Genomic DNA, 349063 nt, shown 5'->3' with positions numbered 1-349063 from the left:
TTCATTGTTTTATATATATTTTATATTTCTTATAGATTAAATTTATCCTAAAAAAGTATCGCTATAATATTTAGCTATTACGATAAACTAATAACATTTATGACTGAAAATGTTATTAATATGTGGATAGATTTAGATCGAGAGGATCTTCGTACGATCTTTATGCATTTAATTGTATCTAAGCATTGACATTAGACTATTCTCTATATAAAATTCGCCCTCTTTTTTTAGACCAGTGTGCTCATTACGGCTGTTTGCCAGGGCAACAATAACCGACGGATTAGCGTAATGAAAAGAACATTTCAACCTAGTGTATTAAAGCGTAAACGCAACCACGGATTCCGTGCACGTATGGCGACTAAGAACGGTCGTGCAGTAATTGCACGTCGCCGTGCTAAAGGTCGTGCTAAGCTAAGCGCATAATCTCTTTCATTAGAGATAAGTAGCCCAGTTTCCTTATGACTAAGGTTACTTACGAATTTAACCGGGAATCACGTTTGTTGACTCCCGGTCACTTTCAATCTGTATTTAAAAATCCTATTAGATTTGGTTCTAGCCATTTCACCATTCTTGTTACTCCCAATTTAAATAATCAAAACCGTCTCGGATTAGCTATTGCTAAGAAACGAGTAAAACTTGCTGTGCAACGAAATCGTGTAAAACGTTTGGTTCGCGAAAGTTTTCGATTAAATCAACATGCCCTGCCAAATATTGATATGGTAATTATGGTTAAATCAGGCATTGATAATTTAGATAATGCCACCATTAATAAACAGTTAGAAAAGATATGGCGAAAAATAAATCAACGCCACAAAAAATAGCCTTACTGATTATTAAAGGTTATCAAAAGTGGATCAGTCCGCTATTAGGAAACAATTGTCGCTTTCAACCCACCTGCTCTCAATATGCAATTGAAGCAATTAATTACTACGGAGTAGTAAAAGGTAGTTGGTTAGCTGCAAAACGTATATTAAAATGCCATCCACTTAATGCGGGTGGAGAAGATCCCGTACCGTTACCGAAAAAAGAGAAATAACATATTATGGAATCCATACGCAGTATGCTTTTTTTTGCTCTTTTGGCCGTATCATTTTTGCTATACCAACAATGGCAACTTGATAACGCACCAATTGTAGAGCAACAACCAAGTAGTGATGTACCTGTTGCTACCCAAACATCAAATGACGACTTTGTTCCAGCACCTTCTGCTTCAAGCAGTACAGCTGACATAACCGTAGCTAAAGTAAACAATCAGCAACTAATTTCGGTAACGACTGATGTTCTAGCTGTAAAAATTGATACTCGCGGTGGCGACATCGTTGAAGTTAAATTATTAGCTTACGATACAGAGCAAGGTAGCAACGTACCATTTACCATTTTACAGAATGGCCAGATGAAATATGTTGCCCAAAGTGGCCTTACAGGCGCCAATGGTATTGATCGTGTGGTAAAAGGCCGCCCTATTTACCAAGTTCAAGCTAAAGAATATGCTACTCAAAACAATGAGCCATTAACTATCCCACTCGTATACGTAATGGAAAATGGTATTAAAGTAACGAAATCTTTTACCTTTAACCCTGCAACTTACGATATAGCCGTCAATTACGAAGTTAATAACCAAACAAATAATGCCGCAAGTGTTCAAATGTATGGTCAATTAAAACAATCGAGCCTAGTTGAGCAGTCATCAGGATTGATTCCTACCTATCGCGGCGCAGCATTTTCTACTACAGAAGAACGCTACGAGAAATACGACTTTGAAGACATTGCCGACGCAAACCTAAATAAACTCACACAGGGTGGTTGGGTAGCAATGCTACAACACTACTTTGTTTCAGCTTGGGTTCCAGATGCCAATGCAAACAATCAACTTTATACGAGTTATACAAATTCTGGTGATGCCGTTATCGGTTTTAAAGCACCTGTAATTAATATTGATCCAAACACCGCAGCAAATACATCCGCCGTATTTTATGTTGGCCCGAAAGATCAAGATGCATTAGCAAGTATTGCTGATGGTTTAGATCTAACAGTAGATTTTGGCTTCTTATTTATGATCAGCCAACCATTACATTGGTTATTAATGCAGATTCAAAGCATTGTAGGTAACTGGGGTATTGCTATTATCATCATTACTTTGATTGTAAAAGGTGCTATGTACCCGTTGACCAAAGCGCAATATACGTCAATGGCTAAAATGCGTGAGTTACAACCTAAAGTAACCTCATTAAAAGAACGTTTCGGTGACGACAGACAAAAAATGTCTCAAGCTATGATGGAACTGTACAGAAAAGAAAAAGTGAATCCCGCTGGTGGTTGTTTACCTATCTTACTGCAGATGCCAATATTCCTAGCGTTATATTGGGTATTCCTTGAAAGTGTCGAATTACGTCACGCCGAGTTTGGCCTTTGGTTAACGGATTTATCTTCTAAAGACCCATACTACATTTTACCGTTATTAATGGGTGTAAGTATGTTTATCATGCAAAAGATGCAACCAGTAACGATTCAAGACCCTATGCAACAAAAAATGATGCAATACATGCCAGTCATTTTTACCGTCTTTTTCTTATGGTTCCCATCAGGGTTAGTCCTTTACTGGTTCATCAGTAACGTGATTTCTATTGTACAGATGAAAATAATATTTAATGGGATAGAAAAGGCTAAAGCGAAAGCCGCTTAAACCAGTAAATGAATTAAAGAAGGCGGCTATTTAGTCGCCTTTTTCTATATATACCATCAATGAAATTAACGGTTTATAATAAAGCCATCATTATCCCGTCAGTAACTGAGATACGCTAAATGCAAGAATACACGCTAAACGCAGAGCAACATGACACTATCGCAGCACAAGCCACAGCGCCTGGGCGAGGCGGAGTGGGAATAATAAGGATCTCCGGTCCCAAAGCCAGTGACGTCGCAAAAGTTCTTTTAGGCGTGATACCAGAAACCAGAAAAGCCGAATACCTTTCGTTCAAATCAGTTGATGGTGAAACACTCGATCAAGGTATTGCTCTCTTTTTCAAAGGACCTAACTCTTTTACAGGCGAAGATGTACTCGAACTGCAAGGACACGGTGGGCCAATCATATTGGACATGCTGCTAAAAGAAATTCTAAGCCTCGAGAAAATACGAATGGCAAATCCTGGCGAATTTAGTGAACAGGCCTTTCTAAATGATAAGTTAGACTTAACCCAAGCCGAAGCCATCGCTGATTTAATTAATTCAAGCTCAGAGCAAGCAGCACGATGTGCCCTTCATTCACTGCAAGGTGATTTTTCAACGCTTGTCCATCAAATGGTTGAAAACATCATTCATTTGAGAATGTACGTTGAAGCTGCAATAGATTTTCCTGAAGAAGAAATCAATTTTCTTGAAGATGAAAAAATAGTTAATGATCTAAAAGGCATCATCACAGAAGTAGAAAAAGTCAAAAAACAGGCTCAGCAAGGGAGCATTATACGCGAAGGTATGCGAGTCGTTATCGCAGGTCGCCCCAATGCCGGGAAATCAAGCTTACTTAACGCGTTAAGTGGCAAGGAAACAGCTATTGTTACTGACATTGAAGGAACAACGAGAGACGTACTTACTGAGCAAATTCACATCGACGGCATGCCACTTCATATCATTGATACAGCGGGGCTTCGCGAAAGCCCAGATAAAGTCGAACAAATTGGCATTGAGCGCGCTTGGAAAGAAATAGAACAAGCGGATCGTGTCCTGCTGATGGTAGACTCTAGCACGGATCCTATTTCCGATATCAAAACCTATTGGCCTGAATTTTTTGAAAAACTTCCAAAAAACATCGGCTTAACCATTGTTAGAAACAAAGCCGATCTACATCAAGCAACAACAGGTCTATCAGAAGAGAATGAGCGACAAACTATAACCCTTTCAGCTAAAACAGGATCTGGCGTTGAAGTATTGAAAGAACACCTTAAAGCGATTATGGGCTTTCAAGGCAGCACTGAAGGGGGCTTTATGGCAAGACGTAGGCACTTGGTCGCATTAGACAACGCACATAAGCATCTCATTACAGGACTTGATCAACTAGAATCGTACGTCGCAGGCGAAATCCTTGCAGAAGAATTACGAATTTGTCAGCAAGAACTAGATCAAATCACCGGCGAGTTTTCAAGTGATGATCTCTTAGGGAAAATATTCTCTTCATTTTGTATTGGTAAATAATGCGTGCATAGTATTATTACCCCTAGGCGAATTATCGGCAGAGCTGTTTAGACTGCCGATATTAAAGCCACGATATATTCATCAACAACTTTTTCTGGTCTAAATAACTCTTCCAATCACCAATTATCGGTTTCTATCTGTCTATAAATAGCCTACGAAAATGGAAACCATTTAGATCGTTTTGTTCCTAAATGATCGATATTGCCCCTTCTTTAATCATCATTATTGATAGACATAACATCCTAGAAAGGATGTTTTCATCGACATAAAAAATAGATATTGCATGATAGAATAGCTATTATTTTCTTATTAAATAGGTCAAATCATGCGCTCTTTTCAAATTATTGTTGGCAGTATGTTAGGGGGAACGGAGTATGTTGCTGAAGCATGCCAAGAGGCATTAGAAGCAAAAAACCATCAAACGATGATACATTTAACACCCAAATATTCAGAAGTTTCGCTCGAAAATCAAATTTTATTGGTCATTACATCAACACATGGTGCCGGTGACTACCCTGACAATATTAAGTCATATGTTGAAGATCTAGAAAAAGACGATCGCGATCTATCAACAGTTGAATTTATAGTGATCGGGATCGGAGACTCAAGTTACGATCAATATTGTCAAGCAGCAAAAAATATAGAAAACCTATTAATTTCAAAGGGTTGCAAAATGATAACTGAAAGTAAATTGTTCGATATGCAAGACGACATCGATCCAGAGGAACTATCTGCACAGTGGATATCCGCGCAAATAGATCAACTTATATGATCTTATCAAAATGTTATCCACAAAATAACCCGTAAAACATACCCAATGTTAATAACTTTGGGTAAAACCCGTTATTTTCTTATTATTATTCAGTGCATTAATATCAAACTAAAATCAGCTGTGGATAAATAGGTCTTTTGATCAAAGCTTTTACAGCAGATGATCAAAGTTTGATCACAGGGTTTATATCAAACTAACTGTATGTAATATCTAATAAAAAATGAGTTATCAACAGAAAATGCGTTTACTAATAAGTAATAATAATAAGATCTTTATATAGATCTTTATATTTAATTAAGGATCACACTCAGATCTTTTTTACTCATTTGATCATTCCCCTTAGGTACAAAAAAATGTAAAATATGTGTCCTTTAATTTTCAGGCTCAGGTAAAAAATATGTGGTATCAAGAATCATTCGATGTGATTGTTGTTGGTGGTGGACATGCAGGAACAGAAGCATGTTTAGCAGCAGCACGCATGGGGTGTAAGACACTTTTATTGACTCACAACATTGATACCTTAGGCCAGATGTCTTGTAATCCTGCGATCGGTGGGATTGGCAAAGGACATTTAGTCAAAGAAATTGACGCGCTTGGCGGATTAATGGCAACAGCAATTGATCATTCAGCCATTCAATTTAGAACGCTGAACGCAAGCAAAGGCCCAGCAGTGCGTGCAACCAGAGCCCAAGCAGATAGAGTTCTATACAGAAATTTTGTTCGTTCAACGTTAGAGAATCAAGAAAATTTAACTATTTTTCAACAACCTTGCGACGATCTGATCTTAGAGAACGATCAAGTTATTGGTGTTTCAACTCAAATGGGATTGAAGTTTAGAGGAAAAACGGTTGTTTTAACTGTAGGTACCTTCTTGGCTGGGCAGATCCATATTGGCTTAAATAATTATGAAGGTGGCCGTGCTGGTGATCCTGCAAGTGTAAATTTATCCAATAAACTTCGTGATCTGCCGTTTAGAATGGATCGTTTAAAAACAGGTACACCACCTCGTTTAGATGCAAGAACATTGGATTATTCAGTGATGCAAGAACAGCCAGGTGACACGCCTCGCCCAGTATTCTCATTTATGGGATCGCAAGATGATCATCCTGAACAAGTTTCATGTTATATCACGCACACCAATGAAAAAACGCACGATATAATTCGTAATGGCTTAGATCGGTCGCCAATGTACACAGGTGTTATAGAAGGAATAGGCCCTAGGTATTGTCCTTCGATAGAAGATAAAATCACACGTTTTTCAGATAAAGATTCCCATCAAATATTCGTTGAGCCAGAAGGGCTAACAACGAATGAAGTCTATCCTAATGGTATATCAACTAGTTTACCTTTTGATGTTCAAATGGATCTTGTTCGTTCGATTAAAGGATTTGAAAATGCGCATATCATGCGTCCTGGCTATGCTATTGAATATGATTACTTCGATCCTCGAGATCTAAAACAAACTTTAGAAAGTAAATTAGTAAACAACTTATTTTTTGCGGGACAGATTAACGGCACAACAGGCTATGAAGAAGCCGGTGCGCAAGGGTTATTGGCCGCAGCCAATGCAGCTAACCGCGTTCTAGAGCGTGAAAATTGGATTATTGGTCGCGATCAAGCTTACATGGGTGTTTTAGTAGATGACTTGGCAACCCTAGGTACCAAAGAACCTTACCGCATGTTTACCTCTCGTGCCGAATACCGTTTATTGCTTCGAGAAGACAATGCCGATATTCGTCTTACTGAAAAAGGACGTGAGCTAGGTTTAGTTTGCGATAAACGTTGGGCAAGGTTTAATGAAAAAATGGAAACGATTGAACTTGAGCGTCAACGCTTAAGATCGACTTGGGTACAGAAAGATCATTCTGCAACAGAATTATTAAATCCTTTGTTGAAGAATCCAATATCGCGTGACAACTCATTAGAAGATATTTTACGTCGACCAGAAACTCGTTATGAGGATATAATGGCTATTGATGCCTTTGGCCCTGCAGTTTCAGATAGACAAGCGGCAGAACAAATTGAAATTCAAATCAAATATGCCGGTTATATTGAGCGCCAACTAGATGAAATATCGAAAAAGAAACGTCACGAAGAAACCTTAATCCCGTTTGACTTTAACTATGATCAAATTTCTGGTTTATCAAATGAAGTGGTGGCTAAGTTGACTGATGCGAAACCAGAAACTATTGGTAAAGCGTCACGAATTTCTGGCATTACTCCCGCAGCAATATCGTTATTGTTAGTTTATCTTAAGAAACATGGCCTACTGAGAAAGACGGCTTAAGAGTTCATGAATGTTACAAAGTAAATTATTAAAGCTTATATCGCAGACTGATATTGAGCTGTTACCGTTGCAAATAGAGCAGTTGATACTATACGTTGAGCTTCTAAATAAATGGAATAAAACGTATAACCTCACTTCAGTAAGAGACCCACAAGATATGCTTGTTAAGCATATAATGGACAGTTTAGTTGTAGGTAATTATTTGAAAGGTAATAATTTTATTGACGTTGGTACGGGTCCTGGTTTACCGGGAATTCCATTATCTATATTGTATCCTGAGCGAAATTTTGTATTATTAGATAGCTTAGGTAAGCGGATCACATTTTTACGTGAAGTGATTTACCAGCTAAAACTTAAAAATGTAACGCCTGTGCAATCGCGTGTAGAGCAATATATCCCTGAGCAGCCATTTGATGGTGTTCTCAGCCGAGCTTTTTCTTCTTTAGAAGACATGGTCAATTGGTGTAAGCATTTAGTAGAAGTAGAAAACGGGCGTTTTTTCGCGTTAAAAGGACAATTCCCTAAAGACGAAATAGCTGCTATGCCAAGTGATATAGTAGTCGTAGACAGTGTGAGTCTTAAGGTGCCAGAATTAGACGGCGATAGACATTTAATAGAACTAAAAAAAATTAACTAAGTGTTTGGGGATCTTGTGGGACGAATTATTGCTGTTGCCAATCAAAAAGGCGGCGTAGGTAAAACAACAACATCAGTCAATTTGGCTGCGTCATTAGCGGCAACAAAACGCAAAGTATTGTTGATAGATTTAGATCCTCAAGGTAATGCAACCATGGGCAGTGGTGTCGATAAATATGACGTGCATGCTTCCTGTTATGAATTACTCGTTGAAGAACTACCCTTTAATGATGTTGTTGTTAAAAACACTAATGGTGTTTATGATTTAATCGCTGCCAATGCAGATGTTACTGCCGCAGAAATCAAACTAATGGAAGTGTATGCCCGTGAAATGAGGCTTAAAAATGCACTTGCCCCGATTAGAAATGACTATGAATTTATCATAATAGATTGCCCTCCTTCATTGAACATGTTGACCGTTAACGCAATGACTGCTGCAGACTCAGTGTTAGTGCCAATGCAATGTGAATATTATGCTTTAGAAGGATTAACGGCGTTAATGGACACCATATCTAAGCTAACATCGGTGGTAAATGACAATTTAAAAATTGAAGGTATCTTACGTACCATGTACGATCCACGTAATCGCTTGGCCAATGATGTATCCGAACAATTAAAACGTCATTTTGGCGACAAAGTTTATCGCACAGTCATTCCACGCAATGTACGTTTAGCTGAAGCACCAAGTTTTGGTGCACCTGTGATGTATTATGATAAGTCATCTACGGGCGCTAAAGCATACTTGGCGTTAGCCGGTGAGATACTTCGCCGTGATGAACAGATAAGAAAAGCAAAGAAAAAACAACCTGTTACTTAGTATTATTCAAGGAAATTTATGAGCCCTTCAAAGCGCAGAGGTTTAGGCCGCGGTTTAGACGCCCTTTTAACTACAGCCCCAAAACCAGAGTCAACTAATGTTGATGAAAACCCTGCTCAGAAAGGTGAATTGCAGCAACTTCCTATTGAACAGTTACAACCTGGTAAATATCAACCACGAAAGGATATGTCGGCAGATGCATTAGAAGAATTGTCTAATTCCATTCGTTCTCAAGGTATCATACAGCCAATTGTAGTACGCACACTTGCTGAAGATAGCTTTGAGATTATTGCAGGAGAACGCCGTTGGAGAGCAGCACAACTTGCTGAAATCGCAATTGTCCCTTGTTTAATTAAAGATGTACCGGATGAAGCTGCCGTTGCCATTGCACTGATTGAGAATATTCAGCGTGAAGACTTAAACGCTATGGAAGAAGCGATTGCTCTAGAGCGTTTGTTAACTGAATTTGAATTAACGCATCAAGAGGTGGCGGAAGCTGTTGGTAAATCACGTACTACCGTCACTAATTTACTTCGCCTCAATAATTTAAACGATGATGTTAAAACCTTATTGGAGCATGGCGATATTGAAATGGGTCACGCCCGGGCACTACTCGCATTAGAAAACGACTTACAAACAACAACTGCAAGAACTGTCGTTGCTAAAGAGTTAACAGTCAGAGAAACAGAAGTACTGGTTAAAAAAGTACAAGAACCAGAAAGAGAAAAAGTTGAAAAAACTAAAGATACTAATACGATATCTTTAGAACAAAACCTCTCAGAACGTATCGGTTCACAAGTGAATATTAGCCATAATAAAAAAGGCAAAGGTAAGCTTGTAATCTCGTACGCAAACCTTGAAGAATTAGACGGTATTATTTCAAAAATTAACTAAATTGCTATATTTGTAACCAGCGTTTAAAACTTTCATCTGTACAAAAGACATTTCGTTCAATAACAGGGCATTTGACTCCCTATTTTGTTGCAAATTAACAGCAATTAAGTATACTTGCGGAGATTTTTTAAGATGACAATTTTTCTTAGAAAGAATGCAGAAGATACGAAGTTTTTCGTTTGAGGTTATAAAAGTTGAATCGACTCGCACAGCCCGGTAGAAAATTAACAAGGCAGCAGTTGGTTTTATCAGTTTTCCTTACTTTAGTATCCGCTGTATTAACATATTTTATTTGGGGGTTAGGTCATGCGTACTCTGCCTTGGCAGGTGGCAGCATCGGCATAATCCCTAATTTTGTGTTTGCGCTGTATGCTTTTAGACATGCAGGAGCTCGCGCTTCTGAACTAGTGATGAACTCTTTCTTTAAAGGCGTGAAAATAAAAATGGTATTGACAGCGATTCTTTTCGCATTGTGTTTTAAATTTATCACGCTGTCTTTATTACCATTTTTTATGACATATATTTTAGCGGTAGCGTCACCCATTGTGTTCGCTGCGGCAACCAAGTTTACTTTTAATCAACAATAATTGGGATACAAGATGGCAGCAGATACTGGCTCTTATATCAAGCATCACTTAACTAACTGGTCAGTTAGCGTCGGTGAAGGAAGCTTTTGGACACTCCACGTGGATACGTTGGGTTGGTCAATCTTCTTGGGCTTGATTTTTCTACTCACTTTCCGTTCAGTGGCGAAAAAAGCAACAACAGGCGTTCCAGGTAAACTGCAATGTGCAGTTGAAATGATCGTTGAATTTGTCGACAAGAGTGTTAAAGAAACATTTCACGGCAAAAACTCGTTAATTGCTCCGCTTTCATTAACCATCTTTGTGTGGATCTTGCTAATGAACGCAATGGATTGGGTTCCTGTTGATTTAATCCCTACGATTGCACAAGCAATTGGTGGTGCAATGGGGGTTGATCCTGAACATGTATACATTAAGTCTGTACCAACGACAGACATGAATATGACGTTCGCACTCTCTCTCGGTGTGTTTTTCTTAATCATATTCTATTCAATCAAAATAAAGGGTTTAGGTGGTTTTGTAAAAGAACTAACATTACAACCGTTTAACCACCCTGCGTTCATTCCAGTTAACTTTATCTTGGAGTCAGTAACGTTATTAGCTCGCCCTGTTTCTTTGGCATTACGTTTATTCGGTAACCTATATGCAGGTGAGTTAATATTTATTTTGATAGCAACAATTGGTTTATTCCAATTACCAGTTCACTTTTTGTGGGCCGCGTTCCACTTGCTAGTAATCCCGCTTCAAGCTTTCATTTTCATGATGTTAACCATCGTGTACTTGAGCTTGGCGCATGAAGATCACTAACTTTTCGGGAAAAAGTTAGAACGGCATTAGCCGGCCCGAAGGGTTAAGGGCAGGACGCCCGCAAAACGAATTACTTTTTTAACTTTATAACTTACTTTTAAATAATCGGAGATTAATATGTTATATATCGCTGTTGCTCTACTAATCGGTTTAGGTGCTTTAGGTACTGCGATTGGTTTCGGTCTACTAGGTGGTAAATTCTTGGAATCAGCTGCTCGTCAACCTGAGCTTGCTCCTCAACTTCAAGTGAAAATGTTCATCGTAGCAGGTCTTATCGATGCGATCGCTATGATCGGTGTTGGTATCGGCTTATACCTATTATTCGCTGTTGGTGCATAAGAGTCTCAACATAACCCGCGAATTTAATAGATATTAGGAGGTACACAAATGAACATTAACGTAACCTTAATCGGTGAATTAATCGCATTTGTCGTATTTGTAATTTTCTGTATGAAATACGTATGGCCGCCACTTATGGCTGCTATCGAAGATCGTCAGAAAACTATTGCTGATGGCCTTGCTGCTTCAGACCGTGCAGAGAAAGAACTTGAGCTTGCTCAAGGGAAAGCAACTGCGCAGTTAAAAGAAGCAAAATCACAAGCTGCGGAAATCATTGAAGCTGCGAAAAAACGCGAAGCTCAAATGATTGAAGAAGCTGCTGATAAAGCAAATGCTGAGAAAGATAAAATCTTAGCTGCTGGTCACGCAGAAATTGAGTCTGAACGCAATCGCGCTAAAGAAGAGCTTCGTGCACAAGTTGCCGCTCTTGCTGTAGTCGGTGCCGAGAAAATTCTTGAGCGTTCAATTGATGTCGCTGCACACAGCGACATCTTAGATAAACTAGTCGCTGAGCTTTAAGAGGAACTGAGCTATGTCTGAATTGACAACCGTTGCTCGTCCTTATGCTAAAGCAGCGTTCGATTATGCTGTTGAAGCTAATGCCGTAGATAACTGGTATGAAATGCTAGTGTTTGCTGCTGAAGTTTCGAATAACGAGACGATGACAAGCTACCTTTCAGGTGGTGCGTCGGTTGAACAAGCACGAGATTTATTCTTGAATGTTTGTGATAGCCAGCTAGACAGCAATGGCCAAAACTTAATTAAAGTTATGGCTGAAAATGAACGCTTGTTGGTGCTGCCGCAAGTTGCTTCTTTATTTAGTGAATTAAAAGCTGAATACGAAAAAGAAGTCACTGTGGATGTAACGTCTGCCGTTGAATTAACAGCAGAACAACAAACTACATTAAGCGCCGCGCTTGAAAAGCGCTTGGCACGTAAAGTAAAGCTCAATTGTATTGTAGATGTAAATGTCGTATCAGGCTTAATTATTAGAGCTGGTGATATGGTTATTGATGGTTCAATCAGAGGTAAATTGAACCGTTTAGCTACAACAATGCAATCTTAACTGGGGAACAGAGCATGCAACTGAATTCCACTGAAATCGCTGAACTGATCAAAAAACGTATTGAACAGTTCGACGTAGTTAGTGAAGCTCGTAACGAAGGTACTATCGTTTCTGTAACAGACGGTATTATTCGCATCCACGGTCTTGCTGATGTAATGCAAGGTGAGATGATCGAACTTCCTGGCAACCGCTACGCTATCGCGTTAAACCTTGACCGTGACTCGGTCGGTGCGGTTGTAATGGGTCCTTATGCGGATCTAGCTGAAGGCGTAAAAGTAAAAGGTACTGGTCGTATTTTAGAAGTACCAGTAGGACGCGGCTTATTGGGCCGTGTTGTTAACACTCTAGGTGAACCAATTGATGGCAAAGGCCCAATTGAAAATGACGGCTTCGCTCCTGTTGAAGTTGTAGCACCAGGTGTTATCGATCGTAAATCTGTTGATGAGCCAGTTCAAACTGGTATCAAATCAATCGATTCAATGATTCCAATCGGTCGTGGTCAGCGTGAGCTTATCATCGGTGACCGCCAAATTGGTAAATCAGCGATCGCACTCGACGCAATTATTAACCAGAAAAACACAGGTATTAAGTGTGTATACGTAGCTATCGGTCAGAAAGCGTCTACCGTTGCTAACTTAGTACGTTCTTTAGAAGAGCACGGCGCGTTAGATAATACTATCGTTGTAGTTGCATCAGCTTCTGAAGCAGCGGCACTACAATACTTATCTGCGTACTCTGGTTGTACAATGGGTGAATACTTCCGTGACCGCGGTGAAGATGCACTAATCGTATATGATGATTTGTCTAAGCAAGCTGTTGCTTACCGTCAAATTTCATTGCTTTTACGTCGTCCGCCAGGCCGTGAAGCATACCCAGGTGACGTTTTCTATCTTCATAGTCGTCTACTAGAGCGTGCTGCTCGTGTAAACGAAGACTATGTTGAGCGTTTCACTAACGGTGAAGTAAAAGGTAAAACAGGTTCATTAACTGCATTACCTATCATCGAAACGCAAGCCGGTGATGTATCAGCATTCGTACCAACTAACGTAATCTCAATTACCGATGGTCAGATTTTCTTAGAATCTAACCTATTTAACTCAGGTATTCGTCCTGCAGTTAACGCTGGTATTTCAGTATCTCGTGTTGGTGGTGCAGCGCAAACGAAAATCATCAAGAAACTTGGTGGTGGTATCCGTTTAGCACTTGCACAATACGCTGAATTAGCGGCATTTGCTCAATTCGCTTCTGACTTAGATGACGCAACACGTGCACAATTAGAGCACGGTGAGCGCGTAACTGAGCTTATGAAGCAAAAGCAATACAGCCCATTGTCTATCGCTGAAACAGCGGTATCGTTATTTGCAGCTGAAAAAGGCTACTTAAACGATGTTGCAATCAACAAAGTTGTTGATTTTGAAGAAGCGTTACATTCTTATGTTAGCAATGAGCACGCTGAGTTGATGGCTACTATCAACGAGAAAGGCGACTATAACAAAGACATCGAAGCAGGTTTGGTTAAAGCACTTGACGCGTTCAAGTCTACTCAAACTTGGTAATAGTTAACTTTTTCGGAGAGAAATAGTCATGTCCGGCGCTAAAGAGATAAAATCGAAGATTGGAAGTGTACAAAATACACAGAAGATCACCAGCGCGATGGAAATGGTTGCAGCCAGTAAAATGCGTAAAGCGCAAGATGCTATGGCTGCCTCTCGTCCATACGCTGAAAATATGCGAAATGTGATCGGTCACATCGCGCTAGGTAATTTAGAATATCGCCATCCTTATTTGGAAGAGCGTGACGCTAAGCGCGTAGGCTATATCGTTGTTTCTACAGACCGTGGTATGTGTGGTGGTTTAAATATTAATTTATTTAAACAAGTACTTGCTGATGCTGGTAAATGGCAATCGCAAGGCGCTGAAGTTGAATTTGGCATAGTAGGCTCAAAAGCCACTAGCTTTTTTAACAACTTAGGCTCAAACGTAACATCACAAATCTCAGGTTTGGGTGATAGCCCTTCAGTTACTGACCTTATCGGTAGTGTTAAGGTGATGCTGAATGCTTATGACAACGGTGAAATAGACAGATTGTTCGTCGTTTACAACAAGTTTGTAAACACCATGACGCAACAACCAACTATTGATCAACTTTTACCTTTGCCTAAGTCAGACGATGACGAAATTAAGCATCGATGGGATTACATGTACGAACCAGACGCTCAAGTATTACTTGATCAGTTATTAGTTCGTTACACTGAATCTCAAGTGTTCCAAGGTGTGGTTGAAAACCTCGCTTGTGAACAAGCTGCTCGTATGGTTGCGATGAAAGCCGCAACAGATAACGCGGGTGACTTAATCGATGAGTTACAACTGGTATATAACAAAGCGCGTCAAGCAAGTATTACTCAAGAGTTGAGTGAGATTTGTGCTGGTGCAGCTGCGGTATAGGCAAGGTTTAATTTTTAAGAGGAATAAACATGAGTACAGGTAAAGTCGTCCAAATCATTGGCGCAGTTGTGGATGTTGAATTTCCACAAGATGCTGTACCTCAGGTATATGACGCATTAAATGTAACTGAAGGTGACCTTTCAGGCTTAGTACTAGAAGTACAACAGCAATTAGGTGGTGGTGTAGTACGTACTATCGCTATGGGTTCATCTGACGGTTTGCGTCGTGGTCTGAACGTAGAAAACACAGGCAATAACATCCAAGTTCCAGTAGGTACTGCAACTTTGGGTCGTATTATGAACGTATTGGGTGAGCCGATTGATGAAGCTGGCCCAATTGGTGAAGAAGAAAGATGGTCTATTCACCGTGAAGCTCCAGCATATGCTGAGCAAGCAACGTCAAATGAATTGCTAGAAACTGGTATCAAAGTAATCGACTTAGTATGTCCATTCGCTAAGGGTGGTAAAGTTGGTTTATTCGGTGGTGCTGGTGTTGGTAAAACCGTTAACATGATGGAACTTATCCGTAACATCGCAATCGAGCACAGTGGTTACTCAGTATTCGCTGGTGTTGGTGAGCGTACACGTGAAGGTAATGATTTCTACCATGAAATGAACGATTCAAACGTACTTGATAAAGTATCGCTTGTTTACGGTCAAATGAACGAGCCTCCTGGAAACCGTCTTCGTGTAGCGATGACTGGTTTGACAATGGCTGAGAAGTTCCGTGACGAAGGTCGTGACGTTCTTTTCTTCGTTGATAACATTTACCGTTACACACTTGCGGGTACTGAAGTATCAGCACTTCTAGGTCGTATGCCGTCAGCGGTAGGTTACCAACCTACACTAGCTGAGGAAATGGGTGTTCTTCAAGAGCGTATTACGTCAACGAAGAAAGGTTCAATCACTTCAATCCAAGCGGTATACGTACCTGCGGATGACTTGACCGATCCATCTCCAGCAACAACCTTTGCTCACTTAGATGCAACAGTTGTACTTTCTCGTGATATCGCTTCGCAAGGTATTTACCCTGCAATTGACCCACTTGATTCAACTTCACGTCAGCTTGATCCATTAGTGGTTGGTACTGAGCATTATGAAGTGGCTCGTGGTGTTCAATCGACATTACAACGCTACAAAGAACTTAAAGATATCATCGCCATTCTAGGTATGGATGAGTTATCTGAAGAAGATAAGCAAACCGTTGATCGCGCACGTAAGATCCAACGCTACTTATCTCAACCTTTCTTTGTTGCTGAAGTATTCACTGGTTCTCCAGGTAAGTACGTATCTCTTAAAGACACTATTAGTGGCTTTAAAGGTATCCTTGCTGGCGAATACGATGAATTACCAGAGCAAGCATTCTATATGGTTGGCTCAATTGAAGAAGCACTAGAAAAAGCTAAATCAATGTAATAGCCTGATAGCTGTTTAGCTTAGCTTTGCTGAGCTAACAGTTGTCTATTAGGAGGTCAAACTATGGCAGCAATGACTGTACAATTAAATGTAGTAAGTGCGGAAGAAGAATTATTTTCTGGTCGTATTGAATCATTACAGATCACTGGTAGTGAAGGTGAGCTAGGTGTTATGCCTGGTCACGCGCCTTTGCTGACCTCACTAAAACCGGGTATGGCACGTATCGTTAAGCAACACGGTGAAGAAGAAATTATTTATCTTTCTGGCGGTATGTTAGAGGTTCAACCTAATAACGTTACTGTGTTAGCTGATGTAGCAACACGTGTAGCTGATTTAGATGAACAAGCAGCTGAAGAAGCTAAAACTCGCGCAGAAGAGCACTTAAATGCTCACGGTGGCGATGTGAATTACGCTGAAGCAGCAGCTGAGCTTGCTCGTGCTGTAGCTCAACTACGTGTTATTCAGGCTTCTAAAAAGAAGTAAGTTAACGCTTAGTTTTAGTGATTGAAAAACGACTGATTACTTAGGTAACGGTCGTTTTTTTATGTCAAAATTTTATTAACCATTATTTAGCGTAGAAAAAATGTGCTAAAGAAAGTTACAATATCAACATCATAGTAAATCGGAATTATTCATGTCATTGTCAGTTGTCGTTCTTGCCGCGGGTAAAGGTACTCGCATGCGTTCATCTTTGCCTAAAGTGCTTCATCCTGTTGCCCATAAACCTATGGTTACGCACGTCGTTGATAGTGCCCGCCAAGTAAGCGCGGAAAACATCTACTTAGTTTATGGGTTTGGCGGCGATACATTAAAAGCAAAAGTAACAGGTGATGATCTAACCTTTGTTGAACAAAAAGAACAACTTGGTACAGGACATGCCGTTGATATAGCTTCACCATTCTTAAAAGATAATGAAGATGTTTTAGTACTTTACGGTGATGTGCCTCTAACTAAAGTATCAACATTACAGAGCCTTATCGCTGCAAAACCAGTGGAAGGAATGGCTTTGTTGACGGTTTACTTGCAAGACCCAACCGGTTATGGCCGTATTATTCGTGAAAATGAAGAGGTTGTTGGCATTGTCGAACAAAAAGATGCATCAGCAGAGCAGCTAGAAATAAATGAATGTAACACAGGTATTTTATTAGCTAATGGTGGAGATCTAAAACGTTGGTTGTCGAATCTATCAAATGATAATGCCCAAGGTGAATATTACCTTACTGACATTATTGCGATGGCGCATCAAGAAGGGATGGCTATCACTACAGCGCACCCTGAAACAGAAATTGAAGTTGAAGGAGCTAATAACCGCGTGCAACTCGCGGCTCTAGAGCGCGCCTATCAATTGCGTCAAGCGGAAGAGTTGATGATAGCTGGTGCTAGTTTGCGAGATCCAGCACGCATTGATATTCGCGGTGTCGTTCACGTTGGTCAGGAAGTTAAAATTGACATCAATTGTATTTTCGAAGGGGATGTTGAGCTTTCTGATGACGTCACTATTGGCGCTAATTGCATCCTTAAAAACTGTAAAATTGGCAAAGGTGCAGAAATAAAACCCAACAGCATTATTGAAGATGCCATTATTGGTGAAATTGCTTCTGTAGGTCCGTTTGCCCGTATCCGCCCAGGCTCTGAATTAAAACGAGATGCCCACGTCGGTAACTTTGTTGAAATGAAAAAATCAACATTGGGTGAAGGGGCTAAAGCAGGCCATTTGACTTATCTTGGTGATGCAGAGGTTGGCAGTAAAGCCAATATTGGCGCAGGTACAATTACTTGCAACTATGATGGCGTGAATAAGTCGAAAACCGTTATTGGCGAAGGTGCCTTTATAGGCTCCAACGCGTCACTTGTTGCCCCTATTAATATTGGTAAAAAGGCCACTACTGCGGCAGGCTCTGTTATTGTCAAAGACGTTGCAGATGAAGAGCTTGGCGTAGCTCGCGGTAAACAACGCAACATTGGTGGCTGGAAGCGCCCAACCAAGAATAGCTGAGTCATTGTTTTGTAAATTTATTGAAAGGCGACTTATTCTGTCGCCATTTTTAACTCTTTATTGGTAGCGTTTTTCCGCTTTGGTTACTTTTTCTAAATAACGGCGAGATTCAAGTTTCGGATGCTCCTTGGTTAGTTTGCGGTAAACTTCTTGCGCATTCAATTGATTAATACGTGAAAACGCCAGCTCTCTATTCGTACCGAATGTGCGCAACACATTTCCTGCGCCGCCATTGTACGCAGAAATCGTTGCAAAATGTTTGCTTTGCTGTTGATTCACTTTGGCCAAGTAATTCGTTTTTAATATGTTTAAATATGCACTACCAATATCAATATTTTGCTTAGGATCGAACAAAACCTGCTTACTTGGCTGCCCCGCTTTTTTCTTTATTTTTTGATACACATCCTTACCTGCAGTAGATGGCACAACTTGCATTAACCCGTAGGCGTTTGCGGCACTAACTGCGTATGGGTTAAAGCTACTCTCTGTTTCAATCACACCGTAAATCAGCGAAGCTGGAACTTGATATTTTCTAGCTGACGCAAGGACGAACTCACTGTATTTTTGTTTTCTTAAGTGCAGATTGTTATCCACTAATGGAAACTTTACCGAATGAATAAGCCTATTATTTAATTTTGACTTTTCTAGCTGATTGGCTATTAAATATTTGGCGTAGCGTTCTGCTCTCCATTGATATCTAATCGCGTTTTTGTCTTGATCCAACACTTGTTGGTAGAGAAAAGGTTCGTCACCCAGTATCGGCGCTTTACTGGAGAATATATCGGTTTTTCTCGGGTCACTTGAGGTTAGTAGTGTGGTGGATATTGCTTTAGCAAGTAAGCCTTTGGGATTTTTTTTGGCAATAGTCTCTACGGTAACCCAATTACGAGTAAAGTCGACAATAGCCCTTGCCTGATAATCATTACTATATTTTACGTATTTCTTTCTCTCAGGCGTTTGACGATTATCCTTGCCCCATTTTTGATTGATTATCTGAATCAATGTAGTCATTAGGTGATCAACAGACGCCAACTCTTGATTAATGGTTTTTTCGGTTTTGTGCACTTGTTTGTTAATGCCAACAATATCGTGCGGTGCGTCCTTGACCTGTTTAACGAGCTTTTCCACTTCGTTAATTGAGTCCAGTTTAGGAATGCTTTTACAACTTGAAAGACAAATCAAAGCAATTAATATAAAAAAGGGTTTCATAGCGGGCAGCTCTCATACTACTTTGGTTATATGTACCTTGGCATGAGTAAAAAAGCCAGCTTGATGTTCATAATAAAATCAAGCCAATAAAAAAGGGCTTGATAAATTTCATTTGAAACTATAATATCTTTCGAATCGAAACTTAAAGCAAGCAATATGTCAAAACGAAACACTCAACAACGCCGTCATACCATTATCACTGAGCTAAATATTGCCGGTGAAGTCAGTGTTGATCAATTAGCAAAGCGTTTTGAAACATCCGAAGTTACCATTAGAAAAGACCTAGCGGCATTAGAAAAAAGTGGCCTACTACTTCGTAAATATGGTGGTGCAATTCCCCTACCGAAAGAAATTATCGAACCTAAAAGCAAAGACGTTTCAAAACGAAAGCAAGCAATCGCCAATAAAGCAGCGTCTCTTATTAAAGATCACAACAGAATTATTATCGATAGCGGTAGAACTACCTCTGCGATTGTAGAGCTATTAACGGATAAGAAAGGGTTAGTCGTAATGACCAATGCACTTTCAGTCGCAAACCGTTTGAATGAACTAGAAAATGAACCAACGATATTGATGACTGGTGGCACATGGGATCCAACTTCGGAGTCATTTCAAGGACAAGTTGCCGAGCAAGTGATCAAGTCATATGACTTTGACCAGCTTTTTATTGGTGCTGATGGCATTGATATCAATCGGGGTACAACTACGTTTAATGAGCTCATTGGTTTAAGCCAAGTGATGGCGGAAGTGGCCAGAGAAGTGGTTGTGTTAGTTGAGTCAGAAAAGATAGGAAGAAAAATTCCGAACTTGGAGCTAGCGTGGCAACAAGTTCATACCTTGATAACCGATGACGGTTTATCAGATCAAGTAAAACAAGAATTAACATTACAAGGCGTAAATGTCATTTGCGCATCAATTAAATAGGAAGACATTATGTGTGGCATAGTAGGTGCGGTAGCACAGCGCGACGTAGCAGATATTTTAGTAGAAGGATTGAAAAGGCTTGAATATAGAGGTTACGACTCTGCTGGCGTAGCAATTATTGGTAATGATAATCAATTGCAACGTGTTAGACGTTTAGGAAAAGTACAAGAGTTGTCAACAGCGTTAAGCTCTACACCATTAAGTGGTGGTACTGGCATCGCACATACACGTTGGGCCACTCATGGTGTACCCAGTGAAAATAATGCACATCCGCATATTTCATCTGACTCAATTGCTGTAGTTCACAATGGAATAATTGAGAATCATGAAGAACTTCGCGCCAAATTAAAAGCACTTGGCTATAGTTTTGTGTCGGAAACCGATACTGAAGTCATCGCTCATTTAGTACATCACGAACTTAAATCTCACGATAGCCTGATTGCTGCTGTGCAAACCTCTGTAAAGCAACTGGATGGGGCCTACGGCACGGTGATTGTAGACCGACAAGACCCAGAGCGAATGGTGGTGGCACGTTCAGGAAGTCCATTAGTGGTTGGCTATGGCTTAGGCGAGAACTTTATCGCTTCAGACATGATGGCGTTGTTGCCCGTTACACGTAAATTTTCATTCTTAGAAGAAGGTGACGTTGCTGAGGTCACGCGTTTTGATGTTTCTATCTTTGACCTTGATGGCAATCCTGTCGTGCGTGAAGCGAAAGAGTCAGACGTTAGCCATGAAGCAGGTGATAAAGGTGAATATCGTCATTACATGCTCAAAGAAATTTACGAACAACCGACGGCGATCAGAAACAGTTTAGAAGGACGATTAGTTGCCGGACAGCTTGAAACTTCAACGTTTGGCGCTGGTGCTGATGACATATTTAAAGACATTGAGCATGTTCAGATCATTGCCTGTGGTACTAGCTATCATTCTGGCATGGTAGCCCGTTACTGGATAGAAGCACATGCTGGGGTTTCCTGTAATGTCGAAATTGCTAGTGAGTTTAGGTATCGAAAATCTCATGTCCCTAAAAATGCGATGATCGTGACTATTTCTCAATCAGGAGAAACTGCTGATACGCTAGCGGCTTTACGATTGGCAAAAGAGTCGGGTTATCGCGCCAGTTTAACGATATGTAATGTGCCCGGCTCTTCCTTAGTTCGTGAATCAGATTTAGCCTTTATGACCAAAGCGGGCGCGGAAATAGGCGTGGCTTCTACCAAAGCGTTTACCACTCAATTAGTCGGTTTAATGATGATGACGTTGGCCTTAGGTAAGCATCACGGTATGTCTAGCGAAGCCCAATCTGCGATGGCACATGCGCTAGCAACACTGCCGAACAAAGTAGAAGAAACGTTTGCGCTCGCTGGTGAAATTGAAGCATTGGCTGAAGATTTTGCGGATAAAAATCACTCGTTGTTTTTAGGGCGTGGTGATCAATACCCGATCGCAATGGAAGGTGCATTAAAGTTAAAAGAAATTTCTTACATTCATGCAGAGGCTTATGCCGCGGGTGAGCTTAAACATGGCCCGCTTGCGTTAATTGATGCTGAGATGCCTGTTATTGTCGTCGCGCCGAAAAACGACTTAATTGAGAAATTAAAATCGAATGTCGAGGAAGTGCGCGCACGTGGTGGCTTGATGTATGTGTTTGCAGAAGAAGGTGCAAGCTTTGACAGTGATGACACTATGAAAGTTATCAACGTACCACATTGTGATGATATCATTGCACCAATCGTATACACCCTGCCATTGCAGTTACTTTCTTACTATGTCGCCATCATTAAAGGCACCGATGTAGACCAGCCTAGAAATTTGGCGAAATCAGTCACTGTTGAGTAGTATAGTGTTTGTATCGTTAAGGTGCTTACATAAAGATTAAAAGTCAATCAAAATAGAAAAGCCCTTGCGTAAGAAAGCAGGGGCTTTTTTTTGAACTTTGTAATATACAACCCTGTTAAATCCTGATTGTATATAATGTTATCCTTAAATTAGATAACGAATAACAGTGCCGTGTTAATCTTATTCATCGGCATATTGCTGAGCAATGTGATTGAATTTATCGGCAATGTTTTCTAAGCAGTCGATCATCTCTGGATCAAAATGACTACCCTTGCCAGCAATAATTATATCCATCGCTTTTTCATGAGAGAAAGCAGGTTTATATACGCGTTTGGAAATAAGAGCATCATAAACATCAGCTATGGCCATTAATCGGGCAGATAATGGAATATCGTCGCCACTAAGTTTTTGTGGATACCCCGTACCGTCCCATTTTTCGTGATGAGAATAAGCTATCTCTTTAGCAAAAATGAGGAAGTTGTCAGCACTGTCTATTGATGTTTCAGCAGCGGAAATTGCATCTCGACCATATGCTGGGTGATTTCTCATTTCGGCAAATTCATCATCGGTTAACTTACCTGGTTTTAATAAAATACTGTCTTCAATACCGACTTTGCCTATGTCGTGTAACGGTGCTGATTTAAATAACGAAGTAATAACCTCTGGCGTAAGAAGCTCAACATACTTGTCTTTTTGGGCTAACTCTATTGCTAGTGCTTTAACATAATGCTGTGTGCGTCTTATGTGATTACCTGTTTCAGGGTCACGTGATTCTGCCAACGCGCCCATAGCCACCATCGCAACATCTTGAAGTTCAGCTAATTGAGCCGTACGCTCTATAACACGTTCTTCTAACACTTCATTTTGTCTAGCTAATAATTCACGAGAAGCTTTTAAAATCAGATGATTCTTTACACGCTCTTTTAAAATCGCTGGGCTGATCGGTTTTGTTATATAATCAACGGCACCTAATGATAGTCCTTTTGTTTCATCTTCTTCTTGCACTTTTGCGGTTAAAAATATTATAGGAATATCTTTAGTCGCCTCATTGGCTTTTAATTTTTTGCAAACTTCGTAGCCATCCATTTCTGGCATCATAATATCTAGTAAAACTAAATCAGGCTTACGCTTTTCTACTATCTTTAGCGCTATTTCTCCGTTTAATGCTGCTTGTACTAAATACTCTTGAGACAATACTCCTTTAGCAACCTCAATATTTTCTAAAGTATCGTCGACCACTAATATTGTAGCTTTTTGACTGACAGCCATTTATTTCTCCTTAATATATATTTATTAGCGCTACTTATTTTCCAGTGTTAAAAGTAGCGCTTTTACTTGTTCCTCTCCAGCAGAAAAATCATACAGACTTAAGCTGCTATGTATGGCTGATAGGGTGTTGTGCACGGCTGAGTCGAAATTCATCTCCAACAGTTCATCAATTGTGTCAACAGCTGTAGCGTCAAACATATCAATCTGAGTCAATAATATTGTTAGTTTTTCAATTAATGTTGGGTCGTCAATTGAAGGCGTACTTGCAGACTGACAATATAATTCTACTTCTTTGACGAAATCAGTGAGCAATAGTTCAGCTTCACTAAAATCAAAGCCAGCCAATTTTTGTGTCAAAGCTGAAGCAGTAATTATCTTGTTATCTCCCAATATTGCGAGTAATTCATCCATGGTATCAATCGCAGAACTGTCAAAAAAGTCAATTTGCTGGGCCAACTTATCCATTAGTTTTTTTACTTTTTGCGCATCGAAGACGAGAGTTGTTTTTTCATCATGCATTGCTGCTAACCCTGTTTCGATTGTACCAATCATTTGCTGTAATAATGGCTCACACTTATTTATAAGTAGCGTAATTTCTTCATTCTGCGTTATTGTTCCAGATTCTTGCTCTGCCTGTAACAGTTGCTCTAGTTGCTCAGCAGGCGCCAAAATAAAGTTTGCACCTATATTCCCTGCAATCCCCTTTAAGGAATGTATTGCAATAATAGCTGTTTGAATATCGTTGTGTTTTATTGCTGTTTCTACTCGGATTAATGTATCTCGCTGCGATATGACAATTTTTTTAAGTGTGCTGACCAATGCTTTCATATTGCCGCCCATACGCGTTAGTGCCATATCTACATCAAAACCGGGTAAAGATATTTCAGCCATAGTTTGTTGATCCACTGGTGTCTGATATATTTCTATGCTGGTAGGCTTTATATATTGCGCTAGGGTAGCAAATACTAACTGTGGATCTATCGGCTTAGGTAAGTGGTCGTTCATTCCTGCTTCAAGGCACTTTTCTTTGTCGCCAGCCATGGCATTAGCGGTCATCGCAATAATAGGCAAGGTATCAAAATTTGGGTTTTTCCTAATTTCTTGTGTTGCCGTATATCCATCCATAACTGGCATTTGAATATCCATTAGCACGGCATCAAAATTATCGTTGTTAATTTTTTCTATGGCTTCTTGACCATTCCAAGCTGTCGTTACTTCTAGCCCAGCCATAGTTAATAATTCTTGTGCAATTTGTTGGTTTATTTCATTGTCTTCTACCAATAATATTTTAGCGCTAGCAATGCTTGCTGTTGTCGATACATCTAATTTACTCTGCATATTTGGCTTTATATTATGAACACCCTCGCCCATGACTTGCATTACCGTATCGAGTAACGTCGAGGCGCTTACAGGCTTGGTTATTGAGGCGGATAAGTTAATATCATGTGCTTTTTTCAGCATGTCATCACGATCGTAAGCGGTTACCATCACATACACTGGTTTATGGACAATTTCAGCATGGCTGGTCATTTGCTTACATAACTCTATGCCATCCATGCCGGGCATTTTCCAATCAGCTAACACTAGTTTAAAAGGATGCCCTTTCTGTTCAGCCACCTTCATTTTTTCCAATGCTTCTACACCTGATATAACAACTTCAGGAATAAAGCCTTGGCTTTCACATAAATTAAATAAAATTTCGCCTGCTGCTAAGCTGTCATCAACGATAAGTACAGGTAAATTGATTAAGCTACTAGCAGATGCATTGTTATTAGATTCCATACCGTCAGACAGGCCAAATTCAGCAGTAAAGTGAAATTGGCTACCCTTGCCTTCTTCACTCTCAACCCAAATATCACCATTCATCATTTGCGTGAGAGTTTTACTGATCGTTAAACCTAACCCTGTGCCACCATACTTACGAGTTGTTGACGCATCGGCTTGACTAAATGATTGAAACAGTCGATTTTGCTGTTCTTGGTTCATGCCAATCCCTGTGTCAAAAACCGAGAACTGAATAACAACTCGATCAGCATTTTGTTCAAGTAGCGCGGCCTTGACGATGATTTCGCCTTCTTCGGTAAACTTGATTGAATTATTTGTCAGGTTAATTAATATTTGTCCTAACCTTAGGGGATCTCCGAGCAAGTGAGTCGGTAATTCGGGGTCTAAATCGATGAGCAATTCAAGCTCTTTTTGCTGGCTTTTATGTGAAATGATTTGGACTAAATGATCGATACAGTCGTTCAAGTTAAACGGAATTTCTTCTAATGCTAACTTGCCTGCTTCAATTTTAGAAAAATCAAGAATGTCATTGATAATGCCTAATAAAGAATTCGCTGACATATGTATTTTGTTTACATAGTCAAGTTGTTTTCTGTTGAGGTCAGTTTGCAATGCAAGGTAGCTCATGCCAATGATTGCATTCATTGGAGTACGTATTTCATGGCTCATATTGGCCAGAAAGTCAGCTTTAGCTTGGTTTGCTTCATCTGCAGATTTAACAGCAATTTCAAGCTCTCTGGCATTTTCTTTTTCATTGCTGATATCAATAAAATTGCCCACTAAACCTGCTGGGTTACCTTTGTTATCTTTAAACCCGCTGACCCAATATAAGGTGTCGTGAATTTTGCCATCGGCGAAAGGGATTTTCATTTCTTTCTTTATAGTTGTCTGTTCGGCGATTACCCTTTCATCTTCTGCTTGATAGTTAACGCGATCTTCTTCTGGTAAATAAGTTAAATCAGTAACTCTTAAGTTAATTAAGTCTTCTGAATTAACACCAAATGTTTCTTCATATGCTTTATTGAAGCCTTGGAATTTTGCTTGTGCATCCTTGTAAAATAGTGGAATTGGTACACTATCCATTAAAATTTGCTGAAATTGTATTTGTCTCGCTAAAGATTGTGCAGCTTTATCCGTTTTGAGCTTTTCTTTTTGTAGCGCTCGTTCTGCCTGCTTGCGCAACGAGGAATCACGAACAATGCCAGTATATATTCTTTCATTGTCAATAATGGCATCACTAACCGCGACTTCTATTTCAACAAGTTCTTTATCACTTTTAAAGCCAATGAGATCATCAAATGTATGTTTGTTCGCTCCACTATTTTGACTTTCAATGTAGGCTTGATGAAAGCTGAAATTCATTAACATTTTTATGTTTTTATTAACAATGTCACTGATGGAATATCCAAAAATAGTTTCAGCTGAAGGGCTAAACTCTAAAATTCTCCCCTCTCTGTTAACCACTATGATGCCGTCGGAAGCGTTATCAATAATTGACCGTGTACGCTTCATGTTAGCTTCTAAAGCTTGAGTTCGTTCATTCACCAAACTTTCTAATTCAGTTCTAGATCTAGTCAATGCTTGTGTCGCTCTAGTGCCTATTTTTAGGGTGAATAAGGTGCCGCCAAAAACAAGCATCAATGAGACTAATAGCACAGACGCTATGGTGTATCTAAATATGGTCAGTACTTCTAATGACTCCTCTACATCAAGCTCTGCTGCTAAGCCTAATCCTAGATCTTCATCCCATAGCCAGTGACCAATGACGTCAACGCCTCGATAGTCACGATAACCTTCAATATTTTTTCCTGACTTGCCTTGACTAATGCTGCTAGCCATTAAAGTTAACGGCCAATCATTGTTTTGTACTGTCTTACCGGGCACATTAAGTAAGTTTTTACCGGGATCTGAAATGCTAATGTTTAGTGAAGAGTTTGTACTTTCAGGCAAATAACCTATTTTTCTTAAATCGTCTTCAAAACGAATATTCGATAACAAGAGTCCATTCCTATCGATGGCATAAGTTTCTCCACTTCTGCCAATAAAGCCAGCAGATAAAATGGAGGAAAACACACCGTCAAAATTAATGCGTTTAGTGATTACGGCAATAACCTCGCCTTTAGCATCAATTACGGGGGCAGCAAAGAACATTGTTGGTGGTTTAAGTGATTCGTAGCCCGTATTGCTGTCCTCTAAGTAAACATCTGAACGTATTGGCGGTATAAATATACTCTTGCCTTCAAAGACTTGTTTAAGCCGTTCAGGTTGAGCTTGATATATAATATTCTCCGTACCTATATTGTTGTCACGCATTGACGACAAGCTAACTTTATTTGGGGAAATAACAAAAAAACCTACATCTTCTTGGGTGCCTTTTTGTTCTTGGAAAAACTTACGAATTTGCGATTGAATAGGGGCTTGTTGCAGCGCTTGTTGGTTTTCAGGAATAACTAGTAGTCTTTTGACTAAATCAACTAATTCTTTATTTTTACCGACTTGCTCAAGACCTTGAAGTTCATATCTTTTCCATGTTTGTAGTCGTTGATGAGTTGTTGTCAGCAATGTTTCTAAACTGTAATCAATTGATTCAAATTGACGTTTCTCTGCATAGTTTTCTACCAAATATGTGATAACAACAAGCAGAATAGACAACACAATCAACCCAGAAACAACCTTCATTTTGAAACTGGTTGAGCTGAATCTCGCGACAAGCTCTTCTTCATTGGTTTTTAATACCAAAGAACTGATCAAAAAGCCCAGCATCACTAATCCACCAACAACGCCAAGAACAAGCCAGATAAGATCCGATAATTCATAGCCTGTCCTAATGCTATTGTCCAATGCTTGGTTGCGTGAGGATAACCAATCATTGTTTGAGTTCATCAAATCACTGGCTTTGATCGAGTCTAAACCTTTGATCAAAATACTGTGGAGAACCTGTTTGTGCTTACTGGTGTATAAGTGCAGTGAAGATGGAAAAACAGCATCTTCATCAATAGCACGAAGCTCTTCTATATTCTTTTGCCTTATCAAATCTTCAACAACAATTTGAGCATCTAACAGCGCATCAACCTTGCTACTAAGTAATAACTTTATTGAGTGCTCGATACCTGTTGTTTCGACTATATTGATATCAGGATAAAGTGCTTTGACTTTATCAATTGTTGTGTAACCAGATGAAATGGCGACAGTGGCATTAGTTAAATCTGTGTTCGATTGAAATTGAGTGTTCCGAGTTTTTACATAAAATAGTTCTCTCACCATAAAATAAGGTGAAGAAAAATAGCCATATTCTTCGCGATCTTCTTTATAGTAGGCGTCTGGCAGTAGGTCAATTTCACCTGCATTAAATTGCTCGAGTAAATATTCCCAGCTGCCTGTTACAAATTCTACTTGTAGGCCAGATTTGGCTACGATCTGACTAAGAATTTCACCACTTAAACCACCGGGCATATTATTGTCTTGCATAAATAATATAGGTGGCCAATGTTCTATACCGATCACAACTTTATTATTTGCTATCCAATTTAGTTCCTCAGTAGTAAAAGCAAGGGGGTTATTTTCAACAGGCTCCGTTCTATTATACTGCCCAAGCTTTTCTACCTGCCGGATATATTCCATTAGTAATGACATATATGCCGTTTTATTCTGTCGATATTCATTACTATTAATAATGTTCATCGCAGTTTCTTTATGATTCCGCTTAACAGCTAGTATTGCCTCAACCTCAAGAGATACAAGAGTGTTATTGACCTCATTAAGCTGTGAAAGTAGCTCAGTATCTACCCCTTGTTTTTTTTCCAATAAGGCATCGATTAATTGAGTAATCTTTGGCTCATATTCGTTATACCTATCAAGCCATTTTTGATCACCTGAAAAGGCGTAACTTAAAACCGAAGAGGTTAATATTTCGTCGTAATATCTCAGCTCAATGGCCAATTCTTGTAGCTGTTTTAAAGATAGCTTGCTGACCTGTTCGCTTTGATCATTTGTTGACGAGTGTTGAGCCAAGCTCTGCGTTGAAAGCGAAGCAAAAAGAAACAGAGTAGTCAGTAAAATTATGTTGAAATAAACTTTAATTTTTGAGGTCATAATAGCTCTTATAGAGGGATTCTATAAATTCAATTCATATAAATTAGCATAAGTAACACATGCGTAATTTTTGTAATTTTTTTGTTAAATAAGATATTAATACAATAAGCTTCATTTGTCTGGTCAATTCAGAGAGCAATCATATCGTTGGCGAAATAGAGTTAGTGTGATTTGTGTAGAATACAGCCGCTTTACGACTGCTTTTTCATTCAGTAATAATTAACCGAGCAGTGCCAAGTTATCATTTTGGTACACTAATTACCGCCAGCTAAATCGATAAAAGATCCTGTTACATAAGACGCTTCGTCTGACAGTAACCATACAATTGCATGGGCTACTTCTTCAGGTGTTCCGCCGCGTTGCAATGGAATGTTAGGTGACAATCGGTCAACTCTGCCAGGTTCACCACCATCGGCATGAATATCAGTATAAATACAGCCAGGTCTAACCCCATTCACGCGAATACCTTGTGCCGCTACTTCTTTTGATAAGCCAATGGTCAAGGTATCCATTGCCCCTTTTGACGTGGCATAGTCGATGTATTCAAATGGGCTTCCTGTTTTTGAGGCTGCGGAAGAGACATTAACAATGGCGCACCCTTTGCCCATTGACCTTATCGCTGCCTTACAACAGATAAAGCAGCTTGTTGTGTTTGTAATCAACACATCATTAAATCGTTCAGTGTCTATTTCTAATAATGAAGCTTGCTGGCGTAGTATGCCGGCGTTGTTCACTAAATGTGTCACTGGTCCTAATGTAGTTTGAACGGCTTCAAACAGCGCGGTTACATCTGCTTCGTTTGATACATCTGCTTGGTACGAAAACGCTTGCCCACCAAGTTCTCTAATCTCTTGTACCACAAGATCTGCTTGGACTTTATTTGATTTGTAATTGACACAAACTGCATACCCATTTTTTGCGAGTAGTTTACAGGTGGCAGCGCCTATACCTCTACTACCGCCAGTGACGATTACGACTTTATTCATGTTATTCCCTTTGTGGCCATTGGATTTGGCATGAGATCATACGTTAATAATTATCTGTGGAGAGGTTAGGACGTTATACGAAATTTTATGTTTCTTAAATACCTTATTTGACTTTATAGCATCTAATTATCAATCAGCCCGTTAAAAAACGGGCTGAACTGTGTTCGGATTTTTACTAGTTATAGCCCAACACAAAGCAATCCTCATCTAACTCTGATGGTAACTTCTTGAATGTTAATGACTCTGCTTTTTCATTATTTTTATCATAAAGAAACGTAATATCTTCATGTTCAGTGTTCTCTACATATTCGTTTAGATTGATGGACATGTCTTTCATAAAACGTTCCTATGGATAAAATAATAAGTTTGGAATAGAGCTATTGAGCTAAACGCTTAAATAACGCTTCAAATTTATCGAGTGCCTCGTTTAATACTTCATTTTCAATAGTCAAAGCGGGTAAGAAACGAATGACGTTTCCATAAAAACCACAGGCAAGTAAAATGAGCCCAGCATCTTTTGCGTTGGCAATAATCTCTTGAGTTAATGTGGTGTTCGGTTGCTCGGCATCGCCATTTTCAACGAGCTCCAATGCGATCATTGAGCCTTGATTTCTAACGTCAAGGACTAGCTCAGGGTAGTCTTGTTTAAGCGCCATTAATCGTTGATTGAACTTTTCACCAATATCATTCGAACGTGTTACTAGATTCTCTTCTTCAATTACCTCAAGCACTGCTAATGCTGCCGCGCAAGCAACAGGAGAGCCGCCATAAGTGCCTCCTAGACCACCTGGATTAGGCGCGTCCATTACATCAGCTTTACCCACTACTGCTGCAATGGGAAAACCGCCAGCAATACCTTTTGCCATGGTAATTAAATCGGGTTCTACACCTGAATATTCAAAACTAAACATCTTACCGGTACGTGCAAAGCCTGTTTGAATTTCATCAGCAATCAAAATGATGCCGTGTTGATCACATAAGGCTCGCAATGCTTGTAAGAATTCAGCTGGCGCTTGATAAAAACCACCCTCACCTTGCACTGGCTCTACGATAATGGCTGCAGTATCTTCAGGGGCAATATCAACCTTAAATAGATTTTCTAATGCTCTAAGAGATTGTTTAACCGTGATGCCGTGAGCTGCAATAGGGAACGGGGCATGGAAAATATCTCCTGCAAATGGGCCGAACAAATTTTTGTACGGTGTAATTTTCCCGGTTAATGCCATGGTTAAGTTAGTGCGGCCATGAAAGCCACCATTAAACGCAACAACACCGCGTCGTCCGGTTTTCGCTCTTGCTATTTTTACGCAATTCTCGACCGCTTCCGCGCCAGTAGACACAAAAATGGCCTTTTTCTCTGAATCCCCGGGGGCAATGGCTGTTAACTTTTCAGCGAGCTCAACGCCAACTTCATATGGGTTGACCATAATGCAAGTATGACTAAATTTTTCAATTTGCGCTTTTACCGCAGCAACAACTTTTGGGTGGCTATGACCGGTATTACACACCGCAATACCTGTACCTAAATCGATGTAGCGGTTGCCTTCAACGTCCCATACTTCTGAATTTATCGCCTTCTCAACATAAACGGGATATACGTTGCCTTGGCCACGTGCAATCACGTTATTTTTTCTATTTTGTAAGTCTTGATTTGTTGTCATGTGCTAATTCTCTTTATAACAGCAGTATTTCCTGCCGATGTTTAACTGTTTTACTGGCAAGTAACTTAGATGCCACCCATACAGAGATATTTGATTTCCATGTAGTCATCTAAGCCGTATTTAGAGCCTTCTCGGCCATTACCTGATTGCTTAACACCGCCAAAAGGGGCCGCGGCATTAGAAATAATGCCCTCATTTACACCAACCATGCCGAAGTCTAGTGCTTCAGAAACACGCCAAACTCGGCCAATATCTCTTGAATAGAAGTAAGCAGCTAAGCCATATTCTGTGTCGTTAGCCATTGAGATAACGTCTTCTTCGTTTTCAAAGGCAATAATGGGAGAAACTGGGCCAAATATTTCGTTTTTAGCAATTGGCATCTCATTTGATACATTGGTCAAAATGGTTGGCTGATAAAAATGACTACCGTTATTATCGACTTGACCACCTACGGCAATTTTCGCGCCTTGTGCTACAGAGTCTTTAACTAGCTGTTCCACATCGGCTACCGCTTTTTCTGATATCATTGGGCCAATGGCAACACCATCGGATAAACCGTTGCCTATTTGAAGTTGCTGCACTGCTTGGCTGAATTTTTCGGTAAATTCATCAAGAACGCCTGATTGAACAAAAATGCGGTTAGTACAAACACATGTTTGACCGGCGTTACGGTATTTTGATACCAGAGCCCCTTGAATGGCAGCATCAACATCTGCATCATCAAAGACAATGAACGGTGCATTTCCACCTAATTCCATTGACACTTTTTTAACGGTGGTTGCACATTGCGCAATCAACTTTTTACCAATGCCAGTCGATCCGGTGAAGGTAAATTTGGCAATATCAGGGTGTTGGGTTAATACTTTACCGATCCCTTGAGCATCGTTTCCAACTACAATATTAAAGACCCCAGCAGGTATGCCTGCGCGTTCAGCTAATTCAGCCATAGCAAGGGCTGACAATGGTGTTTGTGATGCGGGGCGGCCAATAAAGGTACAACCTGCAGCTAATGCCGCTGCGGCTTTTCGAGCGATCATGGCATTAGGAAAATTCCAAGGTGTGATCGATGCAACCACGCCAACGGGTTGCTTGATCACAACAATGCGTTTATCGCTTGTTAGCGCCGGAATGGTATCACCATAAGCTCGTTTCCCTTCTTCTGCAAACCACTCAATATATGCCGCACCATAGGCAATCTCACCTTTGGCTTCGGCTAAAGGTTTACCTTGCTCTAGCGTCAACAGCGTGGCTAAATCATCTTGATGTGCCATCATTAAATCAAACCATTTACGCATAAGCCCTGCGCGTTGTCCTGCCGGCGTGGCAGCCCACATTTTAAGCGCACTTTTAGCTGCTTTAACGGCTAAGTTGGTTTCTTGAATTGAAGCATCTGATACTTCTGCAACAACTTCTCCGGTGGCGGGATTTGTTACTTTTAATAATTTCTCACTCGCATGCCAGCTACCATTAATGTATGAATGGCAACGCAATAACGTAGGATCATTTAGCTTGTACATGTTGACTCTCGAATTCATAAAGATGTACTTATTGAAACTCATTTAAAAGTTTAGTTAAATACAAAACTATCAACCATTAGTTTGAGAACAATCAAACCAAATGAATTTTAAGAATATTGCTCAAAAACAAATTACTGAGTACGAACTGAAATTACTTAGAGTATTTATGGCTGTTGTTGAGCATGGCGGCTTTTCTAGTGCTGCTACAATATTGGGAATCACGCGATCAACCATTAGTATTCATATGGCTAATCTTGAAACTCGACTGGGTTACCGATTATGTAATCGCGGACGTTCTGGTTTTTCTTTAACCGAGCAAGGCCGAGAGGTATATGGCGCAACGCAAAAATTGTTAGACTCTTTCGATGATTTTTCTAAATTCATTAATACACTAGGTCATGAGTTAAATGGAGAGCTTGTTCTTCTATGTGCTGATCAATTAGACAGTGCAAAGCAAAAGCGACTAGGTCAAGTGATTCAAAAAATTCATGACCAATGCCCCAATTTAAACCTTGTGCTCGATGGTGGTTCGATAGAGTACATTGAGAAGCAATTGCTCAATGAAAAAGCACATGCTGGTTTGTATCCCTGCTACCACAGCTTAGATGGCTTGGAATATAGCTCGGTCTTTTCAGAAGCGATTTATTTATGTTGCAGTGAAGAGCATGAGTTTTTTAAACTCACAGACACGCAGTTAACGGATGAAATGTTAGCCAAAGCATACGCTGTTCACCCAGGTATAGAAATTGACAGTAAAGGCAAAGAGCAATTGAATAGGCTGAATCTATCGGCTAAATCTTATCAATTTGACACCCGTAAAGCGATGGTGCTCTCAGGGCGCTATATTGGTTATCTGCCACAAAGCTATATTCAGCAAGAGTTAAATCAGGGCAGTATTAGAATTATCAAACCCAGCGAATGCAGTTACAACTTTGAACTGTCATTAGTGAACAAAAAAGTGTCAAGAGAGCCCCAAAAATTGGCCGTAATTAAACAAGCCTTTGAAGCTGTGTTTGTTTCATACTAGAAAAAGCACCTACCCTACAGCAAGTGCTTTTGAGAGACTTTTAGAGAAGAGTTTTATCGACGCACACAGCCCGGAAAGCTACATAGCATTTCAAAGATCAAGTTTGCCGCTAAGAGTGAGGTGTTGCCGCTGGTATCATATGGTGGGGAAACTTCAACTAAATCAGCACCAATTAGGTTGGTGCCATACATTCCTCTTATGATTTCTAGTGCTTGCGGTGTTGTTAAACCGGCAGGTTCGGGTGTACCTGTTCCTGGCGCATACGCGGGATCAATACCGTCAATATCAAACGTTAAATAAGTCGGCAATTCTTCGCCGATAATTTCTCGAACCACTGTCATAAGTGGTGCCAATGACTTTAACCAACACTCTTCCGCTTGAACGACTCTTACGCCTCTATCGATTGCCCATTGGAAATCGTCTGAGCTATATCCGGTCGCACGTTGGCCAATTTGAATCATTCTAGCTGGATCAACTAAACCTTCTTCTATGGCGCGTCTGAAAATAGTGCCATGACATTCTTTTTCACCGAACATAGCATCATTAATGTCTGCATGAGCATCGACATGCACCAAAGCCATTTTTCCGTGTTTCTTATGCAGAGCGCGTAAGATTGGTAGACTGATGGTGTGATCGCCACCAACCGTGACTGGTTTGATATTACAAGCCATAACCCTATCGTAATGCGCTTCAATGATGCGAATAGACTCCGCTAAATTAAAGGTATTGATTGCCACATCACCAATATCAGCTACTTGAAAGCTATCAAAAGGTGCTGCCTTGGTGTACATGCCATATGGGCGAACCAGCACTGATTCTGAGCGTACTGCGCGAGGGCCAAAACGTGTACCACTGCGATTACTCGCTCCAATATCTAAAGGTACACCAATGATACCAATATCTATATCATTGCTAATGTCACTGTCAGGTAATCGAAACATGGTACCAGGGCCACCAAAACGGGGCATTTCATTACCGCCCAGTTGTTGGTTAAATTGATTATCTTTCATCACGTAAATCCTTAAAATTATTCAATCAATCGACTTAACTTATTTAGAATAAAAAGGTCTTACCGCTAAGTTATGGGTTTTGAGATGGATGTACATTGGCTTCCAACGGATGAATTGACACTTCAAGTAGGTGTTGCTTATCTAGATTCTGAAGTGACCAAAGCGCCAAATACAGCTGATTTAAGAGATATAAGTGCAGATCCAAGCGTTAATGATGCTGCCAATGATAATGGTTTTGGCTTTGTTGATGCTTTAGCTGCTCCACTTGAGAGTGGTGCCTTGTTGTCACAAGCACCAGAGTGGAGTTATAACGCATTAATTGCATACGATATGCCACTTGGAAATGACTTATATTTGAAGTTCCAAACGAGCTATAGTTGGGCAGATATACAGTTCGCACAGCTTGCTGATGATAATGCAAAATATGGTTCAGTGAGTTCGTTAGATGGAGTGATTTCATTGTCATCTGATGAAGACAATTGGAAGGTGTCTTTATGGGCTAGAAACCTACAAGATAAAGACGCAGAAACCTATTCATTTACCGGATTTGCAGGCCGAACGGTATATCACCAAAAGCCAATGACCGTTGGTGTTAGCTTTAGATATGATTACTTTTAATTAATACTCCCGCAAAGCGGTCGTGTCACAAGTATGAGATGCGACCGCTTTATTCTTTCTTACTCATATCACGCTTTCCAATTTAACATTTCTCTCCTTGGTTTAACCTGTTCTTCCTACCCAGTCACCTAATGAATAACCGTGCATTGGTATAATTTCGACTAAGAATTTTCTAGTTCGTTGTCTTAATATGTTACGTTAGTCACCTAGTAGTCATTACCTTTAGTCGGACATTCATAGACAACCACAATATGGACGTTAAATTTTCAGATTATCGCTTTTCACGCGATCAGCTTATCTTATATAAACAAGAACAAATTATTCCGCTTAAGCATACCCAAGCTTTACTGCTGGATTTCTTCTTAGCGGCGCCTGAACAAGTGCACAGTAAAGAAGCGATCATGGATGTTGTTTGGCAAGACAAAGTCGTGTCTGAGCAAGTGGTATTTCAAACCATTAGTCAGCTTCGCGCTATTTTTGGCTCAAGTTCGATTAAAACGTTTTCTAAAAAGGGCTATCAATGGCAATTGGCATTATCTGTTGAACCTGCACCCAAAAGTGAAGTACAAAACAAAGAACTACAAAAAAGTGACGTGCCAACGGCTGAACTATCGAATGTTATTGCTGAACGTCCCACTTTGTTCAATAGCACAACATTCAAAGTGACCATTGTTATTGGCGTTATGTTGGTCATGGTGTTTTATTTAAGACAAGCGTTTACAGCAAAGGATTTGGTTAGCATACATCTCGTACAAAGTGCTGAGGCTTTAAGTAGTCAGCATCAAGCGATAGCAAATTTGGCAAAACAACAGGTGCTAGAAGAAAAATTTAGTATCGAGAAAATAACGGGAGAGAATTCATCTAGGCAATACTTTGCTGCTCCTCTTCTTGCTTGGCAGCAATCAAAAATTCCTGATAAAAACTGGCTGTTGTGGACAGATATTTTTAGACCTGCTGAAGGTGCGTTCTTAAATTACGGCATATCAAACGGTAGTATTTATTGGCAAGGCTACGTCTATGCTGAAACAGAGCAGCAACTGACAGAGAAACTATCAACACGACTAATTCAGTTAGAGCAGCTAGGTCTGTTCTCTCCGACAAGTTCTACGCTAGACATCAATACACTGAATGCCATGATCAAAATGGCCCCTGATGATGCGGATTTATTAATTTTGTTAGCAAAATACTACCTAGACCTTAAGCAGTATGATGTTGCGATCACCTATGCACAAAAGCTCGCCAACTTATCAACTTCATTTGAACATAGCCCTTATCGGGCGCAAGCGCAGTGGTTAATGGCGGAGGTTTACAACAAACGTCATAAATATTTGATGGCGAATAATGCGTTGAAAAACATGGCGGTAACATTAGAAAATACGTCGCTATGGTCATTACATTTTGAATATATAAAGGCCAGTGCATGGCTGGCGTATCGTCAGCACAACATTGACACCATGTTTGATGTATTGAACCAAGGTATGGAATTTGGTCAAAACCAAGCAGATGTATTGACCCAGTTTGAATTACATATTTTGTACTCTATTTTGGCCAAAAAAGGCGGTGATGATCATCAAAAATATGCTCACCTTAATGAAGCGCAAGCCTTATTGCTTGAGCACAATCTCGATCAGTCAAATTTTGCCGTCGTTTATTATCATTTCGCTATTTTTAATCAAGACCTCAGCAATGCCGTGCCTTATTTTGAGAAGATCGTAAAGCTACCTAGAACCATTAACAATGGGTGGATAATTGATCATGCGACCGAGTTGTTAATTGATCAGTACATAGCGCGACAAGATTTTGAGCTTGCCTTGTCACTATTGAGTGAACAAATCGGTTCGGCCAAATACATGTTATCGATGGCTAGGATTTATGAAGCGCAGCAGGAACCTCATAGAGCCCGCGCGCATTTTGAAAAAGCGTTTGAGTTGGCGCGCCTACAATATGAAGTCCATATTGGTATCGACTCAGCCTTGATGTTGTATCAACTCAGCGCTACGCAGCCAGAAAAACAAGCTGAATATTTAGATTACTTAAAGCGTAACGCTAATGAAACTTGGCTAAGTGAACAAATGGATAAACTAGCGCTTAAGTAGTTTTGTATTGAGTGAGCGTTAGGTTCATTACTGTTTTCCAACGCTCTATTGTCAACAAAAAACGGCTATTCCTTACAAGTCATCATTAGAAGTATTGCAACTCAAACCAATCCAACATCACGTAATTGTGATCTGCGCCTCGAATTTGAATCGGTTCATTTCCTGCTTTAAGTTGAGCGGCGACAGTAACTTCTGAAAACTCTCTAGCGCCCGACAGCGTCACTGTTGCGATCAAGCTTTTTCCTTGCCAAAACTCAATGACAGCGCCTTGGTGTCCACGAACATTCATTTTTAGCTGGGCAGTACCTGAACGTTCACTGTTCAATTCATAAGATAACCATGCTGGGCTATAAGGAAACATCCCCGGCGGATAATGACCATCATTTGAAGACAAGAACACGCTTTGTTGCTCTTCCTTACTGATCACTTCAGCTTTGTGATGTTGATGATAAAACTCCGCCTGAATGCGCTCGCCCACGTTAAACACAGCCTGTTGCCCAACATACACTTCGCTACTTGGTTGGCTTTCACCAATGGCGTTGTTGGCAAACACTTGATAACTCGCAAGCCCTTTACTAGGTAGCGTGTCTAGGTATTCACTTTTCTTAATATTGTCTGCGAGTTTGGTCATTTCTCGACTTAGCGTTCCGTTCACATCAAGGTAGCTACGATAGACGGTATAAGTCACATCTTCATTTTTCGATGGTGACCACGATACTTTCACTTGCTTATCACTGATTAAATCGGCTCTAAGACTTCGTACTCTTAACGGCAGCTTTTTCAGTTGTAGATGCGATGCTTCTGTTTGCTGTTGTGCTTTCGCCAAGTCGCTCATAAAATGCTGTGTTTGCTTGGTGACCGCAGGTGTTTCATTTGAGTCAAGCACTAAGCGAAAACCCTCAATACTGCCAACAAAAACCATGTCATTCTTCATATGTTGAGGGTGAGGCAACCAATGCCAAGCGCCACCCGCAACGACATAGGTTGAACATTGTGAAGATTGGCTTTTACTGGTTTCACTGCAAGTTTGTGTTATTTCACGCACATTGCCCATCATGTCGTATAGCCCCAAGCTGTTTGGTCGATACATGCCTACCACCGTGTGATAGGTAGCGCCGTCATTACAATTAGCGCCAAAGCGATGGCGATAACCATGATGCTGTTTCAATCCTGCGTTGTGGGCAAAGTCGTCGGTGTTTTCATAGTCACAAATATCACTGTGGTTTAAATCATCACCAAAAGCGAAACGGCTGGTTTGGCCTGCCGATGCCGCCAGTTTCCACTCATTGAATTTAGCCAAACGGTAAGGTTTTTGGGTTATTTTAGCCAGCCAGTCAGCGTAAGCCATGGCATCGGTTGCGCCGAGGCAAACCACCGGACGAAAAGGCTCATTGGTTAAGTCTGGGTTATTCCATGTCCCGTGTTTTTTATTGGGCGTATGTTTCTCGTTATAAAGGTGACACTCGCCCTTTACCTGGTAGCCTGTTGCATTGGCAAAGCGCGTAAATTCGGCCACAGTAACTTCATACTTACTCATGTGAATATCAATGCTTTGTGTTTGATCAACTAGAGGGACTAATACCGGCTCTATCGGCTTGGTACTCGCATAAGCATGACTCGCACTGACTAGCGCTGCCAATAAAGCGAATGACTTCTTCATAATATGTCCTTATTAAATTTATTATTAAAGTAATGGGCAAATACTATGAAAGAGGCCGAAATGAAGTCTTAATTAAATTCTATTTGGCCGTGATATAGAAAAAAAATAGAAAATTGAGTGATGATAAGCACTCCTGTTGTATCAGCTTATCGTTAGAGTTACGTTGGTTAGTGATAGAGTTGTTTTTGCTTAACAGGTGGTTAAGAGCGACCTACGAACATTCATGCAGCCTCAACTTCCCTCATTTGTTACTACTAATTGGGCTTAACGCTACAGATAAGTTTCGTCCCCATACATAGTCATAACTTTGCGTATTTTTAACTAAATTCATTTTTATGAAATATTATGAGTTTTTGGTAGTTTAATGGGAAGTCAGTAGACGGAAATTAATGAAATGTCTACATAATATACTGTTATGTTTAAAGGGATTTACATCATGTTATGGCACGTATCTTTCTGGCTATTAGTTGCAATAATAGTTCTACCATTACCGTTTAAGATTTATGAATATGCTACAGGTAAGGACAAAAGCCTATTGGCGTAAAAATAGAAGAAATGTCTAATGCACTTTTTACGGCTGTTGGATTAATTGCTTTCCATGGTTACCTATATGATCAGGTTTATCTTTTTCCACGCTTTTGGATTACTTGGTTAGTAATCTCCGTGGTATGGTCTGTCAGTGCAATTTTTTGGTCACCTAAACTAGCATACGCAACTGAAGTAATGAGTAAGACTAAAATGCGTATATTTGCGGGTATTGGTTTGGTTTTATATTCACCATTATTTTTGGCAGTCTACTTTTACGCAATTTAAACATAACAAGAAAATAAACAAGGACACGGAACAGTTGGCTACGTTTCGCTTTGAACTTGCACCACTTTGGTAGACAATATTAGCCAACCATTACTTAGCCCCTTATTTGGGCGTTAACTTCAAAGTGATCACCTTTCAGTGATCGCCAAAGTTATCTCTAGTTCATTGTCTTATTTTTCAATTTTAACTGTGCAATTAATGCGTGTGTCATTGGTATTGCCGAAATAGGATTTTGTCCTGTGATCAGTTGACCATCTACCACTACATGTTCTTCGCCTTTTGCCGCTGATGAATAAATACCGCCCAGCGCATCGATTTTATCCTCTAACAAAAACGGGTAGTTATTTCGTGCCCAGCGCCCTTCTTCGCTGTTCGCTTTGGCTGTTAATTTACGGCCTGTGATTAGTCGTTTTCCATTAGACAATTTCACGTTAATTAATGCGACGGGGCCGTGACAGTCGGCGGAAATTAAACCGCCGTTCTCATATATTTCACGGGTAATGCGTTGGGCTTGTGTATTGTCAGCAAGATCAAACATTGGGCCCGCACCGCCAGTAAAATAAATGGCTAGCTATTCCCAGCCAACTGCATGAAAGCTAACGAGCTCTTAAATGTGAAAAACAGGGCTATTGCACCAAGTAACATTGAATGGGGCCAATCTTACTCAGTGCAATAACTCTGGGGAGCTGTTATCTCGCTTGGTTGTTTTTTCCTATACCTAGTATCCATGCAATAGCTGGGATCAAAATCAAGGCGCCTAGCATGTTAAAAATAAACATAAACGTCAGCAGTAATCCCATATCCGCTTGGAATTTGATTGGAGAGAACACCCAAGTTGCGACACTGATGGCTAACGTCATTCCGGTGAAAGCTACCGCTTTACCTGTTTGGTTCAATGCGTAAAGGTAAGTTAGGTACAGTGATTTACCCATGCCCAATGCTTCTTTCACTTTCGAGAAAATGTAAATACCGTAATCGACACCAATACCAACGCCTAATGCGATTACGGGTAAAGTGGCTACCTTCACGCCTATGCCCAATAACGCCATTAAGCCTTGACTCAAAAAAGAGGTCAGCAGTAGTGGAATGATGATACTGATCACTGTTCTAATCGATCTAAAGGTCAACAAACATAAGGCGACAACAACGGAATACACCCAAATCAACATTTCTGTTTGAGCTTCTTCTATCACCATGTTGGTGGCTGCTTCAATTCCGGCATTGCCTGCGGCCATTAAAAATTCGACACCATCAGGTTGAAATTGTGATTTAAAAGCATCTACACCTGCGACGACACGTTGCAGGGTTTCTGCTTTGTGATCGTTAAGAAAAACCAGTACTGGCGCCATAGAGCAATCTTGATTGATCAAGCCCGGTGGTGTTTTTGCTAATGAAGCATTGGTGATGAACTGATTTCGGCTTAGGCCATACCATTTCAGGGCACCTTCATTCATACCAAAAACGCCAAACTTGGAGATATCTGTAATCGATCTTACGTCTTGCACGCCATCAATGTTCTTTAAGTGCCACTGCAGTTGATCAAGCCACACTAAGTTTTGGTATTGAATACACTGCTCCGGTGCTGTTTTTGCCATCACCACAAATACATCCGTACTGGTGCTGTAGTTGTCAACAATATAGGCATTATCGAGGTTATAACGAGAGTCAGGGCGAAGCTCGGGCGCACCAGCATCCAAATCCCCTATTTTCATAAACTGTGAAAAATAAATACCTATAGCAAATAAAACGGCGCCTGCAATCAAAGCAATTTTTGCTTGTGGCGGTTTGGCGAAATTAGCAAATAAGCGTTCGACGATGCTGATACTTTGCAATGAATTACGGGCATAGCAGACACTTTTTTCAGAAACGCCGATGTATGACATCACGATAGGCAGCGCAACTAAATTGGTAATAATAATGACCGCGACGCCGATACTGGCAGCAATGGCAAGCTCTTGTATTACGCCGATATCAATCACCATTAAGGTGGTAAACCCAATCGCATCACTGATCAGTGCGGTAATTCCGGCAAGGTATAATGAACGAAATGCTAACTTCGCCGCGTTTAGCTTATCGGCCCCCGTGACCACATGATTGATAACGGAGTTAATGATTTGCACGCCGTGACTCACCCCTATAGCGAACACTAAAAAGGGCACCAGCATTGAATACGGATTGACACCATAACCCAGTAAATTCAAGATGCCGAGCTGACAAAAGACCGCTAAAATTGAAAAGGTCAACACCGCAAAGGTGCTTCGGATACAGCGAGAGTATAAGTACAGCAAGGCAAATGTGATGAGTACGGCTAACCCAAAGAAGGCAACCACTTTCATCGCGCCATCAATTAAGTCGCCGATCACCTTGGCAAAACCAACAATTTTCACGTCAATGTCATCACTAACAAATTGATCGCGAATACGCTGTTCTAACTGCGTCGATAGTTCACGGTAATCAAGGGGTAATCCAGTTTCAGGGTTAATGTCTTGCAATGGCGCAAGGATTATGGCGGATTTCAAGTTGTTGCCAACCAAAATGCCAATTTGCCCCGACTTAAAAATATTGGTTTTAACCTGCTCTATCATTTCACTGGAGCCGTCGTAACCATCAGGGATCACCGCGCCCCCGACAAAGCCTTCTTCGGTTACCTCTGCCCATCGAACATTTGGTGTCCAAATTGATTTGAGCGCGTCTCGGTTGATGCCGGGGATAAAAAAGGTTTCATCGGTTGCTTTTTTAAGGACCTCCTGAAACTCTGCATTAAATATATCGTCATGCTTACTTTCAATGACAATACGCACGACATTACCTAGATCTGCCAGTTCCTTTTGGTATTCCAAAAAGTTACTGACGTATTCATGCTGACCAGGGATCATTTTAGTAAAACTGGCTTCTGGCTTGATTAATGTCGCTTGGTAAGTCAGAAAAATCATTAAAGCAGAAATAACTGCCATCAATAATGCGCGGTGATTAAAAACAAAGCGTTCAATATATTGTTCTAGTTTTGATGGTGTATTTGACATGCGTGTACCTTAGGGAAATTGCCATGCGACTAGCCCGAATTGGCCCGCCAAAATAAGTGATTGTGTATGCTTGTTTTCTGTGTCTTCTTGAACAGATTGCGGTGCGATCAGCACTGAAGAAAAAGCGGCACCAGAAGGGTGTTTTTGAATACTAAATGGCTTTGTCTGTGCTAAAGGTAATTTCACCACAATACCGCCATGTCCTACTAAGTATGCATCACCTTGATCGGATACTACGCCGCCGAGTATGCTGGCGCTGATGTTTAAGTCGACTAAAGACCATGTATTGCCGCCATTGTTGGAGGTCATGACATTTCCTTGCAAGCCATAGGCGACCAAATTATTTGAATTTTCTTGTCCGGTAATACCAAAAATACTGCCGCTGTATGGCAATTCCATGAGCTGCCAAGACTTGCCATTGTTGGTTGATATGAAACCTAAGCCGCTTTCACCGACAATATAGAGGGTACCGTTGTGATAGTGGATCGCATTCAAATGCAACTTATCTGGATTATCGAGTAAATCGTCTTGCAGTACCCAACTAACACCTAAGTCATCACTGCGCAATAAGGTGCCGTATGCGCCCACCGCAAATAAGGTATTGTTATCAGTATGAGTCACACTCAATAACGGCTTGTTGGGGCCTGAAATTTGCTCTGCCTGAGCGTCTTCTAATGAGAAAATAACTTCATCTAATTGGTACTCTAGCTCTTCAAGTTCATCTTCGTCTGCTGTTGCTTCCATTTGGCCTTGCAAGGCAAGTTGCTGTTTTTCGAGTAAGGCAATTTTAAGTCGCGTTAGCTCATACCCATCGAAAGTTTTGCGCCACGTACGCTGTGTATTTGAAGCGGTTTCTCCCTTGGTCACAACAATGGCAGCGTCTTGGCCGACAGCAACAGAGGTACCATCAGCCAACGACGTGACTGAGCTCAACATAATACTGAGCGGTACCAAGTCTTGCTGCCAGTTGTCTTTATCTTGCCAGTGAATTATATGGCCTCTTTCGCCCACAGCGAGCACAGCATTGCGATCGGGAATAATGGCTGTTGTCACACTTTTAGGTGCCAGCTTGCTTTGTATTGCTGGGTGTGACAGTAAGTCAATGTTTGCATATGCAAGACCGTTAAAGCACAAAATGACGGCGAGCAAAAGTCGGTGTTGAAGTTTATTAAAAAACATATAACTGCATTTGTTTAAAAAACGTAGCAATCATTATTAAGCAGAAATTTAGGAATTAAAGGTACTGTATGCGCCAAATAATTATCTTTACTGACGCTACATACTTTCGTTGAAATGTCATTTAACTCAGGGGCAATTTTAATAATTACGCCAACTTTTCATCATAACGTGCCAAAAGATTTTTCATGGCTACCTTCACAGCATAAATATTGTATAAATGAGAGATAAAAATACTGCTTAGTGTGCCGACTTCATCATAATAATTCCGTCGAGCAGGTTAGCGATATCGTTACAATAAGTGTGAGGGGAAGTGAATAATGCCAAATAAATATGATTTTATTATTATTGGTGGTGGCTCTGCTGGTTGCGTTTTAGCAGGACGTTTAAGTGAAGACCCTAGCGTCAGTGTTTGTCTCTTAGAGGCAGGAGGCCCTGATAAAAGTGTCTTTATTCATGCCCCATTAGGGGTTGCTGCGATGTTACCGACGAAGCACAATAATTGGGCATTTGAAACCATTCCTCAAAAAGGCCTCAATGGCCGCAAAGGGTACCAACCGCGTGGTAAAACATTAGGCGGGAGTTCCTCTACCAATGCCATGCTTTATGTGCGCGGCTCTCATTATGACTATGATCAGTGGGCAGCATTAGGAAACGATGGGTGGAGTGCAGATGAAGTGCTACCTTACTTTAAAAAAGCTGAACACAATGAGCGGATCAAGAATGAATACCATGGTCAATCTGGGCCACTTAATGTCTCAGACCCCTCAGATGCCAGCACCTTAAACGAAATGTTTTTGCAGTCTTGTGAGCAACAAGGCATTCAACGCAATGATGATTATAACGGGGAGACTCAAGATGGCTGCTTTATCTATCAACGTACCATTAAAAACGGTGAACGTTTTAGCGCAGCAAAAGCGTACTTAACGCCAAACTTGTCACGTCCTAACTTGACGGTGATTACCCATGCTCTGACCGAGAAAGTGCTTATTGAGAACAAAAAAGCGGTTGGTGTTCGTTTTAGCGTTAAAGGTAATGTGCAAGAAGTTTATGCGAATAAAGAAGTGCTATTAAGTGCAGGCGCATTTGGCTCTCCGCAAATACTTATGCTTTCAGGTATCGGTGCTAAGCAACACCTACATGAGCATAATATTGACGTGAAGCTTGACCTACCTGGCGTCGGTCAAAACCTACAAGATCACATAGATTATGTGCAAACTTTTAAAGTGAAAGCACAGGAAGACACTTTTGGTATCAGCCTTCAAGGCAGTACTAAAATGCTCAAAGAAATTTGGTCATGGAAAAACAGTCGTACAGGGAAAGTCACGAGTTCAATTGCTGAGTCAGGCGCTTTTTACAAAACCCATGAACACGCGCCATCTGCGGACGTTCAATTAGTGTGGGTCGCCGGTATAGTTGATAACCACGCTAGAACTTTTAATATGGGCCACGGTTACAGCTGTCACATCACCTTGCTGCGACCGGAAAGCCGCGGCGAAGTGAAATTACGCAGCAGCAATCCACAAGATTCTCTGGACATTGATCCGGCCTTTTTTGAAGACGAACGTGATATGGCGGTGATGATAGCGGGCGCAAAACGTATGCAGCGAGTATTGGAAGGTAAGCCGTTCGATGGTGTTCGCGGCAAAATGCTTTATCCAGTAAATCCAAAAAATAAAAGCGAGTTTGAGCAAGACATTCGTAATCGCGCAGACACTCAATATCATCCCGTAGGAACCTGCAAAATGGGTACAAAAGAAGATGAGATGGCGGTTGTCGATGCGCAACTCAAAGTCTATGGCATCGAAGGGTTGCGTGTTGTAGATGCCTCTATAATGCCTAACTTAGTCAGTGGCAATACCAATGCACCAACGATTATGATCGGCGAAAAAGCGGCAGATATGGTCAAACAAACCCATAACTTAACCTGTTAGTCTTGGTCTTTAAGCTTGGTTGGTAAGCTTCGAGGTCGTTTCTTAACTAGCAGCTTATTCGTTGAAGCGGTATGCATGTTTAAGTTGCTCGCAAGTTAAGTGTATTGCTTTAAAATCATGTCTACCGCTGCATCAGTAACCCTTTGTACTTCTTTATCATCTGGAAATGCAACGTTTTGAGTTACCTGCGGCCAAAAACAAAATGCTTTAATTACCGCCATAAACTGGGTTGCAATAAAATCAACGTGCTCCGTTTTAAATACGCCAGCGGTTGCTGCTGCCTTAAACCAACTGGTTAATGGCGATTCCTTTTTACTGAATCGGATCATCGCGTCATTAAGTAAATCTGGTGAATGTATCCCTTCTGCGATAAGTACTTTAGCGGTGGTAATAAAACCGTCAGTTTTTAGTAGTGTTATCTCATGATTTGCTAACAATGTTAATTGCTCTGCCAATGGGGTTTCACTTGAATACGGCACAGGCTCGAACGTATCTAGCAAAATGAACATTTGAGTTAAAATGGCATTAAAGAGCTGCTCTTTGCTCGAAAAATGATTATAAACCGTACGTTTAGAAACCTGTGCGCGCTTAGCAATATCGTCCATACTCGCGATTTTAAAACCCTTCAACTGAAACTCGAGAGTTGCTGCATCAACAATAGCGATACGTTTCATATCGGAACGCGTTAATTTTTTTTCATTCATTATCAAGTTCTTAGCCATGAGCTCACCATTAATACGACTTATTTTACACTAATGAGTTTACTTTTCAAAACAATACAAATAAACTACACCGTATAGTTTACTTTGTGGTTTTGTTATGAAAATACCCTTAATTGTTGTTTTTATTTTACTTATTGGAGGCAGCTTGCTAACCGTTACTTCTACAAACTCCAGCGTACTCGCTCAAGAAAAAGATAGCTCGGCATTGCATCACGGAGATGATGGAACATTTATTAATAGTGCACCTGACTTTAAAAACGACGTGAGCATTCTACCGCTATTGAAACGTTATATAACAGAAAAACGTGTTGATACCATGCCCGTCAGTGAAATCCCGTTAGCACCACTTACCGCGGAGCAGTTGCAGCAACTTCCTGAGGAGCAAGACTTCGTTATTAGGCTAGGTCATTCCAGTATGTTAATGAAACTTGCAGGGAAATTTTGGCTTATTGATCCCGTTTTTAGTGATCGCGCCTCCCCTTTTAGTTTTGCGGGGCCAAAGCGATTCCATCAGTCGCCTATTGCACTTGACTCACTGCCTGAAATTGAAGGTGTCATCATTTCCCATGATCATTATGACCATTTAGATGAAGCTTCAATCAAGTACTTATCAGACAAGGCTAAGCATTTTGTCGTACCGTTAGCCGTCGATAAGTACCTGAAAAAGTGGCAGGTAAACAAAAACCATATCCATGCATTGGACTGGTGGCAATCGATTGATATTGCTGGGGTGAGAATAACGGCAACGCCGACTCAACATTTCTCAGGCCGTGGATTGTTTGATAAAAATGAAACGTTATGGGCGTCGTATGTGATTGAGTCTGCTCGGAGTAAAATATATTTTAGTGGCGACTCAGGTTACTTCGATGGTTTTAAAGAAATTGGTGAGCGATTAGGTCCTTTTGACCTGACGATGATTGAAACAGGTGCCTATGATAAGGACTGGTCGACGATACATATGACGCCGGAAGAAAGCTTGCAAGCGCACATTGATTTAAAAGGTCGCCAGATGATGCCGGTGCACAATGGTACTTTCGATTTGGCATTTCACAGTTGGTATGAACCGTTAGAGCGTATTCACAAGTTAGCACAAGCGTCTGAGATAAGCTTATTGACACCCATCATGGGGCAGGCGATATCGGCGCGAAGTGAAAAGAATGAGACAACAACTTGGTGGCGCCAGGTTAAGTCGTAGCAGAAAAGAAAAAGCGGCGAGATGAGTGATCATCACACCGCTTTTTATCGTGACTTAATTAGTTTATTTACCAATACGACGCAGAGCAGAAGTTGAAAACGCTTTACGTTTGTTTTTCTCACCCCAAACCATAAATTTAGGCTCTTCATTACTTAACCCCGTTGTTAAGTAACGGCCAGAGTTTAAATCATGCAGTGTTTCTGCCACCATCCACGGTGTATCAACATCGTAAAACTGAACATTGTGTGCTTCAGCCATGCGCCATAATTTGCCACGACCGTCGTAATGATCAATGACAGACGCGCCCCATGTGTCTTCATCAATGTAGAAACTACGTTTTGCATAGATGTGACGAGCCCCTTCTTTTAATGTTGCTTCAACATGCCATACACGGTGCAATTCATAACGTAAGTATTCAGGGTTTAAGTGGCCCGCTTTAGCAATGTCTTCATAACTGGCTGAAGTATCCATTAACTTGTATGAGTTATAAGGAATATAAAGCTCTTTCTTGCCGATAATTTTCCAGTCGTAACGATCCGGTGCACCATTGTACATATCATAGTTATCAGAAGTTCTTAAGCCGTCAGTACCTGCTGAAGGACCGTCATACGAGACATTAGGTGCACGACGAACACGGCGTTGGCCAGAGTTATACACCCATGCTTTACGTGCCTCTGCTACCTGATCAATGGTCTCGTGTACCATCAATGCAGTACCCGTTAAACGTGAAGGAGCGGTGATCACTTGTAAGTAGTAGAATAAGATGTTGTCATCTTTTTTGGCATCACGCCCACCCACTAAAAACTCAGGCCACACCAACTGGTCATTGAGTTTCACAGGTACAAAAGAACCATCTGCTTGTGCAGGAATAGTGGTTAAAAATCGACGGGCAGAGCCGCCACGATAGCGGGTAATGTGATTCCAAATCACTTCGTTAGCGTTTGAAGGAATCGGAAACGGAATGGCGGTGTCAAAATTGGCAATACCATTGCCGCCCTGTACAAGTTCTGCGGTCGTTGCATTCTTTTTAACTTTGGCATTTATCTCATCAGCATACGTTGCAGTACGACGAGTTTGATAAATTGGCATTTGATAGTCAGGATATTTGCCGAACATCGCCAATTGGCCAGGACTTAAATTATTTCTATATTGGTCTAGGTTGGCATTGGTAATGGTAAACAAAGGCTTATCGTCGCCAAATGGGTTGTCAGGTCGGCCATCGTCAGCACTTTTTGTGGTGTTACCACTGTGCAAACCCCCTTCAAATTTTGGGATAGTCCCCGCGGCATTGCCTGCCACTTCAGCACCGATTGGTGTTAGCGTTGTGCCTAATTTAGCTGCTTCTTCTGGGCTAACTTTCGCTAATACAGTGCTGCTAAGTAGGGTCAGAGAAAGTAATCCTGTTGCTGTGATCATATTTTTCATGGTAATTCCTCTTAGTAAGACACAGACATGCTGAACGAAATAAAGTCTTTGTCTGTCATGACGTTGTGACTACCACCGGTAAACTGTGAATAGCTGATGGTGGCGCTATAATTCTGTTGATACGAAGCTTCCAAAGAAAGTCCTAAGCCTTTTTTTCCTTCGTGAAATTGTTGTCCTGGCTCAGGAGAGTAGCCGCTGACATCATGTGACCAAGCCAGCGTTGGCTTTAGTGAGATGCCAGCGAATAAATCTGAGTAATCCCACACGGCTCGCATGCGATAGCCCCATGCTGAGTCTGTAGTGAATCCATCGTCTCGACAGTCGCCAGCGATTGCACCCGCAGCGACTAAGTTGTCACAATTCACCGGGAAGCCAGCTTCCGGGTGATTAAAACCAGCGTCGAAGTCACCTAAACCAAATACAGCATTTCGACCGTAACGCTGGTCAGAATCTTCAATGCCATCGGTTAACACAACCCCTGCTTCACCTATCAAGGTCAAACGAGAGGCGCCCATCACTCGCTCAAAGAAATGTAGTGCTGTGACTTGAATTTGAGTGACGTCATACTCGTCCCAGCCGCGGGCTACTTCACCAAAACCAACAGATTTCACTCTCTCGGTAAAACGAAAAGCTGGGTTTTCAGATAAAACTGCGTTTAATATCTCAGGGCCATTGATTTGAATTGGTGTGTCAGGTTTATATGAAATTTCACCAGACAGGGCTAAACCGCCAACGTTAGTCGCAAAGCTGGCGCCGTAATATTTTAAATCTTCTGGAAATTCAATTAAGTACGCAGGGTTTAGGTCTGCAAGAGCGCCACCTGTTGGGTCTAGTGCTCGTGGTACAAATACCGTTGAAGGATCACCCGTTGCGGCTGGTACAGAAGTTCGAACCGCATTGATCATCGGAACACGAGAGTGAATGTTCATGTAATACAGGCCAAACTCTGTATCGTTTAATTCAGGTGCGAAATAACGCATTGCTAAACCATATTGCCCGCCATCATCTGGCTCAATATCTTTTTGGCGTTGAGCATAGAAACCGCCCGCCAAAGCTTGCTGATCTGGCACCGCAATAGTAATCGCAAAACAACCGTCAGCGGCAAAGTCAGCCCCTTGGAAAATAGTACCGCAGCCATCGATTTCCGTTTTTTCCCACTCATACTGGTAGAAAGCTTCAATTGAGAGATTTTCGGTGACACCAGCGTTCATGTACAACATGCCAACCGGTAGGATACCTTCTTTTAATTCCGCTCCTGGACGTCTTAGCGCATTGACGTCAAATGGGTTGGTGGCATTCATGCCGCCTTGGATAAAGGTGCTTTCCCCCCAGCTAATAACTTGCCGACCTAAGCGCAGATCGACAACAGACTCACCTAGCTCAAATGAACCGTAAACGTAGGCATCAAGCAGCTCAAGACCAGAAAATTTTGAAAAATCTGAAAAGTCATCGTCATTAAGTGGTGCGCCCGGTGTGTAGCCATTAGGCGAATGACCATGAGGACGAGATTCGTCTTTTAACTCTTTATCGTACCAATATTTAAAGCGAACAAAGGCACCAAAGTCATCTTTAGATAATTGTAGCTCGTGGGTACCTTTTATGATTTTTGAAAACGTTTCACCGTCTTCAAAATTTAGCGTGCCGTCGTCAGTGGTGGACGTGGCGCCGGTACCGCCATTTACGGTTGAAATATAACGTGGATCTTGTTCGTCTAAACGCCAGCTGGCACCAACAGACAATTGTGAGTTGATCGTCAATGAGATATCGTCATTTTCACCGAAATAAAACTCGGCAGCATTGCTGTTTGCACTGAGCAAAGCAACACCTATTGCCACTGAAAGCAATTTCTTGTTGTTAAGCTTTGTTGTCATTTTTCCCCCCAAAGAGATGAATGTCATTGTTTTTGTTTTTATTTTGGAAATGTTACATAGCCCAATACGAGCTATAGCTAATAACATACAGACAAATACTTTGATGAATGGTAGCTATACGTGCCAAATGATTGTCATTTCATACACAGCGAGTAGAATGAAGTTGAATCACAAGAGACGATGAAGTTATGAGTAATTATTTTTCGGTACTTAGTGGCTGGATGATCCCCATTAGCAGAGCGCTAGAAGCGTGGAATATCGACATACAAGAAGTCATAGAACAATGCGACCTAAAACCAGAAGAGTTTAAAGATCCAGAATCTCGCCTAGCGGCCGAAAAAATGTCTCAAGTGATCGAATACTGCGATAAAGTTAAAGGGCGAAAAGACTTTGCTATCGCTGTTGCCGAGCAGTTTCACCCCGGTATGTTTCATGCGCTGGGATACGCCATGATGTCGTCAGATACCTTGAAAGATGCCTATATTCGCATAGCACGATATAAACGCGTTGTGTCAAACACCTGCACCTTGTCGGTGGATACGCGTGGCAACCACGTGCACTTCATTATGGACATAGCCTATTACGAAGATTCTCAACGTCCGGTGTTAACTCAAGGCTGTATTCTGTGTTTCTTAGCAACCATGTTGCAATTTACCCGCGAAACGTTGAAAAGCGATTATAGTCCGCTTGAAATACATTTAAACTGGCCCGAACCTTCTTATGACATTAATGCCTTAAAAGAGTTTTTTAATTGTGAATTCGTTTTTGATTGTGATGAAATTAGCTTAGTGTTTGATGATGAAAGTTTGTCTAAACAATTGCCAGGCGGTAATCCGCTGATCATGCAGACCCACGAAAAAATACTCAATGACTACTTATCACGTATTGATAAAAACGACGTTGAACAGCTCGTTAAAAACCGTATTTATGAAATGCTGCCTTTAGGGACGCCTTCACAAACGGAAATTGCTTCTCAATTGGCGATGAGTCTGCGCAATTTACAACGAAAGCTAAATGAGAAAAATACCAGCTTCAGAGACATATTAGAAAATACCCGCAAGAGTTTGGCACTAGAATATATACAGCAACATCATCTAACGTTCAGCGAAATCGGCTACTTAGTCGGCTTTTCCAATATTGGTAATTTTAATCGTGCTTTCAAGCGCTGGACGGGGTGCACGCCCGGTGCTTACAGAAAAGAAAACTCAGGATTTGTTATTCCAACCTCAGACCACGAAACTAATACATTACCGAGTTAAAGACTATCAATTGGCGCAGATAAACATATTTTTTTTGGCTCGTTCACTTAATAATCCAGCAACTGACTTATCAACTCTGATATATGCTCAATCATTTCGGGGTTGAAAGTAACGATAATCTGATTGCCTGAGGTTTATTAATGGAACATTCGAAAAACGTATCTGATTTGGAAAAGCTACTGCAACAGCAAAAGTTGGCTTTTATTGAAGAACCTGCACAGAGCTACCAATCCCGTATTGATGATTTAAATACCTTATTGAGGTTGGTACTTGATAACCAAGATCGCTTAGTTGAGGCAATGAACCAAGATTTTGGCAATCGTGCCACAGACGACTCTAAAATCGGCGATATTCTTACCTGTGTCTCTGGTATTCATTACACGAAGCGACAACTGAAAAAGTGGATGAAGCCACAAAAACGCCATGTTGGGCTTTTATTTCAACCCGCAAAAGCGAGAGTTCAATACCAACCTGTAGGTGTTGTCGGTATTGTTGCTCCGTGGAACTACCCCGTATATCTAGCTATTGGCCCATTGACGGCTGCCCTTGCGGCGGGTAATCGTGCCATGATTAAAATGTCAGAATTTACCCCGAAGACAACTCAAGTATTGGCTGATCTTGTCAGTCAATATTTTGATAAAAGTAAAGTGGCCATCATCGGCGGTGATGCCCAAGTGGCAGCAACCTTTACTTCTTTGCCCTTTGATCATCTGTTTTTCACTGGCTCGACCCATGTGGGGAAATTGGTGATGAAAGCGGCAGCAGAAAACCTGGTGCCTGTAACGTTGGAGCTTGGTGGAAAATCGCCGGCGATTATTGCACCAGATATGGACATTAAAACGGCAGTCGAGCGACTTATGCTTGGTAAAACGTTAAATTCGGGGCAAACTTGTGTCGCTCCCGATTACATTTTTGTTCCCCGCGGTAAAAGCCAAGCACTAGTGATGGCATTGCAGCAATTATTCCAGCAAATGTTTCCTACGGTTGATGGTAACCGAGACTACACCAGTGTGGTTACCGATCATCAATATCAACGGTTAGTTGGTTTACTTGAGGATGCGCGAATGAAAGGGGCGCGTATAACTGAACTGTCTGCGAATCCCAATTGTCAAAAAACACGCCAATTACCTTTGACGGTTGTAGAACAGGTTAACGATGATATGACCTTGATGCAGCAGGAAATTTTTGGTCCTTTGTTGCCAATTATCGAATATGATGAGCTAGATGACGCGATTGGTTATATTCAAAAAAATGAGCGTCCGTTAGCCTTATACATTTTTAGTTTTGACAAAAAAACACAACGTCATATTCTAAATCAGACTCATTCAGGCGGTGTTTGTGTCAATGAAGCGGCTTTCCATGTCGCTGTGGAAGATTTACCGTTTGGTGGTATTGGCGCGTCTGGTATGGGTAACTATCATGGCATAGAAGGATTTAAAACGTTTTCACATGCGAAGGCGATTTTATCGCGGGGACGGATCAGCTTAACCAGCTTGTTATTCCCTCCATATGGTAAGTCACTACATAAGTTAGTGTATAAACTTTTTATAAGATAAATTTTAGGCAGGAAAAATAATGACAAATACCTCTGCACCATCATACCTAAATATTGCGGACTTTATTGAAGCGACTCTTAACAAGTTTGGTTCCAATCCCGCCTATTCTTGTTTAGGGCAAACGTTAAGTTTTAGCGAGATAGAAGAGAAATCGAGAGCGTTAGCCTGCTTTCTACAGCAACACCCTGCTTTAAGTGCTGGCGATCGTATTGCAATACAGTTACCTAATGTGACCCAATACCCAATTGCTACCTATGCCGCCTTAAGAGCTGGCTTAGTCGTGGTAAACACAAACCCACTATACACGCCGCGCGAAATGCAGCATCAGTTTAAAGACTCTGGTGCTAAGGCGTTAATGATACTGCAAGATTTACTGCCTAAATTTGATGAAATTAAAGCGGATACTAACATCGAGCTAGTTATTACAACGGCAGCGACTGACTTGCTAACTCAAGATGTATCGGCAGCGCCACAAGGATGCCAAAGTTTCAATCAAATATTGAACGATTTTGATGGTCAAAGATTAGCTGCACGTCCCGCAGTGCTAGGTAGCGAGAATTGTGCATTGCAATATACTGGCGGTACGACGGGCGTTTCAAAAGGCGCCTGCTTAAGTCATCACAATATTATCAGTAATGCTGATCAAGTCTTTGAACGCCTTGATCAAAAGTGTAGTGAAGGCCAAGAGATTTTTGTTTGTCCGTTACCGCTTTATCACATTTATGCATTTACCGTAAATATGATCATGTTTTTCTCGCGTGGTAATCTCAACGTGTTGATTCCTAATCCTCGTGATTTAGATGCTTTTGTCGGTGCAATCAAACCCTTTAAGTTCACAGGTTTTGCTGGCATAAACACCTTGTTTGTTGGACTAAGTCATCACGAGGGCTTTAAAGCACTAGATTTTTCAGCGTTAAAGTTAACTATTTCAGGTGGTACGGCGTTAACGTCGTCGGCGGTTAACATTTGGAAAGCGGTGACTGGCTGCTCAATTACTGAAGGTTATGGCTTGTCAGAAACATCGCCAGTACTTTGTTTTAATACACCGGATAAAGAAGTACTGGGTACTGTAGGTACGCCACTTGAAGGCACAGAAATAGAGCTTTGGGACGAGCAAGACAATATCGCTGAAGAAGGCCAGATTGTTGCACGTGGTCCGCAAGTAATGAGTGGTTATTGGAATATGCCAGATGAAACCAGCAAAGTGATGAAAGACGGCTTTTTCAAAACAGGTGATGTTGGTATTCGTCTTGAAACAGGTGAAATCAAAATCGTTGATCGCTTAAAAGACATGATTATTGTCTCGGGTTTTAACGTTTACCCTAATGAAGTTGAAGACGTCTTGACCCAACATGACAATATCTTAGAAGCGGCCGTCATTGGCGAGTCTGATGATAAAACCGGTGAGAAAGTATGTGCCTATATTACCGTGGAAAGTGATGTCGATGCAGAGCAAGTGATTGAACATTGCCGCACAAGCTTAACGGGCTATAAAGTGCCGAAAAAAGTGGTGATCTTAGATGAGCTACCTAAATCAACCGTGGGTAAAATTCTAAGACGTGAACTTCGTCAATAATGCTTGGATCAAGTTCGGTCGATTAGAAGCTGTAATGCATCTGGGTATTTGACCCATTTCTAATTTAAAAAGGTGATCGGTTATTCTAGAACAGGATAGCCGTTCGCGCACTTTCCTTTGAATAAAACATGATTCACTTTACTCATATTAAATGAGTGCTTTAATTTTTATTTGTTCGGCTAATTCAAGGTCTCTGGCCTAAAAAAAGGTCAAAGATTGAGGGTCCAATAAGTAAATAATGGACAGTAGTAATGAGATTAAAGCTAGTTCTCGGCTAGACAAGGGTTTAAAAAAGGTCATTGCATTCGTAATATAAGTGATAGGAACGGTGTAATTATAATCAGTAACACTGTTATTTCAATATTAAAAACTGTTTCTTTATGTTAATTTCGTAAATAAAGGTATAAACATTGATGTGCATCATGTGCCTGATATTGTTTTCAAGATTGTGACTGAGTATATGAAATTAAATTTAACGTGCAAATAAATGAATTATCAGTAATACTTATAAAGTGGTTGCAGTTTACTTCGATGAAGATTGGTCAATGGAATATAGCCAGAAAACACTAGAAAAAATTAATACAATCTGGGCAAGTTATAAAGGTACGGTTAAAACGAGTCAGACCAAAGCTGCGCAAGCGATGGAGATGAATCAATCGGCGTTTAGTCAGTACTTGCGCGGTGAAATACCGCTAAATACAGACTTCATTGCTAAGTTTTCTACGTTAACACAAACTAATATAACTGAATTAATACCGCACAGTGATTTGCATAAAATCTCTTTGCAGTCTATCTGTGTTAAATACACGTTGTCAGGGCGTGAACTTGCTGATACATACGAGCAAATACCCTCTCCGGTGAATTTGGATCATGCCTACGCAATAGTGGTAGATTATTCAGACTTCATTTTCCCCAGAGGTACCTTATTACTAGTTGATACAATTTCGAAGATAAGAGAAAGTGATACCGTTATTTTGCAATATGACGATAAGCGACTAATTTACGGTGTAATTTCGTACCAAGAGCAAGAGTGGGAAGTCTTGGAACCCCTTTGTTTGGGAGGAAAAAGGAATGCCATTAAACAGTGTTCTATAGTGCACCGTGTTGGTGGTACTTATTACCCGCATAGCCAAGAGCGATTATTCAACCCTCAGTAATACGGCTGTTGCCGATTTAGCCATAAGACTACTTTTAAATACCTGCTAAATATCGTAGCCTAACGACTATGAAAACTGTTTAGTTGCCGAGTTTTGTCATGTTGCTGGTAAAGCTCGTAGAAGAAAGCATGGTGCAGTCGGCGAGGAGGATTTTTGTTTAAAGAAAACGCTGAACATTTTATTGAAAATTCATCGATTGGTATCCATGCGGTATCACCCGAAGGTATTGTGGTTTATGCCAACGAGTGGGAACTTGAAGTACTGGGGTATGACAAAGAAGAATACGTAGGCCATCATGTATCTGAATTTCAACTAGATCAAGACAGTTTAGCCGATATGATGCGGCGCTTAGGGCGTTTTGAAACTTTGAATAATTATCCTGCAAGAGTCAAAGGTAAGGATGGCACTAAGTATATTATATACAATTCAAGTGTCTACGTTGAGCATGGTGAATTTAGACATACTCGTTGCTACGGTACAGAAGTGACTGAGGTCATTTATGAAGTATTTCTGAAGCACTTTCAGACTTTGAGAATTTAACTTAATATGGCTGGCATATTAACGGTTTTCAATAGAGCCGTCATCGACTCAACTAGCATTTAGCTTAATTGCTATTTATAGCCAGTCATTTCCAGAAACCCTTGGCCTTGATGAGAGCCAGAAAAAGTGACTTTACCCTCGAAGTATTCAATACCAAAACGCATGATTTGTTTGTCATTGACCACGTCCACCTGGAGATCAATATTCGACTGTGGAATTTTCAGTGAAAACGATTGTGGATATGTTCCGTTTTTATCGAATAAACCTTTGTTGGCTTGAACACTGATCTCATCTGGAGCCAATGTTTTAATCTCGCCGCTGCGGGTCATGATACTAGCGTAAACATAGTCTTTATCGGTAGAGCGAATACGATAGACCATCAAAGCATTATGCTTATCCAGTCGTAATGAGAACCAGTCCCAACCTTGTTGGTCATCGGCCAACATTTGTGAACCCCATTCACGATCAAACCAAGCATCGCCGGTAACTTTTTGCCATTTTCCTTGCCAATAAACGTTGCCGGTTACTTTGATAAAAGGTTGTGAATAGTAGTGGCTGGCTGTATCCAATGTCTGATGTTTTCTGCTAAAACCTTTTTGTCCTTGCAAATAAAACGGTTGGGCATCGCTTAGCTCAAGAGCTACTTTCCATTCATTTACTTGCGGGTCTAATGACTCTATTTGGCCAGCTGAGCCATAAGTTAGCGTTGCTGGTAATAGCTCCTTCGAAGACGACCATTGCCAATCATCTATCCGAGTCAAAAAAGGCGAACTACTTATAATAACGTTGCCAAAATCCTCACGCCCGTTGCGATATGAAGACATATGCTGATGATTATCTGCCAACGCAGCATGAGCAAAATACCAATGTTTATCCTGTACTGCTCGTCGAAAAAGTGTCCATTGGCTCGCAAAAGATTTACCGGATTCTGTGGTTAAGTTCGCCGTCAAATACCACCACTCTTGGCGATAGTCTTTCTGCGGGGCATGTGCCGCCGGAAAACGTATGACATGGTTAGGTGAAGGTTGCTTAAAGTCGCCATGAGTGTCTGATAAGTTTTTTAGTGGACTATCCTTTAACGGTTGATCTGTGGTGCTAAACGACAAATACCATAACGAGGCGCCTATAAGTACCAAGAAAACTATGACCACTCTACTCATGATAGGTTGTTCCGTGATTTTATTTTATACAGAGGAAGCGCTAACGCCGGTATTAATATCAGTAAACCTAATGCACTACTGTGAATAAAGGGGGCTATGTTTAGCGACAAAGGCATCGACCAACCAAAAGACGCTGGCAGCACTTTGGTCACCAACGCCTCAGCAAGTAAATAGGCGATTGGCCAACTCAATAATGTCGTGAGTAATGCCAAAATCCCCCACTGTAATAGCATATGAACAAACAATGACTGTGAGCTTAAGCCTAAACTGCTTAGCAAGTGCAACTCCCCTTTCCTAGCGAGCTCAAGACTATGTGCCGAAAGAAACAAACCAAAGCAGGCAATGCTGAGCAATACAAATGCGATTGCTTGGGTGAGTACAAATGTTTGCTCAAAGACTTTTAGTGCCAATTCTTTTATTTGTGCAGGTTCATAGACTTGATCTGCAGATAAAGAGAGCTCAGAGATGATTGTTGCTTTATCGAGGTGAGCTTCAGGAATTAACACCACGCCAAAGCCAGAGTCTTGCCAACCTGACAACTGTTGCTGCCCCTGTTGGATAATTTTTGCCGCGATGCGCTGGTTGCCATAGTCGTAATAAATCGCAATGACCTGACATGATAAAGAGTTTACTCCCTGAGTAATGTTGATGGTTTTCCCGGGGGCGATGTTGTATTTCAAGGCGAGTTGTTCATTGATATAACAAAGGGGGATTGAAGTACTCTCTGCCTCAACCTTTGCTGATTTTAATAACAGCCCTTGTTGCTGATGTATAGAATTCACAGCGTAGACATCAAGAGTGGCGTTTTTATACTTTGCGATGGTTTTCTTAAATGACACTACTTCTTTGACATTTGCATGATCATCCAACCATGTTTTAACGTGAGACTTCTGTTCAATTTGATATCGAACAAAAAAATCAGAGTTAAGCAACTGGTTCAAATAGGCTACAAAAGATGTTTCGAAACTATTCACCATAAGTGCGGCTGAAATACTGGAAGTTAGCGCTAAATAAAAAGCAGCCAACGGCAAAAAGCGTCGCCCTGTTTGTTGTTTTGCATCTTTGAAGATAAAGCGAACGCGAAAAGATCGAACCATGCGTGAAAGACCATTCAATAACAAGGCAAGAAAATTAGGCAGCATCGCAACACTTGCGAGAAGCAGCAAACCGTACTTCAACATAATGTGAGACCAGTTATGCTGTGGCCAGAGCGCGAACAAGATCAACAGCGCTACACCTGATAAGAAGGATTTTTTATAGCTGAAACTCGTGCTTACCATGCGACTATTTAAGGCGATATGTGCTGATGATACGGCACGAAATTGCTGCGTCAGCGCTAATAACGTTGCAAGTACAGATAACGCTAATGCCCAGAGCGTGTAATACCAATGCCACTGAAACTGTTCGGTGACTTTCAGTTGATAAAGTTGTTCTAAGGTTAGACCTAAGACAGGCAATAAAATTGATACGAGTGCTGAAGCAATCACGCTACCCAAAAAACAAGCTATTAGGGATATCAGCAGTGCTTCAAAATACATGACGTGCCTAATGGTAGTTATTGATACACCAAGCAAGCGCAGTGTTACCGCAAGTTTGGCACGTGTTTGCCATGCTTGATTTGCCGCCTGATAAGCTATAAATAGGCTAACAATAAACCCCAAAACTGCTAGTGCTGATAAATTCAAATGCAAGGCGTTAGCAAAGCCTTGGTTTTCTTCAACAGACCAAACGTTTCGTATCGACAAATAAGACGGTAAATGTTGTGCTAGTCTTTTTTTTTCACTCGGTGTGATACTAGTCACGCCAATATGGCTTAACCCTTTAATCTCGGGAAACCATTGCCAAGCCATACTTAAATCTATCAGAGCGACACGGTCCATATTGTGATGTTCAAACCAATGAACGGGCAGCGAACCTTGTTGTTCAAAACTGATAAACGTTTCCATGTTTAGCTTTAATGACGCGCCATAGGCATGATTGATATTAATCATTGAACTGTTGATTTTATCAGGCATTGTGATCGCCAATGCTAAGGTGTCGATCGCTCTAAAACGCAGAATATGGCCATCACTCATACGTTGGCTAAACAAATGTATCGGCATTAATTGGGGAAAGCCTAGTTGCCTTAAATGCACAAAATCTTCCATCGCAATGGTGCTACCTTGCTCGGCCACAATATGAAAAGCAATCGGCGGTTTAAGCTGCGTATGCGCTTGTTGATATTGTTTTTTACTGGTGTCATTAAGCACTAAAATACACAGTAACGTGCTAGTCGCCAAAGCAAGGCTGGTGATAAAACCTAAATTCAATAAGGGCTTGGCTAGGTACTCTGCAAAACATGTTTTAAGAACTAAGATAAATTCACTTATCTGCGATTGGCTTCGGTTCATCACAAAGTGCCAGTTAATCTTGGTATAAGGAGAGTCTGGCATCGCGCAAATGGTAAATTTTATCCATATGACGCGCAATGTCAGCACTGTGAGTGACCATAAGAAGTGCCGTGTTTTGTGATTTCACCAAAGCGATCAAGTGTTTGACCACTAATGTGCTATTACAGTCGTCCAAGTTACCCGTGGGTTCGTCAGCTAACAAAAGCTTTGGTTTGGCATTTAATGCTCTGGCAATAGCTACTCGTTGCATTTCTCCACCCGATAATACCGCTGGCACTTTATCCAATAAATGTGCAATACCCAACTGCTGGGCTAATGTGACACCAAGATCGCTATCGTAACGTTCTGCTAGTTTAGCGCTAAATTCAATGTTCTCCTTTACAGTTAAACTGGTGAGTAAATTATATTGTTGAAAAATAATACCAATATGCTTTTTTCGTAATTCACTGAGCTGTTTGTCGTTAGCTGCAGACAGGCAGTGTCCTGCAATATATATATCGCCTTGTTGTATAGGCTCTAAGCCAGCGATGATATTTAATAACGTGGTTTTGCCACAGCCGCTATTACCCATTAAGGCGACGCATTCGCCTTGATTGACGGACAGGGAAAGGTTGGACAATATTTGTCGCTGGTTAGCGCCATCGGCTATTTGATGACTGAGCTGTTGAATATGTAAAGACAACCAAACTTCCTTTTAGTGAATGTGCTATATAAATCAATTTAGCATATTCACATCACAAAAAAGGTGAAAACTTTTCTAGGATAAGGCGTTTTTGGTAAAGGAATTTCAGCGGGCGTTTGAGGAAAACATATTGGCTATCACAACATGATCGTATGATAGCCAATAGTTAAGCTTAAACTAGAGTTTCTAGTTTCGGTGCACCATAAAAAATATGGATGACTAACGAGTCATCTGATGGTGTTAGCGCAGTGTTGATTAAAAATTAAAAATAAGTCCAATTATAGGGCCATGAGTCACAGTGTCATACTGGAAGTAGCCTGGTTGGCCTGTTGTGCCTTCTTCAAAGTCTACCCAAGTGGCCTTATATTTAACATCTAAGGTCATCAAGTCACTAATTTTGTAATTAATACCCGTTTGAACAGATGATGTGAAGTCTGATTCAATACCAAAACCACCAGCATCAATTTGTGCCAAAAATGTCCAATCTTCGTCAATTTTTCTTAACCATCTAACACCTACGACAGGGTCAAACCAATCAGCTTTAACTTCTTTAGAAATACCATCTCCTGGTAAAGCAGCAACAGTTAGATCAACTTCTACATCGTTATCCCACCAACGAACACCACCAAAATAATCAAGGTAACCATTTGCTAGGGTATTTCGATAAACGGCATGAAGTTCAAGTACACCTTGGCGTACTTCTGCATTTATTGAGCTTCCGTCAGCGTTTCTTTTCTTGCCGCCTAGATCCATGTAGCCATAGTCAAAAATCACACCCCAGCCTGACGAGTGATGACCTTCGTAATGAACCATCGCAGCACTTTCTAAGTTATCTAGAATAGTGTCAAAATTTACGTCTACATCGACACCAGTCACACGACCAACACTAGCATCTCCCTCAATTGAAGTGATCATAGCGTATGGTTCAATTTGATGTGTCCAATCTTCGGCTAGCACATTCGATGAATATACATTTGCAGCAATAGCACCTACCATGACTAATGACGAAAATACCTTATTTACCTTATATGTTGGCATGAGTTTTCCCTATTAAAATATCGTATGACTACATCGTAAAAAAAATTGAAGTCTACTATGTTGATTCTGTTAAATATTATGTGTACTTTAAATCTATATACTATGATCAATCCAGTAACGTTATGTTACCCACTTTGCTTCAAATATATAATATATTTATCAATTAGATAAGTAACAAATTTTGTTCAAATAGCTGAATAAGAGAAGTCAATTTACCAAAATAAGTGATACTATCGATATTTCACATTACAAAATGATATATTTGCCGACCTTTTAAACAGATTGTTTCTTTGTAAGTATTATTTAGACCTACGCTCATTTCACTTTATATTAATTCAATACCATAAAATATGCATCAATCACGCTATCAACCGTCAACTCTAGTGGATACTAAACTTTTTACGCAGGAGTGATTATCTTCTTAGTATAAAAATATTAAGCACTATAAATACGTGATTTAACTTGCATAACTACCCTACATCGCAAATGATTATAAAAAAACAAAAAGAGATCTCCATGGCTAAAATTAACCAAGATTTATCTAACAAACAAATAGCTAGCGTGCTGACAGACGTATTAATACGTTTTGGTATTATTGCTGCAGTCGTCGTGCTGTGCATCGAGGTATTTGCTCCGTTTATGGGCATAATGCTATGGGCGCTTATTCTTGCTGTGGCCTTATATCCTTTGCACCTAAAATTAGCCAAAAAGTTAAAAGGCAAGCATGGACGAGCGGCGACAGTGATTGTTGTTGTCGGCTTATTGATCATTGGCGGTCCAACTATACTGTTAGGCAAGTCTTTTTCTGAGCATATCCACCAAGTCTATAGCCAATTTGAGCAAGGCACATTGACCATTCCTGCGCCCAAGGAAAGTGTTGCTGACATTCCCGTGATTGGCGAAAAAGCGTATTCGATTTGGTCAGCGGCCTCGGAAGACTTGCCAGAGCTAGTCAAAAGTGTTCAGCCACAATTAAGAGATTTTTCGAAAAAGCTCTTCGCAATTACGGCCAGTACTGCTGGTGCTATCTTTAGCTTTCTGGGATCGCTCATTGTTGCTGGAATCATGATGGCCTATGGGGTTTCAGGCAGTCAGGCGATGTTAGAGATATTTCAACGAATATCAAACCCTCAACAAGGAAAAAGGCTTCATTCATTATCTGTTGGAACAGTGAGATCGGTCGCTACGGGTGTTATCGGCGTTGCTTTTATTCAAGCACTTTTACTAGGTATTGGCTTCGTATTTGCGGGTATCCCAGGCGCGGGTGTTCTAGCAGCAGTTGTCATGGTGTTTGGTATTTTACAGCTACCGGCTGCGATAATCACAATCCCAGCAATTGCCTACCTATGGATGGGCGGAGATGGCTCTACAACCAGCAATATCGTTTATTCTATTTACCTCGTAATTGCAGGGCTTGCCGATAATGTGTTGAAACCAATATTGCTTGGTCGAGGTGTTGACGCGCCGATGCCTGTCGTGTTGTTAGGCGCTCTTGGTGGCATGGTGGTCGCAGGGATTATTGGTTTATTCGTTGGCTCAGTATTACTTGCCGTCGGTTATCAAATATTCATGGACTGGGTCAAAAATGCTGATCAATACAGTCAAGTGGATCAAAGCACTGAAGAGGTTTAATGACCTTGTTAAAAGGAAGAATAGGAAGTTCATTGAGACGTAGCTCAGTGTTTGCATTGGGCTGGGTTTTAAGTGCATGTACAACTTTAGGGCCTAACTACCAAGAGCCAGAAGTTCAATGGCTAGCACAATGGCAGCCTGACTTATACGGTCAGCTTTCAAGTGAAAATTCACAAGAGGCAATAGATTTAGCATTTTGGTGGCAGTTATTTGATGATCCCGTACTAAATCAACTCATTCATATCAGCAAGCAAGAAAATATTGATTTGCGCTTGGCTGGTTTACGCATTCTTGAAAGTCGAGCTCAATTGGGCATCGTAGGCAGTACTCTATATCCGCAACTTCAGCAATTGAGTGGTTCAGTTATTGCCGCAGAATCTCGCCGTCGAGGAGGTTTGTTACCAGACAAAGATCAAGGATTGATTAACTACCAAGCCGGATTTGGTTTAGGATGGGAGCTCGATTTTTGGGGCAAATACCAGCGAAGTATTGAAGCAGCAGATGCTGCCTTTTTTTCCTCGGTTGCTAATCAACAGAACATGCAAGTATTGCTCAGTGCACAAGTGACGGACTTATATTTCGTTTATCGCACGATTGAACACCGTATAGCTATCGCGAAAAGCAATGCAGATATTCAACAACGTAGTTTTGAAATTACTGAAAAAATCTATCAAGAAGGGCAAGAATCCGAGCTCGACCTACAACAAGCTAAAGCGCAATACTTAGCAACACTATCAACTATTCCCAAGCTTGAAATGTCATTAACGACCACGCGTAATGCTTTGGCGTTAATATTAGCAAGGCCGCCAGGAGAAATAGCCGAATTAACGGTTAGCAGCGTAAAGAGTTTACCTAAAGTTGATATGGTGAATTTGCAACATATCCCTGCGCACCTATTGATACGCCGACCTGATATTCGATCGTCAGCTTGGCAAGTGGCGATTCAGTCAGCGCAGATAGGTATTGCAGAAAGTGATTATTATCCGTCTATTTCGTTAAGCGGCACGATTAGTTGGTCGGGCAGTACTGCAGATGCTGCTTCAGACAATGGTTTGATTGGCGTAGGTCCAGGATTTACTTGGAATATTTTTGATCATGGCCGCATTGAAAATAATATACGAGTACAGGATGCACGCTTTCAACAAACCTTAGAACGCTATCAACAAACAGTACTTTCAGCAGCGAGAGAAATAGATGATGCTGCAATAGCTATTGTTAAAACATCAGAGCAATTCGTCATACTGGAGCAAGCAGTTCAGGCCTCTGAGCGAGCGCTATCGCTCGCTAATACACGCTATCGAGAAGGTTATTCGAGTTTTCAGCGGGTGTTAGACGCACAGCGTGCCGTATTTTCTCGAACAGAGCAGCTAGTGTTAAATAGAGGTGAACATGTACGTTCAGTTGTGAGTTTGTATAAAGCGTTAGGAGGAGGCTGGACTGAGCATTCGATAGACGAACTGATGCCGCCGCCATTAAAAGAGATCATGGAAAAACGTACAGACTGGGGCGAACTACTCACTACTCCTAACATAGAATCAACGGAAAATACTGCTGCTGAGCTTGAGCCAGAATATGGAGCATCACAATATGACCAATAAGAAAGAAGAAACGCCTGAAAATCAGCAGGAACTTGAATCATCAGCAAAAACGGTTAAAAAAGGCGGCTTAGTTTTATTTGGGTTAATTATTGCTACCCTTATTTGGTATCTCATGTCAGACAGGTACGCACCTTATACGACACAGGCTCGTGTTCAAGGCTATGTCGTCGGTGTGTCACCTAAAGTGGGTGGCCTGATTACTAATGTGCTCGTTAAAAATAACCAAGAAGTTGAAGCAGAACAATTACTGTTTGAAATTGATTCCTCTCAATTTCAAATTGCGTTGGATAAAGCGCTTTCTGATCTGGAAAATGCAAAAAGCCAAGTGAGCGCAGGTGATGCTGGTGTGTCGAGTGCTAAAGCGAATCTCTTGGCTGCAAAAGCAAGCCAAGTCAAAGCCCAACAAGATTTAGATAGACTATCGCGCTTACATCAAGAAGATCCTGGTACCATTTCGGTTAGACGTATTGAAATATCGCAAGCGTCGCTAGAACAAGCCAAAGCAAGCGTTATTGCTGCTACATCAGAAATTAATCGTGCGATAGAGCAAAAAGGCGGTAATGATCAAGACAATAATGCCATCATTAAATCGGCACAAAGTGCCGTTGCCAAGGCTCAGTTAGATTTAAACAATACCCAAGTCAAAGCGTCAACGCGCGGTGTGATCACTGATTTGCGTGCTGATATTGGGCAATATGCTAATCCAGGTAATCCAGTAATGACACTGGTAGCTATGCACGACGTTTGGATTAACGCTGAGTTCACTGAGAATAACTTAGGGCACCTTAAAGTTGGTAGTGCTGTCGACATCTTATTTGATGCGGTACCTGGTGAAGTTTTTAGCGGGAAAATTCGCAGCATAGGTATTGGTGTTAGTACGGGTAGAACACAACCTGCTGGGACCTTACCGAGTATCGATAATAATAGGGATTGGTTGCGTCAATCTCAGCGTTTTCCAGTGATTATCAGCTTCAACCCAAAACAAGAAGACATTTTAAGAAAACAATTGAGGATCGGTGCTCAAGCTTCAGTCGTCGCTTATGCACAGCAAGAAGGCATTATTAGTACATTGGGGCGATGGTATATTCGCTTAATGAGCTACCTAAGCTATGCCTATTAACCGTGTAGTTACGATGTTCAACATGCCAGTTCCCGCTTTACGCGCGTTTAGGTTAAGCGCTGTGGTGACGTTGGCATTGGCAATTGCATATGCCAGTGCAATGCCATTACCTTTCTTGGCGCCAATTATGGGATTGTTGCTGGCGGTTAAACCTGCACCAGCGATAACATTTAAAGCGCTGATTGCATTAGTGATAGTGGTTTGCATCTCTCTTGGTATTGGGGTGTTATTGGTGCCGTTATTACTGCAATACCCATTATCGGCTATCATGATGGTCGCTTTTGGGTTGTACTTTAGTACTTATATCACGGTAATTTTGGGAAAAGCGCTATTAGGAATACTTTTGACGATTGGCTTTACCATGATCTCTGCAGCTGGTCTGGTAAACCATGTATTGGCCATCACCGTCATACAGGGTTTTTGCTCGGCAATTGCTATCGCTGTGTTGTGTCAGTGGTTAGTTTATCCTTTATTTCCTAATGTATTAACAAAAGCAGATGTGATAGCGGCCAAAACAAAGCCTGAGCTACCTGAAAATAGTCAAACCTCTAACTGGATTGCATTACGTAGCACATTGATCGTGTTACCCACTTACTTGTTGACGCTAACCAACCCGTTGATGTACATGGCCATAATCATGAAGGCGGTAACGCTTGGTCAGCAAGGCTCTACCATGTCAGCAAAAGATGCAGGTAAAGAGTTACTGGGCTCAACGTTTTTGGCGGGATGTTTTGCGATTCTATTTTGGTTTTTACTCGATTTGTCGACTAACTTGTTTATGTTTAGTGCTTGGCTATTGTTGTTTTCGCTTTACTTTGTCAGCAAAATTTATCGCATTTTACCGTCTCGATTTTCTGCATCGTTTTGGCAAAATACTTTTGTAACCATGCTCATCGTACTCGGTCCTGCTGTTGAAGATAGTGCTAATGGTAAAGATGTTTATGCCGCTTTTGCTGTGCGTATGGGACTGTTTATTATGGTGACATTATATGCCTGTCTTGCAATCTATGGTTTAGAACATTTGAAAAACAAATTCGTCAAAGCACCGCATTTGTCTTAATCAAATACTAGCAGCTCAAAAAAAGGACTTCGTAATGAATGTACTTGCATCGTTTCCTCGTGTTGACATATCACATACGCCGACACCATTAGAATATGCGCCCCGACTATCAACAGCATTAGGTTGTCAGGTACATATCAAGCGCGATGATTGCACTGGGCTTGCCAGTGGCGGCAATAAAGTACGCAAGCTTGAATATTTGCTTGCTGACGCTCAGCAGCAACGCGCAGACATACTGGTCACTATTGGTGGACTGCAATCTAATCATGCCAGACAAACAGCAGCAGCAGCGGCTAAGTTCGGTATGCAGTGTGAGCTTGTATTGCAAGAGGTTGAAGGTACCCCAAAACAAGACTACGACCGCAGTGGCAATGTGCTACTTGATGGTCTTTTTGGCGCGAATATTCATTGGCTTACCACACAGCAAGATTGCGATACATATGCGGAGCAACTTATCTCAACATTGACTCAGCAAGGCAAAAAACCTTATTTGATTCCCCTAGGTGGCTCAAATGTAGTTGGCGGATTAGGGTACGTGCGCTGCGCATTGGAGTTGCTAGAACAAATCGATGAGCAAAACCTAGTTATTGATCAAATTGTGTTAGCGACAGGCAGTGCTGGCACGCAAGCGGGATTGTTGGCCGGCTTAATTGCAGCCAATAGTGATATTAAGGTGCTAGGCATCAATGTCAGCCGACCTGGCAAAGCGCAAACTGCACTGGTAGAGGCGTTACTTGAACAACTACTGATTTACTTAGGGCTTGATCCTGCGTTGTCTAATGGACGAGTTTTTACAAACGGCGATTATTACGGCAAAAGTTATGGTGCGCCAACGGATGAAATGATTATGGCCATCAGGCAATGTGCATCTTTAGAAGGTGTATTACTGGACCCTGTTTACAGTGGAAAAGCAATGGCGGGACTTATCGATTTATGCCAAAAAAAAGTGATTGCACCAAACAGTCATCAGCTCTTTTTACACACAGGTGGCAGCGCAGGATTGTTTGCTTATCGCGAAATATTTTAGCGATCACTGAACTAAGCTGATAGTATCGCGCCCATATTACACAGCCTATTAGGTTTTAGGATCATTCAATGTCAAAATTTTTCTTTAAGGGCAGACCCGACGTCATGGGTAACTATGGTAAAAGTGGCTACGCACCCAAGCCCAATGTAAAGCTAGGCACTGCGGCTAATCCTTTGTCACTGTTGGTAAATAGTGAACAAAGACAGATTGAAATTGAGGCTATTGTGACTGAAAACGCACTCGTAGCCAACATAACCTTTGATGCAGACTGCGAAGAAAACATCACGGAATTAGATGCGGTACTGAATAAGCCAGCAACACAACGATTTGAAAAAACACCTGAGCGCAATGATCCTTGTTCATGTGGCAGCGGTAAAAAATACAAGAAATGTTGTGGTTAAGCTGATCTTTAGATTCGCTTATTAATTACTTCCATTGTTGATTGGCACTAAAGTAGCATTCACCTAACTTTGATTGTGCGTCATGCTGTTGACGTATGTACTATTTTAGGTGAACCGAATGCTCTTATCCCCAGCCAAGCTTCTACAAACTGTCACTGTTGTCCTTTGTTTTTACCATCAAATAATCTTTGCCAGTTTCTCACCTTTGGTAGATTTTGGTGATAATCCCGGTGAGATATCCGCAAGTTTATATGCAACACAACCCTCTTCCGATGGGCTGGTGGTATTGCTCCATGGCTGTGTTCAACAAGGGGAGCAATTGGCTAAGCAAAGTGGTTTTGTCGATTTAGCACACGCCCATAAATTTGCCTTGCTGGTGCCACAGCAAAGCGAAAGAAACAACATTAAAGGTTGTTTCAACTGGTTTTCTGAGCAAGATATTTTATCAAACAGCGGTGAGAGCCTTTCACTCAAAAATATGATTTTGCACGCCAAAAACAAACTCAATGCGTCACAAGTGTATATTACTGGTTTGTCGGCCGGTGGGGCGATGGCGAGCGTGATGCTGGTTAACTATCCTGAGCTTTTTGATGCCGGCGCTGTGATTTCTGGCGTGCCATACCCTTGCGCGAATAATCTAACGAAAGCGATTTCATGCATGCGCATTGGACCTACACAATTATCTAATGAGTTAACTGAACAAGTACGTGCTCTTAATAATTATCAGGGCCCGTGGCCAAGCATGTCGGTATGGACAGGCTCACAAGACAAGGTGGTTAATCCCAAAAACTCACAATCACTGGCCGAGCATTGGGCACAACTGATTGGTCTGCCCGCGAACAAAAAGATGGAGTTAAATCAGGGTTATCGTGTTACTCGCTGGGGGAGCACAGATGACAGTAAAGTCGAGCTGCTAGAAATTGACAACATGACTCACGGCATGGCCGTAAATCCGGCAATTGAACATGGCGGCAGCGTGGCCCCTTTTCTTTTGAAATCACCGTTAAGCACTGCGAAAAGCCTGATAAATTTTTGGGGATTAGACAAATATTAAAAATAATAATTGATAAATATCAAGTGGTTATAAACTATTTTGTCCGTATACTACTATAGTACAAATTATGTTTTCGCCATTTTACTATAGAGTTTCTTACAGTCCAAAAAGCTTAAAAATATAAGTGAAAGAAACTCTAAAATAATTAATGAACATGGGGAAGATTATGAAGTCACGGATCAGTAATTTAAGCAGTGTTGCCGTTGCTATTTCTACCGCGCTAATAAGCCAAATAGCAATAGCCACTGAAGAAGATTCCGGTTTAGAGCGAATTGAGGTCACTGCGCGTAAATCAGTTGAAAGTTTACAAGAAGTACCTGTTGCCGTTACCTCAATTAGCGCTGATGAATTGGCAGAAAAAGGCATTGAAGTGCTAACCGAGGTGCAGCAATTTTCCCCTAATACTACGTTGCAACGTAGCCGAGGCACGAATTCAACCATTACTGCGTTTATTCGTGGCGTAGGTCAACAAGATCCGCTGTGGGGCTATGAAGCTGGTGTCGGTATTTATATTGATGATGTCTACATTGCTCGTCCACAAGGTGCGGTCCTTGATTTACTGGATATTGAACGGGTCGAAGTGTTACGTGGTCCGCAAGGTACGCTGTACGGTAAAAACACCGTTGGTGGCGCAATAAAATACGTGACTAAGGAAATGTCCGGCGATGCCGAGCTCAACGTGCAAGGTACGATGGGCTTGTATAATCAACGCGATATCAAGGTCACAGGTCAATATCCAATTATTGAAGACAAGCTTTATGTTGGTTTTGGTTTAGCCAGTTTACAACGGGACGGTTACGGCGAGTTTCTAGAGTCGGATTTAGATCATCAAGACGAAGAAAACTACAATAAAGACGTAGTAGCAGGTCGGTTAACGCTGGAATACCGCGCGACAGATGATTTATTTTTCAGCCTAAATTGGGATAAAACTCAAGATGATTCTAATTCAAAAGGCGGCTATCGTTTATTGCCTAGCGTATTAACTGAAGCTCCAGTACCTGACAGTGTTTATGATTCATACACCAGTTTGCCGACTTGGAATGAAGTAGAACTTGAAGGTATCAGCTTTAAAGCAAATTGGGACGTTGCTGATAACACCAGCTTGAAATACGTTTTTTCTTCACGTGATAGTTACTCGCCCACCAATATTGATTTTGACAATACTGCTCTGCGCATTTTTGATGTTCCAGCCATTTATGATGATGAGCAAAAAACACATGAGTTGCAGCTAAATCATTACGGCGATAACTATAAATTTGTTTCTGGTCTTTATTATTATGACGGTGAGTCGTGTGGTCAGTTTGAAGCGATTCTTGAAGTACTCGGCCAAGCCATTGGTGTGCCAGGATTAACTCGTGAAGTCAGTGGTTGCAGTAATTCAACCAGTAAAGCGGTGTATGCTCAATTAAGTTATGACTTGTCAGAAAAATGGTCAGTAACAGCTGGCGCACGCTACACCAAAGATGAGAAAGAAGCGAAAGTTAATAACGGATTGATATTTGCCACGGTTTATCCTGAATCTGGTTGGGTTGACGGTTATGTACGCCCTGAAGGTGACTTAGTGCCAACGGTATTAGACGATGAAGACGATTGGTCTAAATTTACCCCGCGTATCGGCGTTGAATATCAGGCCAATGATGATTTAATGTTTTTCACCAGTTTTGCACAAGGGTTTAAATCAGGTACCTTTAACCCAAGAGCAACAACGGCAGAGCCAGCAGCAGATCCGGAAGAAGTAGATTCGTTCGAAATTGGCATGAAGAGTGAGTGGTTAGACAATCGTTTACGCGCCAATATCACGTTATTTTCACTCGACCATGACGATCGCCAATACATTTCGGTATTGCCAAGTGAAGATGCCACAGAGCTGAATCAACGTTTAGGCAACATCGGTAGCTCAGAAGCGACAGGTATTGAGGCAGAATTTACTTATTTAGCCACAGACAATTTATTGCTAACGGCTAGTTTTGGCTATATTGATTCAGACTTTAAGGAAGTAATTGATACCGATCCTGAAACTGGGCAAGAGTTTGATAAATCAGATAGTTTCTCCATTTCTAATACGCCAGATTACACCTACAACTTAGGGGCAAATTACACCATAGAGTCTGATGTTGGTGACTTCATTATTAATGCCAGTTATTACTACCGTGATGACTATGTGTTATTTGAGGAGAACAGCTTATTAACGCAAGACGGCTATGGTATCGCCAATGTCAGTGTTAATTGGTACAGCACAGATGCTGATTGGTACGCGGGGCTACACGTGAAAAACCTTGCGGATCAAGAATATATGATTGGCGGCTATCAGTTTGTTGCACCACAACCTGATGGTAGTTATTTACCAGGGTTAGGTGGCGATAATACGCTCATTGGCTATTATGGTGACCCGCGCACTATTTCATTTACACTTGGCTATCAATTCTAAGCTAGGTGTGAGTTAGCAAATAAAAAGAGCTGGCATAGGCCGGCTCTTTTTTTCATACTGTCAGTTGATATGAGCATGGAGTCGTTATGTCAGAATCAAAAGTTATTATTGCCGATGATCACCCGCTGTTTCGCACTGCGCTGAAACAAGCGATTATCGAATGCATAGATGATGCGCAAACATTGGAAGCCGAGTGCTTTAGTGATTTATTAACGGCGATAGAGCGTAACCCCAGTTTGGAGATTGTTTTTCTCGACCTACATATGCCGGGTAATAATGGTTTTACTGGCTTAACGCAATTGCAAAACCACTACCCTGATCTGGTCGTGATCATGGTCTCTTCTGACGACAACAATGACACCATGCAAAAAGCGATTAACTTCGGCGCCGCTGCGTTTATTCCGAAATCAGCTGATCTACAAATGATTTCAACAGCAATAGATTGTGTACTTGAAGGTGATATTTGGTTACCTGAGTGCGTTGAAAACAATGTTGATCAACAAACCTTGATTGCTCATCGTCGGCTAGCGAAACAATTAGCCCAGCTCACTCCACAGCAATATATTGTCTTGACTCAAATCGCCGATGGCCAGTTAAACAAACAAATTGCGTACGACTTGGACATTAAAGAAACGACAGTGAAAAAACATGTTTCGGCAATTTTATCGAAGCTAGAAGTGAATAATAGAACATTAGCAGGGCTTGCTTATCAAGAGTTAATGCTAACCCTACCTGAAAATGATGGTGATCTACAAAGCGCTTAGTAGCGCCATTCAATTCTTTTTATATTAACAAATGAATGTAGCCGCTTAGTTAAATCACCGATGAAAAATAGCTATTTTATTACCATCTAGGTCTCTAAAATACGCGCCGTAATAAGCGCCGCCATTTCTTTCTCCAGGCTCACCTTCGCTACTCGCCCCTAACTTTAAGGCCATTGAATAGATCTCGTTGACTTTATCTATATTAGGTAGGGTAAAAGCAACCATTGTTCCATTACCATGAGTTGCTGGCTGACCATCAAACGGAACAGTAAGAGCTAATTTTGAACTACCCCCTTCAAATTCCCAAAAAATGACGCTATCTGATTTATATATCTGAGTACCACCCATTGCAGCTATTATGTCGACATAAAATAGCGCTGCTTTTTCAAGGTTGTTGGTACCTAAAGTTGTATGAGAAATCATTGATTAACTCCATTTGATGTATAACATTTGCATAAAGGGCAGATAAATACTTGGCTAAATTGATCTCCAAGCTAACTGTTAAGTATTCCGTTACTTAATGCGCTTTTTAGACAGTGTTGAACACCTGATCTATTTTAAACCAATCGAATTCATTACAATTTCAGCAGATTCACTATCCATAGGAAGAGCAATTTTATGCTGACCGTTTATAACTATTTCGTAAATGTTTTTGTCATCTTGAAACTTTAAGTCCTTAATAAACTCAGAGTCTTTCTGGATACTATAAATTGACGATAAAGGCAGGAAATATAGAGGTAAATATGGCATACCTCTATTAAAGAAGAAAAGATTTTCTTGATGTAGTTGAGTGCTATAACTATCTTTAAATTGATCAAGTACTCCCTCACCATGCTCCCACTTATTTTTTAAGTTTAAGGTTTTTAAAGCTTTAGTGAACGGGTTAATAGGTGTGGCTACAATTAATTCCTTTTCCACAAGTAACTGTAGCTTTTCTTTAGTCACGAAATGAACTGGACCAAGTATATAAAAGTACAAACCACCTATAATTAATAGGGCAACTATCACACCTAGTAACGTTGAGTTAGTAAAGTAGCCAACTACTCCACCAGTAATTAATCCAATAACTAACAGGAGTAGCTTATTAAGAATAATCAGTAATCCTATCTTGATGAAATCCATTTGCGCCTGCCCTTATTCAGTTACCTTACATTTTATCATGTAAAGGGCTCAGTAATGTCCATTGACTGATGTTCTAATAAGTTAGCAGAAAATATAAAAAGTTCAATCGGTTAAGTAACTTGCTTAATAAAGCGTTTTAATGCTAACGGTTTGACCGGTTTTCTCAAGAAGACATAATTTTCATTGCTGGTATGCTGCCTGACTTGTTCAGACGGGTCGGCAGAGCAAATCATACAAGGAATATCCCATTGTCTTGATTTTAACAATTCGGCGACTAAATCAACGCCGTTGGCATTGTTATCGAGATGATAATCAGCAATGATAAAATGAGGTGGTTTTGCCATTTCACCTAGTGCGGCGTTCGCAGAGTTAACATCTGTTGCGCTATAAACATCACAGCCCCAATCTTTTAATTGCGAAGTCATTGCTTTGAGCATTAATACATCGTTATCAACCAGTAGTACTGACAAGTTGGCAAAATCATCCACTGATTTATCCGTGCTTGGTTCAAGTGCCGGTGTAGAGGCTGCTTGAAGGTGTTGTACGCGAGGCACATCAATCATGAACACTGTGCCTTTACCTAACTCAGATTTAACTGAAATATTTAGCCCTAATAAGGATGCCATCCGCTCTGCAATCGCTAATCCTAGCCCTAGGCCGGGCACTTCTCTGGTTTGCTCTAAACGTTCAAACTCTTCAAATATTTTTATTTGTTGCTCAGTGGCTATGCCGGGTCCGTTGTCCCAGACTTCAATACGAACATTATCTTTGTTGTGACGAACACCGAGTAAAATCTTACTGGTTAATCCCGATTTATCACCGTGTTTGTCCTGACAATAATGCACCGCATTGGATAAGAAATTTTGGACAATGCGGCGTAACATGCGCTTGTCAGAATGGACAACACAACTACTGTGTTGATAGCGAAATTCAATACCGTCTTGCTCTGCTAACACGGTGAACTCATTTTTAAGGGGCAGTAATAGCTCGTCTAAGGCGAAGTCTCTTTGCTCTTTTGATTCTGAGTTGTTATCAAGCCGCGAAATTTCCACCAAATCTGACAATAAGGCTTCGACAACATTTAATGAGTCGTCAATGTTAGTGGCGAGCAATGATAATTCTTCACCTTGTACTTTCCGTTTTAACATTGAGGTAAATAAGGTCAATGCATTGAAAGGTTGCATCAAATCATGGCTGGCTGCCGCTAAAAATCGGGTTTTACTGCTGTTTGCGGCTTCTGCCTCGGCTTTGGCTTGTTTTAACGCTAGCGTTCGTTGTTCGACTCTCTTTTCCAGTGTCTCATTGGCTTGTTGCAGGGCTTTTTCAGCTTCAATATGCGCGGTAATGTCAGAAAAGGTACTGACAAAGCCGCCACCGGGCATCGGTTGCCCTTTTATTTCAAGCACTAAGCCATTAGGCATTGTCCGCTGAAATGAGTGACTATTGCCTTTTCTCATATGATCAATTCGGCGAGCAATCAGCTCCTCTTGTTCTGCGCCGGTGATCACCCCTTGGGCAATATTAAATGCAATAAGATCTTTAATCGGTTTACCTGCCGAAACGAACCCTTCAGGATAATTAAGTAACTCGATATAGCGTTGATTCCATGCGACCAAGCGCATATCGGCATCCACCACACTGATCCCTTGCTCGATATTCTCCACCCCCGATTGCAGTAATTCTCGATTAAAGCGAAATATTTCATTGGCTTCATCCACAATACTAACGACATCTTCGAGCGGCATTTCCTGCGAGGTTGAAGCAGCCTTCATTACCATGCGTGTTGATGCTGAGCCGAGTACACTCGACAATTGTAGGCGGGTGTAGTCGACTAATTTTCGTTTTGAAGATTCACTGTGCTTATCTAATGTATTGGCATAAGCAGTGAGCTTGTCGGCGCTGTCTTTATCAATGAAGCGCAGTAGTAAACTGTACAAATCGTTCAGGGATAAGTCGCGCTCTACTTGGCCCTGGGTTTTATTAACAAAATATTCCGCTTGCAGTTGCTCACCAACGCTGCGATGACTTGCTAGCGAAACAAACACATAACAAAGCAGGTTGGCCAATAAACTATAAAAAACGCCGTGGCTGGTGCTATCAAGGAAATTGATACCAAATAATGCGGTTGGTTTTAACCAAGTCAGTCCTAATAGCCCTTGTTGTACCCAAGTACTATCGGGCATCAATGACGGCAATAACAAGGTATATAACCATAGCAAGCTACCAACAATTAACCCACTGAATGCGCCTTTTGTGTTTGCTTTGCGCCAGTACAGCGCGCCAATAGCTGCAGGGGCAAATTGTGATAGCAAAACGAATGACAGTAAGCCGATGGTAGCCAAATGATTGTGCTGATCAACAAAACGCTCAAAAATAAAAGCCAGTAATAAAATGAGCGCTATCGAGCTGCGTCTTAGGTTCAATAAAGCGCCTGAAAACTTAGGTGCTTGTGGCGAGCTAAACAATTTAAATTTGAGGATTAATGGCGTTAATACCTCAGCGACAAATATCGTACTGAGCACTATCGCCGAGACAATCACCATACTGGTTGCGGCCGCTAAGCCGCCGATATAAACAACAATACCCAACCAAGCTTGTTGGTAAAATAATGGTATGGTTAATACATAAGTATCGGGGTCGACACTGCCACCTGGAAAGGTTAATTGCCCAGCAATGGCGATGGGTAATATAAAAATATTAATCAGGATCAGATAAACAGGATAAAGCCAACGTGCGGTTCTTAGCTCTTGCTCATCATGGTTTTCAATCATCATCATGTGGAATTGTTGAGGCAAGATGAAAATCGTAATCGCACCTAGTATTACCTGGGCTACCGTTAAGTATACGGTGTTGCTTTGTGTTGCGGGTTTGATGTTTTCCCGTTGAGCGAGTAAATCATTAAAGCCATCAAAGACAAAAAATGTTGCGAAAATGCCGATAGCCGTTAATGCCAATAACTTCACTATTGAACTAAAAGCAATGGCGAGTACTAAGCCTTGGTTTTGTTTATTGGCTGCTATTTGGCGGGTGCCAAATAAAATGCTGAAAATGATCAGTACTAATGTCACGACAAACGCGGTGCTGATGCCCGATTGATAGGTGCCGGTCAGTAAATCAAAGCTGGTGCTGATCGCCCGTAATTGCAAGGCAATATAAGGAATAATGCCAACCAGTGCGATTAAGGAAACCGTTGCCGCTATTTTTGGTGAACGGTCATATCGAAAGGCGATAAAATCAGCAAGTGAGGTGAGGTTTTGCTGTTTAATTATCAGCAGCATTTTGTGCAACATTGGCCATGCTAGCACCAAGCACAATATCGAACCAATATATATTGGAGCGATCCAAGCACCCGTGGTGGCGGCTTGGCCTACCGTACCGTAAAACGCCCAGGTGCTGCAGCTTACGCCCAGTGACAGACTATAAACCCAAGGCTTGCATGTCCAATTTTCAGTTGACTGATTTTGCCCCCAGTGAGCGACAATAAACAGCAACACGAGGTAAGCAATAGAAAGGAAGGTGATAAACCAAGTATCTAGAGAAAGCCAAACTAACAATGAAGTACCTTTTGTTTATTTTACTATTGCGTTCATCAACATCACAACACTGGGCTGTGCCAGTGTGGAGCTACCGTACAAGCATAACATGCGTTGTCTTATTGGGTAGTGAACTAAGGTAGTAGTTATTTGTCGCCACGCGTGCGGTAACCTACTGCTAGATTATTGTCCAAGTTAGAAATTACCATATATGAAAATAGGTAACAAATACCTCGTTGAAGCTATTGTTTTTGTTAGTTATGTCTTGTTTGCAATGGCGTGGGTAGGCGGTACAGCGAGCATGCCTCAAATCATGTCTTCGATGCAGATTGACAGTTTAGCGTCAGCCAGTTTTATCAGTGGTGCAGTCACCCTAGCTAAAATCGTTGGCACTTTTGGCGCAGCGTGGATTGCCGTCAAGTTAGGTATCAAATACGCGTTCTTCTTTTCGAGTGTTTTGATCACCATTGGCGTGCTAACACCATTTGTGCCGAATTATGAATTGTTGTTATTAAGTCGATTTTTAATGGGCTTAGGTGGCGCCTTTATGATTGTGTATTTCAATCCCATTGTGCTGCATTGGTTTTCTGCTAAAGAACGGCCGATGATCAATGGCCTTAATGCCGTTGCCTTTAACGTGGGGACTGCCATAATTTTGTGGCAGATGCCGGCAATTAACCAAATGACAGGTGATTGGAAAGCGAGTTTAGTGAGCTTTTCCATTGCCAGTTTATTGCTTAGCCTAGCCTGGCTACTCGTGCGCTTTGATTCTAATGCAAAATGTGAATCTGCCAGCGACGAAAAGATAGTTTCATACGGCTACTTGCAAGGATTAAAAGACAGATTCAATTGGGCCTATGCCCTGACCTATTCTGGTTTGCTGACCTTCTATATTTGTTTATTTACCTTTTACCCGAAAGCGGGTATTAGCCAAAGTAAGTGGGTGATTGGCTTTGGTATCGTTGGTACGCTGGCGGGCATTATCTACAGCAAGAAAGTGTCGTTGCGTATTCCGGTCATTCGCATATCAGGAGTGATCATGACAATTACCATAATTGGTTTATCTTTTAGCCCAGTCGAGTGGCTACAAACATTATCGGCTATTGTGCTTGGCTTCTTCATTTTCTTTCCTATCACAGCACTGGTGTCAATTCCGCATGAAATGAAAAACATGACCAGCGAACGTATTACCGTGATATTTAGTTTGTTTTACTCTATCAGCTACCTTGTTTCTACCGCGGTGTTATGGATTTTTGGCAAGTTAGTCGACCTTAATCAGGGCGACTATCACACGTCTTTTATACTGATTTCGTTACTAAGTTTGACGTTTTTTATTGGCAGTTTCTTCCTACCAGAAACGGGTCGTAGACAGGAGGACATATTATGCGCGGAGTAATTTCACCTAAATTAACGGCGTTTCTAGACCAGGCAAATCAAGCATTGGCTGAGGCGAAAGAGTCAGGTATTTCGTTCAGCGCAGAGCGCGTCAGGGGGAGTTTAAAAAATCTTACAACCTTTTTAGATGAAGGCCCTGAGATTGCCCATATTGAAGATAAATACCTTGGCGATCAACGAATTCCCGTTCGTATTTATAATCCTTCGCCAAATGAAACATTGCCTGTATTGTTGCATTTTCATGGCGGCGGTCATATGTGTGGTGATGTAGAGGTGTACGATCCTATTAGTCGAAAACTAGCGATTGCTGCCCGTGCCATCGTTATTTGTGTGGACTATCGGTTAGCGCCAGAGCACCCATTTCCGGCCGGCATTGATGATTGCCAATATGCACTTGAACATTATAAAAAGTTACTTAGCGGACAAAAAATTAACGAACAGTTATTTATCGCAGGTGACAGTGCTGGCGGGGCAATTTGTACCAGCTTAGTGATGAATAATATCGATAATGATGCAGTCAAAATAGATAAGCAAGTTTTGATCTATCCCAGTGTTGACTACACCATGTCTCTGCCTTCAGTGGAAGAAAATGGCCATGGTTATTTATTAGAGCGGGACAAAGTTGTGTGGTATTTCCAGCAATACTTTCAGGTGTCCGATTTAAACGATGACATCGTTAAAAAGGCCTCCCCGTTATTAGGATATTTTAGTTCGAATATGCCAGAATCATTGGTTATTGTTGGTGGTTGCGATCCACTCAAGGATGAAGGTATTGCATATGCTAAAGCATTAGAAAGCGCCGGTGTCAGAGTTAAGTGCCATCAGTTTCCGGGAATGGTGCATGCGTTTATGCTGATCGAAAACTTAGTCAAAGAAGAGTGTGAAAAAACCTATCAACTGATCTCTGAGTTTACGCAAGGTTAGCTATTGCAAAGTAGCAAGAAGTATCGAAAAAGAAAGCCAAGCGGAAGGATAAACTTGGCTTTATAAACTTAAGCTATTGCGCCGTCCAAGCCCCATCCATTGGTAATGAAGCCCCTGTGATACTACGAGCGCTATCACTGCACAAAAATAAAATAAATTCGCCAATCTGTTTAGGTTCCATCATTTCAGGTTGCGGCTGTTTTGCGGTCACTAAGTTGTATTTGGCCTGTGCTAGTTCGACATTATCGCGGGCGGCGATATCAGAAATTTGCTTATTAATTAATGGCGTATCCACCCAACCCGGACAAATGGCATTAACCGTTATGCCTTGTTCAGCACACTCTAGAGCCACTACCTTGGTTAACCCCACAATGCCGTGTTTTGCAGCGCAATAAGCGGATTTATTTTTTGAGCCGACCAAGCCATGTACTGACGCGATATTGATGATTCGCCCCCATTGATTGACTTGCATGCCGGGCAAAGATTTTTGAATGGTGTGAAACGCGGCGGATAAGTTGATCGCGATAATGTCATTCCACTTGTTTAATGGAAAGCTTGCCGTTTGCTCCGTATGTTGGATGCCAGCATTATTAATTAAAATATCAATTGTGCCTAATTCGAATTGTGCTCTGTCGATAAATTGCTGTATTGCCAATGGATTACGTAAATCGGCATCGTCGAAAATGGCGTTAATTTTATATTGCACGCTAAAGTGTTGCGCTAATTTGTCTCCTTCTTCAGGATCTAATAAGCCATGAAGAATTAAATTCACACCTTCACCTGCCAGTACATGCGCGGTTGCCAAACCGATACCACTGGTTGAACCGGTGATCAGTGCGACTTTACCTTTAAGCATCACAAATTCCTTAATTTATCTGGTAAATATGGCTCTGATGGTACTGTAAAATAAGGATTAGTGATTTAGCACCTTAGTACCATATCGGGTTCATTGGTGTGCTATTATGGGCCGATAAACTAAAAATAATATTTGGATATTTCTATGAATCGTCTGTTCAGTGCCATCGCCACAATTGGCCTTGCACTTTTTAGTACTGTCACCCTCGCACACAAGAGCGATTTCAACGAACAAATGCATACGTTATCGCAAAAATACTTTGAACTCCGCCCTATTATTGCCAGCTATTACGGCCTTGATGATAAAGATGCGGGCCAAGGTATTATGGAGAAATCGAGCTATTTTGATCAAACCACAGAGCAAGCGCGACGTGAATCAGTAAAAGCATTGATTGCTGAGCTGAGACAAATTGACCAAAGCAAGCTGACCGATAAAGAACGTATTAGTTTAAGGTTAATCGAAACGGAAATTTCTTCGGCCTACAAACCGGCAACCATAGTCGAGTATGGCTCTATTTTAGGTGAATATGGCGCTTGGTTCTTACCTTACCCTATAAGCCATTTATCGGGTGTTCATGTTGAATTTCCTGCCTACATGGTGGATAAGTTTGCGGTCAGTAATGACGAGCAAGCGAAAGCTTATCTGACCCGTCTGAACGATTATGATGATGTGATTGATAGTGTCATATCAAAAATTGAACATGATAGAAAACTAGGTGTTGTTCCGCCTGATTTTGTCATTAACAAAACCATCAATAACTTGAGACTTCAGAACGAGTTTTCTCCTGAAGATCATGCCCTAGTGACGAGCATGGTTGAAAAACTAGAGAAGGCAACATCGACTAACAAAGCAGACTATATCGCAGCTACGATTAAAGCAGTTAAAACCAGTTTTTATCCTGCCAACGAAAAGCTTATTGCGAGCTTAGAAGCCCTTAAACCTTACGCGTCTCATAAAGCAGGTATTGGTCATTTACCCAACGGTAAAGCACTATATGCAGCGATGATCACGCACCTAAGTGATACAACATTAACAGCTGAACAGGTGCATCAACTTGGGCTAGATGAAGTGGCGCGCATCACCGCAGAAATGGATGTGTTATTAAAAAATGTTGGCTACGATAAAGGCACTGTCGGTGAGCGTATGACGGTATTGTTAAATGATCCTAAATATCTCTACCCAAACACCCCAGAAGGTAAAGCCAAACTGATCGCTGATATCAAAAAAGATTTGGCGCTTGCTAATGAAAAATTGCCGCAATGGTTTGGTTTATTACCGGATCAAGACGTGGCAGTAAAAGCTGTACCGGCTCATTTAGCGGCATCTACCAGTGGTGCTTTTTATGACGCACCATCGCAAGATGGCTCACGCTTGGGCACCTATTGGATATCATTAAATGACACCTCTGCTTTGCCCTCTTATTCATTGCAAACGCTGACCTATCATGAAGCAAACCCTGGACATCATTTACAAACCATTGTTGGTTTATCGGATGATCTACCTATTCTAAACACCATATTTTATTCAAATGCCGCGGGAGAAGGCTGGGCACTTTATGCTGAGCGTTTAGCTGCAGAAATGGGCATTTATGAAAATGACCCCATTGATGATATTGGTCGACTGCAGTCTGAAATGCATCGAGCGGTACGATTAGTGGTGGATAGCGGTATGCATGGATTAGGTTGGAGTCGAGAAAAAGCGATAGATTACTCCATCAAAACGGAAGGTATTCATATTTCTGAAGCGACCAGTGAAGTTGAACGCTATACCGTATGGCCAGGTCAAGCCTTAGGTTACAAGCTGGGCGAGCTCAAAATTGTTGAGTTAAGAGCCAAAGCAAAAGCTGCATTGGGCGATAAATTTGATATTAAAGCATTCCATGATCAAATTATTGAAGATGGTGCCTTGCCGCTTAATTTGATGGAAGAAAAAATCAATCAATGGTTATTAAAGCAGTCCGATGAATAGTACGAAAGCCGCACTGTTACTATACTTTGAGTTGAGTACAATTTATTTTTAACGATAGGCCGTTATGGATCCATTTATAAAATTAACCGCTAAATTGACTAATCCTGCAATACAGGTTGAAGATAAATTAAAAGAGATTTGTATAGTTACCTCTCAGCTAATACAAGGAGCGGACAGAGTTAGCTTATGGGTGTTTTCAGGAGAATTTGACCGCATTGAGTCATTGATTTGTTTTGACAGAGTCAATGGCTCATTTGAATCTGGGGCAATATTAAGCAAATCAGATTTCAATGACTACTTTAATGGTATTTTGAATCAAAAGGTGATTAATGCGCCTGATGCTAGAGCGCATGAGCTAACAAAGTGCTTTAATGAAGCCTATTTTGAACCGTTAGATATACAGTCGTTACTCGATTTTGTTTTGCATCAGGATTTTATTGCATCGGGTGTAATTTGCTGTGAAAGTGTTGGTAAAATCACGTATTGGTCAGATGAAAATATTGAATCACTCAAGCGCATTGCTAGAGTGAGCTCAATGTATTTCAAAATAGGGTCTGAGCCATAGTGGTTTGGACCTGAACTAAGAGTTGCCTGATCATATTTTCTATATCTGCTTCGTTTATATTTTTGATGAGGAAAAGGCTTTTTTCAAGCGACAGCTTACTTTTTAGAAAGAAAACTATTAATGCATTCTATTTCTTTTTTGTTCGAACATAGTAATAAAGTATCCTTAGAAACGTCATTTATATCAATGGCTTTAGTCTCATTTGGTATAAAGAAAAGTACGGCAAAAAATGAAAAGACCATAGAGAAAGGAATGTGGATCAATGCGTAGCCTAAGTGTTCACTTTTAGTCATTGAATTGTCTGTAATAGCAATATAGATATGAATAAAAAATACCAATGTGACAGGTACGGAAAACAATAAGAGCATATTCCCGGAATAAGTTATGTTGATTGAAAATAGCGTCAACGCAACGAATACATGAACTATTGAAATAATGGGCGGAATTGCCAATAACAGCTTTAACATTTATTGAACCGTGCTTGATTTTTGTTGCTTTAAGCGTTCATCCAATTGGATTACTCCGTTGATTTGGACGCGCCATAAAGACCATGATCACCAATATATTTTGCGAAATGATGCTCCATTTCAATAATAATTGGTTTTGCTTTCATGATTAACGCTCTAACCTCTGAATTTTTCAATGAGGCGGCATGAGAGGCTTGGTTTATCCACACTTCGGTGATCAAGATTTTTGATGGATCAGTAAGTGACTGCTGTACAAGGTACAAAATACACCCGTCTATCTCCGCTATCGCTTTGGATGCTTGGTGCATAATGTCAGCTAACTCATCACCCTTTCCTTCTGTTGCCGTGATCACCGCTTGCATGCCAAATTTCACCGTAGTGTCGTTTTGTATTTTCGCTTCCTCTGCAGTAGCGCATAAGATAACAAAGAGTAAGGCAATTGCAGATAATATCGATTTCATCGGTTAACCTATTTATATTTAGTATGGCGATACAATAATGCTTAGTTCATGAAAGAAGCGAACGAGAATACTCTCGAGCTTTTGCCACAGATTGCAACACAATATTAGCTGACTTTTATAACTCTAGAGTGTTTATCTGAAGGAATTACCACGCCATAGACACGTATGAGTGAATCCCAGTGTCAGGCTCATTAAATAGCTGCTATTTGTGCTCTTTCTTACGTACAGATATCGATTTGCCAAAAACATTGACCCCTCATAAATAATTATCACATCCACTTTATTGTATTTCTTTACGTTAACTCGTGTAGGTAATCAAACCAATATGATGATTATCTAAGTCATATCAAGAACGTTTTGTAGCCTCTTTTTATTTATTCCTAGCATCGAGCAAGTTTTAAGGCTTGTGTTAAGTTTGGTTAATTTAGAGAGACTCTTTTGGTATGTCGCATTTGGTACTTAAAGCGGACACTTGAACCGCTGAGAGTGACTCATTACTCTACATTCGCTAAGTGGTTGATTACAATATCATCAGTTCCAGCCTTTTTAGTCACCCCAACGGTGCAACCGCGTTGTGCTAAATCTTTTGTTTTGGCAACCGGTTGACCTGCACCATTATTACCGTCAATTTTATCCCATTGTGTCGTCGTGATATTGCCTACTATCGTCTTATAGCCCAGATCTGCGGTTTCCTGTTCAAAGTTATGAGTGTCGTCGTCAACTAAAGGTTTAATTTCCGAGTCGTCAGCGATAAACGTTGTCTTAGGTTTTTCCTTTGTTGTTGCCCAGGCTTCTTGCTCATCGAGTGGCTTGATGTGTTTATCAAGTTCAACACCAACGACTTTTTTTTCTGTTCTCACTGACATTAATTGCGCAGTAGAAGGATTATTATTACTCAAATATTCTCGATTACTAAATACATCCGCCGATGCTTGGAGTTTTCTTTGGGTTAATGTTTCACGCCGATGATCTTTAAGAGCTATATTTGAATGAGGCTTTTGTTGTGAGGCTAAATTCGCCTGTGTATGACTTTTGTTTTTTCCTACTTTATCTGAATAAGTATTCATTTAATAATCCTTTATTCGTAGAGAAACTCTAATACATGATTAATCTGGCATACTCTGCACTAGGCATATTTTTCTGGCTGCGGCGCAGTGATGGTGTCATGTGCTTCAAATATGACATGGTCATATGCACTAATTAAAGCCACTTTTATCGATTTAGCCAATAATAGGCTTCAGCTTTTATGAAGTAGTTGAAGAGGCTCGGTCTAAACAGCTTAAAAAGTGAAGTAAAGGTAAACCGTGTCAATTGTATTCGATTAAGTGTGTTGAAAGTTTGGGCGTACAATTTTAACTACTAGAGGTAAATCTTACCTTTTAAATACAACACTGCATTACCAGAAACCAATACGCGATCACCTGACATGACACAGCGCAATGCCCCGCCTCGTTTTGATGCTTGATATGCAATGACTTCTTGTTTGTTTAGCGCCGCAGCCCAATACGGGGCGAGCCCCGCATGAATTGAACCCGTTACTGGGTCTTCATCACCACCGTTTGCAGGCCAAAAATATCGAGAAACAAAGTCGTATTCATTAGATCTAGCTGTTACTACGATATCGTATGGCGCAAGTTTCTTAAGTTGTTCCGAGTCATATGTGATGTCGTACACCTCTTGCTCATTACTTAGGACGGCAAAGTATGCTTGTCTGTTCTTAAGTACCTTTTTCGGCGTGATAGAAAGTCCTGAATAAACGGCATCAGGTATAGTTGAAACCGGCGTCGGCATTTGACTAGGAAAACTCATTTCAATTTTATTATTCGCGTTCATCGTAACCACTAATGTGCCAACTTTGGCGGTAACAAACTCAATCTTATGCCTAATGCCCAGTTCTTGAAATAGTACGTGTGCTGACGCCAACGTTGCATGGCCGCAAAAATCAATTTCTGTTATTGGCGAAAACCATCGTATCTGATACTTATTTTGACTGACGGGTTTAATAAATGCGGTTTCAGATAAATTATTTTCGATAGCTATATTTTGCATGACATTGGCATCTGGCCATTGTTGCAAAGGGATTACTGCTGCTGAGTTTCCTTTAAACTGTTGCTCGGTAAACGCATCAACGACAAATATATCCATTTCCAAAACTTATTCTCCAGTTACTTTGTTCGTTGCAAGCCTCGATTTTTTAAGATCAACTACCATGGACTTACCACCAAAACCGTGCTTATTACATTTGGCTCTTACGATGACTTTAGACATTTCCGTTGGAATTTTTATGCTGCACTGACTGCGAGTAAAGGGTTGCTCATTAACATGAGGGTGATGGAGCTTTCGGTACCCCAGAAGATTACCTTGAAAATCTATAACTTCCCAGCCATCAGCATAATGCTCCCATCCTTGATCGTTATGCAGAACAGAAGTTCCGAAACACCAAGCGCCGCTGGATTCCTGAGTCGCCAAAACGTTGGTAACTTGAGCAAAGTCTAGGGTGGAGGCGTAATTTTCTAGGTCAAAATTGTCCGCGTAAACTGCTGATGTAAGCAGTGTTAATATTAATAACTTCTTCATGTAAACTCCATTTCACTTAATACCACGGCTATGAGAAATCAATACGTGATTAAAATAAGCACATTGTTAGGTAACTTTTCTCGCTTTAATTGAATAAAGCAAAGGCACTTGTTGCCCTTTGTGCAACAATTGGTAGCCCTGATCAGGTACATACTCAAGACCTTCAAAGCAATCATACGGGCTGTATGGATACTCTTCAAAATGTTCGATACTCAAGCCTGCCACAATTAAAGCGTTAATTACTTCACTTAAAGAATGTGCCCAGGTTAGTACTTTTGATTTTGTGCCATCGCAGTTTTCTGTATATGTACCTTCAACTTCAGCATCTGGCTCTCCTTGAGGAAAATAGGAGTAACCACACAGTAAATCGTTAAAAGTATGGAACTCGACAAGATGAAACTCACCGCCAATTGTCAACGAATCCGCCACTACTTGTGCCCAACGGCTCAGATCCGGTAGCCAACAAAGCACGCCGTATGAGGTAAAAACAAGGTCGAATTTTTCTGTGTTCTCATGACCAAATTGGTAAATATCACGCGCAATGAAGGTAGCATCTAACCCTAGAGCTGAGTTGAGTTTGTTGGCTTGTTCAATTGCCTCCGTAGATAAGTCGACACCGGTCGTTATTGCACCTTTTCTAGCCCATGACAAAGTATCTTGTCCAAAATGGCACTGAAGGTGTAAGAGCTTTCTCCCTTCAACATTGCCCATTTGCTCAAGCTCAACCTTGTTGAGTGATGACTTGCCATCCTTGAAGACTTTTACATCATAAAATTTTGAGTCAACATGAAGCTTGGTTCGTTTATCCCAAGCTTCTTTATTGATGTTTAGATAATCCATACTTTAGTCCAAAACCAAGTTCCATCGTCGACGTAACATCCGTTGATAGGATGGATATACGTTTGTCAAAATGTGCCGAACTAATGTTTCTCAGCGTAGTCTTCTACTTGTTGCCACACACGTAACACGTTAGCGCCCATCAACTTTTCAATGTCCGCTTCACTGTATTTTCTATCCAGTAATTCTTGAATCAAATTCGGAAAGGTTGATACGTCTTTTAGGCCTGTTGGTAATGAATCACCTACACCGTCGTAATCAGAACCTATACCGACATGATCAATGCCTGTAATTTTTACCGCGCGGTCAATGTGGTCCACTACATCAGCGGTACTAGCAAACGGGAACGGGTCTTTTTCTTTATAGGCTTTTTCAAATGCAATGGCAGCGGCATCTTTTTTATCGGCTATCCCCTTATCCGTCATAAACTGTGTAACATGGCTTTTGACTTTATCTCGGTATTTGTTTGCTTCCTCAGTGACAAAAGAAGAGCCGAAGTTGATTTGCACAACACCACCATTTTTCTTTAACGCTAATAGCATATCGTCAGACATATTGCGCTCAAATCCCGGGGTGAAATAGCGTAATGAAGAATGTGACGCAATCACGGGTACTTTTGAAAGTTCTACCGCTTGATAAAATGCTTGATCGCTAACATGCGATATATCAATCATAATGCCGATATTATTCATTTCTGTGATCAGTTTTTTGCCAAATGGGCTTAAGCCCTGCCAAGGCCGATCTTCTGAATAAGACGAGTCACTGATATGGTTACTCAGCGAATGCGCCAAGGTGATATAACGAATACCGCGTTGATAAAAATGCGCTAGGTTGTCGAGGCTGCCTTCAATAGCGGTACCATTTTCCATACCCATGGGTAGCGATATTTTGTTCAGCTTAAAATTATTCTTAATGTCGGCTACAGAATAGGCTAGTGCAAATTTATCAGGTGCTCTGCCGACCATGGCTTCAACACGATCAATCAAGCGATCTGCCAGTGCTTTACCTCCACCTTCTTTTTCCAGGGTGGCGGGAATGTAAATTGACATAAACGGGGCGTCTAAGCCACCTGCCACAGCCCGCGGGTGATCAAAATCTCCTTTTTCTGTTGCTTGAGTGACGTCGTCGTACGCTTCTTCTAATCGATAAGGCACATCAATATGGGTATCAACCAGAATGTATTTCTGGGCAATTTCTTTTGCATATGATGAGGTTGCTGCATTGGCGGTAAATGGTGATGTCGCCAAACCGGCCATGATTAATGTTGAAGCGATTGTTGTTATTTTCACATTAAGTCCTGTTAATTCTTCTAAGAAAACGTCAAGCAACTAAACTATCACGTTTTTTGGTGAAATTAGTATTCAACGGAATTTTTTGTTTCAATGTTATTAACAAGCGGACTACACAATTAATGCTAAAAGGGAAAAGTTAGCCATGAATTATGATGTTCAACACAGTGCGTACCAGACGTATGGTTACCAAGTCATTCGGCAGTATTTTACGAAGGATGAGCTTGATGCACTTCGCACCGTGATTTTGAATTTTCATCAGCGATGGATTGAAGAGAATAAAGATTTTTATCACACGAGAGCGGTCAATTCTGCATACTTAACCGATACTTTATACCTTGAAGATAAGCAACGTATGCAACTGTTTGAATTTATAAGTTCAAGCAAAGTGATATCAGCAGCGCAGCATGTATTTGAGCGTCCATTTGCCTTCATGGGCACCCAACTTTTTTTTAATCCGCACAACAATCAACAGCAAAATTACTGGCACAGAGATCCGCAGTATCATTTAAACGAAGCTGAGCAAAAAGCAGCGCTATCAGGCCCTGAGGTTGTTCATATTCGAATTCCATTATTTGACGAACCGGGTATAGAATTAGTTCCTAAAAGTCATAAAAATTGGGATACAGAGGAAGAGCTTAATGTACGTTTTGAGCGAAATGGGCACAAAAACAGTGAGCAATTGTCCTCTGGTAAAGCAATTTCATTAGGTGCCGGAGATGCTTTATTATTCTCGGCTAATATGATCCACCGTGGTCTGTATGGCGGGCAACGCTTGGCGTTTGATATCCTTTTTTGTGATGTTGAGCCACATTTACTTGAATTTGCGAAGCGCAGTATTTTACCGAGCCCAGCAATGTTAGATATACTTGCCGATCCTGCGGTATTTAAAAACACACTAGCCTACATAAAGTAACCTAGTCTTGGCATGAACTTTCATCAAACTTACCCTCTTTACAATTTAACTGTTTATTTGTACAGTTGACTGGGTTGCTAAATGAGGAGATATGAACATGAGGTATAAAGGATATTGCCATTGCCGTGCAATACAATTTGAATTTAGAAGCGACGAAATTACAGAAGGGTTGCAATGCAATTGTTCAATTTGTATTAGAAAAAACATCATTATGTCAAAAGACTATATTTTACCCAGCCAGTTCGAGTTGATCAGTGGCCGTGAAAATTTATCGATATATCATTGGGGCGATAAGGACGTAAACCATTACTTTTGCAAAACCTGTGGTATTGCGCCATTTCACGATGCGACTTATGAGCCTGGTAAATACCGCATCAATTTAGGATGTGTTGAACATATTGAACCGCGTAAGCTTGATATTATGGAGTTTGATGGCAAAAATGCACTTTAAGCTTGTAGTGCATTATTTCGTGAGCCAAAAAAGGGTTAATTAAGTTGTTAACCCTTTATCTTATTTGGTTTGATGAACTGCCAAAAACGCCATTGGCTTTCATTTTTTGGTAGTGCTCGTCGTCAATGCCTAATGCCTTGATGATGTCGTCATTATGATGACCGACTTCACATCCTGTAAAGCTATATTTAGTTGTATGCTTAGAGAACTTAATGGGTGACGCTATTTGTTTAACTGACGCTGAGCCTAAAGTAGGCACTTCTACTACCATCTTTCTTTCTACTAATTGAGGATGTTGACTTGCTTCAATGACATTTAAAGTGGGCTCAACACAAGCATCTAGATTTTCAAATACTTCACACCAATGTTGATAATCCTGTAATTTAAATGCTTCAGTCAATGCCTCAATCAACGGTGCTTGCGACTCAGGTGTATATTTTAAGCCATTTTTAACTAAGTCCGGTCTACCGATAGCTTCGCAGAGTTGGGTCATAAATTGCGGTTCAATACTGCCGACAGAAAAATACCGGCCATCTCGGGTTTCATAATGATTATAAAATGCACCGCCATTTAGCACCCCGTTGGCTAATTGTGGCACTTCTCCCGAGCCCAATGCTGAAGCGCCGGTCATGGCATTCAATGCAAATGCGGCATCGGTCATACTAATGTCAATATATTGCCCTTCTCCATTGTGTGAGCGTTCAATAACGGCGGCCAAAATAGCGGTCACGGAATGCATTGAACCACCTGCAATATCGGCAATTTGAAAGCCAATAGGCATGGGGCCTGTGTCAGGCGTGCCGGTGTAACTGGCAAGTCCTGCAATGGCTAAGTAGTTAATGTCGTGACCGCCTTTGTCCTTTTTAGGTCCCGTTTGGCCATAACCTGTGATCGAGCAGTAAATCAGCTTCGGGTTGATCTCTTTCAATGTATTGTAATCAAGTCCTAATCGCTGCATAACGCCTGGTCGGAACTGCTCAACAATGATGTCATAGTCAGCAATTAGGCGATGAATTAACTCAATTGCTTCAGGGTTTTTAAGATCAAGCCCTAGTGACTTCTTAGAACGATTGAGCGTTTGGTGAATATAAGATGTGCCACGCTCATCAACAGGTGGTAAATGACGACAAAGATCAGGGCGAGAAGGCGATTCTATGCGTAACACATCTGCGCCCATGTCAGACAACATCATGGTGGCGTAAGGGCCAGGAAGCAAGGTGGAAAAATCAAGGATCTTAAGTGATGTTAAAGGCATTACTGTTCCAGTTGGTAGTTTTCTTCAACATAGAACTATCTACCGCCAATAACAATGACCAAAACTTACCAAAAAGTGATCAGATTAGGAAAAACACTGCCCCTACACCATTCTAAATGTGCTGCGTCCTCTTATAAGCCGAATAAAAAATGTAAATTACGGAATATGCGATGTCGTCTCATGACTAGTATGTTGTCGTATTATGAGTAGTTGCTAAACCTATTCTTGGCTAGTATCAAAAAAAATCACTGCATGGTTATTAACCAATAAACAGTGAACAAGATGCTCCACATCATTGATAAATAAATATAAAAAGATTGTAAAAAACAATCAGTTCTCAAATATGAGGGAAGAAGATGTACGACTATATCATCATAGGCGCGGGCTCTGCCGGCGGCGTGTTAGCCAATAGGTTATCTGAACAGCCAAACGTTAAAGTATGTTTACTTGAAGCAGGTCCATCAGGGAACAGCAGCGTCATTTCTACACCAGGTGCCTTTGCTGGCGCAATACAAGATTTTAGCTTTAATCCGTTTAATTGGCGCTTCAACACCGAGCCTGAAGCGTCGACAAATAACCGCTCTCACTATCAGCCGCGTGGCAAAGCACTGGGTGGTTCAAGCAGCATTAATGGTATGGTCTATATTCGTGGCGATCAATCTGACTTTGACCATTGGTCTTCCCTTGGCAATAAAGATTGGGGTTACCACGATGTGCTGCCCTATTTCAAAAAAGCTGAAAATAATGAACGTGGTGCGAGTACTTACCATGGTAATGAAGGACCATTGAGCGTCTCAAATTGTGACCCTGAATTCGGTATTTACCATAGTTTTATACGCAGTGCGTTAGACCTTGAATATCGCTTTTGCAAAGACTTTAATGGTGAAAGCCAAGAAGGAGTTGGCTTTTATCAATTCACTACTAAAAATGGTAAACGTGCTGGCGTGCGAGCATCTTACATCATGCCTGCGATGCAGCGAGACAATTTAACTGTAATTACTGAAGCTCAAGTTCAAAGAATTGTTTTTGAGGGTAAAACCGCGGTAGCCGTTGAATACATCAAAAACGGAAAAACAGTGACAGTACCATGCCAACAAGAAGTTCTAGTGTGCGGTGGCTCGTTCAATTCTCCTCAGTTATTAATACTTTCTGGTGTAGGTCCAGCTAAAGAATTGAAGGCTCATAAAATAAAACTTGTTCACGAGTTACCTGGTGTTGGACAAAATCTGCAAGAACACCCTGATGTGATATTGGTCTACAAAAGCAAGAAGCGATCGGGCCTTGCCTTAAACCTATTAGGCACAATCAAAACAACAGGCTCAATTTTAAGCTATATCTTTAAAAAATCGGGTTGGCTGGCAAATCCACCAACGGCCGCAGGCGCATTTTTAAAATCAGACCCAGCATTTGATAGACCTAACTTTCAGTTGCACACCGTGCCAATGGCCTATCGAGATCACGCAAGAGACTACAAAATCATGACCCATTGGGGCTTTAGCGTCGTTTGCAATCTATCGCGCCCTAAGAGTCGTGGTGAAGTGAAGCTTAAAGACAGCAATCCAATGTCACCCCCAAAAATAAAACTAAATTTATTGGAACATCCGGACGATTTAAGGGATTTACGGGAAGCCTATAAAAAGACCAGAGAAATCGCTGAGCATGATTACATGAACGATCAAAGATTAGAAAGTTTGCATCCTAAAAAGCGTTTAGAAACTGATCAAGAAATTGAAGCCTATTTAAAACAAGAAGTAGCGCATGCTTATCACCCTGTTGGTACGTGCAAAATGGGCAATGACGATATGGCTGTTGTAGATGACAGGCTGAAAGTACATGGTTTGAATAATGTACGAGTGGTTGATGCGTCGATCATGCCTACGTTAATCAGTGGTAACACCAACGCGGCCACGATAATGATCGCAGAAAAAGCGGCAGATATGATCAAAGCCGATTGTGCCAATGTTTAAACTAGCAGAGCGGCCTAAGTGTTTATGATTGCTGAAAGAATTTTCTTCACATATCAAATGAAATCCATGTGTGCTCGACAAAGGGAAATTTTAGCCAATTATTGGGTTCTATTTGGTTATTGATAAACCAAGTGAACTCCATAGACTCTTTTAACAAGAGAGATTGTTCATTGTAAAACCATGCTTTAGAACAAGACACAGCACAAGCTAAGACAAGTCTAGCAATAACTATATAAGTGACTTAAAAAATGATATTTACACAAGCAATAGAACGAAACGCACAAGTAAATGGTAAGAGAACAGCGACAATTTTTGGTGACCGAAGAAGAACTTGGTCAGACGTGGCTGAGCGCATTGCTCGATTAGCAAACGCCTTACAACAAAAAGGCATTAATCCTGGAGATCGGGTAGCTATATTGGCGTTAAATTCTGATCGCTACTTAGAGTATTACTACGCCGTCGTATGGGCAGGCGCGGTCATGGTGCCCCTGAATGTTCGTTGGTCAATCAAAGAAAATCAATATGCATTGGAAGATTCTGGCGCGGTAGCCTTGTTTGTCGACGACACCTTTCTTGAAATGGGCGTTGAATTAACAGCTCTCTCAAATAAAATTTCGTACAGTATTTATATGGGGGAGCAACAAACACCAGAAGGGATGCTGAGCTATGAAGCGCTAGTGAATGAATACCATGCCATTGAACCTTATTTGCGTAGTGATGATGAAATGATTGGTATTTTCTATACCGGTGGCACGACAGGTTTTCCAAAAGGCGTGATGCTATCGGGTAATAATGTTTGGTCAAGTGCGATGGGTGTGATGGCGGACTTTGGCATTTACTCTCGTCAGTCACCCAATGTCTTGGTTGCTGCTCCTATGTTTCATGGTGCTGCTGGAGCTTTATGTTGGAGCAGTGTCATCGGAAGCGTTACGCTTGATATCGTCCCTGCATTCGATGTGAAAAAAGTAATTGAGACCATTGAGAAAGACAAGGTAACTGATACCTTGCTGGTTCCCACTATGATCTCGATGTTAATGACTGACCCAGCGTTTGATACGTCGAAACTTAGCTCATTAAAGCAAATTATCTACGGCGCATCGCCCATGCCGGAAGGGACTTTGTTAGAAGCAATGGAGAAAATGCCAAACGTAGAATTTATGCAAGCCTATGGACAAACAGAATTGTCGCCTGTGTGTTCTATTTTAAGTCCAAAACATCATGTGCTTGAAGGAGAAAACGCGGGGAAAATTAGATCAGCCGGCCGAGCTAATTTTACCGTCACGGTTGCAATTAAAGATGCAAACGGCAAAACGCTTGCTGCCAATGAAATCGGCGAGATTTGTGCGAAAGGTCCAAATGTCATGATGGGGTATTGGAATAATCCTGAGCAAACAGCATCAGCGATAAAAGATGGTTGGCTATATACAGGTGATGCTGGCTATATCGACGAAGATGGCTTCATATTCTTGGTTGATCGCGTAAAAGACATGATCATATCTGGTGGTGAAAATATATTCTCTGCAGAAGTGGAAAGTGCAGTATCTTTGCACCCTGCTGTTCAGGAAGTTGCTGTAGTTGGAATTCCGAGTGCTGAATGGGGTGAATCAGTACACGCTATTATTCGGCTTAAAGAGGGGCAAAGTTGCGACGATAGCAAAGTGATTGAGTTTTGCCGAGAACATATCGCGGGCTATAAGTTACCTCGTTCTATTGAGTTTAGAGAACAGCCATTTCCGATGACCGGCGCGAATAAAATCCAAAAAAATGCCTTGCGTGAACCCTATTGGGAAAATGCTGATCGCAAGATTAATTAAGATGACTACCTTGTTAATTTTGCTCCTTTGGCAACGATTGTTTAATAAAAACCGCTATCAGGAACAGGTGAATTATGACAATCAGTTCTAATGTGGTGAGTAAACAATATTGGGAAGACATCAATGAAGGTACGAGCTTTAGCTACGGTGACTATTTAGTAACTGAAAAAGAAATCATCGAGTTTGCAAGCCAGTATGACCCGTTTGATTTTCATGTTGATCCGGTAAAAGCAAACGAGAGCCCACTTGGCTCATTGATCGCCAGTGGCATTCATACGCTGGCAATAAAACAGCGATTAACGGTTAAACATGTTTATTCAACTTGGCATGTTTTTGCTGGTAAACAGATCGCTAATTGTCGCTTTGTTCGTCCTGTATACCCCAATGATACCTTAAGTGTGGAATTGGTAGTGCTTGAAACGACGGAAGCGTCACAGCCTGATCGAGGCTATGTGAAAATAAACTTTTTTGTTAAAAACCAAGAAAATAAAGTTGTTCTAAATGCGATAGGTGAAATTGTTATCGCGCGTATCCCTACTAAAATTAACGCGACAAGCTGTTAACTCATCCTCAAGAAGTATTACCGTTATGAGCCAAGAAATAGATAAATTAGTACTGCAACAAAAAGCGTATTTTAATACCGATGCGACCTATCCCTATGATTTTAGGTTAGCGCAACTCTATCAATTAAAAGATGCCATGCTTAAATACACACCGTCACTTGTTGAAGCGCTAAATAAAGATCTAGGGCGTCCAGAATTTGAAGCTTACTTTGAATTGGCGATGTGTTTTCATGAGGTCAATGGCGCCATCAAAAACTTGAAAAAGTGGATGAAGCCTAAAAAAATCAAAACGGACGTTTTAGCGCAGCCCGGCAAAAGTCGTATTGAGTATTGCCCAGTCGGCCAAGTGTTAATTATGGTGCCTTATAATTACCCCGCGGCTTTGACTATTCAGCCGCTAGTGGGAGCGATTGCCGCCGGTAATACCGCGATCATTAAAGCCTCTTCGGTGACCCCTGCGACGTCTTCATTGCTGGACAAAATGTTAAATGACGCCTTTGATGCACAATACATTTGCAGTTTACAGGGCAGTACCGAAGTCACCAACGTTTTGCTCGAGCAAAAATTTGATCACATATTCTTTACTGGCAGCCCAAACGTTGGTCGTATTGTCATGGCGGCTGCAGCGAAACATTTAACGCCTGTAACGCTCGAATTAGGGGGTAAATCGCCGACGATCGTCAATAGAGACTGCAATTTAGAGCAAGCGGTTAAACGTATTGTTTCAGGTCGATTCCTAAATGCCGGTCAAACATGTATTGCACCTGATCATGTCTATGTTCATCAAGACATCAAAGAGCAGTTCTTAGCGAAAATAAAGGCGGTTGTGACGGAGTTTTACAGTGAAAATCCGATTCAGAGCAAAGACTTTGGCCGAATAATTAACGACCGACACTTTAATCGGGTCAGCGCTCTTATTCCACAAGACAGAGTGGTTGTCGGTGGTCAAATCGATGCTTCGCAAAAATTTATCGCACCTACAGTAGTTAAAGATGTCACTTTTGACGACGATATTATGCAAGAAGAGATTTTTGGTCCGGTACTGCCGGTGATGACCTTTACTGATATTGATGATGTCCGCCAGCAAATCGCAAAGCTGCCAGAGCATCCGTTAGCCATGTATATTTTCACTAAAGATAAAGCGTTTGAGCAAGAACTTGTCCGTAAAGTGCGCTGTGGCGGAGTTAACGTTAATAGTACATTGATGCATGTTGCCAATAGTCATATGGCGTTTGGCGGTTTTGGTGAAAGTGGAATGGGTGCATATCATGGTCAGCATTCATTCGAGCTGTTCAGCCATGCTAAAGGTGTTGTTAAGAGTGCCACTTGGCTTGATATACCACTTAGGTATGCGCCGTACACGGGGAAAGTAAAGTGGTTGAAAAAATTAATTAAATAACCCTTTCTGCCAGTAAATTTACAGCCCTATAATGATGAAAAAAGCCACATTTAATGTGGCTTTTTTAATGGTGAATGTTGAGTCGTTGGCTAGTTGTTTATTGCTACTGTAGGCGTCGAAAACGCCCTAGTGCCCCACAGTGGTACGGTTGATAAGCTGTGCTTGAAGCTGCCTTCGGTTTCTTTTGTGGTGTAAGACAAGTAGAGCAAAGTTTGGTTTTCAGCATCATAAATTCTTCTGACCTTCATGGTTTTAAAGAAGATACTTTTGGATTGTTTAAAGACGATTTCACCAGATTTACTTTTATCAATAGTAGCGATCATTTCAGGGGTAATTTCACCGGTTTGTCGACAGGAAATAGAGCTGTCACTTGGATCAGAAAGGCTCAAGTTGGCTTCAATTGACGCGATATGACAAGTGACACCCGCGATTTTATCGTCTTTTAATGATGTTATTTTAATGTCTTTTGAGGTGAAAACGCCTAACGATATATCACCTACTTCATTGTCTGAGCAGCTTGAAACTGTCATTAACATGCATAAGCATATGAGGATTTTTTTCATTTTTAAGTACCATTGTTTTATGTGAAAAAGAGTTTATCACATGAGATTGGTAATGATAGTTAGGGGCAGTGTGACAGTACTCTGTGAAAATAGCAGCAAATCAAAAGCCGGCAATCAATGCCGGCTTAGGTTTATCACACGAGTGTGCTTACTTATTTTAAGCTCGTTGTTTAGTCTTGGAAATGGTAGCTAAACTGAACCGTATAAGTGGTTGGTGCTTGTGTTCCTGCTTGATGAGAGCCACCTAAAAGAGGTGTATCATTTGAGTATAAATAAAACTCTTCATCAGTTAAGTTACGACCAACAAATGCAACATCCCAATCGCCATCTGGCGAAATCAACTTCACTGACAAGTCGACTAAGGTGTAGCCGTCAATTTTTGATTCTTCATCAAGATCTGGTGCTGCATAGTAGTCATCAATATAGTTAACGTTTAAGCGACTGATGAATTCATATTCGCCAAACATGGTGCCATATTCAAGACCTAGTGACGTAGTATATTCAGGTACGTCTTGGTTGGTTTTACCACTTAAGTCATTGACGCCGGCAGCCGCACATTGTGCGCCATTTAAACCGTTGGCAAACATTTGATTGGCAGTACAACCCGCATTAACGTATGAGTCGAACTCAAAATCAATATAACCAAGCGTTGAATACAAGGTCCATTCGTCAGACAATGTCCAAGTAAGGTCTACTTCTAGACCCTGAGTCGTTGCTTCAGCAGCATTTCTTACCACAAAAGTCGTACCGCCTGTAAATACGGTAGTTTGTAGGTTTTTGAAGTCAGTGCTAAAGACAGCAACATTTAATTTTGCATTGCCATCAAGCAAAGTGAATTTACCACCAATTTCAAATGAATCAGCTTCTTCTTCGTCATATTCTGCTTCTGCTGGGTCTGCTGACATGGCTAAAGCATTAAAACCACCGGCTTTAAAACCTTTGCTATATGCTGCATATAAGTTGGTATCATCATCTACTGACCAAGCTAAGTTGGCTGCTGGGCTGAAATTAGATTCACTACGAGATAAATCATTTACATGGCTTGTTGCTTCAAATAAAGCGACTTGCCAAAACGCGTGTTCAATTGGGTTTAATAATGCATTACCTGAAGTGGCTCCATAACCGCTACCACCATAAATTTCGACTTCTTGGCTTGCTGTTTTTTCTTCGTCAGAATAACGGCCAGAAAGTTCAAGTTTTAAGTTATCGCTTAAACCAATACCTACTTGACCGAAAATAGCATATGTTTCAGTGTTTTGCGTTAAACCATGTAAACGTGTGGTAATGGTTTCTTGAGGGTAAACATTCGCTAGCGCACCGGTAGGTAAACTAAGCATTTGTTCAAATAACGGCATGGTTTGGTTAAATAAACCACCAGCAATACTCGTCGGGCTGGTCGCTGTATCTAACACACCAACAACGTCTAAGTCGGAATCTTGATAGTAAGCACCAACAAGGTATTCAAACGAGTCACTGTCTTTTGATACAAAACGCAATTCTACTGACGTTTGCTCATAATCTTCATAATCAGTAAATTGCAGAATAGGTAAAGGACCATAATCTGCATCAACAGAGCGGACATAATCGTAATCAGATTGAGCGGCAATCAAGGTAACGTTACCAGCATCAAGCGCATAATTCGCTTTAAAGGCATATTCTGAAAAATTGGTGTCCATAAAATATGGTGTATCTTTGCCATTTAACCCTAAACCAGGATAATTTTGCTGAGAAGCTGAACCTTTATGATCAATGTTGTCTTCTGCGCCAAATGCTTGATAAGCACCTAATATAGGCGCTAATGAAGGATCATTAACGGCTAATTTAGTCATCTCCCAATAAATGTGATTTACTTCTTGGTTGCCGTCTTCTGCTCTAATATTGAGTGTTAATTGTTCGTTAACCTCCCAATCTAAAATTCCCCTAAAAGCGGTATTTTTATTAGGATCTTCGTCACCTTCTTGGTTTACATTTTCAATATAAGCTTTGTCGGTATTGTAATGTTTAAATGCTAAACGACCTTTTACCGAGCCACTGTCGTTTAATGCTCCGGTAACAAAGCCGGACGTTTCTATTTGCTCCGATTCTGATTCATAACCCAAAGTGATTTTGGCTTCCAAATCTTCACGTGGCTGTGCAGGATTAATGGCAATAACACCTGCGATTGTATTCTTCCCGAACAAGGCACCCTGAGGGCCACGCAATACTTCAACTGTATCAACGTCTAAAAATGAAAAGCGAGATTGAACACCGCGACCATGAAAAATACCATCGACAAAGATACCAACTGATTGTTCCCCACCGGCTTGTAAATCTGAGTTGATACCTCGAATTGAAATAGTATCTTGAATGGCATTAGCTGAAATCTTAACGTTAGGTAGGTTAGTTGATAGATCTTCTAAATCTTCGATCTTCATCTGTTTCATTTCTTCACCGCCGATAACGGCGACAGAAGCTGCAACTTCTTGTAGAGTTTTAGGGCGCTTTCCCCCTTTAACTAAGATAACTTCATAGTCTTGTTCTGCTCCCGGAGCGTCATTGGCTACCGCCATTTGAAACGGTGATGCACAGTATAGTGCGGTTGTAATGGCTAAACTTAGTTGACAGCGCTTGCGAGCGATTGGCTGGTTGTACATTTATAATTCCCCTCTTAAATAAAATAAACCACAGCGACGATTTTTGCTTTTATTTGTTTTTGATCGCTTGTGTACTGCGGTATTTATGTGCTTTCCGTAAAGCTTTTTTAGAGTCGGTTATCAGCAATTTGAGTTCAATAACGAAAAAGTACCTTTTAATGAACAAATGGTTGAATGAGAGGAATATCACTTGACCTCTTCATCAATTTGATTGAGTTTCGCCCAGTTGAGGACGCATGATTATGTCGATGAAACTTGCACTGTGTTTATTTTACGGTGCTGCTCTAGCCAATAGCCCAGTACAAAAACGATCATGAGTGAGTCTGCCAAAGCGAACAGTCCAAATTCGCCAACTAGTGGGTTACTTTGATGAAACAAAAACAAGAATACAAGGTAAGCTTTCTCAGCAGTACAAAGCAGTAACGTGCTTTCGCGCCACTGTGGTTTATAGGCTGCCACAATCATCATTACGCCCACTAGGCCAACGATTGCGCCCCAATGCTGGATCAGTAATTGATGGCTGCCATCTAACGTCACGCCATTTAAGTTAGTCAGTGCCCAAGCTGGCGCAATAGCATAAATGAATGCCGCAGCGGTGCCTGCACCAGTAAGACATAAAAAGCTCTTTAGGTGTTTGGTAAATATCATTTTTATTCCTCTATGATTCTTGTTCTTGGTTGTCTTCGATAAATGTTTTTCGATAAAGCCCTGGAGTCATGTTAGTCCAACTTTTAAAGGCGCGAATAAACGCTGCGGTTTCAGTGAAGCCAATTTTTTCTGCAACATCAGTAATGCTGTAGTTACCGTGATATAAGTAGTATATGGCCAGATCTCGGCGCATTACGTCTTTGAGCTTTTGATAGTTGATGCCTTCTTTTTTCAAACGCTGTCTTAACGTTTTTGGCACCATATGCATTTGGGCAGCGATTTGCTCAAAAGTGGGTAAATTTGACCAACTTTCTTGCTCGATCAGTCGTTTAACTTTGGTAGTGTAACTATCATCGTCAACTGGGTTGACTAATATGCTCATCGGCGTGACCGCAACATAACTATCAAAATCGGTTCTATTTTTGACAATAGGTAACTCAAGGTAATCTGCACTAAAGGTGACTGATAGCTTCTTAGAGTTAAATCTTTTTGGACAATTAAAGATTATGGAGTAGTCAGCTTGATGTGCTGGGGGCGCATAATCAAAGGTTGCTTGTTTTAGGATGATCTGTTTGCCGATTAACCAACAGCAAAATCGATAAAGACCACCCAGAATAAAATCTGCCAGTAAGTGATATTCATCCAATGTTGGATCATCCAGTTTCAATTCTATGCTGATTTCATTCTTGTTTCGGACCAAAGCAAAAGAGTAACCAGGATCAAGATAGTTGTAATAGCCAACGAGCAAAGAAAGGCTTTTTCCTAAACTGCTTACCCCTATCGCAAGTTGACCAGCATAAAAAAACCCCCCATTGGGTACCTTATTTTTACTGACCCCCATATTTTCATCACCTAAAACTCGCCATGAACGACGGACCAAGGCAACTATAAGATCAAAGGGGACGCGGCTCTTATTGTTCGCGATAAATTCACTGGATAGACCAAATTGACTTAACATCTCGTCGGTTTTTTTTCCATGACGTTTTAACCCACCTACAATCGCTCTAACATATTGGATGGAAACTGTGTTCTCATTCATAACCGCAATTTACCTAAAAACAATGTTAACAATATAGTACCTTAATGATAAATCACTCTATCAAAGCAAACTCCAGTTAACAACTGATATAAAAGGGCTTGATGCTATTTCTGTATTCTTTGTTAATTACTGCTTTTAAAAAAATGATTAACAAAAAAGAACTCTAAGACCTGTTTTTTCGTGCTTTTCGGTCATTGGGTTTGCTTTCGATATCGTCAACACTAACCGTATCTAAAAATAACTTATCGGTAGTCATTTGATTACCTAAATAATTCAATAGAGGAAAAGTTGATGAGCGAAATTAGCTACAAAAATAAAGTCGTTATCGTTACAGGTGCTGGCGGCGGTTTAGGTAAGGCATACGCCATCGAGTTTGCTAAACGCGGTGCTAAAGTTGTTGTCAATGACTTAGGTGGTTCAGGCCATGGCGAAGGCGCGAGTAGTTCAGCGGCCGACCTAGTCGTTGAAGAGATTACAACCGCAGGCGGTGAAGCCGTGGCAAATTATGATTCTGTTGAGTTTGGTGCGCGCATTGTTAAGACAGCTGTAGATGCCTACGGTCGCGTCGATGTTGTTATTAACAACGCTGGTATTTTACGTGACTCAAGTTTCGCCAAAATGTCCGATCAAGATTGGGAACTCATCCAAAAAGTACATGTTGATGGTGCATACTCGGTGACTAAAGCCGCATGGCCATTTATGGTTGAACAAGGCTACGGTCGTGTTATTTTCACTACTTCTGCTGCAGGTATCTACGGTAACTTCGGTCAAGCTAACTACAGCACAGCTAAATCAGGCCTTCTGGGTTTAGGGAAAACATTAGCACTTGAAGGGGCTCGCAAAAATATTCAAGTAAACGTGATTGCGCCAATCGCGGGTTCACGTTTAACTGAAACAATTTGGCCAGAAGACGTGCTAAAAGCAACCTCGCCAGAATACGTTGTTCCACTGGTCGTTAAACTATGTAGTGAAGACAACAAAGAGTCTGGCAGTGTATTTGAAGTAGGTGCCAGCTGGTTTGCTAAAGTACGTATTGAACGTACTGAAGGTTATGCTTTTGGTATTGATAAACCTATTACTGCTGAAGATGTTGCCGAGAAGTGGGACAAAATTTGTGATTTCACTGATGCTAAACCGGCAGAAAACATTATCAGCACATTCAACGCCGTAAGCAAAATGGTAGGCATTGACCTACTTAATGCGAAGAAATAAGTAATATTAAGTGGGGAAATAAAAATGATTAATGCAAGAGTCGCCGGCGTCGGTATGACAAAGTTTTGTAAGCCAGGCCAGCAGCAACCTTACCGAGTAATGGCAAGTGCCGCTATTAAAGAAGCACTTGAAGATTCGGGTGTTGAGTACAAGTACATTCAACAAGCATATGCGAGTTATATTTATGGTGACAGCACTTGTGGTCAGCATGCACTTTATGACGTTGGCATGACAGGTATCCCTGTCATTAATGTCAATAACAACTGCTCTTCTGGATCTACGGCTTTATTCCTTGCTCGACAAGCGGTTGAGTCGGGTGCTGTTGAATGCGCCTTGGCGTTTGGTTTTGAAGAAATGCAGCCAGGTGCTCTAGGTTCACACTGGGATGACCGCGAGTCACCTTTTTCCAATATGCTAGATGCCTTAGACAAAGTGTCAGACGCACCAGCGGGCCCGCTTGCATTGCGCATGTTTGGTCAAGCAGGTACGGCATATATTGACAAGTACGGCGCAAATCCAGATATTTTTGCAAAAGTCTCTGAAAAATCAAGAAGCCATGCAATCTTGAATCCATACTCATTGTTTTCTAAGCCGTTGACTGTGAAAGAGGTGATGGAAGCGCCAACAATTTTCCCTCCATATTTGACACGCTTTATGGCTTGTCCTCCTACGTGTGGCGCTGCTGCGGTAGTGGTTTGTTCAGAAGCTTTCGCTAAAAAACATGGTATTACAGCTAATGTTGAAATTGTTGCACAAGCGATGGCGACAGATTTTCAAGACACGTGGACAGATCCAATGAAACTTGTTGGTACTGAAATGACGGCAGCCGCGGCTCGCCAAGTGTATGAACAAGCTGGTATTGGCGCAGATGATGTTGATCTTGTTGAACTTCATGACTGTTTTACACCAAACGAAGTATTGACTTATGAAGGCTTGGGCCTTTGTGAAGAAGGTGGCGCTGAAAAATTTATTAATGACGGCAACAACACGTTTGGCGGCAAATATGTTGTTAATCCATCAGGAGGATTGATGTCAAAAGGTCATCCAATCGGTGCAACAGGTTTAGCCCAATGTACTGAGCTCGTGTGGCACCTTCGTGGTACTGCTGGTGATCGTCAAGTACCCAATGCAAATATCGCACTGCAACACAACGTAGGACTTGGTGGCGCAGTTGTTGTGACCATGTACAAGAAAATCTCATAAGTAATTGTTTGATTTGAGCGTGGCGGTTGCTGCGCTCTGCTAAGGAATAATCATGTTAGATAAATCTAAAGTCGGCCATAAATTTATGCCGTTTGATGTCGATGTTGAAAAAGGTCGTTTAAAATTTTTCGCCCAATCAATAGGTGAAACAAATCCTATTTATACGGATGAAGCGGCAGCAAGAGACGCAGGTTATGAAGGCATTCCAGCATTACCAACTTTCCCGTTCTCTTTAGACATGGAAGGCCCAGAATTCTTACCGGTTATCGGTTTACTAAAGCTAGATATTGCGAAAGTTTTGCACGGCTCTCAATCATTTAACTACAAAGGTCAAATTTATGCGGGCGATACCATCTCGGTAAGCTCTTCACTGAAAGATATTTTTGACAAGAAAGGTGGTGCGCTGGAGTTCGTAGTGCTTGAAACTAGCTACACCAATCAGCACGGAAACATAGTTGCCACTGCTGAACAAACCCTTGTTTACCGCAACGCATAATTAGGAGCATTCTCATGACTGATATAAGTAAAGGTACACAGTTACCAGCACTCGAGCTTCCCCCTATTTCACGTTTCACGCTAGCTTTATATGCGGGTGCCTCGGGCGATCATAACCCAATCCACATTGACAGTGATTTTGCTAAAAAAGCGGGCATGCCTGACGTGTTTGCACACGGTATGTTGTCAATGGCCTATTTAGGTCGTTTGTTGACAAACTGGCAGCCACAATCACAACTTCGCTCATTCAGTAATAAATTTTCTGCTATTACGCAATTACAAGACGTGATCACCTGTTCAGGCGAAGTGACTGAATTATTTGATAATGAAGGTGAGCTATGTGCTCGCGTAGCTATTCAAGCAGCAAAAGCTGATGGCACGTTAACCTTAGTCGGTGAAGCAGTCGTTGCTATTGGCTAATTGATAAGTGGCCCGATTAACCTCGAGCCATTCTTATAAAACTAAGATTAGGAAATTATGATGAAACGTTATTGTTTTGATGAAGATCATAATATGTTTAGAGAGTCATTTCGTGCCTTTCTAGAGCAAGAAGTTGCTCCTCATAGAGCAGAGTGGCGAGAAGCGGGTATTGTTCCGCGTGAAGTATATTTAAAAGCCGGTGAAATGGGGTTCTTGATCCCACAAGCACCAGAGTCTCTTGGTGGTTTAGGCATTGACGACTTTCGCTTTCAGCAAATTATCTCAGAAGAAATCGGTGTATCTGGCGAAACGGGTTTTATGCCACAACTGCACAGTACTATTATTGCGCCATATTTTTTAAAGTACGCGAGTGAAGAACTCAAGCAAAAATATATTCCCAAAGCAATTACTGGTGAATACATTTTGGGTGTGGCAATGACCGAACCTGACGCCGGTAGTGACTTAGCAGGAATGCGCGCAACTGCTGTGGACCAAGGTGATCACTACCTACTTAATGGTGCTAAAACCTATATTTCAAACGGAATTTGCGGTGACGTGTTTGTTGTTGCAGCGCGTACTAACCCAAATATTCCTCATGCGATCAGCTTATTTGCCGTTGAATCGAACTTTGAAGGGTTTAAACGTGGCGCGCATTTGAAAAAAATGGGCATGAAGTCGCAAGATACGGCCGAGTTATTTTTTGATAACGTTAAAGTGCCGAAAGAAAACTTGATTGGGGCTGAAGGCCAAGGCTTTAAATACTTAATGTCAGGTTTAGCGGAAGAACGCCTAATTTGTGCGATCTGGAACGTGGGCACGGCTGAATACGCGTTTGAATTAACCAAAGAATTTGTGCTTGATCGAAAAGTGTTTGGTAAGCCGTTGGCTGCAATGCAAAACACTCAGTTCAAGATGGCGGAATTACGTGCCCGTATGGACATGGCGATGGCTTTTACCGATACCTTAGTTGCCAATATAAACCGCGGTGATCATGACAGTGTGGCTGCTTCATCGGCTAAATTATTGACCAGCGAATTGCTTTGCGATGTTGCTGATGAAGGTGTGCAATTACACGGTGGTGCTGGGTATATGGATGAATACCCTATTTCTCAAGTCTATGCAGATGCTCGTATTACTCGTATCTTTGCGGGTACGTCTGAAATCATGAAGTTGATCATATCGCGCGATATTTTTAGCGATTAAACATCAAGTTTATTAATTTAAACAGTACAAAGCCCTCAACTTGAGGGCTTTTTAGTGCGCGGGTTTTGCTGTTTATAACCTAGGTATTTCAGTAAAACGATTATTGTTAACTTAAAATGGCGAATGGCGTGCTTAATTCGTCCGGTTAACACAGGAAATAAACCTTTGCTGCCATATAGCGAGATTATTGTGTCTGCCTGATAACCCAGAAAAATATGTTTGCTTAGATCCAATCTTGAATCATTACCTTGATGCTTAATAAACCTGTCGAGACAGGCGTTGAAATTCAATTCAAGATTGTTGTTTGTTATGGTGATCGGGGTACTAAAATTAAATAAACGATAGGCGTTATAAAGGGTTGCGTGGAGCACTGTTACTTGGTTTTTTTGTTCAAAATGTTTTTCTATTTCCAGCCAACATATTTGTTCGTTGAAGTGTTTTGCGATCATAACAAGGTTCAACAATTGTCGTATCTCAATATGTTTTTCAGCAAAACCTCGATCAGATATTTCACTGTGCACAATAGAGTGGATTATTTGGTGGGTTGGGTGTAATTGTTTCACCGTCAGCCCTTGGGTTAATACGAGTAGTTGGGCTTTGTTCCAAATCGCTGATGTTGACAATATTGTGGTAGCGGCTTTTTTCAGTGCACTACGATGCAACTCTACATAGCAGATACCATTCTCTCGAATCAGTGCAGGTGCATGGTGATGATCCTGTCTGTGTAAATCAAACGTGCCAAAATTATGTTCAAACCCTGCTTGGTTAAGTACTCCTTGCGCTCTATCTATCGCTAGCTTCGGTACGAGTACATCAATATCACTCATGAAGCGGGTACTGATGGGCTGATAGCTGCCATTAAATAAACAAGCACTGCCTTTCATTAACACAAGATCTACATTTGCTTTGGTTAATAGTGTTGCTACGTGAATCACTTCTTGCTGAATATCTAAAGAGCGTTGTAAATAAATTTGTTCAAGAGTTTGCAGATAACTAGAGAGTTGTTCTGGTAATGTCGGCCAAATTTGGTGTTGTTGTAGTTGATGAGCCAGCGGTCCTATCAGCCAGTATTGATTAGCCAGCGCTATAAGATCTAAATAGTATGCCTCGTCTAAGAGACGAGCTTCTTGTGCCGATGATATTTCTTTATAAGGTGACAACCATGCACCCAAATCTAGAAAAGTTTGCGCATTTATCGATGAGGTGACCGTCGCAGTATCCATCACCACAGTACATCCAATTTTGACATTGCTTCGGCACTGGTGTGATAACGTAAGTGAAAACGCTTCACTGACGTCAAAAACTGAATTAACATTTCCAGCTTTTCTTCATTTAACTCAAAACCTAATTGATAGCCGCTTTGAGTTAATACCGTTAAAGTTTGTATGACGGTAAGAGGGTTAACGTTCTCTGTTCGCTGTGCTTCATCCTGATGGCCAAGATTGTTGTCTTGCCACTGTGGATTGACAAGCAAAAAAAGTGGATTGGCTTTAGGTCCATTATTTTGAGGTGCAAATTTATTCGGCCAAACGTATTTTAAATATCGCCCGTCTACGCGTTGCCATTGCGTGGCCATTTCAAGCTCTGGATAAGATGAGCTCAGTGTTTGCCAACTTCCCTGTTTTACAGCGATAGGTAAATTCAAAACGGTCAGGTTGAACTTTTCATCAAAAACTATCATTTCATCGGAAAACAACGCGTTGTTTTCATACGTTAATGCAGCGGTTAATGTCGATTTACCAGCCCCAGATGTACCGGGTAGTAACAGGCATCCTTTATTTGTGTGTATGGCAGCACCGTGAAAACAGTACTGATAATTCGAATGCTGAAAAGCTAAAATCTGAAGGCAATCAATAAGCTCTGGCATGACTTGTTTATAACTGAGAAGGTATTGTCCATCTATTCCATTAGCAACTATTGTAAAGTTTGAGTCTGTTTGCTCTATCGTAATGCATACATCCACATTTTCGGACGCGACTTCACATGGCATAAGAAGTTCAGTAATTTCGGCCATTAAACGAGGTGATTTGGCCTCAATTGCAAAAAACGTATTGGCAATAAGGTAAGTGTTATGATTAGACGTCAAATGGTAAGTTTTACTTAGTCTATCTTTGCTTAATTCAGGATATCTACCATCGATATAGCGCCGCTTTGTCGATTGCTGTGACAAGAGTACTTCAAGTTGATCGACGTATTGAACAAGGTTTGTTTTAGGGACATCCGTAGATTGAGATAATTCGTGAACAATATCTTCGCGGCTACTACCTTGTTCGAGCGCTAATAACAGGGCAATTGAAACCGCAGGAATTTGATATAGGCATTGTTGAATATGATTGAAAACAAGCCCTTCACTACCTTCAACATATAGAGAGAGATAATTAGAACGTAAAGGGACTTTTTCTATCATCGTTGACTTACAGCATAATGAATAGAAGAAAAAAGTACTTTAATAGCTTTTTTTGCCTAGGTACACTTTTTAGTGCCGTTACCACGACAAGACCTAGGAGCAGCAGATGTTGCTGGGCTCATTAAGGCGCTCACTGCAACAGGGGTGACAGCTGCAAGTTTGCCAAATTTAGCGATAAAGCTTCTGCGTGTTTGATCAGCACTAAGCTGTTCTAGGTTTTTATTAGTATCGGGTTTTGACATATCACTTTACCTCTTAGTGGGCTTGATTACTGACAGCAATATAATGCACTGCATGACATTTCTTACCTATTACTTGATGTTAACATGTTTTTTTCATGAAACGAAAGTGACGTACAAAAAGTTAATCAATATATAAAATGGTCCTTTAGCCAGCGTGCTAAGGTTAACAAATAAGCTAAACTGGTCTACCAGGTTTATTTTCTTCTCCGATGGAAAAATGCAACATGATGGTTTTTTAATCTTCATCAAAAAGTAGCTGCGTAAACTCATCTATAATTCAAGCTTAATAATGAGATTCGTTTGCTTTTTAAACGAAAGCTAAACTGAAATAATTGAGGGTTTCCATGCCAAGTATTCAACAACAAATGACCAAACATCACCGTGAATGTGATGAGATCTTAGCTGATGCGGAGGCACCTCTTGCTGCTAAAGATTGGCCGCGATATTCGACAAAATGGCAGGCATTCGTCGATGAGCTTTTTCAACATTTGGCCATGGAAGAAGAAGTATTATTTCCTGCTTTTGAACAAGCTACGGGGATTACACAAGGCCCAACAATGGTAATGCGTAGCGAGCATGAACAAATGCGTGCCTATGTTGGCCAAATGAACCAAGCCATTGAAGTAGAAGACCAAGAGCGCGCCATGGGGCTGGTAGAAAGCCTAATGTTATTGATCCAGCAACATAATATGAAAGAAGAACAAATGTTGTACCCTATGTGCGATATGCGCATTGATGACAGCGAAGATGTCTTAATAAAGATGAATGCACAGGGTAAATAATGAAAAATTTTGCGGTCAACCTTGATGTCAGCCTGCTGCCAGCACCAGAGCCGATGCAAAGGATAATTCGCATGTTGTCTCTGTTGCCCAAGGGATACTATTTATCAGTATTTCACCGCAAGAAACCCAAGCCATTGTTTGCAATACTCGAACAGCAAAATTATGATTTTCATCATGAATCGAATGGTGAAGAACAACACTTTATTTTTATTTGGCCGTCATTAGACACACAAGCTAAAAGTCACTTTTTAGCCGAGCATCAATCTCTCTAGATGAACTTAGTTGGACTGAATTTTAGCCAAATCCCACGTATAGATGTGCCATTTAGGTTCTATATCATGGCGGCTCTATTTGCGGTGTTCTCTGGTTTGTATATCGCAATCAATGCGCCACAAATATGGTTATCTCGTTGGTCACCAGCAACACTGTCAATTACCCATTCATTAGCGCTAGGTGTGATGGCGATGGTGATGTTTGGTTCGTTGTTTCAACTACTGCCGGTACTTTGTGGTGCCCCAATTGCACTTGGATGTCGTGGATTGGTCATTTTCCAAAGCCTGTTTGTTGCTGGGATTTGTGCGCTACTAGGTAGTTTTAATGGCATGATGAGTCCACTAATAGCACTTAACTTGCTTGGCGCAAGCTTATGTTTGTTTATTTTCATTCTGCTTAAAACACTGGTGTTTAACGCGGGTGGCGTGCAGACCAAGAGGCCAATGATGCTTGCTGTTATATGCCTAGTGATCACAATTATTTTGGGCTTGGTCATGTTGGCTAACTTCAGTTGGGCATTTGCTTCGTTAAGCAAAGCATGGACTAATCTACATGCTGCCTTCGGTTTCTATGGCTGGATTTTACTGCTTGTAATGACGGTGAGTTTTCAAGTTATCCCTATGTTTCACGTCACACCGGAATTCTCAAAACCCTCACGGCTTATTCCATGGCTGGTGACTTTACAACTGTTCGCATTATTATTTAGTGTTAATGAAATGGCGATAACTCGTCCGCTTTTGGCGATATTAAATTGCATTGTGATTGGCTATGCTCTTGTTGCCTTAAAGCAATTGCGCCAGCGCAAAAGAAAACTGCCCGATAACACGATATATTTTTGGCAGTTTGCATTAGGCAGTTTGATTTTGGGGTGTTTGTTGGTGCTGATGTTACCGTGGATACCCAACACCCTAGTGATGATATGGCCAATGTTGATAGGGGTTGTCTTCGGGTTTGGTTTTGTACTTAGCGTCATCCAGGGGTTGTTACTGAAAATCATTCCATTTTTGATCACCTTGCATCTTCAACAACATGCCATGAATCATCCAATGGGTATGGGGTTAATGCCTGATCATTACAGCTTGATCCCACGAGCTTTTGGGACACGTTTGTTTAAACTACATGTGGTAACAGTGATTTTCATGGTGCTTGGTTTTTGGCTAGTTCAGTTCAGTCAATTGGCGGGAGCACTGATGGCGTCAGGTTGGACGTATCTATTAGTCCACATTGTGCTCGCCAGCAAAAAATATCGGCAAATTCATCAAGCGATCGCTCGTACGTAAATGCTGTGACAATCGCCTACTACTTTTAATGGCTATTGAGTGTTTTTGTTTTCAACTATTTTATTAAGATACAGGTCAATTTTATCTTTGGCAGAGGCGGTTAAACCGCCTTTATCATGTTGATCTTTGAGTAGTGATTCTACTTGTGAAAATAATTGATCAACATTGATATCGTTTTTGTTGTTTTCAGAAGTACTGTTTTTAAGGCTTTCATCATCTGCTTGGTGATCACCAAACAAATTCAGCCAAGTATCACTTCGGTGACCTAAATCCATTAATCGATAAAAGTAACTTTTGGACTGAGAATGACCTTTGAAAAGGTCAATTAAAGCGCAGATTATTGAAACTGGACTTAAAAATAAGTCACGCATAGCATCCATCGCAAGTTTAATCTGAAAAATAAAGGTGTCTCGGATCAAGGGCCAACGCGCTAATTCAGGTTCTTCCATATACTCACTCCTTTTCACATCGATAAACTTTGTCATTAAAACATTTTTCAATGGCTTACGTATGCTTAAATTTTAGCTGAGCTATATTTACCTATGAACTCTGTGACTTTGTTTTTTGGGGTTTTTGCAATTTTCTGCATCAGCGTAAATGGTGTTTGCGTGTGCCCTGTTTGATGCTGGATATCATCGATGATGGCTAACCAAAGCTGGGCGGTCATTTGTGAATCATATAACGCCCGGTGAAAACTACCGCTCGATTGAATTCCTTTATATTTAACTAAAGTGCCCAATTTATGGTTTGGAGCGGTTTGATAAATTCTACGTGACACAAGTAAAGAACAGGCAAACTGACCGCTATAATCTAATGATATGCGCTGCAATTCGGCATCTAGAAATCGCTTATCAAACGAGGCATTATGAGCCACTAAATTCTCTCCTCGAATAAATTCAGCGAACCGTGCCATTACATCTTTGCAGGGCGCGGCATCTCTCAGCATGGCATTGGTGATGCCAGTATAGTCTTCGATAAAGCCACTGACAGGTCGACCAGGATTCATCAGTTCTTGGAACTGATCGACGACTTCACCGTTTTCTAATTTTACGGCCCCAATTTCAATGGCGCGATCACCTTGGTCAGGAGATAGTCCTGTGGTTTCAAAATCGAGAATAATAAGTGAGTTGGCGTTGGACATGATCAAGGGCGGTATCTAAAAATTTGCTTATTGTGACCTTAACTGAATTAAAGGCAATCAATTTATGCCCTATCAATTAAAAAGCCAGCAAGGGGCGCTGGCTTTCATATTACGATAAATATTTTCGAGCGTGGAAATTACGCAATTCTTAAATAGTCTGAGATAATTTCTGCACCGCTATCTGCTTGAATAGGTTTAAAAATAAATCCTGAAACGCCTTGTGCTTCACATTGATCAACCAGTGTTTTATCGGTTACAGAAGACAGCATCACCACAGGGATTTCAGAGCCCATTTCACGAATAGCAGTTAGCGCTTGATCGCCATTCATCTCACCCATGACCACATCCATAAACATAAAATCAGGCGCTTCATTTTTTACTATTTCAACGGCTGATAAACCGTCATCGGCTTCAATAACATTGTTATAACCTAGCTCAGCTAAATAACGTTTAATGGCTTTGCGGATCATTGAGCTGTCATCAACAAGCAATACTTTGCTGTCTTTTGGTAAGGCTTTGGTATGTGCATTTACGATGCCTTGGCTTTGCTCACGCTTTATGCCGACGTTTTGGCTATTAACATTGCGGATCAGCAAGTTAAAGTAATAGCGTCCTACTCCTTCAACCGCGATGGGCACTGTGATGATTTCTTTAACGTCTTCTAAATATTTTTCCATATCGTCCATATCTTGGACAAAATATGGCGCCGAAAAATCGTAATCTAGACTGTATCTACTGTGTAAATCGGTTGAGCGACCGACAATGGTATTGCCCCACTCAGCTAACGCATGACTGAGCTCCTCGTTAATTTCGTCGTAGGCATAATTTTCACCAAACAAATTTTCACACACAGAGTTACCAATGGCGATGGCAGTTTCAGGATAATGATGCATCATTATCACGCCGTCTAAGCTGCCGGTTACATCAGAGCACACGGCATATCCTTTAAACCGGAAATCACCGACCTGATCAACAAAAGCCTCTCCTGCGGTACCTGAGAGGTTTGTCATAGCTTTTAAACTGGCGATTGATTCAGTTATGAAAGGGTATAAAACGACTTTATGAAGGGCTTCTACAGACATAGTGATTCCATTTATTATTGTTATTATTAATGAATAAGCTACTAAACCATTGTCTAGATTACAAGTCAGGCAATATTTAAGCGTTCGGAAAAATGAGTTTGCTGAATTTGAATGGCTTTGTTTGTGCCAGATCAAAGGTCAATTTAAAGAGGTGCGACATATTGTCGCACCTTGTTCATTTTGTATTGCTAACCTACCCTAAAGCCCTAAATTACTCGTCATGATAATTTCTCAATGACCCGAGTAACCATTTAATGACTAAGTTCAAACCCAATAAAATTATCCGCTTAATCGCTCTTTTCGTCTGCCCTGTTATGTTTAATTCATACTCTGTTTATGCAGATGAAATTGCAGATGAGAATATTGACGATGCGATGGAAATTATCACGGTGACTAATCGTGGTTTTGAAAAGCCAACGGTGGATGAGAGTTATGCGCAAGGAAAAACGACAACGCCTGATCTCGCAGGTTGGTTGAACTCTATTCCAGGTGCCAATGTCAATCGCAACGGCCCAGTTACAGGTATTGCACAATTTAGAGGACTTTATGGTGACCGAGTAGCAACAACTCTAGACGGTCATGTGTTGATTGGCGCAGGTCCGAATGCGATGGACACACCGTTGAGCTACTCAACACCATTGATGGTAGAATCGATGTCTGCCTTTCGCGGTATTGCGCCTGTATCAGCGGCAATGAATACTTTAGGTGGCGCTATTGATGTAAAAATGCGCAAAGCTGAAATTGATCACCAAGATCACATTCAAGCCACGGGGGATTTACAAACAGGATATCGTTCAGGTACTGACGCCAGCACATTTGCTGCTGTGACTAATTTCTCAAAAGGAGATTTTGGTGTGATGTTTTATGGCAATATACAAGAAGGTGAAAATTTTGAGGACGGGGATGATCGAGAAGTTTCTCCAACAGAATTTTCCAAAGGTCAATATGGCGCTGACATTCGATATAACAGCGGTCAATTTGAATCAGGGTTGGGCTACCACTATACCGACACCACAGACTCTGGAACGCCTGCATTGCCAATGGACATTGAATTTATTTACTCGAACCGCGTCAGCTATGACGGCAGTTTTCAAGGCAAAACTTGGCAATATAACTGGCAAATTGGCTATTTAGACGCCGAGCATGGCATGACCAATTTCCATATGCGCGAAAATACAAACATGGAAAAGCATCGCCGTAATAATGCAACATCAGATACCCTTGATTTTAAATTGGTCATGGCGCGTGAGGTGGGTGAAGGTGAACTGACGCTCGGAGTTGATGGTTATCAGGCTGATCATGACTCGGTGATCACAAACCCGAACAACATGATGTTTAAAGTCGTTAATTTTAATGAGGTACAAGATGATCGTTATGGATTATTCGCTGAATGGCAGCAGCAAATCAGTGATGTGCATATACACGTAGGGGCACGCTTAAAGCAGTCGCAAAGTAATGCAGGTGAAGTGAGCACATCAATGGCCATGATGATGGGTAATATGGGTATGATGGCATCTGCGCTTCAGGATGATTTTAACAACGCCAACCGTAGCGTTGATGAAACCAATGTTGATATCGCATTAAGCCTACAAAAACAAATTAATGACACGCTTAGCGTGTATGTTGGTTTTGGCGTGAAAAACCGTGCACCTTCTTATCAAGAGCGCTACTTATGGACGCCGATGGAGTCTACTGGAGGTTTAGCTGATGGCAATACCTATATTGGCGATATTAACCTTGATAGTGAAACGGCCTATCAAACGGACTTAGGGTTGACCTCAAAAACCCAAAACAGCCTTGTTTCTACCCATGTTTATTTCCAAAACATCAATAATTATATTCAAGGTACGACCCTTGGCATGGAAGACATGACGGCGAGTATGATGGCACAAATGATGTCAGGCGATGACAATCCACTTAAGTTCACCAATGTTGATGGAAAACTGTATGGCGCTGATGTTAACTGGAGCTATCAGTTATCTAGTCAATTCAGTGTCAATGGCATAGTTAGTTATGTTCGTGGTGAGCGACGTGATATCAACGATTATTTGTACCGCATTGCGCCCTTAAATGCGCAGGTAGATATTATTTTCAATAATGATAATTACATCGCCAAACTCAATATTACAGCAGTTGATGCGCAAAGTGATGTTTCTCAAGAAAACGATGAAATGGAAACCGCAGGTTATGCATTGATCAACTTGGAAGGGCAATACTTCTTTAGCTCAGATTTAAGTGTACGAGCAGGCATAGATAACCTTCTTGATAAGAATTATCGAAACCATCTATCTGGTTATAATCGAGTTAAAGGAAATGAAATACCTGTGATGGATCGCCTACCAGGTGAAGGTATTAGCGGCTGGGTTGAATTAGGGTACAGTTTTTAAGCTAAACTTCTGACGGGTTAACCAATGATAAATAAGCGCCTTTCAGGCGCTTTCTTGTTTTTCATATTCAGAAACCTGCATGCCTGACATAACATCTTGACCGTTTAGTCAATTTTTATCGGAGTACATTGATAACTGAGTTGAACATAGGTATCTTTAGTGCTCAGTTTTTCTCGTATAACGTAACCGTTTAATGTTTTCATTGCGGTGTCATTTAGTTGTTATATGATGCGCAATTTTATTATCAGCAAAGGATGTTTTAATGATAACCCGTTCTGCTCAATGGCAAGCCCTTTCTCAACATTATGAACGTATAAAAAGTACACATATGCGAGATATGTTCAAAGTGGATCCCAATCGTTTCGAGCACTTTTCTTTAACGGCGTCAGGTTTAACATTAGACTATTCTAAAAATCATATCACATCAGAAACTATGGATGCGCTGATTGCCTTAGCACAAGCGACTAATGTCTGTGCTCAACGAGACAAAATGTTTTCCGGTGAGCCAATCAATATTACGGAACATCGAGCAGTATTACACACTGCTTTGCGCAATTTATCAGACAAACCAATTGAGGTAGATGGCGAAGATATTATGCCGCTAATCAAATCAACGTTGGCAAAACTCAAGGTCTTTGTTGACGCGGTATCCACGGGTGAAAAATGTGGCTTCACCGGCAAAGCCTTTACCGATGTGGTCAGTATTGGTATTGGTGGCTCATTTTTGGGGCCAAAAATAATGTCGGAGGCATTAAAGCCGTATCGACAAAAGCATTTGAAAGTGCACTTTGTTGCTAATGTTGATGGCTGCCATTTAGCTGATGTATTAGAGAACTTAAACCCAGAAACCACCTTATTTATCACGTCTTCGAAAACCTTATCGACGCAAGAAACGCTGCGCAATGCAGACTCAGCTCGTGAGTGGTTCCTTAAATCCGCACAACCTAACGATATAAAACACAATTTTGCCTGTGTCTCGACCAATATTGAAGCGGCCAAAACTTTTGGCATTGATGAAGAGAATATCTTTCCGATGTGGGATTGGGTCGGTGGTCGCTATTCCGTATGGTCGGCGATAGGTTTGCCACTCGCATTAGCCATTGGTTTTGATCATTATCAAGCCTTTCTTGAAGGCGCGTTTGATATGGACGAGCACTTTCAGAAGGCGCCGCTCAATGAAAATATGCCCGTAATTATGGCGTTGTTAGGTATTTGGTACCGAAATTTTCATCGCGCACAATCTCAGGTGTTACTACCTTATTATCATTATTTGCGCGGTTTACCTGCTTATATACAACAATTAGACATGGAAAGTAACGGTAAATCGGTGTCAATTCTAAATGAAGAGTTAAGCTATGCTACGGGCCCCATAATCTGGGGAAGCGAAGGTACTAACGGCCAACACTCCTTTCATCAATTAATCCATCAAAGTAAAACCACCATTCCAGTAGACTTTATGCTGCCCATGCACCCACATCATGATGTGGCTAATCACCACGATATGCTTGCATCTAATTGTTTTGGTCAAAGTCAGGCGTTAATGGAAGGTCAAAGTGAAGCTCAAGTGCGCGCGGCGATGAAAAAAGCGAATTGTAGCTCAGAAGAGATTAATAACCTGGCAAGCCATAAGGTCATGAAAGGCAACAAGCCGAGTAACACCTTGTTGTTTAATACGCTCGATCCGAAAACTCTGGGCAGTTTAATTGCCCTTTATGAGCATAAAGTGTTTGTTCAAGGGGTGATTTGGCAGGTGAACTCTTTTGATCAATGGGGTGTAGAGTTAGGTAAGGCACTGGGCAACCAAGTCTTGAGTAAATTATCTGATAAAACTGAACCGTTAACTATGGACGGATCGACCAATGCGCTGATCAGCCTTTATCGAAGCCGCTAACGCTATGCTGTATTTTCTATCGAAATGCCCGATTGATTCGGGCATTTGATTTGCTCGGCAAACAGGTATTCCAAATTGCATACATTTGCGTGTATGATGAATTGCACTTCAAATAACCCTGTATTTGAAAACAAAAATAATAACTTAAGACAGTGTACGTAGTTTTGAATGGAGCTCATGAATATATTCGGCAAATTGATATTGCCAAAGCTGTCTGAGTTTAATAAAAACTCGGAGCTAAAAGTTGAAGAGCGCGCGAGCGCCACAGCTTTATGGTTTTATAAAATTTGGGATATGGATTCATGAAAAAAAGGCAATCAGTTGTACGCAAAGTACTTCTATCTATTTCAAGTATTTTTGCGGTTATTGCAATTATTGTTGCAACAACGGTTACTTCAAATCGAGCCGATTCAGTTGAGCAGTCGGTACTTCAGGAAATTAGAATAGCAACACAACAAGCGTCAAATGGTATCCATGAGTTTTTCCGCGAACGTTCGCGCGTAGTTACGTCATTAAAAGGCAACCCTTTTGTAAACGATTGGTTCAGTCAATATCAAGATCGTGGTGCTGAGATAGATAACGACGAGCAATATCAAAAAATTGTGAAGCTGTTTAAAAATGAATCCGCACAAGACCCTATGATTAAGTCTGTGTTTTATGCTCCGGCAGCGACTCACGAATACTTCGATATTAACGGTCGTTATAATGATGATGCCTATTTCACCAGCAAACGACCTTGGTGGGGTGAGGCGCTTAAAAAAGATCGCCTGTTTATTACCAATCCTGAAATAGATGCCAACGATGGATCTATTGTTACGTCAATTAAAACCACAGTTTATGATCCAGTTGGAAAACTGCTTGGCGTCATGGGGATAGATATACTAGCGTCAGAAATCAAAAGTGGCCTTATTGATACCATGACCTATCAAAATGAAGGCTTTGGTTTCTTATACACTAGCCAAGGTCAGATCATTTCCTTTCCGGATGAAGATAATCGCATCGATATGAGCAAATTACCGACGTTAGATACGGTAGATAATTTATTTACCGATGCGGATGGTTTTGGAAAGCTGTTAAGTGATAGTAGATCTCAAGAGGAATTGATTTCAACGGTTACCTTCAAAGGTGAAGAATATTTAGCGGTCGTTACATCGATAGCAGACGACACTCAAGCTCTAGATTGGCGTGTTGCTTTTATGGTGCCAATGCACGTAATAACTAATCCGGTGTATGAGACAACGGTATCATCAATCATGATGGTTATTTTAGTGATGTTGATTACCTCTGCGGTTATCTTTTTTACCATACAAAAACTGCTGACCAAACCTTTGAAACGTGTTGTCGATGCGATGGATGATATCGCCTCAGGTGAAGGGGACTTGACCAAACGAATCGATATTAACAGCAATGATGAATTGGGGCATTTAAGTGAATCGTTTAATGGTTTTGTGGAAAATATTCAATCCATTATTGGTCAATGTAATAATACCACTGAACAAGTATTGAATGAGTCAGACAATGTAAGCGCATTAGTAAACGATTTCACCACCACAGTTAATACACAGAAAGGTTATATTGAACAGATCGCCACGGCAGCGACTCAAATGACCCAAACGATTCATGGCATTTCTGACAATGCTCAAACATCACTAGATTATGCAACACGTGCGACAGAAGAATCCTCAGAGGGACGTTCATTGGCTGACAATGCCAATATCTTGATGGGTGATTTATCACAAGAAGTCGGTAACGCTACCGATGTTGTCAATGACCTGCACAAGAATTCCGAATCAATTTCGGCGGTACTTGAAGTGATTAAAAATATCGCCGAGCAGACTAATTTATTGGCATTGAATGCAGCAATTGAAGCAGCACGAGCAGGCGAACAAGGGCGAGGTTTTGCAGTCGTTGCTGATGAAGTGAGAACATTGGCAAGCCGCACGCAAGACTCAACCGGCGATATTGAAAAGATCATTGTTAAATTGCAAGATTCTGCAGCCAGCGCAGTGGCAGTGATGAATGCAGGTAAACAAAAAACTAATCAAGGTGTAGAGTTGATTAATAAAGTGAGTGAAAAGTTATCACAAATTAATGAAGCTATCTCGTTGATTGAAGAACAGTCGAATGAAGCAGCGATGACCATTCGTGAACAAGCGTCTGCATCGGATGAGATCAGTCAGCAAACGGTATCAGTAAACGAGCTTGCTGATACTGCCGTGTCTCAAACCATTGAAATGGCAACGAAGAGTCAGGCGCAAAAAGAAATTACACAAGAGCTTACCGCGACGATTTCACAGTTTAAAGTGGCGTAACTACAAAAACTAAGCCGTTTATGTGATGTTGGCGAATGCTATACCAAACAAAAAAGCTACTCATGACAATGAGTAGCTTTTTTATTTTCTCATTAATACTGGTTAATTGACTTACAGCGCTCTTAAATCATTGCAATGCCAGCAAGTATATATGCTACTAATGTTAAACCACCTCCTACAAGGGCATATGGCAACTGTGTTCTTACGTGTTCTAATAAATCACATCCCGAAGCTACAGCAGAAACCGCTGTGGTGTCAGATATAGGTGAACAATGGTCACCAAAAACACCGCCGCCAAGTATCGCAGCCAATACTAAAGGTGCAGGCAAGCCAAGATTGATGACCAATGGCATACCAATAGGGATAAGTAACGCGAATGTACCCCATGATGTTCCTGTGGTAAAGGACATTAAACCACCAGCAATAAACAATACAGCCGGCACAAGAAACAGCGGTAAATTATCGGCTACTAGCCCTGAGATGAATACCCCTGTACCTAATAGCTTTAAACTACTGCCCAGTGCGAGTGATAACAATACAATTGTCACTAATGGCAGTAGCTCTGACATACCCTTAAAGCCAATTTCAGTCATTTGCTTATGACTAAACCTTTTTGAGCCAACCATCATCGCATAGGCAACTAAACAGGCTAAACTGGTTGAATACAAAACTGATTTCGAGCCTGAGCCTTGAACAAAATCACCACCACCGGTTAAAAACATGAATCCGATCATCGAAAAGCACATAGTGACCATAGGTAAAATCATAAACATCGGTTTGCTTGGCTCGATGTCTATATCAGCGTGAGATGTAACTTTCTTCTGCGCTTGCTCTGAGGCTTTTAATGGACCATGGGTTTTATCCGCCAAAATGGTATAGAGCACAATTGCTAAGGTGATCAGGGCGTAAAAGTTTAAAGGAATCGTTTGTATTAGAATGGATACATAAGATTCTTCTAATTCGTAGGCACCCATTAAGCCAAGCACATACGCGCCCCAACCGTTTACAAGCAAAAGAATACAAATGGGGGCGCTGGTACTGTCTATGATATAAGCCAGTCGTGCACGACTCATGTTGAATTTATCGAATAGGCCACGTGAGATAATACCGGCCATTAACACACTCAGGTTTGATTCAATAAAAATGGCTATGCCGGTAAAAAAGGGTAACAATCTGGCTCTTCTTGCACTGCCACTCACGCCTTTTTTGATAAGGTAATTAACCGTTGCTGTTACTCCTCCTGAATAGCGCATAAACGCAAGCAATGCGCCAACCATCAAACTAAAAATAAGAATGCGGGTATTACCGCCATCATGAAAAACACTGACAATACGCTCCAGCCCTGCTAAGGCGAAGGCGCCAACAACACTACTTTGCTCAGTCGATTGCAAGATTAATAACTCAGAGCTAAAGATTGCCACTAACAAGGCGAGGATTACTTCTTTCTTCCATAGAACAATGATGATAGCTAACACTGGAGGAATAATACTGAGCCATTCAGACATAAAACACCGGAAACTTTATTATATTTTTATTGGCCACCATCATAGCGAATCTATGCGCAATGAAAAAGTGAGATAGCAGACTAATTAACTTTGACGCTTATATAAGATCTTAAGAAACGCTCTTGTACCATTACAAATTACAACAAAACTCAACAATTTCGTCGTAACTAAGCTGTTACATTTGGGCTATGATTATTCCAATCGACGTTACGTATTAGTAATTTGAATGAGGGATATCATGAAAAAATTAGTTATTGGTCTGTTCGCTTTTATGTTTGTAAGTACGGCAATGGCACAGTCAACAGTAGTTGAAGGTGTTATCGAAAAAGCAGAAGTTATTACAGGCACAGTTGGAAAAGATGGTAAGCCCTTATTAGGTGCTGCTGTAGGTGTTGGTGTCGGCTCGGCATTTGGCTCTGGTAGCGGTAAAGATGCAGCAAAAATTGTTGGTGGCTTAATCGGCGCAGGGCGACAAGCGAGTAAGCAAAAACAAACCATGTATGGCTGGCGCTATATTGTAAGAACAGAGAGTGATCTCCAAGTTGTTGATACTTGGTGTCCAGCGCCCAATCAACAATGTTCTGGCGTATTAAAAGGCAAAGAAGTTTACGTAATTAATGGCAAAGAAGTCGCAGTAAAATAGCCTAATAACGTTTAAGAGAAACAATATGCACTTGCGCGCTGGCCAAGTGCTTTTTTGTTGAACCTTTATAGAATATATTGCCGATATGCTGGATGACGCTCAATATAATCACACCAAGTCGTAAAGCTATTGTAGGTATATCGCGGATCAGTCGCTTTGTACCATTTCGAATGTTTATGCGGCGGCAAACGAAACTTGATTTTCCAGCCGTCAATCCCGACATAGCAAGCCAAGTCACGATTTGTTTCATTGATGACCTTAATTCGCATCATTCCCTCAAGCGTCTTGCCAAATTCAGTTCTTATTTTTGGCATCGACAGTGCCGTTGTCGATACGAATATCGCCACAAGAAACAAAACGACTTTTGAAAGTGGATTCATGTTTTATCTGCCAACCTTTGCGCCCACCATAAACTGAATCCTATGATACTACCGCCGATAGCGAGTTTGACAATATCCCCCTGTTCGCCAAACAGTGTTAACGAAAATATTACTGCTAATGGTACGTAGCCATTATTCATTATAGCAAGTTCAGTAGCCTTGACTTGTTTGGCGCCAAAATTCCACAAACTAAACCCAAGGCCTGAAGCGATGATGCCCAAGTAAATGAGTACTTGCCATTGTTCTATAGTTATCGAGCCAATGGTACTGAAACTTCCCTTAATCAAGACTACGATGGTACTGAATAAAGCACCGCCGCCATACATCAGTGTCATTTGTGTCACATGAGATGCTGGCTGGTTTACTGATTCGATTTTTCTATTGAGGTGTTTGTATGCCACCTGCCCAAATGCGAAAGCGATGTTGGCACTTTGTAATACGATGAATCCCAAGAAATAATCACTGGTTTGAGGCGCTTTAGCGACAATAATCGCGGCGCCAATAATAGAAAAAATCACAGGAAATAGCTGTTTGACGCTGAAGTTTTGATTAACCCAGCCACTAAATAATATTACATACAGCGGTGTGAAAATGGTGAATACAGCAACTAAATAGCCGGGTAAGTACTGGTATGACTGAATATAAGCCCAATACATTACGCCAAATTGAATTGCGCCAAGAGCCACTAATTTTAATGTGTTCCGAGGTAATGCTTTCCAGCGGCAAAAAATCGCAAAGGTGGTAAAACAAAGTACTAATCGAAGTGCCGCAACTAAAGATGGCTCAATGCCGGCAAGCTGGCCTTTAATTAAACCAAAAGAAAAGGCCCATAAAACAGAAACAAAAAGTAGCGCGTACATGATATGAACAAACAATAAAATACAGTGACCGTATTTTAACAAATAAATACACTAGAGTTACTAGCTTGTTTTACTTTATTTTTCTTTATTGAAATTAAAATAATTAGAATAAATTTGCCTGATGGTGTTGAAAGCCGATTTGGTTGTCTCCATGTCTAGCCTAACATTATAATAAAATAAGATACCTTCTGGTATTTAAGCATTCAGAAAGAGAATTATTCATGGCTAAGTTAGAACCCGTTACTAAAGAACAACATCAAAATTTAAAAATTGCCGCTCAACGCAGTTTAAAGCACATTGCTGGTCAGCACATTGTTCCGATTACAGCACCAGAATTTGCACAAGGGGCGACTAGCTACCCTATTTTTATTGTTAAAGATCCTGAGTCAAACCGTTTTCGTAGCGTGGCGATGTTAGGGTTAGAAACAGGCGAAAACTTGTTTTTAAAAGATGACACTTGGTCAGCAATTTACGCGCCGCAAAGTGTTGGCATGGTGCCGTTTGCTTTAGGGTTAGACCCGGAAAAAGACAAAACATTAACGGCATGCGTTGACGTTGAAAGTGAATATGTTGGCGAAGATAAAGATTTACCATTATTTGATGAAAAAGGTGAAGCAACTGACTTATTCAAAAACGTTGAAGAATCGTTAGGTCGCTTATACAACAATGAAGTGATGACTGAAAAATTCATCAAAGAGTTATCAGATAACGAGCTATTAGAGGAGATAGAGCTGGTTGTTACTCTTCATTCAGGCGAGAAAAAGAAAATTGTTGGTATCTATACCATTAATGAAAATAAGCTTCAGTCATTAACTGATGAGCAAGTAATCAGCTATCACAAGCGTGGATTATTTATCCCTATGCACTCAATGCTTGGCTCTGTTGGACAAATTCATCGTTTAGCACAGCTACGCAATGCTACTGAAGCTGCAAAAGTAGCAGGTATTCAAGTGGTACCAGTAGAGAAAAAGTAGTCTTTTAAGACACGTAATAAAGAGGCCGCGTGCCTCTTTTTTTATGCGCAGAAATCAGCGGATAGCCAATAAAACAGTAGCAGTTGTTTTTTATTTAGACAATATCAAAGACAAAATGTTAACAAGTGTGACTAGTCTGTGTTAGTTTAACAATCAAACAAGTTATGGGTAGTTGATAACGAGGAAAACATGGCTGATAAAAACAAGCTTTCCAAGGATATGGAAGAACAAATTCAAAGCCTAGCTGGCGATATTTATATTCAGATAGAAGATAAAATTGCGGGCCTGCTCTCGTCGGTTGAGCAATCACACCAAGTGACAGACGAGGATGTGATTCAACATCCATTATTCTCTGAGCTTCAACAAAAAGCAGAACAACTTTCCCAAGCCGCAGCAGAGACTGAATCAAAAGCGCAAAAAGAGCTGACTGATGCCAATATTAAAATACAAGCGCTAAATAAAGCTGTTGATGAGCGTGATACTGAACTTAAAAATCACGGTGAACTAAGTTCTACTAAGCTCACTGACACTGAGCAGGTGTTAAAAGAGAAGTTGGCAACAATTTCGTCGTTAGAAGAACAACTAAAAACAGCTCAAGCGCGTGAAACGGAAACCAGCTCTTCATTAACTACTACTGAGCAAACACTTGCCAAAGTGCAAGAAGAGCTCACCAAATTGGCTGAAAGCGAACAAAACCTCACTAAGACTAATAAAGCGAAGACTGCCACGTTAGAAGTTCAAAACCAGCAAATTTCCGATCTTAATAGCCAACTTAATACCGTCAGCAGTCAACTTGAACATCTTCAATCACAACAAAGCCAGAGCAATAATCAACAGCAGCAACAGTTGGTTGAAGCATCGGAGAAAGCGGCTAGTTTAGAAAAACAAGTCGCTGAATTGAATAGTCAACTAAGCCAAGCGGAATCACGTCATGCTCAAAGTACTGAGCAAGACAGAGCAAGCCAAGTGTTGATTGCTGAACTCGATTACAAAATCAACGAATTAAACACACAGTTAGAAGCCGCCGAACAACAAGGTGGGGGATTAAAACAAGCGTTAGCAAAAATTGAGGAATTGAAGCAACAATTATCGGAAGCACAAACTGGCACCGAGCAGCAAGCTGAGATCGCTAAAGCACTGGAACAAAAGCTTAAACAGACCGAAACACAAGAACAACAGCTAGCTCAAAAGGTGACGGAACAAGCAGCCAGCATCACCTCACTGAATGCGCAAATCGAAAGTACCAAAGCCAGCGTAAATAAAAGCCAAACTGAACAAGAGAAGCTATTGGCTGAAGCAAACGCGAAAAATGAACAACTCAAAGCAGAGCTAGAAGCTGCGTACGCTAATGCAGAACAGCAAGAAAGTCAGGCTGATGTCTTGGGGCAACAATTGGCGCAGGCCAGCGAGCATGAACAGTCGGTTAAGGTAACGTTGGAGCAACAAGCTCAAAGTATTGCTACGCTAACAGAAGATTTAGCACAACGTCAAAAGGCATTTGAAGAATCACAAGCAGCATCAACAGAAAATGCGGAAAAAGTTAAAGTGTTAACTCAAGAGTTAAGCGGTGCCAATACCAATTCATCTGAGCAAGCGATGCAGGTCACAAAGCTCACAGCACAGTTAACTCAGGCACAGCAACAAGCAAGATTTTTAACTGAAGAGTTAGAACAACACAAAGGACAGTTGGTTGAGAAATCGAAAGAAGTTGAAGCATATAAAGTAACGAGTGCAGAAGCTACTACTACCCATGAACAAGAGCTTGCAAAACAAGTGACCGAAAGCACAGCCTTGCAGCAACAAATTGAACAACTTCAACAAGTGAAAAAAGAGCAGCAACACAATTTAGAAACATTGCAGCAGCACGTGAAAGATTACAAAGAAAAAACTGATGCTCAAGATAAAAAATTCACTGAATTAGAAGCCGTCTTTATGCAGCATCAACAGACTGCGTCTGAAGCAGAACAAAAATCCAGAGATGAAGTTAAAGTGGCTAATCAGCAATTGCAGGAGTCGAAGACGCAACTTAAACAGTTAACAGAAGATGTGAATACGGCAAACACCAACGCAGAAAATTACCAACAACAAAGCACTGACGCACAAGAGAAACTGGCACGCGCGCTAGAAGCGGAAACGTCAGCCATTAATCGCTTGACCAGTTTTAAAGAAAAACATCAAGGTGATCACGATAAGGCGCGTGACACGATTAAGTATCTACGAGATGAAAACCATGAACTTAGCGCTAAACACGCCCATGATGTCAGTGAATTGGAAGATAAAATCAGAGAATATCGATTACGCTTTGAATACGCGCAGAAGCAGTTGGCGAGCCAAAGTTAACTTAAATTAAGCATCATAATAAAACCGTTGTGATTGCGTGTAGTGATCACCACGGTTTTTTATTGTCTGAATTTTCCATGTTGACGTTTCGCAGTTGTCTTTTTGAATGACTTTAGTGACTGTTCGTCAATACTGGAGTTGTTGACTATTGCTGGCATTACCTGCATTTTCTTTAAGGAATGAAAACCAATACAGTAATAGGATTTATAACCATGGCGATCGCTCTAGAGACGACATCCTTTTCAATTAGAGCTTTTGAATTCTCTGATCTACCTGCTTTTTCTCACTACCGTAATTGTCCCGAAGTCGCTCGATATCAAAGTTGGGTCGATTACAGCCTAGATGATGCGATTAAGATGTTTGAACAGACGAATTATAAGCTATTTTCAACGGACGAACGCATTGGTCATTGGTTTCAGTTAGCGATAGTCGAACATAGCTCCGGACAACTGTTGGGAGATTTAGCAGTTCATTTTATCGACAATCAGCAAGTGGAAATCGGTTTTACTATTGCCCCTGAGCATCAAAATAAAGGGGTAGCAACACGAGCGATAAAACGGTTGTTGTCTTACTTTTTTGTTGAGCAGGATGTGCACCGTATTACGGCAATAACCGACAGTAAAAATTTAGCAAGTGTGAGATTATTAGAAAAAACTGGGTTTAGGCGAGAAGCACATTTTGTTAAAAATATCTTTTTCAAAGGGGCGTGGGGCGATGAATATGTGTTTGCTATGCTTCAAGAAGACTATCAACAGCGACATGGTTAATAAGATGACTAAGTCGATGGTTGTTAAAAACTAACACAGACTTTGATCAGTAAAGTGCTATCATAAGGAGACTTATACAAGGCTGACTTTTTATGACGATTAGATTACCACTGGCTAAATTATCTCAATGGCAACAAGTAACGTATTGCTGTGCACTCCTTGAGCGCATGCTACCTAACTACCAAATGTTTTCTCAAGCAATGGGCTTTGGTGAGACCAAGGTACTGCGTAATCAACTAGATTTACTGTGGCAATGGTTAGATAAATCACAAAAAGTTAAAATTAATTATGATGCCCAGTTGGTCAAGCTAGAAGAGCAAACTCCAGATCCTGAAGCATTCGATTCGTTTGGTGTTTTCCCTGCTGTCGATGTATGCATGGCGTTAATGTCGCTAATGCAAGGCATTCAATCCAAAGAATCAGACGGCTTACTTGATGTTGGTAAATTGTCGGAAAATAGCGTCCGCTATTTTGTTGAGCTGACTTTAGTGCAAGATGCTGATGGGCAAGAGGATGTTGTGATTGATGAACAAGACATACTCGAACATCCGCTTATGGAATGGGAAATCGCAACGCAAAATGAGCTATTTTATTTCCTGAAACACGCGCCTGAATCTAAAGCTACATGTCAGGAAGCCAAGCAAATGGCGCTTGAGGAAAGGCTTTCAAACCTAGGTATCGAAATAGAATAAACCAGCATTAATTTATGTTGTTATCGGTCTACTAATCAGCACACAAAAAGCAAAAAATATTACAGAGCATATTTTGTCATCACCAACACTATTAAAAACTGATCCATCACCGCCACTGATATGGACAACCTTATTGATGGCGGCTTTTTTGCTACTTGTCCCGCAAGTATTACTCACCTCTGTTTTTGGTTTTTATGCGCATCTGATAGATATGCCTAATGTGGGTCAGTGGTTAGTTAGTATTGAAGTGCAAATGAAGTTAATGCTAATTGCCTCACCATTAACAGCCGCTTTAGTTATTTTGTTCACCCGAACGTTTGGAACGAGCTCAGATAATTGGCAAAGTATTCTCTTGTATCTTAGCATTAAATCGTGCTCAAAAAGAGACATTATTACTTGGGTGTTGGCTTCTATTGCGCTTTGGGTTTTGATGGCGTTACTCGGTGTTGTGGCTGATCTTCCGGAAGAAGAATTTATGCTAATGGTTCGAGATTCTAATACGTCGCCGTTGTTAATTTTTATCGTAATTTGTGTATTTGCGCCAGTGGTTGAGGAATTAGTCTTTAGGGGGTTTTTGTTTCGACGCTTTCAACAAACTTGGTTAGCGTCAACTGGCTCCCTTATTGTGACTTGCGCGTTGTTTACGTTAGTACACGGAGCACAATACACATTAGTTGGACTGGTGTTTATTTTGATCATCGCTGTTTATTTAGCCCTGATTCGATGGAAAACACGCAATACCAGTTTGTGTATTATCGCTCATGCGACGAATAATGCTTTGTCCATGGTGGCGTTATACTATTTTTACTAACTTAGCGGCCTTCGTTCAATCAGTAAGGCATTGCTACTTTACTTGATAAAGTCTGTACGCAACCTGACCTGCGACTTTTTCTTTATGTAAGTGCCAATTTTCAGGTAAATATTTTAGTTGGTGTTCAGCTTCCGTTTCAACGTAAACAAGGGCGTTATTAGCTAGCCACTCTTGACCCATCAGTGCAATCACCTTTTCTACTAATCCTTGTCGAAAGGGAGGGTCGATAAAAACCAGATCGAATTTTTGTGTATTCCCCGCTAAAAATTTTATTGTGTCGGTGTTATGAACAATAACATTTTCAGTCGCTAGAGTTTTGCTGTTCAGTTTTAGTTGGTTAGCGGCGTCCTTATTTAGCTCGATCATCGTAACCTGCTGAGCACCCCGAGAATATGCTTCAAAACCTAAACTTCCTGCTCCAGCGAAACAATCGAGGCAGTGACTGTCCTGTATATAAGGCATCAACCAGTTAAATACGGTTTCTTTGACTCGGTCAGTAGTCGGCCTTAATCCTTCCGCCATCAGCACCGGTAATTTTCTTCCGCGATGCATGCCGGCAATAAGTCGGATACTGCCCATTGCTGAGTTATTCTTTGAAGATTTGCGTCGATTGTTCATTTACTGATCTACTTTGGTTTTTCAACACATCATTAGGTGTTAATATAGCGCACAATTTTATCCTTAAAGTGCGCGTTTGTACTAATAGTATTAACTATTATCTGATGCCAATTAGTTGAATTTACTACTATGTCAAAGAAAAAAGGCTTGTTTTCCTGGTTAGGTCTAGGTGGCGATAAAGAAACGACCGACGCTGAAATATCGGAAGCAGTTGATGAATCTACATCACAAGCAATAGAACAAATTGAATCAGAAGTTATTGCATCGGCTGATAGCGCTGAAAATAATGACTTGCCAGAGCCAGAGCCAGAGCCAGAGCCAGAGCCAGAGCCAGAGCCAGAGCCAGAGCCAGAGCCAGAGCCAGAGCCAGAGCCAGAGCCAGAGCCAGAGCCACAAAAAGTAGGCTTTTTTGCTCGATTAAAAAATAGCTTATCAAAAACCCGCCAAAATTTAGGTGGTGGCATCTTTGATTTGTTCCGTGGCAAAAAAATTGACGATGAACTCTTTGAAGAACTTGAAACACACCTATTATTAGCGGATGTTGGTATTGAAACCACAATGAGGATTATTGATTCACTAACGGAATCAGCCAACCGAAGCCAACTTAAAGACGCAGAAGCCTTGTATGACTTGCTGAAGAAAGAGTTAAAACAAATTATTGAACCGGTGAGTAAGCCTCTAGAAATTCACAATGGTGAAGGTCCTCACGTCATTTTGATGGTCGGCGTAAATGGTGTAGGTAAAACCACCACGATTGGTAAAATGGCCAAGCAATTTCAAGCACAAGGCAAATCGGTAATGTTAGCTGCCGGAGATACGTTCAGAGCCGCAGCGGTCGAGCAATTACAAGTTTGGGGTGAACGCAATGACATTCCTGTAGTTGCTCAACATACAGGAGCAGACAGCGCCTCAGTAATCTTTGATGCAATCAGCGCTGCGAAAGCGCGAGGTGTGGACGTACTTATTGCCGATACGGCCGGGCGTTTGCAAAACAAAGGGCACTTAATGGAAGAGCTAAAAAAAGTGGTTCGTGTCATGAAAAAGCTGGATGTAGATGCGCCTCATGAAGTGATGTTAACCATTGATGCCGGCACAGGGCAAAATGCCTTGAGCCAAACACAGCTGTTCAATGACGCGGTGAAACTGACCGGATTGACGGTCACCAAATTAGACGGCACTGCCAAAGGTGGCGTTGTGTTTGCTATTGCTGATAAACATAATGTGCCTATTCGTTATATTGGTGTAGGTGAAGGTATTGATGACTTAAGAACCTTTGACAGTGAAGAGTTTATTGACGCCCTGTTTACGCAAGAATAACTCAGTATTGTTAAGAATTTGCATCACAACCATTGCAATTCATGTCGATGCCGATAAAAATAAAGCTGAACCAATACAACAATAAGAAATTTAATGATCCGCTTTAGAAAGGTCAATAAAACGTATCCAGGTGGCTTTGCTGCTTTAAAAGATGTCTCCTTTGAGATTGAATCAGGGGAAATGGCATTCTTAACAGGTCATTCAGGTGCCGGTAAATCGACATTGCTTAAGCTGATCTCACTAATAGAGAAACCAACAGCAGGTACCATCAAAATCGATGGTACCGAACTTTCCACTATTCCTTACCGAAAAATTCCTTTTGTGCGTCGAAATATAGGGATGATTTTTCAAAACCACCACTTGCTGATGGACCGCACAGTATTTGATAACGTTGCATTACCATTGATCATTGAAGGTTATAGCCAAAAAGAAGTGGTAAAAAGGGTTGATGGGGCATTAGAGAAAGTGCAATTAGGCGATCGAGCCAGATGTTATCCTTACATGCTCTCTGGTGGTGAACAACAACGTGTTGGTATTGCTCGCGCTATCGTTAATAAGCCTTCGATTATTTTAGCGGATGAACCAACTGGTAACTTAGACCCCGAGTTATCTCTTGGCATTGTCCGCCTATTTGAAGAATTAAATGCTGTTGGTGTTTCGGTGATCATCGCAACCCATGATTTAGGCTTGATTGCTCGAATGCGTTATCGGACATTGACGCTTAAAAATGGTGCCATGATCACCGATGGTGTATTTCAAGGGTTAAATACAACGCGAGATCTTAGCCAATGATTTTTAAATTCAATCAAGATGGCAATAGCCAAAGCAAAGTCAGCCTCTCGCAAAAAGCCGTTTCATGGCCCATCCGTCATTTACAGCAAGCGATTGGCAGTTTAGGTGACATGTGGCGAACGCCGTTTACTTCCATGATGACAATATTAGTGCTGGGGATCAGTTTAACTTTGCCGGCCACATTGCATTTATTCGTGAAAAATGCCGACAACATCGTCTCTCGTTGGGACAGTTCGTCAGAAATCAGTTTGTACTTGAAGTTGTCAGTGACTGAACAGCAAGCTCAAAAATTGGTCAGGAAAATCAATCTGTTTCCGGAAGTGGAAAAGGTTGATTATATTTCCTCTGAACAAGCGCTTGAAAATTTTAAAGAGTCGTCAGGGCTTGGTAAAGCACTTGAGTATCTTAAAGACAATCCGCTACCTGCTACACTTATGGTCACGCCTACACAGCGTGCTAGCCAAGCAAGTGCAGCAAAAGAGCTTCTGGCTAAGCTAGAACAAGAGCGTGAAGTGGACCAAGGAAAATTAGACTTGGAATGGCTGAATCGATTACAAGCCATGGCAGTGCTAATAGAAGATATCGTGATTGCAGTGGCATTAATGCTTTGTAGTTCAGTGGTGCTTATTGTTGGTAACACCATTAGGCTAGCTATTTTGCATCAAAAAGAAGCCATTGCCGTGATGAAAATGGTTGGCGCAACGGATGCGTTTATTCAACGCCCTTTTATGTACACCGGTGCATGGTATGGCATTGCAGGCGGATTTTTCGCCAGTATATTAATTGCTGTGTTGGCGAGTTATTTGTCCGGTGCGCTGGTGGAACTGACTGACTTGTATCACAGCAGTTATCAGCTTGAACGTTTGTCATTCTCAGAAAATATGATGCTGATCGGTTTAGCTATCGCACTAGGGTTGATAGGCAGTTATGTTTCCGTGCGTCAACACATTCGAGCTATAGAGCCTTCTTCAGACTGACTTAAAGCTAGCGTTATGAAGCACTTAACATTTCATCTGCCCACGCCAAAGCATTTATTTGTACTTTGGCGTAAGTGTCTTTCGAAATTTTAAACTGTCTGGCAATATTGTCGCAATGGAGCCAACGCCCTTGCTCTATATGCCTTGCCATATCTAAGTAGCTAGTTAAGTAAATATTTTCACTGAGTAACGCGGATTTAATCTCTACGTCAATAGGTAAAATATCGACCACTTGCGCAATTTCGTAATCCAAAATACCGTCAATCATCGACAGCATTCCAGTTAAAAATGCTTTTGGCGGGTTTTCAACATCTCCCACTTCTTTAGATATTTGCTCACAAAATTTTGCCCTAAACAGCGATATGCGCATTATTTCACTGGGTTTACCTTGGCTTAAATCTGACAACGCCAGTAAGGCAATGAATTTTTTCAACTCAAGTTCGCCGATGTACACCAACGCATGTTTTAACGAGGTTATTTTTTGAGTTCTGCCAAATATGGGGCTGTTAATAAAGCGAAGCAATTTATAAGTTAAGCCAGGGTCACTGCTAAAAATATGGCTCATCACGTCAAAATCTAGTTTCTCCATTGATGACTGGTTAATGAGTGATAAAATATTGTTTTTGGCAGTGGTGATTTTTTTTTGTTTTAGCATTTCCGGCCGAGCAAAAAAGTAACCTTGGAATAAAGTAAACCCTAACAATTTTAACTGCTCAAACTGACGTAGTGTCTCAACTTTTTCAGCAAGTAAAATCTTACCGTGACAGCTGATCCTATTAACGTAACGACTGACGTCTAAAATTGACAGAGCAAGCACATCAACCTTGATAATATCCACATAAGGTAAAATGGCGTCCCATTTAGGATCAAAGTCATGGTCATCTAGCGCTAGCGTGTACCCTTTTGCTTTTAACTCGCTACAGGCGTTAAGTAGAGCGTCACTTAAGGGAACGTCTTCCAATATTTCAATAACAATTTTTGACGGATCCAAAAAGCTGGGAAAGTGTTTAATTAAGGTGTCGGCATGAAAGTTAATGTAAGCTATTTTATCGCCTGTGATTTCTTCTACACCCATGGTTAAATGGTTATTTGTTAAAATATTAGAGGTGGCTTGGTCTGGATTGATGTTTGGAAAGCTGTTGGTTTCGCCATCACGAAACAAAAGCTCATAAGCCTCAAGCTCTTGATCAATATTTAAAATAGGCTGTCGTGCTACATAGGAATACACAAATTATTACCTTTTCGTTACTTCAGACCTCTGGTCTAACACCAAGTTAATGGTATATTCGAAAAACTATTATTAAACCGTTATTAATATCTGTGCTGCTAATAATACTAGCGAGTAATAGCGTATTAGTGAAATAAAATTTCAATTTGATCTGTCTAATGTCTAGGAAATGATATTTTAACTATCGCAACAGCAACCAAAGCATGGTAATATCGCGAGCCATCCTATTTTTAATAGGGATGTATACGAGGTCTTAATTTATGAGTGAAACATTGCAAACGACAGCTCTTACGCTACCTAAAAGCGGTAGTATTGAATCCTATATGCAGTCAGCATATAGCATCCCTGTACTGAGCGCAGATCGTGAGCGTGAGTTAGCAACTCGCTTATTTGAGCAGAATGATTTACAAGCGGCGCAAGAATTAATCATGTCGCATCTTCGATTTGTAATTCATATCGCCAAAGGATATTCAGGTTACGGTTTACCTCAAGCAGATTTAGTGCAAGAAGGTAACGTCGGATTGATGAAGGCAGTAAAACGATTCGACCCTGCCGTCGGTGTTCGGCTGGTTTCTTTTGCAGTTCATTGGATTAAAGCTGAAATCCATGAATACGTACTACGTAACTGGCGCATCGTAAAAGTTGCTACAACAAAAGCGCAACGCAAATTATTTTTCAATTTAAGAAAGAATAAAAAGCGCTTAGGTTGGTTTAACAATGACGAAGTGAATAGTGTGGCGGAAACGTTAGGCGTAAGTGCTAAAGATGTCATGGAAATGGAGTCACGTCTAAGTAATCAAGATCAAGCGTTTGAACTCAATAACGATGATGACGACTCAGGTGCCACCAGTAATTTTGCTCCAGCGCAATATTTGGAAGACAACCAATCAGACTTAGCTACTATTGTTGAAGATGCTAACTGGGAAGCTCATGCGAATAAGCGTTTGTCGACCGCATTAGTAAGCTTGGATGAACGCAGCCAAGACATCGTCAAAACACGTTGGTTGACAGATGACAAATCGACCTTGCAAGAGTTGGCGGATAAATATGAAATTTCTGCTGAACGTGTTCGTCAGTTAGAGAAAAATGCTTTATCCAAACTTAAAAATGCAATGACCCTTTAAAACGGTCTTCTACGTTGCAATAGAAAGTCGGCTCTTGTCGGCTTTTTTTATGCCCAGCTTTCCTCATTGTGTAACACCCTGTCGTAAATTGACTACTCTTTATCCTTTTGTAGGCCACTCGTTAGCGTCAATTCCTATATCAACACACGATATAGTTCAAAATAGCTGATTTAACAATCAAATGTTTTGTTTGTGCATTAAGAATCCTTCTATTTTTTGTAACACTGCTGTGTCAAAGCAGTGTCAATTGAATAGATGCAACTACGATCCTTTGTTATGGAATAAAATTAATTAGCGCCTTATTGAGCCCTTGTTTTAAGGCTGGACTAGCTTTAACTAGAGCAACCTGTCGACAAAAAGCAATTGTTTTAAATTTATACAGGCCACATGATGCATGCCTCACACCTGTAACAGTGATAACACTAGAGATACATTTTTTCACGAACTCTCGACGCTAATGTACCGTACTATTAATGGATGCAATGGATTGCTATTACAACAAAATAGTATTCAGAAACATTAGATTAGAGAGATTCTTCATGAACACATTTTCTCAAGTGACTAAAGCGGTTAAACACGCTTTATTATTCGGGGCAGCCAGCAGTGCCCTATTTGCTACATCATCAATCGCAAATGAATCTGGCGCAGAGCAAGTAGAACGAATCCAAGTAACTGGCTCTCGTATTAAACGAGCAGACATGGAAACAGCAAGCCCAGTAACTGTGATTGATTCGTCAGCTATTTTAGCTACGGGCGCTACGTCCATTGATGGCGTATTGCAAAGCATGACCTCAGCTGGTGGGGCAATGACTAACCCAGGTATCAACAATGGCTCGGGTGGTAATGCTCGAGTTAACTTGCGTGGCTTAGGCTCAAGTCGTACGCTTGTTCTTGTTAACGGTCGCCGTATGATCGCTTCAGGTACGGGCGCCGCGTCTTCTGTAGACCTGAACACAATTCCTGTATCAATGATCCAACGTATTGAAGTCCTGAAAGATGGTGCATCAGCTGTCTACGGTACTGATGCGGTAGCTGGTGTCGTTAACGTTATCTTAAAGCGTGACTTTGAAGGTCTAGAAATGAACGTGCAAACGGGTATTTCCAGTGAAGGCGATGCGAGTGAGTCATCAATTGACTTTACTGTCGGCGCATCAAACGATAAAGGTAATATTGTACTAGGCGTTCAATACACAGATCGTGGTGATGCAAGCCAAGCAGATCGCGACTTTTCAAACTGCCCAATCACTGAAACAGCTGACGGTAGCGAGTTATATTGTGCAGGTAGTTCGTATGCGGAAGGCGGCCATATTTGGGGCGATACAGCTGATCTAAGTGGTCGCGGTGGCCAATACCATGATTTCGTTTATTCGGGTGACAATAACGATCGTTATAATTACTCAAAAGACAGTTACTTATCAACGCCAATGCAACGCCTTAACTTAACTGCTGCGGGTACCTATGAACTTTCTGATACGATCACATTTTTCTCAGAAGCAATGTACACCAAGCGTTGGTCAGATCAACAAATGGCGCCACAGCCAATTTGGAATTCAGAGTCTTGGGAATACGATTCATCCTGGATGAACCCTGAGCTATTGAACCACGGTATCGTTGACGGAGAACTACTTGATTACGGTCGTCGTATGACTGACTCAGGTACACGAGATTTCTCTCAAGTTGTTGATACAGTTCGTATTGTTGTAGGTCTCGAAGGTGAGTTCGACAACGGCTACATGTGGGATGTTTCATACAATAAAGGCCGTAATGACTCAGTTGATACACTAGCAAATTTGCATAACATTGGTTCAATCAATGATGCGGTACAAAACAAAACATTTGACCCGTTCACGCAAGCGTCTTGGACAGGTGATTCAATTAAGCCATTTATTTACACTGAGCTAAATGCTGGTGGTAGTGAAATGGACATTTTAGCAGCGTCTTTATCTGGTGAATTATTTGAGCTACCAGCAGGTACGGTAGGTTTTGCTGCGGGTATTGAGCATCGTTTAGAATCTGCGTATTACACGCCAGACTCGTTAACAGCACAAGGATTGGCAAACGATCCACGTGTTGAGCCAACGTCAGGCTCTTTCAATGTTAATGAAGCATACCTTGAATTGGCCGTACCACTAGTTGACGGCGCATCATTTGCTGAGCATATCGAGTTAAGCGCGGCAATGCGTTACTTCGATTACAGCACTTTTGGTGACGACAATACGTGGAAACTTGGCTTAACGTGGAAAATGAATGACCAAGTGATGCTTCGTTCAGTTGCATCAACTGCTTTCCGAGCGCCTACTGTTGATGAATTATTTGGTGGTGCTTCTCCATCATTTGAACAAGTTAAGCACCCTGCTACAACGCAAACACAAGCTGAAGTAACCGTTGGTGGTAACCCATTATTAACACCAGAAGAAGCTGATATTTTCACCTTAGGTGCGGTTATTGAGCCAGAGATTATTGATGGCTTATCTTTAACCGTTGATTATTACGACATCGAAATTACTAATGCAATTGGTTCAGTTGATAATAACTATATTGCTAATTTATGTTTAGGTGCAGACGGCAATGCTATTAATGCTGGCTCTGCTGTATGTCAATCAGCTGACATCGCAATGGACGGTACAGGTCGCATTACTTTCAATAATGGACTTCAAAATATTGGTGGTCAATCAACGGCTGGCTTCGATATTAATGCTACATATACTTTTGTTGCTGCGGGCTTAGATTGGAGAGTGAGCTTAGATACTTCAATCCTAGACCATTATGAAGAGTCAGACCAAGACGGTAACGTGATTGAATACACTGGTTTTGTTACATCAGGAAGCGGTGCATATGCAGACATCAAGTCTAACTTAAACGTTAATGTGAAATCGGATAGCTGGGAAGCAACATACGAAGCACGTTACATTGATGGTATGGACTCCTTGTCATGTAGTGATGAGCCATCATCATGTTATGCGCCAACGGTTGATTCAGTTATTTACCATGACGTTTCTGCGGTTTATTTCTTAACGGATAGCATCACGTTATCAGGCGGTATTAATAACCTTCTTGATGAAGAGCCGCCTTACTATTCAGGTAACAATGATTCAAACACTGACCCATATACTTATGATGTGTTAGGTCGTTACTTCTTCGCTCGTGTTGGTGTTAAATTTTAATTAAGTCAGTTTAATCTCTTAAACACTTAGCGTAGTTTTTAAACCAGCAAGTTCTATTTAGTAGATAGTTCTTGCTGGTTTTTTGTTTTCTGCCGCGTAACAACTTTCACTTTTTAAGCTATTCAAGCTTCCGTGATCAATTCAGGAATAACCTTTTTTAAATAACATTGTTGCTTTTATAATCACTACGATTATTTCTCAGCGCATGTGTGGTGGTTAATTAAACGGATTTTACGTGTCTTTACTTCTAGGTCACAAAGATAACAATTCTCCGACAATTCATAACAATCATTTCTGAACTTCTACAGCATATTAACTGCGGGCTATAGACCCAGTTTAAGAATATAGAAAAGAATTTGTCTCAGAGGAGTTATTTGTGAATCCAACAACCAAAGTAAATAAAGCAATAAAGCGTGCTTTATTTTTAGGGGCGACTAGTACTGCCCTTCTAGCAATGCCAACAATGGCGAATGTAATTGAAGAACAAGAAGTTGAAATCGAACGTATTCAAGTGACGGGCTCTCGAATCTCTCGTACTGATATGGAGACAGCATCTCCTGTTACCGTTATTTCTTCAGAAAGCATTGCCAAGGGCGGTTTTACGTCAATTGATGAAGTGCTTGCTTCTCAACCAAGTGCAGCAGGTGTTAGCCTTGGTGCTTCTTCAAACAATGGATCGGGTGGTTCAGCGACAGTTAACCTTCGTGGAATGGGCTCTCAACGTACTTTAGTCCTATTAAATGGTCGACGTATGGTGTCTTCAGGTACGGGTGCTGATTCATCTGTTGACTTGAACACAATCCCTGTTGCGATGATCAAATCAATTGAAATATTAAAGGACGGCGCTTCTGCAGTATACGGCTCTGACGCTATTGCAGGCGTAGTAAACATCATCACTAAAAAAGATTACGAAGGTACTGAAATTTCAGCTGATTTAAGCGGTACTGATAAAGGTGACGGCAACTCAGGTGGTTTTAGTATTTTACACGGCACTGAAGTCGCCGACGGTAACTTAGTGCTTGGTTTCTCATATACTAACCGTGGTGATGTGATCCAATCGGATCGTGACTTTACGCCTCCTGGTCAATCTTCATTTGTTCCTGGCGGTAGCTTAGGCGGTATGGTACCTGACGGTAACGGCGGTTTTGAAGAGCGCACTGAAGGTTATGACTACACTACAAGTAGCTATGCCCAAACACCTAGCGAGCTTTACAGCTTATTTTCTTCATTCAATAAAGAAATCGCTTCAGATACTGAGCTGTCAGTCGACGCTATGTATACATACCGAGACTCAGAGCAACAAATGGCACCACAACCTGCCAATATTGATTTGGATACAGCTCAATTAGATTCAAAATATACCGATCAATTCCTTGATGATAACGGTGATACACCAGAGTTTTTAAACTATCGTCGTCGCATGACTGATGCTGGTCCACGTATATTTCAGCAAGAGACACACACTTATCGAATTTCTGCTGGTCTAAAAAGCTACTTAGACAATGATGATATGTGGGAAATGTCTGCTACTTATGGTCGTAACGAGTCTAAAGATAAAGTACAAAACTCTATTCACGCTGGTAACATGGAGCAAAGTATCTATGAAAACCAAGACCTATGGTTTAGTGGTGAAGATTTAGACCGTGATTTCTTAATGGAAGAAGGGGTAATTTACACTGAAGGTAACGAAGGTGGTAACGAGCAATTTACAATCGCCATGGGCTACTCAGGCTTATCAGAAAATGATATTGGTTACGCATTTGGTATTGAAAACCGCTATGAGTCTGGCTACTACACTCCAGATGAAGTAACGCAAGCTGGTGAAAGTACAGCTGCACAACAAGACCCTACGGATGGTAACTACAACGTATTCTCTGGTTATGCGGAGTTTTCAGTGCCAGTAACAGATAGCTTGGCTATGGAGGCGGCTGTTCGTTATGACAACTACTCAACATTTGGTAATGCAACAACGTGGAAATTAGGCGCTACATACACGGTAAGTGAAAGCTTAATGATTCGCTCTGTTGCAGCTACAGGTTTCCGTGCACCAAGTGTTGCCGAATTGTACTCAGGTAACTCGGGCTCGTTCGACTATTTAACTGACCCGTGGGGTAATGCACCTGACAAACAAATTTTGGTAAATTACACGGGCTCTGATGACCTTCAACCGGAAGAAAGTGAATCATTCACCTTTGGTGTGGTTTGGGACGTAAATGATTCTATTTCAACGACGGTTGATTACTGGAAGTTCGACATCACAGATGCAATCACGCGTTTGAATGTTCAATCTGAGATGAATGCTTGTTTCGAAGGCAATATGCAGTCTTGTGAAAATGTTAATATCGGACCAAACGGTGAAGGTGTTAATAGTGATGATGGTGAATACTCGCTAACTTCTGAGCTTACAAACGTTGGTACTCAAGAAACATCTGGTATTGACTGGAACGTTACATATTCAGGCGATATCTTCCGTGTCGTTGTTGATACTACTTACTTAATTGACTTCACTGAAGATGATGTTGATTACACAGGTACTATTGATGGCATTTATGGTGCCTATGCTGAGCTGAAATCAACCGTTACGATTAATGCTGATATTACTGACGACTTAAGTGTTCAGTACATTGGCCAATATCTTGATGGCATGGATGGTGATTACTACGGTGAGTCATATTCAACAGATGCTGTGATGTACCACAATGTTTCTGCTAACTATCATTTCAATGATGATTGGTCAGTCAATGCTGGTGTACAAAACTTGTTTGATACCGAGCCTGAAACAGTCTTAAATGGTAGTGACATGAACACTGTACCTGAAGTTTATGACACAGTGGGTCGTAACTTCTACGTCAGCACAGTTTATAAACTTTAAACAATAACGTGCTCAAGACCTAGCAAGCTATCAATTTATTGGCAGTTTGTTAAATCAATTGAACAGCAGGTTTAGTGATCTTTTCACTGGCTTGCTGTTTTTTTATGCAATTTAATTGCTTTTTACTAGCCAAGGAGGATATTTTTGATAGACTAACCGCTCAATAAGAATACTAATAAAATAGTAGATGGATTTTTCCCGATGTCGGCTTCTGAAAAGGAAGACTTAAACGCGCTTCGACAATTGCCTAAATTAAAGTCATTGTTGAAAAAGTACCGTCAGGTCAAGACGAAACAAAAAAGTTTGTTGCAGCTCTCTGAGCTGGCAAGTACTGTGACTGAGTTAGATACTTTTTACAAATCGCTTGTCGATATCATTAGCGCTCTACTTACCACTGATAGCCTCCACATTTCACTTGTCGATGATAACCGTGATTTACAAATGGTCTTTTGTCATAACAATATCGAAACTCGTTTAATCGAGCGGGTGGAATTTAGTCAATGGCAAAAAAGTTTAACTGGCTTGGTGTTTTTAGAACAACAACCCTTGCATTGTTCTGCGGCTGAGCGCATGGCGTTAGCTAAACAAGAAAAAATTGTTTTGTACGGATCTTCATGTGTAGACTGGCTCGGAATACCGTTGCACCGAGGACATCAAATCATTGGTGTAATCGCTCTTCAAAGCTACGACGAGAAACATTACTTTAATGATCGTGATTATGAATTATTAGAGTTTATTGCTGATCATTTAGTGACCGCAATCGATCGGGTTCGCTCTCGTGAACTTATGGAGCAATGTATCAGTCAACGTACCCGCAAGTTGACTGATACCAATCGCCGACTACAAGAAGAAATTGCCGAACGACAAAAAGCAGAAAACATCCATAAAGCACTACTGGCAATGTCAGAAATTGCCGCTACAGCTAAGTCTAACCAAGAACTTTATCGTTCAATTCATCACGAAGTCAAAAACCTCATTGTTGCGGATAATTTCTACATCGCACTGAAAGCGGAACACAGTTCTGATTTTGAGTTCCCCTATTACGTGGACGAAGGCATCAGTCATATTGATTCCAAAAAACGTGCTGAAATCTTAACAGACCTCGCCATAAAAACAGCTAAGCCGTTATTAATAGCTAATGAGCAACTAATAACGTTATCGGAAGACGGCACTATCAGCCGAATGAAGTATGTGCTTAATTATGATAGAAAAAATGAACCACAAACTTGGCTATCAGCGCCTCTATTTGACCAAGATAAGGTCATTGGCGTTATCGCAATACAAGATTATTTTCATGCAGATGCCTACAAAGAATCCGATCTCGGCTTAATTCGTTTTATTGCACAACACATAGGCACGGCAATCGTTCGTAAACGCGCTCAATCACTTATTGAACAAAGTAACGAAGAGCTAGAGCGATTAGTCACAGAGCGCACACAAGAGTTGCAAGCAAGTAATTTAAATCTACGTATGCAAATTGAAGAGCGGCGTAAAGCAGAATCTCAACTATATTACGAAGCACATCATGATGCCTTAACTAAATTACCTAACCGTGCCATGTTTACTGACAGGTTGACTCATGCATTACGTCACATCAAACGCCATTCGCAGCATAGCTTTGCGGTATTATTTATCGATTTGGATCGCTTTAAAGTCATTAACGACACGTTAGGTCATCAAGCGGGTGATAAATTTCTCATTGAAATAGCCTCTAGGTTGACAGATTGTGTGCGTGAAAATGATGTATTAGCCCGTTTAGGTGGTGATGAGTTTGTGATCTTACTTGACTCACTCGCCTCTCAAGATGATGTTGAAGATGTTGCCACACGCATTATTGAATCGATTGAACAACCTTTCGAAGTTGATGGAAATTGCCTATATTCCAATGCCAGTATAGGTATCGCGTTATGTAATGCGCATTATCGTGATGCTAGCGAAATACTGCGCGATGCAGATGCCGCGATGTATCAAGCGAAAAGTTTAGGTCGTGGCCGTTATGTCTATTTTGATGACAGTATGCGCGAACAACTTCTAGCTAGTTTAACGTTAGAGCAGGAATTGCGCATTGCCGTCAAGCAGCAACAGTTTGAACTGCATTACCAGCAAATATCTGATTTAGGGTTAACAAATACTATTGGCTTTGAAGCCTTATTGCGTTGGCAACACCCGACCAAAGGTTTATTAACGCCGAGCGAATTTCTATTTATGGCAGAAGAAACCGGCCTGATTCTAGATATTGAACGCTGGATCATGGAAGAAGTTGCCTATCAGCTGAGACAATGGTCAACACATCCTCAATATAACAATGCCTATATCGGCGTTAATCTATGTGGCTACTACCTGTCTCAACCTAAGCAACTTAATGATTTGATCGACTTAATTGTTCAAAATAAAATTGAACCTCAACGGTTGATTTTGGAGTTTAATGAATCTGCTTTTATGCAACAACCTGAGTTGGCATTAAGAAGTCTGCGTAGATTGAAAGAGTTCGGGGTAAAATTAGCTCTTGATGATTATGGTGCGGGTATGTCATCTTTTAACTTCCTTCACAGCTACCCTTTCGAGTTTATTAAACTTGATCGCAGCTTTATTAAAGGTTTATCGAGTAGTGAAAAACAAGTTTCACTGGTAAAAGCACTACATGATTTAGGCAATAATTTTGGCTACCGTTTGGTGGCAGAAGGCATTGAAACTCAGGAAATGCTTGATTTATTGCAATTGGCGGGATGTGAATTTGGCCAAGGATACTTTATTAGTCGCCCATGTAAAATGTCTTCTCAAGAAGATGATAGCAAAAACTACGCCTGAGCCAGCATAAAAAATCCTTAAACTATTGGCTAAGATTTACTAAAATACCCTTCCACACGTAATGCTATACCTGGAACGGTATTATAATCTTCACTATCGGACCATTCCATGAAAGGTTCAACATCAAAAAATAGCCATTCTTTATAAGCATTAAAACGATATCGGTAGCTCAAGGTATATTTATCAATAATAAATCCTCTATCGCCATTACGTTCACCTTCTACCACTAAGCCCAATGCGCCTGCATCTGACAGGGAAAACTGTTTTAAGTGAAACAAACCATGCTTCCAACGAATGCCACTAAAAGATTCAGAGCCCCTGATTGAATAGTTGACCCGTAATTGCTCTTGTAAATTTATTTGGTATTCATACTCGGTTAGTAGCTTCGCACCAACGCCATCATTAAGGTAGTAATAAACGGATGGCTCAACTTTAATCCCCATATCATTGGTAAATACGAGATGGCGTCGGTGGCGTGCCCGAAAGAATACGTCACCAGATGAAAGGCCGAGTCGCGTGTCTGTTAATGTATTACCCGTACGCTTATGAACAAAACGTACAGCAGCAGCAAAGCTGTCATCATCTATGTTCTGGCTCGAGTTTACGGTCTCTAAAGGGAGTTGATTGATGTTGTCTTGTTCGTCATCGGAAAGGATGAGGTCTAATTTGTCTTTGAAATGAGGTAGCTTCACTCGTAATCTAAATTTTCCTTTGAATTCGGAAAAATCCCCTGCTTTTGGCTCCCATCCTAGCCTAATTCGTGCACTTGCTTTAGGTGAAACTTGCTCTTCTTCGTCATCGGCAAAGAAACTGTCAAACCAAATGGCCGATAAAAATACTGTATCGCTGACATTTAGGTGCAGTTTTTCGACCCAATCAACTTCTGCCTGCTTTTTACTGCCAATAATGGTTATTTTTTCATCTTGCTCAGCAAAACATGAATTTTGTATTAAAAAAGTCAGGTTTAATATCATAAAAACGCTAGTTTTACGTATTACATCAAACAATGTGCAGGTCGCCTCAATTAATGTTGATTGAAAAGGTGCTTTTTAACTATAAGACCTTATAATATTCCTAATTTGATTATAGGAGTAATTTATGGGTGGTATTAGCATTTGGCAATTAGTGATTATTGCTGTCATTGTTATTTTATTATTCGGTACGAAAAAATTAAGAACATTAGGCTCTGATTTAGGCTCAGCAGTTAAAGGTTTTAAAAATGCTGTAAGCGATGAAGATAAATCTAAAGAAAAAAGCGAAGATACTCAAGCTTCACTAGCTAATAATTCAGTTGATCAAAAAACTGAGTCAGAAGCAGTGAAAGAGAAAGATCAGGCATAATCGATGTTTGATATTGGGTTTTGGGAGCTAATGATCATTGCGGTGATCAGTTTAATCGTATTAGGTCCTGAAAGGTTACCTGTGGCGCTTCGTACCTTGCGCGGTTGGGTCAGTTCGGTTCGAGATTTTAGTAACTCTGTTAAAACAGAGTTGAAAGAAGAATTACGTATTCATGAACTTCATGAAGACTTGAAAAAAGCCGAACAGTCAGGCATGAAAAACCTGTCTCCTGAAATCGAAGAATCGGTAAAGTCATTACAAGATGCGGCCAATATGGTTAATCGCCCTTATGATATCCCGACTAAAAATCAAGATAACAGTAAAGATAAGCAGGAATAGCAGTGTCTGAAAATCAAGCCAACTATACCTTGTTCGATCACTTATTAGAGTTACGGACAAGATTACTAAAGGCTGTCGTCAGTGTGCTGGTGGTCTTTTGTTGTTTAGCCTATTTTGCGCAAGACATATATCAATACTTAGCTCAGCCACTATTGGAAACGATGCCAGTCGGTGCGCAAATGATTGCAACCGATGTTGCGTCTCCTTTTTTTGCGCCATTTAAATTGACCATCGTACTGTCGATATTTATCGCCATCCCATTTATTCTTTATCAAGTGTGGGCTTTTGTCGCCCCTGGCTTATATAAGAATGAAAAACGACTGATTGCGCCATTGATGTTAGGCAGCACATTGCTGTTTTATGCTGGCGTGTCGTTTGCGTACTTTGTCGTGTTCCCGCTAGCTTTTGCATTTTTTAATTCGGTTGCACCTGAAGGGGTAACCATTGCTACTGATATTAGTAGTTATCTCGACTTCGTGTTAAAACTGTTTTTTGCTTTTGGTGCAGCTTTTGAAATTCCAATCGCTATCATACTGATGTGTTGGACGGGGATGACAACCACGCAAAGTCTACGGAGTAAACGTCCTTATGTTGTAGTTGGCGCGTTTGTGATCGGTATGCTCCTTACGCCTCCTGATATTATTTCCCAGACGCTATTAGCACTACCCATGTTGTTGTTATTTGAGGTAGGATTGATCATCGCTTCGTTTTATCAGAACAAAGAGCAAGAAGAAGTTGCTCCAGAGGATACATAATAGTGAACAAAACAACATATTGCTTAGTGGGAATTATTTGTGCATGGTCAAGTCAGGTCATCGCAACAAATATTCAAGCTGAGTTACTTAACTGTGCAAAAACATCAGATAGTCTGCAACGTTTAGTTTGTTATGACAATGTTGTGCACACGATGACTGAGAAAGTTGATGTCATCGAATCAGCTACGCTTCAAGAATCGAAAGAGCTGCCTAAAGTTGCCGCCCTTCCAGCGACGCCTGCACCGTCATCAGAAATTTTGGCTGAACGTAAGCCAATGGACCCTGAAGAAAGTTTTGGTGCTGAGCGACAATACATCAAAAAAGAACAGGTTGATGAGGTCAGGTTTACAGTCAAATCCGTCACTAAAACTACACGTGGCAAATTGAAAGTTAGCTTTGAGAACGGTCAAATATGGCAGCAAAAAGACACAGATAATTTTGCAAAATATGTCGCTGGTGATATAGCCATTATTAAACGTGGTGTTTTTGATTCGTTTTACATGAAGAAGCCAGATGCCAACCGAACGATTAGAGTTAAACGTATTAAATAGAGTGTGGTAAGTGATTGATATAGGTGTCAACCTAACCAACAGTCGTTTTGAACACGATTACCCTGAGGTCATTGCAAGAGCTCAACTAGCAGGTTTAGAGCAACTCATAGTGACTGGTACTAATGTTGAAGAGAGCATTGCTGCGCTTGAGCTCTGTGCGCTGTCACCGAAGTTTCTTTCATGTACTGCTGGTGTGCATCCTCACGATGCTGATGGTGTTAGTGAGGATTATTTATTCACCCTTGCCGAATTGGCAAAAAATGAATCTGTGAAGGCTATTGGTGAGTGTGGACTAGATTTCAATCGAAACTTTTCAACACCCAAGCAACAAATTAAGGTCTTTAGAGAACAAGTCGCTCTGGCGGAAAGACTCAATATGCCGCTATTTCTACATCAACGTGACGCGTTCGAGCCCTGGCAAGAAATATTGTCGTCTGTGGTCGGTAAAGTGCCAGCTCTGATCTCCCATTGTTTTACTGGTGATGTAAAACAAATGCACGCTTGTCTAGAGATGGGTATGTACCTTGGCATTACGGGCTGGGTATGTGATGAACGACGCGGTGCTGAATTGCAAACCGCCGTCAAAGAGTTACCATTAGAGAGATTGCTGGTGGAAACTGATGCCCCCTACCTCACGCCAAGAAACATAAGACCCAAACCTAAAAGCAGTCGCAATGAACCAAGCTATTTACCGTTTGTTGTTCAAAAAATTGCTGCACTAAAAAATGTGTCAGATACCGTGATTATTGAGCATAGCCGCGAAAACGCGAAAAAGGTCTTTAGTTTATGAGAGAAGTATTACTGCTCGTGTTACTGACGATACTTCTTGTTTGTTTACCTCGTGCTGGAATAGCGATGAGCTATGATTCAAAACAGCTTAGTTCAATTAATAGCGCGCAACCCATAATGCTGTTATCAGAGCAAGTCGCAGGTATTCATTCAGCAGATGATATTGGGCATGCCCCCAAAGCACGTTGGAATATGCTCCCAGTCGACAATGGAAAGTTTACTATGCCGGAGGGTGTTTCTTGGCTGAAAGTTAAACTAGCTAACGACAGTAATCACACAAAAAATTTCTATCTCACCTTAAAAAATCACTTTCAAATGGAAAGTGTTGATTTTTACAATCAGCTCAATAATTTTGAATTAAATTCAACTAATGAAGTGTTGTCTCAAGCTAACTTTTACTATGGTAATATTCAAGTTGTACCGCACGGTAAATATACGCTTTACATGAGGGTAAAAACCGATTCGGCGATAACCAACAGTATCAAGATTATGGAGCGCCCCGGATTTGAGCAATTTCTTGCTGAGCAGGAATTTTATAACGGCGTTGCCATCGGTGGTATATTATTTCTATCCATTGTCTTTTGGGTTTTATTTGTTGCGACAGGTGAGAAATTACTTGGTATTTTGGCCAGTTATTTTACGCTAAGAACTATATTTCTGACCGTTTTCTTGGGTGCAAATTTATTCTACCTCTATGATCAAAATACTGACGTTAGGGGGTTTGAATTACCAATACTGTCTGCGTTAAGCTCTTATTGTTTCTTGTGGTTTGTATCGACCCTTTTCCATTTAAGAGTGAGTTTTCCACGACTTCATCGATTGACCCTCATCGTTCGATGGATCACTCTTGCTTATATTCCTATTGGTTTATTATTAACCGTTGATGCTAACTTGATGTTGACAGCAGGGCTAATGGCAGCGGTTATGCTTTATTTATTGGGCGTCGGTGTTTACTTAGCTCGACAAAAGAAAATCTTGGCTAACGTATTTTCAGCCGTGATGTTATTGCAATTGATGTTTACAGTTGCCTTAGCATTGGGGGGATTTTTTCAAGTGGAAATATTTAGCGAACGTGAGCCATTGCAAATCGCCTCATTTTGGCTCAACGCGCTTTTGGTTGTCTATGTGATTAGTCGGCTATATTTTTATCAAATGAAAGATAAACAGCGCGTTCAACTTGAAGCCTTAGAACATGCGGTAGCATCTCAACAAGCTCAACAAGATTTGATTAAGCTACAAAAAGAAAGCCAAGAAGAACTTGAACATCGCGTGCAAGAGCGCACCTTAGAGCTTAATATTGCCTTGAATGAGCTTGAAGAAGTGAATCAAGAACTAGAGCAAAAAAATACCATTGATGTTTTAACGGATTTATATAATCGACGATTTTATGACCAAAAAATTACTGCGGAATATCGACGAAGTAAGCGTAACCTAACTAAACTCAGTATCATTCTCATAGATGTTGATTACTTCAAAAAAGTAAATGATCAATATGGACATTTAGCGGGTGATCAATGCTTACACTGGGTAGCGCAAATCATTAAGCAGAGTATTAAGCGCAGCACGGACATGGCATTTCGATATGGCGGAGAAGAGTTTATCCTTATCCTTCCAGATACTGAAATGACAGGAGCATTAGCTCTTGCTGAAAGTATCAGAAACGCCATTGACACAGATCAATTTAGTTATCAACAACAGCACATACCATTAACCATCAGTTGTGGGGTAAGTACTTATACCCAACAGAAAAACGCCCTCGTTGAAGATTTATTTTTAGCTGCAGACGGTGCACTATATCAAGCTAAAAATGGGGGAAGGAACCAAGTGAAGTATCAAGATATATGTGCTGAACCATCTACTCAGGAGTTAAAATGACCAACGCTTTTGGACAATATCCCGCTCGTCGTATGCGTCGTATGCGTAAAGATGACTTTTCGCGTCGATTAATGTCAGAAAACCAGTTAACCGTAAATGATTTGATTTATCCGGTGTTTGTTCTTGACGGTGAAAATCAACGAGAATCAATCGCTTCGATGCCCGGTGTTGAACGTAAAAGTATTGATTTACTGCTTGAAGAAGTAGCAGAGCTGGTTGACTTAGGTGTACCTGCCATCGCACTTTTTCCGGTAACCCCAGATTCGCAAAAATCACTTATGGCGGAAGAAGCATTTAACCCTGACGGTCTAGCACAACGCACGGTTAGAGCGATTAAAAAGAGTTTCCCTGAGATGGGTGTGATCACTGATGTGGCGCTAGATCCGTTTACTACTCACGGCCAAGATGGGATTATTGATGATGACGGTTACGTGCTAAATGAAGTGACTAAAGAGATCTTGGTTAAACAAGCATTGTCGCATGCCCAAGCAGGTGCGGACATAGTCGCACCTTCAGACATGATGGATGGCCGTGTTGGTGCGATTCGTGAACAACTGGAGAACTCTGGTTTTATTAATACCCGCATCTTGGCGTACTCTGCTAAATACGCGTCTAATTACTATGGGCCATTTAGAGATGCAGTGGGCTCGGCAGGGAATTTGAAAGGTGGTAACAAATACACCTATCAAATGGATCCGGCTAATAGCAATGAAGCACTACACGAAATTGCTCAAGATATTGCTGAAGGTGCTGACATGGTCATGGTCAAACCAGGGATGCCTTATTTAGACATCGTACGCCGTGTTAAAGATAATTTTCAAGTACCAACCTATGCCTATCAAGTCAGTGGTGAGTATGCAATGCACATGGCAGCTATTCAGAATGGTTGGTTGGCGGAAAAGCCCTGTGTCATGGAAGGCTTATTGGCCTTTAAACGCGCGGGCGCGGATGGCATCCTGACTTACTTTGCTAAGCAAGTTGCGCAATGGCTAAAAGATGATGCCAAATAACGGCTGATTTTAACGAAATGAGTGCTCAGCAACCACGTCATGCTTTTTTCGCTATCCATAGCGCCGTTTTGCTGTTTGCATTGTCGGGGTTGTTTGCTAAATGGTTAACAGTACCGGCACTTGTCATTGTGCTAGGCCGAACATTTTTCGCGGGTACTTTTTTACTGGTATTATTATTTGGTATCAACCGTGCTGCATTGAAGCTAAAGAAAGTCCATTTGAGGGCTTTTTTTGTTTCTGGCTTATTACTCGCACTGCATTGGTTTAGTTTTTTTAACGCCATTCAACTTTCTACTGTGGGGTTTGGCTTGTTAGCTTTCGCCACCTTTCCTGTTTTTACAAGCTTCATTGAGCCGTTAGTCAATAAAGCTGGATTTCAACCTTCGAGCGTGATCCAAGGGGTTATTATCTTCGTTGGCATCGGTTTGATATTCCCTACCGATGTAGCCATAAATACATCGCTTCAGGCTTTAGTTTATGGTCTGCTCTCCGCCTTTAGTTTTGCAATACTTGTAGTTTGGAATCGACAACTGACAAGACAATACAAACCCTACACGCTTGCCTGTTATCAAAATCTTTTTGCGTTTGTCGTGTTATTACCTTTCGCGCTAAGCCAACCAATTTCACTTCAAACATCTGAGCTGTCAATGCTGATAATATTGGGGATCGTCTTTACCGCGTTTTCTCACTCATTATTGAATTATTCATTGCGATCAATAACGGCTTTTTATGCCAGTGTCGCGATAAGCCTAGAACCCATTTATGGGATCTTAGCAGCGTGGTTTTTACTAAATGAAACCTTGAGTGTTCAAGGCATTATTGGCGCTATGTTGGTTTTAATCGTCAGCATTTATGCGTCGGTTACTCGAGAAAAGACGATCTAACTAGCACTCAATTGTTAAGCTGTATCCGAGCTTTGATAATTGCTGATTTTCACTGATCAACTCGTCAGCAATCAATGGGTGTAATTTAAGCCATCGTCGATCTAAACACAAAGCTATTGATTTCTTCGTTATTTTAGTTTGGTAAGTAGCCAATACGTCATCACGGCGACGGCGGCATAAAATAACGGCCAATCGTATGATCAGTAATAACTGAGTGGCTTGACGATAACTCACTAATGACAAATGCTCTAAAGCATCAATTTCAACGTCCCCTTTGTAGAAATTGATGAGCGTTACGATCAACTGTCGCTCTGCCTGATCAAATCCGGGCATATCAGCATGTTTGAGTATATATGCGCCGTGATGTGCATGATTCTTAAAAGAAAGCAGTAAGCCAATTTCATGTAAAGCGCAAGTTGCGGTAATAATCTTCTCAAACTTTCTAGGCTCGAAAGACCATTGCTCTGCATGTTGCTGGAACAAGTAAAGCGCTTGTTTCTTGACGCGATTGGCGTGTTCAATATCAATATGAAACCGTTGACTTAAGGATACGATAGTGCGCTGTCGGATGTTAACTTTACGCATATCAGGCAACATTTCGTAGAGTAATCCTTCGCGTAATGCACCGCTGGAAAGTTGTAACTGACCGATGTCAAAAGATTCAAACAAAGCGATCAAAATGGCCAAACCACTTGCAATAACAGGTGTTCGCTCACTAGAAAGACCGTCAATGTCAATTGACTCAATGGTTAAGCAGGCAATAAGGTCTTCTTTCAACTGTTCTAGAAAAGCTAAGGTGAGAATTGCTGGTTGATTTCGATACATAAGCACTTCTGACAGTGCTTGCATCGTGCCAGAGCCTCCAACTGTGTCGACCCAGCCTAGTGTTAAGAATTCGGCCGTGATTGGTTGAAGTTGTGATTTTGCTTGGGCGATGGCGTTATCAAAGTTTTCTTCAGTCAGTTTATGATCAGAAAAAAATTGCTGGTTAAAGGTAACACAACCCATGTTCAAGCTGATGGCTCGATCAAGCTCGAATTCACCGCCAACTGCTACTTCTGTGCTGGCACCACCAATATCTAATACAAGTCGGCGTGCAGCGCTTTCACTGGTGTGTGCAACACCTAAATAAATACGTTGGGCTTCTTGTTCCCCAGATAGCAGAGTCACCTTATGGCCGAGGATTTGTTGTGCACGTCTAAGGAACTCGTCGCCATTTGCTGCAATACGAATGGTGGCTGTGGCGACAACACGAATATTAGTTGGAGATATGTCTTGTAGTCGCTCGGCGAAAAAACTCAAACACTCTAGGCCACGCTGCATCGCTTGTTCAGATAAAACATTATTTTCATCTAAACCTGATGCAATGCGGACTTTGCGTTTTACTTTGTCGACAGTTTGCACGCCATCAGCAATTAAGCGTGTGATCAACATGTGAAAGCTGTTTGAGCCTAAATCAATTACGGCATATAACGGACTTGCTGAATATTGATTATCAACCGACATTTATTACTTATTTCCGTGGGCGATTGTGGTTACGTGAACGATTTTGGCCGCCATTGTGTGGTCGGTGGCGTCGTTGACGAGGCTTCGGCTTAGGCAAATCTTGCAATAGTGCGTCGTGATCGTATTTGCTTACCGGCAACGTGTGATCAATATAGGTTTCGATTGCAGGTAAATTAAAGACATACTCTTCACAAGCGAAACTGATCGCATGACCCGTTGCGCCGGCGCGACCAGTACGTCCAATGCGGTGTACGTAATCTTCAAAATCGTCTGGTAAGTCGTAGTTAAATACGTGAGTAACCGCTGGAATGTGAAGGCCACGGGCAGCTACATCAGTAGCAACTAATATATCAAGCTGCCCTTTAGTGAATTGCTCTAGAATTTTTAGACGCTTCTTTTGCATAACGTCGCCAGTTAGCAGTCCAACTCGGATTTTGTCAGCAGCTAAATGCGCATGAATGTTTTCACAACTGTGCTTAGTGTTAGCAAAAATAATGGCTTTGTCTGGCCATTCTTCCTCAATCAAGGTTTGAAGTAGTTTCATTTTATCTTCATTTGAAGGATAAAATAGTTCTTCAGAGATTCGTATATTGGTTTTTTGATCTGGTTCAACTTCGACACTTTCTGGTTCATTCATATGCTCGAATGCCAGCTCTTTTACCCTAAAGGACAAAGTGGCTGAAAACAGCATATTTAATCGAGCGGTTGGCGCTGGCATCTTGCGGAACATATAACGGATATCTTTGATAAAGCCTAAATCGAACATACGATCTGCTTCATCTAATACCACAACTTCAATATTGTCGAGGCGATAAATCCCTTGTTTTAGATAATCGATTAGCCTGCCACAGGTGCCAATAAGTATATCTACGCCTTGTTCAAGCTCTTGGCGTTGACTTTCATAACCTTCGCCCCCATATACGATTCCAAGACGCAATCCAGTGCTTTTCGCCATTTCAATGGCGTCTCGATGTATTTGAATAGCAAGCTCTCGAGTCGGTGCCATGATCAAGGCACGCGGTTGATTATGCTCAGGTTTGGGTGATTTTTGTAAAAGTTGGTGAAAAGTAGCTGCAAGAAATGCGATAGTTTTACCTTCACCTGTTTGTGCTTGGCCGGCAATATCTTTGCCTTTAAGTAAAACAGGTAATGATTTAGCTTGTATCGTAGTGCAATGTTGAAAGCCCATAGCTTCCAGTCCGGTCACTACTTGCGGAGCAAGATCGAGATCGGCGAATTTTGTGTCAGATAAATGTGTTTTTTTCATGTGACAAGCTTAACAGGTTATCCCCTGTTTAAAAACTGAATTGCATAACATGGAACAAAAAACTAATTAGCAAACTTTAGTGTTATAGGTATAATCCTAAAATATTGATAGGCGAACAGCCTTTTTTAACGGAGAAAACAATGAGCGATAAAATTATTCAGCTTACTGATGATGGTTTTGAAGCAGATGTATTAAATGCATCAGGATTGGTATTAGTTGATTTTTGGGCTGAATGGTGTGGCCCTTGCAAAATGATTGCGCCACTTCTAGATGATATTGCTAGTGAATACGATGGTCAATTAACTATTGGTAAACTAAACATTGACCAAAATGCCGGCACACCACCGAAGTACGGTATCCGCGGTATTCCAACGTTACTACTTTTCAAAGATGGCGCTGTTGCTGATACAAAAGTTGGTGCATTATCGAAAACTCAACTGAAAGAGTTTATCGACGCTAATTTATAATTGATAAGGCCTGAGCTAAGCTCAGGCTTTTCTACTATTAGCACACTGAAAAATTGATTTGTCGCATTAATTTCTATCAGTTCTGTGAATCCTTTCGGTGATTACTTTACCTATTCTAAAATTAATGCTAACTTTAGCCTTGTAGTCCAAACAACTCCAGATCCTATTCTATCTTTCACATAATGCCGTCAGGGCACTTACAACAATATTTATAAACTAAGAAATCCACTATGAATCTTACCGAACTTAAACAAAAATCTATTAGCGAACTCGTTAAACTTGCTGAATCGATGAAGCTTGATAATTTAGCACGTAATCGTAAGCAAGATATTATCTTCGCGATATTGAAAGCACATGCCAAAAGTGGCGAAGACATTTTTGGTAGCGGTGTTTTAGAAATTTTACAAGATGGTTTTGGGTTCTTAAGATCAGGGGATTCCTCTTATCTCGCTGGTCCTGATGATATTTATGTATCACCAAGTCAAATTAGACGTTTCAGTATGCGTACAGGTGATACGATTCAAGGTAAAATTAGACCACCTAAAGACGGTGAACGTTATTTCGCTTTATTGAAAGTTAATGAAGTTAACTTTGATCGACCTGAAAATTCCCGCAATAAGATTCTTTTTGAAAACTTAACGCCTATCCATCCGAACAATCGATTAACCATGGAGCGTGGTAATGGTTCAACGGAAGACATTACGGCGCGAGTGTTAGATTTAGCATCACCAATTGGTATGGGGCAGCGTGGCTTGATTGTTGCGCCGCCAAAGGCAGGTAAAACGTTATTACTTCAAAATATTGCGCAAAGTATTGCTCATAACCATCCTGATGCAGAATTGATGGTTTTGTTGATTGATGAGCGTCCAGAAGAAGTTACCGAAATGCAACGTCTTGTTAAAGGTGAGGTTATTGCATCGACGTTCGATGAACCAGCAAGCCGACATGTACAAGTAGCGGAAATGGTGATTGAGAAGGCAAAACGTTTAACTGAACATAAAAAAGACGTAGTAATCTTACTTGATTCAATCACACGATTAGCACGTGCATACAACACAGTAATTCCTTCTTCAGGTAAGATCTTAACAGGTGGTGTTGATGCTAATGCATTACATCGTCCTAAGCGTTTCTTTGGAGCCGCTCGTAAAATCGAAGAAGGCGGTAGTTTAACTATTATTGCTACGGCATTAGTAGATACTGGCTCTAAGATGGATGAAGTCATCTATGAAGAGTTTAAAGGAACAGGTAATATGGAATTACACCTGTCACGTAAAATTGCCGAAAAACGTGTATTTCCTGCTATTCACTTTAACCGCAGTGGTACGCGTCGTGAAGAGTTATTAACGAAAGCGGATGAGCTGCAAAAAATGTGGATTTTACGCAAAATCGTTCATGAAATGGGCGAAATTGATGCGATGGAATTCTTGATTGATAAGTTAGCGATGAGTAAAACTAACAATGAATTTTTCGACTCAATGAAACGAAAATAAATAGAAGTAGATTCAAGAAAACCAGCAGTACTGCTGGTTTTTTTATGTCTGATGATACGGCTTAGTTGTTACACTTTATGATATAAGCCATCGAAGATAACTTGCCAATTTTTTCCCTTGTCTTCACTAATTTCCCAAAGCTGTCTGACCGTACCATCTTGATTGGGTGTCCATGTGATGCGGTTTAAATTTGTTTTTCCTGTTTTGTCTATAGTGTTACCCGTAAGCACCATCGATGTTCCATCAAATTGGCCATCAAGTCGTAGCAAGCTACCTGTATTGTCAGTCCATGTTTGATGCCATTGGTCGCTGGTTACATCGTATATGTTTAAGCTTTTACCTATAAAACCTGTCGGTGTGGCGTATTCTTCAAGTATGGTACAGCCACCGTTTATGGTTGAAATCTTACTGGTACTTTTGTTGGTGTTTTGAGTATTACTCACTTGCCAATTGCCCACCCAAAAATCAAATTGTCTATAAGGTGGGGCTTCACATGGGCCTGCTAGAGCCGCGGAAACATAAAAAAACGAACAAAGAATTATGTATCTTAAAAGCATATTAACTCACTCTTATTATTAAACTTTATCAGTCAATATAGTCAATATACGAGATTTATGTAGATGTTTTTTGATCGTTTTATCTAACTTTGAGCGACTTAACTGGATGATTGGTGTACAATTGGTGGCTCATATTTGTACTCGAAGGTCATCATAGTAGTATGTGGTTTCAAGGCATGTTGTTTGTGGTTGCGATAGGATTTTCGCAATTCATAAATGCCAAGGACGTCAATATTGAAGCAGTCACCGAAGAAGCTTTTCCGTTGCAGTATTCTGTTGACGCCAATATCAAAGGGCCAGCAGCTGAATTGGTTAAGCGTGTTTTAGAGGAAGCTGACTTATCCTATCGTATGACAGCGATGCCATGGGCACGCGCCTACGAAGTGGCAAAATTTAAGCCTAACACCTTAATTTTTTCAATGGCACGTACGCAAGAGCGTGAGCATAGCTTTCACTGGGTTGGTGAAGTGATTCGCCTTGAGTATTACTTTTTTACGACCAGAGAATTCGCGGCCAGTAATGCGATAAATCTTGATACGATCAAGAGCTTTCGTCTCGGTGCTATAAGGAATACCGCTTCACTTGAACATCTTTATCAGCAGGGGTTTAAGTATGTTTCGCCGGTGTCAAATCCTGATCAAAATTATGAAAAGTTACTCACTAATAGAATCGATTTATTCCCGGCGAGTCGATCTATTTTCAAGGCCTCTTGCGAAAATGTGCGTTTAGACTGTGATCGGTTTATTCCTGTGATGCCTTTGGATATGCCGCCTTTAAGTCTATATTTTGCGTTGAGCAAAAATACACCCCAAGCGATGGTCGACAGAATTACTAAAGCATATCAACGCGTGAAGGCTAGAGGACATACTCGATTGGCGGTGAACACTTCACATTAAAACCATATCTGATATTTAGGTAGGTGATTTTTCTTTGATCACGCTATAATAGCGCGCAAATAACTAGCAAGTGTGTCTATGAAATACAGTGATTTAAGAGACTTTATTTCGCAATTAGAGAAATTGGGTCAATTAAAAAGAATAAAACAACCTATCTCTACTAATTTAGCGATGACCGAAATAAGTGATCGTACGTTACGTGCAGGTGGCCCTGCATTACTATTTGAAAATCCCGTGGGCCATGATATTCCCGTATTAACCAATCTTTTTGGTACGCCTGAGCGCGTAGCGTTGGCAATGGGCCAAGAAGATGTCAATGCATTGCGAGACGTAGGTAAACTACTTGCCACACTCAAGGAGCCTGAACCTCCTAAAGGCTTTAGAGATGCGTTAGATAAATTGCCTGTCTATAAAAATGTATTGAACATGCCGACTAAAGTGCTTAAAAAGGCAAAGTGTCAGCAGGTGGTTATTTCTGGAGATGATGTTGATTTAACCAAATTGCCAATTCAAACTTGTTGGCCAGGTGATGTTGCGCCACTAATTACTTGGGGCTTAACCATTACCCGTGGTCCGCATAAAGAACGACAGAATTTAGGCATCTATCGCCAACAACTGCTGAGCAAGAATAAACTCATTATGCGCTGGCTTTCACATCGAGGCGGTGCCATAGATTTTCAAGAATTCAAGAAAGCAAATCCAGGTGAACGCTACCCTGTTTCTGTTGCTTTAGGCGCTGATCCTGCGACTATCTTAGGTGCGGTGACTCCCGTACCTGATACTTTGTCAGAGTATGCCTTTGCAGGCTTATTGAGGGGCAGCAAAACGGAAGTTGTAAGAAGTATCAGCAATGACCTAGAAGTCCCAGCATCAGCGGAAATTGTTCTTGAAGGGTATATTGAACCTGATGAAATCGCGCCAGAAGGTCCTTATGGCGATCATACGGGTTATTATAACGAAGTTGATAGCTTTCCTGTCTTTACTGTAACCCATGTCACCATGCGTGAAAGGCCAATTTATCACAGCACCTATACTGGCAGACCGCCTGATGAACCAGCAATACTTGGTGTTGCACTTAATGAAGTGTTTGTCCCTATTTTACAGAAGCAATTTCCCGAAATTGTAGACTTTTACTTGCCACCTGAGGGCTGCTCATATCGCCTGGCTGTAGTGACCATGAAAAAACAATATCCTGGTCATGCGAAACGCGTAATGATGGGCGTATGGTCGTTTTTACGCCAGTTTATGTATACTAAATTTGTGATCGTATGTGATGATGATATCAATGCAAGAGACTGGCAAGATGTTATTTGGGCAATGACCACACGAATGGATCCTGCTCGAGATACACTTTTGGTGGAAAATACACCAATCGACTATTTAGACTTTGCTTCACCTGTATCAGGTTTAGGCTCGAAGATGGGCATGGACGCAACCAATAAGTGGCAAGGTGAGACTGACCGTGAATGGGGAGAGCCTATTGAAATGGACGAAGCAGTCAAACAAGAAATCGATCAGCTCTGGGACGAATTAGCTATCTTTGAGTAATGTCTTTTAAAGGCGAATATCGCAGTAAATTTAAGTGAAGAAGAGACAATTTCTTCACTAAAGCAAGGTATAGAAATTAATGAACACTATTGAATGTCAAATTCATCAAATAACATCGCTAACAAAATACGTATATAAGGTGTTGCTAAAACCCAGCCAAGAATTCGATTTTATTCCTGGCCAATATTTAAATTTTGTTATGAGTAATGAAGATAAACGTCCATTTTCGATCGCCAGTTCACCTAATGCTGAGTTCATCGAGTTACAAATCGGTGCCTTTGGTGAAGACAGCTGGGCGATGCAAGTGATTGATCGTATTAAATCGTCAACTACTGTAACGGTTGAATTGCCTTTAGGAAATGCATATTTGCGCAAAGACAGTGTCCGTCCGATTTTATTGTTAGCTGGAGGAACCGGCTTTTCGTACATCAAATCAATGTTTGAGTACTTGTCTGAACAAAAAACAAGTCGTCCTGTAATGGTTTATTGGGGGCTTCGTGATACAAGCGCATGCTATGAGTTAGAAAAAACTCAAACCATCATTGATCAAATACCTCACGCGAGTTTTATTCCTGTGGTTGAAACGCCAGATGAAAACTGGACGGGTAAAGTTGGTATGGTGCATCAGGTGGCAATGAAAGATATCGTCAGTTTTGAACCTTATGATATCTACCTCGCGGGTCGCTTTGATATGGTCGGTGCCGTCCGTGGTGATTTTGTCAATAAAGGTGGCGATGCTGCGCACATGTATGCTGATGCATTCGCGTTTATTTAAACAATTGTTGCACTAGGGCACTTTAATTTGCCCTAGATATTTTGTCTTCAATTACGATCGTGTTTCTTCCGTTATCTTTTGCTTGGTAGAGGCATCGATCGGCAATTTTCACCCATTTAATAACATCGGTACTAAAATCAGCATCCGCAATGAGCGCTCCGAAACTCGCCGTAACAGAGAATGATTGCCCTTCTGAATCTGTGAACTGCTGATGTTCTATGTGTTGCCTTAATGCGTCAAGCTTTTGCTTTATTGCAGCGACAGTGACATAAGGGACAACAATAAGAAACTCTTCGCCACCAAACCTAACTACGCAATCGGTTTCCCGTGAAAATTCATCTCTGAGCAATCCTGCAATTTTTATTAAGCACTCATCACCTGCCAAATGGCCGTAAGTATCATTTAGGACTTTAAAATGATCTAAGTCCAACATTACTACAGCCATAAGCGCGGTATTGCGCTGTGCCGATTTTTGGATATAAGTGAAGTTAGTATCTAAGAAGCGACGATTATTCACTTGTGTGAGGCTATCGACCAAAGCCAAACTTTTCAATTTTTCATTGGCGCTGTTGAGCTCACCGGTTCTAATTTTGACTTGCTCTTCTAAGTGCAATTGGTACTTCGCCATTTCTGCCTTGTTGGCTTTAAACTCGTTATATAGTTCTTTCACCTCAATTGAAGCGTCCAAATATAGAGGTTGAAACTGTTCAATCTGATCATCATCGTATTTTCTAATTTGCTTGATGATAAAGTTCAATGAACGAGTCAATCTCCGACCAAATAAGTTAGCGATAATCGAGGCAAAAATCAGTGTAATCATCAAACTGACGAAGATGACCATATACTCTCGTTCAATCTCAGCTATGGTCACGTCATAATTAATTAGGCTATAAACATGCCAGCCGGTATCTAATTGTTTTACTATGAAGGCGTATTCTTCTCCAGTGCTATTGTTTATACGCAGGCGTGGATGAGTAGAGGCATCGTCAACTTTCTCAAAGGTAAATGGTTCCAATGGCACTAATGATAGCCCTTCGGAGGAAAAAATCACCTTATCTTTGTGATCGGTCACCACCAAATTTACATGCTTATTTTCAAAAATAAGTGTAGTTAACTCATTGATTTGCCCTAAATCAATAGACCCTTCTATGATGCCAGAGATATTACCATCTTGATAAATAGGTGCGCTTATGGCGACGATGATGTCGTCGCCAAATCCTCTCCCTTGAAAAACGTCTGACATATATAGTGCTTGGCTTTTCATTGCTTCGATAAAGTAAGGGCGATCGGTAACCCAAGTATCCGTTGTCTGGATAAGTGTTTGTAATTTATCTGGACTTGCAGCTGTTACTTTGCCTGAGCTGTCAGCCACTAACATAGTGATAAAGCCCGAGAACTCTTGTTGGACATTGTTTAGCACGTGCTGTTGCTGCGCCAATGGTTGGTCACTTAATATTCGACTTGTGTTTTGAATAACTTTAATTTGGTTGTCGATGTACAAATTGGCTACATTGGCGTATCTAACAGCGCTATTTTCTAATATTGACACCATGTTGCGTTGTGAGTATTGAATAACGCCTTGGCTGATAAATAAAGTCGAAGCCACCACGGCAAATGTGGTAATCAAAACAATGGAGTGAATGAGTTGTTTACGTAAACTTCTAACAATATTAGGTTGCTGCTCCCAACCAAACTTTGTGTACCGATCTATAAAGAAAGCGAGTAAGGTCGCAATAGTGGTATAAAGGATGGCATTAAATCCTTGTTTTAAGGTGATAAACACCCAGTACACATCACCTTGTGGATTGTTCAGCCATATAAACAATGCTGAAAGTGGCATACCAATGATGAGCCAATAGAAAATATCGGCAAAAAATATATATACACCTTTACTGCGTGCGTAGGAAATAACCAATGCTTCGAGGCCAAAGGTGATAAAACCGAAAGGGTGTCCCCAAATAAAGTATAACGGTGTAGCTGCTATAAGCGCAGAAATTAATGCATAAGAGGGTTTTAAGCGCATGGCAACAATGACGAAAGCAGCATTGCCAAAAATAAGCTGAACTTGTGGCAGGAACGGAAATGACAGTGTATTGAGTAATGCGCCGATAATGCCAAGTGTTACAGCAAAAAGAAGTGGATATAAAACTCTTTCTTGCACCGCGGACATGCCAATGTGTTTTTCCATAGAACCTTTATTTTATTATTTTGGGTTTAATAGTAACTTCGCTGCTTGTTCATGCTTTTCTAATGAAAGCAATGTTTTAGCATATACCTTAATGTCTTGTTCGCATAGCTTAGTTGTTGATTTTTGGTATAAAGTATTAAAAGCTTTCTCTGCCAATGTCAGTTTTTGGCCTGCGTAAGCAAAATGTCCAAGGCAGCTTAACCAATGCTGTTCCTCAGGATTTTTGTGTAGGTGCTTTTCTACTGCAATAATTAAATCATCACAAGAGCTTAACGGCAGAGCTTTGATGCCATTGATCAAACTCGTATCTGCGCCTTTTTTCACTACAGGCAGTATTAATTTTTCTAATGGTTCAATAATCTTGTGTTCAGCGAGTACTTGGCAGTAGGCCAGCAGCACAGTGTGGTTTTGCTTAAGTTTACGGGGCAATTTTTGCCAATAGCTGAATAGAGCATCACGATCTGTTGCCGTTATTAACAGATTAAGGTGGCCAGTAAATGCTGCTTTTTCCCATTGAATCACTTTGTCATTATCAATGGATTTTTCTTTCCGCGCCTTATTAAGCCACTCAATCGCTTTTTCAAAACGCTTTTCGATTAGGCATAGGTCAATCTCCAGAGCCAATAAGCGGGCATCATGTCCAATATGCCGATGGTGTTCGTCAATTAATTCACGCGCTTTATTGAATTCCTCACGGCTTAACAATATTTTAATTTGCACTAAAATGTTTTCAAGACCAACATCTTTTAATTCTTGTTCTTGATGTGCAACCAGTTGTAAATAATGATCGGTATTAGTACCTAAATCTTGTTTTTGTGCAGCACTGGCTGCCATTAAATAGGCGATTTTTTGTTGTTGTGAAGGCTCGGCACTTTTCGCGAGTAAGTGCTCTGCTTGTTGATAGTCGCCAAGCAAAAATGCAGCAATGCCTTTATTCAGATCGCGCTGCCCTCGTCTTCTACTAGCGAATACAATTTTATTCCAAGCCCCTAGGCTTAACTTAAAACCGCCACGCATTATCTTTATGACTATCATTAAACCAATAAACACTAATGTCAGCATAATAATGGCGGTAACCACAGAAGACTCAATGGTGATGTCGCCCATGGCAATTAAGATATAACCTTTTTCACCAATTAAAAATGGCACTGAGGCAACGGCAGCAAAAAACAGGAGTACGAATACAATTAGCTTGATCATAGCATTGCTCCGTTATTGTCTTGTTTCTCAGGTTCTTCTTGTTGCTCTTGAGCATTGACTGCGGCTTCGGCCATATTGGGCTTGCCATCTTGCTTATCTTTATTTGCGTTAGAAGTAATTGGCTTGGCCGAGTCTATTACCGCTTCTTTTACGTTTTCCGCTATGTTCGGGACAGTGTTTTGTTGATTGATTTGACGGCGAATTGCTTGCAATGATTGCAATTTTGCAGGCAACGCTAAATTGATGACAGCGCTTTGTAATCGACTAAGCTGCTGAGTAAATTGCATTGTTGCGTTGTGATCCGTATCAAAATATTCACTAATCCAATGTTGCGCATCTTGTAGTGCTTTTTGATATATCTGTGCTTTTTGCTGACTGGCTGCCCACTGCGCTAGTTGCAATTTCAGGTAGAGGTTATCAGTTAAGCTCTGTTGCTGTTGTGGTGTTAACAATGCTTCAACATTGGCTGTTCGGCGTTTCACGGTAATGAAACTGTCAAGAAATCGTTGCCAAGATTTAGTGATATTTTCTCGCCAATCATCGGTGTTTTCCGAGAGCGTAAAAGGTTGCTCAGGTTCAGTGGTGCCTGGCAGGTGTGCCATTGCGATGGGAAGTTGTTTAATCTGCTCTGCCATTGCCATCAAGGTCAAAATGGTTTCTTCTGTGGCCAGCTTTGGTTGCAGTTTCAATTGTTCAATGTCTTGATTAATAACCTGACGAACCGGAAGCAAGCTCGGATCGTTCAGCTCGCTAAGTCGAGCATCTGCATCTTGTAATAAACTGATTGCTGCAACCGTGTCTTTCTCAAGCCATAAACTACGTGAGGCGATCCGAATCAGATATTCAGCTTCGTGCATCAACCAGTCGCTGGGTTGGTTTTGGCTCAAACCCTCAACTCGTTGTGCGAGTGATTGCAGTTTTGTATCACTGTCGTTAAGCAATTGAGTGATGTTTGTGGTTAGCTCGCCCGCCAGTTGACTTTGTCTAGCACTTACTTGATCGAGTACTTGTCGCTCACTGGATTGTTGCTGTGATTCGTTTTGCGCCAATAGCTGTTCAATTAGAATCTGATGTTGCTGAGTTTGCCAATAATAGTGACCACCAATGCCAGCAATGGCAATAATAGAGAGTATAAGTGCGAGAATGCCAGATTTAGAAGTAGATGATGTCACGGTTGTCACAGGTTGTTGAGTTGCTTTACGATGAGCCACTTTAGCTGAGGTTGGCTTCTTAGCTAAAGGTTTTTGTTCTTCACGTTCAGGTGAAACATTTTTATTATTGCTTTTGGCAGCTAGGTTTTCTGCTGAATCTTCATTTTTTTTTTCACTGACCGTTGATGTTTTTTTCTCTGTCATGAGCTTGTTCCATGTTGTGCAAGGCACCTAGAATTGCCTCATCAGATGCACCATAAGCGCAAAATACGTTTTGTAGTCCTAACGCCGAGGCGTTCTTTGCGATACGTTCACTGGCAACGATCCATAAACAACTGTGTTGCCAAAAATATTCTTTATTCTTTGTTAATTGTACAACGCTTTGCAGAATTTCGTTACTGGTAATAACAATACAATTAACATTAAGTTGTTGCCATTGATGACAAATATCTTCCGGTTGTTCAATCCAACGTCGTTGATAACTTTCAATATAATGGACTTGTGCACCTCGCCCTCGCAAACTTTCAGCGATCAGTTCGCGGCCGCCGTTACCTCTGACAATAATGATATTGCGATTGTGGGGATGAGATAATTCGCTTAATTCAAGTAAGCCTTCACTCGTTTGAATTTCAGGGCTAATGACGGTGCTAATACCCAAGGATATCAATTTGTTCTTTGTTGCTTGGCCAACAGCTAATACGGTGCAACTAGGCCAATGTGATAAAGGTACAGTTTGATGTGCGTATTCAACTGCTGCCACACTGACAAAGATAATAATATCTGGATTTGTTTCCAAAACATTGTAATAACTTTGTTTAGACGTTAACGGTTGGTAATTAAATAGTGGCGCGCAAACAGCGTCAAAGCCTTCTTGGCTTAATGTTTTAGCTAAGGCGCGACCCTGTGATTCGGGTCGCGTGATCAGTACCTTGTAGTGTTTATTGCTCATAAACCTGTTTTAAGATTTCATCGGCACCTTGCTCTAATAGTTTTTTCGCTAGGTCTAAGCCTAGTTTTTCACCGTCAGTACATGGACCCGTCACTTCATCATGAAGAATTGTACTACCATCAGTTGCACCAACTAAACCGCGCAGGTAAATCTCATCACCATTAACAGTGGCGTAGCTGCCAATAGGAACCTGGCAGCCACCTTCTAAAGCGCGATTCATAGCGCGCTCAGCCAATACTCTTACCCGTGTTTCTTTACATTCTAGTGGAGCAATTAAGGCTTTTATTGTGTCGTCATCGGTACGACACTCTATCCCTACCGCACCTTGGCCATTGGCTGGCAACATAGTTTCAGGTTCGATATAGCTTTTAATGCGCTCAGGCATTTCAAGACGAATTAACCCAGCAGCAGCTAAGATAATGGCATCGTATTGTCCTTCGTCTAGCTTTTTAAGTCGGGTATTGACGTTGCCGCGAAGATCTCGAATATCTAGGTCTGGACGCATTGCTTTTAATTGGCACATGCGGCGTAAACTCGAGGTGCCAACAATTGCACCTTGTGGCAAATCATCAAAATTTTCAAACGTGTTTGACACAAATGCATCACGTGGGTCTTCACGTGGGCAAATCACTTCCAAGCCCAATCCTTCAGGAAATTCAACCGGTACATCTTTCATCGAATGTACGGCAATATCAGCGCGGTTTTCCAACATGGCTACTTCGAGTTCTTTAACAAATAAGCCTTTTCCGCCGACCTTTGCTAAAGGGGTATCCAAAATTATGTCACCTTTGGTGGTCATAGGCACAAGTTCGACATTAATGCCGGGATGAAAATGCTCTAATTGTGCTTTTACATATTCAGCTTGCCATAACGCTAAAGCGCTTTTTCTGGTTGCAATGCGCACAGTTGCGGTTGTCATGTTGTGTCCTACTCTTATTCTGCTGATAGTGAAACTGAAGCGTCAGCTTGTTTGCTAACTGCATCAGATAAAAATTGCCAAAACTCATCGCCACCACGCTTATCAATCCATTGTTCATTATCAAAATGGAAGTGATGACCATTGAACTTGGTGGCAACCCAAATTTCGTGCAACGGTGCTTGCTTATTAATAATAATCTTTGTGCCGTTTTTAAAGGTTAACGTTAATAGTCCGCTAACACCTTCATAATCAATATCTTCGCCGCAATCTTCAATTGCTTCTTCTACAGCTAAAATTAACTCGTCTGCGGTAAAATTGTACTGGCTGTCATTCATTTATTCGTTCCGTGGATGATAAGACTTGTAATAGTTGATATGCATATGCGTATAATACCAGTCCAAATAACTAATACCAGTTGATTTACCTCAAGATCCCATTGTTTAATGAGCAAAATTGACGTCAATATGAATCTATAGGCAATGAAACGTAAAATTATTTTATTACTGTTAGTTGGGTTACCATTTGGTTTAAACGGTTGTGGTATGCCAGGGCCGTTGTACGAAACACCTGAATCAGCGCCAACTACTGATGAACAAGACTCGAGTGTAAAGGACGATTAGTTGTGGACTATTTCAATCGAAAAGAAGATAGCCTTTACGCCGAAAGCTGTTCAGTGAGTGAGCTCGTCAAACAGCACCAAACGCCACTTTATGTATATTCACGCGCCACTATTGAGCGCCATTGGCATGCATTTGATAGGGCCGCAGGTAGTATGCCCCACCTTGTTTGTTATGCGGTGAAAGCAAACAGTAATATTGCGATACTGAATGTATTAGCGCGCTTAGGTTCTGGGTTTGATATTGTTTCGCAAGGTGAGCTTGCTCGTGTTATTGCTGCCGGGGGCGATCCGAAAAAGGTCGTTTTCTCAGGTGTTGCGAAAAAATCGAGCGAAATTGCGTTTGCACTAAAGCATCAAATTTATTGTTTTAATATTGAATCGGAGGCAGAGCTCTATCGTATCAATGAGGTTGCTCAATCTCTTAACGTAATTGCACCCATTTCTTTTCGTGTAAATCCCGATGTCGATGCGGGTACTCATCCTTATATTTCAACAGGGTTAAAAGAAAACAAGTTTGGCATTGCGATTGATGAAGCGCCAACCCTATACCAACAAGCTAAAGCGTTATCGCATATTGCTATTAAAGGTGTTGATTGTCATATTGGCTCGCAATTGACCGAAGTAAAACCTTTTTTAGATGCACTAGATCGTGTTTTAGTCTTAATTGATACCTTAAAAGACAATGATATAGCGCTCAGTCATATTGACGTTGGTGGTGGTTTGGGGGTCAATTACGATCAAGAGCAGCCGCCACACCCTCAAGAATATGCCGAAGCCATTGCCAAAAAACTTCAAGGCTATCCTCATACACTGATTTTTGAGCCGGGTCGTGCGATCATGGCAAACGCAGGTATTCTAGTGACTGAAGTAGAATTTCTAAAAACAAACCAAGATAAACATTTTGCCATTGTCGATGCCGCCATGAATGACCTAATTAGGCCGTCCTTATACCAAGCTTGGCAAAATATTATCCCGGTTGAGGTCAATCACGAGGCAGAGTCAAAAAGTTATGATGTTGTAGGCCCAGTCTGCGAAACCGGTGATTTTTTAGGTAAAGAAAGGACATTGGCCATTGCGACTGGCGATTTACTAGCGGTTCGATCCGCAGGGGCCTATGGATTTACCATGAGTTCAAATTATAATAGCAGACCTCGAGCTGCTGAAGTGCTAGTTGATGGCGAGCAAAGCCACTTAATTAGACAAAGAGAGAGCGTTGAGCAATTATGGCTTGGTGAACAGCTACTTCCTTAAATAATGTGACAGTAACAATAAAAAGATAATTAGATGCTTGTAAACTTCTCAAAAATGCACGGCTTAGGTAACGACTTTATGGTCCTTGATAACGTTACCCAGAATGTTTATTTGCCCAACGATCAAATTAAACTGTTAGCCCACCGTAATTTTGGTATTGGCTTTGACCAATTGCTTGTGGTTGAGCCGCCATACGACCCCGATTTAGATTTTCACTATCGGATATTCAATGCCGACGGTAGCGAAGTTGGGCAATGTGGTAACGGTGCTCGTTGTTTTGCGCGTTTTGTACGTAGCAAAGGGTTGACTAACAGAAACAAAATTAAGGTTTCAACGCAAGCAGGGAAAATGACCTTGTTTGTGGAACGAGATGGCAATATTTCCGTTAATATGCCAACACCACAGCTCGAGCCAAGCCACATCCCCTTTATAGCAAAAAAAGCCGAAGGTACCTACATTTTAAGGTGTGAAGAGCAAACAGTGCTTTGTGGAGCTGTTTCAATGGGAAATCCTCATTGTGTGGTCACTGTTGACAACATCAAAGATGCACCGATCGACACATTGGGTAAAGAATTATCAACGCATGAGCGCTTTCCAAATGACGTTAATGTTGGCTTTATGGAAGTGGTTTCACCAGATTTTATTAAATTACGTGTCTACGAGCGCGGTGTCGGTGAAACATTGGCTTGTGGTAGTGGTGCTTGTGCGGCGGTTGTTATCGGACAAATACAGAAAAAATTGGCGAAACAAGTCACGGTCGAGTTACCCGGTGGCAGATTAAGAATATTCTGGAAGGGACAGGGGCATCCAGTTAAGATGTCAGGCCCTGCCGTTCAAGTTTTTGATGGACAAATACATATATGAGCGAACAAAACACAATCCATTCGGATGACAGCCCGTTGACAGACGAATTGGTGGTCAGCTTTTTACAAGATAACCCCGATTTCTTTAATCGAAACCCTGCGTTAGTCACGCAATTACGTATCGCTGATAGCCATCGTGGCACCGTCTCATTAGTAGAGCGTCAACAGCAGCAGTTGCGACAAAAAGTGCATGGTTTAGAAGAAGAAATTACGCATTTAATGTCGATGGCTAATCAAAACGAGAAACTTTTTCATGTTTACTCTAATGTTTATATAGAACTTTTGGATTGTAAAACAACGAAAGCGTTATTGGATAAATTGCAAGGCGCAACCGTTGATTTATTAGCATTAGCTGAATTTAAATTATGGCTCAGCGAGGATGTTGATGAAACACATGAAAGTATCATCAACACAGATTGCCGTAGCTTGATGCAAACACGTTTAGAAAAAGACGAGTATTATTTTGGCCGATTACAACAAGCTGAGTACGACCAGTTATTTTCAAATTCAGGCAATGGCTCAGTTGTTTTAATTAAATTAATTCATGACACTCGAACTCTAGGCTTTATCGCCTTTAGGAGTGAAGATGCCGAACATTTTGATCCACGCATGGATACGTTATTGCTGAGTCAATTTAAACGTTTAGTCTCAAAGTTACTTGCACAGAAATTATTGGACAACTAAATAAACGTGAGATTTTATCGCCGACTTACGTCATTTCAGGCAATCAGTTTTGACTTGGATGATACTTTATATGCTAACCGCGATGTGATGGTCGCGACCGAAAAAAGTATGGTAGCTTATTTTGAGCGAGTATTGGCCTCTTATAATCATGAACAACAAGTATTCGATCGTTGTTTTTGGTGGGCATTTCGCGCTCAAGCTATAAAAACTGAACCGTCGTTGGCCCATGAAATCACAGACGTAAGGCGACAAACCTATCGCTTAGGCATATTGTCTTTAACTGGCGACCAAGAATTATCAGTATCACTTGCGGAACAAGCGCTTGCCCACTTTATAGAAAAGCGAAGTGACTTCAAGGTGCCAGATTCTGTGCATGCATTATTAGCCCGATTGGCAATGCGTTATCCATTGATCGCAATATCTAATGGTAATGTTGATGCAAAGGCGATAGGCATAGAAAAATACTTCTGTCATATGCTACATGCCGGTAATGGAAAATTAACTAAGCCCAACGTAGATATGTTCACAAGGGCAGCGAATCAGTTGGGCTTACCTTTATCACAAATTCTTCACGTGGGGGATTGTGGTCATGCTGATGTTTTTGGCGCGTTACGCTCTGGTATGCAGAGTGTCTGGTTATCTTGCTACGATGTAGGAAAACCCTTACGCGTTGTACCCCACGTTGAAATTACCGATATTGCTCAATTAGAGCGATTGGTTTAATTAACCTCTTAACTAAATAGCCGATTTTTCAGGCATAAAAAGCTTATGGACGTATCAGATTTAATAGACTCGCTAAATGATCATCAGCGAGAAGTAGTTGCAGCCCCTTTACAAAACATGTTGGTGCTCGCTGGCGCCGGTAGTGGTAAAACACGGGTATTGGTGCAGCGTATTGCATGGCTAATGCGTGTTGAAAATACCTCTCCCCATAGTGTGCTCGCGGTAACGTTTACCAATAAAGCTGCAGCGGAGATGAAAGCGCGGGTTGAGCAAACTGTCGGTGGCATTATTCATGGGATGTGGATAGGCACTTTCCATGGCTTAGCGCACAGGTTATTGCGTATGCACTTTCAGGAAGCTAACTTGCCGCAGAGCTTTCAGGTACTCGACTCTGATGACCAATTGCGTTTAGTTAAGCGTACGATACGAGCGCTAAATTTAGATGAGAAAAAATGGCCTGCAAAACAAGCGTGCTGGTATATAAACGGAAAGAAAGATGAAGGATTAAGGCCGAAGCATATTGAAACTCATTACGATCCAACAGAGCAGACTTTTGTTGATATTTACAAATCCTATCAAGATGCGTGTGATCGTGCAGGATTAGTCGACTTTGCTGAACTGTTGTTACGGGCTCATGAGTTATGGCTGAATCATCCGCTATTGTTAAAGCACTACCAACAGCGGTTTGGTCATATTCTAGTGGACGAATTTCAAGACACTAATGCTATTCAATATGCTTGGCTAACCATGCTTGGGAAAGAACAAAGTCATGTGATGATTGTCGGCGATGATGATCAATCCATTTATGGCTGGCGCGGCGCCAAAATAGAAAATATTCAACGCTTTCTAAAAGACTATGAGCAAGCGAAAACAATTCGCCTAGAGCAAAATTATCGTTCGACCGCCAATATCTTAAATGCGGCAAATCACCTTATTGCTAATAATAATAATCGATTGGGTAAAGACTTATGGACAGAAGATAAAGACGGTGAAAAGATTTCTGTCTATACCGCGTTCAATGAAATTGATGAAGCACGCTTTATCGCAGGCCGAATAACGCAATGGCGTATTGATGATGGCACACTTGATGACGTCGCCATTTTGTATCGTAGCAATGCGCAATCACGATTGCTGGAAGAAGCATTATTACAAGCGCAGTTACCTTATCGCATTTATGGTGGTTTACGATTTTTTGAACGCCAAGAAATTAAAGATGCGTTGGCGTATATGCGCCTAATTAACAACCGAGATGATGATGCGGCTTTTGAAAGGATCATCAACACCCCAACGCGAGGCATTGGTAATCAAACTGTGGCCATAGTGCGCGATGCGGCGCGAAGCCTTGAAATGACCTTATGGCAAGCGTGTAAGAAAATGATTGCCGATAATGAGCTGAAAGGGCGTGCTGCTAAAACGATAGGGCTTTTTATAGACTTAATTGATCAACTAGAAGATGACTCGACCAATCTAGACTTGGACCAACAAGTAAATTTCGTTATTAGTCACAGTGGCTTAAAGGCTATGTACCAAGCAGAAAAAGGTGAACGTGCACAGGCAAGAATTGAAAACTTGAATGAATTGGTTACGGCTTGCCAAACTTATGAAGTCGATCCTGAACTAGAAGATGAACAAACCCCGTTAACATCATTTCTTACCCATGCAGCACTGGAAGCCGGAGAGTCACAAGCCGATGAATATGAGCCTGCGGTGCAGTTGATGACTATGCACTCGGCAAAAGGATTAGAGTTTCCATTGGTGTTTATCGCCGGTTTGGAAGAGGGCATGTTTCCATCTCAACAATCACAAGAAGACATTTCTCGCTTGGAAGAAGAGCGACGGTTATGTTACGTTGGCATGACGCGGGCAATGCGAAAATTGTATTTATGTCATGCAGAAAGCCGCCGGCTTTATGGCCAAGAGAAATACCATAAACCGAGTCGTTTCTTACGCGAATTGCCTCCAGCATGTGTCGAAGACATTCGATTACAAAGTCAGGTCTCAAGACCCGCGACAACAGGACGTTTTTCGTCTACCTTTACTACAGAGACATTCGAAAATACCGGATTCACGTTAGGGCAACGAGTGCTTCATCAAAAGTTCGGCGAAGGTGTCGTACTCAATTATGAAGGCGCAGGTGCACAAAGTCGTATCCAGGTGAATTTTGAAGATGTTGGTATAAAATGGTTAGTGGTCGCGTATGCGAATTTATCACCATTAGAATAAACATGAAGTGTGAATAGGAAAAAATAATGCCAGAACGCCTATTGGTCGTTGAAGACAGTAAAGCTATAGCTAAAGTTATAGAGCAGTTAGGGAAAGCGTTGGGGTTTGAAGTTACTGTGGCATATACGCTTGCCGATGTTGAAGCCATATTGCAAGGTAACAAGAAATTTTTTGCAGCTACCATCGATTATAATTTACCGGATGCTCCTGATGGTGAAGCGATCAGTTGTGTTTTGTCACATGGCATTCAAAGCGTGGTGATGACGGGACGGATGGATGAAGAGACCCGTCAGAAAATACTCGCTCAGCCTGTCATCGACTATATTCCAAAAGAAAATAGTCAGGCATTTATGTACTTAAAACGTATTTTGCACGGCCAATTATTAAACCGAGGTAGTGGCATCTTAGTTGTCGATGACAGTGTTTCAGCTCGGAATCATGTGGTTGAACTGTTAAAGCGTCGAAACTATTCGGTTTTTGTCGCAAGCGACGGTCAAAAAGCACTGGAAGTCATCGCGAATCACCCGGAAATTAAAATGGTGATCACGGATTTGGAAATGCCCGTTATGGATGGGATAACATTAACTAATGAAATTCGTAAAAAACACAGTCGAGATAGAATAGCTATCATAGGCATTTCTGGCGCGAATAATGGAGTGCATTCTGCACGTTTTATAAAAAATGGAGCAGATGATTTTTTACGTAAACCATTTTGTCCGGAAGAGTTTTATTGCCGAGTAACCCAAAATATCGAGAATTTGCATAATATCGAGCAAATTCAGCGAGCTGCAAATACCGATTACTTGACAGATTTACCTAACCGTCGGGCATTTATTCAATCTGCACAGCGCAAGTTGCCTGAAATGATTGAAAAGAATATCCCCTATTGTATGGCGATGATAGATATTGATTTCTTCAAGAAAATTAATGACACCTACGGACATGAAGCGGGTGATAATGTACTTAAAGTCGTTGCCTTATACATGCGCAAACACTTATCAGGGGCGCTATTAGCAAGATTAGGCGGCGAAGAATTTTCGATATTAATGCCAGGGTTAGATGAAGACCAACTTTATGGTCGATTAGATGACTTACGTCGTGAATTGTCAGTCTCGCAGATCCCTTACGAAGGTCAGCAAATAACCATGTCGGTTTCTATAGGTGTTGTGTTTAATTCCAATGCTTCATTAGCTGCACAAATGAATGAAGCAGATCAGGCGCTTTATTATGCAAAAGAGAACGGTCGCAACCAAGTCTCAATTGCAGGGCAAAATCATGACTAACGCTAAGTAACACTAGCTTAGTGATTGCAAGGGCCGCTTATGAAGTGGCCTTTTTTATTTTCTGTCGGGCCCTAATAGAGTCGACGCTGAAAATCACTAAGGCAGTCCAAATAAGTCCAAATGTAGCTAGTTTTGCTGGAATCAACGGCTCGTCATAAAGTGCTATTGCCAAGATAAACATAATGCTTGGACCAATATATTGGAAAAATCCCAAAGCCGCCAATGTCAGCCTCTTAGCTGCTGCCGTAAAGCAAAGCAGCGGCGCAGTGGTGACAATGCCTGCCATGATCAGGGTAATATTTAGATTGGTGCTATTTTCAAACATATTTGCCGTTGGGCTGGATAAGAAAACGGACCAAAAAATTAACGCAATGGGTAACATCAATAGCGATTCAACCAATAAACCGACAAAAGAGTCGACATGCAGTTTTTTACGTAATAACCCATAAATGGCGAAAGTGCCGGCAAGAGCAAGGGAAATGATCGGTAATGTGCCTAACAATACTACTTGGATCATCACGCCAGCGATAGCTAAACCTACTGCGATACCTTGCCATCGACGTAGCCGTTCACTCAAAAATATCATACCAAGCGCAACATTGAGCAGGGGGTTTATATAATAGCCTAAACTCGCATCGAGCAGATGGTCATTGTTCACGGCCCAGATAAACATAAACCAATTGGTTGCTAATATTGAGGCAGTTATGGTGAGCTTAAGTAACAATGCCTTATTGGTTAATATGGCGATCAGAGCAGGCGTTTTTTTCATCGCAATGACAATTACTAATAAAAACGCACTTGACCATACAACCCGATGAACCAATATCTCGCTGGCAACAACATCACTAAGTAATTTAAAATAAAGCGGCGCGACTCCCCACATTACGTAGGCAGCTATGGCGTTAGCTATTCCTGAACGAGATGAATGGTTATCTATTTGATTTGTCATTATTAATATGAATTTGGACGCATAATGGAAGCGAAGTCTAGCACAATGTGCCTGCTAAGCCATGACATTGCAGTGTTTTATTGATTGTGATTCGTAAGCGCTTAGGTACAATGCCGTCATATCATATAACCGGTGAAATTTTTTTGACCAACGAACTCGCTTCTCCTTCTGCAATTGACCTGCAAGACTCCTTAAAGCACTTATTTGGCTATCAGACTTTCCGAGCTGGCCAAGCTGAGATCATTCAGCAGGTTATGTCAGGACGTGATGGTCTTGTATTAATGCCTACGGGCGGTGGCAAATCGTTATGTTATCAATTACCTGCGGCAATTATGCCGGGTGTTACAATAGTGGTTTCACCGTTAATATCGTTAATGAAAGATCAAGTCGATGGCCTTAACCGTCAAGGGATCAGTGCTGAATTTGTAAATTCTAGTCTAACATCAGAGCAAATTACGCGCATTTTTCAACGATTGTCAGTGGGTGAAATAAAACTATTGTATGTGTCACCTGAACGCCTAACCCAGCATTATTTTTTGCAAGGGTTACAGGATTTACCGATCAGTCTTTTTGCTATCGATGAAGCCCATTGTATATCACAATGGGGACATGACTTTAGACGCGCTTATACACAGTTATCTTGTGTAAAGAGCTATTTTCAGCATGTTCCTGTGATGGCGTTAACTGCTACCGCCGATGTCGCAACTCGTCGTGATATACTGAATCAGCTGCAGTTACATGATCCTTATGTGCATTTAGATAGTTTTGATCGACCTAATATTCGATTGACTCTTGCGGAAAAGTATAACGGTCAACAACAAATTCTGGGGTATGTACGTAAGCGAATATCTGATTGCGGCATTATCTATTGCAGTAGCCGATGGCAAGTTGAAAAGCTCTCTAAGTACTTAGCCAGTGCGGGAATAAATTGTGCGGCCTATCACGCAGGACTAGAGCCAGAAATCAGAGCATTCGTTCAAGATGGTTTTACCAAGGATAATATTCAAATTGTGGTGGCTACCGTCGCTTTCGGCTTAGGTATCAACAAGCTTAATGTACGCTATGTGGTGCATTTTGAACCCCCAAGAACGATTGAAGGTTACTATCAGGAAATTGGCCGTGCAGGCCGTGATGGTTTACCCGCAGAAGCTTTATTCTTGTACGATCAGCAAGACATTGATCGTATTAAAAAACGTATTGGCGACGGAGAAAATGAGCAGCGTAATCAAGTCGAGTTACAACGCTTTAATGCAATGACCGGGTTTGTTGATGCGCAGAATTGTCGTCGTCAGGTGATATTGAATTATTTTGCTGAATTCACCAAAACACGCTGTGGTAACTGTGATATTTGCTTGGATCCCCCGAGCGAGTTTGATGCAACAGAAGTTGCGCAAAAAGTATTGTCTTGCGTATTTCGTATTAAACAACAAGGCGACATTCAGTATGTTATAGACGTACTACGTGGAGAAAAAAGCGATAAATTAACGGCTTTGGGTCATGACAGTGTTTCTACTTTTGGTATCGGAAAAGAGAAAACGCCGGGCTATTGGTTTACGATCGTTCGACAACTCATTCACTTAGGCTACTTGCAACAAGACATCGCTAACCATTCGGCACTGTGTTTAACAGAAGCCTCTAGGGCCGTATTGAAGGCTCAAGAGCCGTTGATGTTAGTCAAGCCAAGATTACAAAAAGCCAGTTATTGGCGTCAAGATTCGCCTGCCAGCAGCTATGATAAATCGTTATTTATAAAAATGCGTACGCTGCGTAAAGAAATTGCCGACGCGGAGGATGTGGCACCATTTATCGTCTTTAATGACGCTACATTATCCGAGCTGGCTAAGATAAAACCGCAATCTTCTTCAGAGATGTTAGAAGTCAGTGGAGTTGGCGACACGAAGCTAGCTCGATACGGGCAAGCCTTTATTTCATTGATTAAAGAGCATGTTAGCGCATAACTGTGTACACCATTGCACATAGGAGAACACAGCTTATCATCTTGCAGTTACCGAGCCGTCTTCATCATCGAAGCCGTTTTAGGGTTGGCAAGTAAGTCTGCAAAAACTTGCCAACGTCTATCATGATCCCCGTTACCTGTCATTTTATCGACATACTCACGTACCAGATCTTGCCCTAAATTGTAGTTAATGACATAGGCTCTGTTTGCTTCAATAAAACCGATGCGTTGCATTGATTTTTCTTTGGTTGACAGTGCGTATTTCATCAGCAATTCAATTGCTTGTTCTCTATTGATTTCACCATCTAAGTAGCGCTTTGCTACCATATTATCGGCATAAGAGAGCAACGATAATTTGTCTTGAATTTGGTAGTATCGTTCTACCTGAGTCGGATCCATTCCAGCCAGTGGAAAAAGTACTTCCGTTTCAAACGCCAAACGTTCAGCTTTTGGAAAAGCTACCTCTATTCCGTAATTTGCACTTCCTTCTGCCAGTAGGGACTGTGGTGAGAACAGCGGGTAAACACTAAATTCTACCCATTTAAGGTTGTTGACTAAGTGTTGCTCCATTTGAGAATTAAATACGTGATGTCCAGGGTAACCTTCATGGCTGGCTAAATCGATCGCTCGGTCAATATAAATAGGAAAATCTGTATTTAACTGAATGACACTGTAATTGCCGCCTTTGTACCAGTTATAACCGCTCCAAACTTTGTCCGTCACATATTCAATTTTAAAGTTTTCTTGTGCCGGTAACTGGATATGCTGTTTAGTGCGTTTTCGTGCCTCATCAATGGCAGCAACAAAAACGGCATCGAGTTTATCCAAGGGAATAACAAACTGTTTCTTGTAGTGATTGAGTCGATTATTGAGCTCACCTTCGCCAGGAACAAGCTTATCCAACTCAATTAACGCACTATCAAGCTGTGTCTCTGAAATTGTTGGGGAGATGGCGTCATATAAGCCTTTTGATTCATCATCGAAACTGACGTGTTCGCCTAACTGTAATCGAATAAACATCTCCATTGATCGAACTTGAATGATTAACAGCTCCTGCCGTTGATAAAGTGCGGGTTTAATCACTACTTTTTCAATACCAATACGTAATTCTTGCGCACTTACTAATAATGTTTCAAGCGATGTTTTTTCTTGTATAGGTTTAAACGATGCAGGGCCATAATAAGCATCAATGTATGATGGGTGGTGTTGACCAATTTTTAGAGCAAGCTTGACATATTGTTCAGCCAATTGGTCAAGATTAAGTTGCACATTCATGGTAGTAGTCTCAGGGGTGGGTGAGCATGCTGTTAAAAGCATTACCCACATGGCAGTATAAAATCGTATAAGCATCATAATCATTTAGCTGATAAACAGTCTAAGCAATATAACAGCCATTAAAAGATATACAATATCCAAAGCGTCTTTTAGGCACAAAAAAAGCGCCCAAAAGACGCTTTTTGGTTGTCACTTATCTTTACTTCATGCTTGCATAGAATGCAGCTAAGTTAGCCATATCAGCGTCAGATAAGCCCATTGCCATAGGAGCCATGACTGGATCTTTACGCGTTCCATCTTTAAAGGCTTTTAATTGCTTAGCAAGGTATACTTCTTTTTGACCCGCTAAATTAGGGTACATTGGAATCGCAGAAATACCTTCAACACCGTGACATGCCGCACACATCCCTGATTTTGCTTTACCAGCTGCTGCGTCACCTGCATATGCTGGTGAAGCTAATACTGCTGCTGTAGCAAGAGCAAGAGTAATTTTCTTCATAATTGCCATCTCTCTTTGATGATTAGAATTTTAATAAAGTCTTAACCGATTATAGGGAAAAAGACCTCAATTGTCCTTGATTATTTTAGTACTATACTATGACTGAATTTGATCCAACGCAACATAATGATGATACCTACATTGTTTAAGCTTACCAGCTCTATATCTGAGCAACTGCCTTTTGCAGTTACCCCAGTAAAACCTACGCCTTTACGCGATTCGTTTCTTTTAACCTATAGCCGATCTTGTGGCGATTTACTCGGTTTACCAGCCAATTTTTGGCAATCTCCAGAGTTTAAAACGGTCTTGGCAGGTGAAAAATTACCTAAAGGTGGCGTGTATACTGCACAAGTATACGCTGGACACCAGTTCGGTCAGTTTGTTCCTCAATTAGGTGATGGGCGCGCCATATCTATAGGTGAGATTAGCAATCATGTAGGTGAATCTTATGAGATTCAGCTTAAAGGCTCCGGCTTAACACCATATTCTAGAATGGGTGATGGTAGAGCTGTTTTACGTTCCTGTATTCGAGAGTTTCTAGCAAGTGAAGCAATGGCTGCTTTAAATATACCGACTACGCGCGCGTTGAGTATTGTTGGAAGTAATGAAGAGGTTTATCGTGAGCGAGTCGAACAAGGTGCAATGATGGCACGCGTGGCGCAAAGTCACATTCGATTTGGTCATTTTGAATATTGGTTTCATCGCAATAAAATCCCTGAGCTTACCCATTTAGCAAACTATTGTATTGAACAGTTTTATCCCGAAGCAAATACTCAAGAGCTTCCTTATTTATACTTGTTTGAACAAATAGTACAGCGCACAGCAACGCTGATTGCACAATGGCAAGCTCATGGCTTTGCTCATGGGGTGATGAATACCGACAATATGTCAATTTTGGGTCTTACTATTGACTATGGCCCCTTTGGCTTTTTAGATGATTATAACCCAGGGTTTATTTGTAATCATTCGGATAGTTCGGGACGATATGCATTTGAAGAGCAACCAAGCATTGGTTTGTGGAACTTAAATGCATTGGGGTTAACGTTTTCGACATGGTTGTCGGTACAGCAAATCACAACGGCGTTAAAGGCGTATGAACCCGCTTTAGTTAAACGCTACCTAAGCATTATGCGACAGAAGTTAGGACTTGCTAACTGGCAGGCTTCAGATCAACAATTGTTAGGGCAATTGTTGGCTATTATGGCGGAGCAAAAAGCTGACTACACATTGACATTCAGATTGTTGAATTCGGTTGATGTTGATGACGTTAATAATGCCAATTGTGATGCGCTGCTACAGCTATTTAGGTGTCAAAAGGACATAAAGAAATGGTTAGTAACTTACAGGGCGCGACTGCAAGAAGATGCTTTGCGTAAAGACGAAAGGGTGAAAGAGCAAAACAAAGTCAATGCGCTTTATGTTCTTCGAAACTATCTAGCTGAACTTGCGATCAAAGAGGCTGAAAGCGGTTGTTACCATACGTTAGAAAAGTTGCACTCAGTACTGTCGACGCCCTTTACTTGGCAAAGAGACAGCGAGCTTTTTGCCGAAAAAGCACCTAATTGGGGAAAGAAATTGGAAGTATCATGCAGCAGTTAGCATTTAATTATCAACTACTAGTTAAGCCAGACATTATTGAGTTAAGGGCAGATGTTGATTTTGAACAAGAAGATATCAAACCGATGGCTCACTATTTACTCTCTAAAATTGCTGATAGTCGCTTGATAGAGATAGTCGAAGGTGTTGATCGAGCTTATTTTAGAGCCGACATACAAAATCAGTCCTTCACAATTAACTTTGAAGTATACAGTCAATCATGTTGGTTGGAACCTGAGAGTCCAAAAGAGCAAGCGGTATTGCACCATATAACCTCATTTTTATAACCGTTAAAACAGCACGATTCATATTGTTGACTATACTTACATGGGGCGTTGCGAGTTTTATCGCAATGCCCATGAGTGTTTAAATAATATAATTAATTACGGGCTGTATAAGTTAATGAAGATCCAACAAAAAGTCATTTTTTATCCATTACTGATTATGGTAGTGACTTTTATGATCGGTTTAGTTGGTGTTGAATACCAGGTCAAACAAACATGGGTAAAGCAAGTAGACAAAGAACTTAAAGTGTTAAGCCTAAGTACGTTAACGTCTATTGGTTATATAAAAGAGCAAGTTACTGCTGAAAATGAACGTTCGGCACTCGGGCACTTGAGTCAAAAGCAAACTCAACAATCAGATATTCGCCTCAGCATTATCAATGATAAGGGCAAACTTGTTGCTGACTCGATGCTCAGCGAAGAAGAAATTATAAGCGCAGGTAATTACTTAGCTCTTGAAGAAATTAATAAGGCTCAGGTGACAGGAAATTCACGGGTCGTACGTTTTAGTGATTTTTTTGCTAAATCAACCGTTTTTATTACTCACTTTGACGGACATAGTGGCTACTATGTCCGTGCTTCAACCCCAATAGATACCTATCAAGTTGCTATACATCAAATTCGAAAGGGTTTTATCGCGGTAGTTGTTATTGCCGTGGTGACAATCTTGAGCTTTGGATACTTTCTTCGTCGCACAATACAAGAAGCAGTAGATAAGGAAAGGAGCATACAAGATATTAGAGTAGCCGATAAAACACGTGAAATTACCTTGTTACAAACGATGATGACCATGCTCAATGCGGCAGAAAATTTTGATGAGACAGGGCAAGTCATTTTAAGCATTATGCCAAGGTTACTGCCTGACTTAAGCGGTAAGTTATACCTACTCAATGATAATGATGAACTTAAAGACTTAATTAGTTGGGGGCCAGAGCTTAGCGAAAACGTTTCAATTTTACCTGTCAATCCTAATGACAATAAGACCGAGTTTATTACAGAGCAAAAAGAGCTACCTGAGCACCTAGCGAATTATCAAACATCGAGGCATTTAATCTGTGTAGATTTAATTGATCAAAATAAATTATTTGGTGTAATCCACTTCCTTGGCAGCAGGGACAAAGTGCATGATAAAAATATTCGAAATATTGTTATGCAGCTTTCTGAACAAATTAGCCTTGGGTTAACAAATTTACGTGTTAAAAAACAACTTCACTATCAGGCAATAAGAGATCCTCTCACAAACTTATATAACCGACGATTTATGTTAGAGGGATTTGAACAAGCAATAAATAGAGCTGAAAGGCATGACTTAAGCTTAGCCGTATTGATGATTGATATTGATCACTTTAAGGCTGTAAATGATAAATTTGGCCATAAAATGGGGGATGCTGTATTAGTTGCCATTGCCGAACTATTTAAAACCAATTTGCGTTTAGAGGATATTGCCTGTCGTTTTGGCGGTGAAGAGTTTTGTATAATTTGCCCTGACACTAAACTAAAGGACGCATTTACGCTCGCTGAAAAGCTCAGATTGAGTACAAGTGAGTTAAATATTGTAGAACAAGACTTGCGAATAAATAAAATCACTATATCTACGGGAATAGCTGTTTTTCCTAATCATGGGCAAGGCACACAACAACTAATTAATGAAGCCGATAAGGCACTATATATTGCAAAAAATAGAGGGAGAAATAATACGGTTGTCGCGGCAAATAGTCAGGTAGAACATAATCAATAATGTTAATTCAGGTCGTCAATGTTAATATTTCACCAATTTATTTCACCTTTCGTTAATACAATTTTATGAAAAAAATTCTTGTAAGCGCTTGTTTTCTTGGCGCTAATGTTAGATATGATGGTGTTGTTAAAGCACTTGACCATCAACGGCTGCTGAAGTGGAGGAAAGAGGGAAGACTTATTTCTGTGTGTCCCGAGGTGGCGGGCGGTCTACCTACGCCCAGAGCTCCTGCTGAATTGCAACCTAAATCATCTCTTATTGTTGACAACTTGGGCGTTGATGTCACAAATGCATTTTTACATGGTGCTAAACATGCGTTGCAACTTTGTCGAATGCATGGAATAAAGTATGCGCTACTCAAAGAATATAGCCCGTCATGTGGTAGTGAACAGATTTATGATGGCAGTTTTAATCAGCAAAAAATCAACGGGATGGGGGTTACTGCCCGATTATTAAAAGAAAATGATATAACGGTTTACTCAGAGCTTACTTTAGGAGAGCTGATAAAAATAGTAGATTAACACTAAGCTACGGCAACGGTATTTCTGCCAGTTAGCTGAGCTTGCTTCAAAGCCGTTTTACTGCGTGTAATTAACGATTCAAGAGATTCATTGAGTTTATATTCCGTTACACCCAATGATATGGTCATTTGCGGTAATCGCATGCCTGATTTACTACTGATAAATCTTATTTTTTCAACTCCTTGTCGAATTTTCTCTGCAATCTCGCTTGTAATGGATTGCTCTACATCAGGCAATAGAATAAAAAATTCATGATTTCCAGTTCTTACAGGTAAACCACTGTCATCTACGTAACGGTTAATTTTACCCGCGATCTTGGACAGGATGACATCACCAATTAATGAACCAAATTTCTCACTGAATTGACTAAAATGATCAATATCTATAACTAAAGCGCCAATTTTCTGATTTGGGTTGTCTACAATCCAGGCATCAAAATGCTTGCTCAGCGCTTTCTTATTATATAGGCCGGTAATTGCGTCAAAATACAGCTCTTTTTTTGCTTCATCTAATTCTTTTTTCAAAGAGCTCGTTTTTTGTTGAGACGAAATTATTTGCTCTGCAAATTTATGCTGCTGTTGGCGCAGGGTCTTAGAGGCCTTTCTTAAGCGCAATGCTGCCATCTTCATTTCATCAGGAGTACCTGATTCGATACACGCTATATCTTCATCCATTGAATCGACCACATTTTGTGTGGCCATGGAAGTTTGCATGCAGTCTTTTTGAATCTCGGATAAGAGCTCATCCACATCTTCTACAATATCTACGCGAAAATTGTTTTGTCCAACAACGTGATCGATATAGAGCTGTTCAATAATAAAATTATCTGGCTTACCATTGGCTTTGATGTGATGATCTATGGCTTTATTCAAGGCAGCGTTTTTGCCGACAATGTACTCATACGCCACGGCATAATTAATCGGTGTAGCAGGCAGTCGCCAATCACTCAACGTTTCAAGTGATAACGCTAATTTATTACTCGCTTGCTGAACAGAATCATGATGTTTCAATGATTCAACCCTATTTAATTATAATGATATCTACTAGCTATTCTCTAGTAAAAATAAGCATTTTGCTAGAGCCAAGCGGCGAAAATATTGATTAACCGGTTTTAAAGTAATCAAATATGGTATTTTGTTCATAGAAAACAACGCTATCGTTACTTTGTATATTGCATATTAAGTACTTAGAGATAAAATGGAAAAGCTCTATTTTGAAACTAAATACAACAAACTAATTATCAGCCTATATGTTTTGATGTAATAGATAGGTATTTCAGTAGCACGGAAAAGTAGTAGAAAAGCGATGATAGCAATATTTTCTTTCCTGTAACTCAGGTGTTGTAATAACAAGATAGGCTTTGCCAATATTAATGTTGAATGTGCTTGGATGGTATAACTAATTTCCCATAATGTGGCGAATAATAAAGGAATGGAAAAATTATAAATTTGAGGTAATTTGTTTGACCTCAGCTATTACACTTCGACTAGCAAATACGAGCTAATAAACGTGCCCATACAAGGGTAGATATTAAATTCAGGATTAAAAATGAGAAAAATCTGTATAGCGTTATTGTTATTTCTTTGTTCTTGTAGCCATGTACCACAAAATCCACCAAATAGCACCAAAACGCAGTTAGATGAGATAGTTGAAAACTACCATCAATTTGAGGACTTAGCGAGCCCATTTAATCTGCCAGAACCTGGTGGTAACAATGCGAAATTACCAGATTTAAGTCCAGAGAAGTTGGCAGATGATCACCAAAAATTAACTGCTATCTATCAGCAATTATTGACGGTTAATACGACATCATTGCCTCAGTCAAAACTAATCGACCTATCCATCTTAAAATACAGAATCAAAAATCAACTCGACAGTTACATCAACAAAGAACATTACATGCCACTGACGGCAGAATCAGGCTTTCATGCCTACGTCAGTTTTATTAATGGCATGGTAAACATGAAAACGGAGCAAGACTTTATTGATTACATTGCTCGACTAAATCAGATTCCACGATATTTTGCTCAACAGCAAACATGGATGGAAAAAGGAATACAAGAAGGTCGCACACAACCGCAGGTTGTACTGGAAGGGTTTGAAGATTCTATTGCAGCATTTATTAAAGAAGATATTACACAAAGCGTTTATTTTACTCCCTTTAAGTCAATGCCCAGCTATATTCCACAAAGGAAGCAAGAGGCTCTAATACAAGAAGCAAAGTTAGCAATTGCGGACAAAGTGATACCGAGCTACAAGCGCTATTATGAGTTTTTTATTAAACGCTATAAACCCAATGCTAGACAGAATATAGCGGCAACGTCCTTACCTAATGGTAATTCATATTATGAAAATCGAGTCGCACATTATTCAACACTAAACTTAACTTCAGATGAAATCCATCGAATTGGGCTCGCTGAAGTCAAACGTATTCGGGCAGAGATGGAGGCGATTATTGATAAACTGGAGTTTGAAGGCACATTTGCTGATTTTGTTGAATTTCTACGAACAGATCCTCAGTTTTATGCGACAACGCCAGAAAATTTACTAAAAGAAGCCTCATTTATCGCTAAAAAGATGGATGCAAAACTGCCATCTTTATTTAAGACCTTACCACGCACCCCTTATGGCGTTATTGAAGTGCCTGCAAATATAGCCCCTAAGTACACAACAGGTCGTTATTCAGGTCCATCACGAGATGATCAGCCAGGCAATTATTGGGTTAATACATATCGATTAGACCGTCGTCCTTTATATGTTTTGGAAGCTTTAACTTTACATGAAGCAGTACCTGGGCATCATTTACAAGGTTCAATCGCTCGTGAGATGAAGGATGTTCCAAAATTTAGAAACAGAACATATATTTCCGCGTTTGGTGAAGGATGGGGATTATATTCAGAGTACTTAGGCGTTGAAGCCGGGTTTTATCAAGACCCATATAGTGACTTTGGTCGTTTGACCTATGAAATGTGGCGAGCTTGTCGACTAGTGGTTGATACGGGCATGCACGCTAAGGGTTGGTCTCGTGAGAGAGCGATGAATTATTTAGCAAGTAATACAGCTTTATCTCTTCATAATGTTAAAACGGAGATAGACCGATATATTTCATGGCCTGCCCAAGCGCTATCTTACAAATTGGGAGAATTGGCAATCAAGCGATTACGTCAAGAAGCGGAAAGTGCGTTAGCTGAGAAATTTGACATTAGAGAGTTTCACGATCGTATTTTAGAGAATGGTTCAATGCCACTGTCAATGTTGGAACAAGTCATTCGTGACTATATCAAGGCTAAACAAAAAGAGCTGAATGTATAGTTGTTATCAAAGACGCAAAGATGACGATAATTTCGTCATCTTATACACTTTATATCTATTGAAAAAATTAAAGGAGACACGCAAAGAATACCGTGGGAAATGGCGTTAGGAAGTCGCTGAATATAGACAAGCCCCCACTATATCTAAATTTGGCAGTTCCGCCGCCTTAGGTTTCCCCTTAGACCGGTAACTTTGCGTCTCTAGCTTTCACTAGATTTGCCTTTAACGAGCTTTAGTAGCTCACCTGCAGTATAACTTATCGCAAAAAAAAGTAAAATTTATTTTATCTTTGAGCAGTAATCGTTAAGCTACTCTACTAAGTGGCAGCAATTTGCCAGTCAAATGATATAGGAAGTCTTGGTTGATGAATACAATGGCGGACAGGCTAAAATCACTAATATTAGTGTCCTTGCTATTTATTGGCCTATCCCATGCACAGTTACAACCATCAATCGTAGAGTCAAATAGTGGTAAAATTGCTCAATTTTACCAAATGGAAAAACTCGCGCTACCTTTTGATGCTGTGATAAAACTTGCTACACAAGTTGTGCGCAATCGATTGGATTATGATCCCAACACGCTCGCAAAAACCTATGCATTACTTGCTGATATTGCATCAATCAAGGGGGAATCATCACGGGCGTTTCAACTTGCCAGTTTTGGCCTTACTTATAAGCCCATCGCTTCTGAGGTGAAATTGGATTTAAAACTCAACCTTGCTTCTGGGTATTTCTACAATAGTGAATACGAAGCTTTGGTTGAGTACATAGAAGAAGTTGTTACGCTCGCAGAGCGAGAAAATAATCAAGAATACACTGTCATTGCCTTAGCTTATCGCGCCATGGCAAATGCATTTCTAGGCGCTCATGACAAATCTTTAGAGGACTTATTGGCGGTAGAAAAGGTCATTGAATCAAATGAAGCCCTATTTAATTACATTGAACTCTATGAAATATTGGCAAGATCTCAATGTTATTTAGGTAACAGCGAAGTAGCGTTGAGCTTATACGATAAAATTTTAGATAAACGATTTGAAGCCAATAAGTTGGTGGGCATAGAAAGCACCTACGCACAGCTTGCACAAGTTTATTTGAAGGACGCTCAACTTGATGATGCCTATAATGCCTTCTGGGAATCTAAAAACTACGCTATTCAGTTTCAATTGCCGATCAGAGTAGCGTATGCAGAATTAGGCTTAGGAAAAGTGATGATCAAGCAGCAACGTTATGAGAAAGCGTTCAAGTCATTAGTTGAAGCTGAGAGTCTATTTAAGGCACAAAATTTAAATACTCCCTACTTGGATACTTTGATTAATCTAGTTGTTGCAAGCCAAGCAACAGGCAGAGAGCAATTTTCATCGTCATTGCTACTGCAAGCTGAACAAATTGCACAAGTAACACCTGCTGCGCCAGGGCTTGCGCTTCTATATCAGTTACTCGCTAATTACTATGAACAAAACAATCAACCCCAAAAAGCAATAGGGTTTTTAAAGCAGCATATCGTTACTGAAAAACTGGCAATGAGTAAAAAAGCTGTAATTGGCAAACAAACAGCGCATCCTCAACGGGAGCAACAAAGTAAATTTCAGGCTCTTAAAGTGGTAGAAATTAATGAAAATAAGAATAAATTCTCTGGTGAAATATACAGACAGCGTCAACATGTGCTTATGCTAACGGGTCTGTGCTTGCTGTTGATGTTAATTTCAGTGTTTCAATGGTTAAGGTTTCGCTCGCAAAAACTGAATTTTGCTTATGACCAAAATGAACGACCCGAACATGTATTGATGAAGCCAGTTGAAACCAAGCAGCTTTATCATCGGGTTTATAAAAAAGCACGAAAATATGAGTTTCCGCTAAGTGTTGGTTATATCGAAATCAAAAATTGGTCAGATATCGTTTTTAAATACAATAATAAAATAGTTAACGAAGTTGCCAAAACGTTCGCGACTCTAATCAATGAATATGTTGGTGAATTTGATTATGCAGGGCAAATAAATGAAGGTGAATATTTATTGATGTTTCCACACCAATCTTGTGATGAATCAAAAGAAAAAATGGAAAAGCTGGTTGAGGCATTAAAAGTTAGATTTTTTGCCAACTTAGGTGAATTTTCAGTTAATATAGGTTATTCATTAGATGCACCGAGTGTGCAGGATATAGACCCTTATATTTTTCTGTCTAGGTTAAGTGAAACCTAGTAACTATTTTCAATATTAATGAGTATTTATGATTTTTGTATTAATTCTTGTTGTCATTTTCATTTTAGTTAGTATTTATTTCTATTTTCGTGCTGAAAAATTACAACAAGAACTCCGCGTTATTCGTCGTGAATTTACCCAATCTAAGAAAGACAGTAAAGCGATTGCCGACAAAATGGCCTTAGTAGCAAGTCGTCATGAAGAGTTTGCAAAATTTCGTTTGAAATTAATTCAAGAATGCAAATTGGCGAATAAGGTTGAATTAGAAAAACAAATTCAGTTTATTGCTCCGCTAATTAATAATTATGGCGCTATTTTTAGAGCATGCTCATCGTCAAAAGATCAACTCAAACCAATGAGTGAAAAATGTTTTGAAGGGTTAAATCCTGGCTCTTATAATGGTTTTGTTACCTACATTAATGGTAAAGAAGCACACATAAGAAAAATGTGGTCGAGCAATAATTTAATTGGTTTTATTTCTCTAGTAGAAGCTTTATTAATTGATTTAAATAAAACAGTTGAGTCAATCGAAAAAAAGCAAAATAATACAATGGCGTAATATTTCAATTTACACCATTGATAAATAAAAAAGCACCTTTAAGGTGCTTTTTTATGTTCGAATCTTAACGTTAGGTGCTGTATCTATTTCACCATCCCCGGTGATTGTCGCCGCATTTCCATCACATAATAGAATAGCCACACTGCCACTATTGCTGTTTCTTAAGTAAGCCAAGTCATAACCGAATTGAGTTAAGCTACTTGCAGCAAATTTTTGAGCTAGCGTCAGTTTGTCCCAAAGCAAAGAATAGTCTTGAGCGTTGTGCCGTCTCTCTAAAAGGCTTTCACGTTCTGATAATGCTTGCATTGATGCCTCAGTTTCCCAACTAAAATTATAATGACCCTAATGTCATTATAGCCAACATAGCTAAACTTGGTTATAAATTCAACAAGAATTTAACGCAACTTGATAAAAAATGACAATAATTGAAGTAAAACTGTTTTGAAATTATTACGGAGTTGTTTCGTGGCGTGTGTCAGCATTTATTTGATTTTTATTGTTAAATTTAGTTTGTGATTTCGTATAATTAACTTACGACAAAGTATGGTGACAAATTATGAGTAAAGTATTAGATGACTTATCGTCATTACTAAAACTAGAAACTATTGAAAAAGGAATTTATCGAGGACAAAGTCAAGATTTAGGCTTTAAGGCATTATTTGGTGGTCAAGTACTTGGTCAGGCATTGTCAGCCGCACAAGAAACAGTTGAACCAGACCGACAAGTGCATTCGCTACATTCTTATTTTCTTCGTCCAGGTGATGCATCAAAGCCTGTAGTGTACGAGGTTGAAGAGTTGCGTAATGGGAAAAGTTTTAGTGCTCGACGTGTTCAGGCTATTCAAAATGGCAAAACAATATTTTTTATGAGTGCTTCCTTTCAGGGCGTAGAATCTGGATTTGATCATCAAGATCAAATGCCAAAAGTGAAAGGACCTGACGGCGTGTCATCGTATCAGGATTTTATTGTTGAACACCAAGATGCTATTCCTTTGCATACCCGAGAAAAATTTCTTGCTGAGAAGCCTATCTTGATAAAGCCAATTGAACAGTACAATTGGCTAAAACCACAAGCAACAGATGACAAATTGCATATGTGGATAAAAACTAATGGCGAGTTACCAGATGATCAGCGTATTCATACCTATATGCTTGCTTACACATCAGATTTCCACTTTCTGCCAACCGCGCTGTTTAAACACGGGCAAACTCACTGGCAACCTAATATGCAAATCGCAACCATAGATCATTCAATGTGGTTTCATCGCCCGTTTAGATTTGATGACTGGTTGCTATATGCTATTGATAGCCCGTCTGCTACCAACGGTCGCGGGCTAGTTAAAGGGCAAATATTTAATCGACAGGGTGAACTAGTTGCTTCAACCATGCAAGAAGGTGTGATCAGGTTGCGCTAAATCAGGATAAAATCGAAATAGGCTGGGCAGCTGAAACTCAGCCTTATTTAACTCAATCGTTATTAACTACGATTCCAATCAAAACCTGTTGGATGCTGGAAAATGCGTACACCGAAGTTTGGTGCCATTGCATAAAGGTGATCAAAAATATCTGCTTGTATTCCCTCGTAATTAACCCAGTTCTGATCATTACTGAAAAAATATAATTCTAATGGTATGCCTGTACTTGTGGCTGATAATTGTCTGACCATGCAAGTCATCTGATGTTGTACTTTAGCGTGGCTTTTTAAATATGCTTCGATATATGCCCTAAATGTTCCAATATTTGTTAACTGGCGATGGTTTAATTTGTCGTCAGTAGCGAGTTGATTTTGCACTGCGTATTCATTTAACTCTTGTTGTTTTTGTTCAAGATAAGGCTTAAGTAACCTAATTTCTTTCAACGGCTCAATATCTTCAGCTCGGTAAAAGCAAACACTGCCTATATCAATGATAATTGAGCGTTTTATGCGACGGCCGTTTGATTTAAACATATCGCGCCAGTTTTTGAATGAGCCACTGATCAATGCATAAGTTGGTACAGTGGTTACCGTTCTATCGAAGTTTTGAATTTTAACCGTATTGAGGCCTATTTCTATCACATCACCATCGGCACCGTATTGTGGTAATTCAACCCAGTCGCCAGGTGCTAGCATTTTATTCGCAGAAATTTGAATACTCGCGACTAGCCCTTTGATGGTGTCTTGAAAAACCAATAGCAACACTGCGGTCAGTGCGCCTAAACCACTTAACAAATAAATAGGTGAGCGATCCAAAATAAATGAAATCGCTAAAATAGTCGCAATTAAGTAAATAATCAGTTTAATCACTTGTATGCTGGCGTTTAATGGCAAGTACTTCGCAGTCTCTTTTTGTTGATAGATACTCTGAATTACATTGAGCAGTGCGCTAAGGCAATGTGCAACCTGAAATACCATAACAACTTTCACGGCGGTGGTTAAAAAGATACTGATTGATACTGCGTCTTCAAGTAAATGGGGCACCAAAAATAAAATAACAATACTGGGTGTTAAGCCGGCAATACGGGTGAATATTTGGTGGCTGATCAGCAGATCATCCCACGTATTTTTAGAACGCGTTACAATGCTATTTAGTAGCGCGACAATACGATGCTTAACTAAGTAATAGCTGATGCTGGACGCCAATAAAATTAATACAATGCCCGAAAGTGTTTTGCTTAACGAAAGGTATTGTAGCGGTACGCCCAATTGATTCAGCAATTGTATTAATAAATCATTCACGAAAATTGTTGTCCGTATCTATTTTTGATTATCAACCATATTATCAAGGGTTTCGTCTTTGTCTAACCATAATTGATTTACCCAACGTTGAAAATTCTGCTTAAACGCTTTGTCATTAAAGTAATCACCAATGACGGCTCTATCGATATCTTGCGTTTCAACTCGTACTTCAATGGTTTTGACTTTACCGCTAATAAAGTCAAAAAAGTCAGGAATGCCATCAGGATAGTGAATGGTCACATTGACTATTTTAGTTAAGTGTTCTCCCATGGCGTCCAATACAAAAGCAATGCCACCGGCTTTAGGACGCAGTAGGTGTTTAAAGGGGGATTTTTGTTTAGAGTGTTTTTGTGGCGTGTAACGAGTCCCTTCGATAAAATTCATTACGCTAACCGGCTTGTGTTTAAATTTTTCACATGCTTTGCGCGTGGTTTCAATGTCTGAACCAATCAAGTGTGGATTTTTCTTCAAAAAGCTTTGGCTATATCTTTTCATAAAAGGAAAATCCAAGGCCCACCACGCGATGCCGAGAAAAGGTACATAAATAAGTTCCTTTTTTAAAAAAAATTTTAAAAATGGGATTTTTCCGTGCAATAAACGTTGAAGAACAAGTATATCTACCCAGCTTTGATGATTACTCAAGACTAAGTACCATTGATCTTTGGTTAAGTTTTCGAGCCCCGTTACTTGAAAGTCAACGCGAGTAAAGCCATTTTGAATGCATGTGTTTACCGCAACCCAGTTGCTAGCCATTAGATCCAGCCAATAACTAAAAAATTTCTGCCAGCCTTTAAGAGGTACGATGGCTTTAAGGAATGAACCAATAATAATGGGGGCAAGCCAAAATAATGTATTGACTACGTATAATAAGAAGGAAATTGAGGCCACAATTGGTGCGGGTAACATGCTAAACATAGATTGAAGTCATTCTTTTAATTAAATTTTAATCTGTAACTATTTTATCGAGTTATAACTAGGGATTCATCAGTATTATTTCTATGTCGTCAAATATTATCTATTTCAAGAGTCAATTCAATGGCAAGTAGTCTAATTTTACCAACTCTTCTTGGTTCCTTATACTATCCATATTGCTCAAAAGGGTCTACTAAATGGTACTTTACTTAAGTGTCATCAATAGTCAGTTTTAATCCTTTGACATCAATTATCATTGAAGGACGCATAAAAGAAACTTACCCAGTTATTAATTAAATGAAATCAATGAGAAAACTAGCTAATGCAACGTATGTAGTAGCCTGCTAGTATCATTTATGGATGAACAAATTTGAAACAATTAATTTTTTACTTGTCTATTTTCGTACACTTAATCTGTTTTTTGTTGCCTATTCGTTAACTTGATAGCAAATCTTATCTGAACCAACAGTGAACTTATCTATCAAGGGAAATTTTGTTAGATTTTTCGCACCTAGGTAGTGTCGGAATTGATTTTAATTCGAAAAAACATCTGTTAATCGATTCAATAAGGTTTGTATTGTTTCGCCGGAAATCGTAATAAAACGCCCAAATCTCATTGTTAGGATAAGAAAATTAGTCAGCATATCGAGTTACAATCATAGTTTTACCTGAGTCAACGCAATATCTCGCTCTCTTGTGTAAGTACAAAAATACGACTAATGGACTTCTACCATGATTTTCGTAATAGGAATATTGTATGCAAAAGTTATAAAAACAGACATTTATGCCTAATTATTACCTAAAGTGATTATAAATTTCATTTTAGTTTAAATAAAGTGCCAAAGAGCATTGTACATGGGCGCTTTTTTAGGTCATTCTGACAGGGTCTAATGTTAGGGGGAGACATGAATTTTCAACGGGTTGTCATCAAAGTAGGTAGTGCACTAATTTCACCAACGACACAAGGGTGCAGCGGTAAGTACCTTTTGGCCATTGCGCGCTTTATCACTCAGTGTCATAACGCAGGAAAAGAAGTTATTCTTGTGTCCTCTGGCAGCGTTGCTGCGGGGCGCTCCTTAATACAACACGGCTCACCCAACCCCTCTATCCCCACGAAACAAGCAATGGCTTCTGTCGGCCAAATGAAAATGATGGCAAACTGGCAGCGTTTTTTTGATGAGCCTTGCTCTCAATTATTGATTACACATGGCGATTTAAAAGACCGTCAACGATATATTAATATTAAAAATACACTTCGGATTCTGCTAGCGAATAAGATCATCCCCATCGTCAATGAAAACGATACGGTGGCAACAGATGAGCTTAAAGTTGGGGATAATGATAATTTGGCGGCATTGGTTGCGCTGGTCAGTGAAGCAGATTGTTTACTTATTTTAAGTGATATTGATGGTGTATTTGAACAAGATCCTAGGGTAAATCCTGATGCTAAAATGCTCAAAGAAATAGGTAAAATTGATAACAGCATATATGCGATGGCAGGTACAACACGCAATCATGTGGCAACAGGAGGCATGAAGACGAAAATTCAAGCCGCTGAAAAGGCCACTGAAAACGGCATAGAAACTTACATTATCAATGGCACACGTAGCGACGTATTTGATCGCTTATTAAATGGTAGCAACCCAGGAACGCATTTTGTCGCACAACAAAATGCAATTCGGGCTAAAAAACATTGGTTAAAACACACACTCAAAAGCTGTGGCCAAGTGAAGATAGATCAAGGTGCAGTTGCTGCTTTATTACAAAAAGGTGCGTCGTTATTACCGTCAGGGATCAGCAGAATCTCAGGGGCATTCGCTGCCGGAGAACTGATAGAAATTGTCGATAGTGAGTCTGATCAGATTATCGCACAAGGCATCAGCCAATACAGCTCTCAAAATCTTGGGCAAATCATAGGTTTTCAAAGTGAAGCCATCGACGGCATTTTAGGATATTGCCCTAGCAAAGTGATCATACATCGCGATGATATGGTACTCGTCAATGAAGGAAGTAAATAATGTCCGTACAAACATTTGATATGACAGACATGGCAAAGCAGGCAAAAATTGCCAGTCGTGAAGTGGCGCAGTTAAATACCACACAAAAAAATAGCTTGTTGTTGGCAATGGCCACAGCCATTGAAACGAACAAAGAGCATATCATTGAACAAAACGCTTTGGATCTAACCGCTGGTGAGCAAAAAGGTTTATCCATTGCGATGCTTGATCGTCTAAAGCTTGATGATGATGGAATATCTGGCATCGCTAATGCAATTCGAGAGATAGTGGCTTTAACGGATCCTGTTGGCCATATGGCAGAACTTTCACTACGTCCTAATGGCATTCAAGTGGGGAAAATGCGTATCCCTCTTGGCGTTGTTTCTATGATTTATGAAGCGCGTCCGAATGTAACGGCTGAGTCGGCAGCGCTCTGTATTAAATCAGGTAATGCGGTAGTATTACGTGGGGGCTCAGAAGCAATTAATTCAAACCTTGCTATCGCAAATTGTTTGCATTCAGTGCTATCTGAGTTCGATCTAAACCTTAACATGGTGTCTGTAATTCCAGATACTAGTCGCAGTGTTATTGAACAACTATTAAAGCAGCGTGACTATATTGATTTAGTGATCCCACGTGGCGGTGAAGGGCTTATTCGTTATGTGACGGAACACAGTCAAATACCAGTGATCCAGCACTTTAAAGGTGTTTGTCATTTATTCATTGATAAATTTGCGGATTTAGAAAAAGCTGTATCAATTTTAGTTAATGGTAAAACACAACGCCCTAGTGCCTGTAATGCCATTGAAACGTTATTGGTTCATCAAGATATCGCTGATAGGTTCTTGCCAATGGCAGAAAAAGCGTTAGCTAATAATGCAGTCATTGTTCACGCCTGTGAGCACAGTCAGGGGTATTTTTCAGGGGCAACATTAGCTACGCATGACGATTTTCACGCGGAATATTTAGCGCAAGAGATTGCCATTCGCGTGGTTGATAGTTTTGAACAAGCTATTGAGCATATCAACGAATACACGTCTGATCATACGGAAGTGATTGTTAGCCAAGACACCTCGAGAAGTCAGCAATTTGTTCGTCAAATTAACTCTTCTGTGGTGATGGTTAACGCATCATCGCGATTTTCAGATGGTGGCCAACTTGGGTTAGGTTCAGAAATTGGGATTTCCACCAGTAAATTGCATGCTTATGGTCCAATGGGATTAAGTTCATTGACCACTGAAAAATTCGTTGTTTTTGGTGATGGGCAAGTAAGAGATTAATTGCTTAGCATTCAAAAAGAACCTTCACTTATAAGTCATTTGAGCAAACGAGTTTTATGATTTGCTCTCATAGGTGAACATAAACATACGAGTTTACAAAGCATAGTGTCGACTGCAAGTTGTGGTGCAGGGACATTTCTTACATCAGATCAAATCAAAGCAAGTTTTCTAGTTGAACTACAATGGTGGTTACAGCGTAATTTGTTCTAGGGTGATATCATCCATGAGCATATAAACTGTACCGGCTGTTTTGCGTTCGATCGGTACAGTCCTCATAGTTTGAAAATTGATGAATAGGAATGAGAACGAATGAACCAGTTTAATTTCAAGACGCCATTGCTGGGTTTACAAATGCTCTTTGTTGCTTTTGGTGCCTTGGTTCTTGTGCCATTACTGACCGGATTGGATACCAACGTTGCACTATTTACTGCCGGTGTGGGAACCCTTGTTTTTCAATTGGTAACTAAACGACAAGTGCCAATTTTCTTAGCTTCTTCCTTTGCCTTTATTGCGCCGATTAGCTTTGGTGTCGCCAATTGGGGTATTGCCGCGACAATGTCTGGGCTAATTGCTGCCGGTTTATTGTATGTGCTGTTGAGTTTTGTTGTCGCTTGGCGTGGTAATCAAGCGATCAGTAGAATACTTCCTCCTGTAGTAGTTGCACCGGTCATTATGGTGATTGGGTTAAATCTAGCGCCTGTTGGCGTTAACATGGCGTTAGGAAAAACAGGTGATGGGGCGATGCAGTTGGTCGATATAACCCATGCACTGATCATTTCATTGTCTGCATTATGTACAACTATCGCGATTTCACTTTTAGCCAAAGGCATGTTAAAGCTCGTGCCTATTTTAGGGGGATTGTTGGTTGGTTATATGGTGGCCTTAACACTGGGATATGTGGATTTTGCACCTGTGATTGCAGCTTCTTGGTTCGCCATACCTCACTTTGTCGCACCGCAATTTCATTGGGAAGCCATTTTGTTTATCTTGCCCGTAGCTATTGCCCCGGCTGTGGAACATGTTGGTGATATTATGGCGATATCGAATGTTACCGGGAAAGATTTTCTTAATAAGCCAGGTTTGAAGCGCACATTATTAGGGGATGGATTAGCGACAACTTCTGCGGCTTTATTTGGTGGCCCACCGAATACAACCTATTCAGAAGTAACGGGGGCAGTAGCATTAACGAAGGCGTTTAATCCTGTGATCATGACATGGACTGCGGTGTTTGCGATCGCGTTATCTTTTGTTGGTAAAAGTGGCGCTATTCTTAGCACGGTGCCGGTACCTGTCATGGGCGGCATTATGGTGTTGTTGTTCGGCACTATTGCGGTTATTGGTATGAAAACGCTGGTTAATGCGCAAGTTGATCTAGGCAATAGCAAAAATATGACCATTGTTGCCGTTACTTTAGTCTTTGGCTTGGGTGGAATGCATTTTGATTTTGGCGTGTTTCAACTAAAAGGTATTGCACTAGCTGCTATATCTGCTATTGCTTTAAATCTATTACTACCGAGCCCTAAACACTCTGTCGAAGAATCAGCTCAGTAAAAAGAGGAATAGTCATATATAAAAAAAGCCGCTTTAGCGGCTTTTTTTGGGTTCAACCAATGAGCATTTAGCGCATTATGCGACGTTGCTTTTGTGGTAATGCCTTAAGCCATGTTCTTTTTGTCGATCTGAACTAAACGAAGAGACTCGCTTTAAGTAACCAATAACGCGTGTACCGTGGTCTACGTCTTCACTTCCGCACTTGTTACAGCTTGAGAGAGTACGTTTATCAATAGCTTCACATGCATTACAAATGGTGATTTTTACATTAATACAGAAGTAGTTACAGCCTGTCGTTGCTGCGACATTGAATAACTTTAAATATGCTTCTGCGCTCAGTGGCTCATCCAAGTTTAAGTGTAATGCAGAGCCGCCGTCTAAATATTGCGTGATTTCTTGTCCATGCAAAATGAACTTATCCATTGAGTTGATGTTGTCATCTTCTACGACATAAAAGTAAGAATTGTAGCAGTCGCGTTTTACTTCATAACCGTCTTTTCTGTCCCATTTAGCGTTTTTTACCCCTAAGTTTTCTGCGGGAACAAACTCGGTATTGAACATGTAACCATACTCTGCTTTTGCAACCTTGTTGGCGTCGTAAATCACTTTCAAATTTTCGCTGACAAAAGCTTTGTATGCATCGTTATTCCCAACCGTTAAGCCTTTATATTCAGCCGCTTCGGCCATACCGTTAATGCCAATAGTTAAAAACTGCTTATCAAGAGAAATAAAACCGGCGTCATAAACACTTAATGCGCCATTGGCCAAGTATTCTTCCATTAACTTGCGATAGGCGACTTGGTATTTTTGAATTTTTTCGATTTCAGCTTGTAAGTCACGACCGTCCTGAATCAATCGATTCATGTTGATGGTGATAACATTGATTGATCCAGTGGCTACACCACCAGCACCTAATGTGTATGAGAACGTATTATCTGATATTTCATTACGCAATCGACAACACGAAGCAAGTGAATCAGCACTTTCTGACATATAAATGAAGAATGAGCTACCTTCTGCTTTTTCTTGTGCGAGGTTTTTAGCAAACGCTAGATCTTTACATTGGCCATTTTCCGTCAGCATTGCTGCGGTAACTACGGGGAATGTCAGCACCGCTTTTTCTCGTTCTTGATTGAACCAAGTTAAGAAAAAGCTTTGCAGTGAAGAAACCGTCGACCAATTTGCTTTAGAAAAATCAGGGAAGACAAAGTTTTCGAACATGGAATCAAAATAGAACTGATCAAATAATGAGATGTTCCAAAATACACTTTGATAGCCTCTTGCGGCCGCTGGCTGATTGATCGCGTAAACTACATGCTGCAGGTGGTTTTCGATCAATTTAGTATGCGTAATTAAGTAATCATCACCATAATCTTTACGAGCAAAATAATCAAAGTAAGTTAGAAATTCTACCGATGCGACCGCTCCTGCAAATTGTGCAGAAATAGCAAAAATCAAGTTCACAAATGAACCACAAAATGACTCTATATGTTTAGGCGCTTTTGACTCTCCACCAAGCTTAGTTAAACCGTCCAATAGGAATGGATACATGCTGATAGAAGTGCAATAAGGCTTAATGCTGGTTTCGTCATGAACATAAATTTCGTGATCTTGAATTTGACGTTCATATTCTTGTGCCAACTCTTCAGAAAATACTTCACTGATTTTATTTTTGACTAAGCCACGGTTTACTTGAATGAAACAGTCCTTAAGCAACTCAGCTTCTAACGTTGCAATGTTTTTTTGGGTAACATTGGCATTGGCGTCCATCTTTGAGCCATCGGCGGCATTACTGGCTGAAAAGTATTGTTCTATGAACTGAAGTTTATTATTGATTTGTTGTTCACTAAGCTGCAGCATGTTGTACTCCCTGAGAGTTAAATAAATGATTGAGCGTCTCGCCCGTTTTTACATTCATAAAAACCTGATTTGTTGTGTCGCTGTCTAAACCACCTAATGCAGCATCCCACTTTCCGGTTTTAAGAAAATCTAAATGGTGGCTAATGGATAAGTCTATATACTTTCTGCCAGTATAAAGGCAAGTTTTAAGACCTCTAGATTGAGCTATGCAGAGTAAACTAATGAGTTGACTCGGCTGCCATTCGCCACCAAAAAAAACAACACAAGAGATCAAGTTTTGATATTTGTTTAACCAGTATTCGAAAGTCTCTTCATTTAAGAAAGTGCCGTTTTCTTTTTTCCACAGCTCTGTGCTATGGCAGCCATTACAGCCAATGTCACAGCCAGTAATGCTAAAGCACAAGCTGATTTCACCGGGCACTTCTTGAAATACGATTGAGGGCAATAGTGTGTTGAAAATCATATATGGCACTATATGTTGTGTTTGTTTTAATTTTTAACACAATATATAGATCAAGCAGGCGTGTTGAATTGATTTAGATCAAGCTAGGTTTTTGTTGGTGGGGATTTGCACAGGTCGATAATTAAGCTAGTTTTATTAGATGTAGAGCTGGCGCAGTGATCCTCTAAATCCCTGCGCCAAAATTATTTTTTACTATCTACATCTTAGTGAAGCTAATTGCTGCGTGAGTGAATAAGATGGTCGTTGGACCTTCAAAGCCGGAATCTGTCATGATGCTGAAGTATGCAATACCACGTTCATCAGTTTCAATATTTAATTGACGTTCAAGATCTACCGTATTAAATGGCTTTATCGCATAAACATTTGAATCTGGATTGCAGTCTAACAGTGACTCTTCACCAATATCCCCTAACACAAGACCTTGATTTCCTTCGCTAAAATTATTACCGATATCAAGGTTGATACGATAATGATCATCGCCTTCGATTAACATTTGTGCGGGCTTTTCAAGAGATAAGGCTGTTTTTACTGCAACTGAATGTGGTGCACCGCCAATACCAAAACATTGATTGTTAACATTAGTGGCGATTGAAAGTACAACGTCAGCAACATAAGACGCATTGGCTGCTAAACCTTTAATCGGCTTATTTAACAGCATACCCGTGTCGTCACTGCGGTTGTATGAATGAAGCAAATAACCAGCAATTGTATTTCCACTTGCATCTGCTACTTCAGTTAATGGCGCAGCAGTTAACTCCCATTCAAATTCGCGGCCAATCGGATAATCAAAAAATACCGCTTCTACTGCAGGTTGCGCTACGGAAAAGTCGACGACTTCTTCAAACTGTAACGCGTCCTTTTCTGACTCGACGAAATCAGCATTGAACTCAGTCACATAAATGCTTGTCGGTCCTTCAAAGCCAGAATCTGTTGCGAAGGTGAGCCACAACTTACCTTGTTCGTCTGAAGTGACTTCAAATGTACGATCGGCATTTGAAAATTGTTTAAGGGCATAATCAGGGCTATCAGGAGAGCAATCAACAAGTGTGCTTTCGCCAATATGGCCTAAGGACTGCCCATCTAAACCTTCTTGTACCTGATTGCCAATATCAATATTCATGCGGTAGTGATCAATCTCGTCTACATATAAATCAGGTTGTTGTTTTGATAAGCCGGTTTTTACTGTAACTGCGTGAGGAGCACCACCAATACCAAAGCATTGATCATTAACGTTCGTCGCGATTTCAAGAGAGAAACTAACATCATAGTGAGTATTAGGTTTTAGGTTGTCAATTTGTCGCGTGAGATACATTTTAGTGTCGTCACTACGGTTGTACGAATGTAAGTAATAACCTGTTTTTGCTTCGCCAGATACTAAAGTAAATGACTGATTTTCTAATGCGGTGAGCTCCCACTCGACTTCACCACCTACAGGATAATCAGCAAAACCTGATTGCCATTCTCCGTTTGTGTTTCCTAAATCGTAAGAAACTGAATTTGTATAGTCCTTATCGCTGTCATTACAAGCGGACAACGTGACAGCAATCATTATAGCTGAAACACTTTTTAACCATCTAGTTTTCATGTATTAAACCAAAATAAACTCATTTACAGGAGCTTGCATTATGCATTAAAAAAACAAGTGATCTTGTAACAGTAATGTAAGTCTTAGTCTGGTTTTAAAGGATATAAGGCGGAGTGCAGACTACTTGATTGCAATATGAACTTCTATTTGATCGCCGCTAGGGTAATATTCAAAATCGACCGTATGTAATCGTTGATGATCCGCATTTTCGTTGCTGAAGTAATGCCATACATCTGTCCAAGCATTAATCGCAATATCAGGCATTTTTCCTTGAGCGCAAAACACTAAATATTTCCCTGCTGGAATTATCTGCTTTTCCAAGTTCAGCTTAGGCGGCACTGTTTTTCCATCAAAGCCGGCTAACACTGTAAATTGGCCTAAGTGATTTGACTCATAATCAAAATAAGCGCCATAGACACGCTCACCGCCAACATAGTCAACGGGTACTTCTTGATCAAAATGTTGCCACAATCCCGGAATTCTTCCAGTGCTAGCATTCATTTCAGTAGCATTATCTGTTCTGGTAGAAAAACCATGGATGATGGTTTTGCTGACGATTCTGACTTCCATTGTTGTCCTTTTCTATTTTGACTCATTGCTTAGTGATTTTGGTTTCTTGATCGCTTTGAGTATATCTCGCCAGCTGATAATACCGATGGGGATGTTGTCGTTATCGACAACAGGAATACACGAGATTTTATTGTTCATGAACAAGGTTATTGCGTCATACACATCTTGGCTTTGCTCAATGCTGATTGGCTTTCGGCTCATCACTTGATGCACTTTTCTATTTAACGTTGCTACATCTCGATGTCTTTCTGCTGCTGTGCCAATATGAGGGCTTATCGCTTTTAAAAGATCCCGATCAGAAACCACACCGTAAAGTTTGCTATTTTCCACCACAACTAAGTGATGAAAACTCTTATTGGAAAATATTTCATTTACCAGTGCTAACTTGTCATCTAACTGAACAGTCATTATTGGTGAAGACATGATTGTCGTAACATTCATCAGAATACTCTCTCCATTTAATATTATCTAATGAGTACAACTTAAGAGTCTATCGCGGTGGCATCAAAATTAACATATAAAATCGTTCGTTTTAAATTATCCAATTATTTCGATAGAAAAGATTTCATTCAATGGGTTTAGCATGTAATGAAATTACTGTTATCGCGAAGCGAAGGAGGATGGCGTAGCACTGTTTGTGATATAGATTGGCTTGTTATCGATTGTTAACGAGTAGATAGCAAAAATCCAATAATCACGACAATTATTGGATTTCTCAAACTGAGTATTACTGACTAAAAAGAAACTATTCTTCAGACGTTGTTTCTTTTTGCTCTGCTTGTTCAGTTTGCTCAGTTTTTTTCTCTTCGTGGTTTTGGCCACCACATCCGCCACAACAGCTCATAATAATTCCTCTTATAAATTAATTAGGCCAATCTTATTAAAGATGTATTTCATATGCAACTTCAAACGTGTGCTAAAACGCCTATCTTTTGGCTAAGTCGTGCGTCGTTGATCTAGATTAAGTTTTAATCGGATGATGTTCTCAAACATTACACTCGCGGTTTAGTTAAAATAGGCAAGTAAAGGACGAAAAAGCTCCCGTAGCCAACGACCCAAAAGAACACAGCAGTATTAATCACTTCCATGTAGTCTTCTAACCAGTAACCACCGAAGACTCGAACGACGAACGAAAATATGATCGCGACCAATGCAAAAGTCATCGCTTTGCCAACGATTATTTGTCGGCCAGTATGCCCTAAAGAAACACGAGAGATCATCGATAAAATCATGCTACCCATTGCGCCAACGGTTAGTGTATGAATGGCTTGAGAATGGGTAAACATTGGAGAAATTTCTGATAAGCCGAAAATAATCAGGCCGATAGGAATACACCAATAACTAAAGTGTAGTGACCAAACTAAAGGTGTTCTCAATGTTACCCAAACCTTCCAACGAGCAACACGAATAATATGAAAGAACGCACAACTGAACAGTAATATGGCTTTGATAGCACCACTGATATCTATTACTCCTAAGGTGATGAAAATGACAAAAACGGTGCTGGTAATGGTTGTTGTATCTAACCATTCGATTGTCGCAACACGTGAGGTCTGCGTACCGTTTGCCGTGAACATAGGAAAAACACGCCCGCCCATAATGGTCATAACAAGTGTCACCATCAAAACCATGGCAGTGCTGGCATTAGACATTAGCATTGGATCATTGTTGATAGCCGCAACGTGCATTGCAATATTAGTCGAGGCCATAGCCAATAAAATAGGGATAAACATCAAGTTGCGCCATAGTTTCACTTTAACAATTGGATAGCCCAATGCGATAGCCACAGCAGGTAGAAAAGACACATCTATCACTGCAATAAACCATTGAGGAACTAATGCTGGCATAAAAAATAGCACACGGGCACTGAGCCAAAGCAAAACTAGCCACATCAACTTTTTGCCACTAATACTTGGCACACCAGTCCAATTTTGTACAGCGGTTAAAAGAAATCCTGTAATAATCGCGGTGGCAAAACTAAACAACATTTCATGTATATGCCACCAAAGTGAGCCTCCATATATTGCTGTGCTGATACTGCCATTTAACAGCAGACTCCACATGATTAAGGCGATGACACTAAATAATGCGCCCAATAGAAAGAAGGGCCTAAAGGCTAATTCCAATATGGCGGGTGGGACTGGGGTCGTTGAGCGAGGGTTAATGTTCATGTTGATAATCTCGAAAATTCCAAAGTGGGTATGTAAATGAAGTTGTGGTGCTGGGCTATAACACTTTTACAGCAAGCAACTCATTTAAGGCAGGCGCGTGTTTGTGCCCAATTAAATCGTCCAAATGATACTCATCTAACGTTTCATAAAAACTTTCTAACGCTTTGGCAAAAATACCTTTAAGTTGGCAACTTGGTGTTATTACACATTGATTTGTTGTACCGAAACATTCGACTAATTTGGTTTCATCTTCAAACGCACGAACAAGCTCACCAATGTTGATATCATTGGGCGGTCTATTAAGCTTAATACCGCCATTTTTTCCACGGATCGCGAGCACATAGCCTTTAAGGTTCAGTTGCTGAACTATCTTCATTAAGTGATTTTTTGAAATGTCATAGCTGGTAGCAATGTCATTAATCGTTGCAAGTTTCTCATTATTAACTGCAAGATAAATTAAGACGCGTAACGAATAGTCGGTGTACCTGGTAATATGCATACGATGTTTTGTCATGAACGCTCTAAAGATGTATTTATTTTACATCTTTGTTGTGGCAAAGGGAATGATTTAGTTTGATACTGGTTTCATGTCGGCCGGGTCTAAACTTCAATGCCTTTTATTGGCATTGAAGTTTAGAGGTTATATTGTTACCACCAAGTGACGTATAGCGCTGCAATAATAATCGTCAAGGCAATTGCTGCGGTGTTGAATGTAGTTGATGTAGTGAACTCAATCTCTGCTAAGTTTACGCTTTGTTCTGGGTGTTTTTGAGCAGTGGGAATGAATAATGAAACCGCAACCGCAACAACTAAGCATATTAAAAACACTAGCCCAACACGATCAATAAATGGCAAGCTCGGCCATAATACTTTTAATAACAAAGAAAATACCGCTGAGCCTAACGCGGCCCCTAAAGCGCCATTGGCGTTCATTCTAGGCCAAAATAAACCCAGTAAAAACAGAACAACTATACCCGGTGTAAAGAAGCCGGTGAATTCTTGAATGTATTGAAATGCTTGTTCAAACTGACCCAGCAGCGGTTTAGCTATCAATAATGCCAAGCACAAAGCCAATAAACTCGCCATACGACCAATGTTAACGTAATGGGTTTGCGATTTATTAGGTTTGATACGTTGGTAAATATCTAAGGTAAATATGGTTGATATACTATTCGACATCGATGAAACGGACGAAATGATAGCAGCGACTAGTGCTGCAAAAATGAGTCCTTTTAAACCGACTGGCATCAGTGCCATCATCTGAGGATAGGCTTGATCGGGTGCTGTTAAGTTCGGAATCAGAACCACAGCAGCGATACCGGGTAAGACGACTATAATAGGCATAAGTAATTTCAAGAATGCAGCGAAAACAATACCTTTATGCGCCTCATTGATGTTTTTCGCGGCCAATGCCCGCTGAATAATGTATTGGTTAAAGCCCCAATACGACAAGTTCATCACCCACATACCACCGACTAATACAGAAATTCCCGGTAGGCTCATGTAGTGAGGATTATCTTTAGATAAAATCATGTCGAATTTTTCAGGAGCCAAATTCACTAAACTTTCAAAACCGGCAATAACACCCTGCCCTTGGCCTATTTTATCGAGCGCCAAATAAGACAAAATAATACCACCTAGTACTAATAGAACCACTTGGATAATATCGGTAAAAGCTACAGCTTTTAAACCACCATAGAGTGAATAGGCAACAGAAAACAGTGCTAAGAACAACATACCAAAAACAATATCTACACCCGTCATCGCGGCAATAGCTAAGCCACCTAGCCATAAAATACTGGATAAATTAACGAAGACATAAACCCCCAGCCAGAAAATCGCCATGACTGTTTTAACCCGAGCATCAAAACGTTGCTCTAAAAACTGGGGCATTGAGTAAATTTTTTGCTTTAAAAATATGGGTAAGAAGTACTTTCCTACAATCAATAATGTTATTGCCGCCATCCATTCGTAACTAGCTATGGCCAAACCAATGGCATAGCCTGAGCCAGACATGCCGATTATTTGCTCTGCTGAAATATTAGCAGCAATTAAAGAAGCGCCAATCGCCCACCACGGAAGTGACTTGCTGGCGAGGAAATAATCACCGGTATTTCGTTCATGATTTTTCTCATTACGTGAAATCCAAAGTGCGGCAATTAGCAGCCCGATCACGTAAAAGACAAATATGGTTAAATCTATACTACTTAACGTCATTGAAAATTACCTTTTTATTATTGTTCTTACTTAGATTTAGATGCTCGCCGGAAGGAAACCCCAATGCATCAGCAATGGGGATTTGCACAATACGAGCTAAGGGAGTTTATAACGGTGTGTGACAAGCACCAAGCGGCTGAATACGTATTCCATAATCGCTAGTACTCATTAAATTTGTTCTGCATAGTTAAGAACAATTCTATGATCATCAATCCTTTCGTGGCTGATATTAAAGTTACGAGCTAGCACTTCCAATAGGCCATTGACGTCGCCAGTTTTGAACATACCTGCAACTTCAATGCTTTGCAGTGCTTCGTTATTCGCCAACTCAAATTCAATATTGGTATAACGACTGATTTCTGCCATGGCCTCTGCTAATGATTCGCCTCTAAAGATTAGGTTTCCATTTCGCCAAGAGAGACTTGCGGCAATATCAACGGCATTAACCTTCACGACCGTGTTGGTTTGTTGCCCGGAGATGGTTAAATCAACTTTTTCCCCTTTTGAAATAGCCATTGCCGATTGCGGTAGCTTTCGTATTGCTTCTTCTATTGTATTTTCATGAGCAATAGGCGTTTTAGCCACAAGTACTTTGCCGTCAGTCACTATAAGTTCAACCAACTCATTTCGTACCTCAACATTAAATGCAGTGCCAACCGCTTGGATCACTTTACCACCTGCAATTACGCTTAAAGGGCGTGTCTTATCGTGAGCGACATCAATGTGAATTTCGCCCCGCTGCAATTCTATAATACGCGCATGTTCGGTATATTTAACTTGTACAAAGCTATTGGTATTGAGTGCGATTGTACTTTTGTCAGGCAGATTAATGGTATTACTCTCGCCAATCCCTGTTTGATAATTTGCTTGTATAGCGATAACGCCGTTTGGCGCATTTTTACCGAAAGGAAAGTAGCTGTCGCTAAATTGTAATAGACCCACAGTGACAGCCAGTACTACGGTTGCTGCTATAGCCGTAAGCCAAGGTGTGCGTTTATGTTGTCTAACCACTGGTTGTGGGAAGAGATCTGATAAACGGCTTAAATCGTCCATTTTATCCCACAAATTAGCGACTTCTAATAACACTTTAGTATTTTTAGGATGAGCGGCTAACCATTGTTGAAGTGCACTTTTTTCGTCATTACTCAAACCACGATCGAGTTTAGCAATCCAGTCACTGGCATGTTCAACGCGCATCTCTTCATTAGCTTTAGAATATTGATTAGGGAGTTGATGAATATTACTCATGCTTCATCTCCTTGTACTTTTTTCGGTGCAGCATCAAATCTTTCTGTCGTCGACTCTGCTTGGACACTACGCATAGATAAGGTGCATTTTTTCATGCCTGTTGATATATGTTTTTCCACAGTACTTTCACTAATTTGTAGTTGTTCAGCTATTTCACGCTGCGAATAACCGTACACTTTCTTTAAAATAAACACTTTTCGACATTGGATGGGTAATTGTCTAACCGCTTCACAAAAATGGGCAAACTCGCTATTTGACTGTGCACGCTCAAACATCTCGTCTTTGTATTGCTCGTCAAACATCAATTCAAGCGCTTGAATGTCATTCACACCATCAACTAACCTTACGTTGGCCTGTTTTTGATAGTCCAATGCAAGGTTCTTAGCCGTTTTAAACATAAACGACTTGGGCGAACTAATGTGTTCTTTGTTTTCAATCTGGCAAATTCGCACATAGGTTTCTTGTACAATATCTTCGATTTCATGAGGAGGTACAATGCGAGATACGACCCGAGAAATGCCCTGCCTAGATGCTAGATAGATTTTATAAAACAATGTTTCATTCGCCATTTTGTTTTGCTCAAAACTCTTTTTTATTATTTGCTGATCGCCAACTTTGTTTCAGCAATACTGTGATGAATTTAACCCGAATACAGTAAAGACGAACCACCAACTAAAATCCGCTATTGGTTTCACTAAATATTTTTTACATTCAATAATGGCAAGTAACCTTCGTCAATAACCTTAGAACTTTGGACATATTTTATCCACACTAACTCTCGTCAGTTATGTTGTAATCACTTGTAATCATCGTAAGAAATGTAATATGGTTTTTAATAGATAACAGCATATAGCGACCAATTTCAATTCTTGATTTATACAATTGAATTAAAATAAATCATTTAATAACAAATAGTTAAAGTCGTTAAGTTAAGCTATGAACGAATTAAAACTCTCAATGCTATAAATAAAAGAATAAAGGCATTAATGAAATCACTTACTACTTTTGACCTTAAAAAATTGTTTAAAACAATTTCTAAATTTCTATGGAGGAAAATAAAACAACAGTCGTCTTTGTTTTATGTATGGCGAAAATTCGTACATATGGAATTGAAGAAAATGCGCACAAAAATAGCCTGCGCTGTGTTGATGTTCAGTTTATCAACCTGGGGGATGGCTGCAGAGAAATCTGATAAAGCGACTTTCAATATTCCAAGACAAAGGGCCGACTTGTCGCTTATTAGTTTTGCTGAACAGGCTGATATTACGTTGCTGTTTCCACTCGACAAAATCGAAGGAAAACAGACCAACAAAATATCGGGGGAGTATACCGTCTTAAACGCATTAAACATGCTGCTGAAGGATACTGGCCTGAAAACAGAAATAAGCGAAAGTGGGCAGTTATCTATCTTGGTAGATCCAAGTTTTGAGAGACAAAATAACATGGCGACTTATAAAAAAAACAAAGTTTCAAGTGCCGTACTAGCAGTACTTAGTACGATGACGGCAACGTCAGCAATCGCAGAAGCTGAAAGTGAAGTAAAAGAAGTAGAAGTGATAGAAATAAGAGGTATTCGTGGCGCCCTTGGCAGAGCGATGGATGCTAAACGAGAAGCAGGCGGTGTGGTAGATTCCATTTCTGCAGAAGATATTGGTAAATTTCCAGATACTAATTTAGCCGAATCGTTGCAGCGTATCAGTGGTGTGTCGATTGACCGTTCCGGTGGTGAAGGTCAGTTAATTACGGTACGTGGCTTTGGCCCTCAGTTTAATACGGTACTGGTCAATGGTCGGCAAATTGCCTCGGAAAATCAAAGTCGTGCGTTTAGTTTCGATACCATTGCCTCGGAATTAGTAAAAAGCCTAGATGTACATAAAACGTCTACGGCGACCATGCAATCAGGTGGCATTGGCTCAACGATTAACGTCAATACCGCGCGTCCATTTGCCATTGGTGGCTTTAAGGTCGCTGGCAGCGTCAAAGGGATTTACGACGAAAACAGTGAAGAAACCACGCCACAAGTATCGGGACTTATTAGTAATACCTTTAATGACGATACTTTAGGGGTACTTTTTGCTGTATCTCATCAAGAACGTGAAACACGTTTAAACCAAGCCCAAATGGATGGTTGGTTGGAAAACGTTGGCGTGCCTAACCCACAAACAGAAAGTGGACAAGCGTATTCGGGCAATATATTTTCTCCTCGCAATTATGATCACAAAGTAACGACAGAAGAGCGGACAAGAACTAACGTTAATCTTGTCTTGCAATATGCCCCGTCTGATAACTTGATTGTTACGGCGGATGCACTTTATTCAGATTTCGATGTTGAGGCAGATACCACTTCCTATGGTCATTGGTTTACAGCGCCAAACATTGAAGGCTTTGGTGATGCGGCTGGTGCAACCGTTGATGAAAACGGTACTGTAATCGATTTATACCAAGAAGTCGGTTTAGCAACTGATATGCATGCGAAGAAGTTCGATCGCTTAACGGACACTAGCTCATTTGGTTTAAATTTTGACTGGGACGTTAATGACAACTTGAACATGACCTTTGATTTAAGTCATTCCAAGGCTGAACGTGAAGCCAATAACGGCCGAGGTGATCAATTATCGCTGATCGGCTACGCCAATCGTGTGCGATTCCAAGTTGACGATAATACCCTGCCTTTAGCAAGTGAATTTGCTAGCGCTAATCCAGCAATTTATAGTGGCCAGCAAGAAATTGATGGTGTTGCTTATGATCCTAATATTGCAGCTGCAGGTGTATCTGACCACCTAGATCCTGCTAACAGTCGCGCCCATGTAATGTTGCGTCGTGGTTGGGCTGTCGAAGATGAAATCGATCAATTTCGCTGGGATGGTACGTGGCTTGAAGACGGTGATGCCGGACTTGTAGCGGTTAAGTTTGGTGCCATGTATTCGTCTGAAACAAAAAGTATGGATCGTTGGGACAATGAAGGGCAAGGTATTCACTGTGCTTTTTGTGGTTACCCCGATGCACCAAATATGGATGGTTTCTCGCAATATGTGTTTAACGCAGGCAGTGACTTTTTAAGTGATGTTAGTGGCAGTGGTCGTATGCCAACGTCTTGGTTAGCTCACAACGGTGAAGCCAATTTTGCATTTCTTGAACAATATGCGGCGTCGCAAGGTAACCCTATTAGTTTTGATGCTGAAAAACGTAATAAATCGTTCGAAATTACTGAAGAAACTTTATCGCTTTATCTCGAGTTAGATTTTGAAGGTGAACTTGCTGGTATGCCGATTTCTACTACTGCTGGTGTTCGCTACGAAGATACCGAAGTAGAGGTAGATGGTACTGATGCACCGGTTACTGGCTTAACCATATTAGATGAAACAGAAATGCTTGCCCAATTTGGTGGTGCTCAGTCGATTAAGCAAAAATCTGATTATGAAGCAGTATTACCTAACATTAGCGTTCGTTTAGATGTGACAGATAATGTTGTTGCTCGTCTTGCGGCTTCGCAAACTATGACGCGTCCTACACTGAGCAGCATGTCTCCGGTTACCGTTATTGGTACCACGCGACAAGGTGGCGACTTAACTTCAACCAGTGGTAATCCCGCATTAGAGCCGTTTACATCTGACAATTTAGATCTGTCACTTGAATGGTACTACGATGATGCAAGCTATATGTCAGTAGGCTATTTCAGAAAGAATGTGTCGAACTTTATTGTTAACTCACAAGAAAGTAAAACGTTCGAACTTGATGACGGTTCGTTATTGACTGACCCTTCGACAGGCTCAGATCCAAGTGCTCCTGATTCAGAAGACGGTGTTGCTACGTTTACTAATACGCTACCTAATAATGGTGAGTCAGCCATTGTTGATGGTTGGGAACTTGCACTTCAACACACCTTTAATGAGAGTGGCTTTGGCGTTATGGCCAACGCAACGCTAGTTGATAGTGATGCGGAATTAGATGCCGCCGATATTACGCAAGTATTTGCGTTAACGGGGCTCAGTGATTCACTAAATCTGGTTGGGTTTTATGAAAAAGGACCATTCCAAGCACGTATTGCATGGAATTGGCGAGACACATTCTTGCAATCACTAACGCAATCAAACGGCGACGGCGTGACCATCGTAGAAGATTATGCTCAGCTTGATGCTAGCGGTAGCTATGATGTGACGGAAAATGTCTCAGTATTTTTTGAAGGCATTAACTTAACTGAAGAATACGTGCATAAGCGCGGTCGCTTTTCTAATCAACTTTTGTTGATTGAAGACAGTGGTCGACGATTTGCGGTCGGTATTCGAGGTACATTCTAACCGTCGTTAGGATGTCCTTAAGTTAGACAATAGGCTTCAACCAATGGTTGGTTGAAGCCTCAGAATACAACAACAATGAAAAGTCAGGGTACCTTCACCATGAATCAAGCAAAACAAGACTCAAGTCAGCAAAGCGGTATTAATACTGTCGTCGTTGTCGGTGGAGGTATTGCTGGCTGGTTGACAGCTGGGCGCTTGGCCGCAGAGCATAAAGCTAAAGAAAACAGTGGCCTAAATATCATACTCATCGAATCTCCTAACATTCCAGCGGTAGGTGTTGGTGAAGGTACGTGGCCCACCATGCGTAGCACATTAATCGCCTTGGGTATCAGTGAAACAGATTTTATACGTGCTTGCGATGCAAGTTTTAAGCAAGGTGCTAAATTTGCTCAGTGGGTTGATGGCAGTGATGACGACTTTTACTATCACCCGTTAGTACTGCCGCAAGGGTTTGGCAAAGTCGATATGGCTGGCTATTGGCATCAACAATCGGCGGAGGAACATCCGTCTTTTTCAGCTCAAGTATGCTTCCAGGAGGCAATTTGTGAGCAAGGTTTAGCCCCTAAAACGATAAGAACACCTGAATTTAGCGCGGTCGCTAACTATGCGTACCACCTTGATTCTGCAAAATTCGGTATTTTTCTGCAAAAGCACTGCACTGAACAATTGGGTGTGCAACACATATTGGATGACGTAACTAAAGTAAACAGTAAGGCAAATGGTGATATTGAAAGCGTATCGAGCAAGTCGCATGGCGATATTACAGGTGATCTGTTTGTCGATTGCACCGGCTTTTCATCAATGCTTTTGGGAAAGCACTATCAAGTAGATTTTAAATCATGTGACGACGTACTCTTTATAGATACCGCTTTAGCGGTGCAAGTACCTTATAAAAATGAAGAAGAAGCGATTGCTTCTCACACAATATCAACAGGACAAGAGGCCGGTTGGGTATGGGATATTGGTTTGCAAAATCGCCGCGGTGTCGGCTATGTCTACTCGAGTCGTCACAGCAGCGAAGCACGGGCTCGCCAAGTACTAGCAGACTACGTAGGTGACGACATTGAGTCTTTAAGTGTTCGAAAAATCCCCATTAAAAGTGGGCATCGCACTAAATTTTGGCAAAACAATTGTGTCGCTGTTGGATTGTCCGCCGGATTCTTAGAGCCGCTTGAAGCATCTGCACTGGTTCTCGTTGAATTATCAGCACAAATGATCAGCGAGCAACTTCCCGCTAACCGAGGCACCATGGACATTGTTGCTAAGCGCTTTAATGAAACCTTTTTGTACCGTTGGGACAAAATTATAGATTTCTTAAAACTGCATTACATTTTAAGTAGACGAACCGATAATGCATTTTGGACAGATAATCGAGACCCTGCAACGATACCACAAAGCTTGAAAGACATGATGGCGCTTTGGCAGCATCGTTCGCCTCAAGACTATGATTTTACCAGTAACAATGAAGTCTTTCCGGCAGCGAGTTATCAGTACGTGTTATACGGTATGGGCTTTAAGACAAACTACAGCACGGGTCGACACTTAGATGATTGGTCGGCAGCTGAAAAGCATTTTAGCCAAAATAGAAAGATGGTTGAGCAAGCCGTAACGAATTTGCCCAGCAATAGAGAATTACTCAATAAAATAAGAGCTTATGGCTTCAGTGCTATTTAAAGGTAGATTAGCTCATCAATAATTAGAACCTAGAGAAATGAAATGACTCAGTTAGTTGCAGTAAATAATCAGGCACATCGTCAATTGTTCATCGACACCGGTAAAGTAGAATTACACGGCGCAGAATTGCATTTAGTGCCCGTCGTCATGTCTGAATTTCAGCACCTTTGTGTAGAATGTCCCATTGTGCTGACTAAAAATGACGTAACAGGCCAGTTCGTTTTCGCCGCAATGTTGGGCTTTGAGGTTAATGAAAATTTATTCTGGCAGCAAGGTCGATGGCAGGGCTTATACTTGCCACTTCAAATTCAACGTCAGCCTTTTTTTGTTGGTAATCCAGAGAAAACAGCTGCTGAGAAAAATTCTTCATCAGACAGTAAAGATTATGTGGTGTGCATTGATAACGAAAGCCCCTGTATAAGCAGTGCGTCATCGGAACAACAAGAGCGAATTTATGATGAACATGGCAACGAAACCCCTTATTTTGAGCAAATCAAAGGCTGTTTAGCACAGCTGCTACAAGGCGAAATTAACAACGAAGGATTAATTTCTGAACTTCAGCAATTAGATTTGATTCAACCTCTTGCACTGGATATTACTTTCGTCAATGAACAGTCCACTCGATTAAACGGTTTATATACGATCGATCAAGAAAAACTGGCTAAGCTCAATGCAGAGGTTATTGGTCAGTTGCATGAAAAGAAATTATTACAACCAATTTACACCGTGATTGCTTCTCTCGCGCAAATCTATGCCTTGATTGAGCGAAAAAACAAGCAGTTATCTGACGGCAGAGCCTAAATATAATGCTAGCGAATAAGGCAGAAGGTCATAGTGTTTAGACGTCAAGGTAACGCCATTGCTATTGAAATAGGTGAGGAGAACACACCTATTATTGTTTTGGATAATGCTTGCGAAAATCTAGATGAGCTGCTCTTAGATGCATACACAAAAGACGATTTTACGAGCCAAGAAAGTGATTTTTATCCTGGCGTAAGACGACCGGCTCCAGCTGATTATCAACAGCAATTGAGTGCATGGCTGTTGCCGTTGCTGACGTTGCATTATGACTCATCAGCACTAAGCGATAAAACTGAGTGCAAAGCCAAAACGATGCTCTCTACCTATGCTATTGCGACGACGGCGCCGGATAAACTGCGGCCTATTCAAACTCTTCCACATTTTGATACGGCAGCGGATAATCAGTTTGCTGTGGTGCATTACTTGTGTGACGAAAGTCATGGTGGTACATCGTTTTACCGCCATAAAATACTGGGCTACGAGCGGATTTTTGCAGATCGTTTAGCTAAATATGGTGGCTTATTGAAACAACAAGCGATTTCAGAAAAGTTGCATTTAACCCCACGTTATATGCAAGGCAGCACGAGCTTGTTTGAACGTATTCACACCGTTGTGGCAAAGATGAATCGCATGGTGATCTATCCTAGTAACCTGCTGCACTCAGGCAATATCAACACAAATTTAGGGTTAAGCGATGACCCTCAACATGGTCGACTGACCATTAGTAGTTTTGTCACGGTATCTGCATTTAATGCGATAAAAAATTAGTTAATTTCATTTCACATCCATTTCACAACCGGTTCAGCATACTCTCGTCATCATAAATTTAATGTGTGTGAATTATGCCAAGTACAATCGAACTGACTAATATTGAACAATCCTTTGAGTTAGCTGACTCAACAATCACCTTGTTTAGCGGACTAGATTTGTCGATTGAACAGGGACAATCGTACGCCATTGTTGGGCCGTCTGGCTCTGGCAAATCAAGTTTGTTGATGTTGATGTCTGGCTTGGAGAAACCCACCAATGGAATTGGCGAACTCTTTGACGGTGGAAAAGTCAGGCCACTTGAGCAACTGCGCTCAGATGTCGGTTTCATCTTCCAGCAATTTCATTTATTACCTGAATTAACGGCGCTAAATAATGTCGCATTGCCGTTAAAATTAAGAGGTGACAAGCAGGCATTACAAAAAGCCAAAGCGTGGTTAGATAAAGTGGGGTTAGCTCATCGGGCAGATCATAAACCGACTGAACTGAGCGGTGGGGAACAACAACGTGTTGCTATTGCTCGTGCGCTAGTATTTGAGCCGCGCTTTATTTTTGCAGATGAACCAACGGGTAATTTAGATCAGCAAAGCGCAACAGACATTACTAACCTTTTGTTTGACTGCTGTACCCAAGGAAACGCAGCATTAGTGATTGTGACCCACAGTGAAACTTTAGCCGCTAAAGCCCAACACATATATTCGTTGGCCAACGGCAGGCTAACTAATACTGCAACAGTGGATCGTGAGGCAATGCCATGTTAGTAGAATCGATGAACTTAGCTTGGCAATTTTTCAAGCAAGACTTTGCGAGTCCGCATCAGAAATTACTGCGCTGGACACAAGGCGTGTTGCTGTTGTTTATTCTTACCTTGAGTCAAACAAGCGAGAACATTCAAAGTTACCTACACAGCAATTTGCAGAATCTACTGGGTGCAGATGCTGTCATTACCCAACAGCAGGCGCTAACTGAAGAGCAATATAGCGCCTTAACAAACATTGTTGATTCTGTTGTCAATAGTCAGCAACTGCAAGTCACGTTGTCACATGACAAACAATGGCAAACGGCCAAAATTAAGGCTGTCGATGATAAGTACCCCCTACAGGGGCAATTATTAACAGCCGATACCATTGATGGCCCAAACCTGCCAACACAAGGAGGTCCAAAAGTTGGCGAGATCTGGCTGGATTCACGTCTGCTGGCGAGCCTTTCATTAAAAGTCGGTGATTACTTACAAGTGGCCGAACGTCGTCTCTTGGTCTCAAAAATACTGGTTCATGAGCCAGACAGATTAATGGAAGGACATACCGTTCAACAACGCGCAATGATAAGCAAACAAGATTTAGACTTGTTAGGTATTTCAGCCGACCTAATCAGCTATCGTTATTTAGTTGAAGCAGATAATTCGACAGTCGACCAATTGATCACTTGGCAACAAAGTGAGTTACCAGCCGCTACATTACACCATAAAAAAGGAGCGCATCCGCTTGCGCTTTTTTGGAAAAGAACCGAAAACTTTATGGGGCTGGCTTCTATCATTTTATTTTTCATGGCTGCCATTGCCATTGAGCAGCTTTCGCACGTGTACGTGAAAAAAGAACGATACTTTTCTGCTATTTGTATGAGCTTTGGAGCCACAAAAACGACTGGATTGATTGTTTCATTATGGAAGTGGGTGTTCTCCTTTATGTTGCTGATCCCATTGGCTTTGGTGTTATCAGTTGTTTTTCAGGCGTTGTTGGTCGGTTGGCTGCAAGACAGTTTTGATGGATTGACATGGCAGTGGAATGTTGGTGTTGCGATTAAAAACATAGCGTTTGCTGTTGCTATATTTTCTGTTTTTCACTTTCCTGTATGGCTTTCGTTAAGTAAAAATACCGTCGGGCAATTATTGGTCGAGCGTACGCAGGGAGGAAGCCACTGGGTCAACAAAATAGCATGTATTGCGGTATTATTTATCGTTGCCATGGCGTACAGCGATAATGGCTTGCTTACCACGATGATGGTGGTGGCGATGTTAATTACGTTAATCTTGATGATACTGATGAGTTGGTTGGGGTTAACGCTGGGTGAAAAGGTAACTCAACATAGGGCAGGTCTTGTGTCGTTTACTTTTTTCATGATGAAACAGCGGTTATTGAGTAAAAGTACACAAATTATAGGTGTCGGGTTGTCGGCATTTTTACTTCTATTTACCTTGATGTTGCTTAAAGACTTAGGGGCAACCATGTCGTCTTATCAGCGTCAGCATGATGGCAACTTGATTGTGTCGCAAGCGACGGTACCGCAATTTGAGTTCATTGAAAAAAGAGCTGAAGAATTGGGTATTAATATACGTCAATCCAAGCCATATATGTATGGAAAGTTAGTGGCGGTTAATCAGCAGTCATTAAAAGAATTTAGTGACAAGCCTAGCGAAAGTATGGCCACATTGAGTCGCTCAATTCGTATGCATTGGAATGAATCTCTGCCACTAAATAACAAGCTTGTTGAGGGGGTTTGGTGGAATACTAATAACGATAATTGGCGCCAGGTTTCGGTTGAACAAGAAGTCATGACAGACTTGGGCCTAGTGTTAGGGGATCGGTTAACGTTTTTTATCGGCCAACAAAGCCATGAGTTTGAAATCACCGCCAGTCATGTCTTTAAATCGGGTAATGGCTCGATGACGTTTTGGGTGCAAATGCCAATGTCAGCGCTGCATCACGTGCAAGCGCCTCATTACAGCATGTCTAGCCTAGAACTCGCTGATGAACATTGGTCGATACTAGGTGAATTTTGGCAGAAATATCCAACCTTACGAATGGTCTCGTTGAAAGAAATGACTGCGAGCTACGATAGTGTCCTGAAAATGATCACACAAGTGATCAGCGGCTTCACGTTGATGATTATTGCACTGGCGATGATTGTCATATTCGCGTCAGTGAATGCGCAAGAATCTAAAGAAAAGATCAAAAACAGTATCATCATGAGTTTTGGGCTTAGTCCTAAGGTTTGTCTGCATTTAAATGTGATCGAATGGGTAGTCACCTCAACAATTACTGCATTTGGGGCAATTATTGGGACATATATAGCTGGAATGTTGATATATCAGTCGCAATTTTCCTTAACTTATGTACCCGACGCCATTTGGTTGCTGTTGACGACAAGCGTCATTGTGACCTTTGTCACGTGTTTGGGGATATTTGCCAGTCGAAGTACTTTGCGTTTCTCCATACGCCAACTTTTATCTGACAATAATTAGTATGCATGATTATTTCACATCCGTTTCACACATGAAGGTTCATGCTATGGGAAAACATGAGGAGAGATAATGAAACATTTAACACGAATACTTAAGGCATGTAGCATCTTGATATTGTTACTCCCTTTTTCAATGCAGGTACACGCAGATAAAGCGACTAAAAAAGTGATCATGGTACTTAGCAGTTATGGTGAACAACAGGGTGAAAAAAAGCCTGGCTACGAGTTTGATGAGTTTGCAAAGGCTTATTTAGTCTTCAAGGCAAATGGCATAACAGTTGATATTGCCAGCCCTACTGGCGGAGCCGTTGAAGCGGATAAATACGACCCGAACAAACCGTACAACGCTAAAGTGCTGGCTGATACTGCAATCATGAAAAAATTGCACAATACCATTCCGACGGCTCAATTAATTGTTGACGACTATGACGCTATTTTTGTCGTAGGAGGCAAAGGTGCAATGTTTGATTTGCCTAAAGACAAGGCGCTGCAATCGTTTATTGCTCAAATCTATCAACATCAAGGATCAGTTGCCGCGGTGTGTCATGGCCCCGCTGCCTTAGTTGATGTGAAACTATCCGATGGACGTTATTTGATAGCCAACAAGGCGATTAATGGCTTTACTAACAAAGAGGAAAAGTTGTTTGGTCAGAAATGGTTACCAGAATTTGAGTTTATGCTACAAGATAAACTGACAGAGCGCGGCGCGATGTTTCAATCCAGCGATATTATGCTTAGCCATGTTGCCGTTGATGAGCGTTTAATTACCGGACAAAACCCAACGTCTACCGTTGAAGTTGCCAACGCTTTAGTGTCATCAATTGGTTTAACGCCCGTTGAGAACACACCTGATATTGACGACAAAACGCTGGCATTAGTGGCGGACTTTCTTGCAGGAGACACAACTGTACTGGAAATACTTAAGCAGCATCAAAGTGATTACAACATTGGTTTAGTGGGTATGTATGGTTTTTACTACGTGAAATTGGCGAATACTCAGGCACAACATAATCACGCACTATCGCTAATGCGCGCCGCTCAACAAGCGCTCAAAAATCCAACATTGGACATGCAGATTGCGAAAACGCAGCAGCATCTGGGCCAACCTGTTGCCGCCAAACAAACGTTAGATTTACTGTTGGAAGCTAAACCTGATTACAAACCGGCGCTAGACATGTTAAAAACACTATAGCTAATCAGTAGTTAGTGAACTTATGTATAAATGCGCCAAACGAGTAAGCAAGCGCATTTATATGCTTACTCAGGGTTAATTAAATGAATAATTATATGCCAATACTTAATGTTTTATTGGTTGAAGACCAGTCTGATATTGCCACCAATATTGCGGATTATATGGAAAGCAAAAATCATGTACTCGACTTTGCTCACCAAGGGAAATTAGGGCTCGAGCTTGCCTTATCTAATCAATATGATGTCGTTATCTTAGACCTCAATTTACCTGTTCTTGACGGCCTTGAGGTTTGCATGCAATTAAGGGAAAAATCGGCTCGGCATATCCCCATTTTAATGCTGACAGCACGTGACAGTATTGAGGACAAAGTTTCAGGCTTTAGTGTTGGTGCTGACGATTATTTAACCAAACCCTTTTCACTCCAAGAGCTTGAAGTACGCTGTCTCGCGCTATCGAGAAGACACTTGTTGCAGACTAAGGATGTATTAACTTTTGGTGAATTGTCGGTCGACCGTAAATTAAAGCAAGTGAAACGTGCGAATAAGGTCGTCGAAGTGTCGAGTATGGGTTTTCGTATTTTAATGATCTTAGCTGAAGCGTATCCTCAAGTGGTAAGTCGGTCGCAACTCACTCAAAAACTGTGGGGCGATGAACCAACGGAGTCTGACGCTATACGCTCTCACATTTACCAGCTGCGTTGCGTATTAGACAAGCCTTTTGATGTGCCGATGTTAAAAACAGTACATGGCGTTGGCTTTACTTTGGATGTTAAAAATGACAAATGAAACCGTTTCTTTTCACAGTTTAAGTCGACGGATTGTTGCTCAGTTTTGCTTATTCACCCTAGTACTTTCTCTTTTATTCAGCTTTTTGTGCTTTATTTTATTGTATAATCTTGAAGACAAATTTATTGAACGTGAGATTGAACAAGAAGCAAAGTACTTAATCACCGAACAGCAACGTATTGAACAATGGCCTGAAACCCGTGGTGCGCATTTCTCAATTTATTATTCCACTGATGAGATGCCTGAAGATATGCGTCAGCAGTTTATTGATGAGCCGCAACAGATAGAGTTTTATGGCAGCCAAGGGCGCCACTATCATTTGAAAATGTTGAGCCAACAGCCCACGGTCTATTTGGTTGCCGAAGTAAGTGAACAGCTGCTCGTACGGCCAGTTCGGGAAGGAATGATAAAGCTTCTTTTGATCAGCGGTGTTTCGCTAACGTTTATCGCTTGTATTATTGCGTGGCAGTTGGGCCGAAAAACGGCCCGACCATTAAAACAGCTGGCTGATTTGGTTGATGGCGTTGCACCTGAAAATATTCCTGAGATTTTTGCTCATCAATACCCCAAAAACGAAATAGGAATTCTTGCTCAAACACTAGAAACAACCATGGGACGAATGAAACAGGCGTTATCGCGAGAGCGGAATTTTACTCGCGATGTCAGTCATGAGCTGAGAACACCGGTGGCAGTGATCAAAAATTCACTCGAAGTGTTAGCGCTAAAGACAGCAAACAGTGAAGATGTTCAAAGTATTCATAATCGAATTGCTAATGCCAGTATACAAATGGAACAAACCGTGACCACATTGTTATTACTGGCACGCGAAGAACATACTTCGTCAGAAAAATCCGCGATATCGTTGTTGCCAATGGTTGAACAATCGGTATTGGATAATAGCTATTTGCTCAATGGAAAAACTGTTGATGTTTGTGTTGATGACACCTGTGATACTCAAGTACTAGCGCAATCAGGTATGTTAAAGGTATTGCTTGATAATTTATTGAGTAACGCGTTCCAGTATACAAACTCGGGACAAGTAAAAATTAGTTATGTGGAGCAACAGCTTGTAGTTAAAGATACTGGTCCTGGCATTGAACGCGAGATATCTGACAAGATCACCGAGCCGTCAGTCAAAGGTAGTCAAAGTACCGGCTATGGTTTTGGTTTATCCATTGTTAAAAGACTGTGTGAGCACCAACATTGGCAATTGAGTGTTGATAGTGAGGCAGAAGGCACGACGATCGCAGTGTTGTTGGATTAAGCTGTAGCCGTGGAATAACAACGTTGGCACGAATGGTTATTCATGCTGAATTTGAGTCGCCAAGAATAGCGTCTGTATCATAATGACTTACCAACCCAATAAAAATGTTATAAGTCATGCTGTTAGGCATGTTCAAAGCGTAAATGTTGATAATACCGAAACGCATGTATAGCGACTAATTGCGCCATACATGTTATTTTTTTATCTATTTCTAGCGCTAAAAAACCATGATAGAGCCGTGGCCTTGAGGCTCTGTAAAATATAACCGCGTTTGAGCAATGTATTCGCGACCTGCCTGTAGACGCCCCCTGATTTTTGCATTGTAATCGTATCCACTATCATCATTACGCGCTATGTTCTGCCTCCCCCGTCTCTGAGCTCGAATAACACCAAAACTTTATCCATTTTTTTGATTGTTTATAAGGTATATTTACGGCTGATTGCCGGTTAAAATATCACCAGAATAGCTGGTCAATTGCCTATCATGCCTAAACCATGAGTCACTTTTAAATGGAGTGAAGAACGGAATTTGAATCTCAAGGTAACCAACATAACTAAATCACCATTCGAATCTTAGGTTTTAAAAAAAGCGGTTGGCTAATTTATTCCATAAAACTCTCGTATCAACCTATGTATGTTAGACATATGCTTATCAGTTGGCTCACCACCATTTGATAAGAATATTATTTCAAGTTGTTCGTTCGGAAAAAATATCAGCAGTGTATTGAAGCTGTCCCATAAGCCAGAATGAGCGAAGAAATCTTCCACTTGAAATCCATAACCGTAACCGCCTACACCTTCAATTATGCTGTGGGTTTCGAGCACCAATGCTAACGTTTCTTGAGAAACAATTTCGTCATTTAGTAGTGCTTGGGCAAATAAATTGAGATCATCAGACGAACTGACTTGTGCCATTGAGCCATAGGTATATAGTTTAATGCCATGGTATGTATTTCGGTCAGCAAAATTAAGCGCGTCACCATCTTTTATTGGCATCAATTCATTGGTGATATAACTATTAACCATCCCTGTTGGGCCAAATATATGAGCTTGCATATAATCAGAAAAAGACATGCCTGATACCCTAGCGACTATTTCAGCTAATAAAACATAACCGGTATTACTGTAATCTCCCTTTACGCCGGGTATAAACTCTAATTCATCATTTTGAGCGAAGTAGTTAATCAACCCTTGATTGGTTAAGCCATCATTTCGGCTGCTACTCCAAATATCGTTCAGAAAATCTGGGATACCTGATTGGTGGCTAAGCAAGTGGTGGATGGTAATTTCTTTCCATATTGGTGATAGTTCAGGAATGTAATGGAGTAGTTTATCTTCTAAGCCAATTGCACCTTGCTCATATAACTGCATGATTGCTAGAGCTGTAAATGGCTTGCTGACTGACGCTAAACGAAAACCAGTAGAACTTGAAATAGCAATGCCGGTTTGTGTGTTTGCCATTCCTCGATTGCCTTTGTATGCAATGTTGCCATCTTTACGCACGATAATACTGACACCGGCGGTATCGTCCTCTTGATTCGCATCTAAGTATGTTTCAATAGTTGATGTAATGCTCTCTTGAACGCCAGTATATTCTGCAGATTCGGATTTTTCAGAGTCCTGACAAGCAAATATGCTGTGACAGCATAAAAAAAGTGCAATCCACTTAATGTATATAGGTTTATTAATGTTAGTTTTTATCATGAATATTCTCGTTTCTTTTGAGAGGTAATCTAACATTATGCAAACTTGAATGGGTATGTTTGATGGATTAAAGGTGTGTTTGGAGGGATAAATGTAAATTGAACGTCTTTATTGATTTTCTTGACGTTATTTTATCTTGTAATATTTTAATACCAATCAACGGATTAAGTGTTAGTCTCAACTTTTGTGAAGCACGTTGATACGTATTTATTGTTTTGAATTCGTATTTTCAGGTTATATTGGTATCGATAAACGCGAAATTAATTTTCTTTTAAAGGGGGGGAGAAAAATTTTTCTAGAAAAATGGGGTGGCTAATGGGATTTGAACCCACGACAACCGGAATCACAATCCGGGGCTCTACCAACTGAGCTATAGCCACCACTGAGGTTTACTTGATTCGCTTGAATCAATGCGCGGATTCTATATCAAATTGTTGGCCTTTGACAAGTGGCTTTTTTGTTATCTTGCTAATAATTGTTAGAATCGAAGTATGGGTGTAACTTTTAGGTTGAAAAATGTCATTAGATAGCATTATTGGACAGTTAACAGGGCATGAGAATAAGGTACCGCCTGTTGAATTGTGGGATCCGCCGTATTGTGGTGAAATGGATATAGTCATCAAGGCCGATGGCAGTTGGTATTACAATGGCTCCATATTCAAACGTATGTCATTGGTCAAATTGTTTGCATCAGTGATTAAAAAAGAAAATGACGAGTACTTTTTAGTTACACCAGTAGAAAAAATTAAAATTACGGTTGAAGATGCGCCTTTTGTATTAACGCAATGGCAGTGGCAAGACGACTGTCAGGAAACTATTATAGTTGCGACTAATCTTGATGATGAATTTGCGTTAAATCCAGATCATAGAATGCGGTTAGACAACAATGGGCAACTCTACGTGACGGTAAGGCGGAATTTAGAGGCCAAAGTGCACCGTAATGTGTATTACCAATGGGTGGATATTGTAAAAGAAGTTCCTAGTGAAACTGGTACCGCACTTATTTTTCAAAGTGCGGGTCAGTTTTATACGTTGGGAGAGATATAAGTTGTAAGGTTTATATTACTCGAGAGAATCGTTGTTGGTTCAAGTGCTTTTTCATGTAAGCATCAAAGGTCATACAAATATTTCGGATCAATAAACGAGCTTTCGGTGCAACAATAATTTCATTGGCAGAATTCTCTAACAAACCATCATTGATAAAGGTCGTTAGTGATGGGATATCTTCAGCGAAGTACTGATCAAAGTCGATGTTAAACGCTTTATTTACTTCTTTCTTGTCCAAGTACAAATTACACATTAATGATTTAATTACATAGCCTCGAATTACATCATCTGTGTTCAAAGTCAGCCCTTTTTCTAAGGCATTGCCACGTGCATCAACCGCGCGGTAGTAAGTTTGTAAATCTTTATCATTTTGGCTGAAACTATTGCCAATATTACTGATTGAAGATACACCTAGACCCAATAAATCACTTTCTTCACGTGTCGTGTAACCTTGGAAATTACGGTGTAATACACCATTACGTTGTGCGATAGCTAATTCATCGTCGGGTTTAGCAAAGTGATCCATGCCAATAAAGTCGTAGCCGTTATCACAAAGCGTTTCTACGGCTTGACGCATTAATGCAAATTTTTGATCAGTACTTGGCAACCATTCATCACGTAATTTACGCTGTGCGGCAAAGCGGCTTGGCAAATGAGCATAACTAAACAGGGAAATGCGGTCGACATCGATTTCTATCACTTTATCCAATGTTTTGGCGAATGTTTCTGGTGTTTGGTGCGGCAGACCGTAAATTAAGTCGACGTTGACTGACTTAAAGCCGACTGTTTTTGCTCGGTGAATTAATTGTTCGATGAATTCAGTCGATTGTACGCGATTGATTGTTTCTTGTACTTTGCGATCAATATCTTGTACGCCAATACTGATACGATTAAACCCTAAATCATAGAGATGGTTGGCCATATCTAATTCAATTTCACGCGGATCAACTTCAATGCTCATTTCCATTTCTTGTGCAAAATGAAAATGCTCTTTGAGTGTATTGACCAATTTGGTCATTTGCGCTTGAGTTAGAAAACTCGGTGTACCCCCCCCCCAGTGCAGCTGATTAACTGTATAGCCTTTAAATAGAGGAGCGCGAGAAATAATCTCTTGTGCTAAGTAATCAAGGTAAATATCGGCTTTATCGCGGTGACGCGTAATGACTTTATTGCAACCACAGTAGTAACACAAGCTGTGACAAAACGGGATATGTACATACAAAGATAAATTGCGATTTGGCGAGTCGTCAATGGCGGTAACCAGTGCTTGCTCTGAAAAATCAGCATTAAACTCTAACGCGGTCGGGTAAGAGGTATAACGTGGCCCGCTAGTGTTATATTTTTTTAACAAATTGGCGTCGAAAAATTCTTTTGTTTGCATCATAAATCCCTACTTTTATTCGGGAGAGATAATACCTAGCCAATACGGTGTTTGTATTGATCCTGCGCAAATACTGGGCAAATTCATAAAAATAATTTCAAATTAAACAAATAATCCGAATTTTATTCAATCTGCACAGTTGATACACTTAATAGCTGAGGGTTGCACCGCTAATCGCTGTTTGGCGATATCTTCGCCACACGCTTGGCAAATACCATAGTCTCCATTTTCTATGCACTTAATGGCGTTGGATAATAACTGAATTTCTACCTTTGCTTCAGATTCTAAAGCATTGAGCACTTCGTCGTTTTCACGCTCTCTTGCCTGTTCTGCCCAGTCAGCATTGCGCCCGCCCGCAAAATCTTGATGAATCGAGTCTATGCGTTTTTGCAACTCGATGATGCGATCAGTGAACTGTGATTTTAACTGTAAAGACATAACAGACTCCTGCAAAATTCAGCCTAAAGGCACGAACTCCTAGGGTTAATCAATAAAGATCTTAATGACAACAGTGGGTTGATTAAGCCTAGGAAAATTCAATTAGAAGAGCGCTAAGTTAATGTGCCTTTTTGTTGTTCGGCAAATTGATGAAGAGTTATAAGATCTTCGTCAATACGTGCTGATAAATCGGCTTCAAGTTTTAAACGTTCAACATCTTGTTTCATACGTTGCTGCTTAGAAAGCGATTTACGATCTTCTAATATCGATAAATGTTTTATGCTGTTGTATAACTCAAATATAGCAGGAAATTTCTGATCTAGGTTGTTTGTTGTTTGAAGTGAATCCAGTAAAACACTGATACGCCAACTTCCTTCACTGTAATCACATTGCTGCTCTTTCATCGCACGCGTAATAATTATGACACTGTCATATATCTTAACGTCGTTGGCATACATTTGTGCTTGGTGCGCTGCTTGTGCCGCCTGCTGTTGCTTTGTTTGTTGTTTCACCAACATTAACAACTTCCCAGCATAAAGCGCTAACGCCACAATAATGAGTGCACCAGCAATTGCCAAATAAAACCAGTTATTTTCTAACACCACTAACCCTTACTCGTCTTCGTTAAACTCAAAGTTGGAAAAGTCACTGCGGTCTAGTTTGTTCCACAGATCTTCTTCAGATGAGGGTTGATGTTGTTCATGCGTTTTTTCATCTTCTTCAATGCCTAATGCTTCTTGTAAAGAGGCATGTTCATCCATTAAAAGATTAAAGTGTTCAATTTCTTCTTCACTTAAGGCGATGTCTTCATCTTGTTTTTCGATAATGGCAAGTAACTTCTCATCTTGCTCAATCTCATGTAAGCGCCTCTCTAAATCAACTGACGGTTCGACAGTTCGAACTGCTGCAATTGGTTTAATTTTAGCGGGCTTCTTGGTAGTTTTAGCAGCTGGCACTTCGGCTTTGGTCAGTACAATCGGCTTTTTGCTACCCAGTCGCGGATCTTTGGCTTGCGTATTTTGACGCTGAGCGTTGGATTTCTTTTCCGCTTCTTGCTGACGATTACCGGCGATTTTACCGTTTTTCTTTTTCGGTTTTCTGTCAGGCAATTTTGCTAACGAGGCTTTATCTAGTTTTGGTTTTGGTGCTCCGCTTGAGCCAACACCGGGATTTCTACTTTTTTTCGAACGAGTCATGATTTAAAAATTTATTTTCTTACAATAACTCTATTTTACGTGAATCTTAGCAAAAGTGCTTGTTGAATATTTTTCAGGCAAGAAAAAAGCGATGGGAAACCCCATCGCTCTTGGATACTCGTTGTGACTTTGTTACAACAATTAATTCCGATTCTTAAATTGGCATCCTACCGATTAGCACAATCCCTGTTGTATCTGACAAGTTCCTATTTTTTTAATGTTGTTTCCATACGTGTTTTTTTTGTTTTTGGTCATCCTAACACTTTTTTGGGCTATCCTTACTTGTCCTCCCGGACCAATATTTTATCATCCTGATAAATGAGTAAATCATCCGTATTTTCATTGCGTCATGCAATTATGACATCTCGCTTCCAGTGCAAGCCAGCTGTGCTGGAGTCCTTATTTTTTACTGCCTAAACAGCTGCAATTACTTTACCCAACTGAGGTTTAGCTACAAGCACTAAATGTAAAATAATTTTTCTATAAAGAAGAGTGTTTTTATAGATGTTTGTTTTTGTTTGTAATAATCGCATTTTTAATTCAAAAAATAGTTATCTTATATATTTTTTATGGTCAATGTCTTACAAAAATAATAGCAATAGTAGTACAGATAAAAGTTGGTTTTTTGTACGAAATTTATCGTTTATAAATCCAAGTGTAACAATTTTGCAAATTAATTTCGGGTTTGCAAAAGAGATTGATCTAGCAATAGCATCATCAATTAAGACCAATGTGACTTATTCAATTAAGGGAAAGTAGAGAATGGCTGATAGAGTGTTATAAGGTATTAGAGCCAGCGGACTGGCTCTAATTTACAAGTGTGCTTGTTTTAGTCCTGTTCGTGCAACCAAGCCGCATGTCTTGGGGCGCGTTTAGTTTGGCTCCATTCTTCTACCATGATCGAAGCAACACGTTTTAATTCATCGTATTGCTCTGGAGTACCCGTATTAGCAGCAAGTTCTAGGCGATGACCATTAGGATCAAAGAAATAGATGGATTTAAATACCCCGTGATTCACCGGGCCTAAAACATCAAGTCCTTTAGCAACAAGCTCTTCTTTAGCCGCTATTAATTCTTCAATTGAACCAAGCTCAAGGGCGATATGCTGTACCCACTTTGGTGTATTTTCATCTCGCCCCATGTCTGGAGAATTGGGAATTTCGAAAAATGCTAAAACATTACCCATACCAGCATCTAAGAAAATATGCATATAAGGATCAGGGGCTTTTGTTGATGGTACCTCGTTTTCAGCGATGGCTACCGTTAAGTCCATGTTCAACATTTCTTTATACCAATCAGTGGTTTGTTTAGCGTCTTTACAACGATATGCAACATGATGGATGCGTTTTAAGTTAATCATAAGTAATATTGTTTCGTTTAAATGCAAAATTCGATGAGTTATTTTTAACACAAAGCGTTGAAGGTCACTATATTTCGCCAGAAGACTCTTAGACCTTGGTTGTCATTGATTCACTACAGCTGTATCAAAAAATGTACAACTGCAGTGCTTTATTATGTCAACCCCTAGTGCTGCTGCCACTTGCTGACTAGTTCTTGATCTGTAACTTCAAATGCTATGCCTATCGCAGGACAGTCGATAAAGGCAAGCTGTGTTTGCATTAACTGGTCATCTCTGAAATAAACACAGTCGACTAGCTGATTTTCTGGCAGATGCTCAGCCAATTTTTGAAGTGAACTGTCCGTTACTTTTAGGTTGTTAACCGCTAATAATAAGTCGCCTACGGCCAAACCTGCGAGTGCGGCGGGAGAATCCTCTTGAACACTGGAAATCTTTAGTCCTGTATTTTTCACTTGATATTGAGCGCCTAAAAAGGGCTGATAACCACTACTGTTAATTGTCTCTAAACCGTTTAGTTTTTTGAACTTTACGTGATTAACCTTGATTCCCACCGTCGTTAACATATCGCTTAAATCCAACTTGTGTGCGCTGTGCAACAACTCGTTAAATGAGTCACTGATGTCTTTATTGCAAAGAATATTAGCGATGTTAACGAAGTCTTCCGTTTGCGTACCAATGCTCGGACGGCCAAAGTGAATCCACAATTCTTTCATCAGGGTATCCAAACTATAGCTGCCCGCAGAGTGCTGACGAATGGTGAGGTCAAGCCATAAGGCGATCAGTGATCCTTTGGTGTAGTAACTGACAATATTGTTTACTGCATCCGGCCCTTGTTTGTAAAACTTGTTCCAAGTGTTAAAACTCGACTGGCTAACGCTTTGTTTTGTCTCGCCCTTACCGCGATACACTCTTGTTGCTGTTTTACCTAATAAAGCTAAATAGTCTTCAAATGGAATAATACCGGTACGATACAAAGAGAAATCATCATAATAAGAAGTAATACCTTCATATGCCCAAAGTTGCTCGGTATACACCTCTTGACTTAAATCGTAAGGGGTGAGTTCCTTTGGTTTGATACGACAGACATTCCACGCATGAAAATACTCGTGGGAGCATAAACTTAAGAATGTTTTGTAATTATCAGATAACTCGGTTGGTTTTTGTGGATTTGGTAAATCAAATCGACTTGCTTGTAAAATGGTGGAGTTTTTATGTTCTAGTCCGCCGAATCCACTCTCAAGTAAATGGGTAATAAACCAATATTCTTTAAAAGGAGCTTCACCAAATAGATTGATGTGATGCTGACACAATTTAGCGACATCTCGGGCTAATCGTGCAGCATCGCCATAATGTGCACTAGTAAAGACTAAATGGTGTGTAACACCTTCAACAACAAACTCTGTACAGTCGAATTCACCAATTGCAACAGGACAATCTATTAGTTGCTGATAGTCATCGGCGATATATTCGCCAAAACTAAATTTATCTGTTGTAGATGACCTGTTTAAACCCGTCGCAACGCGCCAATTTGGCTTATCAATTGCTGGTTTAATGGACAAATGACAAGGTGTGTCTTTCAACTCTTTGACTTCTAAAAATGTCGAACTGCCGTTAAAAAAACCTCGTTCACTGTCTAAGTATGCACTGCGAACAGATAAATCGAATGCAAATACTTGGTATTCAACGACTGTTTTTTCATCGATAGCTGTTATTTGCCAAGTTTGCTTATCTGTTTGGTTTAACGGCAATGCGTTTCCTTTACTATCGACAGCGAAGATTTCGACAATATTTTTAGCAAAATCTCTGACCATATAACTGCCAGGTAACCATGCAGGTAAGGCTAGCGTATAGGTCTCATTAACCGTGGTGTCAAAGCACAAACTTACCGAGAATAAGTGGCTGTTAGGTGTCGATGGAACGATGGAATATTGGATATGGCTCATATAATACGGATAATAACGTGTTTTGATTATTATCCGTATAGGGGCGTGGAATTGCCAGTATAAACATTAGAATTTATGGCAACAGCATCGAAGTATTAATTTAAACAAGGATCACAGTTTTATCACCATTTAAGCATATTCGTTGCTCGGCGTGCATTTTCACCGCATGACTGAGCGCAGTCGCTTCAAGATCATGACCCAAATGCACCATTTGCTCGATGGTAAAAGTATGGTTGATTGGTTTGACTTCTTGAACAATGATGGGTCCTTCATCTAAATCAGCGGTAACATAATGCGCCGTTGCGCCAATTATTTTAACCCCTCTTGCATGTGCTTGGTGGTAAGGCTTCGCACCTTTGAACCCTGGCAAGAATGAATGATGAATATTAATGGCCCGCCCTTTCAATTGTTGGCACAGGTTATCTGTTAAAATTTGCATGTACCTTGCGAGCACTAACAAATCGGTATCCGTGTGTTCGATAAGGGCCAACAGTTGAGCTTCTTGTTGTGCTTTGGTTGCCTTGGTAATTGGCAAGTAATGAAAATCGACGCCATGCCAATTTGCTAGTTCCCGGCAGGTTTCATGATTAGAAACAATACCTATAATATCAATAGGGAGAGCGCCGGCCTTCCATTTAGTGAGTAATGACACCAAACAGTGATCGTATTGTGAAACGGCGATCAACACTTTAGGTAAATTTGCCCGATTGGTGAGTTGGTATTCCATATTTAATGGCTTTGCAAGACTGTCTATACCTTCCCTAAATTCATCAATGCTGACTTTAAGTGAACGATCGTCAAAGGCTATACGTGAAAAAAAAGACTCCGTATAAGGATCACTGTACTGGGCTGTTTCGGTAATAAATGCACCATGTTCGAATAAATTTTGGGTAATTTTAGCGAGAACACCCGAAGTGTCTGGGCATTGCCATGTTAGAACGTAGTGATTACTTGGTTGCATATTTTCTACTCAAAAAATTTGTATGACTAATTCTTACACAGTAAGGTTAGGCATATGCCGTTGATTTACTGTCAATTGTCCATACTGCCAGCAAATCATACGAAAGGTCTAGTATTTAACGCTATAAGGTAGAACGGATGAACGTAACGAGTGCGGATACCCTAATTGTAGGATTGGCTCAAATTGCCCCTGTATGGCTCAGCAAAGAAGCCACGTTAGACAAAGTAGTAGATATGATTTTTCATGCGGAAAGCTTTAACTGCCAGTTGATTGCCTTTGGCGAAGCGCTTGTGCCAGGTTATCCATTTTGGCTTGAATTAACGCACGGTGCTCGCTTTAATGCTCCGGATCAAAAACGTTTGCATGCTCATTATGTGAATCAAGCCGTTAATATTGAAGCTGGTGATTTAACGCCTGTTTGTCGGGCGGCTGCAGAAACTCAAATAGCACTATATTTAGGGGTAATTGAACGGGCGACCGATCGTGGTGGCCATAGTCTTTACTGCTCAATGGTTTACATCAACAACAAGGGGGAAATTAAATCGGTACATCGTAAGTTAATGCCCACTTACGAAGAAAGACTCGCTTGGTCACCAGGTGATGGACACGGTTTACGAGTGCACAAATTGGGGGCCTTCACCGTTGGTGGTTTAAACTGTTGGGAAAATTGGATGCCATTACCACGTGCTGCACTTTATGGATTGGGTGAAGATTTACACGTGGCAATATGGCCAGGCGGTGAACACAATACCCATGATATAACGCGCTTTATGGCTAAAGAGGGACGTTCATATGTGATGTCGGTTTCGGGGCTGATGCGCCCGATTGACATTCCTGAGCATACGCCGCATGTAGACGATATTATGGCAGCAATCAATACTGATTACCTAGCAAACGGGGCGTCGTGTCTTGCTGGTCCAGATGGAAACTGGTTGATTGAGCCACAAATCGGTAAAGAAGGCTTGTATACAGCAGTTATTGATCATGTGAAAGTAAGAGAAGAGCGACAAAATTTCGATCCGGTCGGGCATTATTCAAGGCCTGATGTAACTGAGCTCCACGTTAATCGCAAAAGACAATCTACGGTTAAATTCATAGAGAAAACTTAGTGGTAACCCAGAAACATCATTACTCGTTGTCCAAGGTAACTAACCAGCGACGAATTTCAGATACTAACAAATCGAGCTGTTCGACAAAGTGCGATGTTGCAGCTTTTGTTGCTGCTTTATTTTGTGCTTGTGCATATTTTTCTACTGATTGAGCATCTTCGTTTAATTGGTTTGAACATAAATATCGCATTCCACCTTTGCATTTGTGGGTTATGGCGTGAATATTGGCGTAATCAAGCGCGATAAGCGCTTTGAGTAGTTGCTGTTTATCTTGTTGCCATGATTGCGCAAAAATAGACGCGAAACTTTTCGCTAGTACTATATCGTGATCATTCTCTTTGAGTAGCAATTGCGGCATAAAAAGCTTAAAGCTCTTCATGACATTATTCGTCATGGCAATTGATGCTCTTCGCCTCATTAACTGGCGATAAGCATGATGCATTTTATTGTCTATTTCATCTTGTGGGCACGGTTTGGCTAAGTAGTCGTCAAAACCCGAAGCTAAACACTTTTCAGCGCTACCACTGAGCGCATCAGCGGTAACGGCAATTAGCCAAATGGCTCTATTTGAAGGAGACGAAGTTATTTTTTGGGCAAGCTCGAAGCCATCAATTACAGGCATATGGCAATCAGATATAATGATATCGTAAGGATTCTCTCTGTGCATGTTCAGAGCTTGTTCTCCATCCTCGGCGACATCGGCGATAATGTTAAGCCTTGCTAATTGAGCAGTGATCACGGTCACATTGACTATATTGTCCTCTGCCACTAAAACACGAATACCGCTGAATCTGTTGTCATCAATGGCATTGTTACTACGTTCTTTTTTGCGTCTGTCATCACTTTTCACCTCAAAGTCTGCTCGCTTGAATGTGAGCGTGAAATGAAACTTACTGCCAACTCCTTCTTCTGATTCTAGTGTGATCTTGCCGCCCATAGCATTGACGATTTCTTGACAAATACTTAAGCCAAGTCCCGTACCGCCAAATTTTCTCGTAACTTTGTTATCCGCCTGTATGAACGGAGTAAACAACAGTGCTTGTTTGTCTTTTGCGATACCAATCCCCGTATCTTTAACGGCAATTTGTAGCGTATCGTAATTGGCATTGTCAGCACTTTGTTGTTCAATTAGAGTGATTGATAACTCAATCAAGCCCTGTTCCGTAAACTTTAATGAATTACTGATCAAGTTGTTGAGTACTTGAGTTAATCGAGTAGGGTCAGTGAAGTAAGATTGATTAATGCGATCATCAATCCGCAGTTTTAATTGTACATTCTCTCTATTAGCATGATGGCTAAAGCTGTTAATGATGTTTGTTGACAGCTTGCTAAAATCCACAGGCATAGATTCTAGTGTGAGTTTTCCTGCATCCATTTTCGAAAAATCAAGAACATCATTGAGTAATGCCAGTAAATTTACGGCTGAGCCTTGCAAGGTCTTTAATAATTCACTTTGTTTGTCATCTAATTCGGTATAAGTTAAGGCTTCTGCCATTCCCAATACACCATTCATCGGTGTTCTAATTTCGTGACTCATGTGGGCCAGAAAGATAATTTTTGCTTGTGCGGATTTTTCAGCTTCAGCTCTTGCCGCTTCAGCAATTGATAGTGCATGTTCGACATGGCGCTGTGCATTTTTGCGTACTTTTAGTTGTCTAAAGTAAATCCAAGTGACCAAAAAACTCAGTAAGATTATAGCGCCAAGGACATAACTTGCTTGTCGGTAGGCATTGTCGACATGCTCTTTTACATCTTTTTCCGGTAGTGCCGCCGCGCTCCATTTGCTGTACATGTGGTCGAACTGATCGGCACTAATGCTATTAATCGATCGGTTTAATAAGGAAATCACGTTTGGGCTACCTTTGTTCTTACTGGTTGCAAAGGATAACTTTCCTCGTTCGTTAAAATCCGGCGCAGGTTGACTGACTAAATTGGAGAGTTGTAACTCCTTGATTGTATAAGAGGCAATTAACGAGTGAGTGATAAGCGCATTTGCATGGCCATTAGAGACCGCTTTTAGTGCTGTTTGTAATGAGCCAAATATTTTAATTTCAGCATTTGGAAAACGCTCTTTAATGATCTCCGTTGAAGAATGGTTTTCTAATGCCGCGAAAGTTTCATTTGTAAATTCTGAAAGGTTGTTGGTAAGCGCAGAATCGTCGCGAGTAATCAAACTGTAATGGGAAGAAAGGTAAGGGATGGTAAATTCAAAGTGATTTATCCGGTTCTTAGTTTTCTCTACAAAAAGCGCTAGGTCGATTGTTCCTTTCTTCAATAGATCAACCCCTTCGTTTATAGACTTGACGTAGTATGGACGAAACAAAATCCCAGTTTTCTTGGTGACCAAATTAACTAAGTCTACGGAAAATCCTCGTTCAGAGATATTAGTGAAGCTCTTAGTAATGATATAAGGAGGTAATCCTTCATCGGTTATTGCGTAGCTTAAATGGTTGTGATCGATAAGATATTGCTTTTCAGATTCAGACAAATCCGTAAAATATTCACCTAACGTCAATGTGATATTACTTTCGCTTGCTGGAAAGTATTTATTTGTCCATATATTTGCTTGTGTGTTACTGGTCTGTCGTAATCCTTCATTAATGTTATACATTAATTTTCTATCAGATATGCGGGTCGCGGCGTGAAAATAGATTTTGGGCGCTTCATCAGAGGAAATATAGAATTGCTGCCTCAATAATCTCTCGGAAAGTTTAAATTCCATTTCCCACGGTTTGACTGAATATAGAGCATCATAAGAGGCATAATCATCCAATAAATTATCAAGATTCTGATAATATGAACGCTCTATATGATAACCAAGAAAGGCTAATGTTTCTGTTGTTGGAGAGTGAATGCCAATTTGAATGCCGTTGGTTTCATCTCCTTTTAATCGCCGATAAATGCGTTGATTGTACAAAGCGTAAGGGATACTTAATAGGTGTTTACTCGACCCTGCATTGAGCAAAGTAATTGAATTTATATCTATTCGCCCCTCTTTCAAGGCTAATGCCGCTTCTTGATTGGGCATTGATAAAAATTCAACACGATAATTAAAATCTATCGCCCAAATTTGCCAAAACTCCCGCAAAAACTTAACTAGATAGCTAAACTTCCCAGCTTTATTCTCTATTAACGTTTGTTCATCTGGCAACGAAATGCGGACAACACGCTGTTGGGCAAGTGTATTAAGTGAGTTATTGACGGGTGAAGGTATAATTGATTCTTCAGCAAAGACTAAATTCGATATCATCGCAATAGCGATAAAAACAGTAGTTAATGATGATACTCGACAAAAATTCCACATGTAACTTACTCTATAGCCATCGCGTTATTAGCAACCATTAAGATAGTTCAAACAGTTTATAGTTAGCGTTAGCATAATGCAGTGAAACATGACGCTTGTCCAAACGTATATTGAGTACTCAGTATAAAAACCAGATAAAGAAAAGTCGGACTGAAATAAAATTGAATATTTAAAGGTCTTTGCACCAGTCATTCACTTTTTAGGATAAACAACTTTGAAATTATTTCCTGCATTTTTAACATTAATCTTAGTGTCAGCAATAAGCTTTGAAACTTTGGCTAAACCCATTGCTACATCCAGTGAAAAAATAACGCCGTTATTAAATGGTCAAACAATCCCAAATGTAATGACTACGTTGACCAGTGGTGAACAAGTGTCGTTGCCATCGCTCATAAAAAATCAAAAAACCGTATTGTTTTTTTATCGAGGCGGGTGGTGTCCTTATTGTAATACACAAATGGGCCAGCTCAAACAATTAGAGCCCAAGTTAAAAGCGATGGGGTTTAAATTGATTGGTATTTCAACCGATGCACCAAATGATATTGAAAAAAGTGTCAATAAAATGGATTTAGGCTATCTACTGTTGTCTGATTTCAACTCAAAGGTCAGCCAAGCGTTTGGACTAGCGTTTTTTGCATCGGAAAAAGTTACTCAACGATATGTTGCCAAAATGAACCTAACTAATCCTCTCCAAAAAAATAAACAAGGAGAAGAGCGCTTAGTCTTGCCTGCTCCTGCAATATACGTTTTTGATAGTAAAGGATTAGTGCAATTTAATTATGTGAATCCTAATTTTAAAGTGCGTTTGCATCAAGATATTTTGCTTGCAGCCGCTAAACTAGTTAAATAGCGATGTGAGAATCGTTACACTGTAATCGAGTCAATTAAAAATAGTTTTAATGGAGGGTGTGCAGGGAATGAAAGCGAGTATGAAAGCCGTCATAAGATCAGTTGTAATTATAGGTATGTTAATGTCAGCAACTGCCTGCGTTGTCCAACGTGATACTGAACCAACAGGTGAAAAAGAAGGGGATATCTCCCTAATGACACGAGAAAGTGGAAATTTAGTGGGAATAACGTGGTACTTAGCCACACTTAACGGTAATAAAGTGAGCAAAGGACAAGGCGGTAAGCCACTTTCTCTGCTATTTAATGACGAAAAAAATAAAGCCAGTGGCTTTGCTGGGTGTAATCAATTTTTTTCAATATTTAGTATTGAGCAGGAAAAGTTAACTTTAGGTGCATTGGCTATGACCCGAAAACACTGCACTAAATATTCGTTACTTGAGAGACAATTCACTAAAGCTTTAAATGAAACAAGGTATTTTGATATCAAAGAAAATCAATTACACCTTAGCGATCAACAGCAGAATGTGATTGCTATCTTTATTCAAGGTTAGCATCAGCCAGTTCAACTTGTGTATACAAGAAAAAGCCTGTTAGCGTATTGCTAGCGGGCTTTTTTTTAGGCCATTTGTTCAACAATAACAACACTTACTTTGTGATCAATGGCTATAGTCTTCACATATGTTTGCCTCGATATACCTCGGCATGGTAAATTAGCTGTTCAACTTGTATATACAATCTGTGAAGAGCATATGAAACCTACCTTTAGCTTGATCAAGGGTTCTGTTCCCCTTTTGATCAGCATGCCACATAACGGCCAAGAAATTCCTGCTGAAATTAAAAATAACATGACACCAAAAGCGCTCAAAGTTGAAGACACAGATTGGTATAAAGACAAATTGTACGACTTTGCTAACGCTATGGGGGCATACATTATTGTGCCAACATATAGCCGCTACGTGATTGATTTAAACCGTGACCCAAAGGGTATTGACTTATACCCAGGTGCAAATAGTACAGAGCTTTGTCCTACTACAGCATTCGATTTATCGCCGCTGTATCAAGAAGGTATGGCACCTACTGAAAAAGAAATTAAATATCGAATTGAAACCTATTGGCAGCCTTATCATCAAGCGCTTGGCAATACGCTAGACGAAATCAAAGCGCAGTTTGGTCAAGCGGTATTGCTTGAAGCCCATTCTATATTATCAACAGTCCCACGGTTTTTTGATGGCCAACTTCCCGATTTTAATTTTGGTACGGCGCAAGGTGAAAGTTGTGCAAGTGCTTTATTAGCACAGGTGGAATCATTGGACTATTCACCGTATAGCCAGGTAACAAATGGTCGGTTTAAAGGTGGGTATATTACTCGTGCTTTTGGTCAGCCTGAGCAAAACATTCATGCTCTACAATTAGAGCTATCACAACGTACTTACTTGAATGAGCAAACTTTTGAGTATGCGCCTGAACTAGCGGAACAGGTAAAACCGAAATTAAAGCAATTGGTTGCAACACTGATTGAATTTGCGCAGCAAACTAAATAACGATGGAGCCTTTAATGAAATTACATGCAAAGAACATTTTACTGGCACAGGGCTGGGCACAAGATCAGTTAGTAACGATAGCACAAGGTAAAATTGTGAATATCGAACCCATTGGTAGTCAAACAAGTGATGTAACTAAAGCACTTGTTATTCCCGGCATGGTCAACTGCCACTCTCATGCTTTTCAACGCGCCTTTGCTGGATTTAGTGAACAGGGCAGTGAACAAGGAGATAGCTTTTGGACTTGGCGGGCAATCATGTACAAGTTTTTGGCACAGTTAAGTGCACAAGACGCACAAGTGATTGCCACACAACTGTATATTGAAATGTTAAAAATGGGTTATACACGCGTCGCTGAATTTCACTATTTACATCATGATATTGATGGTCAAACCTACCCAGAGCTATCAACTATGGCAAAAGCCATTTTTGATGCCTCGAAGAACTCAGGCATAGGCCTAACCATGTTACCTGTTCTGTATCGTCATAGTGGTTTTGGTGAGCAAGCGCCAAATGAGGGACAAGCACGTTTTATCAATGATGTTGTGCAATTTAATCAGCTGGTCAGTGAGTGCGTTGAATTAACTGACACCTACGAGAATACCAATGTTGGTATTGCGCCGCATTCATTACGCGCGGTCGACAAAGCCTCACTAGAAAAAGCGGTTAGTCACGTTCGTGCGCTGGATGAGCATGCGCCAATCCATATTCACATTGCTGAGCAACAAAAAGAAGTGGACGACTGTTTAGCTCATTATCAAAAAAGACCCGTCCAATGGTTATTGGACAATATTGAGCTTGACCAGCACTGGTGTCTAATTCATGCGACGCATATCGATGAATCTGAACGACAAGGTATTATCAAACAGGGCGCAATTGCGGGTATTTGTCCAACGACAGAAGCCAATTTAGGTGATGGTATATTTCCCTCCACTGAATTTATTGCAGAAGGTGGTACGTGGGCAATTGGCTCAGACAGCCATATCTCAGTAAACCCTGTCGAAGAATTACGTTGGCTTGAATATGCTCAGCGATTGATTAAACAGCAGCGTGCTATTTTAGCAACTCCTAAGCAGCCTTCAGTCGGCAGACATTTATGGCAACATGCCGCTAAAGGCGGTGGGCAAAGTTGTGGTTTGCAACTGGGTGAAATTGCAATTGGCCAACAGGCTGACTTATTGGTGTTAGATAGCGAACTACTATCATGTTACGCCAACAGCGATCAGCATTTGTTAGACAGTCTTGTTTTTGCTAGTCAGCAACCAGCCATTGATGACGTGATGGTCAATGGTCAATGGGTGATTGAGCGCAAGCAACATAAATTGGCTGAACAAAGCCAAGCACAGTTTGCTCAACTCTTGGGGCGTTTATCGGCATAGCCAGGTGTCTTGAGTTTTTGTGTTTGGTTTATACTGACATTATCGAGATTAACATTGTGTTTAGGGGGAATCAGTAACCTAAGCAAGTTGACGAAACAGCAATAGGCATTACATTGATATATAGCAAACATGAACATCAGCACATAACAAAAGGCAGTGATGACGACACGTTTGAATGTGCTAGCCTTGCATTGGATAATGTCAATCGCAAGGTCTTTATAGCGAGCGCATCAGGGCCAACAACTGTTCAATCGCCTAGCCCTGATACGGTAATTGTTGAAGCTCCGCTGCAAATATTGCTTTCGTGGTTTAATGCTGAATCACAAAATTATAAAAGTCGTCCGCTAATTGTAACTATGCGCACGCCCGGCAATGATAAAGCCCTAGTTAGTGGCTTGTTGCTTAGCTTAGGTGTGATTACTGCCATACCTGATGTCGCGGAAATGCAGCATCTTGAGCCGCATGTATTCGAAGTTACGCTGAGTAAAAATATCAGCCCTGATTGGCCTCAATTAGAACGGCAAAGCATGAGTTTTTCTAGTTGTGGTGTTTGTGGGCAACAGCAAGTAAAACAACTCGCCATACGCCAACCTGTGGTGAGCGATCAAAGTGAGCGTTGGTTATCACTGACAACAGTATTTGAACTGCCTAAATTACTCAGTGACGATCAGGCTCATTTTGCCCAAACTGGCGGCGTTCACGGTGCTGGGCTATGGCAAAATGGCAATTATCTGTCGATTCAAGAAGATGTCGGCCGTCATAACGCGGTGGACAAAGTCATTGGTGAGCAGTTCATTTTATCTAAACAGACAGTATTGACTCAATTAGCACAATCGGTGCTTGTACTCAGCGGCCGGGTCAGTTTTGAATTAGTGCAAAAGGCGATCATGGCTAATATTCCAGTCATCGTCGCCATTGGCGCGCCATCGAGCCTTGCCATAACCTTGGCAAAGCGATTTAATATTACCTTAATTGGCTTTGCAAAAGAGAACCGATGCAATGTTTATAGTGGAGATTTTCGCTTAGTATGAGTTACAAAAAATATAGTGGCGCTGCAGGTGGTTGGGGAGCACTGGCCAGTACTGCTAAACATTTGTTGAAAAGTGAAAACGTTGCCAAGAATATTAAAAATTTGCTTAACACCAATCAAGATAAAGGTTTTGATTGCCCCGGTTGTGCATGGGGGGAAAAAGACGAGCCTGGCCGTGTTCGTTTTTGCGAGAATGGCGCGAAAGCGGTTAATTGGGAAGCGACATCAAAGCGTATCGATGCCAATTTTTTCCAAGCCCATTCGGTTCGTTGGCTGAAAAAGCAAAGTGACTATTTCCTCGAAGATCAGGGGCGGTTGGCCGAGCCTTTGCTATACGACCAAGATTCAGACCATTACCAAAGTGTTTCATGGCAGCAAGCATTTGATTTGATTGGCGAGCAATTGAATAAACTAGATCGCCCAGATCAAGCTGAGTTTTATACCTCGGGGCGCGCCAGCAATGAAGCGGCATTTTTGTATCAGTTATTTGTTCGTCGCTTTGGCACCAATAATTTTCCGGACTGCTCAAATATGTGCCACGAAGCCAGTGGTTATGCGTTAAAAGAATCAATAGGAGTTGGTAAAGGCACGGTCACATTGGCCGATTTTGAGCAAGCGGACGCGATTTTTGTTTTCGGTCAAAATCCTGGAACAAACCACCCGAGAATGCTTGATACCTTGAGCCATGCGACTAGACGAGGTGCTAAGGTTGTTACCTTTAATCCGCTAAAGGAAAGAGGTTTAGAGCGCTTTTCAAACCCTCAATCTGTGGGGGATATGTTAACCGGCAGTGCGACGGAGGTCTCAAGTTTGTATTTTACTCCGAACCTTGGTGGTGACATGGCGCTCGTCAGAGGCATGGTTAAAGCGCTATTAGCGCAACATCAGTTAGCCATTGCACAGCAGCAACAAGGAATTTTTGATCTTGAATTTATTGAACAACATACTGCCGGGTTGGATGAATATCTGGCGGAAGTAGAGAATACAGCTTGGTCAAAAATTATTGTTCAGTCAGGTTTATCTGAACAAGAAATTAAGCACGCAGCAAACGTTTATCAGCAAGCCGACAAGGTCATATTAACCTGGGCAATGGGGATAACTCAGCATAAACACTCAGTAGCCACCATTCAAGAAATGACTAATTTACAGCTACTGTTTGGTCAAATAGGTAAGGCAGGCGCTGGTCTTTGCCCAGTGAGGGGGCATTCCAATGTTCAAGGTGATCGAACGATGGGTATCAATGAAAAGCCACCACAGGCGTTTCTTGATCAACTTGAAAAGGTGTTTGATTTTACCCCACCTCAACAACCTGGTCACAACGTAGTGCAAGCGATTGAAGCGATGCTCAATGGCGAAAGTAAAGCTTTCATCGCGCTAGGAGGCAACTTCGCAGCAGCAACGCCAGACACACAACTAACACAGCAAGCCTTGAGTAATTGCAAACTTACCGTGAACATTGCGACTAAATTGAATCGAACCCATCTTTATCCAGGGGAAGTATCGCTTTTATTACCTTGTTTAGGACGGACTGATATCGATTTACAGGCGGGTGAGCCGCAAAAAGTGACAGTTGAGGATTCGTTCTCAATGGTACACGCCTCACAAGGGGTTGTTGAAAGTGATGTTAAAGATATGCGCTCAGAGCCCGCAATCATTGCAGGCATCGCGCAGGCAATGTTTGGGAATGAGCCTATTGCGTGGCTTGATGTGTGCAACAATTATGATAAAATTCGCGATCTAATAGCCGCCGTTTTACCCGAGTTTTCTGGCTTTAATGCAAAAATTAATCATGCAGGTGGCTTTTATCTAGGCAACAGTGCAGCACAGCTTACTTGGTTGAACGCCAGCGGACGTGCGGAGATCAAGACGCACTCTTTGCCAGATGATATTGTTAATCAGTCTCAACGAGAACTCACTAATAACAAAATATTTGTACTTCAAACCCTACGCTCTCACGATCAATACAACACTACCGTATATGGTTTTGAAGACAGGTATCGTGGCATCAGTGGTGAACGCTGTGTGTTATTAATGAACGAAACAGATATTGAAAGTTTAGCCATGAGTGCGGGGCAAAAAGTGGATATCGTAGCGCTTTGGCCGGATGATATTGAGCGAAAGGTTACTAATTTTACTTTGATCCCATATGATATCCCTTGCGGTAATGTCGCCAGTTATTTCCCTGAAGCAAATCCATTAGTGGCATTGGCCAGCTATGGCGATCATAGCTTTACGCCAACGTCCAAATCAATTGCTGTTGTAGTAACCGAAACTGCTGATACGGCAAAGCGTATTTTATAAGCGAACCTAAGGAACTTGGCTTACATATATTTAGAGTATTTTGTCATTACACTGCAGATTGTTTTTTGATTATCTGGATGTAGCTTTTGGTCTCGTTTAGTGCCGCGGCAATATTTTTCATAATACGTAATAATTGATGCACTTGTTAAAGTAACTTCTTGAATGTGTTCTTGTTCACTTGGACGAAAGGTTGAGAATTTTTTTTCTATCTCAGAATGCACTTTACTGGCTTTAAGGCGAACTCTTGTATCTGTAGCATCTGAAAATGCTGTTAGAACTTGCTCTTTTTTCTCTTCATAGAATGAAGTTACTTCAGGTTGTGGATAAAAGTGTAAAAATACTGCAATTGCTACGATTAAGATCAATATATTTTTCATGTTATGTCATATAATAGTTAACTGGTTATAGAATAATAAATTTTCCGATAATAATACAACGTAGATAGCGATATTTTATAAGAGCATCCTGTTATCTCAATTATCTGTACCGAATTTATTCGTATCGCGTTGCAAAGAGTACCAAGGATTTACCGTGAAGCACGAAAAACCTACTGCAAAAATAGAAACTATCCCGGTTAAAAACGTTAAAATTCATCAGCCTAATCAAAGTGTTCAATCTGGACACAATCCTCGCGATCAAATTTATGTGCGCAAAGTTGAAGGTGTTTTTCAGCGCTTACGGCAAAAGATGAATTTTTTCTTCTTGTTTTTATTCGCGCTTTTACCATGGTTGCAATTTAACGGTCAGCAGGCCATTTTATTCGACATTACTGAGCAACGATTCAATATTTGGGGCCTGACTTTATGGCCTCAAGATCTGACGTTATTAGCGTGGTTATTCATTTTAGGTGCCTTTCTACTCTTTTTTGTGACTACGTTTTTAGGACGGGTTTGGTGCGGCTACTTGTGCCCACAAACCGTATGGACATTTATTTTCATCTGGTTTGAAGAAAAAATTGAAGGGACAGCAAATCAACGTAAAAAGTTGGACGGTCAGAAACTAGATTTCAATAAGTTTTGGAGAAAAGCGTTAAAACACAGCTGTTGGCTATTTTTTTCTACGCTAACAGCGCTGACTTTCGTCGGCTATTTCATGCCAATGCAAGAAATTTTTGTTGACTTCTTTACCTTCAATGCCTCGATGGCTGCCACTTTAACAATTTTCTTTTTTGCTTTTTGCACATACGGCAATGCGGGTTGGATGCGTGAGATCATGTGTTTGCATATGTGTCCATACTCTCGCTTTCAATCAGCTATGTTTGATAAAGATACCATTACGGTGTCTTACGATGCTAAGCGCGGAGAAAGCCGAGGTGCTAGAGGACGCAAGCAAGATCACAAAGCTCTTGGGCTGGGTGATTGTATAGATTGTAATTTGTGTGTTCAGGTGTGCCCGACCGGCATTGATATTCGCAATGGCCTTCAGTATGAGTGCATCAATTGTGGTGCTTGTGTTGATGCCTGTGATGGTGTGATGGATCGCATGGGCTATGACAAAGGCCTAATACGTTATACCACTGAGCATGAATTGGAAGGTAAGAAAGTACATTTTGTTAGAAGCAAGCTGATTGGCTATGCCGTAGTTTTGTGTATCATGAGTACCTTGCTTGTGCTGGAAGTGGTAAATCGTGTTCCCGTTGCGATGGACATTATTCGAGACCGAAATGCACTAGCACGTGAGAATATTAATGGTGAAGTTGAGAATGTATACACGCTTAAAATTTTGAATAAGTCTCAGCACAATAATAGATACCGCTTATCTGTGAAAGGCATAGAAAACGCCAAATGGATAGGACCACAAGAAATTGATGTAAAAGCTGCACAAGTCTTTACCTTACCGATAAGCCTTGCTGTGGACCCGTATGAACTTAAGGGATATATGACTGATATACATTTTGTTATTGAGCTAATTAATGATGATGCTGATGTTCAATTAGAGACAGAATCTCGATTCTTTAAAACGCGCTAATGGCTGTTTTTGATTTTTCGACTCTGAGCCCTGATCTAATTTTAGATGGCTTAGAAAGCGCTGGATTTAACGTTGATTCGGGGTTATTGCCGCTTAATAGCTATGAAAATAGGGTTTATCAGTTTCACAATGAGCAAGGCACTAAATATGTCACTAAGTTCTATCGCCCCGAGCGTTGGAGTAAACAAGCCCTATTGGAAGAACATGACTTTGCTTTTGAACTAGTCGAGCAAGAGTTACCAATCATTGCACCGTTAAAAGTTAATAATAAAAGCCTTTTGCAATATCAAGGATTTAACTTTGCAGTATATCCCTGCCGTGGCGGCCGAATATTCGAAGTAGATAATTTGGAACAATTGGAATGGATGGGGCGCTTTGTAGGGCGAATTCATGCCATTGGCGCGAAAAAAGTATTTGAGCATCGACCAACGGTAAATACGGAAGAGTTTTTGATTCAAGCGCGACAAACGATTGTTGATTCTGGTTTTGTTTCAGCTGGCGTTCAGGTTGCCTTCTTTACTATCTTAGACCAAGTGATAGATTTGGCCTGTCAGCAATATCAACCCAACCAGACCATTAGACTGCATGGTGACTGTCATGCTGGAAATATACTGTGGCGTGAAGAGCACGGCCCGCACTTTGTTGACTTAGATGATTGCCGCCAAGGCCCCGCAATACAAGATCTATGGATGATGTTGTCAGGGGATCGGCAACAACAATTGTTACAAATGGATACGATGTTGTCGGGTTATGAAGAGTTTTTTTCTTTTGATTCTTCTGAGCTAGCCCTGATAGAATCATTACGAACAATGCGCGTAGTCAATTATATGGCTTGGTTATGTAAACGATGGAGTGATCCTGCGTTTCCACATAACTTTCCATGGTTTAATAGTGAAAAGTATTGGGAACAGCAAGTGTTAATGTTAAAAGAACAACATGCTGCCCTCACGCAAGACCCATTGAGCTTACTGCCTGCTTAATTTAAACCGGTGTTAAACACCCAAGGAACTTTTAAAATGAAAAAAACTTTTGCTAGTTTATTAATGGCTTTAGTCTTGCCGTTTATAGCAAACGCGGCTAATTACACTGAAGGTGTGCAATACACTCAAGTGAGTGAAAAAGCTTCTAAGTCTCCAGAAGTGAGAGAATATTTTTCTTTCTATTGCCCACATTGCCTACGTTTCGAACCTTTTTTTGCCGGTGTTAAAAAAGGCTTACCAGAAGGTGTGAAGTTTGAGCGTAATCACGTTGATTTTTTGCGTATGGCATCACCACAAATTCAGTTTTCATTAACTAAAGCACTAGCAACTGCACAGCAGTTAAAAGTGGAAGAGAAAGTGGTTGCTGCAATTTTCAACTACATTCAAAAGCAACGAGCGGTCATTTCTGCAGATAAAGATATTCGAAATATCTTCGTGTTAAATGGTGTAGACGGCGAAGCATTTGACAAAGCATTCAAAAGTTTTGCGGTTAACAGTAAAGCAAAACTAATGAAGAAGAGCCAAGATGATTTGACTAAAAAGCGTGCTTTAACAGGTGTACCTGCCATTGTTGTCAATGGCAAGTATCGTATCAACGCAGATAAGTTAGACCGTAATAACTTTGAACAAGATTACAAGAATTTGATTGAGTATTTAGTCAAGTTAGACAAATAAACTCGTGTTCTTGTGAATACAAAACCAGCTAACTAAGTTAGCTGGTTTTTTTATGCCTAAAATACAGCGTTATGATTAGTATCAGTGACACGCCAGTTAGCAGTATAGCCAGTGATCGTTGGTCGTGTTGCGCTACTTCTATGCCACTGCCAATCAGAGAGAACAGTAGCATTTGAGGTATGAAACCGACACATGAGCCAATAATAAATGGCGAGCGTGGGATGTTTGTAGCGCCGGCAATGAGGTTCGTTAAAAAGTTAGAGCCCAAAGGCAGTATACGGATAATTAAGGCTTTGATGAAAGTACTTGTTGAAAGAAATGAGTGTACTTTTGCTGTGTGTACAGGATATCGACGGTGTACTCTTTGGTGCAATGCCATTTGTGCTATTTGATAACTGAAAAAACAGCCAAGTGTTGTTGCACTTAACGCTAAACTAAATCCAATCCAATAGTCAAAACAATAGCCAGCAGTTAAAGCGGCAATTTGTCGTGGTAAACCAATACCTGTTCCAATAGATAAGGCTGTGAATAAGATGAGATATCCCATCGCACCATGTTGAATTGCATTGAGTATGGTGGGGAATTCTATTAACCAATCGGCGTTTATTTTAATAACCCTTGTAAAACTTTTTGCTTTGCTAGTTCAAATTCTTGCTCCGTTAATGCGCCTCGCTGTTTTAAATTCGCGAGCTTCTCAAGCGCATCAACCAGTTCGGTGTTTATTGTAGTGTCGTGGTGATTTGTTGGCAAAGGGTCTTGCGGTATTTTTTTCGATAGTTCGCTTTTTTGCGCGCTATTATGATTATCCGATGAAGAAGCGACTTTAGGCTCTGGGTTCAGGGGTTGGGCAGGGTCTGTTTTTGTCTGCATAAGTTGTTGGTGCAAAGGAGCCTTAAGCATTTCTTCTCGTTGTTCTGGCCGCTTGTTGCGTTGTTCAGTTTTTGTTGGCGATATGCTTTTTGATACTGTCCAGCACCAATCAATTGCGTATTCAACACTGTCGCCAAATTTCTTACGCGTAATTCGATTGTCTCCTTTTCTAAGGTAAATGCAAACAGCGTATTCATGTTCATTTTTGCTAATAAACTTAATATTGAGTTGCCGGATTCGATCAGAGACCATTTTATTAAGACGCTCGTTATTAAACTGCTCTCGTAAATCTTTTTCTGCGTTATTACTAAAAAGATGTTCATGGTCGATGGTATTGAAAATAGCATCATTCAAAATGATATTGCTTTCAACGATATCACTGACGTTAAGGACAACGTCGGCTTTTTTCTGATGATATTTAAAAAGAGAAATATGCTCCTTGGATTCACTGAATTTAATTGCGGAGTATTGGTGTGCTAAAATATGTCGTGAAGATGTTTTTTTCTTAAGAAAGATCGTTATCATCCAAAGCATAGCGATAATAATGATGAGTATCGCCAGTAAGTAAATCAGGTTGATGTAGCTCTTCTCATTCTCAGAGTCCATATTTAGCGTTTCATTGGGGGTGTTGTTTTCTAACAGCGGGAGAGTTAGTTTACTCAGTTGATGATTGGTCTGATTCAACACAAGGATTTCGTTTGCAGCGTCTTGGAATATTACTAATGGCCCCTTATCATTTAAATTCTCAGGTTGATATTGCCATTCAACAACGGGCGCTCTTGTTTGATCTGAATGGTCAGTGATCACGAGTGATTGTAGTTGCCAATTGCCGTCTTCCTCACTTAAAAATACGGTACTGCCCCATAAATGCATTAATAATCGTCCGTTATACGCGATTAAACCGTGATTTTTAACGGGCTCTGTATGCTTGAGTAAACTGTTTGTTGGGGAGATTTGTCGATAGTCATCTTTAGGAGAAGCGATGGTTAGTAAGCGTTCATTGTTATATTCGTGCGATAGCAGGAATGATGAGTCCACTTTTCGTGGCCAGATAAATTGATCCAATGCTTGTACCCCAATGATGAACAACTCGTTATTAATGTCGTCTTGATTAATGAAAGGATTGTTATTGGGGATAGTGTAATTTCTAAGTCCAAACTTTTCCGGATTGATACGTAAAATTGCGCCAGAATATAACGGCACTTTGTTGTGCTGAGGGTCTTGAGTTAGCGCAATAAAGAGTAGGCCAAAATCATCATTCCAAGATTTTTTGAAAGGGCTAAACGCCAATTGTGTAACATGAGCGCTTTCACTAGGTACACCGATGCGTATAACTTCTCGCAGACTGTCCTTATCGACAGTATTCCCTTTGAGCATTTGCCATTCATTAATAACGAGATCAAATAAGACCTCTGTTTGGCTGCCTTTGATGCGATTTGTACGCTTATTCTTAACAGTCGGTTCAATATGGGCAGTATAAAACACGTGAAAACCGACTTGGTCTCTAATGGAAAAATTGGGGTGTAATGCGACCGCTGTTAGTTTTATTGCATTGACGTTAATGTCTTGCAAAGAGAAAAAAGGTTTCTGATCAAATGTGTCTTTGTTTAAGGCATGGAAGTTTCCAGATGCGGAAATTAAATAGTAACGATCATTTTTGCTCGGATCTGCCAGTATATGTTGCCACTCATTAACCGTGTCACTTGCAATAACTGCAATAGGCTCAGGTTCTATGGTAGTTGCTGATATGTGTTGCGCAAAACAGCCTAATAAGAGTATCAGAGTTTTATGTATAGTGTTTATTATCCTCGCTCTAGGGAATATCATTTTTGCGACAACGACCGAAGCCTTTCCTTGTTGTGATTTCAATAGAATGTATAGCAATATTTAACAATATGTTGCAAAAAAGCAAACAAAACCCATGTATTTGTTTATTTTTTTAGTAAATGTACTTGAATTGCTTCTAAAAATTGGCTGCGCGTATTATTGTTGGCGTAAGCCAGTTTTCCTTCAATAATAATACTTTGATCGAACGCCGCATTTTTGTGGACGTAGAGAGCTTGCTTGCCCCAAACATGTACAGGGCGAGATATTTGATGAGTTACAAGTTTTTGCTTATGTTCAGAATACACTTGATGACTGATAGTGACGTCAAATGTGGCCATCTGTTTGTTGTGCTCTGTGGTAATTAACTGGACATTAGAACAGATAGTTGCGCTGCAGATCACCTGATTAATGGCGTTGGTATAACTTTTAGCAAAGTGCTCAATTGCGGTTGCATGAACAATTTCAAGTGGTTGTTGTTTATTGTTCGCAATATAACCTTGAACAAATATTACATCCCCTTTGTTAGCCTGTTGCAGTGCGGACTCTACGATTCTACCTACCGCCTTAATATTGTGGTAACTGGTCCACTCTTTGGTTGCTCCAGATTTCTTGTCGAGCCACTTATGGGTTGTCGCTAGTGTAATATCAGTCACTGCCAGCACTGGGTTAGCAAGATATCTTATTTCAGGCTTAGCAACTAGGTTGCCTAACAAGGTAACGGCACATTGCTGATTATGTTCTTCAAATGAGGTCATAGGAAGTGAGTAAAATGATTAATGAGTGATAATGTATGCAATCAAGGAGTGGCTGACAAGTTCAAATTACTGTCAGCCTGGCTTAGTTATTAACTTTATATTTAAAGAGGGCGATTTATGCCTTGTTTAAGCAATAGGTCATGGCATTTGAAAGTAATTCGAGTGCTGATTTATCGCTGGCAGGCAAACTGTCATCACAGGTGTTAACTGGGGTAATTCGATCGCCCCATTTGATATAGCCTGCACCCCAAGTTAAGCCTGCGCCAAAAGCGGCTGTCATGATATTATCTCCAGGCTTAATTCGACCATTTTCTACTGCTTCACAAAGTGCGATGGCAACAGTGGCGGCGGATGTATTGCCGTAATTGTGAATATTAACCATGACTTGTTCGTCAGAGAGTTCAAACTGCTTCTGCAGTGCAGCGATGATTCTTAAGTTGGCTTGATGTGGTACCAGTAAATTGATATCTGAAGCCTTAATATTCGCTTGCTCCATCACGGTGTTAGCGCCTTGACCCATACCACGTACGGCACGTTTGAAAATTTCTTTACCGATGAACTGAATATTCAATGCGGCCGCTGGATTATCATAGCGGTCAATTTCAGTACCAAAACCTTGCACCTGCAGTATGTCTCTTGCTTCGCTATCACAACCTAATTTTGCATTAAGCAAACCTAGCGGTTTATCGGTCGCTTCAATGACTACAGCACCAGCACCGTCGCCAAATAATACTGCAGATTCACGTTGTGACCAGTTGACAAACCAACTCATTCTTTCTGCGCCAATGACTACAGCTTTTTTTACTGCGCCCATTCTCACCTGAGCTGTGGCACTTTGCAGTGCATATAAAAAACCGGTACATGCGGAGTTCATATCAACGGCCGCGGCGTTTTTTGCTCCAATTAGGTTTTGGACTTTCGATGCGGAATTAGGGACTAACATATCGGGAGTTGATGTAGCTAAGGCAACCAGCTCGATTTCTGTTGGGTCAATACCTGCGGCTGCTATGGCCCTTTTTGCTGCTAGTGCCGCTAATTCTGCCGTCCCCACATGGGATATACGCCTTTCTTTTATACCTGTTCGAGATGTGATCCATTCATCGCTAGTATCTACATGTTTGGCAATATCTTCATTGGTTAATATTGCGGGTGGAAGGCACTTTCCCCAGCCTGTGATTTCAGCGTATTGCATGAATTCTCTCTATTTTTCATTAGTAAGTGGCAAACATTTTACGTTAGTGGTATGACCTTGAAAAGTTTTTAACTCAAATAATGCGGTGAAATTGAATTTGGTTCTGAGTGGTACGGAATGACTATAAAAACAGGTTAAATTCGTGGCATGAATCTAACCTGTTCATCGAGAAGTGTATCGGAGATTTTACTAGCGCTTAAGCTTGTCAATGACCTCCTTCGGCACTAATGGAGTTAATTCGGCAATACATTTTTCTGCTTGAAACGCTTTAATATTGACCTGTAATTCACATAACGCGTATAAATATTGAGGATTATTACTCAATTCGTAAGCTTGTCGTAGCGACGATTGTGCTACTTTTTGATCGGTTTCTTGAATTGTTAGTCCAAGTACGTAATGAAAACGGGCATTTTGAGGCTCTATGGCGACAGCCTGTTTGAAATATGTGATAGCTTGCGCTGATTGTTTCTGGCGAATAAAGGCAAGACCTAAACTATAAGGAATATTTCCGTCATCGGGTTGTGCTAGTTGTCCTTGTTTAAGTGTTTTAATAGCTTCTGCAGATTTTTGTTGGCGACGGTATAAATCAGCTAGATTGAGATAACCTCCGGAAAAGTGGGGCTCAATACGAATAGCATTTTTGAGGGCTTTCTCTGCGTCTTCAAAACGGCCCTGATATATCGCGATATTGCTGATATTTGAATGGGAAGCGCCGCGATCACCGTTAAATTCTTGAATGGACAAGTATTCGTCTAATATTGGTTGTAGCTTATCTTGCTGATTTTTATTTAGCTCAGACCATATCGGCGCTAGGGTTCTCGCAGCTTCGGTGCGCACTGCGAGCACTTTATCATCCAACAATAAGGCCAATATTTCCCAACGCTCTTTAGGTGGGAAATTCTGCGCACCATCAATTGCTCCTAATCGGATATAGCTATCTTGGTGTTTAACGCCACGTGCGATGGCGACTAAAGTATTTCTATTTGGCGTATTGCTGGTTCTCATCAAAGCGGAAGCACGCACTATATTTGAAAATTGATAGTTTTGCGCTATGTGTGATAGGGCATCTGCTGCACCTTGATACCCTCTGTCAGCGGCAAAAAATGTTGTTGCCGGATGAGGTTGTTCTAATTGTTTTACACCAAACCATTTTTCATGAACTTGTTTGCTCCATGTTCGATCTTTAGACGGATCGGTTTTTTGATGACAATCGACACAAACATCAGGAGAGCCAATTTGTTGCTCTAACACAGGGTTAGGAGTATGCCAGTTATGATCACGTCGAGGGTCCACCTGCATGTAGGTGGTTTCAGGCATATGACAATTCACACATTGTGCGCCTTCAGACCCTTCTTTATGATGATGATGTGTTTCATTATTGTAGGTTGGAGCTTGATGACATTGCAAGCAAACAGCTTCTTGCGGCATTTTTAATTTTGCTGTATGCGGATCGTGACAATTACTGCAAACTACGCCAGCTTGCGCCATCTTACTTTGTAAAAATGAGCCATACACATAATCTTCGTCGTATATCTGCCCATCAGCGTAATATAGATTTGGTTCAAGCAAACTTAGCAAGTACCTATCTCCAAATTCACCACTTGCGACATGATCATCATTGCTGATTTGTGTGTGGCGACTATGACATTGTGCACAAACCAACACTTGCTGGCTGTCAACTTTTTCACCTGGCACTAAGGTGGTTGACTTAGGATCATGCTCCCAGCTGGCTACTGCTTTCGCTAAGCTACGTTTGAATCCTAAATTGGCACCTAAGTGCTCTGTGCTGTCATTATTCTCTTGGGCGTTTACCCATTTGAGATGATCGGCTGCTGGACCATGGCATGCTTCACAGGCAACATTGATTTCACTCCAAGTGCTGTTGAAAGTATTGGTTTTTGTATCAAAGTTTTTTTGTAAATTGGTGGAGTGACAATCTGCGCACATGTAGTTCCAATTTTGCCCTGTATTTGTCCAGAAAAAATCTTGATGTGACTGATTAAACTGTGGGTAGAGGTTATACCAGCGTTGACCACCGTCTTCTTTTTTTCTTGAATCCCAAGTAAATGGAATAAGTTGGACTCGGCCATCATCAAATTCAACCATGTATTGCTGTAATGGCTCAAAACCAAAGGTATACTTTATTTGATAGTGGTGAAATTTTTGATCCGGCCCTTCGATATACACCCAGAACTGATCGCCTTTTTTATAAAACCGATTTTCTTTTTCATCAAAAACAAAAGTTACGTTGTTAAAATCCCCAAGTACGCTTTCATCAGTGGCATGTTTCATTGCCATATCGTGGTGAGAGCCCTGCCAAGCTTGGTACTGTTCTTGGTGGCAGTCGATACATTGTTCACTTCCAACAAATTGCTTATTGGCTGTAGATTTATTTGCGGCTTGTGAATACCCACTGAAAGTAAACATGAGGAGCAGCGTGGATAACATAACCAATGTTTGCTTTTTTGTTGAGGAGTACTTTTTATCCGACTGACCCGGTAACGATATCATTTGACGTCCTTTTTAACTTTATTTCATGCGGCGCTTGGAGTTGCTTTCCCGCATCTGCTTTTTATGCTTGGTTATTTTCTTTGCGCATAATTTTATCATCATTTGTATCAGTGTTTACAGAGCCTGATTCATTAATTTTTTCGAGTTCTGGCAATGCCTTAGGCAACCTAAAGGCTATACCACTTGCTTTTTTTCTAACGGCGCAACCTAGTTTTAATAATAGACTAGTGTTGTGGCGTTGTGGTTCAGCACTAAACTGTTGTTGCCATTGTTGGTGATGACTTTGCCATTGCTTCTTAGCGCTGGAATTTGAAGGTAATGCATCATAATACGAGCGCAATGTTAGCTTCTTTTGAAAGATAAACAGTCGACGATAAAGGTATAAATTTGCCAGTGACCTGTTTTGTTTTAATGTCGCATTTATCAAGCCGATCAAATTTGGCGTCGGTAAGGTTTTGATGTGTCGAAAGACTCTAATTAGTAAAAATATCAATACTATTAAAGCAATCAATGAAGATAACAATGTCAAACCATAGGCTTTTAACCACGTTTTGGGCGTGTGAATGACGCTGAACGTTTGACCTTGTAAAACAATTTCTTGCAGTTGATTGCTGGTTGTATCCCACCACTGTAATTTAATTTCTGGCAGCTCAATCACTCCTGCTTTTTGTACCATCCAAGTTGCTTCTTCCACCCTAGAAGCATAGTACTCTCCTCGACTATGGCTGTCGTTGAGTTGAGAAGGCGATAGGTACAGCTGCGCTTTATCAAGTGAATGGTTTGTCTTGTTTTCGAATACGTTTGGCAGCATGACCGAGGTGCTATCTTCCGCATTGATGGTGATCTTGCGAGTGATAGCGTCACCCATCTCTATTTCAATAATAGGTTCCTCATAACTCTCCTCCTTTCCTTCATTTTGCTCATTGCTGATAGGTAGGTGGGCTGCTTTGCCATTCCATTGCTGTTGTACGTCAAGAGCACTCCCTGCCACCCATAAACTATCTTCAGATAGATAGGGCGAAGGGAGTTTGGCTGAGAATTTTATCGCGGGCGTGATTAAGGTACCTGATACTTTATCCTTTGGCGTTGCGGCGACTGTGACTTGCACGGGAAGTGGCGGGATCACAAAGTCACCACTTTTTTGTGGATAAATGGTTAGCTCCCATTGTTGCACTGCCCATGAGACACCGTTACGACGTTCAGATGAGTTACTTGCTAATTTGTCGCGATGCAACGCGATGGCATTATCAATGTCAATGTGAGCAATACGTGTACCACCAGCAAACCAATGTACCGTAGACACTTCTATGATGAGCCTAGCTTGTTGTTTCACTGCAAGATTAGCATCCGGTATTACCCATGCATCAATGGCCAAGCGGTTTTGTTGTTGCAACTCCGCAATTGTTATCGCGTTTGCTGTCAAAGACAAGCAGCCTAAAATAAGCATAAAGGCTAGGTTTAGTAGCAACTTCATTCCTGCGCTCCTGCTTTATTTTTAGTAGCTGTTTGGGTGGACTTGCTCTGCTGTAATTGCAGCTGAAACTTACTTGCCAAAAAACGCTCAGGATTGGATTGAACACGTTCCATCCACTTTCTATTCAAGGCTTCATTTTGCAGTATTTGTTCTGCACTCAGTGATTCTTCAATCATCAATTCTTTAGTGGTTTGTTCGTCTGCACCGTCGCTGGTTTGCGGGGCTTCTCCTAATTCCTTAGAGGCTTCGTTTTCAGTGTTTGCCTGTGACTCACTCATTGAATTTATTTCATCAATCAGTTTTTGCAGTACTTGTAGGTTATGAACCGCATTAGGAAAATCTTTGTCTAGGGCAACTAATTCTCTATAGAGGTTTCTCGCTGCAATATATTCACGCTGATGGGCGAGCGCATTAGCTGCACCAAACATAGCAGCTAACGAATCTTCTCTTAAATAGAAACTGTGTGCCTTTTTGTATTCTTCAGCGTAAAAATAAGCCGTTGCTTTGTGCATAGGCTGGGTGAAATCTTGGGCGGCCTCTATGAACTCACCTTGATTAAAGTGCAATTGACCTTGTTGATCTTTAGTCATCCACAAATCGGCAAATTGCCAGCTAGCCGCATAGCTTTGCGTAGGTGTTGCGATACCGATTAGTAAAATACCCGTCACAGACCACTGCACTAACCAACCGCGTCTAAACCACATTAAAAATAATACAGCGATCACGTATGTCAGTGAGTAGCCCATGTCTTGCCATGGTAGTGCGCTGTCGGCACTGATTTGCATGTGGCGATTGATTTGCTTTGCTATCCAATTAACGTCCTCATTATCAATAGTTACTGTGTTTATTTTTGCGTTGCTGACGCTTGCTAAACGATTCAGACCATCCATATCTAATGTAATATCACTTGGCTTTTCATCATTCCCCATTGCTAATATTAATAATTGATGGCGGGACTGCTCAAAGTATTGACCAAACGCTTCAACTGTTTGACTACCGATCCCATCGGTGACTAGTAAAACTGTGCCGGGGACATTTTGTTTGGCAAATTGTTTATCAATAAGCGGCAATGTATATTCAGCAAATTTCCCTTGCCTAGGCATAATACGTGGCGTTACAGCATGAAGCAGCGGTTTAAAAATATCGATATCTTGTGTTAAAGGCATGGCTAAATGTGCGCTACCGGTGTACACAATTAGCCCGGTTTGGCCACCATTACGTTGGCTTAAAATGTCTTCAATTTTTTGTTTAGCGCGCGCCAAGCGACTTGGCTTAACATCAGTTTGGAGCATGCTTGCAGAAACATCTAAAACAACTAACAGCGGTGCCTTATCTTCACCAAATGGAGAAGCTTGTCGCTGCCAAGTAGGGCCTGAAATCACGATGATTAATAACGTTGCCACTACAGCCAACATTTTAAGTGGCATATGTTGTTGCCATGCATTTTGACCAACAGTTAAGGCTTTTAGCAAATGCTTTGGCAGATTCTTTTGATGTTCATTGGTTTTATTTTCAATGCGCCAACGCCAGTAAAAGACAAAATAGGCAGGTACAAGTGATAATAACCACAAAGGACGCATGAAATGAAACTGTTCCCATATAATGTAGTCAGTCATTATTTTGCTCCCTTGCTATTTGATGCAACAGAGCGTGCTTTTTGCCTAACGGCTTTGCTTTGATATTGGCGACGAAACATCGCACTGTAAAAACCTAGTAAATACAAAAACAGCAAAAACAAAATAGGGACATAATGCATGCTCATTTTTGGCTGAAAATTAACGCTAGAGTATGTTTGCTGCTCGAGTTCGCTAATTGTTTGATTTACACGTTGCAATTCGGTGGGTGAAAGCGCAATAAAGGACTGGCCAGTGGTTAACGAAGCCACTTTTTCAATAACTTCCATATCCATCGCTTGTTCGCCTACGGTTTGCGGATCACCTATTGCAACCATATGAATACGAATATCTTTCGCCGCGGCAACTTTAGCAGCATCTATGGGAGGAACTAAGCTGTCAGTGTCATTCCCGTCGGTAAAAACAATGGCGACTTTTTCTTTATTTGGGTTTGTTTGGTTCGGTTGATTAAAAATCTTAATCGCTAAGCCGATGGCATCTCCAAGATGTGTACTTTGTCCGGCCATAGCGACTTCTGTTTCATTCAATAATTCTAACCATGCTTGATGATCGGCGGTAAATGGTGCTTGCAGATACGCAGAATCACCAAATAAAATCAGACCTAAACGATCTCCTTCTCGGTCTTGACTAAAGTCGGTCAATACTTCTTTAATTGCTGATAATCGAGAGCCCATCGCGCCATTGCTTAACATGAAGTCTTCCGTTTCCATAGAACCCGAAAGATCCACGACCACCATAACATCACGTCCAATCATCTCTCGTTGCTGAACGGGTCCAAGCCACATCGGCTTTGCAAGTGCAGTTAGTACTGCCGTCCATGCCAAAATCATGGCTATTTTCTGCCACGTCGACGGCTCTAGGCATTCAGCACCTTCTTGTGGTTTTTCATCAATTAACTCAAGCAGCTTACCGAAAAAAGGTACTTTGACTGCGCTACGCCGAGTTTGATAAGCAGGTACAAATTTATAAATTAAATAGGGCAGTGGAAACACTAAAAACCAGCCAGGATAGACAAATTCAAACATGATCATCTCCCTGTTCAACAATTGATGCTGTAACTGTGTGCTGCTTGGCCCATTGAACAAGCTGCGTTTGAATTTCCAAGATTTCATTCCTACTTATTTGTTCTACAAGGGAAGGTTGATTTAAGGCATTTTGCCATTTAGCGCCTAAAGTACTTGGTAGCTCCACATCACCTGTACGTTCTAAAAACGAAATCAACGAGTGCCCATATAGTTCGGTGCTAGCAATGTTCGGGTAGGCATATCGTATAGTGAGTTGCAGTATTTGGTGAATATGTAGCAATGCTGTTTGAGTTTGGGCTAAGTCTACTTTGGCTAATGCCTCTGCTGCCTCTGTACGGTATCGGTTTTGCCACCAGTGACGCGCTTGTTGAACCAATTTTACACATAAAAAAAGTATAGCGACGGCGAGTAAGATCGCCCAACCTATTGTTTGTGGCCACCAAGCAACGCTGTGGGGTAAAGGTGCATCGACTAAATCTCTTAGAAGGTACTTCGCAGCACCAGCACCAGGGTTATTGAAAAATGCAAATATCATCTCGCCCCCAATGCTTTTTTAAATTGCATTATGTGTGAGCCCGCAGTGTCCAGACTGATCAAAGGTATTTTTTGTGACTTTAGTAAATCGGACAAATTCTGCTTGGTTTGGTTAAATTCGTCAGTAAATTTTTGAGCAAGTTCGGTATCCGATGATTCGATTCGTAACTGCCATTGGCCATCGCTAACGATCAATGAGCTATCAATATCTAATTTTTGTTCCATTGGATCGTTGATCATGACAGACAAGACATTGTTATGAAGCTGAATTTTCTTGATTAGCGCAACAGCTTCCGCAGTCAAATCATGAAAGTCACTGATAAATATGTACACTCTATTTTTAGCATTGGTTCTTACGAGTTGCTGTAACATTTTTATAAATGGTTGCTCAGTTTGATCGGACTTTGCCAATGATTCTGCACTACTTAAGTGTTGAGTACTGGTTGCCAAGTGTCTCATTAAACGCATTATTTGGTATTGATTTCGTTGGGGCTCAAACCACTGCTGCTTTTCATCATCAAACACAAGCGCACCGATACGGTCGTTATCTGCGAGTATTCGCCATCCACAAAGTGTTGCTATTTCAGCTGCAATCACTGATTTCATGGTATCAACAGAAGAAAAGAACATATTGCGGCGTTGGTCTACACACAACACTACTTGGTGATCTTTTTCTTCTGTGTAAGCACGTACATGTGGTTTGCCTGTACGTAGTGTTACGCGCCAATCTAAAGTACGGATATCATCGCCTTTTTGATAATGGCGCAACTCTTCGAAATTCAGTCCTCGGCCTCTAAATTGAGACTGGTGACGGCCAGACAGCACACTGCGTGCTTTCTGGTGCCCAAGAAAATCAAAGCCAACTGCTTGATTTTTTATTAAAAACAGGGCCTTGAAATCACAAGCAATGCGCGGATCAAGATCTGATATGGGCTGTTTAATTCGATGTTTATTTTGCATCGTCTTGCTTCTTAGCCGATAAGTACGTGATGTAAGAGTTCGTCTACAACGTCTTGCGCACTAATGCCATCGGCAATAGCATCAAAACTCAAAATAAGGCGATGAGCCAATACTTGATGGGCAATTGCTCGAACATCGTCAGGCTCTGCAAAATCTCGCCCTTCAAGCCATGCATGAGCGCGGGCACATTTGTCGAGTGCTATCGATGCTCTTGGGCTAGCTCCTGCCGTTAACCATTGTGAAAGTTTTGAATTTGGGTATTTCTCTGGCTGTCTGGTGGCAATGACTAGGCTAACTAAATAACGTTCTACTAACTCTGAAACATGAATATGTTGTACTTCTTTTCTGCCAGTTAAAATATGTTCAATATTGATGGTTTGTTCAGGTGTAAAGCCTGAGCTGTTCTCTTCGCCTCGAACCAATTTAACAATAGAAAGCTCCGAGTCAAAATCAGGATAATCCACGTTCACTTTCATTAAAAAGCGATCCATTTGCGCTTCAGGTAAAGGATATGTACCTTCTTGCTCAATCGGATTTTGTGTTGCTAGTACCATAAAAATCTCAGGCAATTTATGGGTGATATCGCCAACGGTTAATGTGCCTTCGGCCATCGCTTCTAGTAAGGCTGCCTGTACCTTGGCAGGCGCACGGTTTATTTCATCAGCGAGCACAATTGAGTTAAACACTGGTCCTGCTTGGAATGTTAGGCTTGGTTTACCGTCAACTTCTTGATAAACGTCGGTGCCGGTAACATCAGATGGAAGTAGATCTGGAGTGAATTGAATACGGCCAAAACTCGCTTTGATGGTCTGTGCCAAGGCTTTAATTGAACGAGTTTTCGCCGTACCTGGTAGTCCTTCAAGCAATAAATGCCCACCTGTTAGCATGCCAATGATCATGCTTTTCACGACATGTGATTGCCCAATGACCGAGCGGCTCACTTGTTGGTATAAGGTGGCAATGTCTTGTTGTGCTTGGCTCATGGTAAACCCTTGTGAGAAGAAAATTGTATGTTATTAGGATAGTAAAACTAATAGGCTCAGTTCTACAGTATTATTACTAATTTTATAGAAAACAAAACTAGCACAGTTAACACCTAATAAATACGAGATGAATTAAGTATAATCATAATATTAGGATAGAAATATGATTGCGATTGGTTGAATTTAATTAGCTTATTATCAACATTCAAGTAATAGGTTAAGCCAATTTCCATTTGACGTACCATTTCATATTTTTAATAAGTTCTATGATAGGCTTGTTCATATTTTGTACCATACACATTGGGCATATCGCGTAAGAGTGGTGGCGTTACTTAAAGCGCTGATCTGGAGAGGATAAAGTACACGATTGTTAATCATTTGTTCATTTGTGATTAAAATTAGTAGAACGGCTGTTCTTTAGTGGAGTCTTGGCCTAAATCGAGATAAATTAAAGGGATTGAAGTGAGTTAAATTGATGGTGAGTATAAATCTATGAGTGGATTATTTGATACGCGAGATGAAGAATCTTTCGACGTCTATCTATCGAGTTTATCGAATAAGTTAATGACTTCATCATTAGCTAACACAAAGCAGGTGATAAACGAAATCATTCTCGATGTGATTAAACGTTTTGGTATCGATAGGGTGACCTTGTTTCCTGCGTCACAATCATTCGTAAAAGATGGTAATGCCATTTCTGTAGCTCAAGATGGAGTGCCAAAACTGCCGAGCACGTCGGATGTTGAAAATATGGATCCTTATTTAACCTATTTGAATTCGAGTAAACTCGCCGTAAAGTTTGACCGTCAGCAATTGCAAAATACTGATATAGAAGTGCTGCAAAAGCTCTACGCACAAGGAATGTGTTGGCATTGCGTGTTACCGCTAAAAATGTTCGGCGTTATCTGGGGAGGATTTGCTATTGGTCAGTTTGATGAGAATAAAGAGCCAATTCCAGAGCATTACTTTGTTAGATTGAAGTTGATTGGTGAAATGTGCGCAAGTTATTGGAAATTTTCTGAGCTTTTAACCGAGCAAAAATTTCACCAGCAAGCGATGGCAGAAAGTGAAGATGCTTTGTCTGTTTTGAGCTTGAAACAACGCGAAATCATTAGTCTACTTGCCACCGGTTATACGGCCAAAGAAATAGGTGAAAAGTTATTCCTTAGCAGCCGAACCATAGAGTCACATAAGTATCGAATAATGGATACACTATCTCTTAATTCTCACTCAGAGCTCGTACAGTTTGCAGTTAAAAATGGTTTGATTTTAACCCAATAGGCTTTTAGGTTATTAGTAATTAATCGTGTTTGACTTTTGTCTCGCTACATTTATTCCCGTAAAATAATGAGTAACGATAACTCAATAGTAGAGCCCTACCTATGAAACGCATTGTTTTATACATTTCTGATAAATGCAGCCACTGCAAGCAGGCTCAGAAATATCTTGATGACAACAACATCCCCTACCGTTTAACCAATGCAAAAATGCAACGTGGTAGAAAAGAGTTAGATGCGATAGGCGCACGGTCAGTGCCAGTCCTTAAGATAGGCAATGAAATTATGATTGGTTGGAATGAAAAGAATTTTAAGAAAGTATTTAGCGCCAAATAGAGACTTTTCACTAAGGGTAAATGTGGGCGAGCAATACTAATTATATAAGTTTTAGTGGATTGAGATAGTCTAAATGATGGCCCACCCGGCAGGAGTCGAACCTGCGGCCTCGCCCTCCGGAGGGGCGCGCTCTATCCAGCTGAGCTACGGGTGGGTAAATTTAACGGAGGCGTTAGTTAATTAGCGCGTGAATACTATATTTTCTACCTACATTTGTCTAGTTTTACTCTATTGCTAATCGAGCATACAAAAAATCGTTCAATATTCCGTCTAACTGGGTGCGAAATGCTGCACTTTCAACTCAAAGTATATCTTTAATTAAAATCAAAAGGCTTTGTGTTTTTTTGATTTTTTCATGAGCTTAAATCTTATCAAAATTTTTGGCTTAATTTTGCTGACTCAGTTCGGTGAAGGGCTTCGCCAAGTTCTAGGTGTTATTAATTCTGGTTTGCGTATTTTCGTTATGGTGAACTTTTACTCGTATGGATATTGACTAAGGTGTTTACACATGGACATAAAACAATAAACTCAATTTTTTGGTACTATCTGTTAAAGTTAGGTGTTTGTAGTTGGCTAATGTTAGGCTATCTTGTTGCTATTAGATTTTGTGCGTATACTGATGTCATTACCTATAAATTCATTATAATATTTTTGTCAGGTTATTTTACAAAAAGAGAGTTTTTCAAAGTAAATTTTTTATCAATTGACCCAGTAACTCTAACAAAATCAACTAAAAGAAGGTGGCGGCATATTTTTTGCTTGTGCTAGAGTTTAAAGATTTTAATTAATGTTGTAATCGGAGTGTTCTTCAAATGGCAGATAAAATGGATGTTGTGAAAAGTGAACCAAATAAGGAAGGTTATTCCTTAAAGAGTTCGCAATCAGCTAGAAGAAAACTTATTAAATCTTCTCCTTTATTGCTTATTCTTGGTAATAGACCTTCTTTTGCAGCAAGTTGTTCTATTTCTGGTTTTATGTCTGTAAAGGTAGGCACATCACTAACGACACATGACGGAAGCTTATGTAACGGCTGGAGTCCTGGCAACTGGAAGAATGATAGAGGGCAGATAACGCAAACTGCATGGGCACAGGCGGGTGTAGCTTCTTCGGCATCCTTTTCTTCCTTGTTTAATACCGGCGCTGCCAATATTCGAAAAGTTACCAATGGTGTTGTAGGAGACTATGTAAGCTACTCGAGTGGTATCTCGTTTTCAATGTTGCAGGTGATGGAAGGGGCTGTATCTGGAGGTAACGATGCTGGCAACATTGTTAAGCATGCAGCGGCTACTTATTTAAATGCGGCCTTTTTGGCGAATGGCGGCGGTGGTACAAATCCAGACCCTTGGATGTATAATTACATCTCAACTGAAGATGTGGTTGGTTTGTATTTACTTTATGAACTGACTTATTTAGCATCCCCAGCTCCAGCTCCGGGTGTAAGTTATATTTATGAGCGTAATGGTATTACTATTGCCGAATCGATAAATATGAGTACCTCTGAATATGCATCATTTTTCCATAGCTTGTCTGACGGTAGTGGATCTGATGATTGGCAAAATGGATAACCTAACTGTTAGGTTATGCTTGCAGCCCAAATAAATAGCGACAATTGTCTTTATTGTACAAATGAGGAAGTTGTTGTTTACTCTATATCGAAAAAACAAACTTATTTGCTCAGTGTCGAGCAGTCGAGTGTGTTGAACTTATATTTAGCAGAGAGTAGTAATAATGTGCCTATTAAAATAAATGATTGGCTCTTGTTATGTGTTGATTTATTGAAAATTGATGAATTAGTTTTTTCTGAAGTGGTTACTAAGCTAACTGAACTTGGCATTGTCGATGTAGTTAAATGTGAATGATTTTATCTGAGCTTCCTTTTAATACAGCAGCATACCAACTCACCCACGAAGGCTTAAAAATCAAAATAGGGCGTTTTAATACATTAGTTAAATTGTCACCTATTCCTTCATTACTAAACGAGTTTTATCGTCTTTATCAGCACAGTTTGCTTGTTAAACAAGATGACTTTATAGATTTTCCTATCTCATTATTGCTTACTCCAGGCGTTCGCTCCTTTATAAAGCCGCAAATTAATTTTGATTTTTGTGGCTTGCAGCCATTTGAACCTTTGCCTGCTGTACAAGCATTGCCTTTATTAGAGTGGGGAATGAATTGGTGTGTTAGCCAACATTATCATGATAGTCTCATCATTCATGCTGCTGTCATTGAAAAATATGGCAAGGCGATAGTATTGCCTGGATTACCGGGCGCAGGGAAAAGTACCCTTTGTGCTGGGCTGGTTCATATTGGTGGTTGGCGATTACTTTCTGATGAACTTACGTTAATAGATTTGAACTCGGGAAAAGTATTACCTAATCCTCGCCCTATCAGTTTGAAAAATCAATCTATAAATATTCTCGATAGTTTATGCCCAGATATATATCACTCTAATATTGTTAAAGATACTGCAAAAGGTTCAGTCTCACTTTTTCAGGCGCCTATAGATAGTGTGAGGCGTGTAGATGAAGCAGTGGATATTAAATATGTCATATTTCCTCGTTTTATTGGTGATATCGCGTTTGAATTATCTGAGCTTTCTAAAGGAAGAGCGTTTATTGAGCTAGCAAATCAGTCATTCAACTATTCAATTCTTGGAGAGCTTGGTTTTAAGGCTATTGCAAAACAAATGGATAATGCTGATTGCTTTGAATTGACCTATGATGGCAATTTGCATGAAGTGGCCAAAGTTATGGAGCAGTTAGCTTTATCATGAGCCAATTAGAATTACTGAGAATGGTGTATGTTTCTCCATCACTAATCGAGAAACTTAGCTATCAAAACTGGAATCAACTCATAAAAGAAGCATATGCGACGGGCATGTTAGCTCGGCTTTATTATTTGTTTGAAAAATCAAAAGTTAACTCTTTTATTCCTGAAAAACTATTATGGCACTTTAAATCGGCATGTCGTTATGCACAGGCACATAAAAAAGACATGATGATCGAGGTGGAACATGTAAGCCGAACTTTCAAAATGTCAGGGCAAGTCCCTGTGTACCTTAAAGGAGTGGCTTATTTATTGGCTGAGGATGATGCCTCGAATGGGCGAGTCTTTTCGGATATCGATGTCTATACAAATATTAACTCTTTGCCAAACGTAGAAAGATTTTTACAATGGCAAGGGTGGTCAGCCGGCAATGTTGACGCTTATGATGAGTTATACTACCGTGAGTGGATGCATGAAATTCCTGCGCTGACACATAATACTCGAGGATCTACTCTAGACGTGCACCATAATTTATTGCCACGAACTTCTCGATTAACCTTTGACGCACTATTAATTGAAAAAAATGTCTGCAGTGATACTAATGTTCTCGCCCCTGAGGATAGAGTCATCCATAGTATCGTACATCTATTTCTCGAAAGTGAATTCGATAAAGGAATGCGTGATATGACAGATATTGATTTACTGCTCAGGCAGCACCAAAAACAGAACAACTTATTCACCGAAAAAATTGTTGAACGTGCCTTTGAGCTAGGTGTTGAGCTTATGGTTTTTTATGCGTTTAGATACCTTAGTATATACCTAAAGACAGATATACACCCAAGTGTTAGCAATAAGTTATCGAAACATTCGCCTAACAGAGTAAAGCTTAAATTAATGGATAAACTCTTTGGTCAGGTGCTGTTTGCGCCATTAAACACCAATGATTTAATTCTAAATAAAGTGGCACACCTTTTAATGTATATCCGTGGACATTACTTAAGGATGCCGTTACATCTTCTACTTCCTCATTTAGCTCACAAAGCATTTCTTGCCCCATATGTTAAATGGCAGAAAAATAGAAAGTATACGGATGTTTAGTGAGTTCAGTTTATTAATGAAAAATCGTTGTAGGTTTTTTGTAGAATCCCTATCATGGTCGTTGTGTAAATTATATGGTTGATTAATATGGAAATAATCGGTTTGTCGGGTTACGTATTATCGAGTGTAATCTATTTTATTTTCATACTTTTATTATTAGCAGCAAGAAATAGCACCCTTTCTGGGCGTATTATTCTAATTTCTAGCGGTATAACACTGCTTTCATCGCTAATGGCAGCATGGCAAATTCATTTCACAGCCTCTTTAAAATATGTCTTGTTATTAGAAAACGTTAAGTATGTTTTTTGGTATCTGTTAATAGTAAGCACTCATCTCGGCGTTTTTACCTTTCATCATTTCATTCGTCATAAAAAAATTCAAAATTACCTGCTTATTTGGTGCGGATTCTCGGTGCTATGTTGGTTGTTGTCGTTTAACTTCTCAGACGGTGGTAATTACATATTCATCTTATTCCTTGTTTTAAGCCTGGGTTCCATTGTGGCAATTGAGCAACTTTATCGAAATGCTGATGCCAAAGTTAAATGGGCTTTGTGGCCAATGACGATTGCTTTGGGTACTACGGCAGTTTTCGATTTTGTCATTTTTGCGCAGGCCTCAATGGTTAATCAGTTGGATTTCACCTTTTGGTATGCGCGCGGATATTTAATCACTATTGCAATGCCAATGTTATTGATCAGTACAAGGCGCATGAAAAATTGGTCTGTTGATGTTTTTGTTTCCCGCGAAGTTGTTTTTTATAATTCAATGTTATTGATTTCCGGACTCTATTTGCTTCTGCTGGCCGTCGCGGGCTATGCGATAAATTTTTTTGGTGGTCAGTGGGGTAGTGTCATTAGTATTGCTTTTCTTGCTCTAGGCGGCACAGTATTAATGGCGTTGTTAATTACGGAACGATTACGACGAGAAGTAAAAGTGTTTATCACTAAACATTTCTACGCGAATAAATATGATTACCGTATTGAGTGGTTAAATTCTATTGAACAGCTGGAAGTGAGAGATGGTAATGATTGCTATCAAACCGCTACAGATATTATTTGTACTTCAATTAATGCCACAAAAGGGGCTTTAGTCACTAAGGCCTATGATGGTCACTATAAGTGTATGTACCGTACCCACGATGATTATGATGCTAATTATTCTATTATTTTAAGTTCAGTAGAAAAATTTTATAAAATTAATACATGGATCATTGATATTCGAGAATATACCTATGTAGAAGACAGTTATCCTTGTTTAAATTTAAACATAGAGATGTGTAGAGAAAATCAAATCGATTTAATTGTACCGATAATCAGTGGTGGTAAACTTTACGGCATGTTTGTTTTATGTTTGGGCAATACGAAAAGTTACCTCAACTGGGAAGACAGAGATTTGCTGTTTGCGATTACTAAACAATTAAGTAATTATTTATCGCTTAATGAGGCAAAAATTCGCTTGGCTGAATCTAAACAGTTTGAAGCTTTTCATCGTATGTCTGCATTTTTAGTGCATGATCTGAAAAACATCCAAGCGCAATTAGCATTGATTAACAATAATGCTAAAAGACATCGAAATAACCCAGAGTTTATTGATGATGTCTTTGAAACAGTTGAGTCAGCAACATTAAGGCTAGACAAGGTGTTGACTCAATTGAGAAACAAACAAGCTGCTGAGACCGGTGAATCGTATACTGACATTATTCAACTCATTGCAAAAGTGGTAGAACAACGTAATGTTAATAAACCACGAGTGGAAGTCGAAATCAGTGGAAAGTTATCACTAGAAGTTGAAGAGGAGTTTCAATCCATACTTAACCACTTGATACAAAACGCTCAAGAAGCAACGGCAAATGATGGCTGGGTAAAAGTTACTATTTCTCAAGATGAATTTGCGTTACGAATAGGCATACTCGATAACGGCATTGGTATGTCGGATGAATTTATTAAAAGTCGTCTATTTAAGCCTTTTGATACGACCAAAGGTAATGCTGGAATGGGGATTGGCGCCTATGAAGCAAAACAGTATATAGAGTCGCAAGGCGGTAGCCTGCAAGTGACCAGTATTGAGCAAGAAGGCTCTATATTTCAAATAATATTGCCATGTCAGAAATAAAATAAACAAGGTTATTAAATTTATGGAAAAATTACTTATTGTTGATGATGATATCGGTATTCAAAAACAATTAAAATGGAGTTTGGCTGATTATGATGTAGTACTTGCAGATACGCGAGAAAGTGCGATTGCTGCAGTGCGTCGTTATGAACCCAAGGTCGTGACTTTGGATTTAGGTCTACCACCCGATGCGGCAAACGCGACGGAAGGGTTAGCAGCGTTAAAAGAAATACTCACAATTGCCCCTTTTACAAAAGTCATTGTCATTACCGGTAATGATGACAGGGAAAATGCGCTTAAAGCGATAGAAATGGGTGCCTATGATTTTTATCAAAAGCCAGTTGAATCTGAAGTTATTAATGTAATCGTAGCTCGAGCCTGTGCAATGGCAAAAATCGAACATGAAAATAGGGCCATGCGCTCAATCGTGGGTACGGATACCGGTATTATTGGAAATAGCGCCAAAATGGATAGAATGCGTCAAATGATTCAACGCATTGCGCCAACTGAAATAACCGCCCTACTACTCGGTGAAAGCGGCACAGGGAAGGAGGTTACAGCAAAAGCGATCCATACGGTTAGCAACCGGAAGAAAAAACCTTTTATCGCGATAAACTGTGCCTCAATTCCGGAAAATTTATTAGAAAGCGAACTTTTTGGTTTTGAAAAAGGAGCGTTTACTGGCGCGCATAAAACCACGAAAGGTAAAATTGAATGCGCGCAAGGCGGAACATTATTCCTCGATGAAATAGGTGATATGCCTTTTAATTTGCAGGCAAAATTATTGCGATTTTTACAAGAGAAGGTGATTGAACGCATCGGCGGTCGTCAAGAATTAGCTGTTGACGTTCGCGTTGTTTGCGCAACCAACCAAAACTTACAAGAAATGGTTGCGGCAAAAGAGTTCCGTGAAGATTTGTATTACCGTATTAGCGAAATAACCCTCGATATTCCTCCTTTGCGGGACAGAGAGGAAGATGTGTTGATTTTGGCGCAGTTCTTTTTGCAGCAATATGCCAGTGATTATAAACGCAATGTCAAGTCGTTTACAGAAGATGGCATTCAAGCATTAAAAAGTTATCGTTGGCCTGGAAACATTAGGGAGCTACAAAATAAAGTTAAGTCCTCTGTGATCATGAGCTCAGGCAATCAAGTCAACGCAATGGATTTGGGTTTTTACGATGTAGAAAATGAAGAATATGAATTATCACTCAACTTAAGAACCGTGCGTGAACAGGCCGAAACAATTGCAATACAAAAAGCTTATGCTTTAACTGAAGGCAATATGTCTAAAACAGCCCAGCTTTTAGGGATTACGCGACCGACATTGTACAGTTTAGTAGAGAAATACGGCATACAAATTAACGGCTGATAGTAACTGTTAGTAGTAAAAAACGTAGTCGTTAAGTTATTAATGGAATGAAGATGGAAAAAATATACCCGACAATTATGTGTGGTGGCAGTGGTACAAGGTTATGGCCTCTGTCACGATCAATGTACCCAAAGCAGTTCTTATCACTGACCAGTGATTTCAGCATGTTGCAAGAAACAGTGAAACGCTTACCCCAAGGTACTGCTGATGCGATTTGCATTTGTAATGAAGAACATCGATTTTTGGTCGCTGAACAGCTGCGTACCATTGATACGAAAGCCAATATTCTATTAGAGCCAGAAGGGAGAAACACGGCGCCGGCAATCGCTTTAGCAGCGTTTAAAATCAGCGAACAAAACCCTGAAGGCTTGATGCTAGTACTTGCTTCTGATCATGTGATTAAAGATAGACAAGCGTTTCATTCGGCTATCGCCGTTGCAACAAATGCCGCTCAGAAAGATAAGCTAGTGACGTTTGGTATCGTACCAACGGTTGCAGAAACAGGATACGGCTATATTAAACAAGGTAGCGAACTACAAGCATCGGTACATGAAGTCGCTCAATTCGTAGAGAAACCGGATAAACAAACTGCTGAGCAATATTTAGCGTCTGGGAATTATCTGTGGAATAGTGGCATGTTCATGTTTAAAGCGTCTGAATATCTAGCTACGCTACAACAGTACCGCCCAGATATCTTTGAGGCATGCGAAAAAGCAATGGCAGGTGCACAGCCGGATTTAGATTTTATTCGACCAGAGCGAAAGAGCTTTCTAGATTGTGCTAGCGAATCTATTGACTATGCAGTGATGGAAAAAACAGCTGACGCTGTTGTGGTTCCTCTTAATGCGGGGTGGAGCGATGTTGGCTCTTATTCTGCATTGTGGGATGTTTCTGAACAGGATGAAAACAATAATGTACTACGTGGCGATGTTATTCCTTTTGATACTAACGATTGTTATATCCACAGTGAGCACAAATTAATTGCAACGGTCGGTGTTAGTAACTTGGTGGTGGTTGACACGCCGGATGCCGTGATGGTGGCAAACAAAGACGATGTGCAACAAGTTAAACACATTGTTGAACAACTTAAAGTTAGCGAGCGAATAGAGTCGAGCTTTCATCGTAAAGTATATCGTCCGTGGGGGAATTATGATTCTATCGATATGGGTGAACGATTCCAAGTTAAAAGGATTTCCGTAAAGCCTGGAGCAAAACTTTCTGTTCAGATGCATCACCATAGAGCAGAACACTGGATTATTGTCTCAGGTACAGCAAAAGTAACGATCGATGATGACACTATATTAATGAGTGAAAATCAGTCTGCTTATATTCCCATCGGGGCTGTGCACGCCCTTGAAAATCCCGGTAAATTGCCTTTAGAAATGATAGAAGTGCAATCAGGTAGTTATTTAGGGGAAGACGATATTGTCCGTTTTGAAGACCGATACGGTCGCGCACCTGAGCAAGAAGAGTGTTAACTGATGCAACAAAAGCTAACCTGTTTTAAAGCCTATGACATCCGCGGTAAATTAGGTGAAGAACTAAATGAAGACATTGCCTATCGTATCGGTCGCGCATTTGCTGAACACACGCAAGCGAAAAAGGTTGTCGTCGGTGGTGATGTACGACTAACCAGTGAGTCACTTAAATTGGCATTAGCAAATGGGCTGAACGAAGGCGGTTGTGATGTCATCGATATTGGACTTTGCGGAACGGAACATATTTATTTTGCTACCAGTTATTTAGGTTGCGATGGCGGTATCTGTGTGACGGCAAGTCATAACCCGATCAATTACAACGGTATGAAATTGGTCAGAGAGCATAGCAAACCAATCAGTGGTGACACAGGTTTACACGAAATTAAAGCGTTGGCAGAGCAAAACCAATTCAAAGAGGAATGTGTTAAAGGTGCAATATCGAGAGTCGATATTACTGCTCCTTATACAGCGCATATGCTTGAATATATCAACGCAAAAAATATCACCCCGCTTAAACTTGTTGTTAATGCCGGTAACGGTGCGGCAGGGCCAGCAATTGATGCGATAGAACAGGCGTTCAACCGGTTAAATATCCCTATAACTTTGGTGAAAGTACATCACGAGCCAGATGGAAATTTTCCTCATGGTATTCCTAATCCACTGTTACCAGAGAATAGGGTAGCAACCCAGCAAGCCGTAATTGAACATTGTGCGGATATGGGCATTGCCTGGGATGGTGACTTTGATCGCTGCTTTTTATTTGATGAGCAAGGCGAGTTTATTGAGGGATACTATATTGTTGGCTTATTGGCCGAGAATTTTCTTGCTAAAAATAGCAACGCCAAAGTGATCCATGACCCACGTTTGACTTGGAATACCATTGATATAATTGAAAGGTGTGGCGGCGAAGCAATATTATCTAAAACAGGTCATGCGTTTATTAAAGAAAGAATGCGCCAAGAAGATGCTGTTTATGGTGGCGAAATGAGTGCACATCATTACTTTAGAGATTTCTTTTATTGCGATAGCGGTATGATCCCATGGTTATTGGTTGCAGAATTGATCTGCCTCAAACAGAAAAAACTGTCAGAGCTTCTGTATGAACGCATTGCCTTGTACCCTTCGTCGGGAGAGATAAATAATCGTCTCGAAAATGCGCAATCTGCAATTAAAAAAGTGCAGCTGCATTATTGTGCTCTAGCCATAGTTGAAGATGATACTGATGGCCTCTCAATGGAATTTGAGCAATGGCGTTTTAATTTAAGATCAAGTAATACAGAGCCATTAGTTAGGCTCAATGTTGAATCACGAGGAGATTCAGCACTAATGGCGCAAAAAACGAGAGAGATATTGGACTTACTGTTAAACTAAACAAGAATTCATTATCTCGTATTTATAGTTTCAAACTTTTCACTGAGTCAGTAAACTATTTATAACATAATTTTTACATAAACAAATCGTAGGAAAAAATATGAAAATTGGGATTATTGTTGGTACACGCCCAGAAATCATCAAAATGGCGCCAGTAATCCGTGAATGCCAACAAAGAGGCATTCCTTATTTCATTATCCATTCAAATCAGCATTACTCTGAAGAAATGGACAGCATCTTCTTCAAAGAGCTTGAGTTACCAAAACCACACTATAACCTTGGTGTAGGTTCAGGATTACACAGCAATCAAACGGGTAATATCTTGATTAAGATGGAGCCCATTCTTGTTGATGAAAAACCAGATGTCGTATTAGTGCAAGGCGATACGAATACAGTATTAGCTGGTGCTTTAGCTGCATCAAAATTAAACATCAAAGTGGGGCACATAGAAGCGGGCTTGCGTAGTTACGATCGGATGATGCCTGAAGAAACCAATCGTATTTTGACCGATCACATGAGTGATTACTTATTTGCTGTAGGCCCAAACCAGCAGAAAATTTTGGCGCATGAAAGCATCGACGCAACAAAAGTACATACCGTTGGTAATACTGTCTCAGACTCGTTATTTCAGCATTTGGAAATTGCTGGTGAGAAGAGTGATATTCTAGCGGAATTAGGGGTTACAGAAAAAGCCTACTTCCTTGTGACGGCTCATCGTGCGTCAAACGTTGATATTCCTGCGCATCTTATCGAACTTCTTGGCTTATTTGACAAACTACATGCTAAATACAGCCAACCGATTGTTTGGCCTATTCACCCACGAACTCAAGCGAAACTAAAAGAGTTTGATATTGCTGTACCTAGCTACTTGATCTTAAGTCCACCCATTGGTTATCTAGATTTCATCCAACTGCAAAAAAATGCACAATTAATCTTAACGGATTCAGGCGGTATTCAAGAAGAGGCGTGTTTGCTTGGCGTACCTTGTATTACATTACGTGAAAATACTGAACGTCCTGAATCGATAGAAGTAGGGGCGAATGTTCTTGTTGGTCGTGATGCTGATAAAGCATTGGTAGCAGCCGATAACTGGTTGAGCTCCACGGAAGAATTTAGTTGGACAAATCCATTTGGTGACGGGCACGTAGCAGAGCGGATCCTTGATATTGTTTGTGAAAATGATGATGTCGAGGCGACAACGAAAATTTCAGCTAAAAACGAAACCATTACCGTCGTTGGTATGGGCTATATGGGACTCCCGATTGCTTGCCTTTTAGCCGAAGCCGGCTATAGCGTTTCAGGTATCGACTTAAACGCAGAAAAAGTAGCAGCAATAAATGATGCACAATGTCCATTTGACGAAGTAGGTTTACCGGAATTAATTAATAAAGTAGTAAGCCAAGGTTTCTTAACTGCCTCTACGACGATGGTTTCAGCAGATACCTATTTGGTCGCTGTTCCTACACCACACGCTAACGGTACGTGCGATCGAAGCTATGTATTCGGCGCTGTGGATGCCATTATTGATGTTGCTCAAAATGGTCAGACTGTTATCGTTGAGTCAACTATTTCCCCGCAAACGAGTCTTGCTGTTGCCGAAAGGTTTACCAAGGCAGGCTTACAAATTGATGTTGTGCATTGCCCTGAACGCGCTATTCCAGGCCAGACTTTGCACGAGCTCGTCAATAATGATCGTATCATTGGGGCCAGCAGTATGGTGGCCCAACAGAAAGTGAAAGCCATTTATGAAAGCTTTGTTAATGGCGAAATGTTCTTAACCGACTTAACCACAGCAGAATGCATCAAGCTTGTTGAAAATACCTCTCGTGATGTCGGCATTGCCTTTGCTAATGAATTAGCCCAAGTTTGTGAAGAATTAGACGTCGATGTCTATGAGGTGATTCGATTAGCAAATCGTCATCCGAGAGTGAATGTATTGTCACCTGGTCCTGGTGTTGGTGGACATTGCATCCCTATTGACCCATGGTTTTTAGTTGAAAATACTCAATCCGGTGAGTTAATTCGTAAAGCAAGACATATCAATGATCAACGCCCAATTATTGTGGCTGAAAAAGCAAAAGCTATGTTGTCAGCAGGCGAAACTAAAGTGGGCATTTTAGGGGTCGCGTACAAAGCCAACGTTGATGATTGTCGAGAAACACCGGCAGACTCAATCTATCAATATCTGATTGAACACGGAATTGAAGTTCAATATCACGATCCTTTTGTACCACAGTGGAAATGTACAAAAAGTGACAGCCTCAGTGCAATTGATGAATGGGCTGATGTATTGCTATTGGTTACCGATCACGAGTGTTACCAAACACTTACTGTAAGTAGTAAGGTGTTGAATTCTAGAGGATAAAAGCTGTAGCTCATCGATTGATGAGCTGCTTTATTTTTCAGCAAGCTTAATATGGAATAATAATATGAGAAATAAAAAGTGGATTTTTCCAGCTGTTGCGGTTTTTAGCATCGCGCTTACAGCATGCTCTGAAAAAGAAAGTGCCAGTGATTATATTCTTCAAGCAAAACAGGGTCTACAAACACAACAAACAGATGCTTCAATCATCGCGTTAAAAAATGCCATCAAAGTTGAACCGAGCAATTCAGAAGCTCGGTATTTGCTCGGCTCAATCTACTTAAATCAGGGCAATGCGTTCAATGCAGTCAAAGAGCTAGAAAAAGCCAAATTACATAAATTTGATACTCAGCTGTTGTACCCTAAATTAGCTAGAGCATACTTTTTAGCAGAAGAGGCTGATGCTATTTATGAATTAACCAGTAAGGATATTAAACTGAGCGGCGACGTTAGTTTGCCAGTCTTCCTTTATCAAATAATTACGTACCTAAAGTTAGAACAACTAGAACAAGCAAAAAAACTACTTCGCCAATCAATTCAGCTAAATGATCAAGATGGTCACACCTTGCTAGGTGATGCCTACATACTTTTTTACGAGCAAAATATAGAAGATGCGAAACAGAAAGCTACTGAAGCGCTTTCAAAATTGCCAGCCCTACCAGAAGCACTAATGCTGTTAGGAAATATTGCTACCGTTGAGGAAAACTATGTTGTCGCGGCAGAGTATTTTGAAAAGTATTTAAAATTACAACCTCTGCAGCGATCAACTGAAATTATCCTTGCCAATGTGTACCTTCAACAGGGTAAGTTTGACTTAGCAGAAATGCACGCAGATAAAATACTTAAACTCATGCCGCAACAAGCTTTCGCTAACCATATAAAAGCGATGGTGAGAATAGAGTCAAGAGATTATGAAGCAGCGAGTGAACACGCAGAGAAAGCGCTCGCTAATAATTTTAAGCAAGCGACGACTAAACTGGTTGCAGGTGTCAGTGCTTTCTACCTAAACAATTATGAACAAGCGAACTATCACTTAAAACCGTTAATGCGCTATTTGCCTGTTGATCATTTTGCGCGTCGTATGCTGGTAGTTAGTCAACTTGAGTTAGGTATTATTGAAGATGTTGCTGATAATTTAGGCACGCCAGCGCTAAGTAAAGAAAATGAAGCTTTTTATGCGTCATTGAGCTATAAGCTATTACAAGCTGGTGCAACGGATGAAGCCAAGAAATTGATTTCATCTCTAGATAACACGGAAAGTGCAACGGCAGAAAGCCTCTTACGTGAAGGGGTTTTAAAGGCATTAACCAATGATAAAAGTGCTTTAAAAAGTTTAGAAAAAGCAATTGAACTTGATCCTAAGATGCTTAAAGCTGAATTATTGATTGCACGTATGGCGATCAAATCAGGTGATGTTGTAAAAGCTCAACAAATCGCTAGTAAATGGCAGGCGCAATACCCAGATAAGCCCGATGGTTACAATATTGAAGCACTTATAGAGCTAAGCCGTAGGAACGTAGCTGGGGCTAAAGCGCTGTTGGAAAAAAGCCTGACTATTGATGATAAAAACGTTTACGCGTTAGTGCAATTAAGCCAGCTTACAAGTGCTGAAGGTGAATTAGCACAAGCCAAAGCCTTTATAAGTCAGGCTCTAGAAGCAGCCCCTGACAATATTAATGTACTTCGTCAATATTACCGACTGACCCCTGACGCTTCTTCTCTTGCAAAATTGAAAGAGAAAAGCGAACAAAACACAGATAATATCAGCTATCGCTTGTTATATGCTGAAGCATTGATTAAATCGGAGCAGGTTCAAAAAGGCCTAAATGTTCTTCAAGACATTATTCCCGACCATAAAACGCCAAAATTTTATTGGATGCTTAAGCTTGCGGCTTATCGTTATGAAAGGGATATTACACAACTTAAATCCACGGCAAAGCAATGGCAAAAAATTAGTCCTTACCAAATAGAGCCTGTCGTTTTATTAGCTGAAATACATCGTATTGAGCAAGATTACAAACAAGCAATTGTAGTGTTAGATGCTGGCTTAGAAAAGCATAAGGACAACATAACATTATCTTTAGTGAAAATTGACGTGTTAATCAGGTCTAATCAAGCTGATGATGCTCGAAAACTCTATTTATTGGTTAGTAACAACATCGAAAATGAATATATCGAAAATGGAATTTTGGGAAGGTTAGCGCTACTTGATAAGTTGTATTCAGAAGCTATAGATAAACTAGAGCCGTATTATAAAACATCTCCTAACGTACAAAAATTGTTGTACTTAGTTCAAGCTTATATTGGAAACACGCAGCAAGTTAAAGCCATTGAAGAAATTGATTTATTTCTTAAGAACATTGAATTTAATGAACAACTAGCGATTGTGCTTGGCAACTTATATATCGAGTCAGGAAACAAAGCAAACGCATTGAAGGCTTATGAAAAAATCATAGAACAAAAGCCTAATAACGTGATTGCCCTAAATAATGCCGCGTGGTTGAGTATGGAAAATAATGACTTAGATCAAGCAAATGTTTTTGCTGAAAAAGCGTTTGAATTGGCTCCTGAGAATCCAAGTGTTGTTGATACTCACAGTCAAGTGTTGTTTAAACAGGGAAGAATTAAAGATGCACTTGCTAGTTCGTCCATAGCCTTTAAGCATTCAAAGGGTGAAGACATGAATATTAGGCTAAATTATATAGAACTATTGTTGGCAAATAAGCGGTTACCAAGAGCAGAAAGGTTGCTTGCAGAAACAACACCTATAAGCGATGAACTAATAAAAAGAAAACAAGAGTTGCTCAATCAAATATATTAAACAACTCATTAAAGTGATAAAAGGTAAACAACGGAGATTACCCAATGACAACACAGAGTAAGTTTTCTCTATTTTGGGATGAAGTTTTATCATATTGTGACTCAAGAAAATGTGCAGCGTCAATAGAGCCTAGCACCGTAGAACATTATGGACATGTAACAACTGGCTGGGATAAACGTGCAAAAGCAGTAATTCAACCTGAATGTACAGAAGACGTACAAAAAGTTGTTCAATTAGCAAACCAGTTTAACGTCGGATTATATCCTATAAGTGCAGGAAAAAACTGGGGTTATTCAGATGCTACGCCTTCAGGGCCGGAGATGGTCTTAGTTGATCTATCTACGATGAATAAAATTCTTAATGTTGATGAAGCTAATAGGTTGGCAATCATTGAACCTGGTGTAACGCAGGAAGAATTAAGTGATGCATTAATAGATACTGATTTATTCATGGACTGCACAGGAGCTCCAACTACTACAAGTATTGTTGGCAATATACTAGACAGAGGCTTTGGGCATACCATTAATGGAAATCGACAATTCAATGCGTGCTCTTTTGAAATTGTATTAGGAAATGGTGAAATATTAAGAACAGGTCACTTAGCATATGAAAATGCAGGAGATCACAGTGTAAAAAATTGTCATACCAAGGCAACAACAGGACCAATTCTTGATGGGTTGTTTAGTCAATCAAATTTTGGCATTGTCACTAAACTTTGCTTTTGGTTAATGCCGAAACCTGAAGTGATTTTACCTTACATTGTCTTATTTGATAGCCATGAAGACTTTTTGAACGCTATAGAGCCCATCGCGAAGCTTAAACAAGCAGGTGTCGCGAGAAGCATAATGCATGTTGGCAATGACATGCGTGCCATTTCTTCAAGTTTGTCGTATCAACTTATACAGCCGCTCAAGGATAAATTGTTATCCGAAGAGCAAATTTCAAAATCACTGTCAATCTTAGGTTTGGGCCCATGGGCTATGTCGGGTGCGCTTTATGGAAGTAACAGAGTAATCAAAGCGTACAAAAAAGAGCTGACTCAGAATATAAAGCGACACAGTGCTTGTAAGATACATTTTTTACCTGGTAAGCAGATCAAATTTGTTGAACGTATCTTGTCTATGCTTCCTTTTAAGCCCTTAGATAAACTAAAAGGGAATATAAAGTCTGCGATGGCATTAATTGATATGCACTCAGGAAAACCGACAGACTACTTTTTAAAAGGTTGTTATCACAAGCATGAAAATTTCCCGTCTGTGCTAGATGAAAAAACAGACATTGCTAAAGATGGCTGCGGGTTGATTTGGATTTCGCCAACAGCACCAACATCTAAGTCACATATACAAGCACTATTAGATTTATTGAAAAATGCATATGAAAGCCAAGGCTTTAACTTGTATGCGACGTTAAGCTTTATCGATGATAGGTCTACTGCAGTGATTTGCAATCCAGTGTTTGATATTAATAACCCTGACGAAACGGAAAGAGCAATAGTGTGCACAAAGCAAGCGATGCAGCTCTGTATAGACAATGGCTATCCACCATATAGGGTAGCAAACGTGCATTGGCATGCCTGGCATTCTAAGCTTTCTAGTGAACACAAGAACGCACTAAGTGCGTTAAAAGAAACATTTGACCCTAACAAAGTTATAGCGAGTGGTCGTTACGGTATAGAATAAAACTTATAAGCTAACAGAAGTTTATAAACGTCTTAAAAAGGAAAAGATGAATGAACGTTAAGTTTACAATGACAAAAGTGATTAGCTTCTTGGTGATATCATTGTGGTTAACTGCTTGTAGTGACTTTGGTAGAACAAGTGATGAATACTATCAAATAGCCGCAAAGCATTACCAAGCTAATGATAAAACGAGTGCGATTATAGAGCTAAAAAATGCTATCAAGAAAAATTCACAGCACTTCAATTCTAGAAAACTACTTGGTGAAATTTATTATCAGCAAGGTAAGTTTTTGCAGGCAGAGAAAGAGCTATCAAATGCTATTCGTTTAAACCCAAATGATGCTGAAGCAGAAATTGCCTTTGCACGAGCGTTATTAACGCTTCGAGAATATGAGAGGTTAGATCAGACGCTATTAAATACAGAACAATGGTCTAATGAGCAAAAAGCGACAGCAGTAGCTTTAAAGGCTGAATCTTTATTTTATAAAGGGGAGCAAGAAGAAGCGGAAGTGGCCTTAGATTTAGCCGCTAGCTTGCCTGAAACTAAAGACATTTTATATGTTAATGCACTCGTTGCGAGTAGCTATCAACAACTATCTGTTGCGCAAGAATACTTAGATGAGGCTTTGGAATTAGATAAAAAATTTATTAAAGCGCTAGTGCTTAAAGCTGATATAGCGATGTTTAAAAGGGAACTTGATGATGCTTTATCGAATTATAAAAATGCAGCACAGATTCAACAAGCTAATAACCTCTTAAAAGTGAATGTTGTTCGAGTATTCCTTAAATTAGAAGACTTCGATCAAGCAAGTTCTTTGCTCAAACAAATTCTAGTAACTACACCAGATCTCCCTGAAGCCAATTATTTCACCGCTCAACTTGCTTTTAGAAAAAACGAATTTACGCAAGCGAGCACTGCCAGCGACAAGGTACTTGCTGTAATACCTGATCATATACCTAGTCACTATATTAAGGCTTCTGCAAGTTTCGCTTTGAATCGCTATGAGCTGTCATTAAGTCACGTAAACAAAGTATTGGTTTCACATAGCAATCATGCATCAGCGTTAAAATTATTGGCTGCTACGCAACTGAAACTTGGGCTATCTGAAGAAGCGAGTGAAACGTTAGCGAAAGTAGGCTCAGAAGATTTTAGCGAGAATGATATCGAACTTTTATATGCAGCCAGCAATGCATCTTTCAATGCTGGTTTCAAAGAGCGAAATCAACTATTTTTAAAAAATATTAGAACGATAAACAGAGACGATGCACAGCCAGACATTCAAATTGCTTTAGCTCAACTAGAAAATAACAAAACTGAGGAAAGTATTGCCAGTATCAAGTCTGCATTAGAAAAAAATCCTGAATCTACTGATGCTAGAATTTTGTTGATTTCCTCATACATATATACAAGACAACTAGATAATGCTCAAAAAGAACTAGATTCACTCAAGAAGCTCAACCCAAAAAGCGTTCATGCTCTCGTATTGCAAGGAATTATCTTTATAGAAAATAATGAAGTGGACAGAGCTAAAGTAAGCCTCAATAAAGCGTTGGAAATTGAGCCAGGTAATAGTAATGCAGGGCATAACTTGGCCATAATATACTTAAGGGAAAATGATTATCCCGCGGCTAAGTCGATTTACATAGATGTCATTGAACATAATGCACAAGACAAAAAGTCCTTATTACAGCTATATCATATCGATCTGGCACTAAGTCCTAAGGATGCTTTTAAATGGCTAGTACAAGCAAAAACAAATGGGCATACGGAAATTGATGTTAGTTTACCTTTAGCACAGCATTACTACCGTAATGGCCAACATAATGAAGCGTCATCAGCAATTGCCCACTTGAAACAAGCAAGAACAGAGGACTTTAGATTACTCCTCTTATTTGGACATTTAGCCAGAGCTAATAACAATTCATCTGAAGCGATAGATTTCTATACTAAAGCGAGTGCAATTAGTCCTAAAGATCCGGTAGCTTACTATTGGAACGCGATTATTTATCAAGGTCAACAGCAAAGAGAGCAGGCTTTAGATTCAATTAATAAAGTTTTAGCACTTGAACCTAGTCATATCGCCAGTTTGAAACTAAATGCGACTCTAACAATACAACTAGCCAATCAAACAGCATCTAAAAACAGTATTGATAAGTTAAAAGAGCTAGTGCCCTTAGATACTGAAGTGACTAAATTAGACGCTACATGGCAGATGTTATACGGCGACAAAGAAAAAGCAATCTTAAAGTTCAAAGGATTGCATGAAAACAAGAAGAATAACTACACCATGTTAGATATAGCCAAGGCTTACATTGCAAACAATCAAAGAACTGAAGCGATGCAATTGATGGAAACATGGTTGAATGAATACCCTAAAGATTTATTGATCACTAGCACTTTGGCCAATTTATATCTGATAGATGAGAAACAAGAGCAAGCATTACTAATGTTCAAAAAAACTATTGAATTAGAGCCAGCGAATGCACTTGCGTTAAACAATGCTGCATTTTTATCATTTAAGAGTGGTAACCTACTGGACGCTCAACATTATGCGCAAAAAGCACATAGCCTCATGCCTGAAAATGCCAATAATTTGGATACCTTAGCACAGATCCTTCAGGCGCAAGGCGAATATAATAAAGCGATTAAATTTTATGAAGAAGCCATCAGGCTCGCGCCAGAGAATTTAGTGATTTTATTCAACATGGCAAGTGCACAAGCGGAAAATAATGAGAAAGCTGAATCAAAAAGCACATTGAACGCCATATTAAACAGTGAAAAAGGCGACCAAAAAAGCTTGATGATCAAAAAAAGAGCGCAAGAATACTTAACAAGACTAGATAGTGTTTAAGTAATTCATGATTGAAAATCGCACAGCGCGAAGTGATGTCAAATTGTTTTACACATTTGTAATTACATAGCTATTGTGAATGTACATTCTTTAATATCTTACTGTTAAATATGGTTTTTTTGTTTTTGGTTTGATTCGTGCATAGTATAGGGCAGGACTTAAAAATTGTGCTTCGGTTACTTTGTTTTAAAGGAATGAAGCTAAAGTTAAAATGTTGAATGGGATATAACTATGAAAAATTTTAAAAAATCACTTGTAGCACTGTCTGCAATCTTAATGATGGGGGCGGGGACAGCTCAAGCTGAATCTGTTGCCTATGCAAATCTAGACATCTTAAACCTTGAAATGTTAGACCATAACACAGGCAATATTCTGGTTTTGGGGACGCATGTAAATATACTAGGTGGCGTGAATAATACGCAAAATAATTCAGCTTCGTTGAATGCATCTAGTGATAACACTAATGATGGCACTATGGCATGTGTAGGTGATTGTGGTGTTGCACAGGATACTTTTTCACAACAAGCAGCTGGCACTACGTTTAGTCGTTCAGACAGCGCGATTAATGGAGCAATTATTGATGTAGGTGGCGGCGCTGGTGGCGTTACAGCTCAAAGTGTCTCAGAAACTCAGTTAAATCAAAATGGCATGGGTAATAGTGACTCAACGTTACAAACAAACACCGCATTTGTATTTACACCGACTAATAATCTTCAAGTGGCGTTTAGCTTTAGCGCACTTGGTGAACTATTTGCTTTCCAAGGGCCTGATAACAATCCTGGCTCTTCGGCACAAGCAGGTTCTAGCTTTACGATTTCTATTGCAAATCTAGATAATGGTGCCAAAGTGTTCGAATGGACACCTGATGGTGTTATTGGCAATGAAGCATTAGCTAACGACTCTACTGATGATGATGACTTAACAACTAATATTTCAAGACCAATTCCAGGTACGTCGCAAGATATTTTAGGTGGTAACTTTTATGCTAGTAGCCTAGGGTTCTTACAAGCGGGAGTTAACTACGTATTATCAATTAATCATAATACAGAAGTGAATGCCGCAAGGGATGTTCCAGAGCCAGGTATGCTATTTTTACTAGGCCTTGGATTAGCGGGCTTTGCAGTAAGAAAACGTAAAGCAAGCTAATTTCAAATAATACATTAGAGTTTAGAAAGCCCTTAGTTATTAACTGAGGGCTTTTTTGATCCCAAATAAAAATTATCAAGAAAGTAGATTTCTTATAACTATTAAAATATTCGTTGCTAGCTTTAATACGATGTAAATACGAGAGTAATCGCCCTAAGTATTATTAAGTGTGGAGAACATAGAAAGAGTAGAGCAGAGCAAAGTACGAGTAAGCTCACGACGCAGTCATTTTCCAAAGGTAAGCAGTCTTAATTACTACTTATCTATCTGAGGCATCTGTAAATGGAATAAGATTTATCTGATCGAGTAAATCGGCATGAATAATGTTATACAGTTCAAGCAATTCAGGTGTTAATTCAGCATTAAATCCTTCTCTTTCAAGGAAAAACATTGCGCGTTGTCCGTGATAGTCCATCTCATCACCGCATTGTACAAATGGTAACCCAAAGCGTGTAAGCCTTCGGTTTAAGCGTGGTTCCATCATTACAAACATGCCTTGGTGATTACATATCTCTGATAATGATACTGCCGCCAAGTATAGCCCCATCGCTATATTCGGAAAGTTACGTCTTTCTTCTTCGCTATAAACGGTCGCTGGATTGACTTCCTTAATGACAAAAGGAGTCTTTTTCTCTTTTTCACGTCGTCTAAACGTCTCTAGCACAGCAAGCCGCGATATTTCGCCAAAACTGCCTCTTGGCAATTTAGTTGAATCAATAACGTCGGTTCGAGCACTCATCAAGCAATTTTTCTCAAACGGCAATTGATGTGACTGCCTAGTTACTGGTGGAATTACGAGCCTGACGCAACCAGCAAATACACCAGTACGTTTATGTTCAAGCAAACAGTGAAAAGAATGATCATCACATTCGTCAGTTTCCATTAAGGAGCTGTTTTCTGGTTCCCAGCCCAATTCTTTCGCATAAACACCGTAACGAATCTTAAATGCTTCTTGCCTTAACTCTTTTGTACTTGCAAATTTTATCTTAAAGTACTGGGAAAAGTTACTGGCAACCGAGTAACTAGCCATATGCTATCCGTTTAAATTATTGTAAATTTTTATAAAACTTCTTTAACTATAACAAGTTTTTTCGTATTTTCACTGTAATTCATCGATCTGTCTTAATTATTTACAGTAGTTGTAACCTAGTTGAATTAATTAACTTTTATAACAAAATTTCAGACAAATTAGGCTGACTCAAAAAGCCTTGGGGGCTGGCTGATGCGCCATATGCACCAGATTGATAGACTACTGCATAGTCACCAATTTCAATGCTTGGCAGCAGCATCTTATCCCCTAAGATGTCTAAAGGCGTACATAAGGGTCCTACGAGTGTTGCTTTCTTGTATTCTTCTGCAGGCGTATTTATTTTATTGCCGATAGAAACTGGATAATTTTTCCGAATGACTTGGCCAAAATTGCCTGAATTGGCGAGATGATGATGAAGCCCGCCATCACATACAGCATATTCAGTTTCTCTAGATTGCTTTACGTCGACTACTTTCGAAACATATACGCCTGATCTACCAACGATAAAACGTCCGAGTTCCATAATGACATCAACACAATCAAAAGTTTCTGCATGTTCAGAGAGCAAATGTTCGAGGTGTTGGCAAATAGGTGAAATATCAAGCCAATTCTCGCCAGGAAAATAAGGAATCCCAAGCCCGCCACCTATATTGACATAATCAATTTTTACTTTGCTGGCTCGGATGAGTTGTTGAGACAATTTGAACGTTTTATGGTGCATTTCGATGATAGCTTCAGAGTTTAAATTTTGTGAGCCTGCAAATATATGAAAGCCTCTGAAATTCATTTGTTCATAATCGAGACTTTTGAGCAATTCAAATACTTGCTCTTCGTCAATACCAAAGGGTTTCGCACCACCAGCCATTTTCATCCCCGATGCTTTGAGTTCAAAAGCAGGATTTACTCGAATCGCAATATTGGGTTTGATCGATAGTCGTCGTCCTACTTCTATCGCCCTGGTAATTTCCGTAATAGATTCTGCGTGTAATGTTACCCCTGCAACAATTGATGCTGAGATATCATCTATTGTTTTCCCTGGCCCTGCAAAACTAATCTCGTCTAATGGCATTTTCGTTTGGATAGCGAGCAACATTTCTTTTTTTGAAGCAACATCAAAACCATCAACCAGTGGCTTGATAAAATGTACTAAATGGGGGAATGGATTAGCCTTGATCGCATAATGAAGTTTTATCTTATTCGGTAATGCTTGTTTTAGTTCACCAATGGTAGAGGCTAAAACGTTACTATCGTATGCATAAAAAGGGGTGCTGCCAACGAGTTCTTCAATTTGTGCCAGTGTTTTACCACCAATCAGTAAATTATTGTTTTCTACCTGAAAATGCGACATCGAGGCGTGGATTGGTTTCGACTTCATGGTTACTCCGAAAAATAATCGTTATAGGTGAGATGTAATAAGGCGCGATCAAGCTTACCGTTCGCATTGTGAGGCAGCGAGTCTACAACAATAATTTTTTTCGGCACCATATAGTTGGCCAGTTCTTTTTGGCAATGCTTGAATAAAGATCTTTCTAAATTGGCACTGTGTTCGATACTATTACTGGCAGCGATAACCAAAATAGCCTGACCAAGTTGTTCATGCTTAACGCCTAACGAGGCAGCAACAGCGACGTGTTCATGCTGATAAAGCACTTCTTCAATTTCCATCGGACTCACACGATAACCCGATGTTTTTATCATTTCATCGGCACGAGCGACAAAATATAAGTATCCGTCAGCATCTCTTTTGACTGTATCGCCCGACCATACGGCGATTTCTTCCAAAATAATACCACTTGGCTTACTCGGTGCAGCTTTGAACCGCTCTGCTGTCTTCTCAGGTGAATTCCAGTAACCTAAGCTGACTAACGGGCCTCGATGAACAAGCTCTCCGGGTTCATCTATTTCACACTCACCTCCGTCAGGTCTAATGACCATAACTTCAGCATTCGGAATAGCTTTACCCATGGAGGTAGGCCGATTATCTATCTCAGACGGCGGTAAATAAGTTGACCTGAATGCTTCGGTTAAGCCGTACATCAAATATGGGCTTGCTTTTGGCATTAATGAGCGAAGTTTTGTTAGGTTTGTCGTTGTTAATGCGCCACCCGAATTAGTGAAGTAACGCATTTTATCACCCGTCCTTTCTGGCCAGTTTAAAGCACATAACTGTGACCATAATGGAGGAACAGCTGCAAGCCCAGTAATCTCATATTTGTTGATGGCTTTGATGACATCGTTTGGAAGTAAGTAATCAAGCAGCACACATGTTGCGCCAACATGAAAACTCGTGGTCAATTGGCTTAGACCATAATCAAAGCTTAAGGGTAATAAGGCAAGGATTTTGTCATCAGCAGTATTTTCTAAGTAAGTGGAAACGGAAATGGCGCCTTGAATAATATTGTTATGTGATAACACAACCCCTTTTGGTTTTCCTGTGCTCCCCGAAGTATATAAAATTGCCGCCATGTCACTTGAAGTACATGGAGCTTGAGTGAGTTGTTGGTCAGACAAAGAGAGTAAAGACTGCCAGGTTAAAATTCGTACGCCTTGCATAACGCTTTCATCTTCCTCGCGACCGTCGGTGAGAATAATATGACTAATATTGCAAAATTGGTTCAGCATATTTTTTAATGCAGAAAATCGCCCCCGATTTGTGATCAATATTTTAATGTCACAGTCATTAACGATGTGTTGTACCTGCTGAGCTTTTAAAACAGGGTTGATGGGTACAAAAACGCCTCCTGCGGCGCTGCTGCCAAAAATAGAGAAGATATTTTCAAATGTTTTGGGTAGATAAATGCCTACACGTTCATAACGTTGAAGGTCAATGGCCGTAAAACACCCTGCAACGTGTTCTATTTGGGTATTGAGCTCATGGTAATTTAACTCATCGGACTTTAATTGCAGTGCAATATTGTTTGGATATTTAACAGCACTTTGCGCAATTAGTTGGTGAATAAAAGAGGTCATTTATCATCCTGAAAACATAACAATGTATTTACTAGCTTGGACTAAATACAACAATGCCTGAACAGCTAAAAGGCATAAGTATTTCACCTAGATACTTAAGACCTATTATGACAAGTAACGTGTTAATAATTCAAGACAAAGTATTAACCACTTTTTTACTGTTTTTTACCGGATTTAGGGGGCACTCGTTGATCTCCACTTTGGTCTTTATTGGAATGACCTCCATTGCAGTTTGAAAACCAAGGTGGAATAATTCTTTTTTTTGCGCTTCGCTCATATTGAAATCAACTGCTGAGCAGTGTCCTGTGTTGACAATAATAGTATTGTGCCAAAAGGCTTCATTGATGTATTCACGGGAAATGGTGGTCATGAAAGTGCGAATTAATAAGGTGACATAGTTAAAAATGGGGAAAAGCCCTGAAACATTTAGATCGTCGTACTCCTGCTCACCTCTAAGTCTAAAACACAATACTGGTGTGCCTTGATTATCCCAATCTCTGTGCAGGGCATCTTCAGATAAGATACTACCATCAACCATGATGCGGTGACCAAAAGGCTTAAAACTAAATACTAGAGGAATTGACATGGAAAAACGCACAGCTAAAGACACTTTCATGTCAGGCGTTCGCTGTTTGTCAAAAATAACAGGTCTACCACTTTTTACATCAGTAGCTACTACATGCAAGGCCTTATCCATGTCTGCAAATGTCCTTCCATCTAACAAACCGTCTACCCATTGTTCAAAGACATCGCCTGAGCTTAATCCCCCATTTCTGATTAACTTTATTAAGGAAAAACCTCTAAACTGGTTATAATTGGTTTTAAGGGCAATTTGTTTAATTTGAGAAATTGGTAATCCAGCGGCATACATACTTGCAACGATGCTACCGCCGGATACCCCAACAATATGATCGAATTTAACGTTAAGCTGCTCTAAAGCGTGTAATATACCAATATGAGCCGGAAGGCGTGTACCTCCGCCAGCCATAATAGGAACAATTTTATTTGTCATATGTTTTCCTCAATTACATCAATAATTATGTGCCATTCTGGAAAATTTGCAGGGATTTGTTTCAATAGTTAAATTTGCAACGATAAGGAAAGGATTGAATATGTTAAATAAATTCATCGTGGCTTTGCTTTTACCGATAATGATTAGTGCGTCGAGTAATGCCCATGACTTAGTCGATATAGTCAAGCAGGTTAAACCATCAGTGGTTGGTATCGGCGTGTTTTCACCATTGGCTCAGCCTAGAAATACACTAAAAGGCTCCGGTTTTGCGATAGCTAACGGCTTATATATTGTGACCAATCATCATGTCGTATCTGCGGAGCTAGATGAGGATCGGATGCAGGAGCTTGTGGTTTTTGTAGGCAGTGGAAAAACAGCAAAAGCCCGCAAAGCAAAGCTGATAGGCTCATCGGCTTATCATGATCTTGCAATTCTAAAAATTGAAGGTGCGCCATTACCGACAATGCAATTGGGTTCAAATGAATATGTAGCTGAAGGAAGTCTTATAGGTTTTACAGGCTTCCCTATTGGTGCGGTTTTAGGACTTTATCCGGTAACACATCGTGGTATAATCGCAAGTGTCACCCCTGTGGTGATTCCGGTGACCGATACTCGTCAAATGACCTTAACCATGTTAAAACGCATCCGAGATCCTTATATGGTGTACCAGCTTGACGCGACAGCCTACCCAGGTAATAGTGGTAGTGCTATGTACAGTGTGTCAACAGGTGAGGTGATCGGCATTATCAACAAGGTGTTTGTCCAAGGCAGTAAAGAGGCTGCTATTTCAACTCCGAGTGGTATTACTTATGCTATTCCTGTGACTCACTTGAGAGCGCTTCTAAAGAAATTAAAAGTAGAGATTTAGGACTTTATTTGCCTGTTGCTAATCTGCTTTTTTGGCAATTCTCTGTTCGATATTTGAAGCATGATAAAGCGAAGACAGTTTAACCAACTCTATATTGTGCTTTGCCAATGTTGGCAGCAAGGTATTTAGTATCTCAATCGTCTCAGGGTGAGGGTGAGCAATGCCAATCGCTTTTTGGTTTAGTCTTGCTTTATCAAGTAACTGATTAAATTGTCCAGTGATATACTCAACTGTTAACTGGTTATCCAAAAAAACATGACGTCTCATCACAGGGACACCAAATTCTCTGGCTACACTTTGTCCTTTGGATTGAGCACTAGTGACGCTATCTAAGAACAGCAAATTGTGATCCTTGAGGTAGCCCATTGTCCATGCCATTGGATCATACAGTGTAGTTAAATGACTGCCCATGTGATTGTTAATGCCAACAGCAAATGGTATTTCTTCAAAAGAGGCCCCCAAGGTAGCTCTTATTTTGGACTCATTCATGTCGCTGGTAATGGCACCGGGCCCAAGCTTTTTACCAATCGTGGACTCCATTGGGATATGAAGCAACACTTCTTTATTTTGTCTGTGAGCAGCCTCGGCTAAACTTTGACCGAACGGGGTGTGAGGTAGAAAGGACAACGTCACTGGCTCAGGCAATGTTAATGCGTGCTTGTCCGAGATGCGGTAACCAATGTCGTCGATAACAATGGCAATTTGAACTGGTTTTGCGAACGAGTGAAATGCAAAGCTAAATGTCAGAATAAGAATAAAGATGCGCACAATTATGTTAAATATCTGCTGTTGTGTGTATTTTGTTAGGCTACCAGCTTCGCTTGGCAAACCGAAGAAATATATTATTAATTGGTACTATTTACACCAAGCTTTCGGGTTAACTGCCTTACCGCGGTACCGGACTTCAAAATAAAGGCCTGATTGACTTTGACCACCACTTTGCCCAGCCAAGGCTATAGGCTCACCCGCTTTTACTTTATCGCCAACGTTTTTAAGTAAGGCTTGGTTATGACCATAAAGACTCATGTATCCTTTGCCATGATCAACAACGGTAACTAAGCCATAGCCTTTTAGCCAGTCGGCAAATAATACTTTACCATCATGAATAGTATTAACGGCTCGCCCAACCGGTGCTGAAATCAACACACCTTTCCATTTTAAGTATCCTTGTTTTCTTGAACCAAAGCTGTGTCGTAGTCTGCCTTTTATCGGCCATTTCAACTTGCCTCTTAGCTTAGACAGACCATCCAGATTAATGGTTTTCTGGCTCAGCGAGGCAAGTTGGCTCAAGGCTTGTTTAAGGCTCGCTTCCTCTTCTTTGAGTTTAGCGAGTTGTTGTTGAGTGCTGAGCAATTCTTTCTGAAGGGATTGTAGTGTCTTTGTTCGACGTTTCTTGTTTTGCTCAAGCGCAGCTTTTTGTTCTTGCTGTTTGGTTTGTAGTGAAGTGAGTTTCTGCACTTGTTGCTCATGGGCAACAGCAATATCGTCGAGTTTGGTTAACGTTTCTTGGAATTTGTCTATTTCGACTAAGCGAGCATTATTTAAGTATTGGTAGTAGGTTATGTTTTTTTGTACGTCAGAAGTTTCTTCTTGATTTAACAGCATCTTCATATAATCGTGCTGGCCCGAAATATAAGAAGAGCGCAACTGGATTGCTAATACTTTTTCTTGTTTAGCTTTAGCAAGATTAAGGATTCTTTGCTGTTTAACTAATTTAGCTAGCTTTACTTGAGTTTGCTTGCGCACCTTATTGGTACTGTTAATTGCTTTTGCAACCTTAGCAATTGCATAATCATCACGCTTTAACTGCTTGTTCAATGCTTCTCTTTTCTTGTTTACTTTGACAATTTCAGATTTTTGTTGAGCAATTTGTTTCTTGACCGTATCGAGCTGCTTTGTTTGCTCTTGAGCCAGTACAGGTAAAGAAAAGCACAATAAACCACAAAGGGTTAATGTGCTTAACGTGATGATTTGTCTATAAAATATCATTATTTTTTTTATTTTTAATTATTTAAGCTCCATTAATACAGAGCCGGTCATTTCTTTGGGTTGTTCCAACCCCATTAAGTGCAACAACGTTGGTGCAATATCACTTAAGGTACCAGACTTAGTAGGTGTTGCGCTACGACCAAAATAAATTAACGGTACTGGCTCACAGGTATGTGCAGTATGAGCTTGCCCTGAATTAGGGTCTACCATTTGTTCTGCATTACCATGATCGGCGGTTATTAAGCATTCTCCACCCGTTGCATCGAGTGCTGCGATAACGCGTGAAACAGAGTGGTCAACGGCTTCACAAGCTTTTACGGCAGCATCAAAGCTACCGGTATGCCCAACCATATCGCCATTAGGGTAATTGCACACGATAAAATCATGTTCGCCACTTTCAATCGCACTGACGAGTCTATCTGTGAGTAATGTGGAATTCATCTCTGGTTGCAGATCATAAGTAGCTACTTTGGGGGAGGGTATAAGTACGCGATCTTCACCGCGAAATTCGTTTTCTCGACCGCCACTGAAGAAGAAGGTAACGTGGGCGTATTTTTCTGTTTCAGATATACGCAATTGTGTTTTCTGATGCTTTTCTAGCCATTCACCTAATACGTTATTCAGCGTAGCAGGAGGAAAGGCACTTGGCGCTTCAATATCTGCTGCATATTCGGTAAGCATAACAAAATTGGAAATAGCGGGAATAGATTGACGGTTAAAGCCGTCAAAGTTCTGTTCGGTAAAACAACGGGAAAACTGACGGGCACGGTCAGCGCGAAAGTTCATGAAAATCATGGCATCACCATCGTTCACTTTGATGGTTTCTCCTTGCGCATTAACAATGGCACTGGCTTGTACAAACTCGTCATTCTCGTCTCGCTCATATGCGGCGTCTAAGGCGGAAGTAGCGTCGTTAAATTCAAATGCTGCTGTACCACTAACCATCAAATTGTAAGCTGTTTCAACGCGATCCCAGCGCTGATCTCGATCCATTGCAAAATATCGGCCGATAATAGAAGCCACTTGACCACAGCCAATTTCAGCAAACTTGTTTTGCGCTTTTTGAAGAGAGGCATGTGCACTTCGTGGTGGTGTATCACGACCGTCTAGAAAGGCATGAAGGTATATTTTTGTCGCGCCCCGAGTTTTGGCAAGATCCATCATGGCAAAAATGTGATCTTCGTGGCTGTGTACGCCGCCCGGAGACAGAAGCCCGAATATATGCACGGCTTTATCATGTGCAACGGCACCGTCAATAGCGCCTGTTAATGTCGCATTTTGATTGAACTCACCGTCTTCAATCGCTTTAGTGATACGGGTGAAGTCTTGATAGACCACCCGGCCTGCGCCTAAATTAACGTGGCCTACTTCGGAATTTCCCATCTGTCCGTCCGGCAAACCAACCGCCATACCTGAAGTATTAATCAGCATATTTGGATATTCAGCCTTGAGTTTGTCGAGGGTTGGTGTATTGGCATGAAAAATAGCATTCGAGTCTTTATTTTCACTGTATCCCCACCCATCTAATATGATAAGAACCATCGACTTCTTGTTTGGCATCTGTGTATCCTGTTTGTAGTTGATCTGAAAGCTGACAATATTTTACAGATTTGGTCAACTTATTCACTAACTCCATGGTTATTTCTTAGATTATTCAGTTTGGGTTTAGCGCATTAATCTGTATACTGGGCGCGTTTTATTCAACAATTAAAAGAATGGTAAATTTTTATGGAACAATTGATGGTATTGGCTAGTAACCATCCGTTACTTAGCTTAGCGTGGGTCGGAATTTTCGTTGCGCTGATTGTTGTCACAATCCTAATCAAAATGTCACCGATTAAGCAGCTTAGTCCTCAAGAATTAACATTCTTGGTTAACCGAGAAGAAGGTGTGGTTGTTGATATTCGTGCGGCAAAAGAGTTTAAAAGTAGCCATATTTTAGAAGCGGTTAATTTTTCAATGGAAAAAGCCAATAAAAATGACTTTACTAGCCTTGAAAAATATAAAGATAAACCCATCATTGTGGTATGTGCAGCAGGAATGACCGCGTCGAAAGTGGCTAACCAGTTGTTAAAGGCCGGATTTGCAAATACAAATTTGCTTAAAGGCGGGATGAATGCATGGGTAGGCGCAGGCTTACCGGTTGCTAAGAAATAAAGAGATTGTTTTGACAGCTAAAGTAGATATTTACACCAAAATGACTTGCCCTTATTGCATGCACGCTAAAGCGTTACTTGCTAAAAAACAAGTTGAATTCAATGAAATAAAGATCGACATGAATGCTGAACTTAGAGCTGAAATGATTGAACGCGCACAAGGTGGCTTCACGGTCCCGCAAATTTTCATAGATGATGTACATGTGGGTGGTTGTGATGATATCTACGCCTTGGAATCACAGGGTAAGCTAAACACCTTATTAAATATACAGTAAACACTGTAATCGAAATTATATAACAGGAAATATTCACATGGCTGATGAAGTACAAGCAGGCGGCGAGAACGCACAAGAACCACAATTTGCAATTCAACGTATTTACACGAAAGATGTGTCGTTTGAAACTCCTAATTCTCCTGCTATCTTTCAAAAAGAATGGCAACCAGAAATCAAGCTTGACATTGATACGCGTTCAAACAGACTAGCGAACGATACTTATGAAGTCATTCTATCAGTAACAGTAACAGCTTTGGTTGAAGAGCAAACAGCATTTTTAGCAGAAGTTCAACAGGCGGGTATTTTCACTATCGGTAATATGCCTGAAGGTCAAATTGCTCACATGATTGGTGCATTCTGTCCAAATACTTTGTTCCCATATGCTCGTGAAACCATTTCTGGCTTAGTTAATCACGGTTCATTCCCACAGCTTAACCTTGCACCAGTAAATTTTGATGCTTTGTTCACTAGCTACCTTCAGCAGCGTCAAGCACAAGAAGAAGCTGCAGCGGCTAGTTCAGAAAAACACTAAACTTTATGTCGCAACAACGCGCTAAGATTACAGTAATAGGGGCAGGGTCGTATGGCTCTGCCCTTGCTATTTGTTTTGCTCGAAACGGTCATCAGACGATGCTTTGGGGACGAAACCCTGAGCATGTACAAGAAATGGCTTCAACACGCAGCAATGAAAGGTACCTACCGGGCAGTAAGTTTCCTGAAAGTTTACACTTAGAATCCGACTTGTCCTCAGCATTAGATGCAAGCGACATCATTTTGATCGTTGTTCCTAGCCATGTTTTTGGCGACATGTTAAGCCAGATAAAACCCCATTTGCGTCAAAATTCGAAAGTTGCTTGGGCAACCAAGGGATTAGATCCAAACTCTGGTCAAATACTGCAAGAAGTGGCCAAGGAGATTCTAGGTGAACAGATATCTTTAGCTGTGTTATCTGGCCCTACTTTTGCTAAAGAGATGGCAGCAGGCTTGCCGACGGCAATTTCTATGTCGTCAACAGATGATGATTTTGTTAATGAGCTTTCAGCGCTGTTACATTGTGACAAGACCTTCCGAGTGTATCGTAATAGTGACTTTATTGGCATTCAACTCGGTGGCGCCGTTAAAAACGCTATCGCTATTGGCGCGGGCATGGCCGATGGTATTGGCTTTGGGGCGAACGCTAGAACCGCATTGATTACCCGAGGTTTAGCTGAAATGACGCGATTAGGCGTTGCATTGAAAGCAGATCCCGCCACGTTTATGGGTATGGCGGGCTTAGGCGATTTAGTGTTGACCTGCACTGATAATCAATCCCGTAACCGACGCTTCGGTTTGGCATTGGGGAAAGGTGATTCAGTAGAGCATGCCATGAGTGAAATTGGTCAAGTGGTCGAAGGTTATCGTAATACCAAAGAAGTACACATGCTTGCGCAGCGTTTGGGTGTTGAAATGCCGATCGTTGAACAGGTTTATCAAGTGTTGTATTGCGGTAAAGCCGCTAAGTTAGCGGCATATGATTTACTGGCACGTACACCTAAGTCTGAATAGCTGTATACTGTAGCATCAATAAACACGGCGTTTTTCTAAAGTTAAACGCCGTGTTCAAATCCCATTTGTCGCCATGCTTCAAAAATAATTACTGCGGCTGAGTTAGATAAATTCATACTGCGACTGTCTTGAACCATAGGTATTCTAATCTTGTCCTGATCAGGTATTTGTTGACGCACTTCTTCTGGCAACCCTTTTGTTTCAGAGCCAAATAACAGGTAGTCACCTGACTGAAATTCAACGTGATGATGAAAATTGCTAGATTTTGTGGTTACCGCCAAAATACGTTTAGGCTGTTCACTCTCTTTAAACGCACTGAAATTCTTGTGTCGTTTTAAGTTGGCAAATTCGTGATAGTCTAACCCTGCACGTCTTAAGCGCTTGTCTTCAATGGAAAAGCCTAGCGGCTCAATCAGGTGTAGTCGAAAGCCCGTGTTGGCACAAAGCCTAATTATATTACCTGTGTTTGGTGGAATTTCAGGTTGAAACAGTACAATATCAAGCATATAGCAATTCATTAATCTAATTTTATTCAATTATACTCTTTAATGTTGATCCGAGAAAACTAATTGCCAATTAAAGGTGGTTATAATTTCCAATTAAATATCGTGTAGTAGGAAGAAGATGAGCACAAAATCAAATGGATATGAGTATTGGGTAAAGTTTGCGGCAAGAACCTCTGTCACTGTCGCCGTGTTGCTACTGATCATGAAAATTTTTGCTTGGTTTGATTCAGAAGCCAGCGTCATGCTGGCAACGGCAACCGACTCGCTGCTGGATTTATTTGCTTCGTTAATGAACCTGTTTATTTTAAAAATTGCACTATCGCCGCCTGATCAAGATCATCGTTTTGGTCATGGCAAAGCAGAAAGCTTAGGTAGTTTGTTCCAAGCAGCCTTCATTACTGGCTCCGCTATTTTGCTGATGTTAAATGGAGCAGACCGGCTCATAAACCCGGTCAAACTGACGCAGACCAGCTTAGCCATTAATGTCACCATAGCGACTGTTGTGCTGACGTTGCTGTTAGTATTATTTCAGCAATATGTCGTGAAACGTACTGGTTCATTAGCTATTAGCGCCGATATGTTGCACTACAAATCAGACTTACTACTGAATGTGGCGGTTTTAGTTGCGCTCGTGCTTAGTCAAAAGTTGTGGCCATTGGCTGATGGTTTGTTTACCTTGATCATTGGTGGCTATTTACTAATAAGCGCAATCTCTATTGCCAAGCAGAGCTTCACGCAGTTGATGGATCAGGAGTTAGATGAGGAGGACATTAGAAAAATAAAAGATATTGTTTTTGCTCATCCACAAGCTATTGGCATACATGATCTCAAAACACGCCAGTCTGGTCCTATGACGTTTATCCAATTCCATCTGGAATTAGACGGTGAGCTGACTTTGCTAGTAGCGCATAATATTGGTGAGAGTATAGAGCAGGAAATCGCGGCACTGTACACGTCTTGTGAAGTACTCATACATCATGACCCTAGTTCTGTTGTTAAAAATCGAACGTTAGAACTTGAGTAATCATGAGAGAATCAATAGCTATTGTTGTGTTGTTTAAACCACTTTAAAACTGCAGACATCGCTTGATCTCGATATTGATCTTGTTCAAAAAATAGCTCATGTAACGCGCCCGGAATAACCGTTGGTGTACCATGGGGACATGACTCAGGCATAGCAGCATGCAATGCCTGACAAAACTCATTTTGTGCATCATTGTCGACAACTGTGTCGTTGCCCGCTTGAAGCACTAAAGTTGGTATTTTAAGCTTTTCAATCTCGTTAAAAATATTCACATTGGCCTCTATGGCTTGCGCGAGCCAGTGAAAGGTAACGCCGCCTAGTTGCAATGACGGTGTTTGCGTATAAAGCTCTGAAAACACCTGATATCGGTTAGCTGACTGACTGAGTTTGTTGTCCTCAAAAGCAGTGGTAGTGTGATCGCTCTGGCCTAAAAAATACCATGGTTGATCAGAGAATAAGCTATTTAATTTGTCACCCGCCTTGATCAGAAAACTTGCCAGCCACGATGGTATACCCCCGCCATTGATTGCTATCATTGGCGAAGCCAGTACAGATGCTTGTATTTTTGATTCATGTTGCTGCATGTAACGTGTCGCAATCGCGCCGCCCATTGAATGAGCCAACAAATAGATCTTGTCACAGCGAGGTTCAATAATCGTATTAATAAACTTCGCTAAATCTGTACTGTAGTCGTCGAATGTTTTCACATAACCTTTATGAGGGTTTTTGGTGAGTCGCTCGGATATGCCTTGACCACGGTGGTCGATTATATGTACGTCATATCCTTGTTCAAACAATTCATGGCTTAATTCTTTGTACTTTAAATAGCCCTCTGATCGGCCTGGCACCACTACAATACAGCGCTGATGATTGGCATCTGAAAAGCTTGCATAGTTTACACGCGTATCATCTACTCCTTGAAATGAGTCAAAGTGACCTGTGAACCAGAAGTCGCTGATTGATGTCTCTACGCGTATTTTAAGATCAAGCTCTGAACTGTATGACTGTGCAAGAGACATAAATGAGATTCCTAATAGAGGTAGCAACGCGAGTAAATGCTTGATAATCGGTTTTGATTTGATCATGCGAATCAACATCCTAGTTGTATTAATTGCTTTTATTTTTATTGAGGTAATTCTACGGTAATTTGTAAGCCGCCGTCATGTTTATTTTTTGCACTGATTTTTCCTTGGTGAAGCATGACCGCCTGCTTGGCTATTGCTAGCCCTAAACCAGTGCCGCCAGAGCTACGATCTCTTGCTTCTGCAACGCGGTAAAAAGGATCGAATAATTGCGCCAAAGCGGCTTCAGGTACGCCCATACCGTTGTCACTGATAATCACTTTAACTAAGCCATTTACTTGGGAAATATCGATGTCTACGGTAGAACCATTTGGCGTGTATTTGACGGCATTATTAATCACATTCCCAATAGCGCTCGCAATTAGTTGGCTATCAACATTAAGCATAATGTCTAGCGGACAATGGTAAGCTATTGTGACCTCTTTCTCATTGGCAACAAAGGTAGCATCATCGACCAAGACAGAGATCAATTGAGTTATATTGCAGGGCTCAGTGTGAGCACTTTGTAATGTGTTTTCTAGACGAGACAAGGCAAGTACATCACCAATCATGCTATCCAATCGAGTGACTTCCAGTTCACAGCGAGCCAGATAGCTTGCACGTGCATCAGAATTATTTTCGTTATTTTGAATTAACCCTAATGCCATTTGCAGCCTTGTCAGTGGCGAACGTAATTCGTGAGATACGTCTCCTAATAAGCGCTGTTGAGCGGTCATACTTTGCTCTATTTTATCTGCCATAACATTGAAACTTTTGGCTAGGTGCCCTAACTCATCATTACGTTCTTCTTCTTTTTGTAGGCGAACACTAAAGTCTCCTTCTCCTAAGGTATGAGCGACTTTCGCAATATTTGACATGGGACGTGAAAGTGATCGTGCAAGTAGCCAGCAAAATATCATGCTGATGACCAGCGGAATGGCTACTTTTTGCCAAATTGGTAAATGGCGAAATGCCAAGGACAAGTGCTTCGGAGTTTTACTGTGCTGCGAAAAGTAGAGTTGTACAGAGGTTTCACTGATGGAAGTTTCAAGTGGCCCAACAATTTTGAAATGTGGAAACTGCCAGGTGTTTTGCTCTGTCAATTCGTTGGTCTGGATAAAGTGCTGAATTTCAACATTGGGCTTATTTCTTGTTGACCAAAGTTGGTTAGAGTTTAAATCCTTAATCCACAATTCGCGTTTAAAGGAATGCCTTTTTCGTTTTTGCAGTGTTTCAACTAAATCTTCTATTGAATTTGGCTCTATACGCTGGAGCATATTCGCCAGTGCATTCAATTGCCGCAGATCATGATCGTGAATCGGCATGGTGATCATTTCTTCACTGAGCTGTATTAATATAAATCGGGTGATTACAATTGAACTGATAGTGATCAGCCAAAACCATAAAAACAACTTAACTTTTATTGAGGCAATAACGGGCAATATTTTCTCGAACACTAGCTGTCTCCAGTGAGGAACAAGTAGCCTGAACCACGTATCGTCTTGATTTTGTCTTGCTCATCAAACTGGGAAATTTTTCGTCTGATATTACTTACATGCATGTCTATGCTGCGGTCAAAAGGACTGAGTTTACGGCCTAACACTTGTTCGGATAAAGCGTCTTTACTGACGATAGTGCCATGCTGCTCCATCAAACAATGCAGCATTTCATATTCGGTACCCGTCAATTCAACCGGTTGTTCATGGCAAAAAACTTCGCGTTTTCCGTGGTCTAATACGACACCGTTAACGGCCAATTTTTGCTGTGGAGCTTTTTGTTGAGTGACGATTTCTATACGGCGAAAAATAGCTTTTATACGAGCCAATAATTCCCGGTGATGAAACGGCTTTGCTAAATAATCATCGGCGCCTAATTCAAGCCCTAATATTCTATCGGCGTCGTCACCTTTGGCGGTCAACATCAAAATAGGTGTTTTATGTGAACCTCCAAGTGCTTTTAACACTTCAAAGCCAGATAGATTTGGCATCATCACGTCGAGTAATATTAGATCAAGGCCGTCATCATAAGATTTAGTTAATCCAGTCAAGCCGTCATGACAGCACTCAACAGCATAGCCTTCTTGCCCCAAATAGTCAGACAGCAATTGGGCGAGCTCGATATCATCGTCAATTAATAGTATGCGCTTTGTGCTCATGAGAATTTTCCTTTCACAACCTAGGGTTGATAATATAAATGAATTACATGCCAGTCAGATATATCTTTACACACATTTACACACCCTTTGCGTTTCTTTGCGTTGACCTATCTATACTTTGTTTCAATAAATCAAAACTAATTAAACACACTTATTTAAGGAAACAACATGACGTTTAAAAATACCATAAATAGTCAAAAAATAATTCTTTCTGCACTGCTTTGTGCAGTAATTAACACGCCTACAACCGTATTGGCGGAAGAGATATCTCCGTCAATTGAACCTTCCTCTTTTCATCAAAAACATCACAGAATGGACCGAAAAGTATTCAAAAAAATGGTGAAGTATTTGAAGCTTAATGAAGATCAAGTGACGCAAATCAAAATTATTCGTGAACAGGCAAAAGTCGATGGTGCAGCGATAAAATTAAATATTAAGCCTTTTTTTGAGTCAGCAGCATCTCTGAAAAACAACACAATTTTCGATGAACAAACGTTTAATGAAATGTATGCGCAATATCAAGATGAATTCGCCTCAATGGCATTGCATAAAGCCAAAGTTAAACATGCAATATATCATGTATTAACTCCTGAACAGCAGGCCAAATGGGACGATTTTAAAGCGAAAAGACAGGAAAAAAGAAAAGGAAAATTCTAAGACAAATTAAATGAAAATATTTTGGACATTTGACTTTCTACTGGCTGCCCATCCATTTGAGCCGGTAGAAAAGTCCATTTATTCATCGCAGAAATAATGGCACTTTTAAAGTAGCTGATTTTATTTTGGTGTTTAAATTCAATATTACGAATGCGTCCGTCTTTACCGATGGTAAAATTAACCAACACATCTAATTCAATCCCTTTACGTTTCGCTATTGATGGGTAACGTGGCTCGGAAGCACTGATCAATTCAGCGCTATATTTAACGGGCAAATTAACCGGTGACTTTTGCGTTTTATTCAGCCTAATTTCAAAGGGTTTAGTTAAAAGTTCATTGTTATCAGATGCGGTAAAACTGATTGAACTATCCGTTTCTTTTTCAAAAATAGTGTCTTTCTTGGTGGCTTTTAGTGCAATGTTTGCTTTAGGTTCATCTAACCCAGCCGCTAGTTCAGCTATATCATGAGCGTAAGGGTTATCTGTTTTGGCGCTATTCTCTACGGCAAAGTTTGTTTCAAAACTTGTATCAGAAGCTGTCGCTTTCGTAAGATCTTTCGACACTGTTGATGTAAAAGATTGTTGGTCTGCGGTTTTAACATTGAGCTTTTGTGCTACAACCGATTGTTGGGGCGCGAGTTCAAGAGGAATCTTCTGTTCACTACCCTCAGCGGTATTGATTGTCTGTACTACTTCACTTAATTGCTCTTGACGTTTCTCAAATATCGTAGCGGTTTCAAGTTTAACCAATTTAGGCACATGAACATCAGCTTTGGTTTGTAAAAAACTATTTGGTGATACGACGATTTTCTGTTCATTGTATTGCTTAGCAATTAATTGTTTCGCTATGGTTGTTTCGACTAATGGTTCAGGTTTATGTGAGGATTCTTCATTGAATGCTGACTTAGCCGCTTTGTTGTAAAAATTAAATAAACTTAGCTCACCTACGGCCACATTAAGCTGGGGAATTGACAAAAATTGCTTACTCATCATAAGCACTAGTGATAAACCTAATATAGCGCCGGCAAACCAACGTCCAGCATCATTATTATTGCTGCACTGATGATCAACTAAACGAATAACTCGCTGTTTTAAGTCGCCTCCTGATGCGGCCATGGCCATGGTTGGGATAGTGGCATGACGATGCTTTTTACATAATGAGGCAGTGTCAGCAAGTGTATGTGCATAGGCAACTGCATTGCCACAGTGTGCAACGGCTATATCATCACTGCAGTACTCGCGTTCTTGTCGCATTTGCTTAGATACCCACATCACCGCTGGATGAAAGAACAGCAAAATTTCGACTAAAGTTTGCAAGAAATTAACAATGTAATCGTGACGACGGATATGTGCCAATTCGTGCAGTAGCAACATTTCTAACTGAGTAGGGGATAACCCGCCCAGCATATTCGCTGGCAATAAAACGACTGGTTTCAACCAGCCTATAGCCATTGGAATATCAACCTTTAACGACACGATTAATTTTGGTGATTGCTTTAATTCCAACTGTTTAACTAAAGAAGAAAATTTTGCTTGAAGCTCTTTACTGGCTGGTATTGATTGTTGATATGGCAATCGAGTAACTGAATGCAGCTCTAACAATAGCTTAAGAGTGAGGCAAGCAACACAGACAAACCAAGTAATTGATACATAGGGTAAATATGGGGTTAACTTTGTGTACCAAGTTAAATTCACGCCGGAGGATACACCTTCACTTAACAGCGCAGTAGGCGTTATGGCATAGGCGGAGTTAATTGAATTGGAATCCAAAGAATATAATTGGTAGCACCAAAAAAAAGTAATGAGAGGGACAACTAAATTGGCACTCATTGCAAGACAAGACAAGCTATACCGAATCAACGACTTTTGCTTAGATACAATGACAAGCATTAATTTTAAAACACCAGCGATCAATACACCTTGCCACATGAAGTGGAATAAAGTGAGTGCTAAGGCGCTTAAAATTGGATTACTTGTTAAGTGTTCCAGCATTTGTATTGCTATACCTTTTTACTTTTCTAAACTGTTCAATAATTGACGAATATCATCAATGTCTTTTTGACTAGTAGTGTCATCGATTGCGCGCATCACTAGTTTAGACGTTGACCCACCAAATGCTTTACTGATGAGATCTTTAATCAATGAAGACTGAGTTTGCATTTCGCTGTTTGCTGCCGCATATACATGAGCGCGGTTGCTTTCATCGCGAATGACCAATGATTTTTCATGCATGATCTGCAATATCTTCAATACCGTAGTATAGCCCGTTCTTTGATTTTTACTGACAGTTTCATGTACTTGTCTGACAGTAGCAGGGCCAATTTGCCACAATATGTTGAGCAATGTTAATTCGGCTTCCGTCGGCTTAACGCTTGAGTTGTCTCTAGCCATTTAATACTTCCTTTATACGTAAATACTTATTTTTATGGAGTTGTGAACATCCATTTTTCGATCAAATAAGCAAAAATTTAGTGTTACAAAAATGTCACATACGAACTTAATCGTATACTCTGGATATAAAATGAGCAAATGTTTTTGTATTCTATTTTCCAGTGTCACTTAAATTTGAGTGCTACGCAATCATTCTATGGTTAAATTGCTGATAAATAATTGCGGGTTTTGCGGGGATAATTCGTAAAAATTGCGTCAACACCTAATTCACGACATTTTTCAATATCTAAGGTGTGATCTACAGTATAAACCCATACTTGCATATCTAGCTGATGAACACGTTTTACAAAACTGTGATTAAGACAATCAATTGAAGGGTTGATAGCTACGAGCGAAAGCTCGTCGGTCAAGCTTTTAACATTAAGAGGATTGCAAGCGATGAGTGCTGCTTTACTTACTTCAGGAATTATTTCTTCACAGTGCTTTAGTAAGGAATGATTGAAAGAAGAAATGATAAATTGCTGATTTGAAAAGCCTGAGTTATTAACCGCTTGGCCGATAACTTTCCTTATGTGTTCAAGGAGCGAGGTTATTTCTACTTCATTATCACTCATACATTTGAGTTCAATGTTCACCAAACATCTTCCGGCAATACAGGTTAGCGCTTGTTTAAGAGTAACAACTGACTGTTTTTCAGGCAGCGAGAGTTTTTTGATTTGTTCGCTGGAGAGCTCGCTATAGTGCTTTACTTCACCATGATTTGTATTCACGTAACGATCATGAATCAGCAACAGCTCGCCGCTTGGGTGATGCTGAACGTCGAGCTCGACGCCATCAGCACCTTGTTCAATAGCTTGTTCAAACGCAAGTAGGGTATTTTCAGGATATTCACCACTCGCGCCGCGATGTGCAATGATCAACATACGATAAACTTAAGCTTTGATATCCGCATAATGTTTACCTAGGCGCGTAACTGTTTCCGGTCCAGCTGTTTCATTAAACTCAACCATATTTTTCGCAAACGTAGTTACTACCGTTGAGCCTAGTTTAAATCGGCCCATTTCGTCACCTTTTTGCAAGGTAATGGCATCAATACCCGATGCAGGGTAATGCCAGCGGAAAACATCTTTACCGGCAGGTGGAGTGATAGTACCTGCCCAAACTGTTTCGATGCTTGCCACTATTGTCGCTCCTACAAGTACCATTGCCATTGGGCCGTTAGCCGTATCAAATATAGTCACTACTCTTTCATTACGGGCGAATAAATTAGGCACATTGTTTGCCGTCAACGGGTTAACAGAAAACAAATCGCCAGGAACATAGATCATTTCACGCAACGTGCCGGTTATAGGCATATGAATACGATGATAATCTTTAGGGGCTAGGTAAATGCAGGAAAACTTACCGTCTTCAAATGGCTTCGCAGTCTGCTCATCACCGCCGAGTAACGTGGTTAAACTGTAATCAAAACCTTTTGCTTGAATCAGCTTGCCTGCTTCGATATCACCTTGCTGGCTAATTTTTCCATCTACCGGATAACAAAGCGTCATCTCATTATTATTAATGGTGCGAGCCCCATCTTCTAATTCTCGAGTGAAAAAATCATTGAACGTATTGAAATCAGTGGCTTTCTTCAACTTCGCTTCATCCATGTTAATGTCATAAGCCTTGATAAACCAAGATATGGCTTGGGTGGTGAACCATCCAGCCTCTGCTGCGGCAAATTTACCTACTAAACGTGACAGGGCATGTTTAGGCATAATGTACTGTAAGGTAATTTTTAATTTATCAAGTAACACGAATTTTCCTTAAATCATTCAATAATAGGGTGTGAATTAATCTCTAAATCGAGACGTTAATGTATTTGTATCTAAACTATCGACAATGCGTTGAAAACTTGCCAGTCGTTCAGGGTGTATTTTTCCCTGCTCACTTGCTGCAATCAAAGCACAACCGGGATCTTTTTTATGCTTACAATCTCTGAATTTACAGGTTCCTAAAAAGTCTGAAAATTCGATAAACCCTTCAGCAACTTGTTCTGGAGATAAATGCCAGAGGCCAAATTCCCGAATTCCTGGGGAGTCAATTAAGTCTCCGCCTTCTTTAAAATGGTATAGTCTGGCAACTGTTGTTGTATGTTGTCCGAGCCCAGAGTTTTCTGATACTGATTTCGTTAATAAGCCAAGTTCAGGCATTAGCGAATTTACCAATGTTGACTTACCCACTCCTGACTGTCCAACAAAAATACTGATGTGATCTTTGAGTTGAGTGCGTAAATCCTCAATGCCATGCTCGCTCTCGCTGCTGGCAAATAATATTTGATAGCCAATATCTCGGTATATGTCTAATTGCTTGGCAATTTCTTGCTCTTGTGCACCATCAAGCAGATCAATTTTATTGAGCAAAATAGTGGGCTTAATACTGATTTGTTCACAGGCAATAATGTATCGGTCGATTATGTCTGCATTAAATGCGGGGAGTACAGAAGAAACAATAACAATTTGGCTTATATTTGCGGCAATGGGCTTTACGCCGTCATATACGTCAGGACGGCTTAATTCGGAAGCCCGTTCATGTACGGCTTCAATAACACCTGAAATACTGTGCTCAGTCTCCTTACCTTGTCGCCATAACACTTTATCACCACAGACGAGTGATTTGATAGAACGGCGCAAATTACAGCGGTGAATGTCACCAGACTGACTTTCAATGTCTGCATGTTGGCCGAATCGGCTGATCACCACACCTGTTTGAGGCTCGCCTAACTCTTCATCTTGCCAATTGACGGTATCGTTTTTGCGATTTAGCTTTTTGTCTTGATTAGCTTGTATGCGCCTTGTTTGACCTTTGGTCAGCTTTCTCTTTTTCGCCACGGGTAAAGTTTCGTTAATTTCGCCAATGGATAAACAATGGCTTTTCATCATGGTTAGTTCTCACGTATTATACTTAGTTATTAATCATTCACCTAATGCTTATCTTGGTAGGCATTTGCTTAAAGAGAAACGCATGAGTTGTAATGACAGTAATTTAATCTGGTTAGATCTCGAAATGACAGGCTTAGAACCTAAAGTCGATGTTATTTTAGAGATTGCTACGATAGTAACTGATAGTCAGTTAAACATTTTGGCCGAGGGTCCTGTGTTTGCGATTCACCAAACAGATCAGATACTCGATAATATGAGCGATTGGTGTATTGAACATCATGGAAAATCGGGTTTGACACAGCGTTGTCGCGACAGTAAAACGGATTTGGTAACGGCAACACAACAGACACTGCAATTTGTTGAGCAATTTGTCGCCAAAGGCAAGTCTCCCATGTGCGGCAACAGTATTGGCCAAGATCGCCGTTTTATTAATAAATATATGCCGGATTTTGAAGAGTACTTTCATTACCGTAATTTGGATGTCAGCACCATTAAAGAGCTAGCCAGACGCTGGAAACCAGAGGTGCTGGATAAAGTCGTCAAGACGGGAGCGCACTTAGCGTTAGATGACATTAGGGAGTCAATTGCAGAGCTCAAAGTCTATCAAGCGCACTTTTTTAATCTTTAAGAAAACATTCATCATAAGACTTCTATATTGTATCGGCCTTGCACATTTTCATATATGCAAGGCCGTATTTCCTATCATTCACTTCTAATTTGATTCACCTAAAACTTGTTATATGAGTGAGTACACTTGCGCCTCTCTGTGTGTTTTTACAAGCCTTTGCATGTCTATAACAATTAGATTATCCTTGAAGGTCAGACCAGTTTGTAGAACAATAAAATAACTAAAGATTATAAAAGAGATAACCTTATGGCCAATCGGTTTAGTAAAGCAGTAGCAAAAATTTATACTTTTCCTGTGTTTACGCAAAGTTTTTTGCTGACGAAACTATTCTGTACTATGGTGAAATATGCAAATACGTCAGGCGTCAAAATTATTGCAGTCAGTCAACGTCAGACGCACTTAACCCTCAAAAATAGAAAAAAAGTACAAAATCACATTGGTGGCGTTCACGCAATTGCGGCGAGTTTATTAGCTGAGTCTGCGACCGGCATCGTGTTTGGCATGAACGTACCAGACAGTCATATTCCATTATTAAAATCTATGACAGTAAATTACACGCGGAGAATGCAAGGAGACTTGAGTGCAGTGGCTACACTAACTGATGAACAAGTCACGCTAATTCAATCACAAGATAAAGGGGATGTGATAGTTTCGGTTAAGATCACGGATGAATCAGGGCTAGAGCCGATAGACTGCGAAATGCATTGGGCGTGGGTAAATAAGAAACGTTAATCCGTAGCCTTTGAATATCTAAATGAATCCATTACACTAGCAAGAAGCATTTGTTCGATTATTGTACATGCAATGATCGAGCAGTGAATTTGAAGGAATATTCAACCAAATAACAAGGAAGTGCCAATAATAAAGTTGGTCAATTGTAATGGATAATAGCAAGTTAACGCCTTTTTCTAGGCAAATTTTGTCACAAATATTACTCATCATTTTTGTGATGGTCTGTGTTGTGCTGTGCATAGGTTCGTTGTTTTTTCAACACCAAGTAAAGTTGGAAAGTCAGCTATCAGAGCAGCTTCCACAAACAAAAATAGCGCTAGAAACAGCAAATAAGAATGCACAATTTCTTTACGCACTTAATAACGTCGGACGTTATAAATTAGGTGATATGTTAAAAGAAAATCATCAAGTGATTATTGAAAACTTCTCGTTTTTATCCAACAGACAACAATTACAACATGCTGATTTATTAGAATTTGATCAGGCAATATTAGAACGTCTTGGTGAAAACAGTGAGAAAAATGAAACGTTCAGGCAACAAAGTGCTAATCAGGCACATATTATTTTGGCCTCGTTTGAGCGTGTGATGTTGCAAAAACGCCCAATAGAGGGAATGCAAACAACAGATGAAAAACTGCATTTCATGCATCGTATGCTGACACGTATATCTCATCAACTTAATAACCTAAATATACAAACGCCAATCGATGACTTTGAACTTTTCGCTGAAAATGTGCTACAAGTCTTCACGCTATATGATGATGTAAAAAGCCTCGGTCAATTTCAGAATATTTCATTGCAAATGAATGAATTACATCATCTGCTTATTGAAGAGCAACGCTTGCTGGCAAAATGGCGTGGTTATTTACGGTTATTTGCCCCATATCAATTAGCGGTTGAGCAAGCGTTGGCATCAATTCCACACAGCCCTACCGGCACTAAAGTGCTTCTAAAACATCAACCACTGGCAAAAATAAAGTTATTGAGCCAATTAGGCATTGATATTTCATACGAGCAGATACTTGCAGTTATATGGGGCGGGTTAATATTATCAGTGTCTGTGCTTTTATTTTTGTTTTTTCGACTATATCGAACGGTACAATTTCACCAAGTACATCTTAAAAATGTCGTTCAACACACGCTCGATGGTAGTGCGTTGAATGAGCTGGTTTTACAAACTCAAGACGCCGAAGAAATTGGTAGCCAAGTCAGTAGCGTAAGTCGCCCTGAACATGATGAAGAAGACTATAAAAACCTTGAACAAACGTTACGTAAACGCCTTGAACATATCATGCATTCTACGGACGTATCTGACTGGCGTTTGACGTCTGGCCAACTTGACAAAGAGTCTACTGAGACCATAAAAATGGTAACTCAGAGCAATCAAGATATTGCTCAGACATGGCGACGTAACTTTTCGTCATCTACGACAAAAAGTATTATCAAGTGCGCTCGCTTAGTGAAAGAAACAAAAAAAAGTGAATCTATAGAAGTAACTTTACTTTCAGGGCCGGCTGTTGTGTTGACTATTGCATTTGAGCAAGAACAGTGGCTCGGCACAATTGCGAATAATGAACTCAAAATTGCACAGCTTAATGAAATTGAATCATTGCGCAGCCAACAAGAAATTGTCAAAGCGCAGGCACACAAAAACTCGAATGAAAGTTATGAGAAACTGTCGCAAATGTTGGTGCAGGCAATGTTGCAAAATCAAAACATTGCATTGGTCTCAGGGATATCTATTCAATCATCTTATCGACCTTTGGCTAGGATGTATGAATGGATCAGACAGCAGCAGATTATCGCTCAATTGAACTACGGCGAAAAAAACAGAAACATGCAAGATGTTGTTTTGGGAGATGAAATTCATTGTGCTGCTTTTAATGCCTTTAATGAAGCTCAATTGCAGCAAAATAATCTTGTTTTACAGTGTGATGAAAATCTTGCCGAACAAGCAAAAATTGATGTCAGACTTTTCACGCGCCTGTTAACGAGTTTTTGCCGGACAGCATTGAAGGAGCAATACAAAAGCCAAATGCTACTAACGGTAACCGCCATTGATCAAAATGCAGGACAGCAACTGATCAAGTGTAGTGCCCATGTAACTACCTTAAAAACATTGATCGAATTACCCTCACACGCATGCCTGATTAATGACGGCGCGCTCAATGATAATAATAAAGAGGCCGAGACATACTTCTTAAGATTGTACCGCGCATTTTATGGTAAGAACTTAAACGCAGAGTTAACTGATCTTGGGTATAAAATTTCATTTGAAATACCCATTGCAACCTCACTTAAAGCTAAGACTAAATCGTTAGAATATTCAGCGAAAAATTATCATGCATTAGTACTGTGTCGGGATAAACAAAAACAAAGCGTTATTAAAAAATACTTGGCGCAAGTCATGTCCAAAGTTACGGGTTTGACAGAAATTGAGCTATTTTCAGAACAGTTTGGCGTGAGTTATCTGAACAGGCACAAACTCGATATTGTCGTCTTTGCCGAACACGAAAAAGAAAGCGTTGAAGATGTCATTGCTCATATCGATAGTTTGCCTAAAGCAAAAAGACCTAAGCTTATTGTATTACAAAACAGCAACAATGACTCTTTATCGCGAAACGGCCTTTATTCGCTGGTGGTAACGCCGCTTTGCCAAGAAAAATTACAGAGTGAATGCGAGCGTATTTTACGATCACCTGAAAATAGTAATCTATTAATTTGCAGTGAAAAATTAACGCCGTTTAAATATGAACCGAGTCAAGTCGAGGTATTGCTGGCGGTAAAGTCTCCTCAGCAACATCAAGGTTTATGGCTCATTTTGCAATGGTTAGGTTTTCATGTAAAGGTGGTTTGTCATGGTAAATCTATGGAAAAACATTGGCAATCTGGCCGCTATTTGGTGTTATTTAATGAGTTTACACATAGTCCGTTAATTGAGTTACTAACCGGTAAAACCATTGCACGGGGAGTGTTTAGTTTCTCTAACGAAGAAGTCATCGAGCTCGATGAAAAACAAGCAGAAATTGCGAAGCATTGGCACTTTGGCACCGTGCCTAAAATTACACAGATTAAAACGATAGTACAGTTATTGTCACCTTGGTTAAAACATCAAGTTCGTGTTCACAAAAATGATGTCGCGATGGAGCGATCTTTGGGCATGAAATCAGGCACTGATGGGCAGGCGCTACTGGATCCTAATATTTTTGATTCTAGCCTGCTTGATACCCTGTTGCCGGCTTTTGATTTAGATAAATATGCTAACAATCAAGGCTCGCCTGAACTCGCAGTGTATATGCTAGAAGACTACATTACCTCATTAGAGGAAGACATTCGTTTAATCGAAGTCACGTTAACCAAGCAGTTGTACAAACCTCTTGATTCGCTATTAAAACAGCTTAATTTGACCGCTAATATATTATCCGCCACCGGATTAATACAAGTTGCTCAGCAGCTTGAGCAATCGCTTGTTAACGAAGCGTACGATAAAATGGAACGTTTGCTTGTACAAGCCAAGTTAGAATTGTCTGCCATCAAGGCTTATGCTGAGGCGATCTAAGCATATAAACAAGTGAGGAAAAATGGAGGATTGTGTTAATAAAAATGAGGCAGGTATACCAGCTAGTCCTTGCGTTAGAAATTGCTGTTTAGATCCGCAGGATATCTGCCTTGGTTGTTTTCGCCACCTTGATGAAATTACCCAGTGGCAGTCTATGTCAGTGAAGAGAAAAAAAGACACATTACGTCTGTGCGCCTCGAGAAAACAGGCGCATGAGGAACACTACTCATAAGTTGACTGTTTCCTAGGCTTTAGGCGTCTCTTGGTAGACCCTTTTCAATCGATCGGATCAAGCGCTCATTCAGACGAATAATCTTATTGCTCTTATCCTGCTGCGCTTTTTCTAACTGATGTTGTAGGTGCGCCTGTTTGGTTTGCTGTTGTTTTAGTGCCCATTGCACGTGTTCTTTGATGATGGCGTCTTCAACGTCTTTTTTCTGTGTTAATGCGCTAAATATCGCCTCATGGTATGGGGCGTTACCCAATGCAACGGCAATGTTACGTTGCCAGCTTTGAAAACCAATTCTTCGAATGGGAGAGCCTTGGGTTCTATCAAGAAACTCCGTTTCCGTCCAATCGAACAACTCAAGTAGGTCGGTATTGTCGAGTGCTTGTCTGGGTTGAAAGTCATCTACAATTGAGAGTTTCGCAAATTTATTCCAAGGGCAAATTAATTGACAATCATCACAGCCATATATCCTGTTGCCAATGAGTGACCTAAATTCTTCAGGTATTGCACCTTGAAGTTCGATGGTTAAATAAGAAATGCACCTTCTTGCATCCACTACATACGGCTCAACAATAGCCTGAGTCGGGCAAATCTTAATGCACGATATGCAACTACCACACTTATTTTCAACACTTGTACTATCGAGGGTTAAGGGAATGTTGACTAATAATTCACCGATAAAAAACCATGAGCCTGCCTCTTCGTTGATCAGCAAACTGTGTTTTCCGACCCAGCCCAGTCCTGCTTTTTCGGCAAGGGGTCGCTCAAGTACTGGTGCAGAATCTACAAAAGGACGAAAGTTAAATTCTTCGCAATACTCGTGTATTTTTTTACCTAGTTGCTGCAGTCGCTTGCGCATCAACTTATGGTAATCGCGGCCCAATGCATAACGACTTACATAGGCCTTGGATTTGTTTTTTAGGGTTCGGGCAAACTTTGCATCAGTGGGTAAATAATCTAAGCGGACACTTATCGCCCGAACCGAACCTGGTTCTAGTTCGTGAGGGCGTGCTCGCATCATGCCATGTTTTTCCATGTAGTCCATATCACCGTGGTATTGATTATCTAACCACTTTTGCAAGTGTTGTTCATGAACCGATAGGTCAATATCACTGATACCCACTTGGGAAAATCCAAGTTCCTCGCCCCAAAGCTTGATTTTTTCAGCCAGATCTTGATAGTGGATAGTAGAATTCATTTATTCGTTATTGCTATGTCGTTAATACCTTTGCAGCAGAGTTTACCACAGCCTGTCTATAGTGCGACAGACGTACTCAGTCATGAGAAAGTGGTCGCTAAATCATTTGGCCTTTCATTATATCAACTGATGGAACGGGCCGGCCAAGCGACATTTGATTATTTGGCTAAACACTATGATAAGCACAATACGTTGTTGGTGCTATGTGGCAAAGGGAATAATGGCGGAGATGGTTTTGTTATTGCTCGTCTTGCAATTGAATATGGCTATCACGTGCAAACCATTAGTTTGGTAGAGGAAAAAGACATTAACGGAGATGCTAAACAGGCATTATCAGTGTTACACCAGGTTAGTCCAAGTGTCAGTCCTGTACTCTTTATCAGTAATCTCGCCGAAGTTAAATCGATCATCGATGCGTTTCAAGGCGAACTTATTGTTGATGCCATATTTGGTATCGGATTTAAGGGTACTTTGTCTGAAGAGTATAATGCAGTTATAAAAGCAGTAAATGAAAATCAAGCTGAGGTATTAAGTGTTGATGTACCATCGGGACTCAATGCAACGACTGGCAATGGTGATGGTATTATCGCTACGGCCACAGTGACTTTTATCGCCATCAAGCAAGGGTTGTTAACTGGTGTTGCTTCTCATTATGTTGGGCGGATTATCTACGCTGATTTAGAGGTTGCTACTGAATTTGTGTCAACATTGAAAAGCAAGATTATTGCACAGGGTCGCCAACATTTACCTTGCTTAGCCGCTAGAACTCAAGCGATGCATAAAGGCAATATTGGACTTGCGTTAACTGTTGGTGGTAATGAAAATATGCCTGGGGCAATAAGGCTTGCCAGTGAAGCCGCATTGAGAACCGGCGCAGCTTTAGTTGCCGTGTGCTGCCATAAAGATAATCATAACCTTATGTTAAATGGTAGACCGGAGCTAATGCTAGCGCCAGATACTCCAGCTGAACTAGCTCAATCACGATTTTTCGACAAAGCAGGCGTGATAGTGATTGGCCCCGGTCTAGGTAGTGAAGCATGGGCTGTCAATTTATTTGAACTAATGTGTGAGCACAAGAGCCCTCTTATCGTGGATGCTGATGCGCTAAGGATACTCAGTCGTAACCCACAAAAGCGAGATGACTGGGTATTAACACCACACCCAGGTGAAGCCGCGCATTTGTTAGGGACAGATACGAAGACAATCGAAAAAGACCGATTTTCTGCTGTTACTGAAATAACTCAACGTTACGGTGGCATATGCGTATTAAAAGGCGCGGGTAGTTTAATTTGTGACGGCGAACGGACTTGGATTAACCAAACTGGAAATTCAGGGATGGCTACGGGTGGCATGGGGGACGTATTATCAGGCATAATAGCAGCATTAATTTTACAGTCTCCATCAGTGATTGATGCGGTAAGGCTTGCGGTGAGTATTCACGGTCAAGCGGCGGATAGTGTTGCCAATAAATATGGTCAACGAGGTTTATTAGCCAGCGATTTATTCGAACCGTTGCGATGCTTAGTCAATCAGTATTAATAAATAGGAAATAACTAATAGTACCCATGGCCCAATTATCACTCATAGATGAAGCCGCTACTGTTGAATGTGGAAATCAGCTAGCACAAGCGGTAAAAAATAAAGTAAAGCAAGGGATTACTGTGTACCTAAACGGTGATTTAGGGGCAGGGAAAACCACTTTTACTCGTGGCTTTGTCAAAGGCATGGGTCATAAAGGTAATGTTAAAAGCCCAACATATACGCTAGTTGAACCCTATGAGTTAGAGGGGTGGCACGTCTATCACTTTGATTTATATCGACTGGCCGATCCAGAAGAGCTGGAATTTATGGGTATAAGAGATTACTTTAACTCACAAAGTTGTTGTTTTATTGAATGGCCAGAAAAAGGCTATGGACTATTGGCTAAACCTGATCTTACTATTAACATAGCGTATGATAACGAACAACGTTGTGTATCATTTGAAGTGAATTCCACTTTGGGAGAACAGGCATTGTCAGCACTAATGGAATACTATCGCAGTTAAAAGGCTTCAAGTTGCTTAAACGTATTAAAACTTATTGTTTATTATTACTCTTATTTTCGTCGGTTTTTTCCGGACAAGCTTTTGCTAAGGAAAAAATAAACGGTATTCGCGTTTGGCCAGCTCCTGAAAACACACGTGTTGTTTTTGATTTAACGAATAAACCTCAGTACAGCTATTTTAGTTTGTCGAGTCCTGAACGATTAGTTATTGATTTCAAAAACAGCAAAAATATTGTTGCGCTCAAGGATCTTGCGAAAAAAGATCCGCGCATAAACCGCATTCGTACCAGCAAGGCTAAAACTAAAGGCGGTTCACGCATCGTGCTTGAATTGGCTGACAAATATAAACTAACGGTATTTCCACTCGCACCTGCCGGCCAATATGGCAATCGACTAGTTGTTGATTTACACGACAACGCAAAGGTTATCCCAAAGGCAACGGTATCTGTACCGAAAAATAAAGCGCGCGATATTATCATAGGGATTGATGCGGGGCACGGCGGTGAAGACCCCGGCTCAGTAGGCCCTAAAGGGACCTATGAAAAGCGAGTGACCTTAGCCATCGCAAAGAAACTTCAAGCGCTGATCAATAATGAAAAAGGGCTAAAAGCGGAAATGATCCGCAAAGGGGATTATTATATTCCGGTTGGTAAACGCAGTGAAATAGCCCGTAGAAAACAAGTAGATTTTATGGTGTCTATTCACGCCGATGCGTTTTATACGCCCCAACCTCGAGGTGCTTCTGTCTGGGTGGTATCAAACAGACGAGTAGAATCTGAGCTGGCGAAATGGCTACGCAACCGAGAGAAAAATTCAGAGCTGTTAGGTGGAGGTGGCGGTGTTATTAAAAATACTTCAGATGAAAACTTAGCCATTACTCTGGCTGATATGAGCAAGGAACATACGCTAGAGGTGAGTATGTCGATGGCGTATAAAGTGCAAAATCAGCTGAAAAAAATCACAAAAATGCACAAGAAAACACCACAACATGGTAATTTTGGCGTATTAAAAGCGTCAGACTATCCGTCGATACTCGTTGAAACGGGATTTATTTCTAATCATCAAGAAGAACGAAATTTAACGTCGAGTGTACACCAAAATAAATTAGCGAAAGCTATCTTTAACGGTGTTAAATCTTACTTCTCCGATCGTCCACCTATGGACTCGTATTATGCAAAAGTTGTGACCAAAAAGCACCGCGTTTCAAAGGGTGAGTCGCTGTCTGTTTTAGCACAACGATATAAAGTATCTGTGAATAAAATAAAATCAGCTAACAATCTCACCAACAATACAGTGGTGATTGGACAAACGTTAAAAATTCCCAGAGCCGATTAACTTATGGCAATACAAATATTACCTGCACGCTTGGCTAACCAAATAGCAGCAGGCGAAGTGGTTGAACGCCCTGCTTCCGTGATTAAAGAATTGGTAGAGAACAGTCTGGATGCGGGCGCAACAAAAATACACATCGACATCGAAAAAGGCGGCGCCAAGAAAATTAAAATCGCTGACAACGGTTGCGGCATTGTAAAAGAAGAGTTGGGTCTAGCTTTAAGTCGGCATGCCACCAGCAAAATAACAAATTTATCGGATTTAGAGGCTATTGCCAGTTTAGGATTTCGCGGTGAAGCACTAGCCAGTATTAGCTCGGTGGCGAGGCTGACGCTGACATCAAAACCCGCAGAACAAGAAAATGCGTGGCAAGCCTTTGCTGAAGGCAGAGATATGGATGTCACGATAAAGCCTGCAGCACATCCCAATGGTACCACTATTGAAGTCAATGATCTGTTTTTCAACACACCCGCACGCAGAAAATTCCTTCGTACAGAAAAAACAGAATTTAATCATATTGATGAGGTGATCCGGCGAATCGCGTTAGCCCGTTTTGATGTTGGTTTTACCTTAACCCATAATGGTAAAACGATACGTCAATATCGTGAGGCTACAAGTAACGCGCAGTACGTAAAACGAGTAGCGTCGGTGTGTGGACAAAAATTTGTCGACAGCAGCATAGAAATTAAATGCCGACACGATAATTTGCATTTGTGGGGATGGATAGCCAAACCAAGCTACACTAGGCCAAACAATGACTTGTGCTATAGCTATGTCAATGGTCGAATGATGCGTGACAAGCTCATCAATCACGGCATACGTCAGGCGTATGCCGATCTCATTTCAGGCGACGGGTACCCTGCTTTTGTACTGTTTCTAGAATTAGATCACAAAGAAGTGGATGTAAATGTGCACCCAGCAAAGCATGAAGTACGTTTTCATCAAGGGCGCTATGTTCATGATTTTATTTTTTCAGTTTGTCATCAAGCATTACAACAAGCCAATACACAATCCTATGAGCAAGCTGATGTTTTTACTGAACAGGTAGTCGAGCAAAATGGCCATCTTCAGGCTAATCCACCGTCCAGCATTGAAGCTTCTGTTCAGCAGCAACTTTCTCCTCACTATACAGGAGCTAATTCCGCCACTGAGCGATCCTACGTTAAACCGCTTGCTCATATCGGTGAGCCTAATAGGCAACGTGCACAACCTAACGATAGTGCCGCGCAAACCTATCAACAATTAATGACACCCTATCAAGTTGAAGATAAAGAGACTTCAGTAAATACAAAAAGTAGTCATGACATCATAAATACTGATGTGAATGGTACGTCAGTAATTTATGTCAAAGAATCAACTTACGCGGTCATTGTAATCAAAAAGCACTTACGGCTACTTGCGTTAGATAAGCTTGCACAACATGTTGAGCGAAAACGTATGATTGAACGATGGCAAACCGGCATAGTGAGTCAGCCTTTACTTTTACCTGTTATGGTAAAGCTATCAAGTGAGCACATGGCATTAACCAAAAGTCATATCACATTGTTTGAAAAAGCTGGAATTTTGGTTGATGTGCTTTCACATGAAAAACTCAAAGTGAGACAATTTCCAGCGATGCTGCGTGACAATGATGTACAGGTTTGTTTAATGCAAATTCTAAATAGTATGATGCAAAACAAAGAAAATATTACAGAAAACACTATGATAAGCGCCTTGGTCGCCGTAATTTGCGCTTCTCAATACTCGGTAGAGTCGGCAACGTTTTTGCTATCAAATGCTAAAATTATACTCAAAGAGAAACTTAATGAGTACTTGCACTTGAATTCGGTCGAAATTGACCTTACATCTGAGATAAGTCGATTAAATTAATCCAATATGTCTGAAACTAAAAATCAGCCTCCAGTAATTTGTTTAATGGGGCCAACAGCCTCAGGCAAAACAGCGCTGGCAATGGCTCTGCACGACAACTTGCCTTGTGACATTATCAGTGTTGATTCTGCACTCGTTTATCGTGACATGGATATTGGTACAGCAAAACCGACACAGGATGAACTAGATAAGTATCCACATCGCTTAATTAATATAAGGGATGCGGCACAAACATATTCAGCAGCAGATTTTTGTCACGATGCGTTACAGGAAATTGCTGAGATCAGAGCTAAAAACCGGATTCCGTTGCTTGTTGGCGGAACTATGATGTACTACAAGAGTCTGATTGATGGAATCTCACCGCTACCTGAAGCTAACGCTGAAGTGAGGAAAGAAATAGAAGCCGTTGCAAGTGAAAAAGGCTGGTCGTATGTGCATGAAATGTTGGCAAAAGTTGATCCCGTTTCAGCGCAAAGAATACATCAAAATGATCCTCAGCGATTGACTCGTGCGATGGAAGTATATCGTTTAACTGGAAATACTTTGACACAATTAACGCAAATAAAAGGTGCTAGTGTTGAAGGCGATGTTTTACAATTTGCGATAACGCCGAAAGAACGTTCAACATTACACGGTCGTATCGAGTTACGTTTTAATCAAATGATTGAACAAGGCTTTGAACATGAGGTTAAAGCCTTAAAAGAGCGCGACGATTTACACGAAGATCTTCCATCTATACGCTGTGTTGGTTATCGTCAGATGTGGCAGTATTTGCACGGTGAGTGTAGTCATGATGAAATGGTCTTTCGAGGCATTTGTGCGACTCGACAATTGGCCAAGCGTCAATTAACTTGGTTGAGAAGTTGGCCGAATTTAACCTGGCTCGATATGGAAGACGAAACAAATTTACAACAAGTTGTATCCACAGTGAGCAATCTGTGAAACATGATGTATAATTAATATCGGTACTGAGTAACTGATATAAAAGAATTTATTTTTACCTAACAATAACAAAAGGGGCCAACGAATGGCAAAGGGGCAATCTTTACAAGACCCATTTTTGAATGCGCTACGTCGCGATCGCATTCCAGTCGCAATTTACTTAGTTAATGGCATTAAACTTCAAGGTCAAGTAGAATCGTTTGACCAGTTCGTCATTTTACTGAAAAACACAGTCAGTCAGATGGTTTATAAACACGCTATTTCTACTGTTGTCCCTGCTCGTGCAGTGTCAACTATGCCTGTTCAGGGACAATCAGACTTTAACTCTTCATCGGATTCATAATCTTAATGTTCAAAGAAAGTATTGTATGGAGTCGCTCATTTGTTTGATCGTTATCAGGCAGGTGAGCAGGCGATACTTGTTCATGTAGATTTTCCAGACGAAAGCAGCAGAGAAGACTTACAAGAATTCAAAATGTTGGTGTCTTCAGCTGGCGTCAATGCGCTTTCTGTGGTCACAGGTAAGCGAAGTACACCGCACCCAAAATATTTTGTCGGTAGTGGTAAAGCCGAAGAAATAGCTGACGCTGTAAAGCTGTTTGAAGGCAATGTTGTCTTATTTAATCATAGCTTGTCTCCATCTCAAGAAAAGAACATCGAAGCTTTATGTCAATGCAGAGTTGTTGATCGAACGACACTTATTCTCGATATTTTTGCTCAACGTGCTCGCACCCACGAAGGTAAAATGCAAGTTGAGCTTGCACAATTAAGACATATAAGTACACGACTTATTCGAGGTTGGACTCACTTAGAGCGTCAAAAGGGTGGTATTGGTTTACGTGGTCCTGGTGAAACACAATTAGAAACAGATAGGCGCTTAATTCGTGAGCGTATGCAAGGTATCATGAGACGTTTAGATAAAGTAGAACGTCAACGACAACAAGGTCGTCGGTCACGCGTACGAGCCGAAATACCAACAGTTTCTTTAGTGGGCTATACCAACGCGGGTAAATCGACATTGTTTAATTTAATCACTGATGCCGATGTTTATGCCGCAGATCAATTGTTTGCCACCCTAGATCCAACATTGCGAAAGATTGAAGTGGAAGATGTAGGACGCGTTATTCTCGCTGATACGGTTGGTTTTATTCGTCATTTACCTCATGACTTAGTCGCTGCTTTTAAAGCGACATTAACAGAAACAAGAGAAGCAGAATTATTGCTTCATGTTGTTGATATTGCGGATGAAAGAAGAAGTGAAAATATTGGCCAAGTGGAAAATGTGCTAGCTGAAATAGAAGCTAATGAAGTACCACAATTGCTGATCTGCAATAAGATAGATAGTTTAGAGGATTGTCAGCCGAGAATTGATCGGGATGAGACCGGTCTGCCTATTAGGGTATGGATTTCCGCGCAAGCAAACATTGGTATTGATTTACTGTTTGACGCTTTAGCCGAACGGATGGGGCGCCAAGTTATTCAACATAGCTTGAAAATTCCACCAAGTGCGGGAAAATTTATCGGCATGCTTTACCAATTAAATTGCATTGCTAATGAAGAATATGATGAACAGGGAAACTGTCTTGTTGACGTAAAAATGCCTGTTCGAGAATGGAATAGAATCATTAAACAAGATAAAGCAGCTGTCGAAGGCTTTATCGAAAACTAACTGGCTGATATAGTTAGCTATTAAACTTTTAAATTTTTAGAATCGATCGGAGAGCGTCATGGCGTGGAACGAACCGGGGAATAACGATAAAGATCCCTGGAAAAATAAAGGTGGGAATAACCAAGGACCACCTGATTTAGATGACTTATTAAAAGACCTAGGCAATAAGTTTGGTGGAATTTTTGGTGGAAAATCTGGTGGCAGTTCATCTGGCGGTAGTTTTTCTGGTGCGGCAGTCACACTTGCACTGTTCATTGCTTTATTTGCCTATTTATTTACCTGTATCTATACAATCAAAGAAGCAGAGCGCGGCATTAAATTAAGATTTGGTGAATATGTTGGTGAAGTTGAACCTGGTCTAAGTTGGAAGTGGACATTTATTGAAAATATCATTCCGATTGATGTACAAACAACACGTGACCTACCAGCGTCAGGCTTTATGCTTACTAGAGATGAGAACGTTGTTCACGTAGAAATGCAAGTACAATACCGAGTACAAAATGCGCGTAACTATATCTTCAGCGTCACTAATGCGGACGATAGCTTGAGTCAATCATTAGACAGCGCCCTACGTTATGTCGTCGGCCATCAAAACATGGACGATATCTTAACCAGTGGCCGTGAAAGTGTTCGCCAACAGGTGTGGTCTGAACTTGAAAAGATCATTGAGCCATATAATTTGGGCTTAATTGTTGTCGATGTTAACTTTAAAGATGCGCGTCCTCCTGAAGAAGTTAAGGATGCCTTCGATGACGCCATCGCTGCACAAGAAGATGAGGTTCGTTTTCTTCGAGAAGCTGAAGCTTATGCTCGAGGAATTGAGCCACGTGCGCGTGGTCGTGCAAAACGTATGGAACAAGAAGCAAACGCTTATAAACAACAAATCGTTTTAGATGCAGAAGGTGAAGTGGCTAAGTTTGAAAAGCTATTACCTGAGTACCAAGCAGCGCCTGAAGTTACGCGTCAACGTTTGTACCTAGCTACTATGGAAAAAGTGTATAGCAATACGAGCAAAGTGATGGTTGATGTAGAAGGTGGTAACAACATGATGTATTTGCCGTTAGATAAAATAATGTCGCAATCATCGTCTCCGCGTATTATTCCGCAATCAATGCCGACAATGCCACAACAAAATACGACGAAACCTTCGTCTAGTAATAGCCGCAGTGACCGATTTAACAATGGGAGAAACTAGAGCATGAAAAACTTTATAGTAACTGCCATCGCTTTATTATTTATATTGGTTGTCTCGTCAGTGTTTGTTGTACCTGAAGGTCAACGTGGTATTGTATTTCAGTTTTCAAAGATAAAGCGTGACTCCACTGGTGGCATGCTAATTTTTGAACCGGGATTGCATTTTAAAGTGCCGTTAATTGAGACGGTTAAAAAGCTTGATGCACGTATTCAAACCTTAGATGAAGCGCCAGATCGCTTTGTGACGTCAGAGAAAAAAGATTTGATGGTCGACTCATACGTAAAATGGCGCATCGTCGACTTCTCAACGTATTACTTACGTACCACCGGCTCTATAGATAATGCACGTGCTTTATTAAAGCAGAAAATTAATAACGGTCTTCGTACTGAGTTTGGTTCTCGAACGATCAAAGAAATTGTCTCTGGCGATCGTGACAGTATCATGATTAAAGCATTGGAAAGTGCGGGCAGCAGCCGTGAAGACTTGGGTATTGAGGTTATTGATGTTCGTGTAAAAGCTATCAACCTTCCAACGGAAGTCAGTAACTCAATATTCGAACGTATGCGTGCTGAACGAACTGCTGTTGCGAAAGAGCATCGCTCTCAAGGTCAGGAGCAATCTGAGATCATTCGCGCAACAATTGATGCGAAAGTAACTGTCATGCTTGCTAATGCACAAAAAAGTGCACAAGAGACTCGTGGTGAAGGGGATGCATTGGCTGCTAAAATTTATGCGGATACTTACAGTAAAGACGCAGAATTTTATAGTTTCTTTCGAAGTCTTGAAGCCTACGAAAATAGTTTCAATAGCAAAAGTGATATCATGGTGGTGAAACCAGATAGTGATTTCTTCCACTACCTCAAAGATACCAACCAAGCTAAAAAGTAAATCCAAATAAAGCCATGTTCAACATGGCTTTTTCTTTTTAGGAACCCAAATGACCAAAATAATATTAATGGCTATTGCGGTGGCATTCATTCTTGAAGGACTAGCGCCTGCTTTGTTTCCTAATAAATGGAGAGCTTATGTTGCCAAACTTGCCCAAGAGCCCGTTGCCAATATTCGAATGATTGGAATTGTTATAATGCTCATGGGGTTAGCTATGCTTTGGTGGTTTAGCGAGCTTTAGAATAACAGCACAGATACATCAACAGGTTTAAATTTCACCAATTTATACTTGGACTGCTATTTTAATTTTGATAGAATCCCCGCCTAATTTTCTTTCCGATTTTTAATCATGGGCAAAAACGTTGTAGTTCTAGGCACCCAATGGGGTGACGAAGGTAAGGGTAAAGTCGTTGACTTACTCACAGATAAAGCCAAATACGTAGTACGTTATCAAGGTGGTCATAATGCAGGCCATACACTTGTTATCAACGGCGAAAAAACAGTTCTTCATTTAATTCCATCTGGTGTATTACGTGACAACGTAAAATGCTTAATTGGTAACGGTGTTGTTTTGTGTCCTAAAGCATTGATGACGGAAATGACCATGTTAGAAGAACGTGGTGTACCGGTTAAAGAACGCTTATTAATTAGTGATGCTTGCCCTCTTATATTGCCATATCATAATGCACTTGATGCTGCGCGTGAAATCGCTCGTGGTAGCAAAGCTATCGGTACGACAGGTCGCGGCATTGGTCCTGCGTATGAAGACAAAGTGGCACGACGTGGTCTACGCGTAGGTGACTTATTCTGTGCTGAATCTTTTGCGGCTAAGTTAAAAGAAATTATGGAATACCATAACTTTGTTCTAACAACTTACTACAAAGTTGAACCGGTAAATTATGAAGAAGTACTGGCTGATGCATTAACAATGGCTGAAGTTATCAAACCTATGGTTGCAGATATTGCTGAAATGCTTGACCAAGCCCGCAAAGACGGCGAGTCAATCATGTTTGAAGGCGCACAAGGTACGTTGCTTGACATCGACCATGGTACATATCCATACGTGACTTCATCAAATACAACAGTAGGTGGTGTTGCTACGGGTTGTGGTTTTGGCCCTCGTTACTTAGATTATGTATTGGGTATTACTAAAGCTTATACAACTCGTGTTGGTTCAGGTCCTTTCCCGACAGAATTAGACGATGAAATTGGTCATCACTTAGGTACTGTTGGTCATGAATTTGGCGCAACAACTGGCCGTGAACGCCGATGTGGTTGGTTTGATGCCGTTGCAATGCACCGCGCCGTTCAAGTAAATAGTATTAGCGGGTTTTGTTTAACCAAGCTTGACGTTTTAGATGGTTTATCTGAACTTAAAATCTGTACTGGTTACAAAACTAAGTCGGGCGATGTAGTTACTGTACCACCTACAGCCGCTGAAGGTTATGAAGAAATCACACCGGTATATGAATCTATGCCAGGTTGGTCAGAATCAACGGTTGGTGCCACTTCAGTTGATGCATTACCTGCAAATGCTGTTGCTTATATCAAGCGTATTGAAGAAGTTACCGGTGTACCGGTAGATATCATCTCTACAGGTCCAGATCGTATCGAAACGATGATTTTAGTTAATCCGTTCGATGAATAAATGATAATTTCTTAATTTTAAAAACCAGCTATCTAGCTGGTTTTTTTATGTGTAAAACAAAGGTATAACCATTTACTTTGTCTCTTTTAGCGTATTTTAGAAGACTAAACATGCTGTTTTGAATGGTCTAACCTCTTGTGTATTATAGCGTTCAGCGATTTTTTATATGAAAATGAGCTTGTATCTTCGATCCTTTATCAAATACCATATAAAGAGCAAAAATAATAATTATAACGCTAAGTCGGTTTACAAACTAAACCACATACAAGAAGCTACAGTAACGTGTTTAATATTAGGAACGCACCATGACAGATTTTCGACAACAAGCACTTGATTATCATGCTCTACCTAGGCCAGGTAAAATCAGTGTTGAATTAACTACTCCAGCAGAGACAAGTTTAGATCTTGCTCTTGCTTATAGCCCTGGAGTTGCAGAGCCAGTACGTGAGATTGCTGATAACCCAGATGATGTTTACAAATATACGGCGAAAGGAAATACCGTTGCTGTAATTTCTAATGGTACTGCCATCCTTGGGTTAGGAAACCTTGGCCCGATGGCGTCTAAGCCAGTTATGGAAGGTAAGGCATTGTTGTTTAAACGCTTTGCTGGAATTGATTCTTTCGATATTGAAGTAAAACATAAATCTGTTGAGGACTTTGTAACAACGGTAGCTAATATTGCAGACAGCTTCGGTGGCATAAATTTAGAAGACATCAAAGCACCAGAGTGTTTTGAAATAGAGCGCGCATTAATCGAGCGTTGTAAAGTACCTGTATTTCATGACGACCAACATGGTACGGCCATTGTTACCGCGGCGGGTATGTTAAATGCACTCGAGATCCAAGGTAAGTCTATTAAGCAAGCTAACATCGTTTGTTTGGGCGCTGGAGCAGCGGCCGTGGCTTGTATGGAACTGTTAATTAAATGCGGTGCACAGCGTGAAAAAATCTATATGCTTGACCGAAAAGGAGTGATCCACACTCGTCGCGATGATTTGAATGAATACAAAAAACTATTTGCCAACAACACCGATAAAAGAACCCTAGATGATGTCATCGAAGGCGCTGATGTCTTCGTAGGTGTTTCAGGTCCAAATTTGCTATCACCTGAGCAACTTAAATTAATGGCAGATAAACCTGTGGTTTTTGCTTGTTCAAATCCTGATCCAGAAATTAAACCTGAGCTAGCGACAGCTGCACGTGATGATCTTATTATGGCAACCGGCCGTTCTGACTACCCTAACCAAGTAAATAACGTCTTGTGTTTCCCATTTATTTTCCGTGGTGCACTTGATGTTAGAGCAAGAGCAATTAATGACGAAATGAAAATTGCCGCTGTACATGCCATTCGAGAACTTGCTAAAGAGCCAGTGCCAGAGGAAGTACTAAAAGCCAGCGGTAGTGACGCACTCACTTTTGGTAGTAGTTACATCATTCCAAAACCAATGGATTCTCGCTTATGTTCTCGTGTTGCCAAAGCGGTAGCACAAGCTGCGATTGAGTCAGGGGTTGCAGCACTTGATATGCCTGAAAACTACATGGCGGAATAACAGGTAAGTTTATAGCCTAATCTAGAAATAACAAAGGCGCCTAATAGCGCCTTTGTTGTCTTTATCTAATTATATGAATTTGTAAAGCAAACTACTCTTCAACTTCATCTTCATACTGACTGAAATCTGTCACCCCTTGTGCTTCCAATAATTGGCGAACACTGTGTGGTAACTTCTCATTATTGTCTTTTGCCAAATCTTCGTCATTGGGCAGCGGCTGTCCGGTGAACGCATGTAAAAATGCTTCACATAATAATTCACTGTTTGTTGCGTGACGTAAATTGTTTACTTGGCGACGAGTTCTCTCATCAGTAAGTACTTTTAAAACACGTAACGGAATGGAAACGGTAATTTTTTTTACTTGTTCGCTTTTTTTTCCGTGCTCGGCGTATGGGTTAATATATTCGCCATTCCATTCAGCCATTTAAATACCTCTGCAGTTTTATTCTTTAAGCCAATGCAAATTGTACTTGTTGACGCGACTGAGTCAACCTTGATGTGTAGAAGTTTAGATGTCTAAAACTTCTTGACCCTTCAAAAGAAAACGTATAGATTTATAGACGTCCAAACATCTAAACGTAAAAGTGAATATTTATGAGTGCCAAAAACATCGCCACAACAGCCGTCAGGGCTGGTATTAATACCGATCAGCATCATGGTGCTGTTGTCGCACCAATTCATTTATCTAGTACATATTCACTTAAAGGCTTTAATGATAAACGCCAGTTTGATTATTCGCGCACGGGCAATCCAACGCGCGCTACTTTCGGCCAAGCAATTGCGGATCTAGAAGGTGGGGCTGTGGGCATTGTCACCAGTACCGGTATGTCAGCGGTTCATTTGTTATGCCAATTATTGTCGGTAGGAGAAAAAGTTGTTATACCTCATGATTGCTACGGTGGCAGTTATCGCTTATTTACTCATTTGGCCAAGCGAGGACAATTTGAAGTCATAGTTGTTGACCAATCTGACGCCGAGCAATTGTCGAAAGCACTGGCTGAACAACCTAAATTAGTTCTTATTGAAACGCCAAGTAACCCATTATTACGATTAGTTGATATTCGCGCAATAGCACAACAAGCCCATGCAGTTGGTGCCATTGTTGCAGTGGATAATACGTTCTTGTCTCCCGTACTTCAGCAACCAATTGCACTTGGGGCTGATATTGTTTTTCATTCAACAACCAAATACATCAACGGTCATAGTGATGTTGTAGGTGGCGTACTCGTAGCGAAAGAAAAAGAACTTGGCGAAGAGCTGGCTTGGTGGGCAAATTGCATTGGTATAACTGGTTCAGCGTTTGATAGCTTTTTAGCACTACGTGGACTAAAAACTCTCCCGCTAAGGATGAAACAGCATCAGGAAAATGCGCAATCAGTTGCAGAATTTTTAGCAACACACCCAGCGATAAAGCAAGTGTATTTTCCTGGACTAGCCAATCATCCTAACCATGAGTTGGCTCAACAGCAGCAGCAAGGCTTTGGTGCAATGCTCAGTTTTGAAGTTAAGGGTGGCGTAGAAGCAGTTAAAGCACTTTTTGCTAACCTTGAGCTATTCACACTTGCACAATCACTTGGAGGCGTTGAGAGCTTAATAAGCCACCCATCAACCATGACTCATGCAGGAATGGAAATTGAAGCACAACTCGAAGCCGGTATTACACAGTCTTTAGTGCGAGTTTCGGTGGGGTTAGAAGATATCAACGACATCCTAACAGACTTAAATAATGGCCTTAACGCCAGCCAACACGGTCAGAAAGTGACATCGTTGCAAAATGATTACGCAAAGAAAACGCCGCAGTTTCGTGTTAGCTCATCGCAAGCGGCAGTATGGTAATTAATATGTCAATTCAAAGCGATATAGCTCAGATTGAAGAGCAAGAACAAGAGCAAGTTTGGTCTGCAATGCACAATAAATTATGCAAGCAAGCGGTTCAGGTACACAAATTTGGCGGTAGCAGTTTAGCGTCGGTTGAGTGCATCAATCGAGCAGTAGACATTATTCAAGTTAATTGTAAGCTTGACGATGTCGTGGTGGTCTCAGCAAACGGCGATACCACCGATGAATTGTTGCACATTTATGAATTAGCCGTTGTTCAGAGCGATAAACTGCATCACGAAATCTCACAAGTTAAAGATCGCCAAACTAAGTTGATCTCATCGTTATTAAAAACGGTACATGCACACTCTTTAATTGCGTTATTAGAGCATGACATTGCTCTGCTAGTGAAATGGCTTCAAGTAGATATTAATGCACACTATAGCGAATTATTGGCCTTAGGAGAGTTATGGTCTGCAAGATTATTGTCTGCAATTCTAAATGAACGTGTTTGCCCGAGTAATGCCATTGATGCGAGAGACTTTCTTGTCATCAATAATGAAGAACAATGCGCGGTTGACTATGACTTAAGTCAAAGACAATTAGCGTTGCTGCGTGAGCCGTCAAAATTGGCGGTTATTACAGGCTTTGTCGCGCGTAATGAGCAGGGACTGCCTTGTACTTTAGGCCGAAATGGCAGCGATTACTCTGCAACCATTCTTGCAGCATTGACTGCCGCACAAAATGTCACGTTGTGGACAGATGTAGACGGTATTTATAGTGCGGATCCACGTGTTGTGCCCAATGCTCGAAAATTACACCGAGTGCCACGCGGTGTGGCGAAAGAATTGGGGCGCTTAGGCAATCCAGTGCTTCATGCAAAAACTTTACAACCGTTAAACGATTGTGGCAGTCATTTGCATGTTGCTAGTAGTTTTGATGCCAATACGGCTGGTACAGAGATAGGAGATTTTGGTCAGATAGCAAAACAAGAGCTCTCTGTGACTCATCTTAATGATCTGCTTCTTGCACAATCAGTAAGCTTTTTAGGCGACGTCGGAAAACAAGCGGCGAAGGAGTTCTCGGCTATTGGGGTTGACGTTGCAAAAGGACAAATTGTTATTCAACAGTCACAGCAACTAGCGGTAAGCCAATGGCTTGCTAGTCATGATACCGAGGTAAGATTTACCCCCGTAGCCATTATTGCTGTTGTTGGTCACAATGTTGCCCAGCGTGGCAATGTTAAAGTGAGATTCAAACGTTCATTGAGGGCTCAGCAATTAATCGCAATCTTAACCAGTGAGCGTCAGCACAGCTTCATTGCTGTTATCCCACAGCCTTGCACCACAGAGCTATTGAATAATGTTCATCATGATGTGACAAAAGACGCTCGTCATATTGGTTTGGTGATCGCAGGAGCGGGTAATATTGGTCAACGTTTTATCGAACTTTTACCTTCGCAAGTGGCCAAAGTACCTGCTTTAGAAAACCTACACTTAGTTGGTATTGCCTCATCGAAAAGAATCTTGCTCAATACTGATGGATTGGATGTCGAAAGTTCATTCGAACAGTTTGAACAACACAGCAAAAGTTATCAACAGGATGACTTACTCAACTGGTTAACCCATCATCCATATGATGAATTGGTCGTTGTTGATATTACGCCAAGTAAAGCGTTTAGCGAGTTATATCAACCATTTTTTGAGCGTGGAATTCACGTTATTGGCGCCAATAAGTGGGCGGCTTCCTCTAGTACAGCTAACTACAACAAGCTACTACAAAGCGCAAAAGAACATGACAGCTTATGGCTAGGAAATACCACCGTAGGTGCAGGTTTACCGATTAATTTTGCCATTGATGACTTGATCGCTAGTGGCGATGAGATTGAAGAGATTTCAGGTATATTTTCAGGCACTTTGTCTTGGTTATTCGAAAATTACGATGGACAGCAGCCTTTCGATGTTTTACTAAAACAAGCATTAGCCGACGGTATCACTGAGCCTGATCCACGGGATGATCTCTCGGGTTTAGATGTCCAACGTAAACTACTCATTTTGGCTAGACTGGCTGGCTTTGAACTGGCGTTAGAAGACATTGACTGTCAAAACCTCGTGCCAGCATCACTGCAAGCATTGTCTGTTGAACAATTTTTAGATAATGCGGAACAGCTTAATGATTATTTTGAGAAACAATTAGCACAGGCTGTACAACAAAAGAGTTGCATTCGTTATGTTGCACGTTTTTCAAATACTAAAGCAGGCGTTAAAGCAAAAGTGAGTTTAGAAACGTTACCTCAAACGGATGCGTTTGCTTCACTTACGCCATGCGACAACATTTTTAAAATAGTGTCGTCTTGGTATCAAGACAATCCATTGATCATCAGAGGACCAGGTGCGGGTCGTGATGTTACCGCTGGTGGATTACATTCTGACTTGGTCAATGTTTGTAATCAACTTGCCAAAAAAGCACATCAAGTCAAATTAAAGGGGATAAATGAATGAGTTACAGTCACGCAAGACAAGTAGAGTCACTGAATCAAAGTTTAAGTGAAGTTTCGAAAGACATTAAAGTCTCATTTGAATTCTTTCCGCCAAATTCTCCGGCAATGGAAACCACATTGTGGAATTCAGTTGAACGTCTTGCGCCATTGAACCCAAGCTTTGTTTCTGTGACTTATGGTGCAGGTAGTGGTACTCGTGATCGCACCCATGATGTTATTAAACGTATTCAAAAAGATACAGCATTAGTGGCGGCTCCTCATTTAACTTGTATTGATGCAAGCCGTGAAGAACTTATCGAGATCGCGAAAGATTACTGGGCCAGTGGTGTTCGCCATATTGTCGCGTTACGCGGAGACTTGCCAAACAGTAGCGAAAAGCCTTCAATGTATGCCTCAGATTTGGTGGAACTGCTAAAGTCCGTTGCTGATTTTGATATCTCTGTCGCAGCTTATCCGGAAGGTCATCCTGAGGCACCCAACCCACAATTTGATTTACTTAACTTAAAACGCAAAATTGATGCTGGTGCAAACCGAGCAATCAGTCAGTTCTTCTTTGATATTGAATCGTATCTACGGTTTCGAGATCGCTGCGTTACGATAGGTATTGATGTAGAAATTATCCCAGGGATATTACCTGTGACTAATTACAATACATTGAAAAGATTCGCTGATTTAACCAATGTTCATGTCCCAAGCTGGATGCCAAAAATGTATGAAGGTTTAGAAGATGATGAAACCACGCGACGGTTAGTTGGAGCAAATATTGCGATGGAGCAAGTGAAAGTACTTAACAAAGAAGGTGTAAAGAATTTCCACTTTTATACTTTAAACCGCGCAGAATTAAGTTACGCCATTTGTCATACTTTAGGTATTCGCCCGCGCTAAATGAAGATATAAAGTCCCGCTGTATAAATAATATACGGGACTTTGTCTACTTGTTAAAAATAATCACAATGTTTTGTCTTTTTATCTGATTTAACTTATTGTTAAATGAACAAACATTTGCGCGACAAGAAACAGCCAAAGCTTCATGAGTAAGAAACGTCACGAATCCATATTGACCGCTCAAATCCGAAATTTACTTCAGCGGATGTTTATTCAAAACACCCTAAAAGATTCCATTTTAGACAAAGCGATTATCTTTTTTAATAACCAGCTATCCGTCAAAGAAATTCAAGATCAGTTTGCGCAAAAGCATGCCAAAACTACTTCAGAAATTGAAGCTACGGGTATCAAAGGAAGCGGCACTCATAAACAGAAACTCGACAGTTTAAGTGTTGAAAAAGCAAATTTTGAAGAGCAACTCACCAGTGAAAGGACTGAACGTTTGGCTCACTTTTTGAATATTTGTGATGAAATATTAGAGCTGACTGAAGGGGAAACCTTTGAGGAAACGAATCGAAAATCAGCGCAGGTTTTAGGCACTATTCAACTATTAAGCCCTATTGAAGGGAAAAATAGAGCCATTGTAAATGAAGCTAGTAAACCGTTATATAAATCGATATTGACCCTTCGTTTATTTGATCGGCTATTAATGGATAGCACCATGGATGATAGCTACATAGCAAGCTTTGTTGGTAAGTACTCACCAAAACAGTATCAACGGTTACGTACCATTGACGGTGATTTATTTGAAGCGTTTCGCGTTGATGTAAAACGTGCGGTGCTGATGGCTTCTATTATTCAAGACATAGGTAACTTTCACCCTGAAGCCCAACTTATCTTGAACGGAGAAAGCGGCAATTTAGATCCTTACCGAACGCTAGAACTTGATGATCGAAAAAAACTACTTCAGGTAAATTTTAGAGAAACACTGAATTATCTTATGCATGGTTTAGGTTTGGCTCCCTATTTGGGTAATTCAAAGTCAGAGCGTGATAAATTTAATCAAGTTGAAAAAGACAAAATGCAGTTCATGAAATCAATACTCAAAAAGGCGATTGCGCCGAAAGAAGGAATTGGTAACATAATTAAAGTGCCGCAGATTTATACGTCAATTGTCTTGTCAACGAAAAGCAGCTATTCGTATAAGCTTATTCCGAAAGTCTATCAAGCTCTTAATCAAAATGCCGAGCGTGGAAATTGTAGCCAAGTTGTCGTCGATGCTTTATATAAAATTACCGGGATGTTTCCCCAGGGTTTTGGTGTAACGAACATTCCACTAGATGCCCATGGTACTTCTTTAGAGCGCTATGAATATGCGATCGTCAATAGCCTTTACCCTGATAATCCGGAAGAGCCAGTCTGTCGTATTGCCACAAGGCAGCTTTCATACATCAGTTACGGCACAGATTTAGTGATTTTAAAGCCGGAAAATTTATACTTTAAAGAATCGGCAGAGCGCTTGGCTAAAATAAGTAAAGAGCGGTTACTGGAAATTCTAGAAAAGCTCGTTTCAAACTATTCTGAGCGCTCAGAGCTTGATTTGATACCGCGCTGCTGGAACGCGAAAGATTTTTTCAGTGTCAAAGAAAATCAAAAACTGTGGAATAAAGCATAATAACAGTAAATTAAGCCACCTATTTTAATGTCATACAAAATCGGTTAACCAGCTCAAGCAATAATGTATGGGTTGCCGATACTTGTGAAAAGCTCAAAAATTCGTTTGGTTGATGTGCTTGATCAATTGAGCCTGGGCCCATAACAATTGTTTCACAGCCCAGTTGCTGAATATATGGCGCTTCTGTTGCGTAATTAACGGCGCAGCATGTGTGACCGGAAGCATGTTGAGCAAATTCAACCAGTGCTGATTGCGGTTCTTGTTTGAAGCTAGGAGAGCTTGGGTGTAACTCCTCAAAACTGATCCTGTCAGGATACTGCTGTGCAAGAGGCGCTAATGCGTCAGCCAACCATTGTATTAATTCTTCATCTTTTATACCTGGTAGTGATCGCATATCAATATCTAAATCACAATGCCCGCAAATGCGATTCGCATTATCTCCACCTTTAATTGCACCAAAATTTAATGTTGGCTCAGGCACGTCGAAGGCTGGATTATGATAATTTTGTGTAAGTGTTGTTTTTAAACTTTGCAATTGATTGATGACTTGCACCATAATTTCGATTGCATTGACCCCTTTGTGGGGCTGACTCGAATGCCCTGATTGCCCTTTAACAGAAATGCGATGTGACATATGTCCTTTATGCATAACCACAGGCACTAAGTTTGTAGGCTCACCTATAACTGCCACATCCGGCTTAATAAGCTGCTGTTCCGCAAAAAAACGTGCACCGGCCATGGTGGTTTCTTCATCCGCTGTTGCTAAAACATATAAAGGCTTTTTCATGTGCTTGGCGTTAAGCTGCTTGGCCAACTGCAATATAAAGGCGAAGAAGCCTTTCATGTCACAGGTGCCTAAACCAAAAAATCTATCTGAACTTTCTGTCAATTTTAAAGGATCACTGCACCAGCGATTTTCGTCAAATGGCACCGTATCGCTATGCCCCGCAAGCAATAATCCACCTTCGCCGTGACCAAGCTTGGCTAGCATATTGAATTTATTGCGAGTATTGGGCACTTGATGAATAAATACCTCGAAGTCCAAACTGCTAAACCAACCCGCCAATAAGTCAATAATTGCCTTATTTCCTTGATCCCAACTAGATTGTGTTGAGCTGATGGAAGGAGCAGCGATGAGCTCTTTTAGTGAAACTTTGAAATCAGGTAAACTTGCCATAAAAACACCTATAAAATAATTATGCTAAATTATTGCATAAAAACCCATTAGATGTTACTTTTCTTTCACAGTGTAAATAACCTTATTAAGAACGCTACGGAAAATTAACAATGCATTCAGTTATTCGACGACGACATATCATAGGCTTGATGGGGAAAGTTAATCTGTTTTAGGTTATGTAGTATGTCTAAAAAATTAAAACTAAGTTTATTTTTACGTTTGAATATAATTGCAAAAACAATGGTGTTGTTATGAAAGTCGCGGTTATTGGCGCAAGTGGTTACGTTGGAGCAGAGCTAATTGGTCTGCTTTGCCAACATGATAAAGTTTCGATTACGCATCTTGTGGTATCGGAAAACAGTACTTCAACTGGATTATTATTTTCAGAGTTACATGCTCGCTGGCAGGGGATCTGTGATGTACCCCTCCAGGCTTTTTCTCAAGCATGGTTTTCTAAGGCTGTTGATACGCTAGACGCGGTTTTTTTTGCAACTCCGCACGAATTTAGTGCCCAATGGGCGCAATCATTTATCAATGCGGGCGTTAAAGTATTTGATCTCTCTGGCGGCTTTCGACTCAAAGAACCTGCTAACTATCCAGCTTATTATGGCTTTGAACATCAATCACTTGAGGCCTTAACTCAAGCAAAATATGGCTTAGCTGAATGGATATCTGCTGATTTTGCTGATGCCAATCTTGTCGCCGTTCCCGGATGTTATCCAACCGCCAGTTTATTGTCATTAAAACCACTTACTCAAGCTGGCCTAGTCCAAGAAAATAGCCTGATTGTTGTTAACGGCATCAGTGGTGTAAGCGGAGCAGGACGAAATGCGACATTGGCCACCAGTTTTAATGAAGTGAGCTTAAAGCCTTACAACATTTTGCAGCATAGACATCAACCTGAGATAAGCCAAGAAGCGGGTGTACAGGTGATTTTTAATCCGCATTTAGCGCCTTATAAGCGTGGATTGCTAGCGACGGTCACTGTGTCATTAAATGATGGAGTGAGTGCTTCAGATGTTGATCAAGTGTTTGCCGTTGCATATAAAACGCAACCTTTGGTGCGGATAAAGCACAGTTGGCCTCAAATCGACCATGTAGCGTACACACCGTTTGCTGATATTCATTGGCAAGTCGATGAAGCGAACCAAGTCGCGGTGATTAGTTGTGCCATTGACAATTTACTCAAAGGCGCAGCATCGCAAGCTATTCAATGTGCCAATGTAGTCATGGGGCTGCCAAGTGAATATGGATTACTCCCTATACATCAATTAAGTCAACAAGGGAGCGCATAATGAAGCCATTAGTGATTAAAATCGGTGGCGCAATCTTAGAAAAGCCTAAAGCACTCATGCTTTTGCTCGACGTTATTAGCCAATTAAAAGACCAAGCCATTGTGCTTGTTCATGGCGGCGGCTGTGTTGTTGATGACATGCTTGCACAAGCAGGATTTGTAACAGAGAAAAAAGACGGACTACGGATAACGCCAAAGGCACAAATGCCAATTATTAGTGGTGCGCTGGCGGGGCATGTCAATAAATCTATTGTTGCGACTGCAAATAGTTTGTCGTTACCTGCTGTCGGATTATCACTAACTGATGGCAACATGGTCAAATGTCAGTTAAATACGCAAGGATTAGGTGCAGTAGGTGTACCTACGGCAAGTCAAAGTCACTTACTCGATAACTTACTAAAAGCGAAATTTCTACCGGTTATTTCTTCGATTGGCGCACTTGATACAGGAGAGCTGGTGAATGTTAATGCTGATGATGCGGCCGTTGTTATTTGCCAGTTATTAAATGCAAAGTTATTGCTGTTAACTGATGTTAATGGCGTGATGGATGGCGATGGAAACTATCTGCCAGATTTAACTCAAGCTAATGCCAATGCGCTGATCAAAAGTGGTGTTATTAAAGGCGGGATGACCGCCAAAGTAAACGCTGCTTTTGCAGCGGCTAATCAATTACGACGAAGTATCGCGGTTGCCAGTTGGCAGGCGCCTGAGCAAATACCAGATTTGCTTGCTGGCGCTAATGTAGGCACCCGCATTATCCCTGAAATCGCAGCTTAGCTGCAGACGATAATTATTTAGATACTTTACGGAAAAACCATGAAATTAACTCATTTTTTAGCTGACGATCAGCTAAGTAAAACACAACTCTTATCGCTCATTGATTTAGCAAAAAACATAAAGCAAAACCCTAGCGCTTACCATCAATCTTTGGCGGGGAAATCAATAGCAATGATTTTTGAAAAGCCTTCTTTAAGAACTCATGTCAGCTTTGATATTGGTATTGCTAAACTGGGCGGTCATGCCCTGTATTTGGGTCAACAAAACGGTAAGTTAGGTGAACGTGAACGGGTTAGCGATTATGCAAAAAACCTCTCGTGTTATGCCGATCTTATTGTTGCTCGTGTTTTCGAGCACCGTTCGATTTCAGGACTTGCCGAACATGGCAGCGTACCGGTGATCAATGCTTTGTGTGATTTGTATCATCCGTGCCAAGCATTAGCTGATTTTGTAACTCTGTCAGAAGTATTTGTAGACGATAAAGGACAAGACTTATCTTCGATTAAATTGGCCTATATTGGTGATGGTAATAATGTTTCAAACTCATTAATGACCATGGCAGCTATTCTAGGTGTCGATTTCACACTGGTTTGCCCAGAAGGATTTGAGCCTGATATGGCGCTGTTTGATAAAGCCACTACATTAGCTTCAATTGCTGGCAGTAGTTTAACCATGACTTCAGACATCAAATCGCTTGGTCAGCAGGATGTGATATACACCGACACATGGATATCAATGGGCGATAACACCAAAGTCGATGATATTTTGGCCAAGTTTATGCCCTATCAAGTCAACCATAAACTGATGGAAAGTGCTGGCGCTAGCACGGTTATGCACTGTCAGCCAGCACACTTGGAACAAGAAATTACAACTGAGTTATTTGACGATGAAAGTAAATCTGTTGTCTTTCAACAAGCGGAAAATAGAATGTGGGCACAAAATTCAGTGCTTGTATCGTTATTAGGCGAATAAACCGTCGTCAATTGAATAAAGAACAAATTAGATTTTATAGGTATTAGATAATGGCAATTTCAGCAAAAAAACAAATTAAAAAAGTCGTACTAGCGTACTCTGGTGGGTTAGACACCTCAGCGATAATTCCATGGTTAAAAGAAAATTATGATGGCTGTGAAGTGGTTGCGTTTTGCGCCGACGTTGGTCAAGGCGATGAAGAACTTGAAGGTATCCAAGAAAAAGCTATCGCTTCTGGCGCTTCAGAGTGTCACGTTGTTGATCTAAAAGAAGAATTTGTAAAAGACTACATTTACCCGATCATCAAAACTGGCTCAGTATACGAAGGGCAGTACTTGTTGGGTACGTCGATGGCACGTCCTGTGATTGCAAAGGCTCATGTTGAAGTAGCACTGAAAGTGGGGGCAGATGCAGTTTGTCACGGATGTACAGGTAAGGGAAATGACCAAGTACGTTTTGAGTCTTGTTTTGCAGCCCTTGCACCAGAGCTAACGGTCATTGCTCCGTGGCGTGAATGGGACATGGTTTCGCGTGAAGACCTGCTCGATTATTTAGCGGAGCGTGATATTCCTTGTTCTGCATCTTTAACAAAAATCTACAGCCGTGACGCCAATGCTTGGCATATATCACATGAAGGCGGTGAATTAGAAGATCCATGGTGTGAGCCTTCAAAAGAAGTGTGGACCATGACGGTTGACCCGATGGATGCCCCTGATACGCCAGATTCTGTGACCTTAAGTTTTAATGAAGGTGAACTAGTGGCTGTAGATGGACAACAATTATCGGCTTTTGAGTCACTAACCTATCTCAACGATAAAGCAGCAGCACATGGTGTTGGGCGTATTGATATTGTTGAAAACCGTTTGGTGGGGATGAAGTCTAGAGGTTGTTATGAAACCCCAGGTGGCACTGTACTAATGGCGGCTTATAAAGGCTTAGAAACGCTGATTTTGGACAAAGAATCACTAAAGTTTAGAGAGTCCGTTGGATTAGAGTTCTCACACGTTATCTATGACGGACGTTGGTTTACGCCATTGGCAAAATCGCAGCTTGCTGCTGCTGCTTCTCTGGCAACTAACGTTACTGGTGATGTCGTTGTTAAGCTATATAAAGGCAACGCCACAGTTACGCAGCGCCGTTCGCCAAACAGCCTATACTCTGAAGAGTTTGCTACATTCGGCGCAGATGAAGTGTACGACCAAAAACATGCCGAAGGCTTTATTCGTTTGTTCAGCTTATCCAGCAGAATCACAGCAATGAACCAACAGCTCAAAAAATAGCGTTAATGCAGTAAAGAAAGAATTTAGGAGAAAAGACCATGGCATTATGGGGTGGCCGGTTTAAAGAAAAAGCGAGTGTTCAATTTAAAAAGTTTAATGACTCTCTACCTGTTGATTACCGTATGGCGGTGCAAGACATTGTTGGTTCTATTGCTTGGGCTGGGGCGCTCAATCAAGTAGGCGTGCTGTCAGATGACGAAGTAGCACGCCTTGAGTCAGCTCTGCTTGAACTTAAAGCATCAGTGGAAGAAAATCCAAAGCAAATTTTATTGTCTGACGCTGAAGATATTCACAGCTGGGTTGAAATTCAACTCATCGAAAAAACTGGTGACTTGGGCAAAAAGCTTCATACAGGCCGCAGCCGTAATGACCAAGTGGCAACTGATCTTAAGCTTTGGTGTAAAGAAACTGGCGGCGACTTATTGTTTTCACTGGTCAACTTACAACAAGCCTTGATGAACTTAGCCGAAAGAGAAAGTAATACAGTGCTGCCAGGTTACACGCATTTACAACGTGCTCAACCGGTCACTTTTGGTCATTGGTGTTTGGCTTATGTTGAAATGTTCAACCGGGATATTGGTCGTTTAAAAGATTCACTTTATCGATTAGACGTATCTCCTTTGGGCTCAGGCGCACTAGCAGGTACAGCTTATCCGATTGATCGTGATGTTCTCGCAAACAATTTAGGATTTCGCGCGGCAACATTGAACAGTTTAGATGCGGTTTCAGACCGAGATCATGTCATCGAGTTGTTAGCAACAGCGAGCATTTCAATGATGCATTTGTCTCGTTTTGCTGAAGATTTAATTTTCTATAATTCAGGTGAAGCAGGTTTTGTTGAAATGAGCGACTTAGTCAGCTCAGGTTCATCGCTGATGCCACAAAAGAAAAACCCAGATGCTTGTGAGCTCATTCGTGGTAAAGCAGGGCGTGTTTTTGGCTCGTTGACGGGTATGTTAGCCACGATGAAGGCCCTTGCACTTGCTTACAACAAAGACATGCAAGAAGACAAAGAAGGGCTTTTTGATGCCTTAGATACATGGCAAGAATGCATGGAAATGGCGGTACTAGTTGCCGATGGTTTAAAAGTTAACGCAACTAGAACGTTAGCAGCAGCGCAGCAAGGCTATGCCAATGCTACTGAACTGGCTGACTACTTAGTAGGTAAAGATATTCCGTTTAGAGAGGCGCATCACATTGTCGGTGAAGTGGTGCTAGCGGCAATTGACAAAGGTTGCCCGCTAGAAGATCTCACCTTAACGCAACTTCGAGCCTACAGTGACACCATTGAACAAGACGTCTATCAGCATTTGTCGATTGAATCGACGTTAGATAAACGTGAAGCATTAGGTGGGACGAGCCGTGCTCAAGTGCAAAAAACTATAGATGATATTCAAAAAGGTAAAAGTGAAATCTTGAATGAGCAAGTCGTTGGTGCGCCGGGCAAGCAACAAGTGAAAGTCGCCCTTAAGCAAGTTAAACAGCGCTTAAATGCACAACGTGCGGCTGCAATGTCCGTGCGCCGTGCACGGATGTCTGACGTAGATAAAATTTTTCAACAAGTTGAATTTTGGTCAGAAAAAGGTGAAATACTACCGAGAACTCGTGACAATATCATTCATGACATTCAAAACTTTGTTGTTGCAGAAATTGACGGTGAAGTGGTTGGCTGCGCCTCACTTTATATTTATGAAACAGGTTTAGCGGAGATTCGCTCGATTGTAGTTGATGAACAATCTCACCATTTAGGTCAAGGAAAAGCTTTAGTGCAGTATTTATTAGAGTTTGCTCACCAAATGGAATTGCAAAGGATTATTGTATTGACCTACATCCCCGATTACTTCAGTGAGCTAGGTTTCTCCGTGATCGAAAAATCATCCTTAGCTGACAATATCATCGAAGACAGTGAACCTAGCCCATATAAAGATCCTGCTGATGAAGTTGCGATGGCTTATATTGTCGACAGGTCAGGGCAATAAGGTCTCGGGTTAATGGGTAAAAGCGAAATGATTGAAAGTGTGGATAATATGTCGCTGGTGAACACTGACAAAGACTATGTGAAGTGGTTCAGGAATGCTGCACCCTATATTAATGCACATCGTGGTAAAACTGTTGTATTGATGTTTGGTGGTGAGGCAGTCCAACACCCTAATTTTGCCAATATTATCCATGATATTGCTTTACTCAGAAGTTTAGGAGTCAAGTTGGTAATTGTTCATGGCGCTCGTCCTCAAATTGCTGAACGTGCTAAATTGCTTGGCGTCAAGCAACAATTTAATGATGAGTTGCGCATTACCGATCCTGAAACCTTAATGGCGGTTAAAGACGCTACTGGTTCATTGCGCGTTCATATCGAAGCGCTTTTGACTATGGGGCTAGCAAATTCCCCAATGCATGGCTCTCAAATTCGTGTCAGTACTGGTAATTTTGTTATCGCGAGGCCGATTGGTATCAAAGACGGAGTTGACTACAAACATACTGGGTTGGTACGAAGAATTGATACTGTTGGTATCAATACTCAATTGGATTTTGGCTCGATTGTGCTGCTTTCACCAGTAGGATATTCAACCACAGGGGAAGTGTTTAATTTAGCTTTGGAAGATGTAGCAACTCAGACCGCTATTTCATTACAAGCAGATAAATTAATCACTTTTACTGAAGATGAAGGTTTAATAGACGCATCAGGCCAATTAATTCGTAGCTGTAATGCCGGAACGGTGAAATCTTTACTTGAACAGCCCGGTGAACATGTTCGCCAGCTATTGCTGCGGGCGATTATTCAAAGTTCAGAAAATGGCGTTGAGCGCTGCCACTGCGTGAGTTACCAAAGTGATACTGCGTTATTACAAGAGCTGTTTACCCGCGACGGGGCAGGTACGTTAATTGCGAAAGATCACAAAGAGCAAATTACCACGGCAACCATTGACGATGTCGGTGGTATTTTAGAGTTGATCAGGCCATTAGAAGAAGAGGGTATTTTGGTTAAGCGCTCTCGGAAATTGCTGGAGATGGAAATTGATCGCTTTATTGTCCTTAAAAAGGAAGATGTAATTATTGCCTGTGCTGCATTATATCCGTATCAAGAGGCAAGGACAGGTGAATTGGCGTGTGTAGTGATTCATCCCGATTATCGTAAAGGTAATCGAGGGGATCGTCTGATCGCTGCGGTAGAATCTTTCGCTAAGCGTCAAAAGTTAGAACAACTATTTGTGCTAACGACAGTAAGTTATCATTGGTTTTTGGAGCAAGGTTTCGTTGAAACGTCTATTGATGCGTTGCCGGAAAGCAAAAAACAGCTATATAACTATCAGCGAAAATCGAAAGTACTGATCAAATCTATTTGAACCATCTATGTTGTAAGCCATTAAAGTTCACCCGTTTGTAAAATTATCTCGCGTTGCTCGTCGAATTCGAAAATAATATTGGATGTTTTAGGTAGCACTTTTAGCCCATGGGTGGTTAGGCGCTGAAAATATGAGACAAAGTGCTTAACTTGCTCAAAATCCATGATGCCATAATTACCCCCGTGAGGGTTATCTAATGCTAATTTTTGTTCTTGCTGCCAACGCCATTGAGCTACTTGTTTAAAGTCAGGCGCCTTCAACAAGATCCATTTATCCATAACAGTATAAAGCGGCTGGTAATGACTGGCTAAACGCTCATTTACATAGGTTCGCCAAACTTGTTGCGGATCTTTAAATTTTTCCAGTTCGTTAATTGGGGAGGACAGCGCCTCAGAGTGCTGTGGCGGCACCCCCCAGCACCAACCGTCGACAATGACAATATCTGTGTTCTCATTTGTTTTCGGCCAACTGGTCGCAGGAAAGGGGTTATCTATGGCTTTATTAAATCGGGGGATTAGGGTGCTTTTTTGTTGCTTTAATGAGATTAAGACTTGTTTTAGCATGGAAGTATCATGCGTACCAGGAACACCACGAGTGACTAATAAAGGGTGAATTCTATCAGCCAGTTTCTTTCTTTTTTCTTGGCAATAATAAAAGTCATCGATAGAAAAGGTAACCACGTTTAAATTAAATGTTGATTTAAGGTAGTCAGCAATAAATGCAACCAAAGTAGACTTACCTATGCCTTGGCAACCGTTTAACCCTATCATTAGTGGGCTTTTATCATTATTTAGGTGTTGCTCAATATTATTTGATAACGGGATAAACCACTTATTAGCAACGTCTTGATAGGACGGCGATAATTTATATTTGTTGATAAATGCTTTTAGCATAAGAGTCCCTTCCCAGTGACGGTTCATCTTATAAACCTTGCCTGCTTTTTATGCAGATGTTTAAGGATTAACGTATATAATCGAAATAACTTTAGCTATTTTTTAACAAAGTGCAGGCTAAGACTCTTGTTTGGCAATAATCTAGCCCAACGTAACTTGCTCTCTTGTATTTTTTTATCAACAAGTTAGATTGGTTATGGAGGTTATAATTGGTTACTAACGTATGGCTAAAATATTTCCTCTTCAGGTTCAATCTCACCGTCTAGAATAACGGAACTTTCATCTTGATTGATGTACTCTTCTGGTACTGTACCTGATTGAAAATATTCAAATAGGCTTGAACGGTCGGTTTTTGTTGTCAGCTTACCTGTTGCTTTATCGATTCGAACCGAAACAATATTCTCTGGTGGCTCAAAAGGTTCAAAAGGCAAGTCATTTAACGCAGTTCTCATAAAGCTGATCCACGCAGGTTGTGCTGATTTTGCGCCAAACTCTTTTCCTGTGATTTGATTCTTATCGAGGTTACGGTTAAAGGTTGTTTTGCCTAAATTTCGGGAATGATCATCAAAACCAATCCAGGATGTGGCAACAATGCGACGACTAAAACCAGAAAACCAGGCATCTTTTGATTCATTCGTGGTTCCCGTTTTTCCCGCAATATCTCGACGCTTTAATTTCCGCCCTCTAAACCCTGTACCTTGCCAGCCGGGTGATGTTGACCAATCTGCGCCCCATATCGCCTCATTTAACCCTTCTGTGATTAAGAATGCATTTTGCGCACTGATCACACGTGGTGCTTGTTTTATTTCAGGCTTAAGTCGATCGACTTGTTGACTATTCAAAAACGAAGCGTCACTTTCTTGTATATTGTCTTCTGTTGATGTGATTAACTGCTCATCGACAGGTGCGAGACGCTCTCCTTCACCTTTGACATTCGGACTTGCTGGCAAGTATTCAAAATCACAAGGATCACATGCATATTCAGGTTGAGCTTGAAAAACAAGGTTGCCAAATGAATCTTCAATTCGTTCAATTAAATAAGGTGTGATTAAGTGGCCGCCATTGGCAAATGTGGCAAATCCTGTTGCTACCTCAGTTGGCGTCAGTGACGCTGATCCTAAAGCCAAAGATTCGTTTCGAGGTAGTTCGTCAGGTATAAAACCAAAAGATCCCAAATGATTAATGATGCCATCTAGCCCAACTGCCCTTAATAGCCTTACAGCAACGACGTTCTTAGACCGCGCGAGGGCGGTTTTTACGCGAATGGGTCCATTGTATTCTGGTGGTGAATTTTTAGGACGCCAAACAATGCCTGAACTTTTATCCCATTGGTTTATGGGGGCATCATTGACTAGTGATGCGAGCGTATAGCCATTCTCTAATGCTGCTGAATAAATGAAAGGCTTGATGTTTGAGCCCACTTGTCTTTTCGCTTGTGTCGCTCTATTGAACTGACTTTGCTTGAAGCTAAATCCGCCAACAGCAGCTTTGATTGCACCTGAGTCAGGTGATAACGCGACTAAAGCTGCGCTTGCTTGTGGTAGTTGATTTAATTGATAACCTTCATCGATTTTTGATACCCATATAACATCACCCACGGCCAAAATTTCATTGGCTAATTTAGGCGCTGCTCCTTGCTTCTGATCGCTGATATATTCCCTTGCCCAGCTCATGCCAGTCCATGCTATATTGGCAAACTCATCAGCTGCAATAGCAATTGTCGCATTCTGCTCTGCTACATCAGTTACTATCGCAGGGATTAAGTGCTGAATAGTTGAAACCTGGCTTAATGTTTCAACAATTTCCTGCTCAGTTATCGGTTCAAAAATAGGTGCTTCATTCAGTTCGTCGGTAGTTAAACTCGATTTTTTGCTAGAGTAATATTCCCTAAGCTCTTGTCTTATCGAACGAATTGGACCTCGGTATCCGTGTCGCTTGTCATAATCCAATAGATTATTGATAACTGCCTGTTGTGCTGCCTGTTGAAGATGAGAAGGAGTGCTTAGATAAACCTTATAGCCGCCGGTATACGCTTCTTCTTTTCCATACTTATCTAACATCATCTGATGCGCCATTTCCGCAATATACGGCGCATCTAGCTCTATTTCGGCACCATGCTTTTTACCTGTCATCGGGGCATTATTGGCAATATCATATTGCTGCTGTGTGATATAGCCACTGACTAGCATACGTTGCAATACAACAGTGCGGCGGCTTTGTGCTCTTTCAGGAGAGCGGATAGGGTTCAAGGTTGATGGTGCCTTTGGTAGCCCTGCCAACACTGCTATTTGCGCTAATGTTAAGTCGTTGACATCTTTGCCGTAATAAACTTGAGCTGCAGCCCCAAAACCAAAAGAACGATGTCCTAGTTCAATTTTATTCATATACAGTGCGAGAATTTCGTCTTTTGATAACAAATATTCAATATGAAATGCGAGAAATACTTCTCGTATTTTTCGTGTGTACGTTACTTCCCGGCTTAGGAAAAAATTTCGGGCAACTTGCATGGTTATAGTGCTGGCACCACCCTTATTTTGTCCCAATAGTTTTCCAATAATTGCACGACCAACACCAATAGGATCAACACCAAAATGCTGGTAAAAACGATCATCTTCGGTTGCTAGGATTGCATTGATCAGCTGTTTAGGCATTTGTTGTAAGGTTAATGGAATTCGTTTTTTTTCACCAAACTGTGAAATAAGCTTTCTATCCTGACTATAAATTTGCATGGGCGTTTGCCACTTCAAATCTTTAAGTGACTCTACACTAGGCAGCTCACTTCGCATCCCCATATAGAGAATTGAAAGCGCTAGAATGACCAAAAAACATAGTGCTACAGCCAATTTGACTAAATTTTTAAGTGAAAACACAGAAAATGCTCTAATTTATAAAAAAAAGTGTAAGATAGTACTAGTATATCGTGTAAAACCATGTAATAAATGTATTTATGCGTATATTGCATCTGAAAAAATTACAATTATAAGATTTAGTAGGAAGTTATGCTAAGCAAGCTATGGAAAAAAAAGGCATCCATGATGGTAGGGATCGATATTGGTTCTTATGCTGTTAAGGCTGTTTTGCTAAGTCAGGGAGACAATGGCTATATTCTCGAAGACTATGCTATTGAACCGATGCCCCGCGGTGCCGTTATTGACCGAGAAATTCAAGATATTGAAGCTGTCGGCAAAGTGATTGCAAAAATAAGAAAAAAAATATCTACCTCAATCAAAGAATCTGCAATTGCCGTTTCAGGCCAAACTGTTATTACCAAAGTTATCTATATGGATGTCGCGCTGAGCGATGAAGAACTGGCCGGTCAAATTGAAATTGAAGCCGACAGTTTAATTCCTTATCCGCTTGATGAAGTTAGCTTAGATTTTGAAAAATTGTCTGTCAATGAATCCGATCCTAGTAAAATCAATGTTCTGTTAAGTGCTGCCCGCACAGAATCAATTGGAGCGCGTGTTGAAGCCTTAGAGTCAGGAGGTTTTTCCACAAAAGTTGTTGACGTTGAATCATACGCCATCAGTCGTACATATGATCTCTGTTTATCTCAGCTACCTGATGATGCGAGTAATAAAATGGTCGCCATGGTTGATTTAGGTGCGACAATGACATTATTTTCTGCAGCTAATGAAAATGAACATGTTTTTAGCCGAGACCAATTATTCGGCGGCGAGCAATATACACGCTCAATCGTATCCTATTACAATCAATCGTTTGAAGAAGCTGAAAATGCGAAAGTTAAAGGTGATCTACCTCCAAACTATCGTTTTGAAGTATTAGCACCCTTCCACACTATCTTGGTACAACAAATTCGCCGCGCTATACAAATGTTTTTAACCTCAAGCGGTTTTGACAAAGTTGATTACCTATTGATATCTGGCGGTACGGCTTTAGTTGAGGGAGTACAAGAATTACTTACTGAAGAATTAGGAATTTATACCGTCATAGCCGACCCTTTTAATGATATGGAATTCGCGGCGAAAATTGATGAGGATGAGTTGGCTAAAGTAGCACCACAACTAATGGTGGCTTCGGGGTTAGCGTTAAGGAGCTTTTCGCCATGGCATATATAAACCTACTCCCTTGGCGTGAAGAAGCGCTCAAAGCAAAAAAGAAAGAATACATAAGCATATTAGCCCTTGTTGGTCTTTTTACTTTTTTGGTTGTGTTCGGGGTGAGTAGTTATTATCAAGCACAAATCGATGGGCAGCGAGCAAAAAATCAGTATTTAAAAAATGAAATTCAAATACTTGATGTGCGTATTGCAGAAATTAAAACTCTTAATGAAAAGAAAGAAGCCTTACAAAAACGTATTAGTGTTATAGAGCAGCTTCAGCGTAGCCGAAATGTTGGTACGCAAGTTTTGGATGAAATAGCAAAAATTATTCCCAACGGTGTTTACCTAACGAAATTGGAAAAACAGGGAAATATTTTGCAGCTGATGGGAAAAAGTGAATCAAACAACCATTTAGCCAATATGATCCGAGAAATTGAACTATCAGATTTATTTACAGATGCGACGCCAGAGTCAATTATCACCGATGAACAAGCCACGAAATTGTTAAGTGACTTCAAAATGCGTGTGAAAATTAGAGGCCTAGTTGAAGATTTAGACGCTGCGTTAAAGGAGAATAAATAATGAACTCCGATATTAACCAGTTTTTAGAGCAATTTAATGATTTAGACGTTGAGAATATCGGTCAATGGCCTGTCGCTGTTAAAGTTGTCGTTGCGATTTTTCTGTCTGTAGTGCTTTCAGGTCTTTTATACATGACTATGGTAAAAGACCGCATTGTGCAGCTAGAAAGTGTAGCAAAAGAAGAAATTGAATTGAAACAACAGTATTCTTCAAAATATTATGTTGCCGCTAATTTGGAGCTTTTCCAACAACAAATGATAGAAGCGGAAACTATTTTTGCCAATCAACTTAGAAGTTTACCAGAAAGCCACGAAACGCCTGGCCTACTAGATGATATTACGTTTATAGGCACCACCAGTGGCTTGGATTTTGTCAAGTTGAATTGGCAACCAGAAATTACCAAAGAAATTTATATTGAGTTACCTATCGATATTGAAGTGATCGGTGCGTACCATGATTTTGGTAGTTTCGTGAGTAAAATTGCAGGCCTGCCTCGTATAGTAACCTTACATGACTTCACAATTGTTATTCCACAGCCTGAGAAAGAAATTTTAAATTTAAAATTACAAGCAAAAACCTATAGGTACCAGGAGGCAAGTGAACAATGAAAAAACTAGCCTTAGTCAGTAGCCTTATTTTGTTGTCGGGT

The 349063-nt window shown here is 40.7% G+C and carries 294 protein-coding genes, 2 tRNA genes and 1 riboswitch (1 of these 297 only partly in view); of the genes, 179 read left to right on the top strand and 117 right to left on the bottom strand.

All coding sequences use genetic code 11. From position 1 onward, the window contains the following. Positions 1-288: 288 nt before the first annotated feature. The 20 genes from rpmH (at position 289) to glmU (ending at position 18246) form a co-directional block, all read left to right on the top strand. Positions 289-423, top strand: a complete 135-nt coding sequence (gene rpmH / locus QUE03_RS19620) for a 50S ribosomal protein L34 (protein WP_068547039.1) — start codon at positions 289-291, stop codon at positions 421-423. A gap of 35 nt (positions 424-458) precedes the next feature. Next, positions 459-821: a ribonuclease P protein component gene (gene rnpA / locus QUE03_RS19615; protein ID WP_286263829.1), complete on the top strand. Its 363-nt coding sequence runs from the start codon at positions 459-461 to the stop codon at positions 819-821. Then, on the top strand, positions 788-1036 hold the full coding sequence (gene yidD / locus QUE03_RS19610; protein ID WP_286263827.1) for a membrane protein insertion efficiency factor YidD: 249 nt from the start codon (positions 788-790) through the stop codon (positions 1034-1036). Before rnpA ends, yidD begins: the two co-directional genes overlap by 34 nt. Before the next feature lie 6 nt (positions 1037-1042). Continuing rightward, positions 1043-2683 carry a membrane protein insertase YidC gene (gene yidC, locus QUE03_RS19605; RefSeq protein WP_286263825.1) on the top strand — a complete coding sequence of 547 codons (1641 nt, stop codon included), beginning with the start codon at positions 1043-1045 and terminating at the stop codon, positions 2681-2683. A 119-nt stretch (positions 2684-2802) separates the two neighbouring features. After that, positions 2803-4188 (top strand): tRNA uridine-5-carboxymethylaminomethyl(34) synthesis GTPase MnmE, encoded by a 1386-nt coding sequence (mnmE, locus tag QUE03_RS19600; RefSeq protein ID WP_286263823.1) that lies wholly within the window; start codon positions 2803-2805, stop codon positions 4186-4188. 325 nt (positions 4189-4513) lie between these two features. Further along, positions 4514-4960, top strand: a complete 447-nt coding sequence (locus QUE03_RS19595) for a flavodoxin domain-containing protein (protein ID WP_286263821.1) — start codon at positions 4514-4516, stop codon at positions 4958-4960. 397 nt (positions 4961-5357) lie between these two features. Further along, complete coding sequence (gene mnmG, locus QUE03_RS19590; protein ID WP_286263819.1) at positions 5358-7247, top strand: tRNA uridine-5-carboxymethylaminomethyl(34) synthesis enzyme MnmG; 1890 nt, start codon at positions 5358-5360, stop codon at positions 7245-7247. Between the two features lie 10 nt (positions 7248-7257). Beyond that, positions 7258-7884, top strand: coding sequence for a 16S rRNA (guanine(527)-N(7))-methyltransferase RsmG (gene rsmG / locus QUE03_RS19585; protein ID WP_286263817.1), 627 nt, complete (start codon positions 7258-7260; stop codon positions 7882-7884). 15 nt (positions 7885-7899) lie between these two features. Further along, a complete protein-coding gene (locus tag QUE03_RS19580; protein WP_286263814.1) occupies positions 7900-8700 on the top strand; it encodes a ParA family protein in 801 nt (266 codons plus the stop codon). Between the two features lie 18 nt (positions 8701-8718). Beyond that, positions 8719-9594, top strand: a complete 876-nt coding sequence (locus tag QUE03_RS19575) for a ParB/RepB/Spo0J family partition protein (protein WP_286263812.1) — start codon at positions 8719-8721, stop codon at positions 9592-9594. 194 nt (positions 9595-9788) lie between these two features. Then, positions 9789-10181, top strand: coding sequence for an ATP synthase subunit I (locus QUE03_RS19570; protein WP_286263811.1), 393 nt, complete (start codon positions 9789-9791; stop codon positions 10179-10181). A gap of 12 nt (positions 10182-10193) precedes the next feature. After that, positions 10194-10985, top strand: coding sequence for a F0F1 ATP synthase subunit A (gene atpB, locus QUE03_RS19565; protein ID WP_286263809.1), 792 nt, complete (start codon positions 10194-10196; stop codon positions 10983-10985). A 117-nt stretch (positions 10986-11102) separates the two neighbouring features. Continuing rightward, positions 11103-11324, top strand: a complete 222-nt coding sequence (gene atpE, locus QUE03_RS19560) for a F0F1 ATP synthase subunit C (RefSeq protein WP_089153031.1) — start codon at positions 11103-11105, stop codon at positions 11322-11324. Positions 11325-11372: 48 nt separating this feature from the next. Then, a complete protein-coding gene (gene atpF / locus QUE03_RS19555; protein ID WP_286263807.1) occupies positions 11373-11843 on the top strand; it encodes a F0F1 ATP synthase subunit B in 471 nt (156 codons plus the stop codon). A 13-nt stretch (positions 11844-11856) separates the two neighbouring features. Next, on the top strand, positions 11857-12390 hold the full coding sequence (atpH, locus tag QUE03_RS19550; protein WP_286263805.1) for a F0F1 ATP synthase subunit delta: 534 nt from the start codon (positions 11857-11859) through the stop codon (positions 12388-12390). A 14-nt stretch (positions 12391-12404) separates the two neighbouring features. Beyond that, positions 12405-13946 carry a F0F1 ATP synthase subunit alpha gene (gene atpA, locus QUE03_RS19545; protein WP_286263803.1) on the top strand — a complete coding sequence of 514 codons (1542 nt, stop codon included), beginning with the start codon at positions 12405-12407 and terminating at the stop codon, positions 13944-13946. A gap of 28 nt (positions 13947-13974) precedes the next feature. Further along, positions 13975-14835: a F0F1 ATP synthase subunit gamma gene (atpG, locus tag QUE03_RS19540; protein WP_286263802.1), complete on the top strand. Its 861-nt coding sequence runs from the start codon at positions 13975-13977 to the stop codon at positions 14833-14835. Between the two features lie 29 nt (positions 14836-14864). Next, positions 14865-16250 (top strand): F0F1 ATP synthase subunit beta, encoded by a 1386-nt coding sequence (atpD, locus tag QUE03_RS19535; protein ID WP_286263799.1) that lies wholly within the window; start codon positions 14865-14867, stop codon positions 16248-16250. A 63-nt stretch (positions 16251-16313) separates the two neighbouring features. After that, positions 16314-16733 carry a F0F1 ATP synthase subunit epsilon gene (locus tag QUE03_RS19530; protein WP_286263797.1) on the top strand — a complete coding sequence of 140 codons (420 nt, stop codon included), beginning with the start codon at positions 16314-16316 and terminating at the stop codon, positions 16731-16733. 151 nt (positions 16734-16884) lie between these two features. After that, a complete protein-coding gene (glmU, locus tag QUE03_RS19525) occupies positions 16885-18246 on the top strand; it encodes a bifunctional UDP-N-acetylglucosamine diphosphorylase/glucosamine-1-phosphate N-acetyltransferase GlmU (protein ID WP_286263795.1) in 1362 nt (453 codons plus the stop codon). Between the two features lie 57 nt (positions 18247-18303). Here glmU and QUE03_RS19520 read toward each other — a convergent pair whose 3' ends face one another. After that, the gene (locus QUE03_RS19520) at positions 18304-19455 is read right to left on the bottom strand and encodes a murein transglycosylase domain-containing protein (protein ID WP_286263794.1); all 1152 of its coding nucleotides are present in this window, start codon (positions 19453-19455) and stop codon (positions 18304-18306) included. Positions 19456-19611: 156 nt separating this feature from the next. Here QUE03_RS19520 and QUE03_RS19515 point away from each other — a divergent pair, with 156 nt between their 5' ends. Together QUE03_RS19515 and glmS are read left to right on the top strand one after the other, a co-directional pair. After that, positions 19612-20379: a DeoR/GlpR family DNA-binding transcription regulator gene (locus tag QUE03_RS19515; protein ID WP_286263792.1), complete on the top strand. Its 768-nt coding sequence runs from the start codon at positions 19612-19614 to the stop codon at positions 20377-20379. Positions 20380-20388: 9 nt separating this feature from the next. Further along, a complete protein-coding gene (glmS, locus tag QUE03_RS19510) occupies positions 20389-22221 on the top strand; it encodes a glutamine--fructose-6-phosphate transaminase (isomerizing) (RefSeq protein WP_286263790.1) in 1833 nt (610 codons plus the stop codon). A gap of 180 nt (positions 22222-22401) precedes the next feature. Here the strand turns inward: glmS and QUE03_RS19505 are convergent, their stop codons facing one another. From QUE03_RS19505 to QUE03_RS19480, 6 genes are all read right to left on the bottom strand, one after another. Then, positions 22402-23490, bottom strand: coding sequence for a response regulator (locus QUE03_RS19505; RefSeq protein ID WP_286263789.1), 1089 nt, complete (start codon positions 23488-23490; stop codon positions 22402-22404). A gap of 30 nt (positions 23491-23520) precedes the next feature. Beyond that, positions 23521-29367 carry a response regulator gene (locus tag QUE03_RS19500; RefSeq protein ID WP_286263787.1) on the bottom strand — a complete coding sequence of 1949 codons (5847 nt, stop codon included), beginning with the start codon at positions 29365-29367 and terminating at the stop codon, positions 23521-23523. Between the two features lie 254 nt (positions 29368-29621). Beyond that, a complete protein-coding gene (locus QUE03_RS19495; protein ID WP_286263785.1) occupies positions 29622-30353 on the bottom strand; it encodes an SDR family oxidoreductase in 732 nt (243 codons plus the stop codon). 175 nt (positions 30354-30528) lie between these two features. Beyond that, positions 30529-30690: a hypothetical protein gene (locus QUE03_RS19490; protein ID WP_286263783.1), complete on the bottom strand. Its 162-nt coding sequence runs from the start codon at positions 30688-30690 to the stop codon at positions 30529-30531. A 40-nt stretch (positions 30691-30730) separates the two neighbouring features. Further along, entirely contained in the window at positions 30731-32014 is a 1284-nt protein-coding gene (gabT, locus tag QUE03_RS19485) for a 4-aminobutyrate--2-oxoglutarate transaminase (RefSeq protein ID WP_286263780.1), read from the bottom strand. A gap of 65 nt (positions 32015-32079) precedes the next feature. Beyond that, positions 32080-33531, bottom strand: a complete 1452-nt coding sequence (locus QUE03_RS19480; RefSeq protein ID WP_286263778.1) for an NAD-dependent succinate-semialdehyde dehydrogenase — start codon at positions 33529-33531, stop codon at positions 32080-32082. Positions 33532-33631: 100 nt separating this feature from the next. Between QUE03_RS19480 and QUE03_RS19475 the strand changes: the two genes are divergently transcribed. Beyond that, complete coding sequence (locus QUE03_RS19475; RefSeq protein WP_286263777.1) at positions 33632-34558, top strand: LysR family transcriptional regulator; 927 nt, start codon at positions 33632-33634, stop codon at positions 34556-34558. 53 nt (positions 34559-34611) lie between these two features. Here the strand turns inward: QUE03_RS19475 and speB are convergent, their stop codons facing one another. Continuing rightward, the gene (gene speB, locus QUE03_RS19470) at positions 34612-35568 is read right to left on the bottom strand and encodes an agmatinase (protein ID WP_286263775.1); all 957 of its coding nucleotides are present in this window, start codon (positions 35566-35568) and stop codon (positions 34612-34614) included. Between the two features lie 84 nt (positions 35569-35652). Here speB and QUE03_RS19465 point away from each other — a divergent pair, with 84 nt between their 5' ends. Continuing rightward, on the top strand, positions 35653-36186 hold the full coding sequence (locus QUE03_RS19465) for a TonB-dependent receptor (RefSeq protein ID WP_286263774.1): 534 nt from the start codon (positions 35653-35655) through the stop codon (positions 36184-36186). Positions 36187-36437: 251 nt separating this feature from the next. Further along, positions 36438-38282: a winged helix-turn-helix domain-containing protein gene (locus QUE03_RS19460; RefSeq protein ID WP_286263771.1), complete on the top strand. Its 1845-nt coding sequence runs from the start codon at positions 36438-36440 to the stop codon at positions 38280-38282. Positions 38283-38367: 85 nt separating this feature from the next. Here QUE03_RS19460 and QUE03_RS19455 read toward each other — a convergent pair whose 3' ends face one another. Then, positions 38368-39942, bottom strand: coding sequence for an SUMF1/EgtB/PvdO family nonheme iron enzyme (locus QUE03_RS19455; RefSeq protein WP_286263769.1), 1575 nt, complete (start codon positions 39940-39942; stop codon positions 38368-38370). A 555-nt stretch (positions 39943-40497) separates the two neighbouring features. Here QUE03_RS19455 and QUE03_RS19450 point away from each other — a divergent pair. Continuing rightward, on the top strand, positions 40498-40755 hold the full coding sequence (locus QUE03_RS19450; RefSeq protein WP_286263766.1) for a hypothetical protein: 258 nt from the start codon (positions 40498-40500) through the stop codon (positions 40753-40755). A gap of 157 nt (positions 40756-40912) precedes the next feature. Here the strand turns inward: QUE03_RS19450 and QUE03_RS19445 are convergent, their stop codons facing one another. The 3 genes from QUE03_RS19445 to QUE03_RS19435 all read right to left on the bottom strand — a co-directional run bounded on the left by QUE03_RS19445 (position 40913) and on the right by QUE03_RS19435 (position 44957). Beyond that, positions 40913-41320: a type 1 glutamine amidotransferase domain-containing protein gene (locus tag QUE03_RS19445; RefSeq protein ID WP_286267929.1), complete on the bottom strand. Its 408-nt coding sequence runs from the start codon at positions 41318-41320 to the stop codon at positions 40913-40915. Between the two features lie 124 nt (positions 41321-41444). Next, entirely contained in the window at positions 41445-43778 is a 2334-nt protein-coding gene (locus QUE03_RS19440) for an efflux RND transporter permease subunit (protein WP_286263764.1), read from the bottom strand. Between the two features lie 9 nt (positions 43779-43787). Next, complete coding sequence (locus QUE03_RS19435; protein WP_286263762.1) at positions 43788-44957, bottom strand: WD40/YVTN/BNR-like repeat-containing protein; 1170 nt, start codon at positions 44955-44957, stop codon at positions 43788-43790. A 317-nt stretch (positions 44958-45274) separates the two neighbouring features. Between QUE03_RS19435 and QUE03_RS19430 the strand changes: the two genes are divergently transcribed. After that, positions 45275-46888, top strand: coding sequence for a GMC family oxidoreductase (locus QUE03_RS19430; RefSeq protein ID WP_286263760.1), 1614 nt, complete (start codon positions 45275-45277; stop codon positions 46886-46888). Positions 46889-46983: 95 nt separating this feature from the next. Here the strand turns inward: QUE03_RS19430 and QUE03_RS19425 are convergent, their stop codons facing one another. Further along, positions 46984-47592, bottom strand: a complete 609-nt coding sequence (locus QUE03_RS19425) for a TetR/AcrR family transcriptional regulator (RefSeq protein WP_286263758.1) — start codon at positions 47590-47592, stop codon at positions 46984-46986. 115 nt (positions 47593-47707) lie between these two features. Between QUE03_RS19425 and QUE03_RS19420 the strand changes: the two genes are divergently transcribed. Further along, on the top strand, positions 47708-48805 hold the full coding sequence (locus QUE03_RS19420; protein WP_286263756.1) for an MBL fold metallo-hydrolase: 1098 nt from the start codon (positions 47708-47710) through the stop codon (positions 48803-48805). A gap of 63 nt (positions 48806-48868) precedes the next feature. On the opposite strand, the gene QUE03_RS19415 is transcribed toward QUE03_RS19420, so the two are convergent. Together QUE03_RS19415 and QUE03_RS19410 are read right to left on the bottom strand one after the other, a co-directional pair. Continuing rightward, positions 48869-50230 (bottom strand): DUF1329 domain-containing protein, encoded by a 1362-nt coding sequence (locus QUE03_RS19415; RefSeq protein ID WP_286263754.1) that lies wholly within the window; start codon positions 50228-50230, stop codon positions 48869-48871. An 11-nt stretch (positions 50231-50241) separates the two neighbouring features. Beyond that, entirely contained in the window at positions 50242-52101 is a 1860-nt protein-coding gene (locus QUE03_RS19410) for a DUF1302 domain-containing protein (protein ID WP_286263753.1), read from the bottom strand. Between the two features lie 188 nt (positions 52102-52289). Between QUE03_RS19410 and QUE03_RS19405 the strand changes: the two genes are divergently transcribed. From QUE03_RS19405 to QUE03_RS19385, 5 genes are all read left to right on the top strand, one after another. Then, positions 52290-53360, top strand: coding sequence for an AraC family transcriptional regulator (locus QUE03_RS19405; protein WP_286263752.1), 1071 nt, complete (start codon positions 52290-52292; stop codon positions 53358-53360). A gap of 140 nt (positions 53361-53500) precedes the next feature. Then, a complete protein-coding gene (locus QUE03_RS19400; protein WP_286263751.1) occupies positions 53501-54916 on the top strand; it encodes a coniferyl aldehyde dehydrogenase in 1416 nt (471 codons plus the stop codon). 19 nt (positions 54917-54935) lie between these two features. Further along, positions 54936-56492, top strand: a complete 1557-nt coding sequence (locus QUE03_RS19395; protein WP_286263750.1) for an AMP-binding protein — start codon at positions 54936-54938, stop codon at positions 56490-56492. Between the two features lie 545 nt (positions 56493-57037). After that, on the top strand, positions 57038-57649 hold the full coding sequence (locus QUE03_RS19390) for a hypothetical protein (RefSeq protein WP_286263749.1): 612 nt from the start codon (positions 57038-57040) through the stop codon (positions 57647-57649). Positions 57650-57802: 153 nt separating this feature from the next. Beyond that, a complete protein-coding gene (locus QUE03_RS19385) occupies positions 57803-58189 on the top strand; it encodes a PAS domain-containing protein (protein WP_286263747.1) in 387 nt (128 codons plus the stop codon). Between the two features lie 71 nt (positions 58190-58260). Here QUE03_RS19385 and QUE03_RS19380 read toward each other — a convergent pair whose 3' ends face one another. The 4 genes from QUE03_RS19380 to QUE03_RS19365 all read right to left on the bottom strand — a co-directional run bounded on the left by QUE03_RS19380 (position 58261) and on the right by QUE03_RS19365 (position 63459). Continuing rightward, entirely contained in the window at positions 58261-59349 is a 1089-nt protein-coding gene (locus QUE03_RS19380) for a lipocalin-like domain-containing protein (RefSeq protein WP_286263745.1), read from the bottom strand. Further along, complete coding sequence (locus tag QUE03_RS19375; RefSeq protein ID WP_286263743.1) at positions 59346-61739, bottom strand: ABC transporter permease; 2394 nt, start codon at positions 61737-61739, stop codon at positions 59346-59348. Before QUE03_RS19375 ends, QUE03_RS19380 begins: the two co-directional genes overlap by 4 nt. A gap of 13 nt (positions 61740-61752) precedes the next feature. After that, positions 61753-62421, bottom strand: a complete 669-nt coding sequence (locus QUE03_RS19370; protein WP_286263740.1) for an ABC transporter ATP-binding protein — start codon at positions 62419-62421, stop codon at positions 61753-61755. A 255-nt stretch (positions 62422-62676) separates the two neighbouring features. Then, on the bottom strand, positions 62677-63459 hold the full coding sequence (locus QUE03_RS19365; protein ID WP_286263738.1) for a hypothetical protein: 783 nt from the start codon (positions 63457-63459) through the stop codon (positions 62677-62679). Positions 63460-63975: 516 nt separating this feature from the next. Between QUE03_RS19365 and QUE03_RS19360 the strand changes: the two genes are divergently transcribed. From QUE03_RS19360 to QUE03_RS19320, 9 genes are all read left to right on the top strand, one after another. Further along, positions 63976-65091, top strand: a complete 1116-nt coding sequence (locus tag QUE03_RS19360) for an AI-2E family transporter (protein ID WP_286263736.1) — start codon at positions 63976-63978, stop codon at positions 65089-65091. Then, positions 65091-66689, top strand: a complete 1599-nt coding sequence (locus QUE03_RS19355) for an efflux transporter outer membrane subunit (RefSeq protein ID WP_286263734.1) — start codon at positions 65091-65093, stop codon at positions 66687-66689. The genes QUE03_RS19360 and QUE03_RS19355 overlap by 1 nt, the downstream gene beginning before the upstream one ends. Then, a complete protein-coding gene (locus QUE03_RS19350) occupies positions 66679-67809 on the top strand; it encodes an HlyD family secretion protein (RefSeq protein WP_286263733.1) in 1131 nt (376 codons plus the stop codon). The genes QUE03_RS19355 and QUE03_RS19350 overlap by 11 nt, the downstream gene beginning before the upstream one ends. Beyond that, a complete protein-coding gene (locus QUE03_RS19345; protein ID WP_286263731.1) occupies positions 67799-68869 on the top strand; it encodes a DUF2955 domain-containing protein in 1071 nt (356 codons plus the stop codon). Before QUE03_RS19350 ends, QUE03_RS19345 begins: the two co-directional genes overlap by 11 nt. A gap of 34 nt (positions 68870-68903) precedes the next feature. Continuing rightward, positions 68904-69896 carry a D-cysteine desulfhydrase family protein gene (locus QUE03_RS19340; RefSeq protein ID WP_286263729.1) on the top strand — a complete coding sequence of 331 codons (993 nt, stop codon included), beginning with the start codon at positions 68904-68906 and terminating at the stop codon, positions 69894-69896. A gap of 68 nt (positions 69897-69964) precedes the next feature. Continuing rightward, positions 69965-70297, top strand: coding sequence for a PBPRA1643 family SWIM/SEC-C metal-binding motif protein (locus QUE03_RS19335; RefSeq protein ID WP_286263726.1), 333 nt, complete (start codon positions 69965-69967; stop codon positions 70295-70297). Between the two features lie 118 nt (positions 70298-70415). Continuing rightward, positions 70416-71351: an extracellular catalytic domain type 1 short-chain-length polyhydroxyalkanoate depolymerase gene (locus tag QUE03_RS19330; RefSeq protein WP_286263724.1), complete on the top strand. Its 936-nt coding sequence runs from the start codon at positions 70416-70418 to the stop codon at positions 71349-71351. Positions 71352-71517: 166 nt separating this feature from the next. Next, complete coding sequence (locus QUE03_RS19325; RefSeq protein WP_434019797.1) at positions 71518-73779, top strand: TonB-dependent receptor; 2262 nt, start codon at positions 71518-71520, stop codon at positions 73777-73779. Positions 73780-73865: 86 nt separating this feature from the next. Beyond that, positions 73866-74543 (top strand): response regulator, encoded by a 678-nt coding sequence (locus QUE03_RS19320; protein ID WP_286263720.1) that lies wholly within the window; start codon positions 73866-73868, stop codon positions 74541-74543. Between the two features lie 54 nt (positions 74544-74597). On the opposite strand, the gene QUE03_RS19315 is transcribed toward QUE03_RS19320, so the two are convergent. The 3 genes from QUE03_RS19315 to QUE03_RS19305 form a co-directional block, all read right to left on the bottom strand. Continuing rightward, positions 74598-74966, bottom strand: a complete 369-nt coding sequence (locus QUE03_RS19315) for a VOC family protein (RefSeq protein WP_286263718.1) — start codon at positions 74964-74966, stop codon at positions 74598-74600. 129 nt (positions 74967-75095) lie between these two features. After that, complete coding sequence (locus QUE03_RS19310; protein WP_286263716.1) at positions 75096-75665, bottom strand: hypothetical protein; 570 nt, start codon at positions 75663-75665, stop codon at positions 75096-75098. A gap of 110 nt (positions 75666-75775) precedes the next feature. Beyond that, on the bottom strand, positions 75776-79219 hold the full coding sequence (locus QUE03_RS19305; protein ID WP_286263712.1) for a hybrid sensor histidine kinase/response regulator: 3444 nt from the start codon (positions 79217-79219) through the stop codon (positions 75776-75778). 190 nt (positions 79220-79409) lie between these two features. Between QUE03_RS19305 and QUE03_RS19300 the strand changes: the two genes are divergently transcribed. Further along, on the top strand, positions 79410-80594 hold the full coding sequence (locus tag QUE03_RS19300) for an MFS transporter (protein WP_286263710.1): 1185 nt from the start codon (positions 79410-79412) through the stop codon (positions 80592-80594). Continuing rightward, entirely contained in the window at positions 80582-81517 is a 936-nt protein-coding gene (locus QUE03_RS19295) for an alpha/beta hydrolase (RefSeq protein ID WP_286263708.1), read from the top strand. The genes QUE03_RS19300 and QUE03_RS19295 overlap by 13 nt, the downstream gene beginning before the upstream one ends. Positions 81518-81590: 73 nt before the next feature. Here QUE03_RS19295 and QUE03_RS19290 read toward each other — a convergent pair whose 3' ends face one another. Further along, positions 81591-82373: a 3-hydroxybutyrate dehydrogenase gene (locus tag QUE03_RS19290; protein ID WP_286263706.1), complete on the bottom strand. Its 783-nt coding sequence runs from the start codon at positions 82371-82373 to the stop codon at positions 81591-81593. 144 nt (positions 82374-82517) lie between these two features. On the opposite strand from QUE03_RS19290, the gene QUE03_RS19285 reads away from it, so the two are divergent. Beyond that, the gene (locus QUE03_RS19285) at positions 82518-84341 is read left to right on the top strand and encodes a DUF885 domain-containing protein (protein ID WP_286263704.1); all 1824 of its coding nucleotides are present in this window, start codon (positions 82518-82520) and stop codon (positions 84339-84341) included. A gap of 64 nt (positions 84342-84405) precedes the next feature. Beyond that, positions 84406-84906, top strand: coding sequence for a histidine kinase (locus QUE03_RS19280; protein WP_286263702.1), 501 nt, complete (start codon positions 84406-84408; stop codon positions 84904-84906). Between the two features lie 95 nt (positions 84907-85001). On the opposite strand, the gene QUE03_RS19275 is transcribed toward QUE03_RS19280, so the two are convergent. From QUE03_RS19275 to QUE03_RS19245, 7 genes are all read right to left on the bottom strand, one after another. Beyond that, a complete protein-coding gene (locus tag QUE03_RS19275; protein WP_286263700.1) occupies positions 85002-85373 on the bottom strand; it encodes a hypothetical protein in 372 nt (123 codons plus the stop codon). 50 nt (positions 85374-85423) lie between these two features. Further along, positions 85424-85834: an antibiotic biosynthesis monooxygenase family protein gene (locus QUE03_RS19270; protein WP_286263698.1), complete on the bottom strand. Its 411-nt coding sequence runs from the start codon at positions 85832-85834 to the stop codon at positions 85424-85426. Between the two features lie 494 nt (positions 85835-86328). Then, positions 86329-86901: a hypothetical protein gene (locus QUE03_RS19265; RefSeq protein WP_286263697.1), complete on the bottom strand. Its 573-nt coding sequence runs from the start codon at positions 86899-86901 to the stop codon at positions 86329-86331. 292 nt (positions 86902-87193) lie between these two features. Beyond that, on the bottom strand, positions 87194-87985 hold the full coding sequence (locus tag QUE03_RS19260; RefSeq protein ID WP_286263695.1) for a PhzF family phenazine biosynthesis protein: 792 nt from the start codon (positions 87983-87985) through the stop codon (positions 87194-87196). 3 nt (positions 87986-87988) lie between these two features. Then, complete coding sequence (locus QUE03_RS19255) at positions 87989-88411, bottom strand: hypothetical protein (protein WP_286263693.1); 423 nt, start codon at positions 88409-88411, stop codon at positions 87989-87991. A gap of 66 nt (positions 88412-88477) precedes the next feature. Then, a complete protein-coding gene (locus QUE03_RS19250; protein WP_286263691.1) occupies positions 88478-89251 on the bottom strand; it encodes a class I SAM-dependent methyltransferase in 774 nt (257 codons plus the stop codon). Positions 89252-89331: 80 nt separating this feature from the next. Then, the gene (locus QUE03_RS19245) at positions 89332-90504 is read right to left on the bottom strand and encodes a dipeptidase (protein ID WP_286267927.1); all 1173 of its coding nucleotides are present in this window, start codon (positions 90502-90504) and stop codon (positions 89332-89334) included. A gap of 178 nt (positions 90505-90682) precedes the next feature. On the opposite strand from QUE03_RS19245, the gene QUE03_RS19240 reads away from it, so the two are divergent. After that, a complete protein-coding gene (locus QUE03_RS19240; RefSeq protein WP_286263690.1) occupies positions 90683-91453 on the top strand; it encodes a phytanoyl-CoA dioxygenase family protein in 771 nt (256 codons plus the stop codon). A 97-nt stretch (positions 91454-91550) separates the two neighbouring features. After that, complete coding sequence (locus tag QUE03_RS19235; protein WP_286263688.1) at positions 91551-91904, top strand: GFA family protein; 354 nt, start codon at positions 91551-91553, stop codon at positions 91902-91904. A gap of 55 nt (positions 91905-91959) precedes the next feature. Here the strand turns inward: QUE03_RS19235 and QUE03_RS19230 are convergent, their stop codons facing one another. Next, positions 91960-93159, bottom strand: a complete 1200-nt coding sequence (locus QUE03_RS19230) for a CaiB/BaiF CoA transferase family protein (RefSeq protein WP_286263687.1) — start codon at positions 93157-93159, stop codon at positions 91960-91962. A 356-nt stretch (positions 93160-93515) separates the two neighbouring features. Between QUE03_RS19230 and QUE03_RS19225 the strand changes: the two genes are divergently transcribed. The 4 genes from QUE03_RS19225 to QUE03_RS19210 all read left to right on the top strand — a co-directional run bounded on the left by QUE03_RS19225 (position 93516) and on the right by QUE03_RS19210 (position 98902). Next, complete coding sequence (locus QUE03_RS19225; RefSeq protein ID WP_286263685.1) at positions 93516-95126, top strand: GMC family oxidoreductase; 1611 nt, start codon at positions 93516-93518, stop codon at positions 95124-95126. A 248-nt stretch (positions 95127-95374) separates the two neighbouring features. Continuing rightward, positions 95375-96940, top strand: a complete 1566-nt coding sequence (locus QUE03_RS19220; RefSeq protein ID WP_286263682.1) for an acyl-CoA synthetase — start codon at positions 95375-95377, stop codon at positions 96938-96940. Positions 96941-97014: 74 nt separating this feature from the next. Next, positions 97015-97503 carry a MaoC/PaaZ C-terminal domain-containing protein gene (locus QUE03_RS19215; RefSeq protein WP_286263680.1) on the top strand — a complete coding sequence of 163 codons (489 nt, stop codon included), beginning with the start codon at positions 97015-97017 and terminating at the stop codon, positions 97501-97503. A gap of 25 nt (positions 97504-97528) precedes the next feature. Continuing rightward, positions 97529-98902: an aldehyde dehydrogenase gene (locus QUE03_RS19210; RefSeq protein WP_286263678.1), complete on the top strand. Its 1374-nt coding sequence runs from the start codon at positions 97529-97531 to the stop codon at positions 98900-98902. A gap of 89 nt (positions 98903-98991) precedes the next feature. On the opposite strand, the gene QUE03_RS19205 is transcribed toward QUE03_RS19210, so the two are convergent. The 4 genes from QUE03_RS19205 to QUE03_RS19190 all read right to left on the bottom strand — a co-directional run bounded on the left by QUE03_RS19205 (position 98992) and on the right by QUE03_RS19190 (position 103785). After that, positions 98992-99465, bottom strand: coding sequence for a CreA family protein (locus tag QUE03_RS19205; protein WP_286263676.1), 474 nt, complete (start codon positions 99463-99465; stop codon positions 98992-98994). 170 nt (positions 99466-99635) lie between these two features. Beyond that, positions 99636-102098, bottom strand: a complete 2463-nt coding sequence (locus QUE03_RS19200; protein WP_286263674.1) for a TonB-dependent receptor — start codon at positions 102096-102098, stop codon at positions 99636-99638. Between the two features lie 240 nt (positions 102099-102338). Continuing rightward, positions 102339-102746, bottom strand: coding sequence for a hypothetical protein (locus tag QUE03_RS19195; RefSeq protein WP_286263671.1), 408 nt, complete (start codon positions 102744-102746; stop codon positions 102339-102341). Between the two features lie 10 nt (positions 102747-102756). Then, positions 102757-103785, bottom strand: coding sequence for an AraC family transcriptional regulator (locus QUE03_RS19190; RefSeq protein ID WP_286263669.1), 1029 nt, complete (start codon positions 103783-103785; stop codon positions 102757-102759). Positions 103786-104076: 291 nt separating this feature from the next. Here QUE03_RS19190 and QUE03_RS19185 point away from each other — a divergent pair, with 291 nt between their 5' ends. Genes QUE03_RS19185 through QUE03_RS19165 form a run of 5 tightly spaced genes read left to right on the top strand, consistent with a single transcriptional unit; the run spans position 104077 to position 108318 of the window. Beyond that, positions 104077-104997 (top strand): SDR family oxidoreductase, encoded by a 921-nt coding sequence (locus QUE03_RS19185; RefSeq protein ID WP_286263667.1) that lies wholly within the window; start codon positions 104077-104079, stop codon positions 104995-104997. 24 nt (positions 104998-105021) lie between these two features. Next, complete coding sequence (locus QUE03_RS19180) at positions 105022-106200, top strand: lipid-transfer protein (protein WP_286263665.1); 1179 nt, start codon at positions 105022-105024, stop codon at positions 106198-106200. 52 nt (positions 106201-106252) lie between these two features. Beyond that, a complete protein-coding gene (locus QUE03_RS19175; RefSeq protein ID WP_286263662.1) occupies positions 106253-106696 on the top strand; it encodes a MaoC family dehydratase N-terminal domain-containing protein in 444 nt (147 codons plus the stop codon). Between the two features lie 14 nt (positions 106697-106710). Further along, on the top strand, positions 106711-107115 hold the full coding sequence (locus QUE03_RS19170; protein ID WP_286263660.1) for a MaoC family dehydratase: 405 nt from the start codon (positions 106711-106713) through the stop codon (positions 107113-107115). 57 nt (positions 107116-107172) lie between these two features. Continuing rightward, positions 107173-108318 (top strand): acyl-CoA dehydrogenase family protein, encoded by a 1146-nt coding sequence (locus tag QUE03_RS19165; RefSeq protein ID WP_286263658.1) that lies wholly within the window; start codon positions 107173-107175, stop codon positions 108316-108318. A 35-nt stretch (positions 108319-108353) separates the two neighbouring features. On the opposite strand, the gene QUE03_RS19160 is transcribed toward QUE03_RS19165, so the two are convergent. From QUE03_RS19160 to QUE03_RS19150, 3 genes are read right to left on the bottom strand one after another with little or no spacing between them, the layout of a single operon-like run. Beyond that, the gene (locus QUE03_RS19160; RefSeq protein ID WP_286263655.1) at positions 108354-109541 is read right to left on the bottom strand and encodes a nucleotidyltransferase family protein; all 1188 of its coding nucleotides are present in this window, start codon (positions 109539-109541) and stop codon (positions 108354-108356) included. Then, positions 109541-110725: a phosphoenolpyruvate carboxykinase (ATP) gene (locus QUE03_RS19155; protein WP_286263653.1), complete on the bottom strand. Its 1185-nt coding sequence runs from the start codon at positions 110723-110725 to the stop codon at positions 109541-109543. The genes QUE03_RS19160 and QUE03_RS19155 overlap by 1 nt, the downstream gene beginning before the upstream one ends. Positions 110726-110781: 56 nt before the next feature. Further along, the gene (locus tag QUE03_RS19150) at positions 110782-110967 is read right to left on the bottom strand and encodes a hypothetical protein (protein WP_286263651.1); all 186 of its coding nucleotides are present in this window, start codon (positions 110965-110967) and stop codon (positions 110782-110784) included. Between the two features lie 344 nt (positions 110968-111311). On the opposite strand from QUE03_RS19150, the gene QUE03_RS19145 reads away from it, so the two are divergent. The 3 genes from QUE03_RS19145 to QUE03_RS19135 all read left to right on the top strand — a co-directional run bounded on the left by QUE03_RS19145 (position 111312) and on the right by QUE03_RS19135 (position 113302). Then, positions 111312-111749, top strand: coding sequence for a hemerythrin domain-containing protein (locus tag QUE03_RS19145; protein ID WP_286263649.1), 438 nt, complete (start codon positions 111312-111314; stop codon positions 111747-111749). Then, complete coding sequence (locus QUE03_RS19140; RefSeq protein WP_286263647.1) at positions 111749-112021, top strand: DUF2249 domain-containing protein; 273 nt, start codon at positions 111749-111751, stop codon at positions 112019-112021. The genes QUE03_RS19145 and QUE03_RS19140 overlap by 1 nt, the downstream gene beginning before the upstream one ends. A gap of 66 nt (positions 112022-112087) precedes the next feature. Continuing rightward, positions 112088-113302 carry a hypothetical protein gene (locus QUE03_RS19135; protein ID WP_286263645.1) on the top strand — a complete coding sequence of 405 codons (1215 nt, stop codon included), beginning with the start codon at positions 112088-112090 and terminating at the stop codon, positions 113300-113302. Between the two features lie 32 nt (positions 113303-113334). Here QUE03_RS19135 and QUE03_RS19130 read toward each other — a convergent pair whose 3' ends face one another. From QUE03_RS19130 to QUE03_RS19120, 3 genes are all read right to left on the bottom strand, one after another. After that, entirely contained in the window at positions 113335-113751 is a 417-nt protein-coding gene (locus QUE03_RS19130; RefSeq protein ID WP_286263643.1) for a hypothetical protein, read from the bottom strand. Positions 113752-113816: 65 nt separating this feature from the next. Continuing rightward, a complete protein-coding gene (locus QUE03_RS19125; RefSeq protein ID WP_286263640.1) occupies positions 113817-114443 on the bottom strand; it encodes a 3'-5' exonuclease in 627 nt (208 codons plus the stop codon). A gap of 137 nt (positions 114444-114580) precedes the next feature. Beyond that, positions 114581-115525 carry a response regulator gene (locus tag QUE03_RS19120; RefSeq protein ID WP_286263637.1) on the bottom strand — a complete coding sequence of 315 codons (945 nt, stop codon included), beginning with the start codon at positions 115523-115525 and terminating at the stop codon, positions 114581-114583. 254 nt (positions 115526-115779) lie between these two features. Here QUE03_RS19120 and QUE03_RS19115 point away from each other — a divergent pair, with 254 nt between their 5' ends. The 3 genes from QUE03_RS19115 to QUE03_RS19105 all read left to right on the top strand — a co-directional run bounded on the left by QUE03_RS19115 (position 115780) and on the right by QUE03_RS19105 (position 122115). Continuing rightward, the gene (locus QUE03_RS19115; protein ID WP_286263635.1) at positions 115780-117912 is read left to right on the top strand and encodes a TonB-dependent receptor; all 2133 of its coding nucleotides are present in this window, start codon (positions 115780-115782) and stop codon (positions 117910-117912) included. Positions 117913-118174: 262 nt separating this feature from the next. Further along, complete coding sequence (pgi, locus tag QUE03_RS19110; protein ID WP_286263633.1) at positions 118175-119803, top strand: glucose-6-phosphate isomerase; 1629 nt, start codon at positions 118175-118177, stop codon at positions 119801-119803. 302 nt (positions 119804-120105) lie between these two features. Further along, complete coding sequence (locus QUE03_RS19105; RefSeq protein ID WP_286263631.1) at positions 120106-122115, top strand: methyl-accepting chemotaxis protein; 2010 nt, start codon at positions 120106-120108, stop codon at positions 122113-122115. 122 nt (positions 122116-122237) lie between these two features. Here QUE03_RS19105 and QUE03_RS19100 read toward each other — a convergent pair whose 3' ends face one another. Beyond that, on the bottom strand, positions 122238-123620 hold the full coding sequence (locus QUE03_RS19100) for a Na+/H+ antiporter NhaC family protein (RefSeq protein ID WP_286263629.1): 1383 nt from the start codon (positions 123618-123620) through the stop codon (positions 122238-122240). A 238-nt stretch (positions 123621-123858) separates the two neighbouring features. On the opposite strand from QUE03_RS19100, the gene QUE03_RS19095 reads away from it, so the two are divergent. Next, complete coding sequence (locus QUE03_RS19095; protein ID WP_286263627.1) at positions 123859-124263, top strand: glycine zipper 2TM domain-containing protein; 405 nt, start codon at positions 123859-123861, stop codon at positions 124261-124263. A 65-nt stretch (positions 124264-124328) separates the two neighbouring features. Here QUE03_RS19095 and QUE03_RS19090 read toward each other — a convergent pair whose 3' ends face one another. Continuing rightward, positions 124329-124643 (bottom strand): hypothetical protein, encoded by a 315-nt coding sequence (locus QUE03_RS19090; RefSeq protein ID WP_286263625.1) that lies wholly within the window; start codon positions 124641-124643, stop codon positions 124329-124331. Next, positions 124640-125545 carry an EamA family transporter gene (locus tag QUE03_RS19085; protein WP_286263624.1) on the bottom strand — a complete coding sequence of 302 codons (906 nt, stop codon included), beginning with the start codon at positions 125543-125545 and terminating at the stop codon, positions 124640-124642. The genes QUE03_RS19090 and QUE03_RS19085 overlap by 4 nt, the downstream gene beginning before the upstream one ends. 179 nt (positions 125546-125724) lie before the next feature. On the opposite strand from QUE03_RS19085, the gene QUE03_RS19080 reads away from it, so the two are divergent. The 5 genes from QUE03_RS19080 to QUE03_RS19060 all read left to right on the top strand — a co-directional run bounded on the left by QUE03_RS19080 (position 125725) and on the right by QUE03_RS19060 (position 131087). Continuing rightward, the gene (locus QUE03_RS19080) at positions 125725-126477 is read left to right on the top strand and encodes a SapC family protein (protein WP_286263622.1); all 753 of its coding nucleotides are present in this window, start codon (positions 125725-125727) and stop codon (positions 126475-126477) included. A gap of 189 nt (positions 126478-126666) precedes the next feature. Further along, a complete protein-coding gene (locus QUE03_RS19075) occupies positions 126667-128817 on the top strand; it encodes a coiled-coil domain-containing protein (RefSeq protein WP_286263620.1) in 2151 nt (716 codons plus the stop codon). A 212-nt stretch (positions 128818-129029) separates the two neighbouring features. Beyond that, positions 129030-129584: a GNAT family N-acetyltransferase gene (locus QUE03_RS19070; protein ID WP_286263618.1), complete on the top strand. Its 555-nt coding sequence runs from the start codon at positions 129030-129032 to the stop codon at positions 129582-129584. Between the two features lie 92 nt (positions 129585-129676). Continuing rightward, positions 129677-130276, top strand: a complete 600-nt coding sequence (locus tag QUE03_RS19065) for a YjaG family protein (protein ID WP_286263616.1) — start codon at positions 129677-129679, stop codon at positions 130274-130276. Between the two features lie 73 nt (positions 130277-130349). Further along, positions 130350-131087, top strand: a complete 738-nt coding sequence (locus QUE03_RS19060) for a CPBP family intramembrane glutamic endopeptidase (RefSeq protein WP_286263614.1) — start codon at positions 130350-130352, stop codon at positions 131085-131087. A 33-nt stretch (positions 131088-131120) separates the two neighbouring features. Here QUE03_RS19060 and rsmD read toward each other — a convergent pair whose 3' ends face one another. After that, a complete protein-coding gene (rsmD, locus tag QUE03_RS19055; RefSeq protein WP_286263612.1) occupies positions 131121-131705 on the bottom strand; it encodes a 16S rRNA (guanine(966)-N(2))-methyltransferase RsmD in 585 nt (194 codons plus the stop codon). 129 nt (positions 131706-131834) lie between these two features. On the opposite strand from rsmD, the gene ftsY reads away from it, so the two are divergent. The 3 genes from ftsY to ftsX all read left to right on the top strand — a co-directional run bounded on the left by ftsY (position 131835) and on the right by ftsX (position 134791). Further along, complete coding sequence (gene ftsY, locus QUE03_RS19050; RefSeq protein WP_286263611.1) at positions 131835-133022, top strand: signal recognition particle-docking protein FtsY; 1188 nt, start codon at positions 131835-131837, stop codon at positions 133020-133022. A gap of 93 nt (positions 133023-133115) precedes the next feature. Continuing rightward, positions 133116-133814 carry a cell division ATP-binding protein FtsE gene (gene ftsE / locus QUE03_RS19045; protein ID WP_286263608.1) on the top strand — a complete coding sequence of 233 codons (699 nt, stop codon included), beginning with the start codon at positions 133116-133118 and terminating at the stop codon, positions 133812-133814. Then, positions 133811-134791 (top strand): permease-like cell division protein FtsX, encoded by a 981-nt coding sequence (gene ftsX / locus QUE03_RS19040; protein ID WP_286263606.1) that lies wholly within the window; start codon positions 133811-133813, stop codon positions 134789-134791. The genes ftsE and ftsX overlap by 4 nt, the downstream gene beginning before the upstream one ends. A 13-nt stretch (positions 134792-134804) precedes the next feature. On the opposite strand, the gene QUE03_RS19035 is transcribed toward ftsX, so the two are convergent. After that, the gene (locus tag QUE03_RS19035; RefSeq protein WP_286263604.1) at positions 134805-136019 is read right to left on the bottom strand and encodes an EAL and HDOD domain-containing protein; all 1215 of its coding nucleotides are present in this window, start codon (positions 136017-136019) and stop codon (positions 134805-134807) included. Between the two features lie 260 nt (positions 136020-136279). Between QUE03_RS19035 and rpoH the strand changes: the two genes are divergently transcribed. From rpoH to QUE03_RS19015, 4 genes are all read left to right on the top strand, one after another. Further along, positions 136280-137143 carry an RNA polymerase sigma factor RpoH gene (rpoH, locus tag QUE03_RS19030; RefSeq protein WP_286263600.1) on the top strand — a complete coding sequence of 288 codons (864 nt, stop codon included), beginning with the start codon at positions 136280-136282 and terminating at the stop codon, positions 137141-137143. A gap of 539 nt (positions 137144-137682) precedes the next feature. After that, positions 137683-140307: a TonB-dependent receptor plug domain-containing protein gene (locus QUE03_RS19025; protein ID WP_286263598.1), complete on the top strand. Its 2625-nt coding sequence runs from the start codon at positions 137683-137685 to the stop codon at positions 140305-140307. A 454-nt stretch (positions 140308-140761) separates the two neighbouring features. Beyond that, the gene (locus tag QUE03_RS19020) at positions 140762-143179 is read left to right on the top strand and encodes a TonB-dependent receptor (RefSeq protein WP_286267925.1); all 2418 of its coding nucleotides are present in this window, start codon (positions 140762-140764) and stop codon (positions 143177-143179) included. Between the two features lie 201 nt (positions 143180-143380). Continuing rightward, positions 143381-145987, top strand: a complete 2607-nt coding sequence (locus QUE03_RS19015) for a bifunctional diguanylate cyclase/phosphodiesterase (RefSeq protein ID WP_286263596.1) — start codon at positions 143381-143383, stop codon at positions 145985-145987. 29 nt (positions 145988-146016) lie between these two features. Here the strand turns inward: QUE03_RS19015 and QUE03_RS19010 are convergent, their stop codons facing one another. Further along, a complete protein-coding gene (locus QUE03_RS19010) occupies positions 146017-146961 on the bottom strand; it encodes a hypothetical protein (RefSeq protein WP_286263594.1) in 945 nt (314 codons plus the stop codon). Positions 146962-147085: 124 nt separating this feature from the next. On the opposite strand from QUE03_RS19010, the gene tatA reads away from it, so the two are divergent. Genes tatA through QUE03_RS18970 form a run of 8 tightly spaced genes read left to right on the top strand, consistent with a single transcriptional unit; the run spans position 147086 to position 153531 of the window. Then, positions 147086-147328 (top strand): Sec-independent protein translocase subunit TatA, encoded by a 243-nt coding sequence (gene tatA / locus QUE03_RS19005; RefSeq protein ID WP_286263593.1) that lies wholly within the window; start codon positions 147086-147088, stop codon positions 147326-147328. 3 nt (positions 147329-147331) lie between these two features. Then, a complete protein-coding gene (gene tatB, locus QUE03_RS19000; protein WP_286263591.1) occupies positions 147332-147667 on the top strand; it encodes a Sec-independent protein translocase protein TatB in 336 nt (111 codons plus the stop codon). A 2-nt stretch (positions 147668-147669) separates the two neighbouring features. After that, a complete protein-coding gene (gene tatC / locus QUE03_RS18995) occupies positions 147670-148422 on the top strand; it encodes a twin-arginine translocase subunit TatC (protein ID WP_286263587.1) in 753 nt (250 codons plus the stop codon). Between the two features lie 2 nt (positions 148423-148424). Next, on the top strand, positions 148425-148973 hold the full coding sequence (locus QUE03_RS18990; protein ID WP_286263585.1) for a hypothetical protein: 549 nt from the start codon (positions 148425-148427) through the stop codon (positions 148971-148973). A gap of 10 nt (positions 148974-148983) precedes the next feature. Continuing rightward, positions 148984-149763, top strand: a complete 780-nt coding sequence (locus tag QUE03_RS18985; RefSeq protein WP_286263583.1) for a TatD family hydrolase — start codon at positions 148984-148986, stop codon at positions 149761-149763. Continuing rightward, positions 149760-151637: a diguanylate cyclase gene (locus QUE03_RS18980; RefSeq protein ID WP_286263581.1), complete on the top strand. Its 1878-nt coding sequence runs from the start codon at positions 149760-149762 to the stop codon at positions 151635-151637. Before QUE03_RS18985 ends, QUE03_RS18980 begins: the two co-directional genes overlap by 4 nt. After that, positions 151634-152647 (top strand): porphobilinogen synthase, encoded by a 1014-nt coding sequence (gene hemB / locus QUE03_RS18975; protein ID WP_286263578.1) that lies wholly within the window; start codon positions 151634-151636, stop codon positions 152645-152647. Before QUE03_RS18980 ends, hemB begins: the two co-directional genes overlap by 4 nt. Positions 152648-152664: 17 nt before the next feature. Next, the gene (locus tag QUE03_RS18970) at positions 152665-153531 is read left to right on the top strand and encodes a DMT family transporter (RefSeq protein WP_286263577.1); all 867 of its coding nucleotides are present in this window, start codon (positions 152665-152667) and stop codon (positions 153529-153531) included. On the opposite strand, the gene QUE03_RS18965 is transcribed toward QUE03_RS18970, so the two are convergent. Both QUE03_RS18965 and rhlB read right to left on the bottom strand, forming a co-directional pair. Continuing rightward, positions 153532-155037, bottom strand: a complete 1506-nt coding sequence (locus tag QUE03_RS18965) for a Ppx/GppA phosphatase family protein (protein ID WP_286263573.1) — start codon at positions 155035-155037, stop codon at positions 153532-153534. It abuts the gene before it with no gap. Positions 155038-155044: 7 nt separating this feature from the next. Beyond that, positions 155045-156304: an ATP-dependent RNA helicase RhlB gene (gene rhlB, locus QUE03_RS18960; protein ID WP_286263572.1), complete on the bottom strand. Its 1260-nt coding sequence runs from the start codon at positions 156302-156304 to the stop codon at positions 155045-155047. A 140-nt stretch (positions 156305-156444) separates the two neighbouring features. Between rhlB and trxA the strand changes: the two genes are divergently transcribed. Further along, on the top strand, positions 156445-156771 hold the full coding sequence (gene trxA / locus QUE03_RS18955; protein WP_286263570.1) for a thioredoxin TrxA: 327 nt from the start codon (positions 156445-156447) through the stop codon (positions 156769-156771). Positions 156772-157001: 230 nt separating this feature from the next. Beyond that, positions 157002-158261, top strand: coding sequence for a transcription termination factor Rho (rho, locus tag QUE03_RS18950; protein WP_286263569.1), 1260 nt, complete (start codon positions 157002-157004; stop codon positions 158259-158261). A 68-nt stretch (positions 158262-158329) separates the two neighbouring features. Here rho and QUE03_RS18945 read toward each other — a convergent pair whose 3' ends face one another. Beyond that, positions 158330-158704 carry a hypothetical protein gene (locus QUE03_RS18945; protein ID WP_286263567.1) on the bottom strand — a complete coding sequence of 125 codons (375 nt, stop codon included), beginning with the start codon at positions 158702-158704 and terminating at the stop codon, positions 158330-158332. Positions 158705-158931: 227 nt separating this feature from the next. Here QUE03_RS18945 and QUE03_RS18940 point away from each other — a divergent pair, with 227 nt between their 5' ends. The 3 genes from QUE03_RS18940 (at position 158932) to fre (ending at position 162037) form a co-directional block, all read left to right on the top strand. Continuing rightward, complete coding sequence (locus QUE03_RS18940) at positions 158932-159714, top strand: substrate-binding periplasmic protein (RefSeq protein ID WP_286263566.1); 783 nt, start codon at positions 158932-158934, stop codon at positions 159712-159714. 78 nt (positions 159715-159792) lie between these two features. Beyond that, positions 159793-161262: a 4-hydroxy-3-polyprenylbenzoate decarboxylase gene (gene ubiD / locus QUE03_RS18935; protein WP_286263564.1), complete on the top strand. Its 1470-nt coding sequence runs from the start codon at positions 159793-159795 to the stop codon at positions 161260-161262. 79 nt (positions 161263-161341) lie between these two features. Continuing rightward, positions 161342-162037 carry an NAD(P)H-flavin reductase gene (gene fre, locus QUE03_RS18930; protein WP_286263562.1) on the top strand — a complete coding sequence of 232 codons (696 nt, stop codon included), beginning with the start codon at positions 161342-161344 and terminating at the stop codon, positions 162035-162037. 22 nt (positions 162038-162059) lie between these two features. Here the strand turns inward: fre and QUE03_RS18925 are convergent, their stop codons facing one another. From QUE03_RS18925 to cyaY, 6 genes are read right to left on the bottom strand one after another with little or no spacing between them, the layout of a single operon-like run. Further along, entirely contained in the window at positions 162060-164225 is a 2166-nt protein-coding gene (locus tag QUE03_RS18925; RefSeq protein WP_286263560.1) for a sensor domain-containing diguanylate cyclase, read from the bottom strand. Between the two features lie 15 nt (positions 164226-164240). Further along, on the bottom strand, positions 164241-165425 hold the full coding sequence (locus tag QUE03_RS18920; RefSeq protein WP_286263557.1) for a heme biosynthesis HemY N-terminal domain-containing protein: 1185 nt from the start codon (positions 165423-165425) through the stop codon (positions 164241-164243). Then, a complete protein-coding gene (locus QUE03_RS18915) occupies positions 165422-166780 on the bottom strand; it encodes a uroporphyrinogen-III C-methyltransferase (RefSeq protein WP_286263555.1) in 1359 nt (452 codons plus the stop codon). Before QUE03_RS18915 ends, QUE03_RS18920 begins: the two co-directional genes overlap by 4 nt. Then, positions 166749-167525 carry a uroporphyrinogen-III synthase gene (locus tag QUE03_RS18910; protein WP_286263553.1) on the bottom strand — a complete coding sequence of 259 codons (777 nt, stop codon included), beginning with the start codon at positions 167523-167525 and terminating at the stop codon, positions 166749-166751. The genes QUE03_RS18915 and QUE03_RS18910 overlap by 32 nt, the downstream gene beginning before the upstream one ends. Next, positions 167515-168444, bottom strand: coding sequence for a hydroxymethylbilane synthase (gene hemC / locus QUE03_RS18905; protein ID WP_286263552.1), 930 nt, complete (start codon positions 168442-168444; stop codon positions 167515-167517). Before hemC ends, QUE03_RS18910 begins: the two co-directional genes overlap by 11 nt. A gap of 14 nt (positions 168445-168458) precedes the next feature. Next, positions 168459-168779 (bottom strand): iron donor protein CyaY, encoded by a 321-nt coding sequence (gene cyaY, locus QUE03_RS18900; protein ID WP_286263550.1) that lies wholly within the window; start codon positions 168777-168779, stop codon positions 168459-168461. 144 nt (positions 168780-168923) lie between these two features. Between cyaY and lptM the strand changes: the two genes are divergently transcribed. Genes lptM through QUE03_RS18865 form a run of 7 tightly spaced genes read left to right on the top strand, consistent with a single transcriptional unit; the run spans position 168924 to position 176090 of the window. Next, positions 168924-169064: an LPS translocon maturation chaperone LptM gene (lptM, locus tag QUE03_RS18895; protein WP_286263547.1), complete on the top strand. Its 141-nt coding sequence runs from the start codon at positions 168924-168926 to the stop codon at positions 169062-169064. Positions 169065-169066: 2 nt separating this feature from the next. Continuing rightward, positions 169067-170314, top strand: coding sequence for a diaminopimelate decarboxylase (gene lysA, locus QUE03_RS18890; protein WP_286263545.1), 1248 nt, complete (start codon positions 169067-169069; stop codon positions 170312-170314). A 33-nt stretch (positions 170315-170347) separates the two neighbouring features. Beyond that, entirely contained in the window at positions 170348-171178 is an 831-nt protein-coding gene (dapF, locus tag QUE03_RS18885; protein WP_286263543.1) for a diaminopimelate epimerase, read from the top strand. Further along, complete coding sequence (locus QUE03_RS18880; RefSeq protein ID WP_286263541.1) at positions 171175-171861, top strand: DUF484 family protein; 687 nt, start codon at positions 171175-171177, stop codon at positions 171859-171861. The genes dapF and QUE03_RS18880 overlap by 4 nt, the downstream gene beginning before the upstream one ends. A 6-nt stretch (positions 171862-171867) precedes the next feature. Next, the gene (locus tag QUE03_RS18875; RefSeq protein WP_286263538.1) at positions 171868-172584 is read left to right on the top strand and encodes an HAD-IA family hydrolase; all 717 of its coding nucleotides are present in this window, start codon (positions 171868-171870) and stop codon (positions 172582-172584) included. Between the two features lie 45 nt (positions 172585-172629). After that, entirely contained in the window at positions 172630-174807 is a 2178-nt protein-coding gene (uvrD, locus tag QUE03_RS18870; protein ID WP_286263535.1) for a DNA helicase II, read from the top strand. 26 nt (positions 174808-174833) lie between these two features. After that, complete coding sequence (locus QUE03_RS18865) at positions 174834-176090, top strand: response regulator (RefSeq protein ID WP_286263533.1); 1257 nt, start codon at positions 174834-174836, stop codon at positions 176088-176090. Between the two features lie 37 nt (positions 176091-176127). Here QUE03_RS18865 and rarD read toward each other — a convergent pair whose 3' ends face one another. After that, a complete protein-coding gene (gene rarD / locus QUE03_RS18860; protein ID WP_286263531.1) occupies positions 176128-177039 on the bottom strand; it encodes an EamA family transporter RarD in 912 nt (303 codons plus the stop codon). A 110-nt stretch (positions 177040-177149) separates the two neighbouring features. Here rarD and recQ point away from each other — a divergent pair, with 110 nt between their 5' ends. Beyond that, the gene (gene recQ, locus QUE03_RS18855; RefSeq protein ID WP_286263528.1) at positions 177150-178997 is read left to right on the top strand and encodes a DNA helicase RecQ; all 1848 of its coding nucleotides are present in this window, start codon (positions 177150-177152) and stop codon (positions 178995-178997) included. A gap of 47 nt (positions 178998-179044) precedes the next feature. Here recQ and QUE03_RS18850 read toward each other — a convergent pair whose 3' ends face one another. Both QUE03_RS18850 and QUE03_RS18845 read right to left on the bottom strand, forming a co-directional pair. Next, on the bottom strand, positions 179045-180349 hold the full coding sequence (locus QUE03_RS18850) for a hypothetical protein (RefSeq protein WP_286263527.1): 1305 nt from the start codon (positions 180347-180349) through the stop codon (positions 179045-179047). A gap of 121 nt (positions 180350-180470) precedes the next feature. Further along, complete coding sequence (locus tag QUE03_RS18845; RefSeq protein ID WP_286263524.1) at positions 180471-180770, bottom strand: c-type cytochrome; 300 nt, start codon at positions 180768-180770, stop codon at positions 180471-180473. A 126-nt stretch (positions 180771-180896) separates the two neighbouring features. On the opposite strand from QUE03_RS18845, the gene QUE03_RS18840 reads away from it, so the two are divergent. The 4 genes from QUE03_RS18840 (at position 180897) to QUE03_RS18825 (ending at position 184909) form a co-directional block, all read left to right on the top strand. Then, positions 180897-182369 carry a protein adenylyltransferase SelO gene (locus QUE03_RS18840; protein WP_286263522.1) on the top strand — a complete coding sequence of 491 codons (1473 nt, stop codon included), beginning with the start codon at positions 180897-180899 and terminating at the stop codon, positions 182367-182369. Then, positions 182357-182653: a DUF3630 family protein gene (locus QUE03_RS18835; RefSeq protein ID WP_286263520.1), complete on the top strand. Its 297-nt coding sequence runs from the start codon at positions 182357-182359 to the stop codon at positions 182651-182653. Before QUE03_RS18840 ends, QUE03_RS18835 begins: the two co-directional genes overlap by 13 nt. Positions 182654-182768: 115 nt before the next feature. Continuing rightward, entirely contained in the window at positions 182769-184388 is a 1620-nt protein-coding gene (locus tag QUE03_RS18830) for a sensor domain-containing diguanylate cyclase (protein ID WP_286263518.1), read from the top strand. Positions 184389-184453: 65 nt separating this feature from the next. Further along, the gene (locus QUE03_RS18825) at positions 184454-184909 is read left to right on the top strand and encodes a 2-thiouracil desulfurase family protein (RefSeq protein WP_286263516.1); all 456 of its coding nucleotides are present in this window, start codon (positions 184454-184456) and stop codon (positions 184907-184909) included. A 2-nt stretch (positions 184910-184911) separates the two neighbouring features. On the opposite strand, the gene QUE03_RS18820 is transcribed toward QUE03_RS18825, so the two are convergent. Continuing rightward, on the bottom strand, positions 184912-185919 hold the full coding sequence (locus QUE03_RS18820) for a GGDEF domain-containing protein (RefSeq protein WP_286263513.1): 1008 nt from the start codon (positions 185917-185919) through the stop codon (positions 184912-184914). Between the two features lie 538 nt (positions 185920-186457). On the opposite strand from QUE03_RS18820, the gene QUE03_RS18815 reads away from it, so the two are divergent. From QUE03_RS18815 to QUE03_RS18805, 3 genes are all read left to right on the top strand, one after another. Next, a complete protein-coding gene (locus QUE03_RS18815) occupies positions 186458-188221 on the top strand; it encodes a DUF885 domain-containing protein (protein WP_286263510.1) in 1764 nt (587 codons plus the stop codon). Between the two features lie 148 nt (positions 188222-188369). Continuing rightward, positions 188370-188452, bottom strand: a riboswitch (cyclic di-GMP riboswitch). A 133-nt stretch (positions 188453-188585) separates the two neighbouring features. Beyond that, positions 188586-190418, top strand: coding sequence for a tetratricopeptide repeat protein (locus QUE03_RS18810; protein ID WP_286263509.1), 1833 nt, complete (start codon positions 188586-188588; stop codon positions 190416-190418). 28 nt (positions 190419-190446) lie between these two features. After that, entirely contained in the window at positions 190447-190977 is a 531-nt protein-coding gene (locus QUE03_RS18805; RefSeq protein WP_286263508.1) for a hypothetical protein, read from the top strand. Positions 190978-191028: 51 nt separating this feature from the next. Here the strand turns inward: QUE03_RS18805 and QUE03_RS18800 are convergent, their stop codons facing one another. Further along, entirely contained in the window at positions 191029-191283 is a 255-nt protein-coding gene (locus tag QUE03_RS18800; protein WP_286263507.1) for a hypothetical protein, read from the bottom strand. A gap of 250 nt (positions 191284-191533) precedes the next feature. Here QUE03_RS18800 and tesB point away from each other — a divergent pair, with 250 nt between their 5' ends. Further along, complete coding sequence (tesB, locus tag QUE03_RS18795) at positions 191534-192391, top strand: acyl-CoA thioesterase II (protein WP_286263506.1); 858 nt, start codon at positions 191534-191536, stop codon at positions 192389-192391. 62 nt (positions 192392-192453) lie between these two features. Here the strand turns inward: tesB and QUE03_RS18790 are convergent, their stop codons facing one another. Together QUE03_RS18790 and yihG are read right to left on the bottom strand one after the other, a co-directional pair. Then, on the bottom strand, positions 192454-193692 hold the full coding sequence (locus QUE03_RS18790; protein WP_286263505.1) for a mechanosensitive ion channel family protein: 1239 nt from the start codon (positions 193690-193692) through the stop codon (positions 192454-192456). A gap of 18 nt (positions 193693-193710) precedes the next feature. Beyond that, positions 193711-194607, bottom strand: a complete 897-nt coding sequence (yihG, locus tag QUE03_RS18785; RefSeq protein ID WP_286263504.1) for a 1-acylglycerol-3-phosphate O-acyltransferase, YihG family — start codon at positions 194605-194607, stop codon at positions 193711-193713. A gap of 902 nt (positions 194608-195509) precedes the next feature. On the opposite strand from yihG, the gene proB reads away from it, so the two are divergent. The 3 genes from proB to QUE03_RS18770 all read left to right on the top strand — a co-directional run bounded on the left by proB (position 195510) and on the right by QUE03_RS18770 (position 199432). After that, a complete protein-coding gene (gene proB / locus QUE03_RS18780) occupies positions 195510-196622 on the top strand; it encodes a glutamate 5-kinase (RefSeq protein WP_286263503.1) in 1113 nt (370 codons plus the stop codon). Further along, complete coding sequence (locus QUE03_RS18775) at positions 196622-197881, top strand: glutamate-5-semialdehyde dehydrogenase (protein WP_286263502.1); 1260 nt, start codon at positions 196622-196624, stop codon at positions 197879-197881. The genes proB and QUE03_RS18775 overlap by 1 nt, the downstream gene beginning before the upstream one ends. A gap of 309 nt (positions 197882-198190) precedes the next feature. Next, positions 198191-199432, top strand: a complete 1242-nt coding sequence (locus tag QUE03_RS18770) for a uracil-xanthine permease family protein (RefSeq protein WP_286263501.1) — start codon at positions 198191-198193, stop codon at positions 199430-199432. Positions 199433-199507: 75 nt separating this feature from the next. Here the strand turns inward: QUE03_RS18770 and nrdD are convergent, their stop codons facing one another. The 10 genes from nrdD to QUE03_RS18720 form a co-directional block, all read right to left on the bottom strand. After that, entirely contained in the window at positions 199508-201292 is a 1785-nt protein-coding gene (nrdD, locus tag QUE03_RS18765) for an anaerobic ribonucleoside-triphosphate reductase (RefSeq protein WP_286263500.1), read from the bottom strand. Then, positions 201279-201755, bottom strand: coding sequence for an anaerobic ribonucleoside-triphosphate reductase activating protein (nrdG, locus tag QUE03_RS18760; RefSeq protein ID WP_286263499.1), 477 nt, complete (start codon positions 201753-201755; stop codon positions 201279-201281). Before nrdG ends, nrdD begins: the two co-directional genes overlap by 14 nt. A gap of 196 nt (positions 201756-201951) precedes the next feature. Next, positions 201952-203340 (bottom strand): hypothetical protein, encoded by a 1389-nt coding sequence (locus QUE03_RS18755; protein WP_286263498.1) that lies wholly within the window; start codon positions 203338-203340, stop codon positions 201952-201954. Positions 203341-203460: 120 nt separating this feature from the next. Continuing rightward, positions 203461-203910, bottom strand: coding sequence for a GyrI-like domain-containing protein (locus tag QUE03_RS18750; protein ID WP_286263497.1), 450 nt, complete (start codon positions 203908-203910; stop codon positions 203461-203463). A gap of 12 nt (positions 203911-203922) precedes the next feature. After that, entirely contained in the window at positions 203923-204351 is a 429-nt protein-coding gene (locus QUE03_RS18745; protein WP_286263496.1) for a CBS domain-containing protein, read from the bottom strand. 551 nt (positions 204352-204902) lie between these two features. Next, positions 204903-206081 (bottom strand): NnrS family protein, encoded by a 1179-nt coding sequence (locus QUE03_RS18740; RefSeq protein ID WP_286263495.1) that lies wholly within the window; start codon positions 206079-206081, stop codon positions 204903-204905. 55 nt (positions 206082-206136) lie between these two features. After that, complete coding sequence (locus QUE03_RS18735; protein ID WP_286263494.1) at positions 206137-206595, bottom strand: RrF2 family transcriptional regulator; 459 nt, start codon at positions 206593-206595, stop codon at positions 206137-206139. A gap of 134 nt (positions 206596-206729) precedes the next feature. After that, positions 206730-208298, bottom strand: a complete 1569-nt coding sequence (locus QUE03_RS18730) for a sodium:solute symporter family transporter (protein ID WP_286263493.1) — start codon at positions 208296-208298, stop codon at positions 206730-206732. A 168-nt stretch (positions 208299-208466) separates the two neighbouring features. Then, positions 208467-209546 (bottom strand): FecR family protein, encoded by a 1080-nt coding sequence (locus QUE03_RS18725; RefSeq protein ID WP_286263492.1) that lies wholly within the window; start codon positions 209544-209546, stop codon positions 208467-208469. Next, a complete protein-coding gene (locus QUE03_RS18720) occupies positions 209543-210142 on the bottom strand; it encodes an RNA polymerase sigma factor (RefSeq protein ID WP_286267923.1) in 600 nt (199 codons plus the stop codon). The genes QUE03_RS18725 and QUE03_RS18720 overlap by 4 nt, the downstream gene beginning before the upstream one ends. Positions 210143-210988: 846 nt before the next feature. On the opposite strand from QUE03_RS18720, the gene QUE03_RS18715 reads away from it, so the two are divergent. The 9 genes from QUE03_RS18715 to QUE03_RS18675 all read left to right on the top strand — a co-directional run bounded on the left by QUE03_RS18715 (position 210989) and on the right by QUE03_RS18675 (position 223568). Then, on the top strand, positions 210989-213844 hold the full coding sequence (locus QUE03_RS18715; RefSeq protein WP_286267920.1) for a TonB-dependent receptor: 2856 nt from the start codon (positions 210989-210991) through the stop codon (positions 213842-213844). A gap of 99 nt (positions 213845-213943) precedes the next feature. Then, complete coding sequence (locus QUE03_RS18710; protein ID WP_286263491.1) at positions 213944-215518, top strand: tryptophan halogenase family protein; 1575 nt, start codon at positions 213944-213946, stop codon at positions 215516-215518. Between the two features lie 42 nt (positions 215519-215560). Further along, a complete protein-coding gene (locus tag QUE03_RS18705; protein ID WP_286263490.1) occupies positions 215561-216319 on the top strand; it encodes a SapC family protein in 759 nt (252 codons plus the stop codon). Between the two features lie 33 nt (positions 216320-216352). Then, positions 216353-217087, top strand: coding sequence for a DUF6445 family protein (locus tag QUE03_RS18700; RefSeq protein ID WP_286263489.1), 735 nt, complete (start codon positions 216353-216355; stop codon positions 217085-217087). A gap of 74 nt (positions 217088-217161) precedes the next feature. Then, a complete protein-coding gene (locus QUE03_RS18695) occupies positions 217162-217848 on the top strand; it encodes an ABC transporter ATP-binding protein (RefSeq protein WP_286263488.1) in 687 nt (228 codons plus the stop codon). After that, positions 217842-220328, top strand: coding sequence for an ABC transporter permease (locus QUE03_RS18690; protein ID WP_286263487.1), 2487 nt, complete (start codon positions 217842-217844; stop codon positions 220326-220328). Before QUE03_RS18695 ends, QUE03_RS18690 begins: the two co-directional genes overlap by 7 nt. Before the next feature lie 69 nt (positions 220329-220397). Further along, the gene (locus QUE03_RS18685) at positions 220398-221519 is read left to right on the top strand and encodes a type 1 glutamine amidotransferase domain-containing protein (RefSeq protein ID WP_286263486.1); all 1122 of its coding nucleotides are present in this window, start codon (positions 220398-220400) and stop codon (positions 221517-221519) included. Between the two features lie 83 nt (positions 221520-221602). Further along, entirely contained in the window at positions 221603-222304 is a 702-nt protein-coding gene (locus QUE03_RS18680) for a response regulator transcription factor (protein WP_286263485.1), read from the top strand. Further along, a complete protein-coding gene (locus QUE03_RS18675) occupies positions 222294-223568 on the top strand; it encodes a sensor histidine kinase (protein ID WP_286263484.1) in 1275 nt (424 codons plus the stop codon). The genes QUE03_RS18680 and QUE03_RS18675 overlap by 11 nt, the downstream gene beginning before the upstream one ends. Before the next feature lie 597 nt (positions 223569-224165). Here the strand turns inward: QUE03_RS18675 and QUE03_RS18670 are convergent. Together QUE03_RS18670 and QUE03_RS18665 are read right to left on the bottom strand one after the other, a co-directional pair. Further along, entirely contained in the window at positions 224166-225272 is a 1107-nt protein-coding gene (locus QUE03_RS18670; RefSeq protein ID WP_286263483.1) for a serine hydrolase domain-containing protein, read from the bottom strand. 304 nt (positions 225273-225576) lie between these two features. After that, positions 225577-225652 (bottom strand) — tRNA-His (locus QUE03_RS18665). 136 nt (positions 225653-225788) lie between these two features. On the opposite strand from QUE03_RS18665, the gene QUE03_RS18660 reads away from it, so the two are divergent. Then, positions 225789-226319, top strand: coding sequence for a DUF1285 domain-containing protein (locus QUE03_RS18660; RefSeq protein ID WP_286263482.1), 531 nt, complete (start codon positions 225789-225791; stop codon positions 226317-226319). 10 nt (positions 226320-226329) lie between these two features. Here the strand turns inward: QUE03_RS18660 and hemN are convergent, their stop codons facing one another. The 7 genes from hemN to purU all read right to left on the bottom strand — a co-directional run bounded on the left by hemN (position 226330) and on the right by purU (position 233598). Then, on the bottom strand, positions 226330-227670 hold the full coding sequence (gene hemN, locus QUE03_RS18655; RefSeq protein ID WP_286267918.1) for an oxygen-independent coproporphyrinogen III oxidase: 1341 nt from the start codon (positions 227668-227670) through the stop codon (positions 226330-226332). 156 nt (positions 227671-227826) lie between these two features. Continuing rightward, positions 227827-228138: a TraR/DksA family transcriptional regulator gene (locus QUE03_RS18650; RefSeq protein WP_286263481.1), complete on the bottom strand. Its 312-nt coding sequence runs from the start codon at positions 228136-228138 to the stop codon at positions 227827-227829. A 113-nt stretch (positions 228139-228251) separates the two neighbouring features. Beyond that, on the bottom strand, positions 228252-228740 hold the full coding sequence (locus QUE03_RS18645; RefSeq protein ID WP_286263480.1) for a DUF2489 domain-containing protein: 489 nt from the start codon (positions 228738-228740) through the stop codon (positions 228252-228254). A 9-nt stretch (positions 228741-228749) separates the two neighbouring features. Next, positions 228750-229334 carry a Der GTPase-activating protein YihI gene (yihI, locus tag QUE03_RS18640; protein ID WP_286263479.1) on the bottom strand — a complete coding sequence of 195 codons (585 nt, stop codon included), beginning with the start codon at positions 229332-229334 and terminating at the stop codon, positions 228750-228752. Between the two features lie 829 nt (positions 229335-230163). Then, positions 230164-230694, bottom strand: coding sequence for a VOC family protein (locus QUE03_RS18635; RefSeq protein WP_286263478.1), 531 nt, complete (start codon positions 230692-230694; stop codon positions 230164-230166). A gap of 164 nt (positions 230695-230858) precedes the next feature. Beyond that, positions 230859-232637: a M61 family metallopeptidase gene (locus QUE03_RS18630; protein ID WP_286263477.1), complete on the bottom strand. Its 1779-nt coding sequence runs from the start codon at positions 232635-232637 to the stop codon at positions 230859-230861. 100 nt (positions 232638-232737) lie between these two features. Beyond that, positions 232738-233598: a formyltetrahydrofolate deformylase gene (gene purU, locus QUE03_RS18625; protein WP_286263476.1), complete on the bottom strand. Its 861-nt coding sequence runs from the start codon at positions 233596-233598 to the stop codon at positions 232738-232740. A 137-nt stretch (positions 233599-233735) separates the two neighbouring features. Between purU and QUE03_RS18620 the strand changes: the two genes are divergently transcribed. Beyond that, positions 233736-234707 (top strand): carbon-nitrogen hydrolase family protein, encoded by a 972-nt coding sequence (locus QUE03_RS18620; RefSeq protein WP_286263475.1) that lies wholly within the window; start codon positions 233736-233738, stop codon positions 234705-234707. A gap of 19 nt (positions 234708-234726) precedes the next feature. On the opposite strand, the gene QUE03_RS18615 is transcribed toward QUE03_RS18620, so the two are convergent. After that, positions 234727-238011 carry an ATP-binding protein gene (locus QUE03_RS18615; protein WP_286263474.1) on the bottom strand — a complete coding sequence of 1095 codons (3285 nt, stop codon included), beginning with the start codon at positions 238009-238011 and terminating at the stop codon, positions 234727-234729. A gap of 214 nt (positions 238012-238225) precedes the next feature. Here QUE03_RS18615 and QUE03_RS18610 point away from each other — a divergent pair, with 214 nt between their 5' ends. The 6 genes from QUE03_RS18610 (at position 238226) to QUE03_RS18585 (ending at position 245111) form a co-directional block, all read left to right on the top strand. Then, positions 238226-238861, top strand: coding sequence for a peroxiredoxin-like family protein (locus QUE03_RS18610; protein ID WP_286263473.1), 636 nt, complete (start codon positions 238226-238228; stop codon positions 238859-238861). A 121-nt stretch (positions 238862-238982) separates the two neighbouring features. After that, entirely contained in the window at positions 238983-239411 is a 429-nt protein-coding gene (locus QUE03_RS18605; protein ID WP_286263472.1) for an META domain-containing protein, read from the top strand. A gap of 198 nt (positions 239412-239609) precedes the next feature. Beyond that, positions 239610-240401, top strand: a complete 792-nt coding sequence (gene hutG, locus QUE03_RS18600) for an N-formylglutamate deformylase (RefSeq protein WP_286263471.1) — start codon at positions 239610-239612, stop codon at positions 240399-240401. Between the two features lie 14 nt (positions 240402-240415). Continuing rightward, on the top strand, positions 240416-241780 hold the full coding sequence (locus QUE03_RS18595) for a formimidoylglutamate deiminase (RefSeq protein WP_286263470.1): 1365 nt from the start codon (positions 240416-240418) through the stop codon (positions 241778-241780). Between the two features lie 113 nt (positions 241781-241893). Beyond that, positions 241894-242811 carry a formate dehydrogenase accessory sulfurtransferase FdhD gene (gene fdhD, locus QUE03_RS18590; RefSeq protein ID WP_286263469.1) on the top strand — a complete coding sequence of 306 codons (918 nt, stop codon included), beginning with the start codon at positions 241894-241896 and terminating at the stop codon, positions 242809-242811. Next, a complete protein-coding gene (locus tag QUE03_RS18585) occupies positions 242808-245111 on the top strand; it encodes an FdhF/YdeP family oxidoreductase (RefSeq protein ID WP_286263467.1) in 2304 nt (767 codons plus the stop codon). The genes fdhD and QUE03_RS18585 overlap by 4 nt, the downstream gene beginning before the upstream one ends. Before the next feature lie 20 nt (positions 245112-245131). On the opposite strand, the gene QUE03_RS18580 is transcribed toward QUE03_RS18585, so the two are convergent. After that, complete coding sequence (locus QUE03_RS18580; protein WP_286263466.1) at positions 245132-245488, bottom strand: hypothetical protein; 357 nt, start codon at positions 245486-245488, stop codon at positions 245132-245134. Between the two features lie 154 nt (positions 245489-245642). Between QUE03_RS18580 and ccoG the strand changes: the two genes are divergently transcribed. From ccoG to QUE03_RS18565, 3 genes are read left to right on the top strand one after another with little or no spacing between them, the layout of a single operon-like run. Next, entirely contained in the window at positions 245643-247079 is a 1437-nt protein-coding gene (gene ccoG, locus QUE03_RS18575; RefSeq protein WP_286263465.1) for a cytochrome c oxidase accessory protein CcoG, read from the top strand. After that, complete coding sequence (locus QUE03_RS18570) at positions 247079-248059, top strand: serine/threonine protein kinase (RefSeq protein ID WP_286263464.1); 981 nt, start codon at positions 247079-247081, stop codon at positions 248057-248059. Before ccoG ends, QUE03_RS18570 begins: the two co-directional genes overlap by 1 nt. Before the next feature lie 36 nt (positions 248060-248095). After that, positions 248096-248734, top strand: a complete 639-nt coding sequence (locus tag QUE03_RS18565) for a DsbA family protein (protein ID WP_286263463.1) — start codon at positions 248096-248098, stop codon at positions 248732-248734. A 37-nt stretch (positions 248735-248771) separates the two neighbouring features. Here the strand turns inward: QUE03_RS18565 and QUE03_RS18560 are convergent, their stop codons facing one another. The 11 genes from QUE03_RS18560 to QUE03_RS18510 all read right to left on the bottom strand — a co-directional run bounded on the left by QUE03_RS18560 (position 248772) and on the right by QUE03_RS18510 (position 262499). Continuing rightward, complete coding sequence (locus QUE03_RS18560; protein ID WP_286263462.1) at positions 248772-249281, bottom strand: TVP38/TMEM64 family protein; 510 nt, start codon at positions 249279-249281, stop codon at positions 248772-248774. Positions 249282-249337: 56 nt separating this feature from the next. Further along, the gene (locus tag QUE03_RS18555; RefSeq protein WP_286263461.1) at positions 249338-251473 is read right to left on the bottom strand and encodes an SHOCT domain-containing protein; all 2136 of its coding nucleotides are present in this window, start codon (positions 251471-251473) and stop codon (positions 249338-249340) included. 62 nt (positions 251474-251535) lie between these two features. Then, a complete protein-coding gene (locus QUE03_RS18550; protein WP_286263460.1) occupies positions 251536-252186 on the bottom strand; it encodes a single-stranded DNA-binding protein in 651 nt (216 codons plus the stop codon). A 115-nt stretch (positions 252187-252301) separates the two neighbouring features. Next, positions 252302-253378, bottom strand: a complete 1077-nt coding sequence (locus QUE03_RS18545; RefSeq protein WP_286263459.1) for a ketoacyl-ACP synthase III — start codon at positions 253376-253378, stop codon at positions 252302-252304. A 189-nt stretch (positions 253379-253567) separates the two neighbouring features. After that, positions 253568-255889 (bottom strand): tetratricopeptide repeat protein, encoded by a 2322-nt coding sequence (locus tag QUE03_RS18540; protein WP_286263458.1) that lies wholly within the window; start codon positions 255887-255889, stop codon positions 253568-253570. A 61-nt stretch (positions 255890-255950) separates the two neighbouring features. After that, positions 255951-257363, bottom strand: a complete 1413-nt coding sequence (locus QUE03_RS18535) for a BatD family protein (RefSeq protein WP_286263457.1) — start codon at positions 257361-257363, stop codon at positions 255951-255953. Next, the gene (locus QUE03_RS18530) at positions 257360-258979 is read right to left on the bottom strand and encodes a vWA domain-containing protein (RefSeq protein WP_286263456.1); all 1620 of its coding nucleotides are present in this window, start codon (positions 258977-258979) and stop codon (positions 257360-257362) included. Before QUE03_RS18530 ends, QUE03_RS18535 begins: the two co-directional genes overlap by 4 nt. After that, positions 258979-260022, bottom strand: a complete 1044-nt coding sequence (locus QUE03_RS18525; protein WP_286263455.1) for a VWA domain-containing protein — start codon at positions 260020-260022, stop codon at positions 258979-258981. The genes QUE03_RS18530 and QUE03_RS18525 overlap by 1 nt, the downstream gene beginning before the upstream one ends. Continuing rightward, complete coding sequence (locus QUE03_RS18520; protein ID WP_286263454.1) at positions 260015-260557, bottom strand: DUF4381 domain-containing protein; 543 nt, start codon at positions 260555-260557, stop codon at positions 260015-260017. The genes QUE03_RS18525 and QUE03_RS18520 overlap by 8 nt, the downstream gene beginning before the upstream one ends. Next, positions 260554-261516 carry a DUF58 domain-containing protein gene (locus QUE03_RS18515; RefSeq protein ID WP_286263453.1) on the bottom strand — a complete coding sequence of 321 codons (963 nt, stop codon included), beginning with the start codon at positions 261514-261516 and terminating at the stop codon, positions 260554-260556. The genes QUE03_RS18520 and QUE03_RS18515 overlap by 4 nt, the downstream gene beginning before the upstream one ends. An 11-nt stretch (positions 261517-261527) precedes the next feature. Beyond that, the gene (locus tag QUE03_RS18510; RefSeq protein ID WP_286263452.1) at positions 261528-262499 is read right to left on the bottom strand and encodes an AAA family ATPase; all 972 of its coding nucleotides are present in this window, start codon (positions 262497-262499) and stop codon (positions 261528-261530) included. A gap of 492 nt (positions 262500-262991) precedes the next feature. On the opposite strand from QUE03_RS18510, the gene QUE03_RS18505 reads away from it, so the two are divergent. Beyond that, the gene (locus QUE03_RS18505; protein ID WP_286263451.1) at positions 262992-263780 is read left to right on the top strand and encodes a response regulator transcription factor; all 789 of its coding nucleotides are present in this window, start codon (positions 262992-262994) and stop codon (positions 263778-263780) included. A gap of 101 nt (positions 263781-263881) precedes the next feature. Further along, positions 263882-264112 (top strand): glutaredoxin family protein, encoded by a 231-nt coding sequence (locus QUE03_RS18500; RefSeq protein WP_286263450.1) that lies wholly within the window; start codon positions 263882-263884, stop codon positions 264110-264112. 77 nt (positions 264113-264189) lie between these two features. Here the strand turns inward: QUE03_RS18500 and QUE03_RS18495 are convergent. Beyond that, positions 264190-264266 (bottom strand) — tRNA-Arg (locus tag QUE03_RS18495). A gap of 658 nt (positions 264267-264924) precedes the next feature. Between QUE03_RS18495 and QUE03_RS18490 the strand changes: the two genes are divergently transcribed. From QUE03_RS18490 to QUE03_RS18435, 12 genes are all read left to right on the top strand, one after another. Then, the gene (locus tag QUE03_RS18490) at positions 264925-265677 is read left to right on the top strand and encodes a hypothetical protein (protein WP_286263449.1); all 753 of its coding nucleotides are present in this window, start codon (positions 264925-264927) and stop codon (positions 265675-265677) included. A gap of 290 nt (positions 265678-265967) precedes the next feature. Next, the gene (locus QUE03_RS18485; RefSeq protein WP_286263448.1) at positions 265968-266885 is read left to right on the top strand and encodes an HprK-related kinase A; all 918 of its coding nucleotides are present in this window, start codon (positions 265968-265970) and stop codon (positions 266883-266885) included. Continuing rightward, complete coding sequence (locus QUE03_RS18480) at positions 266882-267976, top strand: nucleotidyltransferase domain-containing protein (protein ID WP_286263447.1); 1095 nt, start codon at positions 266882-266884, stop codon at positions 267974-267976. The genes QUE03_RS18485 and QUE03_RS18480 overlap by 4 nt, the downstream gene beginning before the upstream one ends. A gap of 87 nt (positions 267977-268063) precedes the next feature. Beyond that, complete coding sequence (prsK, locus tag QUE03_RS18475) at positions 268064-270088, top strand: XrtA/PEP-CTERM system histidine kinase PrsK (protein WP_286263446.1); 2025 nt, start codon at positions 268064-268066, stop codon at positions 270086-270088. A gap of 22 nt (positions 270089-270110) precedes the next feature. Further along, the gene (gene prsR / locus QUE03_RS18470; RefSeq protein WP_286263445.1) at positions 270111-271460 is read left to right on the top strand and encodes a PEP-CTERM-box response regulator transcription factor; all 1350 of its coding nucleotides are present in this window, start codon (positions 270111-270113) and stop codon (positions 271458-271460) included. Between the two features lie 53 nt (positions 271461-271513). After that, on the top strand, positions 271514-272938 hold the full coding sequence (locus QUE03_RS18465) for a mannose-1-phosphate guanylyltransferase/mannose-6-phosphate isomerase (RefSeq protein ID WP_286263444.1): 1425 nt from the start codon (positions 271514-271516) through the stop codon (positions 272936-272938). 3 nt (positions 272939-272941) lie between these two features. Beyond that, on the top strand, positions 272942-274309 hold the full coding sequence (locus QUE03_RS18460; RefSeq protein WP_286263443.1) for a phosphohexomutase domain-containing protein: 1368 nt from the start codon (positions 272942-272944) through the stop codon (positions 274307-274309). Positions 274310-274409: 100 nt separating this feature from the next. Beyond that, positions 274410-276674, top strand: coding sequence for a non-hydrolyzing UDP-N-acetylglucosamine 2-epimerase (gene wecB / locus QUE03_RS18455; RefSeq protein WP_286263442.1), 2265 nt, complete (start codon positions 274410-274412; stop codon positions 276672-276674). A gap of 64 nt (positions 276675-276738) precedes the next feature. Then, positions 276739-279492 carry an XrtA/PEP-CTERM system TPR-repeat protein PrsT gene (gene prsT / locus QUE03_RS18450; RefSeq protein ID WP_286263441.1) on the top strand — a complete coding sequence of 918 codons (2754 nt, stop codon included), beginning with the start codon at positions 276739-276741 and terminating at the stop codon, positions 279490-279492. A 44-nt stretch (positions 279493-279536) separates the two neighbouring features. Then, positions 279537-281171 carry an FAD-binding protein gene (locus tag QUE03_RS18445; RefSeq protein ID WP_286263440.1) on the top strand — a complete coding sequence of 545 codons (1635 nt, stop codon included), beginning with the start codon at positions 279537-279539 and terminating at the stop codon, positions 281169-281171. Between the two features lie 50 nt (positions 281172-281221). Continuing rightward, entirely contained in the window at positions 281222-284023 is a 2802-nt protein-coding gene (gene prsT, locus QUE03_RS18440; RefSeq protein ID WP_286263439.1) for an XrtA/PEP-CTERM system TPR-repeat protein PrsT, read from the top strand. Between the two features lie 231 nt (positions 284024-284254). Further along, entirely contained in the window at positions 284255-285169 is a 915-nt protein-coding gene (locus QUE03_RS18435; RefSeq protein WP_286263438.1) for an EDSAP-1 family PEP-CTERM protein, read from the top strand. Between the two features lie 259 nt (positions 285170-285428). Here QUE03_RS18435 and QUE03_RS18430 read toward each other — a convergent pair whose 3' ends face one another. The 4 genes from QUE03_RS18430 to QUE03_RS18415 form a co-directional block, all read right to left on the bottom strand. Then, positions 285429-286199 carry a PEP-CTERM/exosortase system-associated acyltransferase gene (locus tag QUE03_RS18430; RefSeq protein WP_286263437.1) on the bottom strand — a complete coding sequence of 257 codons (771 nt, stop codon included), beginning with the start codon at positions 286197-286199 and terminating at the stop codon, positions 285429-285431. A gap of 136 nt (positions 286200-286335) precedes the next feature. Next, positions 286336-287574 carry a pyridoxal-dependent decarboxylase, exosortase A system-associated gene (locus tag QUE03_RS18425; RefSeq protein ID WP_286263436.1) on the bottom strand — a complete coding sequence of 413 codons (1239 nt, stop codon included), beginning with the start codon at positions 287572-287574 and terminating at the stop codon, positions 286336-286338. A 2-nt stretch (positions 287575-287576) separates the two neighbouring features. Next, positions 287577-289169, bottom strand: coding sequence for an acyl-CoA ligase (AMP-forming), exosortase A system-associated (locus QUE03_RS18420; protein WP_286263435.1), 1593 nt, complete (start codon positions 289167-289169; stop codon positions 287577-287579). 130 nt (positions 289170-289299) lie between these two features. Beyond that, positions 289300-290181 (bottom strand): patatin-like phospholipase family protein, encoded by an 882-nt coding sequence (locus QUE03_RS18415; RefSeq protein ID WP_286263433.1) that lies wholly within the window; start codon positions 290179-290181, stop codon positions 289300-289302. Positions 290182-290281: 100 nt separating this feature from the next. Between QUE03_RS18415 and QUE03_RS18410 the strand changes: the two genes are divergently transcribed. Further along, positions 290282-291049, top strand: a complete 768-nt coding sequence (locus QUE03_RS18410; protein WP_286263432.1) for a S1C family serine protease — start codon at positions 290282-290284, stop codon at positions 291047-291049. Positions 291050-291067: 18 nt separating this feature from the next. Here QUE03_RS18410 and QUE03_RS18405 read toward each other — a convergent pair whose 3' ends face one another. The 3 genes from QUE03_RS18405 to gpmI all read right to left on the bottom strand — a co-directional run bounded on the left by QUE03_RS18405 (position 291068) and on the right by gpmI (position 294598). Further along, entirely contained in the window at positions 291068-291817 is a 750-nt protein-coding gene (locus QUE03_RS18405) for a divergent polysaccharide deacetylase family protein (RefSeq protein ID WP_286263431.1), read from the bottom strand. Between the two features lie 87 nt (positions 291818-291904). Then, positions 291905-293038, bottom strand: a complete 1134-nt coding sequence (locus tag QUE03_RS18400) for a murein hydrolase activator EnvC family protein (protein ID WP_286263430.1) — start codon at positions 293036-293038, stop codon at positions 291905-291907. An 18-nt stretch (positions 293039-293056) separates the two neighbouring features. After that, positions 293057-294598, bottom strand: a complete 1542-nt coding sequence (gene gpmI, locus QUE03_RS18395) for a 2,3-bisphosphoglycerate-independent phosphoglycerate mutase (protein ID WP_286263429.1) — start codon at positions 294596-294598, stop codon at positions 293057-293059. 168 nt (positions 294599-294766) lie between these two features. On the opposite strand from gpmI, the gene QUE03_RS18390 reads away from it, so the two are divergent. From QUE03_RS18390 to gpsA, 4 genes are read left to right on the top strand one after another with little or no spacing between them, the layout of a single operon-like run. After that, on the top strand, positions 294767-295195 hold the full coding sequence (locus tag QUE03_RS18390; RefSeq protein WP_286263428.1) for a rhodanese-like domain-containing protein: 429 nt from the start codon (positions 294767-294769) through the stop codon (positions 295193-295195). A gap of 10 nt (positions 295196-295205) precedes the next feature. Then, complete coding sequence (gene grxC, locus QUE03_RS18385) at positions 295206-295469, top strand: glutaredoxin 3 (protein ID WP_286263427.1); 264 nt, start codon at positions 295206-295208, stop codon at positions 295467-295469. 37 nt (positions 295470-295506) lie between these two features. Continuing rightward, positions 295507-296001, top strand: a complete 495-nt coding sequence (secB, locus tag QUE03_RS18380) for a protein-export chaperone SecB (protein ID WP_286263426.1) — start codon at positions 295507-295509, stop codon at positions 295999-296001. Between the two features lie 5 nt (positions 296002-296006). After that, a complete protein-coding gene (gene gpsA / locus QUE03_RS18375; RefSeq protein WP_286263425.1) occupies positions 296007-297014 on the top strand; it encodes an NAD(P)H-dependent glycerol-3-phosphate dehydrogenase in 1008 nt (335 codons plus the stop codon). Between the two features lie 41 nt (positions 297015-297055). On the opposite strand, the gene trmL is transcribed toward gpsA, so the two are convergent. Further along, positions 297056-297520, bottom strand: a complete 465-nt coding sequence (gene trmL / locus QUE03_RS18370; RefSeq protein WP_286267916.1) for a tRNA (uridine(34)/cytosine(34)/5-carboxymethylaminomethyluridine(34)-2'-O)-methyltransferase TrmL — start codon at positions 297518-297520, stop codon at positions 297056-297058. A gap of 118 nt (positions 297521-297638) precedes the next feature. Between trmL and QUE03_RS18365 the strand changes: the two genes are divergently transcribed. Beyond that, positions 297639-298544, top strand: a complete 906-nt coding sequence (locus QUE03_RS18365) for a cation diffusion facilitator family transporter (protein WP_286263424.1) — start codon at positions 297639-297641, stop codon at positions 298542-298544. 11 nt (positions 298545-298555) lie between these two features. Here QUE03_RS18365 and QUE03_RS18360 read toward each other — a convergent pair whose 3' ends face one another. From QUE03_RS18360 to QUE03_RS18350, 3 genes are read right to left on the bottom strand one after another with little or no spacing between them, the layout of a single operon-like run. Beyond that, a complete protein-coding gene (locus tag QUE03_RS18360) occupies positions 298556-299629 on the bottom strand; it encodes an alpha/beta fold hydrolase (protein WP_286263422.1) in 1074 nt (357 codons plus the stop codon). 38 nt (positions 299630-299667) lie between these two features. Beyond that, complete coding sequence (locus QUE03_RS18355; protein WP_286263420.1) at positions 299668-301062, bottom strand: ATP-binding protein; 1395 nt, start codon at positions 301060-301062, stop codon at positions 299668-299670. After that, positions 301062-301760: a response regulator transcription factor gene (locus QUE03_RS18350; protein WP_286263419.1), complete on the bottom strand. Its 699-nt coding sequence runs from the start codon at positions 301758-301760 to the stop codon at positions 301062-301064. Before QUE03_RS18350 ends, QUE03_RS18355 begins: the two co-directional genes overlap by 1 nt. 168 nt (positions 301761-301928) lie before the next feature. Here QUE03_RS18350 and QUE03_RS18345 point away from each other — a divergent pair, with 168 nt between their 5' ends. Beyond that, positions 301929-302417, top strand: coding sequence for a Spy/CpxP family protein refolding chaperone (locus tag QUE03_RS18345; RefSeq protein WP_286263418.1), 489 nt, complete (start codon positions 301929-301931; stop codon positions 302415-302417). On the opposite strand, the gene QUE03_RS18340 is transcribed toward QUE03_RS18345, so the two are convergent. The 5 genes from QUE03_RS18340 to rsgA all read right to left on the bottom strand — a co-directional run bounded on the left by QUE03_RS18340 (position 302414) and on the right by rsgA (position 307680). Continuing rightward, a complete protein-coding gene (locus QUE03_RS18340) occupies positions 302414-304408 on the bottom strand; it encodes a M56 family metallopeptidase (RefSeq protein ID WP_286263417.1) in 1995 nt (664 codons plus the stop codon). The genes QUE03_RS18345 and QUE03_RS18340 overlap by 4 nt on opposite strands. A gap of 18 nt (positions 304409-304426) precedes the next feature. Beyond that, positions 304427-304807, bottom strand: a complete 381-nt coding sequence (locus QUE03_RS18335) for a BlaI/MecI/CopY family transcriptional regulator (protein WP_286263416.1) — start codon at positions 304805-304807, stop codon at positions 304427-304429. Positions 304808-305007: 200 nt separating this feature from the next. Beyond that, the gene (locus QUE03_RS18330) at positions 305008-305730 is read right to left on the bottom strand and encodes a glycerophosphodiester phosphodiesterase (RefSeq protein WP_286263415.1); all 723 of its coding nucleotides are present in this window, start codon (positions 305728-305730) and stop codon (positions 305008-305010) included. Positions 305731-305739: 9 nt separating this feature from the next. After that, complete coding sequence (gene asd / locus QUE03_RS18325) at positions 305740-306606, bottom strand: archaetidylserine decarboxylase (protein WP_491136833.1); 867 nt, start codon at positions 306604-306606, stop codon at positions 305740-305742. Between the two features lie 36 nt (positions 306607-306642). After that, positions 306643-307680, bottom strand: a complete 1038-nt coding sequence (gene rsgA / locus QUE03_RS18320; protein WP_286267913.1) for a small ribosomal subunit biogenesis GTPase RsgA — start codon at positions 307678-307680, stop codon at positions 306643-306645. A gap of 133 nt (positions 307681-307813) precedes the next feature. On the opposite strand from rsgA, the gene orn reads away from it, so the two are divergent. The 4 genes from orn to QUE03_RS18300 all read left to right on the top strand — a co-directional run bounded on the left by orn (position 307814) and on the right by QUE03_RS18300 (position 312882). Continuing rightward, on the top strand, positions 307814-308359 hold the full coding sequence (orn, locus tag QUE03_RS18315) for an oligoribonuclease (protein WP_286263414.1): 546 nt from the start codon (positions 307814-307816) through the stop codon (positions 308357-308359). A gap of 246 nt (positions 308360-308605) precedes the next feature. Further along, a complete protein-coding gene (locus QUE03_RS18310; protein ID WP_286263413.1) occupies positions 308606-309091 on the top strand; it encodes a DUF4442 domain-containing protein in 486 nt (161 codons plus the stop codon). Between the two features lie 148 nt (positions 309092-309239). After that, positions 309240-312650, top strand: a complete 3411-nt coding sequence (locus QUE03_RS18305) for a hypothetical protein (protein WP_286263411.1) — start codon at positions 309240-309242, stop codon at positions 312648-312650. 22 nt (positions 312651-312672) lie between these two features. Continuing rightward, positions 312673-312882 (top strand): DUF1289 domain-containing protein, encoded by a 210-nt coding sequence (locus QUE03_RS18300; protein WP_286263410.1) that lies wholly within the window; start codon positions 312673-312675, stop codon positions 312880-312882. A gap of 19 nt (positions 312883-312901) precedes the next feature. On the opposite strand, the gene queG is transcribed toward QUE03_RS18300, so the two are convergent. Then, complete coding sequence (gene queG, locus QUE03_RS18295; protein ID WP_286263409.1) at positions 312902-314077, bottom strand: tRNA epoxyqueuosine(34) reductase QueG; 1176 nt, start codon at positions 314075-314077, stop codon at positions 312902-312904. On the opposite strand from queG, the gene QUE03_RS18290 reads away from it, so the two are divergent. From QUE03_RS18290 to QUE03_RS18235, 12 genes are all read left to right on the top strand, one after another. Beyond that, positions 314060-315616 carry an NAD(P)H-hydrate dehydratase gene (locus tag QUE03_RS18290; protein WP_286263408.1) on the top strand — a complete coding sequence of 519 codons (1557 nt, stop codon included), beginning with the start codon at positions 314060-314062 and terminating at the stop codon, positions 315614-315616. The two genes, queG and QUE03_RS18290, sit on opposite strands and share 18 nt — an antisense overlap. Positions 315617-315642: 26 nt before the next feature. Then, positions 315643-316122 (top strand): tRNA (adenosine(37)-N6)-threonylcarbamoyltransferase complex ATPase subunit type 1 TsaE, encoded by a 480-nt coding sequence (gene tsaE / locus QUE03_RS18285; protein WP_286263407.1) that lies wholly within the window; start codon positions 315643-315645, stop codon positions 316120-316122. A gap of 11 nt (positions 316123-316133) precedes the next feature. Next, entirely contained in the window at positions 316134-317456 is a 1323-nt protein-coding gene (locus tag QUE03_RS18280; protein WP_286263406.1) for an N-acetylmuramoyl-L-alanine amidase, read from the top strand. A 3-nt stretch (positions 317457-317459) separates the two neighbouring features. Then, positions 317460-319322 carry a DNA mismatch repair endonuclease MutL gene (gene mutL / locus QUE03_RS18275; protein ID WP_286263405.1) on the top strand — a complete coding sequence of 621 codons (1863 nt, stop codon included), beginning with the start codon at positions 317460-317462 and terminating at the stop codon, positions 319320-319322. 6 nt (positions 319323-319328) lie between these two features. After that, positions 319329-320264: a tRNA (adenosine(37)-N6)-dimethylallyltransferase MiaA gene (miaA, locus tag QUE03_RS18270; protein ID WP_286263404.1), complete on the top strand. Its 936-nt coding sequence runs from the start codon at positions 319329-319331 to the stop codon at positions 320262-320264. Between the two features lie 85 nt (positions 320265-320349). After that, a complete protein-coding gene (gene hfq, locus QUE03_RS18265; protein WP_286263403.1) occupies positions 320350-320607 on the top strand; it encodes an RNA chaperone Hfq in 258 nt (85 codons plus the stop codon). Positions 320608-320646: 39 nt separating this feature from the next. Next, positions 320647-321933 (top strand): ribosome rescue GTPase HflX, encoded by a 1287-nt coding sequence (gene hflX, locus QUE03_RS18260; protein WP_286263402.1) that lies wholly within the window; start codon positions 320647-320649, stop codon positions 321931-321933. A gap of 58 nt (positions 321934-321991) precedes the next feature. Continuing rightward, on the top strand, positions 321992-323128 hold the full coding sequence (gene hflK / locus QUE03_RS18255; protein WP_286263401.1) for an FtsH protease activity modulator HflK: 1137 nt from the start codon (positions 321992-321994) through the stop codon (positions 323126-323128). A gap of 3 nt (positions 323129-323131) precedes the next feature. After that, complete coding sequence (hflC, locus tag QUE03_RS18250) at positions 323132-324016, top strand: protease modulator HflC (protein WP_286263400.1); 885 nt, start codon at positions 323132-323134, stop codon at positions 324014-324016. 49 nt (positions 324017-324065) lie between these two features. Continuing rightward, positions 324066-324257 (top strand): DUF2065 domain-containing protein, encoded by a 192-nt coding sequence (locus tag QUE03_RS18245; protein ID WP_286263399.1) that lies wholly within the window; start codon positions 324066-324068, stop codon positions 324255-324257. A gap of 108 nt (positions 324258-324365) precedes the next feature. Continuing rightward, positions 324366-325664: an adenylosuccinate synthase gene (locus QUE03_RS18240; protein WP_286263398.1), complete on the top strand. Its 1299-nt coding sequence runs from the start codon at positions 324366-324368 to the stop codon at positions 325662-325664. Positions 325665-325969: 305 nt separating this feature from the next. After that, on the top strand, positions 325970-327214 hold the full coding sequence (locus tag QUE03_RS18235) for a malic enzyme-like NAD(P)-binding protein (RefSeq protein WP_286263397.1): 1245 nt from the start codon (positions 325970-325972) through the stop codon (positions 327212-327214). Between the two features lie 91 nt (positions 327215-327305). Here the strand turns inward: QUE03_RS18235 and metJ are convergent, their stop codons facing one another. Next, entirely contained in the window at positions 327306-327638 is a 333-nt protein-coding gene (gene metJ, locus QUE03_RS18230; protein WP_286263396.1) for a met regulon transcriptional regulator MetJ, read from the bottom strand. A 170-nt stretch (positions 327639-327808) separates the two neighbouring features. Between metJ and metB the strand changes: the two genes are divergently transcribed. From metB to QUE03_RS18210, 4 genes are all read left to right on the top strand, one after another. After that, entirely contained in the window at positions 327809-329050 is a 1242-nt protein-coding gene (gene metB / locus QUE03_RS18225; RefSeq protein ID WP_286263395.1) for a cystathionine gamma-synthase, read from the top strand. 5 nt (positions 329051-329055) lie between these two features. Then, positions 329056-331533, top strand: a complete 2478-nt coding sequence (metL, locus tag QUE03_RS18220; RefSeq protein WP_286263394.1) for a bifunctional aspartate kinase/homoserine dehydrogenase II — start codon at positions 329056-329058, stop codon at positions 331531-331533. After that, entirely contained in the window at positions 331530-332417 is an 888-nt protein-coding gene (gene metF / locus QUE03_RS18215; RefSeq protein ID WP_286263393.1) for a methylenetetrahydrofolate reductase, read from the top strand. The genes metL and metF overlap by 4 nt, the downstream gene beginning before the upstream one ends. A gap of 145 nt (positions 332418-332562) precedes the next feature. Further along, on the top strand, positions 332563-334032 hold the full coding sequence (locus tag QUE03_RS18210) for a hypothetical protein (protein WP_286263392.1): 1470 nt from the start codon (positions 332563-332565) through the stop codon (positions 334030-334032). A gap of 19 nt (positions 334033-334051) precedes the next feature. Here the strand turns inward: QUE03_RS18210 and argE are convergent, their stop codons facing one another. Beyond that, complete coding sequence (gene argE / locus QUE03_RS18205; protein WP_286263391.1) at positions 334052-335209, bottom strand: acetylornithine deacetylase; 1158 nt, start codon at positions 335207-335209, stop codon at positions 334052-334054. Positions 335210-335460: 251 nt separating this feature from the next. On the opposite strand from argE, the gene argC reads away from it, so the two are divergent. Genes argC through argA form a run of 6 tightly spaced genes read left to right on the top strand, consistent with a single transcriptional unit; the run spans position 335461 to position 342876 of the window. Then, positions 335461-336504 carry an N-acetyl-gamma-glutamyl-phosphate reductase gene (gene argC, locus QUE03_RS18200; protein WP_286263390.1) on the top strand — a complete coding sequence of 348 codons (1044 nt, stop codon included), beginning with the start codon at positions 335461-335463 and terminating at the stop codon, positions 336502-336504. Then, on the top strand, positions 336504-337280 hold the full coding sequence (gene argB / locus QUE03_RS18195; RefSeq protein ID WP_286263389.1) for an acetylglutamate kinase: 777 nt from the start codon (positions 336504-336506) through the stop codon (positions 337278-337280). Before argC ends, argB begins: the two co-directional genes overlap by 1 nt. 39 nt (positions 337281-337319) lie before the next feature. Further along, on the top strand, positions 337320-338252 hold the full coding sequence (locus QUE03_RS18190) for an ornithine carbamoyltransferase (protein ID WP_286263388.1): 933 nt from the start codon (positions 337320-337322) through the stop codon (positions 338250-338252). Positions 338253-338302: 50 nt separating this feature from the next. Further along, positions 338303-339532, top strand: coding sequence for an argininosuccinate synthase (locus tag QUE03_RS18185; protein ID WP_286263387.1), 1230 nt, complete (start codon positions 338303-338305; stop codon positions 339530-339532). A gap of 38 nt (positions 339533-339570) precedes the next feature. Beyond that, entirely contained in the window at positions 339571-341511 is a 1941-nt protein-coding gene (gene argH / locus QUE03_RS18180) for an argininosuccinate lyase (RefSeq protein WP_286263386.1), read from the top strand. A gap of 54 nt (positions 341512-341565) precedes the next feature. Then, complete coding sequence (gene argA, locus QUE03_RS18175) at positions 341566-342876, top strand: amino-acid N-acetyltransferase (RefSeq protein ID WP_286267912.1); 1311 nt, start codon at positions 341566-341568, stop codon at positions 342874-342876. A 20-nt stretch (positions 342877-342896) separates the two neighbouring features. Here the strand turns inward: argA and QUE03_RS18170 are convergent, their stop codons facing one another. Together QUE03_RS18170 and QUE03_RS18165 are read right to left on the bottom strand one after the other, a co-directional pair. Next, positions 342897-343796 (bottom strand): P-loop NTPase fold protein, encoded by a 900-nt coding sequence (locus tag QUE03_RS18170; protein WP_286263385.1) that lies wholly within the window; start codon positions 343794-343796, stop codon positions 342897-342899. Between the two features lie 200 nt (positions 343797-343996). Further along, positions 343997-346639: a penicillin-binding protein 1A gene (locus QUE03_RS18165; protein ID WP_286263384.1), complete on the bottom strand. Its 2643-nt coding sequence runs from the start codon at positions 346637-346639 to the stop codon at positions 343997-343999. Between the two features lie 129 nt (positions 346640-346768). Between QUE03_RS18165 and QUE03_RS18160 the strand changes: the two genes are divergently transcribed. The 4 genes in view from QUE03_RS18160 to QUE03_RS18145 are tightly spaced (each overlapping or abutting the next) and all read left to right on the top strand, a layout consistent with a single transcriptional unit that may run on beyond the window. Beyond that, positions 346769-347848, top strand: coding sequence for a pilus assembly protein PilM (locus QUE03_RS18160; RefSeq protein ID WP_286263383.1), 1080 nt, complete (start codon positions 346769-346771; stop codon positions 347846-347848). Then, a complete protein-coding gene (locus QUE03_RS18155; protein ID WP_286263382.1) occupies positions 347836-348414 on the top strand; it encodes a PilN domain-containing protein in 579 nt (192 codons plus the stop codon). Before QUE03_RS18160 ends, QUE03_RS18155 begins: the two co-directional genes overlap by 13 nt. Continuing rightward, complete coding sequence (locus QUE03_RS18150) at positions 348414-349022, top strand: type IV pilus inner membrane component PilO (protein WP_286263381.1); 609 nt, start codon at positions 348414-348416, stop codon at positions 349020-349022. The genes QUE03_RS18155 and QUE03_RS18150 overlap by 1 nt, the downstream gene beginning before the upstream one ends. Further along, positions 349019-349063: the 5' portion of a pilus assembly protein PilP gene (locus QUE03_RS18145; RefSeq protein WP_286263380.1), read on the top strand. Its footprint extends 477 nt past the window's final position; the window shows 45 of its 522 coding nt (coding positions 1-45); it begins with the start codon at positions 349019-349021; its stop codon lies beyond the right edge, outside the window. Before QUE03_RS18150 ends, QUE03_RS18145 begins: the two co-directional genes overlap by 4 nt.

It is taken from the genome of Thalassotalea atypica, from assembly GCF_030295975.1.
Taxonomy (GTDB): Bacteria; Pseudomonadota; Gammaproteobacteria; order Enterobacterales; family Alteromonadaceae; genus Thalassotalea_F; species Thalassotalea_F atypica.
The sequence above is the reverse complement of the archived record's forward strand: the minus strand, read 5'-3'. Positions and strand labels throughout refer to the sequence as shown.

What these genes read in the sequence shown, in the direction of transcription:
- QUE03_RS18435 (WP_286263438.1), top strand. Translation starts at nt 284,255, where the DNA reads ATGAAAAATTTTAAAAAATCACTTGTAGCACTGTCTGCAATCTTAATG.
- QUE03_RS19155 (WP_286263653.1), bottom strand. Translation starts at nt 110,725, where the DNA reads ATGATAGAAAAAGTCCCTTTACGTTCTAATTATCTCTCTCTATATGTT.
- QUE03_RS18965 (WP_286263573.1), bottom strand. Translation starts at nt 155,037, where the DNA reads ATGTCGGTTGATAATCAATATTCAGCAAGTCCGTTATATGCCGTAATT.
- QUE03_RS18510 (WP_286263452.1), bottom strand. Translation starts at nt 262,499, where the DNA reads ATGAGCCAAGCACAACAAGACATTGCCACCTTATACCAACAAGTGAGC.
- QUE03_RS18515 (WP_286263453.1), bottom strand. Translation starts at nt 261,516, where the DNA reads ATGCAAAATAAACATCGAATTAAACAGCCCATATCAGATCTTGATCCG.
- QUE03_RS19430 (WP_286263760.1), top strand. Translation starts at nt 45,275, where the DNA reads ATGCCAAATAAATATGATTTTATTATTATTGGTGGTGGCTCTGCTGGT.
- QUE03_RS19245 (WP_286267927.1), bottom strand. Translation starts at nt 90,504, where the DNA reads ATGGCCGGTTTGGCGACATCACCATTTACCGCCAATGCAGCAACCTCA.
- QUE03_RS19325 (WP_434019797.1), top strand. Translation starts at nt 71,518, where the DNA reads ATGAAGTCACGGATCAGTAATTTAAGCAGTGTTGCCGTTGCTATTTCT.
- QUE03_RS18345 (WP_286263418.1), top strand. Translation starts at nt 301,929, where the DNA reads ATGACGTTTAAAAATACCATAAATAGTCAAAAAATAATTCTTTCTGCA.
- QUE03_RS18580 (WP_286263466.1), bottom strand. Translation starts at nt 245,488, where the DNA reads ATGAAAAATATATTGATCTTAATCGTAGCAATTGCAGTATTTTTACAC.
- QUE03_RS18830 (WP_286263518.1), top strand. Translation starts at nt 182,769, where the DNA reads ATGAAGATCCAACAAAAAGTCATTTTTTATCCATTACTGATTATGGTA.
- hflK (WP_286263401.1), top strand. Translation starts at nt 321,992, where the DNA reads ATGGCGTGGAACGAACCGGGGAATAACGATAAAGATCCCTGGAAAAAT.
- QUE03_RS19215 (WP_286263680.1), top strand. Translation starts at nt 97,015, where the DNA reads ATGACAATCAGTTCTAATGTGGTGAGTAAACAATATTGGGAAGACATC.
- QUE03_RS18560 (WP_286263462.1), bottom strand. Translation starts at nt 249,281, where the DNA reads ATGGGATATCTCATCTTATTCACAGCCTTATCTATTGGAACAGGTATT.
- QUE03_RS18675 (WP_286263484.1), top strand. Translation starts at nt 222,294, where the DNA reads ATGACAAATGAAACCGTTTCTTTTCACAGTTTAAGTCGACGGATTGTT.
- QUE03_RS18350 (WP_286263419.1), bottom strand. Translation starts at nt 301,760, where the DNA reads ATGAGCACAAAGCGCATACTATTAATTGACGATGATATCGAGCTCGCC.
- gpsA (WP_286263425.1), top strand. Translation starts at nt 296,007, where the DNA reads ATGTCGCAACAACGCGCTAAGATTACAGTAATAGGGGCAGGGTCGTAT.
- QUE03_RS19275 (WP_286263700.1), bottom strand. Translation starts at nt 85,373, where the DNA reads ATGTTAAAGCTGTTATTGGCAATTCCGCCCATTATTTCAATAGTTCAT.
- QUE03_RS18570 (WP_286263464.1), top strand. Translation starts at nt 247,079, where the DNA reads ATGGCTGTTTTTGATTTTTCGACTCTGAGCCCTGATCTAATTTTAGAT.
- QUE03_RS19075 (WP_286263620.1), top strand. Translation starts at nt 126,667, where the DNA reads ATGGCTGATAAAAACAAGCTTTCCAAGGATATGGAAGAACAAATTCAA.
- QUE03_RS19490 (WP_286263783.1), bottom strand. Translation starts at nt 30,690, where the DNA reads ATGAAAGACATGTCCATCAATCTAAACGAATATGTAGAGAACACTGAA.
- QUE03_RS19080 (WP_286263622.1), top strand. Translation starts at nt 125,725, where the DNA reads ATGGCTAAGTTAGAACCCGTTACTAAAGAACAACATCAAAATTTAAAA.
- QUE03_RS18425 (WP_286263436.1), bottom strand. Translation starts at nt 287,574, where the DNA reads ATGAAGTCGAAACCAATCCACGCCTCGATGTCGCATTTTCAGGTAGAA.
- QUE03_RS19255 (WP_286263693.1), bottom strand. Translation starts at nt 88,411, where the DNA reads ATGAAGAAGTTATTAATATTAACACTGCTTACATCAGCAGTTTACGCG.
- rhlB (WP_286263572.1), bottom strand. Translation starts at nt 156,304, where the DNA reads ATGAAAAAAACACATTTATCTGACACAAAATTCGCCGATCTCGATCTT.
- QUE03_RS19380 (WP_286263745.1), bottom strand. Translation starts at nt 59,349, where the DNA reads ATGAGTAGAGTGGTCATAGTTTTCTTGGTACTTATAGGCGCCTCGTTA.
- ftsY (WP_286263611.1), top strand. Translation starts at nt 131,835, where the DNA reads ATGTCAAAGAAAAAAGGCTTGTTTTCCTGGTTAGGTCTAGGTGGCGAT.
- glmS (WP_286263790.1), top strand. Translation starts at nt 20,389, where the DNA reads ATGTGTGGCATAGTAGGTGCGGTAGCACAGCGCGACGTAGCAGATATT.
- QUE03_RS19130 (WP_286263643.1), bottom strand. Translation starts at nt 113,751, where the DNA reads ATGGAAGAACCTGAATTAGCGCGTTGGCCCTTGATCCGAGACACCTTT.
- gpmI (WP_286263429.1), bottom strand. Translation starts at nt 294,598, where the DNA reads ATGCCAAACAAGAAGTCGATGGTTCTTATCATATTAGATGGGTGGGGA.
- QUE03_RS18755 (WP_286263498.1), bottom strand. Translation starts at nt 203,340, where the DNA reads ATGAAAACTAGATGGTTAAAAAGTGTTTCAGCTATAATGATTGCTGTC.
- rarD (WP_286263531.1), bottom strand. Translation starts at nt 177,039, where the DNA reads ATGACAAATCAAATAGATAACCATTCATCTCGTTCAGGAATAGCTAAC.
- mnmE (WP_286263823.1), top strand. Translation starts at nt 2,803, where the DNA reads ATGCAAGAATACACGCTAAACGCAGAGCAACATGACACTATCGCAGCA.
- QUE03_RS19345 (WP_286263731.1), top strand. Translation starts at nt 67,799, where the DNA reads ATGCCTATTAACCGTGTAGTTACGATGTTCAACATGCCAGTTCCCGCT.
- trxA (WP_286263570.1), top strand. Translation starts at nt 156,445, where the DNA reads ATGAGCGATAAAATTATTCAGCTTACTGATGATGGTTTTGAAGCAGAT.
- QUE03_RS18540 (WP_286263458.1), bottom strand. Translation starts at nt 255,889, where the DNA reads ATGATATCGTTACCGGGTCAGTCGGATAAAAAGTACTCCTCAACAAAA.
- QUE03_RS18815 (WP_286263510.1), top strand. Translation starts at nt 186,458, where the DNA reads ATGAGAAAAATCTGTATAGCGTTATTGTTATTTCTTTGTTCTTGTAGC.
- mutL (WP_286263405.1), top strand. Translation starts at nt 317,460, where the DNA reads ATGGCAATACAAATATTACCTGCACGCTTGGCTAACCAAATAGCAGCA.
- QUE03_RS19500 (WP_286263787.1), bottom strand. Translation starts at nt 29,367, where the DNA reads ATGACCTCAAAAATTAAAGTTTATTTCAACATAATTTTACTGACTACT.
- atpH (WP_286263805.1), top strand. Translation starts at nt 11,857, where the DNA reads ATGTCTGAATTGACAACCGTTGCTCGTCCTTATGCTAAAGCAGCGTTC.
- QUE03_RS19250 (WP_286263691.1), bottom strand. Translation starts at nt 89,251, where the DNA reads ATGGATTATCTAAACATCAATAAAGAAGCTTGGGATAAACGAACCAAG.
- QUE03_RS19210 (WP_286263678.1), top strand. Translation starts at nt 97,529, where the DNA reads ATGAGCCAAGAAATAGATAAATTAGTACTGCAACAAAAAGCGTATTTT.
- QUE03_RS18535 (WP_286263457.1), bottom strand. Translation starts at nt 257,363, where the DNA reads ATGAAGTTGCTACTAAACCTAGCCTTTATGCTTATTTTAGGCTGCTTG.
- QUE03_RS18915 (WP_286263555.1), bottom strand. Translation starts at nt 166,780, where the DNA reads ATGACAGAGAAAAAAACATCAACGGTCAGTGAAAAAAAAAATGAAGAT.
- QUE03_RS19185 (WP_286263667.1), top strand. Translation starts at nt 104,077, where the DNA reads ATGAGCGAAATTAGCTACAAAAATAAAGTCGTTATCGTTACAGGTGCT.
- QUE03_RS19440 (WP_286263764.1), bottom strand. Translation starts at nt 43,778, where the DNA reads ATGTCAAATACACCATCAAAACTAGAACAATATATTGAACGCTTTGTT.
- atpA (WP_286263803.1), top strand. Translation starts at nt 12,405, where the DNA reads ATGCAACTGAATTCCACTGAAATCGCTGAACTGATCAAAAAACGTATT.
- dapF (WP_286263543.1), top strand. Translation starts at nt 170,348, where the DNA reads ATGCTTGTAAACTTCTCAAAAATGCACGGCTTAGGTAACGACTTTATG.
- QUE03_RS18505 (WP_286263451.1), top strand. Translation starts at nt 262,992, where the DNA reads ATGAGTGGATTATTTGATACGCGAGATGAAGAATCTTTCGACGTCTAT.
- QUE03_RS19105 (WP_286263631.1), top strand. Translation starts at nt 120,106, where the DNA reads ATGAAAAAAAGGCAATCAGTTGTACGCAAAGTACTTCTATCTATTTCA.
- glmU (WP_286263795.1), top strand. Translation starts at nt 16,885, where the DNA reads ATGTCATTGTCAGTTGTCGTTCTTGCCGCGGGTAAAGGTACTCGCATG.
- QUE03_RS18530 (WP_286263456.1), bottom strand. Translation starts at nt 258,979, where the DNA reads ATGACTGACTACATTATATGGGAACAGTTTCATTTCATGCGTCCTTTG.
- QUE03_RS19355 (WP_286263734.1), top strand. Translation starts at nt 65,091, where the DNA reads ATGACCTTGTTAAAAGGAAGAATAGGAAGTTCATTGAGACGTAGCTCA.
- QUE03_RS19190 (WP_286263669.1), bottom strand. Translation starts at nt 103,785, where the DNA reads ATGAATGAGAACACAGTTTCCATCCAATATGTTAGAGCGATTGTAGGT.
- QUE03_RS18210 (WP_286263392.1), top strand. Translation starts at nt 332,563, where the DNA reads ATGAGTAAGAAACGTCACGAATCCATATTGACCGCTCAAATCCGAAAT.
- QUE03_RS18865 (WP_286263533.1), top strand. Translation starts at nt 174,834, where the DNA reads ATGCCAGAACGCCTATTGGTCGTTGAAGACAGTAAAGCTATAGCTAAA.
- QUE03_RS19515 (WP_286263792.1), top strand. Translation starts at nt 19,612, where the DNA reads ATGTCAAAACGAAACACTCAACAACGCCGTCATACCATTATCACTGAG.
- QUE03_RS18695 (WP_286263488.1), top strand. Translation starts at nt 217,162, where the DNA reads ATGCCAAGTACAATCGAACTGACTAATATTGAACAATCCTTTGAGTTA.
- rpoH (WP_286263600.1), top strand. Translation starts at nt 136,280, where the DNA reads ATGAGTGAAACATTGCAAACGACAGCTCTTACGCTACCTAAAAGCGGT.
- QUE03_RS19400 (WP_286263751.1), top strand. Translation starts at nt 53,501, where the DNA reads ATGGAACATTCGAAAAACGTATCTGATTTGGAAAAGCTACTGCAACAG.
- QUE03_RS18660 (WP_286263482.1), top strand. Translation starts at nt 225,789, where the DNA reads ATGTCATTAGATAGCATTATTGGACAGTTAACAGGGCATGAGAATAAG.
- QUE03_RS18150 (WP_286263381.1), top strand. Translation starts at nt 348,414, where the DNA reads ATGAACTCCGATATTAACCAGTTTTTAGAGCAATTTAATGATTTAGAC.
- QUE03_RS19595 (WP_286263821.1), top strand. Translation starts at nt 4,514, where the DNA reads ATGCGCTCTTTTCAAATTATTGTTGGCAGTATGTTAGGGGGAACGGAG.
- QUE03_RS18485 (WP_286263448.1), top strand. Translation starts at nt 265,968, where the DNA reads ATGATTTTATCTGAGCTTCCTTTTAATACAGCAGCATACCAACTCACC.
- QUE03_RS18605 (WP_286263472.1), top strand. Translation starts at nt 238,983, where the DNA reads ATGTCAGCAACTGCCTGCGTTGTCCAACGTGATACTGAACCAACAGGT.
- hutG (WP_286263471.1), top strand. Translation starts at nt 239,610, where the DNA reads ATGAAACCTACCTTTAGCTTGATCAAGGGTTCTGTTCCCCTTTTGATC.
- tatB (WP_286263591.1), top strand. Translation starts at nt 147,332, where the DNA reads ATGTTTGATATTGGGTTTTGGGAGCTAATGATCATTGCGGTGATCAGT.
- QUE03_RS19020 (WP_286267925.1), top strand. Translation starts at nt 140,762, where the DNA reads ATGCCAACAATGGCGAATGTAATTGAAGAACAAGAAGTTGAAATCGAA.
- QUE03_RS18465 (WP_286263444.1), top strand. Translation starts at nt 271,514, where the DNA reads ATGGAAAAAATATACCCGACAATTATGTGTGGTGGCAGTGGTACAAGG.
- QUE03_RS19175 (WP_286263662.1), top strand. Translation starts at nt 106,253, where the DNA reads ATGTTAGATAAATCTAAAGTCGGCCATAAATTTATGCCGTTTGATGTC.
- QUE03_RS18845 (WP_286263524.1), bottom strand. Translation starts at nt 180,770, where the DNA reads ATGAAGAAAATTACTCTTGCTCTTGCTACAGCAGCAGTATTAGCTTCA.
- yidD (WP_286263827.1), top strand. Translation starts at nt 788, where the DNA reads ATGGCGAAAAATAAATCAACGCCACAAAAAATAGCCTTACTGATTATT.
- yidC (WP_286263825.1), top strand. Translation starts at nt 1,043, where the DNA reads ATGGAATCCATACGCAGTATGCTTTTTTTTGCTCTTTTGGCCGTATCA.
- QUE03_RS18735 (WP_286263494.1), bottom strand. Translation starts at nt 206,595, where the DNA reads ATGACAAAACATCGTATGCATATTACCAGGTACACCGACTATTCGTTA.
- ftsX (WP_286263606.1), top strand. Translation starts at nt 133,811, where the DNA reads ATGATTTTTAAATTCAATCAAGATGGCAATAGCCAAAGCAAAGTCAGC.
- QUE03_RS18335 (WP_286263416.1), bottom strand. Translation starts at nt 304,807, where the DNA reads ATGGCTAGAGACAACTCAAGCGTTAAGCCGACGGAAGCCGAATTAACA.
- QUE03_RS19170 (WP_286263660.1), top strand. Translation starts at nt 106,711, where the DNA reads ATGACTGATATAAGTAAAGGTACACAGTTACCAGCACTCGAGCTTCCC.
- QUE03_RS19335 (WP_286263726.1), top strand. Translation starts at nt 69,965, where the DNA reads ATGTCAAAATTTTTCTTTAAGGGCAGACCCGACGTCATGGGTAACTAT.
- QUE03_RS18430 (WP_286263437.1), bottom strand. Translation starts at nt 286,199, where the DNA reads ATGGCTAGTTACTCGGTTGCCAGTAACTTTTCCCAGTACTTTAAGATA.
- QUE03_RS18615 (WP_286263474.1), bottom strand. Translation starts at nt 238,011, where the DNA reads ATGTGGAATTTTTGTCGAGTATCATCATTAACTACTGTTTTTATCGCT.
- fre (WP_286263562.1), top strand. Translation starts at nt 161,342, where the DNA reads ATGAACACTATTGAATGTCAAATTCATCAAATAACATCGCTAACAAAA.
- QUE03_RS19360 (WP_286263736.1), top strand. Translation starts at nt 63,976, where the DNA reads ATGGCTAAAATTAACCAAGATTTATCTAACAAACAAATAGCTAGCGTG.
- QUE03_RS18880 (WP_286263541.1), top strand. Translation starts at nt 171,175, where the DNA reads ATGAGCGAACAAAACACAATCCATTCGGATGACAGCCCGTTGACAGAC.
- nrdD (WP_286263500.1), bottom strand. Translation starts at nt 201,292, where the DNA reads ATGCTGCAGCTTAGTGAACAACAAATCAATAATAAACTTCAGTTCATA.
- rsmG (WP_286263817.1), top strand. Translation starts at nt 7,258, where the DNA reads ATGTTACAAAGTAAATTATTAAAGCTTATATCGCAGACTGATATTGAG.
- QUE03_RS19145 (WP_286263649.1), top strand. Translation starts at nt 111,312, where the DNA reads ATGCCAAGTATTCAACAACAAATGACCAAACATCACCGTGAATGTGAT.
- QUE03_RS18710 (WP_286263491.1), top strand. Translation starts at nt 213,944, where the DNA reads ATGAATCAAGCAAAACAAGACTCAAGTCAGCAAAGCGGTATTAATACT.
- purU (WP_286263476.1), bottom strand. Translation starts at nt 233,598, where the DNA reads ATGCAACCAAGTAATCACTACGTTCTAACATGGCAATGCCCAGACACT.
- QUE03_RS18300 (WP_286263410.1), top strand. Translation starts at nt 312,673, where the DNA reads ATGGAGGATTGTGTTAATAAAAATGAGGCAGGTATACCAGCTAGTCCT.
- tsaE (WP_286263407.1), top strand. Translation starts at nt 315,643, where the DNA reads ATGGCCCAATTATCACTCATAGATGAAGCCGCTACTGTTGAATGTGGA.
- QUE03_RS19395 (WP_286263750.1), top strand. Translation starts at nt 54,936, where the DNA reads ATGACAAATACCTCTGCACCATCATACCTAAATATTGCGGACTTTATT.
- QUE03_RS18240 (WP_286263398.1), top strand. Translation starts at nt 324,366, where the DNA reads ATGGGCAAAAACGTTGTAGTTCTAGGCACCCAATGGGGTGACGAAGGT.
- QUE03_RS18445 (WP_286263440.1), top strand. Translation starts at nt 279,537, where the DNA reads ATGACAACACAGAGTAAGTTTTCTCTATTTTGGGATGAAGTTTTATCA.
- QUE03_RS18745 (WP_286263496.1), bottom strand. Translation starts at nt 204,351, where the DNA reads ATGAATGTTACGACAATCATGTCTTCACCAATAATGACTGTTCAGTTA.
- QUE03_RS19410 (WP_286263753.1), bottom strand. Translation starts at nt 52,101, where the DNA reads ATGACAACAAAGCTTAACAACAAGAAATTGCTTTCAGTGGCAATAGGT.
- QUE03_RS18460 (WP_286263443.1), top strand. Translation starts at nt 272,942, where the DNA reads ATGCAACAAAAGCTAACCTGTTTTAAAGCCTATGACATCCGCGGTAAA.
- QUE03_RS19285 (WP_286263704.1), top strand. Translation starts at nt 82,518, where the DNA reads ATGAATCGTCTGTTCAGTGCCATCGCCACAATTGGCCTTGCACTTTTT.
- QUE03_RS19300 (WP_286263710.1), top strand. Translation starts at nt 79,410, where the DNA reads ATGAAAATAGGTAACAAATACCTCGTTGAAGCTATTGTTTTTGTTAGT.
- QUE03_RS19375 (WP_286263743.1), bottom strand. Translation starts at nt 61,739, where the DNA reads ATGAACCGAAGCCAATCGCAGATAAGTGAATTTATCTTAGTTCTTAAA.
- QUE03_RS19520 (WP_286263794.1), bottom strand. Translation starts at nt 19,455, where the DNA reads ATGAAACCCTTTTTTATATTAATTGCTTTGATTTGTCTTTCAAGTTGT.
- metL (WP_286263394.1), top strand. Translation starts at nt 329,056, where the DNA reads ATGTCAATTCAAAGCGATATAGCTCAGATTGAAGAGCAAGAACAAGAG.
- prsR (WP_286263445.1), top strand. Translation starts at nt 270,111, where the DNA reads ATGGAAAAATTACTTATTGTTGATGATGATATCGGTATTCAAAAACAA.
- QUE03_RS18415 (WP_286263433.1), bottom strand. Translation starts at nt 290,181, where the DNA reads ATGACAAATAAAATTGTTCCTATTATGGCTGGCGGAGGTACACGCCTT.
- QUE03_RS18235 (WP_286263397.1), top strand. Translation starts at nt 325,970, where the DNA reads ATGACAGATTTTCGACAACAAGCACTTGATTATCATGCTCTACCTAGG.
- prsK (WP_286263446.1), top strand. Translation starts at nt 268,064, where the DNA reads ATGGAAATAATCGGTTTGTCGGGTTACGTATTATCGAGTGTAATCTAT.
- QUE03_RS18825 (WP_286263516.1), top strand. Translation starts at nt 184,454, where the DNA reads ATGAAAAAAATTCTTGTAAGCGCTTGTTTTCTTGGCGCTAATGTTAGA.
- QUE03_RS19090 (WP_286263625.1), bottom strand. Translation starts at nt 124,643, where the DNA reads ATGAATCCACTTTCAAAAGTCGTTTTGTTTCTTGTGGCGATATTCGTA.
- QUE03_RS18525 (WP_286263455.1), bottom strand. Translation starts at nt 260,022, where the DNA reads ATGTTTGAATTTGTCTATCCTGGCTGGTTTTTAGTGTTTCCACTGCCC.
- QUE03_RS19070 (WP_286263618.1), top strand. Translation starts at nt 129,030, where the DNA reads ATGGCGATCGCTCTAGAGACGACATCCTTTTCAATTAGAGCTTTTGAA.
- QUE03_RS19340 (WP_286263729.1), top strand. Translation starts at nt 68,904, where the DNA reads ATGAATGTACTTGCATCGTTTCCTCGTGTTGACATATCACATACGCCG.
- QUE03_RS18630 (WP_286263477.1), bottom strand. Translation starts at nt 232,637, where the DNA reads ATGAGCCATATCCAATATTCCATCGTTCCATCGACACCTAACAGCCAC.
- QUE03_RS18620 (WP_286263475.1), top strand. Translation starts at nt 233,736, where the DNA reads ATGAACGTAACGAGTGCGGATACCCTAATTGTAGGATTGGCTCAAATT.
- QUE03_RS19120 (WP_286263637.1), bottom strand. Translation starts at nt 115,525, where the DNA reads ATGTCTGTAGAAGCCCTTCATAAAGTCGTTTTATACCCTTTCATAACT.
- QUE03_RS18810 (WP_286263509.1), top strand. Translation starts at nt 188,586, where the DNA reads ATGAATACAATGGCGGACAGGCTAAAATCACTAATATTAGTGTCCTTG.
- QUE03_RS18680 (WP_286263485.1), top strand. Translation starts at nt 221,603, where the DNA reads ATGAATAATTATATGCCAATACTTAATGTTTTATTGGTTGAAGACCAG.
- QUE03_RS19180 (WP_286263665.1), top strand. Translation starts at nt 105,022, where the DNA reads ATGATTAATGCAAGAGTCGCCGGCGTCGGTATGACAAAGTTTTGTAAG.
- QUE03_RS19315 (WP_286263718.1), bottom strand. Translation starts at nt 74,966, where the DNA reads ATGATTTCTCATACAACTTTAGGTACCAACAACCTTGAAAAAGCAGCG.
- QUE03_RS19160 (WP_286263655.1), bottom strand. Translation starts at nt 109,541, where the DNA reads ATGGATACTGCGACGGTCACCTCATCGATAAATGCGCAAACTTTTCTA.
- QUE03_RS18160 (WP_286263383.1), top strand. Translation starts at nt 346,769, where the DNA reads ATGCTAAGCAAGCTATGGAAAAAAAAGGCATCCATGATGGTAGGGATC.
- yihG (WP_286263504.1), bottom strand. Translation starts at nt 194,607, where the DNA reads ATGTTTAGCATGTTACCCGCACCAATTGTGGCCTCAATTTCCTTCTTA.
- QUE03_RS19425 (WP_286263758.1), bottom strand. Translation starts at nt 47,592, where the DNA reads ATGAATGAAAAAAAATTAACGCGTTCCGATATGAAACGTATCGCTATT.
- QUE03_RS19265 (WP_286263697.1), bottom strand. Translation starts at nt 86,901, where the DNA reads ATGAATACTTATTCAGATAAAGTAGGAAAAAACAAAAGTCATACACAG.
- QUE03_RS18245 (WP_286263399.1), top strand. Translation starts at nt 324,066, where the DNA reads ATGACCAAAATAATATTAATGGCTATTGCGGTGGCATTCATTCTTGAA.
- QUE03_RS19390 (WP_286263749.1), top strand. Translation starts at nt 57,038, where the DNA reads ATGGAATATAGCCAGAAAACACTAGAAAAAATTAATACAATCTGGGCA.
- QUE03_RS18970 (WP_286263577.1), top strand. Translation starts at nt 152,665, where the DNA reads ATGAGTGCTCAGCAACCACGTCATGCTTTTTTCGCTATCCATAGCGCC.
- QUE03_RS18565 (WP_286263463.1), top strand. Translation starts at nt 248,096, where the DNA reads ATGAAAAAAACTTTTGCTAGTTTATTAATGGCTTTAGTCTTGCCGTTT.
- metB (WP_286263395.1), top strand. Translation starts at nt 327,809, where the DNA reads ATGAGTGCCAAAAACATCGCCACAACAGCCGTCAGGGCTGGTATTAAT.
- QUE03_RS19320 (WP_286263720.1), top strand. Translation starts at nt 73,866, where the DNA reads ATGTCAGAATCAAAAGTTATTATTGCCGATGATCACCCGCTGTTTCGC.
- QUE03_RS18725 (WP_286263492.1), bottom strand. Translation starts at nt 209,546, where the DNA reads ATGAGTAATATTCATCAACTCCCTAATCAATATTCTAAAGCTAATGAA.
- QUE03_RS19480 (WP_286263778.1), bottom strand. Translation starts at nt 33,531, where the DNA reads ATGTACAAGCTAAATGATCCTACGTTATTGCGTTGCCATTCATACATT.
- prsT (WP_286263439.1), top strand. Translation starts at nt 281,222, where the DNA reads ATGAACGTTAAGTTTACAATGACAAAAGTGATTAGCTTCTTGGTGATA.
- QUE03_RS18635 (WP_286263478.1), bottom strand. Translation starts at nt 230,694, where the DNA reads ATGATTAACTTAAAACGCATCCATCATGTTGCATATCGTTGTAAAGAC.
- QUE03_RS18155 (WP_286263382.1), top strand. Translation starts at nt 347,836, where the DNA reads ATGGCATATATAAACCTACTCCCTTGGCGTGAAGAAGCGCTCAAAGCA.
- trmL (WP_286267916.1), bottom strand. Translation starts at nt 297,520, where the DNA reads ATGCTTGATATTGTACTGTTTCAACCTGAAATTCCACCAAACACAGGT.
- QUE03_RS19280 (WP_286263702.1), top strand. Translation starts at nt 84,406, where the DNA reads ATGGATCCATTTATAAAATTAACCGCTAAATTGACTAATCCTGCAATA.
- QUE03_RS18685 (WP_286263486.1), top strand. Translation starts at nt 220,398, where the DNA reads ATGAAACATTTAACACGAATACTTAAGGCATGTAGCATCTTGATATTG.
- QUE03_RS18480 (WP_286263447.1), top strand. Translation starts at nt 266,882, where the DNA reads ATGAGCCAATTAGAATTACTGAGAATGGTGTATGTTTCTCCATCACTA.
- rho (WP_286263569.1), top strand. Translation starts at nt 157,002, where the DNA reads ATGAATCTTACCGAACTTAAACAAAAATCTATTAGCGAACTCGTTAAA.
- tatA (WP_286263593.1), top strand. Translation starts at nt 147,086, where the DNA reads ATGGGTGGTATTAGCATTTGGCAATTAGTGATTATTGCTGTCATTGTT.
- argC (WP_286263390.1), top strand. Translation starts at nt 335,461, where the DNA reads ATGAAAGTCGCGGTTATTGGCGCAAGTGGTTACGTTGGAGCAGAGCTA.
- argE (WP_286263391.1), bottom strand. Translation starts at nt 335,209, where the DNA reads ATGGCAAGTTTACCTGATTTCAAAGTTTCACTAAAAGAGCTCATCGCT.
- QUE03_RS18705 (WP_286263490.1), top strand. Translation starts at nt 215,561, where the DNA reads ATGACTCAGTTAGTTGCAGTAAATAATCAGGCACATCGTCAATTGTTC.
- QUE03_RS18850 (WP_286263527.1), bottom strand. Translation starts at nt 180,349, where the DNA reads ATGATGCTTATACGATTTTATACTGCCATGTGGGTAATGCTTTTAACA.
- QUE03_RS18550 (WP_286263460.1), bottom strand. Translation starts at nt 252,186, where the DNA reads ATGACCTCATTTGAAGAACATAATCAGCAATGTGCCGTTACCTTGTTA.
- QUE03_RS19125 (WP_286263640.1), bottom strand. Translation starts at nt 114,443, where the DNA reads ATGTCCAACGCCAACTCACTTATTATTCTCGATTTTGAAACCACAGGA.
- argH (WP_286263386.1), top strand. Translation starts at nt 339,571, where the DNA reads ATGGCATTATGGGGTGGCCGGTTTAAAGAAAAAGCGAGTGTTCAATTT.
- QUE03_RS18585 (WP_286263467.1), top strand. Translation starts at nt 242,808, where the DNA reads ATGAGTTACAAAAAATATAGTGGCGCTGCAGGTGGTTGGGGAGCACTG.
- QUE03_RS19150 (WP_286263651.1), bottom strand. Translation starts at nt 110,967, where the DNA reads ATGTCAAAACCCGATACTAATAAAAACCTAGAACAGCTTAGTGCTGAT.
- atpF (WP_286263807.1), top strand. Translation starts at nt 11,373, where the DNA reads ATGAACATTAACGTAACCTTAATCGGTGAATTAATCGCATTTGTCGTA.
- QUE03_RS19010 (WP_286263594.1), bottom strand. Translation starts at nt 146,961, where the DNA reads ATGATATTAAACCTGACTTTTTTAATACAAAATTCATGTTTTGCTGAG.
- QUE03_RS19505 (WP_286263789.1), bottom strand. Translation starts at nt 23,490, where the DNA reads ATGGCTGTCAGTCAAAAAGCTACAATATTAGTGGTCGACGATACTTTA.
- QUE03_RS18420 (WP_286263435.1), bottom strand. Translation starts at nt 289,169, where the DNA reads ATGACCTCTTTTATTCACCAACTAATTGCGCAAAGTGCTGTTAAATAT.
- QUE03_RS18185 (WP_286263387.1), top strand. Translation starts at nt 338,303, where the DNA reads ATGGCAATTTCAGCAAAAAAACAAATTAAAAAAGTCGTACTAGCGTAC.
- secB (WP_286263426.1), top strand. Translation starts at nt 295,507, where the DNA reads ATGGCTGATGAAGTACAAGCAGGCGGCGAGAACGCACAAGAACCACAA.
- atpB (WP_286263809.1), top strand. Translation starts at nt 10,194, where the DNA reads ATGGCAGCAGATACTGGCTCTTATATCAAGCATCACTTAACTAACTGG.
- QUE03_RS19575 (WP_286263812.1), top strand. Translation starts at nt 8,719, where the DNA reads ATGAGCCCTTCAAAGCGCAGAGGTTTAGGCCGCGGTTTAGACGCCCTT.
- QUE03_RS19200 (WP_286263674.1), bottom strand. Translation starts at nt 102,098, where the DNA reads ATGTACAACCAGCCAATCGCTCGCAAGCGCTGTCAACTAAGTTTAGCC.
- QUE03_RS18690 (WP_286263487.1), top strand. Translation starts at nt 217,842, where the DNA reads ATGTTAGTAGAATCGATGAACTTAGCTTGGCAATTTTTCAAGCAAGAC.
- QUE03_RS18520 (WP_286263454.1), bottom strand. Translation starts at nt 260,557, where the DNA reads ATGATATTTGCATTTTTCAATAACCCTGGTGCTGGTGCTGCGAAGTAC.
- hfq (WP_286263403.1), top strand. Translation starts at nt 320,350, where the DNA reads ATGGCAAAGGGGCAATCTTTACAAGACCCATTTTTGAATGCGCTACGT.
- QUE03_RS19095 (WP_286263627.1), top strand. Translation starts at nt 123,859, where the DNA reads ATGAAAAAATTAGTTATTGGTCTGTTCGCTTTTATGTTTGTAAGTACG.
- QUE03_RS18490 (WP_286263449.1), top strand. Translation starts at nt 264,925, where the DNA reads ATGGCAGATAAAATGGATGTTGTGAAAAGTGAACCAAATAAGGAAGGT.
- QUE03_RS19140 (WP_286263647.1), top strand. Translation starts at nt 111,749, where the DNA reads ATGAAAAATTTTGCGGTCAACCTTGATGTCAGCCTGCTGCCAGCACCA.
- QUE03_RS19435 (WP_286263762.1), bottom strand. Translation starts at nt 44,957, where the DNA reads ATGTTTTTTAATAAACTTCAACACCGACTTTTGCTCGCCGTCATTTTG.
- QUE03_RS18800 (WP_286263507.1), bottom strand. Translation starts at nt 191,283, where the DNA reads ATGCAAGCATTATCAGAACGTGAAAGCCTTTTAGAGAGACGGCACAAC.
- QUE03_RS19025 (WP_286263598.1), top strand. Translation starts at nt 137,683, where the DNA reads ATGAACACATTTTCTCAAGTGACTAAAGCGGTTAAACACGCTTTATTA.
- tesB (WP_286263506.1), top strand. Translation starts at nt 191,534, where the DNA reads ATGAGTAAAGTATTAGATGACTTATCGTCATTACTAAAACTAGAAACT.
- QUE03_RS19225 (WP_286263685.1), top strand. Translation starts at nt 93,516, where the DNA reads ATGTACGACTATATCATCATAGGCGCGGGCTCTGCCGGCGGCGTGTTA.
- QUE03_RS19465 (WP_286263774.1), top strand. Translation starts at nt 35,653, where the DNA reads ATGGATGTACATTGGCTTCCAACGGATGAATTGACACTTCAAGTAGGT.
- QUE03_RS19065 (WP_286263616.1), top strand. Translation starts at nt 129,677, where the DNA reads ATGACGATTAGATTACCACTGGCTAAATTATCTCAATGGCAACAAGTA.
- QUE03_RS19405 (WP_286263752.1), top strand. Translation starts at nt 52,290, where the DNA reads ATGAGTAATTATTTTTCGGTACTTAGTGGCTGGATGATCCCCATTAGC.
- QUE03_RS19115 (WP_286263635.1), top strand. Translation starts at nt 115,780, where the DNA reads ATGACTAAGTTCAAACCCAATAAAATTATCCGCTTAATCGCTCTTTTC.
- QUE03_RS19365 (WP_286263738.1), bottom strand. Translation starts at nt 63,459, where the DNA reads ATGCCAACATATAAGGTAAATAAGGTATTTTCGTCATTAGTCATGGTA.
- QUE03_RS19495 (WP_286263785.1), bottom strand. Translation starts at nt 30,353, where the DNA reads ATGAATAAAGTCGTAATCGTCACTGGCGGTAGTAGAGGTATAGGCGCT.
- orn (WP_286263414.1), top strand. Translation starts at nt 307,814, where the DNA reads ATGAGTTGTAATGACAGTAATTTAATCTGGTTAGATCTCGAAATGACA.
- QUE03_RS18770 (WP_286263501.1), top strand. Translation starts at nt 198,191, where the DNA reads ATGAACCAGTTTAATTTCAAGACGCCATTGCTGGGTTTACAAATGCTC.
- gabT (WP_286263780.1), bottom strand. Translation starts at nt 32,014, where the DNA reads ATGACAACAAATCAAGACTTACAAAATAGAAAAAATAACGTGATTGCA.
- nrdG (WP_286263499.1), bottom strand. Translation starts at nt 201,755, where the DNA reads ATGATTTTCAACACACTATTGCCCTCAATCGTATTTCAAGAAGTGCCC.
- QUE03_RS18730 (WP_286263493.1), bottom strand. Translation starts at nt 208,298, where the DNA reads ATGACGTTAAGTAGTATAGATTTAACCATATTTGTCTTTTACGTGATC.
- atpG (WP_286263802.1), top strand. Translation starts at nt 13,975, where the DNA reads ATGTCCGGCGCTAAAGAGATAAAATCGAAGATTGGAAGTGTACAAAAT.
- metJ (WP_286263396.1), bottom strand. Translation starts at nt 327,638, where the DNA reads ATGGCTGAATGGAATGGCGAATATATTAACCCATACGCCGAGCACGGA.
- QUE03_RS19290 (WP_286263706.1), bottom strand. Translation starts at nt 82,373, where the DNA reads ATGCTTAAAGGTAAAGTCGCACTGATCACCGGTTCAACCAGTGGTATC.
- QUE03_RS19195 (WP_286263671.1), bottom strand. Translation starts at nt 102,746, where the DNA reads ATGATATTTACCAAACACCTAAAGAGCTTTTTATGTCTTACTGGTGCA.
- QUE03_RS18750 (WP_286263497.1), bottom strand. Translation starts at nt 203,910, where the DNA reads ATGGAAGTCAGAATCGTCAGCAAAACCATCATCCATGGTTTTTCTACC.
- prsT (WP_286263441.1), top strand. Translation starts at nt 276,739, where the DNA reads ATGAGAAATAAAAAGTGGATTTTTCCAGCTGTTGCGGTTTTTAGCATC.
- QUE03_RS19015 (WP_286263596.1), top strand. Translation starts at nt 143,381, where the DNA reads ATGTCGGCTTCTGAAAAGGAAGACTTAAACGCGCTTCGACAATTGCCT.
- QUE03_RS19165 (WP_286263658.1), top strand. Translation starts at nt 107,173, where the DNA reads ATGATGAAACGTTATTGTTTTGATGAAGATCATAATATGTTTAGAGAG.
- hemC (WP_286263552.1), bottom strand. Translation starts at nt 168,444, where the DNA reads ATGACAACCGCAACTGTGCGCATTGCAACCAGAAAAAGCGCTTTAGCG.
- atpE (WP_089153031.1), top strand. Translation starts at nt 11,103, where the DNA reads ATGTTATATATCGCTGTTGCTCTACTAATCGGTTTAGGTGCTTTAGGT.
- yihI (WP_286263479.1), bottom strand. Translation starts at nt 229,334, where the DNA reads ATGACTCGTTCGAAAAAAAGTAGAAATCCCGGTGTTGGCTCAAGCGGA.
- argB (WP_286263389.1), top strand. Translation starts at nt 336,504, where the DNA reads ATGAAGCCATTAGTGATTAAAATCGGTGGCGCAATCTTAGAAAAGCCT.
- QUE03_RS18740 (WP_286263495.1), bottom strand. Translation starts at nt 206,081, where the DNA reads ATGAACATTAACCCTCGCTCAACGACCCCAGTCCCACCCGCCATATTG.
- QUE03_RS18715 (WP_286267920.1), top strand. Translation starts at nt 210,989, where the DNA reads ATGGCGACTTATAAAAAAAACAAAGTTTCAAGTGCCGTACTAGCAGTA.
- QUE03_RS19350 (WP_286263733.1), top strand. Translation starts at nt 66,679, where the DNA reads ATGACCAATAAGAAAGAAGAAACGCCTGAAAATCAGCAGGAACTTGAA.
- QUE03_RS18545 (WP_286263459.1), bottom strand. Translation starts at nt 253,378, where the DNA reads ATGCAATACGCTGAAATCACAGGCTGGGGAAAGTGCCTTCCACCCGCA.
- QUE03_RS18410 (WP_286263432.1), top strand. Translation starts at nt 290,282, where the DNA reads ATGTTAAATAAATTCATCGTGGCTTTGCTTTTACCGATAATGATTAGT.
- QUE03_RS18340 (WP_286263417.1), bottom strand. Translation starts at nt 304,408, where the DNA reads ATGCTGGAACACTTAACAAGTAATCCAATTTTAAGCGCCTTAGCACTC.
- QUE03_RS19455 (WP_286263769.1), bottom strand. Translation starts at nt 39,942, where the DNA reads ATGAAGAAGTCATTCGCTTTATTGGCAGCGCTAGTCAGTGCGAGTCAT.
- ftsE (WP_286263608.1), top strand. Translation starts at nt 133,116, where the DNA reads ATGATCCGCTTTAGAAAGGTCAATAAAACGTATCCAGGTGGCTTTGCT.
- QUE03_RS19240 (WP_286263690.1), top strand. Translation starts at nt 90,683, where the DNA reads ATGAATTATGATGTTCAACACAGTGCGTACCAGACGTATGGTTACCAA.
- ubiD (WP_286263564.1), top strand. Translation starts at nt 159,793, where the DNA reads ATGAAATACAGTGATTTAAGAGACTTTATTTCGCAATTAGAGAAATTG.
- QUE03_RS18910 (WP_286263553.1), bottom strand. Translation starts at nt 167,525, where the DNA reads ATGAGCAATAAACACTACAAGGTACTGATCACGCGACCCGAATCACAG.
- QUE03_RS18670 (WP_286263483.1), bottom strand. Translation starts at nt 225,272, where the DNA reads ATGATAAAAACTAACATTAATAAACCTATATACATTAAGTGGATTGCA.
- pgi (WP_286263633.1), top strand. Translation starts at nt 118,175, where the DNA reads ATGATAACCCGTTCTGCTCAATGGCAAGCCCTTTCTCAACATTATGAA.
- rsmD (WP_286263612.1), bottom strand. Translation starts at nt 131,705, where the DNA reads ATGAACAATCGACGCAAATCTTCAAAGAATAACTCAGCAATGGGCAGT.
- QUE03_RS18400 (WP_286263430.1), bottom strand. Translation starts at nt 293,038, where the DNA reads ATGATATTTTATAGACAAATCATCACGTTAAGCACATTAACCCTTTGT.
- QUE03_RS18500 (WP_286263450.1), top strand. Translation starts at nt 263,882, where the DNA reads ATGAAACGCATTGTTTTATACATTTCTGATAAATGCAGCCACTGCAAG.
- speB (WP_286263775.1), bottom strand. Translation starts at nt 35,568, where the DNA reads ATGAAAGATAATCAATTTAACCAACAACTGGGCGGTAATGAAATGCCC.
- QUE03_RS19270 (WP_286263698.1), bottom strand. Translation starts at nt 85,834, where the DNA reads ATGAAATCGATATTATCTGCAATTGCCTTACTCTTTGTTATCTTATGC.
- QUE03_RS19235 (WP_286263688.1), top strand. Translation starts at nt 91,551, where the DNA reads ATGAGGTATAAAGGATATTGCCATTGCCGTGCAATACAATTTGAATTT.
- mnmG (WP_286263819.1), top strand. Translation starts at nt 5,358, where the DNA reads ATGTGGTATCAAGAATCATTCGATGTGATTGTTGTTGGTGGTGGACAT.
- QUE03_RS19415 (WP_286263754.1), bottom strand. Translation starts at nt 50,230, where the DNA reads ATGAAAAATATGATCACAGCAACAGGATTACTTTCTCTGACCCTACTT.
- QUE03_RS18170 (WP_286263385.1), bottom strand. Translation starts at nt 343,796, where the DNA reads ATGAACCGTCACTGGGAAGGGACTCTTATGCTAAAAGCATTTATCAAC.
- lptM (WP_286263547.1), top strand. Translation starts at nt 168,924, where the DNA reads ATGAAACGTAAAATTATTTTATTACTGTTAGTTGGGTTACCATTTGGT.
- QUE03_RS18330 (WP_286263415.1), bottom strand. Translation starts at nt 305,730, where the DNA reads ATGTTGATCATTGCACATCGCGGCGCGAGTGGTGAATATCCTGAAAAT.
- QUE03_RS19230 (WP_286263687.1), bottom strand. Translation starts at nt 93,159, where the DNA reads ATGCCTTTAACATCACTTAAGATCCTTGATTTTTCCACCTTGCTTCCT.
- miaA (WP_286263404.1), top strand. Translation starts at nt 319,329, where the DNA reads ATGTCTGAAACTAAAAATCAGCCTCCAGTAATTTGTTTAATGGGGCCA.
- uvrD (WP_286263535.1), top strand. Translation starts at nt 172,630, where the DNA reads ATGGACGTATCAGATTTAATAGACTCGCTAAATGATCATCAGCGAGAA.
- QUE03_RS18805 (WP_286263508.1), top strand. Translation starts at nt 190,447, where the DNA reads ATGATTTTTGTATTAATTCTTGTTGTCATTTTCATTTTAGTTAGTATT.
- QUE03_RS18840 (WP_286263522.1), top strand. Translation starts at nt 180,897, where the DNA reads ATGATGATACCTACATTGTTTAAGCTTACCAGCTCTATATCTGAGCAA.
- QUE03_RS19295 (WP_286263708.1), top strand. Translation starts at nt 80,582, where the DNA reads ATGCGCGGAGTAATTTCACCTAAATTAACGGCGTTTCTAGACCAGGCA.
- QUE03_RS18925 (WP_286263560.1), bottom strand. Translation starts at nt 164,225, where the DNA reads ATGGAAAAACACATTGGCATGTCCGCGGTGCAAGAAAGAGTTTTATAT.
- QUE03_RS18390 (WP_286263428.1), top strand. Translation starts at nt 294,767, where the DNA reads ATGGAACAATTGATGGTATTGGCTAGTAACCATCCGTTACTTAGCTTA.
- QUE03_RS18310 (WP_286263413.1), top strand. Translation starts at nt 308,606, where the DNA reads ATGGCCAATCGGTTTAGTAAAGCAGTAGCAAAAATTTATACTTTTCCT.
- proB (WP_286263503.1), top strand. Translation starts at nt 195,510, where the DNA reads ATGAATTTTCAACGGGTTGTCATCAAAGTAGGTAGTGCACTAATTTCA.
- QUE03_RS18835 (WP_286263520.1), top strand. Translation starts at nt 182,357, where the DNA reads ATGCAGCAGTTAGCATTTAATTATCAACTACTAGTTAAGCCAGACATT.
- QUE03_RS19135 (WP_286263645.1), top strand. Translation starts at nt 112,088, where the DNA reads ATGGCGGCTCTATTTGCGGTGTTCTCTGGTTTGTATATCGCAATCAAT.
- wecB (WP_286263442.1), top strand. Translation starts at nt 274,410, where the DNA reads ATGAAAATTGGGATTATTGTTGGTACACGCCCAGAAATCATCAAAATG.
- metF (WP_286263393.1), top strand. Translation starts at nt 331,530, where the DNA reads ATGAGTTACAGTCACGCAAGACAAGTAGAGTCACTGAATCAAAGTTTA.
- QUE03_RS18360 (WP_286263422.1), bottom strand. Translation starts at nt 299,629, where the DNA reads ATGATCAAATCAAAACCGATTATCAAGCATTTACTCGCGTTGCTACCT.
- QUE03_RS18650 (WP_286263481.1), bottom strand. Translation starts at nt 228,138, where the DNA reads ATGTCTTTACAGTTAAAATCACAGTTCACTGATCGCATCATCGAGTTG.
- queG (WP_286263409.1), bottom strand. Translation starts at nt 314,077, where the DNA reads ATGAATTCTACTATCCACTATCAAGATCTGGCTGAAAAAATCAAGCTT.
- cyaY (WP_286263550.1), bottom strand. Translation starts at nt 168,779, where the DNA reads ATGAATGACAGCCAGTACAATTTTACCGCAGACGAGTTAATTTTAGCT.
- QUE03_RS19220 (WP_286263682.1), top strand. Translation starts at nt 95,375, where the DNA reads ATGATATTTACACAAGCAATAGAACGAAACGCACAAGTAAATGGTAAG.
- rnpA (WP_286263829.1), top strand. Translation starts at nt 459, where the DNA reads ATGACTAAGGTTACTTACGAATTTAACCGGGAATCACGTTTGTTGACT.
- hemB (WP_286263578.1), top strand. Translation starts at nt 151,634, where the DNA reads ATGACCAACGCTTTTGGACAATATCCCGCTCGTCGTATGCGTCGTATG.
- QUE03_RS18595 (WP_286263470.1), top strand. Translation starts at nt 240,416, where the DNA reads ATGAAATTACATGCAAAGAACATTTTACTGGCACAGGGCTGGGCACAA.
- atpD (WP_286263799.1), top strand. Translation starts at nt 14,865, where the DNA reads ATGAGTACAGGTAAAGTCGTCCAAATCATTGGCGCAGTTGTGGATGTT.
- QUE03_RS18920 (WP_286263557.1), bottom strand. Translation starts at nt 165,425, where the DNA reads ATGATCAAGCTAATTGTATTCGTACTCCTGTTTTTTGCTGCCGTTGCC.
- QUE03_RS19450 (WP_286263766.1), top strand. Translation starts at nt 40,498, where the DNA reads ATGTCTAATGCACTTTTTACGGCTGTTGGATTAATTGCTTTCCATGGT.
- QUE03_RS18365 (WP_286263424.1), top strand. Translation starts at nt 297,639, where the DNA reads ATGAGCACAAAATCAAATGGATATGAGTATTGGGTAAAGTTTGCGGCA.
- recQ (WP_286263528.1), top strand. Translation starts at nt 177,150, where the DNA reads ATGCCGTCATATCATATAACCGGTGAAATTTTTTTGACCAACGAACTC.
- QUE03_RS19330 (WP_286263724.1), top strand. Translation starts at nt 70,416, where the DNA reads ATGCTCTTATCCCCAGCCAAGCTTCTACAAACTGTCACTGTTGTCCTT.
- QUE03_RS19460 (WP_286263771.1), top strand. Translation starts at nt 36,438, where the DNA reads ATGGACGTTAAATTTTCAGATTATCGCTTTTCACGCGATCAGCTTATC.
- QUE03_RS19475 (WP_286263777.1), top strand. Translation starts at nt 33,632, where the DNA reads ATGAATTTTAAGAATATTGCTCAAAAACAAATTACTGAGTACGAACTG.
- rpmH (WP_068547039.1), top strand. Translation starts at nt 289, where the DNA reads ATGAAAAGAACATTTCAACCTAGTGTATTAAAGCGTAAACGCAACCAC.
- QUE03_RS18980 (WP_286263581.1), top strand. Translation starts at nt 149,760, where the DNA reads ATGAGAGAAGTATTACTGCTCGTGTTACTGACGATACTTCTTGTTTGT.
- QUE03_RS19100 (WP_286263629.1), bottom strand. Translation starts at nt 123,620, where the DNA reads ATGTCTGAATGGCTCAGTATTATTCCTCCAGTGTTAGCTATCATCATT.
- QUE03_RS18190 (WP_286263388.1), top strand. Translation starts at nt 337,320, where the DNA reads ATGAAATTAACTCATTTTTTAGCTGACGATCAGCTAAGTAAAACACAA.
- QUE03_RS18775 (WP_286263502.1), top strand. Translation starts at nt 196,622, where the DNA reads ATGTCCGTACAAACATTTGATATGACAGACATGGCAAAGCAGGCAAAA.
- hflC (WP_286263400.1), top strand. Translation starts at nt 323,132, where the DNA reads ATGAAAAACTTTATAGTAACTGCCATCGCTTTATTATTTATATTGGTT.
- QUE03_RS19310 (WP_286263716.1), bottom strand. Translation starts at nt 75,665, where the DNA reads ATGGATTTCATCAAGATAGGATTACTGATTATTCTTAATAAGCTACTC.
- QUE03_RS19530 (WP_286263797.1), top strand. Translation starts at nt 16,314, where the DNA reads ATGGCAGCAATGACTGTACAATTAAATGTAGTAAGTGCGGAAGAAGAA.
- QUE03_RS19205 (WP_286263676.1), bottom strand. Translation starts at nt 99,465, where the DNA reads ATGAAAAAAATCCTCATATGCTTATGCATGTTAATGACAGTTTCAAGC.
- QUE03_RS19420 (WP_286263756.1), top strand. Translation starts at nt 47,708, where the DNA reads ATGAAAATACCCTTAATTGTTGTTTTTATTTTACTTATTGGAGGCAGC.
- QUE03_RS18305 (WP_286263411.1), top strand. Translation starts at nt 309,240, where the DNA reads ATGGATAATAGCAAGTTAACGCCTTTTTCTAGGCAAATTTTGTCACAA.